385 protein-coding genes, 4 tRNA genes and 1 pseudogene (1 of these 390 only partly in view) are annotated in these 461373 nt (G+C 59.6%); 208 read left to right on the forward strand and 182 right to left on the reverse strand.

Translation table 11 applies throughout. From position 1 onward, the window contains the following. Positions 1-343: 343 nt before the first annotated feature. The 4 genes from I5L79_RS00005 to I5L79_RS00020 all read right to left on the reverse strand — a co-directional run bounded on the left by I5L79_RS00005 (position 344) and on the right by I5L79_RS00020 (position 4276). Positions 344-634, reverse strand: a complete 291-nt coding sequence (locus I5L79_RS00005) for a type IIL restriction-modification enzyme MmeI (RefSeq protein ID WP_196952969.1) — start codon at positions 632-634, stop codon at positions 344-346. Positions 635-649: 15 nt separating this feature from the next. After that, the gene (locus tag I5L79_RS00010; protein WP_196952970.1) at positions 650-1324 is read right to left on the reverse strand and encodes an HNH endonuclease; all 675 of its coding nucleotides are present in this window, start codon (positions 1322-1324) and stop codon (positions 650-652) included. 12 nt (positions 1325-1336) lie between these two features. Next, the gene (locus I5L79_RS00015; protein ID WP_196952971.1) at positions 1337-2722 is read right to left on the reverse strand and encodes a class I SAM-dependent DNA methyltransferase; all 1386 of its coding nucleotides are present in this window, start codon (positions 2720-2722) and stop codon (positions 1337-1339) included. 228 nt (positions 2723-2950) lie between these two features. After that, a complete protein-coding gene (locus I5L79_RS00020; RefSeq protein WP_196952972.1) occupies positions 2951-4276 on the reverse strand; it encodes a hypothetical protein in 1326 nt (441 codons plus the stop codon). 215 nt (positions 4277-4491) lie between these two features. Between I5L79_RS00020 and I5L79_RS00025 the strand changes: the two genes are divergently transcribed. Further along, complete coding sequence (locus I5L79_RS00025) at positions 4492-5088, forward strand: nitroreductase family protein (protein WP_196952973.1); 597 nt, start codon at positions 4492-4494, stop codon at positions 5086-5088. 51 nt (positions 5089-5139) lie between these two features. Here I5L79_RS00025 and I5L79_RS00030 read toward each other — a convergent pair whose 3' ends face one another. The 5 genes from I5L79_RS00030 to I5L79_RS00050 form a co-directional block, all read right to left on the reverse strand. Beyond that, positions 5140-5451 carry an antibiotic biosynthesis monooxygenase gene (locus I5L79_RS00030; RefSeq protein ID WP_196952974.1) on the reverse strand — a complete coding sequence of 104 codons (312 nt, stop codon included), beginning with the start codon at positions 5449-5451 and terminating at the stop codon, positions 5140-5142. 55 nt (positions 5452-5506) lie between these two features. Further along, on the reverse strand, positions 5507-6460 hold the full coding sequence (locus I5L79_RS00035) for an MBL fold metallo-hydrolase (RefSeq protein WP_196952975.1): 954 nt from the start codon (positions 6458-6460) through the stop codon (positions 5507-5509). Then, a complete protein-coding gene (locus I5L79_RS00040) occupies positions 6457-7110 on the reverse strand; it encodes a tetratricopeptide repeat protein (RefSeq protein WP_196952976.1) in 654 nt (217 codons plus the stop codon). Before I5L79_RS00040 ends, I5L79_RS00035 begins: the two co-directional genes overlap by 4 nt. Positions 7111-7112: 2 nt before the next feature. After that, a complete protein-coding gene (locus tag I5L79_RS00045; protein ID WP_196952977.1) occupies positions 7113-7556 on the reverse strand; it encodes a GNAT family N-acetyltransferase in 444 nt (147 codons plus the stop codon). 73 nt (positions 7557-7629) lie between these two features. Further along, on the reverse strand, positions 7630-8265 hold the full coding sequence (locus tag I5L79_RS00050) for a hypothetical protein (RefSeq protein WP_196952978.1): 636 nt from the start codon (positions 8263-8265) through the stop codon (positions 7630-7632). A gap of 226 nt (positions 8266-8491) precedes the next feature. Between I5L79_RS00050 and I5L79_RS00055 the strand changes: the two genes are divergently transcribed. The 15 genes from I5L79_RS00055 to I5L79_RS00120 all read left to right on the forward strand — a co-directional run bounded on the left by I5L79_RS00055 (position 8492) and on the right by I5L79_RS00120 (position 32691). Continuing rightward, a complete protein-coding gene (locus tag I5L79_RS00055; RefSeq protein ID WP_196952979.1) occupies positions 8492-9706 on the forward strand; it encodes an MFS transporter in 1215 nt (404 codons plus the stop codon). A gap of 248 nt (positions 9707-9954) precedes the next feature. Beyond that, the gene (locus I5L79_RS00060) at positions 9955-10716 is read left to right on the forward strand and encodes a carboxypeptidase-like regulatory domain-containing protein (RefSeq protein WP_196952980.1); all 762 of its coding nucleotides are present in this window, start codon (positions 9955-9957) and stop codon (positions 10714-10716) included. Between the two features lie 110 nt (positions 10717-10826). Next, entirely contained in the window at positions 10827-13643 is a 2817-nt protein-coding gene (locus tag I5L79_RS00065) for a gliding motility-associated C-terminal domain-containing protein (protein WP_196952981.1), read from the forward strand. 238 nt (positions 13644-13881) lie between these two features. After that, a complete protein-coding gene (locus I5L79_RS00070; RefSeq protein ID WP_262894836.1) occupies positions 13882-15150 on the forward strand; it encodes an acyltransferase family protein in 1269 nt (422 codons plus the stop codon). A gap of 100 nt (positions 15151-15250) precedes the next feature. Beyond that, complete coding sequence (locus tag I5L79_RS00075; RefSeq protein ID WP_196952983.1) at positions 15251-16951, forward strand: class I adenylate-forming enzyme family protein; 1701 nt, start codon at positions 15251-15253, stop codon at positions 16949-16951. A gap of 837 nt (positions 16952-17788) precedes the next feature. Next, entirely contained in the window at positions 17789-20548 is a 2760-nt protein-coding gene (locus I5L79_RS00080) for a hybrid sensor histidine kinase/response regulator transcription factor (RefSeq protein WP_196952984.1), read from the forward strand. Between the two features lie 375 nt (positions 20549-20923). Beyond that, a complete protein-coding gene (locus tag I5L79_RS00085; protein WP_196952985.1) occupies positions 20924-24094 on the forward strand; it encodes a SusC/RagA family TonB-linked outer membrane protein in 3171 nt (1056 codons plus the stop codon). A 105-nt stretch (positions 24095-24199) separates the two neighbouring features. Continuing rightward, complete coding sequence (locus I5L79_RS00090; RefSeq protein ID WP_196952986.1) at positions 24200-25915, forward strand: RagB/SusD family nutrient uptake outer membrane protein; 1716 nt, start codon at positions 24200-24202, stop codon at positions 25913-25915. Positions 25916-26167: 252 nt separating this feature from the next. Beyond that, entirely contained in the window at positions 26168-27502 is a 1335-nt protein-coding gene (locus I5L79_RS00095) for a sugar porter family MFS transporter (RefSeq protein ID WP_196952987.1), read from the forward strand. 127 nt (positions 27503-27629) lie between these two features. Further along, positions 27630-28544 carry a carbohydrate kinase family protein gene (locus tag I5L79_RS00100; protein WP_196952988.1) on the forward strand — a complete coding sequence of 305 codons (915 nt, stop codon included), beginning with the start codon at positions 27630-27632 and terminating at the stop codon, positions 28542-28544. Between the two features lie 13 nt (positions 28545-28557). Further along, positions 28558-30099: a glycoside hydrolase family 32 protein gene (locus I5L79_RS00105; protein WP_196952989.1), complete on the forward strand. Its 1542-nt coding sequence runs from the start codon at positions 28558-28560 to the stop codon at positions 30097-30099. Between the two features lie 45 nt (positions 30100-30144). Continuing rightward, positions 30145-31752 carry a glycoside hydrolase family 32 protein gene (locus I5L79_RS00110; protein ID WP_196952990.1) on the forward strand — a complete coding sequence of 536 codons (1608 nt, stop codon included), beginning with the start codon at positions 30145-30147 and terminating at the stop codon, positions 31750-31752. A gap of 111 nt (positions 31753-31863) precedes the next feature. After that, complete coding sequence (locus I5L79_RS23450; protein WP_262894837.1) at positions 31864-31986, forward strand: hypothetical protein; 123 nt, start codon at positions 31864-31866, stop codon at positions 31984-31986. A 140-nt stretch (positions 31987-32126) separates the two neighbouring features. After that, complete coding sequence (locus tag I5L79_RS00115; RefSeq protein WP_196952991.1) at positions 32127-32390, forward strand: hypothetical protein; 264 nt, start codon at positions 32127-32129, stop codon at positions 32388-32390. Positions 32391-32454: 64 nt separating this feature from the next. Further along, the gene (locus tag I5L79_RS00120; protein WP_196952992.1) at positions 32455-32691 is read left to right on the forward strand and encodes a hypothetical protein; all 237 of its coding nucleotides are present in this window, start codon (positions 32455-32457) and stop codon (positions 32689-32691) included. A gap of 185 nt (positions 32692-32876) precedes the next feature. On the opposite strand, the gene I5L79_RS00125 is transcribed toward I5L79_RS00120, so the two are convergent. After that, positions 32877-32949: transfer RNA gene (locus I5L79_RS00125), tRNA-Lys, on the reverse strand. A 228-nt stretch (positions 32950-33177) separates the two neighbouring features. Between I5L79_RS00125 and I5L79_RS00130 the strand changes: the two genes are divergently transcribed. Continuing rightward, positions 33178-33744: an SH3 domain-containing protein gene (locus I5L79_RS00130; protein ID WP_196952993.1), complete on the forward strand. Its 567-nt coding sequence runs from the start codon at positions 33178-33180 to the stop codon at positions 33742-33744. A gap of 107 nt (positions 33745-33851) precedes the next feature. On the opposite strand, the gene I5L79_RS00135 is transcribed toward I5L79_RS00130, so the two are convergent. After that, the gene (locus I5L79_RS00135; protein ID WP_196952994.1) at positions 33852-34658 is read right to left on the reverse strand and encodes an SDR family oxidoreductase; all 807 of its coding nucleotides are present in this window, start codon (positions 34656-34658) and stop codon (positions 33852-33854) included. Positions 34659-34850: 192 nt separating this feature from the next. On the opposite strand from I5L79_RS00135, the gene rlmD reads away from it, so the two are divergent. Genes rlmD through I5L79_RS00160 form a run of 5 tightly spaced genes read left to right on the forward strand, consistent with a single transcriptional unit; the run spans position 34851 to position 38330 of the window. Next, positions 34851-36260, forward strand: a complete 1410-nt coding sequence (gene rlmD / locus I5L79_RS00140; RefSeq protein WP_394368777.1) for a 23S rRNA (uracil(1939)-C(5))-methyltransferase RlmD — start codon at positions 34851-34853, stop codon at positions 36258-36260. Positions 36261-36263: 3 nt separating this feature from the next. After that, positions 36264-36641 (forward strand): hypothetical protein, encoded by a 378-nt coding sequence (locus tag I5L79_RS00145; protein ID WP_196952995.1) that lies wholly within the window; start codon positions 36264-36266, stop codon positions 36639-36641. 3 nt (positions 36642-36644) lie between these two features. Beyond that, a complete protein-coding gene (locus I5L79_RS00150; protein WP_196952996.1) occupies positions 36645-36851 on the forward strand; it encodes a hypothetical protein in 207 nt (68 codons plus the stop codon). After that, a complete protein-coding gene (locus tag I5L79_RS00155) occupies positions 36838-37956 on the forward strand; it encodes an acyltransferase family protein (RefSeq protein WP_196952997.1) in 1119 nt (372 codons plus the stop codon). Before I5L79_RS00150 ends, I5L79_RS00155 begins: the two co-directional genes overlap by 14 nt. Then, positions 37956-38330 carry a hypothetical protein gene (locus I5L79_RS00160; protein WP_196952998.1) on the forward strand — a complete coding sequence of 125 codons (375 nt, stop codon included), beginning with the start codon at positions 37956-37958 and terminating at the stop codon, positions 38328-38330. The genes I5L79_RS00155 and I5L79_RS00160 overlap by 1 nt, the downstream gene beginning before the upstream one ends. Before the next feature lie 179 nt (positions 38331-38509). On the opposite strand, the gene thiL is transcribed toward I5L79_RS00160, so the two are convergent. Both thiL and I5L79_RS00170 read right to left on the reverse strand, forming a co-directional pair. Then, positions 38510-39538 carry a thiamine-phosphate kinase gene (thiL, locus tag I5L79_RS00165; RefSeq protein WP_196952999.1) on the reverse strand — a complete coding sequence of 343 codons (1029 nt, stop codon included), beginning with the start codon at positions 39536-39538 and terminating at the stop codon, positions 38510-38512. 193 nt (positions 39539-39731) lie between these two features. Then, a complete protein-coding gene (locus I5L79_RS00170; protein ID WP_196953000.1) occupies positions 39732-40871 on the reverse strand; it encodes a T9SS type A sorting domain-containing protein in 1140 nt (379 codons plus the stop codon). Positions 40872-41057: 186 nt separating this feature from the next. On the opposite strand from I5L79_RS00170, the gene I5L79_RS00175 reads away from it, so the two are divergent. The 6 genes from I5L79_RS00175 to I5L79_RS00200 all read left to right on the forward strand — a co-directional run bounded on the left by I5L79_RS00175 (position 41058) and on the right by I5L79_RS00200 (position 45458). Beyond that, positions 41058-41648: a TetR/AcrR family transcriptional regulator gene (locus tag I5L79_RS00175; protein WP_196953001.1), complete on the forward strand. Its 591-nt coding sequence runs from the start codon at positions 41058-41060 to the stop codon at positions 41646-41648. Between the two features lie 34 nt (positions 41649-41682). Next, positions 41683-42681, forward strand: coding sequence for a 1,2-phenylacetyl-CoA epoxidase subunit PaaA (paaA, locus tag I5L79_RS00180; protein ID WP_196953002.1), 999 nt, complete (start codon positions 41683-41685; stop codon positions 42679-42681). Between the two features lie 100 nt (positions 42682-42781). Continuing rightward, positions 42782-43408 carry a phenylacetic acid degradation b gene (locus I5L79_RS00185; RefSeq protein ID WP_196953003.1) on the forward strand — a complete coding sequence of 209 codons (627 nt, stop codon included), beginning with the start codon at positions 42782-42784 and terminating at the stop codon, positions 43406-43408. A gap of 90 nt (positions 43409-43498) precedes the next feature. Next, complete coding sequence (paaC, locus tag I5L79_RS00190) at positions 43499-44251, forward strand: 1,2-phenylacetyl-CoA epoxidase subunit PaaC (protein ID WP_196953004.1); 753 nt, start codon at positions 43499-43501, stop codon at positions 44249-44251. Positions 44252-44310: 59 nt separating this feature from the next. Next, a complete protein-coding gene (paaD, locus tag I5L79_RS00195) occupies positions 44311-44790 on the forward strand; it encodes a 1,2-phenylacetyl-CoA epoxidase subunit PaaD (RefSeq protein WP_196953005.1) in 480 nt (159 codons plus the stop codon). A gap of 74 nt (positions 44791-44864) precedes the next feature. Next, positions 44865-45458, forward strand: a complete 594-nt coding sequence (locus tag I5L79_RS00200) for a hypothetical protein (protein WP_196953006.1) — start codon at positions 44865-44867, stop codon at positions 45456-45458. Positions 45459-45549: 91 nt separating this feature from the next. Here I5L79_RS00200 and I5L79_RS00205 read toward each other — a convergent pair whose 3' ends face one another. Both I5L79_RS00205 and I5L79_RS00210 read right to left on the reverse strand, forming a co-directional pair. Beyond that, positions 45550-47286, reverse strand: a complete 1737-nt coding sequence (locus I5L79_RS00205) for a M3 family oligoendopeptidase (protein ID WP_196953007.1) — start codon at positions 47284-47286, stop codon at positions 45550-45552. A gap of 32 nt (positions 47287-47318) precedes the next feature. Further along, entirely contained in the window at positions 47319-48428 is a 1110-nt protein-coding gene (locus tag I5L79_RS00210; RefSeq protein ID WP_196953008.1) for a ferredoxin--NADP reductase, read from the reverse strand. 156 nt (positions 48429-48584) lie between these two features. On the opposite strand from I5L79_RS00210, the gene I5L79_RS00215 reads away from it, so the two are divergent. Continuing rightward, entirely contained in the window at positions 48585-49277 is a 693-nt protein-coding gene (locus tag I5L79_RS00215; protein WP_196953009.1) for a peptidoglycan DD-metalloendopeptidase family protein, read from the forward strand. Between the two features lie 175 nt (positions 49278-49452). Here the strand turns inward: I5L79_RS00215 and I5L79_RS23560 are convergent, their stop codons facing one another. Then, positions 49453-50601, reverse strand: a complete 1149-nt coding sequence (locus tag I5L79_RS23560; protein ID WP_317191340.1) for an ABC transporter permease — start codon at positions 50599-50601, stop codon at positions 49453-49455. 113 nt (positions 50602-50714) lie between these two features. Between I5L79_RS23560 and I5L79_RS00225 the strand changes: the two genes are divergently transcribed. From I5L79_RS00225 to I5L79_RS00235, 3 genes are all read left to right on the forward strand, one after another. Next, entirely contained in the window at positions 50715-51983 is a 1269-nt protein-coding gene (locus I5L79_RS00225; RefSeq protein WP_196953011.1) for an exo-beta-N-acetylmuramidase NamZ family protein, read from the forward strand. Between the two features lie 91 nt (positions 51984-52074). Beyond that, entirely contained in the window at positions 52075-53031 is a 957-nt protein-coding gene (gene fmt / locus I5L79_RS00230) for a methionyl-tRNA formyltransferase (RefSeq protein WP_196953012.1), read from the forward strand. A 40-nt stretch (positions 53032-53071) separates the two neighbouring features. After that, positions 53072-53557: a dihydrofolate reductase gene (locus tag I5L79_RS00235; RefSeq protein WP_196953013.1), complete on the forward strand. Its 486-nt coding sequence runs from the start codon at positions 53072-53074 to the stop codon at positions 53555-53557. A 226-nt stretch (positions 53558-53783) separates the two neighbouring features. On the opposite strand, the gene porU2 is transcribed toward I5L79_RS00235, so the two are convergent. Further along, entirely contained in the window at positions 53784-58784 is a 5001-nt protein-coding gene (porU2, locus tag I5L79_RS00240) for a putative type IX secretion system sortase PorU2 (protein ID WP_231402623.1), read from the reverse strand. Positions 58785-58831: 47 nt separating this feature from the next. Beyond that, the gene (locus I5L79_RS00245) at positions 58832-59920 is read right to left on the reverse strand and encodes a putative type IX sorting system protein PorV2 (RefSeq protein ID WP_196953015.1); all 1089 of its coding nucleotides are present in this window, start codon (positions 59918-59920) and stop codon (positions 58832-58834) included. A 294-nt stretch (positions 59921-60214) separates the two neighbouring features. On the opposite strand from I5L79_RS00245, the gene I5L79_RS00250 reads away from it, so the two are divergent. Next, a complete protein-coding gene (locus tag I5L79_RS00250) occupies positions 60215-60568 on the forward strand; it encodes a PadR family transcriptional regulator (protein ID WP_196953016.1) in 354 nt (117 codons plus the stop codon). Between the two features lie 44 nt (positions 60569-60612). After that, a complete protein-coding gene (locus tag I5L79_RS00255) occupies positions 60613-63198 on the forward strand; it encodes a PspC domain-containing protein (protein ID WP_196953017.1) in 2586 nt (861 codons plus the stop codon). A gap of 170 nt (positions 63199-63368) precedes the next feature. Here I5L79_RS00255 and I5L79_RS00260 read toward each other — a convergent pair whose 3' ends face one another. The 3 genes from I5L79_RS00260 to mce all read right to left on the reverse strand — a co-directional run bounded on the left by I5L79_RS00260 (position 63369) and on the right by mce (position 66028). Beyond that, positions 63369-64799 carry a CCA tRNA nucleotidyltransferase gene (locus I5L79_RS00260; protein ID WP_196953018.1) on the reverse strand — a complete coding sequence of 477 codons (1431 nt, stop codon included), beginning with the start codon at positions 64797-64799 and terminating at the stop codon, positions 63369-63371. A 96-nt stretch (positions 64800-64895) separates the two neighbouring features. Beyond that, a complete protein-coding gene (locus tag I5L79_RS00265) occupies positions 64896-65474 on the reverse strand; it encodes an L-threonylcarbamoyladenylate synthase (RefSeq protein ID WP_196953019.1) in 579 nt (192 codons plus the stop codon). Between the two features lie 146 nt (positions 65475-65620). Beyond that, positions 65621-66028, reverse strand: coding sequence for a methylmalonyl-CoA epimerase (gene mce / locus I5L79_RS00270; protein WP_196953020.1), 408 nt, complete (start codon positions 66026-66028; stop codon positions 65621-65623). A gap of 168 nt (positions 66029-66196) precedes the next feature. Here mce and I5L79_RS00275 point away from each other — a divergent pair, with 168 nt between their 5' ends. The 4 genes from I5L79_RS00275 (at position 66197) to I5L79_RS00290 (ending at position 68853) form a co-directional block, all read left to right on the forward strand. Further along, complete coding sequence (locus I5L79_RS00275) at positions 66197-67411, forward strand: IscS subfamily cysteine desulfurase (RefSeq protein WP_317191341.1); 1215 nt, start codon at positions 66197-66199, stop codon at positions 67409-67411. A 117-nt stretch (positions 67412-67528) separates the two neighbouring features. Next, positions 67529-67945, forward strand: a complete 417-nt coding sequence (gene iscU / locus I5L79_RS00280; protein WP_125429181.1) for a Fe-S cluster assembly scaffold IscU — start codon at positions 67529-67531, stop codon at positions 67943-67945. 90 nt (positions 67946-68035) lie between these two features. After that, positions 68036-68446: a hypothetical protein gene (locus tag I5L79_RS00285; RefSeq protein ID WP_196953021.1), complete on the forward strand. Its 411-nt coding sequence runs from the start codon at positions 68036-68038 to the stop codon at positions 68444-68446. An 80-nt stretch (positions 68447-68526) separates the two neighbouring features. Further along, the gene (locus tag I5L79_RS00290; protein WP_149069025.1) at positions 68527-68853 is read left to right on the forward strand and encodes a HesB/IscA family protein; all 327 of its coding nucleotides are present in this window, start codon (positions 68527-68529) and stop codon (positions 68851-68853) included. 462 nt (positions 68854-69315) lie between these two features. Here I5L79_RS00290 and I5L79_RS23565 read toward each other — a convergent pair whose 3' ends face one another. The 3 genes from I5L79_RS23565 to murI form a co-directional block, all read right to left on the reverse strand. Further along, positions 69316-74598 (reverse strand): choice-of-anchor D domain-containing protein, encoded by a 5283-nt coding sequence (locus I5L79_RS23565; protein WP_317191342.1) that lies wholly within the window; start codon positions 74596-74598, stop codon positions 69316-69318. 883 nt (positions 74599-75481) lie between these two features. Continuing rightward, positions 75482-78979, reverse strand: a complete 3498-nt coding sequence (locus I5L79_RS00300) for a T9SS type A sorting domain-containing protein (RefSeq protein ID WP_196953023.1) — start codon at positions 78977-78979, stop codon at positions 75482-75484. Positions 78980-79473: 494 nt separating this feature from the next. Beyond that, complete coding sequence (gene murI, locus I5L79_RS00305) at positions 79474-80307, reverse strand: glutamate racemase (RefSeq protein ID WP_196953024.1); 834 nt, start codon at positions 80305-80307, stop codon at positions 79474-79476. A gap of 156 nt (positions 80308-80463) precedes the next feature. Between murI and I5L79_RS00310 the strand changes: the two genes are divergently transcribed. Continuing rightward, positions 80464-80697 carry a hypothetical protein gene (locus I5L79_RS00310; RefSeq protein ID WP_196953025.1) on the forward strand — a complete coding sequence of 78 codons (234 nt, stop codon included), beginning with the start codon at positions 80464-80466 and terminating at the stop codon, positions 80695-80697. A gap of 138 nt (positions 80698-80835) precedes the next feature. Continuing rightward, the gene (locus I5L79_RS00315; protein WP_196953026.1) at positions 80836-82758 is read left to right on the forward strand and encodes an ABC-F family ATP-binding cassette domain-containing protein; all 1923 of its coding nucleotides are present in this window, start codon (positions 80836-80838) and stop codon (positions 82756-82758) included. Positions 82759-82829: 71 nt separating this feature from the next. Here the strand turns inward: I5L79_RS00315 and I5L79_RS00320 are convergent, their stop codons facing one another. Both I5L79_RS00320 and I5L79_RS00325 read right to left on the reverse strand, forming a co-directional pair. Beyond that, positions 82830-83177 (reverse strand): DUF952 domain-containing protein, encoded by a 348-nt coding sequence (locus I5L79_RS00320; RefSeq protein ID WP_196953027.1) that lies wholly within the window; start codon positions 83175-83177, stop codon positions 82830-82832. Between the two features lie 84 nt (positions 83178-83261). Next, positions 83262-83645, reverse strand: a complete 384-nt coding sequence (locus I5L79_RS00325; RefSeq protein ID WP_196953028.1) for a hypothetical protein — start codon at positions 83643-83645, stop codon at positions 83262-83264. Between the two features lie 170 nt (positions 83646-83815). Between I5L79_RS00325 and hppD the strand changes: the two genes are divergently transcribed. Both hppD and I5L79_RS00335 read left to right on the forward strand, forming a co-directional pair. Further along, a complete protein-coding gene (hppD, locus tag I5L79_RS00330; protein ID WP_196953029.1) occupies positions 83816-84949 on the forward strand; it encodes a 4-hydroxyphenylpyruvate dioxygenase in 1134 nt (377 codons plus the stop codon). Between the two features lie 368 nt (positions 84950-85317). Then, positions 85318-86307, forward strand: coding sequence for a LamG-like jellyroll fold domain-containing protein (locus I5L79_RS00335; protein ID WP_196953030.1), 990 nt, complete (start codon positions 85318-85320; stop codon positions 86305-86307). A 102-nt stretch (positions 86308-86409) separates the two neighbouring features. Here the strand turns inward: I5L79_RS00335 and I5L79_RS00340 are convergent, their stop codons facing one another. Continuing rightward, positions 86410-88101 carry a Hint domain-containing protein gene (locus I5L79_RS00340; protein ID WP_196953031.1) on the reverse strand — a complete coding sequence of 564 codons (1692 nt, stop codon included), beginning with the start codon at positions 88099-88101 and terminating at the stop codon, positions 86410-86412. A 258-nt stretch (positions 88102-88359) separates the two neighbouring features. On the opposite strand from I5L79_RS00340, the gene I5L79_RS00345 reads away from it, so the two are divergent. Together I5L79_RS00345 and I5L79_RS00350 are read left to right on the forward strand one after the other, a co-directional pair. After that, positions 88360-90096, forward strand: coding sequence for a phospho-sugar mutase (locus I5L79_RS00345; RefSeq protein WP_196953032.1), 1737 nt, complete (start codon positions 88360-88362; stop codon positions 90094-90096). A gap of 168 nt (positions 90097-90264) precedes the next feature. Beyond that, positions 90265-91335: a hypothetical protein gene (locus I5L79_RS00350; RefSeq protein ID WP_196953033.1), complete on the forward strand. Its 1071-nt coding sequence runs from the start codon at positions 90265-90267 to the stop codon at positions 91333-91335. 21 nt (positions 91336-91356) lie between these two features. Here the strand turns inward: I5L79_RS00350 and I5L79_RS00355 are convergent, their stop codons facing one another. From I5L79_RS00355 to I5L79_RS00385, 7 genes are all read right to left on the reverse strand, one after another. Further along, a complete protein-coding gene (locus I5L79_RS00355; protein ID WP_231402626.1) occupies positions 91357-92709 on the reverse strand; it encodes a chloride channel protein in 1353 nt (450 codons plus the stop codon). 131 nt (positions 92710-92840) lie between these two features. Beyond that, entirely contained in the window at positions 92841-94526 is a 1686-nt protein-coding gene (locus I5L79_RS00360; protein ID WP_196953034.1) for an ABC1 kinase family protein, read from the reverse strand. A 143-nt stretch (positions 94527-94669) separates the two neighbouring features. After that, on the reverse strand, positions 94670-95182 hold the full coding sequence (locus I5L79_RS00365; protein WP_196953035.1) for a phasin family protein: 513 nt from the start codon (positions 95180-95182) through the stop codon (positions 94670-94672). A gap of 166 nt (positions 95183-95348) precedes the next feature. After that, a complete protein-coding gene (locus I5L79_RS00370) occupies positions 95349-96341 on the reverse strand; it encodes an alpha/beta hydrolase (RefSeq protein ID WP_196953036.1) in 993 nt (330 codons plus the stop codon). Positions 96342-96603: 262 nt separating this feature from the next. Further along, positions 96604-97779 carry a lysophospholipid acyltransferase family protein gene (locus I5L79_RS00375; protein WP_196953037.1) on the reverse strand — a complete coding sequence of 392 codons (1176 nt, stop codon included), beginning with the start codon at positions 97777-97779 and terminating at the stop codon, positions 96604-96606. Between the two features lie 66 nt (positions 97780-97845). Continuing rightward, complete coding sequence (locus tag I5L79_RS00380; protein ID WP_231402628.1) at positions 97846-99057, reverse strand: aspartyl protease family protein; 1212 nt, start codon at positions 99055-99057, stop codon at positions 97846-97848. 140 nt (positions 99058-99197) lie between these two features. Continuing rightward, positions 99198-100271, reverse strand: coding sequence for an o-succinylbenzoate synthase (locus I5L79_RS00385; RefSeq protein ID WP_196953039.1), 1074 nt, complete (start codon positions 100269-100271; stop codon positions 99198-99200). Between the two features lie 135 nt (positions 100272-100406). Here I5L79_RS00385 and egtB point away from each other — a divergent pair, with 135 nt between their 5' ends. The 6 genes from egtB (at position 100407) to I5L79_RS00415 (ending at position 106465) form a co-directional block, all read left to right on the forward strand. After that, entirely contained in the window at positions 100407-101753 is a 1347-nt protein-coding gene (egtB, locus tag I5L79_RS00390; RefSeq protein WP_196953040.1) for an ergothioneine biosynthesis protein EgtB, read from the forward strand. Positions 101754-101804: 51 nt separating this feature from the next. After that, positions 101805-102818: an L-histidine N(alpha)-methyltransferase gene (gene egtD, locus I5L79_RS00395; RefSeq protein ID WP_196953041.1), complete on the forward strand. Its 1014-nt coding sequence runs from the start codon at positions 101805-101807 to the stop codon at positions 102816-102818. A 25-nt stretch (positions 102819-102843) separates the two neighbouring features. After that, complete coding sequence (locus I5L79_RS00400; RefSeq protein WP_196953042.1) at positions 102844-103935, forward strand: pyridoxal phosphate-dependent aminotransferase; 1092 nt, start codon at positions 102844-102846, stop codon at positions 103933-103935. Between the two features lie 51 nt (positions 103936-103986). After that, positions 103987-105348 (forward strand): MATE family efflux transporter, encoded by a 1362-nt coding sequence (locus I5L79_RS00405; RefSeq protein WP_196953043.1) that lies wholly within the window; start codon positions 103987-103989, stop codon positions 105346-105348. A gap of 32 nt (positions 105349-105380) precedes the next feature. Continuing rightward, on the forward strand, positions 105381-105953 hold the full coding sequence (locus tag I5L79_RS00410; protein WP_196953044.1) for a DUF922 domain-containing protein: 573 nt from the start codon (positions 105381-105383) through the stop codon (positions 105951-105953). A 161-nt stretch (positions 105954-106114) separates the two neighbouring features. Beyond that, complete coding sequence (locus I5L79_RS00415; RefSeq protein ID WP_196953045.1) at positions 106115-106465, forward strand: tRNA-binding protein; 351 nt, start codon at positions 106115-106117, stop codon at positions 106463-106465. On the opposite strand, the gene I5L79_RS00420 is transcribed toward I5L79_RS00415, so the two are convergent. Beyond that, positions 106462-106872, reverse strand: coding sequence for a DUF4296 domain-containing protein (locus I5L79_RS00420; RefSeq protein ID WP_196953046.1), 411 nt, complete (start codon positions 106870-106872; stop codon positions 106462-106464). The two genes, I5L79_RS00415 and I5L79_RS00420, sit on opposite strands and share 4 nt — an antisense overlap. A gap of 36 nt (positions 106873-106908) precedes the next feature. Between I5L79_RS00420 and I5L79_RS00425 the strand changes: the two genes are divergently transcribed. From I5L79_RS00425 to I5L79_RS00450, 6 genes are all read left to right on the forward strand, one after another. After that, a complete protein-coding gene (locus I5L79_RS00425) occupies positions 106909-107808 on the forward strand; it encodes a DUF58 domain-containing protein (protein WP_196953047.1) in 900 nt (299 codons plus the stop codon). Further along, positions 107801-108709, forward strand: a complete 909-nt coding sequence (locus I5L79_RS00430; protein ID WP_196953048.1) for a hypothetical protein — start codon at positions 107801-107803, stop codon at positions 108707-108709. Before I5L79_RS00425 ends, I5L79_RS00430 begins: the two co-directional genes overlap by 8 nt. Before the next feature lie 89 nt (positions 108710-108798). Beyond that, the gene (locus I5L79_RS00435; RefSeq protein WP_196953049.1) at positions 108799-109824 is read left to right on the forward strand and encodes a vWA domain-containing protein; all 1026 of its coding nucleotides are present in this window, start codon (positions 108799-108801) and stop codon (positions 109822-109824) included. A 161-nt stretch (positions 109825-109985) separates the two neighbouring features. Continuing rightward, a complete protein-coding gene (locus I5L79_RS00440; protein WP_196953050.1) occupies positions 109986-110654 on the forward strand; it encodes a YggS family pyridoxal phosphate-dependent enzyme in 669 nt (222 codons plus the stop codon). Positions 110655-110740: 86 nt separating this feature from the next. Further along, positions 110741-111337, forward strand: a complete 597-nt coding sequence (locus I5L79_RS00445; RefSeq protein ID WP_196953051.1) for a hypothetical protein — start codon at positions 110741-110743, stop codon at positions 111335-111337. A gap of 32 nt (positions 111338-111369) precedes the next feature. Then, a complete protein-coding gene (locus I5L79_RS00450) occupies positions 111370-111753 on the forward strand; it encodes a DUF423 domain-containing protein (protein WP_196953052.1) in 384 nt (127 codons plus the stop codon). Positions 111754-111757: 4 nt separating this feature from the next. On the opposite strand, the gene hutI is transcribed toward I5L79_RS00450, so the two are convergent. Next, positions 111758-113011: an imidazolonepropionase gene (gene hutI, locus I5L79_RS00455; RefSeq protein ID WP_196953053.1), complete on the reverse strand. Its 1254-nt coding sequence runs from the start codon at positions 113009-113011 to the stop codon at positions 111758-111760. Positions 113012-113168: 157 nt separating this feature from the next. Between hutI and I5L79_RS00460 the strand changes: the two genes are divergently transcribed. After that, on the forward strand, positions 113169-114725 hold the full coding sequence (locus I5L79_RS00460; RefSeq protein WP_196953054.1) for a T9SS type A sorting domain-containing protein: 1557 nt from the start codon (positions 113169-113171) through the stop codon (positions 114723-114725). 9 nt (positions 114726-114734) lie between these two features. Next, the gene (locus tag I5L79_RS00465; RefSeq protein ID WP_196953055.1) at positions 114735-115268 is read left to right on the forward strand and encodes a 2'-5' RNA ligase family protein; all 534 of its coding nucleotides are present in this window, start codon (positions 114735-114737) and stop codon (positions 115266-115268) included. An 84-nt stretch (positions 115269-115352) separates the two neighbouring features. Here the strand turns inward: I5L79_RS00465 and I5L79_RS00470 are convergent, their stop codons facing one another. After that, entirely contained in the window at positions 115353-116279 is a 927-nt protein-coding gene (locus I5L79_RS00470; RefSeq protein ID WP_196953056.1) for a hypothetical protein, read from the reverse strand. A gap of 162 nt (positions 116280-116441) precedes the next feature. Between I5L79_RS00470 and pncA the strand changes: the two genes are divergently transcribed. After that, positions 116442-117056 carry a bifunctional nicotinamidase/pyrazinamidase gene (gene pncA / locus I5L79_RS00475; protein ID WP_196953057.1) on the forward strand — a complete coding sequence of 205 codons (615 nt, stop codon included), beginning with the start codon at positions 116442-116444 and terminating at the stop codon, positions 117054-117056. Between the two features lie 52 nt (positions 117057-117108). After that, positions 117109-117849: a TIGR04283 family arsenosugar biosynthesis glycosyltransferase gene (locus tag I5L79_RS00480; protein ID WP_231402630.1), complete on the forward strand. Its 741-nt coding sequence runs from the start codon at positions 117109-117111 to the stop codon at positions 117847-117849. A gap of 87 nt (positions 117850-117936) precedes the next feature. Here I5L79_RS00480 and I5L79_RS00485 read toward each other — a convergent pair whose 3' ends face one another. Next, entirely contained in the window at positions 117937-118128 is a 192-nt protein-coding gene (locus tag I5L79_RS00485) for a cold-shock protein (RefSeq protein WP_149068989.1), read from the reverse strand. Positions 118129-118251: 123 nt separating this feature from the next. Further along, positions 118252-118824: an NADPH-dependent FMN reductase gene (locus I5L79_RS00490; protein WP_196953058.1), complete on the reverse strand. Its 573-nt coding sequence runs from the start codon at positions 118822-118824 to the stop codon at positions 118252-118254. A gap of 127 nt (positions 118825-118951) precedes the next feature. Here I5L79_RS00490 and I5L79_RS00495 point away from each other — a divergent pair, with 127 nt between their 5' ends. Further along, positions 118952-120472: a malate:quinone oxidoreductase gene (locus I5L79_RS00495; RefSeq protein WP_196953059.1), complete on the forward strand. Its 1521-nt coding sequence runs from the start codon at positions 118952-118954 to the stop codon at positions 120470-120472. A gap of 211 nt (positions 120473-120683) precedes the next feature. Then, on the forward strand, positions 120684-123515 hold the full coding sequence (locus I5L79_RS00500; RefSeq protein WP_196953060.1) for a bifunctional transaldolase/phosoglucose isomerase: 2832 nt from the start codon (positions 120684-120686) through the stop codon (positions 123513-123515). Positions 123516-123616: 101 nt separating this feature from the next. Here I5L79_RS00500 and I5L79_RS00505 read toward each other — a convergent pair whose 3' ends face one another. Together I5L79_RS00505 and ctlX are read right to left on the reverse strand one after the other, a co-directional pair. Next, positions 123617-124018 (reverse strand): hypothetical protein, encoded by a 402-nt coding sequence (locus tag I5L79_RS00505; protein WP_196953061.1) that lies wholly within the window; start codon positions 124016-124018, stop codon positions 123617-123619. A 46-nt stretch (positions 124019-124064) separates the two neighbouring features. After that, a complete protein-coding gene (gene ctlX, locus I5L79_RS00510) occupies positions 124065-124991 on the reverse strand; it encodes a citrulline utilization hydrolase CtlX (protein ID WP_196953062.1) in 927 nt (308 codons plus the stop codon). Between the two features lie 220 nt (positions 124992-125211). Here ctlX and I5L79_RS00515 point away from each other — a divergent pair, with 220 nt between their 5' ends. Beyond that, positions 125212-126783, forward strand: coding sequence for a flavin-containing monooxygenase (locus I5L79_RS00515; protein ID WP_196953063.1), 1572 nt, complete (start codon positions 125212-125214; stop codon positions 126781-126783). A gap of 91 nt (positions 126784-126874) precedes the next feature. On the opposite strand, the gene I5L79_RS00520 is transcribed toward I5L79_RS00515, so the two are convergent. The 3 genes from I5L79_RS00520 to I5L79_RS00530 form a co-directional block, all read right to left on the reverse strand. Continuing rightward, positions 126875-127708 (reverse strand): phosphatase PAP2 family protein, encoded by an 834-nt coding sequence (locus I5L79_RS00520; protein WP_196953064.1) that lies wholly within the window; start codon positions 127706-127708, stop codon positions 126875-126877. Between the two features lie 153 nt (positions 127709-127861). Then, positions 127862-128053 carry a cold-shock protein gene (locus I5L79_RS00525; RefSeq protein WP_196953065.1) on the reverse strand — a complete coding sequence of 64 codons (192 nt, stop codon included), beginning with the start codon at positions 128051-128053 and terminating at the stop codon, positions 127862-127864. Between the two features lie 576 nt (positions 128054-128629). Further along, entirely contained in the window at positions 128630-128899 is a 270-nt protein-coding gene (locus I5L79_RS00530) for a hypothetical protein (RefSeq protein WP_196953066.1), read from the reverse strand. A 223-nt stretch (positions 128900-129122) separates the two neighbouring features. On the opposite strand from I5L79_RS00530, the gene I5L79_RS00535 reads away from it, so the two are divergent. From I5L79_RS00535 to I5L79_RS00555, 5 genes are all read left to right on the forward strand, one after another. Continuing rightward, positions 129123-130211, forward strand: coding sequence for a PAS domain-containing sensor histidine kinase (locus I5L79_RS00535; protein WP_196953067.1), 1089 nt, complete (start codon positions 129123-129125; stop codon positions 130209-130211). Between the two features lie 54 nt (positions 130212-130265). Further along, entirely contained in the window at positions 130266-130709 is a 444-nt protein-coding gene (locus tag I5L79_RS00540) for an HAD family hydrolase (RefSeq protein ID WP_196953068.1), read from the forward strand. A 386-nt stretch (positions 130710-131095) separates the two neighbouring features. Beyond that, on the forward strand, positions 131096-131422 hold the full coding sequence (locus tag I5L79_RS00545) for a hypothetical protein (RefSeq protein ID WP_196953069.1): 327 nt from the start codon (positions 131096-131098) through the stop codon (positions 131420-131422). 121 nt (positions 131423-131543) lie between these two features. Further along, the gene (locus I5L79_RS00550; protein ID WP_196953070.1) at positions 131544-132032 is read left to right on the forward strand and encodes a YcxB family protein; all 489 of its coding nucleotides are present in this window, start codon (positions 131544-131546) and stop codon (positions 132030-132032) included. A 15-nt stretch (positions 132033-132047) separates the two neighbouring features. Beyond that, complete coding sequence (locus tag I5L79_RS00555; RefSeq protein WP_231402632.1) at positions 132048-132431, forward strand: nuclear transport factor 2 family protein; 384 nt, start codon at positions 132048-132050, stop codon at positions 132429-132431. Between the two features lie 83 nt (positions 132432-132514). Here the strand turns inward: I5L79_RS00555 and fabD are convergent, their stop codons facing one another. Next, positions 132515-133402: an ACP S-malonyltransferase gene (gene fabD / locus I5L79_RS00560; protein WP_196953071.1), complete on the reverse strand. Its 888-nt coding sequence runs from the start codon at positions 133400-133402 to the stop codon at positions 132515-132517. A gap of 117 nt (positions 133403-133519) precedes the next feature. Further along, positions 133520-136429: a T9SS type B sorting domain-containing protein gene (locus tag I5L79_RS00565; protein ID WP_196953072.1), complete on the reverse strand. Its 2910-nt coding sequence runs from the start codon at positions 136427-136429 to the stop codon at positions 133520-133522. A gap of 222 nt (positions 136430-136651) precedes the next feature. Between I5L79_RS00565 and I5L79_RS00570 the strand changes: the two genes are divergently transcribed. The 10 genes from I5L79_RS00570 to I5L79_RS00615 all read left to right on the forward strand — a co-directional run bounded on the left by I5L79_RS00570 (position 136652) and on the right by I5L79_RS00615 (position 145802). Beyond that, positions 136652-137326: a succinate dehydrogenase cytochrome b subunit gene (locus I5L79_RS00570; RefSeq protein WP_196953073.1), complete on the forward strand. Its 675-nt coding sequence runs from the start codon at positions 136652-136654 to the stop codon at positions 137324-137326. 13 nt (positions 137327-137339) lie between these two features. After that, positions 137340-139274, forward strand: a complete 1935-nt coding sequence (locus I5L79_RS00575; protein WP_196953074.1) for a fumarate reductase/succinate dehydrogenase flavoprotein subunit — start codon at positions 137340-137342, stop codon at positions 139272-139274. Between the two features lie 192 nt (positions 139275-139466). Beyond that, positions 139467-140222 (forward strand): succinate dehydrogenase/fumarate reductase iron-sulfur subunit, encoded by a 756-nt coding sequence (locus I5L79_RS00580; protein WP_196953075.1) that lies wholly within the window; start codon positions 139467-139469, stop codon positions 140220-140222. Between the two features lie 121 nt (positions 140223-140343). Then, positions 140344-140871 carry an NADPH-dependent FMN reductase gene (locus I5L79_RS00585; RefSeq protein ID WP_196953076.1) on the forward strand — a complete coding sequence of 176 codons (528 nt, stop codon included), beginning with the start codon at positions 140344-140346 and terminating at the stop codon, positions 140869-140871. Positions 140872-140939: 68 nt separating this feature from the next. Continuing rightward, positions 140940-141320, forward strand: coding sequence for a hypothetical protein (locus tag I5L79_RS00590; protein WP_196953077.1), 381 nt, complete (start codon positions 140940-140942; stop codon positions 141318-141320). A 112-nt stretch (positions 141321-141432) separates the two neighbouring features. Continuing rightward, entirely contained in the window at positions 141433-142200 is a 768-nt protein-coding gene (locus I5L79_RS00595) for an MbnP family protein (protein ID WP_231402634.1), read from the forward strand. A 3-nt stretch (positions 142201-142203) separates the two neighbouring features. Continuing rightward, positions 142204-143262, forward strand: coding sequence for a cytochrome-c peroxidase (locus tag I5L79_RS00600; RefSeq protein ID WP_231402636.1), 1059 nt, complete (start codon positions 142204-142206; stop codon positions 143260-143262). Positions 143263-143298: 36 nt separating this feature from the next. After that, positions 143299-144285 (forward strand): hypothetical protein, encoded by a 987-nt coding sequence (locus I5L79_RS00605; protein ID WP_196953079.1) that lies wholly within the window; start codon positions 143299-143301, stop codon positions 144283-144285. 135 nt (positions 144286-144420) lie between these two features. Further along, the gene (locus I5L79_RS00610; protein WP_196953080.1) at positions 144421-145545 is read left to right on the forward strand and encodes a cytochrome-c peroxidase; all 1125 of its coding nucleotides are present in this window, start codon (positions 144421-144423) and stop codon (positions 145543-145545) included. 86 nt (positions 145546-145631) lie between these two features. Beyond that, positions 145632-145802: a hypothetical protein gene (locus I5L79_RS00615; protein WP_196953081.1), complete on the forward strand. Its 171-nt coding sequence runs from the start codon at positions 145632-145634 to the stop codon at positions 145800-145802. 134 nt (positions 145803-145936) lie between these two features. Here I5L79_RS00615 and I5L79_RS00620 read toward each other — a convergent pair whose 3' ends face one another. From I5L79_RS00620 to mraZ, 14 genes are all read right to left on the reverse strand, one after another. After that, positions 145937-148486, reverse strand: a complete 2550-nt coding sequence (locus tag I5L79_RS00620; RefSeq protein ID WP_196953082.1) for a DUF4838 domain-containing protein — start codon at positions 148484-148486, stop codon at positions 145937-145939. A 414-nt stretch (positions 148487-148900) separates the two neighbouring features. Continuing rightward, positions 148901-150403 (reverse strand): cell division protein FtsZ, encoded by a 1503-nt coding sequence (ftsZ, locus tag I5L79_RS00625; RefSeq protein WP_196953083.1) that lies wholly within the window; start codon positions 150401-150403, stop codon positions 148901-148903. Between the two features lie 127 nt (positions 150404-150530). Next, complete coding sequence (ftsA, locus tag I5L79_RS00630; protein ID WP_196953084.1) at positions 150531-151895, reverse strand: cell division protein FtsA; 1365 nt, start codon at positions 151893-151895, stop codon at positions 150531-150533. 86 nt (positions 151896-151981) lie between these two features. Further along, a complete protein-coding gene (locus I5L79_RS00635) occupies positions 151982-152746 on the reverse strand; it encodes a cell division protein FtsQ/DivIB (RefSeq protein WP_196953085.1) in 765 nt (254 codons plus the stop codon). Continuing rightward, complete coding sequence (gene murC / locus I5L79_RS00640) at positions 152730-154160, reverse strand: UDP-N-acetylmuramate--L-alanine ligase (RefSeq protein ID WP_262894838.1); 1431 nt, start codon at positions 154158-154160, stop codon at positions 152730-152732. The genes I5L79_RS00635 and murC overlap by 17 nt, the downstream gene beginning before the upstream one ends. A gap of 27 nt (positions 154161-154187) precedes the next feature. After that, complete coding sequence (gene murG / locus I5L79_RS00645; protein WP_196953086.1) at positions 154188-155333, reverse strand: undecaprenyldiphospho-muramoylpentapeptide beta-N-acetylglucosaminyltransferase; 1146 nt, start codon at positions 155331-155333, stop codon at positions 154188-154190. 46 nt (positions 155334-155379) lie between these two features. After that, a complete protein-coding gene (locus I5L79_RS00650; RefSeq protein ID WP_196953087.1) occupies positions 155380-156558 on the reverse strand; it encodes an FtsW/RodA/SpoVE family cell cycle protein in 1179 nt (392 codons plus the stop codon). A gap of 63 nt (positions 156559-156621) precedes the next feature. Further along, a complete protein-coding gene (gene murD, locus I5L79_RS00655; RefSeq protein ID WP_196953088.1) occupies positions 156622-158028 on the reverse strand; it encodes a UDP-N-acetylmuramoyl-L-alanine--D-glutamate ligase in 1407 nt (468 codons plus the stop codon). 3 nt (positions 158029-158031) lie between these two features. Next, positions 158032-159252, reverse strand: a complete 1221-nt coding sequence (gene mraY / locus I5L79_RS00660) for a phospho-N-acetylmuramoyl-pentapeptide-transferase (protein WP_196953089.1) — start codon at positions 159250-159252, stop codon at positions 158032-158034. A gap of 138 nt (positions 159253-159390) precedes the next feature. After that, positions 159391-160878, reverse strand: coding sequence for a UDP-N-acetylmuramoyl-L-alanyl-D-glutamate--2,6-diaminopimelate ligase (locus tag I5L79_RS00665; protein WP_196953090.1), 1488 nt, complete (start codon positions 160876-160878; stop codon positions 159391-159393). A 45-nt stretch (positions 160879-160923) separates the two neighbouring features. Then, the gene (locus tag I5L79_RS00670; protein WP_196953091.1) at positions 160924-163248 is read right to left on the reverse strand and encodes a penicillin-binding protein; all 2325 of its coding nucleotides are present in this window, start codon (positions 163246-163248) and stop codon (positions 160924-160926) included. Next, positions 163232-163960: an FtsL-like putative cell division protein gene (locus tag I5L79_RS23130; RefSeq protein ID WP_317191343.1), complete on the reverse strand. Its 729-nt coding sequence runs from the start codon at positions 163958-163960 to the stop codon at positions 163232-163234. The genes I5L79_RS00670 and I5L79_RS23130 overlap by 17 nt, the downstream gene beginning before the upstream one ends. A 59-nt stretch (positions 163961-164019) precedes the next feature. Then, entirely contained in the window at positions 164020-164967 is a 948-nt protein-coding gene (gene rsmH / locus I5L79_RS00680) for a 16S rRNA (cytosine(1402)-N(4))-methyltransferase RsmH (protein ID WP_231402639.1), read from the reverse strand. Beyond that, positions 164964-165434 carry a division/cell wall cluster transcriptional repressor MraZ gene (gene mraZ / locus I5L79_RS00685; protein ID WP_196953092.1) on the reverse strand — a complete coding sequence of 157 codons (471 nt, stop codon included), beginning with the start codon at positions 165432-165434 and terminating at the stop codon, positions 164964-164966. The genes rsmH and mraZ overlap by 4 nt, the downstream gene beginning before the upstream one ends. Before the next feature lie 282 nt (positions 165435-165716). On the opposite strand from mraZ, the gene I5L79_RS00690 reads away from it, so the two are divergent. The 4 genes from I5L79_RS00690 to I5L79_RS00705 all read left to right on the forward strand — a co-directional run bounded on the left by I5L79_RS00690 (position 165717) and on the right by I5L79_RS00705 (position 169955). Next, entirely contained in the window at positions 165717-166163 is a 447-nt protein-coding gene (locus I5L79_RS00690; RefSeq protein ID WP_196953093.1) for a hypothetical protein, read from the forward strand. A 96-nt stretch (positions 166164-166259) separates the two neighbouring features. Then, positions 166260-168566, forward strand: coding sequence for a TonB-dependent receptor (locus tag I5L79_RS00695; RefSeq protein ID WP_196953094.1), 2307 nt, complete (start codon positions 166260-166262; stop codon positions 168564-168566). 30 nt (positions 168567-168596) lie between these two features. Then, a complete protein-coding gene (locus tag I5L79_RS00700; protein WP_196953095.1) occupies positions 168597-168977 on the forward strand; it encodes a heavy-metal-associated domain-containing protein in 381 nt (126 codons plus the stop codon). 240 nt (positions 168978-169217) lie between these two features. Next, the gene (locus I5L79_RS00705; protein ID WP_196953096.1) at positions 169218-169955 is read left to right on the forward strand and encodes a LytR/AlgR family response regulator transcription factor; all 738 of its coding nucleotides are present in this window, start codon (positions 169218-169220) and stop codon (positions 169953-169955) included. Here the strand turns inward: I5L79_RS00705 and I5L79_RS00710 are convergent. The 13 genes from I5L79_RS00710 to I5L79_RS00770 form a co-directional block, all read right to left on the reverse strand. After that, a complete protein-coding gene (locus tag I5L79_RS00710) occupies positions 169936-171963 on the reverse strand; it encodes an ATP-binding protein (protein WP_196953097.1) in 2028 nt (675 codons plus the stop codon). The genes I5L79_RS00705 and I5L79_RS00710 overlap by 20 nt on opposite strands. A gap of 110 nt (positions 171964-172073) precedes the next feature. Then, a complete protein-coding gene (locus I5L79_RS00715) occupies positions 172074-172847 on the reverse strand; it encodes a fatty acid desaturase (RefSeq protein WP_196953098.1) in 774 nt (257 codons plus the stop codon). 7 nt (positions 172848-172854) lie between these two features. Next, on the reverse strand, positions 172855-173703 hold the full coding sequence (locus I5L79_RS00720) for a 4-hydroxy-3-methylbut-2-enyl diphosphate reductase (protein ID WP_196953099.1): 849 nt from the start codon (positions 173701-173703) through the stop codon (positions 172855-172857). 149 nt (positions 173704-173852) lie between these two features. Next, on the reverse strand, positions 173853-174377 hold the full coding sequence (locus tag I5L79_RS00725; RefSeq protein WP_196953100.1) for a hypothetical protein: 525 nt from the start codon (positions 174375-174377) through the stop codon (positions 173853-173855). Between the two features lie 19 nt (positions 174378-174396). After that, entirely contained in the window at positions 174397-175239 is an 843-nt protein-coding gene (locus I5L79_RS00730) for a phytoene/squalene synthase family protein (protein ID WP_196953101.1), read from the reverse strand. A 112-nt stretch (positions 175240-175351) separates the two neighbouring features. Next, positions 175352-176821 carry a phytoene desaturase family protein gene (locus I5L79_RS00735; RefSeq protein ID WP_196953102.1) on the reverse strand — a complete coding sequence of 490 codons (1470 nt, stop codon included), beginning with the start codon at positions 176819-176821 and terminating at the stop codon, positions 175352-175354. Between the two features lie 241 nt (positions 176822-177062). Then, complete coding sequence (locus I5L79_RS00740) at positions 177063-177578, reverse strand: sigma-70 family RNA polymerase sigma factor (RefSeq protein WP_196953103.1); 516 nt, start codon at positions 177576-177578, stop codon at positions 177063-177065. A 251-nt stretch (positions 177579-177829) separates the two neighbouring features. Further along, positions 177830-178741: a MerR family transcriptional regulator gene (locus tag I5L79_RS00745; RefSeq protein ID WP_196953104.1), complete on the reverse strand. Its 912-nt coding sequence runs from the start codon at positions 178739-178741 to the stop codon at positions 177830-177832. Beyond that, on the reverse strand, positions 178741-179244 hold the full coding sequence (locus I5L79_RS00750) for a sterol desaturase family protein (RefSeq protein WP_196953105.1): 504 nt from the start codon (positions 179242-179244) through the stop codon (positions 178741-178743). The genes I5L79_RS00745 and I5L79_RS00750 overlap by 1 nt, the downstream gene beginning before the upstream one ends. Before the next feature lie 153 nt (positions 179245-179397). Beyond that, positions 179398-180207, reverse strand: coding sequence for an enoyl-CoA hydratase/isomerase family protein (locus tag I5L79_RS00755; RefSeq protein WP_196953106.1), 810 nt, complete (start codon positions 180205-180207; stop codon positions 179398-179400). A gap of 159 nt (positions 180208-180366) precedes the next feature. Next, on the reverse strand, positions 180367-182595 hold the full coding sequence (locus tag I5L79_RS00760) for a ComEC/Rec2 family competence protein (protein WP_196953107.1): 2229 nt from the start codon (positions 182593-182595) through the stop codon (positions 180367-180369). Between the two features lie 148 nt (positions 182596-182743). Continuing rightward, on the reverse strand, positions 182744-183178 hold the full coding sequence (locus I5L79_RS00765) for a GNAT family N-acetyltransferase (RefSeq protein WP_196953108.1): 435 nt from the start codon (positions 183176-183178) through the stop codon (positions 182744-182746). A 156-nt stretch (positions 183179-183334) separates the two neighbouring features. Further along, positions 183335-184441: a PhoH family protein gene (locus tag I5L79_RS00770; protein WP_231402641.1), complete on the reverse strand. Its 1107-nt coding sequence runs from the start codon at positions 184439-184441 to the stop codon at positions 183335-183337. A 130-nt stretch (positions 184442-184571) separates the two neighbouring features. On the opposite strand from I5L79_RS00770, the gene I5L79_RS00775 reads away from it, so the two are divergent. The 4 genes from I5L79_RS00775 to I5L79_RS00790 all read left to right on the forward strand — a co-directional run bounded on the left by I5L79_RS00775 (position 184572) and on the right by I5L79_RS00790 (position 186455). Continuing rightward, positions 184572-185342: an SAM hydrolase/SAM-dependent halogenase family protein gene (locus tag I5L79_RS00775; RefSeq protein ID WP_196953109.1), complete on the forward strand. Its 771-nt coding sequence runs from the start codon at positions 184572-184574 to the stop codon at positions 185340-185342. 111 nt (positions 185343-185453) lie between these two features. Next, on the forward strand, positions 185454-185768 hold the full coding sequence (locus I5L79_RS00780) for a putative quinol monooxygenase (protein WP_196953110.1): 315 nt from the start codon (positions 185454-185456) through the stop codon (positions 185766-185768). A gap of 50 nt (positions 185769-185818) precedes the next feature. After that, positions 185819-186349, forward strand: coding sequence for a Fe-S protein assembly co-chaperone HscB (gene hscB, locus I5L79_RS00785; RefSeq protein WP_196953111.1), 531 nt, complete (start codon positions 185819-185821; stop codon positions 186347-186349). A gap of 24 nt (positions 186350-186373) precedes the next feature. Next, a tRNA-Leu gene (locus tag I5L79_RS00790) sits at positions 186374-186455 on the forward strand. A gap of 248 nt (positions 186456-186703) precedes the next feature. Here the strand turns inward: I5L79_RS00790 and I5L79_RS00795 are convergent. Beyond that, positions 186704-188980 (reverse strand): GH92 family glycosyl hydrolase, encoded by a 2277-nt coding sequence (locus I5L79_RS00795; protein WP_196953112.1) that lies wholly within the window; start codon positions 188978-188980, stop codon positions 186704-186706. 197 nt (positions 188981-189177) lie between these two features. Between I5L79_RS00795 and I5L79_RS00800 the strand changes: the two genes are divergently transcribed. Then, complete coding sequence (locus tag I5L79_RS00800) at positions 189178-192612, forward strand: AAA family ATPase (protein ID WP_196953113.1); 3435 nt, start codon at positions 189178-189180, stop codon at positions 192610-192612. Between the two features lie 56 nt (positions 192613-192668). Here the strand turns inward: I5L79_RS00800 and I5L79_RS00805 are convergent, their stop codons facing one another. After that, on the reverse strand, positions 192669-193736 hold the full coding sequence (locus tag I5L79_RS00805; protein WP_196953114.1) for a DUF6687 family protein: 1068 nt from the start codon (positions 193734-193736) through the stop codon (positions 192669-192671). 506 nt (positions 193737-194242) lie between these two features. Between I5L79_RS00805 and I5L79_RS00810 the strand changes: the two genes are divergently transcribed. The 5 genes from I5L79_RS00810 (at position 194243) to I5L79_RS00830 (ending at position 198886) form a co-directional block, all read left to right on the forward strand. Next, entirely contained in the window at positions 194243-194692 is a 450-nt protein-coding gene (locus I5L79_RS00810; RefSeq protein WP_196953115.1) for a hypothetical protein, read from the forward strand. Positions 194693-194767: 75 nt separating this feature from the next. Beyond that, a complete protein-coding gene (gene trxA / locus I5L79_RS00815; RefSeq protein ID WP_196953116.1) occupies positions 194768-195073 on the forward strand; it encodes a thioredoxin in 306 nt (101 codons plus the stop codon). 124 nt (positions 195074-195197) lie between these two features. After that, positions 195198-197507 carry a TonB-dependent receptor gene (locus tag I5L79_RS00820; RefSeq protein ID WP_231402643.1) on the forward strand — a complete coding sequence of 770 codons (2310 nt, stop codon included), beginning with the start codon at positions 195198-195200 and terminating at the stop codon, positions 197505-197507. Between the two features lie 11 nt (positions 197508-197518). Continuing rightward, complete coding sequence (locus I5L79_RS00825) at positions 197519-198379, forward strand: DUF4249 domain-containing protein (RefSeq protein ID WP_196953118.1); 861 nt, start codon at positions 197519-197521, stop codon at positions 198377-198379. Between the two features lie 81 nt (positions 198380-198460). Further along, positions 198461-198886 carry a lipocalin-like domain-containing protein gene (locus I5L79_RS00830; RefSeq protein ID WP_196953119.1) on the forward strand — a complete coding sequence of 142 codons (426 nt, stop codon included), beginning with the start codon at positions 198461-198463 and terminating at the stop codon, positions 198884-198886. 272 nt (positions 198887-199158) lie between these two features. Here I5L79_RS00830 and I5L79_RS00835 read toward each other — a convergent pair whose 3' ends face one another. The 3 genes from I5L79_RS00835 to I5L79_RS00845 form a co-directional block, all read right to left on the reverse strand. Beyond that, entirely contained in the window at positions 199159-199977 is an 819-nt protein-coding gene (locus I5L79_RS00835) for a purine-nucleoside phosphorylase (protein ID WP_196953120.1), read from the reverse strand. 132 nt (positions 199978-200109) lie between these two features. Further along, complete coding sequence (sppA, locus tag I5L79_RS00840; protein WP_196953121.1) at positions 200110-201864, reverse strand: signal peptide peptidase SppA; 1755 nt, start codon at positions 201862-201864, stop codon at positions 200110-200112. Positions 201865-202060: 196 nt separating this feature from the next. Further along, positions 202061-203308: a replication-associated recombination protein A gene (locus I5L79_RS00845; protein ID WP_231402707.1), complete on the reverse strand. Its 1248-nt coding sequence runs from the start codon at positions 203306-203308 to the stop codon at positions 202061-202063. Positions 203309-203543: 235 nt separating this feature from the next. On the opposite strand from I5L79_RS00845, the gene I5L79_RS00850 reads away from it, so the two are divergent. Next, on the forward strand, positions 203544-204473 hold the full coding sequence (locus tag I5L79_RS00850) for a DMT family transporter (RefSeq protein WP_196953123.1): 930 nt from the start codon (positions 203544-203546) through the stop codon (positions 204471-204473). Here the strand turns inward: I5L79_RS00850 and I5L79_RS00855 are convergent. Then, entirely contained in the window at positions 204470-204898 is a 429-nt protein-coding gene (locus tag I5L79_RS00855) for a MarR family winged helix-turn-helix transcriptional regulator (RefSeq protein WP_196953124.1), read from the reverse strand. The two genes, I5L79_RS00850 and I5L79_RS00855, sit on opposite strands and share 4 nt — an antisense overlap. A 133-nt stretch (positions 204899-205031) precedes the next feature. Between I5L79_RS00855 and dinB the strand changes: the two genes are divergently transcribed. Then, positions 205032-206111, forward strand: coding sequence for a DNA polymerase IV (gene dinB, locus I5L79_RS00860; protein ID WP_317191344.1), 1080 nt, complete (start codon positions 205032-205034; stop codon positions 206109-206111). 102 nt (positions 206112-206213) lie between these two features. Here the strand turns inward: dinB and I5L79_RS00865 are convergent, their stop codons facing one another. Further along, a complete protein-coding gene (locus tag I5L79_RS00865; RefSeq protein ID WP_196953126.1) occupies positions 206214-206546 on the reverse strand; it encodes a hypothetical protein in 333 nt (110 codons plus the stop codon). A gap of 368 nt (positions 206547-206914) precedes the next feature. Between I5L79_RS00865 and I5L79_RS00870 the strand changes: the two genes are divergently transcribed. Beyond that, positions 206915-207688 (forward strand): oxygenase MpaB family protein, encoded by a 774-nt coding sequence (locus tag I5L79_RS00870; protein WP_317191345.1) that lies wholly within the window; start codon positions 206915-206917, stop codon positions 207686-207688. Between the two features lie 54 nt (positions 207689-207742). Here the strand turns inward: I5L79_RS00870 and I5L79_RS00875 are convergent, their stop codons facing one another. The 10 genes from I5L79_RS00875 to I5L79_RS00920 all read right to left on the reverse strand — a co-directional run bounded on the left by I5L79_RS00875 (position 207743) and on the right by I5L79_RS00920 (position 221419). Next, entirely contained in the window at positions 207743-208687 is a 945-nt protein-coding gene (locus tag I5L79_RS00875) for a Rossmann-fold NAD(P)-binding domain-containing protein (protein WP_196953128.1), read from the reverse strand. A 606-nt stretch (positions 208688-209293) separates the two neighbouring features. After that, positions 209294-212524, reverse strand: a complete 3231-nt coding sequence (carB, locus tag I5L79_RS00880; protein WP_196953129.1) for a carbamoyl-phosphate synthase (glutamine-hydrolyzing) large subunit — start codon at positions 212522-212524, stop codon at positions 209294-209296. Positions 212525-212626: 102 nt separating this feature from the next. Then, positions 212627-212917 (reverse strand): GIY-YIG nuclease family protein, encoded by a 291-nt coding sequence (locus I5L79_RS00885; protein WP_196953130.1) that lies wholly within the window; start codon positions 212915-212917, stop codon positions 212627-212629. Between the two features lie 466 nt (positions 212918-213383). Continuing rightward, complete coding sequence (carA, locus tag I5L79_RS00890; RefSeq protein WP_196953131.1) at positions 213384-214475, reverse strand: glutamine-hydrolyzing carbamoyl-phosphate synthase small subunit; 1092 nt, start codon at positions 214473-214475, stop codon at positions 213384-213386. Between the two features lie 278 nt (positions 214476-214753). Further along, positions 214754-216004: a 5-(carboxyamino)imidazole ribonucleotide synthase gene (locus I5L79_RS00895; protein ID WP_196953132.1), complete on the reverse strand. Its 1251-nt coding sequence runs from the start codon at positions 216002-216004 to the stop codon at positions 214754-214756. After that, entirely contained in the window at positions 216001-216522 is a 522-nt protein-coding gene (gene purE / locus I5L79_RS00900) for a 5-(carboxyamino)imidazole ribonucleotide mutase (RefSeq protein WP_196953133.1), read from the reverse strand. Before purE (I5L79_RS00900) ends, I5L79_RS00895 begins: the two co-directional genes overlap by 4 nt. Before the next feature lie 762 nt (positions 216523-217284). Beyond that, positions 217285-218445 carry an aspartate aminotransferase family protein gene (locus tag I5L79_RS00905; RefSeq protein ID WP_196953134.1) on the reverse strand — a complete coding sequence of 387 codons (1161 nt, stop codon included), beginning with the start codon at positions 218443-218445 and terminating at the stop codon, positions 217285-217287. 166 nt (positions 218446-218611) lie between these two features. Further along, positions 218612-219592 carry an N-acetyl-gamma-glutamyl-phosphate reductase gene (argC, locus tag I5L79_RS00910; RefSeq protein WP_196953135.1) on the reverse strand — a complete coding sequence of 327 codons (981 nt, stop codon included), beginning with the start codon at positions 219590-219592 and terminating at the stop codon, positions 218612-218614. Further along, on the reverse strand, positions 219582-220775 hold the full coding sequence (argG, locus tag I5L79_RS00915) for an argininosuccinate synthase (protein ID WP_196953136.1): 1194 nt from the start codon (positions 220773-220775) through the stop codon (positions 219582-219584). The genes argC and argG overlap by 11 nt, the downstream gene beginning before the upstream one ends. A gap of 74 nt (positions 220776-220849) precedes the next feature. Beyond that, positions 220850-221419, reverse strand: a complete 570-nt coding sequence (locus I5L79_RS00920; RefSeq protein ID WP_196953137.1) for a GNAT family N-acetyltransferase — start codon at positions 221417-221419, stop codon at positions 220850-220852. 600 nt (positions 221420-222019) lie between these two features. Between I5L79_RS00920 and argB the strand changes: the two genes are divergently transcribed. After that, positions 222020-222802 (forward strand): acetylglutamate kinase, encoded by a 783-nt coding sequence (gene argB, locus I5L79_RS00925; protein WP_196953138.1) that lies wholly within the window; start codon positions 222020-222022, stop codon positions 222800-222802. 155 nt (positions 222803-222957) lie between these two features. Further along, positions 222958-223869 carry a M20/M25/M40 family metallo-hydrolase gene (locus tag I5L79_RS00930; protein WP_317191346.1) on the forward strand — a complete coding sequence of 304 codons (912 nt, stop codon included), beginning with the start codon at positions 222958-222960 and terminating at the stop codon, positions 223867-223869. On the opposite strand, the gene I5L79_RS00935 is transcribed toward I5L79_RS00930, so the two are convergent. Beyond that, positions 223866-224330, reverse strand: a complete 465-nt coding sequence (locus tag I5L79_RS00935) for a VOC family protein (RefSeq protein ID WP_196953140.1) — start codon at positions 224328-224330, stop codon at positions 223866-223868. The genes I5L79_RS00930 and I5L79_RS00935 overlap by 4 nt on opposite strands. Before the next feature lie 165 nt (positions 224331-224495). Between I5L79_RS00935 and argH the strand changes: the two genes are divergently transcribed. The 3 genes from argH to I5L79_RS00950 all read left to right on the forward strand — a co-directional run bounded on the left by argH (position 224496) and on the right by I5L79_RS00950 (position 227148). Continuing rightward, positions 224496-225809, forward strand: a complete 1314-nt coding sequence (gene argH / locus I5L79_RS00940; protein WP_196953141.1) for an argininosuccinate lyase — start codon at positions 224496-224498, stop codon at positions 225807-225809. A 216-nt stretch (positions 225810-226025) separates the two neighbouring features. Then, on the forward strand, positions 226026-226556 hold the full coding sequence (locus I5L79_RS00945; protein ID WP_196953142.1) for a TetR/AcrR family transcriptional regulator: 531 nt from the start codon (positions 226026-226028) through the stop codon (positions 226554-226556). Between the two features lie 16 nt (positions 226557-226572). Further along, positions 226573-227148 carry a DUF3885 domain-containing protein gene (locus I5L79_RS00950; protein WP_196953143.1) on the forward strand — a complete coding sequence of 192 codons (576 nt, stop codon included), beginning with the start codon at positions 226573-226575 and terminating at the stop codon, positions 227146-227148. Positions 227149-227270: 122 nt separating this feature from the next. Here the strand turns inward: I5L79_RS00950 and I5L79_RS00955 are convergent, their stop codons facing one another. Next, entirely contained in the window at positions 227271-227465 is a 195-nt protein-coding gene (locus tag I5L79_RS00955) for a hypothetical protein (protein WP_196953144.1), read from the reverse strand. 96 nt (positions 227466-227561) lie between these two features. Next, positions 227562-228956: a dihydrolipoyl dehydrogenase gene (gene lpdA / locus I5L79_RS00960; RefSeq protein WP_196953145.1), complete on the reverse strand. Its 1395-nt coding sequence runs from the start codon at positions 228954-228956 to the stop codon at positions 227562-227564. Between the two features lie 238 nt (positions 228957-229194). Here lpdA and I5L79_RS00965 point away from each other — a divergent pair, with 238 nt between their 5' ends. Continuing rightward, positions 229195-229872: a tetratricopeptide repeat protein gene (locus I5L79_RS00965; RefSeq protein WP_196953146.1), complete on the forward strand. Its 678-nt coding sequence runs from the start codon at positions 229195-229197 to the stop codon at positions 229870-229872. A gap of 208 nt (positions 229873-230080) precedes the next feature. Here I5L79_RS00965 and I5L79_RS00970 read toward each other — a convergent pair whose 3' ends face one another. After that, a complete protein-coding gene (locus I5L79_RS00970; RefSeq protein WP_196953147.1) occupies positions 230081-231322 on the reverse strand; it encodes a geranylgeranyl reductase family protein in 1242 nt (413 codons plus the stop codon). Positions 231323-231481: 159 nt separating this feature from the next. On the opposite strand from I5L79_RS00970, the gene I5L79_RS00975 reads away from it, so the two are divergent. After that, positions 231482-232228, forward strand: a complete 747-nt coding sequence (locus I5L79_RS00975; protein WP_196953148.1) for a tetratricopeptide repeat protein — start codon at positions 231482-231484, stop codon at positions 232226-232228. 63 nt (positions 232229-232291) lie between these two features. Then, positions 232292-233041 carry a 3-oxoacyl-[acyl-carrier-protein] reductase gene (fabG, locus tag I5L79_RS00980; protein WP_196953149.1) on the forward strand — a complete coding sequence of 250 codons (750 nt, stop codon included), beginning with the start codon at positions 232292-232294 and terminating at the stop codon, positions 233039-233041. 92 nt (positions 233042-233133) lie between these two features. Here fabG and I5L79_RS00985 read toward each other — a convergent pair whose 3' ends face one another. Beyond that, the gene (locus I5L79_RS00985) at positions 233134-234978 is read right to left on the reverse strand and encodes a T9SS type A sorting domain-containing protein (RefSeq protein ID WP_196953150.1); all 1845 of its coding nucleotides are present in this window, start codon (positions 234976-234978) and stop codon (positions 233134-233136) included. A 232-nt stretch (positions 234979-235210) separates the two neighbouring features. Between I5L79_RS00985 and I5L79_RS00990 the strand changes: the two genes are divergently transcribed. Continuing rightward, the gene (locus I5L79_RS00990) at positions 235211-235891 is read left to right on the forward strand and encodes a YiiX family permuted papain-like enzyme (protein ID WP_196953151.1); all 681 of its coding nucleotides are present in this window, start codon (positions 235211-235213) and stop codon (positions 235889-235891) included. A 3-nt stretch (positions 235892-235894) separates the two neighbouring features. On the opposite strand, the gene I5L79_RS00995 is transcribed toward I5L79_RS00990, so the two are convergent. The 4 genes from I5L79_RS00995 to I5L79_RS01010 all read right to left on the reverse strand — a co-directional run bounded on the left by I5L79_RS00995 (position 235895) and on the right by I5L79_RS01010 (position 239075). Further along, entirely contained in the window at positions 235895-236641 is a 747-nt protein-coding gene (locus I5L79_RS00995; RefSeq protein WP_196953152.1) for a hypothetical protein, read from the reverse strand. Positions 236642-236791: 150 nt separating this feature from the next. Then, positions 236792-237259: a hypothetical protein gene (locus tag I5L79_RS01000; protein ID WP_231402645.1), complete on the reverse strand. Its 468-nt coding sequence runs from the start codon at positions 237257-237259 to the stop codon at positions 236792-236794. Between the two features lie 47 nt (positions 237260-237306). Further along, complete coding sequence (locus I5L79_RS01005; RefSeq protein WP_196953154.1) at positions 237307-237786, reverse strand: hypothetical protein; 480 nt, start codon at positions 237784-237786, stop codon at positions 237307-237309. A 104-nt stretch (positions 237787-237890) separates the two neighbouring features. After that, positions 237891-239075: an energy transducer TonB gene (locus I5L79_RS01010; protein ID WP_196953155.1), complete on the reverse strand. Its 1185-nt coding sequence runs from the start codon at positions 239073-239075 to the stop codon at positions 237891-237893. A 175-nt stretch (positions 239076-239250) separates the two neighbouring features. Here I5L79_RS01010 and I5L79_RS01015 point away from each other — a divergent pair, with 175 nt between their 5' ends. From I5L79_RS01015 to preA, 10 genes are all read left to right on the forward strand, one after another. Beyond that, on the forward strand, positions 239251-241320 hold the full coding sequence (locus I5L79_RS01015) for a VWA domain-containing protein (protein ID WP_231402647.1): 2070 nt from the start codon (positions 239251-239253) through the stop codon (positions 241318-241320). Between the two features lie 303 nt (positions 241321-241623). Continuing rightward, the gene (locus I5L79_RS01020; RefSeq protein WP_196953156.1) at positions 241624-242475 is read left to right on the forward strand and encodes a pseudouridine synthase; all 852 of its coding nucleotides are present in this window, start codon (positions 241624-241626) and stop codon (positions 242473-242475) included. After that, the gene (locus I5L79_RS01025) at positions 242423-243427 is read left to right on the forward strand and encodes an alpha/beta hydrolase (protein ID WP_196953157.1); all 1005 of its coding nucleotides are present in this window, start codon (positions 242423-242425) and stop codon (positions 243425-243427) included. Before I5L79_RS01020 ends, I5L79_RS01025 begins: the two co-directional genes overlap by 53 nt. 251 nt (positions 243428-243678) lie before the next feature. Continuing rightward, the gene (locus I5L79_RS01030) at positions 243679-245151 is read left to right on the forward strand and encodes a CoA-acylating methylmalonate-semialdehyde dehydrogenase (protein WP_196953158.1); all 1473 of its coding nucleotides are present in this window, start codon (positions 243679-243681) and stop codon (positions 245149-245151) included. A 71-nt stretch (positions 245152-245222) separates the two neighbouring features. Beyond that, positions 245223-245519, forward strand: a complete 297-nt coding sequence (locus I5L79_RS01035; RefSeq protein ID WP_196953159.1) for a GIY-YIG nuclease family protein — start codon at positions 245223-245225, stop codon at positions 245517-245519. 76 nt (positions 245520-245595) lie between these two features. After that, a complete protein-coding gene (locus I5L79_RS01040) occupies positions 245596-246948 on the forward strand; it encodes an aminotransferase class III-fold pyridoxal phosphate-dependent enzyme (protein ID WP_196953160.1) in 1353 nt (450 codons plus the stop codon). A 170-nt stretch (positions 246949-247118) separates the two neighbouring features. Then, positions 247119-248495, forward strand: a complete 1377-nt coding sequence (hydA, locus tag I5L79_RS01045; RefSeq protein WP_196953161.1) for a dihydropyrimidinase — start codon at positions 247119-247121, stop codon at positions 248493-248495. A 140-nt stretch (positions 248496-248635) separates the two neighbouring features. Next, positions 248636-249502, forward strand: a complete 867-nt coding sequence (locus I5L79_RS01050) for a nitrilase-related carbon-nitrogen hydrolase (protein WP_231402649.1) — start codon at positions 248636-248638, stop codon at positions 249500-249502. A 133-nt stretch (positions 249503-249635) separates the two neighbouring features. Beyond that, positions 249636-250964, forward strand: a complete 1329-nt coding sequence (locus I5L79_RS01055) for an FAD-dependent oxidoreductase (protein WP_196953162.1) — start codon at positions 249636-249638, stop codon at positions 250962-250964. Between the two features lie 77 nt (positions 250965-251041). Next, complete coding sequence (preA, locus tag I5L79_RS01060) at positions 251042-252421, forward strand: NAD-dependent dihydropyrimidine dehydrogenase subunit PreA (RefSeq protein WP_196953163.1); 1380 nt, start codon at positions 251042-251044, stop codon at positions 252419-252421. 307 nt (positions 252422-252728) lie between these two features. On the opposite strand, the gene I5L79_RS01065 is transcribed toward preA, so the two are convergent. Further along, positions 252729-254270, reverse strand: a complete 1542-nt coding sequence (locus I5L79_RS01065) for a GH1 family beta-glucosidase (protein WP_196953164.1) — start codon at positions 254268-254270, stop codon at positions 252729-252731. Positions 254271-254666: 396 nt separating this feature from the next. Then, entirely contained in the window at positions 254667-255272 is a 606-nt protein-coding gene (locus tag I5L79_RS01070) for a hypothetical protein (protein WP_196953165.1), read from the reverse strand. Positions 255273-255715: 443 nt separating this feature from the next. On the opposite strand from I5L79_RS01070, the gene dnaK reads away from it, so the two are divergent. The 4 genes from dnaK to I5L79_RS01090 all read left to right on the forward strand — a co-directional run bounded on the left by dnaK (position 255716) and on the right by I5L79_RS01090 (position 260795). Next, positions 255716-257662 carry a molecular chaperone DnaK gene (gene dnaK / locus I5L79_RS01075; RefSeq protein ID WP_196953166.1) on the forward strand — a complete coding sequence of 649 codons (1947 nt, stop codon included), beginning with the start codon at positions 255716-255718 and terminating at the stop codon, positions 257660-257662. A 207-nt stretch (positions 257663-257869) separates the two neighbouring features. Beyond that, positions 257870-258439, forward strand: coding sequence for a hypothetical protein (locus tag I5L79_RS01080; protein ID WP_231402651.1), 570 nt, complete (start codon positions 257870-257872; stop codon positions 258437-258439). 46 nt (positions 258440-258485) lie between these two features. Continuing rightward, positions 258486-259634, forward strand: coding sequence for an FAD-dependent monooxygenase (locus I5L79_RS01085; protein WP_196953168.1), 1149 nt, complete (start codon positions 258486-258488; stop codon positions 259632-259634). A gap of 54 nt (positions 259635-259688) precedes the next feature. Beyond that, positions 259689-260795: a DegT/DnrJ/EryC1/StrS family aminotransferase gene (locus I5L79_RS01090; RefSeq protein WP_196953169.1), complete on the forward strand. Its 1107-nt coding sequence runs from the start codon at positions 259689-259691 to the stop codon at positions 260793-260795. A 135-nt stretch (positions 260796-260930) separates the two neighbouring features. Here I5L79_RS01090 and I5L79_RS23135 read toward each other — a convergent pair whose 3' ends face one another. Continuing rightward, a complete protein-coding gene (locus I5L79_RS23135) occupies positions 260931-262100 on the reverse strand; it encodes an endonuclease/exonuclease/phosphatase family protein (protein ID WP_196953170.1) in 1170 nt (389 codons plus the stop codon). Positions 262101-262206: 106 nt separating this feature from the next. After that, positions 262207-262767, reverse strand: a complete 561-nt coding sequence (gene purE, locus I5L79_RS01100) for a 5-(carboxyamino)imidazole ribonucleotide mutase (protein WP_196953171.1) — start codon at positions 262765-262767, stop codon at positions 262207-262209. Between the two features lie 155 nt (positions 262768-262922). On the opposite strand from purE (I5L79_RS01100), the gene I5L79_RS01105 reads away from it, so the two are divergent. Beyond that, positions 262923-263549 carry a MarC family protein gene (locus I5L79_RS01105; RefSeq protein WP_196953172.1) on the forward strand — a complete coding sequence of 209 codons (627 nt, stop codon included), beginning with the start codon at positions 262923-262925 and terminating at the stop codon, positions 263547-263549. A gap of 113 nt (positions 263550-263662) precedes the next feature. After that, complete coding sequence (hemE, locus tag I5L79_RS01110) at positions 263663-264712, forward strand: uroporphyrinogen decarboxylase (RefSeq protein ID WP_196953616.1); 1050 nt, start codon at positions 263663-263665, stop codon at positions 264710-264712. A 206-nt stretch (positions 264713-264918) separates the two neighbouring features. On the opposite strand, the gene I5L79_RS01115 is transcribed toward hemE, so the two are convergent. The 3 genes from I5L79_RS01115 to I5L79_RS01125 form a co-directional block, all read right to left on the reverse strand. Beyond that, positions 264919-265941, reverse strand: coding sequence for a bifunctional heptose 7-phosphate kinase/heptose 1-phosphate adenyltransferase (locus I5L79_RS01115; protein ID WP_196953617.1), 1023 nt, complete (start codon positions 265939-265941; stop codon positions 264919-264921). 174 nt (positions 265942-266115) lie between these two features. After that, complete coding sequence (locus tag I5L79_RS01120; protein ID WP_196953173.1) at positions 266116-267339, reverse strand: pyridoxal phosphate-dependent aminotransferase; 1224 nt, start codon at positions 267337-267339, stop codon at positions 266116-266118. Positions 267340-267655: 316 nt separating this feature from the next. Further along, positions 267656-269737 carry a glycosyltransferase family 2 protein gene (locus I5L79_RS01125; RefSeq protein WP_196953174.1) on the reverse strand — a complete coding sequence of 694 codons (2082 nt, stop codon included), beginning with the start codon at positions 269735-269737 and terminating at the stop codon, positions 267656-267658. A gap of 195 nt (positions 269738-269932) precedes the next feature. On the opposite strand from I5L79_RS01125, the gene I5L79_RS01130 reads away from it, so the two are divergent. The 3 genes from I5L79_RS01130 (at position 269933) to I5L79_RS01140 (ending at position 275784) form a co-directional block, all read left to right on the forward strand. After that, a complete protein-coding gene (locus I5L79_RS01130; protein ID WP_196953175.1) occupies positions 269933-271024 on the forward strand; it encodes an efflux RND transporter periplasmic adaptor subunit in 1092 nt (363 codons plus the stop codon). A gap of 139 nt (positions 271025-271163) precedes the next feature. Beyond that, the gene (locus tag I5L79_RS01135; RefSeq protein ID WP_196953176.1) at positions 271164-274355 is read left to right on the forward strand and encodes an efflux RND transporter permease subunit; all 3192 of its coding nucleotides are present in this window, start codon (positions 271164-271166) and stop codon (positions 274353-274355) included. Continuing rightward, positions 274348-275784, forward strand: a complete 1437-nt coding sequence (locus tag I5L79_RS01140; RefSeq protein WP_196953177.1) for a TolC family protein — start codon at positions 274348-274350, stop codon at positions 275782-275784. The genes I5L79_RS01135 and I5L79_RS01140 overlap by 8 nt, the downstream gene beginning before the upstream one ends. Positions 275785-275884: 100 nt before the next feature. Here I5L79_RS01140 and recR read toward each other — a convergent pair whose 3' ends face one another. Both recR and I5L79_RS01150 read right to left on the reverse strand, forming a co-directional pair. Beyond that, positions 275885-276499 (reverse strand): recombination mediator RecR, encoded by a 615-nt coding sequence (recR, locus tag I5L79_RS01145; RefSeq protein ID WP_196953178.1) that lies wholly within the window; start codon positions 276497-276499, stop codon positions 275885-275887. 101 nt (positions 276500-276600) lie between these two features. Continuing rightward, positions 276601-276882: an ATP-dependent Clp protease adaptor ClpS gene (locus I5L79_RS01150; RefSeq protein ID WP_196953179.1), complete on the reverse strand. Its 282-nt coding sequence runs from the start codon at positions 276880-276882 to the stop codon at positions 276601-276603. Between the two features lie 388 nt (positions 276883-277270). Here I5L79_RS01150 and I5L79_RS01155 point away from each other — a divergent pair, with 388 nt between their 5' ends. Next, positions 277271-277828, forward strand: a complete 558-nt coding sequence (locus I5L79_RS01155) for a hypothetical protein (protein ID WP_196953180.1) — start codon at positions 277271-277273, stop codon at positions 277826-277828. 99 nt (positions 277829-277927) lie between these two features. Here the strand turns inward: I5L79_RS01155 and I5L79_RS01160 are convergent, their stop codons facing one another. Both I5L79_RS01160 and I5L79_RS01165 read right to left on the reverse strand, forming a co-directional pair. Then, positions 277928-278665 (reverse strand): SDR family NAD(P)-dependent oxidoreductase, encoded by a 738-nt coding sequence (locus I5L79_RS01160; RefSeq protein ID WP_196953181.1) that lies wholly within the window; start codon positions 278663-278665, stop codon positions 277928-277930. Positions 278666-278763: 98 nt separating this feature from the next. Further along, a complete protein-coding gene (locus I5L79_RS01165; RefSeq protein WP_196953182.1) occupies positions 278764-280080 on the reverse strand; it encodes a family 1 glycosylhydrolase in 1317 nt (438 codons plus the stop codon). Positions 280081-280308: 228 nt separating this feature from the next. Here I5L79_RS01165 and I5L79_RS01170 point away from each other — a divergent pair, with 228 nt between their 5' ends. Next, positions 280309-282228 carry an ATP-binding protein gene (locus tag I5L79_RS01170; RefSeq protein ID WP_196953183.1) on the forward strand — a complete coding sequence of 640 codons (1920 nt, stop codon included), beginning with the start codon at positions 280309-280311 and terminating at the stop codon, positions 282226-282228. 21 nt (positions 282229-282249) lie between these two features. Here the strand turns inward: I5L79_RS01170 and I5L79_RS01175 are convergent, their stop codons facing one another. Further along, positions 282250-282987 (reverse strand): LytR/AlgR family response regulator transcription factor, encoded by a 738-nt coding sequence (locus I5L79_RS01175; protein ID WP_196953184.1) that lies wholly within the window; start codon positions 282985-282987, stop codon positions 282250-282252. A gap of 342 nt (positions 282988-283329) precedes the next feature. Between I5L79_RS01175 and I5L79_RS01180 the strand changes: the two genes are divergently transcribed. The 3 genes from I5L79_RS01180 to I5L79_RS01190 all read left to right on the forward strand — a co-directional run bounded on the left by I5L79_RS01180 (position 283330) and on the right by I5L79_RS01190 (position 285459). Continuing rightward, on the forward strand, positions 283330-283779 hold the full coding sequence (locus I5L79_RS01180; RefSeq protein ID WP_196953185.1) for a hypothetical protein: 450 nt from the start codon (positions 283330-283332) through the stop codon (positions 283777-283779). A gap of 42 nt (positions 283780-283821) precedes the next feature. Next, positions 283822-284280: a carboxypeptidase-like regulatory domain-containing protein gene (locus I5L79_RS01185; protein ID WP_196953186.1), complete on the forward strand. Its 459-nt coding sequence runs from the start codon at positions 283822-283824 to the stop codon at positions 284278-284280. Between the two features lie 291 nt (positions 284281-284571). Then, a complete protein-coding gene (locus I5L79_RS01190) occupies positions 284572-285459 on the forward strand; it encodes a cyanophycinase (protein ID WP_196953187.1) in 888 nt (295 codons plus the stop codon). Between the two features lie 20 nt (positions 285460-285479). On the opposite strand, the gene I5L79_RS01195 is transcribed toward I5L79_RS01190, so the two are convergent. Together I5L79_RS01195 and I5L79_RS01200 are read right to left on the reverse strand one after the other, a co-directional pair. Beyond that, the gene (locus I5L79_RS01195; RefSeq protein ID WP_196953188.1) at positions 285480-285902 is read right to left on the reverse strand and encodes a hypothetical protein; all 423 of its coding nucleotides are present in this window, start codon (positions 285900-285902) and stop codon (positions 285480-285482) included. A 90-nt stretch (positions 285903-285992) separates the two neighbouring features. Next, positions 285993-286271: a KGG domain-containing protein gene (locus tag I5L79_RS01200; protein WP_196953189.1), complete on the reverse strand. Its 279-nt coding sequence runs from the start codon at positions 286269-286271 to the stop codon at positions 285993-285995. Positions 286272-286759: 488 nt separating this feature from the next. On the opposite strand from I5L79_RS01200, the gene I5L79_RS01205 reads away from it, so the two are divergent. From I5L79_RS01205 to I5L79_RS01260, 12 genes are all read left to right on the forward strand, one after another. Next, the gene (locus I5L79_RS01205) at positions 286760-287098 is read left to right on the forward strand and encodes a hypothetical protein (protein WP_196953190.1); all 339 of its coding nucleotides are present in this window, start codon (positions 286760-286762) and stop codon (positions 287096-287098) included. Positions 287099-287131: 33 nt separating this feature from the next. After that, positions 287132-288073, forward strand: a complete 942-nt coding sequence (locus I5L79_RS01210; protein ID WP_231402657.1) for an MBL fold metallo-hydrolase — start codon at positions 287132-287134, stop codon at positions 288071-288073. Positions 288074-288266: 193 nt separating this feature from the next. Next, positions 288267-291083, forward strand: a complete 2817-nt coding sequence (locus I5L79_RS01215) for a substrate-binding domain-containing protein (protein ID WP_231402659.1) — start codon at positions 288267-288269, stop codon at positions 291081-291083. A 299-nt stretch (positions 291084-291382) separates the two neighbouring features. Continuing rightward, positions 291383-292801 (forward strand): glycoside hydrolase family 30 protein, encoded by a 1419-nt coding sequence (locus I5L79_RS01220; RefSeq protein ID WP_196953192.1) that lies wholly within the window; start codon positions 291383-291385, stop codon positions 292799-292801. 65 nt (positions 292802-292866) lie between these two features. Beyond that, positions 292867-293967 (forward strand): T9SS type A sorting domain-containing protein, encoded by a 1101-nt coding sequence (locus tag I5L79_RS01225; RefSeq protein WP_196953193.1) that lies wholly within the window; start codon positions 292867-292869, stop codon positions 293965-293967. A 67-nt stretch (positions 293968-294034) separates the two neighbouring features. Next, positions 294035-295489, forward strand: a complete 1455-nt coding sequence (locus tag I5L79_RS01230; protein ID WP_196953194.1) for a glycoside hydrolase family 30 protein — start codon at positions 294035-294037, stop codon at positions 295487-295489. Between the two features lie 92 nt (positions 295490-295581). Further along, the gene (locus I5L79_RS01235) at positions 295582-297705 is read left to right on the forward strand and encodes an RICIN domain-containing protein (protein ID WP_196953195.1); all 2124 of its coding nucleotides are present in this window, start codon (positions 295582-295584) and stop codon (positions 297703-297705) included. Between the two features lie 185 nt (positions 297706-297890). Beyond that, positions 297891-300032, forward strand: a complete 2142-nt coding sequence (locus I5L79_RS01240) for an RICIN domain-containing protein (RefSeq protein WP_196953196.1) — start codon at positions 297891-297893, stop codon at positions 300030-300032. Positions 300033-300132: 100 nt separating this feature from the next. Further along, positions 300133-301632 (forward strand): glycoside hydrolase family 30 protein, encoded by a 1500-nt coding sequence (locus tag I5L79_RS01245; RefSeq protein WP_196953197.1) that lies wholly within the window; start codon positions 300133-300135, stop codon positions 301630-301632. A 298-nt stretch (positions 301633-301930) separates the two neighbouring features. After that, on the forward strand, positions 301931-302983 hold the full coding sequence (locus tag I5L79_RS01250) for a LacI family DNA-binding transcriptional regulator (protein WP_196953198.1): 1053 nt from the start codon (positions 301931-301933) through the stop codon (positions 302981-302983). A gap of 129 nt (positions 302984-303112) precedes the next feature. Continuing rightward, positions 303113-303772, forward strand: coding sequence for a class I SAM-dependent methyltransferase (locus I5L79_RS01255; protein WP_196953199.1), 660 nt, complete (start codon positions 303113-303115; stop codon positions 303770-303772). Between the two features lie 197 nt (positions 303773-303969). Further along, on the forward strand, positions 303970-305823 hold the full coding sequence (locus I5L79_RS01260) for a M61 family metallopeptidase (protein WP_196953200.1): 1854 nt from the start codon (positions 303970-303972) through the stop codon (positions 305821-305823). 123 nt (positions 305824-305946) lie between these two features. On the opposite strand, the gene I5L79_RS01265 is transcribed toward I5L79_RS01260, so the two are convergent. Together I5L79_RS01265 and I5L79_RS01270 are read right to left on the reverse strand one after the other, a co-directional pair. Further along, positions 305947-306678, reverse strand: a complete 732-nt coding sequence (locus I5L79_RS01265) for a Bax inhibitor-1/YccA family protein (RefSeq protein ID WP_196953201.1) — start codon at positions 306676-306678, stop codon at positions 305947-305949. 85 nt (positions 306679-306763) lie between these two features. Further along, positions 306764-307420, reverse strand: a complete 657-nt coding sequence (locus I5L79_RS01270) for a hypothetical protein (protein WP_196953202.1) — start codon at positions 307418-307420, stop codon at positions 306764-306766. A gap of 92 nt (positions 307421-307512) precedes the next feature. Here I5L79_RS01270 and I5L79_RS01275 point away from each other — a divergent pair, with 92 nt between their 5' ends. Then, entirely contained in the window at positions 307513-308529 is a 1017-nt protein-coding gene (locus I5L79_RS01275; RefSeq protein WP_196953203.1) for an MBL fold metallo-hydrolase, read from the forward strand. A gap of 86 nt (positions 308530-308615) precedes the next feature. On the opposite strand, the gene I5L79_RS01280 is transcribed toward I5L79_RS01275, so the two are convergent. Next, positions 308616-310079, reverse strand: a complete 1464-nt coding sequence (locus I5L79_RS01280; protein WP_196953204.1) for a T9SS type A sorting domain-containing protein — start codon at positions 310077-310079, stop codon at positions 308616-308618. A gap of 274 nt (positions 310080-310353) precedes the next feature. Here I5L79_RS01280 and I5L79_RS01285 point away from each other — a divergent pair, with 274 nt between their 5' ends. The 6 genes from I5L79_RS01285 to I5L79_RS01310 all read left to right on the forward strand — a co-directional run bounded on the left by I5L79_RS01285 (position 310354) and on the right by I5L79_RS01310 (position 316692). Next, positions 310354-311838, forward strand: a complete 1485-nt coding sequence (locus I5L79_RS01285) for a sodium:solute symporter (RefSeq protein WP_196953205.1) — start codon at positions 310354-310356, stop codon at positions 311836-311838. A 54-nt stretch (positions 311839-311892) separates the two neighbouring features. Beyond that, on the forward strand, positions 311893-312351 hold the full coding sequence (locus tag I5L79_RS01290) for an energy transducer TonB (RefSeq protein WP_196953206.1): 459 nt from the start codon (positions 311893-311895) through the stop codon (positions 312349-312351). A 123-nt stretch (positions 312352-312474) separates the two neighbouring features. Further along, positions 312475-314307, forward strand: a complete 1833-nt coding sequence (locus tag I5L79_RS01295) for an ABC transporter ATP-binding protein (RefSeq protein WP_196953207.1) — start codon at positions 312475-312477, stop codon at positions 314305-314307. Between the two features lie 109 nt (positions 314308-314416). Continuing rightward, a complete protein-coding gene (locus I5L79_RS01300) occupies positions 314417-315220 on the forward strand; it encodes a hypothetical protein (protein ID WP_196953208.1) in 804 nt (267 codons plus the stop codon). Then, positions 315141-315692: a hypothetical protein gene (locus I5L79_RS01305; protein WP_196953209.1), complete on the forward strand. Its 552-nt coding sequence runs from the start codon at positions 315141-315143 to the stop codon at positions 315690-315692. The genes I5L79_RS01300 and I5L79_RS01305 overlap by 80 nt, the downstream gene beginning before the upstream one ends. 79 nt (positions 315693-315771) lie before the next feature. Next, complete coding sequence (locus I5L79_RS01310) at positions 315772-316692, forward strand: DUF2911 domain-containing protein (RefSeq protein WP_196953210.1); 921 nt, start codon at positions 315772-315774, stop codon at positions 316690-316692. Positions 316693-316835: 143 nt separating this feature from the next. On the opposite strand, the gene I5L79_RS01315 is transcribed toward I5L79_RS01310, so the two are convergent. The 3 genes from I5L79_RS01315 to I5L79_RS01325 all read right to left on the reverse strand — a co-directional run bounded on the left by I5L79_RS01315 (position 316836) and on the right by I5L79_RS01325 (position 321556). Next, the gene (locus tag I5L79_RS01315) at positions 316836-318548 is read right to left on the reverse strand and encodes a sodium:solute symporter (RefSeq protein WP_196953211.1); all 1713 of its coding nucleotides are present in this window, start codon (positions 318546-318548) and stop codon (positions 316836-316838) included. Continuing rightward, positions 318545-318682 (reverse strand): hypothetical protein, encoded by a 138-nt coding sequence (locus I5L79_RS01320; protein ID WP_196953212.1) that lies wholly within the window; start codon positions 318680-318682, stop codon positions 318545-318547. The genes I5L79_RS01315 and I5L79_RS01320 overlap by 4 nt, the downstream gene beginning before the upstream one ends. 264 nt (positions 318683-318946) lie before the next feature. Further along, positions 318947-321556 carry a PIG-L family deacetylase gene (locus tag I5L79_RS01325; protein WP_196953213.1) on the reverse strand — a complete coding sequence of 870 codons (2610 nt, stop codon included), beginning with the start codon at positions 321554-321556 and terminating at the stop codon, positions 318947-318949. A gap of 804 nt (positions 321557-322360) precedes the next feature. On the opposite strand from I5L79_RS01325, the gene I5L79_RS01330 reads away from it, so the two are divergent. Beyond that, positions 322361-323995: a S8 family peptidase gene (locus I5L79_RS01330; protein WP_196953214.1), complete on the forward strand. Its 1635-nt coding sequence runs from the start codon at positions 322361-322363 to the stop codon at positions 323993-323995. 85 nt (positions 323996-324080) lie between these two features. On the opposite strand, the gene I5L79_RS01335 is transcribed toward I5L79_RS01330, so the two are convergent. Next, positions 324081-324848 carry a DUF3667 domain-containing protein gene (locus I5L79_RS01335; RefSeq protein ID WP_196953215.1) on the reverse strand — a complete coding sequence of 256 codons (768 nt, stop codon included), beginning with the start codon at positions 324846-324848 and terminating at the stop codon, positions 324081-324083. Positions 324849-324940: 92 nt separating this feature from the next. Here I5L79_RS01335 and I5L79_RS01340 point away from each other — a divergent pair, with 92 nt between their 5' ends. From I5L79_RS01340 to I5L79_RS01350, 3 genes are all read left to right on the forward strand, one after another. Beyond that, positions 324941-325759: an MOSC domain-containing protein gene (locus I5L79_RS01340; RefSeq protein ID WP_196953216.1), complete on the forward strand. Its 819-nt coding sequence runs from the start codon at positions 324941-324943 to the stop codon at positions 325757-325759. 179 nt (positions 325760-325938) lie between these two features. Next, on the forward strand, positions 325939-326754 hold the full coding sequence (locus I5L79_RS01345; protein WP_196953217.1) for a DUF547 domain-containing protein: 816 nt from the start codon (positions 325939-325941) through the stop codon (positions 326752-326754). A gap of 52 nt (positions 326755-326806) precedes the next feature. Further along, complete coding sequence (locus I5L79_RS01350; RefSeq protein ID WP_196953218.1) at positions 326807-327478, forward strand: DUF2461 domain-containing protein; 672 nt, start codon at positions 326807-326809, stop codon at positions 327476-327478. A 222-nt stretch (positions 327479-327700) separates the two neighbouring features. Here I5L79_RS01350 and I5L79_RS01355 read toward each other — a convergent pair whose 3' ends face one another. Next, positions 327701-328324, reverse strand: a complete 624-nt coding sequence (locus I5L79_RS01355) for a deoxynucleoside kinase (protein WP_196953619.1) — start codon at positions 328322-328324, stop codon at positions 327701-327703. 300 nt (positions 328325-328624) lie between these two features. On the opposite strand from I5L79_RS01355, the gene I5L79_RS01360 reads away from it, so the two are divergent. Next, on the forward strand, positions 328625-329068 hold the full coding sequence (locus I5L79_RS01360) for a hypothetical protein (RefSeq protein WP_196953219.1): 444 nt from the start codon (positions 328625-328627) through the stop codon (positions 329066-329068). Between the two features lie 9 nt (positions 329069-329077). Here I5L79_RS01360 and I5L79_RS01365 read toward each other — a convergent pair whose 3' ends face one another. Then, a complete protein-coding gene (locus I5L79_RS01365) occupies positions 329078-329746 on the reverse strand; it encodes a hypothetical protein (RefSeq protein WP_196953220.1) in 669 nt (222 codons plus the stop codon). Between the two features lie 138 nt (positions 329747-329884). Between I5L79_RS01365 and I5L79_RS01370 the strand changes: the two genes are divergently transcribed. Both I5L79_RS01370 and I5L79_RS01375 read left to right on the forward strand, forming a co-directional pair. Further along, a complete protein-coding gene (locus I5L79_RS01370; protein WP_196953221.1) occupies positions 329885-330406 on the forward strand; it encodes a GNAT family N-acetyltransferase in 522 nt (173 codons plus the stop codon). Between the two features lie 170 nt (positions 330407-330576). After that, the gene (locus I5L79_RS01375) at positions 330577-330801 is read left to right on the forward strand and encodes a CDGSH iron-sulfur domain-containing protein (protein ID WP_196953222.1); all 225 of its coding nucleotides are present in this window, start codon (positions 330577-330579) and stop codon (positions 330799-330801) included. A gap of 100 nt (positions 330802-330901) precedes the next feature. On the opposite strand, the gene I5L79_RS01380 is transcribed toward I5L79_RS01375, so the two are convergent. Continuing rightward, positions 330902-331153 carry an acyl-CoA-binding protein gene (locus I5L79_RS01380; RefSeq protein WP_196953223.1) on the reverse strand — a complete coding sequence of 84 codons (252 nt, stop codon included), beginning with the start codon at positions 331151-331153 and terminating at the stop codon, positions 330902-330904. Positions 331154-331452: 299 nt separating this feature from the next. Between I5L79_RS01380 and I5L79_RS01385 the strand changes: the two genes are divergently transcribed. After that, the gene (locus I5L79_RS01385) at positions 331453-331971 is read left to right on the forward strand and encodes a CinA family protein (protein WP_196953224.1); all 519 of its coding nucleotides are present in this window, start codon (positions 331453-331455) and stop codon (positions 331969-331971) included. 76 nt (positions 331972-332047) lie between these two features. Then, complete coding sequence (locus I5L79_RS01390; RefSeq protein ID WP_196953225.1) at positions 332048-332707, forward strand: hypothetical protein; 660 nt, start codon at positions 332048-332050, stop codon at positions 332705-332707. 89 nt (positions 332708-332796) lie between these two features. Here I5L79_RS01390 and I5L79_RS01395 read toward each other — a convergent pair whose 3' ends face one another. Next, entirely contained in the window at positions 332797-333834 is a 1038-nt protein-coding gene (locus I5L79_RS01395; protein ID WP_196953226.1) for a hypothetical protein, read from the reverse strand. Positions 333835-333975: 141 nt separating this feature from the next. Between I5L79_RS01395 and I5L79_RS01400 the strand changes: the two genes are divergently transcribed. After that, positions 333976-335172 carry a zinc dependent phospholipase C family protein gene (locus I5L79_RS01400; RefSeq protein ID WP_196953227.1) on the forward strand — a complete coding sequence of 399 codons (1197 nt, stop codon included), beginning with the start codon at positions 333976-333978 and terminating at the stop codon, positions 335170-335172. 74 nt (positions 335173-335246) lie between these two features. Then, positions 335247-335990, forward strand: a complete 744-nt coding sequence (locus I5L79_RS01405; RefSeq protein WP_196953228.1) for a peptidylprolyl isomerase — start codon at positions 335247-335249, stop codon at positions 335988-335990. A 142-nt stretch (positions 335991-336132) separates the two neighbouring features. On the opposite strand, the gene I5L79_RS01410 is transcribed toward I5L79_RS01405, so the two are convergent. After that, entirely contained in the window at positions 336133-338247 is a 2115-nt protein-coding gene (locus I5L79_RS01410; protein WP_196953229.1) for a M13 family metallopeptidase, read from the reverse strand. Positions 338248-338421: 174 nt separating this feature from the next. On the opposite strand from I5L79_RS01410, the gene xseA reads away from it, so the two are divergent. The 3 genes from xseA (at position 338422) to I5L79_RS01425 (ending at position 340810) form a co-directional block, all read left to right on the forward strand. Continuing rightward, on the forward strand, positions 338422-339909 hold the full coding sequence (xseA, locus tag I5L79_RS01415; RefSeq protein WP_196953230.1) for an exodeoxyribonuclease VII large subunit: 1488 nt from the start codon (positions 338422-338424) through the stop codon (positions 339907-339909). A gap of 64 nt (positions 339910-339973) precedes the next feature. Then, positions 339974-340288, forward strand: a complete 315-nt coding sequence (gene xseB, locus I5L79_RS01420) for an exodeoxyribonuclease VII small subunit (protein WP_196953231.1) — start codon at positions 339974-339976, stop codon at positions 340286-340288. Between the two features lie 108 nt (positions 340289-340396). Next, complete coding sequence (locus tag I5L79_RS01425; protein ID WP_196953232.1) at positions 340397-340810, forward strand: response regulator; 414 nt, start codon at positions 340397-340399, stop codon at positions 340808-340810. An 82-nt stretch (positions 340811-340892) separates the two neighbouring features. Here the strand turns inward: I5L79_RS01425 and I5L79_RS01430 are convergent, their stop codons facing one another. Together I5L79_RS01430 and I5L79_RS01435 are read right to left on the reverse strand one after the other, a co-directional pair. Continuing rightward, positions 340893-343664 (reverse strand): TonB-dependent receptor, encoded by a 2772-nt coding sequence (locus I5L79_RS01430; protein WP_196953233.1) that lies wholly within the window; start codon positions 343662-343664, stop codon positions 340893-340895. 142 nt (positions 343665-343806) lie between these two features. Beyond that, positions 343807-344160, reverse strand: a complete 354-nt coding sequence (locus I5L79_RS01435; protein ID WP_196953234.1) for an MGMT family protein — start codon at positions 344158-344160, stop codon at positions 343807-343809. A 126-nt stretch (positions 344161-344286) separates the two neighbouring features. Between I5L79_RS01435 and I5L79_RS01440 the strand changes: the two genes are divergently transcribed. The 5 genes from I5L79_RS01440 to I5L79_RS01460 all read left to right on the forward strand — a co-directional run bounded on the left by I5L79_RS01440 (position 344287) and on the right by I5L79_RS01460 (position 351078). Further along, on the forward strand, positions 344287-344781 hold the full coding sequence (locus tag I5L79_RS01440; RefSeq protein ID WP_196953235.1) for a YciE/YciF ferroxidase family protein: 495 nt from the start codon (positions 344287-344289) through the stop codon (positions 344779-344781). A gap of 158 nt (positions 344782-344939) precedes the next feature. Then, on the forward strand, positions 344940-346097 hold the full coding sequence (locus tag I5L79_RS01445; protein WP_196953236.1) for an efflux RND transporter periplasmic adaptor subunit: 1158 nt from the start codon (positions 344940-344942) through the stop codon (positions 346095-346097). A gap of 31 nt (positions 346098-346128) precedes the next feature. Then, on the forward strand, positions 346129-346494 hold the full coding sequence (locus I5L79_RS01450; protein ID WP_196953237.1) for a four helix bundle protein: 366 nt from the start codon (positions 346129-346131) through the stop codon (positions 346492-346494). 31 nt (positions 346495-346525) lie between these two features. Then, a complete protein-coding gene (locus I5L79_RS01455; RefSeq protein WP_196953238.1) occupies positions 346526-349606 on the forward strand; it encodes an efflux RND transporter permease subunit in 3081 nt (1026 codons plus the stop codon). Positions 349607-349662: 56 nt separating this feature from the next. After that, the gene (locus I5L79_RS01460; protein ID WP_196953239.1) at positions 349663-351078 is read left to right on the forward strand and encodes a TolC family protein; all 1416 of its coding nucleotides are present in this window, start codon (positions 349663-349665) and stop codon (positions 351076-351078) included. A 147-nt stretch (positions 351079-351225) separates the two neighbouring features. Here the strand turns inward: I5L79_RS01460 and I5L79_RS01465 are convergent, their stop codons facing one another. The 6 genes from I5L79_RS01465 to I5L79_RS01490 form a co-directional block, all read right to left on the reverse strand. After that, positions 351226-353520, reverse strand: a complete 2295-nt coding sequence (locus I5L79_RS01465) for a T9SS type A sorting domain-containing protein (protein ID WP_196953240.1) — start codon at positions 353518-353520, stop codon at positions 351226-351228. A gap of 490 nt (positions 353521-354010) precedes the next feature. Beyond that, a complete protein-coding gene (locus tag I5L79_RS01470) occupies positions 354011-354223 on the reverse strand; it encodes a PID-CTERM protein-sorting domain-containing protein (RefSeq protein ID WP_231402661.1) in 213 nt (70 codons plus the stop codon). 75 nt (positions 354224-354298) lie between these two features. After that, on the reverse strand, positions 354299-357637 hold the full coding sequence (locus I5L79_RS01475; protein WP_196953241.1) for an Ig-like domain-containing protein: 3339 nt from the start codon (positions 357635-357637) through the stop codon (positions 354299-354301). A 427-nt stretch (positions 357638-358064) separates the two neighbouring features. Beyond that, a complete protein-coding gene (locus I5L79_RS01480; protein ID WP_196953242.1) occupies positions 358065-358724 on the reverse strand; it encodes a response regulator transcription factor in 660 nt (219 codons plus the stop codon). A 127-nt stretch (positions 358725-358851) separates the two neighbouring features. Next, positions 358852-360861, reverse strand: a complete 2010-nt coding sequence (locus tag I5L79_RS01485; protein ID WP_196953243.1) for a tetratricopeptide repeat-containing sensor histidine kinase — start codon at positions 360859-360861, stop codon at positions 358852-358854. Between the two features lie 108 nt (positions 360862-360969). Next, the gene (locus tag I5L79_RS01490; RefSeq protein WP_196953244.1) at positions 360970-362232 is read right to left on the reverse strand and encodes a zinc dependent phospholipase C family protein; all 1263 of its coding nucleotides are present in this window, start codon (positions 362230-362232) and stop codon (positions 360970-360972) included. A 181-nt stretch (positions 362233-362413) separates the two neighbouring features. Between I5L79_RS01490 and I5L79_RS01495 the strand changes: the two genes are divergently transcribed. Next, a complete protein-coding gene (locus tag I5L79_RS01495) occupies positions 362414-364567 on the forward strand; it encodes a hypothetical protein (RefSeq protein ID WP_196953245.1) in 2154 nt (717 codons plus the stop codon). Between the two features lie 91 nt (positions 364568-364658). Beyond that, the gene (locus I5L79_RS01500) at positions 364659-365450 is read left to right on the forward strand and encodes a TVP38/TMEM64 family protein (RefSeq protein WP_196953246.1); all 792 of its coding nucleotides are present in this window, start codon (positions 364659-364661) and stop codon (positions 365448-365450) included. Positions 365451-365550: 100 nt separating this feature from the next. Here the strand turns inward: I5L79_RS01500 and I5L79_RS01505 are convergent, their stop codons facing one another. The 10 genes from I5L79_RS01505 to mltG form a co-directional block, all read right to left on the reverse strand. Further along, complete coding sequence (locus tag I5L79_RS01505; protein WP_196953247.1) at positions 365551-368604, reverse strand: LpqB family beta-propeller domain-containing protein; 3054 nt, start codon at positions 368602-368604, stop codon at positions 365551-365553. A 183-nt stretch (positions 368605-368787) separates the two neighbouring features. Then, a complete protein-coding gene (locus I5L79_RS01510; protein ID WP_196953248.1) occupies positions 368788-369657 on the reverse strand; it encodes a PAS domain-containing protein in 870 nt (289 codons plus the stop codon). A 26-nt stretch (positions 369658-369683) separates the two neighbouring features. Continuing rightward, positions 369684-370043, reverse strand: a complete 360-nt coding sequence (locus tag I5L79_RS01515) for a hypothetical protein (protein WP_196953249.1) — start codon at positions 370041-370043, stop codon at positions 369684-369686. An 88-nt stretch (positions 370044-370131) separates the two neighbouring features. Further along, the gene (locus I5L79_RS01520) at positions 370132-371259 is read right to left on the reverse strand and encodes a glycoside hydrolase family protein (protein ID WP_196953250.1); all 1128 of its coding nucleotides are present in this window, start codon (positions 371257-371259) and stop codon (positions 370132-370134) included. Positions 371260-371604: 345 nt separating this feature from the next. Next, entirely contained in the window at positions 371605-372288 is a 684-nt protein-coding gene (locus tag I5L79_RS01525) for an SOS response-associated peptidase (RefSeq protein WP_196953251.1), read from the reverse strand. A 171-nt stretch (positions 372289-372459) separates the two neighbouring features. Next, a tRNA-Ser gene (locus I5L79_RS01530) sits at positions 372460-372544 on the reverse strand. Between the two features lie 80 nt (positions 372545-372624). Next, positions 372625-372711: transfer RNA gene (locus tag I5L79_RS01535), tRNA-Ser, on the reverse strand. Positions 372712-372795: 84 nt separating this feature from the next. Next, on the reverse strand, positions 372796-373788 hold the full coding sequence (locus I5L79_RS01540; RefSeq protein WP_231402663.1) for a YihY/virulence factor BrkB family protein: 993 nt from the start codon (positions 373786-373788) through the stop codon (positions 372796-372798). A gap of 131 nt (positions 373789-373919) precedes the next feature. Next, the gene (locus I5L79_RS01545; protein WP_196953252.1) at positions 373920-374408 is read right to left on the reverse strand and encodes an acyl-CoA thioesterase; all 489 of its coding nucleotides are present in this window, start codon (positions 374406-374408) and stop codon (positions 373920-373922) included. A gap of 113 nt (positions 374409-374521) precedes the next feature. After that, positions 374522-375601 carry an endolytic transglycosylase MltG gene (mltG, locus tag I5L79_RS01550; protein ID WP_196953253.1) on the reverse strand — a complete coding sequence of 360 codons (1080 nt, stop codon included), beginning with the start codon at positions 375599-375601 and terminating at the stop codon, positions 374522-374524. Positions 375602-375726: 125 nt separating this feature from the next. Between mltG and I5L79_RS01555 the strand changes: the two genes are divergently transcribed. Both I5L79_RS01555 and I5L79_RS01560 read left to right on the forward strand, forming a co-directional pair. Then, the gene (locus I5L79_RS01555) at positions 375727-377577 is read left to right on the forward strand and encodes a T9SS type A sorting domain-containing protein (RefSeq protein WP_231402665.1); all 1851 of its coding nucleotides are present in this window, start codon (positions 375727-375729) and stop codon (positions 377575-377577) included. Between the two features lie 196 nt (positions 377578-377773). Further along, positions 377774-378403 (forward strand): L-threonylcarbamoyladenylate synthase, encoded by a 630-nt coding sequence (locus I5L79_RS01560; RefSeq protein WP_196953255.1) that lies wholly within the window; start codon positions 377774-377776, stop codon positions 378401-378403. Between the two features lie 72 nt (positions 378404-378475). Here the strand turns inward: I5L79_RS01560 and I5L79_RS01565 are convergent, their stop codons facing one another. Together I5L79_RS01565 and I5L79_RS01570 are read right to left on the reverse strand one after the other, a co-directional pair. Next, a complete protein-coding gene (locus tag I5L79_RS01565; protein ID WP_231402667.1) occupies positions 378476-379384 on the reverse strand; it encodes a lysophospholipid acyltransferase family protein in 909 nt (302 codons plus the stop codon). Beyond that, positions 379381-380253: a hypothetical protein gene (locus I5L79_RS01570; RefSeq protein ID WP_196953256.1), complete on the reverse strand. Its 873-nt coding sequence runs from the start codon at positions 380251-380253 to the stop codon at positions 379381-379383. Before I5L79_RS01570 ends, I5L79_RS01565 begins: the two co-directional genes overlap by 4 nt. A 118-nt stretch (positions 380254-380371) precedes the next feature. On the opposite strand from I5L79_RS01570, the gene I5L79_RS01575 reads away from it, so the two are divergent. The 5 genes from I5L79_RS01575 (at position 380372) to I5L79_RS01595 (ending at position 388212) form a co-directional block, all read left to right on the forward strand. Then, a complete protein-coding gene (locus I5L79_RS01575) occupies positions 380372-380992 on the forward strand; it encodes a WbqC family protein (protein ID WP_196953257.1) in 621 nt (206 codons plus the stop codon). 138 nt (positions 380993-381130) lie between these two features. Next, positions 381131-383728 carry an ATP-dependent Clp protease ATP-binding subunit gene (locus I5L79_RS01580; protein WP_196953258.1) on the forward strand — a complete coding sequence of 866 codons (2598 nt, stop codon included), beginning with the start codon at positions 381131-381133 and terminating at the stop codon, positions 383726-383728. A gap of 652 nt (positions 383729-384380) precedes the next feature. Continuing rightward, positions 384381-385946 carry an acyl-CoA carboxylase subunit beta gene (locus I5L79_RS01585; RefSeq protein ID WP_196953259.1) on the forward strand — a complete coding sequence of 522 codons (1566 nt, stop codon included), beginning with the start codon at positions 384381-384383 and terminating at the stop codon, positions 385944-385946. 328 nt (positions 385947-386274) lie between these two features. Next, complete coding sequence (locus I5L79_RS01590) at positions 386275-387345, forward strand: M42 family metallopeptidase (RefSeq protein ID WP_196953260.1); 1071 nt, start codon at positions 386275-386277, stop codon at positions 387343-387345. A gap of 63 nt (positions 387346-387408) precedes the next feature. Beyond that, positions 387409-388212 carry an ABC transporter substrate-binding protein gene (locus tag I5L79_RS01595; protein WP_231402669.1) on the forward strand — a complete coding sequence of 268 codons (804 nt, stop codon included), beginning with the start codon at positions 387409-387411 and terminating at the stop codon, positions 388210-388212. A 62-nt stretch (positions 388213-388274) separates the two neighbouring features. On the opposite strand, the gene I5L79_RS01600 is transcribed toward I5L79_RS01595, so the two are convergent. Next, positions 388275-389549: a 3-phosphoshikimate 1-carboxyvinyltransferase gene (locus tag I5L79_RS01600; RefSeq protein ID WP_196953261.1), complete on the reverse strand. Its 1275-nt coding sequence runs from the start codon at positions 389547-389549 to the stop codon at positions 388275-388277. Between the two features lie 66 nt (positions 389550-389615). Further along, positions 389616-390659 carry a 3-dehydroquinate synthase gene (gene aroB, locus I5L79_RS01605; RefSeq protein ID WP_196953262.1) on the reverse strand — a complete coding sequence of 348 codons (1044 nt, stop codon included), beginning with the start codon at positions 390657-390659 and terminating at the stop codon, positions 389616-389618. 364 nt (positions 390660-391023) lie between these two features. On the opposite strand from aroB, the gene I5L79_RS01610 reads away from it, so the two are divergent. The 6 genes from I5L79_RS01610 to lysS all read left to right on the forward strand — a co-directional run bounded on the left by I5L79_RS01610 (position 391024) and on the right by lysS (position 399086). Beyond that, positions 391024-392220, forward strand: coding sequence for a proline dehydrogenase family protein (locus I5L79_RS01610; RefSeq protein WP_196953263.1), 1197 nt, complete (start codon positions 391024-391026; stop codon positions 392218-392220). A gap of 127 nt (positions 392221-392347) precedes the next feature. After that, on the forward strand, positions 392348-392716 hold the full coding sequence (locus I5L79_RS01615; RefSeq protein WP_196953264.1) for a hypothetical protein: 369 nt from the start codon (positions 392348-392350) through the stop codon (positions 392714-392716). A 173-nt stretch (positions 392717-392889) separates the two neighbouring features. Then, on the forward strand, positions 392890-393702 hold the full coding sequence (locus I5L79_RS23570) for a hypothetical protein (RefSeq protein WP_317191347.1): 813 nt from the start codon (positions 392890-392892) through the stop codon (positions 393700-393702). A 384-nt stretch (positions 393703-394086) separates the two neighbouring features. Beyond that, complete coding sequence (locus I5L79_RS01625; RefSeq protein ID WP_231402671.1) at positions 394087-396069, forward strand: carboxy terminal-processing peptidase; 1983 nt, start codon at positions 394087-394089, stop codon at positions 396067-396069. A gap of 227 nt (positions 396070-396296) precedes the next feature. Continuing rightward, positions 396297-397340, forward strand: a complete 1044-nt coding sequence (locus I5L79_RS01630) for a hypothetical protein (RefSeq protein ID WP_231402673.1) — start codon at positions 396297-396299, stop codon at positions 397338-397340. 183 nt (positions 397341-397523) lie between these two features. Continuing rightward, the gene (gene lysS, locus I5L79_RS01635) at positions 397524-399086 is read left to right on the forward strand and encodes a lysine--tRNA ligase (protein ID WP_196953266.1); all 1563 of its coding nucleotides are present in this window, start codon (positions 397524-397526) and stop codon (positions 399084-399086) included. A 265-nt stretch (positions 399087-399351) separates the two neighbouring features. Here the strand turns inward: lysS and I5L79_RS01640 are convergent, their stop codons facing one another. Beyond that, a complete protein-coding gene (locus tag I5L79_RS01640; RefSeq protein ID WP_196953267.1) occupies positions 399352-399675 on the reverse strand; it encodes a YtxH domain-containing protein in 324 nt (107 codons plus the stop codon). 131 nt (positions 399676-399806) lie between these two features. Then, a complete protein-coding gene (locus I5L79_RS23575; protein WP_196953268.1) occupies positions 399807-400241 on the reverse strand; it encodes a YtxH domain-containing protein in 435 nt (144 codons plus the stop codon). Between the two features lie 238 nt (positions 400242-400479). Here I5L79_RS23575 and I5L79_RS01650 point away from each other — a divergent pair, with 238 nt between their 5' ends. Both I5L79_RS01650 and I5L79_RS01655 read left to right on the forward strand, forming a co-directional pair. Next, positions 400480-400731, forward strand: a complete 252-nt coding sequence (locus tag I5L79_RS01650) for a Kazal-type serine protease inhibitor family protein (RefSeq protein ID WP_196953269.1) — start codon at positions 400480-400482, stop codon at positions 400729-400731. A gap of 13 nt (positions 400732-400744) precedes the next feature. Next, entirely contained in the window at positions 400745-401113 is a 369-nt protein-coding gene (locus I5L79_RS01655; RefSeq protein ID WP_196953270.1) for a cupin domain-containing protein, read from the forward strand. Positions 401114-401197: 84 nt separating this feature from the next. On the opposite strand, the gene I5L79_RS01660 is transcribed toward I5L79_RS01655, so the two are convergent. From I5L79_RS01660 to I5L79_RS01670, 3 genes are all read right to left on the reverse strand, one after another. After that, on the reverse strand, positions 401198-401962 hold the full coding sequence (locus I5L79_RS01660) for a LytR/AlgR family response regulator transcription factor (RefSeq protein ID WP_196953271.1): 765 nt from the start codon (positions 401960-401962) through the stop codon (positions 401198-401200). A gap of 93 nt (positions 401963-402055) precedes the next feature. Beyond that, on the reverse strand, positions 402056-403096 hold the full coding sequence (locus tag I5L79_RS01665) for a sensor histidine kinase (protein ID WP_196953272.1): 1041 nt from the start codon (positions 403094-403096) through the stop codon (positions 402056-402058). A gap of 117 nt (positions 403097-403213) precedes the next feature. Continuing rightward, positions 403214-403990, reverse strand: coding sequence for a hypothetical protein (locus tag I5L79_RS01670; protein WP_196953273.1), 777 nt, complete (start codon positions 403988-403990; stop codon positions 403214-403216). A 186-nt stretch (positions 403991-404176) separates the two neighbouring features. Between I5L79_RS01670 and I5L79_RS01675 the strand changes: the two genes are divergently transcribed. Further along, on the forward strand, positions 404177-405043 hold the full coding sequence (locus I5L79_RS01675; protein WP_196953274.1) for a dienelactone hydrolase family protein: 867 nt from the start codon (positions 404177-404179) through the stop codon (positions 405041-405043). Positions 405044-405054: 11 nt separating this feature from the next. Further along, positions 405055-405612, forward strand: coding sequence for a hypothetical protein (locus tag I5L79_RS01680; protein ID WP_196953275.1), 558 nt, complete (start codon positions 405055-405057; stop codon positions 405610-405612). A gap of 110 nt (positions 405613-405722) precedes the next feature. Here the strand turns inward: I5L79_RS01680 and I5L79_RS01685 are convergent, their stop codons facing one another. Then, positions 405723-407300 (reverse strand): M28 family metallopeptidase, encoded by a 1578-nt coding sequence (locus I5L79_RS01685; RefSeq protein WP_196953276.1) that lies wholly within the window; start codon positions 407298-407300, stop codon positions 405723-405725. Between the two features lie 136 nt (positions 407301-407436). On the opposite strand from I5L79_RS01685, the gene I5L79_RS01690 reads away from it, so the two are divergent. The 8 genes from I5L79_RS01690 (at position 407437) to I5L79_RS01725 (ending at position 413393) form a co-directional block, all read left to right on the forward strand. Beyond that, complete coding sequence (locus I5L79_RS01690; RefSeq protein ID WP_196953277.1) at positions 407437-407727, forward strand: putative quinol monooxygenase; 291 nt, start codon at positions 407437-407439, stop codon at positions 407725-407727. A 28-nt stretch (positions 407728-407755) separates the two neighbouring features. Further along, a complete protein-coding gene (locus I5L79_RS01695; RefSeq protein ID WP_196953278.1) occupies positions 407756-408412 on the forward strand; it encodes a DUF6348 family protein in 657 nt (218 codons plus the stop codon). 5 nt (positions 408413-408417) lie between these two features. Beyond that, entirely contained in the window at positions 408418-408963 is a 546-nt protein-coding gene (locus tag I5L79_RS01700; RefSeq protein WP_196953279.1) for a hypothetical protein, read from the forward strand. 72 nt (positions 408964-409035) lie between these two features. Further along, positions 409036-410847, forward strand: coding sequence for an ABC transporter ATP-binding protein (locus tag I5L79_RS01705; protein WP_196953280.1), 1812 nt, complete (start codon positions 409036-409038; stop codon positions 410845-410847). Positions 410848-410907: 60 nt separating this feature from the next. Beyond that, positions 410908-411282 carry a hypothetical protein gene (locus tag I5L79_RS01710; RefSeq protein ID WP_231402675.1) on the forward strand — a complete coding sequence of 125 codons (375 nt, stop codon included), beginning with the start codon at positions 410908-410910 and terminating at the stop codon, positions 411280-411282. Positions 411283-411502: 220 nt separating this feature from the next. Continuing rightward, complete coding sequence (locus I5L79_RS01715) at positions 411503-411940, forward strand: SRPBCC domain-containing protein (RefSeq protein ID WP_196953282.1); 438 nt, start codon at positions 411503-411505, stop codon at positions 411938-411940. 292 nt (positions 411941-412232) lie between these two features. Next, positions 412233-412505, forward strand: a complete 273-nt coding sequence (locus I5L79_RS01720; RefSeq protein ID WP_196953283.1) for a barstar family protein — start codon at positions 412233-412235, stop codon at positions 412503-412505. A gap of 162 nt (positions 412506-412667) precedes the next feature. After that, positions 412668-413393 (forward strand): GAF domain-containing protein, encoded by a 726-nt coding sequence (locus I5L79_RS01725; RefSeq protein WP_196953284.1) that lies wholly within the window; start codon positions 412668-412670, stop codon positions 413391-413393. A 39-nt stretch (positions 413394-413432) separates the two neighbouring features. Here I5L79_RS01725 and I5L79_RS01730 read toward each other — a convergent pair whose 3' ends face one another. Next, positions 413433-414212 (reverse strand): CPBP family intramembrane glutamic endopeptidase, encoded by a 780-nt coding sequence (locus I5L79_RS01730; protein WP_196953285.1) that lies wholly within the window; start codon positions 414210-414212, stop codon positions 413433-413435. Positions 414213-414758: 546 nt separating this feature from the next. Between I5L79_RS01730 and I5L79_RS01735 the strand changes: the two genes are divergently transcribed. The 6 genes from I5L79_RS01735 (at position 414759) to I5L79_RS01760 (ending at position 419239) form a co-directional block, all read left to right on the forward strand. Then, positions 414759-415478, forward strand: coding sequence for a carboxypeptidase-like regulatory domain-containing protein (locus I5L79_RS01735; protein ID WP_196953286.1), 720 nt, complete (start codon positions 414759-414761; stop codon positions 415476-415478). 277 nt (positions 415479-415755) lie between these two features. Further along, positions 415756-416178 (forward strand): hypothetical protein, encoded by a 423-nt coding sequence (locus I5L79_RS01740; protein WP_196953287.1) that lies wholly within the window; start codon positions 415756-415758, stop codon positions 416176-416178. 59 nt (positions 416179-416237) lie between these two features. After that, a complete protein-coding gene (locus tag I5L79_RS01745; RefSeq protein ID WP_196953288.1) occupies positions 416238-416600 on the forward strand; it encodes a hypothetical protein in 363 nt (120 codons plus the stop codon). Positions 416601-416743: 143 nt separating this feature from the next. Further along, the gene (locus I5L79_RS01750; RefSeq protein ID WP_196953289.1) at positions 416744-417466 is read left to right on the forward strand and encodes a hypothetical protein; all 723 of its coding nucleotides are present in this window, start codon (positions 416744-416746) and stop codon (positions 417464-417466) included. Positions 417467-417620: 154 nt separating this feature from the next. After that, positions 417621-418319 (forward strand): hypothetical protein, encoded by a 699-nt coding sequence (locus tag I5L79_RS01755; protein WP_196953290.1) that lies wholly within the window; start codon positions 417621-417623, stop codon positions 418317-418319. Between the two features lie 110 nt (positions 418320-418429). Next, the gene (locus I5L79_RS01760; RefSeq protein ID WP_196953291.1) at positions 418430-419239 is read left to right on the forward strand and encodes an SDR family NAD(P)-dependent oxidoreductase; all 810 of its coding nucleotides are present in this window, start codon (positions 418430-418432) and stop codon (positions 419237-419239) included. Positions 419240-419345: 106 nt separating this feature from the next. Here the strand turns inward: I5L79_RS01760 and I5L79_RS01765 are convergent, their stop codons facing one another. Continuing rightward, entirely contained in the window at positions 419346-421484 is a 2139-nt protein-coding gene (locus I5L79_RS01765; RefSeq protein WP_196953292.1) for a carboxy terminal-processing peptidase, read from the reverse strand. Between the two features lie 235 nt (positions 421485-421719). On the opposite strand from I5L79_RS01765, the gene I5L79_RS01770 reads away from it, so the two are divergent. Continuing rightward, positions 421720-422136: a hypothetical protein gene (locus I5L79_RS01770; protein WP_196953293.1), complete on the forward strand. Its 417-nt coding sequence runs from the start codon at positions 421720-421722 to the stop codon at positions 422134-422136. On the opposite strand, the gene I5L79_RS01775 is transcribed toward I5L79_RS01770, so the two are convergent. From I5L79_RS01775 to I5L79_RS01820, 10 genes and pseudogenes are all read right to left on the reverse strand, one after another. Beyond that, complete coding sequence (locus tag I5L79_RS01775) at positions 422133-424208, reverse strand: ATP-binding protein (RefSeq protein ID WP_196953294.1); 2076 nt, start codon at positions 424206-424208, stop codon at positions 422133-422135. The two genes, I5L79_RS01770 and I5L79_RS01775, sit on opposite strands and share 4 nt — an antisense overlap. 213 nt (positions 424209-424421) lie before the next feature. Further along, complete coding sequence (locus I5L79_RS01780) at positions 424422-425240, reverse strand: enoyl-ACP reductase FabI (protein WP_196953295.1); 819 nt, start codon at positions 425238-425240, stop codon at positions 424422-424424. A gap of 156 nt (positions 425241-425396) precedes the next feature. Then, the gene (gene recN, locus I5L79_RS01785; RefSeq protein WP_196953296.1) at positions 425397-427070 is read right to left on the reverse strand and encodes a DNA repair protein RecN; all 1674 of its coding nucleotides are present in this window, start codon (positions 427068-427070) and stop codon (positions 425397-425399) included. Positions 427071-427265: 195 nt separating this feature from the next. Beyond that, positions 427266-428180, reverse strand: coding sequence for a type IX secretion system protein PorD (porD, locus tag I5L79_RS01790; protein ID WP_196953297.1), 915 nt, complete (start codon positions 428178-428180; stop codon positions 427266-427268). Continuing rightward, a complete protein-coding gene (locus tag I5L79_RS01795; RefSeq protein WP_196953298.1) occupies positions 428173-428823 on the reverse strand; it encodes a phosphopantothenoylcysteine decarboxylase domain-containing protein in 651 nt (216 codons plus the stop codon). Before I5L79_RS01795 ends, porD begins: the two co-directional genes overlap by 8 nt. Positions 428824-428854: 31 nt before the next feature. Beyond that, complete coding sequence (locus tag I5L79_RS01800) at positions 428855-429343, reverse strand: hypothetical protein (RefSeq protein WP_196953299.1); 489 nt, start codon at positions 429341-429343, stop codon at positions 428855-428857. A gap of 53 nt (positions 429344-429396) precedes the next feature. Then, positions 429397-429933, reverse strand: a pseudogene (locus tag I5L79_RS01805) (flavoprotein); the annotation flags it as partial. Positions 429934-429959: 26 nt separating this feature from the next. Beyond that, positions 429960-430292: a DNA-directed RNA polymerase subunit omega gene (locus I5L79_RS01810; RefSeq protein ID WP_196953301.1), complete on the reverse strand. Its 333-nt coding sequence runs from the start codon at positions 430290-430292 to the stop codon at positions 429960-429962. Positions 430293-430429: 137 nt separating this feature from the next. Beyond that, a complete protein-coding gene (locus tag I5L79_RS01815) occupies positions 430430-431263 on the reverse strand; it encodes an outer membrane protein assembly factor BamD (RefSeq protein ID WP_196953302.1) in 834 nt (277 codons plus the stop codon). 54 nt (positions 431264-431317) lie between these two features. Next, a complete protein-coding gene (locus I5L79_RS01820) occupies positions 431318-433030 on the reverse strand; it encodes an OstA-like protein (RefSeq protein WP_196953303.1) in 1713 nt (570 codons plus the stop codon). Between the two features lie 223 nt (positions 433031-433253). On the opposite strand from I5L79_RS01820, the gene tilS reads away from it, so the two are divergent. The 3 genes from tilS (at position 433254) to I5L79_RS01835 (ending at position 436643) form a co-directional block, all read left to right on the forward strand. Next, positions 433254-434582 (forward strand): tRNA lysidine(34) synthetase TilS, encoded by a 1329-nt coding sequence (tilS, locus tag I5L79_RS01825; protein WP_196953304.1) that lies wholly within the window; start codon positions 433254-433256, stop codon positions 434580-434582. A 128-nt stretch (positions 434583-434710) separates the two neighbouring features. Beyond that, positions 434711-435652, forward strand: a complete 942-nt coding sequence (mdh, locus tag I5L79_RS01830) for a malate dehydrogenase (protein ID WP_196953305.1) — start codon at positions 434711-434713, stop codon at positions 435650-435652. Between the two features lie 265 nt (positions 435653-435917). Then, entirely contained in the window at positions 435918-436643 is a 726-nt protein-coding gene (locus tag I5L79_RS01835; RefSeq protein WP_196953306.1) for a DNA alkylation repair protein, read from the forward strand. Between the two features lie 58 nt (positions 436644-436701). Here the strand turns inward: I5L79_RS01835 and I5L79_RS01840 are convergent, their stop codons facing one another. The 3 genes from I5L79_RS01840 to mutL form a co-directional block, all read right to left on the reverse strand. Continuing rightward, entirely contained in the window at positions 436702-437595 is an 894-nt protein-coding gene (locus I5L79_RS01840) for a rhomboid family intramembrane serine protease (RefSeq protein WP_196953307.1), read from the reverse strand. Positions 437596-437632: 37 nt separating this feature from the next. Further along, positions 437633-438418 carry a rhomboid family intramembrane serine protease gene (locus I5L79_RS01845; RefSeq protein ID WP_196953308.1) on the reverse strand — a complete coding sequence of 262 codons (786 nt, stop codon included), beginning with the start codon at positions 438416-438418 and terminating at the stop codon, positions 437633-437635. Positions 438419-438484: 66 nt separating this feature from the next. After that, entirely contained in the window at positions 438485-440470 is a 1986-nt protein-coding gene (gene mutL / locus I5L79_RS01850) for a DNA mismatch repair endonuclease MutL (RefSeq protein WP_196953309.1), read from the reverse strand. Positions 440471-440758: 288 nt separating this feature from the next. Between mutL and I5L79_RS01855 the strand changes: the two genes are divergently transcribed. The 3 genes from I5L79_RS01855 (at position 440759) to bshA (ending at position 445478) form a co-directional block, all read left to right on the forward strand. After that, positions 440759-443713 (forward strand): glycoside hydrolase family 3 N-terminal domain-containing protein, encoded by a 2955-nt coding sequence (locus I5L79_RS01855; RefSeq protein ID WP_196953310.1) that lies wholly within the window; start codon positions 440759-440761, stop codon positions 443711-443713. 88 nt (positions 443714-443801) lie between these two features. Beyond that, entirely contained in the window at positions 443802-444293 is a 492-nt protein-coding gene (locus I5L79_RS01860) for a hypothetical protein (RefSeq protein ID WP_196953311.1), read from the forward strand. Positions 444294-444338: 45 nt separating this feature from the next. Next, positions 444339-445478, forward strand: a complete 1140-nt coding sequence (gene bshA / locus I5L79_RS01865; RefSeq protein ID WP_196953312.1) for an N-acetyl-alpha-D-glucosaminyl L-malate synthase BshA — start codon at positions 444339-444341, stop codon at positions 445476-445478. Positions 445479-445566: 88 nt separating this feature from the next. Here the strand turns inward: bshA and I5L79_RS01870 are convergent, their stop codons facing one another. Continuing rightward, the gene (locus tag I5L79_RS01870) at positions 445567-446103 is read right to left on the reverse strand and encodes a DUF7935 family protein (protein WP_196953313.1); all 537 of its coding nucleotides are present in this window, start codon (positions 446101-446103) and stop codon (positions 445567-445569) included. Between the two features lie 168 nt (positions 446104-446271). Here I5L79_RS01870 and I5L79_RS01875 point away from each other — a divergent pair, with 168 nt between their 5' ends. Further along, positions 446272-446619, forward strand: a complete 348-nt coding sequence (locus tag I5L79_RS01875) for a HesB/IscA family protein (protein WP_196953314.1) — start codon at positions 446272-446274, stop codon at positions 446617-446619. Between the two features lie 404 nt (positions 446620-447023). Here the strand turns inward: I5L79_RS01875 and I5L79_RS01880 are convergent, their stop codons facing one another. The 13 genes from I5L79_RS01880 to I5L79_RS01940 all read right to left on the reverse strand — a co-directional run bounded on the left by I5L79_RS01880 (position 447024) and on the right by I5L79_RS01940 (position 460531). Then, a complete protein-coding gene (locus I5L79_RS01880; protein ID WP_196953315.1) occupies positions 447024-447896 on the reverse strand; it encodes a ChaN family lipoprotein in 873 nt (290 codons plus the stop codon). 120 nt (positions 447897-448016) lie between these two features. Beyond that, positions 448017-449348, reverse strand: a complete 1332-nt coding sequence (locus I5L79_RS01885; RefSeq protein WP_196953316.1) for an ABC transporter permease — start codon at positions 449346-449348, stop codon at positions 448017-448019. Positions 449349-449396: 48 nt separating this feature from the next. After that, the gene (locus tag I5L79_RS01890) at positions 449397-450350 is read right to left on the reverse strand and encodes an ABC transporter ATP-binding protein (protein ID WP_196953317.1); all 954 of its coding nucleotides are present in this window, start codon (positions 450348-450350) and stop codon (positions 449397-449399) included. Between the two features lie 141 nt (positions 450351-450491). Next, positions 450492-451127, reverse strand: coding sequence for a hypothetical protein (locus I5L79_RS01895; protein WP_196953318.1), 636 nt, complete (start codon positions 451125-451127; stop codon positions 450492-450494). Next, on the reverse strand, positions 451127-451636 hold the full coding sequence (locus tag I5L79_RS01900; RefSeq protein ID WP_196953319.1) for an RNA polymerase sigma factor: 510 nt from the start codon (positions 451634-451636) through the stop codon (positions 451127-451129). Before I5L79_RS01900 ends, I5L79_RS01895 begins: the two co-directional genes overlap by 1 nt. A gap of 456 nt (positions 451637-452092) precedes the next feature. Beyond that, positions 452093-453229, reverse strand: coding sequence for a molecular chaperone DnaJ (gene dnaJ / locus I5L79_RS01905; protein WP_196953320.1), 1137 nt, complete (start codon positions 453227-453229; stop codon positions 452093-452095). Between the two features lie 96 nt (positions 453230-453325). Beyond that, complete coding sequence (locus I5L79_RS01910) at positions 453326-453901, reverse strand: nucleotide exchange factor GrpE (protein WP_196953321.1); 576 nt, start codon at positions 453899-453901, stop codon at positions 453326-453328. Between the two features lie 130 nt (positions 453902-454031). Next, entirely contained in the window at positions 454032-454466 is a 435-nt protein-coding gene (locus I5L79_RS01915) for a hypothetical protein (RefSeq protein ID WP_196953322.1), read from the reverse strand. Positions 454467-454480: 14 nt separating this feature from the next. Further along, positions 454481-455473 (reverse strand): GTPase ObgE, encoded by a 993-nt coding sequence (gene obgE, locus I5L79_RS01920; protein WP_196953323.1) that lies wholly within the window; start codon positions 455471-455473, stop codon positions 454481-454483. Between the two features lie 198 nt (positions 455474-455671). Continuing rightward, entirely contained in the window at positions 455672-456295 is a 624-nt protein-coding gene (locus I5L79_RS01925) for an adenylate kinase (protein ID WP_196953324.1), read from the reverse strand. A 108-nt stretch (positions 456296-456403) separates the two neighbouring features. After that, entirely contained in the window at positions 456404-456943 is a 540-nt protein-coding gene (gene hpt / locus I5L79_RS01930) for a hypoxanthine phosphoribosyltransferase (protein ID WP_196953325.1), read from the reverse strand. A 321-nt stretch (positions 456944-457264) separates the two neighbouring features. Continuing rightward, positions 457265-459511: a sodium-translocating pyrophosphatase gene (locus I5L79_RS01935; RefSeq protein ID WP_231402677.1), complete on the reverse strand. Its 2247-nt coding sequence runs from the start codon at positions 459509-459511 to the stop codon at positions 457265-457267. 105 nt (positions 459512-459616) lie between these two features. After that, positions 459617-460531 carry a M20/M25/M40 family metallo-hydrolase gene (locus tag I5L79_RS01940; RefSeq protein WP_196953326.1) on the reverse strand — a complete coding sequence of 305 codons (915 nt, stop codon included), beginning with the start codon at positions 460529-460531 and terminating at the stop codon, positions 459617-459619. A 110-nt stretch (positions 460532-460641) separates the two neighbouring features. On the opposite strand from I5L79_RS01940, the gene I5L79_RS01945 reads away from it, so the two are divergent. Next, on the forward strand, positions 460642-461373 hold the 5' portion of the coding sequence (locus tag I5L79_RS01945; RefSeq protein ID WP_196953327.1) for a tetratricopeptide repeat protein. Its footprint extends 522 nt past the window's final position; only the first 732 of its 1254 coding nucleotides appear in the window; it begins with the start codon at positions 460642-460644; its stop codon lies beyond the right edge, outside the window.

Genomic DNA, 461373 nt, shown 5'->3' on the forward strand with positions numbered 1-461373 from the left:
AATTGGATGCGCATTTTCTGGCCTTCGTTCATATTGCCGCAACTATACTCTGGTTGCGCGACTGTTAACACTTCCTAATCGTCTTCACCGGTGAAGGGTGGTTCCGAAGCCCTTTGGGCCTACCCTTCACCGGTGAAGGACGACCCAGGAGGCCTCCGGAGCCGCCCCGCCTACGTGAAGGACGGCCCATGAGGCCTCGGCAAGCGTCCTTCACCGGTGAAGGACGTTCCATAAGCCCTTCGGAAGTGTTCTTCACCGGTGAAGGAGGCTTCCGAAGGTCTTTTCACGCCCGATGCCTGCGCTCCGCTTCGGGAAGGCAGGCATCGGGCGTAGGGGGCAGAGCTTATTCGGTGGCGGGGGCGGCTTTGCGGCGGCCCTTGGGCGCGGATCCGGCCACGGGCAGCAGCGGGGCCGCGAGCTGCCGGTACTGTTCGAAGAGGAATTCCAGCCGGCTCAGCTCGGTGGGGAAGGCTGCCGGGCGGTAGCACAAATCCACGGCGCGGTCCAGCTCCTGGTGGGCCTTCACCAGCGCGGGCGGCATGGTCAGCGGGTCGTAGAGGGTGGCCAGGGATTCGTCGGGGAACTGCTGGCGCACGGCCAGCACCTGTTGGGCCTTGGCTTCCACGGCGGCCACTTGCTTGGGCGTGGTTTATTTCAAGGGGTAGATTACCCGATTATGGTAGTCAATAAATTGAGGCATAATAGTATGCTTAATAAGTTTTAGATCCTGCAAGCGAATTCTGCGGGCTCCAAAGTCCAGTTCTGAATGATGGTTAGGGCATACTATTAACATATTGTCTACAATGTCTGGGCCATGATGTGGTTTGCCTAATGGTTTGATGTGGTGGCCTTCTGCATATGCTTTTGCATTATTGAGTATAATGCTATGTTCGCAAATTTGGCATCGATACTTATACAGCTTCTTTAACTCATTAGAGAGGGCACCATCTCGAATTATACGAGTGACAATTTGAGTAGAGTAATTAGGCTTGGGAGAAGTATATGGTGCTTTAGGCTCTTGTGTATTTATCTCTTGTGCATTAGGGTCTTCTATATCAGAAGCAGTAGGAATAGCTTCTTGGAAATTGTTCAAGGCCCAAATTCCTTTGCCTAGGCCTGCCACCGAACGAAATAAGTCAGGCCGACTAAGGGCATAATTGGCTGAATGGGAGGAGTGCATTTCTATTGTTCTGCGAACAGTAGCTTTCCATTCAGTAGTAAATGGTTGAGGTCTTATTTTTTCTAATTCAGCGTATATATCAGCATAAGAAGCACTTCCTCCTAGGTTTTTCAGTGCTAATAAAATGTATTCGAGCCAGGTCATAAGACGGTTTTTTTAAGCTGCCAGGAGAGTGTGAAAAGATAGAAGGTCCGTCTGGGTGAGGGGCAGGCGGGCGTAGTAGGTGCCAAAGGCTTCGGAGAAGCGCATGTTCATCTGGTGGTCCATCAGCCACATGGCTACTTCGGCAATGCGGGCGGGAAATTCCTCCACCTCGATGCCGTAGGCCTGGTCTACCTGCACACGGGCCAGCAGCGTCAGGTTGACGGTCTGCCGGTCGGGGCCGGCCGGGTACTGGCGCTCCAGGATTTCAAACTCCAGGCGGCGCAGCTCCCGGTAGGTCACCACCAGGAAGTTGCCGCAGCCGCAGCTGGGGTCGAGGAAGCGGGTGCGCTCCAGGCGGCGGTGCAGGGCATCGAGCTTGCGCCGCTCGTGGCCGGCGGCCCGCAGCTCGGTTTCCAGCTCGTCGAGAAACAGCCCGCGAATCACCTTGAGAATGTTCGTCTCGGAGGTGTAGTGGGCGCCCAGGTTGCGGCGCTTCACCGGGTCCGTCACCGACTGAAACAGGGAGCCGAAGATGGCCGGCGAAATGCGCGACCAGTCGAAGTACGTGCAGCGGATGAGCTGCTGGCGCAGGGCCGCGTCGAAGGCCGGGAAGGGGAAGAACTCGGTGAAGAGCGTGCCGTTGACGTAGGGCAGCACCTGCAAATACTCGGGCAGGCTGCGCTGGCGCTGGGCGGCGGGCTGGTCGAGCACCTCAAACCACTGGGCCAGGCGGGTGCCCACGTCGGAGCCGTCGGGGCGGGTGTGCTCTTCCAGGAAGGCCCGGAAAGCGTCCTTTTCGAAGATGCCGGTGTCTTCGGCAAACAGGCAGAAGAGCACCCGCACCAGCAGCACTTCCAGCTTGTGGCCCTGGTAGCCGCCTTGCAGCAAGGCGTCGTGCAGGGCCCCCATCAGCTCGGCGGCCTGAATGTTGGCGGGGTCCTCGGCGGCGTACTGGCGCTTCTGGTAGCCGGTAAGAAAGGCGAAGAGGTGCAGGTGCTGGTGCAGCTCCTCCAGCGGAAACTCGTGCTGCTGGCCTTCCTCCAGGTCGTAGAGGCGGAAGCGGGCAAAGTCGGAAACCAGGATGTACTTGGGCAGCTCGTAGTCCTGCAGGCCGGGGAAGTAGTCGATGGCCTGCTGGTAGGCGCGGTCCAGGTCCTTGCCCCGGCTTTTGTGCTCCACCAGCAGGGTGCTCTTCCAGAACAGGTCAATGAAGCCCTGCTTGCCGGAAAGCTTCTTGACGGGCTCCTCGAAGGAGGCTACCCGGCGGCGGTTCAGGCCGAACACGTTGAAGAAGTCAATCCAGAAGGCTTTGGCCTCGGCATGTTCGCGGGTTTCGCCCTGCCACTCCTGGGCAAAGCGGATGGCGCGGTCTTTTAATTCGGATAAGGAAAGAGCCATAGGGAAAGGGAAAGAGGATACGGGTATAGGAGGGGGCAGTTGTTCGGAGGCGAAGCTGAGGGCTGACCGATAAAGGGCCGGATAGCCGACGAACCAGGCCCGGGAGCAGACAGCCGCTGCGCAAGCGGCCCGGAAGATACCCGGCGGACCCCTACCGACCAAAAAGCCCGGCCGCCGCCCCCGGAGCGGGAGCGGCGGCCGGGCCGGCAGAGCGGTTAGGGCGGCGGCTTAGTCGGGCTGGGCCACGGTGTAGCCGATGCGCACGCAAAATACCAGGGTGGCCCCGCTGTTCTGAGCCAGGCGCACGCGCAGGTTGTAGGCGTACAGGTCGTTGCGCACGACGTGACTGGTGGGCTGGGTGACGGTCTGCCAGATGCTGCTTTCGGTCGTCAGGGCCACCTGGGTGGTGTACGAAACGAACAGGCTGCTGCTGGTGGTGCTGTTGCTGGCCGCCGCCAGCAGGGCCTGGGGAGCCACGCTGGTGCCGTCGTTGTCCAGGGCCGTCAGGGCGAGGCTGGTAATAGTGGCTCCCTGGGGCAGGTGTACCGGCGCTACCACGTAGCCCGGCTGCCCGGCGGTGCCACTGAGCAGGTTGAGCATCAGCGGGGAGCCCGTGGCCGAGCCAATCGTGATGTTGGTGTCGTAGGCGTTGGTGGCGGAGCTGATGAAGTCCGCGGCCGTCAGGGTGAGGTAGCGCGTCTGGGCCGCGTCGTAGGCGAAGTTGGTGGCGCGGGCGGTGCCGTTCACGTCCAGGGCCTGCTGCGGGTCATTGGTGCCGATGCCCACCCGGCCGTTGCCCCGGATGCGCATGAGCTCGGTGCCGGTGCCGTTCTTGCCCGTGGCGTAGAACACGTGGCTGGAGACCGTGGCGTCGACGTGGTAGTTCAGCTGCCCGCCGCTGACGCCAAAGCCGTAGTGGTTGGAGAGGCTGCCCCCGTCGTACAGCGTGATTTTGGCCTCGGTGACGGTGGGCGTGATGCTCAGGCGCGTGTTCGGGTTCGGCTCGCCGAGGCCCACCCGGCCGTTGCTGCGCCACGTCAGCGCCAGTGTCTGAGTGCCGGCGGCGTAGGTACCCAGCCCACCGCCGCCGAAGCCGTAGAGCACGGGCCCGTCGATGTCCTGGGCCAGCCAGTTCTTGGCGCTGCGGCTATTGCCGTACCAGCCCAGGCCGTTGTAGATGTCGAGCGGGTTGCGCAGGCGCAGGTCGTAGTCGCTCAGGCTCAGGTTCTGGGTGGCGGCGTGGTTGCCCAGGTTGTCGCCCGCCCTGGTCTTATCGGGAATATAGAGCCACTGGCCGCCGAGGGCGTACCAGAAGCCCTGGCGCCCGTCGGTCTGGAACACCATCAGCCCGTCGGGTGGCGCGGCAATGCCCGCGCGCTGCACCGAGTCGAGGCGCGGGATGAGCAGGCCCTTGTCGGTGCTGCTGATGTCGAGGGCGGCCCTGGCGTCGGGCGTGCTGGTGCCGATGCCGACGGAGCCGGTAGCCGGCGTGGTTTGGGCGCGGGCGATGGTACCGAGCAGCAGCAGCAGCAGCGTGGGGTAGCATGTTTTCATAAGCAGGAAGGTTAGCAGGAGCAGCTAAAAGTCCACGCGGCCAGCCCCATATCCTAACCGCTAGTAGCGGCCGGGGTATTCCGGTATGGCAACAACCGAATTTGGTAGGTAGGCCGCCGGGGCACGGCCCGAAACAAACCCACCGGGCAGTGGCTTTCCTACCCGAGCCGGCCGTTTGCAGGCCGCGCCGCTTCCATCTTCCGATTCTTCCTGCTATGTGTACCACTTCTCTTCTGCCTACTCCTGAGCAGTTCAACCACCTTGTGCTGGCCCGCCGCAGTATTCAGCCGGTGCAGTTCGAGCCCGGCCGCGTTATCCCCGACGACATCGTGCTGCAGCTGCTGGAAAACGCCAACTGGGCGCCCACGCACAAGCGCACCGAGCCCTGGCACTTTGTGGTGTTCAGCGGTGAGGGACTGAAGCGGCTAGCCGATTTTCAGTCGGGGCTCTACCGGGCGCAGGCCGGGGAACTGGTGGACGAGAAGAAGGCCCAGAAGCTGGCGCAGAATCCGCTGCTGGCCTCGCACGTCATTGCCATCGGCATGAAGCGCCACCATATCCTGCCCGAAATCGAGGAAGTAGAAGCCGTGGCCTGCGCCGTGCAAAACCTGCATCTCTCGGCCGTGGCCTACGGGCTGGGCGGCTACTGGGGCTCGGGCGGCGTTACGTACGTGGAGGAAGCCAAGCCCTTCTTCGGCCTCGGCCCCGAAGACAAGCTGCTCGGCTTCTTCTACCTGGGCTACGTAGCCCAGCTTCCCGGCCGCAACCTGCGCAAGCCCATCGAGGAGAAAGTCACCTGGGTACGGGAGTAAGGTGCGGCGGCCTGCTTGGTTGAAGCCGGCTCAAGCCCTCCCTCCTATCCCTTAAAACTCGAACGTCTCGCAGTGTAGCACAGTGGGCTCGAACTCCAGGAGGTACTGCGCGTCTTCGGGGTAGTAGCGTGCCTTTTCGTAGTCTTCGCCGGCGAAACCCTGGATGCTGGCGTAGCTGTCCCAGCGCGTGACGGTCCAGAAATGGCAGATTTCCCCTTCCAAGCGGCGCAGCACCTGCACGCCCCGGTTACCAGGCGTTTGGCGGTAGTCCCGGATGCCGGATTTTTCCAGGTATTGGAGGTAGGCATCGGCGTGGTGGGCGGCCGTGGTGCCGTGCCAGATGCGGGTAATAAGCTTGCTCATGGCGTTTGGTTGGCTGAAGAGAAGCCAAAGTAGCTGAACCCGGCTGTTTTCCCAATCAAAACCCCAGCCGCTGGCCCTGCTGCGGGAAAACAAACCGCACGCCCAGCCCATTGGCCGCCCCAAGCTGCCGCTGAATCAGGGCTTCGTTATCGGCCGCAGGCTTGCTGTGCGTTACAACTACCGGCAGCCCACGCAGTGCCTTGGGGCCGGCGAGCTGCGCCAGCACATCCAGCTCCTGCAGCAGCAGCCGGGGCGTGAGGTGGCCGAAGAGCTGGTTTTCGGGCTGCTCGTTGGGGTACGAGGCTTCGATGAACAGGGCCTTCAGCTGCCCGCGCTGCACCAGCGGGGCCACCACCTGCCACAGCGCCCGCAGCCGCCCGGACTTTTCCAGGGCATCGGCGCCGGTGTCGCCCAGGTACAGGAGGTAGCTGCTGTGGTGGCGCACGAGGAATGCCGCGCTTTCGTAGCCCGGGCCGTGGCTGAGCGGGAACACGCGCACGAACAGGTCGGTGCCGGCCAGGGAGGTTTCGGGGCCGGGCGCCAGGGGCTGGAACTGGTATTTGCCCAAGGCCGGGGCCGCGCCGCCGGGGCCGAAGTTGGGCCAGGCCTGCCAGTTGAAGTAGCTTTTCTGCAGAGTTTCGAGGCAGCCGGGCAGGCCGTAGAGCGGTTTGCGGGCGTCGTCGGGGGCATTGAGCAGCAGGCCGGCTACGTGGTCGAGGTGGGGGTGCGAAAGGCAGTAGCCGCGGATAGAGTCGCGCAGGATGGCTTCAACGGGCGCCCGAAAAGTTTGGGCAGCTACTGCCTTGACTAAGCCGGCGCGCACGGTGCCGGCGTCGAGGCCGATGTAGGCAGAAGTGCCGGCCGCAGCCACCAGGTAGCAGGACAGGTTGCTTTCGTCGCCGCCGCCCCGCACGCCCAGGGGCACGACGGTGAAGGTGGTTTGGGCAATAGCAGGCAGGGTCAGCAGCCACAGCACCAGACAAATACAACCAGTTCGTTTGTAGCTCATGGCCGGTTCCTGGCTGTAGTGTCTGTGAACAGTCTCTTCAACTCCTGTTTGGCCTTGCGGTGCCCGGCACCAGCCGCTTTGCCAAACCAGAAGGCTGCCCAACGGTCGGAAGCCGCCACACCTTCACCGGACAGATAGCACAAACCCAGGTTGTATTGCGCCTTTCTATCCCCGTTCCGGGCCGCTTTCCGGTACCAGTACACCGCCTGGCTGAAATCCTCTGGAACTCCCAAGCCCTGCATATAGCAGTAGCCCAGGTCGCGCTGAGCCTCTGCATCTCCGGCCTCGGCGGCCCGCCGGAACCACGATACCGCCAATGGCAGGTTCTGCTCCACTCCATTTCCTTCCCGGAGACTGAACCCAACATTGTAGGCCGCATCAATATGCCCTTGTTCCGCCGCCTGCAGAAAATACTGGTATGCCTGGTGCACATCGATAGGTACTCCTCTACCGTGCTCGTAGCAAGTGCCTAAGTAAAATAACGCGCGTCTATGTCCCTGTTTCGCCGCTGTTTCCCAGTAATGCAGCACCTTTTCCCAGGCCACCGGGCGGGGCCGATGGCGGCCAAAAGCCAGCCGGTAGCCGAGCCGAAACAGGGCATCAGTATCCCCGGCATCAGCCTGTTTCTGCAGATAGCGCGTGGTTTCCATTACTACTCTCCTCTTTCAGTCCACCCTGCCCGCGTCATTTCAAAGCGTACTTCGCCGCTGCTGGTGCGGCCGGTTTCCTGCCAGCCCTGGCGGCGGTAGAATGCCTCGGCGCGGGTGCCGGGACTGGTGCTGAGCCAGACGGGTTCGGGGGTTTGTTGGAAGTACCAGTCGAGCATGAGTTGGTGCAGGCGCTTGCCGATGCCGCGCTGGTCGAAATCAGGATGCACAAACAAAGCCCAGATATTGTGGTCCTGCAGATCGGCAATGGCAAAACCCACTACTGCCCCGGCTTCTTCGCACACCCAGCCGTGGCCCCGGCGCGTGAGGTAATCGAGGTAGTGCGCTTCGGTGACGAGGGCGCGGTTGCGCAGCACGTTTTCGCGCACGGCAAAGCGCACTGCTGTCAGCTGGGGGATGTCCTCGGGCCGGGCGTCGCGGAAAAGCATAGGGAGTTGGGGTAAACTGGTCGTCGCGCCGGTCATGCAGAAGCGTGACGCGCTACGAATGACGAGCTGCTAATTAACTGAGCTCATACGGGTAGCCAATTTCCTGCAGGTCGGCCGCCAGCTGAGGCCAGTCGGTCAGCTCGTTGTTGAGGGCCAGCGCGGTGGCTTTCGTCAGGGGCTCGTGACGGTAGATGCGGGCTACGTCTTCGGGCTCAATCGGGTCCCGGTCGGTGTCTTCGAGGTAGTACTCGTTGGCCCAGTCGGCGTACGTTTCGGGCTGGCCGTCGAAGATAAACAGCAGCTCGTCGGAGCCGTCGTCCTCGTCTTCGATCAGGCCGGTTTGCCAGCCGTGGGCGGGCGTGTACCATAGGCAGAACGTGGTACCAATAGAACTCACCGGCTCCCCGAACATGAACTCCTCGAAGGCCTCGGGCAGGCCGCGCGTCACCTGGGCTTTTTCGGGCTGGTCGTACCCGGCCAGAAAGCCGTTGATACAGCAGCCCTCGGGCCGGAACAGCACCAGCAGCTGGTCGCCTTCCCCGTCGTTCAGCTCAAACAGCTGCTCCTGTATGTCCCAGAGTGGGTCGTAGGTGTAGTAGCGGTACTCCGGGTCGGGCGAGTTGATGGCGTCGAGGGCAGCCAGGGCCTGGCAGAGGTGCTGCAGGGCGGGCGCGGTGGGCAGGGCAGCGTAGTGGGTGGAAGAAAGCATGGCAGCGGCTTCAGCAAACAAACGAATGCGGCCCGCACCGGCGGCCCGTCGCCCGCAAATTGCCGATTGCCGGGCCGCCGTGCAAGCCCCAACCCGAACCGTACCTTTTTCCGGCGGCGCCCGTATCAGTGCCCGATTGTCCTTTTTGTCGGAACTTGCAGTTGGTTTTTTGACCCCAGGAGGCGCTACGCTGAAATTCCCACGGCTTTGCTCTACTCCTTTGCTTATGTCTTTTTCTCCCCGCCGGAGCCGCGCCGCCGTTAGCGCGTTGTTTTTTCTCAGTGGCCTGTGCTTTGCCAGCTGGGCTTCCCGCATCCCCGATATCCGCCTGCAGCTGGGCCTTTCCGAAGGGCAGCTGGGCCAGCTGCTGCTGGCTATGCCCCTGGGCTCCCTGCTGGCCCTGCCCCTGGCCGGCTGGCTGACCGATACCTACGGCAGCCGCCGCGTGGTGCAGCTGGCCTCAGCCCTCTATGCCCTCTCCCTCCCCCTACTGGGCTGGGCGCCTACCACCTGGACGCTGGCTGGGGCACTGGTTTTGTTTGGCAGCGCCGGCAACCTGCTCAATATTTCCGTGAATGCCCAGGCCCTGGAAGTGCAGAAAAGCTACGGCACCTCCGTCATTATGGGCTCGTTTCACGGGCTCTGGAGCCTAGCCGGCTTTGTGGGCGGTGTTGTGGCTACGCCGTTACGTAACTGGCACCAGCCGCCCCTGATTCACTTTGCCGGCGTCAGCGCGGCGCTGCTGGTGCTGCTGCTGGCCGTGCGGGGTGGCCTACCCAAGCCTACGGGGCACGCCAGCGGTACCGGCTTTGTGTTGCGCATGCCCGACGGCTTGCTGCTGCGCCTGGGGCTTATTGCCTTGTTCGGGCTGCTCTGCGAAGGGTGCATGTTCGACTGGAGCGGGGTGTACTTTCAAAAGGTAGTGCAGGCCGACAAAGCCTGGGTCACCAGCGGCTACGTGGCCTTCATGAGCACTATGGCTCTGGGCCGCTTCGGCTCCGACTTGCTGACCAGCCATCTGGGCGTGGCGCGGGTGCTGCAATTGAGTAGCGCCCTTATCTGCCTGGGGCTGCTCACGGCGGTGCTGTTTCCCAGCCTGCCCACGGCGCTGCTGGGGTTTCTGCTGGTAGGCTTCGGCACCTCGTCCGTAATTCCGCTTACCTACAGTGCCGCGGGCCGCGTGAAAGGTATTTCGCCGGGCGTGGCGCTGGCCCTGGTATCCACAGTCGGCTTTTTCGGTTTTCTGGCCGGGCCGCCGCTTATCGGGCTGTTGGCCCAACTGTTCAACCTGCGGCTGTCCTTCGCCTTCGTAGCCCTGATGGGAGCGGCCATCGGGCTCCTCGCCATCGGGATGCCAAGCCAGGAAGAAGAACCCACGCCGCTTGAGCCAGCCCCCGAGCCCCTGGCCGAAACCGCGGCCCCCGGGCTTCTACCCAAGTAATTCAGCCGCTGAAGTATACTTGCCGAGGTGCATGTACAGGCTGGGTTGTGCTGAGGGTGAAGGGTTTCCACTGAGAGTTGCCATGACCATTCCGGTTGCTTTGGATTTTGGAGGGCGCCATGGCTCTATAGGCTAACTCTTGGCTGATATACCATATCTTGCTTTCCTATTTAGCTGGAAACCCTGATCTAGCCTGCTTGCCTATCCAATCTGTCATTAATACTCTCTCGGCCACAGCCTGCTTAGCTATGCGACGTTCACAACCTTTAGTTTTTATTCCAGGCAAGTTCCTGCTCCTTGGTTTACTGGTAGCTACCCTTTGGGCGTGCGACAAAGAAGACGCATCCGGGGTTGTACAAGGCACCATCCTCCTGCTGGATGAGCAGGGCCATACGGCGGCGGATAACAGCGGCGCCGTCGTGTCATTGCTCGGGCAAACAAGCGGGCCAACGGCTACGACTACTGCCGATGGCAGCTTTACCCTGACTGGTCTGAACAAAGGCAAGCATCGGCTGCAGATCAGCAAGGACGGCTATGGCACCTACCAAACCGAGCAACTGTCGGTGCAGGAAAATACCAGTCTAAATAAGCCGGTTCGCTTGGGGCAGATACCTACCTGGACGATGAGTGTGCGGCCTCGCTCGCGGCCTATCGGAACGAATGATCTGTTGCTGGCGGGTGCCTTATCAGCCCGGCAGTCTGACCAGCCTATCATCCGCACCGGACGCCTCTATCTGCGCATCGGCGATAAGCCACCTACCCCCACGGAGTACGATTATACCATTCCCGTGAAAGAAGGAGGCCCTTATCCGGACCTATGGAGAGATAGTCTAACCTATGATAAACTTCGCGACCTAGGCTTCAAACCGTACTTGGTTAATCAGGTGGCAGTTTTCCCCGAAAACCCAGCCGCCGATTCCTATCTGGACGCAAAAACGGGAAAGGAAGTATTTCCGGCTTCTCAAACGCAGCTTACTAATGCCTCCGCCATTTCTTTCACCTATCCGTGAGAGAGACCAGACAGGAATATTGAAAGAGTAATATGCCTCTACCGCTCCCCTCCGGCCGATTCCGTTTCTCTCAGCAGGCCGGCTGGGGCCTACTCCTGCTCCTATTGATCTTGGCCCACCCAACCCGGGCCACGCACATTGTGGGCGGAGAGCTGGACCTGCAGCACCAAAGCGGCGACACCTACCGTCTGACGCTGAACCTGTACTTCGACGACATCAACGGCAACGCCAACGCCCTGGACCAGGACCTGACCGTGGGCTTGTTTTCCAAGCGCACGAACCAGTTGCTACAGGCCGTATTCCTACCGCTGATCAGCGACTCGTTCGTGGCCTACACCAACCCCGAGTGCGAGGCCTCCTCCCTGCGCACCCGCAAGCTGGTGTATACCCGCCTGGTGGAACTGCCGGCCGCCACCTACGCCGACACCCAAGGCTACTACGCCGCCGTGGAGCGCTGCTGCCGCAACGGCACCATCAACAACATCGAAAGCCCCGGCGACGCCGCCCAGGTCTTCTACCTGGAGTTCCCGCCCGTGGTGCGCAACGGCCAGGTGCTGCGCAACTCCACCCCCCGCATCTTTCCGCCCCTGAGCGACTACGCCTGCAAGGATGAGCTGTTCTACTTCGATTTCGGGGGCGAAGACACCGACGGCGACTCGCTGGTTTACGAGTTGGCCACGCCCCTGAACGGCAGCACCGACATCAACAACACCAAGCCCGACGTGCCCACGGCGGCCCCCTACCAGCCTATTCGCTGGCTCCCGGGCTACAGCACTGCTACGCAGATCCTGGGCTCCCCGGCCCTGACCATTGACCGCCACACCGGCCGCCTGCAGGTGCGCCCGTCTCAGCTCGGGCTGTTCGTGTTCAGCATCAAGTGCTCGGAGTACCGCCAGGGCGTCAAGCTGGGCGAGGTGCGCCGCGACTTTCAGCTGAAAGTGCTCAACTGCCCGCCCAACCAGACGCCTTCGCTCTCGGCCCGGCTGCCTGACCAGTCGCGGGCCTACGTGCCCGGCCGCGACACGCTGCGGCTGGAGCCGGGCCCGAACCGCTGCCTGCCGCTGCGCTTCACTGACCCCGACGCTGCGTCCCGGCTGACGCTTTCCCTGCACCCGGTCAACTTCCGGGGCCCGCTGCCCACCTTCACGCTCAAACAGGGCACCGTGCGGGCCCCTGGTGCGCCTGATACATTGGCCTCCACGCTGTGCTTTGCCGAGTGCATCGACACGGGCGGCAAGGTCTTCCTGCTGGATGTGATTGTGGCCGACAACGGCTGCAGCCTGCCCCGCCGCGACACGGTGCAGGTGGCCTTTATTTCCCGCTCCCCACCGAATGCCGTGCCCGAGCTGCGCACCACGGCGACTACGCCCCTGCGCGCCAAACCTGGGGAGGTGGTGAGCTTCGACGTCTTTGCCCGCGACGCGGAGCAGGACGCACTGACGCTGACGCTGCAGGGCCGGGACTTCGATGCAAAGGCAGTAGGCGCCGAACTTACGACCACGCCCATCGGCCAGGAGTTGCGCGGGCGCTTCCGCTGGCTTGTGCCCTGCCCCGTAGCGGGCAAGCGGCGTTTCGAGTTTTTGTTTATCGGCGTGGCCACGCCCTGCGACCGGGTGCAGGCCGATACGCTCGTGGTAGCCGTCGAAATCGATGAGACGAACGCTCCACCCCAGCTCACGACGACAGCTGACGCCACCCGCCCGCTGGTGGTGCGCCCGGACCAGGTGCTGCGCTTTTCGCTGACGGGCACCGATGCCGACCAGGACGCCGTGACCCTGGCCCTGACCGGGCAGGGCTTCTCCCCCCAGGCGCTGGGCGCCCGCCTGAGCCAGGAGGCCGGAACGGGCACCACCCGCGGGGAGTTTGTCTGGACGGTGCCCTGCCTGCCGGCGGCCACGGAGCCGTACGTATTTACCTTCACGGCTTCCTCCCGGGCCTGCGACAGCACCCAACGCACCAGCCTGAGCATCCCCATCCGCATCGACCTGCACAACGAGGCCCCGGTGCTCACGGCCACCGTCAGCAGCACCACCCCACTGCGCGTGCGCGTGGGCCAGGTCGTTTCCTTCGATGTGCTGGCCACCGACCCCGACAACCACCCGCTGGAACTGCGCATGCGGGGCAACGGCTTCAGTGCCCCGGACGTGGGGGCCCAGTTCACGCTGGAGCCGGGTGTGCAAAAGCTAGGCGGGCACTTTCGCTGGCAGGTGCCCTGCCCTGCGCCGGGGCAAACCCGCTACGCCTTCACCTTCACGGCTTCCGACCTACCCTGTGGCACGTCAGGCGTAACCGAGCTGGTGGTGACGCTGCAGGTCGATGACCCGAACACGGCCCCGGTGCTTTCCTCTTCCCTGTTTACCGCGGCCGCACCGATTACCCTGCTACCCGGCACCACGCTGGAAGCTCCGGTGACGGGCCGGGATGCGGAGGGCAACCCGCTCACGCTCACGGCGCGGGGCGTGGGCTTTGACCTGGCGGCGGCGGGCATGCAGTTCAGCGCCCGCACTACGGGCGGCGAGGCCACGGGCACGTTCCGCTGGACGCCCGGCTGTGGCTTAACGCTGGGGCAGGAGTACGCAGTAGTGTTTGCCTTGCAGGAAGGGGCCTGTAGCCCGCAGCCGCAGGAGCAGATCGTGCGCTTTGCCGTGGCCAATCCCGAGCTGACTGCCTTTGAGCCGCCGAACATCTTCACCCCTAACCACGACAACCGCAACGACTTCTTCGAGCTGCCCACCCTGCCGCCGGACTACTGCGCCCAACGCTTTGCCAGTATCAAGGTGTTCAACCGCTGGGGCAAGCAGGTGTACGAGTCGGGCAGCCGCAGCTTCCGCTGGGATGGGGGTGGCCTGCCGGCTGGAGTATACTTCTATCTGATCCGCTACACCAACCAACGCCAGTACAAAGGCTACGTTACCATTGCGCACTAAGGCTGATTATTTTCACCATGTGCGCTGTCCTTGAACTTGAGTGAAAGATGGCAAGCAGAAGCTTGATCGGCCCACGGCCGCACCCAATAGTAAAAACTTAAAGAAATCTGTTACTACGTTTACCAACAGCGCCCTAGCTCCTATCCTGCAGGTGCGACTGGCTTGGCCAGAAGCTGAGCTATAAATTTTCGGATAGTTTTTATTTTTGTAACGAACCAGCTATTACCGGTTCGTTACGATGACCCCTGCTCAACCGAAAGAGCGTTTTTTTGCACTGGATGGCCTACGTGCTGTTATGATGCTGCTCGGCGTTGTGCTGCATAGTGCTCAGCCTTATGCTACGTGGACGTTCAGCATATATACTGCTTTCCACGACACGGCCCATACGGTTGTGCTGAGTGGCTTGGCGTTCCTGATTCATCTATTTCGGATGCCGACCTTTTTTGTGCTGGCTGGTTTCTTCGGCAGCCTGATGTGGCACGCACGCGGTACACGGGCTTTGCTGCAGAATCGCGTAAAGCGCGTTTTGCTGCCCTTGGTCCTGAGTTGGGTGGCGCTTTTCCCCTTAATTGTTTTATGCGCGGCGTTTACGGTGCTTGGTGGCCCCAAGGGAGTTGCCCACATCGTGCAGCAGCTGCATTCGGGTGCTTTGCTGGCGAAAAACAACCTTACCTTTTCCCAGCTGCTGATGCAGATGGGGCTGGTGCACTTGTGGTTCCTGTATTTTCTGATGCTGTTTTACGGGGCCACTGCCCTGCTGCTGTGGGGTGTGCGCCAGCTGCCGCAAAAAATCAAACATCTGGCAGACAACGCTTTCCACCAGATAGTACTCCAGCCCATCGGCGTACTGCTGCTGGCAGCCGTTACCTGGCTCACTATGGTGCCCATGCACCCGGCCAACAAGGTTACCACGGGCATAGAGGGCACCCACGCCTTTCTGCCGCCGCCGGCCATTCTACTGACATATTTCGTGTTTTTTGTTTTTGGCTGGCTTCTGTTCCGGCATAAGCACCTGCTTTCCCGGCTTCGGGACCGGGCATGGCTGTATGCTAGCCTGGGACTGGGCGCGGCCGGCCTGTACGCTTGGCTCATCCTGCATCCTCCCGTAGCAAAGCCGCATCTATTGCAGGTGGCGGTGGCCTCACCGGCTATCTGGCTGCTGTCTCTGGGCATCATTGGGCTGGCCGTGCGCTATTTCAGGCAGCCAACTGGTTTGTTTCAATACCTGTCTGAAGCTTCCTACTGGGTGTATCTGGTGCATGTGCCTTTAACCCTGCTGATTCCCGGTCTGCTGATTGAGTTGTCGCTACCGGCCTTACTCAAGTTTCTGCTGACCTGCACCGGCGCTACCCTCGTTTCCCTGCTCACTTACCATTACTGGGTGCGCTCCACCCGCCTTGGTGGCCTTCTCAACGGGCGGCGCCTGGCTCCCTACGCTTTTTGGAGCAGTTTCAGAAAATTCGAAAAGCCAGCTGCCGCGCCTATAGAGGCTGGCAGCATTAGTTAACACGCAGAAGCGGGGTTTCCTGATTAGGAAAACGTTGTAGAACCACACCAAAATGCTGACCCTAGGCGCACTTCGATTTCATTCCAACACTATCCCGGGGATGCTGCACCAGCGCGCTCTTGACTTCCCGGATGCGCCCTGTTACCTGTTTCCGGAAAGAGACCAAGTCTGCACCTGGCGCTCCTTGTGGGAAGAAGTTCAAGCCATAGCGGCCGGGCTGCGCCAGCTGGGCATCCGGAACCAGGACCGCATTGCCATCCTGATGGAAGGGCGCCCCGAGCAGATTATCTGTATTTACGCCGCTATTGCGGCTGGCGGGGTGGCCGTGCCGCTTAGTACCTACCTGACCCGGGAAGAGCTTAAAGGCTGCCTGCTGGAAGCCCGGCCGGCTGTTTTCATCATGGGGTCGGCCGAACACCATATAGGCCATTCACAACTCACGGATGTGGTAGCTGCCAACTCCGGAGCAGAGGCGCTTTCAGAGGACCACTGGATTCCGTGCCATGCCTTTGTGCTGGGCAGCCCGGTTCAGCCTGCATCGGGGTTCCAACCCTACGAAGCGCTTAAAGCACCCACTGTACCTGAAACGCCCGCCCTGGATGCTCCCGGCCTGACGGCCTATGAGCCGGCTTTTCTGCTGTTCAGCAGCGGTACTACCGGCCGGCCTAAAGCTATTCTGCGGTCGGCGGCGGCTTTTACGAGTCGGAAGCCGGCTGGTGGGAGCCAGAAGCCAAACGCTTTCCAGTCGTTTCTTTCCCGGAAAGGCAATGCTTACGTCAACCGATTCGTGGCGCTGAACCTTTTGCCCCTGTACCACCTGGCCGGCATCGGGATGATGCTCACGCCGCTGCAGGTGTGCAACGCGCGGCTGGCCATGCTTGCCCGGTTCAATCCCGTGCGGGGCCTGGATGCCATTGCCCAGACGAAAGCTCGTTTTCTGGTTGGCACGCCCCACATGGTTCAGGCCATGCTGGCGCTGGAGCAGGCCCCCGCTAGCAGGCTGGGAAGTGTGTTGGGAGTATTTTTTGCCTCTGCAGCCTTGCAGCCGCATGTACTTGAGCAGACGATTCAAGGCTTTAAAAATTTATACTTCTTTTTTGTCAGCTATGGTTCCACCGAAACCGGAGCGGTGGCCAACGGCATCTGCTTTATACCTAACCGGCGCCATACGGCAGTGTCGCTGCTGTTGCGCATCCTACGCAGTATGAACTACCTGGATGGTGAAATCTCCCTTAGGGCCTTTGCCAGCACCCCGGCCAGTATCGGCGGCCGGATTGCCCATCAGGTAGAGGTAGGCATCCGGGGCATGCACACCGGCGAGTGGCTGCCGGCAGGACAGGAAGGAGAAATTCTGGTACGCAGCTACCGGCTGGTTCCCGGCAGTACCCATGCGCCTGTTGACGCAGAAGGGTGGTTTCGAACCGGTGATCTGGGCTACGTGGATGCGCACAATTGCCTTATGATTACTGACCGGCTGAAGCGCGTTATTTCCAGGGGTGGCGAGAAGATAGCGCCAGCCGAAATTGAACGCGTGATAAAGCAGCAGCCCGGCATTGAAGAGGTACTGGTGCTGGGCCTGCCCGACACCCTGTATGGTGAGGTGATTGCAGCCGCTTTCACCGAAAAAACCGGGGCCAGGGTGCCCATAGAGGTACTTCGGGAGGCCTTGCAGACGTTGCTTTCCAGCTTCAAGGTACCCCAGCACTTTCTGCGGCTGCCAGCTCTCCCGCTCAATGCAACCGGAAAAATCGACGTGGCAAAAGTGCGAAACGAGTTGCTGCAAATGATTCACAGCAGCTAGGCTCACCTACTAGCCGCGGCTCATACCCGTTTAAGTTTAATTCCAGCGTTCAGGTCGGGCCCGGCGCATCAGCGTTTCATCTGAGCATTGTGCGGGTTCAGACACTGAAAATAAAAAACCCTCTCAGCGCGATGCTAAGAGGGTTTGCGTGATTCCGCTGGGTTTAGTAATACACTGATAAACAGGTGTTAACAACGTAAAATAGCTCTATGAAGCTGTAATAAGTGCTTCTCTCCTCCTACCCCGTTACCGAGCGTTGGCTTATTTTCCATAAATCGTTGGCAGATTCTGATTTTGCCAACGGTCATCTTTCAACTAGTAGGAAGGATAGCCAAATCAACACCTAGCGTGGTACCCGAACTTATAGGCACAACCCTTATCGTATTTGTTTTACGGTCTTTCTGCCTGCTACTTTCCGTGTATCCCAGACAAGGTGGCTAGGCAGATAGTAGACTTCGCATTTACTTACTTGAACCCTACGGCTCAGCGCCAGTTGAGCCTGCCAACCCTTGGCCACGTGAGGTGTCTCCGCGACGCCGCGGTATATAGTATTGTTTCATTAGGTCTTGTTGAGTGCTGACCTAGGTAGTTGTCAGAAGCACTTAGGCTGAGCATTGTATACTATACTTTTACTGCTGCCTCTTGCTTCGCCTATACTTGAAAGTATACTTTTCAATGTCTTCCAGCAAAGGAGTTGATTCCATCATGGTTGTCGTCGACCGCCTGCATAGATGGTATAAGTTTGCACAAAGCGTTGGCTGTTTGCGTTGCCCTTTAAGCCACTTTTGCTAAATGCGGCTGGCGGTTGTTCTTTGTTCCATACTTCACATTCCCCACATGCGTAGGCTGATTGGTTGCATCCTTCTGGTGTTGGGGATTCTGTGGGCGGGCCAGGCAAAGGCGGCAGCAAAACCAGGTTACATCATTGGCTTCTCCCAATGCACCAACGGGGATGCCTGGCGCTTGGCTATGCTAGCGGGCATGCAGAAAGAGCTGAGCTTTTATCCGGAGGTAACGTTTCGGATGAAGGATGCCCATAACAGCAGCGCCCTGCAGGAAAAGCACATTCGGGAGTTTTTGCAAGAAGGCATCAACTTATTGATTGTATCGGCCAACGAGGCCGAACCAGTGACGCCCATCGTGGAAGAGGCGTATAACCGCGGCATTCCGGTGGTGATTTTGGACCGGCGCACCACCTCCAAGCTCTACACCGCCTACGTGGGCGGCAACAACGAAGAGGTAGGCCGCACGGCCGGCAACTACGTAGCCAACCTACTTCGGCGGCAGGGCCGCGTGCTGGAAATACTGGGTGCCCCCGGATCTTCCCCCGCCGTTGACCGGCACCGTGGATTTGCCCAGGCCCTGACGGCTTATCCGGGCCTGAAGCTGGTAGGCGAGCTGAACAGCAACTGGGAACGGCCCTCCGTGCTGGCGGGGTTACCATCTGTGCTAAAAGCGCAGCAAGACATCGACCTAATTTTTGCCCACAACGACCGACTGGCGCTGGGAGCCTACCAGGTGTGCAAGCAGTTGGGCTTGGAGCAGCGTATCAAAATTGTGGGCGTAGACGGGCTACCTGGTGCCCACGGGGGCATTCAGTTGGTGCAGGATGGCATTATCAACGCCACGCTGCTGTACTCACCGGGTGGTGAGGAGGCTATCCGGATGGCCATGAAAATCCTGCGCAAGCAACCCTACGAGAAAGAGAACATTCTCAGCACCATGGTTATTGACTCGACCAACGTGCTGACGATGAAGCTCCAGACGGAGAAGCTGGCCAGTCAGCAGCAGGATATCCAGCGGCAACAAGAACTGCTGCGCAAGCAGCGCGACACCTACGCCAGTCAGCAAACGGTGCTCTACGTACTGGCGGCGGCCCTGCTGGGCGCGGCCTTGCTGGGCCTGCTGGTGTGGCGGGCCTTTCGGGCCAACCGCCGTATCAACCACCAGCTGGCGCTGCAAAACCAGGAAATTCTGTCCCAGCGCAATCAGATTCAGGCGTTTGCCGAGCAGGCCCGGGTAGAAACGGAAGCCAAGCTGCGCTTTTTCACCAACTTTTCCCACGAACTGCGCACCCCGCTCACGCTCATCCTGGGGCCGGTGGAGGAAATGCTGACCAGCGGCAGCAACGTACCCGCCGCCCACCGGCACGACTTAAGCCTGATCCGGCGCAATGCCCAGCGCCTGCTCCAACTGGTCAACCAACTGATGGACTTCCGCAAGATTGACGTGGGCAAAATGCCCGTCCGGGCCACAGAGGGTAATCTGGTAGCGTTTGTGCGCGAGATTATGGACGTGTTTGAGCGGCCAGCCCGGCAGCGTGGTATCAGCCTCCGGTTCCTACCGGCCCAGCCTGTTATTCCGCTGTGGTTTGATGCCAACATTCTGGACAAGGTATTCTTCAACCTATTATCCAACGCCCTGAAATTCACGCCGGAGCGCGGACAGATTACTGTCAGCATCCAGATAGTGGCCGCCGAGCAGGCCGTACGCGTGAGCGTGGAGGATACCGGTCGTGGCATTTCCGAGCAGGATAAGGCGCACATTTTCGAGTGGTTTTACCAGGGGCAGCAGTCGGTGGCAAAAGGCTCAGGCATGGGCCTGGCCCTGGCCCTGGGCCTAACGCGCCTGCATTTAGGGCAACTGGCTTTTACCAGTCAGGCGGGGCAGGGTAGCACGTTTGTGGTGACGCTGCCGCTGGAGCTGCCTGCCAACCTGAAAGCCAGCGACGCAGCACCCCTCCCCGCTCCTCTGCTCACCCTGGAGGAAGGCATTGCGGCCAGCCCCGCCGAAACCCCGCTCCCGGCTCTGGCCCAGGGCGCTACCAGTGAGGCTTTGGTGCTCATTATCGAAGACAACCCGGAAGTCAACGCCTTTCTGGTGCAGAAGCTGCGGCCTCACTTCCAGGTGAGTGCTGCCACCGATGGCACCACCGGGCTGCGCATGGCCGCCGACACCATTCCCGACCTGATTGTGTGCGACGTGATGCTGCCTGAAATCAGTGGGCTGGAAGTGGTAGCCAAGCTCAAGGAAGACTGGCGCACCTCCCACATTCCGGTGGTGCTGCTCACGGCCCGCAGCGCACCCGAGCAGCAGGTGGAAGGCGTGCAGGCCGGCGCCGACCTCTACCTGACCAAGCCGTTCAACCCCACCTTCCTGCTGGAAAGCCTGCGTACGCTGCTGGCCAACCGCGACAAGCTGCGGGAGCATTTTCGCCGGGAGCTGAGCGTAGACACCGCCACCGTGGCGCCTCAGCGCGTGGACCAGAAATTCCTGGCCGACCTCACGGCCATTGTGGAAGCCAACCTCACCCGCTCCGACCTGAGCGTGGAGGATGTGGCCCGCAGCTTGGGCATCTCGCGGGTGCAGCTCTACCGCAAAGTGAAAGCCGTACTGGGCACCGGTGTCACCGACTTTATTCAGAGCCAGCGCTTGACCAAGGCGCGCCAGCTCCTGCTCACCGAAGAGCTGACCATTGCCGAAGTTGCCTATCAACTGGGCTTCTCTACGCCTTCGTACTTCTCCACCAGCTTCAAGGCCCGCTACCAAGTGTCGCCTTCGGAGTTCCGGGCTTTGCATACGACGCCCAGTGCCTGAATCAAAAGTGAAAATCAGGTATCAAAAATAGAAGGCAGGCTTACACTATCTGTATCGACTTTATCTATAACTATCTGATTAATAAAGCGGAAAACGTTTGCGGGGCTGGGTCTAAAATTTAGAAGAATCTGAATGAATAAAGTAAGTCCCGGCTGGGATTCCGACTGAGATTTGGGAAACAATCAGTCATGAAATCTACCCGTCTTCCCTAAGCTGTTGCCGCGCCGCCGGGCCCGCTCCCTACAAATACAGGAGCCGGACCGGGCGGCGCGGTGGTGCTTACTGCCGGCTGGCTTTTTTGACTGAGCGTTCCGGAATCGTTTTCGGTCGTCGCTCGTCGGCCCTGGTGTTGTTCCCTTATTCCTTCCAATTCCCATGAAAGAGAAAGTACCATTTGTGCGGCAGGCGGTGTTCCTGTCGATGCTGGCGGTGGGGCCGCTAGCCCTGCCCGGATCGGTGCAGGCGGCCTCCCTCCGGTACGCCGGCGCCACGGCCCGGCTGGCCGAAACGCCCATCAGCGGCCGCGTCACCGACGACCAGGGCGCGGGCCTGCCCGGCGTAACGGTAGTGGTGAAAGGCACGACCATTGGGACCAGCACTGGCCCCAACGGTGAGTTCAGCCTGAGCGTGCCCGACAACGCCACGCTCATCTTTTCCTTTATCGGCTACAAAACCCAGGAAGTGTCCGCCGCGGGCCGCACCAGCTTTAGTGTGAAGCTCGCTACGGACGTGGCGGCCCTGGACGAGGTAGTGGTGACCGGCTACCAGGTGCAACGCAAAGCCGACCTGACCGGGGCCGTGGCCGTGGTGAAGGCAGACGAGGTGAAAGACCTACCCTCCGGCAACATCATGCGCAACCTGCAGGGCCGCGTGCCGGGCGTGAGCATCAACACTGATGGAGCGCCCGACGGGGGTGTTTCGGTACGCATCCGGGGGCTGGGCACGCTCGGCAACAACGACCCGCTGTACGTGATTGACGGCATCCCGACCAAGGACGGCATCAACCAACTCAACCAAAACGACATCGAAAGCATTCAGGTGCTCAAGGACGCCTCAGCGGCCAGCATCTATGGCTCCCGGGCCGGCAATGGCGTCATCATCATCACCACCAAAAAGGCCCGCAAAGGTGTGAACCGGGTAGAGTTCAGCACGTTTGCCACCGTGCAGCACCCCCGCGAGCTGGCGCCCATGCTCAACACCCAGGAGTACGGCCGCACCTACTGGCAGGCCGCCGTGAACGACGGCCTCACGCCCAGCAGCCCGCTCTACACGTTCCGCTCCCACACTGACGCCAACGGCCGCCCGGTGCTGGATGAGGTGGTGGTCCCCGAGTTCATCGACGCCGACCAGACCCAACGCGCCGCGGATACCAACTGGTTTGAGGAAATCCAGCAACGCTCTCTGATTCAGAGCTACAACGTGAACCTGGCCAGCGGCGGAGAGCGGGGCAACGCCCTGTTCTCACTGAACTACTACGATAACGACGGCGTGGTGAAGTACTCCAACTTCAAGCGCTTCACGGGCCGCCTGAACTCGGACTATTCCTTTCTGGATGGCAAGCTGAAAGTAGGGGAAAACCTGACGCTGGCGCGCAGTCGCCAGAGCTACGGCGAAGACCGGCAGGCCCTGGGCGTATCGGTGCTGCAGCTGGCCATTGTGCCGGTGCGCACGGTGGATGGCGTGGGCTGGGGCGGGCCAGTAAACGGCATTGCCGACCGCCAGAACCCCGTGCGCCTGCTAGAAGACAACAAGCAAAACTACGGCGTAACCAACCGCGCCTTCGGCAACGCCTTTGCCGACCTGGAGCTGGTAAAAAACCTGCACCTGCGCACTAGCTTCGGCATCGACTACAGCCTGTTCAGCCAGCGCAGCTTGTTTAAGCGCTACAAGTCGGGCTACTTGTCCGACAACCTGAACCGCTTGGTGAACGTGGAGCGCACGTTTGGCAACTGGGTGTGGCAGAACACGCTCAACTACAGCCTCACCCTGGGCAAAAGCCAGCTTGACCTGCTGGCCGGCACGGAGCGCATCAGCTACACCTTCAATGAGCTGTCGGCCCAGCGCACCGGCTTTGCCATTGAAGACCTGGACTATGCCTACCTCGACGCGGGCTCGGCCAACAAGGACAACGGGGGCTTTGCCTCGGCGTACCGGCTGGCTTCGTACTTCGGCAAAGTCAACTACGCCTTCAACGAGCGGTACCTGGCCTCAATCACGCTGCGCCGCGACGGCAGCTCCCGCTTTGGCAAGGAAAATCAGTTTGGTGTGTTTCCGGCGGCTTCGGCAGGCTGGCGCATCTCGGAGGAAAACTTCCTAAAAGACAACGTGGCGCTGGTATCGGACCTGAAGTTGCGCGCCGGCTGGGGCCAGACGGGCAACCAGGACATTGCCTACGACGCAGCCTACAGCCTATATCGCCCCGTGTACGGCACCGACCCCACCTGGGACCCCGACCAGGGCACTGCCTACGACATTGCCGGCAACAAAACCGGGGCTCTGCCTTCGGGCTACCGCCGCTTTCAGCAGGGCAACGACAAACTGAAATGGGAAACGACCACCCAAACCAACGTCGGCCTGGACTTCGGCCTGCTCCAGAACAAGCTCACCGGCTCGGTGGACTACTTCGTGAAGAACACCAAGGACATTCTGGTGAAGCCGCCGTACCTGGCGGTAGTAGGCGAAGGCGGTGACCGGTTCGTGAATGGCGCCTCCATCGAAAACAAGGGCTGGGAGTTCCTGCTTGGCTACCAGAACGAAGTGGCCGGCAGCGGCTTTGCCTACAACATCACGGGCAACCTGAGCAGCTACCGCAACCAGGTAACGGCCCTGCCCCGCGAGGTTATCAACGCCTACGGCGGCAACGGACAGGACGTGACCATCATTGGGCAGCCGTTTGGCTCGCGCTACGGCTACGTGGCCGACGGCCTGTTCCAGAGCCAGGGCGAAGTAGATACCCACGCTACGCAGGTGGGCGCCGGCCCCGGCCGCATCCGCTACCGCGACCTGAACGGGGACGGCAAAATCGACAACTTCGACCAGACCTGGATTACCAGCAACCAACCCGATTTCATCTACGGCCTGAACCTGGGTGCCAGCTACAAAGGCTTCGACGTGCAGCTGTTCTGGCAGGGCGTGCAGGGCCTGGAGGTGTACAACGAAACCAAGTTCCGCACCGACTTCAGCTACGTGACCGGCGAAAACTGGGGCAAGCGCGTGCTGGATGCCTGGACGCCCGAAAACAACGGATCCACCATTCCCGCCGTGTCGCTGCTCAACCAGAACAACGAGCTGCGCCAGTCGAGCTACTTCGTAGAAAACGGCTCCTACCTGAAGCTGCGCAACGCCCAGCTGGGCTACTCGGTGCCCCAGCGCCTGACGGCTCGCCTGCGCCTGCAGCAAGTGCGCCTCTACGTGCAGGGCACCAACCTGCTCACCCTCAAAGACCGCAAAGGCCCCAACGCCTACACCAGCCTCGACCCCGAAATCCAGACGTTCGGCTACCCCATCCCGGTAACCTTCACCACCGGCCTGAACGTGACCTTCTAGCCAGGCCATGCCGAGCGTCATGCCACGCGCTGCTGGTACTACACCAAGCTGAACCTGTCAAGGCATGACAGCCGCCTGATCCCACTCCCAACTCTGCTTTTCCCGATGAAAAAGATACAGCTACTTACCCTCACGGCGTCGCTGCTGGCCGCGTCGGCTACTTCATGCAACGACAAGGACTTCCTGGACGTCTCGCCGCGCGGGGCCCTGAGCGATGAGAACCTGAACACGCCCGAAGGCGCCGAAAAGCAGGTCATTGCCGCCTACTCCGCTCTGGCCAACGACGGCTTCACGGCGCCCTTCAGCTCGCTGTGGCCCTACGGCAACCTGCGCTCCGGCGACGCCTACAAGGGCGGCGGCGGCACCGGCGACATCGAGGGCTTCCACTTCTACGAAACCTTCACCTTCAACCGCCCCGACATTAGCAACACCGACGAGGTATGGTTCCGTCTCTACGTGGGTATTTCCCGCGCCAACGAAGCCCTCAACCGGCTGAACAAGGTGGACATGCCCAACAAGGCCATCCGCCAGGGCGAGATGCGCTTTTTGCGCGGGCACTTCTACTTTATCCTGAAGGAGCTATTTGACCGCGTGCCCTACATCGACGAAACCGTGCCCGTAGCCGACTACGAGAAGATTTCGAACGTGGACCTGACCAGCCAGCAGCTTTGGGACAAGATTGCCGCCGACTTCCAGTTTGCCGTGGACAACCTGCCCGCTTCGCAGGGTGAAGTTGGTCGGGCCAGCCAAGTGGCGGCCAAGGCATACCTGGCCAAGACGCGCCTGTTTCAGGCCTACGTGCAGGACGACAACCACCAGGTTACCAGCATCGACCAGGCCAAGCTGCAGGAAGTGGTGCGCCTCACCGATGAGGTCATCGGCACCGGCAAGCACAGCCTCTCCCCCGATTTCGGCAACAACTTCCAGTCGCAGTTCGACAACGGGCGCGAGTCGGTGTTTGCCATTCAGTTTTCCAAGGACGACGGCACCCCCCGCGGGCGTATCAACCAGGGCAACAAGCTCAACTACCCCATGAACGCGGAGTTTGGCTGCTGCGGCTTCCACCAGCCCAGCCAGAACCTGGTCAACGCCTTCAAAACCGACGCCAAGGGCCTGCCTCTGTTCACTACCTTCAACACCACCAGCCTCACCGAGCCGGCCGACTTCCAGAACAATGCTGTGGACCCGCGCCTCGACCACACCGTGGCCATTCCTACCCACCCCTGGAAGTACGACCCATCCTTCGTGTTTCAGCGCAGCTGGGTGCGCGTACCTGATATCTACGGCCAGTTTATGTCGCAGAAAGAGCTGGTGGGGCCCAAGGACCAGAGCTTCCAGAAGCTGCCGCCCTTTATGAGCAGCACTAAGAACTGGGCCGTCATCCGCTACGCCGATGTGCTGCTGTGGAAATCCGAAGCTCTCATTGAGCTGAACCGCGCCGCCGAGGCCCTGCCCCTCATCAACGAGCTGCGCCGCCGCGCCGCCGCCAGCACCACCCTGCTCAAGGACATCAGCGGCCAGCCGGTATCTAATTACCGCATTGGGGAGTACGCCGCCGACCAGTGGACCCAGGAATACGCCCGTGAAGCCCTGCGCTGGGAGCGGCGCCTGGAGTTTGCTATGGAGGGTACTCGCTTTTTCGACCTGGTACGCTGGGGTATTGCCGCCGACTACCTGAACACTTATCTGAGCGTGGAGAAAACCCGCCGCCAGTACCTGCAAAACGCCCAGTTCCAGCGCGGCCGCGACGAGTACCTGCCCATTCCGCTCAACCAAATCAACTTCAGCAAGGGCCTTTACAAGCAAAATCCGAACTGGTAGCTGGCCGGCCCGTCGGCCACGCTAAAAATTCATCGGACCGAGCACCCTGGTGGTGGTAAGGGGATAGACCAGCATCCTGCCGCCGGTGCCCAGGCGACCAGCAAAATACGTTCGTCGCCCACCAATGGCCATGATGTCGCCAGTTGGGTCCGGTTCGGTGTTTTTTTAGCTAACCAGCTCTTTTACAGCCTCCCATCCACTAGAAAGCACTGCCGGGTCCCGAGCCGGTTTCTTTCTGCATTTTTGATTCGCGTGAAAAACAACAACGTCTTCTTCTGGTCCCTGGTCGTGGCGCTGGGCGGCTTTCTGTTCGGCTTCGACACGGCCGTTATTTCTGGGGCCGAAAAAGCCATTCAGCAGCTCTGGGGCCTGAGTGCCGGCGAGCATGGCTTCACCATTGCCGTGGCCCTCATCGGCACGGTTATCGGCGCCATCTTCGGCGGCATTCCTTCCGATAAGCTGGGTCGCCGCCAGACGCTGATCTGGATTGCCGTGCTCTACTTCGTGTCGGCGCTGGGGGCAGCCTTCACCTCCAACTGGTACGCGTTTATGCTGTTCCGCTTCCTGGGCGGGCTGGGCGTGGGTGCCTCCTCGGTTACGGCTCCGCTGTATATTTCGGAAGTGGCTCCGGCTGCCCGGCGCGGGCAGATGGTGGCCATGTTTCAGTTCAACATTGTGTTTGGCATCTTAGCGGCCTATCTCTCCAACTATCTGCTCACGGGCGCCGGGGAGCAGGACTGGCGCTGGATGCTGGGCGTGCAGGTGGTGCCGGCTCTGGCGTTTTTCCTGCTGCTGTTCCGGGTGCCCGAAAGTCCCCGTTGGCTGCTCAGCCAGGGCCGCGTGGAAGAAGGCCGCGCCGTGCTGCGTCGCATCGACGCGGCCGGTGCTGACCAGCTGGTAACCGACATTCTCACGTCCAACGCGGCCGACGAGGCTAGCGGGGGCCGGTCGTTGTTTGCCCGCCAGCACCGCGGGCCCGTCATGCTGGCCGTGCTGTTTGCCTTGTTCAACCAGGTGTCTGGCATCAACGCCATCATCTACTACGCCCCGCGCATTTTCGAAATGACGGGCCTGGGCAAAAGCTCCGCCCTGCTCTCCTCGGCCGGGCTGGGACTGGTCAACTTCGCCTTCACCCTGCTGGCCCGCCGCGTCATCGACCAGTTTGGCCGCCGCAAGCTCATGCTCATCGGCTCGTTTGGCCTGATAGCCACGCTGGGTTTGGTAGCCTGGACGTTCTACACCGAAAACTTCCAGGCCCTGGGCGGCCTGCTGGTACCAGCGCTGCTGTTCGTGTACATTGCCTTTTTCGCCTTCTCGCAGGGGGCCGTTATCTGGGTGTTCATTTCCGAAATCTTCCCTAACACCGTCCGCGCCAAGGGCCAGGCTTTGGGCTCCAGCACCCACTGGGTGATGGCCGCTCTCATTGCCTTCACCTTCCCGTCCCTAGCCGAAAAACTGGGCGGCGGCAACACCTTTGCCTTCTTCTGCTCGATGATGGTGCTCCAGCTCTTGTTTGTATGGCGCATGATGCCCGAAACCAAAGGCACTTCCCTGGAACACGTGGAGAAAACCCTCGTGCTGCACTAACCGGCCGATTGGCCGCGGCAGTGGAAATAGTATCTACTGCTACGTAGACCCTAGCCGCTGCCTTCACACCCGCACCGGCGACCCTACTGCTGCAGCTCCCTAATACTTTGTCCAAAGCCCTTTGCTGATGACTACTCGACTTCCCAACCTTGAAACGCCCTCCTTTGCCTGCTTTGGCGAAGTGCTCTGGGACGTGCTGCCCACCGGCCAACAGCCCGGCGGCGCCCCCTTCAACGTGGCCGTACACCTGCGCCAGCTGGGCCTCCCTGCCGACCTGATCAGCCGCGTGGGCGACGACGAGCTGGGCACCGAGCTGCTGGCCTTTATTGAAAGCAAAAACCTGCGCCTCAACTACGTGCAGCGCGGCCATACCCACCTGACGGGCGTGGTGAAGGCCAACGTGGACGACACCCACGAAGTCACCTACAAGATTGTGCAGCCCGTAGCCTGGGACTACATCCACTACGACGCTGCTCTTGAAGCCCTGGTCCAACAGGCCGATGTGTTTGTGTTTGGTTCCCTGGCTGCCCGCCAGGCCGGCACCCGTGAAACCCTCTACCGTCTGTTGGAACACGCCCGCTTTAAGGTATTCGACGTAAACCTGCGCCCTCCACACTACACCAAAGACGTGGTGCGCTACCTGCTCGAAAAAGCCGATATGGTCAAGCTGAATCATCACGAGCTGGCCGAAATTATGGCCTGGTTCAGCGAGGAAACCGATGAGGCAGCTGCCCTACAGTGGCTGTCCGCCCGGTTTGATCTGCAGGCCGTGTGCCTCACCAAAGGCGCTGACGGCGCCATCCTGTGGGCCAACAACCAGCTATACTCGGCTCCCGGCGTGCCGGTAGCGGTTAAGGACACCATCGGCAGCGGCGACTCCTTCCTCGCGGCTTTGCTGAAAGGCCTGCTGACTGGCCAGGAGCCCGGTGAGGCGCTGCGCTTCGCCTGCGCTACCGGCGCCCTCGTAGCCACCCACGCCGGCGCCACGCCCACCTTCCAGGAAACCGATGTGCACACCCTGCTGGCTGCACAGCCGGTGTAACCTCACTCACCCCATGAACAAGTCCTTGTTACTGGCCCTTGCGGCCCTGAGTATTGCCACCGCGGCCCCGGCACAAACTGCCGCTCCCGCGCCACCTGCTACGCCCCAGTATCGCCCGGCCTACCATTTCTCTCCGGCCCGCATGTGGATGAACGACCCCAACGGCATGGTGTACCTCAATGGCACCTACCACCTGTTCTTCCAGCACTATCCCGAGGGCATGACCTGGGGACCCATGCATTGGGGCCACGCCACCAGCCGGGACCTAGTAACCTGGCAGGAGCTGCCCATTGCCCTCTACCCCGATAAGCTGGGCATGATCTTCTCCGGCAGTGCCGTGGTAGACGCCAACAACACCGCCGGCTTCGGCAAAAACGCGCTGGTAGCCATCTTCACGCACCATAATCCCGACGAGGAAAAGAAAGGCACTGGCCACCACCAGTATCAAAGCCTGGCCTACAGCCTCGACGAAGGCAAGACGTGGACGAAGTATGCCGGCAACCCCGTGCTGTCCAACCCCGGCATCCAGGACTTCCGCGACCCCAAAGTGAGCTGGCACGAGGCCTCCCACCAGTGGGTGATGACGCTGGCTACCAAGGACCGCATCACCTTCTACGGCTCCCCCGATCTGAAAAGCTGGAGCAAGCTCAGCGAGTTTGGGGAGAAGTTGGGCGCCCACGGCGGCGTATGGGAATGCCCCGATTTGTTTCCGCTTACCCTGAACGGCAAAACGCACTGGGTGCTGCTGGTGAGCATCAACCCCGGCGGGCCCAACGGCGGCTCGGCCACCCAGTACTTCGTGGGCCAGTTCGATGGCAAAACCTTTACGCCCGCTTCTACCACCCAGAAGTGGATTGACTGGGGCACGGACAACTACGCTGGCGTAACCTGGGGCAACACCGGCCCCCGCAAGCTCTTTTTGGGCTGGATGAGCAACTGGGCGTACGCCGAGAAAGTGCCCACCTCGCCCTGGCGCAGCGCCATGACGGCCCCGCGCGAGCTGGCCCTGCAGCAGGTAGGCGCGGAAACCTATGTGACGTCCTTGCCAGTGAAAGAGCTAACCCAGCTGACGCGAATAGACAAAGGCAACCGGGCTAGCGTAACGATGGAAAACCTGACCGTGAAGCCAGCGCTGAACATCAGTGAGAAGCTGAAGCTCACCGCTCACCCGCAGTTTCAACTCAAGCTCACCACCAAGCAGCTTACCGACATGGCCCTGGTGCTGTCGAACGAGAAAGGAGAAGAGCTGCTGATTGGCTATGACCAGAAGCAAAACCAGTACTACATCGACCGCAGCAAAGCCGGCCAAACGGGCTTCAGCGACAAATTTCCCGGCCGCCACGCTGGCCCGCGCCTGGCCACCTCGCCGGGCGCTGAGCTCACGCTGCTGTTCGACGCGGCTTCGGTGGAGCTGTTTGCCGATGGCGGGCTGACTACGATGACGGAAATCTTCTTCCTGAGTCAGCCCTTCAGCAAAATAGCCCTCCGCGCCCCCGGCGGCCTCACCGTTGATGCTCTCACGTACACGCCCCTGGCCCTTAAAAAAGGGAAATAGCCGCCTGACTGCCGGCCTGCTCCATTCCCACATTTGCCTCGACTCATGACGTTTTCTCACTTGCCTGGCCGGGGGCTCCTGGCCCTAGGGCTGCTATTGCCTGCGTGTCAGGAAAAAGACCCGGCTAAGCCCAAGCCGCCCGTCTCCGACCCCAGCAAAAACCTGGTGTGTACCGTTGGGGCCGAGCGCAACGACTACAGCATCTTCCCGAAGGTCGCCGACGGCGCGGGCGTGGGCGACGTGATGCCCTACTTCGACGCGGCTTCCGGGGCCATGTACATCTACTACCTGAAGGATGTGTGGAATGATGCGACCAACCAACGTCACCCCTGGTACGGCTTCCAGACCACCGACTTCCGGCAGTACACCGAGCTGCCGGCCGGGGAGCTGCTGGCCTCCTCTTCCGGCGACTGCGCCCAGGACCGCGCCATCGGGACGGGCAGCGTGCAGGAACTGAACGGCACGTACTACGCCTTTTATACCGGCCACAACCCCAACGCCACCAATTGCGGCCACCGCAAAGAGGGTATTATGCTGGCTACTGCGACCGGCCCGGCCCAAAAGTTTACCAAGAACCCGGCCTTTACCACCCTCTACGTGCCCAAGGGCCAAGGCTTCGATGAGCAGGACAACTTCCGGGACCCATATTTGTACCTCAACGACGAAACCAAGCAGTACGACATGCTGGTGGCCGCCCGCCAGAACAACCGGGGCGTGGTTGTGAAGTACACGTCGGCCGATTTGCTGGCCTGGAGCTACCAGGGCATCCTCTACGACGGCGGCGCCAGCAGCTACGTGATGCTGGAGTGCCCGCAGCTTTTTAAAATCGGCAGCACTTACTACCTCACGTTTTCCGACATCACCACCCGTAACTTCTACTACCGCAAGAGCGCCTCGCCCGCTGGCCCCTGGAGCCCGCCTGCAGGCAACGACCGGGTAGATGGCAGCGGCCTGTACGCGGCCAAAGTGCTGAACAACACCGCTACGGGCAAGAACTACCTTATCGGCTGGGTGAACCGCTACCAGAACAACCAGGACGGCGGCAGCTGGTGGTGGGGCGGCAATCTGGTCACGCACGAGCTGGTGCAAACCGCCAACGGCGACCTGACCGTGCAGCTGGTGCCCGCTCTCAAGACCTACCTCGAAGCCCAAACCGAGCTGCTAGTGCGCGTGAGCCGGACGGCTTCCGCCGCCCGCCCCGATTCCAGCACCTATGTGCTGGCCGGCCCCGCCACCGGCCCGCTGGCCAACGTGCTGTTCAAGCCCCTGAACCTGACGCGCTACAAGATTAGCGCTACCGTCTCGTACACCGACGCAGCCAACGACTTTGGGTTTATGCTGGGCGCCTGCGACGGCACCAACGAGTTCTACAGTCTGCGCTTCGTACCCAGCCAGAACCGCTTCAGCTTCGACCGCATCAACCGGAACAGCCTTAACCCCGGCACTTCCCCCGTGGCCGATGTACCGTTCCCGATGCAACCCAATACCCCCTATACCGTGGACATTGTGCAGGAAAACTCAGTGGTGGTGGTGTACCTGAACGGTATTGCGGCGCTTTCGTCGCGCATCTACAAGGCCCCGCGCACTTCCTGGGGCATTTTCGCGGATAAGAGCACGGCCACCTTCCGCAACCTCACCGTCACGAAACCCTAGGCCGCGCCGCCAGCCTGCTCCCGCTTTTTCCTGGCTTGCCACTCCGCGCCTAAACGCGCGGCCGGGCTCGTCTTGCCTTTTCTTTTCACCCTTCATCCTCCCTTCTTTCCCATGAAAAAAACCTTTACCCTCGCCATAGCGGCTTCTCTGGTGGCTGCTTCCCTCAGTGCCCGGGCGCAGACCATTGCCGTGGATGGTGTGCTGTCGGCCACCGAAATCAGCTCCTCGGGCTAACAGCTGCTGGGGCGCTACACCAACCCCCACAGCTTTGGTGACGCTGGCCTACTGGCCCTCTACGCTACCGCCGATGCCACCAACGTGTACTTCTGGCCGGCACGCTGGAAACCGATGGCTCCCCAGGCACGCTCAACCACGTGCGCAACTCCCTGCAACTATATATAGCCCGCCCCGGCGTGGCGGCCGTGCCGGTGAGCACCGCGCTGCCCGAGCCCGCCGCTAGTACGCCTATCACCTCCTTCAAGCGCGTGTCGGCCAAGCTGGATTTGCCAGGTGACTTCGCCATTGGGGTGAAGGGCAACGACTTGGCCAATCAGGTGCAGGTAGATGGCGTGGTATACCGTGCCGGCCGGCTACAGCCGTTACCAAGCCTCTCAACGCCAACGGCGCCAACGTGCTGACGGGGTTCCCCGTCACCATTACACCACCCAGGCCACCGGGGCGTACGCGCTGTTCGCCAACGCCGTGGTAGCCTTTCGTAACAGCACCCGTCTGTCTACCAACCCCGGTACAGCCACCCAGGGCGGCGCCGGCTCTACCGGCCTCGAAATTTCCATGAGACGCGCCAGCTTGGGCTTACCGGCTGCCGGTGGCGCGCTGGAAGTGTATGCCCTCCAGAATAATGCCGACGGGGACTTCTTCTCTAGTGACGTCATTCCCCAAAACCCGGCTCCCTCTACCGTCGCCGGCAATGAAGGGTAAATGTAACTGAGCTATGCTGTCTGATGAGATAATTGACTAGGAAAAAAATGAAAATTCCCAGTTAGCTCAAGCTACTCACTTCTCCCCTATCCACCCAAAAAAGTCAAGACAAGAACTGCTTCCTAAAAACTAACCGTTGGCAAAAAATAAAAAACCCTCTTAGCGTTGTGCTAAGAGGGTTTGCGTGATTCCGCTGGGATTCGAACCCAGGACCCGTACATTAAAAGTGTACTGCTCTACCAGCTGAGCTACAGAATCGTTTACTTTGCAACCGGCGTTGCTTATTCGCTGATTGTGGCACAAAAGTAGAGGGCCTTGTCGTATCCTGCAAACGTTTTGCTCAAAAAACTGCACTTTTTTTTTCTTTTGGGGCTGTTGCTAAGCCAACCTGTTAGGGCCCAAAAGGATAGCCTATGCCTTCAAAAAGCCGATTCTCTGTTTGAATCGGGCCAGTTGCTCCAGGCTTACCCACATTATCGCCAGGTGTTGCGGCAGACCAGCATCCGCCAGCTAGTGCGGATGGCCTACATTCAGGAACAACTGGGCCACTACCCGGCCGCCCTGTACTACCTAGCAGTAGCACAGCGGCGCTGGCCAACCGCCGCTACCTGGAATAAAATGACAGAGTTGGCCCAGGCCAACCGGCTGGAAGGCTATGCCTCCTCCTGGCAGTCCAGCATCCGGCTGAGCCTCGAGCGATACTATATGCCCCTGCTGGAGGTGCTCCTGACGGTAGCCGTAGCTGTGGGTACCGTTCTGCTGGCGCGGCTCCTGAAGCGCCGGCCCGTGGAGACTGGCTGGTGGGTTGCGTTTGGGGTGTACGTAGCGCTGCTGGCAGGCTTTGTAAATGTGTTTCAGCCCGAGCAAACCGGGCTGGTTTGCCGCGCCCAGGCGGTGATAATGAGCGGGCCAGGCGCGGGTGCCAGCTGGCTTACCGTAGCCGCCGCCGGTGACCGGCTGGTCGTGCAGGGCCGGCAGGATATCTGGTATAAAGTCCTCTGGCATGGTCAGACAGCCTACATTCGCCAGGGCAACCTGCTGCTGGTCGAGTAGGATTATGCTCACTCAACCAGCAGCCAGACAAGGCGGTGAAGCCCTGTCTTGGCGGCAACCTAGCGGACGAAAGCACCGCTTTGGACTATGGAACTCCAAGCCACCGTTTACTTCACCGGCGAGTTTTTCTCTTTCCGGAAGTGGTTCAGCACGAGCTTATCGGCCAGGCCCGGCAGCAACTTGTTTACCCACACCGTGAGCTTGCCCTGCGTGGTAAGCACTAGGTCGCGGCGGCGCTGCTGCACGGCGCGCAGCAAATGACCGGCTACCTCCTCACTGCTCATGATATTGCCCTCATCCAGCGGCGACTCGCCCTGCTGGGAGCCGTCGGCGGCCAGCGCTACGTTGCGAATGTTGGAAGCGGTAAAGCCGGGGCAGGCTACTAGTACATGCACACCCTGCGGCAGCAGCTCCGTACGCAAGGCTTCCAGAAAGCCCTGCATAGCAAACTTGGACGCCGAATAGCCCGTGCGCCCCGGCAGCCCCCGGTATCCGGCAATGCTGCTCACGCCCACAATAGAGCCTTTCGCGGCCAGAATATAAGGCAGCGCAAACTTGGTGGTGTAAACGGTGCCGAAGAAGTTGGTTTGCATGAGCTGGCGGATAACTTCCAGTTCGGCATCCTGAAACAGGGCCCGCATGGAGATGCCCGCGTTGTTCAACAGCACATCCAGCCGACCAAATGCCGCTACAGTCTCTTCCACCGCCCGCTGTGAATCGGCCTCACTGCCCACATCCGCCCGCACGGTCCGGTGCTCGATGCCCAAGCTTTGCAGCTCAGTTGCCGTTTCGCGCAGACGCTCCTCGTTGCGGCCGGTGATAACGACTTTCGCGCCGGCCCGGCCGAATACCACGGCGCAGGCCCGACCGATGCCCGACGTACCGCCGGTGATAAGCACTACTTTTCCTTTCATGAGCACAAAGCTATAGGAAGATGCGCAGGGCTGCGGTATGGTGGGGAGCTGTAAACTACTTTTTTGAACGCTCCTCCCCATACGACACCGTGACGCGGCCTTGTTCCTGGCAATCTTTGATTTTAGAGTAATCAGTCTTCCCGGTCAAGGTATCTTATGCACCTCCGGGCTTTATGCGCTAATTTTGTCTCCGTGAGGAAATCCGTTAAAAACATTCCCGCGGAGCTGCTCCGCGAAGTCGAAATTACCGACATGGTGGCCGAGGGCAAGTGCCTGGTGCGCCGCGAGAACCTGGTCATCTTCGTCACGCAGGTAGCCCCCGGCGACGTGGTGGACCTGCGCGTGACCAAGGCCAAAAAGAACTTCCTGGAAGCCGTGCCCACGCATTTCCACAAGTATTCGGAGCTGCGCGTAACGCCGTTCTGCGAGCATTTCGGCACCTGCGGCGGCTGCAAGTGGCAGCATTTGGGCTACGATACCCAGCTCCGGTTCAAGCACCAGCAGGTGGCCGACACACTGCAGCGCATTGGTAAGGTGGCCCTACCTGAAATCCTGCCCATTCAGCCTTCCCCCGACCAGACATACTACCGCAACAAGCTCGAATACACCTTCAGCCACAACGGCTGGCTCACGAACGAGCAGATTAACAGCGGCCATAACTACGAGCGGCGCGTGCTGGGCTTCCACATGCCCGGCCGCTTCGATAAGATTCTCGACATCAACCACTGCTGGCTGCAACCCGACCCCAGCAACCAGATCCGGCTGGCCGTGCGCGATTACGCCCTGGAGCACGACCTGCCCTTCAACAACCTCGTCACGCAGGAGGGCTTCCTGCGCAACCTCATCATCCGGACGGCCAACACCGGCGACCTGATGGTGATTCTGCAGTGCTACTACGCCCACGACGCGCTGTTTCCGCTGCTGGATTTCCTGCACGAGCGGTTCCCGCAAATCACCTCCCTCAACTACGTACTCAACGACAAGGGCAACGAAACCTTCCACGACCTGGAGGTGGTGTGCTACCGGGGCGAGCCGCACATTCACGAGGAAATGGAAGGCCTGCGCTTCCGCGTCGGCCCGAAATCCTTTTACCAAACCAACTCCGAAGGCGCCTACAACCTCTACAAAATCACGCGCGACTTCGCCCGGCTCACCGGCTCGGAGCTGGTGTATGACCTATATACCGGGGCCGGCACCATCGCCAACTTCGTGGCCCGGCAGGCGAAACATGTCGTGGGTGTGGAGTATGTGGAATCGGCCGTGAAGGACGCCTACATCAACTCCGAAATCAACGGCACTACCAACACCGAGTTCTACGCCGGTGACATGAAGGACGTGCTCAACGCTGAGTTTATCCAAAAGCACGGCCGCCCCGACGTGGTCATCACCGACCCGCCCCGCGCCGGCATGCACCCCGAGGTAATAGCCCGCCTGCTCGAAATGCGCGCCCCCCGCATCGTGTACGTCAGCTGCAACCCTGGTACCCAGGCCCGCGACCTGGAGCTACTGGATGAGGCCTATAAAGTGGTAAAAGTGCAGCCCGTGGATATGTTCCCGCACACTCACCACGTAGAGAATGTGGTACTGCTAGAGTTGAAATAAATTATGGGCGTACAGTATGAATTGGTAAACATTGATAAAAAGGAGGTTATATCCTTTTCCGGAGTTGATACCGGCACCAAGTTACGTGAACTGGCAGGGACAATTGTTGCTAGTAACATTATCACTTGGTATTTACTTCAGAATATAGGTGACCGAATCAGTTTTATAGACGACATGACTGAATCGCTGATATTATTCGGCAGCCTTTATAGCAGAAATGCTTTCGCTACTTATCAGGATGTTACCTTCCAAACAATTGATCAGCTAGTTGAAGCGGACGTTTTACGGAGAGTAGGCACGAAATGGATTGATGAGGAAGAAGGGCTTTCTTATGAAGTCCTACAAAATATCTGGGACCCAGCTTTACCAGACAACAAATAAGTCATGGACTACACCAACGACCCCGAACTGAACGCTTCCGTTACGCACCAATTCTGGGGTTGGAAGCATAAGATTCAGGGAGTGCTGCAGCGGCTTTCACTGCTTTCTAGTTATGCCTATTCCGAAGTAGATTCTGATCCAGAGACTTATGGCTTACAAAACCCTTCACAAACCCTGACTTTACCACGCCTGTTCAATGCGAAGAATTGAGTACTTAGATAGTGTGCGTGGCCTAGCTGCTTTTGCTGTAGTAATATACCATTTCATAGGTTGGCGGTGGGCAGAGACGCTGGAGTTTAAACTCGGCGCCATTTTATTTAACGGCAGCGACGCTGTGTCCTTATTCTTTGTGTTGAGTGGGTTAGTTTTATCATGGAAGTATTTCGAGCCTGACGCCTCACTAGTCGTTGATGGAGCCCACTACCAGCATTTTACTGTAAATCGGGTAGTACGCCTGTATCTTCCCTTGTTGGTTGCTTTGGCTGGATATTATCTCTACGGCCATCGGCACGATGGGCTTACCCAGTTGCTTTCTGATTTTGCCACTAATAAGCATCACTGGGTTGAAGAAGTCCTGCTGATCCGAGGGAAGCATGATCTATATATCCCAGCCTGGACCTTGGAGGTAGAAATGGCAGCGTCGCTATTTATACCCTTTTTAGCTTTATTGCTGCGCTTCAACCGTCAACTGTTTAAGTTTGCGGTTGTAGGCATATTAGTATTAGGTTCTACCGTTATTTTCTGGCCGCTATTTCACTTTTGCCTGGGTATGTGGCTAACATATTACTTCCGGCGTATAGCTGCCTATGACGCCCGACAAGCCGCCTGGTATCCGTATCGGTACGGCATATACGCTTTGGTTCTGGCACTATTCTCCTTGCGCCACATCACGCGCATTTTCCCATTGGGCGAAATCAGCACCTACTGGCTAGGCTTACTGCGGCTAGATATATTTCATTTTACGGGTGTCGCGGCAGCCCTTATTCTGGCCTATATCATCAACAGCCCGCGTCTGCAACAGGCTTTAGTGAAACGGCCGTTTTTGTTCTTGGGTCGCATTTCCTATAGCGTATATCTGTTGCACTGGTTTTTTGTTGTGTATGCGATGGATCATTGGGATAAGCTAGCAGCCGCATTTCCTTCCTCTTTGGCAGCCTTCTGGGGACTCTTATTTGCAGTAGTATGCAGCACATTGCTTGCTGCTACCCTCTTTAATATTTTGATAGAGCGCCCGGCCATCCGCCTTGGGAAACACTTGGCCGACCGCTTCGTACGTCTCCCTAAGGCTGTACCATTTCATAATTCAGCTTTCTGATGGACTATACCAACGACCCTGAACTGAACGGAAAATACCTCGGCACCATCACCAAGGATTTTGCCACCGTTTCCGATACCCTGAGCGAGGCTTCCTCGCAGATCCGTAAGCGGGATATTTCCAGGTACCCCATCTTTGTGTTTGCCCGCCAGGAGGTGCCGCTGGACGGCCTGCTCATCAACGCCGATGAGCTGAACCTGGAGTGGCACGTGTTTGCCAGCTACCTGGAGTTGTTTGTGCAGCAAGGCATTATCAGTCCGGATGGCATCGAAGCCTTTCAGAGCACCTACCGCGACGCCGACGAGTACTGCTGCCTGTTCGTGCTCGACGAGGAGTTCACCAACTTCGTCTACATCCCCTACCCGGAAGATTAAACCACGGATTCGCTCGGATTTTTCGGATTCCAGCGGATTTTGTGGACGATTATATCAACTAAAAAGCCTCGCACATGCGAGGCTTTTTAGTTGATCAGCATTTACGACGCGTTGGTTGTGTCATTCCCAAAATCCGTGGAATCCAAAAAATCCGAGCGAATCCGTGGTTCCTTCCGTGGTTAAAAGTGGTTGAAGCCCTGGGCGCGGAGCGGCACGGGCTGGCCGGCTTTGGTAATGAGGTTGGCGCCCTCGCTCTTCTCCACCATGTGGCCGATGATGGTAATATCGGGATGGTTCTTGATTTTGTCGTGGTCGGAGAGCGGGACAGTGAAGAGCAGCTCGTAGTCCTCACCGCCGTTGAGCATGCACATGATGGGGTCGAGGTTGAACTCCTCGGCCACTTCCAGCGTGGGGTTGGCAATGGGCAGGTTTTCGGTGAACACGCGGGCCCCGGTGCCGCTGGCCTGGCACAGGTGCAGCACTTCGGAAGCCAGCCCGTCGGAAATATCAATCATGCTGGTAGGCACCACGCCCAGGTCGCGAAGCTCGTGCACCACGTCCATGCGGGCCTCGGGGCGGAGCTGACGCTGGAGCACGTAAGGGTAGTTTGCCAGTTCGGGCTGGGTTTCGGGGTCGGCCTGCCAGGCTTGCTTTTCGCGCTCCAGCACCTGCAGGCCCAGGTAGGCCCCACCCAGGTCGCCGGTCACGCAAAGCAGGTCGTTGGGGCCGGCTCCGCTGCGGCGCACGGCCTTGCCGGCTTCGGCCTGGCCCAGGGCCGTGATGCCAATGGTGAGACCCGAGCGGCTGCCGGTAGTGTCGCCACCCACCAAGTCCACATTGTAGGCCTCGCAGGCCAGCCGGATGCCCTCGTAGAGTTCCTCTACGGCTTCCACCGAGAACCGCGCCGGCACGCTTAGGGCCACCACGATCTGGGTGGGCAGGGCGTTCATGGCCGCAATATCCGACACATTCACGGCCACAGCCTTGTAGCCCAGGTGCTTGAGCGGACAGAACGTGAGGTCGAAGTGTACGCCTTCCACCAGCAGATCGGTGCTGACGACTAGTTCCTGCCCGGCCGCGGGCGCCAAGATAGCCGCATCGTCGCCGATGCCCAGAATGGTGCTGGGTTGCTGAAGCTGCACGGTTTGCTGGATGCGGCGAATCAAACCAAACTCACCTACTTTATCTAACGGGGTTACGTCACTCATGGCATTTCGTCTTTCAACATTCCCAGCGCGGCCGTACCATAACTGGCCGCCGTGCTATTCTCAACGGCAAAGATAACCGGCTTAGTCGCTATGCTTCGGCGCGCGCCTAAAACAATGGTGCCGCTCCCCGTTCGGGAAGCGGCACCGTGCTTGGCAGGTAGTCGGCGGTTGAAGCCGACGGCCTGAGAAGTGGTTACTTAATCACCAGCTCTTTGTAGACCGTCAGCTGACCGTCGGTGCTGGTGCACTGCACGAAGTACAGGCCAGCTTTCAGCTTCGATACGTCCAGAGTCAGGTTCACGTCGGTCTGGTTGCGGGGCTGCACCGAAATGCGCTGGCCCATATTGTTGAGCACCGTGATAGTACCCACCTTCACGTTGCGCAGCGAAATGTTCACTTTGCCGCCCTGTGCCGGGTTGGGGTAGATGCTGATGCCGGTGTTGAACTTGTCAAGCGTCTTCAGGGTAACGTCGTAGGTACCCAGGTCGAAGTCATACTCGTGGGAGCCCAGGCGGGAGTAGTCCTGGCCGGCCGGGTTGTTGGAGCCATCCGGGCCGTTGAAGGCCGTGGAGTACATCATCCAGGTGTCGGAAATAGCATAACCACCGGTGTTAGCGACCGGAGGAACCGAGCCCGGTACGTTCTGGGGGAGCGGGTTGATGCGGATACCACCCGAAACATCGGGCCGGCGAATCAGCGACTGGTTGGCCGACGATACGAAAACCGATTTACCATCCGTAGTATTATCGGCAGCGTTGGTGCTGCTCCAGTTACCGCCGGTAGTGCCATCCTTTTTCAGGGGTTGCTCACCGATTACGCCAATCAGATCCACGATGACACCAGGGCCTACGCCTGCCTTGCCGCTGGCGTAGCGCACTAAGGCTACCGCGTCGTCGCCGTTGAAGTAAGCCACGCCACCACCTACCAGCACATCCGGGCCGGTCACGGGAGCATGTCCGGCACTCAGTTGGTCGGCTACCGTCAGGATTTGCGACAACGAGGATTCACCGCTGGCAAATACGAAAACTTCGGCCGGTAGTAAGGTATTTTCCCCCGTAGCCCGGTGCAGCTTTTCCTCTTCCGTTACAGTAGTAGAGCCATTGGAATAGCGACGTACCGAGTATGCGTCCAGATTTACCGTTGACTTGGTGGGGTTGAAAATTTCCAACGCCCGCTCACTGCCGGTCGAAGCCTTGGGGTTCGACTCGGGGTACTTCACGCCGTTCTGGTGGGCGCCTTCGGTATACTCGGAAAAGAACAGCTCACTGGCCTGGCCGAACGAGGCCGATGCCGTGAGTAGCAGTGCTGAAAGTACTGTGTAATGTTTTTTCATGGTGCAATGGGTAAGTGTACAAACCGGCCCAAAGATACTGTGCAATTCTTGTTTACCGACTTCTCACGTCGTGTATTCTGCGAAGATCAAACTAAAACGTAACAGGAATTTCACTATACTTCCCTGCTGATAGGCACACTTGCTAACGAACGTTCGGAACCCTATCTTTGTTTACTCAGCAGCCCCATGGAAACCACTGCCACTCCCCTCTCGCGCAAAGCCCAGATCGACCAGGTAGCCACCGGGCTGTTTCGACAGCGGGGCTATGCGGCCACCAGCATGCGCGAGCTGGCCGCGGCCCTGGGTATTGAAGCCGGTAGCATCTACTCCCATATCCGCTCCAAGGAAGAGATTCTGCACCGCGTCTGTTTTGACCTGGCTGAATCCTTTATGGCCGGCCTGCGCACGGCCCAAACCGCCGAACCGGCGGCTTCGGCCGCCACTCAGCTGCGCCGGGCCATCGAAAACCATGTGCGGGTGCTCATTGCGGATACCGCTTCCTCGGCCGTGTTTCTGCACGAGTGGCGCCACCTCAGCGAGCCGGCCCACACCGAGTTTCAGCACCTGCGCCAGCAGTACGAGGCCGAGTTCCGGGCCCTGATTGCCCAGGGGGTGCAGGCCGGCGAGTTGTATACGCCCGACCCGGCTTTTGCCGCTCTCACGCTTTTGGCCAGCCTCAACTGGCTGCCCAACTGGTACCGCCCTGAGGGCACGCTCACGCCCGACCAGATTGCCCAGCGCCTGACCGACCAACTTCTCGACGGTTTAGCGTATTAAGCTTTTCCTCTCACGCTTCCTTCTCCACCCAGTTATGTACGGCTCCGTCAGCACCCACGACATTCCGGCCCAGGCAACTACCGGCCTCGAAAACGAAGACCCGCAGCAACTGGCCGAATTTGAGGCCCGTATTGCGCGCGGCGAGAAAATCGAGCCCGACGACTACATGCCGGCCTTGTACCGCAAGCAGCTTATCCGCATGATTGAGCAGCACGCGCACTCCGAAATCATTGGGTCGCTGCCGGAGGGCACCTGGATTACGCGGGCCCCAGGCTTCCGCCGCAAGATGGCCCAAATGGCTAAGGTGCAGGACGAAGTAGGCCACGCACAACTTTTGTATTCGGCCGCCGAAACTTTGGGCAAGTCGCGGGAGGACATGCTCACGGACCTTATCAACGGCAAAAGCAAGTACTCCAACGTCTTCAACTACCCCACGCCTACCTGGGCCGACTCCAACGCTATTTCCTGGCTGATTGACGCGGGTGCCATTGTCAATCAGATGGCCAACGCCCGCGGCTCCTACGGTCCGTACTGCCGGGCCCTGGAGCGGATTTGCGCCGAGGAAAGCTTCCACCTCAAGTATGGCCACGATGCCGTGGTGCACATGGCGACGGGCACGCCCATTCAGCGGCGCATGATGCAGGAAGCGCTGAACCGTTGGTGGCCGCCCATCATGACGTTCTTCGGCCCGGCCGACAAAGCCAGCCAGCACACCGAAATCCTGATGCGCTGGAAGGTAAAAATGGCTTCCAACGACGACTGCCGCCAGCAGTTTCTGGACATGTATGTGCCGAAAATCCTGGAAATCGGTCTGACCATTCCCGACCCCAACCTGCGCAAAAACGAGGAAACCGGTAAATGGGAATACACTGAGCCCGACTGGGAAGAGCTGCGCCGCGTGATTAACGGCGACGGCCCCTGCAACCAGGAGCGTCTGGCCGTGCGCCGCGCCGCTGAGGAAAACGGGGCCTGGGTGCGCCGCGCCCTGCAAGCCAAGCGCCAGGCTCCCAAAGCAGTTCGCCCGTTAGCTTAATTATGAATGCTGAATTATGAATTGTGAATTATGAATTCGCCCGGTTACTGCCTTTGCGTGAATTCATAATTCGTAATTCGTAATTCATAATTACCCCCCGATGCTTTCTTCCCTTGACCCGCGCATAGCCCGCCTGGCGCTTCCCGATACGGCTCCGGCACCTACGCCCAAGGCGGCTTTCGACCAGTTTGAGACGTTCGAGGTCTTTCACCAGAAGAAAGACGGGGCCGCCTACACCTACGTAGGGCCAGTACACGCTCCGTCGGCGGATGTGGCCTTTCTATTTGCCAAGGAGCAGTACAGCCGGCGCTTTGCCTGCACCGGCATGTGGGTGGTACCTACTAGCGCTATCAACCTCACGCCCTACGTGGGCGACCAGGAATCGGTGTACGATGGGGTTTCGGCTATTGTACCAACGGCCGACGCGCCAGCTGAACCCCAGGAGTACGCCATTTTTCACCTCAAAAAGCGCGGCAAGGCCCACACGAACGTGGGCCTGGTACGAGCTGCCTCGGCCGCCGATGCGCTGTATCAGGCCAAGCTGACTTTCGGGGAGCAACGCCCCGTGGTAAACGTGTGGGTGCTGCCGTGGAACGAAGTGCTGACCCTGGACCCTGCGGACCGGGACATCTGGCTGACGACCCCCGAGAAAAAGTACCGCGACGCCATTGCCTACAAAGTGCAGGACCGCATTGAGCGGTTCAAGCTGGAAACAGGCACCAAGTGAGAGGTAATGAGGTAACAGGCCACCCGAACAAACCTGTCATCTGTTACCTGCTCCGTGTCACTTAGTACCTGTCACCTGTTCCTTCTTTCTATGACCGACCCTAAAAAAGACCTGCTGTACCGGCTGGCCGACGACCAGCTGATTCTGGGCCACCGCAACTCCGAGTGGAACGGCTTGGGCCCGATTCTGGAAGAAGACATAGCCTTTTCGTCGATGGCCCAGGACAAGCTGGGCCACGCGCTGCAGCTGTATTCCTTGTTGCACGAGCTGGGCGAAGCGGAGCCCGATACGGTGGCTTTCACGCGCAATGCGGCGCAGTTTCACTGTTCCCAGCTGGTGGAACTGCCCATCGGCGACTACGCGTTTTCGCTGATGCGCCACTTTCTCTTCGACCATGCCGAACTGCTGCGCTTTGAGGCGCTGGCGGCCAGCTCCTACGAGCCGCTGGCGCAAGTGGCCCGCAAGCTCAAGGGTGAGCTGAAGTACCACGTGCTGCACGCCAATACTTGGATCCGACAGCTGGGCACCAGCACCGAAGAAGCCCTGGAAAAGCTCCAGGCCGCGCTGGATCTGACCTTGCCCTACGCTTTGGGTCTGTTTGAAAAAACCGAGGCCGAGCCCGCCATTATTGCCGAAGGCCTGTTCATTGGCGAAGACGTGCTGCGGGCGCAGTGGCTGGAAAACATCAGCCGCGTGCTCAACCAGACGCAGCTGGAACTACCCGACCTTAGCGCCATTACGCCCGTGGGCGGTGGCCGCCACGGGGAGCACACCGAGTTTCTACAACCCCTGCTCGACGAAATGGCCGAAGTATTTCGCCTCGACCCTACCGCCGATTGGTGATTCCTGAGTTGCCGGTTGCCGAACAAATTACTTGAGAACTATCAACCGCCAACTTGAACATGGACGAATCCACCATCCTTTCCTGGCTCGATGAAGTGAAAGACCCGGAAATTCCGGTGGTTTCCCTGGTGGATCTGGGGGTCATTCGCCGCGTGCAGATCGGGGCTGACGGCCATGTGACGGTGCGCATGACGCCCACGTTTTCGGGCTGCCCGGCTATGGACTACATGCGCCGCGACGTGGAAAGGGTGCTGCGGGAACACGGCGTGCCAGGCTATACCGTGGAAATGTCGCTGGAAGAAGCCTGGAGCAGCAATGACGTGACGGAGCGCGGCCGGCAGGCCCTCCGCGAGTTTCGCCTGTCACCACCGCCCGCCCACCAGGGCATCATCGACCTCGACATTCTGGAATATGCTGAGTGCCCGCACTGCGGCTCGCACAATACGGAGCTTCGCTCACCGTTTGGGCCTACGTTGTGTCGGGCCTTGCACTACTGCCACAACTGCCGTCAGGGGTTCGAACAGTTCAAGCCTGTATAGTTAATAGCTTCTCAATTGGGAGTGTTTTTCCAGCTTTTGCCGTTATTCAAGTCTTATTTTCATTTGTTGCTTGCATGAAGCTGATCCTGAAGCCCTCCTTGTGGCTGGCGTGTATTCTCCTTTTCACGGCCGCCTGTAACCGTACGCCCAAACCCCTCGACCCCGCTTCGGCCAAAGCGGTGAAAGTGCAGCTCGACGTGCTGCAGGACACGGTAGCTAGCTGCTGGACCGAGATGATAGCCAGCGACGACGCTAAACTTAGCGCTACCAGTCAGGTGCTCCGCGCCTTGGCCGAGCAGCCCGGTACTGACCGCGTAAAGGTGCAGCAGCTTACCCAGGCCAACAACCGACTGAAGGCTTTGCGCTACGACCAGCAGTCGATGCGGGAATCAGCGCGGATTGATGCCTACGATGCGGCCCAGGACTCTTTGCTGCGGGCGTTGTACCCAGTGGCGCTGCCCGAGGCCGGCCAGCCCAACGAGCTGGTGCGCAACCTCACCGAAGGCATCCAGCAAACCGATAATGAAGTGGTAGGCTTCCGCGTGCGCTACGACCGAGCAGCCAAGCACTTCAACGACTATCTGCAGCTGCACCAACCAGAGCTGCAGGAGTTAGGTGGCAAGTATGCCAAGCTTCAGCCCCTACCGCTGTTTACCATTCAGCTGTAGCAGACGGCCTCTCCGGAAGGTCCTTCTAACTAAAAGCAAAAAGCCCCAGGGAATGGGGCTTTTTGCTTTTAGCGCTCATGGGTGGCTGCACCTATAGTTTCGCCATTTCGTCGCGCACGAAGTCGGCGAGGGTACGCAGGTATTCGGTGCTGAAGTCGAAGCGGATGCCAGCGGCGGCATAAATGTCGCCAATGGGTGCAGTATAGCCTAACGCCAGGGCGCGCTTGTAGGCCGCCAGTCCTTCGGCCGGGTTCTGACGGAAGTTGCGCCACACGGCAATTGCCCCCAGCTGAGCCATAGCGTACTCGATGTAGTAGAACGGCACCTCGTAGAGGTGCAGCTGTTTCTGCCACAGATACGGCTTGTAGCTTTCCAGCCCCTGCCAGCTCACGGTGCGCTGGTTGAATTCGTCGAAAACCTCCGTCCAGCGCTGATGCCGCTCGGCCTCGGTGTGCTTAGGGTTTTCATAAATCCAGTGCTGGAACTTGTCGATGGTAGCTACCCACGGAAAGGTTTCGAGCACACTTTCGAGGTGGGTTTTCCTGGCGCGACGCAATTCCTCCGCATCCGGGAAGAATACGTCCCAGTGGTCCATGCTCATCAACTCCATGCTCATGGAAGCCAGCTCGGCCACTTCGGACGGCGGGTGCTTGTCGGCCGACAGCGGCAGGCGGCGCGTGAGGAAGCTGTGCACCGCGTGGCCGCCCTCGTGCAACATGGTTACCACGTCGCGCAGGGAGCTGGTGGCATTCATGAAGATGAAGGGCACGCCGGTTTCGTCGAGCGGGTAGTTGTAGCCGCCGGGCGCTTTGCCTTTGCGGCTTTCCAGGTCGAGGTTGCCCATCTGGCGCATAGTGCGCAGGCAGTCGGCCAGGAACGGGTCGAGGCGCTCGAACACCGTCACGGTTTTTTCCAGCAGCTCTTCGCCCGTTTCGAACGGCCGTAGCGGCGCCAGCCCCGATACGTCAACATCCAGGTCCCAGGGACGCAGCTCGGCTAAAGCTAAATCCTGCCGCCGCTCCAGGTCCAGGTCGTCAATCAGCGGCACCACGGTTTCGCGGATGGCTTGGTGGAAGGCAAAACAGTCCTCGGGGGTGTAGTCGAAGCGCCCCAGGGCCGCGAACATATAGTCGCGGAAATTAGAGAAGCCGGCATTCAGGGCCATCTGGTGGCGCAGCTGCACCAACTCCGTAAACAGCTCGTCCAGCGGCTCGGCATCCTGGAGGCGGCGCTCCTGGATGGCGCGGTAGGCCTCCTCACGCAGGGCGCGGTTGGGGTTTTTCAGCTGGTCGGCGGCGCGGGGCAACGTCATTTCCTCGCCGTGCAGCGTCACCGTCATGGCGCCCACGGTAGCGGCGTACTGCTGCTGCTTGGTACTGATGTCGGTTTTAAGCGGAATGTTGGCTTCGCGGTAGATGGCCAGTGCCTGCCGCACCGAACGCACAAACACGCGGTAGCGGGCCTCGTCCAGCCCCGGCAGAAACTCCGACGCCATCATCTTTTCGTTGAGGGCGTGGTCATAGGGTGCTACCTGGGGCTCAATCTCGCTCACGAAAAACTGAAACGCCTCGGCCCGTTCCTGGTCCTGGGTGTCGCACGTCATGCGGATGTAGCGCCAAGCCATGTCCTCGCTCAGCATGCTTTCCAGCTCCGAGCGGTCCAGCAGCCAGCGCTCCAGCTCGGCGGCCGAGTGGATGGGCCGGTCGCGCAGCTCTACAAAGTAGGTTTCCAGGCCAGCCCAGTCGGTTACCCGAAAATCTTCGGGCAGGTAATGGCGCGGGGGGCGCTGGGTGTCGGTGGCCAGGGCCGTTTCGACGAGAGTATCCATCCAGAATAGAAGCTAAAGATGCTAAGCCGGGCCTAGCCGATTTCAATTACAACGTCGCTGGTGAGCGGGTGGCCCACGCATACCAGCACGTAACCCTGTTTCATTTCGGCATCCGACAGGCCTTCCCGCTCGTCCAGATGGACTTTGCCGGACAGGCACTTGCCGCGGCAGGCCGTGCACAGGCCTGCCTGGCAGCTATACGGCAGATCAATGTCGAGGTCGAGGGCCGCCTCCAGAATTGTTTGCGCAGGGGTCACTTCAAACTGGTACTCGGAGCCTTCGTAGTTGATGGTCACGTTGCGCGTCACAATCTGGCCGTCGTCATCGGCCGAGGATACGTCGCCGTGGCCGTTGGGCTGGGCAGCAGCGGCTTCCATGGTTTCGGCGGCGGCCACGAAGCTTTCCCGGCGGATATTGGCGGCAGGCACGCCCAGCAGCTCCAGCGCCGACTTGGCTTCGGCCATCATGCCCTCGGGGCCGCAGAGGAAGTACTCGGCCTGCGCGGGCGGAAATTGGTGGCGCTGCTCCAGAATGCGCAGCAGGGTGGTGCGGTTGAGGCGGCCGGTGTGCTGGTGCGCGGCCGGCCCGTGCGTGGGCTGGCTGTACACGTGCTCTACCTGCAGGCGGCCGGCGTACTGCTGCTCCAGCTGCCGCAGCTGCGCCCCAAAAATCACCGATTCCTCGTTGCGGTTGCCGTACACCAGCAGCACATGGCTCCGGGGCTCCTCGCGTAGCACGGCCTTCAGAATGCTCATCAGCGGAGTGATGCCGCTGCCCGCGCCTACCAGCACGATGGAGCGCGAGGCCTGGGGCTGGGTTTGCAGGCTGAAGTTGCCCAGGGGTGCCATTACTTCCAGCTGCTGACCTACGCGCACCGTGTCGAGCAGGTAGTTGCTGACCAAGCCACCCGAAACGCGCTTTACCGTGACGGCTAGGCGGGGCGCTTCGCCAGGCGTGCTGCTCAGCGAATACGCCCGGCGCTCTTTTTTGCCGCCGGGGCCGCAGGGCAGAATCAGCGTCAGAAACTGGCCGGGCTGGCAGGCTACCGGCTGCCGGTCGGGGCGCTCGAAGTGAATAGTGGCGGCGTCGGGGGTTTCCTGGGTGATTTCGACAACGTTGAGCGTGAGGTACGGGGAACTCATTCAGGCAAGTAAACGGGTGGTACAGGGAAAATCAGCCGCCGCTCCACCAGAGGAGCTACGGGGCTGCAAATTACGCGAATCCGGCGGGTACGTTTTAGCTTGCACCCACCTTTCCTGTATACGATTCTGGCGTCCCGCCCGGTTTACTTTCCGACTATGTCCGCTCTTGCCTCCCTCCTGCGCCGTCACCAGGCCGATTTCGCACCCATCCTGCCCGTTGACCTCAACGCGCCCGAAGTAGCCCGCCTTGATTTCACCGCCGCCAACCCGCTCGTAGTCCAGGCCGACTTACGCGATACTGCCGGGTTTGAGGAGCTGATAGTGCAACTGCTGGAAGTACAACAGGCTACTATCGGCGTAGGCGGCTACCTCGAAAACCGCGTCATCTACCGGCGCAGCCCCGGTTTGTTTGGCGACGCCGCCCAGCCCGCCCGCTCCCTGCACCTGGGCGTAGACATCTGGCTGCGGGCCGGCACGCCGGTGCTGGCCCCCCTGGATGCGGTAGTCCACAGCACTCAGGACAACGCCGGCTTCGGCGACTATGGCCCTACCGTCATCCTGGAGCATGAGCTGGCGGGCACCACGTTCTACACGCTCTACGGTCACCTCACCCGGCGCGAAACGGCACTGCTGCGGCCCGGCATGGTGATTGAAAAAGGCGGCGCTTTCGCCGAGGTAGGCCCAGCGCCCGAAAACGGCGACTGGCCCCCGCACCTCCATTTTCAGATTATTGCCGACCTGCAGGGCCGCGTCGGCGACTTTCCCGGCGTGGCGGCACCGGAGGAGAAAGACAAGTGGGCCGCTTTATGCCCGGATCCTAACCTGATTCTGCAGAGCAAGCACCTGTAAAGGGAACCACGGATTCGCGCGGATTTTTCGGATTGCACGGATTTCGAGGTCAATTTTACTCAACAAAAAAGCCTCGTACTGTGCGAGGCTTTTTTTAGTGCCCATAAGTTTATAAGCACCAACTGTTACGACTGCAAAATCCGCCTAATCCGAAAAATCCGCGCGAATCCGTGGTTTAATCGAACTTGATAGCCACGACGGGCTTAATGCGCGAAATAAGGTAGGTAGGCAGCAGCACGGCCAACAGGGACATCAGGAAAGTAGCCACGTTGAGCACCACGATGATGAGCGGGTCCCAGTAAATCGGCACGCGGTCCATGTAGTAGTTCTCGGGGTCCAGCGGGATGATGTGGAAGAAGTACTGAATGGCGCAGAAGCCCAGGCCAGCCAGGTTGCCGTAGAATATGCCACGTATTGCCAGGTTCAGGCCCCGGAAAAAGAACATGCTCCGAATCTGGTTGTCAGTGGCGCCGATGGCCTTGAGGACGCCAATCATGTTGGTGCGCTCCAGAATCATGATGAAGATGGTAGCCACCATGTTGAAGGTAGCCACGAACACGATGAGCAGCAGGAAGATAACCACGTTACGGTTGAGCAGCTGCAGCCAGTCGAACAGCTGGGCGTACTCGTCCGTGATTTTATCGAGCTTAAGGTCGTAGCGCAGGTTTTCGTACAGGTTGTCGGCTACCGGGTCGAGCTGCTTGAAGTCTTTCAGCACCACTTCCATGCCGCCTACAAGCGTATCGGGCCAGGCGTTCAACTCCCGGATCTGACGAATGTCGCCGATAACGTACACTTCATCGAACTCATCAAGGCCCGTCTGGTAAATGCCGCTGACCACGAAGCGCCGTACGCGGGGTGGATTCTGAATAAAGTAGAACAGCGCGTCGTCGCCCACTTTCAGGCGCAGCTTGTCGGCCACCTTGCGCGAGAGCAGCACCTGGTCGGAAGCCGCTGTATCGGGGAAAGACAGGAACTTGCCGTCCACCAGATTCTGCCTCATCAGGGACGGACTTTGCCGCTCGTCAATGCCTTTCAGCACCACGCCCAGCACCTCTTCCCGGGTTTTGATGATGGCCGTTTTGCGGGCAAACGGCTGGGTAGACTGAACCTCCGGAAACCGTTTCAGGTCGTTGAGCAGCTGCACGTTGCCGATGGGCTCAACCTCCAGGGAGTTGTTGTTGTCGTACTTACTGATGGTCAGGTGCGACCCGAACGAGAATATCTTGTTCTGGATTTCATTGCGGAAGCCTTCCAGGATGGAAAACGACACAATCATGACCGCCACGCCCAGCGCTATGCTGACAATGGCTATTTTTGTCACCGTCGAGGTAAAAGACCCCGCATCGGCACCGTCAATTTTGTGGGATATATACCGGGAGACGTTCACTGGCGTAAAGCTACACGTCTACGTTCAGTTTTCTAGCTTCGTTGTACATGCCTACAGCCCTTTTTGCCAACCTGCTCGGTTTTACGCTCCTGCTCACGGATTGCAGCCGGGCGGCCAGCTCGTCAAGCACCTCACCCTCAAACGCTAACTCCTCCGTAGCGGAGGTGAGCCAAGCGCAATCATCATCACCACAAATACTGGCCGCTGAGCCCGTAACCGCGCCGTTGGTAGTAGGCGCCGCCCGCTTCGATCAGTATCTGCCCCTGCTCAAAGGCAAGCGCGTGGGGCTGGTGGTCAACCAAACGGCCCGCGTGGGCCGCGCCTATCTGGTGGATACGCTGCTGACGAAAGGCGTAGACGTAACGGTTATTTTTGCGCCGGAGCACGGTTTCCGGGGTGAGGCCGCTGATGGGGCCACCATCAAAGACGGCAAGGATGCCCGCAGCGGCCGGCCCGTGCGCAGCCTCTACGGCGCCACCAAAAAGCCTACCCCCGAGATGCTGCAGAACGTGGACGTGCTGGTGTTCGACATTCAGGATGTGGGCACGCGCTTTTACACCTTCATCAGCACCATGCACTACGTGATGGAAGCGGCGGCCGAACAAAACAAAGAAGTGCTGGTGCTGGACCGGCCCAACCCCAACGGCTGGTACGTGGATGGCCCCGTGCTGGAGCCCCAGCATAAGTCGTTTGTGGGCATGCACCCCATTCCGGTGGTGCACGGCCTCACGGTGGGCGAGCTGGCCAAGATGATTAATGGCGAAAAGTGGCTGGCCAGCGGCCGGCAGTGCCGCCTCACGGTGGTGCCGGTGCAGGGCTACACTCACGCCACACGCTACGAGCTGCCCGTGCGCCCCTCCCCCAACCTGCCCAACGCCCACGCCGTGGCGCTTTATCCGGCTATCTGCCTGTTTGAGGGTACCGACGTAAGCGTAGGCCGCGGCACCGACGCACCCTTTGAGCTGATTGGCGCACCCACGCAGCCCGCCCCGCGCCCCTTCAGCTTCACGCCCCGCCCCAACGCCGGCTCGCCCACCCCCCCGCAGAACGGCAAGCTGTGCTATGGCGAAGACCTGCGCCAGACCGGCAACGAAGTGGGCTTCACGTTGAAGTACCTGCTGGACTATTACCGCCAGAGCACTGCCAAGGAAAAATTCTTCGGCAAGTACTTCGAGCAGCTCAGCGGCACCTCAACGCTACGGCAGCAGGTGGTAGCCGGCAAGTCGGAGCAGGAAATACGGGCTTCCTGGGAGCCGGCACTCGGCCAGTACAAGGCTCTGCGCCAGAAGTACCTGCTGTATCCGGACTTTAATTAATCGTGGGCGAGGTTAGCCCGCAGAAGGCGCGGAGGGTTGCGCGGAAGACGCGGAAGAACTACCTCAGCGCCCTCCAACCATCTGATAAACTATGCTGAACATCATTTTCATGGGCACGCCCGAGTTTGCGGTGCCCACGCTGGAAGCGTTGCTTTCCTGGGACGGGTGCCGGGTGGTAGCCGTAGTCACGGCGCCGGATAAGCCGGCGGGCCGGGGGCGGCAGCTACAGGGCTCGGCGGTGAAAGCCGCGGCCGAAGCGCACCAGCTGCCCGTGCTGCAGCCCACCAACCTGAAGTCGCCGGAGTTTCAGGCTGAGCTGCGCGGCTACGGGGCCGATCTGCAGGTGGTGGTGGCATTTCGGATGCTGCCCGAGGCCGTGTGGAACATGCCACGCCTGGGCTCCATCAATATTCACGCCTCCTTGCTGCCGCAATACCGTGGGGCTGCGCCCATCAACTGGGCCCTCATCCACGGCGAGACGCAAACCGGCGTCACCAGCTTTTTCCTGCAGCACGAAATTGATACCGGCAACCTCATCTATCAGGACGCGGTGGCTATTCTGCCGGAAGATGATTTCGGGACGCTGTATGAAAAGCTGAAGATGGCCGGCGCGGCCCTGGCCTTGCGTTCGGTGCAGGCTATTGCGGCCGGACAGGCGCCCAGCATTCCGCAGCCCACGTGGCCGGAGCTGCGCCCCGCGCCCAAGCTCCAGAAGGAAACCGGCCGGCTCGATGTGGAGCAGTCGGCGCCGGTGCTGGCCAATCTGGTGCGCGGCCTCTCCCCCATTCCCACGGCCTTCACCCAGCTACCCGATGGCCGCACGCTCAAGGTATTCAAGGCCCAGCCCCTCGACGACGAGGAAGCCAGCGGCCCCGATGCCAGCCAGCCCGGGCGCTGGCACTCCGACGGCCGCACCTACCTGCGCCTGCAAACCGCCAACGGTCTGCTCGGTCTGCTGGACGTGCAGCTGGAAGGCAAGAAGCGCATGCCCGTGCAGGACTTTCTGCGCGGTATCAACGTAAGCCAACTAGGATTGCAGAACGGCTAGTCATTTTCTGCGGGGCCACCTCTTTTTCTTCTATTAGCTTATGACCGCACTGGTAGTAGCCGTAGCCGATAACGGCGTGATTGGGGGCGAAAACAAGCTACTCTGGCACTTGCCGCTGGATCTAAAGCACTTCAAGCAGCTCACCCAGGGCCACCCCGTGATTATGGGGCGCCGCACGTTTGAAAGCATTGGCCGGCCGCTGCCCAACCGTACCAACATCGTAGTCACGCGCCAGACCGACTGGCAGGCGGAAGGCTGCCGGGTTGCCAACTCCGTGCTCGAAGCTCTGGAAATGGCCGCGCCGCTGGATGAGCAGGTATTTGTGATTGGGGGGGGCGAAATCTACCGCCAGGCCCTGCCCGCCGCCGACGTGGTATACCTTACCGAAGTGCACCACGATTTCGAGGGCGACGTGACCTTCCCCGACCTCACGCCCGGCGACTGGCGCGAGGAAAACCGCGAGCGGCACGAGCCCGATGCCAAACACGCCTACGCCTTCAGCTTCGTCACGCTGCGGCGGCGGTAGCGTAGCCGTGTGGCATGGCTGGGCAAAGACGAAGCCATCCGTCCTTTTCAGAATTAGACACATCCTTTAGCAGAAAGCCCCTGCCGTCAACAGACGGCAGGGGCTTTCATATTTCATGGCTCAGGACGTTGTCCGGGCCGGATTGCTTCGACACTGGCTTGATGCGCCACATGCTCGCAAGGACCGGCTCAAGAACTCACCATTTCACTATCTCACTAACTCACCGCTAGCGTAGCAGCACCAGCTTGCCCCAGTCTTTCTTGAAGGCTTTGTCGGCGCTGGTACGGCGGTGCTCGAACTGGCTGGTGTTGTCCATCACCACGCGGTAGAGGTAGGTGCCGTTGGCCAGCCTGTCGCCGAACTCATCGGTGCCGTCCCAGGCGTACTCGGTCATGTTGTTGCCAATGTGCAGTGGGCCCAGCTCAGCCATCGAAATTTCGCGCACCACTTTGCCCGTCAGCGTCATGATCTGGATTTTCATGTCGCGGGGCATTTCGGAACCCGTCATCGTGAATACGAAGCGCGTCTTGCTGGTCACCGGGTTCGGGAACGGATAGATGTTGGTGATGGTCGAGGCGTTTATTACCTCAAACGACACCTCGTACCGCTCCGTAGCCGCCTTGGAATCCCGCAGGTCTTTACCCTGCACGTAAAGCTTGTACTTGCCATCCGCCAGCTTTTCGGGGCGGTAGTCGATCTGTGCCGATCCTTTGGCCACATCTGCCTTAAAGGTGATGTTGGCGCTGGTCATGTCCACCACTTGCGTAGAGCCATCCGGGCGCGTCAGCAGCACTTCGAAGCTGCTGGCTTCCATTGGGCGCCGGGTGTCATCGTCGTGCAGCAAGGCGGTGATGATGGGCGAAGGCGACACGATGTCCCCGTTCAGAATATGCTGGCCGTCGAAGGCTACATCGAGCGTGGGGGGCAGGTTCTTGTCGGGGGTGTTGAAGGCCACGGACAGCTCGTTGTTGAAGTAGTACAACTCCGGCTGCAGCTGCGGGTTCACTACCACTTTCACCGTGGTAGCCCCCGCCAGGTCCGACACATCCAGCTTGAACAAATACGTTACCGAGGCATCAGCCTTCAGCGCGCTTTCCGATTCCAGCTCCACCGTGCGCACCGTGTTACCATTGGTGATGGTAGCCACGGCCTTCACTTTCTCGGCAAAGTCCACCAACGACGTGTTCTGGAATACCACCGGTATTTGCACCAGGCCTGCTTCCGCCTGCTTGTCGAGGTTGTCGTAGCTACCGGCGGCGGCCAGGTCGCGGCGCACAATGCCTTCCGGCAGTCCGGTATACGTCACCAGCCACTGCTTGAGCTGCGGCGCCACGCGGTTGGCTTCGTCCTTCAGCTTCAGCTGCAGCTGAAGGTAGGGGAAGTCGGTAGCCGAAACCGTGCTCAGGTCAACCTGCGAGGGAGCCACGTTTTCACGTACTACCTGCGAGTTGCCCTGGGCATCTACCCCAATTACATTCAGCGTGGCGCTGCTCGTACCCGTAACCGGCAAGGTATAGAACAGGGTGCCCCATCTGGTGGAGGGCCCGATGAGCGTGGAGGTAATGTTGCCAGAGCTGCCGTTGGTTTCCAGGGTGCTGGTGAGGGAAACGATTTGGCTGCTGCGGGGCGTTGGGTCGGTTGAACTAGGCAAAGCTTCCTGCGCCTGGCCGGAAGCCAGTCCCTGCCGACCCAGAAGCACGAATGGGTCGTTGTCCTTCAGGTTGTCAATTTGCTTTGAGCCAAGCCGCCGGAAGGCTTCTTTCAACTCGGGCGAGAATTTGGTGAAGGCAATTCGGTTCGTTGAAATCAGCGCCACGATGTAGCCCTCCGGAATATTCCGAAGAAAGTTCAGAAACTGCGCCTGCGTAGGAGCAGTGTTCATGCTGTTGCTGCTCGTGGTGGCAAACGTGTAGTAGCGAGCCGACTCGCGCCCGCATTGGGCATAATCTCCTCCAGGAATGTCGGTAACCGGGGCCAGCGTCTGGGGGTTGAAGACACTAACCAGGAAGTTAGGAATCTGAACGTTACACAGTTCGCTGCCCACTGGCGCATCACCCACCTGAATACCAAATGTTCTGGAGTAGGCACCACTGGTGCGCAAGGCAATAGGCACCTGCACTTTCTCGAAGGCCCATTTAGCGGCTGGAGGCGTCAGGGTCAGGCCGGTTATGTCGTCGCGCAGGAACTGGCCATAGTGGCTTTGCGACCAGCCCGTGGGGCTGCCAGGAATGCTGCGAAAAGAGCTGGTGGCCCACTCGGCTGTTTCGTTGGCACCAGGGTCTTTGAAGCGCACCCGCCAGTAATACACCACGCTATCCTGCCCGGCAGCGGCCGGCAGCTCGGGGCGCCAGTCGGGCAGGATCCTGGCCATGACGGTTTCCCGCTTGACGCCCGGGCTATTAAAGGTGGAAACCGTATCCAGCTCAAACTCATATGCCCGCTCTACGCCCGCCGGGTCGTTGTTTTGCCCTACCAAATGCACCGTAGCGGTGGGCACGATGGCAAATTCAGTTGGCGAAATCAGCGTAATGCCGCCCTTCAGGAAGCTGTACTCCAGCGTAGCCGTGTTATTCGTCTCGTTGAGTTCGGCCACTGCGCCGTCGCTATCCAGCTCTACCGTAAATCGGTTGGAGCCAAAGACGTCACCGGAATTCGTGAAATCGAAGGTTAGAACCGTGTCGCGGCCGATCTGCGTGAAGGTTTTGCTGAACGTTTCATTGCCCCGCACGCTGGAATACTCGCGGGTTACTTTCACCGTCACATCGTCGCCCGTCCATTTGCCCAGGTTGCTGGCCGAAACCTGCAGTTGGAAAGACGTAGCGTTGGCATCTACCTTGGTTTGCCCAACGCCGGGCACCAGTTTTACCCGGGAGTTATCGGTTGCGTAGTCCGGCTTTTCGGGTGCATACATCGTCAGGACCGGGTCGCCCTGCCAAATGGTATTCATGGCCATCGACACGGCATGAATATCGTTTGAGTAACGTGCCAGCAGGCGGCGCGCGACTTCGCGGTGAATAACCGGAATGGGTTTGCCGTACCAGGCCGGATCAGCGAACAAGGCTTTATAGATTTCCGTGCAGTAGTAGTGCAGCTGGTTTTCAAAGCCATAGTCACTGCTGGCCAGATAGCCGATAGCGCCCTTGTTCTGGGCCAGCATCCAGTTTTCGCCGATGGTGAAAGCAGTGGTCAGAAACGCGTTGCCGCCCGAGCAGCCATTCACCAGGAAAATCGGGTATTTGCCTTTGTTGTTGTAGTTGTTCAACGGGTCGCTGGGGTCGCCCACGTTCAGGTCATAATCCGTTGGGGAACCATGCCCGAAGTACGTAATGAGCGACAGGCCCGCGTTCAGCTCCTGAGCAATATTGATGTATACCGGCCGGTTGCCTAGGGTGCTACGCGAAATGGTGCGCACCACTTTGCCTCCGAACAGCGGTCCTTCTACAATGGCCTTGTATTCGTCGACATAGTTCCTGAACTGCACGAACTCCGACTCCTGCTCCCCGCCCGACAGGTGCAGGATGTTTTTGCGCCACGGCTCGTCGCCCAGTGCCTCGTGCTCTTTTACTTTATTTAAGTAGTTAAGAATATCCGCCGACGTTCTGGCAGGATAACGCCCGGTCGGAATTTTTGCCAGGTAGGAGCCTTTCTCCCAATCCGAGGAAAAGAAGATATCCGAATAGGCCCGCGTCGTGGTTACGACGAAGTTATTCGTCGACACATTGCGGCCATCGATCTGCCGGCCTTTGCCCAGCAGCAGCATGTACCGGTTGGCCACCTCGCCCTGGGTCAGCACCCATTCCACAAAGTGCCGAATGGAGAGCGGGGACAACTCCCCGTAATGGTACTGGTCGATAAGCTGCGGGCCCGTCACCACGAGCGTGTCGTAGCTGCCCCCAACGGTGGAAGCCCGGTAGTCGGCGTAGGCCCGCACCGGGTTGGCCACGTCGCCCACCGGCGTCATCAGCGCCGGGTGGCTTACAATGATATAGTTGGCCTTGGCCGCATTTATTGATTTAAAGAATACCCGGCTGATAGACCGGGGCAGAATAGCCTTGGCCGCATCCGCAATCAACAGCTTTCGGGTAACACCCGTGGCTGCCGGAAACAGGAAGCCGCGCTGGTCTGTGCCGGTCGTTTCCCCCGCCACGCGCTGCACGGCGTAGGGCTCGGTAATATCGTAGCCCACGGTGGTAGCAGGAATCGAATCCAGCTTGTAGTAGGCCGGGCCGGCCAGTGTGGAGTCGTTTTCAAAAAACACCCGTTTGCTGTTTCTCCACCGGGCTTTCTGCCGATAATCCACCCGGATGTAAGCTACCCGGAACCGGTCGGAAGGATTCGTGAGCGGGTCAGGCATGGTTACCTTCACGCCCAGCTTGCCATCCGCGCTGATTTCCGTCGTGGCCACGCTGAAGCTGACCAGCCGGAAGTTCAGCCCCGAAAACTTTACGGTCTGGATAGTGCGCAGGGTATTGCCGGCCACATCGGTTAAATCAAGCGTGACCGTGTGGTCAGTGCTCGAGTTGCCCACCAGCAGAGTGGCCACCTTAACGCTGTCACCGCTGATTCTTTGAACCTGAATGCTGTCGACAACCCATTTGGCCGTGGGCGCCTGCGAGGTAATGGGGTTAGACAGGAAGGCTTCCCCCTTTTCGGCCCAGGGAGCATAGGAAAACAGGGCTACGTCGCCGGGATTGTAGTTGGCGGTCTGCAACGACATGCGGGTTTTCTTCCAGGTAGCATGCGTAGTCGTACTGCTGCCGGTTGGCTCGGCCATGCGCTTGCCTGCTACGCCGGCTTTCCAGGTCAGGAAGTACGCCGCCGTATCCGTAAACAGGCTATACAGGGCGTGCGGCTGGTCGGTGGCCTTGATGTACATGCCCCGATCCAGCAGCCCGTCGTTGCGCTGCCCGTAGAACTCCACAAACGTGGTAGCATCAAGGCTGCTTTGGTTGCCCCCCACATAGATGGCCACTTCCTTGCCCCGGCGCCAAAGCTGAAGCTCCTCGGGCTTCACCCCGGAAACACCGGCTTTGGTCAGGTACTGATAGTCGAGCCGGTAGATACCGTCGCGCACCACCTTGATTTTGTAGTACGGCTGTCCCTCGGCAATCCACTCGTTGCCATACGGCCCCGACTGAGCAAAAAGACGGGTGGCCGCTATCAGCAGAACCAGCAAAAGTCCCCACTGAAGCCGCCAGGTACTGGCGTTAGCGTAGCGTTTATACATTGAGTAAGCGTTTTTGACGTAGAAATGGGTTGCTCAGGCAAGCGGGCTTAATGAAACCCGTAGCCCAGCGACACAATGATGGAATTGGTTTTGGCCTGCTCCACGGCCAGGCGCGACAAGGCCACATCCAGCCGCAGGCCGCTGGTAGTGAAGCCTACGCCCAGGCTGGGCTGGGCCCGCCAGCTTTCCTTGGTGGAAGCCGTGCCCTCGATTTTCTGAAAATTGCTGACGCCCGCCCGCAGGAAGGCCACGCTGTGGTATGCCACTTCCAGGCCCAGCTTCGGATCAATGCTAATAAAGCTGGTAGAAATGGGCGTGTTGCGCCGGCCGTCGGTGGTAGTTTCCAGGTCGGTGCTTACCAGGGCCGAGAACTGTCCGGGCAGCTTCACATTGTAGGCGGCACCCAGCACCACCCGCGGCAGCGTGATTTCGGAGCTGCTCTTGGGAATAGCCAGCGTATCGTTGCTGTTGCGGAACTTCTCGGAGTTGATGGACCAGGCCGTGATGGTAGTGGTAATGTCGCGGGCCATCAGGCCCAGGCGGAGGTTGCCGTGCTGGTACTGAGCACCGGCATCGAAGCCAAAGCCCCAGGCCGTGGCAAAGGAGCCCACATTGCGGTACACGATTTTGCCATTGGCGCCCACCGTGAGGCCCTCGGGGCCCAGCTTGCGGGCATAGGAGAGCAGCATGGCGTAGTCGGCCACCGAGAAGTAGGTGATGTTGTCGTAGTTGATCTGCCCGTACTCGTTCACCAGGTTGCGGGTATCGGCAATGTCATCCACACCAAGGCGAATGATGCTGGCCCCGATGGCGCTCCGCTCGTCGAGGGGCATGGAGAAGGCCGCGTAGTCGTTTTTTACGATGCCCGAAAACAGCTCCGAGTGCATGAGCACGGCATCGTACTTGGTTTTCTGGCCCAGCAAACCTGCCGGGTTCCAGTAGCCGGCCGTGGCATCCTGCGCCAGGCTCACCTGCGTGTTGCCCATGCCCAGGGCCCGGGCCCCTACCCCAATGTTGAGAAATTCATTGGCATACTTCGGGGTGTTGTCGGTGCTCTGCGCCAGGGCAGCCGTGGTAAGGGTAACGCTCAGGCCAACTACGCCCAGCACGCGGGCAAAACGGAAGAGGTGCATCATATGCGGGGATACAGAAATCGGGTAACAGGCGGTGGCTGCTTAACGCGAAGGTCGGGCGAATAGTGCACTGAATATATCGGTTTTCGACCAAGTATCCAGCCGGCCCGGTGAGGCCCGGCGCCATTCGTGCGAACTGCCTGAAGCAGACTTCAAAGCTCTGCAAAAAGTGCCAATTCCAGCCAGAAAAGGGCTTCGGCGAAAAAAGATAAAAATATTTTTACCTAGTACCTTGCGTTGCATAGTACCTTTCAATATCTTTGTCTCATTCTTCATCCACTACCACGCATCAGTCCTATGAAAGTAGAGAACACCCAAGTGCAGATGCGGAAGGGCATTCTAGAGTTTTGCATTCTGGAAATAATTGCCCGGGGCGAGGTCTACGCTTCCGATATGCTCGAAGAGCTGACGGCAGCCCGTATGATTGTGGTAGAGGGCACCCTCTATCCCTTGCTCACCCGCCTAAAGAACGCCGGCCTGCTGGATTATACCTGGAAAGAGTCTGTTTCCGGTCCGCCCCGCAAGTACTACACCCTCACGGCTGTGGGGCAGGACTTCCTGCACCAGCTGCGCCTCACCTGGGAGGAAATCGAGGAGTCCATCCAGATCATCCGCTCCCAGCCCTCCACCCCTACCCCCGCCGCCGAGTAACGGCCGGCAGTTTCTGACCAGTACTTCCTGAACCGCAGCACCAGATGAAAAAGAACATCAGTATCAACCTGCAGGGCCTGATCTTCCACATTGAAGAAGATGGCTACGAAGTCCTCGGCCGCTACCTGGCCGAAGTACGGGCGCACTTTTCCGGCTACCCCGGCCACGAGGAGATTGTGGCCGACATTGAGGGCCGCATTGCCGAGCTGTTCGCCGCCCGCCTTTCTTCCACCAAACAGGTCATCACCCTGAGCGACGTGGAGGAAATGACCGCCAAGATGGGCCGCGTAAGCGAGTTTCAGTCGGCCGATGAGCTGGACGAGGACGAGCTGGAGCAGGCCGTAGCCACGGGCCGCATGCCCCAGGCCGATCCGGCTGCCGCCGCTGACACCGCCGCCGCTGATGCCGAGCCCCGCCGCCTGTACCGTGACATAGCCAACCGCAAGATTGCGGGCGTTGCCGCCGGTATTGCCCGCTACTTCAGCGTCAATCCGCTCTGGATCCGGCTGGGCTTCCTCGCCCTTCTCTTCCTGCCGAACATCCTGTTCCACCGGTGGACGGACGGCGACAACGGCAACCTCGACCTGCCCGGCATCAGCTTCCTGCTTTACATCATCCTCTGGATTGTGCTGCCCAAAAAGTACGATGCTACGCCCGCCGATGAAGACCCTACCTTCAAGAAGCTGTACCGCGACACCGACAACGGCAAAGTAGGTGGGGTTTCGGCCGGTCTAGCTGCCTATTTCAAGACAGATGTGGTGGTGTTCCGGCTGCTGTTTGTGCTGGGCGTGTTTGCCGGCGGCTTCGCCATCCCGCTCTACATTGTGCTCTGGATTCTGCTGCCGGAGGCCAAAACGGCCTCCGACCGCCTCCGGATGCGCGGCGACGCGGTAACCCTGTCCGGCATCGACTCCTCCGTGCGCAACCAGGCCGTTGATGGCAGCTCGGGGCGCCCGGTAGGCACCTTTCTGGAAGAGTTTTTCCGCAACCTGAGCCCCTTGTTCAGTGTGCTGGGCACCCTGCTCCGCGTAGCCGCTGCCGCCTTCCTGATCATCATTGGCTTCTCGCTGCTCATCGGCACCATCATCATGCTGGGTGCCGGGCTGGGCGTCTTCACCTCCGAGCAGTTTGAAATTGACGGCGTGGCTGCTTACACCGTGCTAGGTGACTTCCCCGGCTGGTTCCTGCTCAGCGCTTTTCTCGCGGCCTTTATTCCGGCTCTGGCCATGCTGCTGGCCGGTTTGGGCTTGTTGCTGCGCCGCTCTATCCTGAGCCGCACGGCCTCGCTCACCCTGCTGGGCTTGTGGCTCCTGGGCATCGTGGGCTCGGTAATGGGAGGCGTGCATATCAGCCGCAACTTCCAGCGCGAAGGCGACCAGACCCAGGACGTATCGTTTCCGCAGCTGAACGCCCGCACCGTGCGGCTGGAGCTGCGCGACCTGGAAGAAGGCAAATGGACGGGCTCGGTGCTGCAAGTGGCAGACAGCGGCCAGGTGCTGAGCGTGCTGCGCGAAGCCAGCGCCCGGGGCGTGACGGAAGAGGAAGCGGCCCGTACGGCCGGCTCCAGCGTCTCGTACCAGATGCGCAGCCTCAACGACTCCACTCTCGTGTTCGACAACCACTTCCGTATTGCCGCCGGCTCGCCCTTGCGTGGCCAGGAGCTGCTACTGACCATCCGCCTGCCCCGCGACCGGCGCTACCGCATGAGCCGCGACTTTGCTTACTGGCTCGGCAGCGAGTTCTTCGTAGGTAACAACATCCCCGAAGACGTGGCAGACCGCACCTTCCAGCTGCGCGGCAACAAGCTGGAGTGCATCGGCTGCCCCCCCAGCACCGATAACGACAACGACGACAACGATAATGATGACTTCGACATCGATGTAGATTCGGACGGCTCGTCCATCAACATCGACCTGGGCAAGCCGGATTTCGACACCGATCTGAACGGCTACGGCAGCGGCCGCCGCACCTTCAACGTGGATGATTTTAACACCATCGAAGCCAGTGGCGCTTACCGCATTGTGGTACGCCGCGGCGACACCTACCAGATCGAAGCGGCCGGCGAAGAGCGCGACATCAGCCAGCTGCGCATCGAAACAGTAGGCGACGGCTTGCGCATCCGCTCCATCCGCGACGGCCTGTTTGGGTTTTCCGGCACTCGGGAGCCCATTCTGATCCGGGTGCAGATGCCGGAGCTGATTCATCTCGACCTGAGTGGCGCCTGCCGGGCCGATGTATCAGGTTTCGAAGGCAAAGCCCTGCAAATAGAGCAGAGCGGGGCCAGCACGGCCAAGCTCGACGTGAACGTGCCGCGCCTGGAACTAGATCTGAGTGGGGCCTGCAACACCGCCGTGCGCGGCAAGGCTACGGAGCTGGACATTGATGGCTCGGGCGTGTGCAAAATCGAAGCGCTGAGCCTGCAAACCAACCGTGCTTCCATCGACCTGTCCGGCGCCAGCCGGGCCCGCGTACGGGTTGCCGAGCGGCTTCAGGCCGAGGTAACGGGCTCCAGCCACGTACACTACGCCGGCAACCCCGCCAACGTGCAGAAAGATGAGTCGGGCGGGTCCCGGGTGCGTGCCATCACCTCCGCTGATGCAGATGAGGATACGGCTACTGACGAGGAATAAGGTAGCGAAACCTTAACACGCCGGCTACCGAACGAGCAACTTACAACCAACACCTTTGCAGTCGGTTTGAACAGCGGCTGGTTGAGGCGAAAAAATAAGAGGCGGGCCAGGCAACTAAGCGTACCCGACCCGCCTCTATACAAGCGGTGAATATGAAGTAAGAGTGGGTCCTATTTGGTGAGTGAATGATGACCCTGAGGAAGTCCTTTGGCCTGCCCCTGCTGCAACAGGAAGGCAAAGGCTTCCTCAAACTCGTTTCGGATCTTACCGTCGAGAATAGCTTCCAGCACGGCTTCTTTCAGCTCGCCCACTTCGCGGGAAGGCTTCAGCCCAAACGTCTGCATAATGACTTCCCCGGTAATCACGGGCTTGAAGTTGCGCAGGTGGTCCTTCTCTTCTACTTCCTTTAGCTTTTCCTCCACCCGCTCAAAGTTGTGCAGGTAGCGCGCCACGCGCTGGTGGTCCTTGCTGGTGATGTCGGCCTTGCAAAGCAGCATCAGCCGGTCTATTTCGTCGCCGGCCTCAAACAGCAGGCGGCGCACGGCCGAGTCCGTTACGGTTTCCTTAACCAAGGCAATGGGCCGCAGGTGCAGCCGTACCAGCTTTTGCACCTGGCGCATTTCCTCGCCCAGGGGCAGCTTCAGCTCGGTGAAAATGGCAGGCGTCCAGCGGGCGCCTTTGTCTTCGTGCCCGTGGAAGGTCCAGCCAACTTTGGGGTCGAAGCGCTTGGTGGCGGGCTTGGCAATGTCGTGCAGAATGGCGGCCCAGCGCAGCCACAGGTCGCCGCCGGCCTCGGCTACGTTGTCGAGTACCTGGAGGGTGTGGTAGAAGTTGTCCTTGTGGGCGTGCTGCCCGCGCTTTTCCACGCCCTGCAGCTGGGCCATGCGCGGGAAAATCAGCTGCAGCAGCCCCGAGCTGAACAGCAGCTTGAAGCCGTAGCTGGGCTTGGGCGCCAGAATCAGCTTGTTCAGCTCGTCGGTTATCCGCTCCTGCGACACAATTTTGATACGCTCCTTGTTGCGGGCAATGGCATCGAAGGTGTCGGGCTCGATATCGAAGTTGAGTTGAGCCGCAAAGCGCACGGCCCGCATCATGCGCAGCGGGTCATCGGAAAAGGTAATGTCGGGGTCGAGGGGTGTGCGGATGATCTTGCGGCGCAGGTCGCCCATGCCGTCGTAGCGGTCTACGAGAGTGCCGAAGTCTTCGGGGTTGAGGCTCAGGCCCAGGGCATTGATGGTGAAGTCGCGGCGGGCCAGGTCTTCTTCCAAAGTGCCGGCTTCCACCTCAGGCTTGCGGCTCTCGGCCCGGTAGCTTTCCTTGCGGGCCCCTACAAACTCGATTTCCACCTCCGGCGTGGGCAGCATGGCCGTGCCGAAGTTCTTGAACACCGTGACGCGCGGGCGGGAAGGCAGCCGCTGGCCCACGGCCTGAGCCAGCCGGATACCGTCGCCCACACACACCACGTCTACATCCTTGCTGGGCCGCTCCAGCGCCAGGTCGCGCACAAAGCCCCCGATAACGTAGGCCGGGTAGCCCAGTTCACCGGCCGCGTCGGCAATGGTACGAAACAAGGGTAAATCGGGAAGCTGGGGAGTTTTCATGCGCGGTACCGTAAGCCAGACAAGCTGCAAAGGTAACCGCCCCGCTTCGTACTTCCGCCGCCCCGGCAGCTGCCGGCCGCCAGCCTCGCTTATGGCTTACTCGCGCAGAGTTTCGAGCGCGCCGTCGGGCAGCACGCGCACCACCCGCGAGGGCGTGGCCGGTGTTTCATCATCCTGGCGCCAGCTCACCACGTAGTCCACGGCCCGCACCAGCGCGGGGCTGATGGCTGAGAAGGTGGCCGCTGTGGGCTCGCCGCTGCGGTTGGCCGAGGTCGACACCAGGGCGTGGCCCAGGCGCTGCACCACTTTGTGGGCGAATTCGTCGCGGGGAATGCGCAGGCCGATGGTGCCGTCGGGTGCCACCAGGTTGGCGGCTACACTTGGGGCAGCCGGCACCACGTAGGTGGTAGGGCGCGTTTCGGCGGCCAGCAGCTCCGGCAGGTTGGGCGGCACCACGGCGGCGTAGCGGGCAAACATCTGCTCATCGGCGACCAGCAGGATGCAGGCTTTTTCGGCGGGGCGGTTTTTTAGGGCGTAGATACGGTCAACCACCCGGGGCAGCTCGGCGTCGCAGCCCAGGCCCCACACGGTATCAGTAGGGTACAGGATAACCTGCTGAAACAACAGTGCATCCACGGCGGAGTCTACTTCCTGGCGAAAAAAATTACTGGCCATAGCGGGTTCAGAAATGAAAAAAGACGGGCGAATGGTTCTGCCGCCTATAGGAGTTACGCGCCCTCAGCAAAAACCTCGGCAGCCTCTGCGGGCTAAAGATGTACGCCTCATTACGCTAAAAGTAGGCAGGAAAACGCCTCCGGCAGTTAGTCCCGGATACTCTGGCAAAGCTCCACCAGTACCCCGGCGGCCGTTTTGGGATGCACAAAGCAGAACAGCTTGTTGTCGGCCCCGCGCTTGGGTTCCTCATTGAGCAGGGTGAAGCCCTCGGCCCGCAACCGTGCCATTTCCGCCCGGATGTCCTCTACCTCAAAGGCTACGTGATGAATGCCCTCGGGCTTTTTCTCCAGATACCGCGTGATAGGACTGTCGGGGGAGGTACCGGCCAGCAGCTCAACCTTGGAGCCACCTACCTGAAAAAACACCGTATCCACGGCCTCGCTGGTTACGTGCTCCTTCTTGTACGGGGCCACGCCGAGCAGGCGCGTGTAGAGGTCAGTGGCGGCGTCCAGGTCGCGAACGGCCAGGCCCAGGTGCTCCAGATTGATGAACATAGGGGTGGGTGGGAAAAGAGGCAGAACAAAGTAGCCTACCTTGTTTGGATTGTGTCTATTTTTGTGGCGTAAAAGTAAACCTCCCCGCCGGGTTACGTGTTCTAGGAGAGAATAATTCTCCGCTGGCTACCTTTGCCGCTGACTTTCATCCGACGCCCATCAAGCACTATGCTGAAGCTGCCAATTTACCTCGATAACAACGCCACCACACCCCTGGACCCGCGGGTGCTGGAAGCCATGCTGCCCTACTTCACGGAGCACTTCGGCAACGCGGCCTCCCGCAACCACCCCTTCGGCTGGCAGGCCGAGGAAGCTGTGGATTACGCCCGTGAGCAGATTGCCGCCCTTATCAGCTGCGACCCCAAGGAAATCATCTTCACCTCGGGCGCTACGGAGTCGGATAACCTGGCCATTAAGGGCGTGTATGAGATGTACGCGCAGAAAGGCAACCACATCATCACGGCAACTACCGAGCACAAAGCAGTGCTGGATACCTGCAAGCACCTAGAGAAGCAGGGTGCCCGCGTAACCTACCTGCCCGTAAATGCCGAGGGCCTCATCAGCCTGGAAGAGTTGGAAGCGGCCATGACGCCCCAGACCATTCTGGTGACTATCATGTACGGCAATAATGAAACCGGCACTATTCAGCCCATCCGCGAAATTGCCGCCATTGCTCACAAGCACGGCGCCCTGTTTATGACCGACGGCACCCAGGCCGTGGGCAAGATTCCGGTGGACGTTCTGGCCGACGGCATCGACCTAATGGCCTTCACCGGCCACAAGTTTTACGGCCCCAAAGGCATTGGTGCCCTGTACGTGCGCCGCAAGAACCCCCGCGTGAAAGTTACCGCCCAGATGGACGGTGGCGGACACGAGCGCGGCATGCGCTCCGGTACGCTCAACGTACCCGGCATTGTGGGCCTGGGCAAAGCCTGCGAGCTGGCCCGCCTGGAAATGGCCGCCGACACCGCCCGTCTCAGCGCCATGCGCGACCGGCTGGAAAAAGAGCTCCTGACCCTGGAGGAAAGCTATGTGAACGGCTCGGTAACGCACCGCCTGCCCCACGTAACCAATATCTCCTTTAAGTATGTGGAAGGCGAAGGCCTGATGATGGGTGTGAAGGACTTGGCAGTATCTTCGGGCTCGGCCTGCACCTCGGCCTCGCTGGAGCCCTCGTACGTACTGAAGGCACTCGGTTTGAGCGACGACCTGGCGCACTCTTCCCTGCGCTTCGGCCTGTCCCGTTTCACCACCGATGAGCAGATCGACTACGCCATCGGCCACGTGAAAGAAGCCGTAACCAAGCTCCGCGAAATGTCCCCGCTCTGGGAGATGTTCAAAGAAGGCATCGACCTCAACTCCATTGAGTGGGCTGAACATTGATTTCAATTAGTAATTACTAATTAGGAATGAGTAATTCCCGGTCATCTGGTATCGGCAACGCTCTTCCAAATTTTTAATTACTAATTATTAATTACTCATTCTTTTCAAAGAAAAGTCATGGCTTACTCCGATAAGGTAATCGACCACTACAGCAACCCCCGCAACGTGGGCACGCTGGACAAAAGCAAAAAGAACGTAGGCACCGGCCTGGTGGGCGCTCCTGAGTGCGGCGACGTAATGCGCCTGCAGATTGAGGTGGACGAGGCGACCAACACCATCACCGACGCCAAGTTCAAAACCTTCGGCTGCGGCTCGGCCATTGCTTCGTCGTCGCTGGCGACGGAGTGGCTGAAAGGCAAGACCGTGGACGAGGCCCTGGCCATCGACAACATGGAGATTGTGGAAGAGCTGGCGCTGCCGCCCGTAAAAATCCACTGCTCGGTGCTGGCCGAAGACGCCATCAAGTCGGCCATCAACGACTACCGCGTGAAAAACGGCCTTCCCGAGCTGGAAATGGCCAAGTCGCACCACTAGTAGAACTGAGAAACTAGAAGTGAGAAGTTAGATTCCACGTATCGGGGTTGACTTCTCACTTCTCAGTTCGAACCTCTCACTTCTATATACATGGACGTTTCTCAGGATGTGCGCGTGGAAAACGCGCGGATTCAGCGGCAGATCGAGGAGTACCTGGGGCTGGGCGCCGGCGAGCTGCTGTTTGAGTTCCGACAGCTGGAGCCCGGGCAGGTGCGGCTGGACCTGATTACCGTGAACCCGCGCCACCACCAGAGCTTCCTGTTTCGCTACGAGGTGGGCTACGACCGGCTCGATGCCCTGCGCAAGATGCTGGCCTACGTGAAGAGCGCCCGCGACAACGAAAGCTCCTATACCATCCAGTGGCGGGCCCGCGGCGACAAGGAGCTGCACACCTCCTACTTCCGCGCCCACAACCCCTACGAAGCCCTCGACAAGCTCTACTACGGCCGCGACCAGACCACGCTCACCGTATTCAGCGTAGTCCTGAATCCTTCTTCGTAGTTGATTGTTATCAGGCCGGACGCGCCACTCCCCTGCTGACGTGCCCGCCTGAAAACCGGCCACTACAACTGACAACCGACATGATTACCGTTTCTGATAAAGCCAAAGAAAAAGTAGCCCACCTGATGGCCGACGCCCAGCTCGACGATACGTATCGTCTGCGCGCCTCGGTAGCCGGCGGGGGCTGCTCGGGCCTGAGCTACAAGCTCGACTTCGACAACGAAGTGAAGCCTATGGACCAGGAGTTTGAAGACAAGGGCGTGCGGGTGGTAGTGGATATGAAAAGCTTCCTCTACCTGGCCGGCACCGAGCTCAACTTCTCCGACGGCCTCAACGGCAAAGGCTTCTACTTCGACAACCCCAACGCTTCCCGCACCTGCGGCTGCGGCGAGAGTTTCTCGGTGTAAGCCACCGGCACAGCCGAATTGAATACAGCACAGGCCGCTCCTTCGGGGGTGGCCTGTTTTTTATGCCTAAGCGTTGTAGGATGGGCTTGCCCCTGCTCGGGCCTACAGTACTTTGCCGATTTCGTTTATCGACAGACCAGGGCAAGACCTGCTCCTACGTATGCGCACAAGCATTATTGATTTCTGAAAACACTCGTACACACTTCCCGAGCTATATGGGCAGTAACCGCAAAAGAGGCCTGAACCTAATAGCCCGTCATGCTGAGCTTGTCGAAGCATCTCTACCTCAGACTAATCACTGTTATTGCAACGAAGCGTTAGAGATGCTTCGACAAGCTTAGCATGACAGCCGTTTCTTATTAACCACGCCATCTAGAAGCCCTCGGACACCAGTATCACAAACAAAAGGCCTTCCGCACATGCGAAAGGCCTTTTGTTTGTTGACGAACCTAGCGCCGTAGGCTAGTTCGTCTTCAGGAGCTTGTGCGTGGTGCGCAGCTGCTGGCCTTGCAGCACCAGTACGTAGCTACCCTGGGGCAGCTGCCGCAGATCCAGCTGCTGCGAGGCGGGCACCTGGGCGCGGTACACTTCGCGGCCGCTCAGGTCGGTGATGGTAGCCTGCACCGGGCCGGCGTGCTCCGGCAGCTGCACGTACAGCGTGCTGGCCACGGGGTTCGGGTAGATGCCAGCCGTGAAGCTGCTCTGCACCGTACGAATCTCGGAGAAGCTAACCGAGCCATCCTGGTCTACCTGGCGCAGGCGGTAGTAGGCTACGCCGGCCAGGGGCTGAGCGTCTACGAACAGGTAGGCATTGCGGGAAGTGGCAGTGCCTTTGCCAGCCACGCGGCCAACCGGGGCGAAATGCACCGCATCGGTGGCGCGCTCTACTACGAAGTAGGAGCTGTTGTGCTCCGAGGCCGTAGCCCAGCGCACATCCACCCGGCCGCCTTTCCGCTCAGCCACGAAGGAGGTAAGCTCCACGGGCAAGGGGTTGTTGGCGACATCCTCATCGGTGCTGGCCAGTACGAAGTCGCCAAAGGATGTGAACGAGCCCGATGTAACGGTGGTAGCTGTGGGGGGTACATCGGCCGACTGGCCGATGTTCACCCAGGGGCTACCATTGTTTGAGCTGGCAATAACCAGGGCACCTGCATTGGTTACCGCATCCTTGGCAGCATCATACGACAGCGTGATGGTACCGGCAAAATTGCCTGCGTTAGATGTTACGGTATAGTACCGCAGCTTGGATACCCGCTTAAGGTCACCGCTCAACGTCTGGTTGGCCGGGGCTCCCTCATGCTGAACGGCGGTGAATGTGCCAGCATCAGTCTGGCTGATGATGAGCGTAAGCGGACGATACTCCGTGCCCATGCCAATTGGGAAGGACAGGGTGCCGGCTCCGGCTGCCTTTGCGCGGGCCAGCGGCCCGTTGATGTAGCTGGTGCTGCTGCCGCCCGTGAGCGTAGACCCCAGCGTGAGCAGGTTGGTCGCATCCGTGGTGAGAATGCCGTTGGTCAGCGTCAGATGACTTACCGAAACTGGGCGGGCCAGCGTTACGCCAGTCGCGTTGTTGATAGCCAGCGTATATGTAGACGCGAAGGTGAGCGTACCGCCGCCACTAATAGTTTGCGGTGTGGTGCCATTCAGCGTTAGAGTTTGTGCGGTGCTGGGGTTAAATCCAAGTGATGCACCAGAGCTTACCGTTACGTTGCCCCCGATAGCAATTGAGTTACCGAGGTTCAGGTCTACTGTACCACTGGTCACCGTCAGGTTACCAGCAATTATCAATGCCCCACCAGTCGTGGATCTGGCATGGCCGTCAGCGCCCAAATCAAACTCCAGGTTACCATAGGTACGCTGGCTGAGCGGCGGTATAGAAGGTTGCCCAATGCCACTGGCTGGAATCGTATACACATAGGTGCTGGTAGGCTCTAGCGTAATAGATGAATTCGGAGCCGAAGCGCTGAACACTTGGCCGCCACCGGACTGCTGCACGCGGGAGCCATTGCGGAATACTATCGTGTTATAGTTGGAAGAGGACGTCCCGAAAGGCTCGCCGCTCATCTGAGTATTCTGCAGGAAGGAACTGCCCGACACAAACTCTACACTATTGGTGCCGTTGCCCAGCAGACGCTGTGCACCGTTGTTGAATTCCAGATGACCGGCAATAGAGGCTGTAGCTCCGGCCGCCAGTTGTATAGAGAGGCCGGTGGTTGCACCAGCCGAACCGGTAACCGTAAGTGAAGATCCAGCCTCAATCACGAAATCCGCTCCGTTGAGGTTGGTGTTGCGCACAGTAAGGGTGCGGTTGTTGGAGGCATTCAGGAAAGTAGCCGCTACGTTGTTACGCAGGATCAATTGACCGATAGATTCACCGGTGCCAAAGTCTACCGTAGGAGTAGCCGTGGATGTGGTGAAACCATCGAAGATCAACAAGTCATTGGCAGTGGCCGTAGTACGGGCCGGCGTCCAGCTGGCCGCAGCAGTCCAGCTAGTGCCGGTGCCGTTCCACACGTAGGTGGGCGGTGCGGCGCCAGTTAGAACGATGCGGTAAGGACTCTCGTTGCCGGTTGCATCGTTATTAGCAATGCTGAGCACAGCCGTTTGAGTGGCCGAGCTGCTAGGCGTGAACGTGACGGTGAACGTAGTGCTACCTGCGCTGGCGATAGGGCCAGTGGGCTGAGCCGTAATCGTGTAGTCGGCCGAAGCGCCGGCCTCAAAGGTAACGGCGGGAGTGCCGTTCAGCGTCACATCGGTAGTGCCCAGGTTCTCGATGGTGAAGGTAGCTGTAACCGGCGTACCAGTAGGAACCAGTCCAAAGGAGTAACCACCACCACTGGCAATGCGGGTTCCACCCTGTGTCACGTTGATTTCCGGCCCGGTAATTACCTGGTAATCGGCAATGCCAATATCATCAATATTGAGTCGATTACCGCCCCCGGCCGTTTTGACAATCCGGATTCTCACATCACCCGAAATAGCCGTGCTGGGAGTGAATGTGTAGGCTGTGAGTGTTGAAGTAACTGTGCCAGAGTTGCCAATAATAGTCCAGGAGCCTCCTTGGTTTGTGGAGTATTCCACATTAAAAGCACTACCAGTATTTGAGCCGTAATTGGCGGCGTACACAACAACGTTATTTAAGCCGTTTGCTTTGTCAAAAAGCATAGTCAGCTTACCTGTATTCTGAATACGAGCTGCTTTGGAACCGTTTTTCTTGTCCGAAGCATCCCCACTAATTAAAAGAGCATCATTAAACTCCCAGCTACCTGAAGCTAGAGTTGTATTACCTGTTGTATAACTGCCTTTCGTACCTACCTCAAAATCCTCAAACAGACCGGCGAAAGGCTCTGTCACGGTAAACGTAGCGGGCAGTGAGGTGCCTCCACCCGGGCCGCCCGTAGTAACGGTGACGGCATAGCTTCCGACCGTGGCTATGGCCGTGGCTGGAATGGCTATTGTGAGTTTAGTCCCGGAGTTAATAGTTGGCGTGTACTCAACACCGTTGAATGTAACAATAGCTCCGCTCACGAAGCCTGTTCCATTCACGACTAGTGAGAAAGCCGCTGAACCAGCAACTTTGGTATTGGGTTCGAGGCTGGTAATAGTGGGTACCGGGTTGTTTACCGTGAAGGTTTCGGTGCTGGTAGCCGTACCGCCCGGCGTAGTTACGCTGATAGTACCGGTGCTAGCCCCCGTGGGTACGTTAGCCGTAATCTGGCCGGCGTTATCTACCGTGTAGGCCGATGAGGCCACCGTGGTGCCGTTGAACTTAACACTGATTACGTCCGTGAAGAACGTGCCGGAAATAACTACCCCAACGCCCGGTGCCCCGTTATCAGGCGTGAAGCTGCTGATGGTGGGCGGAGTGGCCGTTAAGAAACTGACGGTACCTGGTGCAGGCTTGTAGTTATTGAAGCTGGTAGATGTACTGCTTTCGTTGAATACGTATACGTCAGCTACGTAGCTGGTACCCTGTGTCAGGCCGGTTACGGTAGCCGTAGTGCCGTTACCGCTTAGTACTACGTAGTTGTTAAGACCGGTAGTGCTGCCTGAGCCATAAGCCAGATTGGCGCTGTAGCTGGTTTTATCAACAGGCGCCACAGCTGCGGCCGTAGCGGGACGTACGACGATGATGCGTCTGTTGCCCCCCGAAGTAGAAAGCGAAACGCTGTTATTGGTTGGCGTACCACTCACCGAGATAGTAGGTGTTGCAGTGGGTTCCGCTACTACCGTTGCTGTCGTTGTCCCACCATTTGTAGTTGACTTAGTTTTCTGTGCTGCACCGGTTGAGTTATGCGTAATGCTGCTATTGAGGTTGCCAGTAGCCGTATTCCCCGTCAAACGAACAGACACTGGCACGTTCGACAGCGTACCCGAGCCCATCGGAATAGTAAGGGAGCTAGAGAAAGTGGTACCATCCAACGACACTTCATAGCCTGTTGGAGCTGCCACATCTACCCCAGCCGTGAGGTTCACCGCACTTACTGTGTACGTTTGGGCAGCCGACGGCTCACCGGTAAGAGTATTGAATGCAGAGAAGGCTGCCGCTGAGAGGGTGATAACCGGTACTGGCGGCGTTACGGTGCCGCTCATAGTTACGCCTTTCTGGGCTGCACCACCGCCGGTATTGGTTACCGTTTCATTGTTATAGTCGCCGGCGGTAAGGCCCGCTTTCAGTCGCACGTAAATCGTTGTCGCCGACAAGGCATTAGCCGTATACAGAACCGCTACTGTGCCACTAAAATCAACGTCGTTCAGTGATACTTCATAGTGCGTCGTGCCGGTTACCGTTAAGTTACCAACTGCAGGCGTGAGGTTACTGCCGCTCAGAGTGTATGTACGGGAGGCCGATGGGCCATTGCCTTGCTCGTAAGTGAAGCCTGTGCGCGAGGCAACGGATGTGGTAAGGGTCGGCAGCAATACCGTACCGCTCACGGTCACATCTTTCTGATTAGCACTGCCGCCCGTGTTGGCAATGATTTCACTGTTGTAGGTACCAGCAGCCAAGCCGGCTTTTAGGCGTACGTAAATCGGCGTTGCAGCCAAAGCCCCCCCCGTATAGGCTACCGTTACCGTACCGCTGAAAGTAGAGTTGTCTGTCGAGACTTCATAGTTGGTAGAACCCGTCACCGTTAGGTTGCCGGCAGCAGGTACTAGGTCGGTAGCGCTCAGGCTATATGTTTTGGAGGCAGAAGGCCCCGCCCCTTGGATATAGCCGAAGCTGGTGAGCGTAGAGGCAGACAGCGTAATAACCGACGGGTTTGGAGCCGTGGAAGTGCCTGTAGCCGCTACATTTTTAGTTATGGCATTAGTACTAGCATTGGCAATGTTGCCAGTATAGGTACCAGTAGCCGCACCAGTTAGGCGTACCGTAATGGTTCTTGTAGTTATCGTCCCAGCGGCAGTAGGCGTAAAGCTCAACGAAGTCGCATAAGAAGTACCGCTGTTGCTAGAAAACTCATATCCAACAAGTGGACCTATCGTTAGGTCTGCCACTAAGTTAGTAGCACTTACGGTGTAGCTCTGGGTAGCGGAAGGCGTACCAGTGATGGTGCTGAAAGCCGATGGGAAAGCCGTGATAGAGGCCGTGATGGTAGGCGTAGCCGTGGTGAATGAAATCATCCCGCCGTAGCTGGTGCCCGTAGCGTTGGTGGCATAAGCCTGTACGTAATAGGTAGTGCTTACGGAGAGACCAGTGAAAGCCTTGTTGAACCCGCCGCTGGTTGTCAATCCAGTGGTTCCCACTTCCGTTTTGGTAGTCCCAGTAGCATCTAGCTTAAGGCCAGCCGCCGTATTTACAGTAGTACTATACACAAATCCATAGGAGCTGCTGGCGCTGGGAGTACCCAAGTTGCTAACAGAAGCCGCAACAGTTGCAGTATTTGCCCTAACGTTTGTTGCCGTTGACGTAGTCAGAGTCGGCGAAGCTGGTGCATAGCCCAAAAGCCTCAAGTTCCTTAAACGAATGCCTTTACCTGAAGTAGCGTCTGTAGAGAGCTTTATTTGAACCGATGGACTGGCATTATTTAAGCTGATAGTCTGTGTGGCATACCCTGAAGCAGCAGCAGTATATGCAGTTTGGGTATAGCTACTGCCACCGTCATAAGATATTTCAACCTTCAGCGTGTTAGTAGTACCACTACCATAAGTATCTATGTCAACTTTGAATTCCGCAGACGTATAACCTGACAAAGTATAATTCTTTGTTGTTATAACATCTGGAGCAGTAAGGGCTTCAATCAACCAATAAGATGATTGATTTATTGCGTTGCTTCCCTTTTCTGTAAAGTTCCAACCAGTTGGAGCAGTCCCACCTCCCGCAAAAATAAATTCCTCTGTCTGTCCCCACCCCAGCAGCGGGAACAACAGTAAAGTGAAGGCCACAAAGAAGCCCCGGACACAAAGTGGCGGGGCTACCCGCAGTCGAGTAGAAAATGAGGTCATAGAGAGGTGTGTATGAGAGTTTAGGAAATGCGCGCACTCTGAGAGTCTAAATATAGCGGGTTAGTAGTCTATCTGATGCTATTTCCGGAGTTACAGAATTATTACCTGTTCTCGCCCAGGCAATAAAAAAGGCCTCCCGAACACCGGGAGGCCTTTTTTTGGTGGCAGAATAAATCTGCGCTGCTTATTGTTTCACGATCTTCTGCGTCCAGGCTTGGTTACCCTGCTCTACGCGCACCAGGTAGGTGCCACGCTGCAGTTCGCTCAGCTGGAGGTTGCCATCAGCACTCAGCGTGCGGGTCAGCACCACCCGGCCGGCCAGGTCAAGCACCTGTACGCGGGCGTTCTGAGCAGTGATGGGCAGCGTGATGGTCACGTTGTTCTGCACCGGGTTGGGGTACACGCTCAGGGCACCAGCGGCGCCGTTTACCACCGTCTTCACTTCCGAGTAAGCAAACTGGCCGTCGAGGTCAACCTGCTTGAGACGATAGTAAGAGGTGCCACTCAGCGGGTTCTTATCGGTCGACTTGTACTCGTGCTTGTTGGTGCTCGAACCGTTGCCAGCTACAAAGTCAATAGTCAGGAAGGTCTTGCCATCGGCCGAGCGCTGAACTTCAAAGCCTTTGTTGTTTACTTCCGTAGCCGTAGTCCAGCTCAGGTTCACCTGCTTGTTGGCGGCTTTGGCCGAGAAGGCCGTCAGCGTCACGGGCAGCGGGCTTTCAATCAGGATACCCTGAATGGTTTCCTGCTCCGAGGGCACCAAGAAGTTGGCGGCTCCACCCTGGATGGTGTTTACACCCGGGTTGTTGCTGTTATAGTCGAACACGAAGATGTAGTAATCCTTAGCCGGGTCCAGACCATTGAAGGTAGCGCTGCCAGTAGTACTTGCATATACTACGTAGAAGTTCGGGTCGGTTACTCCCGGAGCCGGCGTAGGGTTTGGGGGCAGCTTCGAGCCGCTCTTGTATCCTAAGGTTCCGGGGCTGTAGTCAGTACCGTCAGAAGGGTTCTGACCCGGAGCTAGCAGCGTTGGGTTTTCACTTACAACTACCATACGCAACTTGCCGTAGCCAGCAGCCTCAGGATCTGTTACGCCTGCAGGGAAGAAGAAGTTAACCGATGCAGATGCACCATCACTGGTACGGCTAGCCACGAACTGGGTACGTAGCGTAGGCTCCAGGGCCAGACCAAAGCCACTCAGGCTGCTTTGCACGGGGTTAGCCGTGTTCACGAAGTTGATAGTGGTCGGGCCAGTGTCGCTGCTCTTATAGCGCAGCTTCGAAAGGGGATTACCTACACGAGTTGGAGCATAGCGCACATACAGCGGACGGTCAACCGAGGCCGTTACTTGGTTCGGCGTCACCACCAGCGAGGTGAAATAGGTGATACCATCCAGTGAAATCTGGAACTGGGGGGTTTGGCTGGCATTATAACTGTCGCTGGCATCAGGCTGCACCGAGATGGTAATAGGTGCCAATACTCGCTCAGCAAACAACTGGTATGTTTTGGCCGCCGAGAATTGATTGATTACCACTTTCGTCTCGAATGTAAAGTCCCCCGATATCGTGATAGTAGGCTCGCTGTTGCCCCGTACACTGGCTAGCACTTCCGTAGCGGGTGAGCTGAAGTTTGAGGTATTCTCGCTGTGCTGCGCCTGTTCCGTAGGGTTATAGCGCACATATACTCGGGTGGCAGCTATATAGCCATTTACCGGAGCGTACGTGAGCGTATTGCCGTTAGCCGAAGTGCTGGAAGAAATTCCAGTGAACAGAGAATCCTTCGAAATCTGGAAGTTAGCAGGTGCCGTTACCGTGATAGGACGTACGAGGTTTTCGCCGGTAATCTTGTAGGAAGCGGAACGCGAAGGGCGGCCGAGTACGGTAGAGAAGATCGGCAAGAATGGTACACCCTGCGAGTTGGTTGTGAGAGCCTGAACCGAAGTATTGGTGTTAGTGCCCGTAAACGGGTTATTGGCCGTGATTTGCACTACTGCGTTCGGAGCTCCCGTGCTGCTGGCGGTGATGTTGCCAGTGAACGGCCCATTGGGTACGGTGCGTAGCCGCACCTGTATGGTAGTGGCCGGTACTGTACCGTTTACCGGAGTCAGCGTAATGGACGCGTTGTTGGTGTAAGCCCCGCTGCCGGCTACCCGAAACTGGATAGCGCTGTTGCTGCGCGTAAGTACAATGGGAGCTGTCAGGTTGCTGCCACCTACTACAAAAGATTCATCTGGCTCGGCTGAACCTGTACCCGATACATCACCAAAGGCTATTGTAGATGGGTTGGCATAAACGTTCGGTCCAGGAGGCTGCGGCGTAGCCGTACCCGAAACGGCAGCTTCGTCGGTATCATCGGAGCCTGCAGTAGACACGGACACAATTGAGCTACGCAATTCCGGAGCTACTACATTGTTCTTAGGGGCAAAACGTACCTGCACCGTCGTATTCAGGCTTGATGCACCACCCGAGTTCAGTACTATATCACTCGTGGTATACGTACCGGTAGCGGGGTTGAGCAGCTCGAAGTCGTCGCTACCGGAAGATACCACCACAGTACCCGTCAGGTTAGCTCCCGTAACAGTTAGCGACTGAGGAGTAGAGGCGCTTCCTACCTGAGTATTGGAAAAGGCAAGGCTGGTCTGCACGATATCCACTGTGGGTGGAGCAGGCACCGAGGTACCTGAAACCGTCACCCGACGGGTAGAAGCTGCGCTGGTAACTCCACCACCGCTTGCAGTGATGTTAGTCGTTAGCGGGTCGCCAATCACTGTCGGCGCAAATTTCACATAGACGGTGTGCGTACCAGTTGCTTCAGCAATGGTATAGGACAGCGGACCGCTGATGAAAGTACCATTAGCCCCGGTTTTGCTGATTACGAAGTTGGCAGTGCTACCCAACGTAAGAGCTACATCAGCCGTCAGATTCTGACCAGTGAAAGTAAAGGTCTGCGTTTCCGTAGAGGTAGAACCCACCGTTACATCATCGGCGAAGGCAACCGCACCAGGGCTAACCGTGAGAGTAGGCGTCATGCTTGCCAGTGCCACATCATCAAGACGGTACAGGGAAGTACCTGATTGACGGGTAAAGCGCAGGCGCAGATTCGCAGCAGATGGGACCTCGGAAGACAGGGTATACTGATTCCAAGCAAATCCATTATTCACAGATGCATTGCTGTTCGTATTGGTCGTCAGAGCAGTGTATGCTACATCTGTGTACGCAACGCCATCCGTGCTGTAGGCAACTTTGAACTGGGTGTTGAGGGTAGAAATGCTACTTCCGGAAGGAGCAAACAAGCCAAAAGTCAGACCACGGTATCCTGAAATCCCGGTGGTATTGATGTTGGCTATCTGAAAGTTGTAAGGCGGCGTACCCGGGTCTTGCGCCGAAGTCGCCGGGCCGAAAAAGATACTGATACTACCGCTGGCACCGGTGTACCCGGTAGAGCTGGCCGCCGTGGCCGTTACCGCAGAACCTGAGTAAACGAAGCCTTTCTCGTTGTCATTAGAGAAGCCATTGGCAGCATAATAGGACGCCACGGTCTGGCGCGAGCCAGCAGTGGTGCCCATCGTTTCCGTGAACGTCTGGCCCCAGCCCAGAGAGGGCAAAGAGAACAAAGCCAGTAAAAATACCCAAGCCTTAGCCCACTGGCTTGCCGACTTGGATCGGTTGTACGAGTTTTTCATATTAAAAGGAAAGCAAGGTTTCAAAGGAAGTAAGTGACTATTTTGACTTTCAGGGGTTTAGCCAGGATTCAAGTCCAAGCTATTTTAGCTCCTTTTACGCGGCCCATAAGCTACAGTTGAGTAATTTTTCTGACATTTCATATGATTTTTTCTTATATGTACTTGATTTTATATTTAGTTTCAGCTTACTTAGTAAGTTTGCTGCATTTAGACGTCAATTATGGTGAAGCCAACACTGTGCAGAACCGACTTACTCCAAAGTAAGACACACATTTCATGCCTAAAAGATTCCATAACGAATATACTTATACGAATAAGTAGCATTTTGTGGGTTTACGTCTGGACTATATATGTGAGCCTATAGGCTGTATCGAGCGTTATTTCTAACATTACAGCCTTCTTCATCTTAGCCAACGTTCTTTTCCAACTACAACATTATCATAGATAACTTAAAATTCAAAAGACTTTCAGACGTGCTGAGCACAGAAACGCTTCTACTCCCAGAGCGGATAGTGCTCTAAGTGAACCTCCTGCTCAAAGAAGATGCGGGTGCTTTCCTCGAATGAGCGGGTGAAATCGGACACGTAGAAGTGGTGTGCCGGAGCAGGCCCGGTGGCCGGAGCGGCCAGCTGCTGCGCCTGCAGGTACTGCTGCACATGCTGCGCTACCACGTCGGAGGCATCGAGCACTGCCACGCGACCCTTATAGTAGTCGGCAATCTGCTGCTTGATGAGCGGATAGTGGGTGCAGGCCAGCACGAGGGCCTCAATTCCCTGCAGCACGGGGCTGGACAGGTAGGTTTCGATGATGTTGCCGGAGATGGAGTTGTTGAAGAAGCCTTCCTCAATCATTGGGGCCAGCAGCGGGGTAGCTAGGCTGCGTAGCTCTACGCCGGCATCCAGCTCATCTATCTTTTTGCGGTACACGTTGCTGTTGACCGTTTGCTTGGTGCCGATAAGCCCCACCGTGCGCCCGGCATACGCCTGGCCGATGTGCGCCACAATCGGGTCGATGACGTTCAGCACCCGGGCTTTGGAGCCCACGTACTCTTTCACCAGCTCGTAAGCCGCCGCCGAAGCCGAGTTGCAGGCAATCAGAATCACCTTGCACTGCTGCTTGAGTAGCAGGTCGCAGATCTTCACCGAGTAGGCCTGAATAGCAGCCGTGCTTTTGTCACCGTAAGGCAGGTGAGCGGTGTCGCCGAAATAGATCAGCCGCTCCTGCGGTAATACCCTGCTCACTGCCCGCGCCACTGTCAGGCCCCCAATACCGCTGTCGAACACCCCAATCGGTCGGGCCGCAAGGGGGAAAGAAGCTTCTTTTCCCATATCGGGCGCAAAGGTAGGATATTTTCCCTGAGAAATTTCACCAGAAGCCGCATTCGGCTTCTGCAACCCGTCGGCAACCTGCAGTGGGGCTTGCTTGCTGCCTTATTTTCTTCTATATAGTAGCCAGCAATCTTTGGTACCCCCACCCTCCCCGTTATGAGTACGGTTCTGCAAGAAATCGACCAGGCCCTGGCGTCTTTCAACCCGGCCCGCGGACGCCCCATAGCCATTGAGCTGGGCGAGCGGAAGTACACCCAGCTGATTCTCGACGTAGCCCACCTGCACCAGGCCGGCGGCGAGCTGACCACCAACACGGGCCGCCCCCTCGCCTACCGGGGCCTCGAAATCCTGCGCGACGAGCTGAACGTGGACCGCGTGCGGGTTATTTGAAGTGGTGAACTAATGCGTTGGTGAAATGATGAGTTGACGTTCTACCGCGCAAGTGGCGCAGGTAGCGCAAGCAGCACGGCCAACTCCCCATTTCACAATTTCACCACTTCACAATTCCACCGCCCGTACCTTTGCGGCATGAATCTGCTTTCCGCTGAGAACCTTTCGAAGAATTATGCCGACCGGTGGCTGTTCCGGGACCTGAACTTTGGGCTGCAGCAAGGCCAGCGCGTGGCCTTCGTGGGCATTAATGGCACCGGCAAAACCACGCTGATGCGCATTCTGGCCGGGCTGGAGCAGCCCGATACCGGCCTGGTAAGTACGCGCAAGGGCATTCGGGTCACCTACCTGGGCCAGAACCCGGAGTTCAATGAAAGCCTGACGGTGGAGGAAACCATCTTCGCCAGCCAGAACGATACGCTGCGCGCCATTCAGGAGTACGAGCACGTGGTAAATGACCCGGACCACAAGTCCGACGACCTGCAGCGGGTGCTGGAGCGCATGGATTCGCTGAATGCCTGGGACTATGAAGCGCAGGTGCAGCAGATCCTGAGCCGGCTGGGCATCCTGGGCGAGCTGCTGACGCGCAACGTAAGCCAGCTTTCGGGCGGGCAGCGCAAGCGCGTGGCCTTGGCCCGCGTGCTTATTGAGGAACCCGACGTGCTGCTGCTCGACGAACCCACCAACCACCTGGATCTGGCTACCATTGAGTGGCTGGAAAACCGCCTCTCCTCCCCCAGCCTTACCCTGCTGATGGTAACCCACGACCGGTATTTCCTGGACAGCGTGGCCAACGAAATTGTGGAGCTCGACAAAGGCCAGGTGTACCATTACCAAGGCAACTACGCCTACTTCGTGGAGAAGAAGGCCGACCGCGAAATGCGCGAATCGGTGGAAGTGGAGAAAGCCCGGCAGCTGTTTAAGAAGGAGCTGGACTGGATGCGCCGCATGCCCCAGGCCCGGGGCACCAAGCAGAAGGCCCGCATCGACGCGTTTTACGTGACCAAGGAAAAAGCCAGCACCAACCTGAGCAAGCAGCAGGTGGAGCTGAGCGTGAAAACCACCCGCCAGGGCGGTAAAATCATTGAAGCCAGCCACCTCAACAAGAAGTTTGGAGACAACGTGGTGCTCGACGACTTCAGCTACGTGTTCAAGAAAAAGGACCGGATTGGCCTCGTGGGTCCGAACGGTGCCGGCAAGTCCACGCTGCTGAACATGCTCACGGGCAAGCTCCAGCCCGATTCCGGCACCATTGAGGTTGGGCAGACTACCGTGTTTGGCTACTACACTCAAACGGAGCTGGAATTCGACCCTTCGCAGCGCGTCATCGACATTGTGAAGGAAGTGGCCGAGGTGGTGGAGCTGGCCAACGGCGACGTGCTGACGGCCAGCCAGTTTCTGAGCTTGTTTCTGTTTCCGCCGGCCCAGCAGTATACGCTGGTCAGCAAGCTCAGCGGGGGCGAAAAGCGCCGCCTGCAGCTGCTGCGGGTGCTCATCAAAAACCCCAACTTCCTGATTCTTGACGAGCCCACCAACGACCTGGACCTGGGCACGCTCAACATCCTGGAAGACTTTCTGCTGCACTTTGGCGGCTGCCTGCTCATCGTGAGCCACGACCGGTATTTCCTTGACCAGCTGGCCGAACACCTGTTTGTGCTGGAACCCGGCGGGGCCGTCCTCAACTTCCCCGGCAACTACACCGATTACCGCGAGTACCTGGCTGAGCGCGAAACCGAAGCAACCCAGGAAGCTGCCGAAAAGGAAGCCAAAGTAGCCCGCGCCGCCGCCAAAGTAGCCGTAGCCGCCCCAGCGCCGGCCCCAGCGTCCAAGCCCGCCGAGGCCCTCAAGCGCAAAGCTTCTTTCGCCGAGAAAAAGGAATACGAAACTTTGGAAAAGGAAATCGGGCAGTTAGAAAGTCGTAAGCAAGAGCTGATCGAAAAGCTGAACTCCGGCTCCGGCTCCCACCAGGAGCTGGCCGACTGGGCCGCCGAGCTGAAGCGCACCGAAACCGCCCTCGACAACAAGGGCATGCGCTGGCTGGAACTGGCCGAGCTGGTATAACCCGACTTATCCTCCTAAAACAAAGAAGCCTCCTCTGCGCGCAGAGGAGGCTTCTTTGTTAGGTAGCTGGTTTACTGCAAGGCGGCCGGTAAGGTAGCTTGGCCCGCTTCATCAACCGGAAAAGGCCAGCTGCGCACTACGGCGCTTAGCGGAACCGGCGCGAACAGGTGCGGAAAATATGCCTGGCGGCTCTCAGCCCATTCCCGCTCTACCCGCACGTTGGCAGCGGTAAGCGCGGCTTCATCGATTTCCAGCAGCACCGCGTCCGGGCTGTTCTGGTAATGCTTGCGGGCGGTTTCCAGCACCTGGCTTAGTTCCGAGGCGTGAATAAAGCCTTCCGCTTCCAGGTCGGGGCTAACGAAAAAGCCGGTCAGCTGTGCGGCGGCCCAGTCGGCGGGTTGGGCTATGCGGTAGAGCATGGTGTTAATTCTGCATGTTGAATTCTGAATTCGGCGGCAGGAACCTGATGTCTTAATTCAGAATTCAACATGCAGAATTCTTTTCTAGGCCTGCCACACTTCCTGTTGCACGGCTTTGCCCACCGTGAGTACGAGGCGCGTGGGGTTGGGCACCAGCGTGAGGCGGGCTTCCTTGCCAGAGTATTTCTCGGAATCAATCCAGACGCCTTCCTTGGGCGACGGGGTGCCGATAGTGGCGGGCAGGTAGGCCGTGGGCAGCAGCACGTCGGTATCCGACACCAGATCGGTGTGTACTTTTTCCAGGGCGGCTTCCAGGAATGCGCCGTACTCGTCGTTGAAGTCGTCTTCCAGATCGTGTAGCTCTTCCTCCACGTCGTCGTAGCGGGCGTCGTCGTAGGTGAGCTTGTGCAGCTCCTGTTTTTTCTCAATCAGGGCAACCAGGGCGCGGTTGAGGTCCTCCTTATTCATGCGACTCAAAGTAATAGGTGATGCAGGCCGTAAAGGTGCGCAGGATTCCGTTATTTGTCGAGAGTCAGGCGGTGCAAATTAGCCTTTCCCCGGCATGACTCAACTGAATCCCGTATTTTTACCACCTCCCAACCCCGCTTTTTCCACCCGCTTTACTTGTTCTCCCACCCATGGAAACCATGACCTCGCCCGCCGTGCAGGCTCACCCCGCCCACGACTTTCTGCCCCTCAACGGCACCGACCACCTGGAGCTCTACGTGGGCAATGCCAAGCAGTCGGCGTACTTCTACCAGGCCGCATTTGGCTTTGAGCTGGTAGCCTACTCCGGTCCTGAAACCGGGATGCGCGACCGGGCCTCCTACGTGCTGCAACAAAACAAAATCCGCCTCGTCCTCACCACTTCCCTCCTGCCCGACTCCGACATCACGCGCCACGTGGCCAAGCACGGCGACGGCGTGAAGGTGATGGCGCTGTGGGTGGATGATGCCCGCAAGAGCTTCGAGGAAACCACCAGTCGCGGCGCCAAACCGGCCTTCGAGCCTTATACCATTCAGGACGCGCACGGCTCCGTGACGCTGGCCGGCATCTATACCTACGGCGAAACCATCCACACCTTCGTAGAGCGCAGCAACTACACCGGGCCCTTTCTGCCCGGCTACGTCGCCAAAACCAGCAACGTGCCCCAGGGCGCGCCGGTAGGTTTGCAGTACGTAGACCACTGCGTGGGCAATGTGGGCTGGGGCCAGATGAACCAGTGGGTAAAGTTTTACGAAGACGTCATGGGCTTCAAGCTGCTCATTACCTTCGACGACGACGACATCAGCACCGAGTACTCGGCCCTGATGAGCAAGGTGGTGAGCAATGGCAACGGCTTCGTGAAGTTCCCCATCAACGAGCCCGCCGAAGGCAAGAAGAAAAGCCAGATTGAGGAGTACCTCGACTTCTACCACGATGCCGGCGTGCAGCACATTGCCATCATCACTCACGACATCCGGTCAACCGTAGCCGAGCTGCGCCGCCGTGGCGTGGAGTTCCTCACAGTGCCCGGCACTTATTATGATGACCTGCTGGAGCGCGTAGGCCACATCGACGAGGAGTTGGAAAGCATCAAGGAGCTGAACCTGCTGGTCGACCGCGACGAGGAAGGCTATCTGCTGCAGATTTTCACCAAGCCGGTGGAAGACCGCCCCACGGTGTTCTTCGAAATCATCCAGCGCAAGGGCGCCAAGTCGTTCGGTAAAGGCAACTTCAAGGCCTTGTTTGAAGCCATCGAGCGGGAACAGGCATTGCGCGGCAATCTGTAAGCCTGCCGCTTTCTAATTTTCTCGGACTACCAGCATTTCCGAAACGCAAAGCGCCCCGGCCAGAAGGTCGGGGCGCTTTGCGTTTCGGCCCACCATCTCACACGATGATGTGAGTAGGGTTTATTCCGACCTCTGCGGGTCTATAGCTACCCCGCCAGTATACTTTCCCTCAGGCTGCCAGGCATAATGCCACAGCGCTCAATTGCCTTGCTGAAAGGGAGAACTAGCCGGCAGGCTATCCTAGCGGCTCTAAAGTCTCACCCAATTATGGGATTGATTGCCTACAATTTATCCCCTTGGTTTGCCGGTGCAATAGCCCAAATCAGCTTTCGGATTATTGCACAACTACCTGTCACTTTTCTACACGCATGAAAGCAAACTTTTTACGCAAAGCCAGCCTGCTTACCTTGTTAGGCGCAGGCCTCACCTTCAGCAGCCAGGCCCAGCGGGGCGGCCATTTTCTGAGCTTCACCAGCCAGCAGGATGATCAGGTAACAGTGCCCAACTTCACCTTGCCGGCTTCGGGGCCGTTTTCCCTTGAAGCCTGGGTGTACTACAATGGCTCTGCCTTCAGCACGGCCGGCTCCTTTAATACCGTGCTGGAGTTTGGCAATGATAACCCTTGGTTTGGTGTAAACTCCGATAGCCAAGTGGAGTTTTACTCAGGTCTGGAAGGCGGCACCGTGCCGGTCCGTACCTGGGCACACCTAGCCTATACCTGGGACGGCACTACCGGCACCGTCTACCTGAATGGCGAAGCTGTTGGCACCTCTACCGCCACCCCCGACCGCCTGGGCAGCAGCCTGGGCATCGGCTTCGGCTCCAGCGACACCGGCTGGCAAGGCTATATCGACGAGGTGATGGTATGGAATGTGGCGCGCACACAGGCCCAGATCAAGAGCGAACAAGCAAACGGTCCGGGCAACTCTCCTGTCGGACTATTGGCGTATTTCCGGTTCAATGAAACCTCGGGCCAAACCGTGCTGAACCAGGCCAATCCGACGCTGAATGGAGTACTGGGCTCTACCAGCGCTGCCGAAGCCAACGACCCGGTCTGGACCAACGAGGTATCCACCGCCAACCGCCTCCCCACTACCCTGACGGCGCGGCTGCAACCAAACTTTCCCAACCCTTTCGTCCAGGCTACCACTATTCCATTTGTGCTGAGCCGCCCGGGCCACGTAGAGCTACGAGTGCTCGACGTGACCGGACGCGCAGTGGCTACGCTTGTAAATGAGCCCCGCCCCGCGGGCACCTACACCATACCTTTCACCCACTCCAAGCTGGCCGCGGGTGTCTACTATACCCAGCTCACCCTCGACGGTCAGAGTACGACGCAACGGATGGTGGTACAGTAACAGTTGTCCTTCATTAATACAAAGAGCCCCGGCCGAAACAGCCAGGGCTCTTTTATGTGGTATGGCTTACACGTGGTTGCGGGACGACTTAACCAGGGGCCTTTACTTTGAGCCCACCAGGATGCCGCTCACGAAGTAGTTGCCAGATTCGGTGCGCAGGTTGTACACGGCTGGAGTGGTACCCGCATCCTGCCGGTCAGTGAGGTGGGTGGGCGCTACGGTTGCAGCCTGCAGTTGCAACAGGTCGTCGGTAGTTTGCAAGGTATCGGCGCGGCGGGTTTGCTGATTTCCTAGTACTAGAGGATGGTTAGGAGTGAGCAGCAACTCGGTAGCGGGCAGACCGGATGCCAGTGTAGGTTCCACTGATGCATACACGGCGGATGCTCCAATCGTGAGCTGTACCAGCGGGTAAGCGGCTTCCGTGTGCTCGTCGAGGCGCAGAACGCGGGTGGGCACCACGGCACCGGCAGCGGCATCGTAGCCCAGCACCACGTCGCCGGCCCGCACCTGCTCTATCGGCAGCTGCCGGCCACCGGGCAGGGCTACCATAGCCGTAGCAGGAAAGCAGGTAGCCAGGTGGCAGCTGAAGGGTTGGTCGTAAGCCTGCTGCAGGCTGCAGTACTGCTGGTTTAGGTCATACACGGCGGAGGTGAAATCTACCAGGCTCTGCACTTCCAGCAACATCTGCTGCTGGCCGCCAGCCAACGGGGCAATGTTTGCTTTCTCATCTTCCCGCTTGATATCATCGGTATAGTGAATAGCGGCCAGTTCCTTCTGAAAGGGAGCTACGCGGGCTTTCAGCTGGGCTTTGTGCGCCGTCCAGGCCGCTGTGAGCCTGGGCAGGTACTGGCGCATCAGCTCCTGGCGCCGCTTGAAGAACTGCCGGTTTTGCTCATACACCCGCTGCTGGCCGGCGCAGTCGCCATCTTTCGCCTCGGGCAGACGCTGGGCCTGCTGGCTTTGTTCCAGCGCCATCATGTCGGTGTGCAGAGCCGTAGTCAGGCGCTGCAGGGCCGAAGGCTGCTGGCTGCTGGAAGCCAGAGCGGTGCTCATCGTGCTGTAGGCTTCAAGGGCGGCTTTGGTTACCAGCGGCCCGAGCGGGGCGGCAGGCGTTTTACCGGCTACGCTCTTCACACTGGCCTCGTTCAGGCCGTGCTTGCGCATCAGCTGCTCCGTGTAGGCATCCTGCTCGGCTTCCGACTTTTTGGCCCAGGCTTTCTGAAAGGCCGGGTCACGCATTTGCTGCATAAAGTCGGCCTGCGCAGCCTGGTAGGCCGGGTTGGCGGTCAGGCGCTGCTGCGCGGAGCCGGGCGCGGCCATTTGCTGCTGCAGAAACTGGGCTTTTTCCGCGTCGCTCATCTTGGCTAGCTTGGCCTGAAACGCCGGATCCTGCATCTGCTGGGCCAACTGCATGGTCTGGGCATTAGAGCCCGGCATACCCGTGCCCTGCTGCAGGTACGCCATTTTCTGCTGATCGGTCATGTGTTCTATCCCGTCGGCGGAAGCCTGCGCGCCAAAGGCCTGCATAGTTTCTGCGGCGCGGCTTTGCTCGGGAGTGCGGGCGGTGGTAATAGCCACCATGTGCTGGCCGATCTGCTTTTCCAGCGCGGCCAGCTCGGCCGGGCGCTGCAGCGCGCAGCCAAAGGCTGCGGGCGGGGCCGGAACTTTATCAAACAGAAGAGTGACGTCCGTTTTGATGGGCTTCTGAGCCAGCGCTACGCCGGCAATAAGCAGGAATGCGGAAAGCAAAACCAGAAACATCAGGAAGCTGACAGCGCGATGAGCAGAGTGCATAGTAGCGGCAGTAGTGAAAAGGATTGACGCAACCCGCTCCGCCGCCCCCGTGGCTCCGCAGCAGATTGCGGCCGCAAGTGCGCCAAAAAACGGCCACCCGTCAATCACATTATCGGGCCTTCAGCCTCGCATATTGATGTGAAACCGGGCAACACTCCCGATTATTTCCCACTTTGCCGGCCGCCCGGCCGCCGCTGATTTTCATAACTTCTTTTTCTTTGGCCCGTCAATAGCGTTTTCGCAACCTCCCACCAGTTTATGGCCCTCTCAACCGACCTCCAACAGAAAATCAACACTTGGCTGACCGGCAACTACGACGCGGACACCAAAGCCAACATCCGGCAGCTGCTCGACTCCGACCAGGAAGAAGCGCTGAGCGACGCCTTCTACCGCAACCTGGAGTTTGGCACCGGCGGGCTGCGCGGCATCATGGGCGCGGGCTCCAACCGCATGAACCGCTACACCCTGGGCATGGCCACGCAGGGGTTGAGCAACTACCTTGTGCAGCAGTTTCCCGGCCAGGAAATCAAGGTGGCCGTGGCCCACGACTCGCGTAACAACAGCGCGGAGTTTGCGCGCATTGCCGCCGATATCTTCTCGGCCAACGGCATCACGGTGTACCTGTTTGAGGCGCTGCGGCCTACCCCGGAGCTGTCGTTTGCCATTCGGCACCTGGGCTGCCAGAGCGGCTGCGTGGTCACGGCCTCGCACAACCCCAAGGAGTACAATGGCTTCAAGGTGTACTGGAACGACGGGGCCCAGGTGGTTGCGCCCCACGACAAGAACATCATCACGGAAGTAAACGCCATTCAGAGCGTGGACGACGTGCGCTTTCAGGCCGACGCTTCGCGCGTGCATCTGATTGGCGTGGAGCTGGACGCGGCCTATCTGGCCAAAGTAAAGGAACTCAGCATCAACCCCGAAGCTATCCGCCGCCAGCACGATCTGAAAATTGTGTACACGCCCCTGCACGGCACGGGCATTACGCTGGTGCCACAGGCGCTGGCCCAGTTGGGCTTCAGCAACGTGCACATCGTGGAGGCCCAGGCCACGCCCGATGGCAACTTCCCCACCGTGCTGTCGCCCAACCCCGAGGAGAAAGTAGCCATGCAGCTGGCTCTCGACCAAGCCAAGGCCCTGGACGCCGACCTGGTGCTGGCCACCGACCCCGACTCGGACCGCGTGGGCATGGCCGTGAAAGACAACCACGGGGAATGGGTGCTGGTGAACGGCAACCAGACGGCCGCGCTCCTCACCCACTACCTGCTCTCAGCCCGGGCCCGCGCCGGCAAAATGACGGAGCAGGACTTCATCGTGTACACCATTGTGACGAGCGACGTGCTGGGTGATATTGCCCGCCGCCACGGCGTGAAGGCCTATCAGACGCTGACGGGGTTCAAGTACATTGCCGGCATCATTCGGGAGCTGGAGGGCCAGGAAAACTACATCGGCGGCGGTGAGGAAAGCTACGGCTACATGATTGGCGACTTCGTGCGCGACAAGGACGCTATTTCGGCCTGCGCGCTCATTGCCGAAATGGCCGCCGTAGCCAAAGACCAGGGCCACTCGCTCTACCAGGAAATGCAGCGCATGTACGCCACCTACGGCCTGTACAAGGAGCACCTGATTTCGCTCACCAAGAAAGGCCAGCGCGGAGCCGAGGAAATCCAGGAAATGATGCGCGAGCTGCGGGCCAACCCGCCCCGTACCATTGCCGGCCTGGCCGTGACCGAGCTGCGCGACTACGGGCAGGGCGTCATCCGGAACCTACATACTGGAGCGGAGCTTCCTACCGGCCTGGAAAGCTCCAACGTGCTGCAGTTTATCCTCGAAGACGGCAGCAAGATTTCCGCCCGCCCTTCCGGCACCGAGCCCAAAATCAAGTTCTACTTCAGCGTAAAGCAGCCCTTAGCATCCGTAGTGGACTTCGACCTGGCCAACCGCCGCGCCGACGAGAAGATTCAGGCCATCATTTCGGATATGCAGTTGCAGTAAAATTGGACTTTCTATAAAAGTAAAGCGCCCGGGCTATATCAGTCCGGGTATTTTATTTAGTTTCGGGTCATTATCTGGTTTTTTCACCTCTGGATTATCTTTCTTATCTCCTCGTTTATGTGGCGAATCAGTATTCTGTGCACGTTGCTGCTGAGCAGCTTTTCAAGCATGGCGCAGGGCCTGCCTGGTTACGTGGTTACACTGGCTGGTGACACGCTACGGGGCACAGTAGCTGAAAAGCGTGCCGAGCAATTGGAGTTTTACGCCGATGCCGCCGGTCCCGCTCAGGTATTTCAGGCCAGCCAGCTGCGTGGGTATGGCTTGCAGGGGCAGCCGCTCATTGCCAGCCGGCTGGTAAAGCACGCCGACCATAGCACGACTGTGCACTTTGTACTTCCCTCTAGCATCGGCCCCGCCAGCCTCTATACCCTGGTGGAGAAGGCCCAACTGCTCCTGCAACCCACCGCATCGGCAGATACGCTCTACGAGTTGACGGCTACCAACTGGCATTTGCTGTTCAACCGCCACCTTACCCAGTGCCCTGCTGTGTCGCAATCCAGCCAGAGAGTATTGGATATGCCCTTCTCTGATACAAACGTGAAGCAACTGATCTATCAGTATAATCTGTGCGTGCAGCCCGCCTGGAAGCCAACAAGCACTGCCAAACCTGCCAACTGGCAGCGGGGCTATACCTTAAAGCTAGCCGGCTTTTATGTTTATGAAAAAGGCCTGGGACCTTATGGTGAAAAATTCCGGGGAGCTAGCGGAACGTTGGCTATGGAGTGGACTGCGGTGCGGGCCAGCGGATTTTTGGTTGGTTTTCAGGTTGAATATGGCCTCGTGCAGGTACGTTCCACACCGTATAAGCTTGCGCCATCAAGCGAAATAGAATTTCGCGAGCAGGAGCAAACGAATATGCTAAGCGGTACGCTGGCGCTAGGGCACCGTTTTGGTCGTTCCGATAAAGCAGGCTTCTACCTTATGGGCGGTCTGGGCCCAACAGCTCTGCTGCACGACCGCACCGAAACCCAGGAACGAGTAACGGGTGCCAAGGATTTTCAAACATCCTATTCAAATAGCTCGAACGCCTTTACCTGGCATTTCGAAGCCCGGGCGGGAGCTTATATTCCGCTGCCCAATGGTAAGCAGTTACAGTTAGGCCTCGTCGGTCGACGGTTCAATGGTGGGGATATCCGGTTTATTGGTATTCAGACCGGTTACTGCTGGAATCGGAAGTAGTGTTTTTGGCAGAGTAGCTCTTCATTCCTCTCCGCTGCCCTGCTGCCGCGCCGGCCACCGGTGCTTCACCTCACCGATAACCTGCGCCGAATAAATGCCCCGGTGACCCGAAAACAGGTACGCCACCACGCAGGCCAAGCCCAGGTATACGCCCGCCTCCGCTCCAAACAGCTCCAGGCCCATCAGCGTGCAGGCCAGCGGGGTGTTGGCTGCCCCCGCAAAAACGGCCACGAAACCCATAGCAGCCAGCAGCGCCACCGGCAGCGGCAGCACCAAGGCCAGGGCACTACCCAGTGCGGCCCCCATAAAAAACAGCGGGGTTACTTCGCCTCCCTTGAAGCCGCAGCCCAGCGTCAGAGCCGTCAGCAGCAGCTTCCAGGCGAAATCCTGCGGCGGCAGCGGCCGCTGGAAGGCTTCGACAATTACCGGAATACCTAGCCCCTGGTAACGGGTCGTACCCAGGCCCCAAAGAATAAGCAGCAACAGCAACCCTCCTGCTACTGGCCGCAGCGGCGCATACTGCAGGCGAGTGAACTGCCGGGTTATCCAGTGCGTGAGCGTGGCGAAGCTGCGGGCCGTGAGCCCAAACAGGGCGCCGGCCAGCAGCGTACAGCCCAGCCCCAGCGGCGTGAGCGGTAAAGCCGCCAGCTGCGGATAGGCCGTGTGGCCCACGCCCCAGCTTCGCGTCACAAAATCGGCTGCCACGGCGGCCAGAAAGGCGGGCAGCACGGCTTCGTACCGGATAGAGCCCAGCAGAAACACTTCCAACCCGAAAACGGCCCCGGCCAGGGGCGTGCCGAACACCGAGGCAAAGCCGGCACTCATGCCCGCAATCAGCAGCAGGCGCCGGTTGTGGGGGCGCAGGCGAAACAGGCGGGTGAGCTGGTCGGCCAGGGCGCTGCCCATCTGCATGGCGGTACCCTCGCGGCCCGCCGAGCCACCTGCCAGGTGCGTGAGCAGCGTGCTGCCCAGCACTAGGGGCACCAGCCGCAACGGCAGCCGGGCGCTGGGCTGGTGTATCTCATCTAAAATAAGGTTGTTGCCGCGTGCGGCCCGCCCACCCCAATAGTGGTACACCAGGCCGATGCCTAACCCCGCTACGGGCAGCAACAGCAGTACTTCTGGGTGCAACTCCCGCCAGCGCGTCACCCAGTCCAGCGCCACCAGAAACAGCGCTGAAGCCGAACCAGCCATAAGCCCAATCAGCCCGCAGATCAGCAGCCAGCGCAGCAGGAAAATCAGCGCCGCGGGCGTATCAGCAGTGCGCAGCCGAAGCGGCAACCGGCGCAGAGAGGGAAACATACGAGCCATAAACCGCACACTACGATGAAGCACCCAAGCTGCCGCAATGGCCGCCGGTTCAGTAGGAATCATCTGCGCAGAGCAGGCAGCTCCGGCGGTTCGCCCTGGAAACCCATCACCGTAGGCGGCTCCAAGATACACAGCGAGCCAGATCTTCAGCCTGCACCCCGCAAACAGTAGGCGAATACCTCCGAAAAGCGACGTTAGTCTTTCCGCTCGCGCCGCGTGCCCAGGATCAGCAGCACCAGAAACAGGAAGGCAGTAATACCCAGGCTCCACCAGGTAAGCACGGGAATGCCCTGCACGTAGCGCATTTCCGGGGAGTAGTGCCCCAGCAAACTCAGCCCCGAAAACAGCAGAAACGCCACCGCCAGCAAAGCCACAATGGTGCGCGAGACCAGCTGGTCGGCCTTGCGCAGCAGCAGCAGGTAGCCACTCAGCTCCACCTTCATGCGCAAGTCGCCGCGCGAAACCTTGCGCATGATCTGGCGGATATCGGCCGGGAACGTCTGCAGCAGGGCCAGCAGTTGCGTGCCCGTATACTCGGCTTCGCTGAGGATGTTCTCGGGCGAGTATTGTTCGGCAATGATGCGCGCCCCGTAAGGCCGCACGAACTCAAAGGTATTGAAGCGCGGGTGCAACACCTTACCAATGCCTTCCAGAATCACCAGGGCCCGCAAAATCAGGAACACCGCGCCCGGCACCTGCAGCTTGTACCTGTAGATGATATCCTGCAGGGAGTCGGCCAGGTCGCTCATGCTCATATCCTGCACGTCGAGGGTCGAGAAGTCCTCAATCAGGTCGCTCAGGTCGGCCTCGAAGGCGCGCATGTCGGGAATGTCGCTGGTGAGGGCCAGGCGGCGGAAGTTGAGCGCCATACCGCGGGCATCCTGCCGGGCCATGCCGATAAACACCCCCGCGAAGGCATATTTCTGCTGCTTGGTGAGCTTGCCCACCATGCCAAAATCAATGAGCACGATGGTGCCATCGGGCCGCACCAGCACGTTGCCGGGGTGCGGGTCGGCGTGAAACCGCCCGAACTCGAATATCTGCGTGAGGTAGATATCCATGCCGGTTTCGGCAACTTTCTCGGGGCTCAGGTCCCAGGCCAGCAACTGCGCCTTGTCCGTGATTTTGCAGCCCGCCACAAACTCAATCACCAGCACTTTGGTGGTGCTTACCTCCCGGAAGGGCTTCGGAATGTAGAAGCTTTCGTACTTCTCGTAGAGTTGGCGGAACTGCTCCAGGTTGCGGGCCTCAGAGGTGTAGTCCATTTCGCGCGTCATGCTGCGCTCGAAGGCATCCACGATATCCTCCGGGTTGGCCAGTCCCTGCTTGCGCAGGAAGCCGCCCGTCAGGCGCACCAACTCATGCAGCAAACTCAGGTCGGTGCGCACCTTTTCCTGTACGTCGGGGCGCTGCACTTTCACTACCACCTCCTCGCCCGTGAGCAGCCTGGCCTTGTGCACCTGCCCGATGCTGGCCGAGCCCAGCGGCACTTCCTCAAAATCACTGAACACGGTTTCGAGCGGCTGGCCCAGCTCCTGCTCGATAATCTGGCGGGCCAGGGCAACCGGAAAGGGCGGCACGTTGCTCTGGAGCTTCTCAAACTCGTCGATCAGCGGTTGAGGCAGCAAATCGGCGCGGTTGCTCAGGGCCTGGGCCAGCTTGATGAACGTAGGCCCCAGTTCCTCGATAATCATGCGAATCCGTTCCCAGCGCGTGGTTTCGAACACGGGCCGCTCGGCGTGCTGCCACGTGAGGCGGCGCTTGCTCGACACCAGGCGGCGCAGGGCGGTGCTCGTCACCACGTCTTCAAAACCGTAGCGCACCAGTACTTCCACTACCTGCCGGATGCGGCTCAGGTTTGATATCGTGTTTTTGAACATGCCAGGGAAACGGGCCAGAAAACGTTACGAAACTGCAAAATACGGAGGGCCTGCGGCCCGGCAACAGAAAAGCCAGCTCCCCGCAGGCGGTGGTGCTGGCTTTTCTGATAGCTGGACGGCGCGGGCGCCGTGCGGCAAGTAGCTTACGAAGCCGAGGCCTCGCTGCTGCCTTCCGACGTTTTCTTGGCGGCACCAGCCGTAGCAGCAGCCGATTTCTGCGTTTTGCCCGCGGCGGCGCTGGTTTTGTCAGCGGCTTTCTTCACCGTGCCGGCGGCTTTGCCGGCCGTGCTGCCAGCGGCAGCCTTAGCCGGAGCAGCTTTCTTGCCGGCTGTAGAGGTGGACGAAGCGGCAGTTGATTTCGAGGATGTAGCCGACGACTTGCTGCCTTTCACAGTGCGCTTCAGATCTTCCAGATCGGAGTTGGGAGCCACGCCCACGCCTTTAAGCACTTTGGCGGCCACACCCGAAATCTGCTTTTCAAACTCCTTGCGCTTGGTATCGGCGTTTTTCTTCAGGTCGTCCATGATCTTGCGGCCTTCCTGCTCCGACAGCTTGCTGTCCTGCACCAGCTTGTCGATGGTGGTTTGCACCCGGTCGGTGGTGAGCGAAACAAAGCCTACGCCGGCGTTGATGACCTTTTTAAACAGATCTTCCATGGGAATGTGGGGGTTGGAGAAGATGAAAATGACAACTATCCGAGCAACGGCCCCGCATAGAATAGTATGCAAGCCGACTACTTTGCAAACCTACGAAAAGAACCCTATATAGTTGGAAGTGAGTGAAAACATTTTTTCATCTTCCCTCTCATTCCTGGTCAAAACCTCACCCGTGTGCCCGTAGCCGTGCGCTGGCGGCGGTATTGCGCCCTACCCGCTGCCCGGCCCGGCGCACGGCATCGGCCGCGGCGGCCTGGGCCGCCCATACGCCGCGCACGAAGCCCGCCGCGTCGTCCAGGGCCTGACGCGCCTCGGGCAGCACCCGCCAGAACAAATGCCACCAGTGCACCAGGCCCTGGTAGCTTTGCAGCGTAACGGGCACCCCGGCCCGGCGGGCTTTCTCCACGAAACTCAGGCCATCGTCGCAGAGCACCTCGGCATCGGAAAGCTGAATAAGCAAGGGCGGCAAACCGCGTAGCTCAGCCTGGCCCGGCGACACCAGCGGGTGCGTGAGCGGGGTGTTGCCCGCATAGTGCGTGCCCCAGTTGCGGATCTGCAGGGCCTCCAGCAGCTGGGTTTCCTGCTTACAGACATCGCGCAGCACCTTTTCCGGCAGCACCAGGTCCGTCCAGGGCGAAAGGCCCATGACGGCGGCGGGTAGGGCCTCACCCGCCTCGCGCAAAGCCAGCGTCAGGGCCAGGGCCAGCCCGCCCCCGGCCGAGTCGCCGGCCACTAGGATATTTTCGGCGGGGTAGCCCTTGGCGCGGAGCCAGCGGTACGCCACCAGCGCATCTTCCAGCGCGGCCGGAAATGGGTACTCGGGGGCTTTGCGGTAGTCAATGGTGAAAGCGGGTAGTCCGCAGCGCTGGGCCAGGGAGCCGATAAGGCCGCGGTGCGTGTTGAGGGAGCCCAGCACATAGCCACCCCCGTGCAGGTAGAGCAGCACCCGGCTTTCATCGGTATGGGCTGGTCGAATCCACTCGGCGGCCAGGCCATCCAGGTCTACATCTTCCAGAAACACGTTCCAGGGCATGAACTGCAGCAAAGAGCCGAACTCGGCGGCCAGGCGCACGTGGGCCAGGCGCGGGCGCGAGGAAGCCAGCGCGGGCGTGGCCGCCGTGAGGAGCTGCTTGAGCAGCAGATGTTGGGTGGAGGGCATGCGGGAAGTGGGAGTTTGGCCGGCCTAAGCGAGAAGCTAAGCAGCCGGGCAGGAGCATCGGAGAGCGGAAACAGCCTATGCGGCTGCAAAAAATACGCATTTGCCGGCAGCTTCCCTACCCTATACGCAACCGGCTTTTTTTTGTCCGGCACCGGCTGCGGAAATTGGCAGTAGATCAGCCCGGCTGGCGGCGGTGGTCCGCTAATTTTTCGGTTAGAGAAGGCGGCGCAACCAGTATAGTAAGCTTTCCTGCGGAAGGGCGCTAGGCGTTTGGCTTTGGGGCTCTTTTGCCCAGGCGGTGGCCCCGGTAGCCCCGGATGGCAATAGGAATCCAGCCCAGAATGGGAATAAAAAAGGCCAGCGAAAGCGGATTGCGCCACACCATACGCCACCATGCCCCGGGCTTGTCGAGGTCGAGCCGGAAGTTGCGGCGGCCCTGGTACACGTACTGGCGCTCAAACTCCTGATACAGCGCCGGCCAGGCCCAGGGCAGGAAAAACGGAAAGTAGCGGCGGTTTTCCTTCATGCGCTGCCACAGCTGCCGCCACTGGTAGGGCTTCTGCCCGTGGGTTTGCACGGCGGCGTCCAACTCCCGCTGCATGCGCTGGCGCACCTGCTCGCTTAAGGCCAGATAATCTTCGCGGGTCAGATCTTCGGGGGCTTTGTCGGTCAGCTCGTAGGGACGGATGCGCTGGCCGAGCACGAAGGTAAGCTGGGCCGGAAACGCCATATAGAAGCACCAGGGCTGGAGCAGGACCAGCAGGATAATGGGCCCGAGCGGCAGAAACGGAATGCCTATTTTCTTGCTCAGGTTGTTTATCCAGTCCCAGCTGTAGGCGTAGGGGTTCAGGTACTCGCCGTTGATGGTATAGAACGGCACGATGTCGGTGCGGTGCTGAATGCCTAGGCGCACGATGCTGGTAGCCAGGCGCTGCAGCTGGTACTTGCGGTTGAAGCCCTTGCCGATGCCCGGCACGCCCTCGGGGTACAGCATCAGGTTATGGTCCTGATAGTACATCATGGTTTCGAAGTTGAGCGTGGTGGCATCCACGCAGCCGCACTTCTTCCAGAAGTCCTTGACCAGAAACGGATTCATGAGCACCGACTGCGACAGCAGGGGCGCCGACAACGGGCGAGGCAGGTCGCTGGGCTTGCGCAACTCCCGCAGCAAGTGCGCCAGGGCCACCATGGCATCCCAGGGGAAAGCCATGCCAGAGTGGTTGGAAGCGAAGATGAGGGGCCGCTCGGGGTTGTTGGGCTGCGGAAAATCCTCAAATCCTACCAGCTTGGAGCGAAACCACACCCGGTCGAGCAGCTGCATGATGTTCTCGTCGAGGGTGCGGGCAAACTCCTCGTCGAAATAATCGGAGTAGATGTGCTGGTTGGCCTGGATGGCGGGCGGCGGCTGGGGCGGCGTGGTAGTAGAGGCCGTGGGCATCGGGCGGGCAGAGCAGGCGAAGGTGGGCTGGTAAGGTAGCGAAATTGCCGAAAGTAGCCGCCGGGCTCAGATCTGACGCTTCAGCTGAATTCTGGCCGAGTGTAGTTCCCCATCGGGCCGGCGCACCAGCAGCAGAACCTGCCGGCCATTCTCTGAGTGCAACAGGCGGCTGATCTGGGTAAGAGACAACGCGTTGGCGGGCAGCAAATTCACGGACACCAGCTGGTCACCGGGAGCCAGCTTGGCTAAAGCCGCGGGAGAATCGGGCTGGATCTTCAGGATGATGTAGGTTCGATAATCTTCGCCGGTGGCCAGCAGCTCCAGGCCGCACATATCATGCTCAAACGGGTCTTTGTACAGCTCATTGGGCTTTAGCAGCAGCCGGTTGTGCGGGTAGTCGATAATGACGGTAAAGCGTTTGAGCAGCTCGAACCCCAGGTTGCCGTTGCGCTCGGAGTTGGTGCGCTGGTACACCTCAGAATTGTCGGGAAACGAGGTGAGCATGTTGGGAATATGATAGCGCCCGAGCTGCAGGCTGGATACGCGGCCCAGATAGCCGTTGATAAACCCGCTCAGGCCCCGCCCCAGCTGGGAACGAAGGCGCTTCTGGGGCACCTGCAGGCGCGGATCCGAGCCGGTTTCGATGGACAGCGCGTGGCCCGCTCCGGTATCGAGCACCAACTTCAGGGGCAGCTGCAGGGAATCGGTGAGAGCCACGCTGGTAGTAATGTACGACTTACTGCCTTCCATCGACAAGGGCATACTGGCCCAGCGGCGGCCATGCGGTGCGCGGTAGCGGGTGGGCTCGTAGGCAATCAGGCGTGACTCCGTGGGCCTCACTTCTATCACGAGGCTGCGAAACACATCGGCCCCCAGAATACCGTGGATAGGCATGCCCACATAACTGGAGAGGTCCAGAACATCATCCGATAAGACCATAACGGACAGGGCCGGGGCCATAATTCCCCCGACTTCTACCCGCACACTATCGGATATGTAGGCTTCCAGCGCGGTTTCTTCGCCTACGCCCATCACCTGAAAGCGCGGGCCGGCTTTCAGGCGCAGCTCGGCTTGTAGATAGGGGTCCGTCAGCAGGCTCACTCCTATCCCCGTGTCGAGCATGAAATTGTACGGGCCGCTGCCGTTCAGCTTTACCTGTACGATAATCAAGTTGCGCTGCAGCTGAAACGGGATGATGGTGTGCCGGGTCCGGGGCTTGCTTAAGGCAAATGAGGTATAGGCCTGACTAAACGCATCCGCTTCAGCTAAACCACACAATAGGACACACCCCAGCAGGCGAATTAGCCATGCCGAGCGCAAAAGTGTACGGGGGGAGCAACGGGTGGGCATTTTCGGGAACGTGCGGGCCGGGTAATATAGGAAAAAAACCCTTTGATTGCCAGCTCATTCTCCATAATTTACGTTGGTAACTCCCACGCACCGCGGGGCGCATACCACAGGAGGCCCGCCTCAATGCGGAGCGGGGCCGTCACGTTGTTGTGGTACAGCTGGCCGGTGCCCAGGCCCTGGGGCATGGCTCCGGTGTTTTGTTGGGCGGTGAACTGGCTGATGGCGTTCAGCCCCACGTTGGATTCCAAGGCCGAAGTAATCCACCAGCCAAGGCCGTGCTCCTGGGCCAGGGCCAGCCACTGGCTGGTAGCCGCCAGGCCGCCGACCAGCGTAGGCTTGAGCACAAGGTAGGCGGGCTGCACCACCTGCAGCAGGTGGCGCTGGCGGGCAGGGTCGGTTACGCCAATCAGCTCCTCGTCCAGGGCAATGGGTACCGGCGAGCTGCGGCACAGCGCGGCCAGCGCCTCCCACTGCCCGGCCCGGATGGGCTGTTCGATGGAGTGCAGGTCGAAAGCGGCCAGCTGGTCGAGCTTAGACGGCGCTTCGGCGGGCGAGAAGGCCCCGTTGGCGTCCACGCGCAACGTCAGCTCGGCGGGGCCGGCTTCGTGGCGAATCAGGCGCAGCAGCTCCAGCTCGGCGGCAAAGTCGATACCCCCGATTTTCAGCTTCAGGCAGCCGTAGCCTTCGGTGAGTTTCTTTCGGATCTGGGCGCGCATGAAGTCGGCGTCGCCCATCCACACCAGCCCGTTGATGGGAATGCCCCCTTCGCCCCGGCTGAAGGAGTTATCGAACAGCTGACGGCGGCCACCGTGCTGCCAGTCGAGCAAGGCCGTTTCGAGGCCGAAGCGCAACGCGGGCCATTCAGGTTCCAGCAGCTGGTTGATCTTAGGCTCATCGACGGAAGAAAAGCCAGCGGCGTTGAACGTATGGCAAAGCTGCCGCAGCCGGTCTTCAACGTCGGGACGGAAGTCGGGACTGAGGCCGGCCAGGGGCGCAGCTTCGCCCAGGCCAAGCTGGCCGGGCCGGGCAGCGTCGGTCAGGTGCAGGTACCAGGCCACGTGCTCGGTGAGGGCCCCGCGGGACGTGCGGGCCGGAAAGTTGAACCGCAGCGCGCGGTGCGAGTAGTGCAGGTGCAGAGCCATAGAAAGCAGGTGAACAGGCCGGGCCGCCGGCCGCGGCAAAGGTAGCCGGCCGGACCGGGCCGCTTCAGCGCTAAAACCCGTTCCGGCCTTTCGGAGTTACATGCCCGTACCGAACTCCTCCGTGTGCCCGTCGTTATGCCTGAGCTTGCCGCCGTTTCTGCCTTTCCTTCCGCTGCCCTTGCCGCCCGCTACGCGCAGGTGCGCCAGCAAACCGAGGCCATCTGCCGGCCGCTGCTGCCCGAAGACACCGTGGTGCAGCCCATCATCGACGTGAGCCCGCCGAAGTGGCACCTGGCGCACACCACCTGGTTTTTTGAAACGTTTATTCTGCAGGAATACCAGCCCGGCTACACGGTGCATCACCCCGACTATGCCTTTCTATTCAACTCCTACTACAACTCCCTGGGCTCCCGCGTGAACCGCGCCGACCGGGGTACCCTCTCCCGACCCGCGCTGGCCGACGTGTACGCCTACCGCGCCGCCGTGGATGACGCCGTGCGCCGCCTGCTCCAGGACCGCGCCGATGAGCTGCCGGCCGTTTTCCACGAGGTATTTGAGCTGGGTTTGCAGCACGAGCAGCAGCACCAGGAGCTGCTTATCACCGACATCAAGTACATTCTCAGCACCAGCCCGCTGGCTCCCAGCTATTTCAAGGAGGAATTGGGAGAGAGGATTGAAAAATTGCCTTCCACAGATTTTCCTGCGAAAACAGAGGACAATCATTCCTCATTCCCCAAAGCGTCCTGGCTGGCGGTGCCGGGCGGGGTGCACACCATCGGGCTGCAGGAAGATGGGTTCAGCTTCGACAATGAGCTGCCGGCCCACCAGGTGTACGTGGCCGATTTTGAACTGCAGAACCGACTGGTAACCAACGCCGAATTCCTGGAGTTTGTGGAGGCCGGCGGCTACCAGAATTTCCGGTACTGGATGGGCGAAGGCTGGGACCTGGCCCAGCGTGAGCAGTGGCAGGCCCCATTGTACTGGGTACCGGATGCGGCGGGCTGGCAGCGCTTTACCATGCGCGGCTTGCAGCCTCTGGAGCTGAACGCGCCCGTCACGCACCTGAGCTTTTACGAAGCCGATGCCTACGCCCAATGGGCCGGGGCCCGGCTGCCCACCGAAGCCGAGTGGGAAATTGCTGCCCGCTTTTTTCAGCCTGATGCCGCCGAAGGGAATTTCCAGGAAAGCAACCTGTTTGACACCCGCCCGCTGCCCACCGATGCCGACCCCGCCCGCTGCCACCAGCTGCTGGGCGACGCCTGGGAGTGGACGTACTCGGCCTACCACGCCTACCCCGGCTACGCCCGCGCGGCCGGAGCCCTGGGCGAGTACAATGGCAAGTTCATGGTGAATCAGCTGGTGCTGCGCGGGGGCTCCTGCGCCACGCCGGCCAGCCACATCCGCCTGAGCTACCGCAACTTCTTCCACGCCGATAAGCGCTGGCAGTTCACCGGCCTGCGCCTGGCCCGCGCCAGAAGTTAAGGGCTGTTGCCCGCCTGGCTATTCTTTCTTTCCGACTTCGCGCTGATTTGTATGCCCCGCTCTTCCGAAACGCCTACCTCCTTGCTTGCCGATACGTTTCCTTCCCCCGATGACCAGGCCACTGCCCAGTTGCTGGCCCACGTACGGGAGGGTCTCAGCCGCCAGCCCAAAACGCTGTCGTCTATGTACTTCTACGATGACGAGGGCAGCCGGCTGTTTCAGCAAATCATGCAGCTGCCGGAGTACTATCCTACCCGCACCGAGTTCGGGATTTTCACGGAGCAGGGCGCAGCCATTGGTGCGGCGCTGGCCCCAGCGGCGGGTACGCCGTTCCGGCTGGTGGAGCTGGGCGCCGGCGACGGCACCAAAACCATGCTGCTGCTGCGCGAGCTGCTGAGCCAGGGCGCCGACTTCACCTATGTGCCCGTCGATATATCGGGCGGGGCGCTGGCCGGGCTGGCCGAGAGCCTGCGGCGGGAGTTGCCCGAACTGCGCGTGGAGCCCATTGAGGCCGACTACTTTGCGGCGCTGGCCGGCCTGCGCGACGATGAGCCTAAAGTGGTGCTGTTTCTGGGCTCCAACATCGGCAACTTCCTGCCCCAGGACCGGCAGGAGTTTCTGCAGCAGCTGGCCAGCCACCTCACTTCCGCCGACCGCCTCCTCATCGGTTTCGACCTGCAGAAAGACCCGCGCATCATCCGGGCCGCCTACGATGACAGCCAGGGCGTGACGGCGGCCTTCAACCTCAACCTGCTCCGCCGCCTGAACCGCGAGCTGGGTGCTGATTTCGACCTGACGGCCTGGGAGCATTACACCGATTACGACCCGCTCAGCGGGGCCGTGCGCTCCTACCTCGTCAGCCGCCGGGCCCAGACGGTGCAGTTTGCCGGCGCCGGCTTCAGCTGCGGGTTTGCGGCCTGGGAAGTTATTCATACCGAAAACTCCTATAAGTTTACCCGCCCACAGATTGAGGCCCTGGCGCGTCCGGCCGGCCTGCGGGTGCAGCACTTCTTCACCGATGCCCGGCAGTACTTTGCCGATGTGGTGCTGATGCCGCAGGGCTGATTGCAAGACGCTTTAAGGCTCACGGATGAATTCTCCTTCGCTTATTTCACTGGCTTCCGGGTACGTTTCGTTTCCTACCCCGGCCGTAGTAGTAAGACAGCTGCAGGAAACTCTAGCTCAGCCGCTGACTTTCGCGAGTCCGGTGGCGGGCTTGCCGGAGCTGCGCATGGCCCTGGCTGGCCGCTACCCAAACGTGACGCCCGAGCAGGTGCTCGTTACGCCCGGTGCAAAGGCGGCCCTCTATACGCTTCTGCGCACCGTGCTGCAACCCGGCGACGAAGTGCTGCTGCCTACACCCAGCTGGTTTGGCTTTGATGAGCTGGTGCGGCAGGCCGGCGGCACGTTGCGCCTGCTACCGCTGAGCCCCGAAAACAACTACGCCCTGGAGCCCGCCGCGGTAGCGCAGGCTCTCACCCCCCGCACGCGGGTCTTTTTGTTTTCGAACCCCAACAACCCTACCGGCCGCATCTATTCCGCGCCCGAGCTGGAAACCGTGCTCGACGTATTGGCCACCCGCCCCGACGTGCTGGTCGTCAGCGACGAAATCTACGAGCGGATATCCTTTGGGACGCCGGTACCTTCCCTGCTTGATTTCCCGGACCGCGCTGAGCGACACGTGCTGGTACACGGCTTCTCCAAGTCGCTGGGGCTGGTGGGCTGGGGCGTGGGCTACCTCATAGCTCCCCCGGCCCTGACCGCGGCCTGTACGCACTGGCAGCATATGACGGCTGGTGCCGTGGCTGTACCCAGCCAGCTGGCCGCCCTGGCCGCCACCGAAGCCGCCGATGCCATTGCGGCTGAGCTGGTGGGTGAGCTGGCTCCCCGGCGCTGCCAGCTGTTGTCCGGCCTCACAAACTTAGGGCTGCCCTGTGCTTTTACCGAGGGCACCTACTACGCATTTCCCGATTTGCGCGCTTATCTGGACCCTACACTGCCACGTGTCGAAGCTGCGGCCTCTTTGGTGAAACAGTTGCGGGACGGCGGAGTAGAGGTAGTGGATGGTGCCACCTGCCACGCCCCGGGCTACGCCCGGCTTTCCTGCGCCGTACCGGAGCCAGAGCTAGTCACGGCGCTGAACCGGCTAAGCCAGGTACTGGCAACACTTCGGCCCGAATAAGCACCGGGGCGGCCGGGGGTTGTACCTTTGCGGCTGATTTTTCCGCTGCTCATGTCGCTTGCTTCCCTCCGCCCGCATTTCAAACCCACTCTTTTACTGGCTTACCCGGTTGTTATCAGTCAGCTGGGGCACGTACTCGTGAATGTGTGCGACAGTATGGTGGTGGGTCAGCTGGGCATCGTTCCGCTGGCGGCCGTGTCGTTGGGCGTGAGCGTGAGTACGGTAGTGCTGGTGTTTGGTCTGGGTTTGTCGATGGGCATTACGCCCCTGGTAGCCGCCGCCGACGGCCAGCGCGACGTGGCCCGTATCGGGCAGCTGCTCGTGAATGGCGTACTGCTGTGCACGCTGGCGGGTGTGATGCTGGCCCTGGCCGGGCTGGTGGTGCCGTGGGGGCTGCAGTTTCTTCGGCAGCCGGCCGCCGTAGTGGCACTGGCCGCGCCGTGGGTGCGCATCATGTTTATGTCCTTGCTGCCGCTGATGGTGTTTCAGGGCTTCCGGCAGTTTGCCGAGGGCCTGGGCCTCACCCGCCAGGCTATGTATCTGTCGGTGCTGGCCAATGTGCTCAATGCCCTGCTGTGCTATGCTTTGGTATTCGGCAACTGGGGCGCGCCGCGCCTGGGTATGGTGGGCTCGGCCTGGGCCACGCTCATTTCCCGGGTGCTGATGGCTATTCTGATGGCTACCTACGTGCTGCGGGCCCGACGTCTGCAGCCTTACCGCGCGGCGGTGGGAGCCTGGCGGCCTTCCGGGGCCGTGCTGCGCAAGCTCACCGACCTTGGAGCGCCCATTGGAGTACAGATGATGTTTGAGGTAGGCGCCTTCAGCGTGTCGGCCATTATGATTGGCTGGCTGGGCGCTACCGCGCTGGCTGCGCACCAAATTGCCATCAACGTGGCCTCGGTTACCTACATGGCGGCCAGCGGCATCGCGGCAGCGGCTACCATCCGGGTGGGGCGGCAGCGCGGGCTGGGTAATGCCTTAGGCAGCCGCCACGCGGGCTATACGGCTTACCTGCTCACGTTTGCTTTCATGAGCGGGATGGGGCTGGTGCTTGTTTTTGGCCGGTTTTTTATTCCCACGCTCTACAATCACAACCCCGAAGTGGTAGGGCAGGCAGCTTCCCTGTTGCTCATTGCCGCGCTGTTTCAGGTGTCGGATGGGGTGCAGGTGGTGGGGCTGGGCGCATTGCGCGGGCTGGAGGACGTGAAGTGGCCCTCGGTGGTGGCGCTGCTGGCGTACTGGGCCGTGGCGCTGCCGCTGGGCTACGTGCTGGGTTTTGTATTTAAGCTGGGTGCTATGGGCGTCTGGACGGGACTACTCACGGGCCTTTCGCTGGTGGCCGGCGTGCTGCTGTGGCGTTTCAACCGCTTTAGTGCCGTAGCAGTGAACGAACCCGCCGCCGTGCTGCGTTAGCCCCGGAACAGACTTATTCCGCTGTACCCGCTATGCTACTTTCCTTGATTTCCGTGCTGCCGCTGTGGCTGAACTGGTTGAGCCCAGTCGCTCCTACCCCGCCGATGGCGGCAAAGCTGGCTCCAGCTCCTGCCCTGGCATGGTCGGCCAGCCGGCCGCTGAGCTGGGCCGACTTCCAGGCCCAACCCGGCGCGCCCTCCAATATTGCGGCCCTCACTTCGGCCAACATTAGTGTAAACGTCGGCTGTACCGATTTCAAGTTCAACGCGGCCGTGAAAGCCGTATTTACGCCCTCCGAATCCTGGGTGCGCGAGCCGGGCAAAGCCAAGCCCGAGTTGCTGCGCCACGAGCAGGCACATTTCGACCTTACCGAAGTACATGCCCGCCAGATGCGCCAGAAGCTGGCACTGATGCAGTTCGACTGCGACAAGCTACAGCCGGCTTTGAACAACTACACCAAGGTAGCTTTTATGATATGGCAACGGGATATGTCCCGCTACGATCAAGAAACCAACCACGGCCTGAATGCCGAACGGCAGCAGCAATGGGAAGCTGCCGTAAAGCAGCGCCTAGAGAAGCTCAGCGCCTACGCATTGCCGGAGTGAGTTGGCTGGTTGTCATGCTGAGCGCAGCCGAAGCATCTCTACCGCTTCGTTAGGATACTACACTATCCAGACGCTTCGACAAGCCCAGCATGACCATTTACGACCAACCGCTAACAGCCAACTACCAACTTATCCCGTAGCTTGGGCCGCAAAAAAGCCCTATGGAAACGACAGGCACCCCACTTAGCTGGGCGGAGTTTGAACGCGTGGAGCTGCGCGTAGGTACTATCGTAGAGGCACGGGAGTTTCCCCAGGCCCGCAAGCCGGCATTTCAGCTGCTGATTGATTTTGGCCCCGAAATCGGCCGCAAGCGCTCCAGCGCCCAGATTACCCTACGCTATCAGCCACAGGATCTGGTTGGGCGGCAGGTGGTGGCCGTGGTCAATTTTCCGCCTCGCCAGATCGGGCCATTCATGTCGGAGGTGCTGGTCACAGGTTTTTCGGATACCGACGGCGCCATCGTGCTCATCGGGCCCGATACGCCCGTGCCAAACGGGCAGCGGCTGCACTAGCGGCCGCGCCGGTACAGTTGGTGGGGCGGTGGTGGAGAAGAAGGCGCCGGCGCTCCGGGGGGCCGGTACTTGGCGCCCCGGGCCGTGAGGGAGTCCAGTACTAAGTCGTATACTTCCTGCAGGTCTTTGTCGTGGAGGGTGTAGTAGCGGTAGCTCCGGGCGAAAGCCGAGTCGCTGACCTGATTGCGGCGCAACACACTATCCTGCAGCTGCATGTACAGGGCCTGCGCCGAGTCGGTGGTCAGGCGCGAGGCATCTACCCGGGCTTCGGCCAGATGCAGGTCGGTGAGCAGGCGGGCCATTTGGGGCTTGGGCACCAGCGGCTGGGGCGGCGCTATTTCATCGGAGCGCTGGCAGCCAGCCAGCAGCGTGAAAGCCACGCCGGCACAAACGGAAAGAAGTTTCACGCGGCAAAGTTAGGAAGATGCGTTAGTTTAGCCGGAATGAAGGCCGCCGAAGCCACCCCACTGCAGCAGCTTATACGCAAGCTGCGCCAGTTCGAGATTCGCATTCGTCATGCCGTCGACGCGCAGCTGCAGGGCAACTTCCATTCCGTGTTCAAGGGCACGGGGCTGGAGTTCGACGACGTGCGCCTCTACCAGTACGGCGACGAGGTGCGGGCCATCGACTGGGCCGTATCGAGCAAGGGCCACGGCACCTTCGTGAAAACCTATAAGGAAGAGCGTGAACAGCAGGTACTGCTGCTGCTGGATGTGAGTGCCTCCCAGCGCGTGGGCGCGGCCGGCCGTCGCAAGATTGACGTGGGCCGCGAAGTATGTGGATTGCTGGCCCTCACAGCCGCCCGCCAGAGTGCCCAGCTCGGCATACTGGCTTTTTCCGACCAGAAAGAGCTGTATCTGCCGCCGGGCAAAGGCATCCGGCACGCCTACGCCCTCATCAAAGGCCTGTTCGATCTTACACCTCGCTCCCCACACACCGCCGTAGCGGCCGGCATCAAGCAGGCGCTAGGCCTCATCAAGCGTCGCAGCCTGGTCATTCTGCTGTCTGATTTTATCGATACCGGCTACGAGCGGGAGCTGACGATGCTGGCCCGCAAGCACGACCTGATTGTGGTGCAGCTGCTCGACCAGCGGGAGCGGGAGTTCCCCCCCCTGGGCATCGTGCCCCTGCTCGACCAGGAATCAGGTCGTACGGTGTGGGTGAATACGTCCTCAGCCGCCTTCCGGGCCCGCTACCGGGCCACCTACGAGCAAAACCGGGAGCAGATCGGGCAGATCTGCCGCCGCCACCGCACCGAGTTCGTGTCCATTGCCACCGATGCCGACTACGTGCCGCAGCTGGTGAACCTGTTTCGGCGGCGCAACCAACGCAGTCGTGGGTAGCCGCTGGGTGGCGCGCCTTGGCCTGGCGCTGTTGCCGCTGGTGGCCCTGGCGCAGCAGCCGGAGCCCGTCGGCCGGTTCCGGCAGCCCACCACGCAGGTAGGCGACGTAGTGGAGTTTGAGCTGACGTTCCGGCACCCGGCCGCGCTGGAAGTGGTCTTTCCCGATTCCACGGCTGATTTCCGGCCGTTTGAGTACGTGGGGCGCCGCTACTCCCCTACCCGCACCCTCCAGGGCCAGAGCCTCGACCGCGCCGTATACCGTCTGCGCACCTTCGCCCTCGACTCGGTGCAGCAACTGAGCTTGCCCGTAATGGTGCTGCGCGGCCGCGACTCCGTGTTGCTGCCCACGGCCCCGGCGGCGGTGCGGCTGCGCTTTCTGGCTCCGGCCGCCACGGCTTCTCCGCCCGCACTGCGCGCTACCACTACCCTGCTGCCGGTGGAGGCCCGCTTCAACTACCCCTACTGGCTGACGGCCCTGGGCGGGCTGATGGTGCTGAGCGGCGGGCTGGTGCTGCTGTTTCGAAGGCGCCTGCGCCGCCGCTACCAGCGCTACAAGCTCCGGAAAAACCACGCTTACTTTCTGGCCCAGTATGCTCGCCACATCGAGCGGTTTGAGTTGTCGCGCTCGGCTACCAATATGGAGCGGGCCATTACGCTCTGGAAAAACTACCTCACCCGCCTCGAAGACAGCAACCTCAACTCGCTTACGACCCGCGAGGTGGAAGCCCACTACCAGCACCACCCGGCCATGAGTAGTGCCCTGCGCGTAGCCGACCGGGTGGTGTATGGCAACCTGCTGGCCGAGGACGAAACGCCGGAAATAGACCAGGCCTTTGCGCAGCTGCGCGAGTTTGCTGAGCAGCGCTACCAGCTGGCGGGCGCCCGGGTGCAGGCGGCGTAAGCGGCCGGCTCGCGGCCACGGTGCCACATTCCCGGCTGGGGCCGTAGCTTTGCTTTCTTCCCGGCCCGACTTTTTTTCCCACCGCCTTCATGCTCACGTTGCTGGACGGCCTGCGCTACTCTACCCTCACCAGCTATTCCTGGGAGTGGCCGCGCGTGCTGCTGCTGCTGCCGGCCCTGCTGCTGCTGCCGGCCCTGCGGTGGCTGCTGGCACACCGGTGGCGCACCCGGCTGGGGGTAGCCTTCGTGGCGGGCCGGCTGCGCACGGACTGGTCGGCGCTGCTGCGGTTTCTGCCCGATCTGGTGCTGCTGCTCTGCCTGGCCTTTGCGGTGCTAGCCCTGGCCCGCCCCCAGCGCACCGACGAGCGGGTGGTGCAAACCGGCGAAGGCATCGATATTCTGCTGGTGCTGGACGTGTCGGGCTCCATGGAGCTGCAGGACCTGCAGCCCAACCGCCTGGAAGCCGCCAAGCGGGTAGCCCGCGAGTTTGTGGCCGGCCGTGCCGGCGACCGGATCGGGCTGGTGGCGTTTGCCGGCGACGCCTACTCCCTGGCCCCGCTTACCACTGACTATGACCTGCTGCGCGAAAACCTGGGCGAGCTACGCCTGGGCATGATTGCCAACGACGGCACCGCCATTGGCACGGCCCTGGGCGTGGCCACCAACCGCCTGCGCGACTCCCGTAGCCGCACCAAAGTCTGCATTCTGCTTTCCGACGGCGAAAACACGGCCGGCAACCTCGACCCGCTGCTGGCGGCCCAACTGGCGCACGCCTACGGGCTGCGGCTTTATACCATTGGCGTGGGCCAGGATGGTACCGTGCCCTTCGGCAAGGACGAGTTTGGCCGCCCGCGCTACGTGGAAACCCGCCTCGACGAAACGGCCATGCGCCAGCTGGCTACGGCCGGCGGCGGCCAGTTCTTCCGTGCCACCGACACCGAAGCCCTGCGCGAAGTCTTCGACCAGATCAACCGCCTGGAAAAGTCGGAAATCAAGCAGACCCGCTACCGCAACACCACCGACCACTACCGCTACTACCTGGCCTGGAGCATAGCCTTCTGGCTACTATGGCTGGCCCTTAAAAACACCTTTCTCACCAACTCACTGGAAGACTAACGCTTCGCTTAATGTGCTAATTTGGAAAATGTGCTGATGTGCTGAGTACGTCCCTCAACACATAAGAGAAACCCAGCCCTTTCTCTTAACATTAGCGAAGTAAGGTGCATTAGCACATTTTTCACATTCTCCACCTTAGCGAAGCGCAGCACATTAAAAACATGTCCATAGCCGAGAACATTCGTTTTTTTGAGGAGCAGCTGGCTGGCACCGGCGCTAGGTTGGTGGTCGTCACGAAAACGCACCCCGTGGAGCGGCTGCGAGAGGCCTACGAGGCCGGTGCCCGCATCTTCGGCGAAAACCGCGTGCAGGAAATGACGGCCAAGCAGCCCGAGCTGCCCAATGACGTGGAGTGGCACCTTATTGGGCACCTGCAAACCAACAAGGTGAAGTACATAGCGCCCTTTGTACACACCGTGCAGAGCCTCGACAGCCTGAAGCTGCTGGAGGAGTTGGAAAAGCAGGCGGCCAAACACAACCGGGTTATCGACGCCCTGCTACAGTTTCATATTGGCGAGGAAGCCACCAAAACCGGCCTCACCCTGCCCGAAGCGGAGAACCTGCTAACGTCTGATACTTTCCGTCAGCTGCGCCACGTGCGCATTGTGGGCGTGATGGGCGTGGCTACGTTTACGGATGACGAAGCCCAGCTCCGCCGCGAGTTCCAGACGCTGCGCGGCTACTTCGAGCAGCTGCAGGTGCGGTATTTCATGGATCAGCCAGCTTTCCGGGAGCTTTCCATGGGTATGAGCTCCGACTACTCCTTGGCTTTGCAGGAAGGCAGCACGCTTATCCGGGTAGGCAGCGCTATTTTTGGCGCCCGGGGTTGACTGGTTTGATGGTTGTCTTGTTGAATGGCTGTGTTGTCATCAACTAGGTAGTTCCTTTTGAGAATATGCGGTACATTTTTACTTTTTTGCCGCTTCTACTGCTGCTGGCGTGCCAGGGTTCTTCTGAGAAAGCGGCTCATGCTTCCGCCAAAGTGGCCGAGTCTTCCCGCATAGCACCTGCTTATTCAGCTGATTCGATGCGTGCGGCCCGGCTGGCAGCCCAACGCTACGTAATCGATACTATGGCAATCCTGACCAAAAAGCGGTTGCCGGCCTTACTGGAAAAACTGCAGCGTACCAAGCTCAGAACGTACACTTCTGCCCAGGCACTGCCGCCGGTAGTAGCCGCCTTCCTAGCGTTGAAGACCGGGGCTAATGGCCCCCCTGAAATAGCCGACCGCGGAGCACCCTTTGAGGCAACAGATGTTGTTTATGATAACTCCTTACCAATTCGGCAGTTGATCTATCTGGGGCAGGGTGATGATATGGTGTTGCTGGCCTACTATCAGGGAGGCTTTGGTCTGTCTGTGCACGTTGCCATTTTTCAGTTGAGGCATAACAAGATTCAGGATATGTGGTCTGGCTGTTTAACCGGTGACCCTACTGCCAAGGAAGACCTTATACAACAATTGCACGAGCTACCCCTCGAAAGAACCATAACCGGCTGCGGTCTATGCTTTTAGCAAAAGCCAGTCAACCACTTAACAATCCAACCATGCACCTAACTGCCCGCGTTATTCTTCAACTGGCCGCCGTGCTGGGCTTGCTCAGCGTTGGCATCGGCGCGTTTGCTGCCCACGGCCTGCACGACATGCTCCAGCGCACCAACCGCCTCGACACGTTTGAAACCGCCGTGCGCTACCAATTCTACCACACTTTGGCCCTGGTGGCGGTGGGCGTGCTGCTGGCCGCCCGACCCGAGCTGCAGGGCCTGGGCCGCACCGCCGGGCTGTGGCTGGGCGGCATTGTGCTGTTCAGCGGCTCCTTGTATTTGCTCTGCTTTACGGGCTACACCAAGCTGGGTGCCGTCACCCCCATCGGCGGGCTGCTGTTTATTGCGGGCTGGATCAGCCTGCTGCTGGTCGCCCGGCAGCTGTAGCTGCTTACGCGGGCTGCACCTGCCCGCCAATGATGACCTGTCGAACTGGGTTTTCGCCAAGCCAGTAGGGTAATTCCTCGTAGCTGCGCACGTCCAGCACCAGCACGTCGGCGCGCTTGCCGGGCTCCAGCGAGCCGCAGTCGTGCTGGCGGTTGATGGCCCAGGCGGCGTTGATAGTCACGGCAGCCAGCGCCTCCCGGGGGGTGAAGCCCATATTCAGGCACGCCACCGACTGCGCCAGCCAGAGGTTCTTGCTGGGGCAGGAACCGGGGTTGAAATCGGTGCTGAGAGCTACGGGCACACCCTGCTCGATTAGCTGCCGGCCGGGTGCGTACTGCTGCTGCCGCAGAAACAGGGGCACCAGCGGCAGCAGCACGGCTACCGTAAGCTCCTGTGCGGCCACCCGTGCCGCATCGGCGGCCGATAGATAGTCGCAGTGGTCTACACTCACGGCGCCCAGTTCGGCGGCCATGGCGCTGCCGCCCAGGTCGTGGAGCTGCTCGGCGTGGATTTTCAGGCCGAAGCCCAGCGCCTGTGCTTTTTCCAGGTAGCGGCGCGAATCGGCTACGCTGAAGGCGCCTTCCTCGCAGAAAATATCCACGAACTCGGCTTCGCCTTGTAGCTCCGGCAGCACTTCTTCGGCCAGAAAGTTAAGGTAGTCGGCGGGGCGGCCCTTGAACTCGGGCGGCACCACGTGGGCGCCCAGAAAGGTGGGCACCACGCGCACGGTCTGCTGCCGGCCTGCTTCCCGCGCCACCCGCACCAGCCGCAGCTCGGTTTCGCGGTCCAGGCCGTAGCCGCTCTTGGCTTCCAGCGTGGTGATGCCGTAGCGCCGGAAGCCTTCCAGGTGGTATAGGGCATTAGCCAGCAGCTCCTCTTCCGCCGCCGCCCGCGTGGCGCGCACGGTGCTCAGAATACCCCCGCCCGAAGCCAGGATATCGAGGTAGGACTCGCCGCGCAGCTTGCGCTGAAACTCGTGGGCGCGGTTGCCGGCAAACACCAGGTGCGTATGGCACTCCACCAGTCCCGGCATTACTACCCTCCCGGCAGCATCAATCACCTGAGTTTCGGGCCCGATGAAACCGGCCGGCAACTCACTCATAGGGCCGACAGACACAATAACTCCGTCCTGGCAGGCCAGAAATGCGTCTTCAAGCACTTCCCAGTTGCTCAACTGCGCCCCGCGCAACGGGCCTGGGCCAACACTACCCATGGTGAGCAGTTGACCACAATTTTGGATAAGCAGGGTGCAGTACATAGCAGGCAATAAATGTAAAAAATCAGGGCTTTATTTGGACTTAGCCGCCTCAAGTGTGACCTTTACTAAAGCCACGCAAGGCTTTTGGGCATCACCTTACGCTCAGCAGCCTTACGGGGCGGCTCAAAGGTATTGTTGTTTTTCACTCTGCTTCGCCATGAAAAAACTTTCTACTACCCTGACATTGGGCCTGTTTACCCTGTTGCACGCTGGCAGCACCCACGCCCAGCTGCCCACAGACAGCTATGCCGTGACGCGCGGCTGCAACGTGGGCACCACTACTGGCTCTACCTTGCAAAGCATCAATGTGGATGGCTCCCTGACGCCCATTGGCCCGGTGTACGTGGCGGGCACTACCACACCACTCATTCTCAACGCCCTGGGCTACGATGAGGACAACGAAGCCGTGGTGTATGCCATGGACGTGCCGGAGCAGGTCAACTTCGACAACTTTGATACGCCGCCTTCTCTCTACCGTATCGACCTGAGCACCGCCGAGGCCACTAACCTAGGCAGCGTAACGCCCCCACCTGCGCCCCCATCCGGAACGTCGGGGCTTAATCCGGGTTTTCGCGTGACGCTCAACTTCATTGGTGATGGGGAGGAAGATGAGGATGCCGTTTCCCTGTACTATGTGGGCGGCATTTCATTCCGCTTCAACTACTTAGGCGCACCCGGTGCCCGCATCAACGACTTCCATTTCTACGTGGGTACGGTGCAGCTCAACCAGGCCGGTACTTTCAACGCTGCTCCTACCTGGCATGAGCTGGACATCAGCGACCCGGCCACGACGCTGGTCATCAATGGCTATAAAGCGCAGGTGGAGGCTTATTTGGCGGCCGGCGCTACTGGCCCGGCCCCGGAGGGCGGCATTCAGGACTGGGTGTATGACCCCGCCTCCGACAACCTGGTCAGCTACCTGGGCAAGGAAGACAAGTACCTGACCATTGTGAACCCGGCCACGGCACCCGTAGCGTCTACCGTGGTAGTGGCCAACCCGGTACCTACCAACGAAAACGTGGGCGGCATGTTCCGCGACAACCTCAACCAGGTGTATACCATCGACGCCGACCACGGCCTGATTCACCGCATCGACCGCGAAACCGGCGAGTACACCGGCGAATCGTTCGGGGCCGCGTTTGGCTGCTCGCGCGGGGATGCCATGTCGTTTGCCGGGGCCCTGCCGCTGCCGGTTACGCTTACCCGGTTTGACGTGCGGCCCGATGGCGCCCGGGTGGCCGTGGAGTGGACTACCGCCTCGGAGCAGCTGGCCGAGGAGTTTCGGGTGGAGCGCAGCGCCGATGGGCGCCACTGGGTTACGCTGCACGAGGAGCCGGCCACCAATACGGCTCAGCTTCGTCAGTACCGGTTCACGGATGCCTCCCCGGCCCCGGGCCTCAGCTACTACCGCCTTGCCATGCAGGATCTGGATGGTACCCTCAAGCACTCCGAAATCCGGCAGGTGACGCGAACCGCCGGGGCTGCTTACCTACGAGCTTACCCCGTGCCCGCGTACGACAAACTCACGGTGGAGATGAACGCCGCGCCCTCAGCCCCACTCACCCTTACCAACAGCCTGGGTCAGGTAGTGCGGCGACAGGTGGCCGCCACGGCTACCACGCAGCTTTCCACGGCCGGGCTGCCCGCCGGGGTGTATTTCCTAAGCGCCCAGACAGGTTCCCAGACCACCACGCAACGGGTGCTTATCCGCTAAAGCCAACCCATGCCCGAGCTGCCCGAAGCACCCCTGATCCTGACGCTCACCCTCGATGCGACTTCGCAGGCGTACTTCGATGAGCTGCGGCGGCAGCATTTTCCGCCGGCCCGCAACTTTCTGGCCGCTCACCTCACCCTGTTTCATCATTTATCCGGCAATGCTCTGCCCCAGCTTACGAATCAGCTAACCGACGTTGCTCAAAGCACCGCTCCGCTGCCGCTGGCCGTAACTGGCCTGCAGTTTCTGGGCCAGGGCGTAGCTTTTCGGCTGGAAAATGAGGAATTGCGCACCCTGCACCGGCGCCTGCAGCAGGTGTGGCAAGAAACACTCACGCCCCAGGACCGCCAGCCGCTCCGGCCGCACGTCACGGTTCAGAACAAAGTAGCTCCCGCCGAGGCCCGCACCCTGCACGAGCAGCTTTCCGCTGGCTTTACGCCCTTCGGCACTACGGGCACCGGACTGCATCTTTGGGCCTACCGCAACGGCCCCTGGGAAAGCCTGGCGGAATTTGTCTTTACGGGAGCCTCAGACCTCCGGTAAATTCCTCGGGCTTTGGCTATAGAGCTGCCCAACGTATTCTCCCAAGGCTGATAAAGCACCTTCCAAACCAATACGTAGCCACCGCTAGGGTTTGCGGCGGGGCTTTATGGTATGCGTCAGGGCTTTGAATTGGGTGAGCGTAGCTTCCACGTCGTCGTGGGCCAGGCCCAGCATGGACACCGCCGTGTTGCCGATAATCGACACCTGCTGGTAGAGCAACACCCGCTGGCCGTTGAGCTGGGCGAAGCCTTCGGTTTCGTAAGTGAGCAGGTCGTTTACCTTGGCAGAGGATATTTTGCGGGCCGTGAAGCCCTGCAGCGTGGGGTAGCGCCCCAGCATCTGCTGGCTTACGTCGGCGGCTGTGATGCCGGGGTTGTAGTCGGCCAGGCGGACGGCTACGGTGGGGGCGCTGCCGGTGGCGGGTTGACCGCCTAGGGTGTAGTAGTACGTGCCGCCCTCGGCCCGCGCAAACCGGAACGTTGACTTGCTTTCGTCGAAGGCAAAGAGGGCGGTGGCCGGCGCATCGGCAGCGGAAGCTTTCTGATAAGTGGCCGAAAGCAGGCTGCGCCGCAAAACCCGGGCGGTAGCCGTGTCGGAAGCCGGGTAGCGGGCCTCCAGCAGTACGGCAAACGTAGAATCACCGAACAGTACCTGCGCCGACTCCTGCGCCGGCGACAGGCGCACCCGGGCCAGCCGGGCCGGATAGGCCGCGCCGGCTATTTCCTGCAACTCCAGTACCTGCCCACCCCGGGCCGCAAACCGCGCCGCCGTGAAGCCCGCCGCCTGCCGGTAGTAGTTGCCGCCCTGCCCGTCGAATACCTGCAGCACGGCCGCCTCGCGCCGCAGCCCCGTGAGGCCGGGCGCCGGCGTGAAGCCAGCCGGGGGCACCAGCCACACGTGCGTACCGGCAATACGCTGAGCGCCGGGCGCACTCTGGGCCTGACTAGCCAGCGGCATCATCCCCAAACTCAGCAGCAGGCCCGTAATGCGTATCCCAATTGTTGCCTTCATGCGTACTGGAAGCTACTTTATACTGAAACCTGGGCAATGCTGGCTCTTTCTGGCGACCTGAGCCGCCCGGAGCCGCCGCCCGCTCCTGCAAATATGGCGGGGTTCGGTAGCTTTGCCGCTGCCGGGGCACGGTCTTTTTTCGTTGAAGCTGATTTTCCGCCTATGAAAGCGTTGCTGCTGATTGATATTCAACCCGATTTCCTGCCCGGCGGCCGGCTGGCCGTACCCGAGGGCGACGCCATCATTCCGCTGGCCAACGCGCTGCAGCCGCACTTTCCGCTGGTAGTGGCCACCCAGGACTGGCACCCGGCCCGGCACCAGAGCTTTGCCAGTCAGCACGCGGGCCAGCAGCCCTTCAACCGCATCGATTTGCACGGCCTGGACCAAGTGCTCTGGCCTGACCACTGCGTGCAGGGCAGCGCCGGCGCCGAGCTGGCCGCAGGGCTGGACACCAGCCGCGTGGAAGTTATTTTCCGTAAGGGCACGGAGGTGGAAATTGATTCGTACAGCGCCTTTTTCGACAATGGCCACCGCAAAAGCACTGGCCTGGCCGACTACCTGCGCGGCCGGGGCGTACGACAGGTGTATGTGGCCGGCCTGGCCGCCGATTACTGCGTGTACTTCACCGCCAAAGACGCCCTGCAGGAAGGCTTCGAAACCTACGTGGTAGAAGATGCCACCCGCCCCATTTCGACTGAAGGCTTTGAGCAGGCCAAGGAAGATTTGCGTCAGCGGGGCGGCCACCTTGTTACCACGGCGCAGGTACTGGCCGGCTGACTTCTTTGTGTAGACGCACCTTGCTTTCTTCCGCTGACGTTTTCGTAGTCTGTTGAACTCCATACCCGATAGCCGCCCGCCGGCCGCCGCTACGGTCAGCATCATCATTCCTACCTACAACGAAGCCGCGCAGATTGGGGCGCTGGTGGCTTATCTGCGCGCACACGGAGCCGCCGAAGCCAGTGTGGAAATCCTGGTGGCCGATGCACAAAGCCCCGATGGAACCGCTGGTGTGGCTGCCGCTGCCGGGGCCCGCGTACTACAGTGCCCGCGCAAAGGCCGGGCAGCCCAGCTCAACCACGGCGCCCGGCAAGCGAGCAGCCAACTGCTTTACTTTCTGCACGCCGATACCCTGCCACCCCCTGATTTTCTGGCTCAAATCCGACAAGCCTTAGCGGATGAGAAGATGGGTAGCGGCTGCTTCCGCCTGCGCTTCGACTACCCGCACTGGTTTCTGCGCCTGAGCGCCTGGTTTACGCGCTTCGACATGGACCTCTTGCGCTTCGGCGACCAGAGCCTGTTTGTACGTGCCGAGGTGTTCTGGCAGGCGGGGGGATTCCGGGAAGAGCTGCTGGTGCTCGAAGACCAGGAAATAATCGGGCGGCTGCGGCGGCACGGGCGGTTTCGGCTGCTGCCGCTTGCCGTTACCACTTCGGCCCGCAAGTACCGGGAAAATGGGGTTTTTCGGCTGCAGTTCACGTTTGGGCTGCTCTGCGCGCTCTACTACCTGCGGGTGCCGCAGCCGGTGCTGGTGCGCACCTACCGCCGCCTCATCCGCCAGGACAAGCTGTAGCTTAGAGGTGAGACCAGGGCATAAAAAAAGCAGCCTGCCACGGAAGGCAGGCTGCTTTTCTTCTCAGGCCCGAAGGCCTGGCGCGAACTAAGCGCGACGTACTTTCACGGCGTTCAAGCCTTTGCGGCCTTCCTGCACGTCAAATTCTACTTTGTCGTTGTCACGGATTTCGTCGATCAGACCGGTCACGTGCACGAAGATGTCTTCGCCGGTTTGGTCGTTTTTGATGAAACCGAAGCCTTTGGTTTCGTTGAAGAATTTTACAGTTCCCGTCTGCATGGTAATTGGAAGTGAAAAAAGGTAGTCAGTTAAGCAAATGTCAGCGGAACCCTACCAACATTCAGCACGCGAATCGGGAGTAGTGGTACGAAGCAAATTGCCGGGGTAAAGGTAATATTTTTTTCAAGTTTGTATACCCTGCGTAGCCTGATACGCAGAATTAGTAGTATTTCCGGCCTGTGCCAGCGCTGCTACGGCCGTTCGCAGGCTTTCTGCCAGCTCCTTATCCGTAATTTCCCCCTGCGCATTCACCTTGCCCGAAACCTGCCCTACCTGCAGGGCTGCCCCCTCATTTACAGCTGCTTCCATCACGCGCAGCATAGCCGTCAGGCCGGCGTGGGCCTGGTCGGCGCCGGTAGTGCTGGGCGAGGCGCTCCACACGGCCACGGGCTTGTGGTACAGCTCGCCGGAGGGCACCAGCCATTCCAGCGCATTCTTGAGCACGCCGGGCATGCTGAACACGTATTCCGGGGTGCAGAACAGGACGGCATCGGCGCGGCGCACCTGTTCGCGGAAGGCCGCCACGGCCGGGGCGCCGGGCTCGTCGTAGTTGCCAGGCTGAAAGTAGGGCAGCTCGGCCAGACTTGTGCTTAGGCTGATGACTACGCCCACGGGCGCCAGCACCGCCGCGGCCCGCAGCAGGGCGGTATTGGAAGAAGCAGCGCGGAGGCTGCCGGAAATGGCCAGAATATGCATGGTAGATACAGCTGAAACGTGGAGCAAAGTACGCGGAATAAACCGGCGCCACGGCTCAGCTTGCGCAAACAACCCTCACCTTTTACCGCTTTCCTGCGTACTTCGTGAGTCTCTTCCTGAACTACGCATGACTACGACCGAACCTTCTGCTTCCGCCACGGCCGACGTGGTGCTGATTGGCGCTGGCATTATGAGCGCCACGCTGGGCCTGATGCTCAAAGAGCTGCAGCCTGACCTGACTATAACCATTTTCGAGCGGCTCGACGTGGCCGCCGCCGAAAGCTCCGACGCTTGGAACAACGCCGGTACCGGCCACTCGGCCTTCTGCGAGCTGAACTACACCCCCGAAAAGCCCGACGGCTCCATCGACATCAGCAAGGCCATCAAGATTGCCGAGCAGTTTGAAGAGTCGAAGCAGTTCTGGTCGTACCTGGCCGAAACTTATCAGGTAAAGGAGCTCACGCGCTTTATCAATCATATTCCGCACCTGAGCTTTGTGTGGGGCCCCAAGAATGTGGAGTTCCTGCGCAAGCGCCACGCGGCCCTCACCCAGTCGCCTTTGTTCCAGGGCATGGAGTACACCGAAAACCGCGAAACGCTGGAAAGCTGGATGCCGCTGGTGATGCACGGCCGCGACCCGCAGCAGCCCGTGGCGGCCACCCGTATGGACCTGGGAACCGACGTGAACTTCGGCTCCCTCACCCGCGGTATGTTCAACCTGCTGCAGCAGAAGCCCGGCGTGACCATCCATTTCCACCACGACGTGGAGAAGCTCCGGCAGAAAGAGGACGGCCTCTGGCGCATCAAAGCCAAGGACCTGGCTACCGGGGAAGAAAAGAAAATCCGAGCGCCGTTCGTGTTCATCGGGGCTGGCGGAGGCTCGTTGCCGCTGCTAATCAAGTCGGGCATTCCGGAGGGCGCGGGCTTTGGCGGCTTTCCCGTAAGCGGGCAGTGGCTGAAGTGCGTAAACCCTGCCGTTATTGCCCAGCACCACGCCAAAGTGTACGGTAAGGCGGCCGTAGGGTCCCCACCTATGTCGGTGCCCCACCTCGATACCCGCGTTATCAACGGCAAGCAGGAGCTGCTGTTCGGGCCGTACGCAGGCTTCAGTACCAAGTTTCTCAAGCAGGGCTCCTACCTGGATCTGCCCCTTTCGGTGAAGCTGAGCAACATGCGACCCATGATTATTGCCGGCCTCAAGAATATTCCGCTTACCAAGTATCTGGTCAACCAGGTTCGTCAGTCGCCGGAAGACCGACTGGCGGCGCTGCGTGAGTACCTGCCCGAAGCGCAGGGCCAGGACTGGCAACTTGAAACGGCTGGTCAGCGCGTGCAGGTTATCAAGAAAGACGAAAAGGAAGGCGGCATCCTGGAATTTGGCACCGAGGTAGTAGCTGCCAAGGACGGCTCCATTGCCGCTTTGCTGGGCGCCTCGCCGGGTGCTTCCACGGCCGTCAGCATCATGGTGGGCCTTATCCAGCGGTGCTACCCGCAGCAGTCGGCCACGCCGCAGTGGCAGGCCAAGTTTCGGGAAATGATTCCCTCCTTCGGGCACCACCTCAGCGAGGAGCCGCAGCTACTGGCCGAGTTGCGCGCCCACACCAGCCAGGTGCTGGGCCTGACGGAAACTACCCCGGCGGCGCGCTAAACCCAGCGCGAAAAGTCAGTGGAAAAGCCACGCTGCCGCAACCCGGGGCGTGGCTTTTTTCTGCGCGTGCGCCGCTGTTTTGCGTTAGGGTTTGATGCCTTGCAAAGGCTGCCTACTTTTGCGCCGCCAGTGGCCCTGCCTTTTCGGTTTCGGCCCGCCACTTCTTTCGACTCATTTTCGCGCGCCCCGGGCGCTTCCCAGCCATTTGCCTATGAACCCATTAGCCAGCGTCCGTCAGTTCAACCAAAGCATCTGGCTGGATTATATCCGCCGCAACATTTTAGTGAACGGGGAGTTGCAGCGCCTGCTCACGGAAGACGGCCTGCGCGGGGTGACGTCGAACCCAGCCATCTTCGAAAAGGCCATCGGCGGCAGTGCTGACTACGACGCCAGCATTCAGGCCCTGGCCCTGCAAGGCCTCTCGGCCGAGCAGATCTACGAGCAGTTGGCCGTACAAGACGTGCAGCACGCCTGCGACCTGCTGCGCCCGCTCTACGATGCTGCCGACAGCGGCGGCGACGGCTACGTGAGTCTGGAAGTCTCTCCCACCCTGATCCACGACACCGAGGGCACCGTGCAGGAGGGCCTGCGCTTCTGGCAGCAGGTGAATCGGCCCAACGTGATGATCAAAGTGCCCGCTACGGTGGAAGGCCTACCTGCCATCCGCCAGCTCATTGCCGCCGGGGTGAACGTGAATGTGACTCTGATCTTCGGTTTGGAACGGTATAAGGCAGTAGCTGAGGCTTACCTGCAGGGGCTGGAAGACCGGGCCGCCGCCGGCTTGCCGTTTTCGCGCATCGACTCGGTGGCCAGCTTTTTCTTATCGCGCATCGATGTGCTGCTGGACCCGCAGCTGGAGCAGCTGGCCCAGCAGGGCGGGGAAAAAGGCGCCCTGGCGCAGTCGTTGGTGGGTGAGGTAGCGTTGGCCAGTGCCAAGCAGGCCTATCAGTTCTACAAAAGTATCTTCTCCGGCCCGCGCTGGCAGGCCTTGCAGCAGCAGGGCGCGGCTGTGCAGCGGCTCTTGTGGGCCAGCACGGGCAACAAGAACCCCCAGTACGACAACCTCAAGTACGTCGAGCACCTGATCGGCCCCGAGACGGTGAATACCATTCCCGTCGAGACGCTGGACCTCTACCGCCTGAGTGGACAGCCGCAGAGCCGCCTGGAAGAAGGCACCGAGCAGGCAGCCCAGGTACTGGCGCGCTTGTCCGAGCTGGGCATCGACCTGAATCAGGTTAGTCAGCAGCTCGAAGACGAAGGCGCCCAGAAGTTCAATGAGCCTTTTGCCAAACTCCTGACGGTGCTGGAGCAAAAGCGCCAGCAGGCTCTGCAGGCCCCAGTCGTACCCGCCGAGCTGCACCTGGGTCAGTACCAGGCCGCCGTGGACACCAAGGTAGCCGAGCTCAACGCTCAAAACTTCACCGCAGGCTTCTGGAACAAGCAGGCCGATTTGTGGGTGGAGGATGCTACCGCCCAGCAGAGCGTACGCTCCTTCATGGGCTGGCTGCGCGTGGCCGAAACCATGGTAGGCGCCGTGCCCGAAATCGAGCAGTTCGTGCACGAAGTGAAAGCCGCCGGCTTCAGGCACGTGGTGGTGATGGGCATGGGCGGCAGCAGCATGACGCCCATTGTGTTCAAGCAGGCGTTTGCTGGGCAGGTCCATGGGTTGCCGCTGTCGGTGCTGGACACCACCAACCCGGGCTCGGTGCGTGAGATTGAAGAAGCCGTGCCACTGGCCGAAACCCTGTTCGTGGTAGCCAGCAAATCGGGCACCACGGCCGAGCCCCTGGCCTTCGGCGACTATTTCTACAACCGCCTCCGGGAAATCAAGGGTGAGCGGGCCGGCGAAAACTTCGTGGCCATTACCGACCCGGGCTCCAAGTTTGTGACGCAGGCCACGCAGGAGGGCTACCTCCGCATCTTTCTGAACTTTGCCGAAGTGGGTGGCCGCTTCTCGGCCCTCTCCTACTTCGGGCTGGTGCCGGCTGCGCTCTACGGCCTTCCCATCGGCGACATTCTGGCCCGGGCCGTGCGCATGATGCGCGCCTGCGGCGCCTACGGCCCCGTGAGCCACAACCCCGGCCTGGAGTTGGGTGCAGCCCTGGGCGTACTGGCCCAGCACGGCCGCGACAAGCTCACGCTGGTAGTGCCCGATTCCCTGAGCGACCTGGGCCTCTGGCTGGAGCAGCTCATTGCCGAAAGCACCGGCAAAGAAGGCAAAGGCGTGTTGCCCCTGGCCGGCGAACCGCTAACGTCGATAAGCTCCTACGGCTCGGACCGCGTGTTTGTGTACGTAGGCTACCAGGACCAGGCCGATGCCGTGAATGAGCAGCACCTGGCCGCGCTGGAAGCCGCCGGCCACCCCGTAGTGCGCATTCTGATGGAAGATGCCCGCGACCTGGGCTCGGAGTTTTTCCGCTGGGAAGTAGCCACGGCCGTGGCTAGCGCCGTGCTGCGCATCAACCCCTTCGACCAGCCCAACGTGCAGGCCGCCAAAACCGCCACCGACCAGCTGATGAAGGTAGTGGTAGAAAAAGGTGCTCTGCCTCAGACTTCGGAGCCAGTAGTACGGGCGCAGGACGCTGCTTACTACTCCAACGTGCCCGGCCGCAACGCCGAGGAAGTGCTTCGGAGCTTCTTTGGGCAAACCAAGCCCGGCGACTTCCTGTGCATTCAGGCTTACCTGATGGAAACGCCGGCGCTGAACGAAGAGCTGCAGCAGGTGCGCGCTCTGGTGCAGGAGCAGCTGCACATTGCCACCGCTTCGGGCTATGGTCCCCGCTTTCTGCACTCCACCGGTCAATACCACAAAGGCGGCCCCGACACCGGCCTCTACCTGCAGCTAACCACCGACCACGCCCAGGACCTGCCCCTGCCCGGCCGCCCCTACACCTTCGGCACCTTCCAGAATGCCCAGGCCGCCGGCGACCTGCAGGCTCTCCAGGATTACAACCGCCGCACCCTGCGCATCCACTTCAACGGCAACCCTACCCAGGGTGTGGCTGATTTGCTGGCGCAGCTGCGCACCGTGCTGGCGAAGTAGCTTCCTTCCGGTTGAGTAAGTCAAACGGCCCGCCATCCAACGATGGCGGGCCGTTTGACTTACTCAACAAAGGCTTTTTGTGTAGAGTAGATTACTATTTATTACCAGAAGCCTCCTGGTGAGAACAAAAAATCAATTGGAGTATCAAGATCATAAAGCCATTGATAGCCGCTGGTTTCAGTATCGCAAAATGGCCTCAGTAAGCGAATCATTTCTCTGTACTTATCAATCGTCATGTCACAAACAAAACTTTGTGTGTCAATCATCAATATCCCTTTATCTGTATCAGAAATTCTAAGCATTAGGTTACAGTTTACCACTTGTATGAAATTAAGTCTCGAAAGATCAAGACTCCTTCCTGAATCAATAATTACCTCCTGAATTATCTGTCTTAGCTGACTGGCTTGTAGCTTATCAAAATCAAACAGCCGAACAAGCCTAGTTGAATCAGCTTGAGGAAATTTTCCTCCGTCAGTCAAATCATCAAGAAACTCTATTCTCATTTTTCTATTCAAAATAAGTTACTGTAACGATATACAACGCAATCAATTATACCATTTTCTCCGGCAGAAAGACCTCCGCGAGCATGCAGCGGGCACTGCCACCTCCAATGGTTTCGATGGTGGGAATGGGCAGCGGCAGCAGGTCGCAGTACTGCGCTAGGGTGGTGCGCTGGGCGGGCGTGAGGGCGTCGTGGGCACTCTGCGACATAGCCAGCAGCTCGCGGGCGGTGGCAGGCTGCAGGGTGAGCATGTTGCCGGCAAACCGAGAAACCTGCGCCAGGGAAATGTCGATGATTTCGTGCCCGGTGGCCGTGAGAGAATCTACCACCACTGCCTGCTCGGCGGCATTCCGGATGCTTTCTAGGCACACTACCGCAAATCGGGCGCCGACGCACATCATCACGTTGGTATGGTAGATTTCCTGGCCCTGGGCGTCATGAGCGTGAAAGGCTACGGCGCGGTAGCACAGCTGCTGAGCAACTTCTTGGAACAGTGCCGCGTCGGTGCGGGGCGACAGGCAGGCGTAGGCCACGCGGTGCAGGTGGTCGAAGATGATGCTGCCGGTGCCTTCCAGAAAACGGTTTTGCCGCTCGGAGCCCGATAAATCAATGACCTCTGTTACGGCAAACTGCTCCTGGAGCGCGGCCAAGATATCGGGGCGGCGCTCCAGGCGGCGGTTGGGCGCACACATAGGGTAGAGCAGCACGCGGCCGTCAGGGTGTAGGGTAAGCCAGTTGTTGGGGAAGATGGAATCGGGCGTGTGCGGCGCGGGCGTATCCTCAAACACCAGCACCCGCACGCCGTGGGCCCGGAGCGCAGCTACCACGCCATCGAACTCGGCCCGGGCCCGGCGCTGGATTTCCTCCCCCGAAGCCTCCCTTATTGCGTTCTGGAAATAGTTGGATTCGGCGGTTTCGGTGTTGAAGCCGAAGCGTGCGGGGCGAACCATGAAAACGGTACGGGCTGATTGCATGAGCGAGGACGGGTGAAGGCCGCAAAGAAACGCCCCCGGCGCAACTATTGCGCAAATGCCCTTGCCCTCACCCATATTTTCCGCCTGTTTGTGCCTACTATCCTCCTGGTTCACATCAAGATGTGATGCAAACCGGCCCGGCTGTTGCGCAACTTTGCAGCGCGGCTGGCTCAACTACCTGCTTCGGCCTGCACTCCGCTTCTTCCAACCTTCTTGCGCTATGAAAATGACCTTATCAAACGGCAGAATTGCCATCATTGGAGCCGGGCCGTCGGGGCTGGCGGCCTGCAAATCGGCCCTGGAGGCGGGCCTGGAGCCGGTGCTCTTCGAGCAGAGCGGCCACCTGGGCGGCCAGTGGAACCAGGGCGCGCCACACAGCGGCGTGTGGAAAGCCATGCACACGAATACCAGCGCCATCAACACCCGGTTTTCCGACTTCCCGCACACGCCCGGCCTCCCGCTTTTTCCCAACAACCAGGACATTCTGGCGTACCTCGAAAGGTACGCGGCCCACTTCAATCTGCTCCCGCACCTGCGCCGGCATACGCGCATCAACAAGGTAGCCCGCGGCCCCAAAGGTCAGTTTATTGTGTGGTCGGTGGATGGGCAGGGTGCGCAGCGGGCCGAGCTGTTTCAGTACGTAATCGTGGCCTCGGGGCGCTACAACAAGCCGCGCTACGCCCAACTGCCGGGCCTCCCGGAGTTTGAAGGGATGGTGCTACACTCCTTCCATTACCGCCGCAGCGCCGACTTTGCAGGCCAGCGCGTACTCGTCGTTGGCAACAGCATCAGTGGGCTGGAAATTGCCAGTGAGCTAGCTCAGCGCGCTGATGTGACGGTGCTTTCCTCCTGTCGCAAGCCGCGCTATATCCTCCGAAAAACCCTGAACGGCCGCCCTTCCGACTGCGTGGCCTTTACGCGGGCCGCCGCTTATACCGGCCAGGCCCTGCCGCCCGCCCAGGCCGCCGAAGGCCTGAAGCAGCTGATTCTGCGCACCTGCGGCAACCCTGCCGACTTTGGGGCGCCCCGTCCGCAGGAGGATGTGCGGGCCGCCGGCATTTCCATGAACGACCAGTATCTGGATTTGGTGCAGCAGGGCCGGATTCAGCCGTACGGGGCCGTGGCGCATTTTACCGCCTCGGGTGTGGTGTTTCAGGATGGCAGCCAAGCCAACATTGATGCCGTGATTCTGGCTACGGGCTTCGACCTGAACCTGCCTTTCCTGAGCGACGATATCCGGGAAACCATCCAGGCCGGCCCCGACCACATCGACCTGCATCATCATACCTTCCACCCCTGCCTGCCCAACCTGGCATTCATTGGCTTGTTTCCGCAGGCGGGGCCGTATTTCCCGGTGGTAGAGCTGCAGGCCCGCTGGATAGCGGCGTGCTGGAGTGGTGCCCGTGCGCTGCCTTCGCGCGAGCAGATGGAAGCCGGCCTGGCTGAGTTCCGCGCCTTCCGGCAGGTGCGCTACGAAACCAGCCTGCACGAAATGGCAACGCGGCTGGCTGCCAACGTTGGCGTGGTCCCGTCGCTGGAACGCTACCCTGAGTTGGCTCAGGAGCTGCTCTTCGGCCCGCTCACGCCCGCGCAGTTCCGCCTCGAAGGCCCCCACGCCCAACCCGGCTCCCTCGCCGACTACCGGGAATGCCTGCGGCAGATTGGCTGCACCGCGCCGGCCCCACCCACTGAGGAGCAGATAGCCCATCTGCAAATACTGGCCGAGGCCCTGCCCCACGAAAAGGCGCTGCAGGATTTAGCCCGGGAGCTGCAGGCCGAGCCGGTATTGTAACAATCAACCAGACAGAAAAAGGGGTTTGCCAGATAGTGGTAAACCCCTTCTTAGTAGCGCCTGCGGCCTTTTACAGAGGCTGGCTGGTTTCTTACAGGGCCTTGGTAAGCAGCAGCCCGCCGTAGGCATGCCCATTCGCGTTCAGACCCTGAACCGGCACCAGCGAAACGCCCGTGCGGCCGCCGGTTTTGTGCAGCTGCGGCACCACAATACCCATGGTGGCGCCCAGCGCATAGCCGACCAGGTTATCGGAGAGGAAGTGCTTGCCGGCCTCGATGCGGTAGTAGGCTACAGCAGCCGGCACCAGCGCCGCCGCGCCCCAAACAAAAGGCTCAGCCGGGGAGTCGGGGTTGAAGTCGTGGAAAACCTTGGCGGCGAAGAACGTGGCAGTGGCCGTGTGGGCGGTATGGCCCGCGAAAAACGAGTTGGTGGCAATGCGGCTGCCACGCTTATTTTCCGCGCCCTCGGAGCCGTAGAGAAAAGGCCGGTAGCGCGTCACGGTGCCCACCGACATGGTGAAAACGGCATCGGTGGCCAGCATGGTTTGCAGATACAGAGCAGCCACCTGTCCGTAGCGGCCGCGGGCCTTATCGTTCAAAGCTAGCAAGCCCGGCGCTACCACCAGAGAGCCGTAGCATAGCACGTCACTGTTCAGTTGGGCCTGGTCGCTGTAGTTGCCGGCCGCAAACCGGTCGAACTTGGGAACATCGTTTTTGTCGAGGGCGGCCAGCTGCGCGGGAGTCAGGCCATTTTTCTGCCGCACCAGGTAAAGCCCCAGCCCACTGACGGCCCCCCGCCCCACGGTGATGGGCGCATCCACCACGAAGCGCGTGCGGTACGGGGAATCGGCCTGCTGGGCCTGGGCGGCGGGCCCTGCCGACAGCCACAGGGAAACGGTCAGCAAAAGCGAGGAAAGTAGTTTCATGAGCGGTAAGTATGGTTGCCGCTGAAACGAGAAATGACCAGGGCAGGTTAGCCCCGGCGGAAAGCCGGATTGTGCGGGCCGTGGCCCGCACAAACAAAAAAAGAGCAGACCAATTGGCCTGCTCTTTATACTTCCTGGGGAAGTACGCGGTAATTAAGCGCGACGCACTTTTACTGCGCTCAGGCCTTTACGGCCTTCTTCCACTTCGAACTCAACTTTGTCGTTGTCGCGGATTTCGTCGATCAGACCGGTTACGTGGACGAATACGTCCTGGCCGGTAGATGAGTCATTGATGAAACCAAAACCTTTGGTCTCATTGAAGAATTTTACGGTTCCTGTTGCCATGATGCTTTAGGAAAAAGGTGAAAGTGAAGCAACTGACAACGGAACTCTACAATTAAGCAATGGTAGCGACACGAGGCAACTTGCCTTAAAACAATGCAAACGTACGGCTTTATTTCCGGAATGACTGCCCCAAGCGGACAATCCCCGGCACCAGACGGTTACGGGCGGCTAACGGGCAGCCCGCGCTTTAGGTTCAAACTCTTTTCCTCTAAGTCCTTATTTCCGGTTGATAGCTGCCCTTTTCACCACTTGTTTCCCTGCTTAAAACCGCCGCGGGCTCCCGGCTTACCCGGCGCGGGCCGGCGGCCAAATACCTGTCTTTATGCTATATAACCAGCAGACACTATACCCGAAAGCCTATACCACCGTAGCCTCCGCCTGCTGCGCCACGGCCTGAAGTTGGCCCTACAGCTTTTTCTGCCCACCCGCATGAAACCAACCAGACAAGTAACAGGCCACGGCCTGGGAATCGGAAAAAGAAAAGTTGAACAACCGCGGTTTTCCAGGGTAGCGGGGACGGAAAGAGGGTTAAAACGGCGGTACCGAGTAGAGCAGCAAGGAACGGAGCAGCGGAAATCAGCGCAGGTATTCCCGGCCCGCAATGCCCGTGGGAGCCTGGCTCATTACCTGTTTGGCCAGTGGGGTCATGTGTTTCTCAGGATCAGCAGCGGCCACATCGGCCAGGAAAAGCACCGCTTCGGCTTCGGTTAGGCGCAGGGCCATTTCGTACCAGGCACTGGTGCCGCATACCACCTGCAGGTAGTACGCGCCCGTAGCCTCGTCGTGCAGCAGGCTATACATCCAGGGAATATTTTTGTAGAGCGTGGTCATTTTTCGGGTGTTCATAGCTGGCGTGGGTAAGGCGGTACGGTTTTCGGGTGGCAAGTACATCAGTCTGCCTTTGCCCGGGTAGAAACCAGCGGGCGGAGCACTCTGGCGTGGTGGATATCACCAAAGCGCAATCAGCCGTATCTTGCCGAAAGCAGTATATTCTGTTTCCGCGAATATATACTACCTGGCACCCACGCAGCCCCGCACTTTTCGGTCCCGTGGTCCTACCCTTCTCTGCATGTCAACCTATTACTCTTTTCTCCGCCCGCTCATCGAAGGCAGCCATGCCGTGTACTTTGTGTATCACCTGCAGGAGCAGCGCGTGCTCTACGTGAGTGCCGGCTATGAGGACCTCACCGGCGACCCGGCCAGCCATGTAGCCGAGGACTTGCCCTTCTGGCTGGAGCGCCTGCACCCCGACGACCGGCAGTACCTGCGCCACCGGCTTGCCGAGGCCGCCCCCGGCGAAGTGGTGCAGAACGTGGAGCTGCGCCTGGCCCGGGCTGACGACCGCCCGCAATGGCTGCGCCTGGCGGCCTGCCAGCTGCCCCAGCCCGAGGGCCATACCCTGCTCAGCGGCCGGCTCGAAGACATAACCCGGGCCAAGGAAATGGATATCAATTCCCAGAAATTCAACACCAAGAAAAACGCTACCCTCGAAATTCTTTCTCACGACCTGACTACCCCCTTGGTACTCATCCAGCAGCTCACCGAGCAGCTCACCGAGGAAATGGACGGCGCCCTCACGCCCACCACCCAGCACCTACTGCACCTGATGGAGCGCACCAGCCGGCAGGGCCTCAACCTTATCCGCGACTTCGTGGACAATGAGTTTCTGGAATCGGCCAACGTGCTGCTGAAGTGGGAACGGGCCGACTTTGTGGCCTGGATGCGCACCACCCTGGAGGAGTACGAGCGCGCCACCCAGCACCTGCACGTGCTGGTAAGCCTGGAGGCACCCGCCGGGCCGCTCTACGCCCACCTCGATATCAACAAGTTTCAGCAGGTCATCAACAACCTGCTCAGCAACGCCCTCAAGTTTACGCCGGATGGGGGCCGCGTGGAGGTACGCGTGGAGGACCGGGGCATGCGCCTGCGCGTCATCATCACCGATACGGGCATTGGCATTCCCAGCCAGCTGCAGCCCGTGCTCTTCGAGAAGTTCACGCCCGCCCGCCGGCCCGGCCTGCGCGGCGAGAAAACCACCGGCCTGGGTATGTCGGTGATTAAGACGATTGTAGAGCTGCACGAAGGGCGCATCTGGGTGGAAAGCACCGAGGGCCAGGGCAGCACCTTCACGCTGGAAATACCCACCCTGCCGGCGTAATGGGCTGGACTCTCTCAGGCTATGAGTTGCCGCTGTTATTAAGCAGATAAACTTATGACAATTTCATTTGACTTGGACGATACCCTCATTCCAGCGTCAAAGATTTTTCCTACAGAAGAGCAAAACTGGCTGCTAAGGCTACTCGGAATCGAGAAAGTAAGAAAAGGAACAGTTGGTCTTTTGAAGGAGCTGAAGTCACGTGGCCATACAATCTATATCTATACAACTTCATATCGGTCAACGCGAAAGATACTGTTGACTTTTCATCTGTATGGCATACCTATCGACAGGTTTATCAATCAGGAGCACCACAACAATAAACTAAAAGAACACAGAAACAGGACATCTAAATATCCTCCTGCCTTTGGTATAGACGTTCACGTTGATGACTTACCTGGAGTAAAAATGGAGGGTGAGCTTTATAATTTCAGGACAATCATTATCGACCCGCAAGACAGCAATTGGACTGAAACAGTATTAAGAGCCATGGGCGAATGAAAAACTGTAGCTATACCAACCCTAGCTTATCATAACTGACAGTTAATAGAAGGCCATGATGCTTTAAGGTTAACCCTGGACTTTTTTGCTTATATCAGGTTGGGAAGTAAGCATGCTCATAATTAGCTTCCTACTCAAAAGCGCGCCGCCGTAACCGTCCGGCAAGGCGCTTATGCATAGAATAATTATGCTACACGGCCGTTGAGGACATGGCTGCTTTGGAGAAATTTTCTTCACGAGTTCTTGCAGCACTTTGCCAAGGGCGCCCACGTTCGGGTACACCGGGCAATGGTCTAGGTTAGCGCCGCTTCTGCCAACTGCATCAGCGCTTCGGGGCGGCCAACGTTACCAACATCACGGACGCCAAGCTGCACCTGGTCGCCACCATGCGGGTGAAGCAGGGCCGCAAGTACCTGGCCGAGTATACCGACGCCGGCCTCACGGCAGCGCTACTGGACGCGGTAGAAACCCGGAACGAGGCCTTTGTAGATGGCCTGGCCGACCGCAAGGAAGTCGAAAGCACCCGCGCCAACGCCACGCAGGCGCGCATCCGGTTTGCCAACGGCCTCTACCGGCAGCTGGTGCAGCTTTGCGCTACCGGCGAGGCCTGCTGGCGCCTCACCGACGCGGCCAAGCCGCCGAGTACGTGGCAGCTCCCACTCCCGCCACGCCGGCTGCGGGGTAGTGGAGTAGAGGTTTTGAGGTCTTATTGATTTTGAGCGCAACGTCTGTATGGTTGGCAGGCTTTGCGCTCGTATCTTGTGGGGAAAGTTGCTCGCTACATGGGGTGATGAGGCAGATGATATAGACAAGATTTAACAACACCATACCAAAATGAATGACTTTTCCATTACGACACGTTTAACCACAAATGAGTATGTTAAAATCATGTTTATCGGACTTTACAGAAAACCCGCATTTATACTTGCGACAATTTTAGGCTTTTACTACGTAACAACTATCAGTCTTGACTATTTAAATATAATTGACTGGTATAATAACACACCAGTTTTTGAAATTCTTTGCGGCGCATTTCTTTTGTTAGCACCGACGTTGATTACATTTATTTCTATTAGACAATTTTTATCAAATCCAAATTTTCAAAATAACATAACATACTCATTTAGCGACAATGGCTTTACTTGCCAAGGCTTTACTTTCAAAAGCGAATTTGTGTGGCAACACATTACAAAACAAAAAGAGCTTGGAAAATTCCTTATTTTATATCACAACAAGAAGTTTGGCAACTTCATTGACAAGACGAAATTAACAGCAGAGCAATTAAATTACATAAAATCAAAAGTTATATCTAAGAGCAAATAAATTAATTAGCGAAATATGATTACGCCACTGTTTCAACGTTGTGTACAAATCATGAAAAATCAAGACTTAATTAGCAAAGCCTACGCAGCCTTCAACGCCCGAGACATTGATGCGGCGCTTACTACCATGCACCCCGAGGTGCAATGGCCCAAAGCGTTTGAAGGCGGGTACGTGAGTGGGCACAATGAAATAAGGAATTATTGGACGAGGCAGTGGGCCGAAATAAACCCCACAGTCGAGCCTACTGGCTTCACGGAGAGGCCAGACGGAACGCTGGAAATTGCTGTTCACCAAATCGTGAAGGACTTGCAGGGCGCGGTGTTGTTTGACGGCACCGTAAAGCATATCTACACCGTGCAGGAAGGCTTGCTGCGGCGCATGGATATTGAACTGGTGTAGCTATGTACTGTTGATGAGCGGCCTTCACACAAAAGCGCCCTGCCGGACGGTTCCGGCAGGGCGCTTTTTTTATCACCAATAAGTTACACGGCCGCGGAGGATACGGCGGCTTCGGGGGCAATTTTCTTGACGAGGCCTTGCAGCACTTTTCCGGGGCCGCACTCCACAAACTCGGTGGCGCCGTCCTGCACCATGCGCTGCACACTCTGCGTCCAGCGGACGGGCGCAGTAAGCTGGCGCACCAGGTTTTCGCGAATTTCGTCGGGGTCGGTGTGGGGGGCGGCGTCCACGTTCTGGTACACCGGGCAAATGCCGGCCGAGAAGGTGGTGCGGGCAATGGCCTCGGCCAGCGCTGCCTCCGCCGACTGCATCAGCGGGGAGTGGAAGGCGCCGCCCACGGGCAAGGGCAAAGCGCGCTTGGCGCCGGCGGCCTTCAGCTGCTCGCAGGCCCGCTCGATGCCGCGCTGGGAGCCGGACACCACCAGCTGGCCGGGGCAGTTGTAGTTGGCGGCCACCACCACGTCGCCTTCGGCTGCTATTTCCTGGCAGATGCGGGCTGTGGTGTCGTCGTCGAGGCCGAGGATAGCGGCCATGGTGCCGGGCTGCTCCTGGCAGGCCGCCTGCATGGCCTGGGCGCGCCGGGCCACCAGGCGCAGGGCATCCTCAAACTTTAGCACCTTGGCCGCTACCAGGGCCGAGAACTCGCCCAGAGAATGGCCGGCTACCATAGCGGGGCGTAGCTCGGGCAACACGGCGGCCAGAGCTACAGAGTGCAGGAAGATGGCGGGCTGGGTGACGTCGGTGCGGCGCAGGTCGTCGTCGGAGCCCGCGAACATGATGTCAGTAAGGGAAAAGCCCAAGATATCGTTGGCCTGGAGCATAAGGCTGCGGGCCTCGGGATGCTGCTCGTACAACTCGCGGCCCATGCCGCTGAACTGGCTGCCCTGGCCAGGGAAAATAACTGCTTTCATGGAAGGAAGAATCGGAGAAAGAAAAGTGGATGGGGCGGCAAGATAGCCCAAACGCAAAAAAGCCCGCCGCCGGACGGCAGCGGGCTTTGCACGAGACGGTCAGGCAGCCGCCGCAGCTTAGCGGGTTATTTCCACCCAGCCTTTGTAGGTTTTCTTGGTGCCCGCAAAGTCGGCGAATTCCACCTCGGCCAAGTAGTAGTAGATGCCATCTACCACCTTGCTGCTGGGCGTGTTCAGACCTTCGGACACTACCTTATCGGTGCCATTCCACTCAATCAGCGGGTTTTTGTCGCTCTCGTACACCTTGCGGCCCCAGCGGTTAAACACCGTGAACTTGGTGCGCCGGATGGGGCTGGCCACCTTCGGCCGGAACGTGTCGTTGATCCGGTCACCGTTGGGGGTGAAAATGTTGGGCAGCACGAAGAACAGGCAGGCATCGTGGCAGGCAATGTTGCTGGGTGTGCTGGTCCGCTCGTTTTTATCTACCGACACCACGTAGTAGCAGCCAGCTGGGGTAGCTAGGTTGCGGTGCACAAAGCTGCGCACCGTAGTTGAGTCGAGCAGCTTGAAATCGGTCAGGTTCTGCGACTGGGTAGGACTGAAATAGACGCGGTAGTAGGCTATTTCGGTGCTGCAGTCGGCCGGGTTATTTTCGTCCAGCGTCCAGGTGAGCTTGTTGTTGTAGGGAGTGCTAGTGATGTTGGGGAAGTAAGGCAGCGCTGCCAGACTGTCGCAGTTGGTTTCGAGCAGAGTGAGTATAGGCGGGCAGGGCACGGAGGCCAGCACCACGCACTTTTCCTGGCTCTTGTTCAGCAGCGGTCCGATGGGCGGCGTCTTGTATTCGCCATCAGTTTCCACGTAGTAGCAGTACTCCTGGTTTTTGCGCAGCGGAGCCGTAGCCGTGCCCTTATCCAGGTAGGTGCCGCTGGTAGCCCCCCCGGGCACGGTGGTGATGAGCGTATAGGTTGTAGCACCCTGGTCGCGGCGGTAGATGCGGGTAGGCCGCACGGTGTTGTCCCAGGGCACCTGGTACTGCCAGGTAAGGTTAATACCGTCACTCACAGCAGTGGGGGTGCCTTCCAGCCGCACCGAAGAAGCCGCGGGTGGAGCTTCCACTATTTCGTCGGTACCGCCCTGGGTTTTGCTGCTGAAGAACTCCACACGGTAGGTGAAGGCCTTTTCCTGGGTATTCAGGTTGCTGTCCACATACACTGTATCGTTCAGGTTGCGAATGGGCGCCGTAACCAGCACTGTAGGCGTGGAGTTGATACCCTCACTGCGGTAGAGGCGGTAGCCTGAGGGTGTGAAGAAGGCCCCGGAGGCCAGCACCGGCTTGGTCCACACCACTTTGATGGCGCCGTCCGTCACGCCGGTACGCTCTACCGTTACGTTGCGGAGCAGAATGGGGCGCCCTTCAATCTTGGCACAAACTTCCTGCGAAGCCAGGCTCTTGCCGCCCGCAGGCAGCGGAAACTCCGCGTAGATGCGGTAGCAGAAGGTTTTACCCCGCTCCAGGCCCCGGCCGTTATTATCATCCCGGAACTCCCGGGTGTTGGCTGCTACCTCCCCGATCTGTACATAACCAGCCGAAGCCGGGATGCCCGGGCTGCAGGTATCCGGCTCAAAATTGCCGGGGCCTTCGCGCCGGTAGATGAGGATCCGACTGGCATTCTGGCATTCGTAGAGGTTCCAGGTGAGGTTGATGCCCAGCGCCTCGGGAGTGGCCTGCAGATTTTCGGGCGGCGGCCCTACCACGGTAATACGCCACACGCCCTGGTCAATCAGCGGCACCTCATTGTTGCCGGGGTTGTCGGAGGCCCGGAACACAATCTGGTAGGGCTGCTCAGCCACATCGGCACAGGTAGAGCGCCAGCGGAACACGCCGCTAACGGGAGCTGTGCGCTGCTTTTGCCGGAAAGTAGCCCGGAATTTCTCGTAGCCCGGCGGGGTCAGCACCGGAGTGCGAGCCAGCAGGCCCCCGAAGGCCGTCAGGTCGATAGGGTCGCCATTGGGGTCAACCGCCCGAACCACGCCCCGGGCCGAATCACCGGCAATGATGCAGATGTCGCGCGGGAGGGTGAGAATGGGCCGCAGGTTGTCGGTGGGAGAAACGGTAATCTGCATATCCCGCAGAATTTCCCCGATCTTGACGGGGGCTGCGCCTTCTACGCGGCGCCACTCCTCCACCACGAAGGCCACGTTGAACTCACCGGCCGTGCTGGGAGAGTTCCACACAATCTGGCCGGTAAGCACATCCTGCGTGAATATAGCCGGCCGGCCTTCCTGGGCTGCCGGAGGTCCTGCGAAGGGCACCTGCACCCCACCCGGCGACACGGTCGAAGCCTGGTCATCAGGGAGGCGGTACGCGGGTACTACCCGTGGCTCCGGGGTATTGTTTCGTACTGCGGCCACACCGCCCGGCACGTAGCGGCATTCTACCAACTTATAGGCCAGGCTGTCGCCATCGGCGTCAGAGCCGGCGGGGTTATGCAGGTACACCTGCCGGACAGCGGCCAGATCGATAGGTGGTGCGCTTAGTACAGGTGAATGGTTGCCCTTCAGGGCAGGATCTATCAGGATTTTGGCGTAGAGGTAGATGTTGATGTTAGCCGAAGAGCCGCCGTTAATATTCCGGATGCTGGTGTTACGATTTTCGCCGATATAATGGATAGTGTACGGACCAGGAGCATTATAAATATGAGAGAACCGGTAGACGTTGCGGCTAACGTTATTACCCAGCGGGGTCTCGCTTTCCCGTACAATAGCATCTAAACCGCTGGATGTACCATCCCCGAAGAAGATGGTTTCTCGATCTTTATCATTCGCCGCCGCATTAGTTACTGCATACGTGACGAGCTTAAAGAAATACCGGCCGGGAATAGGGTTGGCCGTGGTGTCGGCCGTCACCTGAATGTCGCCGGCGCGCAGGTGGGTAGCCTGAGCCGGCCGGGCGCTCAGCGCCGCCAGCAGCACGAGCACCACTGCCCACAGCCGTCGCAGCTGGTCCGGAAGTACGAGTTGAGTCATAGGAAGAGAATATACAGCCGGCTGGCCGTCAGCAAAGAAGGTCAAGGAAATTACGACAGAAACCTAACAAAATTGTGCCTGATAGGGTTATCCTGAAGTCTAGCGCGTGTTACGGGAATGGCCCGGGATAGATGCAAACGTACAAGGCAGATTGTTTGGTACGTGGTTGGCGCCTACCTTTGGCCGGTACAACCGACCTACCCACACCCTTCAGTAGCTTCTATGAGTTGGATCAGTAATACGTTTTCCAGCAGCATTGGTCGCAAAATCATTATGTCCGTTACGGGCCTGTTTTTGTGCTCCTTTCTGGTCGTTCATTTAGTTGGCAACCTACAGCTGTTTAAAGACGATAACGGCGTGGCTTTCAATGCCTACTCCGAGTTTATGGGCCATAACCCGGTTATCCGCACCATTGAGTGGGTGCTAGTGCTGGGCTTCGGCTTTCACATTTACCAGGGCTTGGCTCTGGCAGCTAAAAACCGCGCCGCCCGCGGCAGCAGCTACGTTTCCGACCACATTGAGCAGAACAGCAAGTGGTACTCGCGCAGCATGGCGCTGCTGGGTAGCATTGTGCTGTTCTTTTTAGTAGTACACCTGTACAACTTCCTGGGTTCCCTGCGCTTCACCGATGTACCGCGCGATGCCAACGGCAACGAAGATGCCTACGGACTGGTGGTGAAAGCCTTCCGTAACCCGCTGTACGTTCTTCTCTACGTAGTGGCGCAGGTGGCATTGTGCTACCACTTGCTGCACGGCTTCCAGAGTGCCTTCCAGACGCTGGGCCTCAACCACCGCAAGTACACCCCTGCCATCAAAGTACTCGGCTTTGGCTTTTCCATCATAGTGTGCGCCCTGTTCGCCGCTATGCCCGTGTACTTCTACTTCTTCAAGTCCTAACCTCGTCCACCCGATGAATCTGGATTCCAAAATTCCCGAAGGCCCCCTGGCCGAGAAGTGGGACACGCATAAGTTCAACGTTAAGCTCGTCAACCCTGCCAACAAGCGCAAGTACGACGTGATTGTGGTAGGCACGGGGCTAGCCGGCGCTTCGGCGGCGGCTTCGCTGGCCGAGCTGGGCTACAACGTAAAGGCCTTCACCTACCACGACTCGCCTCGTCGCGCGCACTCCATTGCCGCGCAAGGCGGTATCAATGCTGCCAAAAACTACCAGAACGACGGGGACTCGGTGTTCCGCCTGTTCTACGACACCATCAAGGGCGGTGACTACCGTGCCCGCGAAGCCAACGTGTACCGGCTGGCCCAGGTATCGGTAAACATCATTGACCAGTGCGTGGCCCAGGGCGTACCCTTTGCCCGTGAGTATGGTGGGTTGCTGGCTAACCGCTCTTTCGGGGGTGCGCAGGTAAGCCGCACGTTCTATGCCCGCGGCCAGACCGGGCAGCAGCTGTTGTTGGGCGCCTACTCGGCCCTGAGTCGGCAGGTGGCTTACGGCAAAGTGAAGCTCTATACCCGCTCCGAAATGCTGGACGTGGTAGTGGTAGATGGCAAAGCCCAGGGCATTGTAACGAGAAACCTGATTACCGGTGAAATCGAAAAGCACGCCGCCCACGCGGTGGTGCTGGCTACCGGCGGCTACGGCAACGTGTTTTACCTGAGCACCAACGCCAAGTACTGCAATGTAACGGCCCCGTGGCGCGCCCACAAGAAAGGCGCGCTGTTTGCCAACCCCTGCTTTACCCAGATTCACCCCACCTGCATTCCCGTATCGGGCGACTACCAGTCGAAGCTCACGCTGATGTCAGAAAGCCTGCGCAACGACGGGCGCGTGTGGGTGCCGGCCACCAAGGAAATGGCTGAGCGCCTGCGCGCCGGTCAGATTCGGGTGCAGGACATTCCTGAAGAAGAGCGTGACTACTTCCTGGAGCGCAAATACCCCGCTTTCGGAAACCTGGTGCCGCGCGACGTAGCTTCGCGCAATGCCAAGCAGATGTGCGACGAAGGGCGCGGCGTGGGGGCCACCGGTCTGGCCGTGTACCTGGACTTTGCCGACATCATCAAGCGCACCGGCGCCGACTCGGTAGCCCAGAAGTATGGCAACCTGTTCGATATGTACGCCAAAATCACCGGCGAAAACCCCTACGAGCAGCCCATGCGCATTTATCCGGCCGTGCATTACACTATGGGCGGCCTCTGGGTAGACTACAACCTGCAAACCACCATTCCCGGCCTCTACGCCACCGGTGAGTGCAACTTCTCCGACCACGGCGCCAACCGTCTCGGTGCCTCGGCGCTGATGCAGGGTCTGGCCGACGGCTACTTCGTAATTCCGTACACCATCGGCGACTATCTGGCGAAGACTACGCCCAAGCCGGTAACGACGGAGCACCCGGCTTTCAACGAGGCAGAAACGGCCGTACGCACCCGGATTCAGCAGCTGCTGAGTATCAATGGTACCCGCACCCCCGACGACTTCCACAAGGCGCTGGGCCATATTATGTGGGAATACTGCGGCATGGCCCGCAACGCCGAAGGGCTGCGCCACGCCAAAGCCGAGATTCAGAAGCTGCGCCGGGAGTTCTGGAGCGACCTGAAAGTAGTGGGCGTGAGCGAGGACATGAACCAGACACTGGAGAAAGCAGGCCGCGTGGCCGACTTCCTGGAGCTGGGCGAGTTGATGATAGACGACGCCTACAACCGCAACGAAAGCTGCGGCGGCCACTTCCGCGAGGAGTACCAGGACGAGTTGGGTGAGGCCAAGCGCAACGATGACGAGTACGCCTACGTGGCTGCCTGGGAGTACGTGGGCGACAATCAGCCCGAAGTCCTGCACAAGGAAGAGCTGCAGTTCGAAAACGTCAAGCTCACGCAGCGTAGCTACAAGTAGGGAATCAGGAATTTGGGGACTTAGGGACTTGGCTGTCCTTGAGACCTCAAGAATTTCCTTCGTGTTCCTACTTACTTTTCTTTTTGAAAATCCAGGACCCGAGACAGGTTGGCCACAAACCAAGTACCCAAGTCCCTAAGTCCCCAAGTCCCCAACAATACAATGGCCGGAAGTAACCCCAACGCCAAACCAATGAACCTCACCCTGAAGGTGTGGCGGCAGCAAAACCGCACTGCCAAGGGCGGGATTGTGGATTACCAGGTAAAAGACATTTCCCCGGATATGTCGTTCCTGGAAATGCTGGATGTGCTCAACGAAGACCTGCTGCGCAAAGGCGAGGAGCCGGTGGCCTTCGACCACGACTGCCGCGAAGGTATCTGCGGCTCGTGCAACCTGTTCATCAACGGCCGGGCCCACGGCCCCGAGAAGGGCACGACCACCTGCCAGCTGCACATGCGCAAGTTCTCCGACGGTGACACCATCACCATCGAGCCCTGGCGCGCCAACGCGTTTCCCGTCAACAAAGACCTGAGCGTGGACCGCTCGGCTTTCGACCGCATCATTCAGGCGGGCGGCTACGTGAGCGTGAATACCGGCGGCACGCCCGACGGCAACGAAATTCCGATTCCGAAGGAAATTGCAGACCGCGCATTTGAGGCAGCTACCTGCATTGCCTGCGGTGCCTGCGTGGCGTCCTGCAAAAATGCCTCGGCTATGCTGTTCGTGTCGGCCAAGGTAAGCCAGCTGGCCTTGCTGCCCCAGGGCCAGGTAGAGCGCAAGTCCCGCGTGGAAAACATGGTAGCTCAGATGGACAAAGAAGGCTTTGGCGCCTGCACCAACATCGGATCCTGCGCCGCTGAGTGTCCCGTGGGCATTTCGCTGGAAAATATTGCCATCCTAAACCGCGAATTCCTGGCCGCCAAGGCGTCTTCGAATAACCTTGCGTAGCCTTCGTGGTTGAGCTATAGGAAAGCGAACCGGCCAACCGGTTCGCTTTTTTGTTTTTCAGAAGCACAGGCCGAAAGCTGCGTCAGAGCAGCGGCCTGCTTTCCTCTTTATACCAGGCTTTATGATAACGCTGATTTCCGGCACCAACCGCCCCAACTCCCGTGCCCGGCAGGTCACCAACCTCTATGCCCAGCTGCTGACGGAGCTGGGGGCGCCGCACCAGATCCTGGACCTCGTAGCCCTGCCACCCGCCTTTCTAACCGAAGCCCTCTACCACAATACCGGCCAGCACGAGGAGTTCAACCAGCTGGCCCGATTGGCCGAGGAGGCCGATACGCTCGTTTTTGTGGTGCCGGAGTACAACTGCTCTTTTCCGGGTGCGCTCAAAGGATTCATCGACGGCCTGCCCTACCCCGGCGGCATCCGCGGCAAGAAGGCGGCGCTGGTGGGGCTGGGCACCGGGCAGCAAGGCGGCCTGCTGGCCCTCAGCCACCTCACCGACGTGCTCATGTACCTAGGAACCATTGTGCTGCCCGCCCGCGTGCGGCTGCCCGGCATTGATGCCCACCTGACGCCGGACGGCCAGCTTACCCAGCCCTTGCTGCTCCAACTCCTGCGCGAGCAGGCCGCCCAGGTAGCTGCCTGGTAGCCGTGCGTCTTGTTTTCTAGCGGGCGTGCGTACATTTAGCGCACCCAAAGCACCTGACAGGATTTCCCGTGACGCGTCTGCTGGCTTTATTTCTGACCTGCCTGATTCTGCTCCAGACGTTTAGTCGGGAGCTGCTGGTCGTGAATTACCAGCTGCAGAAGGAGCAGATTACGCGTCTGTTCTGCATCAACAAAGCCAAGCCCCGAATGCGCTGCAACGGCCGCTGCCACCTTGCCAAGCAGCTGCGCAAAGCCACCGAAACCGAGCGAAAGGCCCCTCAGTTGGGTTTTGCCAAGCTCAAGTACGAAGTGTTGCCGCCCCTGGTCTGCTTCGTTCCCTCCCCGTTGCCGGCCTACACACCAGCGGCCAAGTTTGCAGCCAGCGTAGCCAGCTGCTACGCCTTTGCGCCGGCCTATAGCCTCCTGCATCCTCCCGCGCTACACGTCTGAACTCCATTGCTTGAACCCCTGCCGGGGTTTGACAGGTTGACAGCCGCCGCTTCATTGGTAAGGGGTGGCTGCCGGCCGTGCTTTTCCGTTTTCAGCCTAACGCGCTTCTTCGATGTATTTCCGTTTGTTTTCCCTTCTCAGTACTTCCCTGCTTTTTGTGGCCACACTGCTCACCAGCTGCGACGACAAGGACCCCGCACCCACCCAGCCCGGCACGCTCGACATTGAAATTGACCACCTGGTTGGCGAGCAGCCGCTGGTGCTGAACACCGGCAGCTACACCACGCCGGCTGGCGACCAGTTCACGGTGTCTACCTTCCGCTACTACCTCTCCAACTTCAGCCTGGGCAAAGCCGATGGCAGCACGTACCTGGTGCCGGAGAGCTACTTTCTGGTAGATGAGGCCAAGCCAGCGTCCAAAGCTTTCACGCTGGACAGCATTCCGGCCGGCGACTATACCTCCCTGAGCTTTGTTATTGGAGTAGACAGCACCCGCAACGTGTCGGGCGCTCAAACCGGCGCGCTTGACCCGATAAATAACATGTTCTGGACCTGGAACTCGGGCTATATTTACACCAAGCTGGAAGGTACCTCCCCGCAGGCGTCCAATGGCGGGCTAATCTTTCATATCGGTGGCTTCAAAACCCCCAACAACACTATCCGCACGGTTTCGCCTTCCCTGAAAGGCGCTACCATTCTGATTCGCCCAAATCGAACCCCGGCCGTGCACCTGCAAACCGATGTGCTCAAGCTGTTTTCCGGGGTGAATACCATCCGCTTCGCTACGGCTTCCGACGTGATGGGCGGCGCTAATGCAGTGCGTATAGCCGACAACCAGGCCGCCGGCATGATAACCGTGGACCACGTGCACGCCAACTAGGCAATGGTACACCGTATGATGTGCCGGCTGGCCCTGGGGCTGGCCGGCTGGCTCCCCTTGGCTTGCTCATCGGCTGAGGAGGCCGCGCCCTTGGAGGAAGTGCCCGGCATGGTAGTGCCGGCCAACTTTCCGGCTCCCGTGTACTCCGCCGAAGAGAATCCGCCTACGCCGGCTGGGTTTGCGCTAGGCCGGGTACTGTTCTATGACCCGCTGCTGTCCCGTAGCGGTGAGGTATCCTGCGGTAGCTGCCACCAGCAGTTTGCCGCCTTCGCCCACGCCGACCACCGCCTCAGCCATGGGGTAGACAACCGCCTGGGCACCCGCAATGCGCCCGCGCTCCAGAACCTGCGCTGGCGCCGGGAGCTGCTCTGGGATGGGGGCGCCAAGCACCTGGAAACAATGCCGCTGGCCCCGCTCACCAATCCGGTGGAGATGGACGAAACGCTGGAAAACGTGCTGCGCAAGCTCAATGCCGACGCCGACTACCAGCGCCGCTTTGCCGAGGTGTACGGCCGCAAGCCCATCGATTCGCAGCAGCTGTTACGGGCCCTGGCGCAGTTCACAGCTTCGCTTACTTCGGCCAACTCCCGCTACGACCAGTACGCGCGCGGCGAAGCCGGAGGCACGCTTACGCCGGCCGAGCTACGCGGCCTGTCGGTGCTGCGACAGAAGTGTGCCAGCTGCCACGCCACGGATTTGTTTACCGATGAGTCGTACCGCAACAACGGGCTACCTGGGGGCTTTGCGGCCGACTCCGGCCGGGCGCACATTACGCAGCAACGCGCCGACCGGGGCCGCTTCAAGGTGCCGTCCCTGCGCAATGTGGCCCGCACGGCGCCCTACATGCACGATGGGCGCTTTGCCACCCTGGCGCAGGTGCTGGCCCACTACGACCACGGCGTAACAGAGTCCCCTACCCTCGATCCGCAGCTCCGCCGCGCCGATGGGCAGCTGGGCATTCCGCTTACGGCTGGTGAGCAAGCCGATTTGCTGGCGTTCCTCGGTACGCTCACCGATGAGCGGTTTCTGCACGATGCCCGACTCAGCGAAAAGGACCGCTAACGGCGGGCAACTAATTTCTTTTTCCGGATTTTCACGATGAAGTCTTTCCCTGTCTTTCTTGTTCTGCTGTTGGGGTTCTACCGGGTGCATGCCTGCGACATCTGCGGCTGCTTTATGGGCATCACGCCTTATGACAACCAAAGCAGCGTGGCGCTGATGCACCGTTACCGGGCTTTCAACGGCTACCAGCAGCTTGGTCAGCAACCCCGTTTCTTTCCAACCGGAGCGCGGCCATTTTTCCCCCGCCACCTCAACCACGACGACAACTACCGCCACGCCCACAACGGCGACCCACACGATTACGAAGTGTTTCGGGTGGTGGAGCTGCGCGCCAAGTACTTTCTAGCTAAAAAACTGGAAATAAACATCTTCGTGCCCTATGCCATGAACACGTCCTACGCCAACGGCCGGGAGCTGACGCAATCGGGGCTGGGCGACGTGACGGTGTTTGCAGGCTACCATCTGCTGCGCAACATCGAGACGGCCGGCGTGCAAAGCCGCCTGATTGTGGGCGGTGGCGCCAAGCTGCCCACCGGCGACTTCCGGCGGCGCAATGTAAACGGGCGGCGCTACCCTACCCTTACCCAGCCCGGCACCGGCACCACCGACGGGTTTGTGTATCTCAACTACATTGGCAGCTACCGCAACGTAGGCTTGAGCCTGAACACCAGCTACCGGCAGGCTACCCGCAACGCCTTTCAGGAAAGCACCGCCCCCAGCACCAGCTCGTTTGTAAATCTGTTTTACCGGCTCCCGCTACAGGCCGACTGGCAGGTATACCCCTCGGCGCAGTTTTTTTACGAAAGAACCAAAGGCGAAACCCTCGAAGGCCGCCTGACGGGGGAGCACGCCATGAACAACGCGCTGCTCGGGCCCGGTCTGGACGTATACTACAAAAATGTGTCGTTGAACGCCAGCGCCCAGTTTCCGGTGTATACTGCCGCTACCGACCACCCGGCCAGCGCCGGCCGGCTCGTGCTGGCGGTAGGCTACAGCTTCAAACAAACCAAATACTTATTTTAGCCCTGGGTGCTGCATACTGCCGGCATACGCCGGCAGTATGCAGCTTGGTTTACTGAACCAGCTGGGGCACTACAACTGTTCTGCCCTGGCTGGTTTAGTTGGTCTATTGGTTTCTCTCTTCAGGCGTTGCGGCACATGACTTTCTTTTCTTTCTGGCGCCGTTTCTGGCCGGCCTTGGCGATTGCGCCCTTGCTGGCGGGCGGGTGCGGGCCGGATGGGGAAACCGAACCCGTAGCACCCTTTGCCGCTACGCCCTATGAGCTGCAGCTACCCTCGGGCCTGCCTGCTCGCCCCCCCATTCCGACCGATAACCCACTGACGCAGGAAGGCGTGGCCCTGGGCCGGATGCTGTTTTATGAGCCCCGCCTTTCGCGCAACAGCACCATTTCCTGCGGCAGCTGCCACCAGCAAAGCAAGGCTTTCACCGATGGCCGGGCCCGGGCGCTTGGGGCTGATGGGCAGGAGCACGCCCGCTCTACCATGTCGTTGGCCAATGTGCTGTGGGAACCTAACCTCAACTGGGACGGCGCGGCCCACACCCTGGAAGACCAAGCGCGTTTGCCCATCGAAAACACGGTGGAGATGCACCAGAGCCTAGGCGAGGGCGTGCGCAAGCTGCAGCAGACGGCGCTGTATCCACCCTTGTTTGCCAAGGCCTTCGGCAGCCAGACGATTACCGAAACCAACGTTCTGAAGGCCCTGGCACAGTTTGAGCGCACCCTGATTTCGGCCAACTCCCGCTACGACCAGTTCCTGCGCCACGAAACCGACCTTACCCGCGACGAGCAGATGGGCGCTTTCCTGTTCCGCAGCCACCCCGGCGAGGTAGGAGGCATTTTCGTGCGCGGGGCGGCCTGCCACCATTGCCACCTCGAAACCACGGGGCTGTTTAATTCGCCAGAGTTTTTCAATAATGGTTTGGACGCCACCTTTGCCGATGCCGGACGGGGCGGCGTTACCGGCCAGGCAACTGACCAAGGCAAGTTTCGGGCCCCTACCCTGCGCAACATTGTCCTCACTGCACCCTACATGCACGACGGGCGCTTCAGGACGCTGGAGGAAGTGCTGGCCCACTACAACGAGCATGTGGAGCGCAACAGCCCTTTTCTCGACCCCAACATGCTGCTTTCCAATACCCCAAAAGGCACAAAGCTGGACCTTACCCCGCTGGAGCAGCAGCAACTCCTGGCTTTCCTGCGCACCCTCACCGACTCTGCCTTTATCCAGGCCAAGCAATTCAGTAATCCATTTACTCCTTAATAATCAAGGAACTATATAGTTACTGCTTGGCGTTATATTTTCACCTGTAAGTAACACCGGGAGTATCCTCCCGTATCAGGCCCATTATGAAACGCACCTTGTACTCTTTGCTGCTGCTGACGCCGTTGTTTGGCGCCTGCAGCCACGCGGTTACCAGGCCCCTGAGCGTAGATCGGGAAATAGCGGAACCAGCCCACCGGTTTATGGCTATTGCCGATACCAGCGCCACCAGCCAGTTCCCGCCTCTGCAACCCTGATTTGTTCCACCTTTATACAACAACTGCGCCGCCGGATTGCTCCGGGGGCGCTGTTGCGTTTGGGGTAGTAGCGCAAGCTGACCGAACCACGAAAGCCGCATACCGGAGCCGTTTGCTAAGCGTAAGCCGGCCGCTTACTTAGCCTTGCTGCTTTTCTCGGTGGGTACTATCAAGTGGGCGGCCGTTGGGGCCAGGACGGGAGGTACCCCTATCAGGTATAAAGTGCCTGATTGAGCTTCTAATTTCCAGATGCCCGTCTCGGCTTTGCCTACCTCATAGTACTCCAGCAGTTCGCCACTTGTCTGCTGCGTGATCCGGCGGCCGCTGGGTGATACAAGCGTGTATACTCCTTTTTTCCAGATCCCGAAAACGGTGGTACCCTCCGGCACCAGAAAGCACCACTCATTCCGGGCGAAGCTGTGTAGGGGGCTCTGCTTGCTGGCAAATACACTGCATTTCACTCCGGCGCGTGAGCTTAGCTGAACTCCTTTGTTATTATCGACAATTGTACATATCTGAGGGCCGGCCTGCGGTACTGGAACATCAACTAACTTCCCGATCGGCAATTTTACGGCTGCATTCGGGGCTGTCCCAAACTGAATAGAGCTGCTTTTACCAGAACCCTTAATCAAGCCAACCCGCAGTCCGAGGGAGCCACCGGTACCACCCGCAACCACTAGGCGAAAATTGCCCCGAAACTGGCGGTGAACCTCTTTGCTGACAACGGCAGGCTGGTATACAGAATAGGTGGAGTAATTGTAATCAACTGCCTTGACATTTGCCCTTGGCTTTTTCAAAGATGCCACATCAGCGGTCAGGTTCTTGAGAATTTCCTCATCCGTTACCATTGTAGTCTGTTTCCAAGGAGCAGATGCATTAGAAAAATGAAGGTCTTTGGTTGGAGCTTTCGAGTTCGCATACGTACGAACCAGTGCCTGGCTGGCAATTAAGCCGGTTTCCCGCAGACGCCAAGCCCAGCTTAGCAGCGCTATGTAGCGAATATAACCAGGGTCGGCGGGCGCTACTCTCCAACTGCGCAGCAGATTGATATAGTGCAGATAGGCCGCAATATCCAATACCCTATGCCGGAGCAACGGGTTCTTCTCCTGCTCAGCCAGTGCAAGGGCTTTTTGAACTAATACGCTCCATGCACGCAGATCTTCTTCAGTAGGCATTCCTGCCATTTGGCTTTGCCAGTCCGTGAACATCGGTTTCAGTATAGGGGCTGCCTTCCCAAACATCTGGGTATAGAACACCTCGGTTAGCTCCTCGGCGTTTTGGCTACCGTCGCGCAGTACCGTAGCTGCCGTGTACTGGCCTATACCACGAGACACCCAACCGGCAATGGTTTCAGTATTTATGGCTATTGCTCCCAGAGCCGCATATTTACGCAGTTCCGATGCATAAGCTGACGTCCTGAGCTTTGAGCGCCCGGGCAGGTCTGCATCCCATTGCATGACGCCCCAATAGTCTCTGATTCCCCAATGATTTTTTGCTTTCTCGTTCCACTTCTTAAAAAGGTCATCGTAGGAAAGCGGAGAGGAATTATATGCAGTTGCCACCAGCACAAATACGTTTTGGTGTATTGGGAAATCAGGGGGAAATGCGTGCTGAGCATAAGCATACATACCTACCATCTTGTTGAATTCTAATCCTCTCCCACTCTTATAAGGAAAGGCTTTACCAACTGCTTCAGCTACCTGGTTGGCTAAGTAAAAAACAATGTTAGATACTGAACCGAGACCCTGACAATTTTCGCACTGACAAACGGCTTTTTCGTCCATTCCATCACTGGGATCCAGCGAGTACATATTTTGAGTTTGCAGGCGCTGTAAAGCATCTGCCTGCAGGGCCGCTATCAGCTTTTTATTGGTCACGCAAAAGCTAACACTTTGAGATTGCCCCATGTTCGCTTTCAATACTCGCCGGGAACCGTCACTGGCGGCGGCAAACCACTCCGGGTGCGCCGCAAATTCCGCTTTGTGCCGGGAGTAGAACCCGGGCCAGGAATGCCCGGTTGATACGGCATTGTCTAGGGCTAGGCCATTGTTCAATTTCCAGCGGGTGGTTTCTTCCTCTAATTTCTTGCTGCCGGCTCCATACCCGTAAAACATTCCCCGGTTGGCCATTAACGGTATAGGAGGCCCTTGCTTGAGGTCGGGCAGGCTGGTGAGGTCAGGGTAGTATTCCCAGTTTCGGTTTGGCAGATAGTAGCGAAATCCCAAGGCAAAGCGCAAACCAGCCGACGCCGAAGGTAGCGCCGCCGCCGAACGAACCGCCACGTAGCCCGCATTCTGCTGAAGGTGCAGCCAGTAACCATCATTTTCCATGCTGCTGAGCGCCGCTACCTCATCCGGCTGCATATGCTTGCTCAATACGGCTAAAGACCCCAGGAAAATACCAGTTCGGTTCCAGCCACCCACTACATTTTGGGCTTTCCAAACAGCACCCGTCAAGCTCAACTCCCTGGCCAGTTCCTCAGCACTTTTAGCATAGGCAGGGTCCGAATCCTCAAAGTAAATGTAGCGGACAACGGCAGGCTCAGCGAGGTTGAAGCCGTTGACGGGCACTCCGGGATTTGCCCAACCAGCTTCAGGAAAAAGCCAGAAGGCCAGCAAGGCCCCTAAAAGAGTGAGACCAGCAATTGATTTAAAAAATGGCCCTGGCAGGAAAAAAGAATGCATGTGGGAAAGTCTGTGGTAAATCAAGTGCTGATAGTTTACACTAATCAACGAGCGGCAGCAGCCTTTATTCACTGAAATAGAAATTTGAAAGCACTCTTTTGCTGGTAGATGCGGCAAGGCCTTCAACACCTATCCCCTGAGCCACAGCTTGTCAAAAATCTACACCCGCTAAAAAGCCAGCGCTCTGACGCCGCTATGGCAATGAGTATACCAATAAGCAGGTAAGTAACCCCTGCCAGTAGGTATTCCCAATGAGGCCTAGGAACGCAAGAAGTGTAACAACCTAATTATCATTAATATAAACCAGGCCACCGCCATCATTTTCATTTTGGGCTTCGCTTCCCTTAGTCACGCAAAAGCAAACAGCCGCCGGATTGCTCCAGCGGCTGCCTGATAAGGGTAAGTACTTTAGTATCAGTCCACGTTGTCGTGCAGGAAGCGGTTGTCGCCCAGCAGCTCGTTGTCGTCGGAGAGGTTGAAGCGGGAAATATTCCGCTCACTCGACGGCACCACATTTTCCAGCTTCACCTGGCGGCGCAGATAAGCGGGCGTGTCCAGCTGATCTTTGATAGCCTCGTTCGTCAGGCCGTTGCTCAGCTCCTGCAGGCGTCGGCGGCGCTCATCGGCCCGGGCATCCAGCGCCGGCCGCGAAGCCAGCGGTTGCGGGGCGGGTGCCGGGTGCTGAAATACGATGGGCTCCGGGGCGGGCGTAGACGGCGCGGCAACCGGGGGCTCATATGTGTACGGCGAGGTTTCAAGGTCGAACGTGACCTTGGGCGGCTCCGGCGCATTAGGTGCTGACGCTGCTGTCACCGGCGCTCCGAATGAGGGTACTACCGAAGTGGTGGCCGCTGGAGCATCCTGGCGGTCCTTATCGAAAATATCAATCTGCGGATTAGGTGCCGCGGCGGGCTCATTGGAGTAGGCCGCTACCTGCGTGATGGTGTGCGCGTCGCGGGCGAAACCGGTGGCAATAACCGTCACACGGATGCTCTGGCCCAGGGTTGGGTCGATGCCGTGCCCGAAGATTACCTCGGCGTTCTGGCCGGCCTTATCCTGGATGTACTCCGTAATTTCAGTTAGCTCATCCATTTCCAGCTCGGCCTGGTCGCCCGACATAATAGAAAGCAGGATTTTCTGCGCTCCATGGATGTCCGTGTTGTTGAGTAGCGGTGAGGCCAGGGCTTCTTCGGCTGAGCGGCGGGCCCGGTTTTCCCCTTCCGTGATGCTGCTGCCCATTACGGCCGCACCGGAGTCTTTCATGACGGTTTTCACGTCTTCAAAGTCCACGTTCACATCGGCCGTTACAGTAATGATTTCGGCAATGGATTTGGCGGCGGTGCTCAGCACGTTATCCGCCTTGGCGAAGGCGGCGCGGATGGGCAGGTTGCCGTAAATCTCGCGCAGCTTATCGTTAAGAATCACCAGCACCGTGTCGCAGTTGTCGCTCAGGTCCCGGATGCCCATTTCAGCCTGCTGGCGCTTTTTCTTGCCCTCAAACATGAAGGGTGCCGTCACGATGCCCACCGTCAGAATGCCCAGCTCCTTGGCTACCTTGGCAATAACAGGCGCTGCGCCCGTACCGGTGCCGCCGCCCATACCGGCCGTGATGAACACCATCTTGGTGCCATTGCTCAGCAGCTCGCGGATTTGTTCCCGGCTTTCAATGGCGGCCTGCTTGCCGCGTTCGGGATTGGCGCCGGCACCCAGGCCTTCGGTCAGGTCCATGCCGATCTGCAGGCGGTTGGGCACCGTTGAGGAAGCCAGGGCCTGCTTGTCGGTGTTGCAGATGATGAACTCCACGTCCTTGATGCCCTGGCTGAACATGTGGTTGACGGCATTGGAGCCGCCACCACCTACGCCAATCACCTTGATGATGGACTTGGATTGGGAAGGTATATCGAATTTAAAATCCATGACGAGTGTCAATTAATAATTAATAATTAAGAATTAAGAATCAGAATTGAGAGTCTGCCAAGCACCTTTGATAGGGTCGCTTTGCCAACTCAATTCCTAATTAGTAATTCTTAATTATTAATTGACCTTAGTACTGTTGGTCGTCGAAATCATTAATCAGCAGCCCTTTGGTACGGCTGATGATGTCCTGGAAAAACTTACCGGCGCCGGAAGGCTTTTTGGGCTCGGCCGGAGCCGCCGGCGCGGAAGCCGCCGGAGCAGGCGTGCTAACGGCCGGACGGGCTTCGGGCGCGGGACGGTACACCTCTTCCTCGTGCGAGTTGCGGTTCTGCCGCTCATCTAGGGAGCGGTAGCCCGACAGCACCAAGCCCACGGTGGTAGCGTACATCGGCGACTTTACCGCCTCGATTTTGCTTTTGCCGAGGTGCTCGTTGGGGTAACCGATGCGGGTATCCAGGCCAGTTACGTATTCGGTAAGCTGCACTAGGTTTTGCAGCTGCGAGCCGCCGCCCGTCAGCACAATGCCGGCGGCCAGCTTGTCGCCGTGGCCGGTGCGCTGGATTTCAGCGTATACCAACTCAATAATTTCCTCCATCCGGGCCTCAATGATGTAGGCCAGGTTCTTGAGGGAAATTTCCTTGGGTGCCCGGTCGCGCAGACCCGGAATGCTCACGATTTCGTACTCGGAGGCTTCCTCGGCAATGGCTTTGCCGAACTTCACCTTGAGTTGCTCGGCTTGGTTTTGCATCACCAGGCAGCCTTGCTTGATGTCGCTGGTCACGATGTTGCCACCGAACGGCAGCACAGCTGCGTGGCGGATAATGCCGTCTTTGAAGATGGCTAGGTCAGTAGTACCGCCGCCGATGTCAATCAGCGCGACGCCGGCTTCCTTTTCCTCTTCGCTCAACACCGACATGCTCGAGGCCAAGGGCTCCAGAATCAGGTTGTCGATTTCCAGCCCGGCCTTGGTTACGCACTTGTTGATGTTGTTGATGGCCGTGCTCTGCGCCGTGATGATGTGGAAGTTGCCTTCCAGGCGCACGCCCGACATGCCCACCGGGTCCATGATACCTTCCTCGTAGTCCACCTTGTAGTCCTGGGGCATTACGTGGATGATTTCGGAGCCGGGCGGGGTTACCAGCCGGTACATGTCGTTGGTGAGGCGGTTCACGTCGTCCTGCGTGATTTCGCTGTCCTGCGAAGCGCGGGTGATGCTGCCGTTGTGCTGGAGGCTCTTGATGTGCTGCCCGGCAATACCCACGTTCACCACGCCAATATTGATACCGGATTGCTCTTCGGCCTGACGGATGGCTTTTTTGATGGCGTCCACGGTTTTGTCGATGTTCGACACGATACCGCGCACTACGCCTTCGGACACGGCTTTGCCCATGCCCAGTATCTCAAGCTTGCCGAACTCGTTTTTGCGCCCTACCAGAGCGCAGATTTTGGTGGTACCAATGTCGAGGCCGACTACAATCTTATCGTGTTGCATGAGACGGAAGCGAGTGAGGTTGGAGGGTTCGGGGAGGGGATGTTCTGCAAAAAACGCCTATTTGCAGCGTAGAAGCAAGCCGTTGCTTACTCACAAATGATTTGATCTTTGAATTCGACGTTGACGCGGTGGTACGTGTCCCAGCCTAATACGGGCGGTATCTGCCGGTAAAATACCATTAGTTTCGCAAATTTCTCCGAAATATTCTCGGGAAAGCCAAATTCTACACGCTGGTCGCCTACTTGCTGGGTGAAGGATAATTTTCCGTTTGGCCCAATAAATACTTCCGCTACCTGCGCCCGCCAGAACGGATGCTCATCGATATACCGGAGGAAATCCAAATACCGGCGCCCGGTCGAATCCTGAAAAAATGCAGCTTGCAAAGGCTGGTTGCCCTGACGCGATACCGGCACCACCCGGGCCGTGAACAGGTTTGACAAAGGTAGCTGCTCCCCTTCCGCGTCGATGTAGCTGTCTAAGCGGGTATTGGCGTGCACGAGGCGGGCAATGGGGCGGTTCTGGCGCACGTCGGCGTGCAGGTTGCCGGCCAGGTCGCGGTACACCTGCGCGTCTTTCACGAAGCTGTGGGTCTTGAGGCGGTTTTCCAGCGCTTTCAGATCCAGCTCCCCAGGAATGGCTGCTTCGAGGCGCTGGCGGCCGTTGCGCGTGAGCAGGCTGGTTACTTCCCGCTCACTAATGAAGTAGTTGTTGGATTCGTTGCCAATGGAAACGACGACCTCACCCACGGGGCGCTGGGTTTGCCGCACGCCGGCAAATACGGCCAGAGCCCCGAAAAGTACCAGACACCCGGTAGCAAAAAGTAAATTATTTGCCTTACGCTTCAGATCCATGCCAGCGGTTTTGTAAAATATTTTTCAGGCGCGGAACCAACTGATCAATATCCCCCGCGCCGACGGTAGCCAACACGTCAAAAGTAGTATCGATTTCGGCGTCGCGCAGCACTTGTTCTTTGGTTTGCAGGAGTTTAGAGGGTGAAGTAATACCGCGGAAAATAATTTCGGAAGAAACTCCTGTCATCGGCAATTCGCGGGCCGGATAAATATCCAGCAGCCGCACCTCATCGGCAATACTTAAACTCTCAGCAAAGCCAGCGGCGAAATCCCGGGTGCGGGAAAATAAATGCGGCTGAAAAATTACGCGCAGCCTTTTACCCGGATATAATGCCCGCAATGAACGTAAGAAGGCCTCGATTTCGCGCGGATGGTGGGCATAATCATCCACATATATTTTCTCAGGTGTGGTTACAATAAATTCGAAGCGGCGCTTCACGCCCCGGTAGGCAGCCACGGCAGCTTGCAGGGGCTGCGGGGCCACGCCCTGCAGCAGCGCCACGCAGGCAGCGGCCAGCATATTCTCTACGTTGTGGTAGCCGGGCACCGCCAGCTCCAGGTCGGGCACCACGCCGGCCGGGCTGTGCAGGTTGAAGTGAAACTGGTGCCCCCGGGCCGTAATGGCGGACGCGTGTAGCTCAGGGCCTTGCTCGGTCGTGAGACCGTAGCGAATAACGCGCACCCCGACCGGCGTGGCTGCGGCCACGCTGGCATCGGCGGTGTGGTTGATGATGAGCGTGCCGCCGGGCTCTATCTGGCTTACAAACTGCCGGAATGACTCCACCAATGCATCCTTATGGCCGTAGATATCGAGGTGGTCGGCGTCGGTGCTGGTAACGATGGCAATGGTGGGTCGCAGCGTGAGAAATGACCGGTCGTACTCATCGGCCTCCACTACCACGGGCGCCTTATCAGCATCTGGGCCGGCCGTTGGCAGCAGTAAGTTCGAGCCCAGGTTCACGGAAATACCACCCAAAAATGCAGCGCAAGGCACACCGGCGTGGTGCAGCAGGTGAGCCACCATGCTGCTGGTAGTAGTTTTGCCGTGGGTGCCGGCCACCGCAATGGTAGGCCGGCCCTGCGTGAGTACGCCCAGCACCTGGCTGCGCTTGCGGATGTCGTAGCCCTGCTCGCGCAGCCAGGCCCACTCCCGGTGGTCGGCCGGAATGGCGGGCGTGAGTACGACCAGGGTCTGGGCTTGGTTTGTGCGCACCTCCACCGGAATGTTGTCCACGGCATCCTCGTAGTGAATGAGGATGCCTTCGGCCTCCAGCGCCTGGGTGAGCGGCGTTGAGGTTTTGTCGTAGCCGCTCACGTGGTGGCCATTGGCCTGGAACCAGCGGGCCAGCGCCGACATGCCAATGCCCCCAACTCCCAGAAAGTAGACGTACGGAAACGAAGCAACAGAACTCAAGAGGATGACGAGATAAGAAGTGAGGAATTAAGAATGCGTGGGCCGGACCATCAGCTTTTCGAGCTCATCCACGATGGCCGTGGTGGCGTTTGGGTGAGCCAGGCGCCGGATGCTGGTAGTCAGCTGCTGCTGCCGGGCCGGGTTGCCGAGCAAGGCCAGGGCTTCGTCGTAGAGGCGCAGGCTGGCTTCGGCATCCGTCACGAGCAGGGCCGCATCCTGGTCGACGAGGGCGCGGGCATTTTTGGTTTGATGGTCCTCGGCCACGTTGGGCGAAGGCACCAGCACGCAGGGCTTGCCCGTGAGGCACAGCTCCGACACTGATAACGCCCCGGCCCGCGAAATCACCACGTCGGCGGCGGCGTAGGCCAGGTCCATGCGCTGCACAAACTCCAGCGCGTGCAGGCCGGTACCGGGGTAAGGCTCCATATCTTCGCGGGCCGTGGGGTAATACAGCTTGCCGGTTTGCCAGAGCAGCTGCACCCCGGCCATTTTCAGGCGCGGCAGCGCGGCCGCCGTGGCGTGGTTGAGGGTGCGGGCGCCCAGGCTGCCGCCCACCACCAGTAGCACGGGGCGGCTGGCATCGAGGCCAAAAAAGCGCAGAGCTTCTTCCCGGCTGCCTTGGGCTATTTCGCTACGGATGGGGTTGCCGGTCAGCACCAGCTTTTCGGCAGGAAAGAACTTTTCCATGCCACCGTAGGCCACACAGATTTTGCTTACGCGCCGGGCCAGCAGCTTATTTACTAGGCCGGCGTAGGAGTTCTGTTCCTGAATGAGCGACGGAATTCCGCGCGAGGTAGCCGCCAGCAGCACCGGAGCCGAGGCGTAGCCACCCACCCCCACCACGGCATCGGGCTGAAACTCTTCCAGCAGCTTGCCCGCCTTGCGCACCGAGCGAAACACCCGCACCGGAAAAAGCAGATTCTGGGGGGTGAGGCGGCGCTGCAAACCTGTAATATCAAGGCCCACGATGCGGTAGCCGGCTTCAGGCACGCGCGTCATTTCCATGCGGCCGTTGGCTCCTACGAAGAGAATTTCCGCGGCCGGATGGCGGCGGCGCAGCTCGTTGGCAATAGCCACAGCCGGGAAGATATGCCCGCCCGTACCGCCACCGCTGATGATGACACGGTAGGGTTTCAATTCTGAATTATGAATGCTGAATTCTGAATTGGGCATTGGATTGGGTTGGGAAGCAGAAGAAAATCTAATTGTTCAGGGTTACCTACGCCAGCGCCGTTTTCTTCGGTATGCGGGCGGTATCGGCCGGCTCACCGGTCATGGGGCGAAGCTCCCGCTCCCCGCGACTCACGGCCAGGATGATGCCGATGCTGATGCCGGTGAAAATGAGGGACGTGCCCCCCATGCTCAGCAAGGGCAGCGGCAGCCCGGTAATAGGGCCCAGCCCCACGGCTACGCCCATATTTACCATGGCCTGCAAAACCAGGCTAAAGCTCAGCCCCGCCGAGAGCAGCCCACCAAACGCGCCGTAGCTGTTCATCACCGTAATCAGACCACGGTACAAAAAGGCGAGGTACAGGAACAGGATGGCTACGCCACCCAGCAGCCCGTACTCCTCAATGATAACGGCGTAAATGAAGTCGGAGTATGGGTGGGGCAGAATGTTGCGCTCGGTGCTTTTGCCGGGGCCTTTGCCCGATACGCCGCCCGTGGCAATGGCAATGTAGCTGTGCTCCAGCTGAAACGGCACTGGCTTGGTTTTGTCGGTGAAGTTCTCGATGCGTGACTGCACGGTTTTGAAGCGCTGTCCGGTGGCTAGGCCCAGGCCGCCCACCACGGCCCCAATGGCAATCATGACGGCCATTTGCTTGAGCGGCACCCGGCCAATGAACATGAGCAGCAGACAGGTAGCAAACAGCAGCAGCGCCGTGGAAGCGTTACTCATGATGATGATGCCGCAGATCAACCCCACCCACAGCATCACGGGCAGCAGCGTGGTCTTGAAATCGTCGACGTGCTGCTGGCGGCGGCTGAGCATGCTGGCCAGATGCGCAATGAGGGCCAGCTTGGCCAAGTCGGAGGGCTGGAAGGTTTGGTTGATGACGGGGATGGTAAGCCAGCGCGAGGCCTCGTTGATGTTCGAGCCCATGAAATAGGTAAACAGCAGCAGCGGCACCGACAGCAGCAGGGCGTAGAGCGACAGGCGCGAGTAGTGCCGGTAGTCGATGCGGTGGGCCAGCCACATGAAGAACAAGCCCACGAAAATCAGCCCGGTATGCTTGATGAGGAAGTACTCCGTGTTGCCACCCATCTTTTTGTAGGCCAGCGTACCCGTAGCCGAGTATACCACCGCAATGGAGATAAGCGAAAACAGAATCACAATACCCCAGAGCACCGGGTCACCCTTCAGGTTGCGCTGTAGCCAGTTTTTGATGATGTCCATCCGGCGGGGAAATGATGAAGTGGTGAAATAGTGCGTTCGGTCCTGGTAGCAGCAGCGCCCAGGCTATTCGTTGGCTTCCTCGTTGGTTTGCTCATCGGCGAGTTCCTGCACGGCGGCAGCGAACTGCCGGCCGCGGTCCTCGTAGTTTTTGAACAGATCAAACGACGCGCAGCAGGGCGAGAGCAGCACCACGTCGCCGGGTTGGGCCAGCTCGGCGGCGCGGCGCACGGCCTGCTGCATGCTCTGGGTTTCCTCTACCAGCGGCAGCACGGGCCCGAAGGCGGCTTTCAGCTTCTCATTGTCTACGCCCAGGCAAATCAGCGCCTTCACGCGCGACTGCGCCAGGGTTAGCAGCGGGGAGTAGTCGTTGCCTTTGTCGGTGCCGCCCGCAATCCAGACGATAGGCTCCCGGATACCGTCGAGGGCGTACCAGGCGGCTTCCACGTTGGTGGCCTTGGAGTCGTTGATGAAGCGGGCGCCATTTATTTCGCCTACGGGCTGCAGGCGGTGGTCGGCGTTACGGAACGTAGCCAGGGCGGTTTCAATCTGCCCGGCCTCCACGCCGGCCACGCGGGCGCACAAAATGGCCGCCAGGATGTTCTGGCGGTTGTGCTGGCCTATCAGCGGCGAGCTGCTGGTGCTGATTTCCTCGGTCTTACCGTAGTAGCCGGGCTCCAGGTCCACGCACAGCCGCTCTTCGCCGGTATAGTAGCCGGCCAGGTGGTAGTCGGGCCGGGCGTGGAGGCTGAAGGGCAGTTGCCGCACCGGCCGCAGGGCCGCCTGGAAGTAGCGCTGAATAGTCTCGTCGTCGGCGTTGTAGATGAAATAGCCCTGGCTGTCCTGGTTGCGCATGATGCGCAGCTTAGACTGGGCATACTTCTCCAGAGAGTAGTCGTACCGGTCGAGGTGGTCGGGGGTGATGTTGAGCAGCACCGACACCCAGGGCTGGAAGTCGTAGGTATCGTCGAGCTGGAAAGAGCTCATTTCCACCACGTAGTAGTCGAACTGGTCGTCGATAACCTGCTCGGCCAGCGAGAAGCCCACGTTGCCGGCCAACCCCACGCGCAGGCCCGCTTCCTTCAGCAAGTGGTAGGTAAGCAGGGTGGTAGTGGTTTTGCCGTTGGTGCCCGTAATGCAGATGCACTGCGCCCGGGTGTAGCGCCCGGCCAGCTCAATTTCCGAAATGATGGGAATCTGCTTTTCGCGCAGGGCCTGTACTACGGGCGCTTTCTCCGGGATGCCGGGGCTTTTCACGACTTCCGTAGCCGTCAGAATCTCGCTGAGCGTGTGCTGGCCTTCCTCGAAGCGGATGTCCGCCGCCTGCAGCTTCTCTTTATAGCTTGGCTTGAGCGTTCCGGCATCCGACACAAACACGTCGTAGCCTTTGGCCTGCGCCAGCAGCGCCGCTCCTACCCCACTTTCGCCCGAGCCGAGCACTACCAGTCGTTGACCGTTTGCGGTTGCCGTCATGGGTTAGCGAAGTTTGAGGGTGACGAGGGTAATAACGGCCAGCATAATGCCCACAATCCAGAAGCGCGACACGATTTTACTTTCGTGGTAGCCCAGCTTCTGGTAGTGGTGGTGCAGCGGCGACATGCGCAAGAGGCGCTTGCCTTCCCCGTACTTGCGGCGGGTATACTTGAAATAGCTCACCTGCAGCATCACCGACAGGTTTTCGATCAGGAAAATGCCGCAGAGCACCGGAATCAGCAACTCTTTGCGCACGATAAGGGCCAGCACCGCAATGATACCCCCAATAGCCAAAGAGCCGGTGTCGCCCATAAATACCTGCGCCGGGTAGGAGTTGTACCACAGAAAGCCCACACAGGCCCCCACGAAAGCCGTACAAAAGATAACCAGCTCCCCGGAGTTCGGGATATACATGATATCGAGGTAGTCGGCCAGCAGTGCGTTGCCGCTCACAAAGCAGAAAATAGCCAGCGTGATGCCGATAATGGCCGAAGTGCCGGCCGCCAGCCCGTCGAGGCCGTCGGTGATGTTGGCGCCGTTGCTCACGGCCGTGATGATGAGGATGACGATGGGAATGTAGAGGATGCTATACAGCCCGTTGAAGTAGGGGCCGGCGTAGCTGAACAGGTTGCCGTAGTTCAACTCGTTGTTTTTGGCGAAGGGAATGGTGGTAATCATCAGCTTCACATCCTGGTACACGGTACTGGCATCTACCGCCGACAGGTCGCCGTTGGGCAGCAGGTACTGGCGCACGGTCACGTCCTTCGAGAAAAACAGCACCCAGCCCACCGTAATACCCAGGCCAATCTGGCCCAGCACCTTGAAGCGCCCGGCCAGCCCTTCCTTGTCCTTCTTTACAACCTTAATATAGTCATCCACAAACCCGATCAGGCCCAGCCACACGGTGCTCAGAATCATCAGCACGATGTAGATATTGTCGAGCTTGGCAAACAGCAGCACCGGCACCAGAATGGCCAGTAGGATGATGAGCCCGCCCATCGTAGGCGTCCCTTTCTTCTCCATCTGCCCCTGCAAACCCAGGTCGCGGATGGACTCACCAATTTGCTGCCGCTGGAGCAGCCGGATGAGGGGCGCGCCAAAGTACTGGGCAATGATTAGCGAAGTTACCACTGCCATAGCCGCGCGGAACGTGGTGTACTGAAACACGCCGGTACCGGGAATGTGGTAGTGCTGGTAGAGGTAAGTGAAGAGGTAATACAGCATGAAGGCGAAGTCAGCGGGTCAGGAAAAGCGAAAGCCGAACAGCAAAATTAATGCTTCGGGCCGGGTGCCGGGTGCGCAGGAAGGAATCTTTATGGTTTGGTTTGCTGACTTGGCTCCTTAAACACGACGCGCTAAAGCTCATTTGTCCAGCAGCGCAAACATTTCGGTCAGCACCTGTTTGTCGTCAAAATCAGTTTTTACCCCTTTAATTTCCTGGTAAGACTCGTGGCCTTTGCCGGCTACCAGCACAATGTCGCCGGGCCCGGCCAGGGCGCAGGCCGTTTTGATGGCCTCGCGCCGGTCGGCAATGGTGAGCACCTTGCCCAGGTCCTGGGGCTGCACGCCGGCCTGCATCTGGGTTAGAATGTCCTGGGGGTCTTCAAAGCGGGGGTTGTCGGAGGTGAGCACCACGCGGCTGGAGCCTTGGCACGCCAGGTTAGCCATGATGGGCCGCTTGGCGCCGTCGCGGTTGCCGCCGCAGCCCACCACCGTAATCACCTGCTGGCTGGGCTGGCGGATATCGGCAATGGTCTGGAGCACGTTTTCCAGCGCGTCGGGCGTGTGCGCGTAGTCTATGATGCCGGTCACGCGCGTCTTCGGCGATACCACCGGCTCGAAGCGGCCCGGCGCCGAGGTCAGCCCCGACAGCACCGTGAGGACTTCCGTGGGCTCTTCGCCCAGCAGCACCGCCGCCCCGTACACGGCCAGCAGGTTGTAGGCGTTGAACACCCCAATCAGCCGGAACTGCGCCTCGCGCCCGTCGATTTCGAGATGCAGCCCGTGCACAGCGTTTTCGATGAGCTTGCCCCGGAACGAAGCCGGTCCGCGCAGGGAATACGATTCGCGGCGGCCCACCACGTTCTGCAGCATCACCGGCCCGCGCTTGTCGTCGGCATTGGTGAGGGCAAACGCCGACTTGGGCAGCGCGTCGAAAAAGCCCTTTTTGGCTTTCAGGTATTCCTGGAAAGTGCCGTGGTAGTCGAGGTGGTCGTGGGTGAGGTTGGTGAATATGCCGCCCGCGAAGTGCAGGCCGGTTACGCGGTGCTGCACCACGGCGTGGCTGCTCACTTCCATAAATACGTGCGAGCAGCCGGCCTGCACCATACGGGCCAGCAGGGCGTTCAGCCGAATGGCGTCGGGCGTGGTGTGGGTAGCCGGAATTACTTCTTCGTCAATCTGGTTCTGCACTGTACTCAGCAGCCCCACATGGTAGCCCAGCTCCCGGAACAGCTTGTGCAGCACCGTGGCGCAGGTGGTTTTGCCGTTGGTGCCCGTCACACCTACCAGCTGCAGCTTCCGCGACGGATGCCCGTAGAAAGCCGCCGCCACGCGGGCCATAGCCTCGGCGCTGTCGGCCACTTGCACATACGTAGTGTTCGGACTTAGCTCCGTCGGCAGCGCTTCGGCTACCACCACGCTGACGCCCAGCTCTTCGGCTTTCGAAATAAACTGGTGTCCGTCGACGGTAGCTCCGCGCAGGGCGAAAAACGCCGTGCCGGGCGCGGCCTGCCGCGAGTCCAGCGTGAGGCCCTGTACGGTTGCCTCAGTGGGGCCGTGCTGGACCAGCACCTGCAGGCCGGCGAGCAATGCAGAAAGCGAATGAGAGGGCGAAGTCAGATCAGGCATGAGCAAGACAAGCCGGCGCAAAGCCGCACCGGCCGGAGGTAAGCGTTATTTTCGGTTGGATTTGTTGGGCTCGGCCGCGCGAGCCTGTGCCTGCTCGGCGCCCCCGTTTAGCTGCTGGCGCAGCTTGCGCTGGCGCTCCAGCAGGGCGGCCTTCACCTTGGCCGGGTCGGGCTCGGCGGGCGTGATGAGCTTGTTTTCGGCTAAGTCAGGGGTTTCGGGGGCAGCCACCGGGGCGACGGGCGCCGAGGTTTGCCCAATCGGCTGTAGCGTGAGGGAAATGACCGCGCCGCGCTGCAAAGGCGCACCCGCCGCCAACGACTGCGCCCGCACCCGGCCCGTGCCGTTTAGGCGCACCCGCAGGCCGCGGTTTTCGAGCAGAAACAGGGCGTCGCGCAAGCTCATGCCCACCACGCTGGGCACGCGGCCACGCTTTACGGGCTGCTCCTGCCAGGTGAGGGCTTTGTTGCCCTGGCCGGTATCGGCGCGCACCCAGTCCTCGGCGCTGGTGGCCGGCTGGGAAGGCAAGCCCATGTGCTGGGTCACCAGTTGCAACTCATCCTGCATGCCTACCCCAATAGTAGGTATACGCTGCTTTTTCTGCGGGGCGCGGGCCAGCAAGGGGCGCTGACTGGCCGCGTCGCGGGCCATGGCTTTATCGGCCACCTCGCGGAACACCGGGGCGGCCACGTCGGCCCCGTAGATGCGGCCTTTCTTGGGCGAATCGACTACCACAATGCAGGAGTACTTGGGCTTATCGGCCGGGAAGTAGCCGCAGAAGGAGGTCGAGTACACTTTGGTATAGGCGCCGTTTTTGAATTTCCAGGCCGTGCCGGTTTTGCCAGCCATCGTAAAATCCTGGGAGCGGATGCCGCGGGCGGTGCCTTCCGTTACCACGCCTTCCATCATGGCCCGCACTTTGGCCAGGGTTTCGTCGGAGCAGATTTTGGGGTTCAGCACCTTCGACTCAAAGCTTTCCAGCACCTTATCGGCCTGCTTGATTTCGCGCACGATGATAGGCTGCACCTTCACGCCGCCGTTGGCCACGGCGTTGTAGAAGGCCAGCGTCTGCAGGGGCGCCAGCTTCAGCTCGTAGCCGATGCTCATAGTGGTAAGGGAAGTGCGGCTCCAACTCCGGTCCCGGGGGTCTTTGATGTAGGGTCGGGCCTCGCCGCTCATCTGGAAGCCCAGCGGCTTGTCCAGCCCGAAGCGCTTAAGGTAGTCGGTGTACTTGCTGGGGTCTTTGCTGAAGGTATGGTCGGCCAGCCAGGCCACCCCGATGTTGGAGGACTTCTCGAAAACCTGCTTCACGGTGATGTTGCCGTAGCCGTGGGAGTCGGTTTTCACGGCCCCGCCCACATACATGCGGCCGTTGCCGGTATTCACCATGTCGTCGAGGGAGAGGTCGGGGTTTTCCTCGAAAATGGCCATCATCGACGCCAGCTTGAAGGTAGAGCCCGGCTCGGTGCGCCCTTGGTCGGCAATGGCGTAGTTGTAATCCTCGCGGTACACGCCCTCGGCCACCTTGCCCAGGTTAGCCACGGCCTTGATTTCGCCAGTCTTCACTTCCATCAGAATCACGGTACCGTACTGGGCATTGTTGTCCACCAGGGACTTGTACAGCGCGTTTTCGGCCACGTCCTGCAGGTTGATATCGAGGGTGGTTTTCACGTCGTAGCCGGGCACGGGCTTCACCTCGGTGCCGTCGTAGATGGGCTTGTTGCCGCCGGGCAGGCGCTCAAACAGCGCTTCGCCGTCTTTGCCGGCCAGGTGCTGGTTGAAGGTGTACTCCAAACCCGCGCCGTTCTTGTCCTCGTTCACAAAGCCAATGGTGCGCTGAGCCAACCCGCCAAACGGCCGGAAACGCTTGTCGACTTTCTCGAAGATGGCCCCGCCCTGGTTTTTGCCGGCCCGAAAAATGGGCCACGTCGCCATCAGCTTCTTTTCCTGGAAGTTGATCTGCCGGGAGTTCAGCCGGATGTAGCGCACGTTGCGCCGGGGGTCGTGGGCGTTTTTGAGCTTGCGCGTGTATTCCTGGGCACTTTTATCACCGAAGAACTGCGAAAGCAGCAGCCCGAGCGAATCGGCTTTCTGCTCGAACAGCCGGTCGTCCACCACCGACGGGTCCCAGGCCACCCGGTAGAAGGGCAGCGAGGTGGCCATGATACTTTCGTTGTCGGAGTAGATGTTGCCGCGGGTAGCAAACACGGGCTGGTACACGATGCGCCGCTCCTGCTCCAGGGCGCGCCACCGGTCGCCTTCCTGAAACTGAATACGCCACACCTTCACCACAATGGCCGCGGAAAATAGCGCCACGCCCAGGAAAGCCAGCCGGACGCGGGTAACAATGGATTTTTTAACGTTTCCTTTCATCTCTACGCGGGGCAGAATGAGGGGCAGAAGCGGCCGGAGCGGCCGCAGCTTCGGTGGCAGGCACGCCCACCGGCACGGGCGGGGCGCCTACCAGGTCATCATCGGGGGAGCCCGTGAGCGGAGCGGCCGCCTGCTGGGCGCGCAAAGCCGAGTCGGCAATGGCCTGGGCGGCTACGGAGTCGGCCGTGAGCAGGGGCACGCGGTCAAGCTCGGCTTCGTCGAGGCGGCCGGCGGGCACCGTAATGCGGAAAGGTGGCGAGGAACTCTCCACCAGCCCGTAAGCGGCTACACGCCGGGCCACTTCGCTTTGCTTGCTGGCTTCCATGTAGTCCGATTTAAGGGTGGTGTAGTCGGCGCGCAGGTCTTCGGTTTCCAGCTTCAGCTTCTGGATGCTGCGGTTCATGCGCAGAGCATAGTGCGTGTTGCCGATATAGACCAGCGTTAGGAACATAATGAACAGCACGTGCGGCAGAAAACGTACGGGCAGGCCTTCCCGGAACAGGCCATCCATGTTCGTCACGCGCTCCAACAGCGAGAATACACTCCAGGAGCTACGCGGTGCTTCTACCTTAGGGCGCCGCTCGCGCACTTCCGGCTCGGGCGTAGGCTTGGGCGCCGGGGGCTCAGGCAACGGCGCGGGCTCCGGCTCCACGTAGCGGGGCACGTTGGCGCGGGGCTGGCTGGCGGTTGGTTTTATGGTATTGATAGCCACGGGACGTGGGAAAAGTCAAGGTAAATTCTCGCTGAGTTTTGCAGAGGGCGGCGCAGAGCCTACCGACTTCGCTCCTCACTTCTGATGCCGATTCGGAGCTTAGCGCTGCGGGCACGGGTGTTGAGGACCAGTTCTTCGGCCGAGGCTTCTACGGGCTTGCGCGTGAGTGCCTCAAAGGGCGTGGACGTGTGGCCAAACAGGTTTTTCTCGGCTTCGCCAAAGAATTTACCCTTGGCCAGAAAGTTCTTCACCAGCCGGTCTTCCAAGGAGTGGTAGCTCATCACCACCAGCCGACCGCCGGGCCGCAGCACCTCGGCCGTTTGCAGCAGCATATCCTGCAGGGCCGCCATTTCGTCGTTTACTTCGATGCGCAGGGCCTGAAAAACCTGGGCCAGGTACTTGTTTTCCTTGCCGCGCGGGGTGCAGCTGGCAATGGCTTTTTTCAGCTCACCAATAGTCTGGATGCCCGCACCCCGCCGGCCACTCACCACGGTGTGGGCCAGCGTGCGGGCGTTGGTTACTTCCCCGTACATCCCGAAGATGCGGTGTAGCTCGGCTTCGCTGTACTCATTCAGCACGTCGGCGGCGCTGGGGCCGTCCTCGGCGTTCATGCGCATATCCAGCGGCCCGTCGAAGCGGGTGCTGAAGCCGCGCTCCGGCGTATCAAACTGGTGCGACGACACGCCCAGGTCGGCCAGCAGCCCATCTACGGGCAGGGCGCCGTGCCGGGCTAGCTCCCGGTGCAGGTGGCGGAAGTTGGCGCGAATAAACGTGAACTGCGGCCGGGCCAGCTGCGCGGCTTCCCGCTCAGCGTCGGCGTCCTGGTCGAAGCTGTAGAGGTGGCCGGTGGTAAGGTGCTCCAGGATGCGGCTGGAGTGGCCGCCGCCCCCGAAGGTCACGTCCACGTAGCGGCCGCCGGGCTGCAGGTCGAGGGCCTCCAGGCACTCGCGCAGCATCACCGGGCGGTGGTAGGCGGCGTCGTTGTGGTAAGTTTCCGGGGAGCTCATGCGGCCAAAGGGCTGGGCCCGGTTTCGGTGGTCAGGAATTTCTGAGCCAGCTTGGAGAAGCTCTGCTGGTCTTTGATGAGGAAGTCGTCGTAGCGGGTGGGGTCCCAGATTTCGCAGCGGTTGCCCATGCCCACGATGATGGCTTCCTTCTCGATGCCGGCGTAGCGCAACATGGTACGCGGCAATCCGAAGCGCCCGATGGCGTCGAGCTCCACCTCCGTCATGCCCCTGAAAAAGTTGCGCTGAAACTGCCGGTACTCCTCGTTGAACTCATCCAGCGCCATCACCTTCTCGTGAATTACGCGCCAGGCTGCCCGGGGGTACAGTACCAGGCAAGGCTCAAACCCGCGCACCAGCACCAATTGGTTGCCCGACGATTCGGGCAGGCTGGCCTTCACCTTGGCGGGCAGCACCAGGCGCCCTTTCGGGTCCAGCTTGCACTCGTATTCGCCGGAGAGAAGATTCATGGGGCCTGGGCACGGGGGAGGGTATTAACAAAAGTACGCAACCCCTGGCAAAAGGCAACCACCTTTTACCATTTTCTACCACTTCAAGAAAACCCTATTTTCAGCCCGCAAATAGGGTTTTACCGCTATAGTCAATGATATAGCCGTATTGAACGACTTATGACCGAAAGCAGTTTGCCAGAATGTCAGGTGCTGGGGCATACTAGGGTCCGGCCCGAAATTACCACGCTGCATTCCGGATTTTGCACGCATCCCAACGGGGGGTGCCGTATCTTTGCTTTTGTGAAACGCCCTCTTGCTCATCGGCTGTTTGGTGCCTGGCTGGCCCTGTTGGTGCTCACCGCTTCGGTGGGCCTGACGGTGCAGCGGCATACCTGCCGGGTAAGCGGGCAGCACTCAGCCCACGTGGTGTTCAGCTCGCCCCGGCATGGCTGCCCACCGGCCGTGCCAGCTGCCGGGCAGCATCAGTCCGGCAAGGCCAGGCTGCAGAAAGCCTGCTGCGAGTTCAGCGCCCAGCATCATAAGGTAGACCTGCCGACGGCCGGCCTGAAGGCACTCAAGCTGGTGCCACCCGCGCTAACCGCCTGGCTGTCCGACGCCGTGTGGCCGCAGGCGCCCGCCGTGCGTTCGGTGCTGGCGCATGCTGATATCTGGCACGCCTCGGATACCTCGCCCCCGGCCCGCGCCGGCCGCATGCTTCTTACGTTCGTCTGCACGCTGGTGGTGTAGCAGTAGTTCCTGCCTTGCAGCCGGGCCCTGGGTTCGGCTGATATCGGCGCGTTCAGCTCTGAATGCGCCCACTGGAAATCTGCTACTCTTCTTGCTATGAATCGTTTTTCCGGGTTTGGCGGCCTGTGCGCCGCTGCCCTGCTGCTTAGCAGCCCCCGGGCTCTGGCCCAAACTGCTGCCCTGGCGCCCGTGCGCGGGCAGGTTACCGACGCCGCTTCGGCCTCTCCCCTGCCCGGCGCCGTGGTGCGCTGGCTGGGCACCACCGATGCCGCCTCGGCCGATGAGCGGGGTGGGTTTTCCATCGTGCGACCCGCCCAGGCTGGTGTGCCCCGGCTGATCGTGAGTTTCCTGGGCTACCGCCCCGATACGCTGACGGTGGCCGCCGAAGGCACGCCCTACCTGCGCGTGGCCCTGCGCCGGGGCACGGAGCTGGCTGAGGTGAAAGTGGAAGGCCGCGCCCAGGCGTACTCGGCCCTCACGCCCACCAACTCCCAGGTTATTACCAGCCGCGACCTGACGAAATCGGCCTGCTGCAATCTGGCCGAAAGCTTCGAAACCAACGCCGCTGTGGAGGTTTCGACCACCGATGCCGTGTCGGGCGCCAAGCAGATTCAACTGCTTGGCCTGGATGGTGCTTATTCCCTGCTGACGGTAGACAACCAACCGGCTTTGCGCGGCCTGTCCACGCCGTACCGATTGGGGTATCTGTCGGGTACCTGGATTGAGAGCATCGACATCATCAAAGGCATGGGCTCGGTGGTGAACGGCTACGAGTCGATTTCGGGCCAGGTGAACGTGCGCCTTAAGGAGCCCGACAAAACCGACCGGCTCCTGTTCAACGCCTACGGTAACGACCTGGGCAAATTCGACCTGAACCTAAACCTGGCCAGCCCGGTGGGCAAGCGCGGCAGCACCGTGCTGCTGCTGCACTCCGACCACCTGGGCCGCCGCGTGGACCGCAACCACGACAACTTTCTGGATTTGCCCCTGGCTACGCAGTACAACGTGCTCAATAAGTGGAAATATAAGTCGGATAAGGGCCTGGTGGCGGAAGCGGGCGTAGGAGCCCTGCGCGAAACCCGCCAGGGTGGTCAGGTAGGCTTCCGGGAAAGCAACCCGGCGGGCTACTACGGCACCACCATGACGGCCACGCGCTATACCGGCTTCACCAAAACCTCCTACACCTGGCCCGGCCGGCCCTACCAAAGCCTGGGGCTGCTGCTGAACGGAACCGCGTATAGCTTTGACTCGCAGTACGGCCGCCGCACCTACAATGGCACCCAGAACACCGGGCAGGCCACGCTGCTGTTTCAGAGCATTCTGGGCACTACGGCGCACACCTACCGGCTGGGGCTGAGCTACCTGCACGACAATTACTGGGAGTTGTACCGTACGGGCCTCACTTATCCTAATGAAACGCCCGCCCAGCGCTATGCCCGCGAAAACCGCCGCCGTCAGGAACGCGTGCCCGGAGCTTTTGCCGAGTACACGTTCCAGAATGCCAAAAACCTGACGCTGGTAGGCGGCCTCCGCCTCGACCAACACAACCTCTACGGCTGGTTTCTGACGCCCCGCCTCAACGTGAAGTATGACGCTACGGCCTCTACCATTCTGCGAGTGGCGGCCGGCCGCGGCACGCGCATAGCCAATCCGCTGGCCGAAAACACGGGCATGCTGGTATCGTCGCGGGAGTTTTCGGTGGCCAATAACCTGCAGCCCGAGCGGGCCTGGAACGTGGGTGGCTCCTTCACGCAATACTTCACCGTTGCCAGCCGGCCCGCCACCTTTGTGGCCGATTACTACCACACCGAGTTTCAGAACCAGGTGGTGGCCGATATGTATTCCTCGTCGAATTTGCTGTGGATTGACAACCTGTACGGGCGCTCTTTTTCGCGCAGCCTGCAAACGGAAGTGCAGGTAGAGCCGCTGAAAGGCCTGCAGGCCAAGGCCGCATATAAGTTTCTGGACGTGCAGACCAGCTACGGCGGCCAACTGCTGCCCAAGTTCCTGACGCCCCGCCACCGCCTGTTTGCCAACCTGAGCTACGCTACGGCTTTCGACAAGTGGCGCTTCGACCTCACGGGCCAGTGGTTTGGCCGCCGCCCCCTGGCCATGAGCCCCGGCACGGCCCACTCCGACCCATACCACAACCCGCTGCCTACTACGCCCACCGCCGACCAGCTGAGCTACACGCCCCGCTACGTGCTGTTCAATGCCCAGGTGACGCGGGCCTTCAAGCGTTGGGAGGTGTATGCCGGCGCCGAAAACCTGCTCAACTACCGCCAGCCCAACCCCATCATCGGCGCCTCCGCCCCCTTCGGCCCGAACTTTGATGCTGCCATGGTGTGGGGCCCCACGTTCGGTCGCCTTACCTACGCCGGCCTGCGTTTCCGCCTGCAATAATTCCTCGTCTTTCTTTTTCTGATTCTCCTTATGAAGACCCTGCAAACCCTGCTGTGCACCCTGGCCCTGGTTTTGACCGCGCAATTTGCGCAGGCCCAGACGGCTACAACTGACACCAAAGTAAAAACCAAAACCAGCGGCGAGACCCTTAAAATCAAGACCTCGGCCGTGTGCGACATGTGCAAGGCCCGGCTGGAAAAGTCCCTGGCCTATGAAAAGGGTGTGCAGAGCGCGGTGCTCGACGTACCCTCGCAGGTGCTGACGGTAACGTACCGCGCCGATAAAACCTCGGCCGACAAGCTGCGCGCCGCCGTGCAGCAAACCGGCTACGATGCTGACGCCAAGCCCGCCGATGAGCGCGCCTACACCCGCCTGCCCGACTGCTGCAAGAAAACCAACGAGGTTCATTAAGTTGTAGTCTGCCGGATTTTCGTGCAGGCCCTGGTCACCGTCGCAAACCGGTGGCCGGGGCCTGATGCTTTTTCGGGCTTGCGGCGGATTTAGTAGAGGAATACCGGCCGGCAGTAGACTAAGCCCGGTTTGTTGCCGGATATTTCAGGTAGGCACGGACTTTGTCTTGTTTTCTTTTTATATTTAATTGAACGATATAGTCCTGTTTGCCTGATGCGCGTCACGTAGCCTTCTTCCGCCATGAAAATATCCTGTGCCTTGCTCGACGACGACCTGCTGGTGCTGGACTTGCTGCAGGCCTACGCGGCTATGACTGATGTGCTGGACGTGAAAGCCGTATTCAACGACCCGGTGGAGGCGCATACGTATCTGCTCAACCACGAAGTGCAGGTGCTTTTCTCCGACGTGACGATGCCCCATCTGAGCGGCCTCGACCTGGTTCGGTCCTTGCAGCAGCCACCGCTGGTGGTGCTTATGACGGCTTTTCCGCAGTATGCCATGGAAGCTTTCAACCTGGACGTCATCGACTTTCTGCTGAAGCCCATTACGCTGGACCGTTTTCTGCGAGCCGTAAATAAGGTAGCCGGGCTGTTGCGCGCTACAGCGCCCGGCCTAGACACCCCAGAGCGGCAAGCGGCGGAATCAGGGTCGTTTTTTATTCGCACCGATGCCCAGTTTGTGCGCCTGCACTACCGGGACGTGCTTTACATCGAAGCCCTGAAGGACTTCACCAAACTTCATACTTCCGACGGGCGCACGCACCTTACGCTGGTTAACCTCAAAAACCTGGAAGAGCAGCTGCCCGCTGGCTTGTTTGTGCGCACGCACCGCTCCTACCTGGTCAATGCAGCCCTTATCGATTCTGTCAGCAATTTAGAAGTACGCGTGGGTAGCCATTCTCTTCCTTTGGGCCACACCTACCGCGAGCGGGTAACGGAGCGCATTGTGCACCGGTCACTTATCCGGCGGCAGCACTAAGGGCCACGCCCGTGTCCGGCTCCGTAGCGGGCAGCGTAAACCGGAATACCGACCCCTGCCCTTCCACGCTGTCGAAGGTGAGGCGGCCGCCGTTCAGTTCCGCAAACTCCCGGCATAGCCGTAGGCCCAGTCCAGTGCCTTCTTCGCGGGCTGTACCGGGCGTGGTATAGCCAATGGCAGCCTGCCGCAGCTTTTCCTGATTGGCGGGCGCAATACCCACCCCAGTATCAGCTACCGCAATTTCCCAATCTCCTCCCCGGCGCCGGCCGGAAACCGTGACGGTGCCGCCACCCGGCGTGAACTTGATAGCGTTGCTCAGCAGATTGCGCAAAATCAGCCGGCACATGTTTTCATCGGCGCGCACCAGGCAGGACGACAGCTCATTGCGCAACTCTACGCCTTTGCGCTCGGCATCCAGCGTCAGCAGTGCTACACACTCCGCGGCAACTATCTCCAGCGGCAGCACCCGGGTTTGCACGCCTTCGTCGCGCATCTGCGTCATGGCCCAGTTCAGCAGGTTGTCGAGCAGCTCGAGGGTGGTGTTTAGGGTTCGGGTGAGGCGGTCCATGTGCGTTGCCAGCCGCTCAGGGGGCACGCTACCCAGGTTGAGCAAGCTCAGAAGCGTATACAGGGAGCTGAGGGGGGAGCGTAAGTCGTGGGAAATGACGGAGAACAGCATGTCCTTGCTGCGGTTCAGCCGGTCCAGCTCTTCCTTCTGCCGCTGAATAGCCAGGTTTTTGTGGGAAAGCAGCCCGTTGATGGCCGCCTGCCGACGCCGGGCCAGGTATAGGCCGCCGGCCAGCAAAAGCAACAGCACGGCCCCCAGCCCCAACCCGTTGCGCCACCACATCTGCCGCTGCAGGTTGGCTTCCTGTCGGTGCCGCTCTTTCTGCAGCGCTACGATTTCCTGCTCCTTTTTCTCCGTTTCGTAGCGCATTCTTATTTCGGCCACCTCCGCTCGGCGCTCCTCCGTCGCCACGCTGTCAGCCAGCAGAATATGCTGCGTAAGGGCCTTAAAGGCATTGGGAAAGCGCCCCTGCCGCCGGTGCAGCTCCGATAAGCTTAAGTACAGATTGCTGAGCTGGCGCTTGTTGCCGCTGCGCTGGGCCAGCGGCACCGCCCGCAAAAAATACCCCTCCGCTGCCGCCAGGTTCCCCGTAGAGTCGTGGGTGGCGGCCAGGGCCTCGTAGAGCATGGCCAGCAGCGACAAGTCCTGCCGCCGGGGCATCACTGCCAGCGCATCCAGGTATACCTGCCGGGCTGCGGGGTACTTTCCCATAGCCATGTATAGTTGCCCTACACTATGCAGCACGTACCCGGTAGCCACGCTGTCGTGCAGCTGCCTGGAGCGCTGGGCGCTTTGCTGCAGATACTGCAATGCCTGCGGAAAGCTGTGCTGAGCCAGATACATCCGACCTACCGCGTGCAGGGCCACCGCCGCCCTCGAAAACTCGGCCTGCCGCTGCCAGAGGAAGCTGGCCTGCCGGTAGCTTCCGGCAGCCTGCCCCCAGGCCTGCTGGCTGGCATATAGGTCGCCGAGGTGCTCGTACACAATGGCCTGATTACGCAGGTCCCGGAGCTGGGTGAATTTGGTCAGGGCCCGGCGGTACCAATGCCGGGCCCGGCCACTGTCGCCGCGCGCCACCTGTACCCGTCCCAGCAGGTCGTACGTGAGGGCCGTGGTGGCAGTGTCGCGGTGGGCTTCGCCCTGCTGCAAGGCCAGCTGGGCATGTTCCAGGGCTTCGTTGTAGCGACGCATATCTAGCAAGGCCACGGCCATGCGCATGTAAGCGCGGGTGCGGGGCGCCGGACTGATTTGCAGCTTACGCTGAGCTACCCGCAACGACTCCGCCGGGTTGGGCGAAGACAGGGGCGACGTGGGAAGTTGAGCCGGCAGTTTACGCTGCGCCAGGGAGCTGCTCGCAGTACCCGGCATGGGCTGCATACCTTGCACGGCATGGGCACATAGCCAGAGAAACAGCAGGGGCAGCAGACGGGCGGGGTACATAAGGAGAAGCACATCAGCCGCCGGAGACAGGCCCTGATATAGCTGTTCTAAAATAGCAAATTTTTTATATCATCTAAGCTGATGGGCATAATGCAACGCGTCATTATCCGCTACTTTGTTTGCCACAGGCGCCACCACGGCAGGTAAGGCTGGTCGTGATGCTCGTAGTGATATCCGAAAAAATAGCAGCTCACGAAGGCCCACACGTGGTGACGCAACTGGCTGCGGGATTTATGCTGGTTATCGGGTGCATGCTCGCCTCGGTGCGGTAGGTAGGTTCCAAAAAAGAATAATTGCACCGTAGCCAGAACCGCCGGCACCATCCAGAAGGCTATAACACTGATTTGCGGGAAGAAAACCTTCAGGCCATTGTACGCGGCCGCCATTAGCAGCACTTGCCACACGGTGACGTAGTTCCAGGCAAAGCGCCCAAACCACGGCAGGAACCCCTGGTGCTGCCCGTCGTGAAAGTCGGGGTCGTCGGGGGTGGCTACGTGGCGGTGGTGGGCGTGGTGCTTGGGCAGCATCCGCGGAAACCAATTGAAGGCAAACAGCCCGGCCGTGAGGATACCCACCGCGTTGTTGAGGCGTCGGTTGGAACTCACCACGCCGTGCATGGCATCGTGCGCCGTGATAAACAAACCTGTATACAGGTGAGTCTGCAGCAAAACCAGCAGATAGGGCCAGGGCTGCCGCCAGTTGGGCTGGTAAAAAGCCAGCAGAAACGTGAGCAGCCCGCTCCAGGCTGCCAAAACCAGCACAGCGGCCCCAAGTCCCTTGTAACCTAGTGGCGCCGGTTTCACCCGCGACGAATGCGTGACTGAGGGAATGAGTGAATCGTCATTCAGGGCCTGGCCAGCGCGGATTTCGGTCACTTCGCTCATGCACTAATCACAGCTGAAGCAAAGCGTCGCGCACCTGCTCCATCAGCCACATGGGCGTGCTGGTAGCTCCGCAAATACCTACCGACTGGCCGGGCTGGAACCACTCAGCGCACAACTCGTCGGTTCTGGAAATAAAGTGCGTGGCCGGGTTGGTTTCCTTGCAGACCTGATAGAGCACCTTGCCGTTGGAGCTTTTGGTGCCCGATACAAACACAATCTGGTCGAACTGCGCGGCAAAGCGCCGCAGATCCTTGTCGCGGTTGCTTACCTGCCGGCAGATGGTGTCGTTGGCGTTTACCTGGTAGCCGCGCTGCTCCAGCTCGCCTTTGATGCGGTAAAACGAATCGGTGCTTTTGGTGGTCTGGCTGTAGAGGGTGATGTTGGCTGGCAGCTCATGGCTCAATAGCTCATCCAGGTTCTCAAATACCACGGCTGCCCCGCCGGTTTGGCCCAGCAGGCCGCGCACTTCGGCGTGGCCGTGTTTGCCGTAAATAAAAATCTGGTCTTTGCGGTCGAAGCTGGTTTTGATGCGGTTCTGCAGCTTCAGCACCACCGGACAGGAGGCGTCAATCAGCGTCAGGTTGTTTTCCAGAGCCATCTGGTAGGTGCTCGGCGGCTCCCCATGTGCCCGGATAAGCACCGCCTCGTCGCGCAGGCCAGCCAGCTCATCGTAGCTGATGATGCGCAGCCCGCGTCCTTCCAGCCGCTGCACTTCCTCATCGTTGTGCACGATGTCGCCCAGGCAATAGAGGTAGCCCTGCTCATCGAGCAAATCTTCGGCCATCTGAATAGCATAGATGACGCCAAAGCAAAAGCCGGAGTTGGGGTCGATACGGACGCTCAGGTGGTACGGCATAACTGTCGAGTAACTACCAGTACGTACGGAATGTTCTACCCGGTTTGCTAAAAGATAAGGACTTTCGCGCTCTTCTGCTGCCGAGCTATCCAAATAGCGTAACCTATTGGCCCTCTTCTGGCTATTACCTGGCTGATAGCAGCCCGCCTTTACAGTCGTGTCAGCTTCTCGGCATCCGGGCCGGTTACGTGGCCGCGCTCCACCATAAAGCTACGCACCAGGCTAAAGGATTCGGCATCGAGGCCGGACTGCGGATGCCGGAGCAGCGTAGTGAGCAGAAACTGCCGGTCTTCCTCCACGTGCTGGCTCAGGCCCAGGAAACCGGGCAGGTTGCTTTCCACGCTCAGGCGCAGAAAGCGGATTTCGGCGTTATCGGCGTCGAGTTTTACGGCCTGGTCAAACTGCCGGCTGGCGTTCTGCACGTAGCTGAGCTTGTTGAACATCGACGCATCCCGGGCGCGGATGGCTTCAGCGGCGGCTTTATAGGCCAGCACCACGGCATCCTGCTGCGAGTAGGCCGCCATGAGCTTATGAAACTTCTCACCGGCTTCTTTGCTGGCGGCGGCTTGCTGGTACTGGCGGCGTAGGTGCGCTACGGCGTAGGGGTTGGCTTCGGTCGACACGAGGGGGGAGAAAGTCAGAGTCAGAAAGAAAAACAGGAAACGCAGCTTCACGGCAGGCAGAGTTCGGGGGCTAGAGGGCCCGGAGGCGGTAGCGAAAGTACGAACCGAGCAGCAACAGCAGCTTGGTATTGCCGGGTACGCGCACCCGCTCGCCCAGGATGCTGGCCGCCGGCAGCTGCCGGATTTTATGGAAGAGCTTGAGGTAGTACACGTAGGCCAGGTACACGCCCAGCCGGGCCGCGCGCGGCAACTGCACGATGCCCGCATAGCCGGCCTCAAAATCGGCCCGGATGTCGGCCTCAATGGTGCGCTTCACCTCGTCGGTAAACCGCTCATATTGCACGCCGGGGAAGTACACGCGGCCGCGCTCTTCGTAGTCGGAGCGGATGTCACGCAGGAAATTCACTTTCTGAAAGGCTGAGCCCAGCCGCCGGGCCGGCTCCCGCAGTTGGTCGAACAGCGCGGCATTTCCTTCGCAGAAGACGCGCAGGCACATCAGCCCCACCACTTCGGCCGAGCCGTAGATGTACCGCTCGTACAGGGACTGGTTGTAGCTCCGGTCGTCGAGGTCCATTTCCATGCTGTACAGAAAGGCGTCGATAAACTCCCGGTCGATGTTATAGCGGTGTACCACGTCCTGGAAGGCGTGCAGCACCGGGTTCAGGCTAAGCCTGATGTCCAGCGCCTCGTAGGTCTGCCGCCGAAAATCCGCGAACAGGGCCGCTTTGTCGTGGGCGTGAAAGGTGTCCACGATTTCATCGGCCCAGCGCACAAAGCCATACACGGAATACACCGGCAGGTGAAACCGCGCATCCAGCGTGCGGATTCCCAGCGTGAACGAGGTGCTGTAGCGCTGGGTAATCAGCTTGCTGCAGGCCCGGCTGGTTTCAGTAAACAGGGCAACGTGGTCCATTCTTTTTGAATTAATAACGGAGAATTAGTAATGAGGAATTGACCGGCACGGCACTGCTAGCTGCCATGAGCTTCTCCTGCTTTACCAATTCTTCATTCTTAATTATTAATTGCTAATTCTCCTTCGCCACTTCCCGGGCCACCACCTGCCCGGAGATGAGCGAAGGCGGCACGCCGGGGCCCGGTACAGTAAGCTGCCCCGTAAAATACAGGTTGCTGACTTTTTTACTTTTCAGTGAGGGTTTGAGGATGGCCGTCTGGCGAAGCGTGTTGGCCAGCCCGTAGGCATTGCCCTTGTAGCTGTGGTAGTCGTCGCGGAAATCCTGGTGGGCGTAGCTGCGCTTGTACACCACCGCGTCGCGGATGCTGGTGCCGCAGTGGCGCTCCAGCCGCTCCATAATCAGGTGGTAGTAATGCTCCCGGGTGGCTTCGGGGTCGGGCAGGTCGGGCGCCACCGGAATCAGCAGAAACAGGTTTTCGCTTCCTTCGGGCGCTACGCTCGGGTCGGTTTGGGAGGGAGCGCAGGCGTAGAACAGCGGCCGGCTGGGCCACTGCGGGTTCTCGTAGATTTCCTCGGCGTGCAGGCTGAAGTCCTCGTCGAAGAACAGGTTGTGGTGGCGCAGGTTGGGCAGCCGCTTGTTCACGCCCAGGTAAAAAAGGAGCGAAGAGGGCGCCATCGTGCGCGAGTTCCAGTAGGCTTCGTCGTAGCGGCGCCACTCGGGCGCCAGCAGGTGCTGCTCGGCGTGGTGGTAGTCGGCGCCGGCCACCACTACATCGGCGGGTCGGAAGCCGGCGGCGGTTTGCACGCCGGTGGCGCAGCCTTTCTCCACCACAATCTGCTGCACGGGTGCGTTGTATTCCAGCTGCACGCCCTGCTCCAGGGCCAACTGCACCATGCCCTCCACAATTTTGTGCATGCCGCCCATTGGGTACCAAGTGCCCAGCGCCAGGTCGGCGTAGTTCATGAGCGAGTACAGGGCCGGCGTATTTTCGGAGGTGGCGCCCAGAAACAGAATAGGAAACTCAACCAGTTCGAGTAAGCGCGGGTCTTTGAAAAACTTGCGCACGTGCCGGTGCATACTCTGCAGCAAATCCAGGCGTACGGCGTCCACGAGCAGGCGCGGGTCAGCAAACTCCAGGAGCGAGCGGCCGGGCATGTGCACGAATTTATTGATGCCTACTTCGTACTTATAAGCGGCCTGGCGCAGAAACTCGTCCAGGCGGGCCGCGCTGCCGGGCTCCAGCTGCTCAAACAACGCCCGCAGCTCGCTCATGCCGGCCGGAATGTTTACCGCTTCGGGGCCTTTGAAAATCACCTGGTACGAAGGGTCCAGCCGCACCAGCTCGTAGTAGTCGGCTACTTTTTTGCCGAAGCGGGCAAAGTACTGCTCAAACACGTCGGGCATCCAGTACCAGCTCGGGCCCATATCAAAGGTGAAGCCCTCGGCCCTGAAAAGCCGGGCTCGGCCGCCGGGCCCTTCGTTCTTCTCCAGCACCGTGACCCGGAAGCCCTGCTGCGCCAGCGAAGTAGCCGCCGCCAGCCCCGCAAAACCGGCCCCAATAACAATGACGTGTTTACTCAAAGCAGCAGAAAAATCGAAATTTAGGTGGCGGCCAGCGCCGCCTTACGGCACGAAGATGCAGATTCAAAGCTAAAAACCGGAGCCGACGACGGGCTTAAGGCACGGTTGAGCTTCAGCAGCAGAGAAAGCGCGGGCGGTCAGAAAAGGCCGGATACAAACCGGGCCGCGAGCGAGGCAACTTGCGCTGCCGTCACCCGCGGCCCGTGATACGCCCGGGGCGGTTGTACTCTCTCCCTATTCCCTACACGCCGGGGGCGTATACCTTTAATACGTCTTTCAGCTCTTTTCGGGCAATATGAATCCGGTTTTTTACGGTCCCGATTGGAATTTGCAGCTTCTCGGCTATTTCCAGGTACTTATAGCCGATGTAGTACATCATGAAAGGCGTCCGATAATCAGCCGATAAGCCCGCAATGGCTTCGTTGATGTCCGTCACCACAAAGTCGCTGGTGGCGCCATTGTGGGTAATGTAGTTTTCGTCGGTATTGAAGTACTGGAAGTACTCCGTGCTGTCGATGTTGCTGTTGCGCTTCGTTATCTTATTGTAGTTGTTGATAAACGTGTTGCGCATGATGGTGTACAACCATGCCTTCAGGTTGGTGCCCGCTTTGAACTTGTCCTTGTTCAGCAGCGCCTTGAGCAGGGTTTCCTGCACCAAATCCTTGGCATCGTCGGCGTCGCGGGTCAGGTTCATCGCCACGGGCTTCAGCGAGTAGGAAATCTTCTGTACTTGATTGGTAAATTCCAGCGAGGTCATACTGTTTAGCTTTTCGTGGCAAAAAGTTAAACAAATATACGAGTTGAATTGAAACTAGTACGGTTGCACAAAAGAAAATTTTTTACAACCGGCTTTCCGCCCCTTTTACCTGCCCAACTTACGAAGCCGCTGAAATTCAGGATCGAATCCAAGCGGTGCAAAATTCAGCCGGCCCTGTTCCGCAGGCCGGAAAGGGCGTTTAATTATCTTTGGCTGTATGAATGGACGCCAATTGGCGGAAAAGGCTGCGTTTAGGCTGCGGGAGCCGCCTCGCAGCAGGTACACAGCCGGCCAGCCAGTGCCAGAAAGTCCGTCATTAGCCGGACGCGCACCGTGTTGGCGGGCAGGCGCAGGCCCACTTGCTGGGCCAACGGGCCATATAGGTACAGCATCACCTCGGGGCACAGACTATGCACCTGCTCCACAAAATTTTGTACTCGGTCGCGCTCCGGCAGGGCCGTCATCACGGTGCACAAAGCGTGCGGGCGGTAGGTTTCGCACACCGATTTCAGCTCGGCAGTGGGTAGGTTCTGTCCCAGGTACAGCACATGCTGCTTGCGGGCGCGCAGCACATAGTTCATAAACAGCAGGGCCAGCTCGTGCATTTCGCCTTCGGGCAAGAACAGCACCCAGCGGCGGGCTTCCGAGGGCGCTACCGGCGGCAAAGCATCAATGGCCACCATCATTTTCTGGCGCAGCAGGTTGGTTACCAGATGCTCCTGGGCCGGATTGACGGAGCCGGCCTGCCACATCACCCCAATGCGTTGCAAAAAGGGGTAAGCTACGCGCATGATGGCTTCCTCGAAGCCGAGTTCCTTGATGGCAGTGTTCAGCAGGTAGCACAGGCGGCGCTCATCCATTTCCAGCATGGCGGCCAGCAGCGAATTCACTTGCTGGCAATAGTCCTGCACGTCGTCGCAGCAGGAAATGACGGCTTGGCTGAGCTCCTCGGGAGCCAGTTGAGCAATGCGCGAAATACGGTGGCCACGGGCGCAGAGCGTAGCCACGTTCAGCAGGCGGCGCAGGTCCTCGTCGCAGTACGTGCGGATGTTGGTGGAAGTGCGCACCGGCTGCAGTATGCCATAGCGCTGCTCCCACATCCGAATGGTGTGGGCCTTGATGCCGGAGAGCTGCTCCAGGTCGCTGATAGAAAACTGTCCCACTACTTCCGTTCCTTTTGCTGATGACCAATGGCTGATCGCACCGGCGCCGGCCGGCGCCAGGCCAGCAGGTAATACTTAGGCGACACCCACAGCATGCCAAACTCCTCGGATCCGTCGCGGCCGGTGGTTTTGTGGTGCATCTTGTGGGCCATATTCAGGGCGCGCAGATAGGCATTGCGCGACTTGCGCCAGAAGCGCAGGCGGCCATGAATCAGCACATCGTGCACGAAAAAGTACACGCAACCGTAACTGGCAATGCCTACACCCACCCAGAAGCGCCAATCCTTGGCCGGTGCCCCAAAGTGAATGCACAGCATGGAGAGCGTACCGTAAAACAGGAAAAAGAAGTCGTTGCGCTCGAAGCGGTGCGGGTGGCGCACATGGTGCGAGCGGTGCAGAAACCATAGGGGCCCATGCAGCACAAACTTGTGCATGCCCCAGGCGACCAGTTCCATTCCCAGAAAGGTAGCCGCGGAAACGGCTACGGCTGCCAGCGTTGTCATGGGGTGCAAACCAGCAGAAGGGCTAAAAAGTTAAGTTTATCGGCTACGAACCACCAAAAATAGTCGTGGCTGACATGGCAAGTTAAAAAACCAGCCCGACTCCACCACTTACGTGGCAAAATCGGGCCGGCAGATTCGGGGAGCATCCGGGCGCTATTCCCAGCTGATCTTCTCCTTGTTGAGGAAGGCTGCAATACCCCGGCGGCAATCCTGGGAGCCGCGGGCCTCGGCATTCATCTGGGCGGCGTAGCGCAGCCCGTCTTCCAGCGCCATTTCGGGCAGGCGGGCCAGCATTTCCTTCGTAGCCTCCATGCTCTGCGCCGAATTCTCGACGCACAGGCGGCGGGCAAAGGTGTACACCTGAGTGTGCAGCTCGTCGCGGCCCACCACAAAATTCACTAGACCGTACTCCGCGGCTTTCTGCGCCCCAATGATTTCGCCGGTGAGCAGCAGCTGCTTGGTGCGGGCCTCCCCTATTTTGCGGAGCAGAAATACACTTACAATGGCGGGCAGAAAGCCGATTTTAACTTCCGTGTAGCCAAACTTGGCTTCCGGCACGGTGAAAGCAAAGTCGCAGATGGCGGCCAGGCCGCAGCCCCCGGCCAGGGCGTGGCCCTGCACCTCCCCGATTACCACCTTTTTGAGGGTATAGATCTGGTGAAACAGCTGCATGAGGTGGGTGCTGTCGGCCAGGTTATCGGTGTAGCCAAACCCCTGCAGCTCCTGGATGTAGCTCAGGTCGGCACCGGCACAGAAAGCGGCTCCGTTGGCCCGCAGCACCACTACTTTGCAGTCTTCGTCTTCCTCGGCCGCCGTGAAGGCCAGCTTCAGCTCCGACACCATTTCGGCGCTGAGGGCGTTGCGCTTTTCGGGGCGGTTGAGGGTGATATAGCCGATGGCGTCGCGGCATTCATACTGAATGAAGCGCAGCTCCTCCAGTTCCTGGGTAGGCAGATTGTCCATGGTCGTTGTTGCTGGCGGGTAAGGGGAAAGGACAGCAGCAGTGCCGGCGTGGGGTTCCGGACTACGGTAAAATCAAACGTAACAAAAATGGTGCTATGTGCGCAAGCACCGGGCTAGCGTTGTACGCAGCTTTTCGGCCGACGGGTTTACGGGCAGGCTTTACTGCCGGGGAGCCACGACGAACGCGCCTCGCATGGTAACGTCATACGTACGGAAGCCGGCTGCCTGCAGGATTGAGTCCTGCCGGGCCACGTACCAGGATTTGCAGGAGGAATCGAACACCACCGGCGCGCCCGTACCGAAAGCAGCAGCCAGCTGCTCGGGCCACACCCGGGCGTTGCGGCGCAGCACAATCACATCCACCGGGCTAGGAGCCTGGGCGCGGGCTACCTTGCCGGCCACCAGGGCCACGCGCAGTCCCCGCCACACCAGCAGCGTGTTCTCGTTAAGGCGCCGCGTGGGTACGGGGGCTGCGGGCCAGCCCTGGTAATACAGCACCCGCCGGGCTTCGCGCTGAATGCTGCCGGGCACAATGCGGTAGGTGCGCTCGGTCTCGGAAAGCGGCAATGAATCAGCCATGACGATTTCGGCCGCCGCGCCTTCCCAGAACCCCACCACCGAGCGGCGCGGAATGCTGTAGATGATAAGCTGTTTGTCGGGGGCTAGCTGGCGGGCGGCCCACACTTTGCTGCCCGCCAGCCCGCAGGCCAGGCAAAAAGCCAGCACCAGCCACCCCAGCTGCCGGACGGCAAAGAAAACCAGCATTACCACAATCCAGGCAAAGAGCAGCCAGGTTTGTGGGGCCGACAGGTGGATTTCGGTGAGCAGCGCGCCGGGCAGCAGGTGGCCCACTCCGAAGATGTATTCGTTGAAACACCAGATCATCTTCTCGAACAGCCAGCCAACTCCCTGCGGCAGCACGTCCAGCCAGGCGGCCACGCCTGGCAGCAGTAGGCCGACGGCGGCTACTAGTCCCTTCAGCACCAGCAACCCCAGGCCCACATACACGGCCGCGCTGGAAATAGGTACGGCAATAAGGTTGGAAGCCAGAAAGCTGAGCGGAAACTGGTGGAAATAATGCAGGCTCAGGGGCAGCGTGGCCACCTGCGCAGCCAGGGAAAGCGCCGTAGCCTGCCACACTTTGTCCCAGAACCAGCCGTTGGCCCGCCAGAACTTCTGCACGGCTTTGGGATGCCAGGGCCGCTGCCGGTCAATAAACCAGCCCTGCACATCGAGCCAGCGCACGATGCGCGGCTGCAGGTACACGATGCTGAGTACGGCCAGAAACGACAGCTGAAAGCCGACATCCACCAGCAGAAACGGGTCGTAGCACAGCAGTACAAAAGCCGCCAGTGCCAGCGTATTGAACATGTTGCTCTGCCGGCCCCAAGCCCGCGCCAGGATGATGAACGTGAACATAACGGCCGCCCGCAGCACCGACGCGGACAGCCCCGTGAGCAGCGCGTAGCTCCAGATAACGGCCAAGCCCAGCGCCGCTGTGCCGAACTGAAATAGCCTACCCCGCCGGCCCGGCAGCAAGCCCAGCAGCCACGTCACGGCCGCAAACAGCAGCCCCACCTGCAGCCCCGATACCGCCATGATGTGCGTGGTGCCGGTGTTGGCGTAGGCCTGCCGCGTCTGCTGGTCCACTTCATCCTTGATGCCAAGCACCAGCGCCGAAGCCAGCGCGTATTCGCGCCTGGCGTGCACATACTGCCGGAATACCCCATCCAGTACCCGCGCCGTCTTCATACCCAAAGCCTGCCAGCGGTTGGGCACCTCCACGCCCATTTTCAGGTACTGGTCGGGGTGAATGAACTGCTGATGATATACCTGATGATATTCCAGGTAGCGGCGGTAGTCGAACTCACCCGGGTTGAGCGGGGGCTTGCTCGGGGCCGGCGCGCCCCGCACCAGCCACACGTCGCCGTACTGCGGGGCAGCCACCCCGGAGTCGCGTGGCACCGACACGCGGATACCGCCAATAGCCGCACGCCATTGCCCCGCCACCCGCACCGCCGACACGCGCACGGTGGTGGCGTAGGTGGCGGGGCGCGTCACGGTGTAATCGTCCACCACGGCGCGGTAAAACTCAATCCGGCTTCCAAAGCGCTGCAGGTGGTTGTCGGCGCGGCTTTCCGTGGCCTGCTGCGTGAGGGCCAGGCCGGCGGCGTATACCGTCAGCAAAGCCATCAGTCCCAGGGCATCCAGCAGCGCCGGTGCGGCCCGGCGGCCCAGCCAGAGCTGCAGGCCACAGTATAGGAGCATCAGACCCAGCACGGGGACAATCAGCGGCGGCAAGGTGCTACCTATATATAAGTAGGTAAGAATACCGGCAGCCAAAGCCAGCGCCAGCCGCACAAATGCATAAGGTGCCCACTGTATCATACCTCACGTCTTGAGCTGAATAATAGTATTTGCTAATGCCTGATAAGCTGTAGAAAATCAATTAATAAAGCAAGCAGCCTTACCTCATGATAACGCAAAAAGCCCCGTGCATAATGGTGCGTGGGGCTTTTTGCGGGGCTCATCGAGGCTATGGACGCTGCCAACGCATCCGGTAATGCTCGATGTCGCACTCCGTGAATTGGGGGCCGTCTTTCACGAAGCCATGCCGCTCGTAGAACCGCACGGCCGGCAGCTGCGCGTGCAGGTACACGAGAGCCTGGGGATAAGCCGCGTCCACATCACGCAGCACCTGAGCCAGCAGAGCCGCGCCGGCAGCCTGGTTGCGGTACGGCGCCAGCACGGCAAACCGCTCCAGCTTCACGCCCTTGTCGGTGGGGCGCCAGCGGGCCGCGCCGCAGGCCGTACCATCAGCTGCCCGCGCCAGGTAGTGCGTGGCGTCGGTGCGGTCGTGCTCATCCGACTCGGCCTCGCGGGGAACCTGCTGCTCCTCCACAAACACGGCCGTACGGACAGCAAAGGCCTCTTTCAGCTCCGCGGGGTTGCTGATGCGGTGGGCTTCCATAACCTGGGATTGATACGTTTGAACGGATAGAATGAAGCGGCGGCAATCTTGACGTCCGACAAGCAGCTGCAAAACTAAGCAGGCAAAGCAACTGCTGCCAAACCGGAGGTTGGACGCAATGCTTTGCCTGCTGGTTTTGTAGCCGTACGCTTAGCTCTAAACCTGCTCCTGGTTGACGGGCAGTTCCTGCATCCCGTCGTCCTCGCGGCGGGCATCGGGGTGCTTGCCGGGGTCGGTGGGCTGGGCCGGGCCGCCGGGGCGACGGTAGGGCTGGTACTCGCGCACCGGGCGGTTGGCCTGCTCCTTCTGCTGCTCCGTGTCGAACCGGTCGTAGGCCTGCACAATCTGCTTCACCAACCGGTGGCGCACCACGTCTTCGGAGTTCATTTCCACGAACCCGATGCCGTTGACGCCCCGCAGAATATCCAGCGCCTGATTCAGCCCCGACTTCTGCTTGGTGGGCAGGTCAATCTGGCTCCGGTCACCGTTCACCATCACCTTGGCCGAAGGGCCCATACGTGTCAGAAACATCTTCAGCTGCGAAGGCGTGGTGTTCTGGGCCTCATCCAGCAGCACAAAGGCGTGGTTGAGCGTGCGGCCGCGCATGTAAGCCAGCGGGGCTATTTCGATGGTTTTGTTTTCGAGGTAGAATTTGAATTTCTCGGGCGGCAGCATGTCCTCCAGCGCGTCGTAAATCGGGCGCAGGTAGGGGTCCACCTTTTCCTTCATGTCGCCGGGCAGGAAGCCGAGGCTTTCACCCGCCTCCACTACGGGCCTGGAAATGATGATTTTCTTGACCTCCTTGTTTTTGAGGGCACGTACGGCCAGGGCCACCGAAATATAGGTTTTGCCTGTACCGGCCGGCCCCAGCGCAAACACCAGGTCGTTCTTCATCACCGCATCCACCAACCGCTGCTGGTTGGCCGTGCGGGCTTTGATGACGCCGCCCTTGGCTCCGAACAGGATAACGTCGGGCGAGGCAGCAAGGCGAGCTTCCTCCCGCTCTTCGTCGGACGCGCCAATATACTGGCTCACGGTTTTGTCGTTCACCAGCCCATACTCGTGGTAATGCTCCAGGAGCGCCGAGAGGATGTCATTGATGCGCTGAATGATGGCCGTCTGGCCTTGAATTTTGATTTCGTTGCCGCGGGAAATAATCTTACTGCCCGGGAAAGCGGCAGCCAGCTGCCGAATGTTCTGGTTATCAGTTCCCAGGAAATCAACCAGGGACACATTTTCCAGCGTGATGATTTTCTCGACCAAATCGGGGAATTGTTAGCGGTGTAATAAAAAAGGAAGAACCCGGGTAAAATGCGTTGGTTAGCGGCAAAACGCCTACTTTTGCCGCCCCTACCCGGGTAAACAATAGTACGAAGAACTGCGCATTTTAGGCATGGGGCTGATTACGTTTCTGTCGGATTTCGGCTACCGCGACCATTATGTGGCGGCGGTGAAGGCGCGGATTCTGCAGCTGGCTCCCCAGCAGCCGGTCCTCGACATAACCCACGCCGTCGAACCCTTCAACATCGCGCACGCCGTACACGTTCTCGGTGCCGTGTATAATGATTTCCCGGCCGGCACGGTGCACCTTATCGGGGTGAGCGACTGGGGCCGCGGCGCGGGCAGCTGGCGCGCCGCCCGCTATCAGGGTCACTACTTTGTGGTAGCCGACAATGGCCTGCTGCCGCTGCTCACCGATGGCCACGCCGACGAGCTAGTAGAGCTGTCCACACTGGCGCCCACTGCCTCCCCTACCCGCGACGTGCTGGCCCCCGCCGCCGTGCATCTGGCCCGTGGCGGCCTTCTCTCCGACCTCGGCCAGCAGGCCATCACCCAGTACCAGCTCCTCAACCGGCAGCTGCGCCTGCAGGACCACCGCATCACCGGCCATGTCATTCATGTCGACCACTACGGCAACCTCATCACCAACATCACGCGCACGGCGGTGGAAGCCGTGGGGCACGGCCGCGCCTGCACCATCCATTTCGGCCGCGAAACGGTGCGCGAAATCCTTCCCCATTTTCAGACTGCCGACCCCGGTGAGGCGGGCTGCATCTTCAACAGTCAGGACCGGCTCTGCGTGGGCATCAACCAAGGCAACGCCTCCGAGTTGCTGGGGTTGAATTTCGATTCGCAGGTGGATGTGCGGTTTTCTGCAGGATAAGCAAGTCATAAAAACACCATTTCAACGACGTAGCAAAGGATTCTTCAGTTGTTTATTTATTATGTTAACTATAAAACGCTAGCGTAAACTTCCTTTTAACTCGACTCTTTTATGCTGATTCGGATTGTGCGCATGACTTTTCAGCCCGAACGGGTTGCTGATTTTCTGGCTCTTTTTCAGGCCTCAGAAGACTACATCCGGGCCCAGCCGGGCTGCCGGCATATGGAGCTCTGGCAGGATGCAGACACCCCGCACGTATTCTGTACCCATAGCCACTGGGATTCGAAGGAAGCCCTGGACGCCTACCGCCGCTCCGAGTTGTTTGGCCAAGTATGGCCGGCTACCAAGCGGCTTTTTTCGGTTCCGGCCCAGGCCTTTTCCGTATACCCGGCAAATCTTCCGCCTACAGTGGCCGCCGTCCACTAACCTTTACAAAGGTTGATGGTACCCTTGCTGCTGTACCTTGCTTTTTGCTAATGAATTACTTCACTTTCTATAAGCTTCCCGAAACGTTCTGGCCTGACACGGCAGCGCTTAAGCGGCAATACTACGCCTTCAGCCGGGAGTATCACCCCGATTTCCACGCTACGTCCAGCCCCGAGCAGCAGCAGAAAATTCTGCACATGGCCACGCTGAATACCAACGCCTACCGCACCCTCTCTGACCCCGACCTGCGCATGGCCTACATACTGAACAGCCATGGCTTGCTGGACGAAGGCAAACAGGAGCTTCCCGCCGACTTTCTGATGGAAGTTATGGACCTGAACGAGCAGCTGATGGAGCTCGAATTTGAGCCGGATGCCGAAACGCGGCAGCGCGTCGAAGCTGAAGTAAACGCGCTTGCCGAAACTCTGGACGCCGGAATTCAGCCGGTACTGACTGGCTATGAAATGCTTCCGGGGGATGCAAGGCCGCAGGCGCTCCAACAGATTCGCACCTATTACCTTAAAAAGCGGTATCTGTTGCGCATTCGCGAAAGTCTGGCTAAGTTTGCAGCCCGATCCTGAACAACTAACCGAGTTGTTCATCCTGCCCGGATGGCGGAACCGGTAGACGCGTCGGTCTCAAACACCGATATCGAAAGATGTGCCGGTTCGACTCCGGCTCCGGGTACTTGGAATTACTGACGGAAGGCCCTAAAACCTGCTTCGCTGTGCGCAAAAGCAGTTTTTAGGGCCTTTTTGCGTCCGGGGCTTTTTGGTTTTGCACCCATTTGCGGCCGCAATTGACCTGAACCCAACAATATGCCATAGCATGCAATTACTGTAGCGTGCCTGTTCAATAAGCCTACGTAAGACTTTATCCAAAATCAAGTCGTTACTCACTAAACCGTACTACAACGCAGAAGGCGCTTTATCAATTTACTTCTCGTTCCGCGAAAAGGAATAAGGCACGTCTGCGGGCTTCGTGCCGCGGGTCATATTGGGCTTATCGGTCATGTCGAAGTCCACCGTTCCACCCTGCATCAGGGTTTGATGGCTAAGCCAGTTGTGGGTGTAAGGCTGGCCGTTGAGGCGCACGGCCTGCACGTAGCGGTTGGCGTTGCTGTTGGCGGGTGCGTTCAGCACCACGGTTTTGCCATTGGCTAGGCGCAGGGTGGTTTTCGGGAAAAGCGGAGCACCCAGCACGTACTGGTCGGTGGCGGGGCACACGGGGTAGAAACCCAGGGCCGAGAAAACGTACCAGGCCGAGGTCTGTCCGTTGTCTTCGTCGCCGCAGTAGCCGTCGGGGGTGGGCAGGTAGAGGCGGTTGAGGGTTTCGCGCACCCAATACTGGCTTTTCCAGGGCTGCCCAGCGTAGTTGTACAGGTAGGTCATGTGCTGGATGGGCTGGTTGCCGTGGGCGTAGTTGCCCATGCCCGCAATCTGCATTTCCCGGATTTCGTGAATCACGGAACCGTAGTACGAGGCATCGAACACCGGCGCCAGGGTAAACACCGTGTCCAAGGCCGCCACAAAGGGCTTGGGGCCGCCCATGAGCGTCATCAGCCCGTTGATATCGTGGAACACCGACCACGTGTAGTGCCAGCTGTTGCCCTCGGTGAAGGCGTCGCCCCACTTAAAGGGGTTGAAGGGCGACTGAAACGTGCCATTCTGGTTGCGTCCGCGCATTAGGCGGGTTTGCTTGTCGAAGAGGTTGCGGTAGTTCTGGCTGCGCTTCTGATAGAGGGCCACCTCCTTTTTCGGCCGGCCCAGGGCCTTGCCGAGCTGAGCAATGGCAAAGTCGTCGTAGGCGTATTCCAGGGTGCGGGCCGCGCTTTCGTTGATTTTCACATCGTAGGGCACATAACCGAGCTTGTTGTAGTAGCTCACGCCGGCCCGGCCCACAGCCTCCAGCGGCCCCTGGGCGTTGGCACCCTTCAGCATGGCCTCGTAAAGCGTGTTGATATCGTAGCCCCGCACGCCTTTCAGGTAGGCATCGGCCACCACGGAGGCCGAGTTGTTGCCCACCATAATGTCGCGGTAGCCCGGGCTGGCCCACTCCGGCAGCCAGCCGCCTTCCTTGTAGGTATTCACGAGGCCGGCCTGAATCTGGCTGTTCACATCGGGGTAAAGCAAATTCAGGAAGGGAAACAAGGCCCGGAACGTGTCCCAGAAGCCGGTATCGGTGTAGAGGTAGCCGGGCAGGACCTGGCCGTTGTAGGGCGAGTAGTGCACGGGCTGACCAGCGGCATCCAGCTCGTAGAACTTGCGCGGAAACAGCAAGGAGCGGTACAGGCAGGAATAAAAGGTGCGCTGCTGGGCATCGGTGCCGCCTTCCACCTGCACCCGGCCTAGCTGCTCGTTCCAGGCGGCTTTGCCCTGCTGCTTTACCGCCTCAAAGTCGTTGGGGCCGATTTCCTGGAGGTTACGCTCGGCCTGCTCGGGGCTGATGAATGAGGAGGCCACCCGCGCCTGCACCTGCTCGCCCTTGCGGGTTCGGAAACCCACTACGGCCCCGGTGTGGTTGGCGGTGGCTTCCAGCAGTTTGCTATCCAGCACCTTGTCCTGGTAGATGGTCGTGCTGCTGAACGCGTGGTCGAACTCGATGATAAAGTAGTTCTTAAAGTTCTGGGGCACGCCGCCGCTGTTGCGGGTAGTATAGCCGATGATGCGCCGCTGCTGGGGCAGGATCTGCACGTGGGAGCCTTTGTCGAGGGCATCGAGTACCACGTAAGCGCTGTCGGTTTGGGGGAAGGTGAAGCGGAAGCGGGCGGCCCGCTCGGTGGGCGTCAGCTCGGTGGTGATGTCGTGGTCGGCCAGGTACACGCGGTAGTAGTAGGGCGTCACCTCCTCGGCCTTGTGCGAAAACCAGCTGGCCCGCTCCTCTTCCTCGAAGCGCAGCTTGCCGGTGATGGGCATGAGGGCAAACTGCCCGTAGTCGTTCATCCAGGGCGAAGGCTGGTGCGTCTGCTTGAAGCCTTTGAGCTTATCGGCCGAGTACTGGTAGGCCCAGCCGCTGCCCATTTTGCCCGTCTGCGGCAGCCAGAAGTTCATGCCCCAGGGCCGCGCAATGGCCGGGTAAGTGTTGCCATTGGAAAGGCTGGGCTTAGAGTCCGTGCCCATCAGCGGGTTCACCAGACTGGCAAAGTCAGTGGGCTGTGCCTGCGTAAAAAAAGGAAGAACTACGAGCAGTAATGCGGCGAGGTAGCGGTTCATTAGCTTCAGTCGGAGGATGCGTTGAGGCCGGGAATATAGGTAGGTGAACGGTGCAGTTTGCTTTCTTCTGCTCTGGAAAGTCAGTGAAACGTCTGCTTCGGCGTAACTTCGTGGGCGGTATGCCCGGCAGCTTACCGGCCGACGGCTGCCTTTCTCTTCTGCTTTTCCCGGCTTCCTTCCCTGGCCGTTTTGCTTGCATGAAAATTCTCCGCGTCCGCTTCTGCAACCTCAACTCCCTGCGCGGCGAACATAGCGTTGATTTCAGCCAGAGCCCACTGGTTGACGCGGGGCTGTTTGCCATTACGGGGGCCACGGGAGCGGGCAAAACCACCATCCTCGACGCTATTACGCTGGCCCTCTACGGCCAGGTGCCGCGCCACGAATCCACCGGCCCCGAGCAGGTGATGAGCCACGGCACCGGGGAAAGCTGGGCCGAAGTGGAGTTTGAAGTCAACGGCCGGGAATACCGCTCGAAATGGGGCCAGTACCGCGCCCGCAAGCGCCCCGAGGGCAAGCTGCAGGACCCGCGCATGGAACTGAGCGAGCGGAAGCAGGCCGAAGACGGCACCGAAACCTGGGAGTTTCTGGAAACCTACAAGTCGAAAGTACCCCCGCGCGTGGCCGAGCTGAGCGGCTTGGAGTACCGGCAGTTCCTGCGTTCGGTGCTCCTGGCCCAGGGCGACTTCACCCGCTTCCTGAAAGCCCCAGCCGGCGAGCGGGCCCAGCTGCTGGAGAAGATTACCGATACCCGGAAGTACTCCGACATCTCCCGCGCGGCCTTCGAGCGGGCCAAGCAGGAAACCCAGCAGGTAGAGCAGCTGCGCACCGGGCTGGCTGGCGTGGCCCTGCTTTCGGTGGAGGAAGTAGCGTTTCTGGAAGGCGAAGCCCAGGCCCTGACGCAACAGCTTACGGCCGCTACTGCCACCCAGGAGCAACTGCAGGAGGCGCGGCAGTGGCACCTGCGCCTGCGGGAGCTGGGCGAAAAGCTGCACAACGGCCGCCAGCGCCAGCAGCAGCTGGCCGCCCAGGCCGAAACTCTCGCTCCGCTCCGCCAGCGCCTGGCCCTGCACCAGCTGGCCGCCCCCTTCGCCACCGACTACGCACTGTTGCGCCGCACCGATGAGCAGCTGGCGCACCTGCAGCAGGAAGTGGCGCAACTGCAGGAGAAGTTGCCGCAGCTGGAGGAGCGCCGCACCGCCGCCCAAACCGCCCGAAACCAGGCTCAGCAAGCTTATGCGCAAGCCAGAGCTGCTCAGGAAACGCATGAACCCCGGCTGCGTGAGGCCGAGCAGCTGGACTTGCTGATGGCCGAGGCCCGGCGTCAGTTGTTGCAGGGGAAGGCAGAGTACGAAGAGAAAAACGAGCAGTGCAAGCGCCTGAAAGCGGCGGCTGAGGTGGCCGGCAAACGAGCCGGCACTTTACAGGACCAGGTCAGGGACACCGAAAAGTGGCTGCTGCTGAATGCCGTAGTAAGTGAGTTGGCTGCCGATCTGCCCGAGCTTTCGGCCAACCTGCAGCAATGGGCCGGCTTGAAGTCTGCCCTCGGCCAGCTAAGTCAGCGCCTGCACGAAGCCCGGCAGCGCCAGCAGCAGGCCGCCGCCGAAGCCGCCACCCAGCAAAAAGCGGCCGAGGCAGCTCGCCAACAGCTGTTGGCGCATACCGTCCGTTTTGAGGAGGCCAGCCAGGTCCGCGACACCTGGCTGCTGCGCCTGCGCTACCACGTGGGCAGCTTGCATCAGGAGCAGGAGCGCCAGCAGCAGCACTGGGACGACCTGCGGCGCAGCCTGCAAATGCAGCAGCTTATCCTGTCGCACTCCGATACGCGCCTGCTGCTGGAAGCGGGCCAGCCCTGCCCGGTGTGCGGAGCCACGGAGCATCCGTACGTGGCCGGCGTGCTGGGCGTGAGCGAAGACGCATTTCAGCGCGACCGGCAGCGAGAAGAAACACTCAGCCAACAGGTAAGGGCGCTGGGCGCGCGTTTCAACCGGCTAAATACCTACGTAACCATGCTGGAGCAGACGGGCCCCGAACCTACTGCCGCCTCCGCCGGCACCATTCAGCTGCTGCCCGAAACTGCTGAGAAAAGCGCCGCCGAAGAAGTAAAGGCCCTGGTACAGACCCTGCGCACCCTACGCGACCAGCTCACCACCGCCGACCAGCACGTGCAGCAGGCCCTGATGCAGCAGGAAGCGGCGGCCCGCCAGCACCTGGCCTACGCCGAGGAAGCCAGCAAGCTGGCCCGGGAGCTGGCCGATGCCGAAGATCAGGTACAACCCGTTCGGGCTACTATTCAAAGCCAGGCTCAGTACTTTCGTTTGCCGTTCACCAACGAAAACGGACAGGCCCTGATGGAGCTGGCGCGCCAGCGCATCGCGGAGTTTGATCAGAAAATGAAGCAGCTCAGCGAAGCCAAACAGGAACTGGGCGGCGTGAGCGTGGAAGCGGCCAAAACTGAAGCCGACCAGCAGGAGCTGCAGATCTGGCTCAAAATCCGCAAGCAAGGTCTCGTGAATCAGCACAACGCCATCCAACTGCAGCAGCAACAGCGCCAGGAGCTGCTGCCCGATGCCGATGTGGCCCGAGCGCGGCAGCAGCTGGAAGCAGCCGTGCGCACCGCTGAGCAGTTGCTACGTCAGACCGAGCAGCAGCTTCAGCAGCACGAAACCGCCCGCACGGTGGCGGCCAGCACGCTGCAGCAGCGCCAGCAGGAAACCCAGCAGCAGCAGGATGCCCGGCAGCAGCAGCACACGGCGCTGGTAGCCAGCCTCGCCGCCGCTGGCCTCACCCCCGACCCGGCCGCTCTGCCGGCTTTGCTGCTGCCCGAAGCAGAAGCGGGGATGCTGCAAAGCCAACTGCGCCGCCACGAGCAGGACGTGGCCCTGGCAGAGCAAACCATCCGGGAAGCCACTGAGCTGCTGGGCAAGGAAGAAATTCGCGCCCTCACCCCGGAGCCAATGGAGGTTATTGAACACCAGCTGACCAGCGGCAACCAGCAGCTGGCACAGCTCAATCAGCAGCTGGGCCAGCGACAGGAGCGGCTGAGCGCGCACCAGGCCGGGCAGGAGCGGCACGCGGCACTGGCAGCGGCGCTGGAAAAGCAGCAGCAGGAAGCTCGCCGCTGGCGGCAGCTGGCCGAAGTCATTGGCTCGGCCGACGGCAAGAAGTTCAGCGAGTTTGCCCAGGGCCTCACCCTGGCCCGCCTCGTAGATCTGGCCAACCGCCACCTGCACCGCTTCACCGACCGGTACCGCATTCTGCGCAACCCCGAGCAGCACCTCGACCTGCTCATTCAGGACGAATACCAGGGCGGAGCCGTGCGCTCCATGAATTCCCTGTCGGGCGGGGAAAGTTTCCTGGTGAGTCTGGCGCTGGCCTTGGGCCTTTCGGAGCTGGCGGGCCGCAAAACCCAGATTGACACGCTCTTCATCGACGAAGGCTTCGGCACCCTCGACCCCGACACGCTGGATGTGGCCCTCTCAGCGCTGGAAATGCTGCAGGGCACCGGCAAAACCATCGGCATCATTTCCCACGTGGAAGCCCTGAAGGAGCGCGTGACCACCCAGATCAACGTGCGGAAAGGCGCGGGTGGCGTCAGCTCCCTGCAGGTGCTGGGGTTTGGGGAGGAAATGTAGCGGCCCTGGTAGAAATAGCTGTTATGCTCAGCCCGACAGGCATTTTAGCAGACGATTTATCCTGCTTGGCCGCCGGCTTCCCGAACTTCCGCCCAGGTCCAGTACCGCTTCGGCTCCATGCCCGCGTAGCCCACCCGGAAAAAGGCCACCACTTCCGCTTCCATTTCTTCCGGCGAAATGGAAGAGGCATAGATGGGCCGCTGATCGGGGTCGGCGTAGCGCTGGGCTTTCGTCAGCTGCCGGCCATCGAGGCGGAGCAGCGGGCCGGTATCGGTGATGCCGTCGAAGGTCCAGCGGTGCCGGCCGGTTTCCCGGTCGCTGAGGCAGGCAGCAAGGCCATTGAGCGGCAGGCGAGGCAGCGTGGGGCGGCTTTCGAGGTCAATCCAGGTGGTGTACTTGTATTCCAGTTCGTAGCGCTGCCCGTCGTACAAGCTCAGCACTATGTCAGTGCCAATGCTGGGGCTGAACAGCGCATAATATGGCAGCGGCTCCGGCGTGCGCACCACCGTCAGGCCAATTTCGGGGTAGCGCCGCACCGTGGTAGCCGGGCTTTGCACACGGGTTGCCGCCTGCTTTACGCGCCGGTACTCGGCCTCCCACGCGGCGCGGCCAAGGCCAGGATTTTCCAGGATGGAGCCGAAGCGCGGCAGAAACCACTCGAATTTTTCTGCTGAAGCCTCGTCTTCGCGGCGGCGCCCGGCCGGGGCCCCGAATGGCTCGTAGAAGCGGGCTTTTTCCTCGGCATTCAGCCAGCACACCAGCTGCAGGGCATGGTCGGCGAGCGGGCTCTGCCAATCGATTTCGCGGAAGTCGCCCAGAGTGGCGGCTAGGCGCAGCAGCTCTTCGTAGCGCAGCGCCAGCACCGGATTCAGCCACGCCCACACCCCCACAAATCCGTCGACGTCGAAGTGGTTGGCCGTAACGTAGCGCGCCTGCGCCAACCCGGCCGCCGACGGCCGCAGGGCACGCAGTACCGAGCCGGCGCTGGTATCATCCTGATACATGGCCGGGGTAGGCGCCCCACGCCAGTGGGCGAGCGTGAGGGCAGCCCGAGGCAGAATACTATCAACTACCACGGTGCTGGCAGCGTGGCGGCGGGCGGCAGGAAACGGGAGGAACTCCATTATAAAATCAGAACGGCATCAGGGCGCAAAGAAACATCAACCTTCACTACCTGGCTGCCGGGGCTTCGGCCGGGGCGGGCTGTTTGGTGGTGCCTGCACCTTCCGCAATTATTCCCGGGAATAATTGCGCCTGGCAACTCTGCGGCAGCAACCCATCATGCAGGCTGCATAGCCGCATAGTACAAGAAATTTTCTTCGTCCTTCTTCAGGAATGCTGTACTGCGGTCCTATCACTAATTCCCCCACAACTCCTGACGCCCCCCCGCAGCTGCCAGCCACAACTAAAAGGTGTTTAACAAGGAATTGATCCGGTAATTAAAATGCATTTTCTCTGTTTAGCTTTTCCCTGTTTTATAAAAAAAAGAATACCAAACGTTTGTTTGATTCCCAGGCATCCTCATTATATTTGATTACGCGAGATGATATAATCCCACCAATCACACGTGCTCCGCTCTTTTACCCCCATTTCCCTTTTCCTTGTTTTCACCTTTATCTCCTCTTACCGCATGCAAACTTTTACTTCCGCTTTGCCTACCCGTGGCCTGCAACTTCTGCGTGTAGCGGGTCTATTGTTGGTTATGCTGGCGTTTCGGCCCGCAACGGCGCAGGCCCAAACCTGGATGGTATCTACCGATGCCTATATCCGCCTGGGGGTAATGGATAAATATGGTGCACTAGGCACCTACACCGCCAAGTTCGTGGTCACCAGCGAGTCGACCGGCAAAGAGTATATCCTGGTAAAGGATATTGAGAAAGGGCAGAATGGCGCGGACGTTATGTACCCGGCCGATCCGCTCAACGGTGACTATTTCAAGTCGGAGGCGGGCGAGGCGGCCAAATCCACACCGGGGCGCTATATCTGGGCCTGTATGGTGGCCGGCAAAAAGGTAGTGGGCGGGCGCTTTGAGTTCCCGACGACAACCAACGACGTAACGGTGGTCGAAAAACGAAAATAACCCCACGGTTCTTCCGTATACGAGCGTCCGGTGCAGCTTGCGCCGGACGCTTTTTCGTTTTCAACGCTTACTGCCATGCCTAAAAAGTCTTTTACCGAACTTATCAACAGCCCCGGCATGCCGGTATTGGTCGATTTTTATGCCGACTGGTGCGGGCCCTGCAAAACTATGGCGCCCATTCTGCAGCAGGTGGCTGCCGACTACCAGGGCAAGCTGAAAATCATCAAAGTGGATGTAGACCGCAACCAGGCGGCCGCCCAGCAGTTTCGGGTGCAAAGCATTCCAACGCTTATTCTGTTTCATAAGGGCCAGCCGGTGTGGCGGCAGGCGGGCGTGGTCCCGGCCCAGCAGCTGGCACAAATGATGCAGCCCTATTTGTAGTCTTTTCCCGAAGAAGCAAGTTGCCCATACTGCTTGGCCCGGCCGGGGCGTTTACCTTTGTGCCTGTTTGGTGGGTTATAGCTTGGTGCTGATGCGGTTTATTTCTTTTCTTGGAAGGCTTTTTTTGGGAATAATCTGCCTAGCGGCTGGTCCGGTGGCGGCGCAGCAGCGCACCAACACGCTCAGCGGCCGGGTGCTGGGCGAGGCAGGCATTCTGCCGGGAGCCACGGTAGCCGTGCCCGCCCTGAGTACGGGTGCCACGGCCGATGAGAAAGGCACGTACACGCTTTCCCTGCCCGCCGGCCGCTATCAGGTGGTCGTGTCATTTATTGGGTATCAGACCATTACGCGCGAAGTGAACCTGCGTGCCAGCCAGCGGCTGGACTTCCGCCTGACGCCCGGCGGCACCGAGCTGGGCGAAGTGGTGGTGGAAGCCAGCGGCACCCTGGAGCAAAAGCAGAAAAGCACCCAGATGAGCGTGGAGCGCCTCACGGCCGCCGAAGCCAAGCTGCTGCCTGCTCTGTTTGGAGAAGTGGATATCCTGAAAACCCTGCAGCTGAAACCCGGCGTGCAGAACGGCGGCGAAGGCACCAGCGGCCTGTTCGTGCGCGGTGGCTCCGCCGACCAGAACCTGGTGCTGGTAGATGATGCCGTGGTGTACAACCCCAACCACTTGTTCGGGCTGTTTTCGGTGTTTAACTCCGATGCGGTGCAGAGCGTGGACCTCTATAAAGGAGGCTTTCCGGCCCAGTTCGGGGGGCGCCTTTCCTCGGTAGTGGATGTGAAGCTGCGCGAGGGCAACAACCAGAAGCTGGGCGTAACGGGCGGGCTGGGGCTGATTTCGTCGCGGCTGACGGTGGAAGGGCCGCTAAAGAAGGGCAAGGGCGCTTTTCTGGTGTCGGGCCGGCGCACCTACTTCGACATCTTCACCCGCCAGATCAACAAGCTCAACGAGGGCGACCCGGACTTCAACCCCATCCCCGACTACTACTTCTACGACTTCAACGCCAAGGCCAACTACACGCTAAGCGAAAAGGACCGCGTGTACCTGAGCGGCTACTACGGCCAGGACAAGTTCGGCTTCAACTCCTCGGGCGGCTTCAACTTCAATTTCAACTGGGGCAACGCCGTGGCTTCGGCCCGGTGGAACCACGTGTTCAGCCCGCGCCTGTACGCCAACACCTCGGCCTCGTTCACGCACTACAAGTACGAAATTGCCAACAAGCTCGACCAGTTCAGCTTCAACCTGTCGTCCACCATCCGGGACTACACGCTTAAAACCGACTTCGAGTACACGCCCAACGAGCGGCACACTGTGCGCTTCGGGGCCATGGGCACCCAGCACCGCTTTGGGGTGGGCCGCCTGAAGGCCGGCTCTACCGATGGGCGCCTGAACTTCGGCGACGACGTGGGCTACAACGGGCAGGAAGGCGGCCTCTACTTCACCGACAACTTCCGCGCCTCCGACCGGTGGCAGCTGGAGGGGGGCCTGCGCCTGACGGGCTTCCGCAGCGGCTCCGACGCCTACGCCGGCCTTGAGCCCCGCGCCGCGGCCCGCTACACCCTTTCGCCCAAGCTCACACTCAAGGCCAACTACGCCCTGATGTACCAGTACCTGCACCTGGTCACGAACTCCGGCGCGTCGTTGCCCACGGATATCTGGTACCCCTCGCGCCTTTCCGTGAAGCCCCAGCGCAGCCAGCAGGCCTCAGCCGGGGCCAGCTTCCTGTTTGCGGGCGGCCAATGGCTGCTCACCAATGAGGTGTACTACAAGTGGGCCACCAACCAGGTGGATTTCCGCGACGGCGCCCAACTGTTCGTGAATCCCGATCTGGACGCCGAATTCCTGTTCGGGAAAGGCTTTGCCTACGGCGACGAAATCTATCTGGAAAAGAAAACCGGCCGCACTACTGGCTGGATTGGCTACACACTTTCCTGGACGAAGCGGCGCTTTCCGGCCCAGCGCGGCACCGCCGGCATCAACAACGGGGAGCTGTTCTACCCCACCTACGACCGGCGCCACAACCTCACGGTGGTGGGTCTGCATAAGCTCAGCCAGCGCGTAAGCCTCACGGGCTCGTTTACCTACAGCTCGGGCAACCCCACTACCCTGCCGCTGGCCCGGTTCCTGTTCCAGGATGTGTACGGGGCCGAAGACTCGGCCGTGCCGGTGTACCCCAGCCGCAACGGCTACCGCCTGGCGCCCTACCACCGCCTGGATCTGGGTCTGGTCTGGAAGATGAAGCCCACGCGCTGGTTTACGGAGTCGGACCTGACGTTCAGCGTTTATAATGCCTACAGCCGGCGAAACCCCTACTTCGTGTTCTTCGATCAGGTGAAAAACGAGGATGAAAGCCAGGTAATCGGCTACCGCGCCCGGCAGGTTTCCCTGTTCCCGATTATTCCATCGGCGACGTACAATTTCAAATTCTGAACCACGGATTCATGCGAATTTCTCGGATTTCACGGATTTTGTGGACGGTGCTAAACGGGGCCGCCAGGCCACTGGCAGTGGGTAGCCTCGCTATACTTGGCGGTTGCGGCCTGCAGCAGGATATCGACGTGGAGCTGCCTGCGTACCCGGCTCAGCTGGTGGTGGAGTGCTACCTCGACCCCGGCAAGGTACCCCAGCTCACCGTCACGGAAACCACGGAGTACCTGGCTTCGCCCAACCCCAGCCTGCCCCAGCAGGTGCAGGTGGTGCTGAGCGGCCCCGCCGGCTGGCGCGACACCCTGCAGTTTGCCCCGGCTTTCGACCCGGTCACGAAGAAAGGCTACACCCACCGCGGCCACGCAGCGCTGCAGGCGCAGCCCGGCGACGTCTTCACGCTGGACGTCACGGATGCGCTGGGGCGCCACCTCACGGGCACGGCCACCATGCCCGCCCGTGTGCCCATTGATACGGTAGAGTGGAAATTCAACGACCGGCCCGAAGACCAGCGCGAGGCCTACGTGCTGGTGCGGTTTCAGGACCCCGCCACCGCGGGCGACTATTACCGCTTCCAGATTCACCGCGACAGTATTTCCGATGACCCGGAGGTAGACTACACGCCCGATGACCGGCTCAACAACGGCCAGGAATTTACCCTGGGCACCAGCTACGAGTTTGAGGCCGGCGACACGCTCATTACCACGCTCTACCACCTAGACAAGGCCTATGCCGACTTTATGCAGTCGGTGGATGATGCGCGCGGGGCCAACGGCAACCCGTTTGCGCAGCCGGCCGGCATCCGCAGCACGGTACAAGGTGGCCTGGGCGTATTCACGGTGTTGAGCTACGAGCGGCGCACGATCATCATTAAGTAGCTGATTTCACAGGCGAGGCATGCAACGCCAGCGTGGCAGGTGGACTCCTAAACCATATTCATCTACCTCTTTACTTCTACCATGAGCCGTACGTTTTCCCTCGCGCTGGTATTTCTTTTCATCTTCGGGCTGGTGAGCAGCTGCGAAAACACTTCCTGCGGTTGCGACCCTGCCCCATCCTATTCGGCTACTGCCCTGCAGTATACCTGGCAGCTGGATGAAATAGCCATAGGCGGGCAATCAGCTTCTAAAGGCAATGACATCAAGGACCGCTACAAGCTGCAGTTCAAGGGCGACGGTACTTACACCCAGACCCAACTACTGGACAACACGACCACGGCCGGCACCTGGAAGCTAACGGGCCAGGGAAACAGACTACTCGAAATTACCGACCACAAAGGCACCACCAATACCTACAACCTTGGCACCGTCGACAACAGCACGCTGGTGTACAGCTTCATCAACAAAGACCAACTGCTGGAGCAGCGGATTTTTTCCCGGCAGTAGGAATTTAATGTGCTGATGTGGAGGAATGTGCTAATGCTTTAGCTGTCATGGCGAGCATAGCAAAGCAAGCCTTTCTGAGCAGCGTACCTGACACTCTTCTACCAAAAAGCCCCTGACGTCCATGCTGGCGTCAGGGGCTTTTCATATTCCGGGGCCTAGTACGTTGCCCAGGATGGATTGACGCCGCTTGATGCGCGGAATGTCCTTCGTCCTCGCAATGCCAGCCAGAGCATTACCACATTACACAGATTTCTCCATATTAGCACATTGGCTTACAACTTCTCCAGCACCCGCTGCAGCAGCGCGGTAAGGCGGGGCTCGGCCACGGCGGCGGTGCGCAGGATGTCGGCAATGTCTACTTTCTTGAGCTTGCCGGGGGCACACAGGTCGGTGATGACGGATACGGCCAGCACGGGCAACTCCATGTGCACGGCGGCAATGACCTCGGGCACGGTACTCATCCCCACGGCATCGGCCCCGATGGTGCGCAGATAGCGGTACTCGGCGGGCGTTTCGAGCATGGGGCCCGGCAGGCTGGCATACACGCCCCGGCGCAGGTAGGGCGTGAGCCCCAACTCCCGGGCCGCTTCCTCGGCCAGCCCGAGCAGGCGCTGGTCGTAGGGCTCCATCATATCGGGAAAGCGCGGGCCCAGCTCGTCGAGGTTTTTGCCGATGAGCGGATTGGTGGGCTGCAGGTTGATGTGGTCTTCCAGCAGCATCAGGTCGGAGTAGTTGTAGTCGGGGTTGAGGCCGCCGCTGGCATTGCTCACGAACAGGTGCCGGATGCCCAGCAGCTTCATCACCCGCACCGGAAACACCACCTGCTGCATGGTGTAGCCTTCGTAGTAGTGAAACCGCCCGCGCATCACCAGCACCCGCTTGCCAGCCAGGGTGCCCGCCAGCAGCTCGCCGGCGTGGCTTTCCACCGTGGAAACCGGGAAGTGCGGAATATCGGCGTAGCTGAAGCGGTGCTGCACGGCTACTTCCCGGGCAAGGGCACCCAACCCGGTGCCCAGAATGATGCCGGCTTCGGGTTGGAAATCGGCCAGGCGCTGGCGGAGGTAGTCGGCGGCTTCGAGGAGGTCTTGCATCTGTTTTTTTGCTGCAAGGTAGGATTTCGCGCAGTGTTTCGGGGTGTTTTTCGCAGGGTTTCGGAGTGAACGACCACCCCGAAACCCTGCGAAAAACACCCCGAAACACTGCGCGAACTTGTCGAACCCGGCTTACTGTACGTCTAGCACGAAGGGGGCGCGCATCTGTACGCCTTTCATCTGGCTGAGCTTCTGGTACTGCTCGAACATGGGGTAGAGTGGACCCATTTCCGATTTCACCAAGCGCAGGCGGGCTTCCTCGTTGAAGGAGCTGAACAGGTTTTCGGCGAAGGTTTTCTGGCGGGGCAGCTTCTGGATGCGGTAGTCGCCTTCCTTGAGGTTGGCGCGGCGGGCCGCAATGCGCAGGGCATCATCAAACGAGCCCAGCACATCGACCAGGCCGCGCTGCTTGGCCTCTACCCCCGACCACACCCGGCCCGAGGCCAGACGGCGCAGGCGCTCCACAGGCATTTTGCGCCCGGCGGCAGCTTTCGTGGTGAAGTCGGCGTAGATGCGGTTTACTTCCTGCTGAAACTGCTGCTGCTCGAAGGGCGTAAGGGCCCGCGTGACGGTGGGAAAGTCGGAGAACTTGCCGGTGGTTACGCGGTCCGTGGTGATACCCAGCTTGTCGCTCAGGAACGGCGCGATGTTGGGCAGCACCCCAAACACCCCAATGGAGCCGGTAATCGTCGTTGGGTGCGCCACAATGGTGTCGCAGCCCATGGCAATGAAGTAGCCGCCCGAAGCCGCCACGTCCGACATGCTGGCAATAACGGGCTTTACTTTCCTGGTCAGCATCACTTCGCGGTAGATGATATCGGAAGCCAGGGACGAGCCGCCGGGCGAGTTCACGCGCAGCACTACGGCCTTCACTTTCTTGTCGAGGCGGGCCTTGCGGATAGCTTCGGCAAATCGGGTGCTGCCGATGCTTTCGTTGCCGCCCCGCCCCATCACGATGTCGCCATCAGCGTACACTACCGCAATGCGGTTGCCGCTGGTGTTGTCGTCCTTGTCGTCGCCTTTCAGGTAGTCACTCAGCGTGATGAGGCTGAGCTTTTCGTCTTTCTCCACGCCCAGCTTGCCCTTGATGTAGTCGGTGGCCTGGTCGTAGTAGCCCAGGTCCGTCACCAGGCCGAGGCGCTTGGCATCGTCGGCGTTATGCACTAGCATCGAGTCGCTGATGACGCGCAGGCGGGCCGGCGCAATTTTGCGGGCCTTGGCCACCTCGGCCAGCATGGCGTCGTTCATGGAGTTGAGGAAGGACGACGTCTGCAGGCGGGCCGAGTCCGACATATTGGTGCGGAAAAACGGCTCCACGGCGCTTTTAAACGAGCCCACGCGGAAAATCTGCGCCTGCACGCCCAGCTTATCGAACAGGTTTTTGTAGTACATCGTCTCCGATGACAGGCCGTTGAACTCCAGCGTACCCTGGGGGTTCAGGTACAGCTTATCGGCCACCGAGGCCAGGTAGTAGCTCTTTTCCGACTGCGCATCGGTGTAGCTGACCACAAACTTGCCGCCCTTTTTGAAGTCGGTCAGCTCGTGGCGGATTTCTTCCAGCGTGGCCATGCCGCCCTGCACCATTTCCAGGTTCAGGAAGATGCCCTTGATGTCGTCGTCCTTTTTAGCGCGGCGGATGGCGGCTTTCAGCTCATCCAGGCCTACAGTGTTTTCGCCGCCGGCAAAGGCCGACAACGGGTTTTCGAAGCCTCGCTCGGCCACGGGCTTATCGAGTTTCAATTCCAGAACCGAGTTATCGGCCACGGTCACGTCCTTATCGGTGGAAGCGGCGGCTACAATAAAGCCAATCAGAAGCACAACGCCCACGAGGGCAAACAGCACGAGGCCGGTGAGCGTGGCCAGTACGTACTTGAAAAACTGTCTCATCAGAAAAGTCTAACGGGTGAGGGATGCTAACAAAAGTAAAGTCTTTCCCGGGCCAATGCCGGCTAATCAACCAACAGGCCTTTTCAGCAGGTCAACGCGAATAAGCAGCCGGCAACGCAGTAACTAACGGACAGACAGCTGTGGCCTAAGCCAGCCGCCAGCGGCACTTGTTAGGTGTCACTTATCACCCCATTCTCTAATACCCGTACTTCTCGCCCCAGAGCTGGCGGAGGCGCTCCTGGGCTTTGGCTTCGGCGGGGTTATGCCCGGGCTCGTAGAAGCGGTGGCCGCTGAGGGCTTCGGGCAGAAACTCCTGGAAGGCGAAGTTGCCGGGGTAGTCGTGGGAGTATTGGTATTCGTTGCCGTAGCCCAGCTCCTTCATCAGCTTGGTGGGCGCATTACGTAGCGGGATGGGCACTGGCTGGGGGCCGTGCTGGCGCACAAAGGCGCGGGCCTCCCGGATGGCTTTGTAGCTGGCGTTGCTCTTGGGCGAGGAAGCCAGGTAAACCACCGTTTGCCCCAGAATAATATCCGACTCGGGCATACCAATCACAGCCACGGCCTGAAAGCAGCTTTGGGCCAGCATCAGGGCGTTGGGATTGGCCAGGCCCACATCTTCAGATGAGAGAATAAGCAGGCGGCGGGCAATAAACTTCGGGTCCTCCCCGCCTTCCAGCATAATGGCCAGATAGTAGAGGGCCGCGTTGGGGTCGGAGCCGCGGATACTTTTGATAAAGGCCGAAATGACGTCGTAATGCATTTCCCCGCCCTTGTCGTAGCGTGCCAGGTGCTGCTGGGCCAGCTGCTGCACCACCTCATCGGTGATGACAATTCCGCCGGTTTCGGGGTTGGGGCGGCTGGCTTCCACCACGATTTCCAGGAGGTTGAGCAGCTTGCGCGCATCGCCCCCGGAAATGGTGAGCAAGGCGCCGTAGTCCTGCATCCGCACGTTCCGTTGCTTGAGCACCTCGTCTTCGGCCAGGGCTTTGTCGACAATGCCGATGAGGATGTCCTTGCCCAGGGACTCCAGCACGTACACCTGTGCCCGGCTGAGTACGGCCGGAACAACTTCAAACGAGGGGTTTTCGGTGGTAGCCCCAATGAGCGTGACGATGCCCTGCTCCACAGCGCCCAGCAAGGCATCCTGCTGGCTTTTGCTGAAGCGGTGAATTTCATCGATAAACAGCACCGTGCCGCGCTGCTTTTTGGCGCGCTCAATTACCTCCCGCACGTCCTTCACGCCGGCATTCACGGCACTGAGCGAGGCGAAGGGCTTGCCCAGCGCCTGAGCTAGCAGGTTGGCCAGGGTGGTTTTGCCCACGCCGGGCGGCCCCCACAAGATGAGGCTGGGCAGGCGACCAGCCTGCAAATAGCGCCGCAGCACGCCTTCCGGCCCGATGAGGTGCTGCTGGCCGGCGTAGTCGTTCAGGGTGCTGGGGCGCATGCGCTCGGCCAGCGGGGCGCCGGGGCGGGGCTCGTTGGGCTGCGCGGGTGGCAGGGAATCAGGTTCAAACAAAGAGCCAGTGGCCATAGAAAACAGGATAAGCGCAAACGGTAACTTTCGGGGCTTTCGGCGGTAGTTGACGAGCCGCACCCGGCCGATGCCTTTAGCCCACTATACGCGAATGACCCCTGAAAGTCAGCAAAGCTACCGTTTGGGCTACTACCTTCGCCGTGCAATGAAGAATTCTGGTAAGGTCCACGCGGCCTTGTTTGTGGTGGCCCTGATTTACGCCGCCAACTACAGCATTAGCAAAGACGTGATGCCGCGCTACATGGGGCCGTTTGGGCTGGTGGTGCTGCGCATTGTGGGCGCGGCCGTGTTTTTTGGGGTGCTCAGCCGCCTGGTGGCCCCGCAGGACCGCATCCAAGGCCGGGCCGATAACCTGCGGGCCGTGGCCAGCGGCGTGCTGGGCATCGGCCTGAATCAGCTGCTGTTCTTTTCGGGCCTGAACCTGACCTCGCCCATCAACGCTTCGCTTATTCAGACCATAGCCCCGGTGGTTACGGTGCTGGCCTCGGTGGTGCTGCTGGGCGAAAAGATTACGCTGCCCCGGCTGCTGGGCATCGGGCTGGCGGCGGCCGGGGCGGCCAGCATCATTCTGAGCCGGGGCCCGGTGGCCGCGGGCGGGCAGGACGGGCTGCTGGGCAACGTGTTCATTCTGCTCAACGCCACGGCTTTCGGTATCTACCTGGTGATTGTGATGCCGCTGATGCGCAAGTACCACCCTTTCACGGTGCTGGCGCGCATTTTTCTGGTGGGTGCGTTCATTGCAGTGCCGGCTGGCTGGCAGCAGGTGCTGGCCCCCAACTACGCCAGCTTTCCGCCGGGCATCTGGGCGGCCATTGCCTACATGGTTGTCTGCCTCACCATCATGGCCTACCTGCTCAACAACTGGGCCCTGAAATACGCCTCCCCGGCCCTGCTTGGCGCCTACATCTACCTGCAGCCGGCCCTGGCGGTGGGCATTGCCATGGCCCTGGGCAAGGACACGCTCACCCTGGTCAAGGCCCTGCAGGCCCTGCTAATTTTCGGCGGGGTTTTCCTGGTGAGCCAGAAGCCACGCCCTGCGCCCGGGGCCGCGCCCCTGGAGCCGGTGCAGGATTAGGGTTGAGGTGCCTCAGGCTCTGCCAGGTTTTGTGCCATCCGCTGCAATACGGCTAGCGTCAGGGCGTATTCTTCCGCCGAAATGCCCCGCACCACCTGCTCCCGCACCCGTTGCTGCGCCTCCAGGCGCTGCTGGTAGAGCCGTTGCCCGGCGGCTGTAAGCGCATAGCTTGCCTGGGCTTTCTGCAGCCAACCTTTCGCCCGAAACCCCTCCAATAGTTGCTGGATTTCGGGAGGTGAAGCAAAAGGTGCAAGCGCCGCCAGCGCCTCGAAGGGTGCAGGGGAAGTTTGACTGACTGTTTGCAAAAGCTGCCAGCCCAGCCGCGTAAAGCCCGCTTGGTGTTGGGCTTCCTGAATGCGGCGGGTTAGCAGCTCATCCAGCTTTTTCAGCCAGTAGCCAATGGGTTGGTTGCCGGGTGGAGTCATAAATCAGAAAAAAAGTAGCAGGCCGGTTACGCCAGGCAGCGCCCGCTCCCCTATTTCTCGACGAATTTCCGGCCTGTATACTTTACGGCCAGCGCCGGGGTACCGACCTTTATGGCTCCTTCTCCCCTACCCTGTGGAACCGGCCGAAACCCGCAAAATCATTCACCTCGACATGGATGCGTTCTACGCTTCCGTGGAGCAGCGTGATAATCCAGCTCTGCGCGGCAAGCCTGTGGCGGTGGGCGGCGCCCGGCAGCGGGGCGTGGTTGCGGCGGCCAGCTACGAGGCCCGGCAGTTTGGGGTGCGCTCGGCCATGCCCTCTACCACCGCGCTGCGCAAATGCCCCGAGCTGATTTTCGTAAAGCCCCGGTTTGAGGTCTATAAAGCTGTTTCCCGGCAGATTCGCGAGATATTCGCCCAGTACACTCCCCTCATCGAGCCCTTGTCGTTGGACGAGGCCTACCTCGACGTGACCGACAACCTGCGGGGTCTGGGTTCCGCCACGCAGATTGCCACCGAAATCCGGGCCGAGATTCTGCGCCAGACCCAGTTGACGGCTTCGGCCGGCATCAGCTACAATAAGTTTTTGGCCAAGCTGGCCTCTGATTACCGCAAGCCTAACGGGCAGTTTGTGATAAAGCCGGCGCAGGGACTGGCCTTTGTGGAAGGGCTAAGGGTGGGCGAGTTTCACGGCATTGGGCCGGCCACGGCGGCGCGGCTTAACCAGCTGGGTATCTTCTCAGGCCTCGATCTGCGCCAGCAGACGGAGACGTTCCTGCGTCAGCATTTCGGCAAGGCGGGCTCCTACTACTACCACATTGCCCGCGCCATCGACCACCGCCCTGTGCGCCCCGACCGGCAGCGCAAGTCCATTGGCTCCGAAACCACGTTCGAGCAGGACCTGACCACGCCGGAAGAGCTAAAAATTGGGTTGCAGCCCTGCCTGGAATCGGTGTGGGGCTATTGCCAGCGCGCCGACGTGCGGGGCCGCACCATAACGCTAAAAGTGAAGTACGCCGACTTCCAGCAGATTACCCGCAGCCGCACCCTGCTTGGGCCTGTCAGTTCCCAGGCAGCGCTGGAGCAAGTGAGCGGCGAATTGCTGGCCGGGCTGCTGCCTTTGCCCAAAGGCGTGCGTCTGCTGGGCGTCACGCTGTCGAACCTGGAAACGGAGGAAGAAGCGGCCGGCAAGCAGCTGGCCTTTCTGTTCTGACGCTGAATGCCTTATTGCGGCTAGCACAAGCAGCTCCAAAACAACACCGCCCAGCTACCGAAAGGCAACCGGGCGGTGTGTCAATACATGAAGTGAAGCCGATTAGTCGGCCTTTACTTTCGACTTCTTCTTCTTATCCTTGGCTTTCACATCAGCCGGCTTATCGGTCATCGTGGTGCCCGCCTGGGTAACCCCCGTTCCGGATTGGGTTTCTACCGTAGTAGAGGTGGCTGGGGCCGTGGTGGGGGCGGGTGTGGTCGTAACGGTGGTATTTACGGTGCCCGAAGTAGCGGGAACGGTTGTACCGGTCTGGGTTTGCACGGTGGTGCTTTGCGTCGGCTGCGGGGTCGTCGTAGTGGTCGTGGTGCTGGTTTGGGCCGAAGCGGCAGTGGCACCGGTTACGAAGATGGCAGCGAGGGCGAGGAGCTTTTTCATGTCAGAGAGAGGTTCAGGTGGAACAACTAGTAGCAGTCAGGCAACTGCTTTTGACTAGCCTTTAACGCGCCTCCGCTCTCTGGGTTCGGGCTGGCGCTACTCCGGCGGCTTTACCGCCCGTATCTGCCCACTTCTTCCGGCCTCATTCCGATGCGTCAATACGCGGTTAACAGCTGCCTGTATAACCTGCAATTTCGGCTTCTACAGCCTGGAAACGCTGCACAAGTCAGAATTAACTTTGCAATACAAAGTTCTTTAGTAAATTTACTGTTGCTATAGCAGACCCGCGGAAATTTTCCTTCGAATAGCTTGTGTTAAGTGTCTTGGCTTCTTCTTTTTCAGCAATGTCACAGTGCCCGAAATACTTTGTGGATCCTGATTCCGTGGTGCGCGCCATCTGGGGCAAGGCCGACACGGTTCTGTTCATTTTTGCGGGTGCCGCCGCCGAATTTGCGCTGAACAAAGCCGTGGACTGGCTTTATTTCACCGGCCGCCTCCCCGCCGACCCATTGGCCCGCCTGTTCTCTACCGTGGAATACGCCCGCCGGATTGTGTTTGCCGAACGCGCTGGTGCTGAGCAGGCCATTGACTCAATTACTGCCATTCACGCGGCGGTAGAAGCCAAGCGTGGCATGGCCATTCCCGCCTGGGCCTACCGCGACGTGCTCTTCATGCTCATCGACTACTCCATTCGCGCCTTCGAAACGCTGGAGCGGCCACTCAGCCCGGCGGAAAAGCAGGAAGTTTTTGCGGTCTTCACCCGCATAGGCCAGCGCATGGGCATTCCCGAGTTGCCATCCTCGCACGCGAAGTGGCTTCAAACCAGAGAGGAACATTTAGCCCAGCACCTGGAGTACAGCACGTTCACCGCCGATTTATACCAGCAATACGCGCGGCACTTAGGGCCCGTGCGCTACCGCCTATTGCTGCAGGCCCAGCGGGTCGTGGCCCCACTTCAGGTAAGGCAGTTATTGCGCCTTGGCCGTACGCCCTGGCTGCGGCCGGCGCTATTTATTTACCGCTACACGCAGCACCTACGCTTCAGCAAATGGGCGCGCACCAGTCTGCTTCCCGACGAGTACAGGCAGAAAATCCTGCGGCTGGATATTGTTCCTTCAGCCGTTGCTGCCGCTGCCGGCTAAGCAAAAAGGCCGCTCCTTTAGGAACGGCCTTTGCGTTGGTAGCTACTGGCTGATTTATTTCAGCAGCTCGTGCAGCACCGTTTGCATAGAAAATACCCGGTTGCCGGCTTCCTGAATCACTAATGAATTCGGTGAATCCAGAATGGCATCCGACACTTCCACGTTGCGGCGCACCGGCAGGCAGTGCAGAAACTTCGCGTCGTGGGTGCCGGCCAGGTGCTCGGGCGTGAGCATCCAGCTCGGGTCGTTGCTGATAACCTGGCCGTAGTCCTGGTAGCTGCTCCAGTTCTTGGCCTGCACGAAATCGGCGCCTTCCAGGGCCTTCTTCTGGTCGTGCTCGATGCGGGCGCCTTTCGTGAACCTGGGGTCCAGCTCGTAGCCCTCGGGGTGGGTGATGACAAAGTCGACCCAGTCGATTTCCGAGAACCAGTCGCAGAAGGAATTGGGCACGCACTGGGGCAGGGCGCGCACGTGCGGGGCCCAGGTCAGCACCACTTTCACCCGCTCCTGCTGCTTGGTTTCGGCCACCGTAATCAAATCGGCAAACGACTGCAGGGGGTGCAAAGTGGCGCTTTCCAGGCTGATAACCGGCACGGTGGCGTATTGCAGAATCTTGTTGAATACCACTTCGCCGTAGTCCTCCGCCTTGTCCTTGAGGGTAGGGAAGGTGCGCACGCCCAGCACGTCGCAGTATTGGCTCATCACGGCAATGGCGTCCTTGATGTGCTCCTGCGTGCCGCCGTTCATCACCGCGCCGTCGGCCATTTCCAGGGTCCAGGAGTCGGCGCCGGCGTTGAGCACCCAGGCTTGCGCACCCAGATTATAGGCCGCCTTTACGGAGCTGAGGCGGGTGCGCAGGCTGGGGTTGAAGAAAATCAACCCGACGGTTTTGTTGCGCCCGATATGCTGGTAGCCGTAGGGGTTAGCTTTGATTTCCAGGGCCTGCTGCAACAGGGCTTTATAGTCGCCCGCATCGGCGAAGGAGGTGAAGTTTTTCATTGAGTAATTGTTAGCCTCTTTTTCTTATCAAAAAGAGCTTTTGCTCAGTAGGAACCCATACATACACAAAGCTGCCAACCGGATAAGCTGAAAAGTATGCGTAGCAATTGCCGGGTTTGTGGAGGTACTGATTTTGTACGAATTGTCTGCTGCACCGGAAGTCTTGCAGATTGCCAAATTCAGTTGAATTAATGTAAACCTTATCCTCAGTACGTACAGGTGTGGGTAGCCATTTCGAACGTTCGATTGACTGAAACGAACGTGTAGATTTATTATATTGATCTTCCGTGAAGTTGGGTCAATTTTCAGTTGAAATAGGAATTAATTTCTTCGAAGACAGGACATTGTATTCGAAGAAATCAAAAACTTCGCCGTGATTCGTCAACCCAATGAGGTCATGGCTACACTCCAAGCTCAAAAGCACATCTGGCTTGCCGAATAAATCTTTGCCCGCTGTTTCTTTAGGCGGCTGTCGAAACCAAGCACTATCAAAAATCAAAATCCCACAGACAAGAGAAACGAATAGGCTAAGCACAATGCCTAAACCTATCCTAACGGAGTTTCTGCTTGTCATGGTGTGATGTTGAAAGCTTCGAATTATCAAGATTACATCGCCTTATACTCGTTCCAGCTTTTAATCTTCAAGTCCTTCATTTCCAATGAGCAGAAGGCCTGAATAAACGCCTTCGCCAGCCGCGCATTCGTCAGCAAGCCGACGCCGAAATCCACAGCGGTGCGGCGGATTTTGTAGTCGTTATCCAGCTCGCCTTTCGACAGGTTCTTGGGGATGTTAATAACCAGGTCGATTTTCTTCTCCTTCAGGTATGTCAGCACGTTGGGCTCCTGCAGCTCATCGGGCCAGAAGAGGAGGCTGCTGGGGATGCCGTTTTCGGCGAAGAAGCGGTGCGTGCCTTGGGTGGCGTACACGGTGTAGCCCTTTTTGATGAGCAGCGCGGCGGGCGCGAGCAGGGCCACTTTCGAGATAATAGGGCCGCCGGAAATCAGCACCGATTGTTGCGGGATTTTGTAGCCCACGCTCAGCATCGATTTCAGCAGAGCTTCCTCGGCCGTATCGCCCAGGCAGCCAACTTCGCCGGTGCTCACCATGTCGACGCGCAGCACCGGGTCGGCGCCGGGCAGGCGGGTAAACGAGAACTGCGGGGCCTTCACGCCCACGAAGGGCAAATCGTAGACCCGCTCGCTGTCGTCACGTTCCACCTTCTTGCCCAGCAGCACCTGGGTGGCCTTTTGGATGAGGTTGTGACCCGAGACTTTCGAGACGAACGGGAAGGAGCGCGAGGCGCGGATGTTGCACTCAATCACCCGGATTTCGCCGTTTTTCTCCAGGAACTGGATGTTAAACGGGCCGCTGATTTCGTAGCGCTTGGCAATCTTTTCGGCAATGATTTTCAGCTTGCGGATAGTGCCCACGTACACCCGTTGGGGCGGGTAGTACATGGTGGCGTCGCCGGAGTGCACGCCGGCAAACTCCACGTGCTCGGAAATGGCATAGCTCACAATCTCGCCGTGGTCGGCCACCGCGTCGAGCTCAATTTCCTTGGCTTCCTGGATGAACTCCGACACCACCACCGGGTATTCGGAGCTTACTTCCACGGCGGTTTGCAGGAAGGCTTCCAGCTCGAAGGTATTGGATACCACGTTCATGGCCGCGCCCGACAGCACGTAGCTCGGCCGGATGAGTACCGGGAAACCGACCTCGCGCACGAACTCGTGCATGGCTTCCAGCGAGGTCAGCTCTTTCCAGCGGGGCTGGGCAATGCCCAGCTCGTCCATGATGCTGGAGAACTTGTGGCGGTTCTCGGCCTCGTCGATGCGGGCCGGCTTGGTGCCCAGGATGGGCGCCTCGGCCTCGGCGAGGCGGGTAGCGAGATTGTTCGGAATCTGGCCGCCGGTGCTCAGGATTACGCCTTGGGGCTGCTCGAACTCCAGAATATCCATCACCCGCTCGAAGCTCAGCTCCTCGAAATACAGCCGGTCGCTGACGTCATAGTCCGTAGAAACGGTTTCGGGGTTGTAGTTGATGATGATGGTTTTGTAACCTTCCTCGGCGGCCGTTTGCACGGCATTCACGCCGCACCAGTCGAACTCCACCGAGCTGCCAATGCGGTACACGCCCGAGCCCAGCACCACTACCGACTTGTCGGTTTCCGGCGCCAGGTCGTTTTCGGTGCCGTGGTAGGTACTGTAGAGGTAATTGGTTTTGGCCGGGAATTCGGCCGCCAGCGTGTCAATCTGCTTGATGACGGGCAGTACGCCTAGGGCCTTGCGGCGGGCGCGCACCAGCAGCTCGTCGGCCTTCACGTCGCCCTCGCCGAGCAGCTTCACGGCAATCTGCTGATCTGAAAAACCGGCGCGTTTCACATCGCGCAGTAGGCCAGTTTCCAGGGCGTCTAGGCCATTGCCGCGCTTCTCTGCCAGCTTGTTGCCCAGCTTGAAAATGGCAAACAGGCGCTGCAGGAACCAGTGGTCAATCTTAGTCAGATCGTGCACCTGGTCCAGCGTGTAGCCGGCCTCAAACGCCAGGTTGATGGCGAAGATGCGCTCCTCGTTCGGCTCGCTCAGCAGCTTGTCGATGGTGGCGTTATCCACGGTTTCGGGCTTGTTGGCCACGAAGCCGCGCTTGCCGGTGTCCAGCATCCGCAGGCCTTTCTGAATGGCTTCCTCGAACGATTTGCCGATGGCCATGACCTCGCCCACGCTCTTCATGGCGCTGCCAATCTGCCGGTTCACGCCTTCGAATTTGCTCAGGTCCCAGCGCGGCAGCTTCACCACCACGTAGTCCAGGGCCGGCTCGAAAAAGGCCGAGGTAGTCTGCGTCACGCTGTTTTTCAGCTCGGCCAGCGAGTAGCCCAAACTCAGCTTGGCGGCCACAAACGCCAGCGGGTAGCCCGTGGCCTTGGAGGCCAGCGCCGAGGAGCGCGACAGGCGCGCGTTCACCTCAATCACGCGGTAATCCTCCGAAACGGGGTCGAGGGCGTACTGAATGTTGCACTCGCCCACGATGCCCAGGTGGCGGATGGTCTTGATGCCGATGCTGCGCAGCTTGTGGTACTCGCGGTTGCTCAGCGTTTGGGACGGGGCCACCACGATGCTCTCCCCGGTGTGAATGCCGATGGGGTCGAAGTTCTCCATGTTGCAGACCGTGATGCAGTTATCGTACTGGTCGCGCACCACTTCGTACTCCACTTCCTTCCAGCCCTTCAAGGATTCTTCCACCAGAATCTGGTCGGAAGTGGTGAAGGATTTCTGGGCTAGGGCCCGCAGCTCGTCCATGTTGTTGGCGAAGCCGCTGCCCAGGCCGCCCAGCGCAAATGCCGCCCGCACGATGATGGGAAAGCCGATTTTCTCGCCCGCCGCCAGGGCGTCTTCCATCGTCGTCACGGCCACGCTGCGGGCCGTGAGCACGCCAATCTGGTCGAGCTTGTCCTTGAAAATATCCCGGTCCTCGGTGTCGATGATGCTCTGCACAGGCGTGCCCAACACCTTCACCCCGTATTTCTCGAACACGCCGCCGCGGAACAGGGCCACGGCGCAGTTCAGCGCCGTCTGGCCGCCAAAGGCCACCAGAATGCCATCGGGCTGCTCTTTTTTGATGACTTCCTCCACGAAGAAGGGCGTTACGGGCAGAAAGTACACGTCGTCGGCAATGTTGTCCGACGTCTGCACGGTGGCGATGTTGGGGTTGATGAGGATGGTGCGGATACCTTCCTCTTTCAGCGCCTTGAGGGCCTGGGAACCGGAGTAGTCGAACTCGCCGGCCTCGCCGATTTTGAGCGCGCCGGAACCGAGGATGAGAACTTTGTTGGGTTTGTTCATTCTAAGGGTTGTATTCTTTTTGAACGTCTGGCGGAGTAATCAGAACGTCATGTTGAGCGGAGCGCAGCGAAGTCGAAACATCTCTACCGCTTCGTTGCAAAATCAGCCAGTCCAGGTTTCTAAATCAATGGCTTGCCAGGTCGGATTAAATGCGGTAATCAGCGCATCCTTCTTCCGGCGCGTCCAGCCTTTTAATTGTTTCTCTCTTGCTATTGCTTGAGTGGCATCAGGTACTATTTCAAAATACACCAACAAATCCGTCTGATACCGTCCGGTGAATTTCCCGACGTCGCCTCGGCTGTTGCTGTGCTCGTAAAGTCGCCGCGTGAGGTCGTTGGTGATGCCGATGTAGAGCACGGTTTGGGTTTGATTGGTCAGGATGTAGACGTACATACTGTCTTATTAGAAGCATAATCACACAATCATTTTCCAATTAGAAAAAGCAGTATGCCAGCAATGAAAACGAAGCAACCGTTCCTCTTTGCTCGGTCTGAGGTCTTAATTCGTTGCGCGTATGCACTTGCCTGGTCTAGAGGTAGAAAGTAGCCGCGCCACGCATTGTCCGGGGATGAAAGCACCCATATTTCATTGCAACTACTGCACTGGTAGTAAGCGTCTACTGACTTTAAATCATTTATCATTGGCATTGATACCGGTTTTTCCACCGGCACTAATTGCCCTGCTGCACGTCTGGCTTCCGATACCTTTTCAAATGATTCAAACTCCTGCCAAGTTTCGAATCTGTCAATGCCTTTCGGAAAGCAGTTTGAACACATCGGATTGTATTAAGAAAACCATTTCAACGAAGCGGTAGAGATGCTTCGACTTCGCTGCGCTCCGCTCAGCATGACGTTCTGGGTTATTCCGCCTGAACCTTTCCCTCTTTATACTCCGCCACCGCCGTCAAAAACTCGTCAAACAGATACTCGGTATCCTCCGGGCCGCCGGCGGCTTCGGGGTGAAACTGGGTGGAGAAGAAGGGTTTGGTTTTATGCTTGATGCCTTCGCAGGTGCCGTCGTTCAGGTTTTCGAACAGCATGGTCCACTCGGAGGGCAGGGTGGCGGTATCCACCGCGAAGCCGTGGTTTTGGCTGGTGATAAAGCTGCGCTTGGTGCCCGTGAGCAGGACCGGCTGGTTGTGGCTGCGGTGGCCGTATTTCAGCTTGAAGGTGTCGCCGCCCGCCGCCAGGCCCATGAGCTGGGAGCCCAGGCAGATGCCGAAAATCGGCTTGTCCTGCCCCAGCGCGGTTTGCAGGTGCTGGATAGTAGCGGTACACATCTTCGGGTCGCCGGGGCCGTTGCTCAGGAACAGGCCGTCGTAGTCGAGTTGGGTGAAGTCGTAGTCCCAGGGCACGCGAATCAACTCCACGTCGCGCTCCAGAAAGCAGCGGATGATGTTGGTCTTGGTGCCGCAATCCACGAGCACGATTTTGTGCTGGCCGTGGCCGTAGTGCTTCACCTCGGCGGGGCTCACCTGGGCCACCAGGTTTTCCAGGTTAGGGTCGTGCAGGGGCACGTCTTCCTCGGCCACGATTTTGCCCAGCATGGCGCCCTTCTCCCGCAGAATTTTGGTGAGCATGCGGGTGTCCACGCCGAAGATGCCGGGGATATTGTACTCCTTGAGCCAGTCGCCGAGGCTTTTGGCGGCGTTCCAGTGGCTGTGCTCCTCGGAGTAGTAGTTCACCACCAAGCCGGCAATGTGAATCTTATCCGACTCAAAAATCCTGGAAATCGACTCGTACAATTCCTCGCCGGGCACGCCGTAGTTGCCTACCATGGGGTAAGTCAGCACCAGAATCTGGCCGGCGAAGGACGGGTCCGTCAGGTTTTCGGGGTAGCCGGTCATGGCCGTACTGAATACTACCTCGCCTGCGGAGGAGGTAAATGCACCGAAAGAAGTACCCTCAATTTCGGTACCGTCTTCGAGGATGAGTTTTACTGTTTGGGACATCTATCGTTCTGATTGTAGAGCCGCAGTAGTTTGCGTCTCAATCGTTGCTGACGTTATTATTTACCGGGGCTTTCTGGTGCCCGCTGTTCCATGAAGAGACGCAAACTAGTGCGGCTCTACATCTTGTTAGACCGTGTCTAAAAATGCTAAAACGCTCATGTACTAGCTGGTGGCTACTTATTGAAGCATGCTGTTCTTTTTTAGCTTCCTTGTTTTTCGAATAGGTTCCACAAATGGCACCGGCGAGGTTTGGTTTTGGGCAATGGCAGGCATGGCTTCTAAATGGCATCCAGCCCCGGCAAGCCGAGCAACGCCGCCACCCGGCGCGCCACGGTTTTGACGCTGGCGACATCCGGACCGGTGATGTTCAGGTGGCCCATTTTGCGGCCGGCGCGCGCTTCCGCCTTGCCATACAGGTGCAGGTGCGTACCCGGTAGGCTTAGCACGGCGGGCCAGTTCGGTTCCCGCCGCTCGCCGCTGGCGTCAAGCCATACATCCCCCAGCAGATTGAGCATGATGGCCGGGGAATGCTGGCGCGGCTGTGGCAAGGGCAAGCCTGCCATGGCATGTACCTGCAGGTCGAATTGCGACGCGTTGCAGGCGTCCAGGGTATAGTGGCCGCTGTTGTGCGGGCGCGGGGCCATTTCATTCACTACCAGGCCGCCATGCGCACTGCCATCAGCCACCACAAAAAACTCCACGCACAACACCCCCACGTAGCCGATGTACCCGGCAATGGAAACGGCCGCGGCGCGGGCCTGCTCGGCCAGGGCGGGGGGTAATGCCCCTTCATAGGCGTGCGTCACGGCCAGAATGCCGGCCACGTGCACGTTGCGCTGCGGTACGAAGCTCACCACCTGCCCGTCCCAGCCGCGCGCCACCAGCACTGAGCACTCGGCCGTGAGCGGCAGCATTTTTTCCAGCACGCAGGCGACGCCCCCCAGTTCCGCCCAAGCGGCGGTCAGTGCCGCGGCCGTCCGGACGCGAATCTGCCCCTTGCCGTCGTAGCCCAGGCGCGCCGTTTTCAGGATACCGGGCAGCAGGTCCGCCCGCTCGGCCGCCACGACCCGCAGCTCGTCGGGTGTGGTAATTACCGCGTAGGGCGCGCACATCACCCCCGACACGGCCGCGCAGGCCGTAAAGTGAGCTTTTTCTTCAATGCGGTCCTGGGCAATGCCCACCGCAGCCGCGGCCGGAGCCACGTGTCGGGCCTGGGCCAGCGCGTGCAGCACTTCGGCGGGCACGTTTTCAAACTCGGTGGTGATGGCCTGGCACAGGTCAGCCAGTTGCGCCAACCCGGTCGGGTCGTTGTAGGCGGTCCGGATGTGGTGGTGGCTCACCAGCCCGGCCGGGCTTTGCGGGTCGGGCTCCAGCACGGCGGTGCGGTAACCCAGGCGCTGAGCGGCGTGCACAAACATGCGGCCCAACTGGCCACCGCCCAGCACCCCCAGCGTGGCCGGCCGGCCCGCGGCATCCGTCTGGTCCGGGAAGACCGGAAGCCCGATTACAGCGTGCGTGTCGTCGCTCATACCGGCAGCTTCATGGCCCGGGCCGCTTCAGTTTGTTCGGCCCGGAAGGTGTGCAGTTGGGCAGCCAGGCGGGCATCGTGGAGGGCCAGCATGCTTATGGCAAACAGTGCCGCGTTGGCCGCCCCCGCGTCGCCGATGGCAAACGTGGCCACGGGCACCCCTTTGGGCATCTGCACGATGCTGTGCAGCGAATCGACCCCCTGCAGATGGCGGCTGGCCACGGGCACGCCCAGCACGGGTACCATGGTTTTGGCCGCCAGCATCCCCGGCAAGTGAGCCGCGCCACCCGCACCGGCAATGATGACCTGCAAGCCCCGCGGACCAGCCTGTTCGGCGTAGGCAAACAAGTCATCGGGCATGCGGTGGGCCGATACTACGCGGGCCTCGTGGGGTATGTCAAACTGCGTGAGCAGCTGCACGGCGTGCTTCATGGTTTCCCAGTCGCTGCTGGAACCCATGACGACGCCCACCAGGGGCTTGTCGGGAGCGGAGGTATCAGAGGGGGGCAGGGTACTCATGTATAAAGCTTGGCAGGGAACAGGGTATTCCCAGGTGGTCAAAAGATGTGGTTTCAGGCCTGGAACTACGTTCGGACAGCGTAGTCCTTTGGGTCGTTATGCTGAGCTTGCTCAAGTATTCGTACTGCTTGTGCTGCTTCATTTGGGTTCTGGCAACGAAGCGGGAGAGATGCTTCGGCAAGCGGACGCCAGATAAAGCACGACGGAGCAGGGACGCAACAGGCCAGGACAGTGGATTAGCCGACGGGCACAGTGAGCATAAAAAAACCGTTTCGAAATCCGAAACGGTGGAGGGGAAATACCCAGAAAAAACAACCAAAACGCCAGAGGCAAAATCAGGAAAACCGATGGTCTTGAAGACCTTGCGGCCCACTCGCGGTTCCTCGTCGACCAAGGTTCCGCGCTTCATCAACAAGTTGTCTGCTTGAAGCATGCTGCAAAGCTACGGTATTGTTACGTTCGGCAACATACCGGCGAGGCTATTTTTTTCGCCCAGCTTTGCTCAACTTGTCCTGCTATCCTGTCTGGCTAAATGCGTTGCTTTTTCTTCGGTATTCCCCACCGGTGTTTCGGCAATCTGGCGGCCGGGCCAATCGGCGCGGCCGCTCCGGATTAGTCCACCTGGCAGGGTACTTCTTGTCGTATGCCTCACCTCCTGGCTCCCTTCTGCTGCCAAATGGGAACTGGCTGCTGGTGTTTAGGTCGGAAAGTCAGGGCCTCCTAAGTGAAAGCGTGAGCTGGAAACCACTTTTTCAGCGGTAGCTACCCGACTGCTTTGGCCAGTTGGCCAGGGGCCGAGACGGCCACTAGCGCATACAGCGCCTGCAAAAACCGGTCAACCTCCGCCCTGGTGATATTCAATGGGGGCAGCAGGCGGAGCACCGTTGGGTCGGAGGCGTTGCCTACGAAGATGTGGAAATCCGAAAGCAGCTTGTCGCGCACGTCTTTGATGGGGAAGTCGTACTTAATGCCCACCATCAGGCCCCGGCCGCGGATTTCCTCGGCCCCGGCGTTGGCTTGCAGCTCCTGCCGCAGGTAAGCGCCCAGCTCGGCAGCATGAGTCAGCAAATCTTCCTGCTCAATAACTTCCAGCACCGCCAGAGCAGCAGCGCAGGCCAGGTGGTTGCCGCCGAACGTAGTGCCCAGCAGACCATACGACGCTTTTAGCTCCGGCGCAATCAGGATGCCGCCGATGGGGAAGCCGTTGCCCATGCCTTTTGCCACCGAAATAACATCGGGCCGGATGCCGGCATGCTGATGGGCGAAGAACTTACCGCTACGGCCGTAGCCGCTCTGCACCTCGTCGGCAATCAGCAGCGCACCGTATTGTTTGCACAGCGTGGCCAGCCCCTGCAGGAACTCATCAGATGGCATGATGATGCCGCCCACGCCCTGGATGGGCTCGATAATGGCCGCGCACACGTCGCCACCTTGCAAGACCTGCTCTACTGCCGCCAAGTCGTATTCCACGAAGGAAATGGCGTGGTCGGCGTTAAAGGGCGCTACAATTTTTGGATTGTCAGTAGCGGCTACCGCGCCGGATGTCCGACCGTGGAAAGCGCCTTTGAAGGCCAACACGCGCTTTTTGCCAGTATGGAAGGAGGCCAGCTTCAACGCATTCTCATTGGCCTCGGCCCCGGAGTTACACAGAAACAACGAGTAGTCCTCATACCCCGACACTTGGCCCAACTTGTGCGCCAGCTCCTGCTGAATCGGAATCTGCACCGAGTTGGAGTAGAAGCCGATGTTCTGCAGCTGCTCGGTGAGGCGCTGCACGTAATGCGGGTGGCTGTGGCCGATGGAAATAACGGCGTGGCCGCCGTAGAAATCCAGGTATTCCTGGCCCTTGTCGTCCCAGAGTTTCGCCCCTAGCGCCTTTACCGGCGTGATGTTGACGAGCGGATATACGTTGAAAAGCTCCATGATATGGAAGTGAGAGCTGAGAAGTTAGAACGTAGAAGCAAGCCTTATGAACATCCAACGCGGACGTCATGCTGAGCTTGCCGAAGCATCTCTACCGAACGATTTTTCACCTGACGAAGCGGTAGAGATGCTTCGGCAAGCTCAGCATGACAGTTCTGATATTGTATCAGAACAGCCCCGCTTTTAATCCTAATCCCATCGTTTCCGGCAGGCCAAACAGCAGGTTCATGTTCTGCACGGCCTGGCCGGAAGCGCCCTTCACTAGGTTGTCGATAACCGAAGTGATGAGCAGCTGCTTGCCGAATTTCTGCACGTGCAGCAGACACTTATTGGTGTTTACTACCTGCTTGAGGTGAATTTCCTTATCCGAAACCGTGGTGAACGGTGCATCGGCGTAGAACTGCTGGTACAGTTCCCGCGCTTCCTCCTGGGTCAGGTCCGACGGCGTGTAGACGCTGGCGAAGATGCCCCGCGAGAAGTTGCCGCGGTAGGGGAGGAAGTGAATATCAACATCCAGTTCGTGCTGCAACTGTGCTAGGCTCTCCCCGATTTCGCCGAGGTGCTGGTGGGTGAAGGGCTTGTAGATGGACACATTATTAGTGCGCCACGAGAAGTGTACGGTTTCCGAGAGGCTTTGCCCCGCGCCCGTACTACCCGTAATGGCCGACACGTGCACATCGTCCGTCAGCTTGCCGGCCTGCGCCAGCGGCAGCAGCGCCAGCTGAATAGCCGTGGCGAAGCAGCCGGGGTTGGCAATGCTCTGGGCCTGCTGGATGCGACTCCGGTTCAGCTCCGGCAGCCCGTACACAAACTCGCGGCTTTGAAACTCCGCGTCGGCTTCCAGGCGGAAGTCGTTGCTCAGGTCGATGATGTGGGTTGTTTCGGGCAGTTCGTGCTGGGTTAGCCACGCCTTGGAGTTGCCGTGGCCCAGGCACAGAAACACTACGTCTTCATCACCAGCCAGCTCCGAGGTAAACACCAAGCCTGTCTCGCCCACCAAGTCGTCGTGAACCTGATAGACGGGGTTGCCGGCGTTGGAAGAGCTGACGATGGCGCCCAGTTCCGCGTACTTGTGGTGCAGCAGAATGCGGATCAGCTCCCCGGCTGTGTAGCCGGCCCCGCCGACGATGCCAACCTTAATTTTCATCGTTGAACGAGCCGTGAATCCGCAGCTGGTTGCTGAAGATCTTGATGAAGCCTTTCGCGTCGCGCGAGTCCCAGGCATTGTTTTCCTCGCCGTAGGTGGCCACCTTCGACTGCATCATGTCGAAGTCCGACTCAATGCCCACCAATTCGAATTGATAAGGCTTCAGCGTCACGTATACTGTGCCCGACACGCGTGCCTGCGACGACTCCAGGAAAGCCTCCATATCGCGCATCACCGGGTCGAGGTACTGAGCCTCGTGCAGCAGTGTGCCGTACCAGTTGGCTATGTAGTCTTTGTGTAGCAGCTGCCAGCGCGAGGAAACGTGCTTTTCCAGCAAGTGGTGGCCTTTGATGAGGATCAGGGGCGCGGGTGCCTCGAAGCCCACGCGGCCCTTGATACCCAGAATCGTGTCCCCCACATGGGTGTCGCGCCCGATGGCGTACTGACCGGCCAGCTCATTGAGGGCGATAATCAGGTCCACCGGATTCATTTGCTGGCCATTCAGGGCCACCGGCTCGCCTTCCTCAAAGGTGATGCTGATTTCCTGGGGCTCGGTTTTGGTGAGCTGGGTGGGCCAGGCCGATTCCGGCAAACCCTGGCGCGAAGTCAGCGTTTCTACCCCGCCCACGCTGGTGCCCCAAATGCCCTTGTTGATAGAGTACTTGGCTTTTTCCCAGCTCATTTCTACCCCGTTAGCTTGCAGGTACTCAATCTCCTGCTGGCGCGAGAGGCCCAGGTCGCGGATGGGCGTAATGATTTCCGTGTCGGGCGAAATCACCGAAAACGCCACATCGAAACGTACCTGGTCGTTACCGGCCCCGGTGCTGCCGTGGGCAATGTAGTCGGCCTTGTTTTCACGGGCATACTCGGCCAGGGCCAGGCTCTGAAACATGCGCTCGGCACTCACGCTCAACGGGTACGTATCATTCTTCAGAATATTTCCCGCCAGCAGGTAGCGCAGGCACTCCTGGTAGAACCGCTCGGTTACGTCGATTACCTCGTGGCGCTTGGAGCCCATTTCGTAGGCGCGCTTTTCGATGCCGGCCAACTCTTCCTGCGAGAACCCGCCAGAGTTGACGATGACCGTGTGGACTTCCAGGCCCAACTCTTTCGTCAGATACACAACGCAATAGGACGTATCCAAACCGCCGCTGTAGGCCAGAACTACCTTTTTTTGAGACATGAGAAAATGAGAAGTGAGAAATGCGAAAAGAACGGTGAGGCGGTAGCTTGCCCTGTTATACAGAGCGCGCACTGTTACTGCTCCTGCCTCAGGATTTCGATGGTAAGCTGGCTGAAACTATCGTCCAGGTTGTCGTACACCATGCCGGTGCACAGGCACATCTTGCGCTCATTCTCCATCAGAATGCCGTAGTTTTTGCAGCTGGAGCAGCCCTTCCAGAAGTCGTCTGACTGGGTAAGCTCGGGGAAGGTGACGGGGCGGTAGCCCAGCTCGTTGTTGATCTTCATCACGGCCGCCGAGGTAGTGATGCCGAAGATCTTCGCCTGCGGGTACTTGGTGCGCGACAGTTCAAACACGCGGTGCTTGATGGCACGGCCCAGGCCTTCTTTGCGCAGCTCGGTGTTTACAATCAGCCCCGAGTTGACCACGAACTTCGCATCCTCGAAAGTCTCGATGTAACAGAAACCAGCCAACTGGTCATCGATAAAGGCGATGATAGCGTCGCCCTTTTCCATCTTCTTAATCAGATAGTTAGGATCGCGCTTGGCAATACCTACGCCCCGCGCTTTGGCGGACTCGGCATACCATTGACAGAGGGTTTCCACATACTGCGCATCGGCAGCACTGGCGACTCGTAAAATCATGGTCAGGACTCGGTTAGTGGCCGGGGTTATACGGCTACAGACTCGGAAAGACGAAAAAGAGAGGATGCAGGCGAGGCTGCTTGGGGCTCCGGCGGCAGGGCCGGAAGCAGGTAAAAACCCGGAAGTGCGGTGGGCCAGTCAGGCCAGGGAGCGGGGCGTTCCGGCCGGGGGCCGGAAGAAGTCACACTAGAAGTTACACTCGGACTAAGGTCAGTTGATTCGTGAAGGTTCTCTTGGGGTGGGGCTCCGGTAGGAGGCCCGGCGTCGGTTCGCGGTAGAGGCGGAACCCAGACGTACTATTGCAGCCAGCGGTTAAGCTGGCATGATTCGCACGACCAGACAAGGTCGTCGCAGAAGCGCAATAGAAGAGAGTTGAATCATGACGGTTGCCGCGGGGCGGCGAGGGAGTGTTTCGCCGTTTAAATCATTTAAACCGCGAATTCGTTGCAATACTAGATGTTTTTTTTTGGAAACTTTACCGCTCCCAGGGCAAAAAATATTGTTCCTACCGGTGGCATTCTCCCAACTGCTCTTCTGAATTAGCTCCCGTTTTGGGCCACAACGTTACCGTTACGGCCGTTTTCCTCTCCCTCCTACTGTATGCGTGAAGGCCTGAAAATTTTTAAAATCGGCGGCGGAATCATTGACGATGAAAGTCAGCTGCGGCAGTTTCTGCGGGAGCTAGCCCAGGTTTCGGGTCGCAAGCTGCTGGTCCACGGCGGGGGCAAAGGCGCCAGCCAGATGCTCCGCGACCTGGGCATCGAGCCCCAGATGGTGCAGGGCCGCCGCATCACCGACGCCGCCACGCTCGATATCGTGACCATGTTTTACGCCGGCAAAACCAACAAGCAGGTGGTAAGCTTGCTGCAGGCAGAGGGCGTAAATGCCCTGGGCCTTTCGGGGGCCGATGGGAACGTCATCCAAGCCGTGAAGCGCCCAGTTAAGGACATCGACTACGGCTTTGTGGGCGACCTGCCGGCCCATGCGGTAAACGCCGAATTCGTAGGCCAGCTGCTGGAAATGCACCTGATGCCCGTGTTTTGCGCCATCACCCACGATGGAGTGGGCCAGCTGCTCAACACCAACGCCGACACTATTGCCGGCAGCCTAGCCCAGGCCCTGGCTGCTCAGTACGAGGTGGAGCTGCACTTCTGCTTCGAGAAAGACGGCGTGCTACGTGACCTCAACGACGAAGCCTCCGTCATCCCCCAAATCACCGCCGCCGAGTATCAGCAGCTCAAAGCCGAGGGCGTCATTGCGGCCGGGATGGTGCCCAAGCTGGATAATGCCTTTGCCGCACTGGAAGCCGGGGTGGAGCGGGTAGTCATCGAAAACGCCCTGCGCATCAACGAGCCGGTAAAAACGATTCTATGCGGATTCTAGAGGAAAAGCTAGTGCGCCTAGCCATTATTCTGCTCAAAGATTTAATTAAAATACCTTCTTTTTCAAGAGAAGAAGATAAAACAGCCGTTGCTATCAGGTCTTTTTTGCGGAGTAATGGCGCCGCCCCGCAGCGTGACGCCAACAACGTATGGGCGGTGTCTAAGCGCTTTGACCCGACCAAGCCGACCATTCTGCTCAACTCCCATCACGACACCGTGAAGCCCGGCGCTTCCTGGACCTACGACCCATTTGGAGCGGTGGTAGAAAGCGACCGGCTGACCGGCTTGGGCAGCAACGATGCAGGAGCTTCGGCGGTGAGTCTGCTGGCCACGTTCCTCTACTTCGAGCACCAGGAAACTGAACCGCCCTTCAACCTGATCTGCGCCATTACCGCGGAAGAAGAAATATCGGGCCAGAACGGCATTCGACGCCTGCTGCCGCTGCTACCACGGATTGACCTGGGCATTGTGGGTGAACCGACGCAGATGGACCTGGCCGTGGCCGAGAAGGGCTTGGTGGTGCTCGACTGCGTAGCGCACGGCCGCACCGGGCACGCCGCCCGTGAGGAAGGCGAAAATGCCCTCTACAAAGCCCTCGACGACGTGCAGCGCTTGCGCGAGTTCCGGTTTGAGCGGGTGTCGGAGCTGCTGGGCCCGGTGAAGCTGACCGTTACGCAGATTCAGGCCGGCTCCCAGCACAATGTGGTGCCCGACCGGTGCACGTTCGTGGCCGATGTGCGCACCAACGAGCTGTACACCAACCCGGAAGTGGTGGAAATTGTGCGTGGCCTGATCGGGGCCGACGTGACCCCGCGCTCCACCCACCTCAACTCCTCGCGCATCCCGCTCACGCACCCGCTGGTACAGCGCGGCCTGGCCTTAGGCCGCCGCACGTTTGGCTCCGTCACCCTCTCCGACCAGTCGATGATGCCCTTCACTACCGTCAAAATCGGCCCTGGCGATTCAGCCCGCTCGCATACCCCGGATGAATACATTTTGCTCAGCGAAATCCGGGCTGGCGTGCGGGGCTACGTGGAGCTGTTAGATGGACTGGAGCTGATGGCTTAGGCGTTTTCGATGGCTGCCATGTCAATTTTTTGCATCTGCATCATAGCCGCCATCTTGCGCTGCCGCTGGGCGGGGTCGGCACTGCCCAGGAGTTGGAACATGTTGGCTGGGGTGATTTGCCAGGAGACGCCAAACCGGTCTTTCAGCCAGCCACAGTCGCCGGGCGCCCCGCCATTGGCCGTTAGCTTGTCCCAGAGCGCATCAATTTCGGCTTGGTCGGCACAGCTGACCGACAGTGATATGCCCGTACTGAACGTGAAGTATGGCCCACCGTTCAGGGCCACGTACTTTTGCCCGGCCAGTTCAAACTCCACCGTCATCACGCTGCCAGCCGGCATGTATGTTCCGGCGGTATAGTGTGTCATGCGGGTGATTTTTGACTCCGGAAAAAGGCTGGTATACAATTGAGCCGCTTCTTCAGCCTGGTTGTTGAAAGTCAGGAACGTGGTAATTTTCTGCATAACGGAGGAGGATGGTGAAGAACTTACCTAAAGGTAGGGAGCCGCCCTACCTTGATAGGAGGCCGAAAACGACAAAAAACAGGCAGTTTGCGACGCAGTTGCTCCTGCCATTACACATAGTACCCATTCCCCGGCCTCCGAGCCGGAACCACCACTAGTCAGCGCATGAAAATCTGGGATAAAGGCATTGCCGTCGATAAGAAGATTGAACAGTTTACCGTGGGCCGCGACCGGGAGCTGGATATATACCTGGCGCAGTTCGACGTGCAGGCTTCCCGGGCCCAGGCCAACATGCTAGCCGGCGCGGGCCTGATTTCCGGGGAAGAAAACCAGCAGCTGCAACAGGGCCTGCAGGAGCTGGCCGCCCAGCTGGAAGCCGGCACGTTCACCATCGGCGAGGACTACGAGGACGTGCACTCCAAAATCGAATCCTACCTGACCGAGCATTACGGCGACGCGGGCAAGAAAATTCATACGGCCCGTTCCCGCAACGACCAGGTACTGACGGCCATTCAGCTGTTTCTGAAAGACTACACCCAGCGCGCTGCCGCCCGCACCCTGGAGCTAGTCGAAGTCCTACTGCAGAAAGCCGAGGCGCACAAGGAAGACCTGATGCCCGGCTACACCCACTTTCAGGCGGCCATGCCCAGCTCCTTTGGGCTGTGGTTTTCGGCTTACGCCGAGCATTTGCTGCTGGACCTGGCTTTGTTTGAAGCGGCGTATACCATAGCCGACCAAAACCCGCTGGGCTCGGGGGCGGGCTTCGGCTCCTCCTTCCCCATCGACCGGCTGCAGACCACCCGGGAAATGGCGTTTGGCAACCTGGCCGTGAGCAGCGTGGGGGCCCAGATGCTACGGGGCAAAACCGAGAAGACCGTGGCCTTTGCGCTGGCCGGCATGGCCGCCACCCTGGCCAAAATGGCCTACGACCTGGTGCTCTACAACGGGCAGGATATGGCCTTCGTGGAACTACCGGCGGCCTTCACCACCGGCTCCAGCATCATGCCGCACAAGAAAAACCCCGACGTGTTTGAGCTGATTCGGGCGCGCTGCAACGCCCTGCAGGCTTTGCCCAACACCCTCATGCTGGCCACCAGCAACCTGCCCAGCGGCTACCACCGCGACTTCCAGATTCTGAAGGAAATCCTGTTCGAGCCCATGACGCAGTTCCTGGGCATTCTGGACATTGTGCTGTTTGCCCTGCCCCAGCTGCGCATCAAGCCCGACCTGCTCAACCAGCCCAAGTACGACGCCGTATTTACCGTCGAAAACATCAACCAGCTTATTCAGGCCGGGGTGCCCTTCCGCGAAGCCTACAAGCAGGTGGGCCGGGCCGTGGAAGATGGCTCCTACGTGCCGCACAAGCAGTTTCAGACCACCCACCTGGGCAGCGTGCACAACCTGGGGATGGAGGAAATTCGGGCGAAAGTGGCGCGGTTCCAAGCCGGGAGCCGGCTGCTTACTTCTGCGCAATCGTAAAACTACCGGGAAAGCAACGCAGGTATTCGGCTGAATGGCCGGCGGCAATTGTACTAACCGCTTAGTTGGCGCGTTAGGCCGCTTCCGGTAATTTTCCGGCTGACTGCGCAAAAAAACCAGCGTGTTTAGTGTATAAGCCCGAACTTGCGGGCTTACTGAAGCCCGTAGCGTTTCGGCAATGCTTGCGCGCCACGTTTCCTTAACCTGAATTTTTCCATGAGCACCCGCAAACAGCATATTGCTCAGGTGGCTTTGCAGCTATTTGGAGAAAAGGGCTACGAGAATGCCTCTACGCAACTGATTGCGAAGGCCGCCGGCGTCTCGGAAGCCCTTATTTTCAAGCACTTCGGCTCCAAGGACCAGCTGCTGGAGTTTGTCGTGAAGAATGGCTATAAGCGCATTATCGAGGATAACCGCGGCGGCCTGAACGAGCCGGATCCGCTTACCTTCATCCACAGCGTGATTGAGCTGCCCTACAAGCTGGTGCAGGATGAGCCCTTCTTCTGGAAGCTGCAATACCGCCTGGCCGACTCCGACATGGCGCGCCAGCAGCACGAGCGGTTTATGCGTCCCGTGCCGGCCCTGCTACGCCAGGCTTTCGAGAAACTGGGCTACGCCGAACCCGAAAAAGAAGCCAAGCTCCTGCTGATTCTGGTAGAAGCTCTCTGGAAAATCGAAGCCAACAAAACCGATGAAAACGTACGCGAAATGCTGGACTTCATTAAGCAGAAGTATCAGATGCAGTAAGCAATTTTGTTAGCTAATGACAAGTGAGCAATCTGAGGTTTATTGGCAATCAGAATACCCAGCCGTCCCGCCACTATCAGATCTTTTTCGGAATAAATTAACAGATACTTGGTTTAGAGTACATAGCCTACCAGAATCAAAACGCTACCCTAGCAACACTGTAGACCTTGCTATTCTTCTACATCGCCAGAATACGCTTATTACCGATTTGCTTGGTACCAGGCCTCAACTTCTGCTAGTAACGGGAGAGTATGACTTTGCCTCTGTTGCAAATAAGAAAGGGCTGTTTTCACCGGAAGGCTCGATTCAAGACTTGGCCTTTACGGAGCTTAAACCCTTCATATTGAATCAGCTGGAACCTGACCCCAGAATACCTGATGGATATGCTATTGGTGACCTTTATAGAATCGTCTTTGTGAGAATTGATTGGCAGCCTGAAAAGTGGAATTCAATTCTCGAAGAAATTGCTCAGGGTGAACTGCGGGCTTTTTTCATCTCCGTTGCTAATAAATACCTGATTGCACCCTATGACGGAGGCGTAGATGTAATTGTGAAGAGTACCCCTACTCGCAATTTTTACAAAAAAATATAAGGCTTGGCTATCCTCTAGAGCTGACGGGTTATAGTATAAATCCTAATTAATTCGACTGCCGGAATCGAGCAGTCTACTGCAAAATAGAAAAGTCATTCGATTTTCGACCTGAGGAGCGTCTATTAGCCTTTGGCGCGGTAGCGTTTCACCACGCCTACCACCAGCCAGACCGCAGCGGCCAATTGCGTAGCCAAACCGGCCAGGGAGAGTTCAACGCCCCCTTCCCAGTGCTGAACTCTGAACAGACTGCCCACCAGCAAAAAACCACAGCCAGCCATGAAGAGGAGGACAGATAGCAATACGGTTTTGGTCATCATTGAAAAAAGATATACAAGCAACTCAAACATAACACAAAAGCGCCGCCCCGACGTTGCAGTTGGGGCGGCGCTTGTGCGTTGCAGCCTAGCCGTAGGCTACAGGTGAATCACCTCGCCGTAGGCGGCGGCGGCGGCTTCCATAATGGCTTCCGACATGGTAGGGTGCGGGTGCACCGCTTTGATGATTTCGTGGCCGGTGGTTTCGAGTTTGCGGGCTACCACCACTTCGGCAATCATTTCCGTCACGTTGGAGCCAATCATGTGGGCGCCCAGCCACTCGCCGTACTTCTTGTCGAAGATGACCTTCACGAAGCCGTCCTTGGCGCCGCTGGCCGAGGCTTTGCCCGAGGCCGAGAACGGGAATTTGCCCACCAGAATATCGTAGCCCTGCTTTTTGGCTTCCTCTTCGGTGAGTCCCACCGAGGCAATTTCCGGGGAAGCGTAGGTACAGCCGGGAATGTTCTGGTAGTTGAGCGGCTCGGGATGGTGGCCGGCAATTTTTTCCACGCAGATGATACCCTCGGCCGAAGCCACGTGGGCCAGCGCCGGGCCGGGCACGATGTCGCCGATGGCGTATACGCCGGGCACGTTGGTCTGGTAAAAGTCGTCCACGATGACGCGGCCTTTCTCCACTTTGATGCCCAGCTCTTCAATGCCGATGTTTTCGAGGTTGGTGACCACGCCGGCGGCGCTCAGCACCACGTCGCAGGCAATCTGCTGGTCGCCTTTGGCGGTTTTCACCGTCACGGTGCAGCCTGCGCCGCTGGTATCTACCTTGGTTACCTCCGCCGAGGTCAGCACGTTCACGCCGATTTTCTTGAAGGACTTCTCCATCTGGCGCGACACCTCTTCATCTTCCACGGGCACGATGCGCGGCAGGTATTCCACCAGCGTTACTTCCGAGCCCATAGTGCGGTAGAAGTAGGCAAACTCCACGCCGATGGCGCCGGAACCCACTACCACGAGGCGCTTGGGCAGCTCGGGCAGCACCATGGCCTGCCGGTACCCAATGATTTTCTTGCCGTCGATGGGTAGGGCGGGCAGCTCGCGCGAGCGGGCTCCGGTGGCCAGGATGATGTGCTTGGCCTCCACGATTTCCTTGGCGCCGCCTTCCTTGGTTACTTCCACTTTGCCGGGAGCCAGCACCTTGCCGGTGCCCGATACTACCTCAATCTTGTTTTTCTTGAACAGGAAGTTGATGCCCTTGCTCATGCCGTCGGCCACGCCGCGGCTGCGCTGAATCACGGCCCCGAAGTCGTAGCCCACGCCGTCGGCCTTCAGCCCGTAGTCTTTGGCATGGTTGAGGTACTCAAACACCTGGGCGCTTTTCAGCAGCGCTTTGGTAGGAATACAGCCCCAGTTGAGGCAGATGCCGCCGAGCGACTCCCGCTCCACCACGCCTACTTTCAAACCCAGCTGCGAAGCCCGGATAGCGGCTACGTAGCCCCCGGGGCCGCTGCCAATCACGACCACGTCGAATTGCAATGCCATATGTTGGAAATTTGCTTGCGGAAGAAGACTTTCTTGCCGTAGTTTTGATGAAAACTGCCCTGTCGAAAAAAGGCAGACAACTGGCCGAAAGCCCTTGCTTTCGCAACCGGGGGTAAAGATAAAGAGGGAAAGTTATCCGGCTAAGCTCCCGCGCGGGCAAATAGCTGGCATAAAAAATGCACCCCGGTGCATTCCTTTAATTAATACAACTTTCACGGTTTTTTTGTATTTTCGCCACATGAAACACTGTCTACCACTGTTCCTGACCAGTGCACTGGTTGGTTTGCTCTCTTTCTCGACCCAGGCGCAGAATCCCGCGCCCGTTGCCGACGCGACGTCGGCCCCCGCAGCAGTAGTCGGCGGTGGGGCAGCCAAGGTCGATCCGGCCGTATTGCCCGCCAAAAAGCTCACGTCCTCGGACTACAAAGCCCAGGTAGTCACCTCTACGAAAGTCCTTACGGCTAACCCTAACAATGTGGAGGCCCTGATGACGCGCGCCAAGGCGCATCTGCAGCTGAAAGCCTACGACGAGGCCATCAAGGACTATACCGCCGTTCTTAAGCTGCAGCCCACCAATGCGGATGCGTTGTATAACCGCGGGCTGTCTTACCTGAAAAACGAAGACCAGAAGCCGGCCACCAACGACCTAACAGCCGTGCTGCGCCTGCGCCCCGAGGACAAGGAAGCCTTCTTTGCCCGCGGCGTGGCCAAGCTGCAGGTCAGCAACTTTAAGTCGGCCCTCGGCGATTTTGCCAAAACCATTGCGCTGGACCCCAACTACGCCGATGCCTACGAGTATCGCGGTATCTGCTATGCGTCCATCAATAAATCCAAGGAAGCTCAGCGCGACCTGGAAAAGGCCGTTTCACTGAACCCGGAAGCCGCCAAGAGCCTGCGCAAATATGGCAAGAAGTAAGCGTTAACACGGCTGTTCGGTCATATGGTTGAATGGTCGTCTGGCTGAATAGCCAGGTCAGATACAAAAAGGCCAGCCTTAAGAGGCTGGCCTTTTTGCTTCGTTGCGTTTTACGCGTACGCGCTGGATGCCGGGCCGGAGAATGGGTAAACAGCCCATTTACCAAGGATGCGTTAACAGCCATACAGCCATTCAACTATTCATAGCTTCACCTTCCCAGCAGGAGCTTAAGGTAGAAGCCGGGCTGGCGCAGCCGTTCCCGCAAGTCCAGGTCCAGGAACATGTTGCTGATGGTTTCGGCCAGGGTGGGGTTGCTGGCGGCGCGGTTGGCCACAAAGTTGAACAGCCACGGATACTGTAGCAGCCGCTGCATGGCCCGGCTCAGGCGCAGTTCCTGCCAGAGGCGGTGGTACACGGCTTCATCGTAGCCTTTCAGGAATCCGGCAGACACGTCGTCCGCCGCCAGTGCCCGGGCAGCCCAGTCGGCGGCGTGGCGGCCCGAAACCATAGCATGACTGATGCCTTCGCCACTGAACGGGTCGATCAGGGAGCCAGCGTCGCCGAGCAGCAGGTAGCCGGAGCCGGAAAGCGGGCGGCGCTTGGAGCCCAGCGGCAGCCCGAAGCCGCGCACCGGCCCCAGGCGCTCGGCCGTAGCAAACCGGTCTTTCAGGGCCGGATGAGTGGCCAGGATTTCATCCAGCCGCTCGCGCAGCTTCACTTTCTTCTTCGACACGGCTTCCGAGAGCATGCCTACGCCCACGTTGGCCTGCCCGTTGGGCAGCGGAAACACCCACAGATAACCAGGCAAAAACTCCTTGATGAAGTGTAGCTCGATGAAGTTGTCGGGGTGCAGACCTTGCACGCCCTGGTAGTAGGCGCGCAGGCCGGCGCAATGGTGGGCGGGCTCCAGCTGGTGGCCGCCAATCTGCCGCGCAAACGCCGACTGGGCACCATTGGCTACCAGCAGCAGCCGCGTAGTAGCCAGCACGCTACCATCGGCCGAAAGCAGGCGCCAGCGGCCATCAGGCAGCTGCTCGTGACGGGCTACGTCGGCATTTTCGCGCAGCTCAATGAGCGGCTGCCGACGCACTTGCTCCACCAGAAAGTTGTCGAAGTCGATGCGTTTGCTGATGTGGCCGGCAGGACGGTCGGTGGCCGGGTTGTAGCGCGGCTTGAAAGGCACGGCCAGGCGTCGGCCATTAGGAGCGTAAAAGTCGATGCCCCAACTGGGAAGCTGTGCGGGCTCGGCGGCCAGTTGGGCGGGCAGGGCTTCATCGATCCGGCGCAGCTCACTCAGCACTTTGCCGCTGAGCGCGTCGCCACACACTTTGTCGCGCGGGAAAGTGGCGCGGTCGAGCAGCAGGCTGCGGTGGCCGGCCCGGGCCAGGTGTAGGGCCGCCGTGGTGCCGCCGGGCCCCGCGCCCAGAATACAGATGTCAACGTCGCTCATACCAGAAATTGCTGCCGGCGAAGGTACAGGGTTTCGGCGGCCGGCAGTTCGCCGACGTGTCAGACTACCATCGGCAAAAGAACGCAGCTATTTGCGCGCAGTAGCCGTACAAGGCCCAACCCCTTCATTTCCTGCGAATAGACTTTACGCTTACATAGGATGCAGACTTTTTTACGCCGCCTGAGCCTGGCTGCAGGCTTGCTGGCCCTGGCCACCCAGTGCGCCACCACCACCGAAACCGATAACCCCAACAGCCGCTCCGTCCCCAACACGGCGGCTCCCGTGACGACAGCACCAGCCCCAGCGTCCGACACTACCGCAACTGCGGCCGCAGCGGCCCCGGCAGCTACGGCCCCGGCGGCAACTGCTGCCCCCGCTGCCCCGGCCGAAAAGCGCCTTACCGCCGCCGAATACAAGGCCCAGGTGAAATCGGCGGACATTCGGCTGAAAACGATGCCGAAGGATGCCAAAGCCTTGCTGCGCCGCGCCAAAGCCCATAGCCAGCTGAAAAACTATGCGCTGGCCCTGGCCGACTACAACGCCGTGCTCAAGCTGGAGCCTGCCAACGCCGAAGCTTACTTCAACCGGGGCCTCACCCGCCTGCGCCTCGATCAGTACACGCCCGCCATTGCCGACTTCTCGAAGTCTCTGCGCTACAACCCCAACGACAAGGAGGCCTTTTTCAGCCGGGGCGTGGCCCGCCTGCAGATGGCCAACTACCGCGGCGCTATTCCCGACTTCACCCGTGCCTTGGCCGTTGACTCGCTCTACGCCGATGCCTACGAGTACCGCGGCATCAGCTACGCTTCGCTCTACAAGCCCAAGGAAGCCCGCCGCGACCTGGAAAAAGCGGTGAAGCTGAACCCGGCGGCCGTGAAAAGCCTGCGCAAGTACGCCAAAGACTAACCCAAGAGCCTTTTGCCGGGGCTGGAAGTTGGCGCGTTCCCGCGCTTCGGCTACCTTCGCTCCATGACAAAAACGCTCGACGGAAAAGTGGCCCTCATTACGGGCGCTTCCAAAGGAATCGGCCGCGCCATTGCGGTGCATTTTGCCCAGCTGGGCGCGCAGGTGGCTTTCACGTACCTCTCCAGTGTAGAAAAAGGTCAGCAGCTGGAAACAGAGCTGAGCGCCCACGGTACCAAGGTGAAAGGCTTCCGCTCCGACGCCTCCGATTACGCCCAGGCCGAAAAGCTGGTAGAGGACGTGGTGGCCGAATTCGGCAAGCTGGATATTCTCGTAAACAATGCCGGCATTACGCAGGACGGGCTGCTCATGCGCATGAGCGAGCAGCAGTGGGACCAGGTGCTGGCCGTAAACCTGAAATCGGTGTTCAACCTGACCAAGGCCGCTACCAAGCCCATGATGCGCGCCAAAGCCGGCGCCATTGTGAACATGACCTCGGTGGTAGGCATCAAGGGCAACGCGGGCCAGAGCAACTACGCCGCTTCCAAGGCGGGTATCATCGGCTTCACCAAGTCGGTGGCGCTGGAGCTGGGGTCCCGCAACATCCGCTGCAACGCCATTGCGCCGGGCTTTATTGAAACGGAAATGACCGATGCCCTCGACCCCAAGCAGGTAGACGAGTGGCGCAAGGCCATTCCGCTGCGCCGCGGCGGTACCCCCGAAGACGTGGCCAAAGCCACCGCCTTCCTGGCCTCCGACGACAGCAGCTACATCAGCGGCCAGGTGCTGCAGGTAGATGGCGGCATGCTCACTTAAGAGTATCAGCCGAAATAAACTCTCTCAAAAAGAAAGAGGAGAAGGGCGGCACCGCTCTTCTCCTCTTTCTTTTTCAGGTATCTAACGCCGCTCTAGTGTGTTATCTGAATCCGTTCGGACTGCACATTCTTGCCGCTACCTGACCGGAGCGTATAGAGACCAGCCGGCAGCTTGCGCACGTCCAGAAGCGCTTTGCCACGGTTGCTGGCCTGCGCTTTTACTTTGTGCCCGAGGCTGTCATAAAGCTCGGCGCTGAAGGGCGCAGCGCTGGCATCCTCTTCACCGGCAGTGACCGTTAGCTCCGAACTTACCGGGTTGGGCGATACGCTGTAGCGGTAGCCATAGGGCGAGCTGGGCGCATAAAAGGCGTAGCGGCCTACTATGGGGCAAGGTGAGTTGAGGGCAGTGGCAGTAACTTGGGTGCCCTGCCCGGGCTTCAGGATGAAATGAATGCTTGAACCCGTCGTGTTGGTTATCTGGATGGCCGGATTATCCAGGGTGATGCTATAGTAGTAGGAAGGATTGGTAACAAACACGCCCACATCGGCTCCTTGCGCATTGGTAATGCCCAACGACTGGTAGGTATTGAGCGAAACGGGGCTGCCATAGCCCGGGGAGTAGCCGCAGTTGAAATACCCCGTGGGCGCCGGCGTGGCAAAGTTTACCTGGTAGTTATTGGACACCGTACCGCAGCCGCTGAGCGTGAGCGTGAAGCTGCCCCCGCTTGAACTGCTGGCGCCCTGCAAGGTGAAGGCGGAAGAAGTAAGTGGGTTGGCCTGCTGCAGAGACAGTCCGTTGCTGATGTTCGAGAGGGTGTAGGTATACGCCGGGTTGAAGTTCATAATCTGATAGGTAATCGTCTTCGAGCAGGTGTTGTTGCTCGTCGGGTAGGCTATCAGCTGAGGCGGCTGCACCGTCACCGTCACCGAGCTGGTGCGCACCGTGGCCGGCGACGTAGGCAGCGTGACGGTGAGCGTATACGTGGTAGTGGTGGTGGGCTGTACGGTTATCTGGGGGCTGTTGGGAAACTCAACGTCGCTTCCCGCCAGGCTCCAGGTATAGGTAGCCTCCGGAATCCGGCAACCCGAGCCAATGGTCACGGGTGAGTAGGGACACGTGGTTTTGCCGGGGCCCGCCGTAGCAATTTCGTAGATGCCCACGGCGTCAATGTAATGATAGGACAGCGGCCGGGGCCCGCTGGGGGAAGACATGGGCGTGGACTGCTGAAAGTTGCCGATATTTACGTAGTAATCCACCAGGCCCGAGGTGGTAGTCGGCGGCGTAATCAGGCCGTTGATGCGCGTCCACTGGGTGCTGCTCACCGGCGCATTGCTGTGAATGCTCAGGTTGGCGGGGGCAGTAGCGTAGTACAGCCGGGGCGTATACCCCGAGGAATTGGGCGCAACGGTATAGGTGTCGTTGCGCGGTGAAGTAGGTGTGAGTTCCATACCCACGTGCGTAGCCGTGTTCGACTTGCGGCTCCGGGCTACCTGCATGGTGGCATAGTACTCCTTGCCAGCTTGCAGCTGCACTTTCTGCGTGACATACTCTATGTAGGTCTGCGTACCATACACGCCGGTGTTGTAGGTGTACAAGCCAATAGCCCCATTAATGGCATTGGGGGCCGGATTGTAGTTGTAGGGCGTAAACTGCGGCAAGCCCGACCCATCAACGGTCAGCGGGTTCGTCTCCATGCCGTTCGGGGCGTTGGTGGCGTAGTAATCGGGCGTGGTGTAGTTGGTGGCTTCCCAGCTGGCCAGTTCATTGGTGCTGCCCGCATTGCTTTTCACGTTGCTGATGTAGCCCGCGGGCGCACTTACCTGCGTATCGAAGTCACCGTTGGTGATGCTGTTGCAGGGCGCCTGCGCCACTACACCCAGCGGAATTCCCGTCAACAGTAGGCCGAGGGGTAATGCATGCGTAATCGAAGTCTTCATAAATATGTTGGTATGAGATTATAAGGGGCGCGCGAAGGTATCCACGCACGGTTATCAATCATCAAGAAGTAATAAAAAATAATTTTTATACCATACTGGATTGTACTTCACGTTAATTATCTGGCCTGACTATTTGTGCAGCATCGGGCGCACGCAGTTGTACCTTGCCAACCAACCAGCCGTCTACCTGCGGCTCTAACCAGTACCGATCAGTAGCTGATACCTCCATCGTATGCGACGCGTTTTTGGTGTTTTATTGTTTCTGGGGCTGGTTGCCTTGTTCCTGGTTGTATTTCCGCGCCGGAAGCAGCGCCCGGGTTATTTCCGACGGGAACGGCGGGCTGAACTAACCACGCTATTCGTTTCGCTGAAGCTGAACGAAGGAGACCTGATTTTTCACACCTCGCAGTCGGCGCAGAGCCGGGCTATTCAGCTGGCTACGCACTCTCCCTACAGCCACTGCGGCATGCTGTTTCGGCAGGGCGGGGAGTGGCAAGTGTTGGAGGCCGTGCAGCCGGTGGGCATCACGCCCATGGAGAAGTGGATTACGCGCGGCAAGGGCGGCCACTTCATAGTGAAGCGCCTGCGCGATGCCGAGCAGGTACTCACGCCCACCACCCTTCGCCGCCTTAAGCGCGCCGGCCAGCAGTATCGCGGCAAGAACTATGATTTGTACTTCGGCTGGTCGGATGAGCGGATCTACTGCTCCGAGCTGCTCTGGAAGATTTACCAGCAGGCCACCGGGCGCGAAATCGGGAAGCTTCAGCACCTGCGCGACTTCGACCTCTCCCACCCCACCGTGCAGGCCAAAATGCGGGAGCGGTACGGCCGCCGCCTCCCGCTGGATGAGCGGGTAATTTCGCCGGTGCAGATGCTGGAAAGCTCGGAGCTGGTGACGGTGGTGGAGCGGTGAGGGTTAGCCGCGGGTTGCTCGGGCAGCTTCCAGCAACTGGATTACGTGGGACAAATTTGCGGCAAAATCCTGCGTTTCGTACTGAAAGAAAGCGTTGGTCAGCTTCTCAAGTATAGCATCAGTAAGCAGCCAATCGAAAAACACGCGGCCTTTTTCGTCCGACCTATCGAATTCAGATAGCACGCGTTTTTTTAGAACGTTTCGGTCATTTCTCTCCACAAAGTCAACTAGGCGTCTCACTGCGTGCTGGTTGTCTGATTCGGCCCATAATTGGAGCATCTGGTCGAAAGCAGGGTACACGTTTGCAATAGCCGCGAAATACCCTTCAAAAAGGGCATCTATCCACTTTGCCTCATCGTCTTCTGTCAGCAATACCTGCCAGAAAGCCCACAAGTACTTCTGCACAGCCGCCTGCTCTGCTGCTGGCCACGTGTGCCATTTGCCGTAGCATAACTTATCCAACGCTACCCATTCTTCCCAACCCGAACCCGTAGCTAGGTCCGTTAGCAACTCAAAGATGCGCGGCAGAAAGTGTCGGAAGTCATCCACGTCGCCCCACGTCGTCATGACTTTGAAGTAGAAGATTCTGAGGTCGTCTTCTGTTAATTCCCGCAACGGCTTAGCCGCCAGCATCCGGTTCCAGTTGGATAAATCGTGATACAACGGACTGCCATCCATATTCGGGTTGAGCCCATACCGGGCGAAAATACGGTATAGGTCTTCAACAGCATTTTGCAGTTCGGAATGCATAGTGGCTTTCAAAAGAATTACTTGACCACTTCATCGTCGTAAGGTACCGGCAAATTCAGATGGATACTGTAGTCTGCGCCGGTGCAGATGCTGGAAAGCCCGGAGCTGGCGACGGTGGTGGCACGCGGTAAAGGCTATCCGAAGCTGCCTCTATCGATTAAAATACGCCAGTGCCAGGCTGTCGTATTTCTCGTGGTAACGCACCGGAATCCGATGCAGCTGGAAAGTGCCTTCTTCCGTGGCCATCGTTTCACCATAATCCCCCTGCGACAAAATCTCATAATGTGCTCTTCCGGTGCGCAACAGCGTTAAAGTATAGACGTGGTGGGCACTATCATTTAGCTGGCGAACTGTAGCTACCACCAATGAACTATCCGCTTGGCGGAAAGAGGCGTCAGCGTGTAGCCTTCCCTGTAAAGCGGTCCTAACGGCTACAGCCCCGCGGAGACTGGTATTGGGAAAGCACCACGTAGCATTCTGTGGCGGCGGCTGCACCACTATTTCTCCAGGCACAAGCAGATGGCCGCTACGGCTCCAATAATAGGCCGCCGCCAACAAACCCATGCAAATGCCTAATATGAGCAGCAGTGGATAGGCCAGCCACCGAAAAGCCTTCATTTGATAAGCGCGCATCATTCATCTTCTTTGCCCAGAAACCGGTCCAGCTACGTTGCGCCTCCTCCTTTTTCCAGGGCGACCTTATCGTGGACGAAACGATATAGCCACACGCCTTGGTATTCTTTTCTCAGACTATCCGACAAGGGCTGACTGAAGACGTGGTAGCTATAGCGGCTCATGCCACTACGCTGGAACCCTATCTGTGCAGGCTCACCGTTGCGAATAGAAATACATCCTGCTTGCTTTAGTTTTTCCGCGAGCTTTCGTACCTGTGCTGGCGTCCAGCCATAGGCTTGTACTACTGAATCCAATGTTACCCGCTTATCTGCCCCGGCGTGGTAATGGAGATAATTCATGCCAGGAGTTCCGAACCCTAGCCGGCTTACACTATCCTGTTCAAATTCTATTTCGATGTGCTGGTTGTGAGGCACCAGGGAATCATAATAAGCCCGTAGTGCCGTCAGTTGAGGCTGATGGACGCGGTAGTGCGCCAGTAAGTCTGCTTTGGAATAGTCCTTATCGGCCATTATTTCTGATAGTCTGGCCCCACTACAAAAAGCAACACCATACAGGCTAACTGTTCCCAGCAAAGCCCATGAAAACACGCTAACCACCAACTGAAGAAACTTCATTATTTCCCTTTCTCCTTCTCATAAGGAAACGGCAGATTAATCCGGATTTCGTGGTCTTCGCCGGCGTGGTTGAGAAAGCGGGCGGCCCGCATCACGCGCAGGGCTTCTTCGTCGCAGCCGCCACCCAGGCTTTTTACCACCATCACGTCCTGGGGAATGCCTTGCTTGTCGATGCGCAGCTCCAGCGTAACGCGGCCTGCCAGGTGCTGCTGCCGGGCCGCAGCCGGGTATTGCAGCTGGGCGTACAGGGCCTCGTAGCCGCCAATCAGCTCTATCGGTGACTTTTCTTCCGTTGTGGCCGGGCGCGGCGTCACGTACATGGCCGGGGGATTGGGGTTGTGGCTGGCCGTGGGCACCTGGTAGGGTATAGACCAGTGCTTAAGGTACTGCTCCAGCGGCTCCAGCCCGATTTTCGCCCGCCGGGTGTTCACATTGGGCTCGTCTTCGATGGGTTGGAGCTGGTAGTGGCCGTTGACGGCGGGGCCAAGCTGGGAGCCATACAGCTGCTTTTCGCCCCTGGCAACTCTGAGCCGGTCAACCAGCAAAGCCAGCGACGACCAGCGCAATTCGCCCTTATCGGCGGCGGCCGTGAGCAGCGGCAGGTACTTCTCGTCGGGGTTGTGCTGAATCACGAGAAAAACCACCGACTGCTGATACTCCCCCACCAACGATTTGCCGGGGTAGCCATGGACGGTAATCAGGCTGTCGACCTGCCGGATCAGGCGGTTGTCCAGCTTGCCTTGCTGCTGCATGGCGGCCCGCAGCTGCGGCGAATCCGGCCCGTAGGTGCGGTCGGCTTCCTCCGCCACGCGCCGGTACTGCTGGTCCTGGTAGCCGATTTGCCGGATAAGCGTCAGCAGCGGCTGGTTGAATTGGGCCTCGTAGCGCTGTTGGCGAGTGCGGGCCTGCGCCAGCAGCCGGGGCCAGGCCCGCTGGGAAGTCAGCCCGGCGAAGTCCCCCTCTTCCTGCAGCGTTTCGGGAGAGTAGTAGCCGGTGGCTACGGCGCGCTTCAGGAGCCGCAGCGCGGCCTGGGGGTTTCCCTGCCGGGCGGCGCTACGGGCCTGCTGGTACAGGGCCGGCGCCGACTCCTCAGCAACCAACATGGCAGGTTGGCGGGCGGCGCCGTAGGTGGCCGGGCCGGCCAGACTAAGGGCCAGCAAAGCGGTAGTCAGATACTGAGGCATAGGAAGAATTCAGCCGGGCCGGCTTCAATTAAATAACGCCTGGCTAAGTAAGCAATTCTTTTTTACCTGCTTGTCCGCCATCATCTTCCTACCTTCGCTCCTGCCTGCATAACCCGCCGCGCAACCCTGCGGCGCTGCCTGGGGTTCTTGGGGCAGCCGCTATTCCCTTCCGCTGTTGATCTTCTCTGCTTCTCCCTGGTTTCTGTTGGTGTGCCTGCTGGTAGGCGCGGGCTACGCTGCTTTGCTGTACTCGGCCCAGGCCCCCTGGGGCCGGCCGCTGAACTACGCGCTGGCCTTCATCCGCTTTGCCGTAGTGAGCTTTTTGTGCTTTCTGCTGCTCTCGCCCTTTCTCAAAACCACTACCTCCACCACCGAAAAGCCCACCGTGGTGCTGGCCGTGGACGACTCGCAGTCGGTGGGGCTGTTTACGCCGGGCGCGGTGCTTTCCCAAACCACCAGCGGCCTGCAGCAGCTCACCCGAACCCTCACGGAGCGCGGCTTTCAGGTGGAAACCCGCCCGCTCAGCCAGCCCACCCGCCTCATCCCGCCCGATTCACTCCGCTTCACGGCCGCTACCTCCAACCTCGACGGGCTGCTTTCCACCGTGAGCGAGGCCTACGAGGGTCGCAACCTGGCCGGCGTGGTGCTCGTGTCAGATGGCATTGTAAACCAGGGCCGCTCCCCGGTGTACTCCGAGTACCGCTTCCCGATTTATGCTGTAGGTGTGGGCGACACCCTGCCCAAGAAAGACCTCAGCCTGCCCACGCTCACTTACAACCGCGTCGCCTTCAGCGGCAACCGCTTCCCGCTGGAAGTGGAAGTCGGCTACGAAGGCTTCGGTGGAGCAGCTACGGTGCAGGTGCGCGAAAACGGCCGGGTATTGCAAACCCGCCGCGTGGCGCTGCCTGCCGGCCGCCGCCGCACCAAAACCACCTTTCTGCTCACGGCCCCCGCGCCCGGCAAGCGCCGCTACGAAGTGCTGATCGAGCGGCAGCCCGGCGAGTTCACGCCCCTCAACAACCAGAAAACGGCTTACGTCGACGTGGTGAAGGGCAAGCTGCGGGTGCTGCTGGCCGGCGCCGCGCCCCACCCCGACCTGAAAGCCCTGCGCGCCGCCATCCTGCGCAACGACAACTTCGACCTGACAACGTACCTGCCCGGCATTGGCGCCCTGCCCGCGCCTACCTACGACGTGGCCATCTTGCACCAGTTGCCGGCCCAGGGCGGGCTGGGCGCCGAGCTGCTGGCCCAGGTGCGCAGCCGCCGCGTACCGGCGTTGTTCGTGCTGGGCGCGCAGTCGGACCTGGCGGCCTACAACCGCCTGGGCACCGGCCTCACGGTGCAGCCTCGCGGCGGCCAGACCGACGAGGTGACGCCCGTGCCCAACCCGGCGTTTGCCCGCTTCACGTTTGAGGAAGATGCCCTGCGCCGCTTTGCCGAGTACCCGCCCGCGCCGGTGCCGTTCGGGCAGTTCAGCTTAAGCGGAGGTGCCGAAGCTGCTTTGCTGCAACAGGTAGGCCGCCTGAAAACCCAGCGGCCCTTGCTGGTATTTGGCGGCACGCCCCAGCAAAAGCAGGCCACCTTGCTCACGGATGGCAGCTGGCAGTGGCGCCTGCAGGAAGCCGTGGAGCATGACGCCCAGCCCGAGGCCTACGACCGGCTTATCATCCGAACCCTGCAGCTGCTCACCCAGAATGCCAACAAAAAGCGCCTCGACGTGTACCCCACGCAGGACAACTTTACCACCCAGGATGATGTAACCCTGGGCGCAGAAACGTACAACGCAGTATTTGAGCGGGTGTACGGGCAGCCCGTCACGCTTACCCTCACGGATGAGCAGAAGCAGACGCGCACCTTCCGCTTTGTGCCTACCGAGGACGGTGCCCCGCTGCACCTTGGTCCGCTGGCCGGAGGCCTCTACCGCTACCAGGCCCGCGCCACGCTGGGTGGCCAGCCTCAGCAGGACCAGGGCGAGCTACTGGTGCAGGAGCAGCAACTCGAAGCCCTGGACGCCCGCGCCGACCACAACCTGCTTTACCAGCTGGCCCGCCGCAGCGGCTCCCGGCTTTATTATCCGCAGCAGTTGGCTCAGCTTGGGCAGGATATTCTGAAGGCAAACTACAAGCCCGTCATCTACGAACAGGAAGATCTGAAGGAGCTCATCAACCTGAAGTGGCTGTTTTTCCTGCTCCTAGCCCTGGTCACGGCCGAGTGGGCCGCCCGCAAGTACTCCGGCGGGATATAAACTCTTAGCCGCGAAGCCGAGCCAGCCTGTCCCTAGGGCACCGCCATTCGGCCCGGCCTCCCTCCGGTTGCTTCACCTTTTTAGAGCATATCAAAAAAGGTGAAGCAAATGTGTGGTGGATTTGCTTTCAGTTTTTACGTCATCCTGAAACCCGAAAGCAAATTCGTCGAGAGTTTGCTTTCGGGGTTTGCGTTATTCGGAAAAGCGAAAGCAAGTCCACTATACGGGTCACTGCTTTCTACCGCTAGTCAGGAAGAAGAATAATCAGCTACGGGTTGGCGCATCCCTTGGTACCTTTGCTCTATGCGCTACGTCCTGCTCAACAAACCCTACGAAGTCCTCACGCAGTTTACCGACGAAACCGGCCGGCAAACGCTCAAGGATTTCGTGCAGATTCCCAACATCTACCCCGTCGGCCGCCTCGACTTCGACTCCGAAGGACTCGTACTGCTCACCGACGACAAGCAGCTGCAGCATCGGCTGTCGGAACCGCGCTTTAAAGTACCGAAAACCTACTGGGCGCAGGTAGAAGGCGTGCCCACTGAAGCGGCATTGGAGAATCTGCGGCGCGGCGTAGACCTGAAAACCGGCTACACCTCCCCTGCCGAGGTGGAGCTGCTGCCTGAGGCGCCGGAGCTTTGGGAACGAAGCAAGCCGGTGCGCTTCCGAGCCAATATCCCCACCAGCTGGGTGCAGATTCGCATTTCCCAGGGCATGAACCGGCAGGTGCGCAAGATGACGGCGGCCGTGGGCTTTCCTACTTTGCGCCTCGTGCGCGTCAGCATTGCCGACCTGCGCGTGGAAAAGCTGCAGCCCGGCCAGTGGCGTGAGCTGACCACGGCCGAGGTGCAGGCATTGCGCGAGGATATGGCGGCCCAAACGGCGGCGGCCGGAACATTCAAAACGCCCGGCAAAGGCACCGAATTCTGGCCCGGTGGGGTACCACCTTCCGCCAAGGCCCTGAAAGCCGTAGGTCAGAAATCCAACCGCCCCCCAGCTGCTGGTGGCAGCAAAAACACTTCTGCCAGTGCCTCCCGCAAGCCTACCGGCAAACCGCCACGGGGCGGCGCTGGTACCCGGCCGGGAGCTAAGGCCAAGCCCGGTGCCGGACCAAAGCCGGGCGCGGGCCGGCCGGCTGGTAAACGCGGGCGGTAAGGTGCGGCGGCGCAGGATTTGGCTGCTGGCGGCGCTGCTGGCCTTCATAGGACTGAATGCCGTGGCTTTTTTTCACGCCTGGCGCTTCACGCATTTCTCGCTTGAAGCCGGACCACGCACCGGCCACCCGGAGCGGCTCACGGGCTGGCGCAAGCTGGGCGTGCTGCTCACGGGCGTCGTTAATCCCAAGCCGGTAAATCGAAGTAAGCCAGCCTTCCCCTACCAAACTGTATTGCTGCGCAGCCCGAACGGCCACTTGGAAACCTGGTACGCTCCCGTGCAGGGTGCGCGGGGAACGGTAGCGCTGTTTCACGGCTACACCAGCAGCAAAGCCGCGCAGCTCACCGAGGCCGCGTATTTCCGCCAACTGGGCTACTCCGTTCTGCTCACCGATTTCGCGGGCAACGGCGGCTCCGAGGGAAACCGCTGCACCGTGGGTTACCGGGAGGCCGAGGACGTGCGCACCGTATTCCGGTGGCTGCAGCGCCAACAGCCAGAGCAGCACATCGTCCTCTACGGCGTGAGCATGGGCGCCGAGGCCATTCTGCGGGCCGAGAGCGAGCTGGGCGTTAGGCCGGCCGCCAGCATAGTGGAGTGTCCCTACGGCAGCATGCTCCAGACAGCGCGCAACCGGTTTACGGCTCTGCGGGTGCCGGCTTTCCCGCTGGCCAACCTGCTGGTGTTCTGGGGCGGTGTGCAGAATGGCTTCTGGGCGTTTGATCTGGATGCCACGGAGTTTGCGTCCCGCATCAGCACGCCCACCCTGCTCATGTGGGGCGAGGCCGACCCGCGCGTTACCCGCGCCGAAACCGACGCCATCTTCCAAAACCTGCGCGGCCCCAAGCAGCGCCAGGATTTTGCCGATTCCGGCCACGAGCCGTACTGGGGCAAACACCCCGCGCTGTGGCAACGGCGGATTCGGGAATTTCTGCAGCCTGCGACTCGGCCTTAATAGAACTATTCCTATTCTCGCAACGGCTAAAATTTCTGCCTGCGCAGGCGTTACCTCTTATTGCGCTGGCTTTGTATGTCCGGTGTGTATTACCTGAAAATCCTTCGTTCTTCTTTACAGAAAGGGTTTTTTACAATAATACCCGCAATCAAAGCTTCATTTCTTTTCAGAATTGCCATTAAAAAAAGCTGCTGGCCGATTGGTTATTTCTGAAAAAACGGTTACTTGCCGCTACGCAACCTTACCGTAACATGGAAGTAGAAACTGTAAAATACCCAGCTATCCGCAATTATGTAGGAGGCCGTTTTGTGGATGACAGCCCGGCCTCTTCGCTGGATGTGTACAGTCCGCTTACCGGGGCCGTCATTTCATCGGTGCCGCTGAGTGGTGCTACCGCCCTCGACGCTGCTGTGCAGGCTGCGCAGGCCGCTTACCCGGCTTGGTCGGCCACGCCCATCAAGGAGCGGGTGCAGATTTTCTACCGTTACAAGACCTTGCTGGAGCGCGACATGAAGGCGCTGGCCGACCTCGTGCGCGAGGAAAACGGCAAAACCTACGACGAGGCCCGCGCCGAGGTAGAAAAGGCCATTGAGCTAACGGAGTTTGCCTGCTCCATGCCCCAGCTGATTCAGGGTGAGTTTCTGGAAGTAAGCAAGGGCGTGGAAGCCCGCGTGGAGCGCAAGCCCCTGGGCGTAGTAGCCAGCATTGCGCCCTTCAACTTCCCCAACATGGTACCCCACTGGACTATCCCGAATGCCCTAGTGCTCGGCAACACCATGATTCTGAAGCCCTCCGAAGTAGTGCCGCTGAGCGCCGGTAAGATTGCCGAGCTGCTCAAGGAAGCCGGCTTGCCCGATGGGGTGCTCAACATCGTGCACGGCGACCGGGAAATTGTAGAATCCATCTGCGACCATCCGACTATTCAAGCCGTGTCGTTCGTGGGCTCCACCAAAATTGCCAAGGTCGTCTACATCCGCGCTACCGGCAACCTGAAGCGCTGCGTGGCGCTGGGTGGGGCCAAAAACCATCTGATGGTACTGCCCGATGCCCACCCCGATATGACGGCTTCCAACGTGGCCGCTTCCATGTCGGGCTGCGCGGGGCAGCGCTGCATGGCAGGCTCTACCATGGTGGGCGTAGGCGCGGTTGACGATATCGTGGCCAAGATTGTCGAGGAAGCCCGCAAGATCGTGCCCGGCCAGAACCTCGGCTCTGTCATCAGCAAGGAAGCCAAAGCGCGCATCGAACAGCACATTACCGAAGCCGAAGCTGCTGGTGCTAAGGTCCTGCTCGACGGCCGCAATGTCCGCGTGGAAGGTCATGAGGACGGCTACTACGTGGGCGCCACGGTGGTAGATTACGTGACGCCCGATATGCGCATTGCCCAGGAAGAAGTGTTCGGTCCGGTACTAGCCATCATGCGTACGAAGACCCTAGATGAGGCCCTAGCCATCGAAAATGCCAACCCCTACGGTAACGCCGCCGCTGTGTTTACCAGCAGCGGCAGCTCAGCCCGCTACGTGATGGACCACGCCAACGCCGGCATGATTGGCGTGAACATCGGTGTGCCGGTGCCCCGGGAGCCGTTCTCCTTCGGCGGCTGGAACGAGTCGAAATTTGGGTCCTGCGACATCACCGGCAAAAGCTCTATTGAGTTCTGGACCCAGCTCAAGAAAACCACCACCAAGTGGAACCCTGAGTCGCGGGTGAACTGGATGAGCTAAATTCAAAAGAACGTCATGCCGAGCGTAGCCGAGGCATCTCGCGTGCTGACGTTGGCTTGGCGGTCCTTCTCATGAATTTTTACATCTACATCCTGACTAACCCAGCTCGTACGGCACTGTACACCGGCGTTACAAATAATTTGGAGCGACGGCTACAGGAGCACAGTGAAGGACTAGGTGAGGCAGGTAAGTTCACAGGCCGTTACCAATGTAACCTCTTGGTATACTTCGAAATCAGCCCCGATACTACGCAGGCTATTACCCGGGAAAAGCAAATCAAAAACTGGACTCGCACCAAAAAAAAGTTTTTAATCAACACCTTAAACCCAAGCTGGGAGCCGATTGATCTGCAAACCTGGAATGGGTAAATTACCTCAACGTCAGCACGCGAGATGCCTCGGCTACGCTCGGCATGACGTTCTTTTAAACTCAGCATCCACCCCTATGGAAACCACCTTCGACACCGATAAGCACCAGATCCTGCAGGACAACCTCGACCACACCCTCTTTTCCTGGTCGAAGCAGGCGGGGCTGAACCCCATCAGCGCCGAACGGGCCGAAGGCGTGTATCTGTGGGACCGGGACGGCAAACGCTACATCGACTTTTCCTCCCAGCTGATGAACGTGAACATCGGCCACGGCGACCAGCGCGTGACCGAGGCCGTAGCGACCCAGATGCGGGAGTTGAGCTACGTGTACCCTGGTATGATTACCAAGGCCCGAGGCGACCTGGGCCGGAAGCTGGCGGAAATTACGCCGGCTAACCTGACCAAGGCTTTCTTTACTCTGGGAGGGGCTGAGGCCATTGAAAACGCCATCAAGCTGGCCCGCGTGTACACCGGACGCCACAAGATTGTCACGCTGTACCAGTCGTTTCACGGCGCTTCGTACGGGGCCATCAGCGCCGGCGGCGACCCGCGCAAGTTTGCCGTCGACTCCCAGGCCATGCCGGGCGTGGTACACGTCGAAAACCCCTATTTCTACCGCTGCCCCTGGTACAGCAGCACGCCGGAAGAGTGTGCCGAGCGGGCCGCCGCGGCCATGGAGCGCATCATTCAGTATGAAAACCCGGGCAGCGTGGCCGCCATCATTCTGGAAGGCGAGTCGGGCACTTCGGGCTGCATCAAGTACCCGCCCACGTATTGGGAGCGGGTGCGCGCCATCTGCGACAAATACGGCATCCTATTAGTGGCCGATGAGGTAATGAGCGGCTTCGGGCGCACGGGCAAGTGGTTTGGCTCCGACCACCACGGCGTGAAGGTGGATTTGATGTGCATGGCTAAGGGTATCACGGCCGGTTACCTGCCCCTGGGCGCGGTGATGGTGGATGAAGCCATAGCCAAATCCTTCGACGACAAGCCCCTGCCCCTGGGCCTCACTTACTCGGCCCACCCCGTTTCCTGCGCCGCCGCCGTGGCCGTACTGGACATCTACGAGCAAGATAACCTGCTCGAAAATACCGTCACGCTGGGTAAGTACCTCGATGCGCGCATGTGCGAGCTGATGGACCAGCACCCTAGCATCGGCGACTGGCGCAACACGGGTTTGTTCGGCTGCATTGAGCTGGTGAAAAACCGCCAGACCAAAGAGCCCATGGCACCCTGGAATGCCACGCCTCAACAGATGGAAATCATGAACAAAGTGGCGGCCAAAATCAAGGAATTGGGCATGTACACCTTTGTGCGCTGGAACTACATCTTCGTAGCCCCGCCCCTAAGCATAACCAAGGAGGAGCTCGACGAAGGACTGGACATCATTTCCCAGGCCATTGCCGTGGCCGACGAGTACGTGCAGTAATCCGGGTACCAGGGCCTGCTGCCTGCTGAGGCTGCTTACGGCGTAGCGCCTTCCTTCTATTTCGTTGTCTTTTAAGGCTTTTTCTACAAAGGCCTGGCGCGGCTTATTTGCTTTTCCGAAGCCGAAGCGGTACATTTTCTTTTTAAACCACTCCCCTTTTCTTCTACGGCATGGCGTCTTTGCTTATCAGGAATGGCCGCGTGATAACCGCCGACTCCGACAGTGTGTGCGACATTCTGGTGGAGGGCGAAACCATTGTGGCCATCGGCAAAAACCTGCCCGTACAGGCCGACGAGATAATCGACGCTACCGGCAAGCTGGTGATGCCCGGCGGCATCGATCCGCACGTGCACCTGGATATGCCATTCATGGGCACGTTCAGCTCTGATACGCATGAGACCGGCACTCGCGCGGCCCTACACGGCGGCACCACCACGGTTATCGACTTTGTGCTACAGAAGCAGGGCCACAGCCTGCGCGAAGCCCTCACCGAGTGGCAAGGCCGCGCCACTGGCACTGCTGTCGGCGATTATTCCTTCCACATGGCCGTGACGGACTTCAACCCCAGCACGAAGGAGGAAATCAAGGACATGATAGCCGAGGGCATCACGTCCTTCAAGACCTTCATGGCCTACAAGGGCGCGCTAATGATTGACGACGCGCAGATGGTGGGCCTGATGCAGGAGGTGAAAAAGCACGGCGGCCTCGTCACGGCCCACGCCACCAACGGCGACATGATTGACACGCTCATTGCCCAGCACCGGGCCGCAGGCAAGCTCACGCCCCGCTACCACTACCTCTCCCAGCCCGAAGTAACGGAGGCGGAAGCCTCGGGCCGCTTCGCCGACATTGCCAACTATACCGGCGTGAATGCCTACATCGTGCACCTCACCTGCGAGGGCGCGCTTAATCAGGTGCGCCGCGCCACCGAGCGGAATCAGCGGGTGTTCGTGGAAACCTGCATTCAGTATCTCCTGCTGGATGCCTCCTTGTACGGGGACGATTTTGAGGGTGCCAAGTGGGTGATGTCGCCGCCGCTGCGGGAGAAAAAGGACCAGGCCACACTCTGGGCCGGCATCAACCAGGGCTTGGTGCAGGTAGTAGGCACCGACCACTGCCCCTTCATGCTGGAGCAAAAAAAGATGGGTGCCGACGACTTTTCGAAGATTCCGAACGGACACCCGGCCATTGAGCACCGCATGGAGCTGCTGTTTTCGGAAGGCGTAATGAAGGGCCGCATCAGCCCGCAAAAGTTCGTGGAAGTAACCAGCACCAACGCCGCCAAAATCTTCGGCATGTTTCCGCGCAAAGGCACCATCAGCATCGGCGCCGACGCGGACCTCATCCTCATCGACCCCCGAAAAAAGCACACCATCTCGGCCGCAACCCACCACATGAACTGCGACTACTCCGGCTACGAAGGCTGGGAGCTGACGGGCAAAATCGACACGGTGCTGTTGCGCGGCCAGGTGGCCGTGGACGCCGGCGAAACGAAGGTCGGGCGCGGCTACGGGCAGTTCATCAAGCGCGGGAAAACAGGGTTCTAGCATCCGATTTCACGCAGGGTTCCGCAAGTGTTAAAGCGCAGTGTCGCGCAGAAAAAACACCGCGAAACCCTGCGTTGAACACTTGCGGAACCCTGCGAGAAATACAGATAAGAAACAAGCAACCAGAAACGTAAAACAACATGCCCAGAATTGTTAAATCCGGCCTGATTCAGATGAGCCTGCCGATGACGGAAGGCGAAGGCAGCATCGAGGAAATCAAGGAAGCCATGGTGCAAAAGCATATTCCGCTGATTGAGGAAGCTGGCCGCCAGGGCGTGCAGATTCTCTGTTTGCAGGAAATATTCAACACGCCCTACTTCTGTCCCGGCCAGGACAAAGCCTGGTATGCCTCCGCCGAGTCGGTGCCCGGGCCTACCACGGAGCGCATGGCTGAGTACGCCAAGAAGTACAACATGGTCATCATCGTGCCGGTGTACGAGCGGGAGGCGGCTGGCTTCCTCTACAACACCGCCGCCGTGATTGATGCCGACGGCACGTACCTGGGCAAATACCGCAAAAACCATATTCCGCACACCTCCGGCTTCTGGGAGAAGTTCTTCTTCAAGCCCGGCAACCTGGGCTACCCCGTGTTCCAGACCAAGTACGCCAAGGTAGGCGTGTACATCTGCTACGACCGGCACTTCCCCGACGGTGCCCGCGTGCTGGGCCTGAACGGCGCCGAAATCGTGTATAACCCCTCGGCCACGGTAGCCGGCCTCTCCCAGTACCTCTGGAAGCTGGAGCAGCCGGCCCATGCGGCGGCCAACGGCTACTTCATGGGCTGCATCAACCGGGTGGGCGAGGAGAAACCCTGGAACCTGGGCCGCTTCTACGGTACCTCCTACTTCGTGGACCCGCGCGGCCAGATCATTGCCGAGGCCGACGAATACAAGGACGAGCTGCTGGTTGCCGAATTCGACCTCGACATGATTGAGGAAGTGCGCTCCACCTGGCAGTTCTTCCGCGACCGGCGCCCCGAAACCTACGAGAAGCTGGTGGAGCTGTAGTAGTTTCTAATTGCTGGTTTCTTGTTTCTGGTTGACAAGAAGCTACGATATGTAATCAGTAGGTTCCTGCTGTTGCTGACAGATCATGCCACTGACTAGAAACCAGCAACTAAAAACAAGAAACTCTTAAAAAATGGCCGAATACGTTACCCCCACTACCGAGCAGGAGTTTGCCGGGAACTTCGCCCAGCTCAAGCCTCTGATGAGCAACTCGGAAGCCCTGCTGGAAAGCTCCCGCTGCCTGTTTTGCTTTGATGCGCCCTGCATCAAGGCTTGTCCTTCCGGTATTGATATTCCGCTGTTCATCCGGCAGATCAACTCCGGCAATGCTACCGGCGCGGCCCGCACCATTTACGAGGCCAACTACTTTGGCAATGCCTGCGGCAAGGTGTGCCCCACCGAGGTGCTCTGCGAGGGTTCGTGCGTGTACACGGCTACCGGGGCCAAGCCCATTGAAATCGGGCGGCTGCAGAGCCACGCCACGCGCAAGGTGATGGACCAGGGCAAGCACCTGTTTCAGCCGGGCGCGGCTACCGGATTTCGGGTAGCTGTTATCGGCGCGGGACCGGCGGGTATTTCCTGTGCCTGCGAGCTGCGCAAGCTGGGCCACGAGGTAGACGTATTCGAAGCCCGCAGCCAGCCCTCGGGCCTCACGCTGTACGGCGTGGCACCCTACAAAATCACCAACGAGGAAACGCTGGCCGAAATGGCGTACCTGGAAGCCCAGTTTGGTTTCCGGGTGCACTACAACCACGCCATCAGCACCCGCCCCGACCTGGAAAAGCTGGAACAGGCATACGACGTTATCTTCCTGGGCATCGGGCTGGGGCACACGTCGCCTCTGGGCTTGCCGGGCGAGGACCGGGAAAACTGCGTGGGCGCGGTGGAATTCATCGAACAGCTGCGCATCCGGCAAGAGCAAACCGCCGTGGGCCGCAAGGTGATTGTGCTGGGCGGCGGCAACACCGCCATGGACGCCGCCTCGGAGTCGGCGCGGCTGGGCGCGGAAAAGGTAGTGCTAGCCTACCGTCGCGGCAAGGAGGAAATGGGCGCCTACGAGTTTGAGTACGACCTGGCCAAAGGCGTGGGCGTGCAAGGTTTGTTCAACGTAGCTCCGCTGGAAATTTTGGGCAACGGCAAGGTGGAGGGCGTGAAGTTCGTGCGTACCGCCACCTTCAACGGGCAGGTGCAAACCGTCCCCGGCTCGGAGTTCGTGGAGGCCTGCGACATGGTGATAAAAGCCACCGGCCAAGCCAAGAAAACCAGCTTCCTCGGCCTCATCCCGGAGCTGCAGGTCGATGGTAAAGGCCGTATCGTCTTCAACCCCAACACCGGCCAAACGACCAACCCGCGCTATTTCGCCTCGGGCGACGCGGCCAATGGCGGCGCGGAAGTGGTAAATGCTGCCGCCGAAGCCAAAGCCGCCGCCCACGGCATCCATCAATTCCTGATCAAAAGCTAAAGCCAGAAAAGTCCTCTTCTTGAAAAAAAGAGGAACTAGTTCTAGCTACTACCTTCTGACTTTCAGCTCCCTCCATTATGCCCGACCTCTCCATAAATTTCGCCGGTATCAAGTCGCCTAACCCGTTTTGGCTGGCCTCGGCCCCACCCACCAACTCGGGGTATCAGGTGATGAAAGCCTTTGACGCGGGTTGGGGCGGGGCCGTATGGAAAACCCTGGGCGTGCCCGTCGTGAACGTATCGAGCCGCTACGGCAGCGTGGACTACCGCGACAAGCGTATGATGGGCTTCAACAACATCGAGCTGATTTCGGACCGCCCCCTGGCCGACAACCTCCGTGAGATTGAGGAAGTGAAAAAGCGTTTCCCCCACCACGCCGTCATTGCCTCCCTCATGGTGCAAAGCCGGCAGGAGTGGCACGACATCGTGCGCGACGCCGAAAATGCCGGCTCCGATGGTATTGAGCTGAACTTCGGCTGCCCCCACGGCATGTGTGAGCGAGGCATGGGCTCGGCCGTAGGCCAGGAGCCGGAAGTACTCCAGACCATTGTGGAGTGGGTAATGGAAGTAGCGCGCATCCCGGTTATCGTAAAGCTCACGCCCAATATCAGTGACATCACCGAGCCCGCTATGGCCGCGCGGCGCGGGGGCGCCAACGCCATTTCGCTGATTAATACCATCCAGAGCATCGTGGGCGTGGACCTGGATTTGTTTGCCCCCTACCCTATTGTGGATGGCAAGGGTAGCAACGGCGGCTACTGCGGCCCGGCCGTGAAGCCCATTGCCCTGAACATGGTGAAAAACTGCGCCCAGCACCCCGACGTGCGCCTACCCATTTCCGGCATCGGCGGCATCGAAACCTGGCGCGACGCCGTGGAGCACATTCTGCTCGGGGCCTCCTCGGTGCAGGTGTGCACGGCGGCCATGCACTATGGCTTCGGCATCATCCGGGAAATGACCAGCGGGCTGGAGCAGTACATGCGCGAAAAAGGCTTCCGCACGATTGATGACATGGTGGGCCGCGCCCTGCCCAACGTGAAGCACTGGGAAGACCTCAACCTAAAGTACAAAGTCACCGCCAACATCAACCCCGACAAGTGCATCGGCTGCCAGCTGTGCTACACGGCCTGCGAGGACGGTGCCCACCAGGCCATCAAGCTCAACTCAGGCACGCGCATCCCCGAAATCATCGACGAGAACTGCGTGGGCTGCAACCTCTGCTCCCTGGTGTGTCCCGTGGAGCAGTGCATCACCATGGAGCGCCGCGACGACGGCACCCAACACCAAACCTGGAAAGAGCGCACCGAGGCCGACGATATTCCCGTCACCTTCAATGATGAGCGCGCCGGCGGCCTGCACCACTGGGTACCCGAGCCCGCTGCCGCCCTGGGCAAGGAGAAGCACAAGACGCTACCCGGTAAGGCGCGGCAGTTTGAGAAAGTGACGGTGACGGAGTAGCGTTCCGGACTATTGTGCTGTCAGCACAACGCCCCCGAATCCAGCTGGATTCGGGGGCGTTTAGTTTTTAGAGCAGGAGGGTTTCAGGTTTTACTTAGAGCGTATCTGGGAATTTAAAATGAACGTTATGCTCATCTGGCGTCCGCCTGTCGAAGCATCTCTACCGCTTCGCAAGAGCCGTTCAACGAAGCGGCAGAGCTGCTTCGACTTCGCTCAGCATGACGGGTAATCTTGACGTATCTGACTTCCCAAACAACTTCGGCATGACGACCTGAAACGAAGTATCACAATCAGCTCAAAGCACGCATCAGAGCACCGCGTTTTGCTGGGCCATGGTCCGGAAATACTCGGCGCTTGCTTTGGGGTAGCGCTTCAGGGTTTTGTAGTCCATGTAGAACAGGCCGAAGCGGATGCCGTAGCCGCTGGCCCACTCGAAGTTATCGACCAGGCTCCAGTAGAAATAGCCTTTTACCGGAGCGCCGTCGGTTACTGCGCGCTGCAGCTGGGAGAGGTAGCCGCGCAGGAAGGCAACCCGGTCGGTGTCGTTCACGCGGTTTTCGGGCGTCAGCTCGTCGGTGCCGCTGCAGCCGTTTTCGGTGATGTACAACTCCTTGACTTTCCAGATATTCTGCATGTGCCGGGCGCCCCAGTACAGAACTTCGGGGGCCAGCAGCTCCCACTTGGAGGTGCTGGTAGGGTGTGACTTGGCGAAGGGGATTTTCTCGTAGCCCTCAGCATTGTCGGCGGCGCGCACGTAGGCCTCGGGGTTGTAGATGTTGATGCCGCAGAAATCGAGTGGGCTGCTGATGATTTTTAGGTCTTCGGCAGTGAATTTGGGCGCGTTGGCCCCGGCGTTCTTCAGGAAGGTATCGGTGTATTTGCCCTCCAGGATAACGGTGGTGTAGCCGGCGTTGAACTCGCGGGTGGCAATTTCGGCGGCCTTGATGTGCTCGGGCGTTTCGATGTAGGGCACGGCCACCTTGATGTTTTCGGCCAGCCCCACCCGTGTGTCGGGGCGGCCATGGGCGCGGATGGCCTGCACCGCCAGCCCGTGTGCCAGCACGGCGTGGTGACGGGCCTGGTTAAGCTCGGCCGGCGGCAGCTTCAGGCCGGGGGCAAACACCCCGTCGCCGTAGCCCAGCTGAATAAACGTCCACAGCTCATTCAGCGTGAAGAAATGCTTTACCCGGTCGGACAGCTTTTCGGCCATGTAGCCCGCGTAGTCGCCAAAGGCCTGGGCCGTTTCCCGGCCCTGCCAGCCTTTGTACTGGTCCTGGAGGGCCTGGGGCAAATCCCAGTGGTAGAGCGTAGCGAAGGGCTGGATGCCGTTGGCCAGCAGTTCATCCACTAGGCGGTTGTAGAAGTCGAGGCCCTTTTGGTTGGGTGCGCCCTTGCCCGTGGGGAAGATGCGCGACCAGGCAATGGAAAATCGAAACGCCTTGGCATTCAACGATTTTATCAGCTGCGTATCTTCCTTATAGCGGTGGTAGAAGTCGCAGGCCACGTCGCCGGTATCGTTGTTGGCGATTTTGCCGGGCGTGTGCGAAAATGTGTCCCAGATGCTGGGGCCGCGGCCATCCACGTTCACCGCGCCTTCTACCTGGTACGAGGCCGTGGCCGTGCCCCACAGGAAGCCGGCCGGAAACGACAGGCCGTGTGCCCCGCCCCCGGCCGCCGCCGGCTGGGTTTCGGCCACCGGAGCGGGCTTGGTATCGCAGGATGAAAGCAGCAGCGGAGTGGTAGCTAGGCCCAGCGCCGCCAGCCCGGCCGACTTCACAAAATCGCGGCGGTTGCCGGGGCGCGGGTCGGGGTTCAATTCAGCGGAAACGTCGGAGGGAAGTTGGCTCATGCTTGGTGGGAATTGGGGTTAGTGGTTTCCGTATAGAATAGGTACTGCAAACAATGGCCGCAGAGCCGCGACATGCGAAGCATCTCCGACTAGGATCAGCTCTTTCGGTCCTCCAATGTACTACAGTCGCTGAATTTTGTCACGCAGGAATGCCCCGAGGCAGGTGAGCCTCCCCATCGGGTGCATCGGCGAAAAAGCAAGCGGCCGCCTTGGGTAAGGAGAAGCACAAGACGCTGCCCGGCAAGGCGCGACAGTATCAGGAGGCAAGTGTATTGCCGGTGACAGAAGTGTAAAATGCTTATAGTGCAAATATCGAATGGCTGCTTGATTCAATTGAATCAAGCAGCTTTTTTACATTTGTGGAATTAATTAATATAAGTCAAAAAATGTTAAAATTTAGGACCGCAACTTATCAATTACTTTTTTGCCAATATAGTCATTTATTTTCTTATATTTCAATCTTCTGTAATACGCGTTCCAATAACTTATCATTCTACTTTCTGTTTTTTGAGAGTATTCCTTGTTTTCACCGATAAATTTCAGGTAGTTATTAAGTGTATGCTCATTTATGTGCCTATCTAAAACAAATAGAATTTCAAGCACATATTCTCCTAGAAGTTGAAACACAAAAGGAGTCACAAAATAATCAGTCGTATCAACAAGCTTCTCCAATCTTCTCTGTCTGATAAAGCCATTAGAATGCCTTAGATAAATGCAGTTAAGAATGGTTTTCTGCAAACATGTTAGTGCTGCTTCTCTATCACAATTTGGTTCATTGAACCATAATCTGCATGGAATTTTTAACACCTCATTATCAACTTTTACAACTTGCTCGCTTTCATGAATAAAGTGAGATACATTATAAATTGTACTATCAGATAGTAAAACGTCGTATTCATCAAGTGGTAATATCTCTATTACTTTTTCCACATCCTGTTTAAGCAGCGCGGGGAAAGCATTTAAGATTCTCTCCTTCGCGAATTTGTTATCCATGTTATTCATAAAGTCTCGTAATTACACCTTCTGTAAAGAGCAAACACTTATAGCAAGCTAGTTTGTTAACGGCAATATAATAGGATAACGCTAGCTGAGCTATCGGGCTAGCGCCATTATAGCCTATAGCGGATACCTTACTTCTTCATCCCATGTATGCCAAGAAGTAAAATAACCCCTCATGTTCTCTCCTTAATACTTAACGACACCTATACAAAATGTATAACACTGTAGGTCCGCCACTCTCTGCCCCGCTGGCAGTAAACCCTCCCCGCAGAACTCCCCCAAAAGTCAGTCCGACCGAATGAAGCCGCACATACCCCGGCAAAATGACAATGTGTCACGAAAAAGGCGGGGTTTGGTGGCTGGTACGCGTCTTGTAATTCCCCCGGCGTGAGTGCTTCGGCGCTCCTGAACCTGACACCTCAACACCCTAACGATACTCCTGAACAATGGGAAAAATAATTGGTATTGACCTCGGCACCACCAACTCCTGCGTGGCCGTAATGGAAGGCAACGAGCCGGTGGTGATTCCAAATAGCGAAGGCCGCCGCACGACTCCGTCGATTGTAGCGTTCCTCGACAACGGTAAAGGCGAGCGTAAAGTAGGTGACCCGGCTAAGCGTCAGGCCATTACCAACCCGCACAACACCATCCAGTCGATCAAGCGTTTCATGGGCCGCAACTTCTCGGAGGTTTCCGAAGAAGCCAAGCACGTGGCCTATGCCCTGGGCAGCGGCTCCAACAATACGGTTGGCGTGAAAATCGGTGACCGGCAGTACACGCCCCAGGAGATTTCGGCCATGGTCCTGCAGAAAATGAAGCAGACCGCCGAAGACTACCTCGGCCAGCCCGTGACGGAAGCCGTTATTACGGTACCCGCTTACTTCAACGACGCCCAGCGCCAAGCCACTAAAGAAGCCGGTGCCATTGCCGGCCTCGATGTGAAGCGCATCATCAACGAGCCCACGGCGGCTGCCCTGGCGTATGGCCTCGACAAAGACCACTCGAACCACAAAGTAGCCGTGTATGACCTCGGCGGTGGTACGTTCGATATTTCGATTCTGGAGCTGGACAACGGCGTATTCGAAGTACTGAGCACCAACGGGGATACCCACCTCGGCGGCGACGACTTCGACCAGGTTATCATCAACTTCCTCGCCGAGACGTTCTCTTCGGAAAACGAAGGTCTTGACCTGCGCAAGGATGCTATGGCCCTGCAGCGCCTGAAAGAAGCTGCTGAGAAAGCCAAAGTAGAGCTGTCGTCTTCGACGGAAACGGAAATCAACCTGCCCTACATCACCGCTACGGCCTCGGGCCCCAAGCACCTGGTGGTGAAACTGAGCCGCTCGAAGTTCGAGCAGCTGGCCGACTCGCTGATTCGTCGCTCGATGGAGCCAGTGAAAAAGGCCCTGCAGGACGCTGGCCTGAGCACTTCCGACATCAATGATGTGATTCTGGTAGGTGGCTCGACCCGCATTCCGCGCATCCAGGAAGAAGTTGAGAAGTTCTTCGGCAAGAAGCCTTCGAAGGGCGTAAACCCCGACGAAGTAGTAGCTGTGGGTGCTGCCATCCAGGGCGGTGTACTGACTGGTGAAGTGAAGGACGTGCTCCTGCTCGACGTAACTCCGCTGAGCCTCGGCATTGAGACGATGGGCGGCGTGATGACCAAGCTCATCGAGTCAAACACCACGATTCCGACCAAGAAGTCTGAGACGTTCTCGACGGCTTCCGACAACCAGCCTTCCGTGGAAATCCACGTGTTGCAGGGTGAGCGGCCCATGGCTTCGCAGAACCGCACCATCGGCAAGTTCCACCTCGACTCGATTCCGCCCGCACCCCGCGGCGTTCCGCAGATCGAAGTAACCTTTGACATTGATGCCAACGGCATTCTGCACGTAACGGCCAAGGACAAAGGCACCGGCAAGGAGCAGAAAATCCGCATCGAGGCCTCCTCGGGCCTCTCGGATGCCGACATTGAGCGGATGCGCCAGGAAGCCCAGGCCAACGCCGAAGCAGATAAGGCTGAGCGTGAGAAAATCGAGAAAGTCAACCAGGCCGACTCGATGATCTTCCAGACCGAAAAGCAGCTGCAGGAGTACGGCGACAAGCTGAGCGGCGGCAACAAAACGGCCGTGGAAAGCGCCCTGGCCGACCTCAAGAAAGCCCACGAGAGCAAGGACCTCGGGCAGATTGATACGGCCATGGCCGCCATCAACGCGGCCTGGCAGGCTGCCTCGCAGGAAATGTATGCCCAGAGCGGCCCTGCTGGCCAGCCTGGCGCGGAAGGTGGCAACCCCTTCGGTGGTGCCGGCCAACCCGGCGGCAACGGCCAGCAAGGTGCCGGCCACGACAACGTGACCGACGTGGACTACGAAGAAGTAGACGGCCAGAAGTAATTGGCTGATCTGAAGTAAAAAAGGCCCGGCAGAAGTTCTGCCGGGCCTTTTTTTTAAGTTTGGGGCATGATATCTTTACATGCCGCGCTGGCTGCGTTGATAACTATGGTACTGCCAGCACCCACCGGATTCAACTTAGACTTCAAGCCAGGGGTTACCTTGCCGGTAGCAGACTCTACCCATTTTCCGGCTACGTATGCAACGGCTTTGCCTACGCCTACCCCCGAACGGTGGGAACAGGACTACGGCCGGTATGAGCGGTTTCTGAGGCCCGAAATAAAAAAGACCCAGCAGGGCCTATCATTTGTCAAAGACGGGGTGCACACGTGGTGGGTAGCCAACTCAGCGCGCCCGCACGCCCAGCTCGACACCACAACCCGCATAGCGGATGCAACCCGCCTACCTGGCAACTGGCGCAGCCTGGCTAATCGGGTAGTCGTGCACATCGACTCCTTTTCAGTTGCCGAACAGAAGTTTTACCGCAAGGCCACGGTACACGACCTACCCGGTACCGTAACGCTTAACATTACTAACCAGAAGTTTAGTCTGCAAGCCGATGAACCCAAAGCCAAACGCCTGACGCGCAACTATGCCCTTGTTGGCCAACGCTACTTATTGCTGTTTGGGGCTCTTCGAGCGGCGGGCAGTGTGGCCCAGGTGGGCCTAGATACGGAAGGCCGCTTGGTGCTGCATACCTGCTCCGTTACAGAGCGGAAAGTGCCGGGCCGCTACTTAACGTACCAAACCGTCCTGCATCAGTCTATTTTCACTCGTTAGCTAGGCGCGTTCACGACACATTACGCATCCTTTTGCTTTACCTGGAATGGCGCATTTCCTTATCATCGGTGGCGGCATAGCTGGGCTGGCCACGGCCCAGGCGCTGCTCCAGCAGCAGCACCAGGTTCAGGTAGTGGAAGCAGCGGCCGAGCTGCGCGAAGTGGGCGCGGGTGTGGTGCTGGGCGCCAACGCCATGCGCGCCCTCGACCGGCTGGGCCTGCACGACACAGTACACCAACAGGGGTTTGCTGTAACGGGCATCGGGCTGCTGGATGAGTTCGGCCGCGACCTGAACGCCATCGACACCCGCCCATTCACCGAGCGGGTCGGCTACGACAACCTGGCTATTCACCGGGCCGAGCTGCAGCGCCTGCTGCTGGCGGCGCTGCCGGCGGGCATCGTGCAGCTGGGTAAGCGCCTGGCTCGCTTCGAGCAAACGGTCACACAGGTCACCGCCTATTTTGAAGATGGCAGCCACCTGACCGCCGATGCGCTGCTGGCCGCCGACGGCATCAACTCCCGGGTACGGCGGCAGCTACTGCCCGGGAGCAAGCCGCGCTACGCGGGCTATACCTGCTGGCGGGGTGTGGTAGATGCCGCTGTCCTGCAGCTGCCGGCCGGCCGTACCACCGAAACCTGGGGCCGCGCCGGCCGCTTCGGCATGGTACCGCTGGGCAACGGGCAGGTGTACTGGTTTGCCTGCGTCAACAGCCCCGAGGCACGCAGCGCCCACTTCCGCGCCTTTCGCGTGGCCGATCTACAGCGGCAGTTTGCCGGCTACCACGCCCCTATTCCGCAGCTGCTGGCTTTGACGACAGACGAACAAGTACTCTGGGGCGACATTCTGGACCTGAAACCGCTCCGCCAGTTCCATTTTGGCCGGGTGCTGCTTATCGGTGACGCGGCCCACGCCACCACGCCGAACATGGGCCAGGGTGCCGGCCAGGCGGTGGAAGATGCCGCCGCGCTGGCGTCATGCCTGGCTTCTACTGATTCACTGGAAGCGGCGTTTCAGCGGTTTGACCAGCGCCGCCGGCGGCGCACTGCGCGCATCATCACGCAGTCGTGGCAGCTGGGGAAAGCCGCCCAGCTTACCAATCTGGTGCTGGTGAAGCTGCGCAACGCCGTGATGCGTGCCCTGCCCAGCCGCCTGAACGAGCAGCAGATGGCTTTTCTCTATGAGGAGGGCGAGTAGCTATTCGTGCCGCAACGCGTTTCTTTGCCCGGAACTCTGTCTTACCCTTTGCCGATGCGTATTCCCTTCCAGTCTTTTACCGCCCAGAATGCCCGCGTTCGGGAGGCCACCCTGGCGGCCATGACGCGGGTATTCGACTCGGAGTGGTATGTGCTGGGCGAGGAGGTGCGGGCGTTTGAGGCGGAGTACGCTGCCTTCTCCCACACGGCGCACTGCGTGGGCGTGAGTAGTGGCCTCGCGGCCCTGCACCTGGCGCTGCTGGCCCTGGGCATTGGCCCCGGCGACGAGGTGCTGGTGCCCAGCAACGCTTATGTGGCTACCTGGCTGGCCGTGTCGTACGTGGGTGCCACCATAGTGCCCGTAGAGCCCGATGCCGCTACCGGCAACCTGAATCCGGCGTTGTTGGCGGCCGCTATTACGCCGCGTACCCGCGCTATCATGCCGGTGCATCTCTACGGGCAGGCCTGTGATATGGCAGCCATTATACAGGTAGCGCGGGCGCACAACCTTTGGGTGGTGGAAGACAATGCCCAGGCCCACGGGGCTACCAGTCAAGGCCAGCCGACGGGTTCCTTTGGGCACCTGAACGCCACTAGCTTCTACCCCACCAAAAACCTCGGCGCCCTCGGCGACGCCGGCGCCCTTACTACGAATGATGCCGCGCTGGTTGAGCAGTTGCGTGTGCTGCGCAACTACGGTTCCCGCCAGAAATATCAGAACGAAGTTATTGGCCAGAACGCCCGGCTGGATGAGCTGCAGGCTGCTATTCTGCGCGTGAAGCTGGTCCACCTGCATTTCTGGACGCAGCAGCGCCAGCAGCTGGCCGCCTGGTACGATGCCGGGCTGGCCGATATTGCCTGGCTGCACCGGCCGTATTGCCTGCCTTCTTCCACGCACGTTTATCACCTGTACGTGGTGCGCACGTCCCATCGTGATGCCCTGCAGCAGCACTTGGCGGCCCACGGCATCGGCACGGCTGTTCATTACCCGGTGCCGCCGCATCTGCAGCCGGCCTACCAGCATCTGGGCTTCTCCCAAGGTCAGTTCCCCATTGCCGAGCAGTTGGCCGCCACCTGTCTCAGCCTCCCGCTTTGGCCCGGCATGACGGAAGCGCAGGTAACCGAGGTATGCCAGACGATACGGGAGTTTAAGCCGTCATGAAGTAGGGTGCGGGGCCTGCCCCCGCCCGTGGCTGCACGAGTTTCCGAGCGGCGCAAACGATGGGCGGGGGCATACCCCACACCCTCCCACGTTTTCGAACTTCATTTGGTGACGAGGATAGAAAGCGGCGGCTGCTTACGTCGTCAGCTCCTTTTTGGGCTGGGGGTTGCTGGCTTCGTCTTCTTCCTCCTCGTTTTCCTCCTCGAAGCCTTCCCGGATTTTTTCCAGGGCTTCTTCGTGGTCACTGGCATCAGCTTCTTCTGCGTTTTCCTCCTGAATAACCTTGTGGGCGGGTTCGTAGCTGAGCTTGATGTAGATGGGAAAATGGTCGGAGCCCACGTAGGGCAGGCGCTCCATATCGTCTACCTTGAAGTGCGGCGACACAAACACGTGGTCGAGGGGCCAGCGCATCAGGCGGTAATCGGCGTGGAAGGTAGGCAGCAGCCCGCGGCCCACGCGGGGGTCGAGCAGGCCGCTTATGCGCCGGAACAGCTCAGACGTGTGCGACCAGGCCACATCGTTCATATCCCCGAACACGATGGTCGGCTCGTCTTTGCGGTCAATTTCTTTGCCTACCAGCAGCAGCTCAGCGTCGCGCTTGGTGCTGGTTTTGGATTCCTGGGGCGCTGGCGGCTTGGGGTGAAGCCCATAGATGCGCACCCGCGTTTTCGTGCCCGGCAAATCCACGTAGGTATGGATGGACGGAATGTCGTCGTCGAGTAAGTACTTAATCGTGCAGTTTTCCAGCGGCAGGCGCGAGAAGAACAGCAGGCCGTAGGTATTGTCTAAGGGCTCGTGGCAGGTGTAGGGGTGGGTTTTTTCGAGCGGGCGCAGCTGATTCAGCCACCACTCGTCCGTTTCCACCGCCATGATAATATCTGGGTCCGCTTCCTGAATAACGGCCAGGGCACGGGGCCCCTGCTTGTTGAACTGCAGCACGTTCATCATCACCAAACTCAGGTGCCCCTGGCTGGCTTTGGCCGTGCTGTCGCCCACCTGCTTGCGAACCAGCGGCGTGTAGGGCATAATGCGAAACACCTGGTAGCCCACCACCACGGCCAGCATCCCCAGAAGCGTGAGGCCCCAGTAGCCGGGCAGCCGGTGCCATTTCAGCGCCAGGCCGGCCAGCAGCACCAGCAGCGTAACGCCCACAATCTGCAGGCGCGGAAAGTCGCAGATACGAATCCACCACGCGGTTTGGCGCAGCAGCGGCAGCAGCGTCGCCACTACGGCTGCCACTGCGAGCAGCAGCGTCAGCGCATGCAATACAATCAGCCAGACCGGCATAGAACTAAAATCAGGCACAAGCAGTGAATGAGAGGATGAAGGAATGAGTGAGGTACCGGTGTAGTGACGAGGCAAAGCAGCCCGCTGGCTTCTTCCCCTGATTCACGCACTTACTCATTCTCCTCTAGTCGTCGCTGAAGCCGCCTTTGCGCAGCTCCTCGATGGTGCGCATCACTTTATCCTTGAGCGAGGTGCGGTACTTCTCCAGTACGTCGGCCAGCCGGGCATTGCTCAAACCCAGAATTTGGGTGGCCAGCACGGCGGCGTTGGGCGCGCCATCAATAGAAACCGTAGCCACCGGCACACCAGCCGGCATTTGCAGCATCGACAGCACCGAATCCAGCCCCCGGATGGAGGTAGTGGAGTTGATGGGCACCCCGATAACCGGCAGCGTAGTAAAAGCGGCCACCATCCCGGGCAGGTGGGCCGCTCCGCCCCCGCCGGCAATAATCACGCGCAGGCCGCGCTTGCGGGCCGTTTCAGCGTACTCCACCAGGCGGTGCGGGGTGCGGTGCGCCGAAACCAGGGTAATTTCGAAGGGCACGCCAAACTGCCGCAGCAGCTCGGCCGCGCCGTTCATGATCTTCAGATCGGACTGAGAGCCCATAATGATGCCCACAATGGGGCTGGCGTCGGGGGCAGCGGGCGAGTCGGCGGCCGAAGCCGCGGGGGGGTGGGTAGTCATGGAATCAGTAGCGGAAAATAGGAAGGCTCAACCGGCTTGGGCGGTTCTACGCGCCCGGGGCCCGGTGGTTGGCTCCTTAAACATAGCATTTTTCCTGTTTGCTGATTCTCAAAGGCTCGTACCTTTGATCTGCCTCCGCCTGACGCGCGCCGCCCATGGAAATTCTGCTCGCCACGTTCACTACTCTGTTTTCCGTTGTGAATCCCTTCGGGGCCATGCCGGTATTTCTGACCCTTACCGAGGAAGACACGCCCCAGGAGCGTGCCAACATCGGCCTGAAAGCCTGCCTGTACATGATTGCGGTGCTCACCGTGTCGTTTGTGGCCGGGCAGTACGTGCTCAATTTCTTTGGCATCAACATCCACCATCTGCGCATTGCGGGCGGCATTCTGCTGATGCGCTCGGCCTTCGACCTGCTCACGCCGGGCGGCAACCGCGCCAAGGTTTCGGACGCCACGTTGGAGGAAAGCATGCACAAAAACGACATTTCGTTTACCCCGCTGGCCATGCCCATGCTCTCGGGGCCGGGCTCCATGGCCGTGTGCATCGGCCTCTTTACGGAGCACCTCTCCTACCTCGATATGGGGTTGATCATCCTTGGGTTTGTGCTGGTGGCGCTGGCAGCTTATATCATTCTGATGTCGTCGCTGCGGCTCACGCGGTTTCTGGGGCGGCCGGGCATGGCGGCCCTGGCGCGGATTATGGGCTTTATCACGCTGGCTATTGGGGTGAATTTCCTGGCTACGGCCATCAAGGCGCTTTTTCCGGGCCTGACGCATTGAGGTGATATAGTGAAATAGTGAGTTTGACGACCAATCCGCGCAATCTGAGCCGGTAGAACGTCAAACTCACCATTTCACCAGCTTCCTATTTCACCGTTTGTACCTTTGCCCCGATTATGCTGAAGAACGACCTCCTGCTCCGTGCCGCCCGCGGCGAAGATACCGAACGTACCCCCGTGTGGCTGATGCGCCAGGCGGGCCGCATCCTGCCCCAGTACCGCGCCCTGCGGGGTCGCCTGAGCGGCTTCAAAGAGCTGGTGGAAACGCCCGAGCTGGCTGCCGAAGTCACCATTCAGCCGGTGGATGCCTTGGACGTGGACGCGGCCATCATCTTCTCCGACATTCTGGTGGTGCCCGAGGCCATGGGCCTCACCTACGAAATGGTGGAAGCCCGCGGCCCGCTGTTTCCGCAAACTGTGCAGTCGCGCCACGATGTAAACCGCCTGCGCATTGCCGACCCCGAGGAGCACCTGGGTTACGTGCTGGAAGCCATCCGCGTGACCAAGCGCAGCCTCAACGGGCGCGTACCGCTTATCGGCTTTGCCGGCGCCCCGTGGACGATTCTGGCTTACATGGTAGAGGGCCACGGCTCCAAAACCTTCAGCAAGGCCCGCCGCCTGCTCTACACCGACCCGCAGCTGGCCCACGAACTCCTGCGCAAGATTACCGCCACCACCATTTCCTACCTGCAGGCCCAGGTAGAAGCCGGCGCCAACCTCATTCAGGTATTCGACTCCTGGGCCGGCATCCTGCCGCCCCACCATTATCAGGAGTTCAGTACGCGCTACATTCGCGAAATCTGCGAGGCCCTGCCCACCGTGCCCGTAACGGTTTTTGCCAAGGGCGCCTTCTTTGCCGTGCCCGAGTTTGCCACGCTGCCCTGCCGCACCATCGGACTCGACTGGAACGAGGACCCGCGGGCCGTGCGCGCCGCCATCGGCGACGGCAAAACCCTGCAAGGCAACCTCGACCCATGCGCCCTCTATGGCACGCCGGAGCAGGTGCAGCACGCCACCATTCAGATGCTGCGCCGCTTTGGGCCCCAGCGTCACATTGCCAACCTGGGCCACGGCGTGTACCCCGACACCAATCCCGATAACGTGAAGGTGTTCATCGAAACCGTGAAAGAGTTTAGCGCTCTGGCCCGCGAAGGCCAAATTTAAAGCTTCATAGTGAGGCAGAGCCGATGCCATCCGTCCTCTGCGAAGTAGGAAATGTCCTTTACCAGAAAGCCCCTGACGTTCGTGCTGACGTCAGGGGCTTTTCACATTCTAGGCCTTGTTACGTTGCTCAAGACGGATGGCTTTGGATACTGGCTTGATGCACCACATACCTCACAATGACAGGAAGCTCTTTGGACAGCCACAGCCTAGCTGCTCAATTGCAGGCCTTTTTCCTGAGCTTCGGCCAGTAGCAGCTGCTTTTCGATAGGTACCACGCCCACCTGCTCACACACCAGGCCACCGCCGAGGTTAGCCAGCGCGGCCGTTACGGGAGCGGATAAGCCTAGGGCCACGCACAGGGCCGCAATGCTGATAACGGTATCACCAGCACCCGAAACGTCGGAAATGGTGCGCAGGTGCGCGGGCAGATAAGTGCGCGTCAGGTTCTTATCTTCCACGAAAACGCCGCGCTCGGAAAGGGTGACCAGCACGGTATCCGGCGTCAGGGCTTCCCGCAGCCGGGCTACCGCCGCCTCAAAGTGCGGACGGTCGGCATCGGAGTCGCCGAAATCCAGCTTGAGGCCTTCCCGCAGCTCTTTCAGATTCGGCTTGAACAGGGTGCAGTGCTGATAGGCCAGAAAGTTCTTTTTCTTGGGGTCGACGACGGTAGGAATGCCCTGGGCCCGCGCCAGTCCAATAAAGCGCCGAATGCTTTCGGCGTTGAGCACGCCCTTGTCGTAGTCCTCGAAGATAACCACATCGGCGCGGGGCAGTAGTTGCTCGAAGCGGGCGGTGAGGTCGGCATTTTCGGCTTCGTTGAGGTCGGTTTCCACCTCGGAGTCGATGCGCAGGAGCTGCTGCCCGTGGGCCAGAATGCGCTGCTTTACGGTAGTAGGCCGATGCGTGGAGCGCACCATTCCCTCGGCCGAAAGGCCACCGGCGTGCAGCAGATCCAGCAGCTGGTCGCCGCCCTGGTCCTGGCCAACCACGGCGCACAGCAGCGGGGTAGCCCCCAGGGCCTGCACGTTCAGAGCCACGTTGGCCGCTCCGCCCAGGCGCTGTTCCTGCCGGCTCACATTCACCACGGGCACCGGCGCTTCGGGCGAGAGGCGCGCGGCCTTGCCCCACACGTAGGCATCCATCATCACGTCGCCCACAATGAGCACGGTGAGCTGGTTGAAAGCGGCAAACAAATCGGGCAACGAAGCGGGAGGCGCGGCAGCAGGCATCAAGGCAAAGTCAGGTACAGAGCCGCAAAGGTAGGCAGCCCGGCCACAACGCGCCGTACGCAAAACGTCCTAATGTCTTGGGCAAGACATTAGGACGTTTTACCAAAGACATTACTATGTCTTGTCCCGGACATTACTATGTCCGCCCTCAAACGTTACTATGATTTTCCGGAGCTAGGCCAGCTTGGCTACGCTGTTTTTGATGCGCTGGAAGGCTTCGCGCAGCTTTTCATCGGCGGCGGCGGTGCTGAAGCGGATGCAGGCCGGCGCGCCAAACGCGCCCCCATCTACGGCGGCCACGTGGGCATCGTTGAGCAGGTACATGGCCAGGTCGGCCGCCGAATTGATGGTTTGCCCCTCGGGCGTAGATTTGCCGAAGCAGCCGCTTACATCGGGGAAGACGTAGAAGGCGCCGCTGGGCGTGGGCGTGCGGAAGCCGGGAATGTCCTGGGCCAGCTCCAGCACCAGGTCGCGGCGGCGGTGGTAGGCCGTCACCATCTCATCGGCGGAGCTGCGGCCGCCCAGGAGAGCTGCCAGCGCGGCCCGCTGGGCAATGGAGCAGGTGCCGGACGTAATCTGGCTCTGGATTTTCTCGCAGGCGCTGGCAATTTCCTTGCGGGCTACCAGGTAGCCCACGCGCCAGCCCGTCATGGCGTAGCCCTTCGAGAAGCCATTCACCGTAATCACCCGGTCCTTGATGTCCTCAAACTGGGCAATGCTCACGTGCTCCCCCACGAAGTTGATGTACTCATAAATCTCGTCGGCCAGCACGTGCACCTGCGGGTGGCGGGCCACTACCTCGGCAATGGCAGCCAACTCTTCGCGGCTGAATACCGAGCCCGTGGGGTTGCAGGGTGAGGAGTACATGATGAGGCGGGTGCGGGGCGTAATGGCGGCTTCCAGCTCGGCGGCCGTCACCTTGAAGTCATTTTCCAGGGAGCCCACCAGCGGCACTGGCACGCCCTCAGCCAGCTTCACCATCTCCTCGTAGCTCACCCAATAAGGGGCAAACACCACTACCTCGTCGCCGGGGTTTACCAGGCTCATCACCACGTTCACCAAGGCTTGCTTGGCGCCGGTGCTCACTACCACGTTTTCAGGCTTGTAGCTGAGGTGATTTTCGCGCTGCAGCTTGTCGCAGATAGCCTGACGCAGTTCCAGGTAGCCGGGAACCGGCGTGTAGAGCGTGTAGCCCTGGTCGAGGGCTTCCTTGGCGGCGTCCTTGATGTACTGGGGCGTCTGAAAATCCGGCTCGCCAAAGCTCAGGTTAATCACATCAAACCCCTCGGCCGCCAGCGCCCGGGCTTTTTTGGCCATAGCAATGGTCTGCGACTCCTGCATGGAGTTGATGCGGTCAGACAACACGAGGGGCGCGAGGGTAGTAGCTTCAGCGGACATTTAGGAAGAAGGTTGAAAGCAGTGAGCGTGATGGCACAAAAGTAGGCGGAATGTACGCAGCGCCTCCGGAACTACAAGTACCTGCTTTCGGCGGTTTTACGGTTTCTGGTTTTGGGGTGAAACGTAACAGGAGACAGGTAACACGTGACAGGTAACCTGTGACAGGCTGGTGAGCAAGCGGCGCATTACTGCCGGGCCGCTTTGCGGCCGCCGGTCGGGAAGCTGGCTTCAATCCATCGGCGGGCATACGCGGGCTGCGGCCTAAGTCTGCCGCCGGGCGCCCCTGTTACCTGTTACCTGTCAACTCATCACCACCTCACTCCTCTTCCCGGCCCAGTTGGCGGAAGCAGCGCAATAGCAGGCGCAGGTCGGTACCGGTTTCGTAGTCCTTGGCGTAAAGCAGCTCCAGGCGGCGGCGCGTAGCCCCGGTGAGCGGGCCGGCGGCCTGGGCTGCATCGGCGGGCGAGAGAATGGCGCGGGCCAGGCGTTGCGGCGCGGCCGCATAGCGCAGGCCCACCCAGGTGCGGGAGCCGCTGAGCACGCGCAGGCAGTTGCGCAGAAAACCACCTTTGCGCGGCTGCCACCAGACGAGCAGCGGCGAGCCTAGCAGAAAGCCCAGGCTGGTCAGGAAATCGAGCACCCGCTTGTTGCGCACCTGCTGGGGCCGGAAAAGATTTAGGGTGATGTCAAGCGCGTAGTAGTCGCCGGGCGAGTCTTTGCCGGAGCTGCCGATGATGTACTCGCTGTCCTGGGGCAGGATTTTGTAGGCCACCGGCGGGTGCTGGGGCACGCTCACCATCAAGCCGATAATCTGGCTGGCGGTCAGGTCGCGGCCGCAGAAAATCAGCTCGTGCAGCTCGTAGATGCGGATAATGTCAGCCAGCTGCCGGACTTCGCCTAGCAGGTCGTCGGCGGGAGCGTCGAGCGTTTCCGTCTCAGCAAGCAGCGCCGCCGAAGTAGTGGTATACCGGCCGGCGCCGGGGTGGCCTACGGGCTCATAAGGCGGCGTGGCGCGGGCTGCGCGCACGGGCACCCCGGCCTTGGCGGGCTCGATGTAGCCGATGATGCGGGCCGGCACGGCGGCGTGTTCCAGCAGCTGGCGCACCCGCTGACTTTCCTCGAACGAGCCCACGATGCCCACGTTTTTCTGGTGCTGGCGGGTGAGGCTGAAGGTGCGGTAGCGCAGGAAGTTGGAAGCCAGTCGGCGCAGCACCAGCGCAGCCACGGCCCACACCCCGCCCAGCACAATAAGGGCCTTGGAAAAGCGCCAGGCATCGAGAAAGTTGCTGACGGCCGAAATCAGCAAAGTACCCAGGAACACGCCGCGCACAATGCGGCGGGCCCGGGTGGGCTGGTCGTAGGCCCCGCTGAAAAACGCCGACAGCAGCCACACGGCCACGTACGCGGGCACGGCCACCAGCATGTATTTCTCGGGGTAAGGCTCGGGCACGTACTTGTGGTTTCGCTCCCAGTATGTTTTCAAAAAAAACATGCCCCCGTAAATCAGGCCGGCATCCAGCAGCACGGGGGCGGCCTGCGCGGCCAGGCGCTGGGCCACCGCCGCCCCGGCCCGCAGCCAGATGGCCAGGTTGATGAGGAAGCTGAACGTGCCCGCCCGCTCCGGCGCGAAGTGCTTGCGGGCAAAGATGACCATGGCCCGGTAAAACACGAACACATAATTGACGCTCGTGCGCTTGGTGCTTTCACCCTTGTAGTGGATGATGCGCGTGCCGGGGAAATAGTAGTTCAGCCAGCCGCCCCGCGTGAGGCGGTACGAAAGGTCGATGTCCTCCCCGTACATGAAATAGTCCTCATCGAGCAGCCCTACCTCGTCCAGCGCGGCTTTGCGCATGAGCATAAAGGCTCCGCTCAGAACTTCTATTTCGTGGGTCTGGTCTTTATCGAGGAAGCCCAGGTGGTAGCGCCCGAAGCGCCGCGACTTCGGAAACAGCTTGGCCAGCCCGAAAATCTTGTAGAACGCCACCCAGGGCGTGGGCAGGCCCCGCTTGCTTTCGGGCAGAAACCGGCCTTGCCCGTCGAGCATTTTCACGCCCAGGCCCCCGGCGCGCGGGTGCGCGTCCATAAACGCGCAGCACAGCCGGAAGGTATCTTCCTCCACCACCGTATCAGGGTTAAGCAGCAGCACGTACTGCCCGCGGGCTTGGCGGATGGCCTGGTTGTTGGCCTTCGAGAAGCCGGGGTTGTCGTGGTTTTCGATAAGGACGACCTCCGGAAACCGGGCCCGCACCATAGCCACCGAGCCATCCACCGAGTTGTTGTCGACCACAAACACCTCCACCGGCTCACCCAGCTTTTCCACCGCCCGCCGCACCGACAACAGCGCCTGCTCCAGAAAGTAGCACACGTTATAGTTGACGATAACAACGGAAAGCTTCACGGAAGGCACTGCGGGCGGGTGGGTGGAACGGCGAAAGTTACGGAGTGCAACCGGCATTGCAGAGTGCCAGGCGTGGGTTTCATCCGGCGCCTGGCAGGCCAAAGATTCTTGTAGGCCGAGGCGGGGCTTCATACCGGCTTCATGAAGTGGGCGGTTGCTTTGTGCTGTTCAATCAGGATGGCATTCCACACACGTATGAAAACAAGGTTCCTGCTCGCGCTTCTGGGCGTGAGTGTACTGTACGGCGGCACCAGCTGCTCCGAGAAGCATAAGGAGAAAGAAGAGAAAGTAAAGTACCTGGTTACCAGTCCACTCCAAAAGGACACGACCATCACCAAGGAGTACGTGGCCCAGATTCACGCCTTCCAGCACATTGAGGTGCGGGCGTTGGAAAAAGGCTACCTCCAAAAGATCTTTGTGGACGAAGGGCAGCGCGTGCAGCAGGGGCAGCTTATGTTCCAGATTATGCCGCTGCTCTACCAGGCCGAGCTGAAGAAAGCAGAAGCCGAGGCCAAGTTCGTGAACATCGAGTACCAGAACACCAAGAAGCTGGCTAGCGGCAACATCGTGTCGCCCAACGAGCTGGCGCTGTCGGAAGCTAAGCTGGACAAGGCCCGGGCAGAAGTTGATTTGGCCAAAACGCACCTGGGCTTCACCACCATCCGGGCGCCGTTTACCGGCATCATGGACCACTTCCAGGCCCGGCTGGGCTCCCTGGTAGACGAGGGCGACCTGCTCACCACCTTGTCGGACAACAGCAAGATGTGGGTGTACTACAACGTGCCCGAAGCCGAGTACCTGGCCTACCAGGCGCACGCCAAAGCCAACGACAAAGCCGCGCACGTGCGCCTGCGCATGGCCAACAACGAGGTCTTCGACCAGACCGGCGTAGTGCAAACCATTGAGGCCGACTTCAACAACGAAACCGGCAACATTGCCTTCCGGGCCACTTTCCCTAACCCTAAAGGCCTGCTGCGCAACGGCGAAACGGGCTCGGTGCTGATGACGGTGCCCCTGAAAAACGCCCTCATCATCCCGCAGAAAGCCACCTTCGAGGTACTGGAGAAGAAGTACGTGTTTGTGGTGGGTAAAGACAACGTGGTGCACCAGCAGGAAATCGGCATTGCCTCGGAAATGCCCGACCTGTACGTCATCAAATCCGGCATCACGGCCAACGACCGGATTATGCTCGAAGGCCTGCGCAAAGTGAAGGAAGGCGACAAAATAGCCTCCACTTATACCGCCCCGCAGGGCGTCATCTCGCACCTGAAAGTATCTGCAGAGTAGGACACAGCCTGAAGTAGCCTTTCGTGCTGCGCAGAGCCAACGCGTTTCCCCGCCTTGTTTTCCCGATTGAGGTAGCCTGAGACAGACATACTCCGGCTCCGCTCGGCATGACCTTTTCCACGAAAAGAACAGCCATTCTATGTTCAGTAAATTCATTCGACGGCCGGTTTTCGCCATCGTCATTTCGGTGTCCATCCTGCTGATGGGCGCGCTGGCCATCTTCCAGCTGCCCACCTCGCAGTTCCCGGAAATCTCGCCCCCGCTCGTGATGGTGAGTGCCTCGTACCCCGGGGCCAGCGCCAAGGTGCTGACCGAGTCGGTGCTGATTCCGCTGGAGCAGGCCGTAAACGGCGTGCCCGGCATGAAGTACATGACCTCCGACGCCGTATCGGCCGGCGAGGCCAACATTCAAATCGTGTTCAACCTGGGCACCAACCCCGACCAGGCCGTAGTGAACGTGAATACCCGCATTGCGCAGGTACTCAACCGCCTGCCACTGCTGGTGCAGCGCGAGGGCGTGATTGTGAACCGCGTGGTGCCCAACATGCTGATGTACGTGAACTTGTACTCGAAAGACAAGAACACGGACATGAAGTACCTGTTCAACTTCGCTGGGGTGAACATGATACCCGAGCTGCAGCGCCTCAACGGCATTGGGCGGGCCAGCATCCTGGGTAGCCGGCAGTACGCCATGCGCGTGTGGCTCAAGCCCGACCGGATGCGGGCCTACAACATCTCCGTGGACGACGTGATGAAGGCCCTGGAAGAGCAGAGCGTGATTGGTTCCCCGGGCCGTATCGGCCGGGCCGATGGCAAGAGCGCCCAGTCTTTGGAGTACGTGCTCAGCTACCAGGGCCGCTTCAACGACGTGGAGCAGTATAAGAATGTGATTCTGAAGGCCAACTCCAACGGGGAAAGCCTGCACCTGCGCGACGTAGCCAACGTGGAGTTGGGCTCGGAGTACTACGACATCTACTCCAACCTGAACCAGTACCCCTCGGCGGCCATTGTGCTCAAGCAAACCTACGGCTCCAACGCCTCGGACGTAATTAAAGAGGTGAAAGCCAAGCTGGAGGAGCTCAAGAAGACGAGCTTCCCGCCCGGCATGGACTACAAAATCACCTACGACGTGTCGAACTTCCTCGACGCCTCGATTGAGAACGTAATCCACACCCTGCGCGACGCCTTCATCCTAGTGGCCCTGGTGGTGTTCCTGTTCCTGGGCGACTGGCGCTCCACGCTGATTCCGGCCCTGGCCGTGCCCGTGTCGTTGGTCGGCTCCTTTATGGCCATGCAGGCCTTTGGGCTCACCATCAACATGATTACCCTGTTTGCCCTGGTGCTTTCGATTGGTATTGTGGTGGATAACGCCATTGTGGTGATTGAGGCCGTGCACGCCAAGATGGAGGAAGAGCACCTCTCGCCCTACAACGCGGTGCGCCTGGTGGTAGGCGAAATCAGCGGGGCCATCATCGGCATCACCATTATGATGACAGCGGTATTCATCCCGGTATCGTTCATGAGCGGCCCGGTGGGCATTTTCTACCGGCAGTTCTCGATTACTATGGCTACGGCTATTGTTATTTCGGGCCTGGTGGCGCTGACTTTGACGCCGGTGCTCTGCGCCATGATCCTGAAAAACCACCACGGGCAGCCCAAAAAGCAGACGCCCTTGCAGCGCTTCTTCGACTGGTTTAACCGTGGCTTCGAAAAGCTGACCAACGCCTACACCGGCCTGCTGCAGCGCATCGTGGCCAACCGCGTGGTCACCTTCGTGATGCTCATTGCCTTTGGGCTGGGCATCTGGGCCATTGCGGCCAAGCTGCCGGCCGGCTTTATCCCCAGCGAAGACCAGGGCCTGATTTACGCCATTGTGCAGACCCCGCCTGGCACCACGCTGGAGCAAACCAACGCCGTGTCGCAGCGTCTCGCGGGCCTGGCCAAGGACATTCCCGGCGTGGCCAACATTTCCTCCCTGGCCGGCTACGAGGTACTGACCGAAGGTCGGGGTTCCAACGCCGGCACCCTGCTGCTCGACCTGAAGCCGTGGTCGGAACGCAAGGAGTCCATTGCCGAAATCATCGAACACCTGGAGGAAAAGGCCCGCGAAATTCCGGGCGCGACCATCGAGTTCTTCGAGCCACCAGCAGTACCCGGCTACGGCGCGGCGGGCGGCTTTCAGCTGCAGCTGCTCGACAAAACCAACTCCGGCGACTACAAAGCCCTGGAACAGGTAAACAACGAGTTCATTGCCAAGCTGAAAAAGCGCAAGGAGCTGACCGGGGTTTTCACCTTCTTCTCAGCCAACTACCCGCAGTACGAGCTTAAGATTGACAATGACCTGGCCATGCAGAAGGGCGTGAGCATCGGCAACGCCATGAACACGCTGTCGGTGCTGGTGGGCTCTACCTACGAGCTGGGCTTCATCAAGTACCAGCGCTTCTTCAAGGTGTTTGTGCAGGCCTCGCCCGAGTACCGCAAGTTGCCCGAGGACGTGCTGAACATGTGGGCCAAGAACGACAAAGGCGAAATGGTGCCCTTCTCGGCCTTCATGAAGATTGTGAAAACCCAGGGAGCCAACGAAATCAACCGCTACAACATGTACACCACGGCCTCCATCCGCGGCGGTGCGGCCCCCGGCTTCAGCTCGGGCGAGGCCATCAAGGCGGTGCAGGAAGTGGCCCAGGACCTGCCCCACGGCTACGATATCGACTGGGGCGGCTTGTCGAAGGACGAAGTAGGCCGCGGCAACGAGTCGACGATTATTTTCCTGGTCGTGCTGGTGTTCGTGTATCTGGTGCTGGCCGCGCAGTATGAAAGCTTCCTGCTGCCGCTGGCCGTTATCTTCTCCCTAGTGGCGGGCGTGTTCGGGTCCTTCCTGTTCATCAAGATGTTTGGCCTCGCCAACGACATCTACGCTCAGGTGGGCCTGGTAATGCTCGTCGGGCTGCTGGGGAAAAACGCGGTACTGATTGTGGAATTCGCGGCCCTGAAGCACGAGGAAGGCATGAGCGTCCGCGACGCGGCCATTGAAGGCGCCCGGGTACGTTTCCGCCCCATCCTGATGACGTCCTTCGCCTTTATTGCCGGCCTGATTCCGCTGGTAGTAGCTACGGGTGCCGGCGCTATCGGCAACCGCACCATCGGCTCCTCGGCCCTCGGCGGCATGCTGTTCGGTACCGTGTTCGGGGTAATCATCATCCCCGGCCTGTACTACTTCTTCGGCACGCTGGCCGGCAACAGCAAACTGATTCGGGACGAAAACGAAGCCCCCATCCTCGAAGGCGTAGAGCCCCGCGTGCAACTGGAAGAAATGGAGCCTTATGCTTAAGAAACGCTTGTATAACTACCTGGGCGCTGCGGGCCTGGCCCTCGCGGTAGGAGCCTGCAAAACGCCCCAGCTGGCCGTAAAAAAAGAAAACCGCGCGGTGCCCGTGAGCTTCACGGGCGCCGCCCCGGACTCGGCCAGCAACACCGGCAAGACGCAGTGGCGGGAGTTCTTCACCGACCCCAACCTTGTTGCTCTCATCGACACGGCCCTGCAGCGCAATCAGGAGCTGAACATTACCCAGCAGGAAATTGACATTGCCCGCCAGGAAGTGCGAGCCCGCAAGGGCGAGTACCTGCCCACGGTGGGCCTGGGGGTGCAGGCCGCGGCCGACCGGGTGGGCCGCTACACCCTGCAGGGTGCCACGGAGGAAAACGTACCCATCCACGAAAAGCCCACGCCCGACCCGCTGACCAACTTCCAGGCCGGGGCGTTTGCCTCCTGGGAAGTAGACATCTGGCACAAGCTGCGCACCGCCAAGCAGGCCGCTACCAACCGCTACCTGGCGTCGGTAGAGGGTCGGAACTTCACGGCCACGAACCTGGTGGCTGAAATTGCTACCTCATACTACGAGTTGCTGGCCCTCGACAACCAGCTGGCCATTCTGCAGCAAAACATCGGCATTCAGACCAATGCGCTGAAGGCCGTGCGCCTGCAGAAAGACGCGGCCCGGGTGACGGAGCTGGCCGTGCAGCGCTTCGAGGCGCAGGTGCAGAACACCACCAGCCGTCAGTACCTGATTCAGCAGCGCATTACGGAAACAGAAAACCGCATCAACTTCCTGGTGGGGCGCTACCCGCAGCCAGTGGTGCGCAACGCGCAGAACTTTACGGACCTGCTGCCCAAAGCCGTGCAAACCGGCGTGCCGGCCCAACTGCTGCAAAACCGCCCCGACATCCGGCAGGCCGAGCAGAACCTGACGGCCGCTAAGCTGGATGTGCAGGTGGCCCGGGCTAACTTCTACCCGCGCCTGAGCATTGATGCGGGACTTGGGCTGCAGGCCTTCAAGCCCGGCTTGCTGGTGAATGCACCGGAGTCGATACTGCTCTCCCTGGCGGGGAACGTGGCGGCCCCGCTCATCAACAAGAACGGCATCAAAGCCCTGTACTACTCGGCCAATGCACGGCAAACCCAGGCCGTGTACAACTACGAGCGGACCATTCTGAACGGCTACATCGAAGTGGCCAACCAACTGGCCAACATCAGCAACCTGCAAAACAGCTACGATGCCAAGGCCCGGGAGGTGCAGGCCTTAAATCAGTCCATCAACATCTCCACCAGTCTCTTCAACTCGGCCCGCGCCGACTACACCGAAGTGCTCTTCACCCAGCGCGACGTACTCGAAGCAAAGTTCGATTTGATTGAAACCCGGATGCAGCAGCTCAATGCCTCGGTGAACGTGTACCGGGCCCTGGGCGGCGGCTGGCAGTAAGCCACACCTCTTAACCCTGTAGCTGGCAGCAAATAGCGCCGAAAGTATAAAAAAAGCCCTGCCTGAAGAGGCAGGGCTTTTTTATGTAGTCACTTCTTACCTAACGCGCCTGACGCTGGCGCTCCACGATAGAGCGACCCAGCGTGATTTCGTCGGCGTATTCTAGCTCGCCGCCCATCGGGATGCCGCGCGCAATGGAACTGACGTGCAGCTCGGGCAGGTCGCGCAGCTTGCGGGAAAGAAAGAAAGCCGTGGTGTCGCCTTCCATCGTGGGGCTGATGGCCAAGATGACTTCGCGGATTTCGGAGCCCGCTTTCGTTACGCGTTCTACTAAGGAGTCAATGGTCAGGTCGCTGGGGCCAATGCCTTCGATAGGCGAGATAACGCCGCCCAGCACGTGGTAGAGCCCCCGGTACTGGGCCGTATTTTCGATGGCAATAACGTCGCGGATGTCCGATACCACGCACACGGTGCTTTGGTCGCGCAGCTGGTTGGCGCAGATAGCGCACTCGGGCGTATCGGAAATGTTGTGGCAGGTGTCGCAGTAGCGGATTTCGAAGCGCATCTTAGCCAGGGCCTCCGCCAACGAAGCCGTGGTATCGGTTTCGGCTTTCAGCAGGTGCAGGGCTAGGCGCAGGGCAGTTTTCTTCCCCACGCCCGGCAGCTTCGACAATTCGCCAACGGCGTTTTCTATCAGTTTGGAAGGAAATTCCATCTACTCTAATGGGCTAATGTGCATAATGTGAAAATGTGCTAATGCCTCTTACTGCGCCATTCAATCAGCACATTTCCGCATTATGCACATTGGCACATTACTTAAATAACGTCGGCCGAGATGCCCCGGTCGTGGATGGCGGTGCAGAGGGCCGCCAACTCATCGTAGGTGCCGTGCTTAACGGTGCACTGGCCTTTGTAGTGAATGAGCAGAGTGCACTGCTCGGCCTGCTCAGGCTCGTGCCCGCATACATCAATGAGCGTGCGGATGACGTGGTCGAAGGTGTTCACGTCGTCGTTGTACACCACCAGGTCGCGCACGTCGGTGGTTTCTTCCAGGAGCAGAACGTCCTCGTCGTACTCAATCTGCGGTTTGCTGTTCATGGGGCAAAAATACGGAAATTCAGGCAAAAAGCCTGGTTTCGAAGGTAAGCCAGACTATCTATAACCACTTGAGCGGCTGAATCGTTTCCGGCCCGACACAGGAAAATACGGGCGCAGCAAAGCCTGGAGCCGTCGGACCGTTGTTTGCCGTCGCGCGGCAACCATGGTAGCAGCAGCTGCCCTATGTTTGCTTTTTATTTTGTCTCGAACCAGCCATTGCGAATGGCGTGCAACGGACGCGGCAACGACCCCGTGCACCGCACTAACGAACTTCTTCGGTGCTTTCCTTGAGAAGTTGTGAGTTGATGGGCTATAGAGTTGAATGGTTGGATGGCTGACCGTTCAGCGTTTTACCCGTATAGTCCGTCACCATTTCACCGTTTATAGTATGCCTGTTCCTTCCGCTGAGTTCAAGCACGCCCTCAAGCGCCTTTCCGACAAGGAAAAGGAAGCCCTGCTGTTGCGCGCCGCCCGCCGCGACGCCGAGTTGTACGAGACGCTCTGCTACGAGCTGCTGCCCGACGTGACCACGGAAACCGTGTTTGAGCAGGCTTCCGACCAGATTCACGAGCTGTTTGCGGTGGGCGCCACGGGCCGGCTGCTCAACCGCAGCCTCACCAAAGCCCTGGGCAAGGCCATCAAGGAAGTGGCCCGCGCCCGCCGCATCACCAAGGACAAGCGCCTGGAAGTTGACCTGAACCTGTACACGCTGCGCCACATCTTCGAGAACTATACCGGGCAGTTCGAAAGTGTGTATGCGAGCTTTTATACCGGCACGGCCCGGCTGGCGGCCCGCACAACCCAGCTTGTGCTTCAGAACCTGCACGAGGACCTTTGGCTGGAGTATAAACCTGAGCTGGATGACTTCCTGCAACAGCTCCACGCCCGTAGCAAAAGCCGCAGCCTCAAGTTCGTGCTGCCCCGGGAGCTGGAGCTGCCGGAGTAGCGCCACCAGCTTAACCAGGAGGCCCGTATACGTGCAGTAAAGCCGGCCGATTCGGTGCTTCCGAGTCGACCGGCTTCCGTTTTGGCTCTACTGTACCTGCTACAACCGGTCGAGGCGGCCGCCATCCACCCGGATTTCGGCACCCTGCACGAAGGCGGCATCGTCGGAGGCCAGGTAGGCAATGAGGGCGGCTACGTCTTCGGGGCGGCCTACGTCGGCGGGGTCAATTGTTTCGGCGCCGCTTTTCACGTTGGGGTTTTCCCAGAGCATGGGCGTATCGATGGCGCCCGGCAGCACGGCGTTTATCCGCAGGCCCTTGGCTTTGCCTTCCAGCGCCGAGGTGCGGGTAAGGGAGTTGACGGCAGCTTTGGCCGCGGCGTAGGGCGCTACCAGCGGGCTGGTTTCCACGGCATGAATGCTGGACACGTTCACGATGGTGCCGCCGGGCTTCATGTGCAGAAAAGCCTGTTTGGTGAAGTAAAACGCCCCCAGCAAGTCTACCCCCAGCACGCGCAGCCAGTCCTCGCCGGTCAGTTCCTGCAGGGGCTTGAATTCCATCAGGCCGGCGTTGTTCACGATGACGTCGAGGCGGCCGAACCGCTCCAGCGTGCCGGCTACGGTGGCCTGCACCTGATCTTCTACTGCTACATCACACAGGCTGCCCCATACCTCGGGCGCGCCGGCCGCCTGCACCTCCGGGGCGGCCTCATCCAGGGTTTCCTGATGATGACCAACCAGCACCACGCGGGCACCTTCGCTGGCAAAGCGTTTGGCAGCGGCCAGCCCAATGCCGCCGGTCGCCCCGGTAATCAGTACTACTTTATTCTGAAAGCGCATGAGAGGGGAAATGATGAGATGGAGAAATAGTGCGTTGGATGTTCAGGAAGCTGACGCTACGCAGATGGCGCAGGCAGCACACTACATCAACCTCGCCGCTACGAGGCAGCCGAAGTCTGGTTGGCGGGCGACGTGGTTTTGTCCTGGCGGGTTTGCTCGGCCTGATTCTGTTTTTGCTGCGCCCACCCCTGGGTGCTTTCCTGAGGCATTACGATGGGTACCTGCAGGCACACGCTCTGGGCGGGCAGCACCTGCCGCCAATCGTGAATGAGCTGCTTGTATGCCTGGCCCACGGGCCGGATGTTGCGCTCCAGGTCGTAGAGGCCGAGCGGGTTCACGGTACCATTGTTTTCGCGCAGGGCCGTGTCCCAGTCCACCTGGTCGGTGAGCGAGTACCACGTAAAGCCTACGATGGGCACCCCGTCGTTGCGCACGCGCAACACGTTGGCCCACTCCTTCCAGAGCCAGTTCACGGCTTCGTCGCCGCAGGGCCCCTGCCAGAGGTTGGTTTCAGTGTGCATCACGGGCAGGCGGTACCGGTCGTGGTACTGGCGGGTGATGACGTGGTAGCCGAAGATTTCGCCCGAGGCCGTAGTGCTGCCGTCGGCCCGCACGCGGTGCTCGTTGGTACGGTAGTAGTCGTTGCCCATGATGCACTGGTGGCGGAGCTGGTTGTCGAGAAAGAAGTGGTACTCCTCACGCGTCAGGCCATTATCCAGCAGGTACTCGTACATTTCCGAGTCTACACGGCGGCCGTAGTTCAGGTCGAGCGACAAAAACCGCTTGGCGTTCAGCAGCTCGGCCGGCTTGATGGCCGCCGGATTTTCGGCGTGGAAGTACTCCGACGACTCGCTCTGGATAAACAGCGCATCGGGCCGCACCTCGGCAATGGCCTGCATGGCCAGCACGTTGGCCTTCACGATGTACTTAAGGGCCGTGACAAACGCCCGGTCCGACTGCAGCTGCTCGTTCCACCAGCCGTACAGGGCCGAAAACTCGGCGCAGATGTACATTTCGTTGACGGGCGTATAGAGCTGCACCCAGGGAAAGCGCCGGGCAAACGCCTCGGCATACTGCGCAAACAAAGCCGGAAACTCGGGGTTCTGGAAGTTGCCCAGCCAGTCGGGCACGCCGAAGTGGCACAGGTCCACGATGGGCGCAATGTTGCGGCGGTGCAGGTCTTCGAAGGTCACATCGGCGAAAGACCAGTCGTAGCGGCCCGGCCCGAGCCAAGTGGTATGAATGGGCGGCCCGTAGCGCAGAAACCGAATGCCCAGCTCCTGCACCAGATCAAAGTCCTTTTGCCAGAACTCGTAGTGCCGGCACTTGGCCAGCTCATCTACCCGCACCCGCCCGCCCTGAATGGTAGGGTTGCTGTTTTCGATGCCGGTAGCAAAAAGAAACTGTGGAGTCATAGCATAAGCCTACGAAGGCGTCTATACGAAACGGTTGAGCTGGCGCGCAACGCAACCGCATACCGTATTCGGGGCCGCCGCGTTGCCGTCCTTGCCCTGGCCGGCCCGGTCATTAACACAGCAAAAGCCTGCGTTCAGCCAGGAAATGGGGCCGTTCACCTAACTGCGGCGGCAAGAACTTTCCTATTCCTGTACTTTGGGTGAAGTTCCCTTTCTGTGTCGTTTGCTATGGCCGCCTCTGCCCCCAGCCCGGTTTCTTTTCCTGCCAACCTTGCCGAAGCGCACCAGCGCATTCAGGAGCTGGAGCGGGCCCTGGAGCAAGCATCGTCGGTAGCCAGCATTCCGGCCCAGAATCCTAACCCTATCTTCCGGCTCGATCTGACGGGTCAGGTAATCTACCGCAACAAGGCCGCCGAAGCGCTGGAGCAACTACTCAGTCTCGAGGAGCAGCAGCACCTACTGTCGGCCACAAGCCACCTGACGGCTGCGGCTATTGCCCAGGAGGCATCGCAACAGGTGGTTCTGGCAGTAGCGCGGGGCCACTTTGCGGCTTACGTGGTGCCGTTTGTGCAGGAGGGTTTCGCCAACGTCTATCTCGTAAACATTACGGCGCGGGTGCAGGCCGAACAGGAAATGCAGCGGGCCAAGGAAGAAGCCGAAGCCGCCGTGAAGGCCCGGGAAAACTTCCTGGCCAACATGAGCCACGAAATTCGCACGCCCATGAACGGGGTGCTGGGCATGGCCTCCCAGCTGGGCAAAACCCGCCTCGACAGCCGCCAGCAAGAGCTGCTGGGCATCATCCGCACCTCGGGCCAGCACCTGCTCAGCATTATCAATGATGTGCTGGACATGGCCAAAATCACTTCGGGCAAGCTGGAGCTGGAGCAAACCGCCTTCAACCTTTGTGACTCCTTTGCGCAGGCCCTGCAGCCGCTCGTGCACCAGGCCACGGAGAAAGGCATTATTGTGGCCGGTACGCCGCTGCGCAACTCCTGCTCCTACCCCTGGGTGCTTGGCGACCCGTACCGCCTCAACCAGATTCTGCTCAACCTGGTCAGCAACGCCATCAAGTTCACCGAGCCGGGCGGCCGCATCATCGTCATTGCCCGCGAAATAGCCAGTACCGACGACACACTCACGGTGGAAGTGACGGTAGAAGACACCGGCATCGGCATCGCGCCGGAGCAGCAGGCCCGCATTTTCGAGGGCTTCACCCAGGCCTATGCCGATACCACCCGCCGCTTTGGCGGCACGGGGCTGGGCCTGAGCATTTCGCGGGCGCTGGTAGAGCAGCTGGGCGGCACGCTACGGCTGAAAAGCGAAGTGGGCAAAGGCAGCACGTTTTCCTTTACCCTGCCCCTGCCCCGGGCCCAGGGTTCGCCCCAAGCCGCGGAGCCGGCCGTACTGGACCAGGGGGCGTTGCGTGGACGGCGGGTGCTGCTATTTGAAGACAACGAAATCAACCGGGAAGTGGCCCGACTGCTGCTGGAAGAATGGGGTATGCACGTAGATGAGGCCGAAAACGGGCCGCTGGGCCTGGAGTTGCTGCAGCAAAACAGCTACGACATCATCCTGATGGACATTCAGATGCCGGGCATGAGCGGGCTGGAGGCTACCGCCATTATCCGGCAGCTACCCGACGCCACCAAAGCGCAGCTGCCTATTATGGCCCTCACGGCCAACGCCTTCCGGGCCGACAACGACCGGTACCTGGCCGCCGGCATGGATGCCTGCCTAACCAAGCCGTTCGAGGAAGCCAAGCTCTACCACCAGCTGGAGCTGCTCATCAGCAAGCAGAGGCCCTCCGCCGCCCCTGCCTACAACCTTGATAAGCTGCGCGCCCTGGCCCACGGCCGCGAAACTTTCGTGGTGAAAATCATTCGCTCGTTTCTGACAAATATGCCCGTCAGCTTAGCCCAGCTGGAAACCGCCGCCACCGCCGGCGACTGGCAGCAGGTAGCCGCGCTGGTACACCACATCAAGCCCAACCTGGAGGCGCTGGGCGTGCCCGACATTGCCGAGGCTGTGCAGCTGCTGCAGCAGGCCGACGCCGATGCGGAGCCGGCCCGCCACGCCGCCATGGCACGCCTGGGAGCCCAGCTGCGCCGGGCACTGCAGCAGCTGCCCCGGGAGCTACCCGCAGAGTAAGCCAAACGCCCGGCACGGCGCCTACAGACCGCGCAGTTTCTTGAAAAAGTCGTCCTGGTACGATTTGCCTACCGGCACCTCATAGCTGCCGAGCTTGAGCATATTGTCCTCAATGGCCTCGATGCGGCGCGTATTCACCACATAGCTACGATGAACCCGCGCAAAGTGCGCGAAGGGCAGCCGCTCGGCAATAGCCTTGAGCGTGAGGTACACAATGTGCTTCTGGGTTTTGGTCACCAGCACGGAGTACGTCGATAAGGCTTCGATGTAAAGCACGTCCTCAAAATCAAGGCGCACCATGCGCGAACCCACTTTCACGAACAGCTCCGAGCCCTGGGGCTCTACCAGGCCACCGTCGGGGGCGCTGGCGGCTTGTTCGGTAAGGCGGCGCAGCTCCAGCACGCGGGCTACGGCTTGGCTGAAGCGGGCCAGGTCCACAGGCTTTACCAGATAGTCAGCCACCTGTAGCTCGAAGGCATCCACGGCAAAGTCGCGGTGGCTCGTAACGACTACTATAGCAGGTGGCGGCTTGGGCAGCAGGCGAGCCAGCTCCAGCCCCGAGAGGTGGGGCATCTCAATGTCCAGCAGCAGCAAATCGGCACGGTTGCCCTGGCTGAAGTACTGAAGAGCTTCTACACTGCCCGGCAGGGAGGCCGCCAGCGTGAGCGTGGGCGTGAGCTCCACCATATGCTCCAGCGTGAGGCGGTTGATTTCATTGTCATCGACGATGACGCAGGTAAGCGGTAAGACAGGGGGCATGCAAACAGGTGTGGTAAGAGAGGGCAGGGAGGGCAAATGGCCGGAGCACAGACGTTGTGCTATTGGAAAGCATAGTTGTATGCTGCGCCGGTTACTGACGAAGGTAAGTGAGCCGCAAAAAACTCAACCGTAGATTCGGTGAAGCGCCCATACTGCCCGACAAGCTGCCGGGAACTGCCGCCCGAAAAGCCCGAATTCCATTCGGATAGAAAAAGTAGCCATTCGCACAGGGCAGCAGGCGGTTGAGACAAAAGCCCGGCACAGCGCTCCGGGCCGCTCTAAGTTTACATCGTCTTCCAGCTCAAACAGCACTCACACACCAGCTTGTCTTCTCTCTTCGCCATGAAAAAGCTCTACACTCTCGCTCTCGCATTGTTTCTCCTGAGTGGTTCGGCTATGGCGGCCGGCTCGGGCACTGGCCAGCAGAAAGGTCTGCAGGACAAAGAGTTTGTGGCCCCGGCCGCCTACTCGCACCAGGTGAGCAACCGGGCGCTGCAGGTAACGGCCTATTTCTCGGATGTGCTGCGCCTTTCCCACGCGCAGGCCATAGCCGTGCAGAAGGCTACACTGGCCAAGCTACAGCAGCTTGAGCAAGCCGGTGAGCAGCCGGAGGTTATGCCGCTGCTGGCTGATGATGAAACGCTGCTGGCCCTGCCCGGCATTGCCCAAACCATGCACCAGTACGACGCGGCCATGCTCCGCATTCTCACCCCCGGCCAATACAGCGCCTTCCGCTTTCTGGAGGAGCGCCAGCCTGCCGCCGATTTCCTTGCCCTCGGCAGCGCCCAATAGCCGTTTTCCCATTCGACTCGCCTGTTTTTCTACGCTCCTGCTATGCAACTCCTCCGCACCCTCGCTCTCACTGCCTGCATTCTGTCATTGGCTTTGTCTAGTACTATGGCGGCTGATGGCCCTGGCACCTCAGCTACACCCGTCGTGACCGGCCACAGCACGCTCCGGCACTTCACACGCGGGCTGCTGCGCCGCGCCCTGCAGCCCCTGAAGCGTACTGCCCCGGCCGCAGTCTACTACGAAGCGCCTACCCTTCTGACGGGCATCGTGGTGGGCACCGATGGGATGCCGCTGGCTGGCGCGGTGGTATGGGCCGTAGGCAGCCAGGAACAAGTGCGCACCAATTCCAAAGGAGACTTTGCCCTCACGCTGCCTACCAGCGGGCCGGTTTCGCTGAGCTGCGCTTCCCGCGGCTGCACCCAGCAAACCATGCAGCTGAACACCGGTAGCCAGCCCAACGGCGTGCACTTTGCCCTGCGCGCCGCAACTACCCAGGAATAGCCGCTGTTTCTTCTACATACCTTCTTGCAACGAGCAAAGCCGGCGTGGTATCACGCCGGCTTTGCTCGTTGCAGGGTTTAAGGCGCATTGTGGAGCAGGAGCAGACGCCAGTAGTAACGGACCTGCTAATACCTATACAATCTGCTGTATTTCTGATTTTTATTCCATGAAAACCCAAGCTAGGAGAGCCGAACGGCTGTATGCAGGCCAACATGCCTGATAGGTCAGCGTATGCAGGATCTGTGTTGAAGCTTGTTGGCTGTATACTCGTCTTTTCCCGCTTCTCTTGCTATGCCCTCCAAAAAACAGTCTGCCCATAGTCCACGTTCCTGCCCCTATCCTACCGGAAAGCTGCTGCTCATTGGCGGGCACGAAGACAAAGGCCAGTCGCCGGAGCCTTCCGATGAATCGGCGCTGAACGAGAACTTTGCACCCGAAATCATCCTGCAGCGCCTGGCCGATGAAATTGGCAAACGCGGTCCGCTCGTGGTAATTCCTACGGCCTCGGGTGAGCCCCGCAACTCGGCTCACGACTATCAACGGGTATTTAAGAAGCTGCACAGACCGACTATAGAAGTGCTTGACATCCGCACGCGGGCCGAGGCCAACGACGAAGATAATCTTAAGCTGCTGGACCAGGCCGGCGGCGTCCTCTTCACGGGTGGCGACCAGCTGCGGCTTACGGCTCTGTTGGGCGGTACCGCGCTGCAGCAGCACCTGCGGGCCCGCTATGCCCACGATGCCCTAATCATTGCCGGCACCAGCGCCGGGGCTACTGCTATGTCGACGCCCATGATCTACCAGGGCCGCGACGACGCGGGTTTTCTGAAGGGCGAAATCCACATCACCACGGGCCTGGAACTGCTGCACGATGTAGCCGTGGATACGCATTTTATTGCCCGGGGACGCATGGTACGAATGGCGCAGATCCTGGCCACTAATCCGGCTTGCATTGGCCTGGGGCTGGAAGAAGATACCGCCGTGCTGGTGACGGAGGGCCGGGAGCTGGAAGTACTGGGCAGCGGCTTGGCGGTTATCCTGGATGCGCGGGCTTGCAGCTCCACCAATATTCACGAAATAGCGCCCAATACGCCTTTTACCATGCGCGGTATCCAGCTGCACCTGCTGGCCAGCGGCGAGCGGTACACCCTGCCTACTGCGCCCCGACTATACGCCTGAGCTGCCCCGGAGCACGCGGGTTAGGTGAGGGCCGTTTGGTGTTCGGCGCCCATCAGCCGGGGCTGATACGTAACCGGGCCCAGCAGCCAGGCTTTTCCGCTGGCTTGCATCCGAATAAGCGAGTACGTTTTGCTGCCACCCGAAACCTCGTCCTGCACGTGCACCATGAGTTTGCCTGAAGCCAGCGCCTGACGTAGCACGGTGGCCGTGATGGGGTTGGCCTGGTTTACCAGTGAGCAGCTTCCACTGGCTAGTGGCGTAGCGGCCGACAAGTCATCCGAGGTTTCCAGACATACACCTTTAGGGAGTGCCCCCGCTTTATGCCCGGGGCCGTTGCGGGGCAGCGCCCACTGTGCCACGCAGCGGCGGCGAAAAAACAACGCAAACTGTACCAGCGCGCCGCTGTGCGGGCAGCCGTACCAGGCATAGCGTAATGGCGACATCAGCAGAAGGAATACGGGTGGAAAAGACACAGACACAACAGCCCCGAAGAAATCCTTCGGGGCTGCAATTGCACGACCTTGGCAGCAGTCCTAGCGCGTGCCGGCGGCTCTAGCAGCGGCCGGCTGGGTGCGGCTGGCCTGGCCACCTTTGCGGCCGGCGGCCCGTGCTTCTTCCGACGTCCACTGGTGGCCGCGGCCACTCAGGTGGGATGCCCGGCCGCCTTCACTGGCAATACGGCGCTGGGTTTCGGGGTCCATGGAGGCAAAGCCCCGCATGCTGGTTTTCTTGGCGGCCGGAGCGGCAGCCGAGGTGGTTTTGCGGGTAGCTGGAGCCGTTCCGCCGCGCTGGGTGTTTTGGGTTAGTGCCATGGGACTAAGCGAGGTAGATGATTGGTTTAACTTGCCCTATGCTACGCTATTGGCGGGGTTTGTCGTTGCTCTCTGACCCATTAAAAACGCCGAATCCAGCCAAATTACCAACTTATCCGGAGCTTACTGACGGGGTTTATACGGAGGCTTCGCGAAAGACCCGTACTGTTGAGCTCAGCCCTGCTGCCTTGGCGTTGGGTCGTGTTACCCAGAGCTTGCCTGGCACTTGGGCTCCTATTGTTCATGCTGAGTTTCGCAGCCGTTTGAGGCCGCCCGCTGCAGCTCCAGGCGAGTGGCTTGGTCCGTTTTCAGCCCTAACTGCTACGCGCCACTTCGCGACCATGTTAGCTCGTCCGTATTTCCCGCTCCGGGTTTTTCAGGAATAAATACCGATTAACCCGTATAATTTTCTGTTATAACGCCCGAAAAATGACCGTATACCAATTGAAAATCCGGCCGCACCTCCGCTGCCGTTTCCTTCTCCTTTTATGCGCACGTTTCGCTTTCCTCTTCTTTCCGCGGCGCTGCTGGGCGCCCTGCTTTCCTTCAGTGCCTGCGGCTCAGGCGACCCGCAGAACTCCTCGGATGCCCGCACGGCCGATCTGGACGGTAACGGCAGCGCCGACATCAATGGCAGTGACGGCGTCTCGACCGACTCTACAGGTATGACTGCCGAGGCCGGAGCCGGCACCCTGGAGAACCAGTCAGCCGGGACGGGCGGCTCCACCGGGGCCGGCAATACAGCCGCTGATGCCGGTGCTTCTGCCGGTAGCAGCAACTCCGGCGGCTCCGTTGAAACCACTACGCCCGCTTCCGGCAACCGCTAGGTTTTCGTGTTTCTCACTTACAGTTAGCTTTCTATGTCAGCTACCGCCAACCGCGCCAACACGCCGGCCCTTTTCCCGGTAGTAACCGGGCTTTGGGGCCTGCGCAACGTTTTTGCCAATCTGTACTATGTACAAACCAGCCCTACGGCCTGGGTGCTCGTGGATGCGGGCCTGCCAGGTTCCGGGTCCAGGGTTGAACAGGAGGCCGCCCAACTATTCGGGCCAGATACCCCGCCAACCGCCATTCTGCTCACGCACGGCCACTTCGACCATGTAGGCGCCCTGCCTCATCTGCTAAAGCGCTGGCCCGAAGTGCCAGTGTACGCCCACACCCTGGAACTGCCCTACCTGACCGGCCGCTCGGCCTACCCTCCACCCGATCCTACCGTGGGCGGCGGGGCCATGGCGGCTATGTCGTTTCTGTATCCCAAACAGCCGCTTGATTTGGGTTCCCGTGTGCATCCGCTGCCCGCCGATGGCACCGTGCCCCACCTCCCCGGCTGGCGCTGGGTGGCTACGCCCGGCCATACCGCCGGTCACGTTTCCTTTTTTCAAGAAGAAAGCCGTGTGCTGCTGGCCGGCGACGCTTTTGTGACGGTAAAGGCCGAGTCGGGCACGGCTACGCTCACCCAGCAGCAGGAAGTACACGGCCCCCCGGCTTACTTCACGCCCGACTGGCCGCAGGCCGCCCGCTCAGTGCGTCTGCTGGCCGCCCTGCAGCCCACGGTAGCCGCTACGGGCCATGGTATTCCGATGCGGGGCCAGGAGTTGCGCAGTGAGCTGGCTGAGCTGGCTGAGCACTTCGAGCAGCAGGCAGTGCCCCGGCACGGCCGCTACGTAGGCCAGCCGGCCCAGGCCGATGAAACAGGCGTGACGTATGTGCCCCCGCGTAATCTGCGCGTGGACCCTCTCTGGGTTGCCGGGCTGGGCGTGGCCGGCGGCTTGCTGTGGCTACTCAGCCGGCGGCGCCGGTAGAGTGGTAGCACGGCATTAGTTTGCCGTTGGCCTACTTACCGTCGGCACTTCATTTATATCCAATGATTAAGGCCCGTCCTTAAAGTCTGCGGCGCCACTGCCAACATACCCGGCAGTGGCGCCTTTTCTTGCCCGGGCGTTGTATATTTGATTGGTGTGGCCGGTCCCGTTTTCCCGCGCCGCTGCTTTCTGCTTGTATACACAAAGAATATCTGGTTGGCTCAGCGGGCTGTTGCTGGCCGTTGCGGTGCTGTTGCTCAGCAGCTGCAGCCGTCAGGCACCGGCCCCACGCTACCGCATTGGCTTTTCGCAGTGCAGCACCAACGGGCCGTGGCGCCAGGCCATGCTGGCGGGCATGGAGCGGGAGCTGAGCTTCCATCCCGAGGTGGCGCTGCGGATGCTGAACGCCAACGACAACAGCCAGGTGCAGCAGCAGCAGATCCGGCAGCTGCTGCGCGAGGGCGTGGACTTGCTTATCGTGTCGCCCTACGAAGCCGGGCCGGTGACCCCGGCCGTGGAGGAAGCCATTGCCCAGGGCGTGCCCGTGGTGCTACTCGACCGGCGCACGGCTTCTGCCCGCTACACAGCCTATGTAGGTGGCAACAACCTGGAAATAGGCAAGACGGCGGCCCGCTACGCGGCGAGCCTGCTCCGGCAGCGCGGCTACGTAGCTGAGGTACTGGGTACGCCTGGCTCCTCGGCCACCGCCGAGCGGCACCAGGGATTTGTACAGGCCCTGGCGGCTTACCCCAGCATCCGCTCCGTGGGCCAGGTAGAAGGCGACTGGACCGTAAATACCGTGAAACCGGCTTTGCGCACGTTGCTCAAGGCTCACCCGGAAGTTTCCCTGCTGTTTGCTCACAACGATGGGATGGCGCGCGGGGCCGCCGAAGTGTGCCGGGAGCTTGGGCGGGAGCGGCAAATTAAAATCATTGGGGTCGATGGCCTTGCCGGGGCCAATGAAGGCCTTGACCTGGTGCGGCGTGGCTTGCTGGATGCCTCCATTCTGTACGCTCCCGGCGGCGAGGAAGCCATGCGCACGGCCCTGAGCATCCTGCGCCGCCAGCCCTACCGCCGCGAAAACACGCTCGGCACCCTCGTTATTGACTCGACCAACGTGCGCACCCTGCAGCAGCAAACCGATAAAATGGCCAGCCAGCAGCAGGATATCCTACGCCAGCAGGGGCTATTGCAGTCGTTGCGGGCCACGTATGCCAGCCAGCGCACAGTTTTGTACGGGCTGCTGGCCACCCTGCTGGGAGCCATTTTGCTGGGCGGCGTGGCCTGGCGCTCAGCGCGTAAAAACCGGCAGATAAATCAGCAGCTTGCCCGGCAGAACGCCGAAATTGACGCTATCAATCATCAGCTGGTCAGCCAGAACGAGGAAATACGGCAGCAGCGCAACCAGCTCGAAACCCTTGCCGCGCAGGCCCGCACCGATACGGAGGCCAAGCTGCGCTTCTTCACCAATTTTTCCCACGAGCTGCGCACCCCACTCACCCTCATCCTGGGGCCCGTAGAGGAATTACTCACCAGCTCCTCCGACCTCACGTCCACCCAGCGCCACGACCTGGGACTTGTGCGCCGCAACACGCAACGACTGCTGCAGCTGGTTAATCAGCTGCTCGATTTCCGCAAGATTGAAGTAGGCAAAATGGCCGTGCGCGCCACAGAGGGCAACCTCGTGACCTTTGTGCGCGAAATTGTGGATGCCTTCGAGCGGCCGGCCCGCCAACGAAGCGTGGAGCTACGCTTTCAGGCCCCGGAGGCCGAGCTGAAAGGCTGGTTTGATGGCAATATCCTCGACAAGGTCTTCTTCAACCTGCTTTCCAATGCCCTGAAGTTCACGCCCGATCAGGGCGTTATCACTATCAGCGTGGAGGCTACCCCTGATGGCCGCCACCTGTGCGTGAGCGTGGCCGACACCGGCCGGGGTATCAGCGACCAGGACCGGGCCCACATCTTTGAGTGGTTTTATCAGGGCGACCAGAGTGCTGTGGCCAAGGGTTCGGGCATGGGGCTGGCGCTGGCCCAGGGTCTCACGCGCCTGCATCAGGGCCAGCTAACATTCAGTAGTCAGCCGGGACAAGGCAGCACGTTTGTCGTAACCCTGCCCCGGGAGCTGCCCGAAGCGCTACGCTCGACTGAGCCGGTCAGTCCCACGGTTTTTGCCCTGGATGAGCCGGAGTCGCTGCCCGAACTGGCATCCCCAGACCCGACGACCAGCCCGGAAAGCGGGCTGGATACGCTGGTGCTGGTGATTGAGGACAATCCCGAAGTCAATAGCTTCCTGGCCCGCAAGCTGCGGCCTCACTTTCGGGTGCAGACGGCCACCGACGGGGCCAGCGGCCTGCGCATGGCCACCGACCTCATTCCCGACCTGGTAGTGTGCGACGTGATGATGCCTGGCCTGAGCGGACTGGAAGTAGTAGCCCAGCTGAAGGCCGACTGGCGCACCTCGCACATTCCGGTGGTGCTGCTCACGGCTCGTAATGCCCCCGAGCAGCAGGTGGAGGGCGTGCAGGCCGGGGCCGATGTGTACCTGACCAAGCCCTTCAACCCGGCCTTTCTGCTGGAAAGCGTACGGACCCTCCTGGGCAACCGCGCCCGTCAGCGGGAGCATTTCCGCCGGGAGCTGCTGGTGGATATGGAGGCCACGCCCGCCTCCGACCCCGACCAGAAATTCCTCACCGACCTGACGGCCGTGGTGGAGGCGCAGCTGGCCCAACCCACCCTGAACGTGGAAGACGTGGCCCGCGGCCTGGGCATCTCGCGCATGCAGCTCTACCGCAAAATAAAAGCGGTACTGGGCACCGGCGTATCCGATTTCATTCAGGGCCGGCGCTTGGCCAAAGCCCGGGAGCTGCTGGTAGATGACACGCTCAGCATTACCGATGTGGCCTACGAGCTGGGATTCTCCTCGCCCTCCTACTTCTCCACTTCCTTTAAAGCCCGCTACCAGATTTCCCCTTCGGAGTTCCGGGCGCTACACAGCACTCCGCACGCTTAAAGCACAACATTTCTGCAAGAAATTCGAAACCAGGCTCGCTGTGGAGCCTGGTTTTTTGCTTTTAACGCTCACATAAGCAATGGCTTGCAAAAAAATTCCTCTCAATTGCTTTTTGAAATGAATATGCAAGTCATTCTCCGGTAGTATGCGGAACTTCGTGGCGGGCAGTTTGGAAAAAGGATGCTTCCGCCATTTCCTTACTTCCCCGAATCCGGTTTTTCAGACAGCTGGCCTTTGCAGGCCACGCCCAGATTTTGAAAACCGCTAATGCCTTGCTTCCCTACCCCGCCCTTTCCCGCATGCTTCGCTTTCCTTCCCTTGCCACGGCCCTACTCCTGGGGCTGAGTCTGACTACCGGCTGCCAGCGCCCATCCACGGGCACTGCCAAATCGGTGGAGTTCTGGCTGACCAACCCGGATAAGTCGGCGCTGTTTCAGCGGCAGGCCGCGCCGCTGGGCTTCGGCTCGGAGGCGGCCACGCCGACTACCCCGGTTATTGAGGTAGACGAGCAGCAAACGTTTCAGCCCATCGACGGATTCGGCTACTGCCTCACGGGCGGCAGTGCCCAACTGCTGCACGCCATGAGCCCGGCTGCCCGCAAAACCCTATTGCAGGAGCTGTTTGGTACAGCGGGCACCAGCATTGGGGTGAGTTACCTGCGCCTGAGCATCGGCGCCTCCGATCTGGATGCGCAGGTGTTCAGCTACGACGACCTGCCCGCTGGCCAGACCGACCCCACGCTCAGCAAGTTCAGCCTTGCCCCCGACCGGGAGCACCTGCTGCCCGTACTCAAGGAAATCCTGGCTATCAACCCCAGCCTCAAGCTGATGGGCTCACCCTGGTCGCCGCCGCCGTGGATGAAAACCAACGAAAGCTCCAAGGGTGGCTCCCTGAAGCCGGAGTTTTATCCGGCTTACGCCCAGTATTTCGTGAAGTACATCCAAGGCATGAAAGCCGAGGGCGTGCGCATCGACGCCATTACCATCCAGAATGAGCCCTTGCACCCCGGCAACAACCCCAGCCTGCTGATGCTGGAGGAGCAGCAGGCGGAGTTTATCAAGAAGCACCTGGGCCCGGCGTTTAAGGCGGCGAAAATCGACACCAAGATTATTGTGTACGACCACAACGCCGACCGGCCCGACTACCCCATCAGCATCCTCAACGACCCCGAAGCCAAGCAGTACGTGGATGGCTCGGCCTTTCACCTCTACGGCGGCCCCATCGAAGCCTTGAGCAAAGTGCACGACGCCCACCCCGACAAGAATCTGTACTTCACGGAGCAGTGGGTGGGCTCGAAAAGCAACTTCGCCGAAAACGTGCCCTGGCACGTGCGCACCCTCATCATTGGAGCCACGCGCAACTGGGCGCGCACGGTGCTGGAGTGGAACCTGGCCGCCGACCCCCAGCAGAACCCGCACACGCCCGGTGGCTGCACCGAGTGCCGGGGCGCCCTCACGTTGGACGGCGACAAAGTGACGCGCGAAGATGCTTACTACATCATTGCCCACGCCAGCAAGTTTGCCCGGCCCGGCTCGGTGCGCATTGCCTCCACCACGCCCGAGAAGCTGCCCAACGTGGCTTTCCGGGCCCCAGGCGGCCAGCGGGTGCTGGTAGTGCAGAACGACAACGCCAGCCCGCAAACCTTTGCGGTGCGCCATCAGGGCCGTGTGTTTTCCTCCACGCTGGGCGCCGGCGCAGTGGGCACTTACGTGTGGTAATCATTTCACATCCTCATTATCTTTTTCACCTTCACCCTTTCACCTTCACCCTTTTACTAATTCCCATGAAAAAAATCTTTACTCTTTCTGCAGTTGCCGCCCTGATGGCCACCTCCCTGGGTGCTCAGGCACAGTTTAACGTAAATGGCACGCTCGATGCCAATGAAGTGGGTACCGGCGAAGGCAAGTACCAGTTGGTAGGCACCTATACCGGAGCCCACTCCATAACTGACCGGGGCCTGAAAGCCCTGTACGTGGGCACCACGGCTACCACCCTGAACGTGATGGTGGTGGCCTCTTCCGAAATCGATGGCTACAACTCGCTGGTGTTTTACCTGGACACGCCTAACAAGACGGGCATCGCGGCCAACACCCAGCTGCCCGGCAGCACTAACGGCGGCAACGATGGCCGGGAGTCTTTGCGGCAGCGCCCGACCCTGGATATGGAAGTGGATTATGCCTTCCGCTGCACCACTTCACCCTTTCGGAATGAAAATAATGCCATCTACCTCAGCCGGGTAGATTACACCAAAACTCCCTACGACGAAGTGGGGATGGGCGCCGGCAGAAAAGACGGCACGCTGACCACGGATGGCAATGACCCTGGTAAAGCGAATACGGCCTACCAGACCAGCGCCACGGGCAGCGTAGCCGCCAATACCACTACGGGCTGGGAATTCGAAATCCAGCTGTCGGCCATCGGCGGTGCGCTGCCCGTGGGCAGCAACCTCCACATGATGGTGGCTTACATTGATGACTTCAAAAGCTTCAACTCCGATGTGCTGCCGACGATTACAGGCCAGACCACTGCCCTGGGCATCAACCCCGACTTCACGGCTATTCCCGGCAAGCAGTTCTATACCTACCAGGTAGGCACGGGCGTACTGGCCAGCCGCTCGGCTACGGCAGCCCTCAAGGCCGCGCTGTACCCAAACCCGGTAGCCGCCAGCAGCCGCCTCGCCTACAACGTGCCCAGCCAGGCGCGGGTACAGGTGTCCGTGTATAATGCCCTCGGTCAGAAAGTCCTGAACCTGCTCTCCGCTACGCAGGCGCCGGGCGCGCAGTCGGTGGCTTTGGCGCCACTCCGCCAGCTCCGGCAGGGTGCTTACACGGTCACGCTCCAAGTAGGCTCTCAGCTGAGCACGCACCGCGTGCTGGTTGATTAGTACAGTAGCCGGGCGCGGCCGGAACAGCTGGCCGCGCCCGGTATTTTTTTCTTTTCAGTTCTTTCTTATGCATAAGATTCTGGCAGGCTACGTGGGCACTACGCTCCTCAGCGCACTGGTGCTCAGCGGCTGTGGCGGTGGCTCCGACGGGCCCGACCCTAAGCCGGTGCCGCCCCAGCCACCCGTAGAAACCGGCCCCTCGCAGGTAGCCACGTGGCTGACGACGACCGACCAGTCGATGCTGTTCCAGAAAAGCACCCAGGTTCTGAATTTCAAGGACGGGACTACCAGCGGCGCGACCATCGTGGTTGATACCACCACCACCTACCAGGGCATCGACGGCTTCGGATACACACTCACGGGCGGCAGCGCTACGCTTATTCATCAGCTGCCCGATGCCAACCGCGCGGCGCTGCTGCGGGAGCTGTTTGCTACCGACGACACCAACATCGGCACCAGCTACCTGCGCATCAGCATTGGGGCCTCCGACCTGAGTGAGCGGCCGTTTACCTACAACGACCTGCCGGCGGGCCAGACCGACCCCACGCTGGAGAAGTTCACCCTGGCCGAAGAGCAGAAGGATCTGCTGCCGGTGCTGCGGGAAATCCTGGCTATCAACCCCGACCTCAAGATCCTTGGCTCGCCCTGGACGGCGCCGCCCTGGATGAAAACGAACGGCAGCTACAAAGGCGGCTCCCTGAAGGCCGAATACTACAGCGTGTACGCGCAGTTCTTCGTCAAGTACCTGAAAAGCATGCAGGCGGAAGGCGTACGGCTGGATGCCATTACGGTGCAGAATGAGCCGCTCCACGATGGCAACAACCCCAGCATGCACATGACGGCAGCCCAGCAGGCCGTTTTCATTGGCACTTACCTCGGGCCGGCGTTGCAGGCGGCCGGACTCAGCACCAAGATTATTCTCTACGACCACAACGCCGACCGCACCGACTACCCGCTGGAAATCCTGGCCAACGCCACCGCCAACAAGTACGCTGATGGCTCGGCCTTTCACCTCTACGGTGGTAGCATTGATGCCCTGACCCAGGTACATAACGCCTACCCCAGCAAGAACGTGTACTTCACTGAGCAATGGATAGGCGGCCCGGGCAACTTCGCCGGGGACTTCGGCTGGCACATTGGTACCCTCATCATTGGGGCCACGCGCAACTGGAGCCGCAACGTGCTGGAGTGGAATTTGGCCGCCGATCAGAACTACGGCCCCCATACCGAGGGCGGCTGCTCTACTTGCCTGGGCGCTCTTACCATCAACGGGGGCACCGTGAGCCGCAACCCGGCTTACTACGTCATTGCTCACGCCAGCAAGTTTGTGCGGCCCGGCTCGGTGCGCATCGATACCAACCTGCCCGGCACGCTGCCCAACGTGGCCTTTAAAAACCCCAATGGCCAGAAGGTGCTCATTGTGCAGAACACCGGCGCCACCCAAACCTTCAGCATTGCCTACCGCGGCAAAGAAGCAACCACCACGCTGGCTAGTGGCTCCGTGGCCACTTACGTGTGGTAATCGATTCATTACAAGATTTTTAACAGGCCATCAACACGCCCTTTGGTCTTTGTTCTGGCTTCCCGCTTTTCTTCTAATCGAACTCCAAGAATATGCCTGTTACCTCTCGCTTATCGATACTAAAAACCAGCATTCTGCGTGGGCTATGCCTGCTGCTTGTGCTCTTAGCTGGTTTAGGCTTCGTTCGGCAGGCCAATGCCCAAAGCTTCCTGCGGGCCAGCGGCACCAAAATCGTGAATGCCAGCAACCAGGAGGTTATTCTCAACGGCATGAACCTGGGAGGCTGGGCTTTGCAGGAAGGCTACATCATCAAGCCCGGCTGGCCCGGCATCGACGGCAAGCAGACCCAGGGCACGGTAAAAAAGGCGCTTTACAACGCGGGCATGAGCGACGCGGAAGTGGAAGCCTTCTACCAGAACTACCGCAATAACTTCATTACCAAGCCCGACCTCGACTACATTGCCTCCAAGGGCTTTAACTGCGTGCGCCTGCCCCTGCACTATGATCTGTTCCTGACGCCCAGCCAACGGGCTGTGCGCAATAGTGTGATTCGGGGAACGGTAACCTATGCTTCGTACGTGAGCCAGCTTACCGAATGGTATAATGCTGATCAGCTGTTCACTGACGCGGCCAGCATGGAAGCGGTGCGCCTCATTGATAACACCCTGACCTGGGCGGCTGCCAACAAGATGTACGTGGTGCTGGACCTGCACGCCGCGCCCGGCTCCCAGGGAACGGATGCCAACATATCCGACTCCCTCACGCCCCTGGATTTCTGGAACAAAACCATTTACCAGGATATAACCGACCGGTTATGGAGCACCATTGCGGCCCGATACAAGAACGACGCGCGCATTGCCATGTACGACCTCATCAACGAGCCGAACAACGTACCCAGCAATCAGCAGATCCATGACGTGTTTCAGCGGCTGATTAATACCGTGCGGGCGCAGGGCGACAACCACCTGATTTTGGTGGAAGGCAACGGCTGGGGCAATGACTATAACTACATGGAGAAGCGCACCTTCTCCAACAACGCCAACCTGGTGTACAACTCGCACCGCTACAGCGGCACGGGCTACGAGCTCGACAACGGCGTGAACTCCACCGGCGGTGGCCCCAACAGCCTGCGCTTCATTGGTACCATGAAGAAGTTTCGCATCGATAACGACGTGCCCATCTGGGTAGGCGAAACCGGGGAAAACACGTTTACCTGGATGCAGGATGCGGCTAAAGCCCTGAACTCGGTGGGTATTGGTTATTGCCATTGGACCTACAAGCGCTTTGAGGACCGCAACAATGCTGCCTTCATGCGCATCAACCCGCCCTACGTGGTAGACGGGCCCGATGGCCTCAACCAGGTGCTGCTCAACATTCGCTTCGCCAACGGCGTGCCCAACACCACCGTGGCGGCTGTGTCGCCTAATGAGAACGGCATTGTAAACTACCCCGATGGCGGTAACTACTATGGTACCGTGGCGCCGAGCGGCCCAACTATTGGGCGCATCTACCAAATCAGCTCCAAGAATAGCAATAAGGCCCTTGAAGTAGCATCTACCGCTACCACCAATGGCGACCCGGTGCAGCAATGGACCTGGGCGGGTACGGCCAACCAGCAATGGAAGCTGGTGGATGCCGGCGGCGGCTATGTGCGCATTGTGAACATCAACAGCAACAAAAGCCTTGACATTGACGGCCCTTCTACTGCCGATGGCGCTAAGGCGCATCAGTGGGACTGGCTCAGCCAGGACAGCCAGTACTGGCAAATTTTGAGCAACGGCGACGGTTCCTACCGCATCATCAACAAGTTCAGCGGCAAGGCTCTCGAGGTACAGAATAGCTCTACCGCCGATGGGGCCGCCGTGCAGCAGCGCACCTATGCGCTGCTCAACAACCAGCGCTGGCTTTTCTCGGATCAGGGTGAGGTTCTGGCAGCCCGGCTGGCTGTGAGCCCCGAAGCCGATGCCCGGCTGCAGCTCTACCCGACCACGGTACGGGAGCAGCTGGCGTTTGATTACACGGCCGCCCAGGCGCAGCAGCTCCGGGTGGAGCTGGTGGATGCGCTGGGCCGCACCGTGTTGCGGGCCGATAAAGCCGTACGGGCGGATTCTACCCGACTCCGGTTTGCCGTGGCCGCCCTTCCGGCCGGCCTGTATAGCCTGCGGGTGCATACCGCCGAGGGCTTGCTGAACCGGCGTCTGCTCATTGCCCACTAACTCACCCCCCGGCAAGTGCCGGCCACCCTCGGGCGCGGCAGCGCGGCTGGTGGCATTACCCTACCTCTTCTCTTCTTACTAACTACTCGATTTTCTTCCGCTTTCCGCGCCCACTACCCGCTCTCCGCACACCTGTTCTTTGTTCTGGCTCCCCCTTTCTTTCCATACCCAAAACACCCACAACCATGAACACCCCTACCTTTCTCAAGGCCCTGCGCACCGGTGTGCGGCGCGGCCGGCACCTGCTGCCCGTGCTCCTGGCCAGCCTGGGCCTCAGCCAGCAGGCCGACGCTCAAAGCTTTCTACGCGCCGATGGGCAACGCATTGTGAATGCCAGCAACCAGGAGGTTATTCTCAACGGCATGAACCTGGGCAACTGGGCCGTGCAGGAAGGCTACATGATGAAAGTGGGCTGGCCTGGGGCCACGATAAATGGTACCACGAAGCAGACGCAGGGCGCGGTAAAAAAGAGCCTCTACAACGCCGGCATGACCGATGCGGCCGTGGAAACCTTCTACCAGAACTACCGCGCCAACTTCATTACCAAGCCCGACCTCGACTACATTGCCTCCAAGGGCTTTAACTGCGTGCGCCTGCCCCTGCACTACGAGCTGTTTCTGACGCCCGCCCAGCGGGCCGTGCGCAGCAGCGTGATGCGCGGCACCGTGACCTACGACTCGTACGTGAGTCAGCTTACAAGCTGGTACAACAACAACCAGCTCTTCACCGACCCAGCCAACATGGCGGCGCTGGCCATGATTGACAATACCCTGGCCTGGGCCCAGGCCAACAACATGTATGTGGTGCTGGATATGCACGCTGTGCCCGGCTCCCAAGGCACCGACGCCAACATTGCCGACCAGATTGTGGCCAACGACCTCTGGAACCGCCAGATCAACCAGGATGTGCTGAACCGCCTTTGGGCGTTTGTATCGAACCGGTACAAGAACGACTCGCGGGTGGCTATGTACGACCTGATCAACGAGCCGAACAACTACCCCAACAATCAGAAAATTCACGACGTACTGCAGCGCCTGATTACCACGGTACGGGGCAATGGCGACAACCACCTGATTTTGGTGGAAGGCAATGGCTGGGGCAACGACTACAACTACATGGAGCCGTTTACCTTCTCCAACCGCTCCAACCTGGTGTATAACTCGCATCGCTACAGCGGCACGGGCTATGAGATGGACAACGGCGTAAACTCCACCGGCGGCGGGGCCAACGACCTGCGCTTTATCGGCAACCTGCGCAACTTCCGCTCTACCCACAACGTGCCGATTTGGGTGGGTGAAACCGGCGAGAACAACGACAACTGGATGCGCGACGCGGCCAAGAACCTGAACTCGGTGGGTATTGGCTGGTGCCACTGGACGTACAAGCGGTTCGAGAACATCAGCAACCCGGCCTTCATGCACATCAACCCGCCCTACGTGGTGGACGGGCCCGCCGGCCTGAACCAAGTGTTGACCAACATCCAGTTTGCCAACTGCGTGCCCAACACCACAGTGGCGGCGGTATCGCCCAACCAGAACGGCATCGTAAACTACCCCGGCGGCGGCAACTACAACGGTACCACTGCTACGCCCAGCGGCCCGGCTATTGGCCGCATCTACGAAATCAGCTCCAAAAACGGCGGCAAGGCCCTGGAGGTATCGAACAACTCGCAGGTGAATGGCGGCCGCGTACAGCAGTGGACCTGGGTAGCCGCGGCCAGCCAGAAGTGGAAGCTGGTGGATGCCGGCGGTGGCTACGTACGCATCGTGAACCTGAACAGCAACAAGAGCCTGGACATTGCCGGCCCCTCTACGGCCGATGGCGCTAAGGCGCACCAGTGGGACTGGCTCAGCCAGGACAGCCAGTACTGGAAGATTGAAAGCAACGGCGACGGCACCTACCGCCTCATAAACAAGTTTAGCGGCAAGGCACTGGACGTGGAAAACGGCTCCACTGCTGACGGCGCAGCCGCGCACCAGTGGACCTGGGGCGGCTACAACAGCCAGCGCTGGTGGTTCTCGGACCAGGGCGCAGCCCGTACGGCACTAGCTACCGTATCGCCCGAAGCGGATGCGCGCCTGCAGCTGTACCCTACCACAGTGCAGGACCAGCTCACGTTCGACTACACGGCACCCAAAGCCCAGAAATTACAGATTCAGTTGGTAGATGTACTGGGCCGCTCCGTACTTTCGGGGCCAGACCGCGCGGTACAGACCGGCCTCAACCACTTCTCGTTTGCCGTGGCCTCACTCCCTCCGGGCGTATACAGCCTGCGCGTAGGTACTCCTGAGGGCCTGCTGCAACGGCGCCTGCTCATTGGCCGCTAACCGACGGCCGTAGCGGGAGCCTGCTTTGCTTTTTCACCTACTGCCGGTCCGTGGCTACGGGCCGGCAGTATTAGCGGAATCACCCCGCATTTTTCTTTTTATGTCAACCAAGTTTTTTTCCGTTCTCCTGCTGGCGGCCTTGTCGGCCACGGGAGCTGTAGCGCAGAAAGCCGCCAAACCGGCCGCCAAGCCTACGACCAAGCCGGCCACGAAAGCGCCAGCCTACTCAGCCATAGGCCGCAAGGTGCAGGTCTTTACCACGGCCGCCAGCACCAACCAGCGCCTGGCTGCCGCCGGTGAGCTAAGCTTCCAGCCCCTGCCGCAGCCTCTGGAAACCCAGGTGTGCGTGTTTATTGACCCCAACCATACCTTTCAGACGGTGTTGGGCATTGGCGGGGCCCTCACCGATGCCTCAGCCGAAACCTTTGCCAAGCTGCCAAAAGCAGTTCAGCAGGAGTTTATGCGCGCCTACTATAGTCCCAAGGAAGGTATTGGTTACACCCTGGCTCGCACTACCATTGCCAGCTCCGACTTCTCAACGGCGCCCTACGACTACATAGCTGACAAGGACGAGAGCCTGAAAACCTTCAGCGTCAAGCACGACGAGCAGTACCGCATTCCCTTCATCAAGCAGGCTATTGCCGCCGCCGGTGGTAAGCTAACCATGTACGTGGCTCCCTGGAGCCCGCCAGCCTGGATGAAGGACAACAGTAACCGTCTTAAAGGCGGTAAGCTGCTACCCAAGTACCGTCAAGCCTGGGCCGACCACTACGTAAAGTTCATCAAAGAGTATGAGCGCCAGGGTATACCCATATGGGGACTGAGCACCCAGAACGAGCCCATGGCTGTGCAGACGTGGGAATCCTGCGTGTTTACGGCCGAGGAGGAGCGCGACTTTATCAAGGGATATTTGGGCCCGACCCTGAAGAAAAGCGGCCTGGGCGACCGGAAGCTCATTGCCTGGGACCACAACCGTGACCAGGTGTACCAGCGCGCCAGTACCATCCTAGACGACCCCGAAGCCGCTCAGTACGTGTGGGGCGTGGGCTACCACTGGTACGAAACCTGGACCGGAAGCTCCATGATGTTCGACAACGTGCGCCGCGTGCGCGAAACATACCCCAACAAGAATTTAATGCTCACCGAGGCCTGCATCGAGAAGTTCGATTTCAACAAGGTGAACGACTGGGCCCTTGGCGAGAAGTACGGTTACTCGATGATCAACGACTTCAACAACGGCAACGTAGGCTGGACTGACTGGAACATCCTGCTCGACGAACAGGGTGGCCCTAACCACGTTAAGAACTTCTGCTACGCGCCACTAATCGGCGATACCCGCACTGGTAAGCTGATTTACACCAACATCTACTATTACATCGGGCACTTCTCCAAGTTCATCCGGCCCGGGGCCAAGCGCATCAGCAGCGCCACTACCCGCGACTGGCTGCAGACCACAGCCTTCCAGAATACTGATGGCTCGGTGGCTGTGGTGGTGATGAACAGCTCCGACAAGCAGCAGGATTTCTCGCTTTGGCTCAATGGCCAGGCTGCTCCGGCCGTGAGTTTGCCGCATTCCATCAGCACGTTTGTGGTGAAGTAGCCAGCTGGTTCTTCCCAGCTTATAGGCTTCCCTCGGGCGTTACCCTGCTGTAAAAATCCAGCTGACAACTCCTGGCAAACAGGTCAGGCTCCTAGTAGGGGTCTGGCCTGTTCTGTTAGAGGCCCACTTGCTCAGCGCAACTCTTGCGGTGGCAGCATACTGACTGGCACTCCTGTCTTCCGACTTCAGCTGCCTGTTCTCCGCAACGCTCCGGAAAAATTGCGGGCATAGCTTGCAGAATGGGTGGGGTTGCGTTATTTAGAGTGCGGAAACTCTTCTTCATCAAACTTGCTGCGATATGGCTGCTCCCCGGCAAAAAATTTCGATTCGCGACATTGCCCAGCAACTCGGGCTGTCGACCTCCACCGTGTCGCGCGGGTTGGCCAATCATAAGGACATCAGCGAAGCCACGAAGGAGAAAATCCGCCAGGCGGCTCAGGAGCTCAACTACCGGCCCAACCAGCTGGCGGCGGCCCTGCGTAAAGGCCACAGCAAAACCCTGGGCGTGATTGTGCCCCACATCAACGGCTACTTTTTTCCGGCCGTGATGAACGGCATCGAGAAAGTAGCCACGCAGGAGGGCTTCACCCTGATGATGTGCCAGTCGAACGAAGATGTGCGCCGGGAGCGGCAGAACATCGACGCCCTGCTGGCCGCGCAGGTGGAGGGCATTCTGATGTCGGTGTCGGCCACCACGTTTCAGGAAACCCAGCACCTGGAGCAGGTGCGCCTGCAAGGCACGCCGCTGGTTTTTTTCGACCGCATGCCCGAGCTGCCCAACACCATGGCGGTAATTCTGGACGACTACCAGGGTGCCTACCAGGCTACGACTCACCTTATTGAGCAGGGCTGCACGCGCATTGCCCACCTAGCAGGCCCGCAACATCTGAACACCAGCCGCAACCGTTTCCTGGGCTATAAAGCCGCCCTCGAAGCCCACGGTCTGCCCTTCGACGAGCAGTGGGTGTACGCCCTGCCCTCCCTTACTCACGATGCCGGCCGCCTCGGCATTCAGCACTTACTGGCTTTGGAGCCCGAGCTCAACGGCGTGTTTGCGGCCTACGCCATTCCCTCGGTGGGGGCACTGGAGGTGCTGCGCGAAAAGAACCTGCGCGTGCCGCAGGATATTGCGCTGGCCTGCTTCAGCAATGAGCCCTTCACTACCATGACGCAGCCCCGCCTGACAGTGGTGGATCAGCGCGCCGAGCAAATGGGCGAAACCGCCGTGCGCCTGTTTCTGCAGCTGCTCAAGCGCGGTCCGGCTTACTCCCCACCTCACCTTATGCTCAAGCCCGAGCTGGTTATCCGGGACTCGTCGCTGCACCGCTCCCGGGAATCCCGGCTGGTTTAGCTAGTAGGGACTGTATTGTAGAAATACTGCATTTACACAGCCGCTTCTGGTCAAGGAAGAAGTTTATACCTGTGCTCAGGCCGATAACAGCAAGGAGGGAAGCTCCCGTTTAACACCGGAGTCACAACTATGTCTGACCTCCCTGCTTTCCTCCCCGACTCCGGCTTCGACCGGGTAGCCGCTTTCTACGACCCGCTGGCCCGGCTGGTGTTTGGGCGCAGCCTGCAAAGGGCCCAACTGCGTGCCTTGGAGCACCTGCCTTTGGGCGCACCGCACGTGCTTATCATCGGGGGTGGCACGGGCTGGGTGCTGCCCGAGCTGCTGCGCCGCTGCCCCTGCGCCCACGTGCTGTACCTCGAAGCCTCGGGTCAGATGCTGCGGCGTGCTCAGAGCACACTGCAAAGGCGCTGCCCCACTCAGCTACCCCAGGTAGAGTTCCGGCTGGGCACCGAAGCGGCGCTCCAGCCCCAGGAGCAGTTTGATGCGGTGCTCACGTTTTTCTTTCTCGACCTGTTTGACCTGCCTCGCCTGCGCCCGCTCGTTGCCCGCCTCCATCAGGCCCGCCGCGCCGGTGCTCCCTGGCTGCTGGCCGATTTTGCGCCTCCGCGCACCTGGTGGCAGCGTGGGATGCTACGCCTCATGTACTGGTTTTTCGGGCTGACTACCGGCATCAGCGGGCGGCAGCTGCCGCCTATCCGGGTAGAGCTGGCGCGGCTGGGCCTGCAAGCCGGGCCACCCCAGTACGAATTTGGCGGGATGGTGGAAACGGTCGTCTTTCGCGAGGCCTGAGGCCGAAATGCTAGACCGCCGCGCAGTATCCCTTAGCCTATAGCTTCGCCGTTGGCTTGTAGCTGGCTTTGTTTGCCGTCCTTCTTCCGTTGCAAGAGGAACCTGCTGCGCTTTTCTGTCGACCAACTCTGGCTGTGAGGCTGGTTGTCGGACGTCTGCTACATTTACTTTGTTGACTTCTTTTCTCTTTCTGCTCTATGCCAAAATCTACCGTTTCTCTCCTGTTGGCCCTGGCCGGGTCCCTAGCCTTCGGAGCTGAGGTCCTGGCGCAGGCGCCCGTGCGCTACGCCCTGAGCTTCCCCAACGCCGCCCACCACGAGGCTCAGGTGCAGGTTACGTTCAGCGAGCTGCCTACGGGCCAGCCCCTGCGGGTACACATGGCCCGCTCCTCGCCCGGCCGCTACGCCCTGCACGAGTTTGCCAAAAACATCTACGACGTGCAAGCTACCGATGCCCAGGGCCGCCCCTTGGCCCTCACCCACCCCGACCCGTATTCGTGGACGGTGCCGGCGCACCAGGGCACGGTGCAGTTCAGCTACACCCTCTACGGCGACCGGACCGACGGCACCTACGCGGGCATCGACGCCCAGCACGCCCACCTCAACATCCCGGCTACCCTGGCTTACGCTGCTGGTCTGGAGCAACGCCCGGCTGAAGTGCGCTTTGATGTGCCGGCCGACTGGCAGGTGGCTACCCAACTACAGCCTACCGGCACGACTGGCGTATATACCGCCCCTCACTTGCAGTACCTCATGGACTCGCCCACTTCGCTGGGGCCGCAGAAGGTGCGCAGCTGGCAGGAGCAGGGCAAAACCATTGAGCTGAAAGTGCTGCACGACGGCACCGATGCCGAATTGGATGCCTACGCCGAGCAAACCAAGAAAATAGTAAAGGAAGCCGCCGCCATCTTCGGCAGCCTGCCCGACTTCGACTTCGGGCGCTACACCTTCGTGGCCGACTACCTGCCCCAGGCCAGTAGCGACGGGATGGAACACCGCAACTCCACCTCCGTTACCAACCCGCGCCCCCTGCGCAACGGCGGCGCCCTCGACAACCTGGGCACCGTGTCGCACGAGTTTTTCCATGCCTGGAACGTGGAGCGTATTCGCCCGCGCGACCTGGAGCCCTTCCGCTTCGACCAGGCTAACATGAGCAACAGCCTGTGGTTTGCTGAGGGCTTTACCCAGTACTACGGCGACCTGCTGCTGCGCCGCTCCGGAGCCTACTCCGACGCCAGGTACGCGGCTGAGGGCTTGTCCTTTCTGGTGAATGACCATTTGAACGCGCCCGGCGCCAAGCGGTTTTCGCCGGTACACATGAGCCAGCAGGCCCCCTTCGTGGATGCCGCCGCCGCCATCGACCCCAACAACCGCCCGAATACCTATTTGAGCTACTACACCATCGGCGGAGCCAAGGCCCTGGCGCTGGACCTAGAGCTGCGCCAGCGGTTCAAGACTGACCTCGATGCCTTTATGCGGACCGTATGGCAGCAGCACGGCCAGCCTCAGCGCGACTACGCCCCGGCCCGACCCTACTCCCTGGCCGATTTGCAGCGCATCCTGGGCGAAACCACCCGCGACACGGCCTTTGCCGGTCGGTTTTTCCGGGAGCATATTTTCGGCCACACCCTGCCCGATTTTGCCACACTGCTGGCTCCGGCCGGTATGGTAGTGCGCAAAGCCCACGCCGGCCGCCCGAGCCTGGGAGCCGCCCGGCTGCAGTTTTCGCCCACTAATCAGCTCACCATCCTCTCTGCCACCATGCTGGGCGATGCGCTGTATACCGCCGGCCTCGACCGCAACGACCAGCTGCTGAAGCTGGATGGCAAGGAGCTGAAAGACCAGAAAACCTTCGACAAGCTCCTGAGCAAGCACAAGCCCGGCGACGTGGTGCAGGTGGAAGTTCGCTCGCGCGGGCAGGTGCGCACGGTGCCCGTAACCCTGCAGGAAGATGCCGCCCTGGAAGTGGTAACCGCCGAGCAGGCTGGCCAGCAGCCCACCGCTGAGCAGCTGGCTTTCCGTGCTGCCTGGCTGAATGGGAAGGCGAAGTAGAAGCTGACCGGGCTTTTACCCAGTTGTCTTTACCGATTCTCGCAGCTTCCAGTACTTAATAAAAACAACAGCGGCTTCCGAGGGTTCGGAAGCCGCTGTTGTTTTAGAGGCAAGCCTGCTGTGCTACCGGCGGCGGCCGAAGATGCGCAGAATGAACAGAAACAGGTTGATGAAATCGAGGTAGAGCGTGAGGGCGCCCAGCACGGCGGCTTTCTGACTCGTGCTGGTATCCTCTTCGCCATAACCCAGAAAGGCCAGGCTCTTCACCTTCTGCGTGTCGTAGGCCGTGAGGGCCACAAACAGCAGCACCCCGATGTAGGACGTGATGGTGTAGAGCATCGAGTTCAGCCAGAAGATATTGACCACGGAGGCAATAATAAGTCCGATCAGGCCCATCATGAGCAGGTTGCCCCAGCGCGACAGGTCGGTGCCGGTGAAGTAGCCGTAGAGGCTCATCACCCCAAACGTGCCGGCTGTGACGAAGAAGGTGGACGCTATGGAATCGGCCGTGTAGAGCAGGAAAATGACGCCCAGCGTAATGCCGTTGAGCAGCGCATAGCCCACAAAAGCCGCCGTGGTTTTCCCAACCGACCACTCAAATGCGTTGCGCGACAGAAAGCCAACCACTACCAGCTCCAGCAGCACCAGGCCCAGAAACACGAAGCGGGTGCCAAACACCAGCTCCTGTACCACCGGGGAAGCGCCCACGAACAGGGACACTCCCCCGGTAAGGGCCAGGGCTACGGCCATCCAGGTGTACACTTGCTGCATAAATGAGGCCTGCACCTGGGCAGCTTCCTCAGCACTGATGACGAGCTGCTGCTCGGGTTGTTCCTCGGGTATGAATTGATCCATACAGTAAAAAAGATAGAAGTGAAAAGTGAGCACTGTTGCCCGGTTCAACTTACAGGAAGTTGCGGATTCTACCAAACCGCCTCTGCTAAAACCCCAGGTACAAACCCAGCCCCAGCCATACCACAGCCGCCAGGCAGCCCAGCACCAGAATGTTGCGGCCGTGCTGGCGGTCAGTGGGTGTGAAGCCGAAGCGTTGGGAGCCATCGGGCAGCAGCTTACGATGAGAATAGAGGTGCCAGCCGATGAAAATAGCCATAAGACCGCCCAGCAAGGCCATCAGGTAGCCGGAAATTATCCAGCCGGGGTGGCTTTTCTCGGGGCGGGCCAGGGTATGCAAGCGTTGGCGGCGCAGGCGCTCCATCACCCCCGCCGACACATCGTGGCCCCGTTCGCGCAGCAGCTGCCGGGCCAGCGTTACGTCGTAGCTGCTCCATTCGTCGGCTTTGGTGAGCACGTCGAACAGCTCATCATCCGTGAATTTCAGCAGATAGTAGTCGGGCTGGAGGGAGCTTTGCTCGGGCAAGCTGGCGGCATCCTCCAGCTGGCGCACCGTTTCAAAGTCCCCTGGATTCAGCTTTACCTCCAGCTGCGGGTGGCTGGTAGTATCGTGGCCGAGAATGGCGTTGAAGGATGGCCGGCTGTAAACCGTTTCGAAAGGAATCCGGTGTTGCTCCAGCAGCAGAATTAAGCCATAGGCAGCTTCGGAGGTGGGAAAGGTCTGATAGGTGCGTAGCTCGGCCATCGGAATAGAATAGGCAAGCTAGATACAAAATTTCCGGGGTGGCCGGACTACGCGGCTGGCACAAACCGGCGAATTTCTCTTCACTTTTGCGTATGGCTTCCTCCCCGCGCTTTGTCCGAAATCCTGCTCTACCCACCATTCTGCCCCAGTACCCCGGCAACAAGATGATCGGGCGCGAATACTGCAACGGGGAGGAGCTCTACGAGCCCAGCTTCGGCACCGTCCTCAAATGGCAGCTGAGCAAGAACCCGCAGAAGGAAGAGAAGAAGGCCGATACCTGGGTGCCCGCGGTGGTGGACTGCACCGGTTTTCTGGAAAGCCGAGAGGATGGGCTGGTGTGGCTGGGGCACGCTTCGTTTCTGCTGCGCATAGCTGGCCGCACCCTGTTCTTCGACCCGGTGCTGTTCTCCTCCCTGGGTTTGCGCCGCCGCCACCCGCTGCCCTGCCGCCCCGAGCAGCTCACCGGCCTCGACTACCTGCTGCTCAGCCACGGCCACCGCGACCATCTGGACGAAAAATCGGTGCAGCTGGTGGCTCGTCAGAATCCGCAGCTGCAGGCCTTCGGGCCACTGGGCATGGCCGGGCTGCTGCGCGGTATGGCGCCCGCGCTGCCGGTGCAGGAGGCCGGCTGGTGGCAGTCGTTTGACCTGGGACCGGCGGCGCCGTTTGAGCTGTTTTACCTGCCCGCCTCGCACTGGCACCGCCGCGGCCTCACCGATATGAACCAGGTACTCTGGGGCTCTTTCCTGCTCCGCCTGCCCGAGGGACGTACGCTATACTTCGCCGGCGACACCGCCATGGCCGGCCACTTCGAGCTGATTGAAAAGCAGTTCGGCCCCCTGGATGTGGTGCTGATGCCCATTGGCGCGTACAAGCCCGGCTACATGATGCAGCTCAGCCACGTGAACCCGCACGAAGCGGCCAAAGCCGCCAATATCCTGCGCGCCGGCCACGTGGTGCCCATGCACCACGGCACCTTCGACCTGAGCGACGAGCCGGCCTCAGAACCTTTGCGGGAGCTGGAAATGGTAGCCCACGGCGGCATGCTCCGGGGCCAGCTACATGCCCCAGCTGTGGGTGAGGTGCTACGTTGGCAGGACTGGGAGTAGAAACCATCACCCCCTGTTAAACCCAAAACGCCCTGCCAGATCTGGCAGGGCGTTTTTCAGGATACATACTCCGAAAAGCAACTAGTTTATTGCCGTACCAGGCGCTGCGTGCTGGTTCCAGCGCTGGTGCTCAGCCGCACGGTATATACGCCGCTGCGCAACTCCTGCACCGGCAGCAGACAGGTACCCGCTCCACCAACGGGCGTCACCCGCTGACGCTGTACCAGTTGGCCTACGGTGTTGAACACCTCCACCAGTACCGGTTCGGTTCCGCGCAATCCGGTAAGCTGCAAAGAGGCGTTGGCACCCGTTGGATTAGGGTATAGGGCAACGGTACCATTCAGCTCTTTCGGCCGGGCCGCCAGGGCGGTACCCTGCATATAGGTATTCATCGTAACATTCGTAAATACTTCGGGAGCTTGCTCTGTATTGATTTGCGTTACCTGCTGCACCAACTCACCCTGGGCATTGTAGCGCCGCACGAAACGCTCAGACCCTGCTGCCAGCTTCCAGTCGGTACCTGCGGGTGTATAACTCATTCGCTCGGTTACATTGCCTTTGCTATCTGTTTGCTCAACAGCTCGGGCTATGTTTACCAGGTTACCATCTTTCTTGGCCTGATATACAGAGGTCGTGGTGCCTCCGCTGTAGGATTTTACGGTACGCTCACGAATACTCCAGCTTTGCGTGTTTTTATCCAAGTCCCGAATCTCTTGTAACACCAGCCGGCCTTGCGCATCCATTTCCTGGTGGGCCTGAGAAGAGGTTTCAGACGTGACCACCCCATTGGTTTTATAGGTGAGGTAATCCGTTCTATCTGTGAAGGAAGTAGCGGTGCCGGTGTACGTATAGAGAACTTTCATTTCCTGGGAAGGGTCTTTCCCGTTGCCAATCCACTGTTTACATACTAGCTCAGTTATCCGGTTGCTGGCATCGTATGTAGTCACTACGCTCCATTTCTCCAGCTGTACAACGGTACCATTTTGCCAGAGAGTGACCCCAGCAGATACCGGGTTACTATGCTCATCAAGAGCAGATTCTATTTTAATCCAGGGCTCCCAGGCCCCGTTTTTCCAGTACTCAGTGAGTTCATTGTCGTTGTAATAAAAACCACCTGGCATGGCCTTCGGGTTGGGCGTAAATTGCAGCCGCGAAGAGTTCACCCACTGGCCGTTTTCCACTCCCTGGAAAATTACTTCAACCTGATCTGGCACGCCGTTGAAATCCTGGGTAATGAGCCTACGCGCTCTGGGTGCCCCGGTCAGTGAGTCGGTACTGGTGATGCGGATGATCCGGTCTTTGGCATCCCGCTCCACCTGTATTTTGGCCGGTGGCAGCGCCCAGGTGCCCTTAGCGTCATCCCATAAGTACTCCATGTGGTTGACGTTCGGGTCCGTAACAGCAGCGCCGAGAACCTGGACACTACGTTTAGCCGCGGGCAGGCCTGCCTGCCGTGAAGGCACCGGTGGCAAATAGGATGCGGGAGCCTGGGCCTGAGCCTGGACGACGCCCACGCCGAAAAGCAATAAAGCGAGTACTGTTTGTTTCATGCGAAATAGATAGGAAAGTGAAATGATGGGTGCGCTACATCAAGCAGGGGAGCCATGGCGCCATTAGCAATAACTACCTGCAATATAGCAGCCTACCTGAGTTATTGCTAACAAATTCCCTATCTGATATCCGTTTTCTTCTATGGAAGCCACTGATGAAACACCCCATTATGCGAACCTGCCTTGGGAATAGTAGCTTTGCTATCCTTTTTCGGTTGAGTGATGCGTGGCCCTTTTACCAACAGCTAACCGCCAAAAGCTAACCGCCCAGCTCATGTCCCCTACCCTCGTGCTTAGCCTCATTGCGGGCTACTTCGTTGTACTCATCATCATCTCGATTCTGACCTCGCGCAAAGCCACGAGTGAGTCGTTCTTCATTGCCAACCGCAACGCGCCCTGGTACATGGTGGCCTTTGCCATGATTGGCACCTCCCTGTCGGGCGTCACCTTCATCTCTATTCCCGGCATGGTGGCCTCCCAAAGCTGGAGCTACATGGCCGTGGTGCTGGGCTACATTGTGGGCTACCTCGTGATTGGCACCGTGCTCATGCCGCTTTACTACCGGCTGCGGCTGGTGAGCATCTACACTTACCTGGAGCAGCGGTTCGGGTTCTGGAGCTACAAAACCGGGGCCTTGTTTTTCCTGATTTCCCGGGCCGTGGGCGCGGCGTTCCGGCTGTTCTTGGTGGCGGGCGTGCTGCAGCTGGCCGTGTTCGATGGGCTGGGCGTGCCGTTTGCCGTCACGGTTACCATCAGCATCCTGCTGATTTACCTCTACACCTTCCGTGGCGGACTCAAAACAATCCTCTGGACCGACACTTTCCAGACCATGGCCATGCTGCTGTGCGTGGGCGTGAGCATCTACCTCATGGCCGACGAGCTGAACCTGGGCTTTGCCGGCCTGGTGAAAACGGTGAAGGAAAGCACCATGTCGCAGATCTACTTCTCCGACCCCAAGGACGACAAGTTCTTCTGGAAGCAGTTTGCCTCGGGCGCGTTTATCACCATCGTGATGACCGGGCTCGACCAGGACATGATGCAGAAAAACCTGAGCTGCCGCTCCCTGCCCGATGCTCAGAAAAATATGTTCTGGTTTACGCTGGCTATTGTGGTGGTGAATGTGTTTTTCCTGTCGCTGGGCGTACTGCTCTACCAGTTTGCCGCCGCCAAGGGCATTCAGTTGCCGATGAATCCGGATACCGGTAAGGTTATCGGCGACAACGTGTTTCCGCTGCTGGCTACCAACCACTTCTCCCTGTTTGCGGGCATCGTGTTCATCCTGGGCATCATTGCCGTCACCTACGCCTCCGCCGACTCTGCCCTCACGGCCCTCACCACCTCGTTTTGCGTGGATATGCTCGATATCCAGCAGTACGACGAACAGCGCCAGAAGCGGCTGCGCCACCTCACGCACTTCGGTTTTTCCATCGTGCTGATCATCATTATCCTGATCTTCCGGGCCATCAACGACCAGAGCGTTATTACCTCCGTATTTAAGGCGGCGGGCTACACGTATGGGCCGCTGCTGGGGCTGTTTTCATTTGGCATCTTCACGCGCCGCGGCCTGCACGACAAGCTGGTGCTGCCCGTGTGCGTGGTGGCCCCGCTCCTGACATGGTTTATCAACGAGCACTCCGTGGCATGGTGGGATTACAAGTTTGGCTTCGAGATTCTGATGCTCAACGGGCTGATTACCTTCCTGGGGCTGCTGGCCATTTCGCGCCCGCGCCAGGTCGTCGAATTGAACCCCGCCGCCTAGCCGGGGGTTAGGGGAAGTCGGTGTACCTTTGCACTCCTTATTGCCCCGCCCTCCATGAAACATCTGTTCTTCATCTTGTTGCTCGTAGCTTCGGCCCAGGTGGCCCGGGCTCAGCAAACCACGGTGCTGAAACCCGGCCAGCGGGGCGTGCCGCGTCATTCCTCCGCCAACCGGCCCGATGTGCTGCCCAAGTTCCCGGGCGGCGCCGAGGCCTTGGGCGAGTTTCTGCAGATGAACATCCAGTATCCGGAGGCCGCGCGCGTCAAAGGAGTTACGGGGCAGGTGCTGATGGGCTTCCGGGTGGAAGCCGATGGGCGCGTAACGGATCCGCACATCATTCAGGGCCTTACGCCGGAGTGCGACGCCGAAGCCCTGCGCGTGCTACAGATGATGCCGGCCTGGCTGCCAGCCAAGCGCAAGGGCGAAACCCTGGCCATGCCGGTGCAGCTGCCCTTCACCTTCGGCTCAGCCGCCAACCTGGAAATTGAAAAGGGTAAAGTAAAATTTGAGTAAACGAGTCTTAGAACCTAGAAGTGAGAACCCAGAGCTTAGCGGCCATAAGGCACCAGTCAAAAATCTAAGTTCTCAGTTCTCCTATCTAAGCTCTAACCCAGTAGAATGGCAGCCAGAAGCGGAATGAATACCAGTGGCCAGTCGGGAGCCGATGTCCCCAAGGTCAAGCTTACCAAAGAAAACTTCCAGCGCGGGCTGCGGATTTTCCGCTTTGTATTACCCTATAAGGCGTCCTTCATAGCGGGCCTGCTGCTGCTGCTGCTTAGCAGTGTTTCCACGATGGTGATGCCCAAGATGCTGGGCTACATCGTCAACATTGCCAACCACCAGACGGCCGCACTGCCGCCATTCGTGCCCAAGACCATTACCGGCATTGCGCTGGTGCTGTTTGGCGTGGTGCTGCTGCAGGGAATTTTTTCCTTTTTCCGGATTTACTTTTTCTCGCGGGTCAGCGAGTTTACCGTGCGCGACATCCGCCGCACGCTCTACCAGAAGCTCGTCACGCTGCCCATTCCATTTTTTGAGCAGCGTCGGGTGGGCGAAATCACCTCCCGCCTGACCTCCGACGTAGCCAACATTCAGGACACGTTCACGCTCACGCTGGCCGAGTTTCTGCGCCAGATCCTGACGCTGCTGGCCGGCGTGGCCTTTATCATGTGGGAGTCGTGGCGGCTGTCGTTGTTTATGCTGGCTACGTTTCCGCCGCTTGTGCTGCTGGCGTTTCTGTTTGGGCGCAGCATACGAAAGCTCGCCAAGCAAACCCAGGACGAACTGGCCAAAACCAACGTCATTGTGGAGGAAACGCTGCAGGGCATTAGTTCGGTGAAAGCGTTTGCCAGCGAGCAGCACGAAGTAAAGCGCTACGGGGAGGGGCTGAGCCGCACCGTACAGGCCGCCCTGAAATCGAGCTTGTACCGCGGGGGCTTCGTGTCGTTTATCATCGTGGCCATCTTTGGAGGCATCTTCCTGGTGCTTTGGCGCGGCGCTACCTATGTGGAGCTGCCCCTCTCCGACCCGCGCCACCTGGACATGGGCGACCTGGTATCGTTCATTCTCTACACCATGTTCATCGGTGCCTCGGTGGCCGGGCTGGGTGAGATGTACGGCAAGATTCAAAGCAGTCTGGGCGCCTCGGAGCGCCTGCTCGAAATCCTGGATGAAACCTCGGAGCCCGTGCACCAGCCGCGCCCGGCCAACGTGCCTGCCCTGCACCTGCGTGGCAACATTGCGTACGACCACGTGGAGTTCCGCTACCCTACCCGCCCTGATCTACCGGTGCTCAAGGACATCAGCTTCCGCATTGAAGCCGGGGAAAAGGTGGCACTTGTGGGGCCGTCGGGCGCGGGCAAGAGCACCATCGTGCAGCTGCTGATGCACATCTACGAGCTGAGTGCCGGCCGCATCAGCATCGATGGGCACGACATCAACTCTCTTGACTTGACGGAGCTGCGCCAGCACATCGGTATTGTTCCCCAGGAAACCATGCTGTTCGGCGGCACCATCCGCGAAAACATCCTCTACGGCCGCCCCGGTGCCCCCGACGCCGACGTTATTGATGCAGCCCGGCGGGCCAATGCCTGGCAGTTTATCAGCTCCTTCCCCGAGGGCCTGGATACGGTGGTGGGCGAGCGGGGCATCAAGCTTTCGGGCGGGCAGCGCCAGCGCGTGGCCATTGCCCGGGCCATCCTGAAAAACCCCGTTATCCTGCTCCTCGATGAGGCCACTTCCGCCCTCGACTCGGAAAGCGAAAAGCTGGTGCAGCAGGCCATGGACGAGCTCATGCAGAACCGCACCAGCATCATCATCGCGCACCGCCTGAGCACCATCCGTAAAGTGGACAAAATCCTGGTTATCGATGGCGGCCGCATCGTGGAGCAAGGCTCCCACGAGGAGCTCAGCGAAAACGAAAACGGCCTCTACGCCAACCTGCTGAAGCTCCAGTTTGAGTTGACGTAGTAGCAGAGAGGTTTAGGAAAAGCAGAAAGGAGGAGCCGGGCTTCTCCTTTCTGCTTTATGGCATATTGAAAGTTAACAGACGCGCGTTAGGCAGGCAAACCTATTTACTATGCTTGTACATCGTACCCGCCGCTCTGCTATTATCCTGCCCGACCTTGGTCCCCTAGCAGGAATCCTGCTTTTGATCTGCGGGGCGCAGTTATCACGTCCAATGGCCGAGCCCGTGCCGCGCACCATTTTCTCTCCTTATAGTCTGAGTGATGATGGCATACACGCTCATTTTGGCAGCCGTGCCGTTATTCATATTGATGCCAGCCAGCGTACCTACATTACTGGCTACCCTAGCCTCCTGGCGGCTGCGGTACAACGGGTAGCTCGTTTGCACGGCGTTACCTTCACCCCGCACCAGCTAAGTCAGCTGCAGCAGCTCAACGTCATCAACCAGGATATTGAGCAAATGCCTGCCTGGCTGGACACTGCCCCTTCTCAGCGTTTTCGGCTGTCGACGGGCATTCCACCAACCTCTGATAATCATCAGCTAGACGATTATATAACGGCTATTACGCATACATTAATTGAGCAGGTAGTAGGAGAACCTTCTGCTTTGATGGATGCTCCGCCACTGCATGAGCCCACTCTGCCCGGCGTGACGCCGATGCCAGCCCTGATCAGTCAACTTCATCAAAAACTGGATTCGCAGCCCTTTGCCATTAGGCCCGATCAGCATGCCCAGGCCAGTCGCGTGATGGCGGTAATGGAATTGCTTGCCTGTAACTATATGGGACGCGGCATTAAGCTGATAACCGGGCGGCAAGACCGTTATTGGGAGCTATATGAACGTGCCCTCTTCACCACCCACCTTCGCCGAATATCAGCTGATTCACCAGACGCAGCAGCACCAGCGCAACACTAACCGCCCGCGTAAGCCGGCTACGTCGGACTCCTGGAAAAAGAAATTCCAGCTGTGGCTCGGGTTCACACTTTCGTCGGGTACTGTCTATTGGATTTTTGGGCCGAAGAAATGGCTGGCTTGGGCCCTGCTGGCCGCTATACTAACCGGCCTAAGCCTGCTGCATCAATGGTGGGAATACCGGAAGGCCTATCGACAGTTTGCGGTCCGCCTGCATCCTACGGGGTATTCAGTACGCTCAGAAGGTGTGGAAGTACACTGGCCGGACCAGACGGCGTATTACCGCTGGACGGATTTTTACCGCCTGCAACTGATTGGGAAGTGGCTATTGCTGTATACTTCCGTAGAAGACTGTTACTACCTGACGCTGACCAACCTGCCAAATACCGAGGCGCGACAGACCTTGCTCAGCTACCTTCCTGCTGATAATCTGGTAGTGCCGCCCGGACTTCTTGCTGATTGGGAAGTAGCTTGACGCTTGCCCGCAGCGGGCGGTTTATTATACCCCGAAAGCCGTACTTTTACCCCGTATCAACCCCACTTCACCCGCTTCCATGTACGCTATTTCCCGTAACACTTTGCTGGCCGGCACCGCCCTGGCTGGCGCGTTTGTCCTGACTGTTTCCTCGGCACAGGCCCAGCTCAATACGCCCGCCGCTTCGCCCAAGAGCACCATCCAGCAGCGCGTGGGCCTCACCGACGTAACCATCACCTACTCCCGCCCCAGCCTGCGCGGACGCAAGGCATTTGGCGGGCTGGTGCCTTACGACAAGCGCTGGCGCACGGGTGCCAATGCCACTACCAGCATCAAGTTTTCGGACGACGTGACGGTGGAAGGCAAGAAAGTACCCGCCGGTGAATACGGCATCTACACCATCCCCAAAAAGAACGAGTGGATTGTCGTGCTCAACAAAAGCACCAAACAGGGCGCGGATGTCGACGGCTTCAAGGACGATGAGGACGTGGCGCGCTTCACGGTGAAGTCGTACATGCTGCCCGGCCTGATTGCCGAGAAAATCACGGCGCCCAAGCAAGGCAAAGTCGAAACCTTCACCATCAACTTCACCGACCTCACGCCCGCTACGGCCAACGTAGCCATGGAGTGGGAGCTGACGGGTGCCAAGTTCAAAATCTCCTCGGATGTAGAAACCAAGGTGATGGCGCAGATTGACGAGAAAGTCATCAAAAATGCCTCGCCGAATGCCAACGACCTGGCAGCCGCCGCGGCTTACTACTACGACAACGATAAGGACCTGAAGCAGGCCCTGGCTTGGATGCAGAAAGCCAACGCCACCGACCCCAAGTTCTGGAACGTGCATACGGAGGCTAAAATCCGGCTGAAAATGAAAGACTACAAAGGCGCCGTAACGGCCGCCGAGCAGTCGAAGAAGCTAGCCCTCGACGCCAAAAACAACGACTACGCCGTGATGAACGACCAACTCATGGTGCAGGCCAAGAAAGACGGCAAGCTGTAAGCCAGTCGCCCCTAACCGGCAAAAAAGCCTGCTTCCTAAAAAAGGAAGCAGGCTTTTTCATGCCTGAAAACGCTCGAAAGCGGTAGCGGCTACGAAGGCGCGAGCCGCAGTAGCCGCGCAGGCCGGGCGCCTAGCTCCCCCTCTCAACGGGAGAGGGGGCCGGGGGGTGAGGCCCGCTGCCCCAGCTCCGCCAGCCCCATCACCAGAAAGCAGCCCAGCACGTTGTACCACAGGTAGGCAATATCCGTCAGCCAGAAGGCCAGCAGCGTGGCCACCTGCGTCACTACGGCCGCCCAGAACACGGCCCGGCCGTGCACGTGCTTCTGAAAAAAGGCCACCGCGAAAATGCCTAGGATGGTACCGTAAAACAAGGAACCCAGGATGTTGACGGCCTGAATCAGGTTTTCCATGCGGGCCGCGAACAGGGCAAACCCAATGCCCAGCATCCCCCACCCCACCGTGGCTCCGCGCGACACGCGCACCAGGTGCTTGTCGGTGCAGAGGGCCAGCGGGCGGCGCGTGAAAGGGCGGTACAAGTCGATGACGGTGGTGGAGCCCAGGGAGTTGAGGCCGCTGCTGGCGCTGCCGAGGGCCGCGCTCAGCACCACGGCCAGCAGTAGCCCTACCACGCCCTGGGGCAGGTAGCGCAGCACAAAGGACAAAAACACGTAGTCGGTGTCTTTCGCGTCGGCGGTGGGGGCGGTGCGCTGCACCAGAGCTTTCCAGTCGGTGCGGAGGCCGGCGGCGGCTGCCTGGGTGGTTTGCAGGCGCTGCTCAGCCCGGGCCTGGGTAGGCGCATCCTGGGCGTGGCGGGCGGCTACCAGGGCCGTGGCGGCGGCCTGCTGAGCCTGCTGCACCTGGGCGTATTCCTTTTCTAAACGGGCCATTTCGGGGGCTGCCGCGGAGTTCATACGCACCTGCTCATACACCGGCCGGTTGAAGGACAGCGGAGCAGGCTGAAACAGGTAGAACACGAACAGCAGCACCCCCACCAGCAGAATTCCGAACTGCATGGGCACCTTCACCAGCCCGTTCAGCAGCAAGCCTAGCCGGCTTTGGGTAATGCTCTGCCCTGATAAATACCGCTGCACCTGGCTTTGGTCGGTGCCGAAGTAAGACAGGGCCAGAAACAGGCCACCCGTCATGCCGGTCCAGAAGTTGTAGCGGTTTTCCCAATCGAAGTTAAAATCGACCAGGTTGAGCTTGCCCATGCGGCCCGCCACGTGTAGGGCATCGGTGAAGCCCACACCGGCTGGCAGGTAGTGCACCAGCAGGTAGCCCGCCACCACCATGCCGGTGAAGATAACGGCCATTTGCCCTTGCTGCGTGACCGTAACGGCGCGGGTGCCCCCACTTACCGTGTAGGTAATCATAACCGCGCCCAGCAGGCAGACCGTGAGCGTGGTATCCCAGCCCAGAATGGCCGACAGCACCAGCGCCGGGGCGTACAAACTCAGGCCGTTGCTGAAACCCCGCTGCACCAGAAACAGCCCCGCCGCCAGCGTGCGGGTGCGCCGGTCGAAGCGGGTTTGCAGAAACTCGTAGGCAGTGTACACGCCCAACCGGCTGTAGATGGGCACCGCCACCACCGCAATGAGCACCATGGCCAGCGGCAGCCCGAAGTAAAACTGGATAAAGCGCATCCCGTCGGCGTAGGCCTGGCCGGGCAAGCTCAGGAACGTGACGGCCGAAGCCTGGGTAGCCATAATGCTCAGCCCCACGCCCCACCACCGCGCCTGCCGCCCGCCCAGCAGATAGCCATCCAAAGAGTTGCCCGCCCGCCGGGTGCGCCAGGTGCCGTAGCCCACAATAAACAGCAGCGTGCCACCCAGCACCAGCCAGTCGAGGAAACTCATGGGGCGAAGCTGCGGGTGAGGTACGTAAAAAAGGCCACTTCCACCGCCAACGCCCCCAGCACCAGCCAGTACCAGGCCCGCCAGGAAGGCAGCAACGGCGGTTTGTCGTCGGCAGAAGCGTTGGATGAAGTCATGAGTTGCGGCTGTGCTGGGCGGTATTTACTTCCTTTTTGCAAGAGTGCCCGAAGGGTGGCTTATGCGTTACTTAGTTATTAATCAGGAGCTTCATTACTAAAGCACGTCATACTGAGCGGAGCCGAAGCATCTCTACCGCTTCGTTGTAATAGTAACCTAACAAAGCGGTAGAGATACTTCGGCTTCGCTCAGCATGACGGTTACTTTGGCAATGTCAGCACGCGAGATGCCTCGACTTCGCTCGGCATGGCACCATCAAAAACCTACTTCCCCAATGACACCATATTCGTGAGAAGGCGGTACGCGCCGGGCACGCCGGCGGGCAGCTCCCGGAAAAAGCTCAGGCCCGTGTAGATGTAGTGGCCCTTGCCGTAGTCGGCGACGAGGATGGCGCTTTCCTTGGCTGGCTCGCCGGGGTCGTGGGCGCTGATGACGGTCTGGTACTTGGGGTCCCACTTGCTGGGGTAGTAAAGGCCCTGTTCCTGCACCCATCCTTCAAAGTCCTGGGCGGTAATCTTGTTGGGCGTGTTCAGCAACGGCTGCTTGGGGTTCAGCAAGGTCACGGGCGCGTTTTCTACCGTCACCCGGTCGTTGGAGAGCGTGAGCGGGTACGGGCCGATTTCAGGCAGCACGGTGCCGCGGTTCACTACGTATTGCACCACCAAGTTGCCGCCCTGCTCCACGTAACGTAGCAGCGTGGGCTGCAGGGAACGGAGGCGGTCCACGGTGTTGTAGGCGCGCACGCCAAGCACCACGGCATCGAAGCGGCGCAGGCGCTCCTCCGTAATGTCCTCGGGCTTGAGTAGCGTGACGGAGTAGCCCACCTGGCGCAGGGCGTCGGGCACCTCGTCGCCGGCGCCCATGAGGTAGCCGATTTCCTGACCCTTGCGCTTAAGGTTGAGCTTCACGAGCGGAGCCACGGCCTCGGGAAACAGCGTTTGGGTGGGAATGTGGTTGTACTGAATGGTCTGGATGCCGCGCGTGTACGGCTGGTCGTCCACGGTAGCCACGGCCCGCAGCTCGCCTTTGCCCTCGGCCGCGCCCGCGCCGGGCTGCACCTGGAAGTACACCGTCTGGTCGGCGTCTTTGGCGAGCAGATCGAAGGAGATGCTGGCAGGCTCGGCCTTCCAGCCAGCGGGCAGGGTGAGGGCCACGCTGCCCTTCACGCCCGCTTTGCCGGCGCGCAAGGTCACGGGCACCGTTTTGGGCTGGTTATCGGCAAACACGTAGGCCCGCCCGCCAATGTTCACGGCCACCGGCGGCACCACCGTTAGCGGGCGGTACTTCTCTCCTTCTACCGGGTCGGTGCTTTTGTATTGGACGGGGATGGTATAGAAAATTTTTGTTCCATTTACTTCTAGCACAAAGAAGACCTCAGCTACTGGTATATTTTCAGGCTTACCCAGAACGTCCCTGTCCACCAAATTTGCTGAACCATGCATAGGCCAATCTATGGACTCTACTACTTTGGGAATTTTATACATACCTACAGTTCCATTATCGCGCAACCAATAAGGCTGTGACACTGAATATTCACTAGGCACTATAAAATCAATTTGCTTGCTAAACGGCTTATTAGCTTTCAAATTCTCAACAGCTTGTCCTAAAAGACCTAGTTGATTTTCTTCGGAGGACGCAATAGCTATTTCCTTAGTATGAAAATTGACCTGTACAATATATATCAGTTTAACAGGTACAGATGAGCGACTTAATGCCTCGACGTTTATATGAATTTTGTCGCCAGACGGAATTGACGCCTCCTGAGAAGTAGCAGATAGGCTTAGTCCCAAGCATCCGTATATCAGCCTGTCAATTTCTCTTTCTTTCTCACCATCCCAATAGCTTGCCTCCTTTGGCAATTTCCCTAGTGCCATCCGCACCTTTAGCAGCCCCGCCACACTCGCACTCGGGTTGCTCGGGTCATACTTGCGAATCACTTCATCAATCATCTTCCCAATAGCCGCGCCGCCGGGCACCCGGTTCCAGGTCATGTCCACGCCCTCGAACAGGTCGGTTTTGGCGGGCTCCCCTTTCAGCAGCTGAAAATACTCCAGCGCCTCGCCTCGCGTGGCGGCCGAGCCGAAGCCCTGGCTTTTGTGCTGGGAGCGGCTGCGGGCCGCAATTTCGCCGTAGCTCTGGCCCAGCAGCGGGTTGTAGCCACCGGCATCGAGCTTGAGGTAGCCGTCCATGTTCTCGCCGGGCTTCACGAAAAAGGAGCCCGTGTTCCAGACGAGGCGCTTGGCCTGCCAGGGCTGCACAAACTTCAGCTGCTCGGGGAAGCGCTTGGGGTCGGCGGCGGCCGAAAACGCCTCAATGGCCAGCAGGGCCGAGGCGGTGTGGTGGCCGTGGCCTGCCCGGGCATCGGGCGGAAAGCGGGTAATCATGACGTCGGGGCGGCGTTGCCGGATAACCCACACCATATCAGCCAGCACCTGCTCCTTGTCCCAGATGGTGAAGGTTTCCTCGGGGGTTTTGGAAAAGCCGAAGTCGTTGGCGCGGGTGAAAAACTGCCGCCCCCCATCGATGCGGCGGGCGGCCAGCAGCTCCTGGGTGCGGATAACGCCCAACTGCTCGCGCAGCTCCGGCCCGATAAGGTTCTGGCCTCCGTCGCCGCGGGTGCAGCTCAGGTAACCAGTTTCCACCAGGCGGCCGTTGGCGAGGTAGGCAATCAGGCGGGTGTTTTCGTCGTCGGGGTGGGCGGCCAGGTACAGGGCCGAGCCCAGCACGTTCAGCTTCTTCAGCCCCAGCAGAATTTCCGACGACGTCCAGGTTTTGGGGGCCTGGGCGTGGACTTTGCCAAGTAGTAGTGTATAAGTAAGAAGGAAGAATGTCGCCAGGGCGGCGCGAAGGAAGCTGGTGGAGCGGATGCGCATACGAAAGCTGAGAGGAACGCGGGGCGTAAAGGTATTGGGTTTACCCTTCGGCGGGTATAGAACCCGCCCGCGCCGCGCAGGTTGCGCGGCGTGGACGTAGCGTCCCGTCCGCTTCGTGCCATTTACTTATGAAGATGCTCGTCAAATAGGCCCTAAAGGATAACGAAACTTGTTAGTAGCTTTCTGCACCAAGAAAGGAAGCAGTAGCCCTCCTATTCCACTCCCAAGCATATACATCAGCCGAAAAGGCCTATCCGGGTAACCATAGAAAGCACCAAACAGGAATAGTGTAATCAGCATGTATAGGAACACAGCACTAGCGTGGCTATACCAGTATGCTCTCTGCCAGCTTGATTGAAATGGCGTTATGAATGCTAACAGCACTACAAAAAAGCAAAAAGCATAGAAGCTGTATAAAACGGTCAGTCCTACGCTAATCGTAGGATGTTGAATTGAACTCCGCGTAATATAATGGAGCCACTCGCCTACTCCGGCTAAAGTATAGAATCCAGCCAGCGAGGTCACTATACGCCATGTTATGCCCCATACTAGCTGAGCGCCCTGTTTGAGGGAATAATTCATTAAGACGATCTGTTTAGATATGTTGAGTCACGCTCCTCGAAAGAGGCTTTTGCTACAGACAAAGGTTACTAGCTTGTATGCAGTGAACAATTCACTTCTTCCTATCTGTTGGTAAAGCTACCCGCAACTGGCAACCCCACGCGGCCAGTCCGCGTCGGTAGCTTCCCGTATCTTCCCGGCCCCAAAGTTGCCAAGGGCCGGTAGTCTACTTGATTTTCTCGCATGCGTATTCCCGTTTTTATCAGTTTGCTGGGCCTGAGTGCTCTGCCGTTCGCCTCCCAGGCTCAATCCTCGGCCCCGGTAGCGCCGGCTCCTCCCGCCCCACAGTGGCACCTGCTCGACCCCAAAACCGACGGGGTGCAGGGCATCAGCGCTCAGCGGGCCTACCAGGAGCTGCTCAGCAAGCGGGTGGCCTCCCCGGTCATTGTTGCCGTGATTGACGGGGGCATCGACACCACCCACGCCGACCTCAAGCGCGTGCTCTGGCGCAACACGAAGGAAATTGCCGGCAACGGCAAGGACGATGACCGCAACGGCTACGTGGATGACGTGTACGGCTGGAATTTCCTGGGCGGCAAGGACGGCCGCAACATCGACGTGGAATCCTACGAAGACACGCGCCTTTACGCCAGGCTTAAGCCCCTGTATGAAGGCAAGCTGCGCGTGGCCGTGCCTGAGGCCAAGCGTGCCGAGTACGACCTCTACCAGCAGGTAAAGAAGTCCTATAAAGCCCACTACGACGAAGACCACGCCCAGTACACGCAGATCAAGGCCGTGTATGAGCAAACCCAGCAGCTGGCTGACAAGCTGCGCCGGGAGCTGGGCGTTTCGCGCCTCGATACCGCTACTCTGCGCAACCCCACCACGCCCGATGAGCAGCTGCGCGAGGTGGCCCTGATGTACTACCTCAACCTGCGTCAGTACGACCAGCCCGACCTGGAATCGGTACTGAAGGAGATGAAGGAGGCCTACGAGCAAAACAAGAACCTGGTAGAGTTTTCCCTCGACCCGGCCTTCAACCCGCGCACCATCGTGGGCGACAACCCCGACGACACCAAGGACCGCAGTTACGGCAACCGCGACGTGATGGGCCCCGACCCCATGCACGGCACCCACGTAGCCGGCATCATTGCTGCCGACCGCCAGAACAACCTGGGCGTGCTGGGCGTGGCCGGCGGGCTGGTACGTATCATGGCCGTGCGGGCCGTGCCCAACGGGGATGAGCGCGACAAGGACGTAGCCAACGCCATCCGCTACGCCGTGGACAATGGGGCACAGATCATCAACATGAGCTTTGGCAAGTACTTCTCGCCCCAGCGCCAAGCCGTGGAAGATGCCATCAAGTACGCTGGTAGCAAGGGCGTGCTGCTGGTGCACTCGGCCGGCAACGAAGCCAACAACCTCGACCAGGTGGCCCAGTACCCCGCCGCCCGCACCCTGGCCGGGCAGCCGTTTGCCAACCTGCTTACCGTGGGCGCTGCTGCCCGCCTGGCCGATGAGCACCTCGTGGCCGACTTCTCCAACTACAGCCCCCAGCAGGTAGATGTGTTTGCGCCCGGCGTGCAGATCTACTCCACCCTGCCCGGCAGCGAGTACGGCAACCTGAGCGGTACCAGCATGGCCGCCCCCGTGGTAGCCGGTATGGCCGCCGTGCTGAAATCATACTTCCCGCGTCTTACGGCCCAGGACCTCAAGCGCATTATCCTGCAATCAGCCGTGCCCAGCAAGGTGCAGGTGCGCCAGCCCGGCACCGATAAGCTGGTGGACTTCGGCACGCTTTCCAGCACCGGTGGCCTCGTGAATCTGTACCAGGCCGTGCTCCTGGCCCAGCAGCAGGAAGCTGCCGCCACCAAATAAGCTCAGCTACTCTTCCTGACTTTTTCCGACCGTCATACTTGGGCTACACCCCGGTATGAAGGTCTTTTTTTACAAGCCTGCCCAGCTACCCAAACACGTACCAATGAAACACGAGGTAGTTGAGCAGGAAGTCGATGATGATGTAGAGAATACCCGTCAGCAACGCCCGCCCAAAGGCTCCGGCCCAGCTTAGCCCGAAGCCCTGCCTCCCAACCAGCGTGAGGTATACCACCGTGATAATCCCGCCCAGCAGGGCGGTGCTGCTGCCCGGCACCCGCCACGGCACCACGGTGAGCAACGGCAGCAGCCCCAGCAGCAGCACCTGGTAAGCACTGCTGATGACCACCTGCACCAGAAAAGCCTCGGCGTAGTTGAGGCCGCGCCGCCGGTATACCAGCCACATGAGCAGGGCATGCGGGGGCAGCAAAGCCAGCCACCAGATGTTGAAGTACTTGCCCAGGGCATGAAAATACGTCTGCACGTGCTGTAGCTGCGTGGCCGACACCCGGCTGCCGATCTGCTGCTGCACGGCTTCACCCAGCGAATCGTAATAGTGCAGGGCATTAGCCAGCAGCGTCACGAAACCCACCGTCAGCAGCAGAAACTGGAACGGGTTGAAGTACCGCTTGCGCCGGCTGCGCAGGTAGTCACGCACCACCTGGCCGGGGCGGGTGAGCACCAGGGCAGCGTAGCCGAAAATGCTTTTGTCGGCGTGGGTGAATACGTGCACCAGCTCGTGCAGCACGTGCCCTACCGACAGGCGGTGGGGCCGCGGCTGCCCGCAGTGGGCGCAATAGGTACCGGCCGTTAGAGGCTGGTCACAGTTCAGGCAAAGCGAGGAAGCGTCCGTCATAAAACAAGGCTGGCCTTGCAAGTACGCGGTTTTTTCAGCGCAAGCCAACCCCAGCGACTCGGCGGCTGGCGGCCTTCCCTTACCTTTACGGTATGGCTGCACCTCTCCTTCTTTCCGACCTGTATATCTACCCTGTGAAGTCGTTGGGCGGCATCCGCGTGACGGAGGCGGAGGTGACGGCCCGCGGCCTGCGCCATGACCGGCGCTGGCTGATTGTAGACCACCGCAACCAGTTCATGACCCAGCGCCAGCACGCGGATATGGCCCTGCTGCAGGTTTCGCCGGCTTACAACGGCTTTCTGCTTTCCCACCGCCAGCGTCCCGAGCTGCTGCCGCTGTACGTCCCCTTTGAGGCCACGCCTGAGCGCACCCTGTTCGTGACCATCTGGGATGATATGGTGTTTGCCTGGCGCGGCTCCCGCGAAGCCGACGAATGGCTAAGCGCGGCCCTCGGCCGGGAGTGCCGCCTAGTGTATATGTCGGATATGGTAGTGCGCCCCGTGGAGCCCGAGCTGAACCCCGCCGATGCCGTGGTAAGCTTCGCTGACGGGTACCCGTTTCTGCTGGCCGGTACCGAGGCCCTGGCTGAGCTAAACTCCCGCCTGCCGGAGCCTGTGCCCATGAACCGCTTCCGGCCCAACCTCGTGTTCGAAGGCGGCACGCCCTGGGAAGAAGACTCCTGGCACGAGTTCCGGGTAGGCGAGCTGGCTTTCCGGGCCGTGCGCGCCTGCGGCCGCTGCGTGATGACGACCATCGACCAGCAAACCGCTCAGAAAGGTGCTGAACCCCTGCGCACCCTTGCCTCTTACCGCACCCAGGGAGGCAAAGTCATGTTTGGGCAGAATGTGACCGGCCCCGGCCAAGGCACCCTGCGCGTAGGCGACGCGGTGCAGGTGCTGAGCCGAAAATAGCCTGGCGGTGCCAGCCGGCACACAGCTACGCAGGCAGTTGGATAACAAGCGGTAAGCTAGTACTTTTGAGGAATCCGCCCGTAAATTGGAACGTGTGCATCTGCCCAAACTGAAGGGAAAAGAACACCACCCGCTTACAGGCAGGTACCTGCCCTTCTACACACCTGTTGCCCTTTATTGTGTTGCTTCTGACCCCGGCTTTTCGCGTTGCGAGCAGGCTGCTCGGCATTATGGTGCTGTGCTGGCTGCTTCCGCTGGCTACGGCTACAGCCGGGCCGGCGCCTTCCCACGCCGCCTGGACGGCGCTGCTCGCCCGCCACGTGCTGGCCGATGGCCGGGTGGACTACCGCGGCTTTCGGGCGGATGAGGACGCCCTGGCTGAGTACCTGGAGCAGCTGGATGAAACGGCTCCCGACCCGGCTACCTGGTCGCCCAACGACATCAAAGCCTACTGGATAAACGCTTACAACGCCCACGCGGTAAGTCTGGTGCTCCAGTACTACCCGCTGAGCAGCCTCACCGATGCGCGCATCAAGTCCAAGGCCACGGGCAGCTTTTCGCCCTGGGAAGCCCCGGTAGTATATGCGGGCGGGCAGACGTATTCCCTGAATCAGGTGGAAAAGCAGTTTCTGCAGGCCGCTTTCCGCGACGCACGGGTACATTTTGCCTTGGTGCAGGCCGCCGTATCCTCGCCCCCGCTGCTGAACGAGGCCTATGAGGGCGCCCGCCTGGAGCAGCAGCTGGAAGCCCAGACGCGCCGCTTTCTTAACGACCCCACCTACAACCAGCTTACCAAGCCACAGCCGCAGCTTTCGAGTTTGTTTGACTGGTATGGGGCCGATTTCGGCACCAGTCAGCCGGCCCTGCTGGCGTTTGTGAACCGCTACGCCCACGCGCCACTAGCCGCCGGCACCACGTTCAGCTTCCTGCCCTTTGACTGGCACCTCAACGACCGGCTCCCGCTCAGCGACTCACAGGCCCTGAAAAAGCCGTAAGTTTTTCGCTGATCGGGCCAACTTCCGGCCGGCCGTGAGAGTTCAAGCAGGCATGAACAATGCCCTTGTCCTGGAATTTCTGCGCCAGCTGCGCGCCAACAACCACAAAGCCTGGATGGATGAGCACCGCGCCGACTACCAGCGCGCCCGCGTCGCCTACACCCAACTCGTAGCCGAGCTGCTGCGCGGCGCTGCCGCCTTCGAGCCCGACCTGGCCCCGCTCACGCCCTCGGACGTGATGTACCGCATCAATAAAAACGACCGGTTTCAGCAAAGCGACGAGCCCTACAAGCGCCACATGGGCGCGGGCATCAAGCGCGGCGGCCGCCACAGCCCCTGGGCGGGCTACTTCATTGCGCTGGAGCCCGGCGGCGAAACCTACATAGGCGCCGGCCGCTGGATGCCCGAGCCGGCCCAGCTGGCCCGCGTCCGGCAGGAAATCCACTACAATCCCACCGAATTCCATGCCCTGCGCCAGGCCCCGGAGCTACTACACAACTTTCCCAAGGGCCTCGACCAATCCCAGGCCCTGAAAACTGCTCCCAAAGGCTACGACCGCGAAGACCCCGACATCGAATGGCTGCGGCTGAAAAGCTTCTTCGTGTGGCAGGCCGTACCCGACGCCGACGTGCTCCGTCCCGACTTCCCGGCCCGCGTTCTGGCCGCCTGGCAAGCGGCCCAGCCCTTCGTCCGCTTCCTCAATGAGGCCATGATGGAAGAGTAAGCTGCTTGGTTTGCTGGTTTTATGGTTCTTGCTGGCCGATTATCCTGGTGGGCCACGTTAGCCATTCGCCCTGAAAAAGGTATAGCTCTGAAATGTAAAAAGGCCCTGACGTATGGACGTCAGGGCCTTTTTACATTTCAGAGCGTCCTGCATTGGCCAGGACGAAGGGCTTCTTCGTCCTGGCCGGCCATGACAGCTATTCAACCAGAAAGCCATTCAACTTCAAAACAGCCCGAACAGGGTGCTATTGATCTTATCGACGATGATGCCCAGGTCCTCGGGGTTGTTCACGTAGTCGAGCTGGTTCACGTCTACGATCAGCAGCTTGCCATACTTATAGCTGCTGATCCACCGTTCGTAGTGCTCGTTCAGGTTTTTGAGGTACTCGATTTTGATGTTGTTCTCGTAGTCGCGGTTGCGTTTTTCGATCTGCGAAATCAGCTTGGGCAGGTCGGCTTTCAGGTACAGCAGCAGATCCGGCGGGTTCACCATGCTGATCATCGAGTCAAACAGGTTCAGATAGTTCTGGTGGTCCCGCTCCGTCATCAAACCTGACTCGTGCAGGTTGGCCGCGAAGATGTGCGCGTCCTCGTAAATCGTGCGGTCCTGAATCACGCCCTTGCTGGCCTGCTGCAGCTGCTTGATGCGCTGCGTCTGGCGGAAGCGGCTGTTGAGAAAGTATACCTGCAGGTGAAAGGCCCAGCGCGGCATGTCGTCGTAGAAATCCTTCAGGTAAGGATTGTGGTCGACGTCTTCCAGAAACACTTCCCAGTTGAAGTGGTGAGCCAACTTATTGGCTAGGGTGGTTTTGCCGGCACCAATGTTACCGACGATGGCAATATGCATGAGAAAGGCAGGCGTGAGCAGAACGTGAGCCACAAAAGTAGCGGAAACTCAGGCCCCGCGCTGCACCTAAACCAGCCGGAAAAGCTGGCAGCCAGCTCCTAAGCAGCATCTTCCTGCCAGCTTCCTATTCCGACTGGCCATCATCCAACAACCAGCTCAACTGTAAGCAATAGGGGCTCTTGAGTTAACTGCATGGCCGCTTAGCCGGTAGCAGGCAACCTCGAAATACTTGCACCTAACCAGTAGTACCAGTAGCCGAGAAACGCGTATGTTTAGTAGTTACAACTTACGCTCGGCTTTATGACGTCTCCCGCGCATTTCCAAGATCTGGGCATCATCCCCGACCGGTATGGCATGCCGGTAGCCGCCTTTCGGTACTACCCGCAGGATGAGCTGTTGTACATTCAGTGGTATGGCAACCTCACGGCTGAGGCTGTTATTCTGACTGCTAAAGCCGAACTTGCCGCGCACAAAGAACACCGTATATCCCTTATTCTTAACGACAAGACCGAAGCAACCGGCGACTGGACTGAGGCTATGTCGTGGCTGGAGTTTGAGTGGCTGCCACTGGCTATGGAAGCAGGGCTACGGGCCTTTGCCTACGTATTCTCTCCCGACCTGCGCAATCTGTATATCAGTCAGGCGTTTGTCGAGCACGTGTCTGACCTGCTGCCGGCCCAGCTGTTCTACGATGCCGCCGCAGCCCGGCGCTGGCTGCTACACCAGCACCGGGCTGCTTCCTAGCGCCACCGATTACTTTTCGCTGAGGTATTCTTTGGTGGCGCGGGCGCCTTCCAGGGTACGAAACTCGCCCTGGAGCGTACGGATACGCAGGCGCTCCTCCAGACTTAGCTGCTGGCGTACTAGCTCGTAGCGTGCATTCAAGCGACTAAGCACTTCGCTGGCGGCGGCCCAGTCACGCTGCGTCCACTGGCGCTTCTGCTCGCGGGTTGTCGTCAGCAGCCGCTCGTACAGGTCGGGCAGCTCGGTGGCCCGGGCGCGGCTCACCTGCACTTTCTCGTTGAGCAGGCGGTCCTGGGTTTGCTGGGCAGTTTCAGGCTGACGGGCCTGGGCTTCTAGGCGGCGCTGCTCGGCGGCCCATTCCTTGTAGCGGGCTTTTTCGGCGGCATACTCTCGCCTTGACTGCACGGAAAGGCTGTCGGCGGCGCGGTCGAGGCGCTGGCTCTGGCGGTCGAAGTCCGACATCAGGCGGGGCCACTCCCGGCGGGCGCCGGCTTCCGCTTTGGTCATCGTCTGGCTTACCCAGTCGGTGAAGGTGCGCAGGTCGCGCTCCACGGCCGAGGAAGCGGGCGTAGGCGTGGTAGTGGTAGAAGTTCCGGTGGTTTGCTGGGCCGAAGCCGACAGCGGCGCCCCGGCCAGCACGGCGGCAACAATGGAAAAGGAAAGCAGGCAACGTTTCATAGGCAGAAGAGCGGGAAAGTAAGGCAACGAGCCTCCCGTAGGCTATGGCAGGCCGAAAGCGGCAATTTCCGGCCCAAAAACGAGGAATTGGCCCGCCGGGGTTCGGTTTTAGTTGAAATAATACCGTTTTTGCAGCGTATGACGACTTCTGCCGCCGCTGCCATCAGCATTCAGCCCGCCACCCTGGCCGACATTCCGACCATTATCGGCCTGGCCGAGGCTACCTGGGAGCCTACTTACCGCTTCATTATTTCGCGGGAGCAGCTGGAGTACATGTACCGCGTCATCTACACGCCGGCCTCTTTGCACCGGCAGATCACCGAGGATGGCCACACGTTTCTGCTGCTGCGCACCGACGGACACGCGGCTGGCTTCGCGTCGTTTTCCCGCCTGCTGCCGGCCGATGAGGCCGTCTTCAAGCTGCATAAGCTGTACCTGCTGCCTTCTCACCAGAGCCAGGGGCTGGGCCAGCAGCTGATTGGCGCCGTGGAGCAGGCCGCCCGCCAGGCTGGGGGCCGGGCGTTGGAGCTGAACGTGAACCGCCACAACCCCGCGCTGACCTTCTACGAGCGGCAGGGCTTTCTGCGCCACCACGAGGAGGACATTCCCATTGGCCCTTACTGGATGAACGACTACGTGATGCGCAAAGAGCTGCGCTAGGTGCTTCCACGCCAGATTACTAGCTCCGCCGCTCCTGCCGCTGGTTCGGGCTGGCAGCCCGGCTTCTTCCCAAATAGCGTTACTTGCGACTTGCGGCCATTTGGCAACAACGGCCGCGTGTTCTTTTCTGCCCGGGCTCCGGCCGGGGTTTCTTTTCCTTCTTCCTTCTTATGGCTACCAAAATCACCGTCCTCAGCAATGGCTCCCTCCGCGTAGAGGGCCCCGACTTCGAACTTGTAGATGCCCAGGGCAACGCCTACGGCCTGGCCGGCCGGGAGCGAATCAGCATCTGCCGCTGCGGCCTCTCCAAAAACAAGCCTTTCTGCGACGGGTCGCACAAAGGCCATTTCGAGCACAACGCCGAAGCCTTCGACCTGCCCGCGCCCAAGGTGTAGCGAATGGTTTTATAGCTAAATGGCAGAATGGTTACCTGATTGGGTTGTACAGCTTGTCAGCCAATCCGGTAACCATTCTGCCATTTAGCTATTTAGCCCCTTAAAACAGGGAGTTCACGAAGTCGATGTACTCCTGGCGGGCTTCTTCCTGGGATTTGCCGCGCTGGCTGGCCCAGGCGTCGTATTTGGCAATGGCTTTGAAATCGAAGCCACCGGGCCGGTCGCCGGAAACGTCGCCTTCGCTGCCTTGCTTGTAGAGGGCGTAGAGTTTGAGTAAGGTGGTGTTGTCGGGCTTGGCGGGCAGCTCTTTGCTGCGGGCGGCAGCGGCCTCAAAGTCTTCGGGAGTGGCCATGTAGTAGGTGGCTGAAAAATGAAAGGAAACAGATCAAGCCCCGCCCAACCGGGCGGGGCCGCCAAAAGGTACGCATTGCCCACAGAATAGTAGGCATGCCGCGTTGTTTTCCCACAATCCTGCTGTTTCTCGCCTTCCGGCCAGGCTGATTTCTTTTCCGGCGGCGGGTGCGCTTCCGGCTACAACAGGGCACCGAATAACAGTTGGGGTCGGTTTTGCCGGCTGCTGCCAAGCTCAACACTTGCAACTTGTAGCGGGCATGGTGGCGTATGGAGGCTGCGCACTTCTTCTCTGCCCCTATGAAATCCTCCTCGGTTGATAATCTGGTAAAGCAGTTCCTTCAGCACAAGCTCACACTGGCCCTGGCCGAAAGCTGCACCTGCGGCTGGGTTGCGGCTCAGCTGGCACCGGCCCAGGGCATCAGTGAGGTGCTGCTGGGCTCCGTGGTCACGTACCACGGCGAAGCCAAGCAACGCCTATTGGGCGTGAAAAAGAAAACCCTCGATACCTACTCGGCCGAAAGCCAGCAGACAACCAACGAAATGGCGCAGGGCCTGCAGCAGCAACTGCCCACGGCCGATGTGTGCGTGGCCATTACCGGCCTGTTCGGGCCCGGGGCCTCCGAAACCCCCGACAAGCCCTCCGGCACCATATTCGTGACGATGCTGGTGGAAGGCCGGGCCCAGGAGTACCGCGAGCTGCTGCCCGGCCCCACCGACAAGCTCCGCGACCAGGCAGCCGAGTTTATTTACACCAAGCTCAGCGAGCTGCTCAGCCGGCGCCAGGAGTCCCCGGTAGGAGAAGTGCACGGCAGCTAGGAAAATCCGTCTCTCCCCTGCTTTTTTGGCACTTGTTGTTTCTCCCCACTCAGATTCCGCGCATCTTTGGGATGCTATGAAACAACTTGTTATTCTGACCACTGCGGTGGCCTTATCGACGGTGAGCTACGCCCAGGCTCAGACCGAACTACAAACCCAGCCCAACGCCGCCAACCCACCGGTTCCAGCAGTGGACCAGCCGCGGATACCGGTGCCCCTGCTGAGCGAGCAGCCTTCGCGCTACCATCAGTCCAGCCTCAGCATTGAAGCCGGCTGGGGCGCGCCTTACGGCTGGGGGATTTCGTATGCGTATCTGCTGATGCCTAACCTGGATCTGAATGCGGGATTAGGTATTGGCGTAGGCGGCAAAATCGGGGTGGGCGCGCGGTATTTCCTGCGGCCTCAGGCAGAGCTTAGCCCTTACTTCGGGGTGAACCTGGCACGTACCGGCCGCATCGACAACGCAGAAGTCACCTTGGATCAGGAGCAGGCTATCTACAGCATGGCGCCCAGTGGTGTGCTGCATCTGCGCGGCGGCTTGCGCTGGCAGCCGGGCCGGCTTGGTTTGCTGGGCACGCTCGGCTACGGAGCCCGTTTCACCGGCGACCCTATCACCTACCAGAATGGCTACACCAACCCCTCTCAGCGCCTGCGCGACCTGGTAGACGTTATCAGCCCCGGCGGCGTGGAAATTTCACTGGGCCTGATTATCAATCTGGGGCAGCCTCAGTGGTAGTTTTTCGTTGCGCATACAGCGCTCCTGCTTGCTTACAGGGCTAATGTTCTGAGGCAGCCTGCCTGCGCATATTCAGGCCTAAACAGCCACTACGTAGGCAGGCGCATGCGCACCACCATCATCTTCAGGTGCAGGCGCACAATGTCGCCCATGGAGTCGCAGCGGTCGAAGCGGGTGGTGTGGTGGTGCTCGTTGAGCTCCTGGCGCAGCTGGGCAACCTTGGCAGGCGGGGCCAGCGTTTCCTGGCGCATACAATCCAGCAGATCCTTGAGGCGGTAGCGCTCGGCCCGGGCCCGGCGCAGCATCAGGGTGCGCTCCTCCGTCTGGTACTGGCGGATGCTTTCCGGGGAAAGCAGGCGGGCGCAGAGCTGCACCAGGGAGCGGTTGTCCTTGAAGAACTGGGGCAGGTACATGGTTTTGCGGCCCTCGTAGCTTTGCTGGTCGAAATCGATGGCCCGCAGGCGGTACTGCTCGTCCTCGAAGTCGGCCGTCACGTCCACCACGTAGTTGTAGGCGCGCATATCGCCCAGCAGCCGGGCAAAGCACCGCTCGTTGAACTTGACGAACTCCTTGGCAATGCGCACCTGGTTGAGGTGGGGCCGCTGCAGCCGGTCGCGGATGAAGTCGTCGCCGGGAATGCCGGCAATGTGCTCCTCGATGAGCGTGGCCCCGCTAACAAGGTAGTTGATGGAGTTGGGCGCCAGCAGATGCTCCAGTTCCAGGCCGTACACGCGGGAGGCATCGGCCTGCTTCACGTAGAAGTAGTCGTAGTTGTCGTTGAACTGGTTGACGATGCGCACCCGGAAGGGGTTGCTGTTGCCGAAGCGGCAGTAGTCGATGCGGTCGGCCAGCAGGTGCTCCGTGAACGACAGGTCGCCGCCGGTTTTCAGCAGGGCATACACTTCCGTCAGGCCGTGGCTAAGCTCCTGCAGCGTTTGGGGCTCGTAGAACAGGGTTTCCCAGAGCGTGTCGCGCCCCTGGCGGTCGAGCAGCGGGTAGGCCCCGCCACTGCGCAGCAGATCGGCGTAGGTGACGGGCAGCGGCGCTTCCCGGTCGTAGTGCTGCAGGTACTGGCACAGCCGCTCGCTGATGGGGTAAGAAATTTTCTTTTTGGAGATGGTAGTCACGGAAACAAAAAACGGGGAGCAGTCCGTAACGTTACGGGAAAGCGCGGTACCGGGGCAGCCGGCGCGTTTTTTGCTGCCCCGGAAAAATACCGAACTTTGAACGTTGCCCAAGCGGGCCACCCATCCTATTCCGGAGTTGCTATGAAGAAAATCTGCCTTACGCTACTAGTGTTGCTCTGCCCGTTTTTCTCGCCGGGCTGGGGCGGTTTCAGCCACAAAGTCATAACCCAGCTGGCCGTGTACTCGCTGCCCGGGAGTATGCAGGGCTTCTATTTTCGGCATCTGAACCAGCTGGTGCAGTTTTCCAACGCGGCCGAGCAGCGGGCCGAAAACGATTCGGTGGAAGCCAGCCGCCACTTCATTTACATGGACCACTACGGCGAAAACCCGTTTGGCTCGGTACCCAAGGAGTGGGAAAAGGCCACGGCGAAATACAAGGCCGACACCCTGCGCAAGTACGGCACCCTGCCCTGGGTGATAGATGAAGTGCGGGAAAAGCTCACCCAGGCCTTCCGCGCCGGCGACACGGCCCAGATCGTGCGCCTCTCGGCCGACCTGAGCCACTACGTAGCCGATGCCTATTCTCCGTTGCGCACTACGGTGAACCACAACGGGCAGCTTTCCAACCAGGAAGGCATTCAGCCGCTCTGGGAAAACAAGGTGCCGGAGCGCCATATTGCCGAATTCAAGCTGCAGAATAAGCCGGCCAAGTACATCAAAACGCCTCTGGCCGACACCTGGCAGGCCCTACAGGAGTCGTACGGTTTCCTGGGTGCCACCTTTGATATTGAGGAGCAACTGGGCCGTAACTTCACACCCGAGCAGAAATACGTGTTTTCACACCGCTTTGGCCAGACGCGCCGCGCCTACTCCGATGAGTTTGCCGACGCCTACGACAAGGCCCAGGTAGGCGGCATGGTGATGATCCGGATTCAGCTGGCGTCCAGCTTCGTGGGCTCCATGTGGCTTACGGCCTGGAAAGACGCCGGTAGCCCCAACCTCGATAAGATGCTGAAAAAGCCTATCGAAAAGGAAGAAAAAGACAAGCTTGATGAGCACCTCGCGGCCTGGAAAGACAACCAACTGGTGCCGCAGAACCTGCTGCTGGCACAGCTCAAGGAAAAAGTGGTGGAAGCCCCTGACCTGATCCGGCCGGCCGCCGACATGGCCCCGCCGCCTCCTGCGGCTCCCCAGCCTACTGCTAAAGTACCCGCTGCTCCGGCTGAGGCCGAGAAAGTAAAAGTGAAGACCAAGAACGACGAAGGCAGCACCAAGCGCAAGGAAAAAGAAAAAAAGCCCGCTAAGAAAGCCGAGAAAAAGGCCGACGACGGCTGGTAGCCATAGGATTCCTCTGAATAGGTATGTTTGCCCCCGGAGCGCCCCGCTGCCGGGGGCTTTTTTTACCCGATGCTATGAACCGTTTGTTTTGGACGCTGGGCCTTGCCGCCCTGAGCCTGGGCAGCTGCCAGCAGCAGGCACCCGTGCAGGAGCAGGCCGCCCCAACGGCCCCTACCCCACCACCCGTGCCCGGCCCCAACCTGGCCACACTCGGCGACTCCAACGCTGTGGCCGAGCTGCGTGCCTACGGCCAGCAGTACCCCGGCTCGGAAGTGCTGCTGGAAACGCGCCTGGGCAACATTCGCCTACGGTTGTTTGACGACACCCCTATTCACAAGGCCAACTTCCTGCTGCTGGCCCGCAAGGGTGTGTTCAACGAAACTGTGTTCAACCGAGTGGTAAAGGGCTTTGCCGTGCAGGGTGGTCGTACCGAAAACCGCACCATCCGGCTGGGGCGCTACCATCTGCCGCCCGAAATTACCGGGGAGCACTTTCACCGGCGCGGGGCCCTGGGCATGGCCCGCTACGACGACGACCAGAACCCCGGCAAGCTTTCCTCCAGCATTGATTTCTACATGGTGCAGGGCGAAAAGCTCACCCCCTACCAGGCCCAGGCCATGGCCGGCCGCAAGCTCACGCCCGAGCAGCTCCGCGCCTACGAAACCACCGGCGGCGTGCCTTCCCTGGACGGTAAGTACACAGTCTTCGGTGAAATCATTGAGGGGCTGGACGTGCTGGACAAAATAGCCGCCGAGCCTGTGGACGCCTACAAATGGCCCCTAAAGGACGTAGGCATGAAGCTGACGGTTGTGAAGTAAAAGGCTGGCTAGCGGCCTGGTTTGCGGTCCTCCAACGAACAACAAAAAGGCCGGCTCCTTGCGGAACCGGCCTTTTTTGGCAGATAACTGGCAGGTTTTAGCTGGATAGCAAGTCAACCATTCAGCCAGAAAATCATTCGCCTTACCACACTTTGGCGCGCTCCTGCTGAGCGCGCATCATCTTGGCGTCTTCCTTGCAGCCGAAGGCCTCGTAGAACTCGGGCATGTTCATGAGCGGGCCATTGGTGCGGAACTGCGCGGGCGAGTGCGGGTCCGTCAGCACCTGCTGGCGCAGGAACTCGGGGCGGGCATTAGTGCGCCACACCTGGGCCCAGCTCAGGAAAAAGCGCTGCTCGGGCGTGAGGCCGTCATACTTAAGACGGGGGCCGTTGCCGTACTGTTGCTGGAGCTGCTTCTGTAGGGCCGAGTAGGCAATGCTCAAGCCGCCCAGGTCGGCCAGGTTTTCGCCCATGGTCAGCTGCCCGTTCACGTACACCGAGTCCAGCGGCGAGAAGGCTGAGTACTGCTTGCCCACCATATCGGCACGCTGAGTAAAGTTGGCGGCGTCTTCCTTGGTCCACCAGTCTTTCAGGTTGCCTTCGGCGTCGTACTGCCGGCCCTGGTCATCGAAGCCGTGGGTTATTTCGTGGCCGATAACGGCGCCCATACCGCCGTAGTTTACCGCATCATCGGCGTTGGGGTCGAAGAACGGGGGCTGCATGATGCCGGCCGGAAACACGATTTCGTTCATAGCCGGGTTGTAATAGGCATTCACCGTGGGCGGCGTCATGCCCCACTCCGTGCGGTCCACGGGCTTGCCCAGCTTGCTGGTCATGTCCTTGTAGGCCCACTGGCGGGAGGCTACCACGTTCTGCAGGTAGGAGTCGCGGGAGATGGTGAGGGCCGAGTAGTCCTTCCACTTATCGGGGTAGCCGATCTTGACGGTGAAGGTGCTCAACTTATGCAGAGCTTCTTTCTTGGTGGCGTCGCTCATCCAGCTCAGCTGCTGGATATGCTCGCCCATCGAGGCCTTGATGTTGTTCACCATTTCCAGTGCCTTCTGCTTGGCGGCGGGCGGGAAAGCCTTGTCTACGTACAGTTGGCCGAAGGCTTCGCCCAGGGCACCGTCGGTGGCACGGAGCATGCGCTTCCAGCGGGGCTGCTGCTGCTTGGCCCCACTCAGCACCTGCTGAAAGCGGAAGCCCTCATCCCCGAACTGCTGGGGCAGCGCCGAGGTAAACGACGTAGCCAGGTGCCAGCGCAGATAGGTTTTCAGGTCAGCCAGCGGTTCGGCCTTCACCATCGTGTTTACTTCCTTGAAGAAGGCCGGCTGGCCCACAATCACCTCTTTCGCCGAGCCCATGCCGGCGTCGGTGAGGATGTGCTGCAGGTTCAGGTTGGGGTAGGCTTTCTGCAGCTGCGCCACCGTCATCTTGTTGTAGTTGGCGTACGGGTCACGCAGCTCCACGCGGCTTTTGCTGGCTTTGGCCAGGCGCGTCTCCAGGCGCTGCACAGTGGCGGCGTTTTTACGGGCCGTAGCCTCGTTGTCGCCCAGCAGCTGGAAGGTGTTGGTCAGGTATTTCTGGTAGGCGGCGCGCACGGCGCGGGAGCGGGCGTCGTCCTTCAGGTAATAGTCACGGTCGGGCATGGAGAGGCCGCCCTGGTACAGGTTTACCGCGTACTGGGAGCTGATTTTATCGTCCTGCCCTACGTAGGCCCCAAACAAAGCGCCCGTCGAAAGCACCTGCTGGCGGGCCAGGGAAGTTTGCAGCTGGTTGGGCGTTTTGATGGCCGCTATCTTAGCCAGCTCGGGCTGCAGGTACTTCAACCCCGCCGCGTTGATGGCGGCCGAGTCCATGGCCGAGGCAAAATAATCCCCTACTTTCTGGGCATTGGTGCCTTTGGCAGCCGAACGGTTGGCGGCGGCTTCGTCCAGAATCTGCCGCATCACGGCGTTGTTCTTGTTGGCCAGCTCCTGAAACGAGCCCCAACGGGTTTCGGCGGCCGGGATAGGGTTGTTTTTCAGCCAGGTACCCGAGGCATACTGGAAGAAATCCTCACAGGCGGTTACCGATGGGTCGAGGTTGGCTACGTTCAGGCCTACGCCCTGCGGAAAGGTTTCGGCGGCCGGGGCGGCGGTGGTTGCCGGGGCCGGCGTAGTGGCAGCCGTGGGGACTTTGGTGCTGGTGGCACAGCCGGCCAGCACCAGACCAGTGGCCGTCAGGGCCGCCAGCGCCAGGCTATTGCGTTTGTTCATACAAGGAAAATGAAAAGTACTAGGGGTGGAAAATCGGGAGAAAGATAACGTGAAAATTGCTGTACCAACGGCTTCCCGGGGTCAACCGACCAGCCGGCAGTCGGCGGCTAAAGCAAATTTTCGGCGGCTTAGTGCCTTCCGGGCCCGCCGGCAAATGCGTACCTTCGGCCCCGTATGGCTCCGTTGTATAACCGCAGAGTGGAAGGTGGCTTGCCGCCGCAGGCCCCGGCCCCGCTGGGGCTGGCCGAGCTTATGCGCCGGGTGCGCGACTCGCTCACGCTGTCGTTTCCGGATGCCTACTGGGTGGCGGGCGAAATTTCCGACCTCACCCTGCCGCGCTTCGGCAGCGGCCACTGCTACCTCACGCTCACCGACCAGGCCCAGACCACCCGCGGCGCCCAGCTCAAGGCCCAGGCCCGCGCCACTATCTGGGGGGCGCGGTTTGAGCAGCTGGGGCCGCAGTTTGAGCGCCAGACCGGCCAGACCTTGCGGCCCGGCCTGCGGGTGCTGGTGCGCGTGAGCGTGAAGTTCCACGAGCAGTACGGCCTGAGCCTCGACGTGCTGGCCATCGACCCCAGCTACACCGTGGGCGACCTGGCCCGGCAGCGCATCGAAGCCATTGCCAAGCTGGAAGCACAAGGGCTATTGGAGCGTCAGAAGCAGCTGGCACTGGCGCTGGCTCCGCAGCGGCTGGCCGTCATTTCCTCTCCCACGGCTGCCGGCTGGCAGGATTTTCTGCAGCAGCTCGGCGAAACGGTCTACGATTTCAGCGTAACCCTGTTCCCGGCTACCATGCAGGGCCAGGAGTCCCCCGCCAGCATCCGGGCCGCGCTAGATATGATTCGGCGCCGGCGCGGGCAGTTTGATGCCGTGGTGCTGATTCGGGGCGGCGGCTCCAAAACCGACCTGCTGGCCTTCGACGATTACGGGCTGGCGGCCGCCATAGGTTCCTTTCCGCTACCCGTGCTCACCGGCATCGGGCACGAGCGGGACGAAGCCGTAGTGGACCTGGCCGCGCATCTGGCTTTGAAAACGCCGACTGCGGTGGCCGTGTTTCTTACGGAGCGCCTGGCCCGGCTGGATGCCGTGCTGGAAGGCTACGGCAGCCGCATCCGGGAGCTGGCCCAGGCGCAACGGCAAGGCCACGCCGACCGGCTCCTGACGCTGGCCCATGAGCTGCGCCACGCCGCCAAGGGCCGCTACCGCCAGCAGCAAACGTTGCTGGAAGGTATGCAGCGTCAAACCACGCAGGCCGCGCAGCAGGGTGTGCAGCGGCAGGCCGCCCAGCTGGCGCAACGGCAGCGGGCCCTGCGCCGGGCAGCCCACAAAGTAGCCCGGCAGCAGCAGCAGCAACTGCGGCAGCTGGGCCGGGCACTGGCTCAGCGGTTTCGGCACGTGCACCGCCGCCGCCGTGAGCTGCTGCTCCGGAGCCGTTACCGGCTGCAGCTGCGCCAGCAACGTGTTCTGCTTCTGCACGGCCAGCAACTAGCCCTGGCTGAGCAGCGCCAGTATTTTGCGGCGGCGTCTTTGCATGTACGCCAACCTAATGGAAGTGCCGTGACCCTGCACCCCACCCCGCTTCCCGGCACCGAGCTGTGGCTGCATCAGGCGGGCACTGTGCTGCCCGTGCAGGTGCTGCCGCCTGCTCGAGGGGAAGCATAATCCTCTTCTCTTTGTTGATTGCCAGCAACTGCTTTTGTTGGTTTTTTCCGATTCTCCTTTCCCTATGACTTCCGACGCTACGTACCGCCAAGCTATTGCCGAGCTGGAAACCATTTTGCGCGCCCTCGAAACCGATACCGTCGACGTGGACGAACTCACGGCCAAAGTGCAGCGCTCCTCCGAGCTGATCCGGCTGTGCAAGCAGAAGCTGCGCGCCGCCGAAGCTGCCATTGACCGGGTGTTTGACGAGCTGGACGAGGAAACCGACTGGCCCGGGGACGAGCAGCCCGAAGAGGACGAGGAAGAAGAAACTCCGGCCGTGACCCGCCAGGTGCCGGCTTCTTCCCGCCCCGGCCACAGTCCCCGCCTGTTTGAGTAGAAGACCAGGAGCGAAGTACTTTTCCAGTACCGCATATTTAAATCCCTCGGGCTAATCTGCCTAAAGGCCGGATGGCTATATTGTCAGGCTGTTATTTCCTCTGTTGCTATGACTTCCACCGGCTCTCGTATTCGTTTGGCCCTGGCCGATGACCACCTGCTGTTCCGCAAGGGGCTGCGGGCATTACTCGGTGGGTTCGACAACATGGACGTCATTTTTGAAGCGAGCGACGGGCAGGAGCTGCTGGAAAGCCTGGACGCGCTGTCAAACCCTCCCAACGTGGTGCTGATGGACCTGCAGATGCCCGTGCTCGATGGACTGCAAACCACGCGGCTGCTTCGCGTGCAGTACCCGCAGGTGCGCATCGTCATCATCTCCATGCACGATGAGCCGGAACTGATGGAGCAGCTCCGCCTGGAAGGCGTCCACGGCTACCTACTCAAAAATGCCAACCCCGATGAAGTGCGCGGAGCCATTGAGGCTGCTCACTCCGACGAGCCGTACTATGCCCGACTCAGCTAAAAACCTGTAACATATACGTTTAAATACGAAAAGGCCCGGCTTCTGTGGAAGCCGGGCCTTTTCAATCTACCTGTATCAGAGTTTACAGCTCCACAAACATACCCACCGTGAAGGTGCGGCCGCGGTTGAAGAAGGCCTGAATCAGGTTGGGGTCGATTACATTGGTGCTGGAGCGGTTCGACACATCCGTGAAGTAGAACTGGTTGAGCACGTTCAGCACGGATGCCTTGAAGCCCAGTTTCACTTTACCCTGGTAGAGCGCCGGCAAATCATAGCCAAGGTGCAGGTCCAGGTTGTAGGTGGTCGGCAGGCGGTAGGAATCGGTGCGCGTGCTTTCGTTCAGGATGTTTTCGGGGTTGAAGGAGGCGAAGTACTTGGAGAACAGCAGGAACGAGGGCCGGATGTACAGGCGTTTCACCGGCTCGTAGCGCAGGCCCAGCTGGAACTGGTTCTGAGCCGCGTCGCCCACGTGCACCCCTTCGAGGAACACGGGCTGGTCGATTTCATTTGGATTGATCGGGTCGCCGGCTTCGTCGGTCTGGTTTAGCACGCCCTTGCCCGTCCAGCGCCAGTCACCGAGGGCCACGGCTGCGTTCAGCTGCAGGCTCCGGCTGATTTCCTGGGCCACGCTCATTTCAATACCCATGTGCTGGGCATTCACGTTGCGCACTGTGCTGTAGATGGCCTCACCGGTAGCCGTCGATACCGAGTTGGTGGTTTTGTTGGCCCACAGCGTGTAGTACGCATTCAGGGTAGCCTTCATGCTGGGGTAGCTGATGCCGTAGCCCAACTCCACGCTCGTAATACCTTCGGGCTTCACGTTGTTGTAGAGCCGGCCCTGGGTGGTGTACACCAGGTTGAAAAACGGCACCTTGCTGTTGTAGCCCACGTTGGCAAACAGGTTGTTGTGCTCCGTGAGGTTGTAGTTGGCGCCGGCCTTCACGCTGTAGCCCGTGTAGGAGGCCCAGTCGGTTTCGGCGTAGTGGCCGTCGGCAGCAGTATAGGTCTGCCCGTCGATAACCTGGTTCTGGTTGAAGCCCACGTCGTAGCTCTGCCCGTTCACCGTCACCTGCCGCGCCTTAAAGTAGTCGATACGCTTGTAGCGGATTCGGGAAAGGGTGCCGCTCACTACCGCCGACAAGGCCGGGGTTTTGTATTCGAGCTGCGTATAGCCGCCCAGCCACTGGGTTTTGCCGTCGTAGTTGTAGCTGATTTTGTCGCCCTCGTGCAGTTGCGTGAAGGGGTCCTGGTTGCGGTTGTTGATGTTCTGGGCGTAGTCGCCGCCCAGCAGGTCGCGCACCTGGCGGTAGTGCAGGCCGCGGTACAGGCGCCCGTCCACGCCGGCCGACAGCGTCAGGTTCTCGCGCAGGGTATAGTCACCGCCCAGCACGAAGCCGTACCAGCGGTGGCTGTTCACGTTGTCGACCAGGAACTGCGTGGATTGGCGCGCCCCGCCAAAAATGGTGTCGCGCTGGTTGCCGTTCACTACCGCCGGGTAGTTCCGCACGTTGCGGTCGTAGATGGTCTGAAAGTCGGTCTGGTTGGTTTCCGAGTTCTGCAGGATGGTGCTGGAGTTGCCGCTGGTCAGGCCGCTTACACCGCCGCCGTTGCCGTAGGAAGCGTATACCACCCCGGTCACGAACAGCCGGTCGTTTACCTGCCAGAAGTCGTTGAGGTTGATCTGGGGCTTGTGGTAGAAGTTGCTGCGCTCATTGAGCACCTCGACGTCGCCAATGTTGCTGGCCGTGCGGGTTAACGGGTCGCGGTCGTAGCGGCGCAGCGTACCCCAGTACGGGTTGTAGTCGAAGCCTTTATTGCCACCAGCAATAGGGCGGGCGCCGATTTCCTGGGCTTTTTTATCGGAGTACAGGCCAACCAGCGACTGAAACGAGCGGGTGCCATGCTTCTGGGGTGAGCCCAGGGCCGTGAGCGAGAGGCGGTGGCTGCCAATGCGCTTGCTGGCGTTGCCAAAGTACGTCCAGGCATCGTCGAAGGCCTGCTGCACCCAGCCATCGGAGGTGCGGCGCGAGCCGTAGAACGTGAAGGCCCAGTCGCCCTTGAGGTTGCCGCTGCTCAGCATCAGCGAGGCCTTACGGTAGTTGTTGGAGCCGGTTTCGAGGCGGGCCAGGGCACTGCGCTTGTCATCGAAGCCCTTGGTTAGTACGTTGATGGTCCCACCTACCGAAGGCACGGCAATTTTGGCCGCCGACAAGCCTCGCTGCACCTGCAGGCTCTTGGTTACGTCGCCCAAATCCCAGTTCGACCAGTAAACCTGGCCGGTTTCCATGTCGTTTACGGGCACCCCGTTGACCATCACGGCCACGTTGCGCTGGTCGAAGCCGCGCACGTTGATGCGCGAGTCGCCGGTGCCGCCGCCACCCTGGGTAGCGTACACGCCGGGCGTTTCGTTCAGAATCATGGGCAGGTCGCGGGCGGCCAGGGTTTCGCGGAGCTTCACCTCGTTCACGGCCGCGTAGGCCACCGGAGTTTCGCGCTCTACGGCCACCGAGGCAATTACCTGCACTTCGTTCAGGGTTGCATTATCAGAAGCCAGCCGGAACGTGGCCACGGCGTTCTGGTTGCCCACCGTCACGCGCTGCTCCAGCAGCTTGTAGCCGATAAAGGAGGCGCGCACCACGTATGTACCCGGCTTGAGGCCCGGTACCTGGTAGTTGCCCTCGGGGTCGGCGCCGGCGCCGGTGTTGGCTCCGTTGCCGGTTACCTGCACGGTAGCACCCGGCAGGGATTCGCCGGTGAGCCGGTCGAGCACGCGGCCCTTGATGGAGTACGTCTGAGCCGCGGCCGTCAGCAAGGTAAGCAGGCTCAGTAGAAAGGAGAGTACGGTGTGTTTCATGCAAAAAGCGGAAGGGTAGCAGCTATGCGCGCTGCAAAGGTAAGGGATTGAGGAGAAGCCCCTAGACCTCGCGCTCAATGTTTTTAGACTATTCTTATATGCCGAAGCCTATAATATCCATCGAGCTTTCCGCTGGGCCCGCCTACGCCAGCTCGGTACTGGGGTCCCAGTACAGTTGGTTGAAATCCTGTACCTGGTCGTCTACCACGCGCACGCCTTCGGCTTCCAGGGCTTCCTGCATGGCCGTGGGCGTGGCGTAGTGCTGGCGCCCCGTGAGCAGACCCTGTCGGTTGATGACGCGGTGCGCCGGCACGTAGGCATCGGCGGTGTGGGCAGCCATCATGGCCCACCCCACCAGGCGGGCGCCGTGCCGGGCACCGAGGTAGTGGGCAATGGCCCCGTAGGTTGTCACGCGGCCGGGCGGCACCAGACGCACGACCTCGTGTACATCCTGAAAGAAATTGCGGTGTTTATCGGTGGCAGCGGAGCTGAGCATACGGTGGAGCTAGCGGGTAAAAGGCCAAAATAACGTAACAACGGGCGTTGGGCAAGCTCGTAAGACGGGAAAGAAAGCCGGCTGCTATACTGGCCGGCATCATTCCACTTCTTATTTGCTTACCCCATGTTCGATAAACTCAAAAGCCTCGACGACCTGTTTGCTGAACAGCTGAAAGATCTGTACAGCGCCGAAACTCAACTAGTGAAAGCCCTGCCCGATATGGCCAGCGAAGCCCGTGACGCCCGCCTGCGCCAAGGCTTCGAAACCCACCTGCAGGAAACCATCAACCAGGTGAGCCGCCTCGAGCAGATCGGCCGCGGCCTGAACCTCGACCTTACGGGCCATACCTGCAAAGCTATGCAGGGCTTGGTAGCCGAGGGCAAAGAAACCATTTCGGAAGACGCCACCGACGAAGTAAAGGATGCTGCCCTCATTGCCGCAGCACAGCGCGTAGAGCACTACGAAATATCGGGCTACGGCACGGCAGCCCACTACGCCGAGCGCCTGGGCCACACTGAAGCCGCCTCCCTGCTGCGCCAGACGCTGCAGGAAGAACAGCTCACCGACACCAAGCTAAACGACCTAGCCAAGAGCTACATCAACCAGCGGGCAATGTAACTAGCCCTGCTTCTTTCCTTAAAAGCCTGCAACGCGCAGGCTTTTTTGGTGTCTGGCAGGTAGTGATTTGCGGCTGAGTCAACTTTCCGGCCGCTGGCGGCGTTGTGGTAGACCGGCTTGAAGCCCGGTAAGTAATTGTAGGCCTTTGTAAACAATACATGCAGCAGACGCAGGAACAGGTAGAGATAGTGCACGAAGAAGAGCGTAAAGGCGGTGCCTGGCGCTGGTGGCTGCTGGCCCTGATAACGGTGGCGGCCCTGGCCTTCATCAAGATAAAGTTCTTTCCCTCGCAGTCGGCGGAGGCGGGCAAGGGCGGCGGTAAAGGGGCTGCTGCTGGTGGAAAAGGCGGCCCGGGCGGAGCCGGCGGCAAGGGTGGCGGCCAGAAGTTGCCCGTGCAGGTATACGTAGTGAAGGCTACCAGCCTGGCCGATGAGGTAGCCGCTACCGGCTCTATTCTGGCCGAGGAATCGGTGGTTATCAAAAGCGAAATTTCGGGCAAGATTACCAGCCTCAACATCCGGGAAGGTCAGCCGGTAAGCAAAGGCCAGCTGCTGTTCAGCATCAATGCCGACGAAATTCAGTCAAGCCTGCGCAAGCAGGAGTACAACATCAAGCTGTTCCGCGACCAGGAAAAGCGCCAGCGCATCTTGCTGGACAAGGAATACATCAGCGCCCAGGAGTACGAGCAGGTCAACAACCAGCTGCTCACGGCCCAGGCCGATTTGCAGACGCTACGCGCTTCTCTGGCCAAAGCCTACGTGCGGGCGCCGTTTGCCGGCGTGCTGGGTTTGACCACCGCCACGGTGGGCACGTACGTGAGCCCCGGCGCCGAAATAACCACGCTGTCCAAGGTGAAGCCCGTGAAAATCGACTTTACGGTGCCCAGCCGCTTTTCCAGCCTGGTGCGCACCGGCGACCCTATTACCATCACCGACGAGGCCTCCAACAAGAAGTACGAAGCCAAAGTCTACGCCCTCGACCCGCAGATTGACCCCGTGAGCCGCACCCAAACCGTGCGCGCCCGCTACGCCAATACTAGTAATGAGCTGCGCCCCGGCGCTTTCGTGAAAGTGAATCTGCAGCTCAGCCAGACCGCCGACGCCCTGCAGGTACCTACCGAAGCCGTTATTCCCGAAGCCAGCGGCTACAGCGTGTACACCGTGCAGAAAGGGAAGATGGTGCCGAAGAAAGTAAAAATAGGCGTGCGCTCCGACCGCCTCATTCAGATTACCGACGGCCTGGCCGTGGGCGACTCCATTATCCGCACCGGCATTCTGCAAGTGAAGCCGGGCGACAGAGTATCAATTAGTAATTGATAATTAGCAATTACTAATTGAGCATTCGGCTGTGAAAGAGGAAAATATTATTCTGCAAAAGACATACGCTTTTGCTGTTCGCATTGTCAGGCTCAGCCAGTATTTAAGCAAAGAAAAGCAGGTGTTTCAGCTGGCTGACCAAATTCGACGCAGCGGCACTTCCATCGGAGCTAATATGGAAGAAGCTATAGGGTGCCTTTCCCGCAAGGATTTTATCATGAAAGCAGGTATTGCTTACAAGGAGGCCAGAGAAACCCATTATTGGCTTCGTCTCCTGCGCGACACCGACTATATAGCTCCTCCGCAGGCAGCTTCTCTGCTCAATGACTGTGAGGAAATTCTGAAAATAATTACGGCTATTATTCGCTCATCCCGGGAATCTTCCACCAATTATTAATTACTAATTCCCAATTACTAATTAAAAAAGAATGAGTCTTTCATCAACCAGTATCAACCGCCCGGTTCTCGCCATTGTGATGAGCCTGGTGATTGTGATTTTCGGGGTCATTGGCTTTCGGTACCTGAGCGTGCGGGAATACCCCAGCGTAGATCCGCCCATTATTACCGTGTCGGCCAGCTACACCGGTGCCTCCGCCGATGTGATGCAGGGCCAGGTGACGGAGCCCCTGGAAGAAGCCCTCAACGGCATCCAGGGCATCAAGAACCTGACCTCCAACTCCCGCGACGGCCGCACCCAGATTACCGTAGAGTTTGACCTCGACGCCGACCTGGAAACCGCCGCCAACGACGTGCGCGACAAAGTATCCGGCGCCCAGGGCCGCCTCCCGCGCGACATCGACCCGCCCGTGGTGAGCAAGGCCAACGCCGACTCCCAGCCCATTGTGATGACCTACCTCAGCTCCACCAAACGGACGCTGCTGGAACTCACCGACTACGCCAACAATACGCTCAAGGAACGCCTGCAAACTATTCCGGGCGTATCGGAGGTGCGCGTGTATGGGGAGCGGAAGTACTCTATGCGCCTGTGGCTGGACCCGGTGAAGCTCTCAGCCCTGAGCGTGAGCCCTGTGGATGTGCAGCAGGCCCTCACCCGCGAAAATGTGGAGCTGCCCAGCGGCTCGGTGCAGGGCCAGGCCACCCAGCTCACCCTGCGCACCATGGGCCGCCTGAGTTCAGTGGAGGACTTCAACAACCTTATTATCCGCAAAGACGCTTCCTCGCTGGTGCGCCTATCGGACATTGGCTATGCCGAGCTGTACCCCGAAAATGACCAGACCATCTTCAAGGTGAACGGCGTGCCAATGGTGGGCCTGGCCGTAATTCCGCAGCCGGGCTCCAACCAGATCGATATTGCCGAGGAGTTCAACAAGCGCCTGGAGCAGTACGGCAAGGATTTGCCCAAGGACCTGGAGCTCAAGCCGGGCTTCGATAACTCGGTCTTTATCCGCAAATCCATTGAGGAAGTAGAGCACACCATCATCGAGGCCTTTGTGCTGGTAGTTATTATCATCTTCCTGTTTCTGCGCGACTGGCGCTCAACCATCATTCCGGTGGTGGCCATTCCGGTTTCGCTTATCGGTATCTTCTTTGTGATGTACCTGATGGATTTCTCCATCAATGTACTCACGCTGCTGGCCGTGGTGTTGGCCATTGGCCTGGTAGTCGACGACGCTATTGTGGTGCTGGAGAACATCTACTCCCGCATTGAGGAAGGCGAAGACCCGAAAACGGCCGCCATCAAGGGCTCCGAGGAAATCCTGATGGCCGTGGTCAGCACCACTATTGTGCTGGCGGCGGTATTCCTGCCGGTGGTGTTCCTGACGGGCATCACGGGCCGCCTGTTCCGGGAGTTTGGCATTGTGGTGGCTGGCTCGGTGCTGATTTCGGCCTTTGTTTCGCTCACGCTCACGCCCATGATGTGCTCGGTGCTACTCAAGCGCGAGGAAAAGCATAACTGGTTTTACCGCAAAACCGAGCCGTTCTTCGAGCGGATGATTGGCGGCTACCAGAGCAGCCTCGAAACCTTTCTGCGCAAGCGGTGGCTGGCCTGGCTGGTAGTGGCCGGCACCGGCGTGGGCATCTGGTTTTTCATGGGCGCTATTCCCTCAGAGCTGGCCCCGGTGGAAGACCGCAGCCGGGTAAACATCAACGCTACCGGCCCGGAAGGCGCTTCGTTTGAGTTTATGGATGCCTACATGACCCAGCTCACGCAGCTGGCCATCGACTCGGCCGGGGAGCAAAACCTGAGCAGCGTGTTTGCCGTGACCTCACCCGGCTTCGGCGGGGGCTCCAACTCCGGCAACGCCCGAGTGCTGCTCCTCGACGCCGATGCCCGCCCCCAGAGTCAGCAGCTTTTGGCCGATAAGCTCAGCGCGGGCGTGAAGCAGCTTTCGGCAGCCCGTACCTCCGTCAGCCAGGACCAGAGCATCGGGGGCGGCGGGGGCGGCCTACCGGTGCAGTTCGTTATCCAGACCCAGGATTTCGACAAGCTGCGCACAGCCGTGCCTAAGTTCCTTGATGCCGCCCGGCAGGCCCCCACCTTCCAGTTCGTGGACGTGAACCTGAAGTTCAACAAGCCCGAGCTGCGCGTAACCATTGACCGGGAAAAGGCCCAGAGCCTGGGTGTATCGGTGCAGAGCATTTCGCAGACCCTGCAGTCGGGCCTCAGCGGGCAGCGCTACGGCTACTTTATCCGGGAAGGCAAGCAGTACCAGATCATCGGGCAGGTGGCGCGCGAAGACCGCAGCCAGCCTTTGGATGTGCGCCTGCTCTCAGTGAAAAACGACAAGGGCGAGCTGATTCAGCTGGATAACGTGATTCGGCTGGTGGAAAGCAGCACGCCGCCCCAGCTCTACCGCTTTAACCGCTACAACTCGGCCACCTTCTCGGCCTCCCTGGCGCCGGGCCGCACCCTCGGCGACGGTATTGCGGCCATGCAGGCCATTGCCGACAAAAACCTCGACGACACCTTCAGCACGGAGCTGGCCGGGGCCTCCCGCGACTTCCAGGAAAGCTCCAGCAGCCTCATATTCGCCTTCGGGCTGGCCCTGGTGCTGATTTACCTGGTGCTGGCGGCTCAGTTCGAAAGCTTCCGCGACCCGGTCATTATCATGGTGACGGTGCCGCTGGCCCTTTCCGGGGCGCTGCTGAGTTTGTGGTACTTCAACCAGACGCTCAACCTGTTCTCCCAGATCGGCATCATCATGCTGGTGGGGCTGGTGACCAAAAATGGTATCCTCATCGTGGAATTTGCCAACCAACAGGTGGAAAACGGCAAGGACTACATGACCGGGCTGATTGAAGGTGCCACAGCCCGCTTCCGCCCTATCCTGATGACGAGCCTGTGTGCTATTCTGGGCATTCTGCCCATTGCCATTGCCACCGGCGCGGGCGCGCTCAGCCGGCGGGCTATGGGCATTGGCGTGGTAGGTGGGCTGTTTTTTGCCACGGCCCTCACGCTCTACGTAGTGCCCGTTATGTATTCGTATTTCGCCACGGCCAAAAAGCACAAGCCCGCCGAAGCCGAAGCAAAAGCCGTAGCTGCCTAGTGCCGCGCCGCTGTCTGCTTTCGTCACCGCGCCCTTTTCAGCTGTTGATTTCCTCCATGCCTCGTCTCTTTCTTTTTGCCCTGCTGCTCACTTCTCCCCTGCCCCTGCTGGCCCAGCAGCCGGTACTGCCGGCCCGTACACCAGCTACCACACCCCAGGCCAAGCCCCAGACGGAAAAGCCCGAAACCGTAGCTTCCGCGCCCGCCCTCACGCTGGCCGAGGCCATCCGCATCGGGCTGGAAAACAACTACGGCATCCGCCTGTCGCGGCAGGATGTGCGCCTGGCCGAAAACAACGTGACCCGTGGCAACGCCGGTCAGCTGCCGACGGTAGATGGCAACATCACCCGTTCCTTCACCCGCAACGACGTGCGGCAGGAGTCGGCCTCCCGCCCTACCCCCAGCGAGGCCAGTGGGGCCAAGTCCAACCGCCTGAATAGCAACCTTGCCGCTACCTGGACGATTTTCGACGGCTTCGGGATGTTCATTGCCTACGACCGGCTGCGCACCGTGGCCCAGAGCCAGCAGCAGCTTACCCGCGCCACAGCCGAGGAAACCGTGGCCGATATCACCACGGCCTACTTTACGGTGGTGCGCGAGGCCGGCAAGATTCAGAGCTTCGAGGAGGCCCTGCGTATCGGCCAGCAGCGCATCGACCTGACTCAAGCCCGAGCCGACGTGGGTGTGGGCGCCAAAGTGGAAGTGCTGACGGCCCGCGTGGACTTCAACGCCGACCGCTCGGCGCTGATTCAGCAGCAGGAGGCCCTGAAAACGGCCAAGGTGAACCTCAACAACCTGCTCGGCCGCTCCCCCGCCCTCGACTTTCTGCCCGCCGACTCCATCGTGGTCAGCCGCGACCTGGGCCGGGAAACCGTTACGCAGGCTATCCGCCAGAACAACCCCCGCCTGCAGCAGGCCCGCATCAACACCCAGGTAGCTGCCTACGACCGGAAACTGGTACGTGCCTCCCGCTTTCCGCAGATCGGCCTGACGGGCGGCTACGGTTACAACCGCAACGTGAACGGGGAGGCTTTCTTCGGTACCGAGCTGACCACCAACACCGGCCGCCAACTGGGCTTCAACTACGGCGTGGTGGCCTCTATTCCCATCTTCGATGGTTTCAACCGCAACCGCCTGGAGCAGAACTCCCGCATTGCGGAAGACCAGAGCCGGCTGCAGCTGGAGCAAACTCAACTCCAGCTAGAGGCCGAGGCCGAGCAGGCCTACGCTCAGTACCAGAACCGCCTGCAGCTGCTGCAGCTGGAGGAAGACAACATTCTGCTGGCCCGCCAGAACGTGGCTATTGCCCTGGAGCGCTACCGGCTGGGCTTGCTCACGCCCTTGGCTTTGCGCGAGGCCCAGCGCACCCAGCTCGACGCCGAAAACCGCCTGCTCGACATCCGCTTCCAGGCCAAGCAGGCCGAAACCGTGCTGCGCCGCCTGAGCAGCGGCCTGGTGCAGGAGCAGCCGTAATTTCGGCTGGCCTGTTCTTCAAACGTCTTATTCTACTACGCCACAACGCCTGCCCTCACATGAGAGCAGGCGTTGTGGCGTAGTATATATTACTGGCGTCCTTATCGGTGAAGAGCTGTTCTGCCGGGATACTGCGTGAGCTACGCCCTATTGCTTGAGTACGCGCGTGGTCTGGGCCTTTCCGCCGAAGGGGGTAAGACGAACCAGATAAACGCCCGCCGGCAACCCGCTCAAGTTAGCCAACGTCAGGTTGTTGGACCCATCACCCAGGGTGCTGGTCTGCTGCCGTACGATGCGACCCGTCAGGTCAAGCAGCGTCAACTCTCCCGGGCCGGTTTCTACGCTGCTGGCCGTCAGATAAATTGTATTGGTGAACGGGTTGGGAAATACTTCCAGGCGGGCCGCTACGGCCGGGTGGGCAGCAAAGCTCACGGCTTTTGAGCCGTAGAACGTGGCTTTTCCATCCAGATCTACCTGGCGCAGGCGGTAGTAGCGGATGCCCTGCTTGCCGGTTTCCGTATCGACGTAGCGGTACGTGCTCAGGCTGGTGCTTGTGGCTGACTGGCTGGGCACGAAGGCCAGCACGCGAAACTGCCGCCCATCGGTGGATACCTGCACTTCAAAGCCCCGACTGTTGAGCTCCGTGGCCGTTTGCCAGTTCAGCACCGCGTTGGTGTCTTCGCGTTTGGCCGAAAACGCCGTCAGGGTCACGGGCAAGGGCTCGGTGGCCTCGCTGAGCGTGAACGTGCCAAAGGAGGTGACGTTGTTTTTGGTTAGCTGGTTGGTCGTCGTATTCAGGCCGTCACGACCCAGCTGGCCGAAGATATCGCCCGAAGACGTGGACAGGAACAGCGCAAATTCGGCTTCCGTGAGGCGCTGATTGCCTGGCGTCAGGTTCCGGGTTTCATCGTCCAGGTATTGAAACACCAGCGTGGCCCGCAGTCCCCCGTCCGTCAGGTGCGGATTGGACGGCCGCACGCCATACACGCGCCGGATGCTGGGGTTGCCGTTGGTGCCGTTGTTGATAGTGCCATAGTTGAGGCTGGTGTTGCGGGTAATCGACACGTTGCCGGGCCCGTTGCCGCTGAAGGTCAGGCTCAGACCACTGTTGCCAAAGTTCTGGGCAATGCCCGCTTCGGCCAGCTGCGTGGTTTTCAGAAAGCCGCGCAGATGGGAAAGGTCGGTTTCACCGGCCAGCTGGCCCGAGGGCGTCATCACCCCATTGCTGACGGTGGCCGGAGCCAGCTCCACAAACTCCACATTGACGTTGCTGACGTTGGTCTGGAGCACGCCGCTGATGAATTGCAGGGTGCTGCCGGGCAGAATTGTGAAGCTGGTGGTGAGGGTTTTCAGGCCGCCGCCATCAATTTCAACTCCGGTGAAACCCGAGGCCGAGCCACTGATGGTCTGGTTTCCGCCCGCAAAGCTGACGACGGTGTTGTCGCGCTGCACAAAGCTGTCCTGCTGGTTGTTGAAGTCGCCGTACACCTGCAGGCGCCCGACGAGCAGGCGCACCAGGGAGCGTTGCAGCTGGTTGCTGCCCTGCATGGTTAAGGTATGCGTCAGGGCCGGGCCTGATCCGCTATTGTCGTAGCCCGGTGTGATGGTTTGCACGTCCGTAAAAGTGCCGTCCGGATTCTGAATGCGGGTCGTGGTGATGGTAGCGGGCTTAGCGGCGTTGCTGTAGATGTTGGGATAAGCTACCGTGGAGCCCGACCCGAAGTTGGGGACGGTAGCGTCCTTTGTGGCGGTAGGCACATCCTGGGTCCAGTTGTCGGCATCAAACCAGTTGTCGTTTTTGCCGCCCGTCCAGGTCGTCGAGTTGGCCGGCTCGCTGGGCGCTACGCCCGTCACCGTAAACGTGGCTTCGTAGAACCGGAACTGCGGATCAGAAATGACAAAGGCCCCCCCCTCGTCACCGGCTTGCACGCCTTCGGCCACCAACTGCACGCTCAGTACGTAGCTGCCGGCGGTCAGGCCTGTCAGCAAGCTGGTATTGGCCGCCGTAGCGGCAAACATACGCGCCCCGGCCTCGGTACTTATCTGGGGCAGGGCAAAGGAGCCGGAAAGCAGGTTGCCTCCGCTGCCAGCGGCCCGTACCCGGTAGGAGAGTGAGGTACTGTTAACAACATCCGGGGCACTTTCCTGCGTGGTTAGCGTGCCGCCGTTCAGCAGGAGGCGAGTGGCAAAGCGGCTGATGTCGAAGGAGCCGAGGTTGCGGCCCTGAAACGCCGGAGCGGGCAGGCCGTTCTTGCCCCCAAACGTTTCGTTGCCCGTAGGGCCGCCCCGGTCAATGATAATGGAGCTGCTGGTGATGGTGGTATTTTCCTGGGCCTGGGCCTGCGGCAGCGTGAGGCCTACCAGGAAGAGCGCCAGAAGGGCCCGGAAGGCGCGTAGCGGCGGCCGGGCCATCCGAAAGGGGACGGGGGTAGTTGTCGTCATAACGAGGCAGAGAAAGTAAATGGCTGATAGACGAAGTATATCTGGTTGTCCGATCAGCAAACCGGGGCAGACCAAGCCATTGCCAAAACGATGGACGAGCTATCAGCAGCAAAGGTGAGCCCGCCGGCGCGGGCGGAATATGACGCACGTTACCGGCGGAGATGATTGTTGTCAAAAGTTCCCTGACTGGGAAAGCATAACATAGATTTTGCCGCACCAAGAAAGGTGGAGAACCTGCCAGGGTAGAACCACGATAACTAATACTCTGGGGTGATAATGCCAGCCGCGCTGGCTGCAGTCACGCGTTGCCGACGCTAGCCGGAAGAATAAGGCCTTGGCCAACGGCCCCTACTACCTGCGCTTTTTGCAGACTAGGGCGACGCTATGCCGTGGTTCCAGGCTTGGCGGCCGCTTTCCCTATACGCACAATGCCCCGGCCTTCCGCGTTGGAAAGCCGGGGCATTCGTTTCTTGGCTGCTGTGTATACCGGCTAGGTTTGCGGGGCTTTGCGGCGCAGCTTGCGCACGCCCAGGCCCACGCCGGCCGCCAGCAGCAGGGAGGCCCCTCCATCAATGGGCACGGCCGTGGGGTCCGCGGGCATGGGGCCGCCTTCCGGGGGCTCCTCGCTCTGGGCCAGCGCCGCTACACTCGAAACCAGCCACAAAGCCAGCATACAAAACAGGGAACGAAGAAATCGGGACATAGTCAAAGAGAATAGAAGAGGAGAAAAAAGCAGCGGCGGCCGGGCGTTGCCTTACCGCTGCTGCTTAGGAGAAGACTATTGCACGACCAGGCGCTTGGTTACTACCACGCCCGCGGCTTCCAGGCGCACGGAGTACACGCCTTTGGCCAAGCCCTGCACGCTCAGCTCGGCGCGCAGGCCATTGGCCGTGGCGGCTACCGGCTGGCGCAACACCACCTGGCCCAGGCTGTTGAGCACCTGCACCTCGGTGGCTTTGCCGGCCAGCTTCAGCGGGGCCAGCAGCGTTACGCGCGCCGTGGCCGGGTTGGGGTACAACGATACCTGCGCGGCCAGCGCGGCCGGGGCGGCGGCCGTCACGGAGCCAGCCTGCAGTTCCAACACAAAACGGCCGGGCAGGCTGGTGGCAGCCGCGTTGAAGGCATACTGGGTAGCTTCGTGCAGCTCGGTGCGGGTGCCCGTTTCCTGATCCAGCAGCAGGGCCTGGGTGCCGGCGGGTAGGTTCAGCACCTGGGCAGCAGCCAGGGTATAAGCCCCGGCAGCAGGCACGCGCACCGTGAGGGGCACCCGCACGGCGGCGGTGCCCGGCACGGGCAGGCCATTGATGGCCAGCTCCTCGCCGGCGGCCTGGGTGGTCAGGTTCAGGTTGTGCGTGTTGGGCAGCTTCACCGCGTCAAACTCATTGTCGACCCCGGCGGTAGCGCCCTGCTCGAAGTACACGTAAGCGTCATCCTGCAGGCCGTTGGGGGCCTGCACTTGCAGCTGCACCAGGGGCCGCGTCTCGGCCTCGCGGTGGTATACCGAGTTGGTATAAACGGCTACGCGCTGGGAGTTGCGGAAGGTAAGGGAGCCGCTGGTCTGGCTGGCCGCTACCCGCATGAAGAATGCCTGCCCTACCGCCAGCACGGGGCTTATGGTGCCTATGCCATTGTTGTAAAAACGGTAGCCCCCCCCGTATTGGCTCGTGCTTTCGAACACGTAGATGGCGCCCATCAGATTGGGTCGGTCGGCGGCCGCCACCTGCGAGTAATCCAGCGGGCTGGGATAGGGGTTGCCCACCAGGTGCCAGCCGGCAGCGGCGGCGTTGGGCGCACCAGCGGCTACGCGCGTGAGGGTCTGGGTGACGGTGCCGTTGTTGAGCGTGCCGGTGAAGGTGAGCGTCTGGTCGGCGGGCAGCTGCACGGTGTAGCCCCGGCCCACTTCCAGCGGGCTTTCCAGGCTTTGCGGCGACTCCCAGCCCTTAGAGAAGGGGGCCAGGTTGTTGGTCGCAGTGGCCAGACGGCTTTGGTCGTAGCCGAACACGGTAGGGTACGGCGTCACCGTGCCGGGCTTGGCAGCCGTGTTGTAGGCGGAATTCACCACGGGCGTAGTGCCGGGCACGGCCAGGCTGGCCACCGCCGCATTGGCAACCGGGGAAGACGCATGGCGGTAGCCGGCCCCCGCGTTCAGGTCGGGCGTGATGTAGCGCTGTACCGTCACCGCCCCCGTCACCACGCCGGCGTTATTGACGACCATACCCGTGGTGGCGACATTGGATTCCAGCGTGAAGGCGTTGCCGTTGGTAGTGAAGTTGCCGTTGAGCGTGAGCAGGCGGCGTACCGAGGCGCCGGCCGAGGTGCTCAATTGGGCGTTATTGGCATCCACGCGCAGGTTCCAGAAGCGGATGCGGGAGGAACCCAGCAGGTTGGACAGAGTGGCCGTGCCCAACGCCACCGTGCCGCCGGAGGGCGCGAAGGTGCCGTTGTTGGTCAGGTTGCCCCGCACATCCAGCGTGCCGAGGCTCATGCTCAGCGTCGCCCCCGAGTTGATGGTCAGGCTGCGCACCGAGGCCGTCCCTCCCGCAATCAGGGGCATGCGCGGGGCGTTGCCGGCAATGGTGGCGTTGAGGGTGGCGGTGGGCACCTGGGCGGGCGTCCAGTTCCCGGCCGTGTACCAGTCGGTGCTGCTGCTGCCGGTCCAGGTCACGCTCGTCAGGGTCAGGGTCAGGGCGTACGTATCCGAGGCCGAGTTGCCGTTGCCGGCCGCATCCTGTACGCTGTTGCCGGCCACCGTGACTGTGGTAGCCGTGCCGGGCGTCGTCGGCGTCACCAAGAAGGTGTAAGTCGTGCCCGAGCCCGCGAAGCCCGAAACGGTCCCATTGGTCACGGTCAGGTCACCGGCCACAAAGCCCGTCACGCTTTCCGAGAAGGTTGCCGTAAAGCTCAGGGGCGAAGTGGCGGTGGTACTGCCCGAAGTCGTTGGGCTGCTTAGCGCAACCGTCGGCGCCGTGCTATCGACAATAAAATTCACCGGGGTAGTGGCCGGGCTGGTCGTGCCGCCGGCAGTGGTTACCGTGGTGGATAGGGTATGCATCCCCTCAGCCAAAGAAAAGGGTTGCGTGAACCTCCAGTTGCCGTCGGGACCGGTAAGCGTGGTACCGGCAGGGGAACTATCTACATACACGGTGATAGTGCTGTTGGGAGCAGCGGTGCCCAGATAGACGGGTGTCCCGGTGCTGCTGAAGCTGAAAACCGCTGGATAGCTTATAACAGGGGCGGCGGGTGCGGGCTCGGTAATGGTGAAGGAACGCGTGGTGGTGCAATCAAACAGGTCTTGGATGGTTACGGTATACGTGCCCGCTCTCAGCCCGCTCACACTGGCGGTTCCCTCGCCGCTGGGAGCTCCCGGCTCCCAGTTAAACGAATAGCCTTCTTCTGAGCCGCCGCTGGGCGAAACCGAGGCGGTACCATCGGCGCCCCCGCTGGTGCTCACGTTCGTTTGGCTGCCGGTACTGGTAAGCGCGGTCGGCTCTTGAATGGTATAGGTTTTCGTGATGCTGCAGGTAGCATCGTTTATTGTGAGGCTATAGCTGCCCGCAGGCAGGTTGGAAATAGTGCTCTGGTTGCCCGTGGTGACGGGCGTAATCAAAGCCGGGTTGGGGCTGGTGCGCCGCCAGGTGAAGGTGTAGCCGGGCGTGCCGCCGTTTACAGTAGTAGTGATAGCGCCCGTATTGGTCCCATTACAGGCAATATTTGTTGTAGAAGAAAATGTGGACATCCCCCCCTTTGGCTGGGTGATGGTCACTTTGGCCGTTGTGGTTTGTCCGGCGCCGTCCCGTACCGTTACCGTGTACTCCTGGGCCGACAGGCCAGTAGCGGTGGCTTGAGTGCCGCCATCTGGGCTCCATCTGTACGTGTAGGTCCCGGTTCCGCCAGAGGCCCGAACAGTTGCGGAGCCGTTGCTACCGCCCGGGCAGCTGACGTTAGTAGAGGACGTAATAGTGGCGGCTAGCGGGGTAACTGCCAGCGTAGCAGCCGGGGCTTTGCGCGGGGCTACGCGGGCCGGCACCTGGGCGTGCCCGGCCAGCGGCAGCGCCAGTAGCAGGCACACGGCCGCCGCCCGGCCCCTGGCGAGGGCCTGTGAATAGAAGTGTTGCATGAAAAGAGAAGGAAAAAGGTAAACGCGAAAAAGTCCTGAAAACGCCCCACCCGGTAGGCAACCCGGCCCGGCGGCGGGCAGCAAGCCCCTCCGTTGCAGCCGGAGCGGCCTGCTACCCGGGTACCCGGTATCATAGCTGTATAAAAGGGATAGAGTAGCTGATAACCGATACGTAAAGTGGCTGAAGCAACCGCCGGAGGCCGGCCATGCCGCCCGGTAAAACCCCGGCAGGGCAGTTATGTGGCAGCGCCTGAACCTCGTCACCTCACTGACAAAGCCCCAACGCTGCCACTTCCTGGAACCGCTACAAATATCACGTCCCTGGCTATGCCGCGCTACCGCATAAAGATGCTGTATTGACGTCCATCCTATAAGTATATTCCTACTCTACAACAGCTCCATCCACCTCGCTACCTGCCTCGCAGTCTTAGCCCCGGCGCTTGAGGGCCAGGGCCATAATCTCGCCTTTGCTGTTGACGTGCAGCTTGCGGTACACCAGCCGGATGAAGTTGCGCACCGTATCCACGCTGATGCCCATGCGGTCGGCAATGAGCTTGTAGCTGAGACCGTCCTCAATGCCCTGCACGATTTCCTGCTCGCGGGGCGTCAGCTGCTCGCCCTTGGGGCCGGTGAGGGGCGCCACCACGGCCACCACCGGCGCCTGAAACGAGCGAATCACGTGGCGCGCCACCGCTGGCGACATGGGCGAGCCTCCTGCCGCTACTTGCAGTAGGTGCTCCTTGAGCTGCTCCAGCGGCGTACTCTTCACCAGGTAGCCCACGGCCCCGGCACAAATGGCCTGAAACACCCGCTCGGCGTCGGTGTATACGCTCAGCATGAGAATATCCACCGCTGGCAGCCGCGCCTTGATCAGCGGAATGCCGGCAATGCCCGAGAGGCCGGGCAGGCCAATGTCGCTGAGCACGAGGGCAGGCGGCTCGGGTGCAGAAGTCAGGCCTGCCAGAAACTCCTCCACTGAGGCCACCGTGAGCACGCACCGGAACTCAGGCTGCTCGCAGAGGTAGCCGTGCAGGGTTTCCCGGATCAGAGGCTGGTCTTCGATAAGAGCAATAGGCAAAGCGGACATAGCACAAAGGTACCGGTCCCAGCCCCACGCCGCTACTGCATAAAGATGCTGTGCGGTTGGCGTCTTGATGCTTACACCGGCAACCGCACCACCACATAAAGATGCTGTGCGGTTGGCGTCTTGATGCTTACACCGGCAACCGCACCACCACCGCCAGCCCTGGCAGCCCCCGCTCAAACAGCACCGAGCCGCCGCAGGCCAGGGCGCGGGCCTGCATATTGGTCAGGCCCTGCCCCCCTACCCGGCCGGGACCATCATAGCCCTGGCCATCGTCCTGCACCCGCAAACTCAGGTAGCCATCCTGCAACTGCAGGCGCACCGTCACGAGCGTGGCCCGGGCGTGCTTCACCACGTTATGCAGGGCTTCCTTGTAGATGAGGTAGAGGTTCTGGCGCAGCAGCCCCGGCAGCGCCGCGCCCGCCAACGACGCATCGGCCGCAAAATCCACTTCCAGGTTGGCTACCGACAGCACCTCGTGGGCGTGGTCGCGCATGCGCTCCAGCAGCGGGGACGTGGCATCATTACGCGCGTCGATGCCCCATACCACATCCGACAGCTGCTGTACGGCCCGGCGGCTGGCCTCGGACAAATGCTGCAGGTGAGTGGCCAGCTGCTCGGGCGTGCGGCGGCTGGTTTGCAGCCAGGAGCTTTCGAGGCTGATTTGGGTGAGCAGGCTGCCCACGTCGTCATGCAGGTCGGCGGCCAGGCGGGTGCGCAGCGCGGCTTCGCGGTGGCGCGCCCGGCGGCGGTACTGAGCCAGGCCCACGCCGCCCGCGCCCAGCGCCAAAGCTAGCAGGCCGCCGGCCCCAGCCAGCTCACGCTGGCGGCGCAGGCGGGCCAGCTCCTGCTCCTGCCGGAGCATCACTACCTCCTGCTCGGCCTGGGCTACCTCGTAGCTGGCCCGCGCCTCTTCCAGCACCCGCTTATCGGCCTGGGCCTGCAGCGTGTCCCTGGCCTGCATTTCGCGGCGTTGCAGGGCGTAGGCGGCGGGGTAGTCGTGGCGGGCAATGGCCAGCTTTTGCAGCAGTGCCAGCGCATCGGTGGTATAGCCTTCACTGGGGCGCCCACCAGCCAGCGCCAAGGCTTTGCTTGCCCAGGCCTCAGCTTGGTCAGGTTCCCTCTGCTCCTGGTAGAAGCTAGCTAGGTTGGTGTACATGTTGCCTAACACCCGGTCGGGGTCGTGGGTGCGTTGGGCTAGGCTAATGGCGGCCTGGTAGTAGAAAGCGGCGGAGTCGGGGCGCTGGAGGCGGCGGTAGGCGGCGGCCAGGTTTTCGTAGAGGCCCGTGCGGTTGCTGTAAAAGCGCAGGTGCCGCACCAGCGCCTGCTGACGACGCAGGTAGTTCAGCGCCACGGCCGGACTATCCACGCGCTGGGCATTCACGCCCAGCCCTTCCAGCCCCACCGCCATCAGGGCGCTATCGGCAATGGAGGCCGCCAGCCGATACACCTGCCGACAGTAGCGGCTGGATACGGCCGGCTGCCCCCGCTCGGCAAAGACGCTGGCTACGTTGGACAGGGCTTTGGCTTCCTGCCGCACTTCCTTGAGGTTGCGGTAGATGGACACGGCCTTGAACATAGCCGTCACGGCTGAGTCGTGCCGGCCCAGGTTCTGGTAGAGCTGGCCCAGCTCCTGCCACACGCCGGCCTGTCCGTCGGCATCACCAGCGGCTGAGAAGAAGTTGCTGGCCAGTCGGTAGTAGCGCCGGGCCAGGTCGGGGCGGCGCAGGTTCACGTACACCCAACCCAGGTTCCAGGCGTTGCGGGCGCGGTAGAGGACCGGGGCTTCGCGCAGCAGCTCTTCGGCCCGGCGCTCCAGCACAGCCGCCCGCTCGAAGTTCTGCACAGTGAGGTAATAGTTGCTGCCCGCATCCAGGGCCCGGCCCACCAGCACCGAGTCGCCGGCGGCTCGGGCTGCTTGCATAGCCGCCGCCGCGTAGCCCAGCATGGCGGCCGAGTCGGGGTCGGGCGTATCGAAATAGGCAATGGCCCGCAGCAGTACCCCGGCCCGCGCCCGGTGGGTGGAAGCGGCGCGCAGAGCCGTGCGCAGGCTGTCGGGCAGGGCGGGTAAACGCGAAGTCGCAAAGGCCGCAGGGATCAGCCCAAGGCTTAGAAGAAGTAGTGCAAACAGGCGGCGCATAGATACACCCAATAAATGGGCTACCAAGGTAGCCAGGTTTCGGGCGCTATGCTACGCCGACGGTTCCGCTTCAGCCGCTTTTTTACCTGACAGACGGCCGCTTATTTCTTACTCCTGCGCAGCCGGCGCGGCTTTCAGGTTAAGCAGCGCTTCCTGGGTTTTTCGCTGGGTGCTGGCTTCCTTTTCTTCTTTGGCCGCGGCGTTGGGCGCGGCGGGCGTGGCGAAGAAGGCCAATAGGTGTTGCTTCTGCAGCTGGGTCAGTCCCTCAAACTTCTTGGCGTCGAGCTTGCGCAGCCACTCCCCGTAGGTTTCGTCGGCCAGGGCATACTCGCCGGCTTTCGTCTGGTGGCCGGTGTCGAAATCGGCGTTGGGCAGCGAAGTCACGGCAGCGGTACCCTGCTTTTCCAGCAGCCCGCAGTACTTACTTATCACCACCCGAAAGGAATTGCGAAAAAGCGTCTGGGCTTCGGGCGTGGGGAGTACAAAGGCAAACGGCTTCAGCGGCCCGATTTTGGGCAGCAGCCGCACGATGCCCGAAAGCAGGCGCGCGCCCAGCCCCGGCCGCTGGTAGCTGCCTCCAAACTCCTTACGATACTGGCGCCGGCTGAGGTGGTATACGTAGTCGCGGCGGCGTGCCTTGGGGCTAAGCTGGCGGATGTCTTCGCGCTTGCTTTGCCAGGCGGCGCGGGTAGCCAGCGGAATCAGCTCCTTCACGGCAAAGCGGTAGGAGCTGATGCTCAAGTCCACATTGGCAATGACCTGGCCCAGCTTCAGACCGTAGGTTTTCTCGAATCCCCGCTCCAGCACGTCCTTGCTTACTTTGAAGCCGATGTAGTTGTGGTAGTCGTCGGAGCGGTAGCGCCCGGCCGCCACCTGCATCACATCGAAGGCAAACTCCAGCTGGGTGCGCTGGGCGGGCGCCTCCTCGTAGGTAATGGTATTCCCAAATTTTGCCTGCAGCTCCGGATACACCGAGGGCATGGCCTTATTGGTGCCTTCGGGGTGGCCGCTTAGGTCGGCAGCGTAATGGGCCAGCGCGCCCAGGGCGAAGGCGTACTCGTTGCGGTCATGCGCTTCGGTCAGCAGATTAGTCACGAAGTCGCCGGAGCGCACGTAGTGGGTGAGGTTAGTGAAGAGCTTCGAGCCGAACGGATAAAAGCCCATGTCCTGAATGATGGCTCCGCCATAGGCGTAGGCCTTGGCGTCCTGCAGCTCCTCGGCCGTGCCGCCCGGAAAACGCTTTTGCAGCGTGGGCAGCAGGCAGCGCTGCCAGGTGGAGTCGATGTTGGCCTGGTGGGTGAGGACGGAGTAGGCAGAAACCGAAGCAGCCGAGCCGAGCAGCAGCCAGCCAACGAGCAGAAAACGCAGCATAGAAAATGGGGAAATGGTACGCCCGCAACGTGTAAAGTGTACTTTCCGTTGTCGGGCTTCGGCCGGGGTAAACCATAAAACCACGCAAATAATGCGGCAGAAGCCGTCTGGCTGGCCTATTTTTGCGCCGCCGGGCGTGGGGCCGGGCAAGTAAAAGCACTGGGAATTGCTGTTTCGCCGCGTGGGTTTTCGTTGGATTTTTTTAGGGCTGCTGCTCGTGGCCGGCGGGCTGCGGCCTTCGTGTGTGCGGGCCCAGGCCGGGGCGCCGCTGCTGCGGGAGCTGGTGTTGCGCACCGATACTGCCAGCTACCAGCTTAGCCGCCACGTGCTGGCCGTGAAGGGCGAGCCGCACCTGTACTTCACCTACCGCCGCGACGACGAAACGGCCGACCTGCTGGTATATCCGCAGCCCGATGTGCGCAAGCCGCTACGCCTCGTGCGCTCGGCCGACTTCCAGCTGCTCGACTCGCTCACGCTGGCCGCCGACGGCACGCACTACCGGGCCAAGCTGCGCTTTCGCGACCTGACAGCGGCCCAGTTTCTGCGTTTCACCTTCACGGCCCCTGCCGATACGGCGGGCCGCCCGCCCCTGTCGCAGACAGTGAATCTGCTGCCCGTCACGCGCACCACGCTGGAGTTCCGGCCCACCGACACGGAGCTGTTTGTGGGCGAGGAAAAGGTGTTTGACATTGGCAGCAACAACCCCAAAAACGTGCGCACCACCGGGGAGTGGACGCGCGGCCAGGATATCGACTACCGCCTCACCCAGGAAAAAGGCCAGCTGCGCCTGCACGTGCTGCCCAACAACGTGGGCACGCGCATCCTCACTGTGCGCCCTCAGACGGAGAAGCCGTTTCTTACCGACAACAACCGCCGCCTGAGCTACGCGCTGCCGCCCATCCGGCAGGATTTCACGGTGAAAGCCTCGCGCCTGCGGTTTCTGAGCGTCGATAAAAAAGAAATTACGCTGGTAGAGGCCACCCGCCGCCAGGGCGTGGAGCTGATCCTGGACAACGGCCGCACGTTTGACCTGCGTCGCACTTACCGCATCGAAGACCAGGAGGAGCCCGGCGGGGAGCTGATTGCCGAGCTCTACATCCGCCAGTACCTCACCAACGACCGAGTGCTGTGCTGGCTGCGCGTGTATAACACCCACCGCCAAACCGACAGCTACCTCTACATCAAGGAAAACGACCAGGCCAAGTACGTCACCAACTTCAATATCTCGCCCAAAACTACCATTACGGCCCTGAGCGTGCGGCACCGGGGCGGCGACTGGACCAACAATAACGCCGTGAACCCCGGCGAAACGGTAGACGTGCGCCTGGATGGGGAATCGTTGCAGCGGGCCCGGTTTCACTTCGAGGACGTGCAGGTGGTGCCTTCCGATTCCAGCATCCGCTCCGATGCCTCCGTGGTGTACCGCGTGCAGATTCCGCTCACCAGCGACAAAAAGCGCATCAACATCTTCAACGCCGGTCAGCCGACGGGCTTTGCGCTGGCCGTGCGGGAGTTTCAGCGCCCCCACCCGCTCGATTTTGTGAGCATCACGTTTGGCGAGGCGCCGCGGCCCGTCACGCGCTTCAACGGCCCCATCCTCTACGACCGCACCATTTCGGACGTGGTGTTCAGCTTCAACGCCGGCGGCATCGATACCGAGCAGCAGCTCTACGGCAAGCAGTACCTTACTTTCGACATTCGCACCCAAAACAGCAAGGGCGAGCTGATTGAGATGCGCACCGTCGACAACGTGGTGGTGTGCCCCGATGGCACGTCGGTGCGGGCCGCATTTTACCAGGACAAGCAGTGCCAGGTGGGCAACATCAGCCTCAACAACCTGCTATCCGCCCGCAAAACCCACGATCTGGACGACTGGAGCACCATCATCATTACAGTGCGCCACACCCAGAGCCAGTACCAGGAGCCCGGCTTTTCGCAGAAGCTGGAGCTGGTGCTCAAGCGCAAGATAAAGTTTGACATCGATGTGAGCTTTCCCGGCGGCCTGCTCACGCGCAAGCCCGGCGACACGGGCTTCGGCTCGTTTGGGGGCATTTCTCTGGCCATGCTGGGGCAGCTGAGTTTCTATCATCCCGAGAAAATCAACCGCCTGCGGCCGTATAAAGTAGGGGCCGGCTTCGTGGCCCTCAACGCCTTCAACCTGAACAGCAGCGACACCTCCGTGGAGCGCGACCTGGGCATTGTAATTCTGGGCTCGGTGTACCCCACGCGGCGGGAAGCCAAGCTGTCGTTTCCGCTGTACCTGGGCGGGGGGTGGCTGCTTTCGCGCGGCAAGCCCTTCTTCCTGTTGGGGCCGGGCATTGGGGTGCGGCTGTAAGCCGGGCGTTATCCTTCGAAAGAAAACCGCGTTTAAAGCAAAAGCCTGCCCCGCACCGGACAGGCTTTTGCTTTCCCTATAACCGTTGCGTATGTCCGCTACCGAATCGGCGCCGGTTTCCCTGCAGCCGGAAGCTTCCTCCAGTCGCCTGCCGTTGTATGTTTCCCTGGGTTTGGTGGCCGCGCTGGTGGGCTGCTACTTTCTGTGGCCCGCTTTCCACGACGCCGTGCGCGAGGCATTCACCATCCTGACCAGCGGCGACAAGCCCCGTATTGCGGCCTGGGTAAAGCAGTTTGGGTTCTGGGGGCCGGTGCTGGTGGTGCTGGCCATGGTGGCGCAGATGTTCCTGGTCGTCATCAACAACGTGCTGCTGATTCTGGTGGCTATTCTGGCCTACGGGCCGTGGTGGGGCTCGTTGCTGGCCTGGGTGTCGGTGCTGACGGCTTCCTCGGTGGGTTACTTTCTGGGCCGGGGGCTGGGCGGGGCCTTCGTGGCGAAAATCCTGGGCCACAAAAACGCGCAGAAGGTGGAAGAGCAGATTGGCCGCTATGGCATTGGGGCCGTGTTTATTGCCCGGCTCACCCCGGTTATTTCCAACGATGCCATCAGCTTTGTGGCGGGGTTGGGCCGGCTGGGCTACCTCAAGTTCATTTCAGCCACGGCCGTAGGTATCCTGCCGCTTATCGGGCTGCTGGCTTACCTGGGCGAAGATACCGGGCGCCTGAAATCGGGGCTGCTGTGGGTTTCGGGCATCAGTCTGCTGCTCTTTGCGGGCTACATATTCTGGGACAAGCGCCGCAACCCGCAAGCCGCCCAAAAGCCCGACGACGGACGCCCCCACCCCGCCGGGCCTCTCCCCCGCCACACGCCGCTACGGCGCTGAATGGCAGAATGGTTCAATGGTTGGCTGGCTGAATCGTTGACTTAGCAGCCATTCAACCAGCCAACCATTCAGCTTTTCAACAAGCGGGCCTTTCTGCACCTTATTCCTTTACAATCATACGAGTAGAGGTGCGTTTGCCGTCGGCGGCGCGCAGCACGTAGGAGCCCGCGGCCAGCCCCTGCAGGCTGACGGTAGCACGACGTCCCGGCCCTACCTGGGTGGTACGCACGATGCGGCCCAGCAAATCGTAGAGCGTGGCAGTAGCGGCGGCATCAGCCGTGATGGTCAGCTCATGCCGGGCCGGGTTGGGATAGGCCGAAAAGCCGGGCAACGGAGCAGCTTCCTCACGGTTGGCCAGCACGCGGGAACCCTGCGCAAACCATACGCCCCACCGGGCCTGGTCTATCAGCCCCTGCGCTTCGCCCGCCGCTTTCACCTTGCTGGCATCCAGGGGTGCGTAAGCCAGGATTTCTTTGCCTTCCAACGATTGGGCCGTGAATAGGAGCTTGTCATCCAGCTTGCTGAAGCAGGGCGTACCGGCTACCTCGCTGTTGGAGAAAACGATGCTGCCGTCGCCGGTTTCCAGGTTCAGGGCCATAATAGAGAAAGGCGTGTCGCCGCCGTCGGCATCCAGCACGTCGAAAGCCATGATGTAGGGGGAGTTTTTTGCCAGCACCGGGTTGCCAATGCTCAGGCCGGCGGGCAGGCTCTGCACCAGCTTCTCGATCTGGCCGGTGCCCCAGGTCTTCTTCTTGTTGTCCCACACGTGCAGGAAACCAATATCCCAGAAGTCGATTTCGCCGCCCGAGGCATTGGGAATCACGTTGTAGGAATCGTACACCACAAACTGGCCCGAGAAGTCCCACTCCAGCGCGTCGGCGTAGCGCACTCCGGTGCCCTTCACCCCACTGGAGTTGGTGGGGTTGTAGAGCATAAAGCGGGCAGCTTTGCTTTTGGCCAGATCGAAGACGTAGATGGAGGTGTCCTGGTCGATGGTCACGGCGGCCAGCTTGGTGCCGTCCTTGGAAATGGCCACGTTGTGCCAGATTGGGTCACTTTGCACTATCGATTCGCTGATGGTGCTGCCCAGCTGCAGGGCGCGCAGCTTGTGGTCCCCATCCACGAACACCGCCACCGTGCCTTTGTCGTTGATACTGGGCCGCGAAAGCACCTCAGTGTTCGTCAGGCGCGCGAAGTCACTGGCGTCGGTTTTGGCCAGATACAAGCTTCCCTGCACGCTGGCATCGGTGTTGAGCAGCAAAATGTAGTCCTGGCCGGGGTTGGCGGGCTGGTCTTTGGTGGTGTTTGTGGGCGCGCTGCCCACAATGCCCACCGCGTCGAAGGCAGCTTTGGCAGCCGTCACCTCCGGTGAGCTGGCTTTGTACAAATCCGTAGCGGCCTGAATGACGCCCAGGCGCAGATCCAGAAACTGCGAGGAGCGGGTGAGGTAGGTGTTGAGGGCACGGTACCACACTTTCTCGGCGTGCTCCCGACCGATGGCCGTAGCAAATTTGTAGAAGGCCCAGTTGGGAATGCCGCTGTTGATGTGCACACCTCCGTTGTCTTCGGTGCCAGTATACAGCTCGGCCATGGTGCGGGGCTGGTAGCCGCGGCTGTTGAGGTTGGTGCCGCCGTTGTGCGGGTCCTGCAACGAGCGGAGCGCCCCACTTGGGAACATGGATTTCAGCACCACGTCCTCCCCTATCGTCCAGTCGTCGCGGTCCATCATGGCCCCGAACACGTCGGCCATGCTTTCGTTGAGGGCACCGCTCTGGCCTTTGTATTCGAGGTTGGCCGTGCTTTGCACTACGCCGTGGGTCATTTCGTGGCCCGCCACATCGAGGCCGCCCGAGAGGCTCCTGAAACCGACGTTGCCCTCGCCGTAGGCAATGAGCTTGCCGTTCCAGAAGGCGTTGTCCATGCCGCTGCCATCTTCCTCAGCCAGGCGCACGATGGACAGAATGGTTCCGCCGTTGCCGTCGATGGCGTTGCGGCCGTGGGTGGTGCGGTAGTAGGTGCAGGCCACGCTGGCGTTGTAATGCGCCGATACGGCGGCTTTCAGCGCCCAGACGTTGTTGCTGTTGGCTACGTGCGTGAGGTTGAGCTTAGCCGGAGCCGAGTTGTTGGCGTCCAGCGTAAGCAGCGCCCCGGCCGGGTCGTCAGGCATCGTCGATTTGCCTAGGTTGAACATGGGCTGCGTGCCGTCGAGCATGTAGTAGCCCGAGCCCACCTGGTAGGTATTGATGGTGCGCGTTACCCCGTTCAGGTCCTGGGCTTTGGCCGTGCGGGGGCCATCCGCCGCGCACGACGACTCGTATTGCTCCAGCACCCGCCCGGAACCAGCATCCACGAATGACTCCCATTGCTCCTTAAAGGAAGGCCGTGTGGTGATGTGCCAGGCCAGCACCGGTGGCGCCTGTGGCGTGGTGTGGTACACAATCAGCTCCTTGGCAGGTCCAGCGTAGTCCAGCAGCCTGCGAGCTGCTTCCGACAGCCCGGTTACGCGGGTTTTGGCGCGCAGGGCCGCTTCGGCAGTGCCCGCAGCTACCTCGCCCGATAAAGCTGGCGTTACGATTTTCAGCTTTGCCGGCGAGGCAAAATAGCGGCCGCTGAACAGCTGCGGCTGGCCGGCCGCGTTGGTGTGTACTATTACTTCGCTGCCATAAACCGGCAGGCCCTGCCAGCGCTGCTGCAGGCGCACATGGGTCTGGCCCAGTTCGTCGCGCACCATGCCGCGCACTACAAACTCCTGCCGGGGCTCCTGCACGCGCAGCTCGGCGCGCAGGCTCTGCAAAAACTCCAGACTGGCGGCGGCCGGGGCCAGCGGGGCCACACTCCGGCGCTGGCTGCTGCCCGTTACCTGAATAAACAGCGGCAACCCCGTGTCAGGAGCCCGCAGAACCTGTGCCGCACTGAGGCTGCTACCAGGGGCGCCCGTGCGTGGCAGCGCCTGAAGGCGGGCCGCCGGACGGGGGCCATCGGCTGCCAGCAGTTGAGTGGCAGCAGCGGGCTTAATTACGTCGGTGGCGGGCCTGGTTCGGCCGGCTGAAGTGGGGCGCGGAGCTTTGAAAGTGGGTTTGTTGGTTTGACCCAGGGCGGCGCTGGTAATGCCAAGCGCTGCCAAGGCGGCGAGCAACGGTACGGAGTGTTTCATAGCTGTGAAGTGCAGAAGCGGCGTTCAAAATTGCTTCAACAAAATTCAGCTACTTCATCAGACAGTACAATCACATATAGATGTGAGCCAGCAACTTGCCACTTCCGGGTTGCTGGAAGTTACACTGGCAAACCAAAAAAAGGCTCCTCAAAAGGAGCCTTTTTTTGGTTTACTATCACCCCATTACTCACCCAGACGGCGCTTCAGCTCGCGGATCTGATGCTCCAGTTCAAGCGTGCGGAAGGTTATCTTGGCTTCCAGGTCGCTGTACGACCGTTCCAGCTGCTCCTGTAGCTGCTTTTGCTCGTTTACATCGGTGCAGGTACCAAACCACTGGGTTATTTGTCCCTGCTCGTTGCGAATGGGCTTGGCCAGCCCCAGGAACCACCGATACTGCCCATTCAGGCCTTTGAAGCGGTACTCAATCTCGTAGTCTTCGCCTGTAGCCAGGCAATGGCTCCACACCTGCCGGGCGCGGGCCTGGTCGTCGGGGTGCAGCAGGTTGTTCCACATTTCCTTGCCCTGGCTTTGCTCCACGGTGTAGCCGGTGTAGTCGATCCAGCGCTGGTTGAAAAACGTGTGAAAGCCCGCCGGATCCGTCAGCCACACCATCTGCGGAATAAACTCGATGACCGTCTGGTACTGCTGGGCCTGCTGGCGGATGTGGGTGATATCGGTGATGGTGCCCACAAACCGCACGGCTTTGGTGCGGGCCTCATCAAAAATGGCCTGGCCGGTAGCCCGTAGCCAGCGCACCTGGCCACCATCTTCCAGCCCTACCGTGCGGTACTCAATATCGTACTGACCACGGCCAGCGGGGTCCAATGCCTTCTGCACCACGGCATCGGTGGCGGCACGGTCGTCGGGGTGGAGGCCGGCCAGAAACCGGTTGTAGTCGATGGGCGCGTCGGCGGGCAGCCCGAACAGCTCTTTGCAGCGTGCCGACCATTGCAGGTCGCCGGTCAGGGGGTTGAAGTCCCAGGTGCCCACGCCGGCCGCTTCCACGGCAGTTTGCAGGCGTTCAAAGTTGGAGGAAGCAAGTAAATCAGACATAGCGCAAAGGCAGAGAGCAGGCGGGCTTAGGGCTGGGTGAGCTGGACTTCCATGCCCGAGAGGAAGTACAGGTTAAGCTGACTGTAGAGGCCATCGGCGGAGCGCCGCAGACGAGTAATGAGGGCGCGGGTGGTTTCCTGCGCTACTTCAATTTCCAGGTAGGGGCGCTGCATCAGCTCGTCACGCTGTACCGACCAGGAGCCGCCCTCGGTATGCTGAGTGGCTTCGAGCTGCAGCTCACCCGGCAGCAGGCGCACGCGCGTGGCCTGGGCCAGCGTACTGGTGGGGTCCGTACGATTCAGCACCCGATCTGCCACGCGCCAATCCCCGTTGAGGTATTCCTCCGGCAGCTGCTGCAGGTTGACGTCGAAAAGCAAATCAGTCATAGAAGAGGATAGTGGTTTGCCGTCCTGCGGCTCCCACGAAAGTATAGAGGAGCTGATCAGAAGCCCAACCGCTCCTGCTTCAGCAAAGTCAAGGAATCAAAACCCGGCGGGCTGCAAAAAGTTCAGGGCTTTGTACCCGAATACTGTAAATCCCCGCAGCCAGAGGCCGTTGCAGAATCCAGGTGTAGCCCTGCCGCAGCTGCTGACCAGTAGCGGTGACCTGGGCGCACACCCGCCCTAACATGTCCGTCAGCTGTACCACACACTCGCCCGGCGCCGCCCCAACGCGGATGGTAAATTGGTTGGCCTTGGCTTCGTAGACTTCCAAGCGCAGTTCCTGTACAACAGAAGCTCCAGTAGCCGTTACACTACCCGGCCCGGCTGGCAAGCTCACGTACAGCTGCCCCAGCTCGGTGAGCTGCCCGTAGTCGCCGAGGAGGTTGATATTGGAAATTTCGCCGTTGCGGCCCGAAAACCATGCGTAGCGGGCTACGCCCGGCTCATTTTCCAGGTAGTTTACGGCCGCCTTCATATAGTCCTTCTGCTTAGCCAGGGTGATTTGTGCGTGGGGCAGGTCGCCGCAGGCAAACTCAGTGAGCCAGATTGGTTTATCGTACTTTTTAAAGCGGCCGATATACCACTGCAGCGCCCCTAAGTCGCAGGCGTACCAGTGCACGGCAATGTAATCGACCTTGCAGGTAGGGCAGGCCGCGAAAAACGCATCGAGGTAGTCGACGGGGTCCGTAAACTTCTGGCCGTTTTCGGTTACACAGTCGCCGCAGTAATTCACGGCGGGCGAGGCTAGTTTCAATCCCCGCTGCCGGGCGGTTTGCTCCAACTCCTTCCAACGGGCCGCCGCTACGGTGGGCGGTATATTGGCCTGGGTCAGGAAGTTAGGCTCGTTGAAGCCTAACAGGGTTTTGGTGTCGTACGGCAGCGTAAAAACCAGATCATTGGCCTTGGGCGTGCCACCCCATACCATGGGCACAAACTCCACCCCGGCGCTGCGGTACATATCCTTTACGGCATTTTCGGGCGTGGGCGCCCAGTTGTACCACCAGCTGATGCCCGGTGCCAGAACCCGCAGATCGGCGGCGGTATGCTGGCCGTAGGCCAGGCCGCGCTTCGGGCTTTTCGCGGTTTGGGCATAGGTCGGGGCACTCATTCCCCCAACGGCCAGCAGCAGCCACAGCAGGTAATAGCGAATAGATAGCATGACAGGCTTGCGCTGTTTGATTCACGTACTGCAGGGGCCCGACGAAGGTACGTAAAGGCCGCTTACCGCTGCTTGGCTCGGCCATCAACGCCCCATTCAGCTGCGGCAACCGAAAGCCACGAAGACGCCGGAAGTTGGTCAGCACGGCACAGAGCTCAGAGCTATAGCAGTGGCGGCCAGCATGGGCAAGAGCAGGATACCGAACATTGGGTATAACAACTCCGCCGCTTCCGGAATGCCCAGAGGCACCGGGAGCCAAACCATTTGGCTGGGAATGAATTCAGGGTTTTGCCATTGCCTGAAGCAGATTCAGGTAACGGCAAACTCCGCCCCTACACCGCAGGGCTAATCCCAGGCAAATGGGGCAGCGCAGGCCGCGTCGTTGTTGCCGGGGGAGTTCACCTGCACGCCTACCGTGTATTCGTGCATCAGCTCAGCCGCGTGGGGGCGCAGCAGTTGTAAGTGTTCCCGAGCGCCGGTGTGGTCGTCGAGCCAGGCCAGCTCCGCCTCGCGGCCGGGCAGAATCACGGGCATCCGGTCGTGGATTCCGGTCATGAGCGTGTTGGGCTCGGTGGTGATGATGGTAAAGGTAGGCTCAACCTCTCCGGTTTCGCGGTTCACCCATTCGTCCCAGAGGCCGGCCAGCGCAAACGGCTGCTCGGTGCGCAGCAGTATGCGGTGCGGCACTTTGGGACCTTTGCTGCCCGTAGCAGGCCGCTGCCACTCGTAGAAGCTGTCGGCCAGCACCAGGCAGCGCCGGCGCTGCAGCAGCTGCCGGAACGAGGGCTTCTCGGGCAGCGTCTCGGCGCGGGCGTTGATAGGCTTGGGCGCCGCTTTCACGTCCTTCACCCAGGCCGGCAGCAACCCCCACTGAAACAGCTGCACCTTGCCCGGCTCCGTGTTGGTGATGATGGGCAGGCGCTGGGAAGGCGCGGCATTGTAGGTAGGCGCCACATCCGGCGGCACGGAAGCCTCAAAGCGTTTTTCCAGGATGGAAGGGGGAACAGTGAGCGTATAGCGGCCGCACATAAAGCAGGAGAAATAGGAACCCAGCCCCCACGGCTGGCTCCTCTGCTTACGGCTTTCAGGGAAGCACTGTTCGATATCGGCCCAGGTATACGGCCGGTTACGCACCCATTTCACAGCCCACAGCCAGCAAAAGAAAAAGCCCCGCTTCCGGGCCGGAAACGGGGCTTTCTGCAGAGAAGGAGGGATTCGAACCCCCGGAGGTTTAACCCTCAACGGTTTTCAAGACCGCCGCAATCGACCACTCTGCCACTTCTCTATCTCACTATAACAGAGTTGAAATGAGGTGGGAAACACGTACCAGAAGCACGAGTTCAACACTTCACTCATTCACTGTTGCAGAGAGGGGGGGATTCGAACCCCCGATACCCTTGCAGGTATAACGGATTTCGAATCCGTCGCATTCGACCACTCTGCCACCTCTCTAAAGGTCCCGATTGAGTGATTGGGACGACAAAAGTAGTCGGCGCCGCTGCTTAGCGCAAGCCGGCCGGGCGTTTTTTTTCGGCCCTAGGCTGATTTTTGCACTCCGCCCGGAGCTACCGCCTCACCTTTAACCACATAGCGCTTCAGGCGGCCCGTCACGGCGTCGATGCTCACGTTCACCTCGAAGCCCACGATGAGCGTCATACACACGAAGTCGAGCCAGACCATGAAGCCCACCAGTGCCCCAATGGAACCGTAGAAGTGGTTGTAGGAGTCGAAAATCTTGATGTAGAGGATGAACAGCGCCGATACCAGAAATATAAGCAGCGTGGCCACCACCGCCCCGGCCGACAGAAACGGCCACCGGTCCTGCACGGCCGGCACGTAGTAGTAAATCAGGCAGGTGATAAACAAAAACAGCCCCACCACCGAGCCGTAGCGCAGCAAAGCAATGAGCAGCGCCGTAAGCCGCTCGGGCACAATCTCATAAAACACCAGCGTATCAATAATATACGTCCCAAAGAAGATACCCGCAATGGCTACAATTAGCACTGTGGCCAGCACGATGGTGAGTAGCGTGGCAATGACGCGCTTGCGCAGGTACGTGCGGCGCTTGAAGGTATGGTACTTCTTGTCGAAGGCATCGAGCAGGGCCATGATGCCATTGGAGCTGAGCACCAGCGCCGTGCCGAAACCAAAAGAAAGCAGCCCCCCGTGCGGAATGTTCACGATGTCCTCAATGGTATCGGCAATGACCACGTACATGCCCTGCGGAATCAGATCGGAGAGAAACTGCAGGATGTCTAGGTTCAGGTTGGGAACCGGGATGTAGGGAATGAGCGTGAACAGGAAGATGATGGTGGGAAAGATGGCAATGGTGAAGTTGAAAGCCATGTAGGAGGCCCGCTTCGTTACGCTATCCAGCTTTAGCTCCAGAATCATGTGGTCCACTACCTCATACACCGAAGCCTGCCCGCCGTTGAAGCGCAACCGCTTGAGCCACACCATCAGGCGGCGGTAGGAGCGCCCCCGACGAACATCGGACACGCGGTAGCGGCGGGGCATTCGCATGAGCATGGCTCTCGGGTTAACTGGTTTTCTTGGTTGATGGCTGAATAGCTGACTTGTTGACAGAAAGCTGTATAGACAGAAGTGCTTATTTCACCTTCCCACTATCCAATAAGTCAATTATCTAAGCAGACGACCATTTACCCCTTCAGGAAAGCCGCCGGGGCCGGGGCGTCTGAGGGGTTGGCGGGCGGCATGAGCGGGCTATCTAGGTCGTCTTCGGTGAAGTAGGGCGCCAGCTTGGCCTGGATATCGGCGGGCATGGGCACGGGGCGACCGGTCGTGGTATTCATGAACACCATGAGCGTGTGGCCTTCGGTGAGCAGCTCCTGGGCTTCGTTGTAGATTTCGTACTCGAACAGCACCCGGGAGCCTTCGGCGGGCTGCTTGAGCAGCAGGCGCACCGTGAGCAGGTCGTCGTAGCGGGCCGGCCGACGGAAGCGGGTGCGCACCTCCCCTACCGGCATGCCCACGCCATCGGCTTCCATATCCTTATAACGGATGCCCAGCTGGCGGAACGCCTCCGTGCGGGCCACCTCGAAGTACGCGGCATAGTTGCCGTGGTACACGTAGCCCATCTGGTCGGTTTCGGCGTAGCGCACGCGGATCTGAGTGTCGTGTTGATACATTCTGTTAATCTGCTAATGTGAGGGAATGTGCTGATTTGCTAATGTGGGAAGTGTGCTGTCATCATACTATTTAACACATCAGCAAATTCTCCTCATTAGCACATTATCAAACATTATTTCATAATCCCGTTACGGCTCAGGGCGGCCTGGTAGCGGCGGGCATTTACGAGGTGCTCCTGCTCGTTACGAGCAAAGGCGTGGTAGCCGCTGAAATCCTCCTTAGCGCAGAAATATAGGTACTGGTGGCTTTCGGGGTTCAGCACGGCGTCGATGCTGGCAATGCTGGGCAGATTGATGGGGCCGGGCGGCAGACCCGCGTACTTATACGTGTTGTAAGGCGAGTCTTTCTGCAGATGCACGTTCAGCACGCGCCGGATGCCGAAATCCTGGTTGGCGTACACTACCGTGGGGTCGGCCTGCAGCTTCATGCCGCGCCGGAGGCGGTTGAGGTACACCCCGGCCACGCGGGGCCGCTCGTCGGCGTGCTGCTGCTGCTCGGCCTCTACAATGCTGGCCAGCGTGCTTACCTCAGCCCGGCTGAGGCCCAGCTTTTCCCGCTTGGCGTCGCGGGCTGGGGTCCAGAACTTGTCGTACTCCTGCTTCATGCGGTGCAAGAGCTTATCGGCCGAAGTGTTCCAGTAGAACTCGTAGGTGTTGGGGATAAACATGGTCAGCACCGAGGTAGTATCGAAGCCCAGGCTGCGGGTGTAGGCGGGGCTACGCAGCAGCGAGTCGAGAGTGCGAGGCTGCACATCCACCTGCGCGGCCAAGCGTTTTACCAGGTCTTGGCGCAGGCGCACCGTATTGAAGGTTAGCTGAAGCGGCGACTGTGAACCGCTCTTCAGAATGTTGATGAGCTGACGGTTGGTGAGGCCGTTTTTAAGGGCGTAGTTGCCTGGCTTCACAGCTCCGGGACGGTCGTACTTCATCATGCGGGCCACAAAGTGTAACGACATTTTATCCACCACGGCGCCAGTGGCTTCGATGCGCTTCAGGGCCGTTTTCCAGTCGCTCCCCCGCGGAATGAGCACACTCACCCGCGCGGCTTTAGTTTCGATGTTGGGCGTGAAGAAAACCTGGTAGAAGTAGTAAGAGAAGGTGATGAGCAGGATGCCCAGCACACCCACGGTGTAAGCGAAGCGGTTGCGGCGGCGCAGGGCCTGGGCTTTGTAGTCGATGCGGGGTTTGGCCATACGGCGGCAGCACGGAAAAATGAAGTAATCCAAAGACAATGCTATTTCCGGTTGCGTAACCGGACGAAGCGGGTAACTTTAGGGCTCGAAATTACAGCTTCTTCTTTCACCTTCTTTCTTTGTTTATGTTGCACCCTTACTCTCTCGGCATGGTCGCACGGCGTTTTGCCCTCGGCATGCTCGGTCTCACATTCGCTACAGCGGCACAGGCACAGCTTGGAACCTATTCTTTTGGCACGACCACGCCTTCTACGGGCGACGAGGCTACTTATGCTGTAGATGCTCAGCCCACGAATGCTACCTTCTCGCCTATTTCCCGCGGAACCGGTGTAACGCCTTCGGGCGCGGGCGGCACGTTCTCAGCTCTCGGCTGGACACTGGGTGCCACCCCCGATGCCACTGACTATTTCTCCTTTTCTGTTACGCCCGCTGCTGATCATAAGCTGGACCTGACCAGCATCACGCTGGACGAGCGTCGTTCCGGAACTGGCATTGGGGAGTGGGTACTGCGTTCCAGCCTGGATAATTTTACGGCTGACCTCATCAAAGTAACCGTGCCGGATGAGACACTTGTTCGAAACAAGAAAATTGACCTGCCGGCCGCATTTATGGGCCTAACTTCTGCCGTGGAGTTCCGCTTCTACGGTTACAAAGCTGAAGCAGACGCGGGCACCTGGCGCCTTGACAACATTAAGGTTGATGGCACGGTAACCGGCGGCGTGGTAACGCCCACCGCTCCAGTAATTTCCTTCGGCACGGCCGCTGTGACGGTGGAGGAAAACGTGGGCAAGGTGAACATTCCGGTGAAGCTGAGCGCCGCCAGCACCCAGGAAATTACCGTGGATGTGGTAATTGCCACGCCCGCTGGCACGGCCACGTCTCCCGACGATTTCACCTTCACGAAAACCAAAGTTACGTTCCCGGCCAACTCCACCGCTGAGAAGACCGTGGAAGTAACCATCGTGGACGACAACGTGCAGGAAGCCGCCGAAACCATCATCCTCGGCCTGGAAAATGCTATGCCAGCTGATGGTGCTACTATTGCCTCAGGCACCAGCACCATCACCATTGCGGCCAATGATGTCCCAACGGTAATTTCGGTGACGCCGATTTCCACCCTGACGGTAAATGACGCCGCTGGCGTACCCGTTCAGAACGGCCAGATAGTAAAAGCTACGGGGGTTATCTATGGCCCCAACCTGCGCACGGCTGGCGGCTACCAGTTTGCGCTGATTGATGCTACTGGTGGTATTGGTATTTTCTCCTCCGCCAACATTGGGGACCTCACGCTGGCCGAAGGCGACTCGGTAGATGTAATGGGGACCTTGGGGCAGTTCAACGGCCTAACCCAGATTACCGCTACGGCTATTGAACGGTTCCGCCAGAACGCTGCTCTGGTAGCCCCACGCGTGGTAACTGCCGTGGGTGAAGGCGAGGAGTCGGAACTGATTAAACTCACTCCACTGATGCTGGCAGATGCTTCCAAATGGCCTACGGCTGCCACCACGGCTTCCGGCGTCAACGTAGATGCCAAGGATGCCGCCGGCAACACGTTCCAGCTCCGTATTACCAAGGCTAGCGGCCTGTACACCATGCCTGCTCCCACCGGCGCCTTCACGGTAACTGGCCTAGGCGGTCAGTTCGACAGCGCTACGCCGTTTGATACGGGCTACCAGATTTTCCCCCGCAGCATGGCTGACATCGTGTCCATCGAAACGGCCAACCGCGAGCCAGCCTTCGGCCGCACGGTGCAGCTCTACCCCAACCCTGCCGCCAACCAACTGACCCTGAAGTTGGGCACGGTTGGTCGCGGTGCTACGGTGGAAGTGCTGAGCCTGCTGGGCCAGCGCATCAGCCGCACCACGGCTACTGGCACTCAGGCTGAGCTGAACGTAGCTGCCCTGCAGCGCGGCACTTACCTGGTGCGCATCACCACCAACGAAGGCTCGGTAACGCGTCGTTTCGTGAAGCAATAACCTATCTGGGTTTGTTTCGCGTAAGAAAGGCCCCGGCGCTTGCCGGGGCCTTTTTGCTTTCATCCGGGCCGCCACCATCGAAAAAATTCCGGCCTGGGTAGCAGGTTTATGCGGCCGCTGCTACCTTGCTTCACTCCGCCTACCTCCACGGCTGACCGTGTTCCGAATTGGTTTTACCCTCCTACGCTTTCTGCTTATGTCTGCCACGCTGCTCCGCATTCATCCCGACAACCCGCCCCAGAACCGCATTCAGCAAGCCATAGAGGTGCTGCGCAACGGGGGCGTCATCATCTACCCCACCGACACTATTTACGGGCTAGGGTGCGACATTCATAATGCCCGGGCCGTGGAGAAGCTCTGCCGTATCAAAGGCGTGAAGCCCGACAAAGCCAATTTGTCGTTTATATGCTCCGACCTTTCGCACATCACCGACTACGCTAACGGCATTACCACGCCGGTGTATAAAGTACTGAAGAAAGCCCTTCCGGGCCCATTCACGTTTATTTTTGAGGCCAGCACCAAGGCCCCCAAGTACGGCGGGGTGAAGCGCAAAACCGTAGGCATCCGCGTACCCGACCACAACATCTGCCTAGCTTTGGTGCGGGAGTTGGGCAACCCCATCGTAAGCACCTCCGTGCACGACGACGACGAAATTCTGGAGTACAGCACCGACCCCGACCTCATCTTCGAGAAATACCGCCCACTGGTAGACTTAGTTATCGACGGCGGCTTTGGCAACAACATTGCCAGCACCGTCATCGACTGCACCGACGAGGACTTCAGCATCATCCGCCAGGGCGCCGGCGACATTGAGCAGTATCTGTGAGCTAGTGAAACGGGTAGTTGGATGTTCTGGCCGCGCAAGTGGCGCCGGCTGAACATCCAACTACCCGTTTCACTAGTTCACTATCTCACGCTTGTGTTTCCAGCGACGGTGCGACCAGAGGTAATCGGCAGGAGCCCGCCGAATGTCGCGCTCCAAGGCACGGGCAAAGGCCTCGGTTATCTGGTGCTGATCCGGGTCCAGCGCAGACTGACCGTCGAACAACTCTTCCAGCACCACGCGGTAGCGGCCGCGTTTTACCCGCTGAATACTCACGTACACCACGGGCAGCTGAAAATGCGCTGCCAGTCGGTCGGCACCCGTGTAAAAAGCCGTATCCTGGTGCAGCAGCTGCGTCCAGTAGCGGTTGGTGGGGTTGCTGGGGCTCTGGTCAGAGAGCATGCTGAGCACCTTCTGCCGGTTGCGGTTAGCGGCCATAAAGCGGATGGTCTCGCGCATGGTCACCAGCTCGGCCCCGGTGCGGGTGCGTAGCTTGTACATGAACTCGTCGAAAAACGCGTTGTTCAGCGGCTGGTATACGCCCACGGCCGGCACATCCAGCTGCAGCTGCCCGGAAGTCAGAATCCATTCCCAGTTGCCAGCGTGGGAGCCTAGAGCCAGCAGTGACTTGCCTTCCTTCAGGCGGTCCGTAATAATGTGCTTGTTGGGATACTCCACCCGGCGGTTAAGCTGGGCAGGAGTTGCCTGGCGCAGCCACAGGATTTCCACCATCAGCTGGGCAAAGTGCCGGTAAAACCGGCGGGCCAATTGCCGATGCTCCGCCTCGGTTTTTTCCGGAAAGGAATTGCGCAGGTTTTCCAGTACCACGCGCTGGCGGTAGCGCAGCACGTAAGCCATCAGGAAATACAGCACTTCGGCCAGGCCATACAGCAACGGCAGCGGCAAAGCCGCTAGGGCGCGCAACAGCCAGTCGAGAGGCCGGAAATACCACGGGTAGGTTGCCGCAGCAACGGGTGAACTCATAGGCGAATGGAGGCCGCAGCCGGGGCGTACGTATCGGGCTGCCGCAGCACCCGGGTGGTTTTGCTGGCCAACAGCTTGTTTTTGGCCCCGCGAACTTCCACAATTAAATCGTATTCCCCAGCGGGCAACTTCGTAATGTCCATATCCACCAGGATAAGATGCGGAGAACCTGACACGCCTTTTGCCGTGCCGGTGCCCGCTGCCGCGTCCTTGGTACCGCCTACCAGGCGCAGTCGGTATTTTGTCGTCAGCGTCTGCTCAGTGGGGGCGTTGTATAGCTCAGCATAGGCAAAAAGCTGGTCGGCGCCGCGCCCGTAGAGGCCGCCGGGCGTGCGGATAAGCAGGTAGCCGCCCCGGTTGAAGTTGGTATCGGCGGGGGAGCGGCTGGGCGCTTTGGCCAGCACCGCTACGTCGCTCAGGCGCAGGCCGGGCTGGTCGAACTGCATGAGCAGCGGCACATCCACGATGCGGTTGCCGCCGGCTTTGTACTGGTCGCGCACCTGCCCGCGCACGGTGTAGGTGCCATCGGGCAGCACCACGCGCTTCTGAAAGCTCATCGGGTTTTTGATGGCCTGCGTGGTATCCTTCAGCACCGGCGGCTTCAGCTTAATAACTTCGCTGTATACAATCTGCCCATCGGCCTTCAACACTTCCAGCGTAAGCACGGCCGAGGCCTGAAATGCTTTGGGGGCGCGGCGCTGGTACGTGAGCGAGTTGCCATCCACGGTGGCATACAGCTCCAGCACGCCGCCCTTCCGGCCGATGTCCAGGTTGCGGAACGCGGCCAGATCGAGTTGCAATTTGGGAGGAGCTGCCTCGGCAACCACTGCCAGAACGAGGGCCAGCAATACAAGTATATAATGCTTCATGTCAGGATGGCGGAAACGAGTCAGGAAATTTTACGCTAGGCAATGCGGCTAACGCCCGTACTTTGGCCTGGGTTCCCGGTTGCGGGGCCCAATACCTGCCGCTTATCAAGCCAGCATCATGCCCGTTTTATTTGAACTCCAATATAATCCGCCCGCAGCATTTTTTGCCGAGCTGCCCGGAAACGATGTGCTGCTGCTGGAGCGCCACGAGCATTACCACAAGCAAACCTACCGCAACCGCTGCCTGATTCTCACGGCCCAGGGCGTGCAGCCGCTTACCGTGCCCGTTGTTGATGGCAACCGCAGCGAGAAAGTCCTCATTAGCGCACTAGAAATCGACTATCGGCAGAACTGGGTGCACCGCCACTGGCGTACTTTGCAAACCGCCTACGGCAGCAGCCCGTATTTTGCCTATTACGCCGACTATCTGCACGATATTTACGTACAGAAAATCCCGTTACTTTTCGACCTGAACCTGGCGCTGCTGCACCTGCAGCTGCGCTGCCTGCGGCTTCGGATTCCCGTGGAATTCACCGCCGCCTATCACCCAACCTACTCCCCCACTGCCGTGCGCGACCGGCGCGACTGGCTGACACCTAAAGCTCCTATTTCCCCGGAACCTGACAGGACGTCGGTACGCCCCTATCCCCAAACGTTTGGCGCACCGTTTGTATCTGGCCTGAGCATCCTGGACCTGCTGTTTATGCAGGGTCCGGCCGCCGGCAGTTTTCTCGTGTAGGGTTTTTGCCGTTCTCTTTTTCCCCTTCCGAACCCTGGCCCGTATTTGCCTGTTTTCAGGTAGCGGCGGCCCGGCCCGCTTTTCGTCCGCCGCGGCGTATCACTTGCGGGTTTCCCTTTTTCTTCACTACTTATCTGCATGGAAGCTAAATTCTCAAATCGAGTCAAGGAGGTTATATCCTTGAGCCGGGAGGAAGCCATCCGGCTCGGGCATGACTATATTGGCACCGAACACCTATTGCTGGGCATGATTCGCGAAGGCGAAGGCACTGCCATCGGCTTGCTTAAAAAGCTGGGCATTTCCGTGGACGAGCTGAAGTATGCGCTGGAGCAGGCTACCCGCAACACGGCCACTCAGGGCACCAGCATCACCGGCTCTATCCCGCTCACAAAGCAGACCGAGAAGGTTCTCAAGATTACTTACCTGGAAGCCAAAATCTTCAAGAGCGAAATCATCGGCACGGAGCATCTGCTGCTTTCCATTCTGCGCGATGAGGACAACATCTCTTCTCAGATTCTGGCCAAGTTCAACGTTAACTACGAAGCAGTGCGCGACTCCCTCGACTACCGCGGCAACGCCGCCGGTCCCTCCGCCGGTCCTTCTGACACCGACGACGACGACAACGACAAACTCTTTGGTTCTTCTTCGAAGTCGGGCAGCAGCGCGGCCGCCAAGAAGCCCGGCGAGAAGTCGCGCACTCCGGTGCTCGACAACTTCGGCCGCGACCTGACCAAGCTGGCCGAAGACGACAAGCTCGACCCCATTGTGGGCCGCGAAAAGGAGATTGAGCGAGTAGCCCAGATTCTGAGCCGCCGCAAAAAGAATAACCCCATCCTCATTGGTGAGCCCGGCGTAGGTAAAACGGCCATTGCCGAAGGCCTCGCCCTGCGCATCATCCAGAAAAAAGTGTCGCGCGTGCTTTTCAACAAGCGCGTGGTGACGCTGGACCTGGCCTCACTGGTAGCGGGCACTAAGTACCGCGGCCAGTTTGAGGAGCGCATGAAAGCCGTGATGAACGAGCTGGAAAAGTCGCCCGACGTGATTCTGTTCATTGACGAGCTGCACACGATTGTAGGCGCGGGTGGTGCTTCCGGTTCGCTCGACGCTTCCAACATGTTCAAACCGGCCCTGGCCCGCGGCGAAATTCAATGCATCGGGGCTACCACGCTGGACGAGTACCGGCAGTATATCGAGAAAGACGGCGCCCTGGCTCGTCGGTTCCAGATGGTAATGGTGGACCCCACCACGCCCGAGGAAACCATCGAAATCCTGCACAACATCAAAGACAAGTACCAGGACCACCACCACGTCGTGTACACCGACAAGGCCATTGAGGCCTGTGTGAAGCTGTCAGACCGCTACATGTCGGACCGGTTCCTGCCCGACAAGGCCATCGACATTCTTGACGAGGCCGGGGCCCGCGTGCACATCAACAACATTGTGGTGCCCGAGGATATTCTCAAGCTCGAAGAGCAGATTGAGAACATCAAGGTGGAGAAAAACCGCGTGGTGAAGTCGCAGAAATACGAGGAAGCCGCTAAGCTGCGCGACACGGAGAAGAAGCTGATTGATCAGCTCGACCAGGCCAAGAAGGACTGGGAAGAGGAGACCAAGAAGAAGCGCTACACCGTGAAAGAGGAAAACGTGGCTGAGGTTATTGCCATGATGACCGGTATTCCCGTGAGCCGCGTAGCCCAGAACGAAAGCTCCAAGCTCCTGAAAATGGGCGAAGAGCTGCAGGGCAAGGTAATAGGGCAGGACAAGGCCATCAAGCAATTGGTGAAAGCCATCCAGCGTACCCGCGTGGGCTTGAAAGACCCCAAGAAGCCCATCGGCTCGTTCGTATTCCTGGGCCCTACGGGTGTAGGCAAAACCGAACTGGCGAAGGTGCTGGCTACCTACCTCTTCGACAAGGAAGATTCGCTGGTGCGGATTGATATGTCGGAGTACATGGAGAAATTCAGCGTATCGCGCCTGGTGGGCGCACCTCCCGGCTACGTGGGTTACGAAGAAGGCGGTCAGCTGACGGAGAAAATCCGCCGCAAGCCCTACTCGGTGATTCTGCTCGACGAAATCGAGAAGGCCCACCCCGACGTGTACAACCTGCTCCTGCAGGTGCTCGACGATGGTATCCTGACCGACGGCCTGGGCCGCAAAGTGGACTTCCGCAACACCATCATCATCATGACCTCCAACATCGGGGCGCGTGATCTGGCGGACTTTGGCGCGGGCATCGGCTTTGGCACCAAGGCCCGGCAGGAAAACATGGACGAGCTGACGAAGGGCACCATCACCAACGCCCTGCGCAAAACCTTCTCGCCCGAGTTCCTGAACCGTTTGGACGACGTTATCGTCTTCAACTCCCTGGAGAAGTCGGATATCCACAAGATCATCGACATCAGCCTCAGCAAGCTCCTCTCGCGGGTGCAGACGCTGGGCTACCGCGTAGAGCTGACGGAAGCCGCCAAGGACTTCGTGGCCGAAAAAGGCTTCGATCCCAAATACGGCGCACGTCCGCTCAACCGGGCCATCCAGAAGTACATCGAAGACCCGATTGCCGAGGAAATCCTGAAGGCTCAGGTGGTACAGGGCGACGTCATCACGGCCGACTACGAGGCTGGGAAAGACGAGCTGACGTTCTCGGTGAGCAAGAGCGGTGAGGCACCCAACTTGGCCAGCGACGAGCGGCCCGCTGAAAAGCCCGAAACGGGTGACGACGCGGACGCCAAGAAGTAGACTTCTTGGTTTCAAGTACAAACGGCCGGTTTCCGCAAGGGAGCCGGCCGTTTTTGTTTACTTGCTGGAGCTAATCCCGCTGGGCAAATTTTTTACGCTGCTATGATACCGTTTCGTGGATGCCTGTTATTCGTAACCGCAATGCTACTGGCTGGCGCATGTGCTGGCCAGGCAATTTCCAGCTCTCTGCCTTATACCCCCAGCTTGTTGTGGCAAGAACCCGCAGTAGCAACCGGAGTTGCCCCGGCTTTTGAGCCATCTGCCCGGCTACAGGGTGTGCAGGGCTTGGATGGCGTAGTGTACTGGGTGTCGGCCGACAAAGAGTCTATTACAGCCTATCACGAGCAACAGGTATTGTGGACTACCAACGTAGTGAAGGCCTGCAACCGCGTAGTTGGCCCGCCGGTTATTAGGCGTCTTGTTTTCAGCTCCGGTATACTATTCATTTTCGTCGGCCAGCGGACATACGCTGAGCTAGATCGTAAGACGGGGAAAGTGGTGATTACGGGAACAGATCCTAGCTAACGGACCGTATTCAACAGCCAGAGAAGAAAGCCGCCGTGCCCAAATTTAGGTGCGGCTTTTCTATGGCCGGGCATTACCTTTGGCGCCTGACTAACTTGCCCTTTTCAATACATCTGCCCCACCTCGTATGTCCGATCTACACGCTGAAGCCCAACTAAGCAAAACCGAAATTCTCGCCCGTAAAAACGCTGAAGCCCTGCTTGGTGGCGGCCAGGACCGCATTGATGCTCAGCACAAAAGAGGCAAGCTCACGGCCCGGGAGCGGATTGATCTACTGCTGGATGAAGGCTCCTTTGAAGAAATCGGCAAATTCGTGATGCATCGCACCAAGGACTTTGGCCTCGACAAGGAATACTACCTCGGCGATGGGGTCGTGACGGGATACGGCACCGTCAATGGCCGGCTGGTATACGTTTTCTCGCAGGATTTCACAGTATTTGGCGGCTCGCTAAGCGAAACCTACGCCAACAAGATTGTTAAAATCATGGATCTGGCCCTCCAGAACGGGGCGCCACTCCTTGGCTTCAACGACTCTGGTGGAGCGCGTATCCAGGAAGGCGTGCTTAGTTTGGCGGGCTATTCCGATATCTTCTACAAGAATACCCTGGCCTCGGGCGTGATACCGCAACTCTCGGCCATTATGGGGCCGTGCGCGGGCGGCGCAGCCTACTCCCCTGCCATTACCGACTTTATCCTGATGGTCGAAAACACGAGCTATATGTTCGTGACCGGGCCAAACGTAGTGAAAACGGTAACCCACGAAAGCGTTACCAGCGAGGAGCTGGGTGGAGCCAACACGCACTCAAGCCGTAGCGGCGTTACGCACTTTGCCTGCGCCAACGAAATTGCCTGCATTACCCGGCTCAAGCAGCTACTGAGCTATATGCCGCAGAACTGCGAAGAAACGGCCCCGGCCCTCCCCTACGAGCCGGCGGATGAGTTGCGCCCCCTGCTGGACAGCATCGTGCCCGAAAACCCCAATCAGCCCTACGATATGCGCGAAGTAATTGCGGGCATCATCGACGCTGACTCCTTTTTGGAAGTGCACGAAAACTTTGCCGAGAATATTGTCGTTGGATTTGCCCGATTAGGCGGGCGTAGCATTGGTATTGTGGGCAACCAGCCCGCAGTACTGGCCGGGGTGCTCGATATCAATGCCTCCACCAAAGCCGCGCGTTTCGTGCGCTTTTGCGACTCCTTCAATATTCCGCTGCTGGTGCTGGAAGACGTACCCGGTTTTCTGCCCGGCACTGAGCAGGAATGGCGCGGCATTATCACCAACGGAGCCAAGCTGCTGTATGCCTTCTGCGAAGCTACCGTACCGCGCATCACCGTCATTACCCGCAAAGCCTACGGCGGCGCCTATGCCGTAATGAACAGCAAGCACATTGGGGCGGATATGAACTACGCTTGGCCCACGGCTGAAATTGCCGTAATGGGCGCCAAAGGCGCGGCCGAAATCATCTTCAAACGGGAAATTGCCCAGGCCGAAGCCCCCGAAGCCAAGCTGCAGGAGAAGGTGGATGACTACCAGCAAAAGTTTGCTACGCCTTATCGGGCCGCTCACCACGGGTTTATAGATGAAGTGATTCTGCCTTCCGAAACGCGCCAGAAGCTGATCCGCGCGTTTAAGATGCTGGAAAACAAAGTGGCCACCCTGCCCCGTAAGAAGCACGGCAACATTCCGTTGTAGGGAGGCCTGTATGCAACTAAACCCAAGCCTGATTTTTGTAGTTGGCGTCGTTCTTACACTAGCAATAGGACTTGTCTTTAGGTATACCCGGCTTATTCCTGCCATCCTTGGGGTACTAGGGTTTTCCGATGAACGGTCTTATTCAATAGGAAAAGTCGGCTATGGCTTTGCTTTTTCCGCGGCCTGCATCAATGCACTGGGAGTATTTATCAGCTTCTGGAATTGGCAAGTAGCACTCTGGGTAGTAGTAATAGCCGTAAATGTTTTGGCGGTGTTCTTTGCTGTTAGGCTTATAAAAAACCTGATTTCCTAATTTTTTGCAGGCAAAATGCGTCCAGAAAGCTTCGAGTTTCTTCAGAAATACCTCAACAACCCCTCGCCTACTGGCTTCGAGAAAGAAGGCCAGAAAATCTGGCTCGACTATATCAAGCCCTACATCGACGAGTATTTCGTGGATACCTACGGCACGGTAGTGGGCGTGGTAAATCCGGAAGCCGAATATAAAGTGGTGATTGAGGCCCACGCCGACGAAATCAGCTACTTCGTTAACTTCATCACGGAATCGGGCTTTCTGTATCTGCGGCGCAACGGCGGCTCCGACCCGCTGGTGGCCCCCAGCAAGCGGGTGAACATCCACACCAGCAAAGGCATTGTGAAGGCCGTGTTCGGCTGGCCGGCCATTCACGTGCGCAAAGTAGAACAGGATAAAGCGCCCACCATCGAAACCGTATTCCTGGACTGCGGCGCTTCCAGCAAGGAAGAAGTAGAGCAGATGGGCATTCACGTGGGCTCCGTCGTCACGTTCGAGGACGAGTTTATGGTGCTCAACGACAAGTTCTACGTGGGCCGGGCGCTGGACAACCGCGTGGGCGGCTTCATGATTGCCGAAGTAGCCCGCATGCTTAAGGAGAACGGCAAAAAGCTGCCCTTCGGCCTTTACATCGTGAATGCGGTGCAGGAGGAAATTGGCCTGCGTGGGGCCGAAATGATTGCCCACCGCATCAAGCCCGACGTGGCCATCATCACCGACGTAACCCACGACACCCAGTCGCCGATGTACGAAAAGAAGACTTCGGGCGACATTTTCTGCGGCAAAGGGCCTGTCATCACCTATGGCCCGGCCGTGCAAAACAACCTGCGCGACCTGATCATTGAAACCGCCCAGAAAGCGGAAATTCCTTTCCAGCGTGCCGCCGCCACCCGCGCCACCGGCACCGACACCGACGCCTTTGCTTATTCCGGCGCCGGCGTAGCTTCAGCTCTCATTTCATTGCCGCTGAAGTACATGCACACCACCGTGGAGACGGTGCATAAAGAGGACGTGGAGAGCGTAACCAAGCTCATCTACGAGACGCTGCTGCGCATTGAAGACAAGCACGACTTTCGCTACTTCAAGTAAGCCATTTAACCCGCTCAGAAAAGGCTGACCCTGCAGGTCAGCCTTTTCTGTTGTTTCGTCGCTATGCAACTGCCCGCTATCCTGCCGCCTCTGACCGTTACCGACCAAATGAACCGGCGCGTAGCCGTGCCTTTTCCTCCGCAGCGGATTGTGTCATTGGTACCGTCCCAGACCGAGTTGTTGTTTGACCTGGGTCTCGGCAACCGGGTGGTTGGCGTGACGAAGTTTTGCCTGCACCCCGCCGAGGCCCGCAAACAAGCCGAGGTTATTGGCGGCACCAAGAACTTCCACTTTGCAGCCATTGACGCGCTGCAGCCGGATTTGATTCTGGGCAACAAAGAAGAAAATTATCAGGAAGGTATTGAGCAGCTGGCGGCCCGCCACCCTGTCTGGATGAGCGACATCAGTAACTTGCCCGATGCGCTGGACATGATTCGGCGGGTGGGCCTGCTGACGGGCTGCCCAGAAGCCGCTGCAGAGCTGGCTGCCTCTATTGATACGTCCTTTGAAGCCCTGCCCCTCCCGGCAAACACCGAAACGGCCGCTTACTTTATCTGGCGGGCGCCCTACATGGTGGCCGCAGGCGGAACGTTCATTGATGATATGCTGACGCGCGCCGGCTATGAAAATGTATTTGGTCAAGTCACCCGCTACCCAGAGGTTTCAGCCGAGCAGCTGCAGGCTGCTGCCCCGCAACACATCCTGCTGTCTTCGGAGCCCTACCCCTTTAGCGAGAAGCATCTGGCCGAGTTTCAGGCTATCTGCCCTACAGCGAGCATACGCGTCGTCGACGGTGAGTTGTTTAGCTGGTACGGAAGCCGTTTGCAGCACTCGGCCGTCTACCTCCGCCAACTTCGAGCCCAGTAACCCTACAAAGCCGCCTGTCAGATGCTGACGGGCGGCTTTGTAGGGTTATTGCATACCTGGCTTTAGAATACCGGCGCCGGGGCAGGGTCCGTTGTGAACCCGGTTTTTTCGAGCTCGCGCCAGAACTGGGGATATGACTTGCGCACTACCTGAGGCGCCTGAATGGTGAGCGGGCCGCGCAAGGCCAGGGGAGCAAATGCCATAGCCATGCGGTGGTCATGGTAGGTGGCTACAGTTTGCCCAGCCACGCGGAAGTTTTCCGCCGCTACCCGGAACACGCCTTCGCCCGCATCGGTCAGCGCCCCGCCAAATTTGGCCAACTCGTTTTGCAAGGCCGCAATTCGGTCGGTTTCCTTGATGCGCAGGCTTTCCAGGCCCGTCATTTCGGTGGGCACGCCCAGCGCGGCGGCCAACACAGCCACGGTCTGAGCCAGGTCGGGGCAGTCGGTGAAGTCCTGAGCGAGGCTGGCAGCCGGGGCAATCTGCGTGAGCCGGACGGTTTCATCGGCCAGAAACTCGGTTTGTACCCCCAGCTTTTCCATAATGCCTACTATGGCTTGGTCGCCCTGCCAGGAATGACGGCGCAAAGTAGGTAGCGTAAGGTGGGAGCCGGCCGGCGCCAAGGCGACCATAGCGTACCAGTAGCTGGCCGCCGACCAGTCGCCTTCCACGGTGTAGTTGGTGGGCTGGTAGGGCTCCGGCCTTACTTCCAGCACCTCGCCTAAGTCGCGGCAGTGGGCTCCGAAGTGGCGCATCAGCGCTAGCGTCATGCGGATATAGGGCCGGGAGCCTACTTTGCCTGTGAGCCAAATGCGCAGGCCGTGCGGCAGCATGGGGCCCACCATCAACAGCGCTGAAATGTACTGGCTGCTGATGTCGCCGCGCACCGTCAGCTCCGTAAAGTCGGCTTCTTCGGTAGCCGGCTGGGGCGTGCGGCCCAGCAGGCGCATGGGCGGATAGCCCTCCTCACCCAGATACTCGATGCGGGCGCCCAGCTGCCGCAACGCATCAACAAGCACCGCAATAGGACGCTCGTGCATGCGGGCCGTGCCGCGCAGTTCGGTCTGACGCCCCGTCATGGCCAGGTAGGCCGTCAGAAAGCGCATCACCGTGCCCGCATCCTCCGCATCAAACGTAGCGGCGTCCTTTTCCTGCAGCAGGCGCTGCATCAGCTGGGTGTCGTTGGCATCGGAAAGGTTGGCGAGCTGACCACCCTCGGCCAGGGCCTGAATGATAAGGGCGCGGTTGCTTTCACTTTTGGAAGCCGGCACCTGCGCCGTACCACGCAGCGGGCCCCCAGGCCAGGTAAGAGAAACAGAAGCAGATAAAGCAGTCATGCGAAAGAAAAATCGCCGCCCGGCAGCCGGCGTAGGTAAACAGTCAAGACGAAAGTCAAAGTAGAGTTAGAGCCGGTGATAGTAGCGGAGCGAATCGGCAATGTCGGTTAATGTCACGGGCTGGTCGAACACGCCGTGGCCGAGGCCTTTGAGCAGGGTGCAGTTGATGGTGGTGCCCGCGTTTTTCTTGTCCTGGAGCGCAAATTCGGCAATGGCTTCGGTTTCCAGGGTGATGAACTGCACTTTCTCGAACACTGTAAACAGGAAGGTTTCCACCTGATCCAGTTCCTCAGCGGAGAGCAGGCCCCGGTGGTAGCTCAGCCAGGTTTCGCAGATCATGCCGGCTGCTACGGCCTCGCCGTGCAGGATTTCGCGGCCCGGCTGCGTGAGCAAGTAGCTTTCCAGGGCGTGACCCACTGTATGCCCGAAGTTGAGCAGCTTGCGCAGCCCGCTTTCCAGCGGATCCTGGGCGACAATGCGCTGTTTGAGGTCCACCGACTCGCGAATAATAGGCGTCCAATCATCGGTGAAAATGCCCAGGCGGCGGTTGCGGGCAAACGCCTTGGCATCGGCAATAAGCCAGTGTTTTACCACCTCGGCGTAGCCGGCCTTGAGCTGGCGTGGCTCCAGGGTTAGCAGAAAGCGCGGCTCGATGCAAACGGCCGTCGGCTCCTGAAACACGCCAATCTGATTTTTGAAGCCCTGAAAATCGACGCCGGTTTTGCCGCCCACGCTGGCATCTACCTGCGCTAGCAGCGTGGTGGGCACCTGCACAAACCGGATACCGCGCTTGTACAACGCGGCGCAAAAGCCGCCCAGGTCCGTTACCACGCCCCCGCCCAGGTTCACCAGCACCGCGTGCCGGTCGGTGCGCTCCTCGGTCAGCTGGCTCCACACGGCCTCGCAGGAAGCCAGGGTTTTGTACTCCTCACCCGCCGCAATTTCAATGATGTGGTGATTTTCGGGCAGGTAAGGCCGCAGCACGTCGTAGCACCAGCGCCGCGTGTTGGCATCCACCAGCACAAACACGCGGCTCACAGTGGGCCGCACCAACAGCGTCTGCAGGGCGGGCAGGGCCTCGGGGCCAATGAAAATGGTTTCTTCGTTCATCAGGATAGCCACCCCGTAGCGGGTGCGCGGTAAAGGTACATGCTCCCGCTTCACACCCAAGTAGCCGGGAAGGCACTTGCTACAATGGCTACCGGGCTCTTATCCGATGAAAGTTCTCTGAAGAGCAACTGCACATAGTATGTTTTTCCAAAGTTGCTCCTAACCTGGTCAGCCCAGCAAGATGCTGGCCCCGCATACTATATGCAGTATGCTTCCACTAAATGCCGGCAAGCGCTGCTCCGAACCAACTTCATCAATGAATAGCCTCCTGGAGCCGAGACGGCAAAGCGTGGAAGAGGTTTACCGGTTATCTTTGCTGCACCTTTGCATGGTCCACCCGACTTCGCTTAAAACGCCTGCCTGCATGCCCCCCACCCAAGCTCCCCCCATTTCGTTCGAAGATACGGCCGTGGCCTTTGCCTCCAAATCGGATGGCGACCTGCGCAAGATGTATGCGCTGTTTGCGGCCATGAACAATAATGTGCTGGTGAAAACGGGCGGCGGCCTGATGAAAACGGCGCTGAAATGGAGTTTGCCGGGCTCCAAATTTCTGATCAAGCACTCCATCTTTGAGCAGTTCTGCGGGGGCGAAACTATTCACGAGTGTATGCCCGTCATTCAGGAGTTGGGCCGCTATCATATTGGAACTATCCTCGACTACTCGGTGGAAGGGGAAGGCGACGAAAAAAGCTTTGACCGTACCCGCGACGAAATTCTGGCCACTATCGAGCTGGCCCACCGCTCCTCGCACATTCCCTTTTCGGTCTTCAAAGTCACGGGCGTAGCCGACAGCAGCATTCTGGAAAAGGTGCAGGCCGGTCAGGCCCTATCGGCCGACGAGCAGGCCCGCTACAGCCGCGCTCAGGCCCGCGTAGACGCTATCTGCGCCCAGGCCCACCGCTATGGGGTGCGGGTATTCGTGGATGCGGAGGAAAGCTGGTTTCAGGAAACCATCGACCAGCTTACCTACGGCATGATGGCCCGCTACAATAAAGAGTCGGCCATTGTCTGGAACACCTATCAGCTTTACCGCCACGACCGGCTCGACGCCATCAAGCGAGCCTACGCTACGGCTCTGCGGGAAGGCTATTTCCTGGGGGGCAAGCTGGTGCGCGGGGCTTACATGGAGAAGGAAGCGCGCGTAGCTGCCCAGCGCGGCTATACTAACCCCATCAACCCCACCAAAAACGCCACCGACGACCTGTATGATGAGGCCCTGCGTTACTGTGTGGAGCACGCCGACCGCATCAGCATCTGCGCCGGCACTCATAACGAGGCCAGCTCCCTGCTGCTCACCCAGCTTATGCAGCAAAACAACCTACAGTCCGATGACCAGCGCGTGTGGTTTGCGCAGCTCTATGGTATGAGCGACAACCTCACTTACAACCTGGCCAACGCCGGCTACAACACGGCCAAGTATGTTCCTTACGGTCCAGTAGAAGCCGTGATGCCCTACCTCCTGCGCCGCGCCGATGAGAATACCGCCATTTCCGGCCAGAGCAGCCGTGAGTTTCTGCTGATTCAGAAAGAAATGGCGCGCCGAAAGCGGCCGCAGGCGTAGCGTGCTGAAGCTGCCTGCATTCCAGCACTGAATTTGCCGCTGCGGCAGCTAATAGCTGCTACAGTGGCTTTTTTTTGTACTTTCCGCATCCCATTCCCCTTACATTGTTTCTTTTCCCCCTTTTTGTATGAACGGCCGAGTACGCAGACACTTAATCAAGTTTGCCCGCACCCAGGTAGGTACCACCAGCTATTTGAACTTAGTGCAGGAGGCCGAGCTAGGATTCAATCTGGAGATTTCCCACGAAAAGTCGCGCCTGAACGAGATTCTGGCCGAAATTTCCGAAACCGAATTTGCGGCGGACCGGCCCCTGCTTAGCTGCCTGGTAAAGGTAAAAGGCTCGAAAGGCCAGGGCGACCAGTTCTTTAAGCTCTGTGAGCGGCTGGGCCTGGGCGAATGGCGCACCCTGAAACAGGATGAGGCTTTCCTAACCAACCTGCGCCGGCAATGCCGCGAATTCTGGCAGGATGAGGCTAATTATCAGCAATTCGCCTAAAAATATTTGCAATATCTAATATAACCATTCTAATAGAATTTAGGCATTTACTCACTTCATTTGTAACCTCCCGTTGAGGTAGGCCGTTAAGCTACTCGAATCCCACGTTGAGATTCGCCGGTGTTCAGGCACTGGTTCTCATCCCATTCAAGTACTCTTAACTCCCACTTCCCATGAATACCAACGAATCGAACAACCCCCAAAATACTGGTACTGGTTCAGGCTCTAACTACGGCACCGGCTCGGCTGGTACGGGCTATGGTACCGGTGCTAATACAACTTCGAGCGGCAACCTGGGCAACTCCAGCACGGGCTCAGGTTCTATTGGCGGCGACGACTACAGCGCAACGGCTAAAGGTGCCGCAGTTGCTGGCACTGCCGGTGCAGTGGTAGGCCGTGGCATTGATGCCGTACAGAATGCTACCGATGAAGCAGCTCACGCTGTAACTGGCCAGCCTTACCAGAACACTTCGGGCCCTCGTGTGCTGACGTCTACTTTCCGCGACCGTGAAAGCGCAGAACGTGCCTATAGCTCCCTCTCTTCGCGTGGCTATTCCAAGGACGATGTGAACCTGCTCATGTCGGACGATACCCGCAAGACGCACTTCGGCGACCATACGCCTGATACCGACCTTGGTGATAAAGCCATGGAAGGCGCTGGTGTAGGCTCCGCCATTGGTGGTACTGCTGGCGCCGTAATTGGTGCTATTGCTGCCATCGGTACGTCGGTTGCTCTCCCAGGCCTGGGCCTGATCATTGCTGGTCCTATTGCTGCTGCGCTGGCTGGTGCCGGTGCTGGTGGCCTGACGGGTGGCCTCGTAGGCGCTTTGGTAGGCTCGGGCATTCCTGAGGACCGTGCCGCTGAGTATGAAAGCGACATCAAGAATGGCGGTATCGTAATGGGTGTTAAACCTCGTAACGAGGAAGATGCCCGCTACTTCGAAAGCGAGTTCCGCCGCCACAACGGTGACCGTATCTATAGCTAAGCTATAGATTGGTATCTTACAGAACCGCCCCTCTCCTCTCTGGAGAGGGGCGGTTCTTTTTGTTGGTCAAATGAAGGGTGCCTGCAGCCTGATTCTTTAACGTGCCCTACAGCAAGCAGCCGGGCACTTAAAGAAGCAAAAAGCACGTTCTCCTGTTAACCAAATCAGATAGCACTAACCTTTCGTTTGGGCAGCCTTTTGCATACGCTTTTGCGTATATTTGTTTAGGACTCTTTACCCCTCGGATTCATGTCATCATTCCGATTAAAAATAGGTTTGTACGCCTTTTTGGTTTCAGCTGTGTTCGTGCTGGCTTCCTATAAATTGTACAATAGAAGGAACAATACGCCAGTTCCCCAGAAGGATGAGCTATTGATCAAGGCTATGCTGCAGGGCCTTACCCAGGCTCACTACCAGCCCGAGAAAATAGACGATAATTTCTCGAAGCGGGTATTTGACTTGGCGCTGAAGCGGGTAGACTACAATAAAATGTTTCTGCTGCAAACCGATGTGGCCCGTCTGCGCAAGTACCAGACTTCTATCGACGATCAGGTGCGGGCGGGAACCCACGAGTTTCTGGATGTAACCAGCCAGCTCATCGAGCAGCGCACCAGGGAAGCGCAGACGCTTTACCGCGACATTCTATCGAAGCCGTTTGACTTTACGGTGGAGGAATCGGTGGAAACGGACTCCGATAAGCTCACCTTCCCCGTCGATAAAGCGGCGCAGCGTGAGCAATGGCGCAAGTACCTCAAGTACGAAACGATGCTGCGCATGTCGGAGATGATGGATGCGCAAACCAAAAAGGACCCTAAAGCCACTACCCCGGAACCCGTACGCACACCGGCCGAAATGGAGGCTGAAGCCCGCAAGCGGGTACTGAAAAACTACGACGATAAGTTCAGTGACATTCTGCAGACGGATGCCAACGACCGGTTTGCGCTGTACGCCAATGCCATTGCCAACACCTACGACCCGCATACGGAATATTTTGCCCCGCGCGATAAGGCCGATTTTGACCTGAGCATGACGGGCCGCTTCGAAGGCATCGGGGCTACCTTGAAAGAACAGGAAGGCCAGATCAGAGTTGATGACATCCTGCCGGGCTCGGCGTCTTACCGCCAGGGCGAGCTGAAGAAGGGCGACGTAATTATGCGCGTGGCCCAGGGCGCTGCCGAGCCGGTTTCGGTGGAAGGCTGGCGCTTGGATAAAGCTATTTCCCTGATTCGAGGCAAGAAAGGCTCGGAAGTACGCCTGACGGTGAAAAAGCCGGACGCCAGCATCAAAGTCATTCCGATTATCCGCGACGTGGTAATATTGGAAGAAACCTACGCACAGTCGGCCGTTATCAACGATAATGGCAAGAAGATCGGCTACCTGCGCCTGCCTATCTTCTACGCTGACTTCAACGACGACGGGGGCCGCAGCAGCGCCGCCGATGTGCGCAAGGAGCTGGAAAAGCTGAAGAAGGAAAATGTGGACGGAGTAATCTTTGACCTTCGCTACAATGGCGGCGGTTCCTTGCCGGATGCCGTGGATATGACCGGCCTGTTCATCGACAGCGGCCCGGTGGTGCAGGTAAAAGGTAGCCAGGGCTCCGCCACCGTGCTCAACGACCGTGACCCACGCGTGCAATACAGCGGTCCGTTGGTGGTGCTGGTAAACAAGCATAGCGCTTCGGCCTCGGAAATCCTGGCTGCTGCTATTCAGGATTACAAGCGCGGTGTGATTATGGGCTCGGCCAGCACCTATGGCAAAGGTACCGTGCAGCGGATAGTAGATCTGGATGACGTGCTAAGCGAATTCGGCAGCCTCAAGCCTTTCGGCTCCCTGAAGCTCACAATGCAGAAGTTCTACCGCATCAACGGCGGTTCCACGCAGTTTAAAGGCGTAGTACCCGACATTATTCTACCCGATGCGCTTAGCTACCTCGACCAGGGCGAGAAAGAGCAGGAGTACGCACTGAAGTGGGACGAAATCGGCCCGGCGCGCTACAAGACATGGGCAGCATCCTCAGTACCACTCGATAAGCTGAAAGCTCAAAGCCAGGCCCGTATTGCGGCCAGCCCATCATACAAGCTGGTTTCTGAAATGGTACAGCGCATGCGGAAGCGGAAAGACGACACCAACCTGTCGCTGAAGCTCTCCACCTTCCGCCTGGAGCAGGAAAAAGCCAAGGCCGAGTCGGACCGTTACGAGGCCATGAAAAAGGCCGCACCGGTGCTGGCCATTGCCCCGCTGGCTACCGACGTACAGGCCCTGGGCTCCGACTCCGTGAAGGTAAACCGCGCTGCCCGCTTCACGAAAGTCTTGAAAACGGATATTGACCTGCGGGAGGCGGTAGCCGTGATGAAAGACCAGTTGTAAGCTTCTTTCGCCCTATAAGTTTAAGCCCTCGGCCCACTCAGGCTGAGGGCTTTTCGTTGAAATACGGCCCTGCTTTTTCGTTAGTAAACAACCCAACCAATAGAAAGACATCCGCCACCCACACCTTTGATATAACAACCTGAAATACAGGCATATATTTTTAGTATTTCTTGCGAATATTTTTAGCAAACAAGCAACTGTTTTTTATCTTGCGCTGTTTACTTAGCATGACAGAGAACATGGAAAACAACATCATTCCGCTGGTTCTGACGGATGAGCAGAAACAAGCCGAGGAAACCTGGCGCAAATCCATTCCGGCCCAGGTTTTCCTTAATTACTTCTTCGCAATCAACTACCACATCCAAGAGGGCGACGACGCGCTGGGTGGGTTGCAGCACCTCCCCTTCTTCCGGGCCCACCAGGCTGAGCTGACGGAACCTGATCTGCAGGCGGTAACCCGCTTGCTGCACGCTTCGTGGAGCACGGAATACGCCTTGAGGGCTACGGCTGAGCTGGGCGACGAGGATTACCTGCGCAATGCCCTGCACTGGACGTTTCCGCAGGCTTACCACGCCATCATGGCTGGATTGCAGGCCTTCCTGTACACGGCTGGGGTGCGTAGCAACAACCCTTCGCTGATCCGGCGAGAAGTGGGCCGCCTGGTGGTGCGTAATGCCTACCCACGCCCAATTTCGTTTTACGCGGCCGGTGCCTACGGTGACTTCAGCATTCATCGGCTACCGCTGGCGGGCTACAAGCCAGGCCTGCACATTGCCGGCAAGGAAATCGAAGCCCAGGCTCAGATTGGCCAGTTCCTGCGCACCACGCGCAAGCTGAAAGCCCAGCAAACGCGCCAGCAGGTGCAAGCCAACGCCAACACCGCCATTCGCAGCCAGAAAACCGGCAAGCCCCTGGATAAGTGGACGGCCACACACTGGCAGCAGATTACCTGGCGCCTGGGTTACACCACCATCTTCGATCTGCTGGGCCGCCTGCGCATTTCGCAGACCAGCCGCGAGATTGAACGCTACGTGGAAGCAGAAATTGACTTCAAGCTTTTCCACCAGTCGCTGCTCAACATCGTGAGCTACCTCAATGGGCTGCACGAAAGCTACGTGGCCAAGGCTATGGGCCTGGAACGGTATGAGCAGCTGGTGGCCGAACTACCTAAGCACCTGCAGCATACATTCGTGGAAAACCGCCTGCGCAACCAGGTGCGGCCGCTGCTCACCGATACATTGCCCGAAGCGCAAATGGGTATTGCAGCTTAACGACTGCTATGGTTCCCTTACTTCATATAGACCAAAACGCTGCTCCGCTGGGGCAGCGTTTTTTGCTTGTGCGTTATTTACCAATCCCACTTGGAACTACTGTTTAGGGTGCTTGCTGAAATACATATGGCGCGTGGCTGCCAGTGTGTACCTTTGCAGGCTTATTCAACGACCTACCTTCTCATGCACCACCTCAGCGAACAGGAAATTATTCGCCGCAACAAGCTCGACGAGTTGCAGAAGCTCGGCATCGAGCCCTACCCGTCGGAGCTGTTCGACGTGAACTTCTACGCCCAGGAAATCCAGGATAACTACCACCCGGAGCTCAACAACTTCCAGGAAGTAAGCCTGGCCGGCCGTCTGATGTCGGTGCGGGTGATGGGTAAGGCTTCGTTTGCGGAGCTAATGGACGCCTCGGGCCGCATTCAGCTTTACATCAACCGCGACGAAATCTGCCCCGGCGAAGACAAGACGCTCTATAACGTGGTCTTCAAGAAGCTCGTGGATCTGGGTGACTTCGTGGGCGTGAAAGGCCACGTGTTCAAGACGCAGGTGGGCGAGACGTCCATTCACGTTACCGAGTTCAAGCTATTGAGCAAGAGCCTGCGGCCGCTGCCCGTGGTGAAAACGCGGCGGGACGAGGAAACGGGCGAAGAAGTGGTGTACGACGGCCTAACTGACCCGGAAATGCGCTACCGCCAGCGGTACGTGGACCTGGTGGTGAACCCGCACGTGCGCGACGCCTTTGTGAAGCGTACCCAGTTGGTGCAGGCTATGCGCAACTACCTCAACGACAAGGGTTATCTGGAGGTGGAAACACCCATTTTGCAGCCCTTGTATGGGGGCGCCGCCGCCCGCCCCTTCAAAACGCACCACAATACGCTGGACATGACGCTGTACCTGCGCATTGCCAACGAGCTGTACCTGAAGCGCCTTATCGTAGGCGGCTTCGACGGGGTGTACGAGTTCAGCAAGGACTTCCGCAACGAGGGCATGAGCCGGTTTCACAACCCCGAGTTCACCCAGATGGAGCTGTACGTAGCCTACAAGGACTACTACTGGATGATGGATCTGGTGGAGGAAATGGTGGAGCGCGTGGCCCTGGCTCTGCACGGCAAAACCGAGGTGCAGGTCGGCCAGAACCTCATCAACTTCCAGCGCCCCTGGAAGCGCTTCACAATGGCCGAGGCCATTGAGCACTTCACTGGCCTGAACATCGACGGCAAAAGCGAGGAAGAACTACGCGTGGCGGCAAAAGACCTGAAAGTCGGGCTCGACCCCAGCATGGGCAAGGCCAAGATTATCGACGAAATCTTTGGGGAGCATGTGGAGCCCAAGCTGATTCAGCCCACGTTCATCACCGACTACCCGGTGGAAATGTCGCCGCTGGCCAAGAAGCACCGCTCAAAGCCGGGCCTGGTGGAGCGGTTCGAGGCCATCTGCAACGGCAAGGAAATCTGCAACGCCTTTTCCGAGCTGAATGACCCCATCGACCAGCGTCAGCGCTTCGAAGACCAACTGGAGCTGGGCAAGCGCGGCGACACCGAAGCCATGGTGCTCGACGAGGACTTCCTGCGGGCCCTGGAGTACGGCATGCCGCCCACGGCAGGCCTGGGCATCGGCATCGACCGGCTGAGCATGATCATGACCAACTCCAACTCCATCCAGGACGTGCTGTTTTTCCCGCAGATGAAACCGGAATTTACCAAGTCGGAAAACGCGCCTAAATCGGAAGAGCCTGCATAGGTTATCAAGCCGAAAATCAAAAAGCCTCCTGCGTTAATCGCAGGAGGCTTTTTTTTATCAAGCTACTTACCCTTCCAATTGCTTATCCAACCAAAGAAATGTGCGATGGACAAGTCTGATTTTGCTAGGGGGCTATTAAACCAATCCCGCTAGAAACTCCTACTGTCGGCAATTTTGCTTTAGCCTTTCAGCAATTTTCTTTCAAGCTCTTGATGATGATTTTAACGGGGCAGTTCGAAAGAGGTTACCAGAAGCCCGAATTTTATTAAACTGATTCCGGCCGGCCGTCGGTGCCCGCCTCAGTGGTCGTGGCAGGCGAAGTTGAAGAACCCAGATCATTGAGCAGAGAATCGGCGGCGGAACGGTCGGGGTTGGTATCGGCCGATACCCCGCCGGTTTTCAGGTCGTTGAGGCGGCTAAGGCCTTCTTTGAACAGCTTGTTCAGGTCGTCGGAAAAGCGGCTGGCCGAGTCGCGCAGGCCGGCGCGGGTTTCTTCACCGGTTTCGGGCGCCAGCAGCAGGCCAGCTACAACACCAGCCGTAGCGCCGGCCAGCAGGGAGAGAATGATTTTACCGTTGTCGTTTTTCATGGTAGGGAAAGTAAAAGGTGAGTTGTCCGTGTGGAAGACAAATAACGCGGAACAGGCAAAAGAGTTGAAAAAAAGCCCTTCCTCGGAAAGAGAAAGGGCTTTTTCTATGACTAAGCTGACTTTGCAGTGGCTTACAGCTCGTTCAGGAGCTTAGTGATTTCGCGCTTGCCTTTGCCCAGCTTCTGCTGCAGGCGGCCTACGAGGTCTTCTTCCTGACCTTCGGCGTATTCCAGATCTTCGTCCGTGAGCTGGGCGTACTGCTGACGCAGCTTGCCTTTTGCTTCGTTCCAGTCGCCTTTCAGCTTCAGGCTGCTACCGGGGATGGTAACGCCCAACTCTTCCAGCTTTTCTACGTAGCCTTTGAATTTGGTGTCCAGCTCTTCGCCGTACTTGGAAAGCTGCTCGCCCAGCTGGCCGCTGTACTTGGTAGCAGCCGAGCCCAGCTTTTCGCGGGTGGCTTTGCCGTTATCGGGTGCCATCAGCATACCAGCAATGATACCGGCGCCGGCACCAGCCAGAGCAGCGAGGAGAATTTTACCGGAGTTGTCTTCTTCGTGATACGACATGAGTAGGGAGAGAATGAATGTGAATGGTTGAGGTACTTGGAAAGGCAACGCCTCCCACAGATCAGCCGCGCCAGTACAAGGGAGCGAGGCCTGACCTGATGTTATGCCTATACGCAGGCTCTGGCAAGGGGTTTTAAGAGAAGACAAAAAAATAGCTTCTGCCGAATACTTCCATGTGGGCGACTCTTGTGGATGGGCTTCCGTATGTTTGGCATATCCTTCACCTTACCCCAGGGTCATGAAATTTCTGCTTGCCTTCCCCCTGCTGCTAACGGCTCTGGCTGGTGGCTGCCAATCCACTGAGCAGCCTGCTACCGCAGTCAAAGAGTGCATCGACGCGTCGAAAATCAAAAAAGACGGCATGTGCACCATGCAGTACGACCCGGTATGCGGCTGCGACGGCAAAACGTACGGCAATGCGTGCCAGGCTTCCAATGCCGGCGTAACGAGCTTTACCAAAGGCGAATGCCCGCCCGCTACCACCAACTAACTTTTGCTGCCTGATGTCTGAGAAACGCTATTTCCGCCAACAACAGCCCTTCGTGGTGCCCACTACCGATGGCAAGCTCATTGAAGAGCACATTGGGCTGGCCAGCACCGGCACCGGTCAGTACAGCGTAGCGCACATGGTGGCCCCGCCCCAGTGGAGCGAGCCGCACCAGCGCCCCGAGTTTGACGAGGTAACCATTGTGGTGCGCGGCCGCAAGCGGTTTGAAATCGACGGCGACGTGGTGGAGCTGGGTGCTGGAGAGTCGCTGCTGATTAAGGCCGGGGCCCGGGTACGTTACTCCAACCCCTTCGATGCCGAGTGCGAATATTGGTCGGTGTGCGTTCCGGCGTTCAGTCCGGCTACCGTGAACCGGGAAGAATAGGCTAGGCAGCACTGGCACCTTGCGAAGCCTGTTATTTCCTTTCTTCAAGGGAAGTGACAGGCTTCACTGCTTTCTCAACAGTCATTATTTCATGCCCAGCCAACGGCGTAGCTCGGGCGTGCGGTGGGTGCTGGCGGTGAGGCTCACGGGCTGCCCACGCAGGTGCACCACCAACGTATCGTTGAAGTAAGACTCCAGCCGCTCGATGGCACTCAACTGAACGATTTCGGTACGGTTGAGGCGGAAAAAGCGGGCCGGGTCGAGCTGGGCTTCGAGCTGGCTCAGGGTTTCATTGAGCACAAAGGCCCGGCCCTGCCCATCAATAGCGTGCGCGACGCCGTTTCGCAGCTGAAAGTAAGGCAGATCGTCCACATCGAGCAGGTAGAGGCCCTGGCGGGTTTTGCTCACCAGCCGCTGCTTGTAGGTTGGTGCGGGCACGGTGCTACTTAGCGAGGCAGCCAGCTGTTGCAGGGCCGCCCCCTGAAACGACTGCCGCAGCCGCTCAAACTTCTGCATAGCCGCCGCAAACTGGGCGTACTGCACCGGTTTGAGCACGTAGGCAATGCCATTCTGCTCGAAGGCCTGCACCAGAAACGAGTCGTAGGCCGTGACGAAAATGATGGGGCTGCTGACGGCCACCTGCCCGAACAGCTGAAACACGTTGCCGTCCAGCAGCTCAATATCCGACAAAATCAGGTCGGGGGCCGGGTGCTGACGTAAGAATGCTGCGGCTTCACTTACCTGCTGACACTCGCTCACAATGGTAGCTGTAGGGGCATACTGCAAGGCAAAGCGGCGGAGCTGGTCGAGAGCTGGCTCCTCATCTTCAATCAACAGCAAACGGAGCATAAGTAGTGAGTAGTGAGTAGTGAGTAGTGAGATGCTACGCGGATTGAGTAGCGGAACTGTATAAAAAGCGCAGAAAACGAGGTTAAATCTATTTTACGCTGGGACTGGGGCCCGGCGCACCAGGGGCAGCGTTACGCTGAACTGCTCGGGCGTGTCGTCGATGCGCACGGGCGTATCGTGGAGCAGGGCCAAACGGGCGCGCAGACCCGCTAGCCCGCTGCCCTCGCCCGGGGACGGCACCGGGCGGGGCTGGCGGGCATGGCTGACTTGCAAACTGGTAACGGTGAGAGTGAGCCGCACCCGCAAAGGCCGGGCGCGGCTGCCCAGGTTATGCTTAAGCGCATTGGTGAGTAGCTCCTGCCCTACGCCAGGCGGAATCAGCAGCAGCTGCAGCTCATCATCAGGTACCTGTACATCCTCCTCGAACACGTAGGCGGCCCCAAAGCGCCGCTGCAACAGAAACTGGTAGTCGCGCAGGAAAGCCAGCTCCTCGGCTACCGGCACGGCATCGTGCTGGCGGGTGCGCACCAGGTAGCGGTAGAGGCTGGCCAGATGGGTCACATAGTCGTGGGCGGTAGTGTTAGCTGGCTCGATGAGGGCAGCCAGAATGTTGAGGTTGTTGAACAGAAAGTGCGGGTCGACGTGCTGCTGCAGGGCCCGCAGGCGCGCCTGGGTGGCTTCCTTTTCCAGGCGCTCCACCTCTATCCGCACCTGGGCGGCGTGCTGCTGGTACAGAAACGGCAGGTACACGCTGCCCACCAGCAGGTACAAAAACACCTCCGACGCAAGAATGCGCACCATCGGGTACCAGCCGGCGTAATTGTCGTGCCCGATGTGGGTTAGCTCCAGCACCGCCGTAAGCAGCTGCATACCGCCCACGAACAGCAGCGCCCCGCGCCAAAGCAATTCGAAGAAGTAGCGGGCCTGCCCCGAAGCCTGCCCGCGGCGCACACCCCGGGCATGCAGTTTATCCAGCAGCCAGACAATCAGCAAAGCCTGCAGAAACGTCCAGAACGGCGCATCCGGGAACAGGTAGAACTCCTCCACGGTCACAGCCATGATCAGGCGCGTGTACAGGGCCAGCAGCAAGGCCAGCGCGAACATGAACAAGTAAAACCAGGGCTTTTTGCGCATGAAAGCAGGGTTTGGATTGCAAGCTATAGAAGTAGTTGGTCATCTAGCGCAGCGCCCGGAATGACCAACTACTTTGCGACGGGCATTTTATATGGCTTAACGTTTGCGGCGCGCAGCTCAGAATTGACCGGCCGGTTTCACTTCCTTGCCGGTTTCGTCGAGGAAGCGTAGCACGGGCTGGTTGTTTTTATCAACGCCAATGGTAAGGCGGGTACGGCCCTGGTTATCCTTGAAATCGAGCGTAGACTGGTCGGTGTTGGCCACCATCATCATGCGGGTGGCCCCGCGCTGGTCGGCCATAATCACGGCCGAGGAGCGGCCGGCCGTGGTGCCCACGTACATGCGCGTCATTAGGCCCAGCTTGCCTTCCTTCTGGGCCTTCTGCTTTTCCTCGGGCGTAGCATTCTTGTACTTCTCGTTCAGCACGGCCACCGACTCCTCGGGGGCGTCGTTGAAGGTGAGGCCGGCCTTGTAGCCTCCCCCTTGCTCCTGGTAGTTGAGGGCAATAACCTGATCCTGACCGAACCGGTCGAGGGAAAAGTGCCCGCCGGCGGAAGGCTTGCCATCCGGCCCCTTTTCGCCCCCGAAAATCAGGCCACCGCACTCTTCGCCTTTGTCGTTATAGAACAGCATGCCGGGGTGAGGCCGCTTATAGTCGATGTGCTTGCCGTCGATGGTGACGCCCTGCGGAAACCGCTCCTTGTTGCTCATGATCATCTTCACGGTCCCGTCGCGCTCTACCAGGTTCAGGCGCTCCACCGATATTTCGCCGAAGCGCACGGGCTTATCGGGCTTACCGAAAGCGCATAGCAGGGCCACGGCCGGCACCAACGTAGCGCCCAAGGCATAAGCTTTGAGGAATTTTACGTCACGGGCGAGTTTCTGCGTATCCATGAGGAAGAAGGTTTAGGGTGAATGATGTCCCAAAGCTTGTCCTTCGCGGCTCTGAAAGCAGGTACTTTCGCGGGAGTGCCGGAAAAATCGTGCGAGTGCCGGAAACCGGGGCGTGAGTGCCTAATGCGCCGGTGCAGCTTCGGGCGGGTTTCTCTATCTTTCTCCACCACTTCCCCTTCCCGCCGCATGGATCAGCGCATCATCAACCTTTTCGACGAATACACTCACGCCCCGCTTAGTCGCAAGGATTTTCTGGACCGCCTGGTGAAACTGACTGGCGGCACGGCGCTGGCTGCCGCGGCCCTGGCAGCCCTGGAGCCCGGCTACGCCCAGGCCGCTACTCCCGGCGGTACCGAGAAAAGTAAGCTGGTTGCGGAAGAGGTAACCTGGCCCGGCGAGGCCGGCGTGACGATGAAAGGCCTGCTGGTACACCCCAAGGACAAGAAAAAGCGCGGGGCCGTGGTGGTCATTCACGAAAACCGGGGCCTCACGCCCCACATCAAAGACGTCACTCAGCGCGTAGCCCAGGCCGGTTACCTGGCCCTTGGCGTGGATGCGCTGTCGGTATTCGGGGGTACACCTGCCAACGAAGACGAAGGCCGCACGCTCATCGGCAAACTGGATAAGCCCCAGAACCTGAACAACTACCTCGCCGCCCTGCGCTACCTGCGCGCCCGCCCGGAAAGCAACGGCCGCACCGGTTGCGTGGGCTTCTGCTGGGGCGGGGCCATGGCCAACCAGCTAGCCCTCCACGATCCGCAGCTAAACGCCGCCGTGGCGTACTACGGTACTCAGCCCGAAGCCACAGCCGACCTCACCCACATCAAGGCCCACCTCATGCTGCACTACGCCGCCCTCGATGAGCGGGTGAATGCCGGCAAGGACGCCTACGAAGCTGCCCTAAAGGCAGCCGGCGTACCATTCGAGCAGTTCGTGTATGAGGGCGTAAACCACGCGTTCAACAACGACTCCTCCCCCGCCCGCTACAATGCCGAAGCCGCCAAGCTGGCCTGGGAACGGACGCTGCGGCTGTTCAAGAAACAGTTGGGGTAAACTACTGTACAATGAAACCACTAATCGGTATTGGCTTCTGGCGCAGCCTGCTGGAGCCAGAGTTGCCTGACCCAGCTTGTTTTATCGATGCAGATTGGTCACAATCCGAACGGCAACGGGTACTCCATTATCTGCAACAAGGGCAGCCTTTGAATTACTGGATGGGCTACAGCTGGTGCCGTTTCCGCTGTGGCATTTCCAACCCCGAAATGGGTGCTGCGGACTATACAGATGGCACCTATTGCTGGCCGGAAGGATTGGCGCACTACGTAAGCTGTCATCAGGTTCGTTTACCGAATACCTTCACTCAGCACGTTCTTAGTCAGCTCTCCTTCCCAGCGGCAGCAGCAAAAGTGTCCGATTTCAGCCCGGTTGATATGCAATGGTGTCAGCAGCAAACAGGCTGGCACCCATCGTTCCTCTCTTTCCCGGCTGAAACAGATGAAGAAGCTGAGAAGACCATTCGGAGATTTGAACAAGGAAAATGTTTAGAGCCGTCTATGCTCACCCCCGCAGCCTGTGAAGCCCGAACGCACTTAATAAAGCAGTGGCGGGCTAAAACCAGCTGATTGCCTGAATCGGCCCACGTACCGCTCAACTCCTAGCCAACAACAATGCCCCACTGGGCGCTGTAATAGCACCCAATGGGGCATTGCACCTGTTTTGCTTTTTGGTTGGACTACATCCGTCCTTCCGGCTTAGCGGCGGGTAGGGGCTTGCGGGGCAGCTTGGCGTCGCGCATGGCAGCCTGGTACACGAAGGAGGCCACCACTACCGAAGCCTGTTTGAGGTCGTCGGCGGGGAGCCGCTCGTAGGTGTCCATGTTGGTGTGGTGGGTGCGGGTGCCGTAGTCCAGCGGGTCCTGGATGAACTGGAAACCGGGCAGGCCCACGGCATCAAAAGAGAGGTGGTCGGTGCCGCCGGTGTTGCGCAGCGTGACGGTGGTAGCGCCCATGTCGGCGAAGGGCTTGAGCCAGTCCTGGAAAATGGGAGCCACTGCTTCGTTGCCCTGGGCGTAGATGCCGCGGATTTTGCCGGCACCGTTGTCGAGGTTGAAGTAGGCAGCCAGCTTCTCATGCTCGGGCAGCAGCTGCATGGTAGCTGGGTCGGCGAAGTGGTTTTTCACGTAGCCCCGGGACCCGTGCAGGCCCTGCTCCTCCTCACCCCACAAGGCAATGCGGATGGTACGGCGGGGCTGCACGCCGGTAGCCTTCAAAATACGTACGGCCTCCATCATAATGGCGCAGCCGGCGGCGTTATCGGTGGCGCCGGTGGCGGCGTGCCAGGAGTCGAGGTGGCCGCCCAGCATCACCACTTCGCTTTTCAGCTTTTTGTCGGTGCCGGGGATTTCGGCTACTACGTTGTAGCCCTTCAAATCCTGGGTTTGAAAGCGGGTGCGGGTTTCCAGCTCCAGCTGCACCGGAATACCGGCTTCGGCCAGCCGAATCAGGCGCAGCTGGTCTTCGGGGGCCATTTCCAGCTCGGGCAGCACAGGCTTGGCATCGGCGGCGTAGGGCGCGCCATTGCTGGTGAAGAACGTACCATCGGAGCCGCCGCGGGAGCTCAGCACGGCAGCCGCGCCTTCGCTCACCAGCATATCAGCCAGCTTGGTGCGCACCGCCATCAGGGCTTTGCGGTCGGCCATTCGTTTTTCCGCCTCGGCATCCACCGGGCGCGGCGTGGTGGGGGCTTCGGGCTTGAAGTCGGCCATCTTCTTCAGCTCTTCGTCGGAGTGGCGGCGGGCATCGGGCTCGAAGGAGGGCTTGGGCGCGTTGGCTACGCTCAGCAGCACGATTTTGTCGCGCAGCTGGCCTTTGTACTGGTCAAGCTCGGCTTCCGTCGTGGCCTTCACCACCACCACCGACTTTTTCAGCAGGCCATTGGTGCCGGGCGTCCAGGCTTTGGGCGCGCCAATAAGGGTGTGGTAGTAGGGCACCGTCATGGCTACGTACGACTTATCGATGTCCCAGCCGCGGCCAAACGTGCCCCAGGGCTCGATGTTGGCTTTGGTGAGGCCCCAGTCGGTGAGCTGCTTTTTGGTCCACTCGTTGGCGCGGGCCAGGCCCTCGGAGCCGGCCAGGCGCGGGCCGCACACATCGGTCAGATAAAAGGCCGTTTCCATCACCTTGGAGCGGTTCAGGCCTTCGTCTTTGATTTTGGCGAGTGTAGCGGCGTCGGCTTTGGTGCCTTGCTGGGCGAGGGCGGGCGCCGTGAGGGCAAGTGAGCCGGCCAGCGTGCAGAGTCGGAGTAGAGTCATAAGAGAAGCTGGTTAAGAGGTGCTGCAAGAACCCGAAAGTAACGCCTGAGTTGCAGCCTTGCGCATTTTACCGCCGCAGGGCAGAGCTAAAACCAGCGCAAAAGCCTACCTTCCCTCTACCCTATTCGCTACCGCCATGGCCATCGAATACATCCGCTACCGCATCAGCACTGAGCAGCAGCCTGCTTTCGTGGAAGCCATCCGCCAGGCCAACCAGCTCCTGGCCGCCGCACCCGACTGCCTGATCTACCAGCTCGCCCATTGCGAGGAAGACCCAGAATTGTTCATCTGGCGCATCGAGTGGACTTCGGTAGAGCGCCACCTCCAGGGTTTCCGCAAAAGCGCGGAGTTTGGGGCGTTTTTTCAATTGGTGAAGCCGTTTTACCAGAGTATCCAGGAAATGAACCACTATGCGGTGGTGGAGTAGCGCCTGCTGATACTCATTTGTAATATCTATGGCCGAAATCAATTTTCAACTGCAGAATCTCTTTGTCCAGCACGACATACGGGTTATTCCCTTGGAAAACAAAGCGTTGCTGATGACTAAGCAACCCGCACTTATCCAGAGCCGAGTCACCCAGCAACAGCATCCGAATGGTGCTACTTCCCGGCTTGACGTCCAGATTACCCTCGGAAACCGCACCATCATAGAATGCTTCGGCGACATTGGAGAGACTCTCGAAGCTGCAACACAAAATAACCTGCGGAATTTTGCTCACAACAGCCTACACGTACTCATTAATGCTCTTCAGGATAAGGATGAGGATGAACAAATCAGTATAGAGCGGTGGCAAATCGGTACGCAAAGGTGGAAAGTGTACAGTGGAAATTATGGCATCAAATCAACTGTCGGCAAGAGTGTACCAATTCCTGAAAATCTGTATGTTCGAATAGAGAGTATTATTCAGTCACTGTCTCTCAAGGAAGATTATCACTGGTTCCGTTTTTTCATCTCCTGCTCAAATAAACAGATTTCAAATATCGAATTTCTGGTTGATAATGAAGTGTATCCCGAAGCCCAGCAGGAATTAGCTACTCTTGATTGGTACATAACGCCCGATTTTTACAGCATCAGACTTTTTATGATTCTACAGAGAGAAGCGCATATTTGAAACATATGAAAACCCAAACTATTATTACACTCGCTATTTCTTGCTTATTGCTGACTGACTGCGTGGCCATCAGCAAGCGAAAATCTTGGATGTGGCGCAAGTCGAATCCAGATACTACTTCTACACCTTACGTGAGTTTTATTGAAATAAACCTACTCAAAGAAGTTATCTGGGTTCCAACACCAATTATTGCGACAGAAGTCAACTCCTCTCCTGATTATTTGCTTGACATCGACTTTCACACGGAGACAAAAAATGAGTATCATAAACTCGACTCAATACGCTATAAAATTATTGCATCGGATAATCGAACAATTAACGAAGGAGTATTACCTATCAAAAATGGTGAGCTTAGTATCCGTTCATATTCGCCTGGTATTTATCGGGCTCAATGCACAACGAAACCCAGCATACGCCTAGGCAAACAGAAACAGGCACTCAATGGCACTTTTACTATCTACGCCACTGGCAGCAACGGCCAGCCAAAATCCATTTATATCAATAACATTATCCTAAACTATTACAAGCCTAAAATTATAAGCTTCTTTTAGCTTCCCCGCACTGCATAACCCCGCCCCCGCCCCGCTCGTCTAACCGCCTAGTTCTTACTTAGCCGCTGCTGCATGAGTCTCTGGGAAATTATCAAGCGCCTGTACCCGTACGTGCTGCCGTACCGAGCCCTTGTGCTGGCCACGCTGCTGCTCACGCTGGTGGGCTCGTTGGCGGCGCAGGTGAATCCGTTTGTGCTGCGCTACACTGTGGATACGGTGCAGGGCCTGCTCAACCAGAACAAGGGGCTGGCTCAGGGTGCCGATTTACTCCTAATTGTAACCGCCCTGCTGCTGGGCAAGGAAATCATCAACACCGGTATCCAGTTCGGGCAGAAGTTCTACGGGGAGAAAATCCGCATCAACGTGTCCAGCACCCTGGTGCGCGACGCGGTGCACAAGGTGCTCAGCTACGAGCTGGGCTTCTACTCCGACAGCGGCAACCAAACCGGCAAGCTCCAGACCCGCATCGACCGGGGCGTGGAAAGTTTGATGAAGCTGGTGCAGAACTTCTTTATCGACATTCTGCCGCTGTTCGCCAATTCCATCGTGGCCCTGGTGATTATGTTCATGGCCAACGTGTATGTGGGGCTGGTTGCCGTAGCCGTGCTGCCGGTGTACTTCTGGCTTAGCTACCGGCAGGCCGACAAGCTCAACGGTACCCGCCGGGCCCTGCGCGGCCTACGCGAAGCCCGCAGCCAGGGCCTCGTAAACCTGATCGACTCGGCCGTGGTCATCAAGAGCTTTGTGCGCGAAGACTACGAGGAGCAGAAGCAGGCCCAGGTGCAGCAGAACCTGCAGGAAGCCCAGCTTCAGACCCGCAAAACCAACTTCCTCTACGACGGCCTCAAAACCTTCACCGAGCAGATTGGGGTGGTGCTCATCATCATCCTCACGGCCTACCTCGTGCTCGACCGGCAGATCAGCATAGGGGCCATCATGTTCCACATCCTGCTGTTCAACAACGTGTCGGCGCCCATCCGGCAGCTGCACCGCATCTACGATGAGATGAACGACGCCCTCACCTACTCCGAGGGCTTCTTCGACATCCTCGACGCCCACGACGCGGTAGAGCCCACTGGCACGCTCCTGCCCGACCACCTGCGCGGCACCTTCGATATCTGCAACGTAGATTTCACCTACCCCAGCGGTACCCAGGCCCTGCACGACGTGTGCCTGACCATTGAGGCCGGCAAAACCACCGCGCTGGTGGGCCTGAGTGGGGCCGGCAAGAGCACCATCATCAACCTGCTCTGCAAGTTCTACGCCCCCGACTCCGGCAAGATGCTCCTCGACGGCCGGCCTCTAGCCGACTACAACACCCACGCCCTGCGCCAGCAGATTGGGCTGGTGCTTCAGAAAAACCACATCTTCAAGGGCACCATCGAGGAAAACATCCGCTACGGGGTGATGGACGCGACGCTCGACCAGATCAAAGCCGCCGCCCGGCAGGCGTATCTGCACGAGCAAATTATGGAGCTGCCCAAAGGCTACCAGAGCGACGCCCAGCAGCTCTCGGGCGGGCAGCAGCAGCGCATTGCCATTGCCCGCCTGTTCCTAAAAAATCCGCCCATCATCTTCCTCGACGAGCCCACGGCCTCCCTCGATGCCATTGCCACCGAGCAAATAAAGAATTCCCTGGAGGCCATCAAGCAGGGCCGCACGGTGGTCATCATCTCCCACTCCCTGGCCCAGATTGTGGATTCCGACTGCATCTACGTGATGAAACAGGGCCGCATGGTGGAAAGCGGCACCCACGAGCAACTCTACGACCTACGCGGCACCTACCGTGAAATCTTCGACGCCTCCGCTCGCAGCCTCAACATCGAGAAACTGGCCCGGGTGATGGTAGACGATGGGGATGAGGTAGAGGATACGGCGGGGTGAGTACTTGCATTTCTTATCATTGCACAACACCTTCACTCCACACTAATAGGTCGAAGTATCATGGGCATGTTCGGTTACTACTTTTATTTCAGAACTAATCCTTCTCAATCAGAAGTTATCCACAGACTACAACTACAGTTTCCAGAACCACTACTTATAAATCAGGAAACCGCCGAAAGCGTTGAAGTCAGGGACCCATCCAATAAAAACCACCCCGTTTGGTTGTCTTGGGACGCCGAACGTTTCCCGCCGTTGACACCGGAATTTCTTGGCGATGCACCAGAAATGGACATACTTGATGTATTGCCTTTCCCTGATTTACTTCAGGAAATTAGTATCCGCTCTCCTATATTCTTCCATTCTGGACCAGACAAACTGATAAACGCTATCAGGCAAATACTACAAGATCTTGGAGGTAAAACCGAGCAAATCTGATAGTTTATTAATTTCACCCTTGCTGGCTCTCAACTGGCGCGAGTTTAGGCGCAGCCGTACCTCGTGCCCGCCTAACGTGGAGCTTGCAGCCCCACTGTCGCAAGTGCCCCGCTTATTGTCGGAGTAGCACCGCATAGCGGGGCGGTTTTAGTGGCATTTTTGTAGCAGTTCGGAAGGCCAGACGGCCCCGGTTTACACCCAGTCAAAAACCGCTGCTACCATGAAAAAGACCCGCTTTTCCACCACCATTGAGGCCCCTAAAGAAAAAGTCTGGCGCGTACTCTGGGACGACAGCACCTACGGCGCCTGGACCGAGCCGTCTAGCCCCGGTTCCCGCGCCATTACCGACTGGCAGGAAGGCAGCAAGGTGGTCTTCACCGCCAGCGAAGAAGGCGGGATGTACAGCGTGATTGAGAAAAAAATACCCAACGAGTTCATGTCCTTCAGGCACCTGGGCGAAATAAAAGATGGCCGAGAGCAGCTCTGGGATGCTCAACACCAGGACTGGTCGGAGACATTGGAAAACTACACCCTCACCGAATCCGACGGCGCTACTACCCTGCTCGTGGAGATGGATATTCCGGAAGAGCATCAACCCTACTTTGCCGAGGCCTTTCCCCAGGCCCTGGCCAAAGTAAAGGAACTGGCCGAGCAATAAGGGCAACTCCAATAGACGAGGGCGTGTGTTACTGCCGCAAACCAAACCCGCGAAACTATTTTCTATCCTATCCACTTACCTAACCTCTCAAATATACAAGCCGCGAAAAAGCGAAGCCCACGAACCTCTAGCCAACCTATATGCCAACGGCTTGCGCAGTCACAGCCCCTGGTTGCCCGGCGGCTGTTGCATGTCTGGCAGTCGGTACTTCGTTGCTGAGTGTTCAGCAGGTATTTAAAGGCCGAACAACCTCTACACGCATTGCCTGTTGTAGCTGAAACCGCCTTAGCCTATGACCCTCGACCTGACCGGTATCCGCACCAAAGCTGCTTTGCACCAGCTTTTCAAAGAAGCGCTGGGCTTCCCGGAGTGGTACGGGGTAAGCTGGGACGCTTTCTGGGATTCGGCTACGGCCATTGTGGAGATGCCGCCGGTGCTGGAGCTCAGCAACTGGCAGGAATTTGCCGCGCACTGCCCCCACGATATGCAGATTTTGCGGCGGGTGATACAGGATTACGCCCTGGAAATGGCCCCAAAGCGTATTGTGCTGGCAGGCGAAAGCTAAAAAAAGGGCTGGTGCAGCCACTAAGTAAATCCTGCCGCTCACTTGGTCTGCCAGATGGGGCGTAGCCTGACAGCTTAAGAAAGTTCGTTTTCTCTGCCTGTCGGCAGCAAGGCCGACACGACGGCGCAGCTGAACCCGCTTGCAGCCCGTACCTTTGGCCCTATGGCAGTACCAACCTCGCTGATTCCGGCCAACGACCCGCAACGCCTGCAGGCGCTGGCTCCCTACCAACTGTTGGGCACTGCTCCCGATGCCGTCTTCGACGAAGTAGTGCGCCTCACGGCCAAGCTGTTTGGAGTGCCCATTGCGCTGGTGTCGTTGGTAGAAGAGAACAGCGTGTGGTTTAAGGCCAACTTTGGGCTGGCCGACGCCGAGCGGGTAGCCCGCAACCAGAGCATCTGCTCCGTAGCCATTCTGCAGGACGAAACCACCATCTACGAGGACCTGCGCGCCCGGCCTTGTCATCTCACCGACCCCGCCGTAGCCGAGTCGCTGGATCTGCGCTTCTACGCCGGCCACCCGCTGCACACTGCCTCCGGCGACGCCATTGGGGCCTTGTGCATTATCGACCGCCAACCGCGCACCCTTTCCCTGGGCGAGCAGGCCCGCTTGCAGGCGCTGGCCGCCGTGGTGATGAAGATGCTGGATCTGCGCCTGGCCCTCCGCCAGCAGCCCGCCCACGCCAGCGCCACCTGGCTGCAGCTCTACCACCACCTTGATCAGTCGCTGACACGGTTGGATACGCTGAGTGAGCTGATTCGCTGGGAAGCTTCCCCTACCTCACTCACGGCCCTGGACTACCAGCGCTCCATCGAGGAAGAAGCCGGGCTGGTTACTCGCCTGCTGGACCGGCAAACCACGACCGCCCTGCATGCTCTGGAGCACTAAAAAGCTGCGCATGCTACGCGTAAGGTGGTTTAACCCTGCTCAGAGCAGGTGATAGAAGATGAAGTAGTTCATGGTGAGGTTGAACAGGGAGTGTGCCACAATGGCGCCTACTACCGAGCCGCTGCGGCGCCGGGCCACCGAGAACAGCAGGCAGGTACCAAATAAAGCTACTACCCACACCAGCGCCGGCCCGGGCAAAAAGCGCCAACCCGCGCCCGGCCCGGCGTATACAAGCCCGAAATGCGCCAGGTGCACCAGCGCAAACGCCGCGCTGTCGACCAGGGCTGCACCTCGGTGGCCCAGGCGGCCCGCAAAGCATTCGTGCACCAGCCCCCGGTAGAACAGCTCTTCCCCGATGGGGCTGAACACCATGCTGGGGACCGAGAAAATCAGGAAGAAGGCCAGGCGGTTGTGCTCGTTCAGCTGCTGGGCTATGTTGCCGTAGGAGCGGGCAACGTAAGCCAGGCTGTTGCCCTCACCTTCGCCAAAGAGGAAAGAAGTGAGGTAAAACAGCGCCGCACAGCTTCCCACGCCCAAGGCCGCACCCAGGAGCACCCCGCCCCAGCGCGTGGGCATCACCCAGCCTATGTTTTGGCGGCCGGCCCGGGTCAGAACCACGAATGGCAGCAGCACCATAGCCACGAAAGTAAACGCCACCAGCTGGTAGCTCCGGGTGACGTTGGCGTGCAGCACCAAGGCAAACCGCGCCAGGGTAAATATGGTTACCAGAACGGCGCCCGTTTTCCAGTTGAAGCGAAACCAGCTTGCAGCAAATGATTTGACGAAGGGAGTTGGGCGCGGGGCTACCAGGGTTTGCATAAGCTGTCGGGCGTCAGGCACTCAGCGGCGCCGGGCTGATAAGAAGGTGGCATTGGGTGCGAGAAAAGCTACGCCTGCCCGGGCCGGCCCTGACTTGTTGGCTGAGCGGTACTGCCGAGGTTGGCTAAATAATATTGTCGAGGTTGGCAGTCCAAGTCGTTTCGTGTTCCGTAGTTGATTGACTCCTGCTAAGAAGTAAAACCCAGAATGACTCGACTGAAACAAGGCCCAATATTAGAAATATTGCATGAAACAATACAGAAAGCCTCGGGAAATATTATTGACATAATTCAATAATTTGTTCTAATTATCTAGAAACATATGCCTCTGTTCTTAATTAAGCCACTTCTCAACTAACTACAATGCTAATACCCGATCTGGGAACTTTTTTTATTTATCGATCAACAGCTGGCATTCACAGGCAGTTATGCTACTTCTATCGAATTGGTAAAAACTTAAGCCCTGCCTGTCCGTAGGTTTGAGCCAAGGTACAGATTACCCTTGTACTGCCTGCCACTTCTTTCTTCTACACCAACATTCTGCAACATGGCATTAACCACTAACCCATTTCATCCGGTATCCGGGGAGCTTCTGCCCGGATATCGTGATGCCTATTTACGGGGAGACTTATCGGGTAGCAACGCTGACTTGGTCGACGCTTACCTGAAAGCCAACCCCTCGCAAAACGACGCCGCGCTGCGGCGTTTCCAGACCCTGCGCGCAAATGGCCACGATGTACGGCCGGTAGGCTGGATTCAGCACCAGTTTCATCTGATGCGTACCGAGCCAAAACGCTTCCGGCAGCGAGCCGCCTCTATCCTCGTGGTAGGCGCCCTCATTAGCGGTGCGGTGCTGGCCGGCAACAAACTGCCCGCCGATGCCAACACTCCGGCTGCTTTGTCGGCTACCACGCTGGCCTCTACGGATGCGAATCTTTCGTTGCCCGCCGAGGCTACGGAAGCTGCTGCCGCGGCCAAAATGGTATCCATCGTCAAAGGCCGCATTCTTGACGAGAACGGCCGGCCTCTGATTGGGGCTACGGTGCTGGATAAAGTAAGCGGCCGAGCCGTGACCACCAACGCTCAGGGTACCTATACCCTGGCACTGCCAGCCAACCAGACCTCGCGCCTGCAGTTTGGCTACGGGGGCTACGGCGAAGAGGAAATGCAGGTAAAAGGCCACAGTGTACAAAACGTGACCCTGCTGCCCCGCACCGATGAAGTAGCCCAGGTGAAAGTAAAAAAGCGCCATTGGTGGCGCTTCTAAGCTAGCGAATACATCTGGAAGGTCTGAGTAGTGGGGTATACCCCTGGTATAGACAGCGCACTGGTAGCCGCTTAGGGGCGCCGGCCGCGCAGTGTACCGATTTACGTGGCGTGGCGGTGAGGCAACACCCCAACTACAGGCTTTTCCGGATATCCTGCTTCCTCTTGCCGCCTTACCGGTTGGGAGGAAGCAGTTCAGCTGGCTTTTGATACTTACTCCTGCGGAATCTGCTGGCCTTGCTTTCTGGAGCAAGCCAGCCATTCCCGCTTCTGAAGAAATGAACATTCCCTTTTTCAATCGGCTGCAGCTAAAAAAGATAACCGTAGGCACCGAGGATGAGGCCGGAAAACGGGCCCAGACAGCGCTGGAAGGCCTGCTGGCCGATTTGCCGGATCTGCTGATGGCCTGCGTAGTCGATATTCAGTCGGGCCGGGTGCTGGCCTCTTATACCACCACTACTACTTACAACCCCAACCAGCTCAACCTCCGCAATGCCAAGCTGCTGCGCGTCATTACCGATGCGCTGAAGGCTAAGGCTTGGGTAGGCGGCCCGCTTACGGATGTTTCCGTGATGCTGGAAGACCAGTTTCATCATCTGCGCCCTATGAACGAAGGCAAATGGTACTGCTTTCTGGCCGTGCGTATGGCCGATGTGAACCTGGGCATTGCCAAAGAAATCATGCGTCGGCACACCGTCTGATGCCTGCTGTTAATTCAACATTTTTTCCTTTTCACACCTTTTCAACGTTTACCCATTTTATGTCATCCCCCAAACAAACGGTTCAGGAAATCCTTAATGAACTGCCCACCCTGCTGGCCGTAGCCGTGGTAGAAACTGAAACCGGCATGCCGCTGGCTTCGCACGCCAACATCGCAGAATTCGATATCGAAACCGCCGCCGCTTACAACACGGAAGTAGTAAAGGCCAAGCTGAAAGCCATCAAGGCCCTGAAGCTGAACCAGACGATACAGGACATCCTGCTCACGCTCACCGACCAGCTGCACCTGCTGAAGCTCTCGCCCACCGGCGACAAGTTTATTTATCTGGCCGTGAACTCGCGTGACACCAACCTGGCCCAGGCTCGTCAGATCCTGAAAGCGCACTCCGGCCTGCTCAACTAAAGGCCTGCAAGATCCTGTGAAAGCCTGCTGGCCTTGTTGCCGGCGGGCTTTTTGCATTCTGACGGCTACGGCTACGGAAAGAATTTGCTAGGTTTGGTTTCAACTCCGGGTACCACACTGCCTGGGCTCCTCTCCTACTCCCGATGAAAGTATCTACGCTGGCCTTCGCAACAGCATTATTGGCCCTTGGCGCCTGTCAGGAAGACAAAGACAGCGGGCCGCAGCTGGCTGGCCTGTACCAGACAGAAAGCACCATCAAAGCCGGCCCCCTGCAGGTGTATACCTCTTCCGGCGTGGTCAGCTCGCCCGCGGTTGCGGCCAGCCTGCTGCGGCGGCATTGGTCCATGCGCAGCTCCTTTCTGAAGAAGGACAGCGTTATCAGCCCGGACAATTCCCTGACGCTGCTGTTTGAGGCCGACAACCGGGTTACGCTTACCGCCAATTATTCCGGCGGAAGCCGCGTACTGGCCCTGGAGGCCACCAGCCGCAACGCGCAGCGCTACCTGTTGTCGGCTATGGACTCGGCCACGGTTATTGCTGCATCAGGCGCTCAGAGTCGGTGTGAGCTGCTGGCAGACCAGGTACGGGAACATGAGCCGGCCAGACGCTGCTTTCTGGTAGCCCTGATGCCAGGCGCTTTCCAGTCGGCGTGCCGGTTCCGGCCATTGCAGGTGCTCACCATTCGCAACAATCAGCCGGTTATTCCGCTGTATAGCTGGTTTGTGCTTGTTTCGCGTTCGGGCACGGTATGCGGGCAAGGCCAAGGGTTCGAGTGGAATCTGCCCAGTTCCAACCTCGTTCAACGGTTAGCTTCCGGCGACACGGTGCTGGTGCAGGTGAATGAGCTGGCCCTACGCAAAAAGTAGCCCGGTCCGCGTCTTATGCGCCGGTTGCGCGGCTCCTGCTGTTTTATTCCGGCGGTTTCGTGGGTGTTTGATGAGGCGCTGCGTAAGCTGAACAGGCCGGCACGCTGCCGCGCTGTGCGGGTCAATATCGGCCCTTCTTAGCTTACTTTCCTTCATGCTGCACTTCACCGTAGAACGCCTCACCTTCGATACGCTTACAGAGCTGCCCAACTCCTGGCAGGCCGCCGATTACCTTGCCCTGCTCACCAAAACCGGCTACGACAACCCCACCGAAATTGCCGCCGATGAGCTGCAAGCCATGACGCACATGGCCCTCACCGAGCTGGAACCCACGGAAGCCGCCCGGCTGGTGCTGGACTACCTGTTTGAAGATCAGCTCTCCAGCGGACAGGTGGAGAACCTGGCCCACCAGATGCTTACGGAGAAGCTGTGGGAAGAAAACCCGGAGCTGGCGCAGCACGAAGGCTTTTTTAAAGCCACCCAGCTGCTTTATACTGCCTACAACGGGAAATTCCCCCGGGCCGAAGCGGTGCAGTTTCAGGTACAGCTCACCGCTGAGGAGCCCGAGGCGCTAACGGTTTTTGATGCGCAGCCGGAAGCACCCCTGCTGCGCCTGCTGGCCCAGGGTATGCCCGACAATACCCTGCTCAAACGCCTGTTTCAGGAGCAGCTTGCGGGTACCAGCTTTCCGGAGGCGCCCAGTATTCTCTGGCAGCTAACCCCGTCGAATAAGCAGGCTTCCTCGGTCGTTTTCACGGTCGTCAGCTCGGCGTATTGGCTGGACGATTTCAAGTACGCCGACTCGTACCAGGCCACCACTCACGCCGACGCCCCCGAACCCGACGAAAGCTGAACGGGCCGCCCAGCAGATGCGGGTACCACACAGCCAATCCACCAATCTCAACCGTAACCGCCCGAGCGTGCCCAGCGTTAGAAATTCACAACTCTAACGTTTTCACAACCATGGCACATAACACCCAAACGGCTCTGATTACGGGCAGCACCAGCGGTATTGGCCGCGAGCTGGCCAACTGCTTTGCGCAGGATAAGTACAACCTCATTCTTGTAGGCCGCGACCAGCACACGCTGAATGCTACGGCTCAGGAAGTTCGGCAAGCGTACGGCGTAGAAGTCACCACCATTGTGAAAGACCTGTTTCAGCGGCAGGCGCCCTTCGAGGTATACGACCAGGTGAAAGCCTCCGGCAAGCAGATTGACGTGCTGGTAAACGACGCCGGCCAGGGCCAGTATGGCACCTTCGATACCACCGATATCAACCGCGAGCTGGATATTGTGCAGCTCAACATTGGGGCTTATCTGGTGCTCACGAAGCTGTATCTGCAGGAAATGAAAGCCCGCAACGAAGGCAGGATTCTACTGGTAGGCAGCATTGCGGGCGAGTTGCCCGGCCCGCTCCAGGCCGTGTACCACGGCACCAAGGCCTTTATTAACTCCTGGGTTGAATCGATTCAGGAAGAAAACAAGGACAGCAACGTCACCATCACCAACTTGCTGCCGGGCCTCACGGATACCGACTTTTTCAACAAGGCCGATATGACGCGAGCCAAAAACGTTGCCGAAGGCAGCAAGGCGGATCCGGCCGAGGTGGCCAAGGACGGCTACAAAGCCCTGATGGCCGGGGAGCGGAAAGTTGTTTCCGGCTTCCTGAACAAAGTGCAGGTGACGACTAGCAACGTGCTGCCCGACGCACTGGTAGCTGCCAACGTCCACAAGCAAAGCGCCCCCATCGACGGCGACGAAAGCGCCAGGTAGCAACCGGCTTCTTCCCGACTGTAAACCGGCAAAAGCTTTTTAGACTGCTTCACAAAAAAGCCTCTACACATCAGTGGAGAGGCTTTTTTGTGTTGGTTGGTGTCGGCTACATTTCGTCGTGCAACACGGCTACGGCTTCCTGCAGCGTCAGGTCCTTGCGCAGGGGCTTAAGGAAGCGGTTGATGCGGCTGCTATCAGCCGCCACCGGAGCTTGGATTGAGGAGGTGACGGCAAGAGTGGGTGCCTGCTGCTGCAGCTGCTTAAGCTTCTCGTTGGTAGCCTGGGCTTTCTGCTGCTCGGCGCGGTAGTCAGCCAGACTCAGCGAAACCTGGGTGTTTTTCCGGCGCTGAGCCATGGTCTGCACAGTTTCCGTGAGCAGCTTGAAGGAAGGATTGGCGCCTACGCGCTGCTGGCTGGCTCCGGCCAGCCGGGCCATAGGTGGTGCGGCAGCCCAGGGCTGATAGGGCGCGGGGGCAATTTCGTCCCAGGGCAGCGGGAAATCGGTATCCTGCTCGCCGTCGGCCAGGGTGCTATAGGCATCCGGCACCATGATGTCGGGCGTCACGCCCTTGAACTGCGTGGACGAGCCATTTACGCGGTAGTATTTCTGCACCGTGAGCTTGAGCGAGCCTAAGGGCTTGAGCTTGTTGAAGTCCGCGTTCAGCATGTCGTCCAACTCCACTACGCGCTGCACGGTGCCTTTGCCGTAAGTGGTATTGCCCATAATCACGCCGCGCTTGTAATCCTGAATGGCACCGGCCAGAATCTCGGAGGCCGAGGCGCTGTAGCGGTTTACCAGCACCACCAGCGGGCCGTCATACTGTACTTTAGGATCGGGGTCCTTGAGGAGACTGGCTTCGCCCTGACGGCTTTTCACCTGCACCATGGGGCCGCTGGCCATGAACAGGCCGGCCATGCGGGTGGCATCGGGCAGGGAGCCGCCCCCGTTGAAGCGCAAATCCAGCACCACGCCCTGCACCCCGGCCTGCTTGAGCTTTTCCAGCTCGTTGCTCACGTCCTGGGCCGAGTTGCGGCCGCCGTTGTTGTTGAAGTCGGCGTAGAAGCTGGGCAGCATGATGTAGCCGAGCTTCTTGCCCTTGTCGTTGATAACGGCCGACTGCGCGTACGTTTCCTCGATAACAACGACGTCACGGATAATGGAAATGACCTTGATGCTGGCGTCCGGCTTTTTCACCGTCAGGCGCACTTCCGAGCCTTTAGGGCCGCGAATCAGCTGCACCACTTTATCCATGCGCAGGCCTTCCACGGCTACCGGCTCGCCGGCCCCCTGAGCCACGCGCTGGATAATATCGCCCACTTTCAGCTCGCCCTGGCGGTAGGAGGCTGAGCCCGCTACAATGGCCGCTACCACTATCTGGCCGTCCTTCTCGCTAAGCTGAGCCCCGGTTCCTTCCAGGCGGCCGGTCAAAGCCAGATCGAAGTTGGTTTTGTCCTTGGGCGCAAAGTACTCGGAGTGCGGGTCGAAGGTGTTGGCAATGGCGTTGGTATACCCGCTGAGCCGGTCAGCCTCGTCCTCCTGGCGCAGGTCGCTGAACCATTCGTCGTAGTACTTGAGCACCTGCTTGCGGGCATCGGCTTCCAGCTGAGCCGGGGTGCGCGGCGCCGTAGAAAGCGTGGCATCCGACGGCTTGGCCTTAGCCGACGCCAGCGACTTGGTTTGCTGGCGGTTCTGCGTGTCCATCAGCTCGGAAAGGCGCTGCATGGTCTGGTACTTGAGCAGGCGGCGCCACCGGTCCCGCCGGGCGGCGGCATCGGCCGCGTAAGGCAGTTTATCGGGTTCGGTTTCAAAGGTTTCCGCGGCTGTAAACTCGAATGGCTGCGCCAGCAGTTCGCGGTACAGCACCTGCACTTCCTGCTGACGCTGGTTGATGAGCTGGGTGCTTAAATCGAGGAAGCCGTGCTTGCCCTGCTTTACTTCGTCGTCGATGGTGGTTTCGAATCGCTTGAGCTGGGCAATATCAGGCTGGAGCAAAAAGCGTTTGCCGCCGTCCAGCCGCTTGAGATAGAGAGTAAACACGCGCCGCGAAAACTCATCGTTTATCTGTTCGGGCTGCACGTGGGCCATCGTCAGTCCCTGCGTGACGATACCCACCAGCACCTCTTTTTTCTGGGGCGGCAGGTCATCGGGCGTGCCGGAAGACGAAGCGAAGCTGCCGGGCAAAAACAGCAGAAAGCCCGGCAGCACGGCCGAGAACAAGCCCAACGAGGAACGAAATAACGCCATGAGATGCGCAGCTAAAGAAGGATGTCAGTAATCGAAAAAGCGGGGCCGGCAGGTTGCCCGAAAAACCGGCCTCTTACCTGCAAGAACAACAATCTGACCGGAAAACGTGCCAGCCGGTTGGAAAGTGCTTACGAGACTGCCGGGCATTTGGTAAGACACGCCTAAACCCCACAAGTTGCATCAGCGGCAGGCCAACTGATCCGGTTCAAAAACGTAGTTGTCCCTATCTTTGTGCATGCTTACTTCCTTGCGCCGCGGCGACGGCAGTGTGTACCTGACAGTGGAGCGCAACCAGCGCGACAACTGGATTCATGCCCGCTGGTATGGCCACCAAACTATCGGAACGATTATGGATGGCGGCCTCACGTACGTAGAGATGCTACGCGCGGATCCATGCCCCAAGCTCCTAAACGACCACCGGAATCTTATCGGCGCCTTTACGGAGGCCAACACCTGGATTCAACAGGTCTGGACGCCGCTTATCATCAATGCGGGTTTGCGCTACTTCGCGCAGGTCGTTTCCCCGGATATCTTCAGCCAGCTCTCTATCGAAAATCTGCAACAGCGCATCGGCGACACGCTGCAGATGCACCTATTTGAGGATGTAGAAACGGCGCAGGCCTGGCTGCGGGCTCAGGAGCGGGGAGTTTAGTTTTCCTCTGCGGGAATCACTGGCAGCCGGACCACTACCTCCGTGTACACGCCCGGCTCGCTTTCCACCATGAGGGTGCCGCCGTGCCCTGCTTCAATGATTTCCTTGCTCAGGGCCAGGCCCAGGCCCGCAGCTTCCTCGGGAGCTTTGGTGGAAAAAAACCGCTCAAATACCCGGCCTTGCGCGGCTTCCGGTATACCTAGGCCATTGTCGCGCACCCGCAGCTCTACTCCGTCGGCGGTGCGGTGGGTGAGCAGGGTCACCTGCGGCACGTATCCGTCCTCTGCCTGCCGGTTGCGCTCCTGCACGGCCTGAAAGGCATTGAGGAAAATATTGATCAGTGCGCGCCCGATGTCGTGGCGCACCATGTCTACCTGGCCTAAGTCCCCGCTCAGCTCTACCTGCAGTTGCACTTCCAAATTAGGGGCTTTGGCCTGAGTATCGTGGTAAGTCAAGCGTAGGTAGTTTTCGGCCAGCTCGTTCAGGTCAGAGGGCTGGCGCGCACTGGACTGCCGGCCGGCGTGGGCCAGCATTCCGCGCACGATAATGCTGGCCCGTTGCCCGTGGCGGCGCAACGTGACTTGATACTGGCGCAGAATATCCAGTTTATCGGCCAATGAGTTGGTAGGCTCCTCGGCCAGCTGGGTTGCTTGTAGCACCGCCCACATTTCGTCGGTCAGCTGCTCGCTCTCGCCCACCAGCTCCTCAATGGCCTGGACCGGCTGCTGCAACTCATGAGCTACGCCAGCCATCAGCTCACCCAGGGAAGCCATCCGGTCGCGCATCACCAGCTGGTCCTGGGTTGTCTTCAGCTCCCGCAGCATAGCCGACAGCTCGTCGCGCTGGGTGGTGAGGGTTTCCTTCTGCTCGGTCACCTGGGTATTCAACTCCTGCAGCTGCGCATTGGTGCGGCGCTGCTGGCGGTTGTGGCGGGCCTGCAGCAGGGTTATCAGCAGCAACCCTCCGAGCCCGGCCAGCAGCGCGTAGATGTAGAGGCGCACTTTGTAGGCATCCTGCTCCTGCTCCACCTTTTGCTGCCGCTGCACCTCCGACAGGGCAATAGCATCAAGCTGCTTGATACGCAACGGATTATAGAGGCTGTCTTCGGCCCGCTGGCGGAGGCGCAGGTAGCGCAGCGCACTGTCGGCCTGCTGCCGGCTGGCAAAGGCATCGGCCAGCAGGCCGCTGGTGTGCGCAATGCCCACCATATACGGCAGCTTCTGCCCCATGCTGAGGGCTTTGCGGCCGTAATACACGCTGGAATCCGTTTGCTGCTGGCCCTGGTAAAGCTCCGCCAGGTACTGATAGGCGCGGCAGGCGCTGCGTAGGTCGTTTTCGGGCACGGCAGCCTGCGCACTGCGCCGGTAAAACTGCAGGGCCTGGCTGTCCTGGTTGCGGGCCGCCGCCAGCAGCCCCAGCTCCCGTAGCACATAAGGTTCGGGGTTGCCCCAGCTGCTCCAGCGGCCGGGTGTTTCCCGCATCACCTCTGCCTCGGCCTTTTCCAGAAAGTAAGCGGCCGAATCCAGCTTGCCAGCTCCGGTGTAGGTGGCCCCAATGTTGGCCAGCACACTCACCAGCTGGGAGGTATCGTGCGTGCGCACCTGCCGGTAGATGCGCCAGGCCCGAAAATAATGTTGGAGCGCCAGCCTGTGGTCGTCGAGGGCCTGATGGAGCAGGCCAATCTGGTTGAGCGTACGGGCCGTGCCTTCCAGGTCGTGGCTGGCTTCGTTGAGTTGCAGGGCCTGCAGGTTGAGGCGCAGGGCCTGGGGCAGATTGCCTCGCTCGCCCTGTAGCATACCCAGGCGGGCCAGGCAACGGCCTTCTCCTTTGGTGTACTTGATGCGGCGGGCCATTGCCAGGCCCTGCTGGGCATACAGCAGCACCGAATCGAGGCGGGAGTAGCGGAAAGAAGCACTCAGATCGGCCAGCAGCAGCACCCGGCTGGTATCGGCCGCAACCCGCGACAGCGCGTAGCGGAGGGCCGGCGTCTGGGGGCTTTGCGCTTTGCTGGGCGGGGATGCTAGGATTGCTGCCAGTAGGAAACCTATCAGGACGGCATAGGAGAGCTTCATGGCTGAAAATTAGCCAATATTCGCTAGTACTTATGTTATAGATGCAATTCCGCCGGCTGGACTGTACCTACGGTGCGCAGCCGGGCTTTAGCCTAACAATGAGATACCGCCTACTTTATTTGAGTTTTTTCGCAACGGGAATCCTTTCCTCGGGCCATAAAAAAGGAGCCCGGCCAGCAGGCCGGGCTCCTTTACCATCAAATCAACGCGGTGCTAAGCCTTGCTGTTGGTGAGGAGTTCTACCATTTCCTCTGAAATACCGGTGGTGCTGAAGCCGCCGTCGTGCATGAGGTTCTGCATGGTTACGTAGCGCGTCAGGTCCGAGAACAAACTCACGCAATAGTCGGCGCAGGCTTCGGCGGGCGCGTTGCCGAGCGGCGACATGCGCTCGGCGTACTCGTAGAACGCATCGAAGCCGCTGATGCCGGTGCCGGCCGACGTTTTGGTGGGCGACTGCGAAATGGTATTCACGCGCACTTTCTTGAGCTTGCCGAGGCGCTGGCCATAGCTGCGAGCAATGCTTTCGAGCACGGCTTTGGCCTGCGACATGTCGGTGTAGTCGAGGAAGGCGCGCTGGGCGGCAATATAGCTCAGGGCTACCACTGAGCCCCATTCGTTGAAGGCGTCCTGCTTCTCGGCCACGGCCAGCATGCGGTGCAGCGACAGCGCCGACACGTCCAGCGTTTTCTGGAACCACTCGTAGTTCAGCTCGCCGTAGTGCTTGCCCTTGCGGATGTTGGTGCTCATGCCGATGCTGTGCAGCACGAAATCGATTTTGCCGCCAAAGTGCTCCTGCGTACCGCTGAACAGCTTTTCCAGGTCGTCCATCGACGTCGCGTCGGCCGGGATAATCGGCGCCTCGCACTCTTCCGACAGCTTGTTGATTTCGCCCATGCGCATGGCGAGCGGGGCATTGGTGAGCACGAAGCGCGCCCCTTCGGCGTAGGCTTTCTGCGCTACTTTCCAGGCAATGGAACGTTCATCAAGGGCGCCGGAAATGATACCGACTTTGCCAGCGAGTAGATTAGGCATGAGGTGAAGTGGTGAAGTGGTGAGGTGGTGAGTTGCAGCCGTTGGCTATAGCCTGGACTACGCTGCTGCCGCTGCTTTACGCCTCAGATGAGTGGTTAGCGGCCGCCAAGTTAGCTATTCACTTCTTCACAATCTCACCACTTCACAATTTCACCGCTAGCCCACTAATTCCTCTCCGCGCATGGCCAGCAGCTCGCGTGCACTTTGATAAGCATGCTGGCTGGGGTTGGCGCCAGAAATCATCTGGGCAATTTCCCGGATACGCTCATCCAGGCTCAGCAGACGGATGCGGCTTACGGTGCGGTCGGCGCGGTCTTCCTTGTACACGAAGTAGTGCGCGTCGCCGGCGGCGGCCATCTGCGGCAGGTGCGAAATGGCAATCAACTGGTGCTTCTGCGCCATTTGCTGCATCATCCGGCCTACTTTCACCGCAATTTCCCCGCTGATGCCAGTGTCGATTTCATCGAATACTATCGTGGGCAGGGCCGTTTTATCTGCCAGCATGTACTTGATGCACAGCATCAGGCGGGAGAACTCCCCGCCGGAGGCGGCCTTGCTCAGCGTCTGGGGCTGGGCGCCTTTATTGGCCGTAAACAGGATGCTCACTACGTCGATGCCGCTGGCAGCGGGCTGGCCGGTGCTGTGCTGCACCACGATGCGCGAGTGCGGCATGCCCAGCTCTACTAGCAGCAGGGCCAGCTCCCGCTCAAACTTGGGGAAGGACTTTTGCCGAGCTTCCGACAGCTTAGCGGCCTGGCGCGTTACGGTGGCCAGGGCGCCATCAGCGTCTTTGCGCAGGCGGGAAATTTCCTTGTCCAGGTTCAGCACCGAACTGACTTTGCGGCGCAGCTCGTCGCGCACCAGCAGCAGGCCGTCCACGTCGCGCACCTGGTGCTTGCGCTGCAGGTTGTAGAGCACGTTCAGGCGGCTCTGCAGCTCATCAATGCGCACTGGGTCGCCCTCGGTGCGCCGCTCGGTGTCTTCCACCTCACCGGCAATGTCGCGCAGCTCAATCAGGCAGGAGTCGAGCCGCTCTTTCAGCTCGCGCAGGCCGCTGGCAAACCCCGCCACTTGACCCAGCAGGTGGCTAGCTTCCTTGAGGCTGCCCGTGGCGCAGTACTCGCCATCCGACAAGGCCTGCAGGGCGTGCGTGAGCTTGAACTTGATTTCCTCGGCGTGCTCCAGCTGCTTGATTTCCTGTTCCAGCGCTTCCTGGTCCTCGCCATCAAGGCGGGCGTCTTCCAGCTCACTGAGCAGGAAGCTGTGGTAATCCAGCTCCTTGTTGGCCTGCGCTACCTGTCCTTCCAGCGTTTTCAGGTCGGCTTCCAGCTTTCGGTACTGCCGGTAGCTGCTGCCGTACTGGGCGCGGGTGGGCACCAGGTTGGCATAGAGGTCGAGCAGGTTGAGCTGGAATACCGCGTCGCCGAGCAGCAGCGTGTCGTGCTGGGAATGGATGTCCATCAGGTTGGCCCCGATGGTGCGCAGCGTTTCCAGCGTTACGGGCGTATCGTTGATGAACGCGCGCGACTTGCCGGCCGGACTGATTTCGCGGCGCAGGATGCACTGCGCGTCGTAGTCCAGGTCTTCTGACTCGAAAATGTCCTGGAGCTGATAGCCGGAAATATCAAACTGGCCCTCAATCACGCATTTGTGCGCGGTGTTGAACAGCAGCTTGGAATCGGCCCGGTTGCCGAGCAGCAATCCAATGGCACCCAGCATGATGGACTTACCAGCGCCGGTTTCGCCGGTAATAATATTGAGCAGGGCCGAGGGCCGGAGCTCAAGCTGCTCGATAAGAGCGTAGTTCTGAATTCGGAGGTCAACGAGCATAATCCGCGCACAAACGGGCTCCTGACCCGTGATTAGCACCCAACAAATGGCCGACAACTCGCCCGAGTGCGGCCCGCTAATCACAAAGCTACTAACTCAATTAGTGAGTTGCTAAATTTTTTATTTTGGGTGCGGATTTTGGACGTCATTCCTCGGCTACGCTCGGAATGACGTTCTGTTGTCTCTGCCTCTGCCCTACCGCTTCAGAATGGTCTGGTACTTGGCCGCGTTGGTAGGGTCTACCTCGTTGAGCATGGTCACCACGGCTTCTTTCTGGCTTTGCTCGGGACTGGTCCGGAACACGTTGGCAATTTCATCGGCTTTCGACTCGAAGAAGGCCCGCACGATAAGCGTACCGGGCCGCCGCACTGCTGCCTGCTGAATGCCCGCCAGCCCCGTCTGGATGCTGGCGCGGGCGTCGTTGGGCTTTTCCACGAAGATGTCCAGGCCCTGGCGGTAGTAGGCATACAGCGCCGAGCGGCAGTCTTTCAGCTGTGGGTCCTGCAGGTTGTTGAGCAGCCAGTAGCGGTTGCGCGACTCCCCATCCTTCCAGCCCTTGTCGTTTTCCAGGGTCTGGCTGGCCGCGTTGTTCACGATACGCTGGGCCAGGTCGTAGTAGGGCGAGCCGCCCATGGGCGCAAACGTGTCGTGGTCCAGCCCGATCATCAGGTAAGCATAAAAGCTCAGCAGGGACGACAGGTTGGAAGTAAACGACGTTTCGGAGTAGTCGAGCGGGTTTTGGGGCGAGTAGTTGAACACCCACCCTTTATCGGAAAACGAGAAAACGTTGGTTTCGTAGCTGGTGCCGTACACCGGGCGCGTGCTCACCAGCACGGCCGTGGCCTGGTAGGTGCCCGCCTGTGGCACGCTGTTGATGCCAATGTAGAGCTTGCAGCGGATGCGCTCCTCAGGCCGGTAGGTTTCGTTCGTCCAGCGGCGCGTGTTTAGGAACTGGGTAATGTCTTTCTGCATCTGCGTGACCAACTGCCGGTCGGCAATGTTCACGTTTTCGGTGTTGACAGTGACCTCGCAGTTCAGCTCCTGGGCCGCGGCCAGCTGGGGCAGCGCACTCAGGAAACTCAGCAAACAAATCAGCAAATATTTACGCATGGGGCGAAATTCGGGTCAGCACGGCCTGCACGATGTCGTGGGCCACGGCGGCTTTGGGTTTCAGCCCGAAGATAGTCTTTTGCCCGTCGGCGGCCAGCAAGGTCACTTTGTTGGTGTCGTGCTGGAAACCAGCGCCGGCGTCGCGCAGGGAGTTCAGCACCACCAAGTCGAAGTTCTTGCGGCGCAGCTTGCCCAAGGCGTGTTCTTCTTCGTGCTCGGTTTCCAACGCAAAACCCACGGAAAATTGTTCGGGCCGCTTGGTTTTTCCCAGCGTGGCGGCAATGTCCACGTTCTTCACCAGCTCCAGCGTGAGCGTGTCGCCGGACTTCTTGATTTTCTCCGGAGCCACAGTAGCCGGCCGGTAGTCGGCCACGGCGGCGGCAAAAACCCACACATCGGCGGTGGGTGCCTCGGCCGAGGCGGCGGCATACATTTCGGCAGCCGTTTGCACGCGCATTGTGCGTATGCGCGGGTCCGTGGGGTCAGGCAGGTTAGTGGGGCCGCTGATGAGCGTCACGTCGGCGCCAGCGGCCGCAAAGGCTTCGGCCAGTGCGTAGCCCATTTTGCCGGTGCTGTGGTTGCCGATGAAGCGTACCGGGTCCAGCGGTTCGTAGGTAGGGCCGGCGGTGAGAAGAACGCGCATGTTTTTTAATATAGCTGTAAAGAACAAGCAGTTATACGTACTTTAAACCAAGCTCATTTATATCAATATTAAATTTTTTCCACTGCTTTAAATCTATAGAATCGCCATTAATTTCAGTTATCCAATTAATACCAGGAACTATGATTGTTTTCTCTACTGTGCGCCTTCTATAACTACCAGCACCAGGATTCATCATCTGAAATTCAATGATTCTATTTTTCAAATATATATTCTGATAGAGAATAGTTTGAGTTTGCCATGCGAATACCGCCATGATACCTTTAACAAAAGACATAGCACATATCCATAAGACAAAAAGAAAAAAAGAAAGCTTGAGTTTATATACAAGCTGATTATCTAGCATGTATAAAAAAAGGAAAGCACTTAGGAGAGTGACACTTAATACCCAAGTAGCAAATCGTATTTCAAGCCCAGTAAATACATTCAAAAGCAGAATTATAAATAAAATAAAAGCACATGCCCAAATAATTTTTTCAAATGCCGTTTCTGATAAATTCATTTGAGTAGCAGTATAAACTAACGATAATATACCTACTTACGCAATAAAAATGCTTCCAACTCCACCACAATCTGCTCCGGCTCCTGCATGCGGCCGGGTCCTTCGAGGCCGCTGGCTAGTTCCCCAGCGGGTGAGTCGAAGATGTAGTTACCATAGGAGCGCAGCCGGCGCAGGTTTTCCTGGGTGGCCGGGTGCTGGTACATATCCAGGTCCATGGCCGGGGCCAGCAGCACGGGGCAGCGGGCCGAGAGGTACACGGCCGCCAGCAGTGAAGGGCAGTGGCCTTGCGCCAGCTGGGCCAGCGTGTTGGCCGAGGCGGGCGCAATCAGCAGGGCATCGGCCCAGAGGCCCAGGGCCACGTGGTTGTGCCACTCCCCGGTGGCTTCGCTTTTCAGAAAGCCCGTGAGAACCGGCTTTTTGGAAAGCGTACTGAGTGTAAGGGGCGTAATAAAGGCCGCAGCCGAGGTAGTCAGGATTACCTGTACCTCGGCTCCGGCCTTCACGAGCAGCCGCACCAGGGCGGCACTCTTATACGCGGCGATGCTCCCGCACACGCCCAGCAAAATCTTCCGACCGTGCAGCGACGACATCTGGCGCGGGGCTTAGCTAGCTGAAATTATTCGGCGGCGGGCTCTTCAGCGGCCGGCGTGCGGAAGTGAATTTTTCCTTCCAGAAACTCTTCTACGGCCAGGTTGGTGGGCTTGGGCAGCCGCTCGTAGTGCTTGCTGATTTCGATCTGCTCGCGGTTTTCGAACACTTCCTCCAGGTTGTCGACCGTAGTAGCAAACTCGGCCAGTTTGCCGTTCAGCTCCTCTTTCAGCTTCACCGAAATCTGGTTGGCGCGCTTGGAGATGATGGCAATGCTTTCGTACACGTTGCCGGTTTCGTGGGTGAAATCCGACATGTTGCGCGTCACGATGGAAGCAGGTACGTTGTTCGGGCTTTTCATCTTATCTAATGTGTTGGAGGTGCAAAATGTGAAAAGAATGTGACGAACAGGCTGCGGAATATAAGGAAAAAGGAAAGCCACCCGAGTGGTGACTACTCATTTCTCACCTTATACACATTGCAACCACATTCCGCCCATTATTTAGCCGTTGCCGCAGTGGCGTCGACCGGTTTGAGTTTGGCAATTTCGGCGCGGGCCGCGTTATACATGGTTTCGGCAGTCTTCAGGTTTGCGCTCTGCGGAAAGCTGTCGATGAAGTTCTGGTAGAAGGCTACCACTTCCAGGTACCGCTCCCGCTGCTTTTCCTCCACGCTTTCTTTGGCGTACTCGTACTGGGCCGTGAGCTTCATATACGCCGCCTGCTCGCTGTAGGCCGAAGCCGGAAACTGCTGCTGAAACGTATTGAAAGCCACTACAGCCGCCTGGTTGTAACGCAACTGAAAGTACAGCCGGGCGCTTTCGAAGGCCTTATTTTCAAGCTTGGTTTGCAGCTCCGTCGACATATTCTCGGCTTCGGGCCGGAACTTGCTTTCGGGGTATTGGTTCAGGAAGTCCTGAATGGACTCGATGGCCGTGTAGGTATTGGTCTGGTCCAGCTCAAACTCCGGTGAGTCCCGAAACAACGACTTGGCGTGCATGAAGCGGGCTTCCTCCACCAGCGCCGAGGAGCTGTAGGTTTCGGCAAACTGCTGGAAGTAGTAGGCGCTCAGCGTATAGTTGCCGCCTTGGAAGTTGGTGTTGGCAAAGTAGAAATCGGCCTTCTCCGCCTCAGGACGGCCTTTCAGCAGCGGAATCAGCTCTTCCAGCAGGGTACCGGCCCGGGCATAGTCGCCTTTCTCGTAGTACTCAATAGCGGCGGTGTACTTTTTGTTCACATCGTCGCTCTTGAGCAGCTTTTGGTAGCCGCTGCAAGCCCCCAGCAGCAGCGTGCTGAGCAACAGAACAAATACGAGAGGTCGTTGGAAAAGCATAAGGGGCGCAAAGGTAACGGATTACAGGGGCCGAATCAAATCGGCCGGATTGGGCTAGCGCCGGGCTGCCGGAGCCAGCTTGGCTGCCGGAGCAGCGGGCTTTTTAGGCGGCGTCGCCGGTTTGGCCTTGGGCTTGGCTTTGGTCGTGCGGGACTTGGTGGTTTTGGGCTTGGCTTTCGATTTGGCCTTAGGCTTGGCCGGCGGGGCGAAGTGCTTGCCCATGGTAGTGGCTCGGGTAGGGCGTTCTGCGGCCCGCCAGACAAATCCTTTTAGCTGCCGGTCTTCTTCCTTGAGCTCGTGCGGGGGAATAAAGCTAGCGTCGGGATTAGTCAGGAAGCTGATGGTCTGGAGTTTACTGTCGGGCGAAAAGCGCAGCGTCATGGTGGCACTCACGGCTTTGTTCAGGCCCGTGAGCGTGGTGTCGCCTTCAAGAGCATAATAGAGGCTCTCGGCGTTGCCAAGCACGTCCACTTTTTTCAGCTTGCCCGCCTGAAAGTAGCCCACCATGTTGCGCCCCCGCACCTGATTGAAGTTCAGCAAGGTGTCCTGACCCACGATAAAGGAGTTGGCGTACAGGCGCATCTGGTCAATTTTCTGCCGGCGCATCCGCAGCTCCATGCTGTCGGCCGTGAGCTGGTTTTGCTCGCTCCACAGCACGGGCTGGGTGTTGAGGTAAATGACGGAGTCGGCGCGGTTGTAGGTAAGCGAGTCGCAGCGGCCCTGCAGATCAGCGCGGAAGATGCGCACCTTGGGATAGGCGTAGATGATGCCGCCGGGCTTGTTGGGCACTTTGCTTTCCACACTCACCAACGTATCGGCGGCCAGGAACAGCGTGTCGCGGTCAGCAATGTTGCGCATCACGGCGTTGCCGTAGAGCTTGGCCCGCCCCTGTCCGCGCCAGTAGCGTCCCACATCACCCCGGATGGTGAGGTTATCTTTCTTTGATACCATCGACACACGGCCGGTAGCCAAGCCGTACTCGCGAGCCTCATCATAGAACAGCTTGTCGCCGCCCAGCAGGTACTCCGGGGTTTCAATCTTAGCGTTGCGCTCGAAGTTCGACACCCGGGTGCGGGAGTTGTAGTTGCCGTTTTCGGCGTAGAGCGTGCCGCGGGCCCCTTTGATGCGCGTGGGCCCAAAGAAGTACACCACCTTCGATACCGTATTATACTGCAGCGTGTCGCCGGTGATGAGGTAGTCTTTGGTTTGCACCCGCACGTCGCGCCGGAAGCTGAACACCTTCGTGTCGGTGTTGTAGTAGCCCAGGCGGCTGTCGAGGGTATTTTCGGGGTCGGTGAGGTGGCCGCCGCCGCTGTACACGGCCAGCTTGCGGTTCAGGTCGTAGTCGAGCACCGGCGTGGTGAGCGTCATGCGTGGGTCGCGCATCACCACGTTGCCGGTCATGCGGGCCGTGCGGGCGTCGCCGTCGTAAGTGGCCCGGTCGCCGGTGATGGTGAGCGTGTCGTTCTGCACGATGCGCACGTTGCTGAACGCCTCAATGGAGTTGCGGTCGGTGTACTGGTAAGCCGAGTCGCAGTACATAAAGGTGTCACCCTGCTTGAAGCTTACATTGCCAATCAGCTTGCGGATTTCAACCCCGTTGAAGGTGCCGCCAATCAGCTCCTGGGTGCCGGGCAGCAGCTCCACGCGCTGGCCTTTGGGCGGCGTAGGCTGGATTGCGGGCTTGGCGGCAGGGCCCTGCTGAGCCCAGCCCAGAGCCGGTAGCAGCAACAGAAGCAGAAGAAAAATCGACTTGGGAAACGACATTTAAGCGCAAAGGTACGGAAGGGCCGTTGCTAAGCACGAAAGCTGGTAGCTCTCGGCGGTTAGCTACCAGCTTTCCTTTTAGTATTGAATAAGTTAGACGACGTGGCTCTTCACTTGATTTTTACCAGCGGCATAACGGCTTTCTTTGTGAATTATTAGGCAGGAGCCATCAACACTCTGCTCCAACAACCAAGCCATTAGCTACCAGCGCACAGCTCTGCACATGCTCGACCGGATTCAACAGTTCATAGAACAAAACACCCTCTTCTCCCCTACCGACCAGCTGCTGGTAGCCGTCAGCGGTGGCCTCGACTCCGTGGTGATGGCCAACGTACTGCACCGGCTGGGCGTGAAGTTCGGGGTAGCGCACTGCCACTTTGGGCTGCGCGCCGAGGAGGCCGACGCCGACGAGCAGTTTGTGCGCAAGCTGGCCAAGCAGTACGAAGCGCCCTATTTCGTGGAGTTTTTCCAGACTAAGAAGTTTGCCGAGCAGGAAGGCATTTCCACCCAGATGGCCGCCCGCGCCCTGCGCTACGAGTGGTTTGAGCGGGTTCGGGCCAGCCAGGGCTACGCGGCCATTGCCACCGCCCACCACCAGCGCGACACGGCCGAAACCATGCTGCTCAACCTCACGCACGGCACCGGCCTGGCAGGTTTGCACGGCATCCGGCCCAAAAGCGGCCACTTGGTGCGCCCCCTGCTGGCCGTGAGCAAGCCCGACCTCTACGACTACGTGGTGGAAAACCAGTTGATCTGGCGCGAAGATGCCAGCAACGACTCGCCCGTGTACCAGCGCAACCGCCTGCGCCTGGAGGTGCTGCCCGTGCTGCGCGACATCAACCCCAACTTAGACCACACCATGAGCGTGACGGCTGAGCGGGTGGGCGCGGCTGAAGAAATTGTGCGCCGCTACGTGGAGGAAACCGCCGCCCAAGCCCAGCGCACCGAGCCCGAAGCTACTTACCTCGACATCCGCCTGCTGCAGAAAACCGCCGCCACCGCCGTGGTGCTGCACGAGCTGCTGCGTTCTTTCGGCTTCTCGTATCTGGTGACCAAGGACATTGTGCAGAGCTTCGGGGCCGAGCCGGGCCGCCGGTTCGACTCACCGACGCACCAGCTGGTGAAGGACCGTGACCAGTTGGTCATTACCCCGCGCAAGCTCCAGAAATTTGGTACGCATCAGTTGCAAGCCGGGCAGGAGGCGCTTAAAATCGATGGACTGCACCTGCGCACTGAGCTGCACGAGGTTACCGAAGGATACGAAGTGCCCAAAGGCAAGGCTGTAGCGGCCCTGGATGCCGACGTGCTCCGGTTTCCGCTCACGGTGCGCGCCTGGCAGGAAGGCGACTGGTTTATGCCCATTGGGATGAAAGGCAAGAAGAAGCTTTCGGACTTCCTTATCGACCAGAAAGTGCCACTCAACCTCAAAGACAATGTGCAGGTGCTGTGCTCCGCCGACGGCAAAATTGCCTGGGTTATCGGTTTCCGCCCCGATGAGCGGTTTAAGGTAACGGAGGAAACCAAGCGGGTGCTGGTGGTGAAGCGGATGTAGCCTCGCTGTCCTTGCTTAGGCTTTGCCTCGCCAGGAGAAGGAAAAGTCTGGCGGCGCATGTCTCACCTCTCGCGTCTATGGCTTAGCTTTACGCCCAACCCACACGTTCACCCCAATTCCATCCACTGATGAAAGTTACCGTAGTTGGAGCCGGCAACGTAGGCGCAACCTGCGCCGATGTACTGGCCACCCGCGAAATTGCCAACGAAATCATCCTCGTTGACATCAAGGAAGGCATTGCCGAAGGCAAAGCGCTTGACATCTGGCAGAAAGCCCCCATCATTGGCTACGACTCCCGCACCGTAGGCGTCACCAACGACTACGCCCGCACCGCCGGTTCCGACGTGGTAGTTATTACCTCGGGCCTGCCCCGCAAGCCCGGCATGAGCCGCGACGACCTGATTTCGGTGAATGCCGGCATCGTGAAGTCAGTGACTGAGCAGGTGGTGAAGTACTCGCCCAACGCCATCATCATCGTGGTGTCGAACCCGCTGGACGTGATGACCTACCAGGCCCACCTCACCTCGGGCCTGCCCCGCGAGAAGGTGTTTGGCATGGCCGGCATCTTGGATACGGCCCGCTACCGCGCCTTCCTGGCTGAGGCCCTGAACGTGAGCCCCAAAGACATTCAGGCCGTACTCATGGGTGGCCACGGTGACACCATGGTGCCCCTGCCCCGCTACACCACCGTGGGCGGCATCCCCGTAACCGAGCTGATCGGCAAAGCTGAGCTGGACGCCATTGTGCAGCGCACGGCCGTAGGTGGCGGTGAGCTGGTGAAGCTGATGGGCACCTCGGCTTGGTACGCTCCCGGCGCCGCCGCCGCTCAGATGGTAGAAGCCATTGTGCGCGACCAGCGCCGCGTATTCCCCGTGTGCATCGAGCTGAAAGGCGAGTATGGCATCGACGGTGTGTACCTGGGCGCTCCGGTTATTCTGGGTAAAAACGGCATCGAGAAAGTTATTGAGCTGCAGCTCAACGACGAGGAAAAAGCCTTGCTGGAAACCTCGCGCGGCCACGTGAAAGAGGTAATGGAAGCCCTGGACAATATGGGCAAAGCCTCCGCATAGCCGACAACTAGCTAATTTTTACAAAAAAGCTTCCTCAGCAGAGGAAGCTTTTTTTGTGACGTTTCGGCAAGGAAGCAGGGCAGAACCGCCCCAGGCTTCGGTACCCTTTGCTTCCGTTATTTACAAAGTCTTTTTAAACGGAAGCAAATGCGCTATATCCTTTGCTTCCGTTTTTTGCGCAACTTCTGGGAGCGGAAGCAACTTGCCAGGAGGCGTAGCGGAAACGTCTCGTTGCTGTGTTAGATTCTCGCATTTTCTCCTCACTATGGCTACTACTCTCACTGCCTCCGACCTCCTGACCCGGATTCACGCCTTGGCTGACCCAGCGCGGGCCGCTGCTGTTGCGCGGTTTTTCAAGACCGGGCCGGGGCAGTACGGCGAGGGCGACCAGTTCCTGGGCCTGCCTATGCCCCAGCAGCGGCAGCTGGCGCGGGAGTTTCGCAGCCTGGCCCTGCCAGAAGTAGAGCAGCTGTTGCAGAACCCCTGGCACGACTGCCGCTCCGTAGGCCTGATCATCTGGACGCTGCAGTTCGCCAAAGCTGGCCCGGTCGGGCGGCAGGCCATCTACGAGCGGTACCTGCAAAACCGGCAGTTCATCAACAACTGGGATTTGGTCGATATTACCTGCCCAACTATTGTAGGCGGCTACCTGCTCACCCAGGACCGGGCGCCGCTATACGAGCTGGCGGCGGAAACCCACCTCTGGAGCCAGCGCATGAGCATTGTCTCGACGCTGGCTTTTATCCGCCAGAGCCAGTTTGCCGACACGTTTGCCCTGGCCGAGCAGCTCCTCTCCCACCCTCACGACCTGATTCACAAAGCCACGGGCTGGATGCTGCGGGAAGTGGGCAAGCGCAACGAGGACGCCCTGGAAGAATTTCTGGCCGACCACGCCCCGCAAATGCCCCGCACTATGCTGCGTTACGCTATTGAGAAGCTGCCGCCGACTCAGCGCCATTACCACTTGCAGGCAAAAAAGAAAGCCCGCTAACTCACGTTAGCGGGCCTTGTCGGAAAAGCCGGACGCTTGTCCGTTCAATACGCGGTGCTTACTGCTGGCTGGCTTTGAACAGCTTCTGCTTTTCTTCCTTTGACAGGCTCTCGTAGCCGGAGCGGGAAATCTTGTCCAGAATCAGGTCGATTTCCTCCTGGGCGGGTTTGCGGGGGCCAGTGGCTTTGGCAGCCGGCTCGGCAGGGCGGCTGCGGTGCGTGACGCGCAGGTTGGGGCGGCCCGTCACCAGGCGGCCCACCCAGTCGCCGACGGCCTGCACGGGGCGCCCCAGGTCGCGGCCTCGCTGGAGCTGCTTGATGAAGAAGTATCCGAGAATGGCCCCGCCGATATGGGCAATGCCCCCACCTGGGTTGCCCTGATTGATGGCAATAACCGAAATCAGGATAGTGAAGGCCGCTATGTACTTGATGCGAACCGGCCCCACCAGAATCAAACTGAACGTGTACTCCGGCAGCAGCGTGGCGGCACCCATTACAATAGCCGTCACGGCCGCCGAGGCGCCCAGCAGCGGCGTACCGGCTACTGCGTAAGGCCGAAGCGTGGGCAGCAGGTTGAACGCCAGCACAAACACCAGTCCGCCTACCAGTCCACCAAGGATGTACAAACTCACCAGCCGCCGGTCGCCGAGGTACTCGCGCACCAGCGCCCCAAACCAGTACAGGTTGAGCAGGTTGAACAGGATGTGAAAGAACCCCTCGTGGGTGAAGGCATAGGAAAGCACCGTCCACGGGTGGCGCACCAGCGAGGGCAGATCAGAGGGCAGCACGAATTGCCGCAGCACATTCCCGAAGTAGCCCTGAAAGCCGGAAAGCCACAGAATAGCCTTCACCAGCACCAGGAAAACGAAAACCAGCACGTTAATCAGCAGCAGCTGATTAAGCGCGTTGTCGCGGCGGCTGAAAGCAGTGCGGATGTCTTGAACAATACTCATGGGTGGGCAGGCAGTAGAAACAGGCGTCGGGCCGCGGCTAGATACCGCGTCGTTCCCAGACTTTTAACACGATGAACCCAATCAGCATTCCGCCCAGGTGCGCGAAATGGGCTACGTTGTCGCCGGGTGTGGGATGTACCCCTTTCCAGAGGGAGTACGCGGAGAACAGGAAAACGTACAGCCAGATGCTGATAGGAACCGGTATCGGGAAAATAAACATCTTCTGGTTCGGAAACAGATACGCCAAGGCGAATAATATTCCGAACACAGCTCCGGAAGCTCCCAGCATCCCGCTGTTAGGACTGTCCATCACCTCCATGTAAATACTATCGATGGTCTGGGTGGCACTATCGATCAGTCGCTGGTCGTCGGGCGTTTTCTGCATCTGCCGGGCTACGGGCGCGTACGAGTCGCCGGCCTGGGGCAGGTGTTCCCGGAAAAAATCGGCAAACCCCACGCCCGAAGGCTGCTCGTGGAAAGCCAGTCGGCTTTCGTTCATTTCGCGCAGCTCGTAGTAGCGCACGCCCTCATAGATGAAGCCCGCCCCGAGGCCGCAGATCAGCCAGAAGGTGATAAACTTTTTCCCGCCCCACTCATCTTCCAGCGAAGCCCCGAAAAACAGCAGGGTAATCATGTTGGAAAACAGGTGGCCCAACCCATCGTGCAGGAACATGTACGTCACGAACTGCCACGGATACAGCAGCGCCGACCCGATGGGGTGCAGGGAGCCGTAGACGGTGAGTAGCGGAAACATGCCCTGCAGGAAAAACAGGGCCACATTGACGAGGATAAGATTCCGGACGGCCGGCGTGAGTCGAAACATAGACGGGGAAACGAAGAGAAAAGACGCGGGTTGTACGGAGCCTCAGGCAACCCGGCCGCCAAGGTATCAGGCGCGACGGAAAAAATCCTGCAGCTGGCTTAGCTCCAGCATGACCAGCGTGCGGCGGCCGTCGGGCGCGTAGTTGGGCACCTGGCAGGCAAACAGCCGATCCACGAGGGCGTTCATTTCCACCTCGGAGAGGCGCACCTGGCCGGCGCTGCCCGCCACCCGCCGCGCCAGCGCCCGGGCCACCTGCTCCCGCCGGTCCAGCTTCACGGGGCCGGCGTGGGTCCGAAACTGCTCGATAAGACCTTCCAGCAACTCCTTTTCGTGGCGGGCGGGCACATCGGCCGGAATGCCTTCCACGGCAATGGTGTGCTTGCCAAACTCCGAAAACCGAAAGCCCAGCGCCTGCAGCGTTTCGGTGAGTTCCAGCAGCAGGGCAAAATCCTGGGGCGTGAACGTAACGGTGCGCGGAAACAGCAGCGTCTGCGAGGCGCCATTTTCGCGCTCCAGCTCGGCCGCGTACTGCTCGTACAGGATACGCTCCCGCGCCGCTACCTGGTCAATCAGCATCAACCCCGACTTCACCGGCACCAGCAGGTACTGCTGATGCACCTGCAGCACCTTGTGGCCCGGCCCGCCCGTGTCGCGCAAAGGCAGCTCCGGGGCGGGGGCGGCCTCCGGCGCTACCGAAGGCAGCTCCGGAGGCACAGCCTGGGCGGCCGTGAAAGCCACCGCCGAGGGCACCAGCACGCCCTTGGCCGTAGCCTCGTGCTCCACGTCGGGCACACTCAGCTGGCCCAGGGTTTTATAGAATTCCTCCAGCTCGCGCTTGGCCTGCTCCGTGGGCCGGGGCGGAATCTGCCGCTCGTAGGCATCGGGGCGGGCCGTTTTGTCGCGGGGTCCGGATTTGCTGCCGGCCGCCCGTGCAGCGGCCGAGGCCAGCGCGTCGCGGGGGGCATCGTCGGGGTCGAAGGAGCTCCGCTCGTTGCTGGAAAGGCGCAGGGGCTGAATGGGCGCGAAGTTCACATCCCCCTCAAAATCCAGGGAAGGCGCCATGTTGTGCAGCCCCAGGCTTTGCTTCACGGCAGCCCGCACGATGGCGTACACGGTCTTCTCGTCCTCAAACTTGATTTCCGTTTTGGTGGGGTGCACGTTGATGTCGATGGTCTTGGGGTCGAGTTCCAGAAACAGCACGTAGAACGGGTGCGTGTCTTTGGGCAGCAGGCCCTCGTAGGCCGTGAGCACGGCGTGATTCAGGTAAGCCGAGCGGATAAAGCGGTTGTTGACGAAGAAGAACTGGTCGCCCCGGCTTTTCTTGGCAGCGGCCGGCTTGCCAATAAACCCGCGCACGGCAATAAACGGCGTCACTTCCTCCACCTGGGCCAGCTGTTCCTTATAGGAGTTGCCGAGCACGGCCACAATGCGCTGGCTGAGCTTGCCAGCGGGCAGGCTGAACACTTCCAGGTCGTTTTGGTACAGTGAAAAGCCGATCTGTGGGTTAGCCAGGGCCACGTGCTGAAACTCGTCCAGAATGTGGCGCATTTCCACCGCGTTGCTCTTCAGAAAGTTACGACGGGCCGGCACGTTAAAGAACAGGTTCTTCACGCTGATGCTGGTGCCATCGGGGCAGGCCACGGGCTGCTGGCTGCTGATCTGGGAGCCTTCCACCAGCAGCAGGGAGCCAGTGTCCTGGTCGCGTTGCTTGGTGCGCAGCTCCACCTGGGCCACGGCGGCAATGGAGGCCAGCGCCTCGCCCCGGAAGCCCAGCGTGCGGATGCGGAACAGGTCGTCGGTAGTGCGGATTTTGCTGGTGGCGTGGCGCTCCAGGCTCATGCGGGCGTCGGTGGGGCTCATGCCGGCCCCGTTGTCGACTACCTGCACCAGCTGCTTGCCGGCGTCCTTCACAATAAGCTGCACCTGGGTGGCGTTGGCATCAACGGCGTTTTCGAGCAGTTCCTTCACCACCGAGGCCGGCCGCTGCACCACCTCGCCGGCGGCAATCTGGTTGGCCAGGTATTCGGGAAGAAGCTGAATAACGTCGGGCATCGCAAAAGAAAACTAGGCTTGAAAATGAACCGGTTACCGAAAAAAAATTCAACTGGCACGATATTCAACACGTCCAGCGCCGGGAAATAATCCGTAAGTTTGCGGTCAGCCTGTACCCGTAGGGTATCGGTCGGAGGCCCGATTCAGGGCAGTGAGAAGAGCGTTGGCCGGGAACTTCGGCCCTCGGGCCGAAGGGGTAGCCGCCGCCCCGGCGGGAACTTTTCAGTGCTGGCAAAAGTAGGGGTATTTCCGCTCGCATTCAATTGTAGGCCAACTTAACGGGAGTAGATGTTCAAGGATTTTCGGATTAGGCTCTTACTGGTTTTTCTCGCCTTTACGGGTCTAATCATTTCATCTTCTGCCCCTAAGGACAAGGACATCCGGCCGGCCAGCGCGGCCGAGCAGTCGTGGGTAGACAGTGTGTTCACGTCCCTCACCCCCGACCAGCGCCTGGGCCAGCTGTTTATGGTGGCGGGCTACTCCAACAAAGACCGCAAGCACGCCCAGTACCTGGAGTTCCTGGTAAAGAACTACAACATCGGGGGCGTGATGTTTCTGCAGGGAGGACCGCGCCGCCAGGCTCAACTTACCAACCGCCTGCAGTCGGCCGCCCAAGTGCCTCTGCTCATTGCCATGGATGCCGAGTGGGGCCTGGATATGCGCCTCGACTCCAGCATGCACTTTGCCAAGCAGATGACACTGGGCGCTACTGACGACGACCAGGACGTGTACCAGATGGGCCGCGAAATTGCCCTCAAGCTCAAAACCCTGGGCGTGCACGTGAGCTTCTCGCCGGTGATGGACGTGAATTCCAACCCGTCGAACCCGGTGATTGGCAACCGCTCCTTTGGCGAAAGCAAGGAGGACGTGGCCAAGCTGGGCGTGGCCTACGTGCGCGGCCTGCAGGACCACGGCATCATTGCCGTAGCCAAGCACTTCCCCGGCCACGGCGATACCGACACAGACTCCCACGTGGCCCTGCCGGTTATCAACACCGACATGGCCCGCCTGGCCAACGTGGACCTCTACCCCTTCCAGAAATCGTTTGAAGCAGGCGTGATGGGCGTGATGGTGGCCCACCTTTATATGCCGCTGTTTGATACGCTCCGCACGCAGTCAACCACCCTTTCGCGCAACCTCGTAACGGGGCTGCTGAAGGAGAAGATGAACTACAAAGGGCTGGTATTTACCGATGCGCTCAACATGAAGAGCGTAACGAACCTATACAAGCCCGGCGAGCTGGACGCGCTGGCCCTTATGGCCGGCAACGACGTGCTGCTGTTTTCGGAAGACGTGCCGGTGGCCGTCCAGAAAATAAAGGAAATGATGGCCGCCAACCGCATTTCCCAGGAAGACGTGGACTACCGGGTGCGCAAAATCCTGCGGGCCAAATACTGGGCCGGCCTCAACCGCTACCAGCCCATCGACGTGCCGCACCTGATAGAAAACCTGAACCGGCCGGTCAGCCGCGCCGTGCAACAGGGTATCTACGAGCACGCCATAACGGTAGTCAAAAACCAGGATGACCTGCTGCCCTTCCACCACCTCGACACGCTGCGCATGGCTTCCATTGCCATTGGCGCTCCGGCTGGCAACGTGCTGGGCCAGACGATGGGCAACTACTTGCCCTGCGCCACCTACGCCGTACCCAACCGCTACGCCCCTGACTCGACTTTCGACCGGCTGGTAGGCCGCCTGGCCCCCTACAACACAGTGGTGGTGAGCTTGCATAACATGAACAACACGCCGAGCCACAACTACGGCATCGGTGAGGGCACGCTGAACTTTATTCAGCGCCTGCAGGCTAACCCGCGCCAGAAAGTGGTGGTGGTGGCCTTAGGCAATGCTTACGCGCTGAAGTATCTGGAAAACGCCCGCACGCTGGTGTGCGGCTACGAAGATAATGCGGCCTCGCAGCTGGTTGTTCCGCAGATTCTGTTTGGGGCGCTGCCGGCTAAAGGCCAGCTGCCCGTTACGGTTTCAGAAACCCTGAAAGCTGGCACTGGCTTACCCACGCCAGATTTCCGCCGCCTGCGCTACGGCACGCCGGAGAGTGTGGGTATGGACTCGAAGATCCTGGCTCAGATCGACAACATTGCCCTCGAAACGGTGGCCTACGCGGCCTCGCCTGGCGGCCAGGTGCTGGTGGCCAAGGATGGCGTGGTGGTGTACGAGAAAAGCTTCGGCTACACCACCTACGACAAGGCCAACGCTGTGACGAACTCCACGCTCTACGACATTGCGTCGGTGACGAAGGTGGCCGGCACGCTCCAGGCCATCATGTACCTGAAAGACCAGGGCAAGCTAAACCTCGACGCTAAGCTTTCTGACTACCTGCCGGAGTTAAAGACATCCAATAAAAAGGACATGGTGGTGCGCGACGTGCTGCTGCACCAGGCTGGGCTCAAGCCCGGCATTCCATTCTGGGAACGGACCGTCACCAAAACCGGCCTCAAGTCTACCTTTTACGCCAGTACCCGCACCGATGAGTTTCCGCGCGAGGTAGTGCCCGGTACCTACAGCACCAAGTCGGCGGAGGACTCCATGTGGGTGTGGACGGTGCGCTCGGGCCTCCTGCCCAAGTTGAAAGGCAAGTACCCCGCCGAGTACAGCGACCTGAGCTTTATCGTGCTCAAGCGCCTGAGCGAAAAGCTGCTGGGCCAGCCCATCGAGAAGTTCCTGCAGGAAAACTTCTACGGCCCGCTCGGGCTGGCTACGATGACCTACCACCCGCTGGATAAATTCCCCAAGTCCTGCATTGCGCCCACTGAAAACGACACTTACTACCGCCATACGCTGGTACAGGGCACCGTGCACGACCAGGCCGCCGCTATGATTGGGGGCGTGAGCGGCCACGCGGGCCTGTTCTCGAATGCCAACGACCTGGCTATTCTCATGCAGATGAACCTGCAGAACGGCCGCTACGGCGGGCAGCGCTACTTCCAGAGCCCGGTGGTGGCGGAGTTTGCGCGCTCCACGGAAGCCGGCAACCGCCGCGGCCTCGGCTGGGACCACGGCGACCCGAGCAAGCCCGAAGGTCCCACCAGCAACCTCTCCCCCGCCAGCACGTTTGGCCATACCGGCTTCACGGGCACCTGCGTGTGGATGGACCCCGAAAACAAAATCGTGTACATCTTTCTTTCCAACCGGGTGTACCCTGATGCCGGCAACAACAAGCTGCGCCAGCTCAACATCCGCACGCGCATCCACGACGTCATTTACAAGTCCTTACAGAAAACATGACCTGTTGTCCGGCATTTCCGTTTCAATGATTCCGCATCGGCGGTAAGACATTCCCTGGAGTGACTTATCGCCGATTTTGTTTGTAAACATGTTCATCAAGCTGTCATTACTTATCGTTCTGTCGTTCCACTTCGTCCAGGCAGCACAGGGCCAAACTGCCAGCATCAGACCGGAAGTTCTCCGGCTTACTGAAGCAATGACATTGGATTCGACGTTGGATGTTAAGCCAGTAGGCAGGGCTCCTCGCGCTACTCCTGCTTACCACCGTTTTGTGCAGCTGGGCGAGTTGGCAACGATGTCTGAGCTATCTGCACTGACCAGCCACCCCAAGCCCATCGTGCGTAGCGCAGCCTTTTTGCATCTGGTGAGAACTGCCCAGCCTGTCGATATTCTGCCTCTCCTTGCCAAGCATACGCAGGATACCGTAGCGTTTACGTTACGAGGTGGCTGCATCACCTCAAGCAACTGGGTAGGACATTTTATGTACTTGTACACCCGGCAAACTTGGAAGAAGCGTCAATTGCTGGCTCAAAATGAAAGGCGCTTAGACAAAATAAGTGATGAGCTCCTGCGGCCATAGCTTGCGCTTTTCCCTGACCTCTTTCTCCTCTGACTTTCCCTCCCTATGAACATTGGCATTGTCTGCTACCCCACCTTCGGCGGCTCCGGCGTAGTAGCCACCGAATTAGGCAAGGCTCTGGCCCTGAAAGGCCACCGCGTGCACTTCATCACCTACAGCCAGCCCGTGCGGCTCGACTTCTTTAACGAGAACCTGTTCTACCACGAGGTGTTCGTGCCGGCGTATCCGCTGTTTCAGTTTCCGCCCTACGAGCTGGCCCTGGCCTCCAAGATGGTGGACATTGTGCAGAACGAAAAGCTGGATGTGCTGCACGTGCACTACGCCATTCCGCACGCCTCCGCGGCCTTCATGGCCAAGCAGATTTTGCTGTCGAAAGGCATCCGTGTGCCGGTCATCACTACCCTGCACGGCACCGATATTACCCTGGTGGGCAAGGATGCCAGCTACGAACCAGTGGTTACTTTCAGCATCAATCAGAGCGACGGGGTGACGGCAGTTTCGGCGGATCTGCGCAAGGAAACCTACGAGTACTTCGCCATCGAGAAGGACATTGAGGTCATTCCGAACTTCATCAACCTAGAGCGTTTCCGCAAGCAGGACAAAAGCCACTTCCGCGCCGCCATTGCCCCCGATGGCGAGAAGCTGCTGATTCACACCTCCAACTTCCGCTCAGTAAAGCGCGTGGAAGACGTGGTACGCATCTTCGACGGGGTGCGCCAGCAGGTACCGGCCAAGCTGCTGCTGGTAGGCGACGGTCCCGACCGGCCCCGCATCGAAAAACTCTGCCGCGACCTGGGCCTATCGAGCCACGATGTGCGTTTTCTGGGTAAGCTCGAAGCCGTGGAGGAAGTGCTGAGCGTGTCGGATCTGTTTCTGATGCCTTCCGAGAAGGAAAGCTTCGGGCTAGCGGCACTGGAGGCCATGTCGTGCGAGGTGCCCGTTATCAGCACCAACGCGGGCGGTATACCCGAGTTGAACGAGCACGGCCTGACGGGCATGGTCAGCAACGTGGGCGACGTAGCCGACATGGTGCAAAATGCCCTCTACGTACTGGCCGACGAGAACCTGCCCCGCTTTAAAGCCGCCGCCCGCGCCCACGCCGAGCTATTTGCCACCAGCAAGATTGTGCCCATCTACGAAGCCTGCTACCAGCGCGCCATCGACTCCGTAATGGCTAATGCGTGAATGTGGTTGAATGTGCTGATTGCTAGCATGAGCAACGACACGCTGCGCCTCATTAGCACATCAGCACATTCAACCACATTAGCACATTTTAAAACAGGCTGGCAGCTTCGCGCTTCACGGCTAGCAGAGCCTGGGCGGTGGGGTCGTTTTCTTCTACCATCATGGTTTCGAGGATGCGCTTGGCCAGTTCGGTGCCGCGAGCCTGCTGGGGCGTGGGCAGGGCGTGGTAAGCGCGGTTCACCATCGTCAGCACGTTTTCCTTGGCCTGCTTCACAAGGTTCCAGACTTCGGGGCTCATGTAGAGCTGCTGGCTGAGATTGTGCTCAAACTCCGAGCGGATTTCCTGCTGCAGGAGGCGGTGGTAGTCGGCGGCGGTCTGGCCGGCGCTGCTCAGGCGCACCAGAATGTTGTTGGGTGTGATGCGCTCCAGAAGCAGCGTCACCCGCTCATAGGCCTGCAGGCGCAGCGGCAAGGTGGTTTTGCTGGTTTCGAGGCGCATTTCGATAAGGCGGCGCTGCTGCTCTTTTTCCAGATGCTGCTGCACCAGCCAGATGATAGCGCCGCCCACAATAACGGCCGGCAAAATAATTTTCAGCAGGTCAAAAACGTACGCGGAGGTATCCATCCGAGGAGAAGTAGCAGGAAATTGTGAAAAATCGGGGGCAGAGTGCCCGGCAAAGATATACGGTGAACCGTCGGGGCAGGCTGCGTGTTAATGCTGAAAACCGGGTTCTGGCGCGGCAGCTTCCGGCTTCGTATCTTTGCCGCCTACTTTCCTAACGCTAACACTCCTATGGCAACCGCCACGAAACTTGCTCCCATCAACCTCACGCCCCGGGCGCTGGAAGAGGTGAAAAATATTCTCCGCGAGAAGAACGTCCCGGCCGAATATGGCCTGCGCGTGGGCGTGCAGGGCGGCGGCTGCTCGGGCCTGAGCTACCTGCTGGGCTTCGACAAACCCAAGGAACAGGACGAAACCTTCGACCTGGACGGGGTTCGGTTGGTGATGGATAAGAAGCACGCCATGTACGTGATGGGCATGGAAGTTGACTTTCAGGACGGCCTGAACGCCCGCGGCTTCATCTTCAACAACCCCCAGGCCAAAAGCACCTGCGGCTGCGGGTCTTCCTTCTCGGCGTAAGCACTCCTTTTAAATTTCTGTACAGATTTTGGAAAGCCTGATACCTTAATGGTATCGGGCTTTTTCAGTCTAGTGTCTATAAGAGGTGACGCACCTGCATTGCTATAAGACAAACCAGCGGCATGGCTATAAAGAGGAAGGCTTGATTAAGAAGAAACCACTTCACATAAAGCCGATTATTGATGTTGCGCGGTCCGACGAACGTCCCTTTCGGAGCTAATAGGACTGATAATATAAATAGAGGCACACATACATAGCCTGCCACTAATAAATAGTACAGCCAAGCGTCAGCATTCAGTAGACAGATAGCCAATAGACCTATAGCATTGATGACTAAATTAAGCTTTATGCATAACAAGCCCAATTGCTCGGAAATAGATTGTCCTATCATATAGCAGGTGGCATTAATACGTCTTCGTCATATCGGCTGGCACCACCAGCACGAAATCGGCTTTTCGTAGATTTTCCTTGTCCAGCTGCTGGAGCTGCTCCTGCGTCATGGTGCTGATGGTGCGGATGCGGAGGGCGGGCTCGGCCTGACGCAGGTACCACACAATGCCGTCGTGGTTGTCGGAGTGGTAGCTGCCGTTGAGGTGGAGCAGCAGCTGGCCGGGCTGGCGGCTTTGGCGGATGAAGTAGGCCATCGTCGCGTCTTTCAGGGCCTGGGCCTGGATGATGTTCTGCACGCCAGCCGCGTGGGCCGCGTCGCCCCCAAACATCTTGGCCATGTTGGCGTAGCCGGGCAGCGTGAAATCAACGGTGAGAGGCAGCGGAGCCAGCCAGGCTTTTTCTTCGGCGGGCAGGCTTTCCAGGGCTGCCAGGCCGCCTTTGGCTACCTGCGAGGCGTAGCGTCGGGGCGCGTTGGTACCTACTACCGCAAACTTCTGCTGGCGGGCCAGCTGGAGCAGGGGCTTGTAGTCGGTAGCGTAGTTGGGCCAGGGGCGGCTTTGCTCCTCGAAGGCCTGGTCGGTCAGCTCGCCGGTGTTGTACTGCTGCACCAGCAGCTGCACGTCGCGCTCAAACATTTCGAGGCCCAGCACGAATTGGCCGCTTTTGCGTTTGGCCAGTTCCCTGGTTACCTGCAGCTCCAGCCAGTGCGCCATTGGGTCGTTGTGCTGCTCCCCGAACAGCACAACTTCGGCCCCAGCCAGCTCTTTCACCATTTTCTCAAAGCTCACAGGCCTTCCCTCAGCCGTAAAAAGCCGGTAAGCAGGTCGGTCCTGAGCGTGCATGGTGAAGCTGAAAAGAACCAGAATAAGGCAGAGAAGCAGACGCATAGCACGAAGATACATCACCCTCGCTCTTGGCCTAAACACCGCGTCCTCTGTAGGCCCATGTCGTAGCAACAATGGAGCCCGCAGAGGACGCGGTGTTTGCGCTGAGGGCGCCGTGGGCTGTTAGCCTTTATAGAACAGCCACTTCGACAGCTCGCCGTAGGTTACTTTCTTGCCGTACATGAGGATGCCCACGCGGTAGATGCGGCCCGCCAGCCAGATGGTGCCCAAGAAGCCGGCAATGAGCAGCAGCATCGACACGGCCAGCTGCCACATCGGCACGCCCCCGAACGGCAGGCGCATCATCATGGCAATGGGCGAAGTGAACGGAATCATCGACATCCAGACGGCTACCTGGCCGTTGGGATTAGTCGTCAGCACAGCCTGCGACACCACGAAGGTGAGCACCAGCGGCATGGTCACGGGCATCATGAACTGCTGGGTGTCGGTTTCGCTGTCCACGGCCGAGCCGATGGCCCCGAACAGTGCCCCGTAGAACAGGTAGCCGCCCAGGAAGTAGAACAGAAAGCAGGCCGCCACAAGGGCCACGTTGATGTCTGCGCTTTTTAGGGCCTGGATAATCTCGTTGCCTTCTTTCCGGGTTTCCTTGGCTTGCACCGTAGCGGTAGAACCCGCCGCTGCATTTACTTGCTCTACGCGTTTCTGAGCTATTTTCTCGGGGCTGATAGAGCCGGTAACGGCCGACATAATCCCAAAAGACAACACTATCCACAAGGCGAGCTGCGTGAAGCCTACTCCGGCAATACCCAATACTTTGCCCATCATTAGCTCAAAAGGCTTGACTGAAGAAATAACCACTTCCACAATGCGGTTGGTTTTTTCCTCCATCACCCCGCGCATAATCTGAATGCCGTAGATAAAGATGAACATATAAATCAGGAAGCCGCACACATAGGCTACGCCCGTGCTCACGCCCGTGCTGGAGCTCCGCTCCCCATCGTCGCTGAGGCTGATGGTTTGCAGGTCCACATCGGCCTTCATGGTATTGAGCAGGGCTTGGTCGATGCCGGCTTTCTTCAGGCGCTGCGCTTCCACCGCGTTTTCGACAGTTTGCTCGATGTCCCGCTGCAGCGACATACCCAGACCCTTGCGCGAGAATACCTGAAATCCATTGGGGTTTGCCATGTCCAGCTTGGGCACGTACAGCAACGCATCGTACTTGGCTTTTTTAAATGCAGCCTTGGCCGTGGGCAAATCTGCCGACACGCGGGTGAAGCTGATATCGTCTTTGGCCTCGGGCAGCTTATCGGTGAACAGCCCACCGGCATCGGCCACTGCCACCACCTTGCCGCTATCCGACATGGTGGCAATGATGACGGGCACGGCGAATATGGCGGCTGTAATGAGCGGACCCAGTAACGACATGATGATAAAGCTCTTTTTGCGCACGCGGGTGAGGTATTCGCGCTGGGCAATCAGCCAGATTTTAGACATAGCTCAGGAGTTGAGGTCGGTTGAGAAAGGAAAGACGTTGGGGCAGCGTTACGCGGGCAGCGAGTCGGTTTCGGGCACGTAGTCGGGATGGGTTTCGCGCACGCGCCGGATAAAGATTTCGTTGATGCTCGGAATCTGCTCCCGGAAGGCCTGCACCTCCACCTGTCCCGCCCCGATGAGGTAGCGCAGCAGGTCGTTGGGCTTGGCACCAGCGTGCAGCTTTACCAAGACGCGGAAGTGCTCATTTTCGCGCTTCGACTGCTCCAACTCCTCAAAATCGGGATGCGTAATCATCAAGTGGCCGCGGCCTTCCACCTCGTAGATCTGGCTGCGGTAGGCGTTGCGCACGTCGCTCACGCGGCCGTCCAGTACTTTCTGGGAGCGGTTGATGAGGGCAATATGGTCGCACATTTCCTCCACCGACTCCATGCGGTGCGTGGAGAAAATGATGCTGGTACCCTCGCTGCGCAGGCGCAGGATTTCGTCCTTGAGCAGGTTGGCGTTGATGGGGTCGAAGCCCGAGAACGGTTCGTCGAGAATGAGCAGCGCCGGGTCGTGCAGCACGGTAGCAATAAACTGCACCTTCTGCTGCATGCCCTTGCTGAGGTCCTCCACGTTCTTATCGGCCCAGGTCTTGATGTCGAACCGCTCCAGCCACTTCTTGATTTTGGTGGTGGCATCGGCCTTCGACAAGCCCTTGAGCTGGGCCAGGTAGAGCAGCTGCTCACCCACTTTCATCTTCTTGTAGAGGCCGCGCTCCTCAGGCAGGTAGCCAATCTGGCCGATGTGCGAGGGATTCAGCGGCTCCCCGCGAAACAGAATCTGGCCGCCGTCGGGGCCGGTAATCTGGGTGATGATGCGGATCAGGGAGGTTTTGCCGGCTCCGTTGGGGCCCAGCAGCCCGAAGATGGAGCCTTCGGGCACTTCCAGGCTCACACCGTCGAGGGCCGTGTGGTTGGCGTACTGCTTGCGTACGTCCTGAACTTGTAGAATTGGTTTCACAGCGCAGAAAGGCAAAAGAGGTGAGGGTTGTGGCGTAATATTACAGGATACGGGCGCAGACCGGGTAGAAATTCCAACCAAACGGTATTGCGGCGGGGTTGAACGGGCCGAAAACAACCCTGAACCGCAGGCCCGCACTGCTCATCGTTCCACGGTTTCCAGCTCGCGCAGCGTAGCTTCCAGCTGGTCGAGGTACCGGCCGTAGCGCTGCTGCTGCTGCCAACGCTCGTGGTAGAGAAGTCCAACAACCAGGGCTACCAATGCCAGGGCCAATGCCAGCGTCGGAACCCAGTCGATGGTGCCCGCCCGCAGGTTTGCCAGAATAACCGCCTGCTGGCTGTACACCACCGTCAGCACTATTGTCGTCAGGAACGCCATACCACCGTATCCCTTGTTCCGCATCAGCGTCCGCAGCTGCCGGATCGACTGCCGGATGTGGCCGTAGGTGCTACCGTCACCCACCTGTAGCTGCCGGATAATTTTGCGCTGCCGGTAGGCATACCACGATATAAAGAGAATCATCAGGGCCACTACCACATCCAGCAGCACCAGCGTGTTGCCTTGAAAGTGTCGGCGGCTCAGGTTCGTGAAATTGGCCACGTTGAAGATGATGACCATCAGCACCAGGCGCTGTTCGCGGCGCGCATGGCGCGTCATCTCACTCAGGGGGGTATCGGGTTGGGAGGCAAGCATGGCTTCTAGTTTTTGGTGAGTTAATGTCGGTTCGGAAGCGGCGGCGGGCTGCTGCCAGCGGCGGCGGAGGTCGTCAAGTTCCATCAGGCAAGTTGAGTCAGGAGGTGGCGGAGCTTATCCTGCACGCGGTGCATTTTCACGCGCACATTGTTCTGGGTGATGCCGAGGATATCGGCCATTTCCTCGTAGGTGCGCTCTTCCAGGTATAGCAGCACGAAAGCCCGCTCAACGTTGGAAAGATGCCCGATGGCGCGGTAGAGCTGGGCCAGGTCGTCGGCATCGGGCCCATCGGGCGGCGGGGCCGGCAGGTCCGGCGGAGCCGCCGCACCGAGGCGGTCAGGCACCGGCGCGCGGGTGCGGCGGCGCAGATCGGTAATAGCCACGTTTAGGGCTACGCGGTAGAGCCAGGTGCTTACTTTGGTGTCGGCGCGGACCTCATAGCGCGGCCAGGCCCGCCACAGCTGCAGCACCATTTCCTGGTAGAGGTCCTGGCGGTCGTCGGCGTCGGGGCAGTACAGGCGCGCTACCCGCTGCAGCAGTGGCTGGTACTCGTTGAGCAGCTTGAGAAATTCCGGCGCCGGGGCAGCAGACATACGGTAGGTAAGTTTGCTGCATATATCGGGGCTTTGGCGGCGGCATTACAGACCGCTGGACATTTTTTTTCAGCCTTGTCCTGGCTACACGTTGTACCCTATTCTGCAGGAAAATGTGAAATAAGGCACAAGCCTGGACCCTATTCAGAAATTTTTCCGGAATAGGGTACAAATCTGCTTGTATCTAGAAAGCAGCAGGACAAGGCCCCGAAAAGTAAATGGCATGCTCTCATAAACTCTGCCTGATTAGGAATGCAACAAAGCAGTACAGATGCTTCGGCTGTGCGGACGCTAGATGAAGCATAACGGTTATTGTAGTATACCCGGTACCCTACATTCTGTTAGTTCCGGCACACGAAAAAGCCCGCCCTCCCCTATCAGGAAAGGCGGGCTTGAGAATAATCGTCCACAAAATCCGCGCACTCCGAAAAATCCGCCGGAATCCGTGGTTTTCATCTACTGGAAATACTCCTTCACACGCTCGAAGAATCCCTTTTCGTTTTTGCCAGGGTTGGGTGTGAAGTTGCGGGCGTCGCGCAGCTTTTCGAGCAGCTCCCGCTCTTCGTTGGTCACGTTTTTGGGCGTCCACACACTGAGGTGGATCAGTTGGTCGCCGCGGCCGTAGCCGTTCAGGTCCTTGATGCCCTTGCCGCGCAGGCGCAGGATTTTGCCCGGCTGGGTGCCCGGCTCCACCTTAATCTTCACTTTGCCTTCGATGGTGGGCACCTCCAGATTGGCACCCAGAGCTGCATCCACGAACGAAATGTACTGCTCGAACATGATGTTGTTGCCGTCGCGCTTTAGCGTTTCGTGCGGCTCTTCCTCAATCTGAATGAGCAGATCGCCGGGCACACCACCGCGCTCCGGGAAGTTGCCTTTGCCGTTCATGCTCAGCTGCATGCCCTCGGCCACGCCCGCCGGAATGTTGATGGGAATAACTTCCTCGTGCAACTGGCGGCCTTCGCCGTGGCACACGTCGCACTTGCTAGTTACTACTTTGCCTTCGCCCTCGCAGGTGGGACAGGTAGAGGCACTTACCATCTGGCCCAGCATGGTTTGTACCACGCGCTTCACCTGGCCCTGACCCTGGCAGGTCTGGCAGGTTTTGAGGTCGGTGCCGTTTTTGGCGCCGGTGCCGGCGCAGGTGTTGCAGGCTACGTAGCGCTTCACCTTGATTTTCTTCTCCACGCCATTGGCTACCTCTTCCAGGTCGAGCTTGAGCTTGATGCGCAGGTTGGAGCCTTTGCGCACGCGCCGCCCGCCCTGGCCACGGCCGCCCCCGAAGAAGCCCTCGAAGCCGCCGCCCCCGAATATGTCGCCGAACTGGGAGAAGATGTCCTCCATGTTGGGGCCGCCCCCGTTGCCGCCCATGCCCTGATGGCCGTACCGGTCGTAGCGGGCGCGCTTCTGCTCGTCGCTGAGTACCTCGTATGCCTCGGCCGCCTCCTTGAACTTGTCTTCGGCGGTGGGGTCGTCGGGGTTTTTATCGGGGTGATACTTGATGGCCACCTTGCGGTAAGCCTTCTTAATCTCGTCGCCCGAAGCGTTTTTGGCTACGCCCAGTATTTCGTAAAAATCTCGCTTCGTTGCCATGTTCTCAGTACAGAGTATTATGTATTGAGTATTGAGTGAGGAGTTAGGCAGCTTAAAACGAGACGCATCTCACTACCCAATACCTATTACTCAATACTAGCTTCCCAGCACCACCTTGGCGTGGCGGATTACCCGGTCGCCGAGGGAGTAGCCTTTCTCCACCTCATCCACGATTTTGCCTTTCAGGTCTTCCGAAGGAGCCGGAATCTGGGTTATGGCTTCGTGCAGTTCGGGGTCAAAATCACCACCCTTGGCTTCCATCGTCACTAGGCCTTTCTGGCTCAGGGTTTTCTGGAGCTTGTTGTAGATGATGTCTACGCTTTCGCGCACGGCGTTGGCGTCTTCGGTGTCCTTGGTATGGTGGCGGGCCCGGTCGAAGTCGTCGAGCACGGGCAGCAGCGCCACCATCAGTTCCTGATTGGCGGTTTTGAACAGGTCGGCGCGCTCCTTGGTGGTGCGGCGCTTGTAGTTCTCAAACTCGGCAGCCAGGCGCAGGTATTTATCTTTCAGGTCGGCCAGCTCAGCGTCGGTTTTGGAGCCGGTGGCATGGGGCGCACCCTCGGAGGCCGTAGCTTCGCCGGGACCGGTGGTTTCCTCGGTCATTTCGCCAGCTACGTGGTCGGCGTTGCCGGTCAGGTTGTCGTCTTGCGGCAGGTTTTGTTCGTCAGCCATTTTCGAAAAATATCGTCGGAAGGGGTTTTTCACGGGATTCGCCGTTGGGCACCCTGCGGGCGCAAGGAGTTTGCCAAAGGGGTTAGGGCTGCCAGTTTGGCACAGAGTCAAAGTGCTTTCCCCTTTCAACTTAAAACTGGCTTTTCTGCTTTATACTACGGTTGTAATACCAACTCTTTAGGCGAAAAACCACTGTTGCGAATAACAGGGCAATCAATACCGCTGCGAAATATGGCCAATATCCCAGTTGGCGTACAGCGGCTACATTGTACTTCGTTTGAAGAATTATCGTCCACCAAACACTCAACAGGCTATAACAGGTTAGCCAGCTAACCGCCGCATATTCAACCGCATTACTTTCACTCACAACATCCTTACGCAACTGTGAATACAATACAAATGCAGGCAGGATTGGGAGTAAAAATGTACATAGTTTGTAAACAACGAAGAATAATGGCCATACTGGTTCCAGCGCAATTATGACATAGAATATGAACAAAAGTATAAAGCCGCTGAGTGGCCAAAGGATTGATAAAGCAATTAATACTTTCAACAGCGTCTTCATCAGTTCACAGCTATTTATTTGTGCAGCGTCTGCCAGATCAAGTCTTTTAGCTGTTGGATGTTCTTATTCGTGAGGCTGGAAATGAAGATGGTGGGGAGGTCGGTGGGCAGCGTGGCGCGGATTTCGGCTTCCAGCTCCTCGTCCAGCATGTCGGCTTTGGTAATGGCCAGCAGGCGCTGCTTGTCCAACAGTTCGGGGTTGAACTGCTGCAACTCACTTAGCAGCACCTGGTATTCGGCGTTGATGTCGGGCGAGTCGCAGCTAATCATGAATAGCAGGATGGAGTTGCGCTCGATGTGACGCAGGAAGCGGTGGCCCAGCCCCCGCCCTTCGGCCGCGCCCTCAATGATGCCGGGAATATCGGCCATCACGAAGGACTTGTAGTCGCGGTAAGCCACCACGCCGAGGTTGGGCGTGAGCGTGGTGAAGGCGTAATCGGCAATCTTGGGCTTGGCGGCCGATACCACGGAAAGCAGCGTGCTTTTGCCGGCGTTGGGAAAGCCCACGAGGCCTACGTCGGCCAGCAGCTTCAGCTCCAGAATCACCCACTCATCGATGCCCGGCTCGCCCGGCTGGGCGTACTGCGGGGCCTGGTTGGTGGCCGACTTGAAGTGGTCGTTGCCGAGGCCGCCCCGGCCGCCGGGCGTAAGGATGAGGCGCTGCCCGTCTTCGGTGATTTCGAGCTTCTTCTCCCCCGTTTCGGCGTCGCGGGCCACGGTACCCAACGGTACTTGAATGATGATGTCGTCGCCCTGGGCGCCGGTGCGCAGGTTTTCGCCGCCGTTTTCGCCGGGCTTGGCAATCAGGTGCTTCTGGTACTGCAGGTGCAGCAGCGTCCAGAGCTGGGAGCTGCCTTCCAGAATGATGTGGCCGCCCCGGCCCCCATCGCCACCATCAGGGCCACCATTGGGCAGGCCCTTGGCCCGGAAAAAGTGGTGCGAACCCGCCCCGCCTTTGCCCGAGCGGCAGTTAATTTTAACGTAGTCGATGAAGTTGTTGGAAGCCACTTCGGTTGAATTAGGAATTAAGAATCAAGAATTGGATTGCTCTTCCTTCTTCTTCCTTAATCGGAGTTATTTAAAAAACAGCTGTCATCCTGAGCGCAACGAAAGATCTGAAAACACGGCCACGGTGCGGGCTTGCTTTACTCAGATCCTTCGCTGCGCTCAGGATGACAGACAAATGCGCTGTTTACAGCGGCAAAGTTACGCTTTTACTTCGTCGGTAGCCTGGTGGCTGCTGGCCGGGGCGGCGGGCTGGTGCTGGTCGATGAGGCCGCAGATCTGCGCGAAGATGTCGTCGATGGCGCCAATGCCGTTGAGGGCGTGGAATTTTTGCTGCTGGGCGTAGTAGCCGGCTACCTGGGCCGTTTCGGTGTTGTACACCGTCACGCGCTTGCGGATTTTCTCCTCGTTCTGGTCGTCGGGGCGGCCGGAGGTTTTGCCGCGCTCCAGCAAACGTGTCACCAGCTCTTCCTCGGCTACTTCCAGCGCCACCATGCACGATACGTTGGTGTCGTGCTGGGCCAGCAGGGCATCGAGGCTTTCGGCCTGGGGCACTGTGCGCGGGAAGCCGTCGAAAATGAAGCCGGCCGCCTGCTTGTTGGCTTTCAGGGCCGAGTCAATCATGCCGATTACCACCTCATCGGGCACCAGCAAGCCTTCATCCATGAGCTTTTTGGCGCGCAGGCCCAGCTCCGTGCCTTGCGCAATCTGGGCGCGCAGCAGGTCGCCGGTAGAGAGGTGCACCAGGTTGTAGCGGGCAATGAGTTTCTGGCTTTGCGTTCCTTTGCCGGCGCCGGGGGGGCCGAAGAGCACGATATTCAACATAGAGCGAGTGGTTTCGCGGGAAGGTAAACGTGGGCGGAGAGGAAAGATACTACTTCGCGGGCAAAGGCCGGTGTACGCAGTTCAATGGACTTTTGTCAGACCCCAACGCTACACGACGGTGTACACATCGGGGTAATTGCGGCCGAGGCCGTCGTAGTCGAGGCCGTAACCCACGATGAAGTCGTTGGGTATTTCCCGGCCGATGTAGCGCAGGTCCAGCTCATGCTGCAGGCACTCGGGCTTCAGGAACAGCGTGGCGACTTCCAGGGAAGCCGGGGTTTGTGCTCCCAGCGTATCGAGCAGCATGCGCATAGTGTGGCCGGTATCTACAATGTCTTCCAGCAGCACCACGTGGCGGTCCGTCAGGCTTTCATACAGGCCCATCACCTCCTGCACCTTGCCGGTGCTGCCGGTGCCTACGTAGGAGGCCACCCGGATAAAGGTGATTTCGCAGGGAATATGCAGCTGCTTGAGCAAATCGGCCGCAAACATGAACGAGCCATTGAGCACGGCGACAAACAGCGGCTGCTTGCCGGCGTAGTCCTGATTGAGGCGGGCGGCCAGCTCTCCAATGGAATCCTGGAGCTGCGCGGCCGACAAATAAGGAGCAAATTGTTTGTCGTGCAGCGTAATGGTGGGTGGCGTCATTCGGCGCGGGGGTTGGTAGCGGGGCGAAAGCGAGGCCAAAGGTAGCTTATCTGGTTGAATGTGCTTCGCTAATGTGCTAATGTGGGAAATGTGATTGAATGTGCAAATGTGGAGATTGAGTTATGGCGAGGCGCGACACCATCCCTCCTGGTAGGGCCCGGCTCCTTTTTAGCAGAAAGCCCCTGATGTCTGCACACCAGGGGCTTTCACATTTCAGGGCTTGGCACGGGGCTCAGGCCGCACAGCGTCGCGTGGCCCGCCAGAACGGCGTTTGGTCATTAACAGATCAGCACATTAGCGAATCGAAGCACATTCTCAACCCTACCGGCCTTCGGTAATCATCGTCAGGATGAAGCGGGCGGCATCGGGGGCGAGGTCGGCGTAGCGCACTTTGGGGCGCAGACTCTCCACGGTTTTTTCGATGGGCTGGGGCATGGCCACCCCGCGCAGGGGCGTAGCGTTGGGAGCGGCAATATGGGGTGCAATAACCAGGGACACGATGCTCATGAGCTTAATGAGGATGTTCATGCTCGGGCCCGAAGTATCCTTGAACGGGTCACCCACGGTGTCGCCGGTTACGGAGGCTTTATGGGCATCGGAGCCTTTGTACTGCATCACGCCATCAATCAGCACGCCTTTCTCAAACGACTTCTTGGCGTTGTCCCAGGCACCGCCGGCGTTGCTCTGGAACATGGCCATCAGCACGCCGGATACCGTTACGCCGGCCAGCGTACCGCCCAGCACTTCGGGTCCGAAAGTGAAGCCTACGATAACCGGAACGATGATGGCAATGGCGCCCGGCAGCATCATCTCGCGAATAGCAGCCTGGGTGGAAATGGCCACGCACTTCTCATACTCCGGCCGGCCGGTACCTTCCATAATGCCCGGAATTTCGCGGAACTGGCGGCGCACTTCCTGCACCATAGCCATAGCTGCGCGCCCCACAGCCGAAATAGCCAGCGCGGAGAAGATAAACGGAATCATGGCGCCCACGAACAGGCCACCCAGCACACGGGCATTGCTGATGTCGATGGAGGTGATGTTGGCCGTGCCCATGAAGGCGGCAAACAGCGCCAGGGAGGTAAGGGCAGCCGAGGCAATGGCAAAGCCTTTGCCGGTAGCGGCGGTAGTGTTGCCCACGGCGTCCAGAATATCGGTTCGCTCGCGTACTTCCTTGGGCAGTTCGCTCATTTCGGCAATGCCCCCGGCGTTGTCGGCAATAGGACCAAAGGCGTCGATGGCCAGCTGCATGGCTGTGGTGGCCATCATCCCAGCGGCAGCAATAGCCACGCCATAGAGGCCCGCAAACTCGTAGCTGAGAATGATACCGGCGGCCAGCACGATAATCGGCAGCACCGTAGATTCCATGCCGATGGCCAGGCCGCCAATAACGGTGGTGGCGTGGCCGGTGCTGCTTTGGCGCACAATGCTGAGCACGGGCCGCTTGCCCATAGCCGTGTAGTACTCGGTGATGACACTCATCAGGATGCCCACAATCAGCCCGACGACCACGGCATAAAAAATGTCCATAGCCGTGAACGTAACTCCCCGAATCAGCAATGAGCCGGAGGGAATCATCCACTTGATAAGCGCGTACGAGGCCACCGCCGATACTGCTACGGATATGTAGTTACCGGTATTCAAAGCGCCCTGCACGTTGCCGCCTTCCTTTACGCGCACCAGCAGAATGCCAATGAGCGAGGCCACGATGCCCAACCCGGCAATGGCCATGGGCAGCAGGATGGGCGAAAGACCGTTGAACTGGTCGCCGGTAGCTACTACCTCGCGGCCCAGCACCATGGTAGCCAGAATGGTAGCCACGTAGGACCCGAACAGGTCAGCACCCATGCCGGCCACGTCACCCACGTTGTCGCCCACGTTGTCGGCAATGGTTGCGGGGTTGCGGGGGTCATCTTCCGGAATGCCGGCTTCCACTTTCCCCACGAGGTCAGCGCCTACGTCGGCCGCTTTGGTGTAGATGCCGCCGCCCACCCGGGCGAACAGGGCAATGCTTTCGGCGCCCAGAGAAAATCCGGTCAGTACTTCCAGGGCACGTTCCATCTCAATGCCATTGGCACCGCCGCCGTGGTTGAGCACGAACATCTGGTAGAACGCAATAAATAAAGAGCCCAGGCCCAGTACCGCCAGCCCGGCCACGCCCATGCCCATTACGGAGCCCCCCGAAAACGACACATTCAGCGCCTGGCTCAGAGAGGTCCGAGCCGCTTGCGCCGTGCGTACGTTGGCTTTGGTGGCAATCTTCATCCCGATATAGCCCGCCAGCGCCGAAAAAACCGCCCCGATTATGAAGGCAATGACGATAATGGGACTGGACTTTTCGCCGGTGCTGCCCAGGTAGAACAGAAAGGCGCTGGCAATCAACACAAACAACGCCAGCACCTTATACTCGGCCCGCAGAAAGGCTATGGCCCCATCAGCAATATAGCCGGCAATAGTGCGCATTCGCTCGTCGCCGGCATCCTGACGGCTTACCCAGCCAGAGCGCAACCACGTGTACAGGAGGGCAAGCACACCCAGCGCAGGTACTACGTAAAGAAATGGGGTCATAGAAAGCGGTGAAGAAGGTTGTGGTGGGAAAGAGAGGAAAGGCGTAATGGGCTGTAAAATAGAGGTTATTCCGCAAAAGCCAATTTTCTGCGGCATCCGGCCGGTCTACAGTTTCTCCAGCAGCACCTGATATAGCCGCAGCATACTATAGATGTCGGCTTTATGGACGAGCTCGTCGGGCGTATGCACGTGTTCCTCAGGGGCCCCCACAAAGCACCAGTCCCAGGGCTGGGCGCCGTGCTGCAGTTCCTTGGCATCGGAGCCGCCACTGCCTTCCACTTCCAGCTGATGCGCCACGCCAGCCTCCCGGGCCAGAAGCCGGATCCGGTCGACGTAAGCGCGGCGCGGAATCAGGGAGTCGCGCAGGGAAATGACCACGCCCTGGCCCGCCTGTACCCCTTCCGTTACCCAGGTGATATCGGAAATAAGGGCCTGCCTGACGCCGTAGTGCTCATAAATATATTTTGCCAGGTAAGCCACCGAGCCGCCGCCGTGCTCTTCCCAGCAGGAAAAGGCTATAATCCCATTTTCCAGCGTTTCGCACAGGCGCAGCGCGTTCCAGACCCCGAGGCGGTTGTCGAGGTAGCAGCTTTGCACGGTGGTTTCGGTTTCGCGGAAGTCGCAGTGGAAGGTGAGCTCCGTGCCACGCTCTATCTCCCGGTTGAACTCATAGCTTAATGCACCGGTTTGTTCATCAACTGTTAGCGTGCAGTCGATAGGCCCCTGGGCATCTTCTCCTACTAGGCGGTAACCGGTTTGCACAGCAGGGCCTCCAATGCGCACTAGCTGCTGGCCGTATCGAACGGTGAATCCAATGGAATCAAGATGCGCAAAAATGGCCGTCTGGGGCGTACCAAATACCAGCAAAATGCAATCCTGAAACTCTGCTCCCACCAGCATCTTGGGCTGTACGCGCCAGGACGCTTTCTGCTCGGTGACGTACCTTTGCACGAAATGGGATAAGCTGGCTTCGTTGCCGGCCGGTGCCGCAAGCCGGCACAACGTATGAAGTAACTGCATGTCTTTGCCTTAGCTGTCCAAATCTAGCATAATTGTCCTACTTTCGTCTTTCTAGCCTAGTTTGGTCCGGCAGCTCTCCTATCGGGGTCCAGGCTTATTCCCGCTGCTTTATGGTGAATCTTTTGCGCTTTTTTCTGGTGCTTTTTCTGCTCAGTGGTCCGGCCCTGGCGCAGGCCCAGCAGCCCGATACCACGCGCAAAACCGACCCGATCCGCAACATTCAGCTGGAAAACGTAGATGTGGCCCCCGGCGCCGTGGATACCAAGGGGTGGCTGCTGCTCGACAAGGATATCCAACTGGAGCTGGGCGGCGCGGTCGATAATCTGTACAACTTCAAGTTCGACAAAGCCGAAAAGCAGTTCCGCTCCCTGCGGCGGCGCTACCCCAACCACCCCATGCCCTACTTCTTACTAGGTTTGAGCACCTGGTGGAAGATTGTGCCGACCAATATTCAGACCAAGCAATACGATAAAACGTTTTTTGCTTACATGGATACGGCTGTGGTAAAAGGCGAGAAGCTGTATGAGCAGGACGACAAAAACTATGAAGCCTGCTTTTTTCTCTCGGCCGCTTACGGGTTTGATGCCCGCCTGAACGCAGAGCGCAAAAACTGGCGCAAAGCCACCGTCAGCAGCAAACGCTCCCTCGATTACCTCGAGAAAAGCCAGGAAGCCAATGGACTGAGCCCGGAGTTCTTGTTCGGACAGGCATTGTTCAACTACTATGCCGTCTGGATTTCGGAAAACTACCCGCTGCTGCGTCCCGTGCTACTATTTTTCCCTAAGGGCAATCGTAAACTGGGACTTCAGCAGCTGCGCAATGTGGCCGATAATGGCTTCTAC

The sequence above is a fragment of the Hymenobacter guriensis genome, assembly GCF_015773195.1.
GTDB lineage: Bacteria > Bacteroidota > Bacteroidia > Cytophagales > Hymenobacteraceae > Hymenobacter > Hymenobacter guriensis.

Excerpts from the sequence above, each read along its gene's own strand:
- fabG (WP_196953149.1), top strand. The coding sequence starts at position 232,292 with ATGACAAAAACGCTCGACGGAAAAGTGGCCCTCATTACGGGCGCTTCC.
- I5L79_RS00715 (WP_196953098.1), bottom strand. The coding sequence starts at position 172,847 with ATGAGCGAAGTGACCGAAATCCGCGCTGGCCAGGCCCTGAATGACGAT.
- I5L79_RS01120 (WP_196953173.1), bottom strand. The coding sequence starts at position 267,339 with ATGTCCGCTGAAGCTACTACCCTCGCGCCCCTCGTGTTGTCTGACCGC.
- I5L79_RS01915 (WP_196953322.1), bottom strand. The coding sequence starts at position 454,466 with ATGAAGACGCTGTTGAAAGTATTAATTGCTTTATCAATCCTTTGGCCA.
- I5L79_RS23570 (WP_317191347.1), top strand. The coding sequence starts at position 392,890 with ATGAATACCAACGAATCGAACAACCCCCAAAATACTGGTACTGGTTCA.
- I5L79_RS00370 (WP_196953036.1), bottom strand. The coding sequence starts at position 96,341 with ATGCCCTCCACCCAACATCTGCTGCTCAAGCAGCTCCTCACGGCGGCC.
- I5L79_RS00045 (WP_196952977.1), bottom strand. The coding sequence starts at position 7,556 with ATGCTTTTCCGCGACGCCCGGCCCGAGGACATCCCCCAGCTGACAGCA.
- I5L79_RS01225 (WP_196953193.1), top strand. The coding sequence starts at position 292,867 with ATGAAAAAAATCTTTACTCTTTCTGCAGTTGCCGCCCTGATGGCCACC.
- I5L79_RS00440 (WP_196953050.1), top strand. The coding sequence starts at position 109,986 with ATGTCCATAGCCGAGAACATTCGTTTTTTTGAGGAGCAGCTGGCTGGC.
- I5L79_RS01670 (WP_196953273.1), bottom strand. The coding sequence starts at position 403,990 with ATGGATACGCAGAAACTCGCCCGTGACGTAAAATTCCTCAAAGCTTAT.
- I5L79_RS01405 (WP_196953228.1), top strand. The coding sequence starts at position 335,247 with ATGAACCGTTTGTTTTGGACGCTGGGCCTTGCCGCCCTGAGCCTGGGC.
- I5L79_RS00755 (WP_196953106.1), bottom strand. The coding sequence starts at position 180,207 with ATGGACAATCTGCCTACCCAGGAACTGGAGGAGCTGCGCTTCATTCAG.
- I5L79_RS01235 (WP_196953195.1), top strand. The coding sequence starts at position 295,582 with ATGCCTGTTACCTCTCGCTTATCGATACTAAAAACCAGCATTCTGCGT.
- I5L79_RS00855 (WP_196953124.1), bottom strand. The coding sequence starts at position 204,898 with ATGACTCCACCCGGCAACCAACCCATTGGCTACTGGCTGAAAAAGCTG.
- I5L79_RS00665 (WP_196953090.1), bottom strand. The coding sequence starts at position 160,878 with ATGCCTGATCTGACTTCGCCCTCTCATTCGCTTTCTGCATTGCTCGCC.
- I5L79_RS00825 (WP_196953118.1), top strand. The coding sequence starts at position 197,519 with ATGCGAATTTCTCGGATTTCACGGATTTTGTGGACGGTGCTAAACGGG.
- I5L79_RS01260 (WP_196953200.1), top strand. The coding sequence starts at position 303,970 with ATGCCAAAATCTACCGTTTCTCTCCTGTTGGCCCTGGCCGGGTCCCTA.
- I5L79_RS00110 (WP_196952990.1), top strand. The coding sequence starts at position 30,145 with ATGACGTTTTCTCACTTGCCTGGCCGGGGGCTCCTGGCCCTAGGGCTG.
- I5L79_RS00610 (WP_196953080.1), top strand. The coding sequence starts at position 144,421 with ATGACTTTCTTTTCTTTCTGGCGCCGTTTCTGGCCGGCCTTGGCGATT.
- I5L79_RS00750 (WP_196953105.1), bottom strand. The coding sequence starts at position 179,244 with ATGACAACGCTGGCAGCCGTAGCCGTTTCCGCGGCTACCTTTCTGGGA.
- I5L79_RS01155 (WP_196953180.1), top strand. The coding sequence starts at position 277,271 with ATGCCTGTTCCTTCCGCTGAGTTCAAGCACGCCCTCAAGCGCCTTTCC.
- I5L79_RS00040 (WP_196952976.1), bottom strand. The coding sequence starts at position 7,110 with ATGGAAACCACGCGCTATCTGCAGAAACAGGCTGATGCCGGGGATACT.
- I5L79_RS00605 (WP_196953079.1), top strand. The coding sequence starts at position 143,299 with ATGAAGTCTTTCCCTGTCTTTCTTGTTCTGCTGTTGGGGTTCTACCGG.
- I5L79_RS01245 (WP_196953197.1), top strand. The coding sequence starts at position 300,133 with ATGTCAACCAAGTTTTTTTCCGTTCTCCTGCTGGCGGCCTTGTCGGCC.
- I5L79_RS00525 (WP_196953065.1), bottom strand. The coding sequence starts at position 128,053 with ATGGCAACAGGAACCGTAAAATTCTTCAATGAGACCAAAGGTTTTGGT.
- I5L79_RS01070 (WP_196953165.1), bottom strand. The coding sequence starts at position 255,272 with ATGAATAACATGGATAACAAATTCGCGAAGGAGAGAATCTTAAATGCT.
- I5L79_RS00555 (WP_231402632.1), top strand. The coding sequence starts at position 132,048 with ATGATTACGCCACTGTTTCAACGTTGTGTACAAATCATGAAAAATCAA.
- I5L79_RS00225 (WP_196953011.1), top strand. The coding sequence starts at position 50,715 with ATGCCTACAGCCCTTTTTGCCAACCTGCTCGGTTTTACGCTCCTGCTC.
- I5L79_RS00705 (WP_196953096.1), top strand. The coding sequence starts at position 169,218 with ATGAAAATATCCTGTGCCTTGCTCGACGACGACCTGCTGGTGCTGGAC.
- I5L79_RS01835 (WP_196953306.1), top strand. The coding sequence starts at position 435,918 with ATGGCTACTACTCTCACTGCCTCCGACCTCCTGACCCGGATTCACGCC.
- carB (WP_196953129.1), bottom strand. The coding sequence starts at position 212,524 with ATGAACAAACCCAACAAAGTTCTCATCCTCGGTTCCGGCGCGCTCAAA.
- I5L79_RS01565 (WP_231402667.1), bottom strand. The coding sequence starts at position 379,384 with ATGAGTTCACCCGTTGCTGCGGCAACCTACCCGTGGTATTTCCGGCCT.
- I5L79_RS01600 (WP_196953261.1), bottom strand. The coding sequence starts at position 389,549 with ATGACTGCTTTATCTGCTTCTGTTTCTCTTACCTGGCCTGGGGGCCCG.
- I5L79_RS00765 (WP_196953108.1), bottom strand. The coding sequence starts at position 183,178 with ATGGAAGCCCACCGCATCAGCAACCCCGCGGAGCTGAAAGAGGCCTTT.
- I5L79_RS01730 (WP_196953285.1), bottom strand. The coding sequence starts at position 414,212 with ATGCAAACCCTGGTAGCCCCGCGCCCAACTCCCTTCGTCAAATCATTT.
- I5L79_RS00695 (WP_196953094.1), top strand. The coding sequence starts at position 166,260 with ATGAATCGTTTTTCCGGGTTTGGCGGCCTGTGCGCCGCTGCCCTGCTG.
- recR (WP_196953178.1), bottom strand. The coding sequence starts at position 276,499 with ATGGAATTTCCTTCCAAACTGATAGAAAACGCCGTTGGCGAATTGTCG.
- I5L79_RS23450 (WP_262894837.1), top strand. The coding sequence starts at position 31,864 with ATGAAAAAAACCTTTACCCTCGCCATAGCGGCTTCTCTGGTGGCTGCT.
- I5L79_RS00325 (WP_196953028.1), bottom strand. The coding sequence starts at position 83,645 with ATGAATAAGGAGGACCTCAACCGCGCCCTGGTTGCCCTGATTGAGAAA.
- I5L79_RS01220 (WP_196953192.1), top strand. The coding sequence starts at position 291,383 with ATGCTTCGCTTTCCTTCCCTTGCCACGGCCCTACTCCTGGGGCTGAGT.
- I5L79_RS01855 (WP_196953310.1), top strand. The coding sequence starts at position 440,759 with ATGTTCAAGGATTTTCGGATTAGGCTCTTACTGGTTTTTCTCGCCTTT.
- I5L79_RS00470 (WP_196953056.1), bottom strand. The coding sequence starts at position 116,279 with ATGAAGGCAACAATTGGGATACGCATTACGGGCCTGCTGCTGAGTTTG.
- I5L79_RS01775 (WP_196953294.1), bottom strand. The coding sequence starts at position 424,208 with ATGAAGCTCTCCTATGCCGTCCTGATAGGTTTCCTACTGGCAGCAATC.
- I5L79_RS01170 (WP_196953183.1), top strand. The coding sequence starts at position 280,309 with ATGGCCGCCTCTGCCCCCAGCCCGGTTTCTTTTCCTGCCAACCTTGCC.
- iscU (WP_125429181.1), top strand. The coding sequence starts at position 67,529 with ATGGCTTACTCCGATAAGGTAATCGACCACTACAGCAACCCCCGCAAC.
- I5L79_RS01455 (WP_196953238.1), top strand. The coding sequence starts at position 346,526 with ATGAGTCTTTCATCAACCAGTATCAACCGCCCGGTTCTCGCCATTGTG.
- I5L79_RS01205 (WP_196953190.1), top strand. The coding sequence starts at position 286,760 with ATGCGCACGTTTCGCTTTCCTCTTCTTTCCGCGGCGCTGCTGGGCGCC.
- I5L79_RS01745 (WP_196953288.1), top strand. The coding sequence starts at position 416,238 with ATGTCATCCCCCAAACAAACGGTTCAGGAAATCCTTAATGAACTGCCC.
- mraY (WP_196953089.1), bottom strand. The coding sequence starts at position 159,252 with ATGCTGTATTACCTCTTCACTTACCTCTACCAGCACTACCACATTCCC.
- I5L79_RS01595 (WP_231402669.1), top strand. The coding sequence starts at position 387,409 with ATGCAACTGCCCGCTATCCTGCCGCCTCTGACCGTTACCGACCAAATG.
- I5L79_RS23575 (WP_196953268.1), bottom strand. The coding sequence starts at position 400,241 with ATGTCGTATCACGAAGAAGACAACTCCGGTAAAATTCTCCTCGCTGCT.
- I5L79_RS00235 (WP_196953013.1), top strand. The coding sequence starts at position 53,072 with ATGACCGCACTGGTAGTAGCCGTAGCCGATAACGGCGTGATTGGGGGC.
- argG (WP_196953136.1), bottom strand. The coding sequence starts at position 220,775 with ATGTCTCAAAAAAAGGTAGTTCTGGCCTACAGCGGCGGTTTGGATACG.
- egtD (WP_196953041.1), top strand. The coding sequence starts at position 101,805 with ATGCCCCGCTCTTCCGAAACGCCTACCTCCTTGCTTGCCGATACGTTT.
- I5L79_RS00145 (WP_196952995.1), top strand. The coding sequence starts at position 36,264 with ATGGGCGTACAGTATGAATTGGTAAACATTGATAAAAAGGAGGTTATA.
- I5L79_RS00365 (WP_196953035.1), bottom strand. The coding sequence starts at position 95,182 with ATGGAAGATCTGTTTAAAAAGGTCATCAACGCCGGCGTAGGCTTTGTT.
- I5L79_RS00995 (WP_196953152.1), bottom strand. The coding sequence starts at position 236,641 with ATGCATTCCGAACTGCAAAATGCTGTTGAAGACCTATACCGTATTTTC.
- I5L79_RS01150 (WP_196953179.1), bottom strand. The coding sequence starts at position 276,882 with ATGAACAGCAAACCGCAGATTGAGTACGACGAGGACGTTCTGCTCCTG.
- I5L79_RS01425 (WP_196953232.1), top strand. The coding sequence starts at position 340,397 with ATGACTTCCACCGGCTCTCGTATTCGTTTGGCCCTGGCCGATGACCAC.
- I5L79_RS00885 (WP_196953130.1), bottom strand. The coding sequence starts at position 212,917 with ATGTACGTCTACATCCTGACCAATCAAACCCAAACCGTGCTCTACATC.
- I5L79_RS00545 (WP_196953069.1), top strand. The coding sequence starts at position 131,096 with ATGCGGGTGAAGCAGGGCCGCAAGTACCTGGCCGAGTATACCGACGCC.
- I5L79_RS01690 (WP_196953277.1), top strand. The coding sequence starts at position 407,437 with ATGGCCATCGAATACATCCGCTACCGCATCAGCACTGAGCAGCAGCCT.
- I5L79_RS00360 (WP_196953034.1), bottom strand. The coding sequence starts at position 94,526 with ATGTTCAAAAACACGATATCAAACCTGAGCCGCATCCGGCAGGTAGTG.
- I5L79_RS00830 (WP_196953119.1), top strand. The coding sequence starts at position 198,461 with ATGAGCCGTACGTTTTCCCTCGCGCTGGTATTTCTTTTCATCTTCGGG.
- I5L79_RS00435 (WP_196953049.1), top strand. The coding sequence starts at position 108,799 with ATGCTCACGTTGCTGGACGGCCTGCGCTACTCTACCCTCACCAGCTAT.
- mraZ (WP_196953092.1), bottom strand. The coding sequence starts at position 165,434 with ATGAATCTTCTCTCCGGCGAATACGAGTGCAAGCTGGACCCGAAAGGG.
- I5L79_RS00315 (WP_196953026.1), top strand. The coding sequence starts at position 80,836 with ATGAATCTGCTTTCCGCTGAGAACCTTTCGAAGAATTATGCCGACCGG.
- I5L79_RS01615 (WP_196953264.1), top strand. The coding sequence starts at position 392,348 with ATGAACGGCCGAGTACGCAGACACTTAATCAAGTTTGCCCGCACCCAG.
- I5L79_RS01675 (WP_196953274.1), top strand. The coding sequence starts at position 404,177 with ATGGATCAGCGCATCATCAACCTTTTCGACGAATACACTCACGCCCCG.
- I5L79_RS01735 (WP_196953286.1), top strand. The coding sequence starts at position 414,759 with ATGGCATTAACCACTAACCCATTTCATCCGGTATCCGGGGAGCTTCTG.
- I5L79_RS01240 (WP_196953196.1), top strand. The coding sequence starts at position 297,891 with ATGAACACCCCTACCTTTCTCAAGGCCCTGCGCACCGGTGTGCGGCGC.
- I5L79_RS00950 (WP_196953143.1), top strand. The coding sequence starts at position 226,573 with ATGACAAGTGAGCAATCTGAGGTTTATTGGCAATCAGAATACCCAGCC.
- I5L79_RS01210 (WP_231402657.1), top strand. The coding sequence starts at position 287,132 with ATGTCAGCTACCGCCAACCGCGCCAACACGCCGGCCCTTTTCCCGGTA.
- dnaJ (WP_196953320.1), bottom strand. The coding sequence starts at position 453,229 with ATGGCAACGAAGCGAGATTTTTACGAAATACTGGGCGTAGCCAAAAAC.
- paaA (WP_196953002.1), top strand. The coding sequence starts at position 41,683 with ATGTACGGCTCCGTCAGCACCCACGACATTCCGGCCCAGGCAACTACC.
- hscB (WP_196953111.1), top strand. The coding sequence starts at position 185,819 with ATGAATTACTTCACTTTCTATAAGCTTCCCGAAACGTTCTGGCCTGAC.
- I5L79_RS01885 (WP_196953316.1), bottom strand. The coding sequence starts at position 449,348 with ATGTCTAAAATCTGGCTGATTGCCCAGCGCGAATACCTCACCCGCGTG.
- I5L79_RS01560 (WP_196953255.1), top strand. The coding sequence starts at position 377,774 with ATGTCTGCCACGCTGCTCCGCATTCATCCCGACAACCCGCCCCAGAAC.
- I5L79_RS00055 (WP_196952979.1), top strand. The coding sequence starts at position 8,492 with ATGTCTTTTTCTCCCCGCCGGAGCCGCGCCGCCGTTAGCGCGTTGTTT.
- I5L79_RS00310 (WP_196953025.1), top strand. The coding sequence starts at position 80,464 with ATGAGTACGGTTCTGCAAGAAATCGACCAGGCCCTGGCGTCTTTCAAC.
- I5L79_RS01065 (WP_196953164.1), bottom strand. The coding sequence starts at position 254,270 with ATGAGCCAACTTCCCTCCGACGTTTCCGCTGAATTGAACCCCGACCCG.
- I5L79_RS00080 (WP_196952984.1), top strand. The coding sequence starts at position 17,789 with ATGCGTAGGCTGATTGGTTGCATCCTTCTGGTGTTGGGGATTCTGTGG.
- I5L79_RS01280 (WP_196953204.1), bottom strand. The coding sequence starts at position 310,079 with ATGAAACAAACAGTACTCGCTTTATTGCTTTTCGGCGTGGGCGTCGTC.
- I5L79_RS00150 (WP_196952996.1), top strand. The coding sequence starts at position 36,645 with ATGGACTACACCAACGACCCCGAACTGAACGCTTCCGTTACGCACCAA.
- I5L79_RS01480 (WP_196953242.1), bottom strand. The coding sequence starts at position 358,724 with ATGTCCGCTTTGCCTATTGCTCTTATCGAAGACCAGCCTCTGATCCGG.
- I5L79_RS00405 (WP_196953043.1), top strand. The coding sequence starts at position 103,987 with ATGTCGCTTGCTTCCCTCCGCCCGCATTTCAAACCCACTCTTTTACTG.
- I5L79_RS01860 (WP_196953311.1), top strand. The coding sequence starts at position 443,802 with ATGTTCATCAAGCTGTCATTACTTATCGTTCTGTCGTTCCACTTCGTC.
- I5L79_RS01555 (WP_231402665.1), top strand. The coding sequence starts at position 375,727 with ATGTTGCACCCTTACTCTCTCGGCATGGTCGCACGGCGTTTTGCCCTC.
- I5L79_RS01160 (WP_196953181.1), bottom strand. The coding sequence starts at position 278,665 with ATGCGCTTTCAGAATAAAGTAGTACTGATTACCGGGGCGACCGGCGGC.
- I5L79_RS00425 (WP_196953047.1), top strand. The coding sequence starts at position 106,909 with ATGAAGGCCGCCGAAGCCACCCCACTGCAGCAGCTTATACGCAAGCTG.
- I5L79_RS00540 (WP_196953068.1), top strand. The coding sequence starts at position 130,266 with ATGACAATTTCATTTGACTTGGACGATACCCTCATTCCAGCGTCAAAG.
- I5L79_RS01940 (WP_196953326.1), bottom strand. The coding sequence starts at position 460,531 with ATGCAGTTACTTCATACGTTGTGCCGGCTTGCGGCACCGGCCGGCAAC.
- I5L79_RS00850 (WP_196953123.1), top strand. The coding sequence starts at position 203,544 with ATGAAGAATTCTGGTAAGGTCCACGCGGCCTTGTTTGTGGTGGCCCTG.
- I5L79_RS00465 (WP_196953055.1), top strand. The coding sequence starts at position 114,735 with ATGCCCGAGCTGCCCGAAGCACCCCTGATCCTGACGCTCACCCTCGAT.
- I5L79_RS00400 (WP_196953042.1), top strand. The coding sequence starts at position 102,844 with ATGAATTCTCCTTCGCTTATTTCACTGGCTTCCGGGTACGTTTCGTTT.
- I5L79_RS01755 (WP_196953290.1), top strand. The coding sequence starts at position 417,621 with ATGCTGCACTTCACCGTAGAACGCCTCACCTTCGATACGCTTACAGAG.
- lpdA (WP_196953145.1), bottom strand. The coding sequence starts at position 228,956 with ATGGCATTGCAATTCGACGTGGTCGTGATTGGCAGCGGCCCCGGGGGC.
- I5L79_RS01900 (WP_196953319.1), bottom strand. The coding sequence starts at position 451,636 with ATGTCTGCTGCCCCGGCGCCGGAATTTCTCAAGCTGCTCAACGAGTAC.
- I5L79_RS00700 (WP_196953095.1), top strand. The coding sequence starts at position 168,597 with ATGAAGACCCTGCAAACCCTGCTGTGCACCCTGGCCCTGGTTTTGACC.
- I5L79_RS00810 (WP_196953115.1), top strand. The coding sequence starts at position 194,243 with ATGCAAACTTTTACTTCCGCTTTGCCTACCCGTGGCCTGCAACTTCTG.
- I5L79_RS01040 (WP_196953160.1), top strand. The coding sequence starts at position 245,596 with ATGGAAACCACCTTCGACACCGATAAGCACCAGATCCTGCAGGACAAC.
- I5L79_RS01700 (WP_196953279.1), top strand. The coding sequence starts at position 408,418 with ATGAAAACCCAAACTATTATTACACTCGCTATTTCTTGCTTATTGCTG.
- ftsA (WP_196953084.1), bottom strand. The coding sequence starts at position 151,895 with ATGCAACACGATAAGATTGTAGTCGGCCTCGACATTGGTACCACCAAA.
- thiL (WP_196952999.1), bottom strand. The coding sequence starts at position 39,538 with ATGAGTGACGTAACCCCGTTAGATAAAGTAGGTGAGTTTGGTTTGATT.
- tilS (WP_196953304.1), top strand. The coding sequence starts at position 433,254 with ATGCTCGACCGGATTCAACAGTTCATAGAACAAAACACCCTCTTCTCC.
- dnaK (WP_196953166.1), top strand. The coding sequence starts at position 255,716 with ATGGGAAAAATAATTGGTATTGACCTCGGCACCACCAACTCCTGCGTG.
- I5L79_RS00410 (WP_196953044.1), top strand. The coding sequence starts at position 105,381 with ATGCTACTTTCCTTGATTTCCGTGCTGCCGCTGTGGCTGAACTGGTTG.
- ftsZ (WP_196953083.1), bottom strand. The coding sequence starts at position 150,403 with ATGGATTTTAAATTCGATATACCTTCCCAATCCAAGTCCATCATCAAG.
- I5L79_RS01375 (WP_196953222.1), top strand. The coding sequence starts at position 330,577 with ATGGCTACCAAAATCACCGTCCTCAGCAATGGCTCCCTCCGCGTAGAG.
- I5L79_RS00955 (WP_196953144.1), bottom strand. The coding sequence starts at position 227,465 with ATGATGACCAAAACCGTATTGCTATCTGTCCTCCTCTTCATGGCTGGC.
- I5L79_RS01270 (WP_196953202.1), bottom strand. The coding sequence starts at position 307,420 with ATGGCCGAGCTACGCACCTATCAGACCTTTCCCACCTCCGAAGCTGCC.
- I5L79_RS01330 (WP_196953214.1), top strand. The coding sequence starts at position 322,361 with ATGCGTATTCCCGTTTTTATCAGTTTGCTGGGCCTGAGTGCTCTGCCG.
- I5L79_RS01800 (WP_196953299.1), bottom strand. The coding sequence starts at position 429,343 with ATGAATTTATCAGAAACGGCATTTGAAAAAATTATTTGGGCATGTGCT.
- I5L79_RS01285 (WP_196953205.1), top strand. The coding sequence starts at position 310,354 with ATGTCCCCTACCCTCGTGCTTAGCCTCATTGCGGGCTACTTCGTTGTA.
- I5L79_RS00975 (WP_196953148.1), top strand. The coding sequence starts at position 231,482 with ATGCAGACTTTTTTACGCCGCCTGAGCCTGGCTGCAGGCTTGCTGGCC.
- fabD (WP_196953071.1), bottom strand. The coding sequence starts at position 133,402 with ATGAAAGCAGTTATTTTCCCTGGCCAGGGCAGCCAGTTCAGCGGCATG.
- I5L79_RS00285 (WP_196953021.1), top strand. The coding sequence starts at position 68,036 with ATGGACGTTTCTCAGGATGTGCGCGTGGAAAACGCGCGGATTCAGCGG.
- I5L79_RS01300 (WP_196953208.1), top strand. The coding sequence starts at position 314,417 with ATGCTTGTACATCGTACCCGCCGCTCTGCTATTATCCTGCCCGACCTT.
- I5L79_RS00320 (WP_196953027.1), bottom strand. The coding sequence starts at position 83,177 with ATGCTCTACCGCATAGCCCAACCCGCCGACTGGGCCGCCGCACAGCTG.
- I5L79_RS00585 (WP_196953076.1), top strand. The coding sequence starts at position 140,344 with ATGATAACGCTGATTTCCGGCACCAACCGCCCCAACTCCCGTGCCCGG.
- I5L79_RS01650 (WP_196953269.1), top strand. The coding sequence starts at position 400,480 with ATGAAATTTCTGCTTGCCTTCCCCCTGCTGCTAACGGCTCTGGCTGGT.
- I5L79_RS01590 (WP_196953260.1), top strand. The coding sequence starts at position 386,275 with ATGCGTCCAGAAAGCTTCGAGTTTCTTCAGAAATACCTCAACAACCCC.
- I5L79_RS01585 (WP_196953259.1), top strand. The coding sequence starts at position 384,381 with ATGTCCGATCTACACGCTGAAGCCCAACTAAGCAAAACCGAAATTCTC.
- I5L79_RS00350 (WP_196953033.1), top strand. The coding sequence starts at position 90,265 with ATGGCGCAGGGCCTGCCTGGTTACGTGGTTACACTGGCTGGTGACACG.
- I5L79_RS00935 (WP_196953140.1), bottom strand. The coding sequence starts at position 224,330 with ATGCAGAAAATTACCACGTTCCTGACTTTCAACAACCAGGCTGAAGAA.
- mdh (WP_196953305.1), top strand. The coding sequence starts at position 434,711 with ATGAAAGTTACCGTAGTTGGAGCCGGCAACGTAGGCGCAACCTGCGCC.
- I5L79_RS01105 (WP_196953172.1), top strand. The coding sequence starts at position 262,923 with ATGGAAATTCTGCTCGCCACGTTCACTACTCTGTTTTCCGTTGTGAAT.
- I5L79_RS01010 (WP_196953155.1), bottom strand. The coding sequence starts at position 239,075 with ATGCCTCAGTATCTGACTACCGCTTTGCTGGCCCTTAGTCTGGCCGGC.
- purE (WP_196953133.1), bottom strand. The coding sequence starts at position 216,522 with ATGAGTACCCTGCCCCCCTCTGATACCTCCGCTCCCGACAAGCCCCTG.
- I5L79_RS01625 (WP_231402671.1), top strand. The coding sequence starts at position 394,087 with ATGCTGCAGGGCCTTACCCAGGCTCACTACCAGCCCGAGAAAATAGAC.
- I5L79_RS01460 (WP_196953239.1), top strand. The coding sequence starts at position 349,663 with ATGCCTCGTCTCTTTCTTTTTGCCCTGCTGCTCACTTCTCCCCTGCCC.
- I5L79_RS01575 (WP_196953257.1), top strand. The coding sequence starts at position 380,372 with ATGCCCGTTTTATTTGAACTCCAATATAATCCGCCCGCAGCATTTTTT.
- I5L79_RS01350 (WP_196953218.1), top strand. The coding sequence starts at position 326,807 with ATGAACAATGCCCTTGTCCTGGAATTTCTGCGCCAGCTGCGCGCCAAC.
- I5L79_RS00460 (WP_196953054.1), top strand. The coding sequence starts at position 113,169 with ATGAAAAAACTTTCTACTACCCTGACATTGGGCCTGTTTACCCTGTTG.
- I5L79_RS01720 (WP_196953283.1), top strand. The coding sequence starts at position 412,233 with ATGACCCTCGACCTGACCGGTATCCGCACCAAAGCTGCTTTGCACCAG.
- I5L79_RS00520 (WP_196953064.1), bottom strand. The coding sequence starts at position 127,708 with ATGAAACTACTTTCCTCGCTTTTGCTGACCGTTTCCCTGTGGCTGTCG.
- aroB (WP_196953262.1), bottom strand. The coding sequence starts at position 390,659 with ATGAACGAAGAAACCATTTTCATTGGCCCCGAGGCCCTGCCCGCCCTG.
- sppA (WP_196953121.1), bottom strand. The coding sequence starts at position 201,864 with ATGAGACAGTTTTTCAAGTACGTACTGGCCACGCTCACCGGCCTCGTG.
- I5L79_RS01030 (WP_196953158.1), top strand. The coding sequence starts at position 243,679 with ATGGAAGTAGAAACTGTAAAATACCCAGCTATCCGCAATTATGTAGGA.
- I5L79_RS01175 (WP_196953184.1), bottom strand. The coding sequence starts at position 282,987 with ATGCCCCCTGTCTTACCGCTTACCTGCGTCATCGTCGATGACAATGAA.
- I5L79_RS01135 (WP_196953176.1), top strand. The coding sequence starts at position 271,164 with ATGTTCAGTAAATTCATTCGACGGCCGGTTTTCGCCATCGTCATTTCG.
- hutI (WP_196953053.1), bottom strand. The coding sequence starts at position 113,011 with ATGTACTGCACCCTGCTTATCCAAAATTGTGGTCAACTGCTCACCATG.
- hpt (WP_196953325.1), bottom strand. The coding sequence starts at position 456,943 with ATGACGCCACCCACCATTACGCTGCACGACAAACAATTTGCTCCTTAT.
- I5L79_RS01035 (WP_196953159.1), top strand. The coding sequence starts at position 245,223 with ATGAATTTTTACATCTACATCCTGACTAACCCAGCTCGTACGGCACTG.
- I5L79_RS01005 (WP_196953154.1), bottom strand. The coding sequence starts at position 237,786 with ATGGCCGATAAGGACTATTCCAAAGCAGACTTACTGGCGCACTACCGC.
- bshA (WP_196953312.1), top strand. The coding sequence starts at position 444,339 with ATGAACATTGGCATTGTCTGCTACCCCACCTTCGGCGGCTCCGGCGTA.
- I5L79_RS00175 (WP_196953001.1), top strand. The coding sequence starts at position 41,058 with ATGGAAACCACTGCCACTCCCCTCTCGCGCAAAGCCCAGATCGACCAG.
- I5L79_RS01515 (WP_196953249.1), bottom strand. The coding sequence starts at position 370,043 with ATGACTGATTTGCTTTTCGACGTCAACCTGCAGCAGCTGCCGGAGGAA.
- I5L79_RS01365 (WP_196953220.1), bottom strand. The coding sequence starts at position 329,746 with ATGAAACGTTGCCTGCTTTCCTTTTCCATTGTTGCCGCCGTGCTGGCC.
- I5L79_RS01840 (WP_196953307.1), bottom strand. The coding sequence starts at position 437,595 with ATGAGTATTGTTCAAGACATCCGCACTGCTTTCAGCCGCCGCGACAAC.
- I5L79_RS01750 (WP_196953289.1), top strand. The coding sequence starts at position 416,744 with ATGAAAGTATCTACGCTGGCCTTCGCAACAGCATTATTGGCCCTTGGC.
- I5L79_RS00385 (WP_196953039.1), bottom strand. The coding sequence starts at position 100,271 with ATGGCTCTGCACCTGCACTACTCGCACCGCGCGCTGCGGTTCAACTTT.
- argH (WP_196953141.1), top strand. The coding sequence starts at position 224,496 with ATGAAAATCTGGGATAAAGGCATTGCCGTCGATAAGAAGATTGAACAG.
- I5L79_RS01475 (WP_196953241.1), bottom strand. The coding sequence starts at position 357,637 with ATGCAACACTTCTATTCACAGGCCCTCGCCAGGGGCCGGGCGGCGGCC.
- I5L79_RS00670 (WP_196953091.1), bottom strand. The coding sequence starts at position 163,248 with ATGAAAGGAAACGTTAAAAAATCCATTGTTACCCGCGTCCGGCTGGCT.
- I5L79_RS01660 (WP_196953271.1), bottom strand. The coding sequence starts at position 401,962 with ATGCTCCGTTTGCTGTTGATTGAAGATGAGGAGCCAGCTCTCGACCAG.
- I5L79_RS00010 (WP_196952970.1), bottom strand. The coding sequence starts at position 1,324 with ATGACCTGGCTCGAATACATTTTATTAGCACTGAAAAACCTAGGAGGA.
- paaC (WP_196953004.1), top strand. The coding sequence starts at position 43,499 with ATGACCGACCCTAAAAAAGACCTGCTGTACCGGCTGGCCGACGACCAG.
- I5L79_RS00335 (WP_196953030.1), top strand. The coding sequence starts at position 85,318 with ATGAAAGCAAACTTTTTACGCAAAGCCAGCCTGCTTACCTTGTTAGGC.
- I5L79_RS00200 (WP_196953006.1), top strand. The coding sequence starts at position 44,865 with ATGAAGCTGATCCTGAAGCCCTCCTTGTGGCTGGCGTGTATTCTCCTT.
- I5L79_RS00650 (WP_196953087.1), bottom strand. The coding sequence starts at position 156,558 with ATGGACATCATCAAAAACTGGCTACAGCGCAACCTGAAGGGTGACCCG.
- I5L79_RS00945 (WP_196953142.1), top strand. The coding sequence starts at position 226,026 with ATGAGCACCCGCAAACAGCATATTGCTCAGGTGGCTTTGCAGCTATTT.
- I5L79_RS01510 (WP_196953248.1), bottom strand. The coding sequence starts at position 369,657 with ATGTCTGATTTACTTGCTTCCTCCAACTTTGAACGCCTGCAAACTGCC.
- I5L79_RS01335 (WP_196953215.1), bottom strand. The coding sequence starts at position 324,848 with ATGACGGACGCTTCCTCGCTTTGCCTGAACTGTGACCAGCCTCTAACG.
- trxA (WP_196953116.1), top strand. The coding sequence starts at position 194,768 with ATGCCTAAAAAGTCTTTTACCGAACTTATCAACAGCCCCGGCATGCCG.
- xseB (WP_196953231.1), top strand. The coding sequence starts at position 339,974 with ATGACTTCCGACGCTACGTACCGCCAAGCTATTGCCGAGCTGGAAACC.
- mce (WP_196953020.1), bottom strand. The coding sequence starts at position 66,028 with ATGTTCATCAATCTGGAGCACCTGGGCCTGGCCGTTCGCGACCTGGAC.
- I5L79_RS00485 (WP_149068989.1), bottom strand. The coding sequence starts at position 118,128 with ATGCAGACGGGAACTGTAAAATTCTTCAACGAAACCAAAGGCTTCGGT.
- paaD (WP_196953005.1), top strand. The coding sequence starts at position 44,311 with ATGGACGAATCCACCATCCTTTCCTGGCTCGATGAAGTGAAAGACCCG.
- I5L79_RS00515 (WP_196953063.1), top strand. The coding sequence starts at position 125,212 with ATGAAAATGACCTTATCAAACGGCAGAATTGCCATCATTGGAGCCGGG.
- I5L79_RS01115 (WP_196953617.1), bottom strand. The coding sequence starts at position 265,941 with ATGCCTGCTGCCGCGCCTCCCGCTTCGTTGCCCGATTTGTTTGCCGCT.
- I5L79_RS00025 (WP_196952973.1), top strand. The coding sequence starts at position 4,492 with ATGTGTACCACTTCTCTTCTGCCTACTCCTGAGCAGTTCAACCACCTT.
- I5L79_RS01520 (WP_196953250.1), bottom strand. The coding sequence starts at position 371,259 with ATGCTATCTATTCGCTATTACCTGCTGTGGCTGCTGCTGGCCGTTGGG.
- I5L79_RS00760 (WP_196953107.1), bottom strand. The coding sequence starts at position 182,595 with ATGATACAGTGGGCACCTTATGCATTTGTGCGGCTGGCGCTGGCTTTG.
- I5L79_RS00570 (WP_196953073.1), top strand. The coding sequence starts at position 136,652 with ATGAGTTGGATCAGTAATACGTTTTCCAGCAGCATTGGTCGCAAAATC.
- I5L79_RS01165 (WP_196953182.1), bottom strand. The coding sequence starts at position 280,080 with ATGACTCCACAGTTTCTTTTTGCTACCGGCATCGAAAACAGCAACCCT.
- I5L79_RS00845 (WP_231402707.1), bottom strand. The coding sequence starts at position 203,308 with ATGCGCCCCAGCACCCTGAACGACTACGCCGGCCAGCAGCACCTCATC.
- I5L79_RS00060 (WP_196952980.1), top strand. The coding sequence starts at position 9,955 with ATGCGACGTTCACAACCTTTAGTTTTTATTCCAGGCAAGTTCCTGCTC.
- I5L79_RS01180 (WP_196953185.1), top strand. The coding sequence starts at position 283,330 with ATGAAAAAGCTCTACACTCTCGCTCTCGCATTGTTTCTCCTGAGTGGT.
- I5L79_RS01130 (WP_196953175.1), top strand. The coding sequence starts at position 269,933 with ATGAAAACAAGGTTCCTGCTCGCGCTTCTGGGCGTGAGTGTACTGTAC.
- I5L79_RS01440 (WP_196953235.1), top strand. The coding sequence starts at position 344,287 with ATGTTCGATAAACTCAAAAGCCTCGACGACCTGTTTGCTGAACAGCTG.
- I5L79_RS00835 (WP_196953120.1), bottom strand. The coding sequence starts at position 199,977 with ATGCAAGACCTCCTCGAAGCCGCCGACTACCTCCGCCAGCGCCTGGCC.
- I5L79_RS01810 (WP_196953301.1), bottom strand. The coding sequence starts at position 430,292 with ATGAAAAGCCCGAACAACGTACCTGCTTCCATCGTGACGCGCAACATG.
- I5L79_RS01500 (WP_196953246.1), top strand. The coding sequence starts at position 364,659 with ATGTCCGCTACCGAATCGGCGCCGGTTTCCCTGCAGCCGGAAGCTTCC.
- I5L79_RS00340 (WP_196953031.1), bottom strand. The coding sequence starts at position 88,101 with ATGCACTCTGCTCATCGCGCTGTCAGCTTCCTGATGTTTCTGGTTTTG.
- I5L79_RS00495 (WP_196953059.1), top strand. The coding sequence starts at position 118,952 with ATGACTACGACCGAACCTTCTGCTTCCGCCACGGCCGACGTGGTGCTG.
- preA (WP_196953163.1), top strand. The coding sequence starts at position 251,042 with ATGCCCGACCTCTCCATAAATTTCGCCGGTATCAAGTCGCCTAACCCG.
- purE (WP_196953171.1), bottom strand. The coding sequence starts at position 262,767 with ATGACTACCCACCCCCCCGCGGCTTCGGCCGCCGACTCGCCCGCTGCC.
- mltG (WP_196953253.1), bottom strand. The coding sequence starts at position 375,601 with ATGGCCAAACCCCGCATCGACTACAAAGCCCAGGCCCTGCGCCGCCGC.
- I5L79_RS00415 (WP_196953045.1), top strand. The coding sequence starts at position 106,115 with ATGGAAACGACAGGCACCCCACTTAGCTGGGCGGAGTTTGAACGCGTG.
- I5L79_RS01525 (WP_196953251.1), bottom strand. The coding sequence starts at position 372,288 with ATGTGCGGCCGCTATACGCTCACTGTTCCCCCTTCCATCCTGGAAAAA.
- I5L79_RS01200 (WP_196953189.1), bottom strand. The coding sequence starts at position 286,271 with ATGGCACTAACCCAAAACACCCAGCGCGGCGGAACGGCTCCAGCTACC.
- I5L79_RS00170 (WP_196953000.1), bottom strand. The coding sequence starts at position 40,871 with ATGAAAAAACATTACACAGTACTTTCAGCACTGCTACTCACGGCATCG.
- I5L79_RS01390 (WP_196953225.1), top strand. The coding sequence starts at position 332,048 with ATGAAACAACTTGTTATTCTGACCACTGCGGTGGCCTTATCGACGGTG.
- I5L79_RS01725 (WP_196953284.1), top strand. The coding sequence starts at position 412,668 with ATGGCAGTACCAACCTCGCTGATTCCGGCCAACGACCCGCAACGCCTG.
- I5L79_RS00635 (WP_196953085.1), bottom strand. The coding sequence starts at position 152,746 with ATGGATCTGAAGCGTAAGGCAAATAATTTACTTTTTGCTACCGGGTGT.
- I5L79_RS01085 (WP_196953168.1), top strand. The coding sequence starts at position 258,486 with ATGGCGCATTTCCTTATCATCGGTGGCGGCATAGCTGGGCTGGCCACG.
- I5L79_RS00530 (WP_196953066.1), bottom strand. The coding sequence starts at position 128,899 with ATGAACACCCGAAAAATGACCACGCTCTACAAAAATATTCCCTGGATG.
- I5L79_RS00020 (WP_196952972.1), bottom strand. The coding sequence starts at position 4,276 with ATGAAAACATGCTACCCCACGCTGCTGCTGCTGCTGCTCGGTACCATC.
- I5L79_RS01340 (WP_196953216.1), top strand. The coding sequence starts at position 324,941 with ATGGCTGCACCTCTCCTTCTTTCCGACCTGTATATCTACCCTGTGAAG.
- I5L79_RS00775 (WP_196953109.1), top strand. The coding sequence starts at position 184,572 with ATGGGGCTGATTACGTTTCTGTCGGATTTCGGCTACCGCGACCATTAT.
- I5L79_RS01640 (WP_196953267.1), bottom strand. The coding sequence starts at position 399,675 with ATGAAAAACGACAACGGTAAAATCATTCTCTCCCTGCTGGCCGGCGCT.
- I5L79_RS00250 (WP_196953016.1), top strand. The coding sequence starts at position 60,215 with ATGAAAGTAGAGAACACCCAAGTGCAGATGCGGAAGGGCATTCTAGAG.
- I5L79_RS00255 (WP_196953017.1), top strand. The coding sequence starts at position 60,613 with ATGAAAAAGAACATCAGTATCAACCTGCAGGGCCTGATCTTCCACATT.
- I5L79_RS01910 (WP_196953321.1), bottom strand. The coding sequence starts at position 453,901 with ATGGCTGACGAACAAAACCTGCCGCAAGACGACAACCTGACCGGCAAC.
- I5L79_RS00160 (WP_196952998.1), top strand. The coding sequence starts at position 37,956 with ATGGACTATACCAACGACCCTGAACTGAACGGAAAATACCTCGGCACC.
- I5L79_RS00875 (WP_196953128.1), bottom strand. The coding sequence starts at position 208,687 with ATGAAAAACTTCACCTCCTTCGCCGATGCGGGCGACTATAAAGCCCTG.
- I5L79_RS00580 (WP_196953075.1), top strand. The coding sequence starts at position 139,467 with ATGAACCTCACCCTGAAGGTGTGGCGGCAGCAAAACCGCACTGCCAAG.
- I5L79_RS01880 (WP_196953315.1), bottom strand. The coding sequence starts at position 447,896 with ATGCGTCTGCTTCTCTGCCTTATTCTGGTTCTTTTCAGCTTCACCATG.
- I5L79_RS01445 (WP_196953236.1), top strand. The coding sequence starts at position 344,940 with ATGCAGCAGACGCAGGAACAGGTAGAGATAGTGCACGAAGAAGAGCGT.
- I5L79_RS01870 (WP_196953313.1), bottom strand. The coding sequence starts at position 446,103 with ATGGATACCTCCGCGTACGTTTTTGACCTGCTGAAAATTATTTTGCCG.
- I5L79_RS00375 (WP_196953037.1), bottom strand. The coding sequence starts at position 97,779 with ATGCCCACGGCCTCTACTACCACGCCGCCCCAGCCGCCGCCCGCCATC.
- I5L79_RS01610 (WP_196953263.1), top strand. The coding sequence starts at position 391,024 with ATGCCCCCCACCCAAGCTCCCCCCATTTCGTTCGAAGATACGGCCGTG.
- I5L79_RS01540 (WP_231402663.1), bottom strand. The coding sequence starts at position 373,788 with ATGCTCATGCGAATGCCCCGCCGCTACCGCGTGTCCGATGTTCGTCGG.
- egtB (WP_196953040.1), top strand. The coding sequence starts at position 100,407 with ATGCCTGAGCTTGCCGCCGTTTCTGCCTTTCCTTCCGCTGCCCTTGCC.
- carA (WP_196953131.1), bottom strand. The coding sequence starts at position 214,475 with ATGTCCCAAACAGTAAAACTCATCCTCGAAGACGGTACCGAAATTGAG.
- I5L79_RS01195 (WP_196953188.1), bottom strand. The coding sequence starts at position 285,902 with ATGTCGCCATTACGCTATGCCTGGTACGGCTGCCCGCACAGCGGCGCG.
- murG (WP_196953086.1), bottom strand. The coding sequence starts at position 155,333 with ATGCCCAATTCAGAATTCAGCATTCATAATTCAGAATTGAAACCCTAC.
- I5L79_RS00030 (WP_196952974.1), bottom strand. The coding sequence starts at position 5,451 with ATGAGCAAGCTTATTACCCGCATCTGGCACGGCACCACGGCCGCCCAC.
- I5L79_RS01020 (WP_196953156.1), top strand. The coding sequence starts at position 241,624 with ATGCGCTACGTCCTGCTCAACAAACCCTACGAAGTCCTCACGCAGTTT.
- I5L79_RS01255 (WP_196953199.1), top strand. The coding sequence starts at position 303,113 with ATGTCTGACCTCCCTGCTTTCCTCCCCGACTCCGGCTTCGACCGGGTA.
- I5L79_RS00490 (WP_196953058.1), bottom strand. The coding sequence starts at position 118,824 with ATGCATATTCTGGCCATTTCCGGCAGCCTCCGCGCTGCTTCTTCCAAT.
- I5L79_RS01715 (WP_196953282.1), top strand. The coding sequence starts at position 411,503 with ATGAAAAAGACCCGCTTTTCCACCACCATTGAGGCCCCTAAAGAAAAA.
- argC (WP_196953135.1), bottom strand. The coding sequence starts at position 219,592 with ATGAAAATTAAGGTTGGCATCGTCGGCGGGGCCGGCTACACAGCCGGG.
- I5L79_RS01435 (WP_196953234.1), bottom strand. The coding sequence starts at position 344,160 with ATGCTCAGCTCCGCTGCCACCGATAAACACCGCAATTTCTTTCAGGAT.
- I5L79_RS01185 (WP_196953186.1), top strand. The coding sequence starts at position 283,822 with ATGCAACTCCTCCGCACCCTCGCTCTCACTGCCTGCATTCTGTCATTG.
- I5L79_RS00535 (WP_196953067.1), top strand. The coding sequence starts at position 129,123 with ATGTCAACCTATTACTCTTTTCTCCGCCCGCTCATCGAAGGCAGCCAT.
- I5L79_RS00985 (WP_196953150.1), bottom strand. The coding sequence starts at position 234,978 with ATGAAGACTTCGATTACGCATGCATTACCCCTCGGCCTACTGTTGACG.
- I5L79_RS00800 (WP_196953113.1), top strand. The coding sequence starts at position 189,178 with ATGAAAATTCTCCGCGTCCGCTTCTGCAACCTCAACTCCCTGCGCGGC.
- I5L79_RS01680 (WP_196953275.1), top strand. The coding sequence starts at position 405,055 with ATGAAACCACTAATCGGTATTGGCTTCTGGCGCAGCCTGCTGGAGCCA.
- I5L79_RS01765 (WP_196953292.1), bottom strand. The coding sequence starts at position 421,484 with ATGGCGTTATTTCGTTCCTCGTTGGGCTTGTTCTCGGCCGTGCTGCCG.
- I5L79_RS01410 (WP_196953229.1), bottom strand. The coding sequence starts at position 338,247 with ATGAACAAACGCAATAGCCTGGCGCTGGCGGCCCTGACGGCCACTGGT.
- I5L79_RS00070 (WP_262894836.1), top strand. The coding sequence starts at position 13,882 with ATGACCCCTGCTCAACCGAAAGAGCGTTTTTTTGCACTGGATGGCCTA.
- I5L79_RS01290 (WP_196953206.1), top strand. The coding sequence starts at position 311,893 with ATGAAACATCTGTTCTTCATCTTGTTGCTCGTAGCTTCGGCCCAGGTG.
- I5L79_RS01815 (WP_196953302.1), bottom strand. The coding sequence starts at position 431,263 with ATGCTTTTCCAACGACCTCTCGTATTTGTTCTGTTGCTCAGCACGCTG.
- I5L79_RS00965 (WP_196953146.1), top strand. The coding sequence starts at position 229,195 with ATGAAACACTGTCTACCACTGTTCCTGACCAGTGCACTGGTTGGTTTG.
- lysS (WP_196953266.1), top strand. The coding sequence starts at position 397,524 with ATGCACCACCTCAGCGAACAGGAAATTATTCGCCGCAACAAGCTCGAC.
- I5L79_RS01400 (WP_196953227.1), top strand. The coding sequence starts at position 333,976 with ATGAAGAAAATCTGCCTTACGCTACTAGTGTTGCTCTGCCCGTTTTTC.
- I5L79_RS01770 (WP_196953293.1), top strand. The coding sequence starts at position 421,720 with ATGCTTACTTCCTTGCGCCGCGGCGACGGCAGTGTGTACCTGACAGTG.
- recN (WP_196953296.1), bottom strand. The coding sequence starts at position 427,070 with ATGCTCGTTGACCTCCGAATTCAGAACTACGCTCTTATCGAGCAGCTT.
- I5L79_RS01685 (WP_196953276.1), bottom strand. The coding sequence starts at position 407,300 with ATGACTCTACTCCGACTCTGCACGCTGGCCGGCTCACTTGCCCTCACG.
- I5L79_RS01380 (WP_196953223.1), bottom strand. The coding sequence starts at position 331,153 with ATGGCCACTCCCGAAGACTTTGAGGCCGCTGCCGCCCGCAGCAAAGAG.
- I5L79_RS00205 (WP_196953007.1), bottom strand. The coding sequence starts at position 47,286 with ATGGATACTCTCGTCGAAACGGCCCTGGCCACCGACACCCAGCGCCCC.
- I5L79_RS01055 (WP_196953162.1), top strand. The coding sequence starts at position 249,636 with ATGGCCGAATACGTTACCCCCACTACCGAGCAGGAGTTTGCCGGGAAC.
- I5L79_RS00035 (WP_196952975.1), bottom strand. The coding sequence starts at position 6,460 with ATGAGCTACAAACGAACTGGTTGTATTTGTCTGGTGCTGTGGCTGCTG.
- I5L79_RS01000 (WP_231402645.1), bottom strand. The coding sequence starts at position 237,259 with ATGAAGGCTTTTCGGTGGCTGGCCTATCCACTGCTGCTCATATTAGGC.
- I5L79_RS00710 (WP_196953097.1), bottom strand. The coding sequence starts at position 171,963 with ATGTACCCCGCCCGTCTGCTGCCCCTGCTGTTTCTCTGGCTATGTGCC.
- I5L79_RS00615 (WP_196953081.1), top strand. The coding sequence starts at position 145,632 with ATGAAACGCACCTTGTACTCTTTGCTGCTGCTGACGCCGTTGTTTGGC.
- I5L79_RS01090 (WP_196953169.1), top strand. The coding sequence starts at position 259,689 with ATGCGTATTCCCTTCCAGTCTTTTACCGCCCAGAATGCCCGCGTTCGG.
- pncA (WP_196953057.1), top strand. The coding sequence starts at position 116,442 with ATGAAAGCGTTGCTGCTGATTGATATTCAACCCGATTTCCTGCCCGGC.
- I5L79_RS00505 (WP_196953061.1), bottom strand. The coding sequence starts at position 124,018 with ATGAGAATAGAGTTTCTTGATGATTTGACTGACGGAGGAAAATTTCCT.
- I5L79_RS01265 (WP_196953201.1), bottom strand. The coding sequence starts at position 306,678 with ATGGATCAATTCATACCCGAGGAACAACCCGAGCAGCAGCTCGTCATC.
- I5L79_RS00085 (WP_196952985.1), top strand. The coding sequence starts at position 20,924 with ATGAAAGAGAAAGTACCATTTGTGCGGCAGGCGGTGTTCCTGTCGATG.
- I5L79_RS00600 (WP_231402636.1), top strand. The coding sequence starts at position 142,204 with ATGGTACACCGTATGATGTGCCGGCTGGCCCTGGGGCTGGCCGGCTGG.
- I5L79_RS00245 (WP_196953015.1), bottom strand. The coding sequence starts at position 59,920 with ATGATGCACCTCTTCCGTTTTGCCCGCGTGCTGGGCGTAGTTGGCCTG.
- I5L79_RS00780 (WP_196953110.1), top strand. The coding sequence starts at position 185,454 with ATGCTGATTCGGATTGTGCGCATGACTTTTCAGCCCGAACGGGTTGCT.
- I5L79_RS01430 (WP_196953233.1), bottom strand. The coding sequence starts at position 343,664 with ATGAAACACACCGTACTCTCCTTTCTACTGAGCCTGCTTACCTTGCTG.
- I5L79_RS01190 (WP_196953187.1), top strand. The coding sequence starts at position 284,572 with ATGCCCTCCAAAAAACAGTCTGCCCATAGTCCACGTTCCTGCCCCTAT.
- I5L79_RS01370 (WP_196953221.1), top strand. The coding sequence starts at position 329,885 with ATGACGACTTCTGCCGCCGCTGCCATCAGCATTCAGCCCGCCACCCTG.
- I5L79_RS01570 (WP_196953256.1), bottom strand. The coding sequence starts at position 380,253 with ATGAAGCATTATATACTTGTATTGCTGGCCCTCGTTCTGGCAGTGGTT.
- I5L79_RS00185 (WP_196953003.1), top strand. The coding sequence starts at position 42,782 with ATGCTTTCTTCCCTTGACCCGCGCATAGCCCGCCTGGCGCTTCCCGAT.
- I5L79_RS00500 (WP_196953060.1), top strand. The coding sequence starts at position 120,684 with ATGAACCCATTAGCCAGCGTCCGTCAGTTCAACCAAAGCATCTGGCTG.
- I5L79_RS01695 (WP_196953278.1), top strand. The coding sequence starts at position 407,756 with ATGGCCGAAATCAATTTTCAACTGCAGAATCTCTTTGTCCAGCACGAC.
- I5L79_RS01140 (WP_196953177.1), top strand. The coding sequence starts at position 274,348 with ATGCTTAAGAAACGCTTGTATAACTACCTGGGCGCTGCGGGCCTGGCC.
- I5L79_RS01545 (WP_196953252.1), bottom strand. The coding sequence starts at position 374,408 with ATGTATCAACACGACACTCAGATCCGCGTGCGCTACGCCGAAACCGAC.
- porD (WP_196953297.1), bottom strand. The coding sequence starts at position 428,180 with ATGCGTAAATATTTGCTGATTTGTTTGCTGAGTTTCCTGAGTGCGCTG.
- I5L79_RS01295 (WP_196953207.1), top strand. The coding sequence starts at position 312,475 with ATGAATACCAGTGGCCAGTCGGGAGCCGATGTCCCCAAGGTCAAGCTT.
- I5L79_RS00155 (WP_196952997.1), top strand. The coding sequence starts at position 36,838 with ATGCGAAGAATTGAGTACTTAGATAGTGTGCGTGGCCTAGCTGCTTTT.
- hppD (WP_196953029.1), top strand. The coding sequence starts at position 83,816 with ATGGAAACCATGACCTCGCCCGCCGTGCAGGCTCACCCCGCCCACGAC.
- I5L79_RS01845 (WP_196953308.1), bottom strand. The coding sequence starts at position 438,418 with ATGTTTCGACTCACGCCGGCCGTCCGGAATCTTATCCTCGTCAATGTG.
- I5L79_RS01315 (WP_196953211.1), bottom strand. The coding sequence starts at position 318,548 with ATGAGTTTCCTCGACTGGCTGGTGCTGGGTGGCACGCTGCTGTTTATT.
- porU2 (WP_231402623.1), bottom strand. The coding sequence starts at position 58,784 with ATGTATAAACGCTACGCTAACGCCAGTACCTGGCGGCTTCAGTGGGGA.
- I5L79_RS00990 (WP_196953151.1), top strand. The coding sequence starts at position 235,211 with ATGCGACGCGTTTTTGGTGTTTTATTGTTTCTGGGGCTGGTTGCCTTG.
- I5L79_RS01325 (WP_196953213.1), bottom strand. The coding sequence starts at position 321,556 with ATGCGCATCCGCTCCACCAGCTTCCTTCGCGCCGCCCTGGCGACATTC.
- I5L79_RS01935 (WP_231402677.1), bottom strand. The coding sequence starts at position 459,511 with ATGACCCCATTTCTTTACGTAGTACCTGCGCTGGGTGTGCTTGCCCTC.
- I5L79_RS00355 (WP_231402626.1), bottom strand. The coding sequence starts at position 92,709 with ATGATTCCTACTGAACCGGCGGCCATTGCGGCAGCTTGGGTGCTTCAT.
- I5L79_RS01780 (WP_196953295.1), bottom strand. The coding sequence starts at position 425,240 with ATGCCTAATCTACTCGCTGGCAAAGTCGGTATCATTTCCGGCGCCCTT.
- I5L79_RS00300 (WP_196953023.1), bottom strand. The coding sequence starts at position 78,979 with ATGAAAAACTCGTACAACCGATCCAAGTCGGCAAGCCAGTGGGCTAAG.
- I5L79_RS01705 (WP_196953280.1), top strand. The coding sequence starts at position 409,036 with ATGAGTCTCTGGGAAATTATCAAGCGCCTGTACCCGTACGTGCTGCCG.
- I5L79_RS00210 (WP_196953008.1), bottom strand. The coding sequence starts at position 48,428 with ATGAGTTCCCCGTACCTCACGCTCAACGTTGTCGAAATCACCCAGGAA.
- I5L79_RS00905 (WP_196953134.1), bottom strand. The coding sequence starts at position 218,445 with ATGGAGCTTTTCAACGTATATCCGCTCGTCAACATCACGCCGGTAAAG.
- I5L79_RS00290 (WP_149069025.1), top strand. The coding sequence starts at position 68,527 with ATGATTACCGTTTCTGATAAAGCCAAAGAAAAAGTAGCCCACCTGATG.
- I5L79_RS00100 (WP_196952988.1), top strand. The coding sequence starts at position 27,630 with ATGACTACTCGACTTCCCAACCTTGAAACGCCCTCCTTTGCCTGCTTT.
- I5L79_RS00740 (WP_196953103.1), bottom strand. The coding sequence starts at position 177,578 with ATGACCTCGCTGGAATTTACCAATCAAGTACAGAAGATTTCCTACTCG.
- I5L79_RS00595 (WP_231402634.1), top strand. The coding sequence starts at position 141,433 with ATGTATTTCCGTTTGTTTTCCCTTCTCAGTACTTCCCTGCTTTTTGTG.
- I5L79_RS00720 (WP_196953099.1), bottom strand. The coding sequence starts at position 173,703 with ATGCCGTACCACCTGAGCGTCCGTATCGACCCCAACTCCGGCTTTTGC.
- I5L79_RS00895 (WP_196953132.1), bottom strand. The coding sequence starts at position 216,004 with ATGAGCGACGACACGCACGCTGTAATCGGGCTTCCGGTCTTCCCGGAC.
- I5L79_RS00135 (WP_196952994.1), bottom strand. The coding sequence starts at position 34,658 with ATGAAAGGAAAAGTAGTGCTTATCACCGGCGGTACGTCGGGCATCGGT.
- I5L79_RS00550 (WP_196953070.1), top strand. The coding sequence starts at position 131,544 with ATGAATGACTTTTCCATTACGACACGTTTAACCACAAATGAGTATGTT.
- murD (WP_196953088.1), bottom strand. The coding sequence starts at position 158,028 with ATGACGGCAACCGCAAACGGTCAACGACTGGTAGTGCTCGGCTCGGGC.
- I5L79_RS01740 (WP_196953287.1), top strand. The coding sequence starts at position 415,756 with ATGAACATTCCCTTTTTCAATCGGCTGCAGCTAAAAAAGATAACCGTA.
- I5L79_RS01760 (WP_196953291.1), top strand. The coding sequence starts at position 418,430 with ATGGCACATAACACCCAAACGGCTCTGATTACGGGCAGCACCAGCGGT.
- I5L79_RS01385 (WP_196953224.1), top strand. The coding sequence starts at position 331,453 with ATGAAATCCTCCTCGGTTGATAATCTGGTAAAGCAGTTCCTTCAGCAC.
- I5L79_RS01355 (WP_196953619.1), bottom strand. The coding sequence starts at position 328,324 with ATGCATATTGCCATCGTCGGTAACATTGGTGCCGGCAAAACCACCCTA.
- I5L79_RS01795 (WP_196953298.1), bottom strand. The coding sequence starts at position 428,823 with ATGCGCGTTCTTCTCACCGCCGGCCCTACCTACGAACCGCTGGACCCG.
- I5L79_RS01490 (WP_196953244.1), bottom strand. The coding sequence starts at position 362,232 with ATGCTGCGTTTTCTGCTCGTTGGCTGGCTGCTGCTCGGCTCGGCTGCT.
- I5L79_RS00050 (WP_196952978.1), bottom strand. The coding sequence starts at position 8,265 with ATGCTTTCTTCCACCCACTACGCTGCCCTGCCCACCGCGCCCGCCCTG.
- I5L79_RS00575 (WP_196953074.1), top strand. The coding sequence starts at position 137,340 with ATGAATCTGGATTCCAAAATTCCCGAAGGCCCCCTGGCCGAGAAGTGG.
- I5L79_RS01895 (WP_196953318.1), bottom strand. The coding sequence starts at position 451,127 with ATGGAACTTGACGACCTCCGCCGCCGCTGGCAGCAGCCCGCCGCCGCT.
- I5L79_RS01470 (WP_231402661.1), bottom strand. The coding sequence starts at position 354,223 with ATGTCCCGATTTCTTCGTTCCCTGTTTTGTATGCTGGCTTTGTGGCTG.
- I5L79_RS00105 (WP_196952989.1), top strand. The coding sequence starts at position 28,558 with ATGAACAAGTCCTTGTTACTGGCCCTTGCGGCCCTGAGTATTGCCACC.
- I5L79_RS00215 (WP_196953009.1), top strand. The coding sequence starts at position 48,585 with ATGTCCGCTCTTGCCTCCCTCCTGCGCCGTCACCAGGCCGATTTCGCA.
- I5L79_RS01275 (WP_196953203.1), top strand. The coding sequence starts at position 307,513 with ATGGCTTCCTCCCCGCGCTTTGTCCGAAATCCTGCTCTACCCACCATT.
- rsmH (WP_231402639.1), bottom strand. The coding sequence starts at position 164,967 with ATGAGCTCCCCGGAAACTTACCACAACGACGCCGCCTACCACCGCCCG.
- I5L79_RS00260 (WP_196953018.1), bottom strand. The coding sequence starts at position 64,799 with ATGAAAACTCCCCAGCTTCCCGATTTACCCTTGTTTCGTACCATTGCC.
- I5L79_RS00450 (WP_196953052.1), top strand. The coding sequence starts at position 111,370 with ATGCACCTAACTGCCCGCGTTATTCTTCAACTGGCCGCCGTGCTGGGC.
- I5L79_RS00090 (WP_196952986.1), top strand. The coding sequence starts at position 24,200 with ATGAAAAAGATACAGCTACTTACCCTCACGGCGTCGCTGCTGGCCGCG.
- I5L79_RS00265 (WP_196953019.1), bottom strand. The coding sequence starts at position 65,474 with ATGGCCAGTAATTTTTTTCGCCAGGAAGTAGACTCCGCCGTGGATGCA.
- I5L79_RS01580 (WP_196953258.1), top strand. The coding sequence starts at position 381,131 with ATGGAAGCTAAATTCTCAAATCGAGTCAAGGAGGTTATATCCTTGAGC.
- I5L79_RS01320 (WP_196953212.1), bottom strand. The coding sequence starts at position 318,682 with ATGACTTCATCCAACGCTTCTGCCGACGACAAACCGCCGTTGCTGCCT.
- I5L79_RS00865 (WP_196953126.1), bottom strand. The coding sequence starts at position 206,546 with ATGAAAAAGCTCCTCGCCCTCGCTGCCATCTTCGTAACCGGTGCCACT.
- I5L79_RS01710 (WP_231402675.1), top strand. The coding sequence starts at position 410,908 with ATGGGCATGTTCGGTTACTACTTTTATTTCAGAACTAATCCTTCTCAA.
- I5L79_RS01230 (WP_196953194.1), top strand. The coding sequence starts at position 294,035 with ATGCATAAGATTCTGGCAGGCTACGTGGGCACTACGCTCCTCAGCGCA.
- ctlX (WP_196953062.1), bottom strand. The coding sequence starts at position 124,991 with ATGCAATCAGCCCGTACCGTTTTCATGGTTCGCCCCGCACGCTTCGGC.
- argB (WP_196953138.1), top strand. The coding sequence starts at position 222,020 with ATGCGTGAAGGCCTGAAAATTTTTAAAATCGGCGGCGGAATCATTGAC.
- I5L79_RS01465 (WP_196953240.1), bottom strand. The coding sequence starts at position 353,520 with ATGACGACAACTACCCCCGTCCCCTTTCGGATGGCCCGGCCGCCGCTA.
- I5L79_RS00620 (WP_196953082.1), bottom strand. The coding sequence starts at position 148,486 with ATGCATTCTTTTTTCCTGCCAGGGCCATTTTTTAAATCAATTGCTGGT.
- I5L79_RS01250 (WP_196953198.1), top strand. The coding sequence starts at position 301,931 with ATGGCTGCTCCCCGGCAAAAAATTTCGATTCGCGACATTGCCCAGCAA.
- I5L79_RS01925 (WP_196953324.1), bottom strand. The coding sequence starts at position 456,295 with ATGTTGAATATCGTGCTCTTCGGCCCCCCCGGCGCCGGCAAAGGAACG.
- I5L79_RS01820 (WP_196953303.1), bottom strand. The coding sequence starts at position 433,030 with ATGTCGTTTCCCAAGTCGATTTTTCTTCTGCTTCTGTTGCTGCTACCG.
- I5L79_RS00730 (WP_196953101.1), bottom strand. The coding sequence starts at position 175,239 with ATGGACCACGTTGCCCTGTTTACTGAAACCAGCCGGGCCTGCAGCAAG.
- I5L79_RS01655 (WP_196953270.1), top strand. The coding sequence starts at position 400,745 with ATGTCTGAGAAACGCTATTTCCGCCAACAACAGCCCTTCGTGGTGCCC.
- I5L79_RS01505 (WP_196953247.1), bottom strand. The coding sequence starts at position 368,604 with ATGAAACACTCCGTACCGTTGCTCGCCGCCTTGGCAGCGCTTGGCATT.
- I5L79_RS00795 (WP_196953112.1), bottom strand. The coding sequence starts at position 188,980 with ATGAACCGCTACCTCGCCGCATTACTGCTCGTAGTTCTTCCTTTTTTT.
- I5L79_RS00075 (WP_196952983.1), top strand. The coding sequence starts at position 15,251 with ATGCTGCACCAGCGCGCTCTTGACTTCCCGGATGCGCCCTGTTACCTG.
- I5L79_RS00275 (WP_317191341.1), top strand. The coding sequence starts at position 66,197 with ATGCTGAAGCTGCCAATTTACCTCGATAACAACGCCACCACACCCCTG.
- murI (WP_196953024.1), bottom strand. The coding sequence starts at position 80,307 with ATGGGAAAAGAAGCTTCTTTCCCCCTTGCGGCCCGACCGATTGGGGTG.
- I5L79_RS01485 (WP_196953243.1), bottom strand. The coding sequence starts at position 360,861 with ATGCGCCGCCTGTTTGCACTACTTCTTCTAAGCCTTGGGCTGATCCCT.
- I5L79_RS00565 (WP_196953072.1), bottom strand. The coding sequence starts at position 136,429 with ATGACTCAACTCGTACTTCCGGACCAGCTGCGACGGCTGTGGGCAGTG.
- I5L79_RS00345 (WP_196953032.1), top strand. The coding sequence starts at position 88,360 with ATGGCCCTCTCAACCGACCTCCAACAGAAAATCAACACTTGGCTGACC.
- I5L79_RS01050 (WP_231402649.1), top strand. The coding sequence starts at position 248,636 with ATGCCCAGAATTGTTAAATCCGGCCTGATTCAGATGAGCCTGCCGATG.
- I5L79_RS01875 (WP_196953314.1), top strand. The coding sequence starts at position 446,272 with ATGGCAACCGCCACGAAACTTGCTCCCATCAACCTCACGCCCCGGGCG.
- I5L79_RS01310 (WP_196953210.1), top strand. The coding sequence starts at position 315,772 with ATGTACGCTATTTCCCGTAACACTTTGCTGGCCGGCACCGCCCTGGCT.
- xseA (WP_196953230.1), top strand. The coding sequence starts at position 338,422 with ATGGCTCCGTTGTATAACCGCAGAGTGGAAGGTGGCTTGCCGCCGCAG.
- fmt (WP_196953012.1), top strand. The coding sequence starts at position 52,075 with ATGCTGAACATCATTTTCATGGGCACGCCCGAGTTTGCGGTGCCCACG.
- I5L79_RS01305 (WP_196953209.1), top strand. The coding sequence starts at position 315,141 with ATGAACGTGCCCTCTTCACCACCCACCTTCGCCGAATATCAGCTGATT.
- I5L79_RS00970 (WP_196953147.1), bottom strand. The coding sequence starts at position 231,322 with ATGAGCGACGTTGACATCTGTATTCTGGGCGCGGGGCCCGGCGGCACC.
- hydA (WP_196953161.1), top strand. The coding sequence starts at position 247,119 with ATGGCGTCTTTGCTTATCAGGAATGGCCGCGTGATAACCGCCGACTCC.
- mutL (WP_196953309.1), bottom strand. The coding sequence starts at position 440,470 with ATGCCCGACGTTATTCAGCTTCTTCCCGAATACCTGGCCAACCAGATT.
- I5L79_RS00805 (WP_196953114.1), bottom strand. The coding sequence starts at position 193,736 with ATGGAGTTCCTCCCGTTTCCTGCCGCCCGCCGCCACGCTGCCAGCACC.
- I5L79_RS00015 (WP_196952971.1), bottom strand. The coding sequence starts at position 2,722 with ATGGCTCTTTCCTTATCCGAATTAAAAGACCGCGCCATCCGCTTTGCC.
- I5L79_RS01630 (WP_231402673.1), top strand. The coding sequence starts at position 396,297 with ATGACAGAGAACATGGAAAACAACATCATTCCGCTGGTTCTGACGGAT.
- I5L79_RS00920 (WP_196953137.1), bottom strand. The coding sequence starts at position 221,419 with ATGATTTTACGAGTCGCCAGTGCTGCCGATGCGCAGTATGTGGAAACC.
- I5L79_RS01360 (WP_196953219.1), top strand. The coding sequence starts at position 328,625 with ATGACGTCTCCCGCGCATTTCCAAGATCTGGGCATCATCCCCGACCGG.
- I5L79_RS01665 (WP_196953272.1), bottom strand. The coding sequence starts at position 403,096 with ATGCGCAAAAAGCCCTGGTTTTACTTGTTCATGTTCGCGCTGGCCTTG.